General features: G+C 68.2%; 422 protein-coding genes, 5 tRNA genes, 2 pseudogenes and 2 riboswitches (1 of these 431 only partly in view). Of the genes and pseudogenes, 246 read left to right on the forward strand and 183 right to left on the reverse strand.

The window, feature by feature from the left end:
- Positions 1-318 precede the first annotated feature (318 nt).
- From ACIRRA_RS02950 to ACIRRA_RS02960, 3 genes are all read left to right on the forward strand, one after another.
- Entirely contained in the window at positions 319-1,665 is a 1,347-nt protein-coding gene (locus ACIRRA_RS02950) for an erythromycin esterase family protein (RefSeq protein WP_402762281.1), read from the forward strand.
- A gap of 179 nt (positions 1,666-1,844) precedes the next feature.
- Complete coding sequence (locus ACIRRA_RS02955) at positions 1,845-3,092, forward strand: sensor histidine kinase (RefSeq protein ID WP_402762284.1); 1,248 nt, start codon at positions 1,845-1,847, stop codon at positions 3,090-3,092.
- 11 nt (positions 3,093-3,103) lie between these two features.
- Positions 3,104-3,748: a LuxR C-terminal-related transcriptional regulator gene (locus tag ACIRRA_RS02960; RefSeq protein WP_402762287.1), complete on the forward strand. Its 645-nt coding sequence runs from the start codon at positions 3,104-3,106 to the stop codon at positions 3,746-3,748.
- 336 nt (positions 3,749-4,084) lie between these two features.
- Here ACIRRA_RS02960 and ACIRRA_RS02965 read toward each other — a convergent pair whose 3' ends face one another.
- A complete protein-coding gene (locus ACIRRA_RS02965) occupies positions 4,085-4,702 on the reverse strand; it encodes a hypothetical protein (protein ID WP_402762289.1) in 618 nt (205 codons plus the stop codon).
- Between the two features lie 802 nt (positions 4,703-5,504).
- Here ACIRRA_RS02965 and ACIRRA_RS02970 point away from each other — a divergent pair.
- The gene (locus tag ACIRRA_RS02970; protein ID WP_402762292.1) at positions 5,505-5,714 is read left to right on the forward strand and encodes a hypothetical protein; all 210 of its coding nucleotides are present in this window, start codon (positions 5,505-5,507) and stop codon (positions 5,712-5,714) included.
- 289 nt (positions 5,715-6,003) lie between these two features.
- Here the strand turns inward: ACIRRA_RS02970 and ACIRRA_RS02975 are convergent, their stop codons facing one another.
- Positions 6,004-6,492: a nuclear transport factor 2 family protein gene (locus ACIRRA_RS02975; RefSeq protein ID WP_354850854.1), complete on the reverse strand. Its 489-nt coding sequence runs from the start codon at positions 6,490-6,492 to the stop codon at positions 6,004-6,006.
- Positions 6,493-6,548: 56 nt separating this feature from the next.
- Between ACIRRA_RS02975 and ACIRRA_RS02980 the strand changes: the two genes are divergently transcribed.
- Complete coding sequence (locus tag ACIRRA_RS02980; protein WP_357007090.1) at positions 6,549-7,625, forward strand: dihydrodipicolinate reductase; 1,077 nt, start codon at positions 6,549-6,551, stop codon at positions 7,623-7,625.
- Positions 7,622-8,113 (forward strand): carboxymuconolactone decarboxylase family protein, encoded by a 492-nt coding sequence (locus ACIRRA_RS02985; protein ID WP_402762295.1) that lies wholly within the window; start codon positions 7,622-7,624, stop codon positions 8,111-8,113. The genes ACIRRA_RS02980 and ACIRRA_RS02985 overlap by 4 nt, the downstream gene beginning before the upstream one ends.
- Before the next feature lie 57 nt (positions 8,114-8,170).
- Here ACIRRA_RS02985 and ACIRRA_RS02990 read toward each other — a convergent pair whose 3' ends face one another.
- Together ACIRRA_RS02990 and ACIRRA_RS02995 are read right to left on the reverse strand one after the other, a co-directional pair.
- A complete protein-coding gene (locus ACIRRA_RS02990; RefSeq protein WP_402762298.1) occupies positions 8,171-9,259 on the reverse strand; it encodes an alkaline phosphatase family protein in 1,089 nt (362 codons plus the stop codon).
- Positions 9,259-10,533: an alkaline phosphatase family protein gene (locus tag ACIRRA_RS02995; protein ID WP_402762300.1), complete on the reverse strand. Its 1,275-nt coding sequence runs from the start codon at positions 10,531-10,533 to the stop codon at positions 9,259-9,261. The genes ACIRRA_RS02990 and ACIRRA_RS02995 overlap by 1 nt, the downstream gene beginning before the upstream one ends.
- A gap of 218 nt (positions 10,534-10,751) precedes the next feature.
- Between ACIRRA_RS02995 and ACIRRA_RS03000 the strand changes: the two genes are divergently transcribed.
- The 3 genes from ACIRRA_RS03000 (at position 10,752) to ACIRRA_RS03010 (ending at position 13,441) form a co-directional block, all read left to right on the forward strand.
- The gene (locus ACIRRA_RS03000) at positions 10,752-11,435 is read left to right on the forward strand and encodes a PadR family transcriptional regulator (RefSeq protein ID WP_402762303.1); all 684 of its coding nucleotides are present in this window, start codon (positions 10,752-10,754) and stop codon (positions 11,433-11,435) included.
- Positions 11,436-11,600: 165 nt separating this feature from the next.
- Positions 11,601-12,623 carry an ABC transporter ATP-binding protein gene (locus ACIRRA_RS03005; protein WP_402762305.1) on the forward strand — a complete coding sequence of 341 codons (1,023 nt, stop codon included), beginning with the start codon at positions 11,601-11,603 and terminating at the stop codon, positions 12,621-12,623.
- Positions 12,620-13,441 carry an ABC transporter permease gene (locus ACIRRA_RS03010; RefSeq protein ID WP_402762306.1) on the forward strand — a complete coding sequence of 274 codons (822 nt, stop codon included), beginning with the start codon at positions 12,620-12,622 and terminating at the stop codon, positions 13,439-13,441. The genes ACIRRA_RS03005 and ACIRRA_RS03010 overlap by 4 nt, the downstream gene beginning before the upstream one ends.
- A gap of 88 nt (positions 13,442-13,529) precedes the next feature.
- Here ACIRRA_RS03010 and ACIRRA_RS03015 read toward each other — a convergent pair whose 3' ends face one another.
- Together ACIRRA_RS03015 and yaaA are read right to left on the reverse strand one after the other, a co-directional pair.
- On the reverse strand, positions 13,530-13,922 hold the full coding sequence (locus ACIRRA_RS03015) for an ankyrin repeat domain-containing protein (RefSeq protein ID WP_402762309.1): 393 nt from the start codon (positions 13,920-13,922) through the stop codon (positions 13,530-13,532).
- 64 nt (positions 13,923-13,986) lie between these two features.
- Positions 13,987-14,733: a peroxide stress protein YaaA gene (gene yaaA, locus ACIRRA_RS03020; protein WP_402762312.1), complete on the reverse strand. Its 747-nt coding sequence runs from the start codon at positions 14,731-14,733 to the stop codon at positions 13,987-13,989.
- 58 nt (positions 14,734-14,791) lie between these two features.
- Between yaaA and ACIRRA_RS03025 the strand changes: the two genes are divergently transcribed.
- A complete protein-coding gene (locus ACIRRA_RS03025) occupies positions 14,792-16,540 on the forward strand; it encodes a proline--tRNA ligase (RefSeq protein WP_402762314.1) in 1,749 nt (582 codons plus the stop codon).
- A gap of 52 nt (positions 16,541-16,592) precedes the next feature.
- Here ACIRRA_RS03025 and ACIRRA_RS03030 read toward each other — a convergent pair whose 3' ends face one another.
- Positions 16,593-16,799, reverse strand: coding sequence for a hypothetical protein (locus ACIRRA_RS03030; RefSeq protein ID WP_402762317.1), 207 nt, complete (start codon positions 16,797-16,799; stop codon positions 16,593-16,595).
- A complete protein-coding gene (locus tag ACIRRA_RS03035; protein ID WP_402762320.1) occupies positions 16,780-17,016 on the reverse strand; it encodes a hypothetical protein in 237 nt (78 codons plus the stop codon). Before ACIRRA_RS03035 ends, ACIRRA_RS03030 begins: the two co-directional genes overlap by 20 nt.
- Positions 17,017-17,403: 387 nt before the next feature.
- On the opposite strand from ACIRRA_RS03035, the gene ACIRRA_RS03040 reads away from it, so the two are divergent.
- Both ACIRRA_RS03040 and ACIRRA_RS03045 read left to right on the forward strand, forming a co-directional pair.
- Entirely contained in the window at positions 17,404-18,282 is an 879-nt protein-coding gene (locus ACIRRA_RS03040; RefSeq protein WP_402762322.1) for a DUF5753 domain-containing protein, read from the forward strand.
- The gene (locus ACIRRA_RS03045) at positions 18,279-18,470 is read left to right on the forward strand and encodes a DUF397 domain-containing protein (protein WP_402762325.1); all 192 of its coding nucleotides are present in this window, start codon (positions 18,279-18,281) and stop codon (positions 18,468-18,470) included. The genes ACIRRA_RS03040 and ACIRRA_RS03045 overlap by 4 nt, the downstream gene beginning before the upstream one ends.
- A 112-nt stretch (positions 18,471-18,582) precedes the next feature.
- Here ACIRRA_RS03045 and ACIRRA_RS03050 read toward each other — a convergent pair whose 3' ends face one another.
- Both ACIRRA_RS03050 and ACIRRA_RS03055 read right to left on the reverse strand, forming a co-directional pair.
- Positions 18,583-19,818 carry a threonine/serine exporter ThrE family protein gene (locus tag ACIRRA_RS03050; RefSeq protein WP_402762328.1) on the reverse strand — a complete coding sequence of 412 codons (1,236 nt, stop codon included), beginning with the start codon at positions 19,816-19,818 and terminating at the stop codon, positions 18,583-18,585.
- 165 nt (positions 19,819-19,983) lie between these two features.
- A complete protein-coding gene (locus tag ACIRRA_RS03055) occupies positions 19,984-21,219 on the reverse strand; it encodes an amidohydrolase family protein (RefSeq protein ID WP_402762331.1) in 1,236 nt (411 codons plus the stop codon).
- A gap of 77 nt (positions 21,220-21,296) precedes the next feature.
- On the opposite strand from ACIRRA_RS03055, the gene ACIRRA_RS03060 reads away from it, so the two are divergent.
- Together ACIRRA_RS03060 and ACIRRA_RS03065 are read left to right on the forward strand one after the other, a co-directional pair.
- Complete coding sequence (locus ACIRRA_RS03060) at positions 21,297-21,596, forward strand: antibiotic biosynthesis monooxygenase (protein WP_402762334.1); 300 nt, start codon at positions 21,297-21,299, stop codon at positions 21,594-21,596.
- Between the two features lie 33 nt (positions 21,597-21,629).
- Positions 21,630-22,466, forward strand: a complete 837-nt coding sequence (locus ACIRRA_RS03065; protein ID WP_402762336.1) for a MurR/RpiR family transcriptional regulator — start codon at positions 21,630-21,632, stop codon at positions 22,464-22,466.
- A gap of 1,110 nt (positions 22,467-23,576) precedes the next feature.
- On the opposite strand, the gene ACIRRA_RS03070 is transcribed toward ACIRRA_RS03065, so the two are convergent.
- The gene (locus ACIRRA_RS03070) at positions 23,577-25,079 is read right to left on the reverse strand and encodes an MFS transporter (RefSeq protein WP_402762338.1); all 1,503 of its coding nucleotides are present in this window, start codon (positions 25,077-25,079) and stop codon (positions 23,577-23,579) included.
- A gap of 90 nt (positions 25,080-25,169) precedes the next feature.
- Between ACIRRA_RS03070 and ACIRRA_RS03075 the strand changes: the two genes are divergently transcribed.
- Positions 25,170-25,826, forward strand: a complete 657-nt coding sequence (locus ACIRRA_RS03075) for a TetR/AcrR family transcriptional regulator (protein WP_402762340.1) — start codon at positions 25,170-25,172, stop codon at positions 25,824-25,826.
- A 128-nt stretch (positions 25,827-25,954) separates the two neighbouring features.
- Here the strand turns inward: ACIRRA_RS03075 and ACIRRA_RS03080 are convergent, their stop codons facing one another.
- The 4 genes from ACIRRA_RS03080 to ACIRRA_RS03095 form a co-directional block, all read right to left on the reverse strand.
- Positions 25,955-27,385, reverse strand: a complete 1,431-nt coding sequence (locus ACIRRA_RS03080) for a three-helix bundle dimerization domain-containing protein (RefSeq protein ID WP_402762343.1) — start codon at positions 27,383-27,385, stop codon at positions 25,955-25,957.
- Positions 27,386-27,538: 153 nt separating this feature from the next.
- The gene (locus tag ACIRRA_RS03085) at positions 27,539-28,192 is read right to left on the reverse strand and encodes a Uma2 family endonuclease (protein WP_402762346.1); all 654 of its coding nucleotides are present in this window, start codon (positions 28,190-28,192) and stop codon (positions 27,539-27,541) included.
- A 123-nt stretch (positions 28,193-28,315) separates the two neighbouring features.
- A complete protein-coding gene (locus ACIRRA_RS03090) occupies positions 28,316-28,750 on the reverse strand; it encodes a ferritin-like domain-containing protein (protein ID WP_402762349.1) in 435 nt (144 codons plus the stop codon).
- A complete protein-coding gene (locus ACIRRA_RS03095; RefSeq protein ID WP_402762351.1) occupies positions 28,747-29,361 on the reverse strand; it encodes a hypothetical protein in 615 nt (204 codons plus the stop codon). The genes ACIRRA_RS03090 and ACIRRA_RS03095 overlap by 4 nt, the downstream gene beginning before the upstream one ends.
- A 291-nt stretch (positions 29,362-29,652) precedes the next feature.
- Here ACIRRA_RS03095 and rimP point away from each other — a divergent pair, with 291 nt between their 5' ends.
- The 7 genes from rimP to ACIRRA_RS03130 all read left to right on the forward strand — a co-directional run bounded on the left by rimP (position 29,653) and on the right by ACIRRA_RS03130 (position 36,840).
- A complete protein-coding gene (gene rimP, locus ACIRRA_RS03100) occupies positions 29,653-30,273 on the forward strand; it encodes a ribosome maturation factor RimP (RefSeq protein ID WP_402762353.1) in 621 nt (206 codons plus the stop codon).
- Complete coding sequence (gene nusA / locus ACIRRA_RS03105; protein ID WP_402762355.1) at positions 30,270-31,319, forward strand: transcription termination factor NusA; 1,050 nt, start codon at positions 30,270-30,272, stop codon at positions 31,317-31,319. Before rimP ends, nusA begins: the two co-directional genes overlap by 4 nt.
- A gap of 237 nt (positions 31,320-31,556) precedes the next feature.
- On the forward strand, positions 31,557-31,778 hold the full coding sequence (locus tag ACIRRA_RS03110; protein WP_402763662.1) for a YlxR family protein: 222 nt from the start codon (positions 31,557-31,559) through the stop codon (positions 31,776-31,778).
- Between the two features lie 108 nt (positions 31,779-31,886).
- A complete protein-coding gene (gene infB, locus ACIRRA_RS03115; protein ID WP_402762357.1) occupies positions 31,887-34,973 on the forward strand; it encodes a translation initiation factor IF-2 in 3,087 nt (1,028 codons plus the stop codon).
- A 109-nt stretch (positions 34,974-35,082) separates the two neighbouring features.
- A complete protein-coding gene (locus ACIRRA_RS03120) occupies positions 35,083-35,373 on the forward strand; it encodes a DUF503 domain-containing protein (RefSeq protein WP_040859602.1) in 291 nt (96 codons plus the stop codon).
- Between the two features lie 20 nt (positions 35,374-35,393).
- Entirely contained in the window at positions 35,394-35,846 is a 453-nt protein-coding gene (gene rbfA / locus ACIRRA_RS03125) for a 30S ribosome-binding factor RbfA (RefSeq protein WP_357007027.1), read from the forward strand.
- A gap of 7 nt (positions 35,847-35,853) precedes the next feature.
- A complete protein-coding gene (locus ACIRRA_RS03130) occupies positions 35,854-36,840 on the forward strand; it encodes a bifunctional oligoribonuclease/PAP phosphatase NrnA (protein ID WP_402762360.1) in 987 nt (328 codons plus the stop codon).
- Positions 36,841-36,858: 18 nt separating this feature from the next.
- Here ACIRRA_RS03130 and ACIRRA_RS03135 read toward each other — a convergent pair whose 3' ends face one another.
- Complete coding sequence (locus ACIRRA_RS03135; protein ID WP_402762363.1) at positions 36,859-37,509, reverse strand: hypothetical protein; 651 nt, start codon at positions 37,507-37,509, stop codon at positions 36,859-36,861.
- Between the two features lie 223 nt (positions 37,510-37,732).
- Between ACIRRA_RS03135 and ACIRRA_RS03140 the strand changes: the two genes are divergently transcribed.
- Positions 37,733-39,169 carry an MATE family efflux transporter gene (locus ACIRRA_RS03140; protein WP_402762366.1) on the forward strand — a complete coding sequence of 479 codons (1,437 nt, stop codon included), beginning with the start codon at positions 37,733-37,735 and terminating at the stop codon, positions 39,167-39,169.
- Between the two features lie 67 nt (positions 39,170-39,236).
- On the opposite strand, the gene ACIRRA_RS03145 is transcribed toward ACIRRA_RS03140, so the two are convergent.
- The 3 genes from ACIRRA_RS03145 to grpE are packed head-to-tail and all read right to left on the reverse strand — an operon-like array spanning position 39,237 to position 41,775.
- A complete protein-coding gene (locus tag ACIRRA_RS03145) occupies positions 39,237-40,382 on the reverse strand; it encodes a Rieske 2Fe-2S domain-containing protein (protein WP_402762369.1) in 1,146 nt (381 codons plus the stop codon).
- A 19-nt stretch (positions 40,383-40,401) separates the two neighbouring features.
- Positions 40,402-41,190: an SDR family NAD(P)-dependent oxidoreductase gene (locus ACIRRA_RS03150; protein WP_402762370.1), complete on the reverse strand. Its 789-nt coding sequence runs from the start codon at positions 41,188-41,190 to the stop codon at positions 40,402-40,404.
- A gap of 60 nt (positions 41,191-41,250) precedes the next feature.
- Positions 41,251-41,775, reverse strand: coding sequence for a nucleotide exchange factor GrpE (gene grpE / locus ACIRRA_RS03155; protein ID WP_402762373.1), 525 nt, complete (start codon positions 41,773-41,775; stop codon positions 41,251-41,253).
- Between the two features lie 49 nt (positions 41,776-41,824).
- On the opposite strand from grpE, the gene ACIRRA_RS03160 reads away from it, so the two are divergent.
- The 3 genes from ACIRRA_RS03160 (at position 41,825) to ACIRRA_RS03170 (ending at position 47,006) form a co-directional block, all read left to right on the forward strand.
- Complete coding sequence (locus ACIRRA_RS03160) at positions 41,825-43,507, forward strand: Hsp70 family protein (RefSeq protein ID WP_402762375.1); 1,683 nt, start codon at positions 41,825-41,827, stop codon at positions 43,505-43,507.
- Between the two features lie 27 nt (positions 43,508-43,534).
- Positions 43,535-45,964 carry a hypothetical protein gene (locus tag ACIRRA_RS03165; RefSeq protein ID WP_402762377.1) on the forward strand — a complete coding sequence of 810 codons (2,430 nt, stop codon included), beginning with the start codon at positions 43,535-43,537 and terminating at the stop codon, positions 45,962-45,964.
- Positions 45,965-46,049: 85 nt separating this feature from the next.
- The gene (locus ACIRRA_RS03170; RefSeq protein ID WP_357006984.1) at positions 46,050-47,006 is read left to right on the forward strand and encodes a metallophosphoesterase; all 957 of its coding nucleotides are present in this window, start codon (positions 46,050-46,052) and stop codon (positions 47,004-47,006) included.
- 98 nt (positions 47,007-47,104) lie between these two features.
- Here ACIRRA_RS03170 and ACIRRA_RS03175 read toward each other — a convergent pair whose 3' ends face one another.
- Genes ACIRRA_RS03175 through ACIRRA_RS03185 form a run of 3 tightly spaced genes read right to left on the reverse strand, consistent with a single transcriptional unit; the run spans position 47,105 to position 50,897 of the window.
- Entirely contained in the window at positions 47,105-49,351 is a 2,247-nt protein-coding gene (locus ACIRRA_RS03175; RefSeq protein WP_402762380.1) for a xanthine dehydrogenase family protein molybdopterin-binding subunit, read from the reverse strand.
- Entirely contained in the window at positions 49,348-50,355 is a 1,008-nt protein-coding gene (locus ACIRRA_RS03180) for an FAD binding domain-containing protein (protein WP_402762382.1), read from the reverse strand. Before ACIRRA_RS03180 ends, ACIRRA_RS03175 begins: the two co-directional genes overlap by 4 nt.
- On the reverse strand, positions 50,352-50,897 hold the full coding sequence (locus tag ACIRRA_RS03185; RefSeq protein ID WP_402762385.1) for a (2Fe-2S)-binding protein: 546 nt from the start codon (positions 50,895-50,897) through the stop codon (positions 50,352-50,354). The genes ACIRRA_RS03180 and ACIRRA_RS03185 overlap by 4 nt, the downstream gene beginning before the upstream one ends.
- Positions 50,898-51,134: 237 nt before the next feature.
- Here ACIRRA_RS03185 and npt point away from each other — a divergent pair, with 237 nt between their 5' ends.
- From npt to ACIRRA_RS03210, 5 genes are all read left to right on the forward strand, one after another.
- Entirely contained in the window at positions 51,135-51,809 is a 675-nt protein-coding gene (gene npt / locus ACIRRA_RS03190) for a 4'-phosphopantetheinyl transferase Npt (RefSeq protein ID WP_402763665.1), read from the forward strand.
- Entirely contained in the window at positions 51,809-52,762 is a 954-nt protein-coding gene (gene truB / locus ACIRRA_RS03195; RefSeq protein WP_402762387.1) for a tRNA pseudouridine(55) synthase TruB, read from the forward strand. Before npt ends, truB begins: the two co-directional genes overlap by 1 nt.
- A gap of 123 nt (positions 52,763-52,885) precedes the next feature.
- Positions 52,886-53,281 (forward strand): ester cyclase, encoded by a 396-nt coding sequence (locus ACIRRA_RS03200; RefSeq protein WP_357006974.1) that lies wholly within the window; start codon positions 52,886-52,888, stop codon positions 53,279-53,281.
- 75 nt (positions 53,282-53,356) lie between these two features.
- Positions 53,357-54,250: a LysR substrate-binding domain-containing protein gene (locus tag ACIRRA_RS03205; RefSeq protein ID WP_402762389.1), complete on the forward strand. Its 894-nt coding sequence runs from the start codon at positions 53,357-53,359 to the stop codon at positions 54,248-54,250.
- Positions 54,251-54,623: 373 nt separating this feature from the next.
- The gene (locus ACIRRA_RS03210; protein ID WP_402762392.1) at positions 54,624-55,358 is read left to right on the forward strand and encodes an SDR family oxidoreductase; all 735 of its coding nucleotides are present in this window, start codon (positions 54,624-54,626) and stop codon (positions 55,356-55,358) included.
- A gap of 7 nt (positions 55,359-55,365) precedes the next feature.
- On the opposite strand, the gene ACIRRA_RS03215 is transcribed toward ACIRRA_RS03210, so the two are convergent.
- Entirely contained in the window at positions 55,366-56,118 is a 753-nt protein-coding gene (locus ACIRRA_RS03215; protein WP_402762395.1) for a metal-dependent transcriptional regulator, read from the reverse strand.
- 83 nt (positions 56,119-56,201) lie between these two features.
- Positions 56,202-57,308 (reverse strand): sulfite oxidase, encoded by a 1,107-nt coding sequence (locus tag ACIRRA_RS03220; RefSeq protein WP_402762396.1) that lies wholly within the window; start codon positions 57,306-57,308, stop codon positions 56,202-56,204.
- A gap of 225 nt (positions 57,309-57,533) precedes the next feature.
- Here ACIRRA_RS03220 and ACIRRA_RS03225 point away from each other — a divergent pair, with 225 nt between their 5' ends.
- From ACIRRA_RS03225 to ACIRRA_RS03250, 6 genes are all read left to right on the forward strand, one after another.
- Positions 57,534-58,496: a bifunctional riboflavin kinase/FAD synthetase gene (locus tag ACIRRA_RS03225; protein ID WP_402762399.1), complete on the forward strand. Its 963-nt coding sequence runs from the start codon at positions 57,534-57,536 to the stop codon at positions 58,494-58,496.
- 131 nt (positions 58,497-58,627) lie between these two features.
- Positions 58,628-58,897, forward strand: coding sequence for a 30S ribosomal protein S15 (rpsO, locus tag ACIRRA_RS03230; RefSeq protein ID WP_040859570.1), 270 nt, complete (start codon positions 58,628-58,630; stop codon positions 58,895-58,897).
- A gap of 419 nt (positions 58,898-59,316) precedes the next feature.
- On the forward strand, positions 59,317-61,578 hold the full coding sequence (locus ACIRRA_RS03235) for a polyribonucleotide nucleotidyltransferase (protein WP_402762402.1): 2,262 nt from the start codon (positions 59,317-59,319) through the stop codon (positions 61,576-61,578).
- A gap of 85 nt (positions 61,579-61,663) precedes the next feature.
- Positions 61,664-63,004, forward strand: a complete 1,341-nt coding sequence (locus tag ACIRRA_RS03240; protein WP_402763666.1) for a M16 family metallopeptidase — start codon at positions 61,664-61,666, stop codon at positions 63,002-63,004.
- Between the two features lie 84 nt (positions 63,005-63,088).
- Positions 63,089-64,927, forward strand: a complete 1,839-nt coding sequence (locus ACIRRA_RS03245) for a protein kinase (RefSeq protein ID WP_402762405.1) — start codon at positions 63,089-63,091, stop codon at positions 64,925-64,927.
- Positions 64,928-65,016: 89 nt separating this feature from the next.
- A complete protein-coding gene (locus tag ACIRRA_RS03250) occupies positions 65,017-65,700 on the forward strand; it encodes a pyridoxamine 5'-phosphate oxidase family protein (RefSeq protein ID WP_402762407.1) in 684 nt (227 codons plus the stop codon).
- Positions 65,701-65,728: 28 nt separating this feature from the next.
- On the opposite strand, the gene ACIRRA_RS03255 is transcribed toward ACIRRA_RS03250, so the two are convergent.
- Positions 65,729-66,202 (reverse strand): ArsR/SmtB family transcription factor, encoded by a 474-nt coding sequence (locus ACIRRA_RS03255; RefSeq protein WP_402762410.1) that lies wholly within the window; start codon positions 66,200-66,202, stop codon positions 65,729-65,731.
- A gap of 93 nt (positions 66,203-66,295) precedes the next feature.
- Between ACIRRA_RS03255 and ACIRRA_RS03260 the strand changes: the two genes are divergently transcribed.
- From ACIRRA_RS03260 to ACIRRA_RS03270, 3 genes are all read left to right on the forward strand, one after another.
- Positions 66,296-67,540, forward strand: coding sequence for an MFS transporter (locus ACIRRA_RS03260; protein WP_402762413.1), 1,245 nt, complete (start codon positions 66,296-66,298; stop codon positions 67,538-67,540).
- A gap of 234 nt (positions 67,541-67,774) precedes the next feature.
- On the forward strand, positions 67,775-69,211 hold the full coding sequence (locus ACIRRA_RS03265; RefSeq protein WP_402762416.1) for a pentapeptide repeat-containing protein: 1,437 nt from the start codon (positions 67,775-67,777) through the stop codon (positions 69,209-69,211).
- A gap of 88 nt (positions 69,212-69,299) precedes the next feature.
- Positions 69,300-69,986, forward strand: a complete 687-nt coding sequence (locus ACIRRA_RS03270; RefSeq protein WP_402762419.1) for a hypothetical protein — start codon at positions 69,300-69,302, stop codon at positions 69,984-69,986.
- A 6-nt stretch (positions 69,987-69,992) separates the two neighbouring features.
- Here ACIRRA_RS03270 and ACIRRA_RS03275 read toward each other — a convergent pair whose 3' ends face one another.
- Positions 69,993-70,649, reverse strand: coding sequence for a class I SAM-dependent methyltransferase (locus ACIRRA_RS03275; RefSeq protein WP_402762421.1), 657 nt, complete (start codon positions 70,647-70,649; stop codon positions 69,993-69,995).
- Positions 70,650-70,724: 75 nt separating this feature from the next.
- Here ACIRRA_RS03275 and ACIRRA_RS03280 point away from each other — a divergent pair, with 75 nt between their 5' ends.
- Complete coding sequence (locus ACIRRA_RS03280; protein ID WP_402762424.1) at positions 70,725-71,840, forward strand: alcohol dehydrogenase catalytic domain-containing protein; 1,116 nt, start codon at positions 70,725-70,727, stop codon at positions 71,838-71,840.
- 89 nt (positions 71,841-71,929) lie between these two features.
- On the opposite strand, the gene ACIRRA_RS03285 is transcribed toward ACIRRA_RS03280, so the two are convergent.
- Positions 71,930-75,175, reverse strand: a complete 3,246-nt coding sequence (locus ACIRRA_RS03285) for a protein kinase (protein WP_402762426.1) — start codon at positions 75,173-75,175, stop codon at positions 71,930-71,932.
- A 9-nt stretch (positions 75,176-75,184) separates the two neighbouring features.
- Between ACIRRA_RS03285 and ACIRRA_RS03290 the strand changes: the two genes are divergently transcribed.
- Positions 75,185-76,141 (forward strand): AraC family transcriptional regulator ligand-binding domain-containing protein, encoded by a 957-nt coding sequence (locus tag ACIRRA_RS03290; protein WP_402762429.1) that lies wholly within the window; start codon positions 75,185-75,187, stop codon positions 76,139-76,141.
- A gap of 85 nt (positions 76,142-76,226) precedes the next feature.
- Positions 76,227-78,386: an ArnT family glycosyltransferase gene (locus ACIRRA_RS03295; protein ID WP_402762432.1), complete on the forward strand. Its 2,160-nt coding sequence runs from the start codon at positions 76,227-76,229 to the stop codon at positions 78,384-78,386.
- Positions 78,387-78,489: 103 nt separating this feature from the next.
- Here the strand turns inward: ACIRRA_RS03295 and ACIRRA_RS03300 are convergent, their stop codons facing one another.
- Positions 78,490-79,746 carry an alpha/beta hydrolase gene (locus ACIRRA_RS03300; RefSeq protein WP_402762433.1) on the reverse strand — a complete coding sequence of 419 codons (1,257 nt, stop codon included), beginning with the start codon at positions 79,744-79,746 and terminating at the stop codon, positions 78,490-78,492.
- A gap of 96 nt (positions 79,747-79,842) precedes the next feature.
- Between ACIRRA_RS03300 and ACIRRA_RS03305 the strand changes: the two genes are divergently transcribed.
- The 4 genes from ACIRRA_RS03305 to ACIRRA_RS03320 all read left to right on the forward strand — a co-directional run bounded on the left by ACIRRA_RS03305 (position 79,843) and on the right by ACIRRA_RS03320 (position 82,398).
- Positions 79,843-80,298 carry a MarR family winged helix-turn-helix transcriptional regulator gene (locus tag ACIRRA_RS03305; protein ID WP_402762436.1) on the forward strand — a complete coding sequence of 152 codons (456 nt, stop codon included), beginning with the start codon at positions 79,843-79,845 and terminating at the stop codon, positions 80,296-80,298.
- A 138-nt stretch (positions 80,299-80,436) separates the two neighbouring features.
- Positions 80,437-81,192, forward strand: coding sequence for a 4-hydroxy-tetrahydrodipicolinate reductase (dapB, locus tag ACIRRA_RS03310; protein WP_402762438.1), 756 nt, complete (start codon positions 80,437-80,439; stop codon positions 81,190-81,192).
- Positions 81,189-81,695 (forward strand): hypothetical protein, encoded by a 507-nt coding sequence (locus ACIRRA_RS03315; protein WP_402762441.1) that lies wholly within the window; start codon positions 81,189-81,191, stop codon positions 81,693-81,695. The genes dapB and ACIRRA_RS03315 overlap by 4 nt, the downstream gene beginning before the upstream one ends.
- Before the next feature lie 55 nt (positions 81,696-81,750).
- On the forward strand, positions 81,751-82,398 hold the full coding sequence (locus tag ACIRRA_RS03320; protein WP_402762444.1) for a hypothetical protein: 648 nt from the start codon (positions 81,751-81,753) through the stop codon (positions 82,396-82,398).
- A 261-nt stretch (positions 82,399-82,659) separates the two neighbouring features.
- On the opposite strand, the gene puuE is transcribed toward ACIRRA_RS03320, so the two are convergent.
- The 6 genes from puuE to ACIRRA_RS03350 form a co-directional block, all read right to left on the reverse strand.
- Positions 82,660-83,577 carry an allantoinase PuuE gene (gene puuE / locus ACIRRA_RS03325; protein WP_402762447.1) on the reverse strand — a complete coding sequence of 306 codons (918 nt, stop codon included), beginning with the start codon at positions 83,575-83,577 and terminating at the stop codon, positions 82,660-82,662.
- Between the two features lie 91 nt (positions 83,578-83,668).
- Positions 83,669-84,700: an allantoicase gene (alc, locus tag ACIRRA_RS03330; protein WP_402762450.1), complete on the reverse strand. Its 1,032-nt coding sequence runs from the start codon at positions 84,698-84,700 to the stop codon at positions 83,669-83,671.
- The gene (locus ACIRRA_RS03335) at positions 84,697-85,911 is read right to left on the reverse strand and encodes a DUF6986 family protein (RefSeq protein ID WP_402762453.1); all 1,215 of its coding nucleotides are present in this window, start codon (positions 85,909-85,911) and stop codon (positions 84,697-84,699) included. Before ACIRRA_RS03335 ends, alc begins: the two co-directional genes overlap by 4 nt.
- On the reverse strand, positions 85,908-86,654 hold the full coding sequence (locus ACIRRA_RS03340; RefSeq protein WP_402762455.1) for an aspartate/glutamate racemase family protein: 747 nt from the start codon (positions 86,652-86,654) through the stop codon (positions 85,908-85,910). Before ACIRRA_RS03340 ends, ACIRRA_RS03335 begins: the two co-directional genes overlap by 4 nt.
- A 75-nt stretch (positions 86,655-86,729) precedes the next feature.
- Positions 86,730-87,464, reverse strand: a complete 735-nt coding sequence (locus tag ACIRRA_RS03345; protein ID WP_402762458.1) for a GntR family transcriptional regulator — start codon at positions 87,462-87,464, stop codon at positions 86,730-86,732.
- Positions 87,465-87,552: 88 nt separating this feature from the next.
- On the reverse strand, positions 87,553-87,999 hold the full coding sequence (locus ACIRRA_RS03350; RefSeq protein WP_402762461.1) for a MarR family winged helix-turn-helix transcriptional regulator: 447 nt from the start codon (positions 87,997-87,999) through the stop codon (positions 87,553-87,555).
- Positions 88,000-88,085: 86 nt separating this feature from the next.
- On the opposite strand from ACIRRA_RS03350, the gene ACIRRA_RS03355 reads away from it, so the two are divergent.
- The 3 genes from ACIRRA_RS03355 to ACIRRA_RS03365 are packed head-to-tail and all read left to right on the forward strand — an operon-like array spanning position 88,086 to position 91,369.
- Positions 88,086-89,570, forward strand: coding sequence for a DHA2 family efflux MFS transporter permease subunit (locus ACIRRA_RS03355; RefSeq protein ID WP_402762464.1), 1,485 nt, complete (start codon positions 88,086-88,088; stop codon positions 89,568-89,570).
- A gap of 4 nt (positions 89,571-89,574) precedes the next feature.
- On the forward strand, positions 89,575-90,171 hold the full coding sequence (locus ACIRRA_RS03360; protein ID WP_402762467.1) for a DUF6817 domain-containing protein: 597 nt from the start codon (positions 89,575-89,577) through the stop codon (positions 90,169-90,171).
- A gap of 40 nt (positions 90,172-90,211) precedes the next feature.
- Positions 90,212-91,369 (forward strand): lipase family protein, encoded by a 1,158-nt coding sequence (locus ACIRRA_RS03365; RefSeq protein WP_402762470.1) that lies wholly within the window; start codon positions 90,212-90,214, stop codon positions 91,367-91,369.
- A 102-nt stretch (positions 91,370-91,471) separates the two neighbouring features.
- Here the strand turns inward: ACIRRA_RS03365 and ACIRRA_RS03370 are convergent, their stop codons facing one another.
- Genes ACIRRA_RS03370 through ACIRRA_RS03385 form a run of 4 tightly spaced genes read right to left on the reverse strand, consistent with a single transcriptional unit; the run spans position 91,472 to position 95,083 of the window.
- Positions 91,472-92,476 (reverse strand): PHP domain-containing protein, encoded by a 1,005-nt coding sequence (locus tag ACIRRA_RS03370; RefSeq protein WP_402762472.1) that lies wholly within the window; start codon positions 92,474-92,476, stop codon positions 91,472-91,474.
- 4 nt (positions 92,477-92,480) lie between these two features.
- The gene (locus tag ACIRRA_RS03375) at positions 92,481-92,720 is read right to left on the reverse strand and encodes a hypothetical protein (protein WP_402762475.1); all 240 of its coding nucleotides are present in this window, start codon (positions 92,718-92,720) and stop codon (positions 92,481-92,483) included.
- Positions 92,721-92,726: 6 nt separating this feature from the next.
- Positions 92,727-93,668: an alpha/beta hydrolase gene (locus tag ACIRRA_RS03380; RefSeq protein WP_402762478.1), complete on the reverse strand. Its 942-nt coding sequence runs from the start codon at positions 93,666-93,668 to the stop codon at positions 92,727-92,729.
- Positions 93,668-95,083, reverse strand: coding sequence for a flavin-containing monooxygenase (locus ACIRRA_RS03385; RefSeq protein ID WP_402762481.1), 1,416 nt, complete (start codon positions 95,081-95,083; stop codon positions 93,668-93,670). The genes ACIRRA_RS03380 and ACIRRA_RS03385 overlap by 1 nt, the downstream gene beginning before the upstream one ends.
- A gap of 99 nt (positions 95,084-95,182) precedes the next feature.
- On the opposite strand from ACIRRA_RS03385, the gene ACIRRA_RS03390 reads away from it, so the two are divergent.
- The 3 genes from ACIRRA_RS03390 (at position 95,183) to ACIRRA_RS03400 (ending at position 96,549) form a co-directional block, all read left to right on the forward strand.
- The gene (locus tag ACIRRA_RS03390; protein ID WP_402762484.1) at positions 95,183-95,830 is read left to right on the forward strand and encodes a TetR/AcrR family transcriptional regulator; all 648 of its coding nucleotides are present in this window, start codon (positions 95,183-95,185) and stop codon (positions 95,828-95,830) included.
- Between the two features lie 61 nt (positions 95,831-95,891).
- Positions 95,892-96,371, forward strand: coding sequence for a DUF1992 domain-containing protein (locus ACIRRA_RS03395; protein WP_402762486.1), 480 nt, complete (start codon positions 95,892-95,894; stop codon positions 96,369-96,371).
- Positions 96,372-96,378: 7 nt separating this feature from the next.
- A complete protein-coding gene (locus ACIRRA_RS03400) occupies positions 96,379-96,549 on the forward strand; it encodes a hypothetical protein (protein ID WP_402762489.1) in 171 nt (56 codons plus the stop codon).
- A 284-nt stretch (positions 96,550-96,833) separates the two neighbouring features.
- Here ACIRRA_RS03400 and ACIRRA_RS03405 read toward each other — a convergent pair whose 3' ends face one another.
- Positions 96,834-97,313, reverse strand: a complete 480-nt coding sequence (locus ACIRRA_RS03405; RefSeq protein WP_357006861.1) for a MarR family transcriptional regulator — start codon at positions 97,311-97,313, stop codon at positions 96,834-96,836.
- Positions 97,314-97,490: 177 nt separating this feature from the next.
- Here ACIRRA_RS03405 and ACIRRA_RS03410 point away from each other — a divergent pair, with 177 nt between their 5' ends.
- Together ACIRRA_RS03410 and ACIRRA_RS03415 are read left to right on the forward strand one after the other, a co-directional pair.
- A complete protein-coding gene (locus ACIRRA_RS03410) occupies positions 97,491-98,333 on the forward strand; it encodes an NAD(P)H-binding protein (protein WP_402762492.1) in 843 nt (280 codons plus the stop codon).
- Between the two features lie 12 nt (positions 98,334-98,345).
- Positions 98,346-98,978, forward strand: coding sequence for a hemerythrin domain-containing protein (locus tag ACIRRA_RS03415; RefSeq protein ID WP_402762495.1), 633 nt, complete (start codon positions 98,346-98,348; stop codon positions 98,976-98,978).
- Between the two features lie 6 nt (positions 98,979-98,984).
- Here the strand turns inward: ACIRRA_RS03415 and ACIRRA_RS03420 are convergent, their stop codons facing one another.
- Positions 98,985-100,172, reverse strand: coding sequence for a cytochrome P450 (locus ACIRRA_RS03420; protein WP_402762497.1), 1,188 nt, complete (start codon positions 100,170-100,172; stop codon positions 98,985-98,987).
- 567 nt (positions 100,173-100,739) lie between these two features.
- Here ACIRRA_RS03420 and ACIRRA_RS03425 point away from each other — a divergent pair.
- From ACIRRA_RS03425 to ACIRRA_RS03440, 4 genes are all read left to right on the forward strand, one after another.
- Positions 100,740-101,192 (forward strand): flavodoxin family protein, encoded by a 453-nt coding sequence (locus ACIRRA_RS03425; protein ID WP_402762500.1) that lies wholly within the window; start codon positions 100,740-100,742, stop codon positions 101,190-101,192.
- 105 nt (positions 101,193-101,297) lie between these two features.
- Positions 101,298-101,966, forward strand: coding sequence for a LuxR C-terminal-related transcriptional regulator (locus tag ACIRRA_RS03430; RefSeq protein ID WP_402763668.1), 669 nt, complete (start codon positions 101,298-101,300; stop codon positions 101,964-101,966).
- Entirely contained in the window at positions 101,963-103,255 is a 1,293-nt protein-coding gene (locus ACIRRA_RS03435; RefSeq protein ID WP_402762503.1) for a sensor histidine kinase, read from the forward strand. Before ACIRRA_RS03430 ends, ACIRRA_RS03435 begins: the two co-directional genes overlap by 4 nt.
- Positions 103,242-104,288, forward strand: a complete 1,047-nt coding sequence (locus tag ACIRRA_RS03440) for a hypothetical protein (protein ID WP_402762505.1) — start codon at positions 103,242-103,244, stop codon at positions 104,286-104,288. Before ACIRRA_RS03435 ends, ACIRRA_RS03440 begins: the two co-directional genes overlap by 14 nt.
- A 4-nt stretch (positions 104,289-104,292) precedes the next feature.
- On the opposite strand, the gene ACIRRA_RS03445 is transcribed toward ACIRRA_RS03440, so the two are convergent.
- On the reverse strand, positions 104,293-104,742 hold the full coding sequence (locus ACIRRA_RS03445; protein ID WP_402762508.1) for a hypothetical protein: 450 nt from the start codon (positions 104,740-104,742) through the stop codon (positions 104,293-104,295).
- 146 nt (positions 104,743-104,888) lie between these two features.
- On the opposite strand from ACIRRA_RS03445, the gene dapA reads away from it, so the two are divergent.
- Together dapA and ACIRRA_RS03455 are read left to right on the forward strand one after the other, a co-directional pair.
- The gene (gene dapA, locus ACIRRA_RS03450) at positions 104,889-105,797 is read left to right on the forward strand and encodes a 4-hydroxy-tetrahydrodipicolinate synthase (RefSeq protein WP_402762511.1); all 909 of its coding nucleotides are present in this window, start codon (positions 104,889-104,891) and stop codon (positions 105,795-105,797) included.
- A complete protein-coding gene (locus ACIRRA_RS03455; protein ID WP_402762514.1) occupies positions 105,794-107,779 on the forward strand; it encodes a ribonuclease J in 1,986 nt (661 codons plus the stop codon). Before dapA ends, ACIRRA_RS03455 begins: the two co-directional genes overlap by 4 nt.
- Positions 107,780-108,002: 223 nt before the next feature.
- Here ACIRRA_RS03455 and ACIRRA_RS03460 read toward each other — a convergent pair whose 3' ends face one another.
- Together ACIRRA_RS03460 and ACIRRA_RS03465 are read right to left on the reverse strand one after the other, a co-directional pair.
- Positions 108,003-108,563 carry a hypothetical protein gene (locus ACIRRA_RS03460; RefSeq protein WP_402762517.1) on the reverse strand — a complete coding sequence of 187 codons (561 nt, stop codon included), beginning with the start codon at positions 108,561-108,563 and terminating at the stop codon, positions 108,003-108,005.
- A gap of 38 nt (positions 108,564-108,601) precedes the next feature.
- Complete coding sequence (locus ACIRRA_RS03465) at positions 108,602-108,991, reverse strand: DUF4189 domain-containing protein (RefSeq protein WP_354839364.1); 390 nt, start codon at positions 108,989-108,991, stop codon at positions 108,602-108,604.
- A 248-nt stretch (positions 108,992-109,239) separates the two neighbouring features.
- Between ACIRRA_RS03465 and ACIRRA_RS03470 the strand changes: the two genes are divergently transcribed.
- The 5 genes from ACIRRA_RS03470 (at position 109,240) to ACIRRA_RS03490 (ending at position 118,708) form a co-directional block, all read left to right on the forward strand.
- Positions 109,240-109,857, forward strand: coding sequence for a TIGR03085 family metal-binding protein (locus ACIRRA_RS03470; RefSeq protein WP_402762520.1), 618 nt, complete (start codon positions 109,240-109,242; stop codon positions 109,855-109,857).
- A gap of 126 nt (positions 109,858-109,983) precedes the next feature.
- Positions 109,984-112,845, forward strand: coding sequence for a BTAD domain-containing putative transcriptional regulator (locus ACIRRA_RS03475; protein WP_402762522.1), 2,862 nt, complete (start codon positions 109,984-109,986; stop codon positions 112,843-112,845).
- 216 nt (positions 112,846-113,061) lie between these two features.
- The gene (locus tag ACIRRA_RS03480) at positions 113,062-115,662 is read left to right on the forward strand and encodes a DNA translocase FtsK (RefSeq protein ID WP_402762524.1); all 2,601 of its coding nucleotides are present in this window, start codon (positions 113,062-113,064) and stop codon (positions 115,660-115,662) included.
- Positions 115,663-116,022: 360 nt separating this feature from the next.
- Entirely contained in the window at positions 116,023-117,402 is a 1,380-nt protein-coding gene (locus ACIRRA_RS03485) for an alpha/beta fold hydrolase (RefSeq protein WP_402762526.1), read from the forward strand.
- Between the two features lie 76 nt (positions 117,403-117,478).
- The gene (locus tag ACIRRA_RS03490; RefSeq protein WP_379383748.1) at positions 117,479-118,708 is read left to right on the forward strand and encodes an acyl-CoA dehydrogenase family protein; all 1,230 of its coding nucleotides are present in this window, start codon (positions 117,479-117,481) and stop codon (positions 118,706-118,708) included.
- Between the two features lie 9 nt (positions 118,709-118,717).
- On the opposite strand, the gene hutH is transcribed toward ACIRRA_RS03490, so the two are convergent.
- From hutH to hutU, 5 genes are all read right to left on the reverse strand, one after another.
- Entirely contained in the window at positions 118,718-120,301 is a 1,584-nt protein-coding gene (gene hutH / locus ACIRRA_RS03495) for a histidine ammonia-lyase (protein WP_402762528.1), read from the reverse strand.
- A gap of 39 nt (positions 120,302-120,340) precedes the next feature.
- Positions 120,341-121,768 (reverse strand): amino acid permease, encoded by a 1,428-nt coding sequence (locus tag ACIRRA_RS03500; RefSeq protein WP_402762530.1) that lies wholly within the window; start codon positions 121,766-121,768, stop codon positions 120,341-120,343.
- A gap of 117 nt (positions 121,769-121,885) precedes the next feature.
- Positions 121,886-122,839 (reverse strand): formimidoylglutamase, encoded by a 954-nt coding sequence (hutG, locus tag ACIRRA_RS03505; protein WP_402762532.1) that lies wholly within the window; start codon positions 122,837-122,839, stop codon positions 121,886-121,888.
- Positions 122,836-124,023 carry an imidazolonepropionase gene (hutI, locus tag ACIRRA_RS03510; protein WP_402762534.1) on the reverse strand — a complete coding sequence of 396 codons (1,188 nt, stop codon included), beginning with the start codon at positions 124,021-124,023 and terminating at the stop codon, positions 122,836-122,838. The genes hutG and hutI overlap by 4 nt, the downstream gene beginning before the upstream one ends.
- Before the next feature lie 6 nt (positions 124,024-124,029).
- On the reverse strand, positions 124,030-125,700 hold the full coding sequence (hutU, locus tag ACIRRA_RS03515; protein ID WP_402762536.1) for a urocanate hydratase: 1,671 nt from the start codon (positions 125,698-125,700) through the stop codon (positions 124,030-124,032).
- Between the two features lie 198 nt (positions 125,701-125,898).
- Here hutU and hutC point away from each other — a divergent pair, with 198 nt between their 5' ends.
- Positions 125,899-126,654, forward strand: a complete 756-nt coding sequence (gene hutC, locus ACIRRA_RS03520) for a histidine utilization repressor (protein WP_402763671.1) — start codon at positions 125,899-125,901, stop codon at positions 126,652-126,654.
- 4 nt (positions 126,655-126,658) lie between these two features.
- Here hutC and ACIRRA_RS03525 read toward each other — a convergent pair.
- A pseudogene (locus ACIRRA_RS03525) lies at positions 126,659-130,003 on the reverse strand (NAD-glutamate dehydrogenase); the annotation flags it as partial.
- An 83-nt stretch (positions 130,004-130,086) separates the two neighbouring features.
- A complete protein-coding gene (locus ACIRRA_RS03530; protein ID WP_402762538.1) occupies positions 130,087-130,884 on the reverse strand; it encodes an IclR family transcriptional regulator in 798 nt (265 codons plus the stop codon).
- Positions 130,885-130,951: 67 nt separating this feature from the next.
- Here ACIRRA_RS03530 and ACIRRA_RS03535 point away from each other — a divergent pair, with 67 nt between their 5' ends.
- A complete protein-coding gene (locus tag ACIRRA_RS03535) occupies positions 130,952-131,146 on the forward strand; it encodes a hypothetical protein (RefSeq protein WP_402762540.1) in 195 nt (64 codons plus the stop codon).
- Positions 131,147-131,209: 63 nt separating this feature from the next.
- On the opposite strand, the gene ACIRRA_RS03540 is transcribed toward ACIRRA_RS03535, so the two are convergent.
- The gene (locus ACIRRA_RS03540) at positions 131,210-132,100 is read right to left on the reverse strand and encodes a DUF5995 family protein (protein ID WP_402762542.1); all 891 of its coding nucleotides are present in this window, start codon (positions 132,098-132,100) and stop codon (positions 131,210-131,212) included.
- 117 nt (positions 132,101-132,217) lie between these two features.
- Between ACIRRA_RS03540 and ACIRRA_RS03545 the strand changes: the two genes are divergently transcribed.
- Positions 132,218-132,703, forward strand: coding sequence for a peptidylprolyl isomerase (locus ACIRRA_RS03545; protein ID WP_357006798.1), 486 nt, complete (start codon positions 132,218-132,220; stop codon positions 132,701-132,703).
- A 193-nt stretch (positions 132,704-132,896) separates the two neighbouring features.
- On the opposite strand, the gene ACIRRA_RS03550 is transcribed toward ACIRRA_RS03545, so the two are convergent.
- The 4 genes from ACIRRA_RS03550 to ACIRRA_RS03565 form a co-directional block, all read right to left on the reverse strand.
- Entirely contained in the window at positions 132,897-134,060 is a 1,164-nt protein-coding gene (locus ACIRRA_RS03550) for a fatty acid desaturase family protein (protein ID WP_402762544.1), read from the reverse strand.
- 205 nt (positions 134,061-134,265) lie between these two features.
- Positions 134,266-135,024, reverse strand: coding sequence for a TIGR03943 family putative permease subunit (locus tag ACIRRA_RS03555; protein WP_402762546.1), 759 nt, complete (start codon positions 135,022-135,024; stop codon positions 134,266-134,268).
- A complete protein-coding gene (locus ACIRRA_RS03560; RefSeq protein ID WP_402762549.1) occupies positions 135,021-136,025 on the reverse strand; it encodes a permease in 1,005 nt (334 codons plus the stop codon). The genes ACIRRA_RS03555 and ACIRRA_RS03560 overlap by 4 nt, the downstream gene beginning before the upstream one ends.
- A 205-nt stretch (positions 136,026-136,230) precedes the next feature.
- Positions 136,231-136,530 (reverse strand): hypothetical protein, encoded by a 300-nt coding sequence (locus ACIRRA_RS03565; protein WP_402762552.1) that lies wholly within the window; start codon positions 136,528-136,530, stop codon positions 136,231-136,233.
- 243 nt (positions 136,531-136,773) lie between these two features.
- Between ACIRRA_RS03565 and ACIRRA_RS03570 the strand changes: the two genes are divergently transcribed.
- The 5 genes from ACIRRA_RS03570 (at position 136,774) to ACIRRA_RS03590 (ending at position 141,749) form a co-directional block, all read left to right on the forward strand.
- On the forward strand, positions 136,774-137,244 hold the full coding sequence (locus ACIRRA_RS03570; RefSeq protein ID WP_402762555.1) for a metal ABC transporter solute-binding protein, Zn/Mn family: 471 nt from the start codon (positions 136,774-136,776) through the stop codon (positions 137,242-137,244).
- Positions 137,245-137,307: 63 nt separating this feature from the next.
- Complete coding sequence (locus ACIRRA_RS03575; RefSeq protein WP_402762557.1) at positions 137,308-137,679, forward strand: hypothetical protein; 372 nt, start codon at positions 137,308-137,310, stop codon at positions 137,677-137,679.
- 549 nt (positions 137,680-138,228) lie between these two features.
- Positions 138,229-138,398: riboswitch (M-box (ykoK) riboswitch) on the forward strand.
- A gap of 304 nt (positions 138,399-138,702) precedes the next feature.
- Positions 138,703-138,873, forward strand: a complete 171-nt coding sequence (locus tag ACIRRA_RS03580; RefSeq protein WP_402762560.1) for a hypothetical protein — start codon at positions 138,703-138,705, stop codon at positions 138,871-138,873.
- 114 nt (positions 138,874-138,987) lie between these two features.
- Positions 138,988-140,739, forward strand: a complete 1,752-nt coding sequence (locus tag ACIRRA_RS03585) for an NRAMP family divalent metal transporter (RefSeq protein WP_402762563.1) — start codon at positions 138,988-138,990, stop codon at positions 140,737-140,739.
- 269 nt (positions 140,740-141,008) lie between these two features.
- A complete protein-coding gene (locus tag ACIRRA_RS03590) occupies positions 141,009-141,749 on the forward strand; it encodes a hypothetical protein (RefSeq protein WP_402762566.1) in 741 nt (246 codons plus the stop codon).
- Between the two features lie 111 nt (positions 141,750-141,860).
- Here the strand turns inward: ACIRRA_RS03590 and ACIRRA_RS03595 are convergent, their stop codons facing one another.
- Entirely contained in the window at positions 141,861-142,730 is an 870-nt protein-coding gene (locus ACIRRA_RS03595) for a sulfite exporter TauE/SafE family protein (protein WP_402762568.1), read from the reverse strand.
- Positions 142,731-142,890: 160 nt separating this feature from the next.
- On the reverse strand, positions 142,891-145,245 hold the full coding sequence (locus ACIRRA_RS03600; RefSeq protein ID WP_402762571.1) for a hypothetical protein: 2,355 nt from the start codon (positions 145,243-145,245) through the stop codon (positions 142,891-142,893).
- A gap of 80 nt (positions 145,246-145,325) precedes the next feature.
- Here ACIRRA_RS03600 and ACIRRA_RS03605 point away from each other — a divergent pair, with 80 nt between their 5' ends.
- Positions 145,326-146,231, forward strand: a complete 906-nt coding sequence (locus ACIRRA_RS03605) for a LysR family transcriptional regulator (RefSeq protein ID WP_402762574.1) — start codon at positions 145,326-145,328, stop codon at positions 146,229-146,231.
- 140 nt (positions 146,232-146,371) lie between these two features.
- Entirely contained in the window at positions 146,372-147,970 is a 1,599-nt protein-coding gene (locus ACIRRA_RS03610; RefSeq protein ID WP_402762577.1) for a GMC family oxidoreductase, read from the forward strand.
- 54 nt (positions 147,971-148,024) lie between these two features.
- Here the strand turns inward: ACIRRA_RS03610 and ACIRRA_RS03615 are convergent, their stop codons facing one another.
- On the reverse strand, positions 148,025-148,726 hold the full coding sequence (locus ACIRRA_RS03615) for an SDR family NAD(P)-dependent oxidoreductase (protein ID WP_402762579.1): 702 nt from the start codon (positions 148,724-148,726) through the stop codon (positions 148,025-148,027).
- Positions 148,727-148,862: 136 nt separating this feature from the next.
- On the opposite strand from ACIRRA_RS03615, the gene ACIRRA_RS03620 reads away from it, so the two are divergent.
- The 5 genes from ACIRRA_RS03620 to ACIRRA_RS03640 all read left to right on the forward strand — a co-directional run bounded on the left by ACIRRA_RS03620 (position 148,863) and on the right by ACIRRA_RS03640 (position 154,221).
- Positions 148,863-149,702, forward strand: a complete 840-nt coding sequence (locus tag ACIRRA_RS03620) for a helix-turn-helix transcriptional regulator (RefSeq protein ID WP_402762582.1) — start codon at positions 148,863-148,865, stop codon at positions 149,700-149,702.
- 248 nt (positions 149,703-149,950) lie between these two features.
- On the forward strand, positions 149,951-150,802 hold the full coding sequence (locus tag ACIRRA_RS03625; protein WP_402762585.1) for an alpha/beta fold hydrolase: 852 nt from the start codon (positions 149,951-149,953) through the stop codon (positions 150,800-150,802).
- A gap of 35 nt (positions 150,803-150,837) precedes the next feature.
- Positions 150,838-151,284 (forward strand): VOC family protein, encoded by a 447-nt coding sequence (locus tag ACIRRA_RS03630; RefSeq protein WP_402762587.1) that lies wholly within the window; start codon positions 150,838-150,840, stop codon positions 151,282-151,284.
- Positions 151,285-151,306: 22 nt separating this feature from the next.
- Positions 151,307-152,782: a dihydrolipoyl dehydrogenase family protein gene (locus tag ACIRRA_RS03635; protein ID WP_402762590.1), complete on the forward strand. Its 1,476-nt coding sequence runs from the start codon at positions 151,307-151,309 to the stop codon at positions 152,780-152,782.
- Complete coding sequence (locus tag ACIRRA_RS03640) at positions 152,779-154,221, forward strand: aldehyde dehydrogenase (protein ID WP_402762593.1); 1,443 nt, start codon at positions 152,779-152,781, stop codon at positions 154,219-154,221. The genes ACIRRA_RS03635 and ACIRRA_RS03640 overlap by 4 nt, the downstream gene beginning before the upstream one ends.
- 102 nt (positions 154,222-154,323) lie before the next feature.
- Here the strand turns inward: ACIRRA_RS03640 and ACIRRA_RS03645 are convergent, their stop codons facing one another.
- Entirely contained in the window at positions 154,324-155,379 is a 1,056-nt protein-coding gene (locus ACIRRA_RS03645) for an alpha/beta fold hydrolase (RefSeq protein WP_402762596.1), read from the reverse strand.
- Between the two features lie 69 nt (positions 155,380-155,448).
- Positions 155,449-158,163, reverse strand: a complete 2,715-nt coding sequence (locus ACIRRA_RS03650) for an ATP-binding protein (protein WP_402762599.1) — start codon at positions 158,161-158,163, stop codon at positions 155,449-155,451.
- A 129-nt stretch (positions 158,164-158,292) separates the two neighbouring features.
- Between ACIRRA_RS03650 and ACIRRA_RS03655 the strand changes: the two genes are divergently transcribed.
- From ACIRRA_RS03655 to ACIRRA_RS03675, 5 genes are all read left to right on the forward strand, one after another.
- Complete coding sequence (locus ACIRRA_RS03655) at positions 158,293-158,721, forward strand: hypothetical protein (protein WP_402762602.1); 429 nt, start codon at positions 158,293-158,295, stop codon at positions 158,719-158,721.
- Complete coding sequence (locus ACIRRA_RS03660; RefSeq protein ID WP_402762604.1) at positions 158,721-159,629, forward strand: alpha/beta fold hydrolase; 909 nt, start codon at positions 158,721-158,723, stop codon at positions 159,627-159,629. The genes ACIRRA_RS03655 and ACIRRA_RS03660 overlap by 1 nt, the downstream gene beginning before the upstream one ends.
- 5 nt (positions 159,630-159,634) lie before the next feature.
- Positions 159,635-159,775 (forward strand): hypothetical protein, encoded by a 141-nt coding sequence (locus ACIRRA_RS03665; RefSeq protein ID WP_402762606.1) that lies wholly within the window; start codon positions 159,635-159,637, stop codon positions 159,773-159,775.
- A 50-nt stretch (positions 159,776-159,825) separates the two neighbouring features.
- Positions 159,826-160,413, forward strand: a complete 588-nt coding sequence (locus ACIRRA_RS03670) for a DUF308 domain-containing protein (protein WP_402762609.1) — start codon at positions 159,826-159,828, stop codon at positions 160,411-160,413.
- Between the two features lie 198 nt (positions 160,414-160,611).
- Positions 160,612-163,830 carry a BTAD domain-containing putative transcriptional regulator gene (locus ACIRRA_RS03675; protein WP_402762612.1) on the forward strand — a complete coding sequence of 1,073 codons (3,219 nt, stop codon included), beginning with the start codon at positions 160,612-160,614 and terminating at the stop codon, positions 163,828-163,830.
- On the opposite strand, the gene ACIRRA_RS03680 is transcribed toward ACIRRA_RS03675, so the two are convergent.
- From ACIRRA_RS03680 to ACIRRA_RS03690, 3 genes are read right to left on the reverse strand one after another with little or no spacing between them, the layout of a single operon-like run.
- Positions 163,820-164,257, reverse strand: coding sequence for a nuclear transport factor 2 family protein (locus ACIRRA_RS03680; RefSeq protein WP_402762614.1), 438 nt, complete (start codon positions 164,255-164,257; stop codon positions 163,820-163,822). The two genes, ACIRRA_RS03675 and ACIRRA_RS03680, sit on opposite strands and share 11 nt — an antisense overlap.
- Positions 164,254-165,285 (reverse strand): alpha/beta hydrolase, encoded by a 1,032-nt coding sequence (locus ACIRRA_RS03685; protein WP_402762617.1) that lies wholly within the window; start codon positions 165,283-165,285, stop codon positions 164,254-164,256. Before ACIRRA_RS03685 ends, ACIRRA_RS03680 begins: the two co-directional genes overlap by 4 nt.
- A 27-nt stretch (positions 165,286-165,312) precedes the next feature.
- Complete coding sequence (locus ACIRRA_RS03690) at positions 165,313-166,713, reverse strand: MFS transporter (RefSeq protein ID WP_402762620.1); 1,401 nt, start codon at positions 166,711-166,713, stop codon at positions 165,313-165,315.
- Here ACIRRA_RS03690 and ACIRRA_RS03695 point away from each other — a divergent pair.
- The 7 genes from ACIRRA_RS03695 to ACIRRA_RS03725 all read left to right on the forward strand — a co-directional run bounded on the left by ACIRRA_RS03695 (position 166,712) and on the right by ACIRRA_RS03725 (position 178,068).
- Positions 166,712-168,241, forward strand: a complete 1,530-nt coding sequence (locus ACIRRA_RS03695; protein ID WP_402762623.1) for an aldehyde dehydrogenase family protein — start codon at positions 166,712-166,714, stop codon at positions 168,239-168,241. The genes ACIRRA_RS03690 and ACIRRA_RS03695 overlap by 2 nt on opposite strands.
- Entirely contained in the window at positions 168,238-168,633 is a 396-nt protein-coding gene (locus ACIRRA_RS03700) for a nuclear transport factor 2 family protein (protein WP_402762626.1), read from the forward strand. Before ACIRRA_RS03695 ends, ACIRRA_RS03700 begins: the two co-directional genes overlap by 4 nt.
- Positions 168,634-168,700: 67 nt before the next feature.
- Positions 168,701-172,030 (forward strand): AfsR/SARP family transcriptional regulator, encoded by a 3,330-nt coding sequence (locus tag ACIRRA_RS03705; protein ID WP_402762629.1) that lies wholly within the window; start codon positions 168,701-168,703, stop codon positions 172,028-172,030.
- Positions 172,031-172,114: 84 nt separating this feature from the next.
- On the forward strand, positions 172,115-173,353 hold the full coding sequence (locus ACIRRA_RS03710) for an MFS transporter (protein WP_402762631.1): 1,239 nt from the start codon (positions 172,115-172,117) through the stop codon (positions 173,351-173,353).
- 296 nt (positions 173,354-173,649) lie between these two features.
- A riboswitch (M-box (ykoK) riboswitch) is annotated at positions 173,650-173,819 on the forward strand.
- 356 nt (positions 173,820-174,175) lie between these two features.
- Positions 174,176-174,961 carry a hypothetical protein gene (locus tag ACIRRA_RS03715; protein WP_402762634.1) on the forward strand — a complete coding sequence of 262 codons (786 nt, stop codon included), beginning with the start codon at positions 174,176-174,178 and terminating at the stop codon, positions 174,959-174,961.
- 36 nt (positions 174,962-174,997) lie between these two features.
- Positions 174,998-176,755 (forward strand): ABC transporter permease, encoded by a 1,758-nt coding sequence (locus ACIRRA_RS03720; RefSeq protein WP_402762637.1) that lies wholly within the window; start codon positions 174,998-175,000, stop codon positions 176,753-176,755.
- Positions 176,756-176,781: 26 nt separating this feature from the next.
- On the forward strand, positions 176,782-178,068 hold the full coding sequence (locus ACIRRA_RS03725; RefSeq protein WP_402762639.1) for a nitrate/sulfonate/bicarbonate ABC transporter ATP-binding protein: 1,287 nt from the start codon (positions 176,782-176,784) through the stop codon (positions 178,066-178,068).
- A gap of 149 nt (positions 178,069-178,217) precedes the next feature.
- Here ACIRRA_RS03725 and ACIRRA_RS03730 read toward each other — a convergent pair whose 3' ends face one another.
- Together ACIRRA_RS03730 and ACIRRA_RS03735 are read right to left on the reverse strand one after the other, a co-directional pair.
- Positions 178,218-179,681 carry an aldehyde dehydrogenase family protein gene (locus ACIRRA_RS03730; protein WP_402762641.1) on the reverse strand — a complete coding sequence of 488 codons (1,464 nt, stop codon included), beginning with the start codon at positions 179,679-179,681 and terminating at the stop codon, positions 178,218-178,220.
- Between the two features lie 390 nt (positions 179,682-180,071).
- Complete coding sequence (locus tag ACIRRA_RS03735) at positions 180,072-181,409, reverse strand: DUF2786 domain-containing protein (protein ID WP_402762643.1); 1,338 nt, start codon at positions 181,407-181,409, stop codon at positions 180,072-180,074.
- A gap of 328 nt (positions 181,410-181,737) precedes the next feature.
- On the opposite strand from ACIRRA_RS03735, the gene ACIRRA_RS03740 reads away from it, so the two are divergent.
- On the forward strand, positions 181,738-182,088 hold the full coding sequence (locus ACIRRA_RS03740; protein ID WP_402762646.1) for a hypothetical protein: 351 nt from the start codon (positions 181,738-181,740) through the stop codon (positions 182,086-182,088).
- Between the two features lie 189 nt (positions 182,089-182,277).
- On the opposite strand, the gene ACIRRA_RS03745 is transcribed toward ACIRRA_RS03740, so the two are convergent.
- A tRNA-Pro gene (locus tag ACIRRA_RS03745) sits at positions 182,278-182,350 on the reverse strand.
- 212 nt (positions 182,351-182,562) lie between these two features.
- On the opposite strand from ACIRRA_RS03745, the gene ACIRRA_RS03750 reads away from it, so the two are divergent.
- Entirely contained in the window at positions 182,563-182,931 is a 369-nt protein-coding gene (locus tag ACIRRA_RS03750; RefSeq protein WP_402762648.1) for an MmpS family transport accessory protein, read from the forward strand.
- Positions 182,932-183,098: 167 nt separating this feature from the next.
- Here the strand turns inward: ACIRRA_RS03750 and ACIRRA_RS03755 are convergent, their stop codons facing one another.
- Both ACIRRA_RS03755 and ACIRRA_RS03760 read right to left on the reverse strand, forming a co-directional pair.
- The gene (locus ACIRRA_RS03755; protein ID WP_402762651.1) at positions 183,099-183,680 is read right to left on the reverse strand and encodes a hypothetical protein; all 582 of its coding nucleotides are present in this window, start codon (positions 183,678-183,680) and stop codon (positions 183,099-183,101) included.
- A 106-nt stretch (positions 183,681-183,786) separates the two neighbouring features.
- Positions 183,787-184,923 carry a lipase family protein gene (locus tag ACIRRA_RS03760; RefSeq protein WP_402762653.1) on the reverse strand — a complete coding sequence of 379 codons (1,137 nt, stop codon included), beginning with the start codon at positions 184,921-184,923 and terminating at the stop codon, positions 183,787-183,789.
- A gap of 122 nt (positions 184,924-185,045) precedes the next feature.
- Between ACIRRA_RS03760 and ACIRRA_RS03765 the strand changes: the two genes are divergently transcribed.
- Complete coding sequence (locus ACIRRA_RS03765; RefSeq protein ID WP_402762656.1) at positions 185,046-185,654, forward strand: TetR/AcrR family transcriptional regulator; 609 nt, start codon at positions 185,046-185,048, stop codon at positions 185,652-185,654.
- Between the two features lie 95 nt (positions 185,655-185,749).
- On the opposite strand, the gene ACIRRA_RS03770 is transcribed toward ACIRRA_RS03765, so the two are convergent.
- The 3 genes from ACIRRA_RS03770 to ACIRRA_RS03780 form a co-directional block, all read right to left on the reverse strand.
- A tRNA-Gln gene (locus ACIRRA_RS03770) sits at positions 185,750-185,821 on the reverse strand.
- Between the two features lie 11 nt (positions 185,822-185,832).
- Positions 185,833-185,906 (reverse strand) — tRNA-Arg (locus ACIRRA_RS03775).
- Between the two features lie 481 nt (positions 185,907-186,387).
- On the reverse strand, positions 186,388-186,636 hold the full coding sequence (locus ACIRRA_RS03780; protein WP_402762659.1) for a hypothetical protein: 249 nt from the start codon (positions 186,634-186,636) through the stop codon (positions 186,388-186,390).
- A gap of 276 nt (positions 186,637-186,912) precedes the next feature.
- Between ACIRRA_RS03780 and ACIRRA_RS03785 the strand changes: the two genes are divergently transcribed.
- Complete coding sequence (locus tag ACIRRA_RS03785) at positions 186,913-187,833, forward strand: SGNH/GDSL hydrolase family protein (protein WP_402762662.1); 921 nt, start codon at positions 186,913-186,915, stop codon at positions 187,831-187,833.
- Positions 187,834-187,945: 112 nt separating this feature from the next.
- Here the strand turns inward: ACIRRA_RS03785 and ACIRRA_RS03790 are convergent, their stop codons facing one another.
- The 3 genes from ACIRRA_RS03790 to ACIRRA_RS03800 all read right to left on the reverse strand — a co-directional run bounded on the left by ACIRRA_RS03790 (position 187,946) and on the right by ACIRRA_RS03800 (position 189,158).
- A complete protein-coding gene (locus tag ACIRRA_RS03790) occupies positions 187,946-188,752 on the reverse strand; it encodes an LLM class flavin-dependent oxidoreductase (RefSeq protein WP_402762664.1) in 807 nt (268 codons plus the stop codon).
- A 189-nt stretch (positions 188,753-188,941) separates the two neighbouring features.
- Positions 188,942-189,017: transfer RNA gene (locus ACIRRA_RS03795), tRNA-Arg, on the reverse strand.
- 68 nt (positions 189,018-189,085) lie between these two features.
- Positions 189,086-189,158: transfer RNA gene (locus ACIRRA_RS03800), tRNA-Leu, on the reverse strand.
- Between the two features lie 621 nt (positions 189,159-189,779).
- Between ACIRRA_RS03800 and ACIRRA_RS03805 the strand changes: the two genes are divergently transcribed.
- On the forward strand, positions 189,780-190,520 hold the full coding sequence (locus ACIRRA_RS03805; protein ID WP_402762666.1) for a pirin family protein: 741 nt from the start codon (positions 189,780-189,782) through the stop codon (positions 190,518-190,520).
- A gap of 14 nt (positions 190,521-190,534) precedes the next feature.
- On the opposite strand, the gene ACIRRA_RS03810 is transcribed toward ACIRRA_RS03805, so the two are convergent.
- A complete protein-coding gene (locus tag ACIRRA_RS03810) occupies positions 190,535-191,140 on the reverse strand; it encodes a TetR/AcrR family transcriptional regulator (protein WP_402762668.1) in 606 nt (201 codons plus the stop codon).
- 56 nt (positions 191,141-191,196) lie between these two features.
- Here ACIRRA_RS03810 and ACIRRA_RS03815 point away from each other — a divergent pair, with 56 nt between their 5' ends.
- The gene (locus ACIRRA_RS03815) at positions 191,197-191,706 is read left to right on the forward strand and encodes an SRPBCC family protein (protein WP_402762671.1); all 510 of its coding nucleotides are present in this window, start codon (positions 191,197-191,199) and stop codon (positions 191,704-191,706) included.
- Here the strand turns inward: ACIRRA_RS03815 and ACIRRA_RS03820 are convergent.
- Entirely contained in the window at positions 191,703-191,900 is a 198-nt protein-coding gene (locus ACIRRA_RS03820) for a hypothetical protein (protein WP_402762674.1), read from the reverse strand. The genes ACIRRA_RS03815 and ACIRRA_RS03820 overlap by 4 nt on opposite strands.
- Before the next feature lie 472 nt (positions 191,901-192,372).
- Here ACIRRA_RS03820 and ACIRRA_RS03825 point away from each other — a divergent pair, with 472 nt between their 5' ends.
- The gene (locus ACIRRA_RS03825) at positions 192,373-192,912 is read left to right on the forward strand and encodes a hypothetical protein (RefSeq protein WP_402762677.1); all 540 of its coding nucleotides are present in this window, start codon (positions 192,373-192,375) and stop codon (positions 192,910-192,912) included.
- Positions 192,913-192,976: 64 nt separating this feature from the next.
- Here ACIRRA_RS03825 and ACIRRA_RS03830 read toward each other — a convergent pair whose 3' ends face one another.
- From ACIRRA_RS03830 to ACIRRA_RS03850, 5 genes are all read right to left on the reverse strand, one after another.
- Positions 192,977-193,894, reverse strand: a complete 918-nt coding sequence (locus tag ACIRRA_RS03830) for an SMP-30/gluconolactonase/LRE family protein (RefSeq protein ID WP_402762679.1) — start codon at positions 193,892-193,894, stop codon at positions 192,977-192,979.
- A gap of 45 nt (positions 193,895-193,939) precedes the next feature.
- On the reverse strand, positions 193,940-194,749 hold the full coding sequence (locus tag ACIRRA_RS03835) for a helix-turn-helix transcriptional regulator (RefSeq protein ID WP_402762682.1): 810 nt from the start codon (positions 194,747-194,749) through the stop codon (positions 193,940-193,942).
- 56 nt (positions 194,750-194,805) lie between these two features.
- Positions 194,806-195,651 carry a 3-hydroxybutyryl-CoA dehydrogenase gene (locus ACIRRA_RS03840; RefSeq protein ID WP_356998454.1) on the reverse strand — a complete coding sequence of 282 codons (846 nt, stop codon included), beginning with the start codon at positions 195,649-195,651 and terminating at the stop codon, positions 194,806-194,808.
- A 180-nt stretch (positions 195,652-195,831) separates the two neighbouring features.
- The gene (locus tag ACIRRA_RS03845; RefSeq protein WP_402762684.1) at positions 195,832-196,179 is read right to left on the reverse strand and encodes a hypothetical protein; all 348 of its coding nucleotides are present in this window, start codon (positions 196,177-196,179) and stop codon (positions 195,832-195,834) included.
- 191 nt (positions 196,180-196,370) lie between these two features.
- Positions 196,371-196,724, reverse strand: a complete 354-nt coding sequence (locus ACIRRA_RS03850) for an acyl transferase (RefSeq protein ID WP_402762687.1) — start codon at positions 196,722-196,724, stop codon at positions 196,371-196,373.
- A 436-nt stretch (positions 196,725-197,160) separates the two neighbouring features.
- Between ACIRRA_RS03850 and ACIRRA_RS03855 the strand changes: the two genes are divergently transcribed.
- From ACIRRA_RS03855 to ACIRRA_RS03875, 5 genes are all read left to right on the forward strand, one after another.
- A complete protein-coding gene (locus ACIRRA_RS03855; RefSeq protein WP_402762690.1) occupies positions 197,161-197,742 on the forward strand; it encodes an NUDIX domain-containing protein in 582 nt (193 codons plus the stop codon).
- Between the two features lie 375 nt (positions 197,743-198,117).
- Positions 198,118-199,713 (forward strand): ABC-F family ATP-binding cassette domain-containing protein, encoded by a 1,596-nt coding sequence (locus ACIRRA_RS03860; RefSeq protein WP_402762693.1) that lies wholly within the window; start codon positions 198,118-198,120, stop codon positions 199,711-199,713.
- Positions 199,714-199,894: 181 nt separating this feature from the next.
- On the forward strand, positions 199,895-202,456 hold the full coding sequence (locus ACIRRA_RS03865; protein WP_402762696.1) for an ATP-binding protein: 2,562 nt from the start codon (positions 199,895-199,897) through the stop codon (positions 202,454-202,456).
- Between the two features lie 105 nt (positions 202,457-202,561).
- A complete protein-coding gene (locus tag ACIRRA_RS03870; protein WP_402762699.1) occupies positions 202,562-203,050 on the forward strand; it encodes a hypothetical protein in 489 nt (162 codons plus the stop codon).
- An 83-nt stretch (positions 203,051-203,133) separates the two neighbouring features.
- Positions 203,134-204,513, forward strand: coding sequence for a glycosyltransferase 87 family protein (locus ACIRRA_RS03875; RefSeq protein WP_402762702.1), 1,380 nt, complete (start codon positions 203,134-203,136; stop codon positions 204,511-204,513).
- On the opposite strand, the gene ACIRRA_RS03880 is transcribed toward ACIRRA_RS03875, so the two are convergent.
- A complete protein-coding gene (locus ACIRRA_RS03880) occupies positions 204,467-204,895 on the reverse strand; it encodes a TIGR03668 family PPOX class F420-dependent oxidoreductase (protein WP_402762705.1) in 429 nt (142 codons plus the stop codon). The two genes, ACIRRA_RS03875 and ACIRRA_RS03880, sit on opposite strands and share 47 nt — an antisense overlap.
- A 50-nt stretch (positions 204,896-204,945) precedes the next feature.
- Positions 204,946-205,539 (reverse strand): TetR/AcrR family transcriptional regulator, encoded by a 594-nt coding sequence (locus tag ACIRRA_RS03885; RefSeq protein ID WP_402762708.1) that lies wholly within the window; start codon positions 205,537-205,539, stop codon positions 204,946-204,948.
- Between the two features lie 90 nt (positions 205,540-205,629).
- Between ACIRRA_RS03885 and ACIRRA_RS03890 the strand changes: the two genes are divergently transcribed.
- On the forward strand, positions 205,630-206,766 hold the full coding sequence (locus ACIRRA_RS03890; protein ID WP_402762710.1) for a Gfo/Idh/MocA family protein: 1,137 nt from the start codon (positions 205,630-205,632) through the stop codon (positions 206,764-206,766).
- Between the two features lie 60 nt (positions 206,767-206,826).
- Here ACIRRA_RS03890 and ACIRRA_RS03895 read toward each other — a convergent pair whose 3' ends face one another.
- Positions 206,827-207,111, reverse strand: coding sequence for a YciI family protein (locus ACIRRA_RS03895; protein WP_354839554.1), 285 nt, complete (start codon positions 207,109-207,111; stop codon positions 206,827-206,829).
- 43 nt (positions 207,112-207,154) lie between these two features.
- Entirely contained in the window at positions 207,155-207,697 is a 543-nt protein-coding gene (locus tag ACIRRA_RS03900) for an amino-acid N-acetyltransferase (protein ID WP_402762714.1), read from the reverse strand.
- A gap of 120 nt (positions 207,698-207,817) precedes the next feature.
- On the opposite strand from ACIRRA_RS03900, the gene pgsA reads away from it, so the two are divergent.
- The 15 genes from pgsA to ACIRRA_RS03975 all read left to right on the forward strand — a co-directional run bounded on the left by pgsA (position 207,818) and on the right by ACIRRA_RS03975 (position 221,501).
- Positions 207,818-208,495, forward strand: a complete 678-nt coding sequence (gene pgsA, locus ACIRRA_RS03905) for a CDP-diacylglycerol--glycerol-3-phosphate 3-phosphatidyltransferase (RefSeq protein WP_402762717.1) — start codon at positions 207,818-207,820, stop codon at positions 208,493-208,495.
- Complete coding sequence (locus tag ACIRRA_RS03910) at positions 208,485-209,030, forward strand: CinA family protein (RefSeq protein ID WP_402762719.1); 546 nt, start codon at positions 208,485-208,487, stop codon at positions 209,028-209,030. Before pgsA ends, ACIRRA_RS03910 begins: the two co-directional genes overlap by 11 nt.
- Before the next feature lie 81 nt (positions 209,031-209,111).
- Positions 209,112-209,543 (forward strand): helix-turn-helix domain-containing protein, encoded by a 432-nt coding sequence (locus tag ACIRRA_RS03915; RefSeq protein ID WP_402762722.1) that lies wholly within the window; start codon positions 209,112-209,114, stop codon positions 209,541-209,543.
- Positions 209,544-209,729: 186 nt separating this feature from the next.
- Positions 209,730-210,557 (forward strand): phage shock protein PspA, encoded by an 828-nt coding sequence (gene pspA, locus ACIRRA_RS03920; protein ID WP_356998434.1) that lies wholly within the window; start codon positions 209,730-209,732, stop codon positions 210,555-210,557.
- Positions 210,558-211,337: 780 nt separating this feature from the next.
- The gene (locus ACIRRA_RS03925; protein WP_402762725.1) at positions 211,338-211,937 is read left to right on the forward strand and encodes a hypothetical protein; all 600 of its coding nucleotides are present in this window, start codon (positions 211,338-211,340) and stop codon (positions 211,935-211,937) included.
- 231 nt (positions 211,938-212,168) lie between these two features.
- Complete coding sequence (locus ACIRRA_RS03930) at positions 212,169-212,345, forward strand: hypothetical protein (RefSeq protein WP_040859444.1); 177 nt, start codon at positions 212,169-212,171, stop codon at positions 212,343-212,345.
- 70 nt (positions 212,346-212,415) lie between these two features.
- Entirely contained in the window at positions 212,416-213,360 is a 945-nt protein-coding gene (locus ACIRRA_RS03935) for a zinc-binding alcohol dehydrogenase family protein (protein ID WP_402762728.1), read from the forward strand.
- A 124-nt stretch (positions 213,361-213,484) separates the two neighbouring features.
- Entirely contained in the window at positions 213,485-214,639 is a 1,155-nt protein-coding gene (locus ACIRRA_RS03940) for a sugar ABC transporter substrate-binding protein (protein ID WP_402762730.1), read from the forward strand.
- 12 nt (positions 214,640-214,651) lie between these two features.
- Positions 214,652-215,425, forward strand: coding sequence for an ATP-binding cassette domain-containing protein (locus tag ACIRRA_RS03945; RefSeq protein ID WP_040859440.1), 774 nt, complete (start codon positions 214,652-214,654; stop codon positions 215,423-215,425).
- Positions 215,426-215,438: 13 nt separating this feature from the next.
- The gene (locus tag ACIRRA_RS03950) at positions 215,439-216,866 is read left to right on the forward strand and encodes a sugar ABC transporter permease (RefSeq protein WP_402762733.1); all 1,428 of its coding nucleotides are present in this window, start codon (positions 215,439-215,441) and stop codon (positions 216,864-216,866) included.
- A gap of 48 nt (positions 216,867-216,914) precedes the next feature.
- On the forward strand, positions 216,915-218,066 hold the full coding sequence (locus tag ACIRRA_RS03955) for an ROK family protein (RefSeq protein ID WP_402762735.1): 1,152 nt from the start codon (positions 216,915-216,917) through the stop codon (positions 218,064-218,066).
- 69 nt (positions 218,067-218,135) lie between these two features.
- Positions 218,136-218,849, forward strand: a complete 714-nt coding sequence (locus ACIRRA_RS03960; protein ID WP_402762738.1) for a PIG-L deacetylase family protein — start codon at positions 218,136-218,138, stop codon at positions 218,847-218,849.
- A gap of 258 nt (positions 218,850-219,107) precedes the next feature.
- Positions 219,108-220,271 carry a glycosyltransferase gene (locus ACIRRA_RS03965; protein WP_402762740.1) on the forward strand — a complete coding sequence of 388 codons (1,164 nt, stop codon included), beginning with the start codon at positions 219,108-219,110 and terminating at the stop codon, positions 220,269-220,271.
- Positions 220,272-220,579: 308 nt separating this feature from the next.
- The gene (locus tag ACIRRA_RS03970; RefSeq protein ID WP_402762742.1) at positions 220,580-220,771 is read left to right on the forward strand and encodes a DUF3046 domain-containing protein; all 192 of its coding nucleotides are present in this window, start codon (positions 220,580-220,582) and stop codon (positions 220,769-220,771) included.
- Between the two features lie 10 nt (positions 220,772-220,781).
- Positions 220,782-221,501 (forward strand): phosphotransferase, encoded by a 720-nt coding sequence (locus ACIRRA_RS03975; protein ID WP_402762744.1) that lies wholly within the window; start codon positions 220,782-220,784, stop codon positions 221,499-221,501.
- Positions 221,502-221,517: 16 nt separating this feature from the next.
- Here the strand turns inward: ACIRRA_RS03975 and ACIRRA_RS03980 are convergent, their stop codons facing one another.
- Entirely contained in the window at positions 221,518-222,039 is a 522-nt protein-coding gene (locus ACIRRA_RS03980) for a CGNR zinc finger domain-containing protein (RefSeq protein WP_402762747.1), read from the reverse strand.
- A 154-nt stretch (positions 222,040-222,193) separates the two neighbouring features.
- Here ACIRRA_RS03980 and ACIRRA_RS03985 point away from each other — a divergent pair, with 154 nt between their 5' ends.
- The 3 genes from ACIRRA_RS03985 (at position 222,194) to ACIRRA_RS03995 (ending at position 224,337) form a co-directional block, all read left to right on the forward strand.
- Positions 222,194-222,646, forward strand: coding sequence for a VOC family protein (locus ACIRRA_RS03985; RefSeq protein WP_402762749.1), 453 nt, complete (start codon positions 222,194-222,196; stop codon positions 222,644-222,646).
- Between the two features lie 194 nt (positions 222,647-222,840).
- On the forward strand, positions 222,841-223,722 hold the full coding sequence (locus ACIRRA_RS03990; protein ID WP_402763674.1) for a pyridoxamine 5'-phosphate oxidase family protein: 882 nt from the start codon (positions 222,841-222,843) through the stop codon (positions 223,720-223,722).
- Positions 223,723-223,884: 162 nt separating this feature from the next.
- Positions 223,885-224,337 carry a nuclear transport factor 2 family protein gene (locus ACIRRA_RS03995; RefSeq protein WP_402762752.1) on the forward strand — a complete coding sequence of 151 codons (453 nt, stop codon included), beginning with the start codon at positions 223,885-223,887 and terminating at the stop codon, positions 224,335-224,337.
- Between the two features lie 77 nt (positions 224,338-224,414).
- On the opposite strand, the gene ACIRRA_RS04000 is transcribed toward ACIRRA_RS03995, so the two are convergent.
- Positions 224,415-225,827 (reverse strand): MFS transporter, encoded by a 1,413-nt coding sequence (locus tag ACIRRA_RS04000; RefSeq protein WP_402762754.1) that lies wholly within the window; start codon positions 225,825-225,827, stop codon positions 224,415-224,417.
- Between the two features lie 94 nt (positions 225,828-225,921).
- Between ACIRRA_RS04000 and ACIRRA_RS04005 the strand changes: the two genes are divergently transcribed.
- From ACIRRA_RS04005 to ACIRRA_RS04015, 3 genes and pseudogenes are all read left to right on the forward strand, one after another.
- Positions 225,922-226,944: an Lrp/AsnC family transcriptional regulator gene (locus ACIRRA_RS04005; protein ID WP_402762757.1), complete on the forward strand. Its 1,023-nt coding sequence runs from the start codon at positions 225,922-225,924 to the stop codon at positions 226,942-226,944.
- A 161-nt stretch (positions 226,945-227,105) separates the two neighbouring features.
- Positions 227,106-228,140 carry a recombinase RecA gene (gene recA / locus ACIRRA_RS04010; RefSeq protein ID WP_354839607.1) on the forward strand — a complete coding sequence of 345 codons (1,035 nt, stop codon included), beginning with the start codon at positions 227,106-227,108 and terminating at the stop codon, positions 228,138-228,140.
- 1,140 nt (positions 228,141-229,280) lie between these two features.
- Positions 229,281-229,754: pseudogene (locus ACIRRA_RS04015) on the forward strand (regulatory protein RecX); the annotation flags it as partial.
- Between the two features lie 531 nt (positions 229,755-230,285).
- Here the strand turns inward: ACIRRA_RS04015 and ACIRRA_RS04020 are convergent.
- The 8 genes from ACIRRA_RS04020 to ACIRRA_RS04055 form a co-directional block, all read right to left on the reverse strand.
- Complete coding sequence (locus ACIRRA_RS04020) at positions 230,286-230,807, reverse strand: hypothetical protein (protein ID WP_402762760.1); 522 nt, start codon at positions 230,805-230,807, stop codon at positions 230,286-230,288.
- A gap of 233 nt (positions 230,808-231,040) precedes the next feature.
- Complete coding sequence (locus ACIRRA_RS04025) at positions 231,041-231,574, reverse strand: DoxX family protein (RefSeq protein WP_402762763.1); 534 nt, start codon at positions 231,572-231,574, stop codon at positions 231,041-231,043.
- 157 nt (positions 231,575-231,731) lie between these two features.
- Complete coding sequence (locus ACIRRA_RS04030) at positions 231,732-232,232, reverse strand: HAD domain-containing protein (protein WP_402762765.1); 501 nt, start codon at positions 232,230-232,232, stop codon at positions 231,732-231,734.
- Between the two features lie 84 nt (positions 232,233-232,316).
- A complete protein-coding gene (locus tag ACIRRA_RS04035; RefSeq protein ID WP_402762768.1) occupies positions 232,317-232,592 on the reverse strand; it encodes a hypothetical protein in 276 nt (91 codons plus the stop codon).
- A 109-nt stretch (positions 232,593-232,701) separates the two neighbouring features.
- Positions 232,702-233,631, reverse strand: a complete 930-nt coding sequence (locus tag ACIRRA_RS04040) for an amino acid ABC transporter permease (protein WP_402762771.1) — start codon at positions 233,629-233,631, stop codon at positions 232,702-232,704.
- A complete protein-coding gene (locus ACIRRA_RS04045; protein ID WP_402763676.1) occupies positions 233,628-234,299 on the reverse strand; it encodes an amino acid ABC transporter permease in 672 nt (223 codons plus the stop codon). The genes ACIRRA_RS04040 and ACIRRA_RS04045 overlap by 4 nt, the downstream gene beginning before the upstream one ends.
- Positions 234,300-234,396: 97 nt before the next feature.
- Entirely contained in the window at positions 234,397-235,230 is an 834-nt protein-coding gene (locus tag ACIRRA_RS04050) for a glutamate ABC transporter substrate-binding protein (RefSeq protein WP_354839620.1), read from the reverse strand.
- 52 nt (positions 235,231-235,282) lie between these two features.
- On the reverse strand, positions 235,283-236,011 hold the full coding sequence (locus ACIRRA_RS04055) for an amino acid ABC transporter ATP-binding protein (protein ID WP_402763679.1): 729 nt from the start codon (positions 236,009-236,011) through the stop codon (positions 235,283-235,285).
- Positions 236,012-236,300: 289 nt separating this feature from the next.
- Here ACIRRA_RS04055 and miaB point away from each other — a divergent pair, with 289 nt between their 5' ends.
- Positions 236,301-237,827, forward strand: coding sequence for a tRNA (N6-isopentenyl adenosine(37)-C2)-methylthiotransferase MiaB (miaB, locus tag ACIRRA_RS04060; protein ID WP_402762773.1), 1,527 nt, complete (start codon positions 236,301-236,303; stop codon positions 237,825-237,827).
- Positions 237,828-238,143: 316 nt separating this feature from the next.
- Positions 238,144-238,725: a hypothetical protein gene (locus tag ACIRRA_RS04065; protein WP_402763681.1), complete on the forward strand. Its 582-nt coding sequence runs from the start codon at positions 238,144-238,146 to the stop codon at positions 238,723-238,725.
- Positions 238,726-238,795: 70 nt separating this feature from the next.
- Here the strand turns inward: ACIRRA_RS04065 and ACIRRA_RS04070 are convergent, their stop codons facing one another.
- Positions 238,796-240,202: an MFS transporter gene (locus ACIRRA_RS04070; RefSeq protein WP_402762776.1), complete on the reverse strand. Its 1,407-nt coding sequence runs from the start codon at positions 240,200-240,202 to the stop codon at positions 238,796-238,798.
- Between the two features lie 95 nt (positions 240,203-240,297).
- On the opposite strand from ACIRRA_RS04070, the gene ACIRRA_RS04075 reads away from it, so the two are divergent.
- Positions 240,298-241,311: a GlxA family transcriptional regulator gene (locus ACIRRA_RS04075; protein WP_402762778.1), complete on the forward strand. Its 1,014-nt coding sequence runs from the start codon at positions 240,298-240,300 to the stop codon at positions 241,309-241,311.
- Between the two features lie 242 nt (positions 241,312-241,553).
- Here ACIRRA_RS04075 and ACIRRA_RS04080 read toward each other — a convergent pair whose 3' ends face one another.
- Complete coding sequence (locus ACIRRA_RS04080) at positions 241,554-242,999, reverse strand: DUF349 domain-containing protein (RefSeq protein ID WP_402762780.1); 1,446 nt, start codon at positions 242,997-242,999, stop codon at positions 241,554-241,556.
- Positions 243,000-243,209: 210 nt separating this feature from the next.
- On the opposite strand from ACIRRA_RS04080, the gene ACIRRA_RS04085 reads away from it, so the two are divergent.
- The 6 genes from ACIRRA_RS04085 to ACIRRA_RS04110 all read left to right on the forward strand — a co-directional run bounded on the left by ACIRRA_RS04085 (position 243,210) and on the right by ACIRRA_RS04110 (position 248,796).
- Positions 243,210-243,962 (forward strand): hypothetical protein, encoded by a 753-nt coding sequence (locus tag ACIRRA_RS04085; protein WP_402762782.1) that lies wholly within the window; start codon positions 243,210-243,212, stop codon positions 243,960-243,962.
- The gene (miaA, locus tag ACIRRA_RS04090; protein WP_402762785.1) at positions 243,959-244,891 is read left to right on the forward strand and encodes a tRNA (adenosine(37)-N6)-dimethylallyltransferase MiaA; all 933 of its coding nucleotides are present in this window, start codon (positions 243,959-243,961) and stop codon (positions 244,889-244,891) included. The genes ACIRRA_RS04085 and miaA overlap by 4 nt, the downstream gene beginning before the upstream one ends.
- On the forward strand, positions 244,888-245,703 hold the full coding sequence (locus tag ACIRRA_RS04095) for a TrmH family RNA methyltransferase (RefSeq protein WP_402762788.1): 816 nt from the start codon (positions 244,888-244,890) through the stop codon (positions 245,701-245,703). Before miaA ends, ACIRRA_RS04095 begins: the two co-directional genes overlap by 4 nt.
- 5 nt (positions 245,704-245,708) lie before the next feature.
- Positions 245,709-246,629 carry a diaminopimelate epimerase gene (gene dapF, locus ACIRRA_RS04100; protein ID WP_402762790.1) on the forward strand — a complete coding sequence of 307 codons (921 nt, stop codon included), beginning with the start codon at positions 245,709-245,711 and terminating at the stop codon, positions 246,627-246,629.
- 92 nt (positions 246,630-246,721) lie between these two features.
- Positions 246,722-248,227: a GTPase HflX gene (gene hflX / locus ACIRRA_RS04105; RefSeq protein ID WP_402762792.1), complete on the forward strand. Its 1,506-nt coding sequence runs from the start codon at positions 246,722-246,724 to the stop codon at positions 248,225-248,227.
- A gap of 185 nt (positions 248,228-248,412) precedes the next feature.
- Positions 248,413-248,796 carry a VOC family protein gene (locus ACIRRA_RS04110; RefSeq protein WP_402762794.1) on the forward strand — a complete coding sequence of 128 codons (384 nt, stop codon included), beginning with the start codon at positions 248,413-248,415 and terminating at the stop codon, positions 248,794-248,796.
- Between the two features lie 65 nt (positions 248,797-248,861).
- On the opposite strand, the gene ACIRRA_RS04115 is transcribed toward ACIRRA_RS04110, so the two are convergent.
- Both ACIRRA_RS04115 and ACIRRA_RS04120 read right to left on the reverse strand, forming a co-directional pair.
- Entirely contained in the window at positions 248,862-249,092 is a 231-nt protein-coding gene (locus tag ACIRRA_RS04115; RefSeq protein ID WP_402762797.1) for a hypothetical protein, read from the reverse strand.
- Between the two features lie 147 nt (positions 249,093-249,239).
- Positions 249,240-250,247: a zinc-binding dehydrogenase gene (locus ACIRRA_RS04120; RefSeq protein ID WP_402762799.1), complete on the reverse strand. Its 1,008-nt coding sequence runs from the start codon at positions 250,245-250,247 to the stop codon at positions 249,240-249,242.
- A 54-nt stretch (positions 250,248-250,301) separates the two neighbouring features.
- Between ACIRRA_RS04120 and ACIRRA_RS04125 the strand changes: the two genes are divergently transcribed.
- A complete protein-coding gene (locus ACIRRA_RS04125; protein WP_402762802.1) occupies positions 250,302-251,078 on the forward strand; it encodes a helix-turn-helix domain-containing protein in 777 nt (258 codons plus the stop codon).
- A 50-nt stretch (positions 251,079-251,128) separates the two neighbouring features.
- On the opposite strand, the gene ACIRRA_RS04130 is transcribed toward ACIRRA_RS04125, so the two are convergent.
- Positions 251,129-251,986 (reverse strand): aldo/keto reductase, encoded by an 858-nt coding sequence (locus ACIRRA_RS04130; protein ID WP_402762805.1) that lies wholly within the window; start codon positions 251,984-251,986, stop codon positions 251,129-251,131.
- Between the two features lie 26 nt (positions 251,987-252,012).
- Positions 252,013-252,807, reverse strand: a complete 795-nt coding sequence (locus ACIRRA_RS04135; RefSeq protein ID WP_402762808.1) for a thioesterase family protein — start codon at positions 252,805-252,807, stop codon at positions 252,013-252,015.
- Positions 252,808-252,902: 95 nt separating this feature from the next.
- Here ACIRRA_RS04135 and ACIRRA_RS04140 point away from each other — a divergent pair, with 95 nt between their 5' ends.
- The 7 genes from ACIRRA_RS04140 (at position 252,903) to ACIRRA_RS04170 (ending at position 260,853) form a co-directional block, all read left to right on the forward strand.
- Complete coding sequence (locus ACIRRA_RS04140) at positions 252,903-253,529, forward strand: TetR/AcrR family transcriptional regulator (RefSeq protein ID WP_402762811.1); 627 nt, start codon at positions 252,903-252,905, stop codon at positions 253,527-253,529.
- A gap of 157 nt (positions 253,530-253,686) precedes the next feature.
- Positions 253,687-255,093 carry a PucR family transcriptional regulator gene (locus ACIRRA_RS04145; protein ID WP_402762814.1) on the forward strand — a complete coding sequence of 469 codons (1,407 nt, stop codon included), beginning with the start codon at positions 253,687-253,689 and terminating at the stop codon, positions 255,091-255,093.
- Between the two features lie 97 nt (positions 255,094-255,190).
- Positions 255,191-255,742, forward strand: coding sequence for a nuclear transport factor 2 family protein (locus ACIRRA_RS04150; protein WP_402762817.1), 552 nt, complete (start codon positions 255,191-255,193; stop codon positions 255,740-255,742).
- A 130-nt stretch (positions 255,743-255,872) separates the two neighbouring features.
- A complete protein-coding gene (locus ACIRRA_RS04155; RefSeq protein ID WP_402763684.1) occupies positions 255,873-257,495 on the forward strand; it encodes an AMP-binding protein in 1,623 nt (540 codons plus the stop codon).
- Positions 257,496-257,601: 106 nt separating this feature from the next.
- Positions 257,602-258,444, forward strand: a complete 843-nt coding sequence (locus ACIRRA_RS04160) for a lysophospholipid acyltransferase family protein (protein WP_402762820.1) — start codon at positions 257,602-257,604, stop codon at positions 258,442-258,444.
- 179 nt (positions 258,445-258,623) lie between these two features.
- Positions 258,624-259,769 (forward strand): acyl-CoA dehydrogenase family protein, encoded by a 1,146-nt coding sequence (locus tag ACIRRA_RS04165; protein ID WP_402762823.1) that lies wholly within the window; start codon positions 258,624-258,626, stop codon positions 259,767-259,769.
- A gap of 421 nt (positions 259,770-260,190) precedes the next feature.
- Positions 260,191-260,853: a cupin domain-containing protein gene (locus ACIRRA_RS04170; protein WP_402762826.1), complete on the forward strand. Its 663-nt coding sequence runs from the start codon at positions 260,191-260,193 to the stop codon at positions 260,851-260,853.
- 130 nt (positions 260,854-260,983) lie between these two features.
- Here the strand turns inward: ACIRRA_RS04170 and ACIRRA_RS04175 are convergent, their stop codons facing one another.
- Positions 260,984-262,933: a glycoside hydrolase family 15 protein gene (locus ACIRRA_RS04175; RefSeq protein WP_402762828.1), complete on the reverse strand. Its 1,950-nt coding sequence runs from the start codon at positions 262,931-262,933 to the stop codon at positions 260,984-260,986.
- A 49-nt stretch (positions 262,934-262,982) separates the two neighbouring features.
- Positions 262,983-263,939 (reverse strand): LysR family transcriptional regulator, encoded by a 957-nt coding sequence (locus ACIRRA_RS04180; protein WP_402762831.1) that lies wholly within the window; start codon positions 263,937-263,939, stop codon positions 262,983-262,985.
- A gap of 64 nt (positions 263,940-264,003) precedes the next feature.
- Here ACIRRA_RS04180 and ACIRRA_RS04185 point away from each other — a divergent pair, with 64 nt between their 5' ends.
- From ACIRRA_RS04185 to ACIRRA_RS04225, 9 genes are all read left to right on the forward strand, one after another.
- Positions 264,004-265,137, forward strand: coding sequence for an XdhC family protein (locus ACIRRA_RS04185; RefSeq protein WP_402762834.1), 1,134 nt, complete (start codon positions 264,004-264,006; stop codon positions 265,135-265,137).
- A gap of 80 nt (positions 265,138-265,217) precedes the next feature.
- Complete coding sequence (locus tag ACIRRA_RS04190) at positions 265,218-266,108, forward strand: FAD binding domain-containing protein (protein WP_402762836.1); 891 nt, start codon at positions 265,218-265,220, stop codon at positions 266,106-266,108.
- A gap of 2 nt (positions 266,109-266,110) precedes the next feature.
- Positions 266,111-266,629: a (2Fe-2S)-binding protein gene (locus ACIRRA_RS04195; RefSeq protein ID WP_402762839.1), complete on the forward strand. Its 519-nt coding sequence runs from the start codon at positions 266,111-266,113 to the stop codon at positions 266,627-266,629.
- A complete protein-coding gene (locus tag ACIRRA_RS04200) occupies positions 266,626-269,016 on the forward strand; it encodes an aerobic carbon-monoxide dehydrogenase large subunit (RefSeq protein ID WP_402762842.1) in 2,391 nt (796 codons plus the stop codon). Before ACIRRA_RS04195 ends, ACIRRA_RS04200 begins: the two co-directional genes overlap by 4 nt.
- 26 nt (positions 269,017-269,042) lie before the next feature.
- Positions 269,043-269,936 (forward strand): XdhC family protein, encoded by an 894-nt coding sequence (locus ACIRRA_RS04205; protein WP_402762845.1) that lies wholly within the window; start codon positions 269,043-269,045, stop codon positions 269,934-269,936.
- Entirely contained in the window at positions 269,933-270,526 is a 594-nt protein-coding gene (locus ACIRRA_RS04210) for an NTP transferase domain-containing protein (RefSeq protein WP_402762848.1), read from the forward strand. The genes ACIRRA_RS04205 and ACIRRA_RS04210 overlap by 4 nt, the downstream gene beginning before the upstream one ends.
- Positions 270,523-271,410: an AAA family ATPase gene (locus ACIRRA_RS04215; protein ID WP_402762850.1), complete on the forward strand. Its 888-nt coding sequence runs from the start codon at positions 270,523-270,525 to the stop codon at positions 271,408-271,410. Before ACIRRA_RS04210 ends, ACIRRA_RS04215 begins: the two co-directional genes overlap by 4 nt.
- Before the next feature lie 13 nt (positions 271,411-271,423).
- Positions 271,424-272,074 (forward strand): SRPBCC family protein, encoded by a 651-nt coding sequence (locus ACIRRA_RS04220; protein WP_402762853.1) that lies wholly within the window; start codon positions 271,424-271,426, stop codon positions 272,072-272,074.
- Positions 272,071-273,372, forward strand: a complete 1,302-nt coding sequence (locus ACIRRA_RS04225) for a VWA domain-containing protein (protein ID WP_402762855.1) — start codon at positions 272,071-272,073, stop codon at positions 273,370-273,372. The genes ACIRRA_RS04220 and ACIRRA_RS04225 overlap by 4 nt, the downstream gene beginning before the upstream one ends.
- Here ACIRRA_RS04225 and ACIRRA_RS04230 read toward each other — a convergent pair.
- Both ACIRRA_RS04230 and ACIRRA_RS04235 read right to left on the reverse strand, forming a co-directional pair.
- The gene (locus tag ACIRRA_RS04230; protein WP_402762858.1) at positions 273,347-273,670 is read right to left on the reverse strand and encodes an antibiotic biosynthesis monooxygenase family protein; all 324 of its coding nucleotides are present in this window, start codon (positions 273,668-273,670) and stop codon (positions 273,347-273,349) included. The two genes, ACIRRA_RS04225 and ACIRRA_RS04230, sit on opposite strands and share 26 nt — an antisense overlap.
- Positions 273,671-274,051: 381 nt before the next feature.
- The gene (locus ACIRRA_RS04235) at positions 274,052-274,558 is read right to left on the reverse strand and encodes a TetR/AcrR family transcriptional regulator (RefSeq protein ID WP_402762860.1); all 507 of its coding nucleotides are present in this window, start codon (positions 274,556-274,558) and stop codon (positions 274,052-274,054) included.
- A 220-nt stretch (positions 274,559-274,778) separates the two neighbouring features.
- On the opposite strand from ACIRRA_RS04235, the gene ACIRRA_RS04240 reads away from it, so the two are divergent.
- Complete coding sequence (locus ACIRRA_RS04240; protein WP_402763687.1) at positions 274,779-276,254, forward strand: MFS transporter; 1,476 nt, start codon at positions 274,779-274,781, stop codon at positions 276,252-276,254.
- 182 nt (positions 276,255-276,436) lie between these two features.
- Here the strand turns inward: ACIRRA_RS04240 and ACIRRA_RS04245 are convergent, their stop codons facing one another.
- Positions 276,437-276,772 carry a hypothetical protein gene (locus ACIRRA_RS04245; RefSeq protein ID WP_402762863.1) on the reverse strand — a complete coding sequence of 112 codons (336 nt, stop codon included), beginning with the start codon at positions 276,770-276,772 and terminating at the stop codon, positions 276,437-276,439.
- A 95-nt stretch (positions 276,773-276,867) separates the two neighbouring features.
- Entirely contained in the window at positions 276,868-277,251 is a 384-nt protein-coding gene (locus tag ACIRRA_RS04250) for a hypothetical protein (RefSeq protein WP_402762865.1), read from the reverse strand.
- Positions 277,252-278,007: 756 nt separating this feature from the next.
- On the opposite strand from ACIRRA_RS04250, the gene ACIRRA_RS04255 reads away from it, so the two are divergent.
- Positions 278,008-278,736 (forward strand): enoyl-CoA hydratase/isomerase family protein, encoded by a 729-nt coding sequence (locus ACIRRA_RS04255; RefSeq protein WP_402762868.1) that lies wholly within the window; start codon positions 278,008-278,010, stop codon positions 278,734-278,736.
- A gap of 158 nt (positions 278,737-278,894) precedes the next feature.
- Here ACIRRA_RS04255 and ACIRRA_RS04260 read toward each other — a convergent pair whose 3' ends face one another.
- From ACIRRA_RS04260 to ACIRRA_RS04295, 8 genes are all read right to left on the reverse strand, one after another.
- Positions 278,895-280,115 (reverse strand): RNA polymerase sigma factor, encoded by a 1,221-nt coding sequence (locus ACIRRA_RS04260; RefSeq protein WP_402762870.1) that lies wholly within the window; start codon positions 280,113-280,115, stop codon positions 278,895-278,897.
- 1 nt (position 280,116) lies between these two features.
- A complete protein-coding gene (locus tag ACIRRA_RS04265; RefSeq protein WP_402762873.1) occupies positions 280,117-280,458 on the reverse strand; it encodes a YciI family protein in 342 nt (113 codons plus the stop codon).
- The gene (locus ACIRRA_RS04270; RefSeq protein WP_402762876.1) at positions 280,455-281,057 is read right to left on the reverse strand and encodes a dihydrofolate reductase family protein; all 603 of its coding nucleotides are present in this window, start codon (positions 281,055-281,057) and stop codon (positions 280,455-280,457) included. The genes ACIRRA_RS04265 and ACIRRA_RS04270 overlap by 4 nt, the downstream gene beginning before the upstream one ends.
- A gap of 99 nt (positions 281,058-281,156) precedes the next feature.
- On the reverse strand, positions 281,157-281,375 hold the full coding sequence (locus ACIRRA_RS04275) for a hypothetical protein (protein WP_402762879.1): 219 nt from the start codon (positions 281,373-281,375) through the stop codon (positions 281,157-281,159).
- Positions 281,376-281,547: 172 nt separating this feature from the next.
- A complete protein-coding gene (locus ACIRRA_RS04280) occupies positions 281,548-281,880 on the reverse strand; it encodes a DUF732 domain-containing protein (protein WP_402762881.1) in 333 nt (110 codons plus the stop codon).
- A 245-nt stretch (positions 281,881-282,125) separates the two neighbouring features.
- Positions 282,126-282,578, reverse strand: a complete 453-nt coding sequence (locus ACIRRA_RS04285; RefSeq protein WP_402762883.1) for a chromate transporter — start codon at positions 282,576-282,578, stop codon at positions 282,126-282,128.
- 154 nt (positions 282,579-282,732) lie between these two features.
- The gene (locus ACIRRA_RS04290; protein WP_402762886.1) at positions 282,733-283,656 is read right to left on the reverse strand and encodes a hypothetical protein; all 924 of its coding nucleotides are present in this window, start codon (positions 283,654-283,656) and stop codon (positions 282,733-282,735) included.
- Between the two features lie 603 nt (positions 283,657-284,259).
- A complete protein-coding gene (locus ACIRRA_RS04295; RefSeq protein WP_402762888.1) occupies positions 284,260-284,682 on the reverse strand; it encodes a hypothetical protein in 423 nt (140 codons plus the stop codon).
- 142 nt (positions 284,683-284,824) lie between these two features.
- Here ACIRRA_RS04295 and ACIRRA_RS04300 point away from each other — a divergent pair, with 142 nt between their 5' ends.
- Together ACIRRA_RS04300 and ACIRRA_RS04305 are read left to right on the forward strand one after the other, a co-directional pair.
- A complete protein-coding gene (locus ACIRRA_RS04300) occupies positions 284,825-285,484 on the forward strand; it encodes a hypothetical protein (protein ID WP_402762890.1) in 660 nt (219 codons plus the stop codon).
- Positions 285,485-285,555: 71 nt separating this feature from the next.
- Positions 285,556-286,212 carry a hypothetical protein gene (locus tag ACIRRA_RS04305; protein ID WP_356998322.1) on the forward strand — a complete coding sequence of 219 codons (657 nt, stop codon included), beginning with the start codon at positions 285,556-285,558 and terminating at the stop codon, positions 286,210-286,212.
- A 72-nt stretch (positions 286,213-286,284) separates the two neighbouring features.
- Here ACIRRA_RS04305 and ACIRRA_RS04310 read toward each other — a convergent pair whose 3' ends face one another.
- Positions 286,285-287,298, reverse strand: a complete 1,014-nt coding sequence (locus tag ACIRRA_RS04310) for an NADP-dependent oxidoreductase (RefSeq protein ID WP_402762893.1) — start codon at positions 287,296-287,298, stop codon at positions 286,285-286,287.
- A 285-nt stretch (positions 287,299-287,583) separates the two neighbouring features.
- A complete protein-coding gene (locus ACIRRA_RS04315) occupies positions 287,584-287,907 on the reverse strand; it encodes a putative quinol monooxygenase (RefSeq protein WP_402762896.1) in 324 nt (107 codons plus the stop codon).
- Positions 287,908-288,157: 250 nt separating this feature from the next.
- Between ACIRRA_RS04315 and ACIRRA_RS04320 the strand changes: the two genes are divergently transcribed.
- Entirely contained in the window at positions 288,158-289,453 is a 1,296-nt protein-coding gene (locus tag ACIRRA_RS04320) for a lipopolysaccharide biosynthesis protein (RefSeq protein WP_402762899.1), read from the forward strand.
- Here the strand turns inward: ACIRRA_RS04320 and ACIRRA_RS04325 are convergent.
- The 7 genes from ACIRRA_RS04325 to ACIRRA_RS04355 form a co-directional block, all read right to left on the reverse strand.
- Positions 289,426-290,643 carry an Ig-like domain-containing protein gene (locus ACIRRA_RS04325; RefSeq protein WP_402762902.1) on the reverse strand — a complete coding sequence of 406 codons (1,218 nt, stop codon included), beginning with the start codon at positions 290,641-290,643 and terminating at the stop codon, positions 289,426-289,428. The genes ACIRRA_RS04320 and ACIRRA_RS04325 overlap by 28 nt on opposite strands.
- Positions 290,644-290,803: 160 nt before the next feature.
- Positions 290,804-291,706, reverse strand: a complete 903-nt coding sequence (locus ACIRRA_RS04330; protein WP_402763690.1) for a metallophosphoesterase family protein — start codon at positions 291,704-291,706, stop codon at positions 290,804-290,806.
- Between the two features lie 68 nt (positions 291,707-291,774).
- Complete coding sequence (locus tag ACIRRA_RS04335) at positions 291,775-292,275, reverse strand: cupredoxin family copper-binding protein (protein ID WP_402762905.1); 501 nt, start codon at positions 292,273-292,275, stop codon at positions 291,775-291,777.
- A gap of 115 nt (positions 292,276-292,390) precedes the next feature.
- On the reverse strand, positions 292,391-293,086 hold the full coding sequence (locus ACIRRA_RS04340) for a Rieske (2Fe-2S) protein (protein ID WP_402762908.1): 696 nt from the start codon (positions 293,084-293,086) through the stop codon (positions 292,391-292,393).
- A complete protein-coding gene (locus ACIRRA_RS04345) occupies positions 293,083-293,655 on the reverse strand; it encodes an RNA polymerase sigma factor (protein WP_402762911.1) in 573 nt (190 codons plus the stop codon). The genes ACIRRA_RS04340 and ACIRRA_RS04345 overlap by 4 nt, the downstream gene beginning before the upstream one ends.
- A gap of 160 nt (positions 293,656-293,815) precedes the next feature.
- Positions 293,816-294,961, reverse strand: a complete 1,146-nt coding sequence (locus ACIRRA_RS04350) for a TDT family transporter (RefSeq protein WP_402762913.1) — start codon at positions 294,959-294,961, stop codon at positions 293,816-293,818.
- Positions 294,962-295,192: 231 nt separating this feature from the next.
- The gene (locus tag ACIRRA_RS04355; protein WP_402762916.1) at positions 295,193-295,759 is read right to left on the reverse strand and encodes a DJ-1/PfpI family protein; all 567 of its coding nucleotides are present in this window, start codon (positions 295,757-295,759) and stop codon (positions 295,193-295,195) included.
- A gap of 297 nt (positions 295,760-296,056) precedes the next feature.
- Between ACIRRA_RS04355 and ACIRRA_RS04360 the strand changes: the two genes are divergently transcribed.
- Positions 296,057-296,317, forward strand: coding sequence for a hypothetical protein (locus ACIRRA_RS04360; RefSeq protein ID WP_402762918.1), 261 nt, complete (start codon positions 296,057-296,059; stop codon positions 296,315-296,317).
- Positions 296,318-296,356: 39 nt separating this feature from the next.
- On the opposite strand, the gene ACIRRA_RS04365 is transcribed toward ACIRRA_RS04360, so the two are convergent.
- On the reverse strand, positions 296,357-297,805 hold the full coding sequence (locus tag ACIRRA_RS04365) for an ABC1 kinase family protein (RefSeq protein ID WP_402762920.1): 1,449 nt from the start codon (positions 297,803-297,805) through the stop codon (positions 296,357-296,359).
- 154 nt (positions 297,806-297,959) lie between these two features.
- On the opposite strand from ACIRRA_RS04365, the gene ACIRRA_RS04370 reads away from it, so the two are divergent.
- On the forward strand, positions 297,960-298,736 hold the full coding sequence (locus ACIRRA_RS04370) for a GntR family transcriptional regulator (protein WP_402762923.1): 777 nt from the start codon (positions 297,960-297,962) through the stop codon (positions 298,734-298,736).
- Positions 298,737-299,264: 528 nt separating this feature from the next.
- Positions 299,265-300,242 carry an oxidoreductase gene (locus tag ACIRRA_RS04375; protein ID WP_402762924.1) on the forward strand — a complete coding sequence of 326 codons (978 nt, stop codon included), beginning with the start codon at positions 299,265-299,267 and terminating at the stop codon, positions 300,240-300,242.
- 13 nt (positions 300,243-300,255) lie between these two features.
- On the opposite strand, the gene ACIRRA_RS04380 is transcribed toward ACIRRA_RS04375, so the two are convergent.
- From ACIRRA_RS04380 to ACIRRA_RS04390, 3 genes are read right to left on the reverse strand one after another with little or no spacing between them, the layout of a single operon-like run.
- Positions 300,256-300,660 (reverse strand): VOC family protein, encoded by a 405-nt coding sequence (locus tag ACIRRA_RS04380; protein WP_402762926.1) that lies wholly within the window; start codon positions 300,658-300,660, stop codon positions 300,256-300,258.
- 31 nt (positions 300,661-300,691) lie between these two features.
- Positions 300,692-301,204 (reverse strand): DUF664 domain-containing protein, encoded by a 513-nt coding sequence (locus tag ACIRRA_RS04385; RefSeq protein WP_402762928.1) that lies wholly within the window; start codon positions 301,202-301,204, stop codon positions 300,692-300,694.
- Entirely contained in the window at positions 301,201-302,166 is a 966-nt protein-coding gene (locus ACIRRA_RS04390) for a LysR family transcriptional regulator (protein ID WP_402762929.1), read from the reverse strand. The genes ACIRRA_RS04385 and ACIRRA_RS04390 overlap by 4 nt, the downstream gene beginning before the upstream one ends.
- 125 nt (positions 302,167-302,291) lie before the next feature.
- On the opposite strand from ACIRRA_RS04390, the gene ACIRRA_RS04395 reads away from it, so the two are divergent.
- Positions 302,292-303,539: an MFS transporter gene (locus tag ACIRRA_RS04395; protein ID WP_402762932.1), complete on the forward strand. Its 1,248-nt coding sequence runs from the start codon at positions 302,292-302,294 to the stop codon at positions 303,537-303,539.
- On the opposite strand, the gene ACIRRA_RS04400 is transcribed toward ACIRRA_RS04395, so the two are convergent.
- Positions 303,529-303,882, reverse strand: a complete 354-nt coding sequence (locus ACIRRA_RS04400; RefSeq protein ID WP_402762935.1) for a YggT family protein — start codon at positions 303,880-303,882, stop codon at positions 303,529-303,531. The genes ACIRRA_RS04395 and ACIRRA_RS04400 overlap by 11 nt on opposite strands.
- A gap of 93 nt (positions 303,883-303,975) precedes the next feature.
- On the opposite strand from ACIRRA_RS04400, the gene ACIRRA_RS04405 reads away from it, so the two are divergent.
- On the forward strand, positions 303,976-304,230 hold the full coding sequence (locus ACIRRA_RS04405; protein ID WP_402762938.1) for a hypothetical protein: 255 nt from the start codon (positions 303,976-303,978) through the stop codon (positions 304,228-304,230).
- A 34-nt stretch (positions 304,231-304,264) separates the two neighbouring features.
- Here ACIRRA_RS04405 and ACIRRA_RS04410 read toward each other — a convergent pair whose 3' ends face one another.
- Positions 304,265-305,302, reverse strand: a complete 1,038-nt coding sequence (locus tag ACIRRA_RS04410; protein ID WP_402762941.1) for a YbhN family protein — start codon at positions 305,300-305,302, stop codon at positions 304,265-304,267.
- A gap of 252 nt (positions 305,303-305,554) precedes the next feature.
- Here ACIRRA_RS04410 and ACIRRA_RS04415 point away from each other — a divergent pair, with 252 nt between their 5' ends.
- From ACIRRA_RS04415 to ACIRRA_RS04440, 6 genes are all read left to right on the forward strand, one after another.
- A complete protein-coding gene (locus ACIRRA_RS04415; RefSeq protein WP_402762944.1) occupies positions 305,555-305,779 on the forward strand; it encodes a hypothetical protein in 225 nt (74 codons plus the stop codon).
- A gap of 26 nt (positions 305,780-305,805) precedes the next feature.
- The gene (locus tag ACIRRA_RS04420; RefSeq protein ID WP_402762947.1) at positions 305,806-306,750 is read left to right on the forward strand and encodes an acyl-ACP desaturase; all 945 of its coding nucleotides are present in this window, start codon (positions 305,806-305,808) and stop codon (positions 306,748-306,750) included.
- A 106-nt stretch (positions 306,751-306,856) separates the two neighbouring features.
- A complete protein-coding gene (locus ACIRRA_RS04425; RefSeq protein WP_402762950.1) occupies positions 306,857-307,165 on the forward strand; it encodes a hypothetical protein in 309 nt (102 codons plus the stop codon).
- 449 nt (positions 307,166-307,614) lie between these two features.
- The gene (locus ACIRRA_RS04430; RefSeq protein WP_402762953.1) at positions 307,615-309,219 is read left to right on the forward strand and encodes an alpha/beta hydrolase; all 1,605 of its coding nucleotides are present in this window, start codon (positions 307,615-307,617) and stop codon (positions 309,217-309,219) included.
- A 255-nt stretch (positions 309,220-309,474) separates the two neighbouring features.
- Entirely contained in the window at positions 309,475-310,284 is an 810-nt protein-coding gene (locus ACIRRA_RS04435; protein ID WP_402762955.1) for a hypothetical protein, read from the forward strand.
- A gap of 130 nt (positions 310,285-310,414) precedes the next feature.
- Entirely contained in the window at positions 310,415-310,879 is a 465-nt protein-coding gene (locus ACIRRA_RS04440; RefSeq protein WP_402762958.1) for a DUF2231 domain-containing protein, read from the forward strand.
- A gap of 70 nt (positions 310,880-310,949) precedes the next feature.
- Here the strand turns inward: ACIRRA_RS04440 and lexA are convergent, their stop codons facing one another.
- Entirely contained in the window at positions 310,950-311,738 is a 789-nt protein-coding gene (gene lexA / locus ACIRRA_RS04445; protein WP_402762960.1) for a transcriptional repressor LexA, read from the reverse strand.
- 222 nt (positions 311,739-311,960) lie between these two features.
- Between lexA and ACIRRA_RS04450 the strand changes: the two genes are divergently transcribed.
- The 3 genes from ACIRRA_RS04450 (at position 311,961) to nrdR (ending at position 314,358) form a co-directional block, all read left to right on the forward strand.
- Positions 311,961-312,365, forward strand: a complete 405-nt coding sequence (locus tag ACIRRA_RS04450; RefSeq protein WP_402762962.1) for a hypothetical protein — start codon at positions 311,961-311,963, stop codon at positions 312,363-312,365.
- Between the two features lie 186 nt (positions 312,366-312,551).
- The gene (locus tag ACIRRA_RS04455; RefSeq protein WP_402762965.1) at positions 312,552-313,775 is read left to right on the forward strand and encodes a hypothetical protein; all 1,224 of its coding nucleotides are present in this window, start codon (positions 312,552-312,554) and stop codon (positions 313,773-313,775) included.
- Between the two features lie 106 nt (positions 313,776-313,881).
- Complete coding sequence (nrdR, locus tag ACIRRA_RS04460) at positions 313,882-314,358, forward strand: transcriptional regulator NrdR (protein ID WP_354848181.1); 477 nt, start codon at positions 313,882-313,884, stop codon at positions 314,356-314,358.
- A gap of 173 nt (positions 314,359-314,531) precedes the next feature.
- Here the strand turns inward: nrdR and hrpA are convergent, their stop codons facing one another.
- From hrpA to ACIRRA_RS04485, 5 genes are all read right to left on the reverse strand, one after another.
- Complete coding sequence (gene hrpA, locus ACIRRA_RS04465; RefSeq protein ID WP_402762969.1) at positions 314,532-318,935, reverse strand: ATP-dependent RNA helicase HrpA; 4,404 nt, start codon at positions 318,933-318,935, stop codon at positions 314,532-314,534.
- Positions 318,936-319,542: 607 nt separating this feature from the next.
- Positions 319,543-319,998, reverse strand: a complete 456-nt coding sequence (locus ACIRRA_RS04470) for a GNAT family N-acetyltransferase (protein ID WP_402762972.1) — start codon at positions 319,996-319,998, stop codon at positions 319,543-319,545.
- 336 nt (positions 319,999-320,334) lie between these two features.
- Entirely contained in the window at positions 320,335-321,399 is a 1,065-nt protein-coding gene (locus tag ACIRRA_RS04475) for a DUF1003 domain-containing protein (protein WP_402762975.1), read from the reverse strand.
- Between the two features lie 17 nt (positions 321,400-321,416).
- A complete protein-coding gene (locus tag ACIRRA_RS04480; protein ID WP_402762977.1) occupies positions 321,417-321,659 on the reverse strand; it encodes a hypothetical protein in 243 nt (80 codons plus the stop codon).
- Between the two features lie 97 nt (positions 321,660-321,756).
- Entirely contained in the window at positions 321,757-323,274 is a 1,518-nt protein-coding gene (locus ACIRRA_RS04485; RefSeq protein WP_402762980.1) for an APC family permease, read from the reverse strand.
- Between the two features lie 248 nt (positions 323,275-323,522).
- Here ACIRRA_RS04485 and ACIRRA_RS04490 point away from each other — a divergent pair, with 248 nt between their 5' ends.
- The 4 genes from ACIRRA_RS04490 to ACIRRA_RS04505 all read left to right on the forward strand — a co-directional run bounded on the left by ACIRRA_RS04490 (position 323,523) and on the right by ACIRRA_RS04505 (position 328,719).
- The gene (locus ACIRRA_RS04490) at positions 323,523-324,992 is read left to right on the forward strand and encodes an APC family permease (protein ID WP_402762982.1); all 1,470 of its coding nucleotides are present in this window, start codon (positions 323,523-323,525) and stop codon (positions 324,990-324,992) included.
- A gap of 5 nt (positions 324,993-324,997) precedes the next feature.
- A complete protein-coding gene (locus tag ACIRRA_RS04495) occupies positions 324,998-325,726 on the forward strand; it encodes an IclR family transcriptional regulator (protein WP_402762984.1) in 729 nt (242 codons plus the stop codon).
- 101 nt (positions 325,727-325,827) lie between these two features.
- Complete coding sequence (locus ACIRRA_RS04500; RefSeq protein WP_402762987.1) at positions 325,828-326,886, forward strand: ATP-binding protein; 1,059 nt, start codon at positions 325,828-325,830, stop codon at positions 326,884-326,886.
- 3 nt (positions 326,887-326,889) lie between these two features.
- A complete protein-coding gene (locus tag ACIRRA_RS04505) occupies positions 326,890-328,719 on the forward strand; it encodes a hypothetical protein (RefSeq protein ID WP_402762990.1) in 1,830 nt (609 codons plus the stop codon).
- A 31-nt stretch (positions 328,720-328,750) separates the two neighbouring features.
- Here the strand turns inward: ACIRRA_RS04505 and ACIRRA_RS04510 are convergent, their stop codons facing one another.
- Entirely contained in the window at positions 328,751-329,503 is a 753-nt protein-coding gene (locus ACIRRA_RS04510) for an MspA family porin (protein WP_402762993.1), read from the reverse strand.
- Positions 329,504-330,076: 573 nt separating this feature from the next.
- Between ACIRRA_RS04510 and ACIRRA_RS04515 the strand changes: the two genes are divergently transcribed.
- Both ACIRRA_RS04515 and ACIRRA_RS04520 read left to right on the forward strand, forming a co-directional pair.
- Entirely contained in the window at positions 330,077-330,697 is a 621-nt protein-coding gene (locus ACIRRA_RS04515; RefSeq protein WP_402762996.1) for a DUF5134 domain-containing protein, read from the forward strand.
- A 105-nt stretch (positions 330,698-330,802) separates the two neighbouring features.
- Positions 330,803-332,029: an aminotransferase class III-fold pyridoxal phosphate-dependent enzyme gene (locus tag ACIRRA_RS04520; protein ID WP_356998255.1), complete on the forward strand. Its 1,227-nt coding sequence runs from the start codon at positions 330,803-330,805 to the stop codon at positions 332,027-332,029.
- On the opposite strand, the gene ACIRRA_RS04525 is transcribed toward ACIRRA_RS04520, so the two are convergent.
- The 4 genes from ACIRRA_RS04525 to ACIRRA_RS04540 form a co-directional block, all read right to left on the reverse strand.
- Positions 331,971-332,354 (reverse strand): hypothetical protein, encoded by a 384-nt coding sequence (locus tag ACIRRA_RS04525; protein ID WP_402763000.1) that lies wholly within the window; start codon positions 332,352-332,354, stop codon positions 331,971-331,973. The two genes, ACIRRA_RS04520 and ACIRRA_RS04525, sit on opposite strands and share 59 nt — an antisense overlap.
- 85 nt (positions 332,355-332,439) lie before the next feature.
- Positions 332,440-333,132, reverse strand: coding sequence for a PhzF family phenazine biosynthesis protein (locus ACIRRA_RS04530; protein WP_402763002.1), 693 nt, complete (start codon positions 333,130-333,132; stop codon positions 332,440-332,442).
- A 144-nt stretch (positions 333,133-333,276) separates the two neighbouring features.
- On the reverse strand, positions 333,277-333,816 hold the full coding sequence (locus ACIRRA_RS04535) for a carboxymuconolactone decarboxylase family protein (RefSeq protein ID WP_402763005.1): 540 nt from the start codon (positions 333,814-333,816) through the stop codon (positions 333,277-333,279).
- 23 nt (positions 333,817-333,839) lie between these two features.
- Positions 333,840-334,427 carry a peroxiredoxin gene (locus ACIRRA_RS04540; RefSeq protein WP_402763008.1) on the reverse strand — a complete coding sequence of 196 codons (588 nt, stop codon included), beginning with the start codon at positions 334,425-334,427 and terminating at the stop codon, positions 333,840-333,842.
- Between the two features lie 108 nt (positions 334,428-334,535).
- Here ACIRRA_RS04540 and ACIRRA_RS04545 point away from each other — a divergent pair, with 108 nt between their 5' ends.
- The 4 genes from ACIRRA_RS04545 (at position 334,536) to ACIRRA_RS04560 (ending at position 338,483) form a co-directional block, all read left to right on the forward strand.
- Positions 334,536-335,441, forward strand: coding sequence for a hydrogen peroxide-inducible genes activator (locus ACIRRA_RS04545; protein WP_402763009.1), 906 nt, complete (start codon positions 334,536-334,538; stop codon positions 335,439-335,441).
- 138 nt (positions 335,442-335,579) lie between these two features.
- Positions 335,580-336,356 (forward strand): MBL fold metallo-hydrolase, encoded by a 777-nt coding sequence (locus ACIRRA_RS04550; protein ID WP_402763012.1) that lies wholly within the window; start codon positions 335,580-335,582, stop codon positions 336,354-336,356.
- Positions 336,353-336,853 (forward strand): gamma-glutamylcyclotransferase family protein, encoded by a 501-nt coding sequence (locus ACIRRA_RS04555; protein ID WP_402763013.1) that lies wholly within the window; start codon positions 336,353-336,355, stop codon positions 336,851-336,853. The genes ACIRRA_RS04550 and ACIRRA_RS04555 overlap by 4 nt, the downstream gene beginning before the upstream one ends.
- A 34-nt stretch (positions 336,854-336,887) precedes the next feature.
- A complete protein-coding gene (locus tag ACIRRA_RS04560; RefSeq protein WP_402763014.1) occupies positions 336,888-338,483 on the forward strand; it encodes an acyl-CoA synthetase in 1,596 nt (531 codons plus the stop codon).
- Here the strand turns inward: ACIRRA_RS04560 and ACIRRA_RS04565 are convergent.
- The 3 genes from ACIRRA_RS04565 to ACIRRA_RS04575 form a co-directional block, all read right to left on the reverse strand.
- A complete protein-coding gene (locus tag ACIRRA_RS04565) occupies positions 338,445-338,921 on the reverse strand; it encodes an RpiB/LacA/LacB family sugar-phosphate isomerase (RefSeq protein WP_402763017.1) in 477 nt (158 codons plus the stop codon). The two genes, ACIRRA_RS04560 and ACIRRA_RS04565, sit on opposite strands and share 39 nt — an antisense overlap.
- A 33-nt stretch (positions 338,922-338,954) precedes the next feature.
- A complete protein-coding gene (locus tag ACIRRA_RS04570) occupies positions 338,955-339,938 on the reverse strand; it encodes an aldo/keto reductase (protein ID WP_402763019.1) in 984 nt (327 codons plus the stop codon).
- A gap of 112 nt (positions 339,939-340,050) precedes the next feature.
- Positions 340,051-340,635 (reverse strand): TetR/AcrR family transcriptional regulator, encoded by a 585-nt coding sequence (locus ACIRRA_RS04575; RefSeq protein ID WP_402763022.1) that lies wholly within the window; start codon positions 340,633-340,635, stop codon positions 340,051-340,053.
- Positions 340,636-340,732: 97 nt separating this feature from the next.
- On the opposite strand from ACIRRA_RS04575, the gene ACIRRA_RS04580 reads away from it, so the two are divergent.
- On the forward strand, positions 340,733-341,770 hold the full coding sequence (locus ACIRRA_RS04580; RefSeq protein ID WP_402763024.1) for a beta-ketoacyl-ACP synthase III: 1,038 nt from the start codon (positions 340,733-340,735) through the stop codon (positions 341,768-341,770).
- A 113-nt stretch (positions 341,771-341,883) separates the two neighbouring features.
- On the opposite strand, the gene speD (ACIRRA_RS04585) is transcribed toward ACIRRA_RS04580, so the two are convergent.
- The 4 genes from speD (ACIRRA_RS04585) to ACIRRA_RS04600 form a co-directional block, all read right to left on the reverse strand.
- Complete coding sequence (gene speD / locus ACIRRA_RS04585) at positions 341,884-343,098, reverse strand: adenosylmethionine decarboxylase (protein ID WP_402763693.1); 1,215 nt, start codon at positions 343,096-343,098, stop codon at positions 341,884-341,886.
- 12 nt (positions 343,099-343,110) lie between these two features.
- Positions 343,111-344,211, reverse strand: a complete 1,101-nt coding sequence (locus ACIRRA_RS04590; RefSeq protein ID WP_402763696.1) for a type III PLP-dependent enzyme — start codon at positions 344,209-344,211, stop codon at positions 343,111-343,113.
- Between the two features lie 216 nt (positions 344,212-344,427).
- On the reverse strand, positions 344,428-346,896 hold the full coding sequence (locus ACIRRA_RS04595; RefSeq protein WP_402763699.1) for a DEAD/DEAH box helicase: 2,469 nt from the start codon (positions 346,894-346,896) through the stop codon (positions 344,428-344,430).
- Between the two features lie 88 nt (positions 346,897-346,984).
- Positions 346,985-347,938: a proteasome assembly chaperone family protein gene (locus tag ACIRRA_RS04600; RefSeq protein ID WP_402763026.1), complete on the reverse strand. Its 954-nt coding sequence runs from the start codon at positions 347,936-347,938 to the stop codon at positions 346,985-346,987.
- 182 nt (positions 347,939-348,120) lie between these two features.
- Between ACIRRA_RS04600 and ACIRRA_RS04605 the strand changes: the two genes are divergently transcribed.
- Positions 348,121-348,828 (forward strand): sensor domain-containing protein, encoded by a 708-nt coding sequence (locus ACIRRA_RS04605; protein ID WP_402763029.1) that lies wholly within the window; start codon positions 348,121-348,123, stop codon positions 348,826-348,828.
- 72 nt (positions 348,829-348,900) lie between these two features.
- On the opposite strand, the gene ACIRRA_RS04610 is transcribed toward ACIRRA_RS04605, so the two are convergent.
- Complete coding sequence (locus ACIRRA_RS04610; RefSeq protein WP_402763030.1) at positions 348,901-349,461, reverse strand: hypothetical protein; 561 nt, start codon at positions 349,459-349,461, stop codon at positions 348,901-348,903.
- 124 nt (positions 349,462-349,585) lie between these two features.
- Positions 349,586-350,533, reverse strand: coding sequence for a helix-turn-helix transcriptional regulator (locus ACIRRA_RS04615; RefSeq protein WP_402763033.1), 948 nt, complete (start codon positions 350,531-350,533; stop codon positions 349,586-349,588).
- Between the two features lie 97 nt (positions 350,534-350,630).
- On the opposite strand from ACIRRA_RS04615, the gene ACIRRA_RS04620 reads away from it, so the two are divergent.
- A complete protein-coding gene (locus tag ACIRRA_RS04620; RefSeq protein ID WP_356998227.1) occupies positions 350,631-351,035 on the forward strand; it encodes a VOC family protein in 405 nt (134 codons plus the stop codon).
- Between the two features lie 287 nt (positions 351,036-351,322).
- Entirely contained in the window at positions 351,323-352,531 is a 1,209-nt protein-coding gene (locus ACIRRA_RS04625; protein WP_402763035.1) for a DUF4192 domain-containing protein, read from the forward strand.
- A 22-nt stretch (positions 352,532-352,553) separates the two neighbouring features.
- Here the strand turns inward: ACIRRA_RS04625 and galE are convergent, their stop codons facing one another.
- Together galE and ACIRRA_RS04635 are read right to left on the reverse strand one after the other, a co-directional pair.
- Complete coding sequence (gene galE, locus ACIRRA_RS04630; protein WP_402763038.1) at positions 352,554-353,534, reverse strand: UDP-glucose 4-epimerase GalE; 981 nt, start codon at positions 353,532-353,534, stop codon at positions 352,554-352,556.
- Positions 353,535-353,537: 3 nt separating this feature from the next.
- A complete protein-coding gene (locus ACIRRA_RS04635; protein ID WP_354837046.1) occupies positions 353,538-354,224 on the reverse strand; it encodes an iron dependent repressor, metal binding and dimerization domain protein in 687 nt (228 codons plus the stop codon).
- A 219-nt stretch (positions 354,225-354,443) separates the two neighbouring features.
- Here ACIRRA_RS04635 and ACIRRA_RS04640 point away from each other — a divergent pair, with 219 nt between their 5' ends.
- From ACIRRA_RS04640 to ACIRRA_RS04665, 6 genes are all read left to right on the forward strand, one after another.
- Positions 354,444-355,718: an acetoin utilization protein AcuC gene (locus tag ACIRRA_RS04640; protein ID WP_402763040.1), complete on the forward strand. Its 1,275-nt coding sequence runs from the start codon at positions 354,444-354,446 to the stop codon at positions 355,716-355,718.
- Positions 355,719-355,746: 28 nt separating this feature from the next.
- A complete protein-coding gene (locus ACIRRA_RS04645) occupies positions 355,747-358,413 on the forward strand; it encodes a GNAT family N-acetyltransferase (RefSeq protein WP_402763701.1) in 2,667 nt (888 codons plus the stop codon).
- Positions 358,414-358,471: 58 nt separating this feature from the next.
- Positions 358,472-361,234 (forward strand): phosphoenolpyruvate carboxylase, encoded by a 2,763-nt coding sequence (gene ppc, locus ACIRRA_RS04650; RefSeq protein WP_402763043.1) that lies wholly within the window; start codon positions 358,472-358,474, stop codon positions 361,232-361,234.
- Positions 361,235-361,377: 143 nt separating this feature from the next.
- Positions 361,378-361,539 carry a hypothetical protein gene (locus tag ACIRRA_RS04655; protein WP_402763045.1) on the forward strand — a complete coding sequence of 54 codons (162 nt, stop codon included), beginning with the start codon at positions 361,378-361,380 and terminating at the stop codon, positions 361,537-361,539.
- Between the two features lie 118 nt (positions 361,540-361,657).
- Positions 361,658-362,014, forward strand: coding sequence for an ArsR/SmtB family transcription factor (locus ACIRRA_RS04660; protein WP_402763046.1), 357 nt, complete (start codon positions 361,658-361,660; stop codon positions 362,012-362,014).
- A complete protein-coding gene (locus ACIRRA_RS04665) occupies positions 362,011-362,457 on the forward strand; it encodes an SRPBCC domain-containing protein (RefSeq protein WP_402763049.1) in 447 nt (148 codons plus the stop codon). The genes ACIRRA_RS04660 and ACIRRA_RS04665 overlap by 4 nt, the downstream gene beginning before the upstream one ends.
- Positions 362,458-362,525: 68 nt before the next feature.
- Here the strand turns inward: ACIRRA_RS04665 and ACIRRA_RS04670 are convergent, their stop codons facing one another.
- The gene (locus tag ACIRRA_RS04670; RefSeq protein ID WP_402763052.1) at positions 362,526-363,377 is read right to left on the reverse strand and encodes an NAD(P)H-binding protein; all 852 of its coding nucleotides are present in this window, start codon (positions 363,375-363,377) and stop codon (positions 362,526-362,528) included.
- An 86-nt stretch (positions 363,378-363,463) separates the two neighbouring features.
- On the opposite strand from ACIRRA_RS04670, the gene ACIRRA_RS04675 reads away from it, so the two are divergent.
- On the forward strand, positions 363,464-364,303 hold the full coding sequence (locus tag ACIRRA_RS04675) for a helix-turn-helix domain-containing protein (protein WP_402763054.1): 840 nt from the start codon (positions 363,464-363,466) through the stop codon (positions 364,301-364,303).
- A gap of 223 nt (positions 364,304-364,526) precedes the next feature.
- Here the strand turns inward: ACIRRA_RS04675 and ACIRRA_RS04680 are convergent, their stop codons facing one another.
- Together ACIRRA_RS04680 and ACIRRA_RS04685 are read right to left on the reverse strand one after the other, a co-directional pair.
- Positions 364,527-365,495 carry a sigma-70 family RNA polymerase sigma factor gene (locus tag ACIRRA_RS04680; protein ID WP_354837030.1) on the reverse strand — a complete coding sequence of 323 codons (969 nt, stop codon included), beginning with the start codon at positions 365,493-365,495 and terminating at the stop codon, positions 364,527-364,529.
- Between the two features lie 434 nt (positions 365,496-365,929).
- Entirely contained in the window at positions 365,930-367,465 is a 1,536-nt protein-coding gene (locus ACIRRA_RS04685) for a methyltransferase (protein ID WP_402763056.1), read from the reverse strand.
- A 213-nt stretch (positions 367,466-367,678) separates the two neighbouring features.
- Here ACIRRA_RS04685 and ACIRRA_RS04690 point away from each other — a divergent pair, with 213 nt between their 5' ends.
- The 7 genes from ACIRRA_RS04690 (at position 367,679) to ACIRRA_RS04720 (ending at position 372,356) form a co-directional block, all read left to right on the forward strand.
- Positions 367,679-368,017: a DUF485 domain-containing protein gene (locus tag ACIRRA_RS04690; RefSeq protein ID WP_402763058.1), complete on the forward strand. Its 339-nt coding sequence runs from the start codon at positions 367,679-367,681 to the stop codon at positions 368,015-368,017.
- The gene (locus ACIRRA_RS04695) at positions 368,014-369,627 is read left to right on the forward strand and encodes a cation acetate symporter (RefSeq protein WP_402763060.1); all 1,614 of its coding nucleotides are present in this window, start codon (positions 368,014-368,016) and stop codon (positions 369,625-369,627) included. Before ACIRRA_RS04690 ends, ACIRRA_RS04695 begins: the two co-directional genes overlap by 4 nt.
- A gap of 163 nt (positions 369,628-369,790) precedes the next feature.
- Positions 369,791-370,171, forward strand: coding sequence for a hypothetical protein (locus ACIRRA_RS04700; protein ID WP_356998209.1), 381 nt, complete (start codon positions 369,791-369,793; stop codon positions 370,169-370,171).
- A complete protein-coding gene (gene atpB, locus ACIRRA_RS04705; protein WP_402763063.1) occupies positions 370,168-370,962 on the forward strand; it encodes a F0F1 ATP synthase subunit A in 795 nt (264 codons plus the stop codon). Before ACIRRA_RS04700 ends, atpB begins: the two co-directional genes overlap by 4 nt.
- A 49-nt stretch (positions 370,963-371,011) precedes the next feature.
- Positions 371,012-371,269, forward strand: a complete 258-nt coding sequence (locus tag ACIRRA_RS04710; protein WP_040810042.1) for a F0F1 ATP synthase subunit C — start codon at positions 371,012-371,014, stop codon at positions 371,267-371,269.
- A gap of 5 nt (positions 371,270-371,274) precedes the next feature.
- The gene (locus ACIRRA_RS04715) at positions 371,275-371,784 is read left to right on the forward strand and encodes a F0F1 ATP synthase subunit B (protein ID WP_402763066.1); all 510 of its coding nucleotides are present in this window, start codon (positions 371,275-371,277) and stop codon (positions 371,782-371,784) included.
- A complete protein-coding gene (locus ACIRRA_RS04720; RefSeq protein WP_402763069.1) occupies positions 371,781-372,356 on the forward strand; it encodes a hypothetical protein in 576 nt (191 codons plus the stop codon). Before ACIRRA_RS04715 ends, ACIRRA_RS04720 begins: the two co-directional genes overlap by 4 nt.
- A gap of 84 nt (positions 372,357-372,440) precedes the next feature.
- On the opposite strand, the gene ACIRRA_RS04725 is transcribed toward ACIRRA_RS04720, so the two are convergent.
- Both ACIRRA_RS04725 and ACIRRA_RS04730 read right to left on the reverse strand, forming a co-directional pair.
- Positions 372,441-373,184 (reverse strand): VOC family protein, encoded by a 744-nt coding sequence (locus ACIRRA_RS04725; RefSeq protein ID WP_402763072.1) that lies wholly within the window; start codon positions 373,182-373,184, stop codon positions 372,441-372,443.
- Positions 373,181-374,164, reverse strand: coding sequence for a GlxA family transcriptional regulator (locus ACIRRA_RS04730; RefSeq protein WP_402763075.1), 984 nt, complete (start codon positions 374,162-374,164; stop codon positions 373,181-373,183). Before ACIRRA_RS04730 ends, ACIRRA_RS04725 begins: the two co-directional genes overlap by 4 nt.
- A gap of 181 nt (positions 374,165-374,345) precedes the next feature.
- On the opposite strand from ACIRRA_RS04730, the gene ACIRRA_RS04735 reads away from it, so the two are divergent.
- On the forward strand, positions 374,346-375,650 hold the full coding sequence (locus ACIRRA_RS04735; protein WP_402763704.1) for an MFS transporter: 1,305 nt from the start codon (positions 374,346-374,348) through the stop codon (positions 375,648-375,650).
- A 60-nt stretch (positions 375,651-375,710) separates the two neighbouring features.
- Here ACIRRA_RS04735 and ACIRRA_RS04740 read toward each other — a convergent pair whose 3' ends face one another.
- Positions 375,711-376,151, reverse strand: a complete 441-nt coding sequence (locus ACIRRA_RS04740) for a DUF3099 domain-containing protein (protein WP_402763078.1) — start codon at positions 376,149-376,151, stop codon at positions 375,711-375,713.
- Positions 376,152-376,209: 58 nt separating this feature from the next.
- On the opposite strand from ACIRRA_RS04740, the gene ACIRRA_RS04745 reads away from it, so the two are divergent.
- From ACIRRA_RS04745 to ACIRRA_RS04775, 7 genes are all read left to right on the forward strand, one after another.
- Entirely contained in the window at positions 376,210-376,443 is a 234-nt protein-coding gene (locus ACIRRA_RS04745; RefSeq protein WP_356998197.1) for a DUF3039 domain-containing protein, read from the forward strand.
- Between the two features lie 1,140 nt (positions 376,444-377,583).
- A complete protein-coding gene (locus ACIRRA_RS04750; RefSeq protein ID WP_402763081.1) occupies positions 377,584-379,041 on the forward strand; it encodes a glutamine synthetase family protein in 1,458 nt (485 codons plus the stop codon).
- 48 nt (positions 379,042-379,089) lie between these two features.
- Positions 379,090-379,845 carry a 2OG-Fe dioxygenase family protein gene (locus ACIRRA_RS04755; RefSeq protein ID WP_402763084.1) on the forward strand — a complete coding sequence of 252 codons (756 nt, stop codon included), beginning with the start codon at positions 379,090-379,092 and terminating at the stop codon, positions 379,843-379,845.
- Positions 379,842-380,249 (forward strand): adenosylmethionine decarboxylase, encoded by a 408-nt coding sequence (gene speD / locus ACIRRA_RS04760; protein ID WP_356998190.1) that lies wholly within the window; start codon positions 379,842-379,844, stop codon positions 380,247-380,249. The genes ACIRRA_RS04755 and speD (ACIRRA_RS04760) overlap by 4 nt, the downstream gene beginning before the upstream one ends.
- A 15-nt stretch (positions 380,250-380,264) precedes the next feature.
- A complete protein-coding gene (locus tag ACIRRA_RS04765) occupies positions 380,265-380,690 on the forward strand; it encodes an ester cyclase (protein WP_402763087.1) in 426 nt (141 codons plus the stop codon).
- 3 nt (positions 380,691-380,693) lie between these two features.
- Positions 380,694-381,944, forward strand: coding sequence for a kynureninase (locus tag ACIRRA_RS04770; protein ID WP_402763090.1), 1,251 nt, complete (start codon positions 380,694-380,696; stop codon positions 381,942-381,944).
- Positions 381,941-383,314, forward strand: a complete 1,374-nt coding sequence (locus ACIRRA_RS04775; RefSeq protein WP_402763093.1) for an MFS transporter — start codon at positions 381,941-381,943, stop codon at positions 383,312-383,314. Before ACIRRA_RS04770 ends, ACIRRA_RS04775 begins: the two co-directional genes overlap by 4 nt.
- On the opposite strand, the gene ACIRRA_RS04780 is transcribed toward ACIRRA_RS04775, so the two are convergent.
- Positions 383,311-384,948, reverse strand: coding sequence for an MFS transporter (locus tag ACIRRA_RS04780; RefSeq protein ID WP_402763096.1), 1,638 nt, complete (start codon positions 384,946-384,948; stop codon positions 383,311-383,313). The genes ACIRRA_RS04775 and ACIRRA_RS04780 overlap by 4 nt on opposite strands.
- A gap of 376 nt (positions 384,949-385,324) precedes the next feature.
- Between ACIRRA_RS04780 and ACIRRA_RS04785 the strand changes: the two genes are divergently transcribed.
- The gene (locus ACIRRA_RS04785) at positions 385,325-385,972 is read left to right on the forward strand and encodes a LuxR C-terminal-related transcriptional regulator (protein WP_402763098.1); all 648 of its coding nucleotides are present in this window, start codon (positions 385,325-385,327) and stop codon (positions 385,970-385,972) included.
- 33 nt (positions 385,973-386,005) lie between these two features.
- On the forward strand, positions 386,006-387,019 hold the full coding sequence (locus tag ACIRRA_RS04790) for a TauD/TfdA family dioxygenase (RefSeq protein WP_402763101.1): 1,014 nt from the start codon (positions 386,006-386,008) through the stop codon (positions 387,017-387,019).
- A gap of 14 nt (positions 387,020-387,033) precedes the next feature.
- Here ACIRRA_RS04790 and ACIRRA_RS04795 read toward each other — a convergent pair whose 3' ends face one another.
- A complete protein-coding gene (locus ACIRRA_RS04795; protein WP_402763103.1) occupies positions 387,034-387,492 on the reverse strand; it encodes a winged helix-turn-helix transcriptional regulator in 459 nt (152 codons plus the stop codon).
- 223 nt (positions 387,493-387,715) lie between these two features.
- On the opposite strand from ACIRRA_RS04795, the gene ACIRRA_RS04800 reads away from it, so the two are divergent.
- The 8 genes from ACIRRA_RS04800 to ACIRRA_RS04835 all read left to right on the forward strand — a co-directional run bounded on the left by ACIRRA_RS04800 (position 387,716) and on the right by ACIRRA_RS04835 (position 404,464).
- The gene (locus tag ACIRRA_RS04800; protein WP_402763105.1) at positions 387,716-388,573 is read left to right on the forward strand and encodes an arginase family protein; all 858 of its coding nucleotides are present in this window, start codon (positions 387,716-387,718) and stop codon (positions 388,571-388,573) included.
- Positions 388,574-388,772: 199 nt separating this feature from the next.
- A complete protein-coding gene (locus ACIRRA_RS04805) occupies positions 388,773-389,576 on the forward strand; it encodes a LuxR C-terminal-related transcriptional regulator (RefSeq protein ID WP_402763108.1) in 804 nt (267 codons plus the stop codon).
- A gap of 37 nt (positions 389,577-389,613) precedes the next feature.
- Complete coding sequence (locus tag ACIRRA_RS04810; RefSeq protein ID WP_402763111.1) at positions 389,614-390,912, forward strand: cytochrome P450; 1,299 nt, start codon at positions 389,614-389,616, stop codon at positions 390,910-390,912.
- A 249-nt stretch (positions 390,913-391,161) separates the two neighbouring features.
- Positions 391,162-399,666 (forward strand): SDR family NAD(P)-dependent oxidoreductase, encoded by an 8,505-nt coding sequence (locus tag ACIRRA_RS04815; RefSeq protein ID WP_402763114.1) that lies wholly within the window; start codon positions 391,162-391,164, stop codon positions 399,664-399,666.
- 40 nt (positions 399,667-399,706) lie between these two features.
- Entirely contained in the window at positions 399,707-401,266 is a 1,560-nt protein-coding gene (locus ACIRRA_RS04820) for an NAD(P)/FAD-dependent oxidoreductase (protein WP_402763117.1), read from the forward strand.
- A gap of 46 nt (positions 401,267-401,312) precedes the next feature.
- Entirely contained in the window at positions 401,313-402,230 is a 918-nt protein-coding gene (locus ACIRRA_RS04825) for an SDR family oxidoreductase (RefSeq protein WP_402763120.1), read from the forward strand.
- A gap of 1 nt (position 402,231) precedes the next feature.
- Positions 402,232-403,995, forward strand: a complete 1,764-nt coding sequence (locus ACIRRA_RS04830; RefSeq protein WP_402763122.1) for a long-chain-acyl-CoA synthetase — start codon at positions 402,232-402,234, stop codon at positions 403,993-403,995.
- Complete coding sequence (locus ACIRRA_RS04835) at positions 403,985-404,464, forward strand: PaaI family thioesterase (protein ID WP_402763125.1); 480 nt, start codon at positions 403,985-403,987, stop codon at positions 404,462-404,464. Before ACIRRA_RS04830 ends, ACIRRA_RS04835 begins: the two co-directional genes overlap by 11 nt.
- Before the next feature lie 54 nt (positions 404,465-404,518).
- Here ACIRRA_RS04835 and ACIRRA_RS04840 read toward each other — a convergent pair whose 3' ends face one another.
- Both ACIRRA_RS04840 and ACIRRA_RS04845 read right to left on the reverse strand, forming a co-directional pair.
- Entirely contained in the window at positions 404,519-405,298 is a 780-nt protein-coding gene (locus tag ACIRRA_RS04840; protein ID WP_402763128.1) for an alpha/beta fold hydrolase, read from the reverse strand.
- Complete coding sequence (locus tag ACIRRA_RS04845) at positions 405,295-406,914, reverse strand: MFS transporter (protein WP_402763131.1); 1,620 nt, start codon at positions 406,912-406,914, stop codon at positions 405,295-405,297. The genes ACIRRA_RS04840 and ACIRRA_RS04845 overlap by 4 nt, the downstream gene beginning before the upstream one ends.
- Before the next feature lie 98 nt (positions 406,915-407,012).
- Here ACIRRA_RS04845 and ACIRRA_RS04850 point away from each other — a divergent pair, with 98 nt between their 5' ends.
- The gene (locus tag ACIRRA_RS04850; protein ID WP_402763134.1) at positions 407,013-407,621 is read left to right on the forward strand and encodes a TetR/AcrR family transcriptional regulator; all 609 of its coding nucleotides are present in this window, start codon (positions 407,013-407,015) and stop codon (positions 407,619-407,621) included.
- A 132-nt stretch (positions 407,622-407,753) separates the two neighbouring features.
- Positions 407,754-409,145, forward strand: a complete 1,392-nt coding sequence (locus ACIRRA_RS04855; protein WP_402763136.1) for an FAD-dependent oxidoreductase — start codon at positions 407,754-407,756, stop codon at positions 409,143-409,145.
- 43 nt (positions 409,146-409,188) lie between these two features.
- Here ACIRRA_RS04855 and ACIRRA_RS04860 read toward each other — a convergent pair whose 3' ends face one another.
- The gene (locus tag ACIRRA_RS04860; protein ID WP_402763139.1) at positions 409,189-409,620 is read right to left on the reverse strand and encodes an SRPBCC family protein; all 432 of its coding nucleotides are present in this window, start codon (positions 409,618-409,620) and stop codon (positions 409,189-409,191) included.
- A gap of 280 nt (positions 409,621-409,900) precedes the next feature.
- Here ACIRRA_RS04860 and ACIRRA_RS04865 point away from each other — a divergent pair, with 280 nt between their 5' ends.
- Positions 409,901-410,209, forward strand: coding sequence for a hypothetical protein (locus ACIRRA_RS04865; protein WP_402763142.1), 309 nt, complete (start codon positions 409,901-409,903; stop codon positions 410,207-410,209).
- 68 nt (positions 410,210-410,277) lie between these two features.
- Here ACIRRA_RS04865 and ACIRRA_RS04870 read toward each other — a convergent pair whose 3' ends face one another.
- Positions 410,278-410,937: a TetR/AcrR family transcriptional regulator gene (locus ACIRRA_RS04870; protein WP_402763144.1), complete on the reverse strand. Its 660-nt coding sequence runs from the start codon at positions 410,935-410,937 to the stop codon at positions 410,278-410,280.
- A gap of 136 nt (positions 410,938-411,073) precedes the next feature.
- Between ACIRRA_RS04870 and ACIRRA_RS04875 the strand changes: the two genes are divergently transcribed.
- The 6 genes from ACIRRA_RS04875 to ACIRRA_RS04900 all read left to right on the forward strand — a co-directional run bounded on the left by ACIRRA_RS04875 (position 411,074) and on the right by ACIRRA_RS04900 (position 419,288).
- Positions 411,074-412,207 carry a VOC family protein gene (locus tag ACIRRA_RS04875; RefSeq protein WP_402763146.1) on the forward strand — a complete coding sequence of 378 codons (1,134 nt, stop codon included), beginning with the start codon at positions 411,074-411,076 and terminating at the stop codon, positions 412,205-412,207.
- Positions 412,204-413,142 (forward strand): fumarylacetoacetate hydrolase family protein, encoded by a 939-nt coding sequence (locus ACIRRA_RS04880; protein ID WP_402763148.1) that lies wholly within the window; start codon positions 412,204-412,206, stop codon positions 413,140-413,142. Before ACIRRA_RS04875 ends, ACIRRA_RS04880 begins: the two co-directional genes overlap by 4 nt.
- Positions 413,139-415,055, forward strand: coding sequence for an acyl-CoA synthetase (locus ACIRRA_RS04885; protein ID WP_402763150.1), 1,917 nt, complete (start codon positions 413,139-413,141; stop codon positions 415,053-415,055). The genes ACIRRA_RS04880 and ACIRRA_RS04885 overlap by 4 nt, the downstream gene beginning before the upstream one ends.
- Positions 415,052-415,408: a DoxX family protein gene (locus ACIRRA_RS04890; protein WP_402763152.1), complete on the forward strand. Its 357-nt coding sequence runs from the start codon at positions 415,052-415,054 to the stop codon at positions 415,406-415,408. Before ACIRRA_RS04885 ends, ACIRRA_RS04890 begins: the two co-directional genes overlap by 4 nt.
- Complete coding sequence (locus tag ACIRRA_RS04895; protein WP_402763154.1) at positions 415,405-416,949, forward strand: bifunctional 3-(3-hydroxy-phenyl)propionate/3-hydroxycinnamic acid hydroxylase; 1,545 nt, start codon at positions 415,405-415,407, stop codon at positions 416,947-416,949. Before ACIRRA_RS04890 ends, ACIRRA_RS04895 begins: the two co-directional genes overlap by 4 nt.
- Positions 416,950-417,074: 125 nt before the next feature.
- Positions 417,075-419,288 carry an MMPL family transporter gene (locus ACIRRA_RS04900; RefSeq protein ID WP_402763157.1) on the forward strand — a complete coding sequence of 738 codons (2,214 nt, stop codon included), beginning with the start codon at positions 417,075-417,077 and terminating at the stop codon, positions 419,286-419,288.
- Here ACIRRA_RS04900 and ACIRRA_RS04905 read toward each other — a convergent pair whose 3' ends face one another.
- Both ACIRRA_RS04905 and ACIRRA_RS04910 read right to left on the reverse strand, forming a co-directional pair.
- Complete coding sequence (locus ACIRRA_RS04905) at positions 419,289-419,789, reverse strand: EthD domain-containing protein (protein WP_402763160.1); 501 nt, start codon at positions 419,787-419,789, stop codon at positions 419,289-419,291. It abuts the gene before it with no gap.
- Positions 419,790-419,820: 31 nt separating this feature from the next.
- Positions 419,821-419,976 (reverse strand): hypothetical protein, encoded by a 156-nt coding sequence (locus tag ACIRRA_RS04910; protein ID WP_402763163.1) that lies wholly within the window; start codon positions 419,974-419,976, stop codon positions 419,821-419,823.
- On the opposite strand from ACIRRA_RS04910, the gene ACIRRA_RS04915 reads away from it, so the two are divergent.
- On the forward strand, positions 419,963-420,430 hold the full coding sequence (locus ACIRRA_RS04915) for a hypothetical protein (RefSeq protein WP_402763166.1): 468 nt from the start codon (positions 419,963-419,965) through the stop codon (positions 420,428-420,430). The two genes, ACIRRA_RS04910 and ACIRRA_RS04915, sit on opposite strands and share 14 nt — an antisense overlap.
- A gap of 86 nt (positions 420,431-420,516) precedes the next feature.
- On the opposite strand, the gene ACIRRA_RS04920 is transcribed toward ACIRRA_RS04915, so the two are convergent.
- The gene (locus tag ACIRRA_RS04920) at positions 420,517-420,675 is read right to left on the reverse strand and encodes a hypothetical protein (protein ID WP_402763168.1); all 159 of its coding nucleotides are present in this window, start codon (positions 420,673-420,675) and stop codon (positions 420,517-420,519) included.
- 442 nt (positions 420,676-421,117) lie between these two features.
- Between ACIRRA_RS04920 and ACIRRA_RS04925 the strand changes: the two genes are divergently transcribed.
- The gene (locus ACIRRA_RS04925) at positions 421,118-421,654 is read left to right on the forward strand and encodes a hypothetical protein (protein ID WP_402763171.1); all 537 of its coding nucleotides are present in this window, start codon (positions 421,118-421,120) and stop codon (positions 421,652-421,654) included.
- Here the strand turns inward: ACIRRA_RS04925 and ACIRRA_RS04930 are convergent.
- Complete coding sequence (locus ACIRRA_RS04930; RefSeq protein ID WP_402763174.1) at positions 421,634-422,695, reverse strand: YihY/virulence factor BrkB family protein; 1,062 nt, start codon at positions 422,693-422,695, stop codon at positions 421,634-421,636. The genes ACIRRA_RS04925 and ACIRRA_RS04930 overlap by 21 nt on opposite strands.
- A 122-nt stretch (positions 422,696-422,817) precedes the next feature.
- Here ACIRRA_RS04930 and ACIRRA_RS04935 point away from each other — a divergent pair, with 122 nt between their 5' ends.
- Positions 422,818-424,530: a DEAD/DEAH box helicase gene (locus tag ACIRRA_RS04935; protein WP_402763177.1), complete on the forward strand. Its 1,713-nt coding sequence runs from the start codon at positions 422,818-422,820 to the stop codon at positions 424,528-424,530.
- A 10-nt stretch (positions 424,531-424,540) separates the two neighbouring features.
- Here the strand turns inward: ACIRRA_RS04935 and ACIRRA_RS04940 are convergent, their stop codons facing one another.
- From ACIRRA_RS04940 to ACIRRA_RS04960, 5 genes are all read right to left on the reverse strand, one after another.
- Positions 424,541-424,840, reverse strand: a complete 300-nt coding sequence (locus ACIRRA_RS04940; protein ID WP_402763180.1) for a DUF1905 domain-containing protein — start codon at positions 424,838-424,840, stop codon at positions 424,541-424,543.
- 56 nt (positions 424,841-424,896) lie between these two features.
- Complete coding sequence (locus ACIRRA_RS04945) at positions 424,897-425,445, reverse strand: hypothetical protein (protein WP_402763182.1); 549 nt, start codon at positions 425,443-425,445, stop codon at positions 424,897-424,899.
- A gap of 1 nt (position 425,446) precedes the next feature.
- Entirely contained in the window at positions 425,447-427,180 is a 1,734-nt protein-coding gene (locus tag ACIRRA_RS04950; RefSeq protein ID WP_402763706.1) for a DEAD/DEAH box helicase, read from the reverse strand.
- Between the two features lie 301 nt (positions 427,181-427,481).
- Positions 427,482-427,676: a hypothetical protein gene (locus tag ACIRRA_RS04955; RefSeq protein WP_033087939.1), complete on the reverse strand. Its 195-nt coding sequence runs from the start codon at positions 427,674-427,676 to the stop codon at positions 427,482-427,484.
- A gap of 474 nt (positions 427,677-428,150) precedes the next feature.
- Positions 428,151-429,977 carry an acyl-CoA dehydrogenase gene (locus ACIRRA_RS04960; protein WP_402763185.1) on the reverse strand — a complete coding sequence of 609 codons (1,827 nt, stop codon included), beginning with the start codon at positions 429,975-429,977 and terminating at the stop codon, positions 428,151-428,153.
- 393 nt (positions 429,978-430,370) lie between these two features.
- Between ACIRRA_RS04960 and ACIRRA_RS04965 the strand changes: the two genes are divergently transcribed.
- The 4 genes from ACIRRA_RS04965 to ACIRRA_RS04980 all read left to right on the forward strand — a co-directional run bounded on the left by ACIRRA_RS04965 (position 430,371) and on the right by ACIRRA_RS04980 (position 433,492).
- Positions 430,371-431,159, forward strand: a complete 789-nt coding sequence (locus tag ACIRRA_RS04965) for a prolyl oligopeptidase family serine peptidase (protein ID WP_402763188.1) — start codon at positions 430,371-430,373, stop codon at positions 431,157-431,159.
- Positions 431,160-431,358: 199 nt separating this feature from the next.
- Complete coding sequence (locus ACIRRA_RS04970; protein ID WP_402763190.1) at positions 431,359-431,733, forward strand: DUF952 domain-containing protein; 375 nt, start codon at positions 431,359-431,361, stop codon at positions 431,731-431,733.
- Positions 431,734-431,817: 84 nt separating this feature from the next.
- Complete coding sequence (locus tag ACIRRA_RS04975) at positions 431,818-432,300, forward strand: cation:proton antiporter regulatory subunit (protein ID WP_402763193.1); 483 nt, start codon at positions 431,818-431,820, stop codon at positions 432,298-432,300.
- Between the two features lie 4 nt (positions 432,301-432,304).
- Entirely contained in the window at positions 432,305-433,492 is a 1,188-nt protein-coding gene (locus ACIRRA_RS04980) for a cation:proton antiporter (protein WP_402763196.1), read from the forward strand.
- Here ACIRRA_RS04980 and ACIRRA_RS04985 read toward each other — a convergent pair.
- Positions 433,391-434,272 carry a rhomboid-like protein gene (locus tag ACIRRA_RS04985; protein WP_402763198.1) on the reverse strand — a complete coding sequence of 294 codons (882 nt, stop codon included), beginning with the start codon at positions 434,270-434,272 and terminating at the stop codon, positions 433,391-433,393. The two genes, ACIRRA_RS04980 and ACIRRA_RS04985, sit on opposite strands and share 102 nt — an antisense overlap.
- A 151-nt stretch (positions 434,273-434,423) precedes the next feature.
- On the opposite strand from ACIRRA_RS04985, the gene ACIRRA_RS04990 reads away from it, so the two are divergent.
- The 5 genes from ACIRRA_RS04990 to ACIRRA_RS05010 all read left to right on the forward strand — a co-directional run bounded on the left by ACIRRA_RS04990 (position 434,424) and on the right by ACIRRA_RS05010 (position 438,118).
- Positions 434,424-435,836, forward strand: a complete 1,413-nt coding sequence (locus tag ACIRRA_RS04990; protein WP_402763201.1) for an ethanolamine ammonia-lyase subunit EutB — start codon at positions 434,424-434,426, stop codon at positions 435,834-435,836.
- A complete protein-coding gene (locus tag ACIRRA_RS04995; RefSeq protein WP_402763203.1) occupies positions 435,833-436,072 on the forward strand; it encodes a hypothetical protein in 240 nt (79 codons plus the stop codon). The genes ACIRRA_RS04990 and ACIRRA_RS04995 overlap by 4 nt, the downstream gene beginning before the upstream one ends.
- The gene (eutC, locus tag ACIRRA_RS05000) at positions 436,069-436,920 is read left to right on the forward strand and encodes an ethanolamine ammonia-lyase subunit EutC (protein ID WP_402763205.1); all 852 of its coding nucleotides are present in this window, start codon (positions 436,069-436,071) and stop codon (positions 436,918-436,920) included. Before ACIRRA_RS04995 ends, eutC begins: the two co-directional genes overlap by 4 nt.
- Positions 436,921-436,990: 70 nt before the next feature.
- Positions 436,991-437,407 (forward strand): subtilase-type protease inhibitor, encoded by a 417-nt coding sequence (locus tag ACIRRA_RS05005; RefSeq protein ID WP_402763207.1) that lies wholly within the window; start codon positions 436,991-436,993, stop codon positions 437,405-437,407.
- A 114-nt stretch (positions 437,408-437,521) separates the two neighbouring features.
- Positions 437,522-438,118, forward strand: a complete 597-nt coding sequence (locus ACIRRA_RS05010) for a YdcF family protein (protein ID WP_402763209.1) — start codon at positions 437,522-437,524, stop codon at positions 438,116-438,118.
- A gap of 7 nt (positions 438,119-438,125) precedes the next feature.
- On the opposite strand, the gene ACIRRA_RS05015 is transcribed toward ACIRRA_RS05010, so the two are convergent.
- The 4 genes from ACIRRA_RS05015 to ACIRRA_RS05030 all read right to left on the reverse strand — a co-directional run bounded on the left by ACIRRA_RS05015 (position 438,126) and on the right by ACIRRA_RS05030 (position 442,903).
- Positions 438,126-439,706 (reverse strand): Na+/H+ antiporter, encoded by a 1,581-nt coding sequence (locus tag ACIRRA_RS05015; RefSeq protein ID WP_402763212.1) that lies wholly within the window; start codon positions 439,704-439,706, stop codon positions 438,126-438,128.
- Positions 439,707-439,832: 126 nt separating this feature from the next.
- The gene (locus ACIRRA_RS05020) at positions 439,833-440,846 is read right to left on the reverse strand and encodes an MHYT domain-containing protein (protein WP_402763215.1); all 1,014 of its coding nucleotides are present in this window, start codon (positions 440,844-440,846) and stop codon (positions 439,833-439,835) included.
- A 250-nt stretch (positions 440,847-441,096) separates the two neighbouring features.
- On the reverse strand, positions 441,097-442,395 hold the full coding sequence (locus ACIRRA_RS05025; RefSeq protein WP_402763218.1) for an FAD-dependent oxidoreductase: 1,299 nt from the start codon (positions 442,393-442,395) through the stop codon (positions 441,097-441,099).
- A gap of 22 nt (positions 442,396-442,417) precedes the next feature.
- The gene (locus ACIRRA_RS05030) at positions 442,418-442,903 is read right to left on the reverse strand and encodes a MarR family winged helix-turn-helix transcriptional regulator (RefSeq protein WP_402763220.1); all 486 of its coding nucleotides are present in this window, start codon (positions 442,901-442,903) and stop codon (positions 442,418-442,420) included.
- Positions 442,904-442,927: 24 nt separating this feature from the next.
- On the opposite strand from ACIRRA_RS05030, the gene ACIRRA_RS05035 reads away from it, so the two are divergent.
- Both ACIRRA_RS05035 and ACIRRA_RS05040 read left to right on the forward strand, forming a co-directional pair.
- On the forward strand, positions 442,928-443,074 hold the full coding sequence (locus tag ACIRRA_RS05035; protein ID WP_402763223.1) for a hypothetical protein: 147 nt from the start codon (positions 442,928-442,930) through the stop codon (positions 443,072-443,074).
- Between the two features lie 59 nt (positions 443,075-443,133).
- A complete protein-coding gene (locus tag ACIRRA_RS05040; protein ID WP_402763225.1) occupies positions 443,134-444,015 on the forward strand; it encodes an alpha/beta fold hydrolase in 882 nt (293 codons plus the stop codon).
- Positions 444,016-444,018: 3 nt separating this feature from the next.
- Here ACIRRA_RS05040 and ACIRRA_RS05045 read toward each other — a convergent pair whose 3' ends face one another.
- Positions 444,019-444,423, reverse strand: coding sequence for an ArsR/SmtB family transcription factor (locus tag ACIRRA_RS05045; protein ID WP_402763227.1), 405 nt, complete (start codon positions 444,421-444,423; stop codon positions 444,019-444,021).
- On the reverse strand, positions 444,423-445,079 hold the full coding sequence (locus ACIRRA_RS05050; RefSeq protein WP_402763230.1) for an SRPBCC family protein: 657 nt from the start codon (positions 445,077-445,079) through the stop codon (positions 444,423-444,425). The genes ACIRRA_RS05045 and ACIRRA_RS05050 overlap by 1 nt, the downstream gene beginning before the upstream one ends.
- Before the next feature lie 167 nt (positions 445,080-445,246).
- On the opposite strand from ACIRRA_RS05050, the gene ACIRRA_RS05055 reads away from it, so the two are divergent.
- From ACIRRA_RS05055 to ACIRRA_RS05065, 3 genes are all read left to right on the forward strand, one after another.
- Positions 445,247-445,600: a VOC family protein gene (locus tag ACIRRA_RS05055; RefSeq protein ID WP_402763233.1), complete on the forward strand. Its 354-nt coding sequence runs from the start codon at positions 445,247-445,249 to the stop codon at positions 445,598-445,600.
- Entirely contained in the window at positions 445,597-445,878 is a 282-nt protein-coding gene (locus ACIRRA_RS05060) for a hypothetical protein (RefSeq protein ID WP_402763235.1), read from the forward strand. Before ACIRRA_RS05055 ends, ACIRRA_RS05060 begins: the two co-directional genes overlap by 4 nt.
- A 111-nt stretch (positions 445,879-445,989) precedes the next feature.
- On the forward strand, positions 445,990-446,424 hold the full coding sequence (locus ACIRRA_RS05065) for a VOC family protein (RefSeq protein ID WP_402763238.1): 435 nt from the start codon (positions 445,990-445,992) through the stop codon (positions 446,422-446,424).
- Positions 446,425-446,518: 94 nt separating this feature from the next.
- Here ACIRRA_RS05065 and ACIRRA_RS05070 read toward each other — a convergent pair whose 3' ends face one another.
- Positions 446,519-447,112 carry a chorismate mutase gene (locus tag ACIRRA_RS05070; RefSeq protein WP_402763241.1) on the reverse strand — a complete coding sequence of 198 codons (594 nt, stop codon included), beginning with the start codon at positions 447,110-447,112 and terminating at the stop codon, positions 446,519-446,521.
- A gap of 308 nt (positions 447,113-447,420) precedes the next feature.
- Here ACIRRA_RS05070 and ACIRRA_RS05075 point away from each other — a divergent pair, with 308 nt between their 5' ends.
- The gene (locus tag ACIRRA_RS05075) at positions 447,421-448,308 is read left to right on the forward strand and encodes an LLM class flavin-dependent oxidoreductase (protein ID WP_402763244.1); all 888 of its coding nucleotides are present in this window, start codon (positions 447,421-447,423) and stop codon (positions 448,306-448,308) included.
- A 101-nt stretch (positions 448,309-448,409) separates the two neighbouring features.
- On the opposite strand, the gene ACIRRA_RS05080 is transcribed toward ACIRRA_RS05075, so the two are convergent.
- Positions 448,410-449,852, reverse strand: a complete 1,443-nt coding sequence (locus tag ACIRRA_RS05080) for an RNA polymerase sigma factor (RefSeq protein ID WP_402763247.1) — start codon at positions 449,850-449,852, stop codon at positions 448,410-448,412.
- 152 nt (positions 449,853-450,004) lie between these two features.
- Positions 450,005-450,763, reverse strand: coding sequence for a polyphosphate--glucose phosphotransferase (gene ppgK, locus ACIRRA_RS05085; protein WP_402763250.1), 759 nt, complete (start codon positions 450,761-450,763; stop codon positions 450,005-450,007).
- A 134-nt stretch (positions 450,764-450,897) separates the two neighbouring features.
- Between ppgK and ACIRRA_RS05090 the strand changes: the two genes are divergently transcribed.
- A protein-coding gene (locus ACIRRA_RS05090) for an inositol monophosphatase family protein (RefSeq protein WP_402763252.1) crosses the window boundary here: on the forward strand, positions 450,898-451,776 show its 5' portion. Its footprint extends 54 nt past the window's final position; only the first 879 of its 933 coding nucleotides appear in the window; it begins with the start codon at positions 450,898-450,900; the stop codon falls past the right edge of the window.

Below are 451,776 nucleotides of genomic sequence, written 5' to 3' on the forward strand. Positions count from 1 at the left end.
CCCAGCCGCTCCCGCGTTCGCCCAAGGAACGCTCCCAAGGTCCTGGCGAACGCACTCTTCTGCCACATACCGCGCTGACCGAACCGGCCAGCGCGACCCCTCTGAATGCATGTGGGTCCGTCGTTTTGGGTATACCCCAGCACCGCACTCCGACGTGCGCCGAAAAGTGTGACTCGCGGCGGTCGCGGTCCTGGAGGGACGCGAGTCGGGGTGGGGGTATCCCCAGGACGAAGATGGTGGCTGCCGCCAGCGCGCGGCAATGCCCTACCGGGGGACGCTTGCTGTGAGGTTGCACCCACAAGCGAGGAGTACACAGGAATGGCCAGGGACCGGAAACGCGTCAGAGGGTGGAAACTGCCGGTGATGGGGGCGGTGATCGCGGTGGGAGCGGTCCTCGCCTTCGTGGCCGCCCATGCGACGCTGGCCGGGAAGCGGGATTCGGTGGTTCACGCGTTGGAACAGGCGGCTCACCCACTGCGCTCGACCGAGCCTGGGGCGGACAGGGCCGACCTGCGGGCCCTGGGCGAGATGATCGGCGACGCCACGGTGGTCGGCCTCGGCGAGGCCACCCACGGCTCGCACGAGCTCTTCACCATGAAGCAGCGCGTCTTTCAATACCTGGTGGGTGAGAAGGGCTTCACCACTTTCGCCCTGGAGCTGAGCTGGTCGGCGGGCCTGCAAATCGATCAGTACCTCCAGACGGGTGTTGGCGACGCCCGCACGATCGCGAAGGAGACGTTGACTGGCTCTCCGTGGGACCGTGAGGAGTTCGTGAGCCTCATCGAGTGGATGCGTGAGTACAACAGCCAGCATCCCGGACACACCGTCCACTTCATGGGCGATGACATCGGCGCGCCCACATTGGCCGACGGGTTCTTCGCCCGAGTGACCGGGTATGTGCAGAGCGACCATCCGGAATCGCTACCACGGCTCACCGAGCTCTACACCGGACTGCGCCCGATCGACAACGTCTTCGCCTACCTGGACAGGCCGCTTGCGCAACGACAGCGGCTGGCCACTGCGGCGCAGCAGGCCCTGGATCTGATCAGCGACCTGAAGGGTTCCGGCGGAGAAGCGTTCGACTGGGCCGAGCAGAACGCCCGATCCATCGCTCAGACCGCCGCATTCCTCACCATGGACGTCAACGATCCGAACTTGCTGGCAAGCTCCGAGCGTCTCCGCGATGAGGTGATGGCCGAGAACGTCACGTGGTGGCTGCGGCACACCGGCCAGAAGGTACTGGTGTCGGCGCACGACGACCACGTCGCCTACGTCCCCGGTGATCCCGAGATCTACCCCAAGACACAGGGATCATTCCTGCGCGACACGATGGGTGCCGACTACCTCTCGATTGGCTCCACCTTCGACCGGGGTTCCTTCCTCTCCTCGGACAATGCCCTCGGTGGCGACTGGAAGAAGTTCACCGTGGGCGCCGCCGGACCCGGCACGAACGAGTACACCCTCGACCAGGTCCACTACCGGGACTACTACCTCGACATCCGTAATGCCCCTGCCGCCGCGCGCGCCTGGCTGCACATCGTCCGGCCCACGCGCGAGATCGGGACGCAGTATCCCGTCGATCCCGAGAACATCGCGCTCGCCCGCTCCTTCGACGTCCTCGTCCACCTGCACGAGGTCCGCGAGGCCGACAAATGCAGGCCGTGAGGCCCTCGGTGTGCACCCGTCCCACCTCGACCGGCCGAGGGCTGCCCCACGCCTGGCCGACCGACGGGCGCGGCCACTGCGTGATGGTGCCGACCGCTCAGGGGTGGGGGTAGCCCCACTACGGCCTTACCGGCTTCCCGGATGGAACACCAAGACACCGAACCAGGATCGTGTTCACCATGTTCGATTTTGCACAGGCACGGCGTGACCTGGTCTACCTGCTTCCCGGCATCCTCGTCGGACTCGCCGGCTTCATCACGCTGATCTGTGGCCTGGCACTGGGCATCGCAACACTGGTGGGGTGGATCGGGGTGCCCGTGCTGCTCGCCACGCTGGGGGCGGCCCGAAGTTTCGCCACGCTCGAACGACGCCGAGTGGCGGCCGTGACCGGGCACGAGCTGCCGCCGGCCCATTACGCCACCGGCACAGGGATCGGACCGCGCAGACTCTGGGCGATACTGAAGGGCCCGCAATACTGGCGCGATCTGGCGCACGGGGTGCTGGTTATGCCGCTGTCGGTGTTCACCTGGGGTACCACAGTGATCTGGGTGTGCGCGGCAGTGGCGGGGACCCTGTATCCGGTCTACGGATGGCTGACTCCCCGTTACCCCGACACCCAGGGTCTGGCCGATCTGATGGGCTGGCACACCCTGCTGGCCAACATCATCGTGAATACGCTGCTGGGGCTTGTGTTTCTGGGCACGGGCCCGGCCGTTCTGCGTGGTCTGACCGCGGTGCACACCGGGTTGGCCCGCACGCTGTTGACCGACGAGAAGGCCGCGCTGCGGGCCCAGGCCGAGCACCTCACCGCGAGCCGCAGCGCCGCCGTTCAGGCCGAGGCACGGACGCTGCGCCGGGTGGAGCGCGACATTCACGACGGTCCGCAGCAGCGGCTGGTCCGATTGACCATGGACCTCGAGGCGGCGCGCCGCCGCATGAACGACAATCCCGACGCCGCAAAGACATTGGTCGAGGAGGCGCTCGCGCAGAGCCACGAGGCGTTGACCGAACTACGCGCGGTATCACGCGGCATCGCACCGCCCATCCTGATCGACCGCGGTCTCGCCGCCGCGCTCGCCGCCGCCGTGGCCCGCTGCCCGGTCGACACCGCGCTCGAGTGCGATCTGCGCGACGGCCAACGACTGCCCGAATCCGTGGAGAACGCGGCCTACTTCGTGGTCAGCGAGGCCCTGACCAACGTCGCCAAGCATGCGCGGGCCGACAGCTGTGCCGTGCGGGTGACCACCGATGCGACGGCGCTGTGGCTGCGGGTGACCGATGACGGAGTGGGTGGCGCCCACCGCGGGAAGGGGCACGGTCTGGCCGGTCTGGTCGATCGGCTCGCCGGGGTCGACGGCCGCCTCGACGTGCACAGCCCAGCGGGCGGACCGACGGTGCTGACCGCCGAGATACCGTTCCCCCGATAGAGTCGGTGCTCATGCGTGTAGTTCTGGCCGAGGATTCGCTGCTGCTGCGGGAGGGCCTTGTCCGGCTGCTCGTCGAGACGGGCGCCACCGTCGTCGAGGCGGTCGGCGACGGAGAGGCGCTGCTTCGCGCAGTGGTCGAGCACCGGCCCGACGTCGCGGTCACCGATGTGCGTATGCCACCGTCGTTCAGCACCGAGGGGCTGCGCGCCGCGTTGGAGGCACGGCGCCGGGTGCCCGGCACAGCGGTGCTGGTGCTGTCGCAGTACGTCGAACAGACCTACGCCTCCGACCTGCTCGCCGAGGCCGGCCTGGGCGGCGTCGGCTACCTACTCAAGGACCGGATCTCCAAGCTGGAAGAGCTGTCCGACGCCCTGCGCCGGGTGACCGACGGCGGCACCGTGCTCGATCCCGAGGTGGTCGCCGCGCTGTTCGCCCGGCGGCGACGCGGCCCGCTGGACGAGCTGACCCCGCGGGAACGGGAGGTACTCGCGCTGATGGCGGAGGGTCGCACCAATCGGGCGATCAGCAAGCAGCTGACGATCACCGAGGGCGCCGTGGAGAAGCACATCTCCTCGATCTTCACCAAGTTGCGCCTGCCGCCCTCCGACGATGACCACCGCCGCGTGCTGGCCGTGGTGACCTGGTTGCAGTCGTAGCCACCGGCGGTCGCGGATCATGATGCCGTTCGTCAAGGGGGTTGAGGGACAGATCCGCGAAAAGTCACGCTAGGCCAGCGCCCGGAACCCGTTGCGGCACAGAACGTCCGCTATTGCCGATGAGCATGCACTCCGAACATGCCGTGCCGCGGCTGATCAAAGTCCACCGGCCGCCACAGGTTCCCTTGCCGGTTGGTCCCGCGTCATGCCTGGGACCTGCGGGGCGGACGAACGAATCGGTTACGGGTGAACGATTGTGAACACGCAATCCGAATCCTTCGTAAACCCCGCAGAGCCCCAACTCGACCGGTTGGCCTCTATTTCACCTGTCCGTGATCACGGCTGGCCGGTGGCCCACGCTTGTACCGCGTCGGAGAACTCCGGGCCGCCCGTGACGTATCCGCCGATGAGTCCACCGATCAGCGCACCCACGGGGATGGCGATCCCCCATATAAGGAACATGCACGCCCCGAGGAGGCCGCCCACGATGGCACCGGTGACGATGCCAGGCAGGTTCTTGTTGATCTGCTCCTTGAGTCGGTCGTAGGAGCTGATGTCCTTCAGTTGCGCAATATCTTCCGCTGCCGGGGTCGGTGTCAGCGTCAGGGTGCGGCCGTCCGCACCGATGTGCTGCGCAATCGCGATCGAACGCCCGTCGACCTCGAACCATTGCGGCACTTCGGTTACCGCCGCTCCGTCGCCGGACTCGAGCACCGTGGCACCGTTCTGTGCGGTCTCGAACTTGCCATTCTCGACGGTGGTGACAATGACCCTGTCGACTGGCGAAACGGTGATCCGGTAGTTGATTCCATGATCCACACCGGAAGTTGTGTCCCCCGAAGTCACCGCAGTCGGCTGCTCCGATATGTCCGGCTCTGCATGGGCGGTTGCCGCGGTGATACCCACGGCCGAGATGGCCATGAAGACGACAGCAGTGATTTTCTCGAACTTCATTCCTCGAACCCCTCCACTCAGCTGCCCCTGATGGGCGGACCGAGTCAGACCTTAGGCTTCGAATTCAATGGTGTGTGGTACGCCACACACAGTTCTGATTCACTACACTCCTGTTTCCCATGTGAACGGCTGAGAAGCCGCATCCGGCGCGGTCCCAATCGGCCGGAGCGGGCGCGGCCGGCAGCGAGACCAACTGCGGCCCAGGACATTCTCTTCTGCCGAATCGAATGCAGTGAAAGATGCTGTCCGAGTGGACTGTTCAACCCGGCAATGCACAATTTGTCCAACTGCCGGTAACGAGCAACCTGCGGCGACGACTGGAGCCATTCATCCGGTGACCGTCCCTGGCTGTGCCCGGTGTAAATGGTTTCCCCTGTGAGCTCGAGCCTGTACGGATGCCCGAATCCAGCCAATGCCGCTGGGGCATAGGAATTCTCGGGTGCGTGGGCCCGATCGCGGGGTTCGATCACTGCTGCCAGATCTCTCGGGACCCCGTACGTGGCGAAATCCTTGTCGACAGTGGCCAACGGTGCCGGTCCGCGGCTTGCTGATCGTGCCGGTGGGGATCGGGCTGCGTGGTGGAACCGGCTCTCGAGGGGCCGTTCCGTGCCCCGGCACCCGGTGCGGGGCTTCTTCGCCGGCGAAGTCCCGATGTCCGAACGGAACCCCTTGCGGAAGACCCCTCCTGAGAGGGCTAATTGGTATTCGAGGATTCCGCCCCGCCGCGTCGACTTGTCCAGCGGTCCGAGCGCGATCGAGTGCGCTGGGCGAGGTCGTCCGGTACCACTACAGCGAGGTTGTCATGACCAAGAAATCGAGTGCGCTGGCAACAGCCCTGGCGATTGCATCAGTCATCACCGCCGGTGCGGGCGCGGCCACAGCCGAACCGGCACCTGCTCCCGTAGCGGAGCAACGGTCCGAAGCCATGGCCGGCTTTTCCGCTCTACCCTGCTTACCCTGGATCCTTCCGCCCGCCGTCAACGTCAGTGCGTTCCTGATCTGTCTCGCGTAACGTTCGCGCTATCGTCTGCATCGCCCGCGTCGTCGAGTATCAGGTGTCGACTGGTCCACGGGAGGTCCGAACGTGTGGCAGCGGCACTGACTCGACCCTGTCATTCGTGACTACATTCGATCGGCATTGCCGAGCAATAAAGCAGCTATTTGACTTACGCCCCGCGCTCTCCGAACCGGCCAGCGGGTGCGGCCGGTGGCGAGATCGACTGCCGTACCGCACGGTCAGGTGATGCCGCGGGACGTGATTTCCCCGGGAACACACCCGACCGCATGTCACGTGGACTCGGTCAGCCCTGCTGGGGCTCGGCGGCCGGGGCCCAGCGGTTGGCGGTGAGGGCGTAGCCGGGCAGCGCGTCGGTGGACATCTTGGATTCGTAGATGCGCTGGTAGCCGGTGCTCGCGATGCGCCAGACGCCGTCCTCGCGGCGGTAGGTGTCGTGGTAGTAGGCCGCGCCGCGGATCAGCAGACCGTAGTCGGCGGCGATCACGGTGTCCTCCAGACACCAACTGCCGGAAGCGGTATCGCCGTCGACGGTGATTTCCGGGTGGTTGGCGACGTGCACGGTGATGATGTTCCCGCTGAGCGCGCCGCGCATGAAATCCACGATCTGGTCGCGGCTGGTGAACTGGGCCGGCAGTCCGCCCGAGGGCGATCCGTAGGACCCGACGATGTCCGCGCAGAGCGTATCCCCGAACTCGTCCCACTGCTTCAGATCCAGCGTGCGCAGGTAGCGATACTTGAGTGCGCGAATCGATTCGAGAGCTGCAAAATCCATACCGCAATGTAGCCGAATCGGACGTCTACCTACCAAGCATTTGCTACGGTTCGGACATGATTTCCACCCTGGTCTGGGGCACGGGCAATGTGGGCCGTGCCGCCATCCGGGCCGTCGTGGCGCATCCGGGTCTGGAGCTGACCGGCGTCCTGGTCCACAACCCGGCCAAGGTCGGCCGTGACGCCGGTGACCTGGCCGGACTGGACAGCGAAGTGGGGATCGCGGCGACCGCCGATATCGACGCCGCGCTCGCGGCCGGACCCCGCGCCATCGTGTACGCCGCCTCCGGCGACATCCGTCCCGACGATGCCCTCGCCGATATCGAACGCGCCCTGCGTACGGGGGCCGTGGTGGTCACGCCCGCGCTCTACGCGCTCTACGACCATCGCAGCGCTCCGATCGAACTGCAGGACCGGGTGTCGGCGGCCATTGCGGAGGGCGGCGGCGCCCTGTTCGTCTCCGGCATCGACCCGGGCTGGGGCAACGATGTCCTGCCGCTGCTCATGAGCGGCCTGGGCAGCAGCGTGGATGTGCTGCGCTGCCAGGAGATCTTCGACTATTCCACCTACGATCAGCCCGACTCGGTGCGCTACCTGGTCGGCATGGGCCAGCCCCTGGACTATCAGCCGCCCATGCTCGCTCCCACCATCCCGACCATGGTGTGGGGCGGGCAGATTCGGATGATCGCGCGCGGACTGGGCGTGGCGCTCACCGACATTCGCGAGGTGGTGGAGCGCCGCGCGCTGGACGAGACCGTCGAGACCGAGCGCATGGGCAAATTCGAGGCGGGCACCCAGGGCGCGGTGCGTTTCGAGGTGCAGGGCATCGTCGACGGCAGCCCGCGCATCGTCATCGAGCACATCACCCGCATCCACGCGAGCTGCGCCCCCGACTGGCCGCATCCGCCCAGTGGTGCGGGCGCGCACCGCGTGCTCATCGAGGGCCGCCCGCGCATCGAGATCACCGTGCAGGCCACCGACGAGGACGGCAATCACTCCGCGGGCGGAAACGCCACCGCCGTGGGCAGATTGGTGAACGCCATCCCGTGGCTGGCCGACGCCGAGCCCGGCCTCTACGACGCCCTCGACGTCCCGCTGCCGTTCGGCACTCTCGGAAGGAACCCATCGGCATGATCATCGACATTCCCGAGGGTAAGGACCCCATCGGCTACGTGTGGGGCGAAATGGTGCCCGGCATCGGCGTGGCGGCCTCCAACTTCTCCCTTGCCGTCTACTCGCACAGCACCCTGGGACTGCGCGAATTCGAGGCCGCGCGGCTGCGCATCGCCCAGATCAACGGCTGCCTGTTCTGCCTGGACTGGCGCACCGATCGCAATGGCGAGAAGGTCGAGGAGTCCTTCGCCGACGACGTGACCGAGTGGCGCACCACCGAATCCTTCGATGACCGCACCCGGATGGCCGCCGAGTATGCCGAGCGCTACGCCCTCGACCACCACGACCTCGACGACGAGTTCTTCGCGCGGATGAAGACGCTCTACTCCGACGCCGAGATCGTCGAACTGTCCATGTGCCTGGGCTCCTGGCTGGCCTTCGGCCGCCTCAACCACGTGCTCGGCCTCGACGCCGTCTGCGTGCTGCCAGGACATACCGCGCAGCAGTAGCGCAACGGCCGGGGTGCTGCCCGCCCCTGCTCGGCAGCACCCCGGCCGGCGGCCGCGTCAGTTCCTCCGGTTGAACACGTCGGTTCCGAAGCGCGGCAGACCTGGTGCGGCGGCATAGCCCAGATACGGCAGGCCGAATCGATCCTCGATGCTCGCCAGCAGCGAATAGTGGTTGTACGGCGTGTCACTGAAGGTGCCCGGCGTCACCGACTGGGGTGAGATGACCAGGGCGCCCACCCGGCCGCCGCCGAGGCCGGCGATACCCGGCAGGGCGCTGTTCGGGCCGGGACCCTCACCACAGCAGGCCGAGGAATCCTGTTGTGGCCCATCGGATTCGTCGAAGGTGATGATCAGGATCCCGTTCTGCTGGAAGGCCGGGGCCGAGGTGATCACCGGAACCCACTCCCGCAGCCAGAGATCCGCGGACGCCAGCCCGCCCGGAGCGCCCGTGACACAGGGGGAGTCGTGCCCGTCGTCGCACAGGTCCGGGGTGATGTAGGCGAAGTTCGGTGTCGTATCCGGCTGTGCCAGATCGCTCTTCAGCGCACCGAGATCGACCACCTGCTGCTGGCAGGCGGGCGAGTCGACGATTTCGTGGAAGTACACGAACGGGTTGTGCCGGGCCGCGTACTGGCTCGCGACGGTCGCCTTCTGGGTGGTGTCCTGGCTGTTCAGGGCTGGATGGCGGCAGGGTGTGCCCATATCCTCCATATAGCCCTTCCAGCTGCGGCCCGCCCCCGTCAGCTGCCCGGCGAGAGTCGGCACCGACGCGGGGTACACGCAGCCCTGACCGACCGCCTGGCCGGGCGGAACCGTTCCCGCGCCGGTGAAGTCGCTGTAGATCTGGCAGTCGGCCTGGGTCTCGGCATTCGGTCCCTGACCGGACATCTGGGCGATGTAGTTGTCCAGACTGTTGTGCCCGATGCCGTAGTACTGGCTCAGCAGCACCCCCTCCGACCGCAGGGTCTTGCTCAGATACGGTGCGGCCGACGCCGGTCCCCAGGTCTCGTCGTACCCCTTGTTCTCCAGCTGGATCACGAAGATGTGCGGCGCACCGGGATCCGCGCTCGCATGCGGACCGTAGCCGACGGCCAGCGCGGCAATCGTGAACACCAGCACCACGATGAGTTGGCCGAGCCGGCGCATCACAGACTCCATCCCGTCGATGCGGCCACGGCGCGCAGGGTATTCCACTGCTCGAAGTCGGCGACCACGGCCGGGGCGCACACTCCCGGCGGTGCGGGCGGCACATTCCATTGCGGCGCAGCGAGATTCGGGGCGCTGCCGAAGTCGAGCACCTCGGCGATATTGCGGGCGGCGGCGTCGCGCGGGGTGAGGGACGGCAGCCCCCACCGCCATTCGATGGCCTTGAGCACCGAGGTGTGGTCGTAGACCTCGTGGGCCACGTGCCCGCGCCGCGCCAGCGGGGAGATCACCAGGCACGGCACCCGGAATCCGCGCAGCCCCCAGTCCGGGTTGGCGTCCGGCGCGACCTGCGGTGGCACGTGGTCGAAGAAGCCGCCCCACTCGTCGTAGTTGATGATCAGCAGGGTGCGCGACCAGGCCGGGCTGCTGGTGACGGCCTGATAGACCTGGTTCAGGAACGCCTGTCCGGCACGGATATCGGCGTGCGGATGATCGTCGGCCGAGGTGCCGGTGTCCTCGTCGAGGAACTTGGGATCGACGAAGGAGACCGCGGGCAGCGTCCCGGCCGCGCAATCGGACAGGAAGGTCGCGAACGGGCGTGAGATGGACAGGTACTTGCTGCCCCACAGCGCCAGGAACGGCGTGTCGTAGAAGTAGTAGCGGCCCTGAATGCCGGCCGCCGCCAGGCGATCCCAGATGGTCGGCAGGGTCGAGATGGTGGTCGAATTGTGGATGCGGTCCGTTTGCGCGGCATGCTGATAGAAGCGATTCGGATAGGTCTCGGCCATGATCGCCGAGAAGTAGTTGTCGCACACCGTCCACGCCGGCGCCGCATTTCCGTAGAAGCCGAGATCGCCCTGCTCGTAATAGCCGATCGAGAATTCGTCGTTGGTTCCGGCGCGCAGCCAGCCGTCGCACCTGCCGTCGTTGTACTCGACGCGGCCGCCCTCGAAGGAGTGGTCGGGATCGTTGTACTGGCAGCCCTGCGTGGTCGCCAGGTGGAAGGTGTTGTGTGCCAGGCCGTTACGGTCGGTGAAGGTCAATCCGGCCTGCCTGCCGTTCGCTCCGGGCAGCCAGCCCAGGTAGTGGTCGAACGAGCGGTTCTCCATCATCACCACGATGATGTGGTCGATACCGGAATCCGCGGGCGCGGGCAGCGAGGCGGCGGAGGCGCGCGAGGCCGTCGATCCGAGGGCCGCGCCGACCGCGAGGGCTCCCGCTCCGGCGAGGACCGTTCGGCGGCTGGTGGTGGTACTTCGAAGAAAATCTGTCACGGGTTATGCATCGCGCCGAGGATTACCGGCGAGTAACCAGTGTGGCGAAATTGAATGAGGAACAGATGAACGCGTCAACTATTGGGCGTGCGACCAAATTAGTATGGCATGTCCGGCATTTCCTGCCCACCCCACATTCCGTCCTTGCTGGGCCGTTGGCGGGGGAGTACTCTGGCCAGAGTAAGTGGATACTCTGATCAGAGCACTCGGAGGTGAGTGTGGCTGGGAAACGGGCGTTCCGCCGGGTCAATCCCCTGGCACTGGCCGTACTCGTGCAGCTCTGGGAGCGGCCGATGCACCCGTATCAGATCTCGCAGACCCTCAAACAGCGGGGCAAGGACGGCAGCGTGCGGATCAATTACGGCGCGCTGTACCCGGTGGTCGAATCACTGCTGAACCAGGGTTTCATCGAGGTCGTCGGCGCCGAACAGGACGGCAACCGGCCCGCGCGGACCGTGTACCGCATCACCCCCGACGGTGTCGTCGAGATGCGGGACTGGTTGCGCGCCTGGATATCCGAACCCGAGAAGGAATACCCCCGGTTCATGGCCGCGCTGTCGTTCCTGCCCGCGCTCGGACCCGACGAGGCCGTCGCCCTGCTGCGGCGACGAGTCACGGTGCTGGACAAGCAGATCGCCGAGATCCGCACCGCCACCGACGCCGTCGTCTCCTGGCTGCCCGAAGTGCTGCTCATCGAGGGCAACTACGAGATGCACATGCTCACCGCCGACCGCGACTTCACTGCCGCCCTGGCCGCCCGCATCGAATCCGATGAACTGGGCGGCATCGAGGGCTGGCGCACCATGGCCGCCCTGGCCGCCGAATACCCCGCCGGCCGGGTGCCCCCGGACATCGGCGACAAGCTGCTCGAGGAATGGGGGTTACCGGCACCGCCGACATGAGCCGGGCAATCGGCCCGGCAACAAACGACGGCCCGGGTGCGCCAACACCCGAGCCGTCGCCGAATCCGAACGACCGATGGCGAACCGCCGGATGCTCGAACCGCATTTCCAGCATATCCACCGGTCCCGTGGTCGTTCGTCACACCTGACAAGGAACGAACAACCATGTCCGTCACACCCATGCCCTCGGCCGCGGTCGAGGTGCACGACCTGGTCAAAACCTATCCCGGCGGCCGCCGCAAGCCCGATGTGCGGGCCCTCGACGGCCTGAGCTTCGGCATTGCCGCCGGCACCGTCTACGGCATGCTCGGCCCCAACGGGGCGGGTAAGTCCACCACCACCAAGATCTGCACCACCCTGTCGCGAGCCGATTCCGGGACCGCGCGGGTGGCCGGATTCGATGTCACCACCGACGCGGCCGCCATCCGGCATCGCATCGGCTACGTCTCGCAGGGCTCGGGCGCCGACCCGCGGCAGACGCCCTTCGAGAACCTGGTCATGGCCGCGCGCCTGCACGGTCTGACCCGCCACGACGCGGTGACCCGGGCCGACGGCCTGCTCGATCAGTTCCAGCTCACCGAGGCGCGAAACCGCAAGGTGTCCAAGCTCTCCGGCGGCATGCGGCGCAAACTGGACGTCGCCGTCGGACTGGTGCACACGCCGTCGGTGCTGTTCCTGGACGAGCCGACCACCGGCCTGGACCCGCAGGCGCGGGCCGAGATGTGGTCGGAGATCCGGCGATTGTCCACCGAGGCGGCCCTCACCGTGGTGCTCACCACTCACTATCTGGAGGAGGCCGACGAGCTGGCCGATCGCCTGGTCATCATCGATCACGGGCGCGCGGTCATCGAAGGCACACCGGCACAGCTGAAGTCGACACTCGACGGCGATACCCTCACCGTCGAACTGATCGCGCCGGATGTGGCCACCGTGCGCGCGGTCGGGGAATCCATTCCAGCACTGCGGGATATCGTCGTCGAGCAGGACGGGCCCAACGGCAAGCTCATCGCCCGCACCGACGACCCCTCCGGTATCGTCGGCCGGGTCATCGCCGAATTCGACGCCGCCGCTATCGGTTTCGGTGCCGTCTCCATCTCCCGGCCCTCCCTCGACGATGTGTATCTGCACTATGCGGGCCGCTCGTACCGGGCCGACAACAACCGCGACCGGGCGGAGGTGGCGGCATGACCGCCCTCACCTACGACCTGCCCATCACCCGCGAAAACCCCACGGCCGGTTGGCCGGTGGCGGCCGGGCAGATCTTCCGGCGCTGGATGGTGAACACGTTGCGCGAATCCTGGGGCGTGTTCGCGGCGCTGCTGCAGCCCATCGTGTGGATTCTGCTGTTCGGGCAGGTCTTCGAATCCGTCGGCGACATCCCGGGATTCGGGGCGGCCAACTACATCACCTTCCTGGCCCCCGGTGTGCTCATGATGACCGTGCTCTACTCGGGCGTCTGGGCGGGCACCGGATACATCGAGGACATCGACAACGGCGTGATGAATCAGCTGCTCACCGCACCGATTTCGCGCAGCGCGGTGGTGGCGGGCCAGCTCGGCGTGCAGCTCACCATCGGCCTGGTCCAGTCCGCGCTGGTCCTGCTCATCGGATTCGCCGGCGGCGCACGCTATCCCGGCGGCGTGACCGGCATCGCGCTGGCCCTCGCCGCGGCCACCCTGCTGGCGGCCGTCTTCTGCGCGGGCTCGGTGGCCCTGGCCCTGATCTCCCGCAGCCAGATCGCCCTGATCGGCATGTCCCAGCTGATAATCCTGCCCCTGACCTTCCTGTCCTCGGGCATGATGGCCACCTCTCTCATGCCGGGCTGGGTCCGGGCCATCTCCAAGTTCAACCCGGTGACCTGGGCGGTCGACATCGGCCGCACCGGCCTGGCGGGCACCGCCGACGCGGGCTTCGTCGCCGCCCACCTCGGTTACCTGACCGCCCTGGCGGCGCTCGCCTTCCTCTGGGCGCTGTCGGCCTTCCGCACCTACCAGCGGACGCAGTAACAGGCCGAACACGCGAAAGTCCGGCCTGCGTGGCGATCTTGCCCGCAGGCCGGACGTCGTGCGTGAGAGCTACGAGAGCTGGTTCGCCCTACTTGTCGAACAGCGCCAGATACTTGGTCTGCCCGAACATCTCGGCCGCGTCGCGCGCGGACGGGCTGCCCGCGTTCGGATCGGCCCCGGCCGCCAGCAGGGCGTGGACGATATCGTCCGAGCCCTTGAAGACCGCGCCGGACAGCGGGGTCTGGCCCTTGTCGTTGCCGAAGTTGGGGTCGGCCTTGCGTTCCAGCAGGGCGTTCACCGCCTCCGGGTGCGAGTAGTAGGCGGCCAGCATGAGCAGCGTGTCGCCATTCTCGTTGGTCAGGTTCACCGGCACCCCGGCGTCCAGGTACGCGCCCAGGGTGGCGGCATCGCCGCTGCGGGCCAGATCGAAGATCTTGCTCGCCAGCTCGAGTACTTCCGGATCCAGGTCGTTGGGTTCCACCAGGCCACTCTAGCCAGCGGGACCGCCACGGCCGAGTGAAGTTCCCGTATAGGAATCGGCGTGCTCAGGAGGTGATGATGAGCAGCTCGGTCTTCGACGCGATCTCGGTGCGCAGCCCGGACTTCTCGGCCACCCGGGCCAGCCCGTCGATATCCGACGGCTCCGACCGCGACAGCACCAGCGCGCGCGCCAGCAGGCCCTTGTGGTGTTTGTTGAAGTGGCTCACCACGGTTCGCTTCCCGTCCGGCCGCTCGGTCAGCACCGTCGCGGTGACCGCGCCCGGGACCCGGCCCAGATTCTGATAGGTGCCCGACCGCAGATCCACCACCAGGTGCCCGGCCGTCTCCGCGCGCAGCGCCGCCGGCAGCGCCGCCTTCCACAGCGACTGCAGCGTCGGCAGACCCGGCAGCTTCGACCCGCCCGAAAGCCGGTAGGCCGGAATCGGATCGCCCGCGCGGATCACCCCGAACAGCGCCGAGCCGATGCCCAGGCGGGCCTCGGCCTTGGCGCGCTGGGCCTTGGTGAACCGGGCCACATCGAGCGCGTCGTAGAGCACGCCCGTGTAGCGGTCCAGGGCCGGGCGGGTGGCGGAGGTGCGCAGGGCGGCATTGCGCGCGATCTCCGCGTCAGCCCCCTTGCCCAGTGCCAGCGCGGCGCGCGAGGCGTCGGGATCGGCGGCCAGCGCGATCACCTCGGTGACGAGTTTGTCGCGCACCGCCGTGAGCTGCGGCATCGCGAGGGAATCCAGGTCCAGGGGACTGCCCGAACCACCGTCGGACTTGGTTTCTGAGGGAGGCAGCAGCACCAGCACGAGCCAACACGGTAATGCCTTGTGAACTGTGCGCGAGCAGGGGCTACTGTGTTGAGCCGTGATCACCCGTCTCTCCCACCTGTTCCTGCGCACCCTGCGCGACGACCCCGCCGACGCCGAGGTGCCCAGCCACAAGCTGCTGGTGCGTGCCGGTTACGTGCGTCGCATCGCGCCCGGCGTCTACTCGTGGCTGCCGCTCGGCCTGCGTACGCTGCGCAAGGTCGAGGATGTCGTCCGGTCGGAGATGAACGCCATCGGGGCCCAGGAGATCTCGCTGCCGGCGTTGCTGCCGCGCGAACCGTACGAAACCACCAACCGCTGGACCGAGTACGGCGACGGCCTGTTCCGGCTCAAGGACCGCAAGGGCCAGGACTACCTGCTCGGCCCCACCCACGAGGAGCTGTTCGCCCTCACCGTGAAGGGCGAGTACAGCTCCTACAAGGATCTGCCGGTCACGCTGTACCAGATCCAGACCAAGTACCGCGACGAAGGCCGCCCGCGCGCGGGCATCCTGCGCGGGCGCGAGTTCATCATGAAGGACTCGTACTCCTTCGACCTCGACGAGGACGGGCTGAAGAACAGCTACAACGCCCACCGCGAGGCCTACCAGAAGATCTTCGACCGCCTCGGCGTCAAGTACGTCATCGTGGCCGCCACCTCCGGCGCCATGGGCGGCTCGGCGTCGGAGGAGTTCCTGGCCGACAGCCCCGTCGGCGAGGACACCTACGTCATCTGCCGCGAATCCGGTTACGCCGCAAACGTGGAGGCCGTGGTCACCGCCGCGCCCCCGGCCATCCCGCTCGAGGGCCAGGCCGACGCCGTCGTCCACGACACCCCCAACACGCCGACCATCGCGACGCTGGTCGACTGGGCCAACAGCGCCAACGTGCTGGGCCGCGAGGTGACCGCCGCCGACACCCTCAAGAACGTCATGGTCAAGCTGCGCTACCCCGACGGCAAGACCGAGATCCTCGGTGTCGGCATCCCCGGCGACCGCGAGGTCGACGACAAGCGCCTCGGGGCGTCCGTCGAGCCGGCCGAGGTGGAAATGCTCGACGAGACCGACTTCAAGGCCAACCCGTTCCTGGTGAAGGGCTACATCGGCCCGAAGGCGCTGCAGGCCAATGGCGTCCGCTACCTCGTCGACCCGCGCGTGGTGTCCGGCACCGCCTGGATCACCGGCGCCGACGAGCCCGGCAAGCACTACGTCGGCCTGGTCTCCGGACGCGACTTCACCCCCGACGGCACCATCGAGGCCGCCGAGGTCCGCGACGGCGATCCCTCGCCCGACGGCCGCGGCGTCCTGGAAGCCGCCCGCGGCATCGAGATCGGCCACATCTTCCAGCTCGGCCAGAAGTACACCGACGCCTTCGAGGTCGACGTGCTGGGCGAGAACGGCAAGCCGGTCCGCCTCACCATGGGCTCCTATGGCGTCGGCGTCTCCCGCATGGTCGCGGTGCTCGCCGAGCAGATGCACGATGACAAGGGCCTGCGCTGGCCCCGCGAGGTCGCCCCGTTCGACGTCCACGTCGTCATCGCCAACAAGGACGAGGGCGCCCGCGCCGGCGCCGAACAGGTTGCCGCCGAACTCGATTCCCTCGGCTTCGAGGTCCTCCTCGACGACCGCACCGCCTCCCCGGGCGTGAAGTTTAAGGACGCCGAACTCCTCGGCATGCCCTACATCGTGGTCGTCGGCCGCGGCTGGGCCGATGGCAAGATCGAACTCCGCGACCGCTTCGCCGGCACCGCCGAGGAACTCCCGGCAGAGACCGCCGTGGCCTCGGTCGCGGCCAAGATCCGCGGCTGATCCTTCCGAATCCGAAGTGGCGCATCACCTTCCGGGTGATGCGCCACTTTCGTCACCGGCTCCGGTCGTCGTCCGGTCGCCAGATGTTCCAGCCGAGCCCGTGCCCGCGAACCATCTGCCTGACGGCAACCTCGTAGTACTTCTTCGCGTCACAGTCGTCCACGCACGCCAGGTGCCGATCGAGCCCGCTCTTCGCCTCGGCGAGCGTGGCGGGCCGCCGATAGGGCGCCCGGTGCCGATTACGGATCGCACGTGCCACAACCCGGCTCCATTCGACTCGCCGGAAACCGAATGACCTTCGCGGACCCGACTCTCTCCGCCTCGATCTTGATGATCTGTCCCGCCGCCATCTTCCGCTCACACATCGCGGTCAGGCAATCCTGATGCAACACAAGCGATTCCATCGCCTCCGCCGACGTCATCGCCGGTTCCCGCTCCCCGACATCGCAATTTTCCAGCCGTTCGTAGATGTCCACGACCCATTCACCTCCTGGCGCTCGCCAATTTCCTTGCGTCCGCGTCGGTGGCGGCCACGCCCTCTATTTCCGTACCGACCGGAATTTCTTATATCCTCGCCCAGGCAGGCGATGAAGACACCTGCCTCGACGATCGTCAAGAGCATCAAAGCCCAAGCATCCCAAGTCATTTCGACTCCCTATTGCTCTCGGATTCATTCCACCGCGGCGGGCCGACCCTGTCGCCGTCAGGTGCCATGCACTAAGCATGCGCTGAAAAGTGCTGCGGCAATACGTGCATGGCATACAGTCGCGTGAAATAAGATTGAGGTGCAGAACGCACATGTGCGTAGAGAACGTTTCCCAGATAGCGAGGCTAACGAAATGGCCGGTTTGACGGTCTCTCGCATGGATTTCGGAAACTTCATGAAATCTGTGCGATCAAAGGCGCCTCGTACGGCCCTGTCGACTGCGGCGGCCCACCTCGAGGTCACGCGATTTGTCCTGATGCGAATGGAGGAAGGCTCGCCGACCAAGCTCACCAGGCCGCAGATCAAGGACCTGCTCGAGTACTACCACGCTTCCCCGGAGGACCAGGCCAAGGCGCTCAGGCTTCTGGAAGAGGTTCGAGCACAGGACAATGCGGCCAAGGCGCAGGGGAACTCGAAAGGGTTCTGGCAGCCGTACAGCGACCAAGTCGCGCCGAACTTCGAGAAGCTCCTCCGGCTCGAAGGAGTGGCAGATCGGATCATCACCTACCAACCGGTAATCGTGCCCGGCTTGCTGCAGACCGCCGACTACCGGCGGGAAATCGTCCGCGTCACCCTGCCGCGCCTGTCCGCCGTGGACGTAGAACGGCGGGTCGAGCTCACCCAAAAGCGGCAAACACGACTAGATGATGCCGGTTTTCGGTTGGAGGCGTTCATATCCGAAGCGGTCTTGTGGAACAGGCCCGGATTGTCGGAGGTCATGTCAGTGCAACTGCGGTGGCTCGCCGAAGTTGGAGACCGGGACAATGTTGAGATCCGGGCGCTCCCGTTCGCTATCGGCCCACACCCAGGGCTTGTCATACAGCAGTTCATCCTGCTCCATCTGCCCAAAGGCACGAGTGGGATGACTTTGCCGCCAGTGGTATACGCCGAAGGCGCCATCGGCAGCGTTCTCCACGAGCACGCCGAAGAGGTCGACGAATATCGTGAAGCAATCGCCGGTCTTCGGGCTGTAGCGTTGACAGCGCAGGCCACCAGGGACTTGCTGGTGCGAATCGCAAAGGAGCACACGGCATGAAGAAGCCGGTAATGAGCGAGTGGTACAAGTCGAGCTTCTCCGATGCTGGCAAAGAGTGTGTCGAGGTTCGGCACGACCCAGCTGTCACGCTGGTGCGCGACATGAAGGACAACGGCCGAGGCCCGGTCCTGGCGTTCCCCGCCGACGTGTGGACGAACTTCATCGACAGCGGCATCTGGCAGCAGTGACGAACTGACCGCACGACGAAAGCCCCTGGCCCGGTGGCCGATCCAGTCGGCGGCTTTCGTCCGGGCGGGTTGAGCAGCAGTTTTCCGCGAATTCCTCAGTCGTAGTACGCGTTCAGGCCGGTTCGGCCGGCCGCCCTGGATGGCCGGTGGCAGGGTCGGGGCGGCCGGCGATCTGCCGGCCCACGTCGGTGCCCACTGCCAGCGTGAGGCTGAGGGTGATCGCCAGGGCCAATTGCGGTCCGCCGCTTGCGAAACGCCCCTCACTGAGGGCGAGCAGCCCGAGATAGAGCGAGCGGCCGGGGAGCAGGGGAGCGAGGGCGGGCACCATCAGAGGCAGGGTGCTGCTGCCCAGCACGCGGGCTCCGAGTCCGCCGAAGATCCCGATCAGTATGGCCGCCACGGCCGTCGCGGCCACGGGGGCCAGGTGCGCGACGACGAGGAGATGGTAGGTCGTGAAGCACGCCAGGCCGGTGGCCGTGGCCGCTGCTATCGCTCGCGGAGGAACCTCGTGAATGACAGCGAAGGCTGCGGTCAGCGCCCCGGCCGTCAGCACGAGTGCCCAGCCGGCAGTGGGAGCTTGGCCGAAGCTGGTGTCCTGCACGGTCGGTCCGGCCCCGGCCAGGCGGCCGATGTACAGGGTCCCGGTCACCCCGCAGACGATGGCGGTCAGCAGGAAGAATGCCTCGAGCAGGCGTGCGCCCGCGGTCAGGAAGTAGCCGGCCAAGCCGTCGTTGATCGCCAGCACGAGCGGGCGGCCGGGAAATTGCGCGAAGAGCGCGCCGGTGATCATGGCGCCCGCGTGAGACCGGTCGATCACCGTGCTCGCCGCGACACCGATTCCGGCTGCCGCTATGGCCGCGGCGCCGAGCTGGTAGAACGGCGCAGCCCCGGTCCGGGCTACGGCCGCCGCGGCGCGCTCGCCGATCAGGCCGCCGCCGAGCGCGCCGAGGAGCACCCACCAGCCGCCGCCCACCATGACCGCCGCGAAAGCCGAGACCAGCGCGGTCGCCACCGACAGCACCCACTGCGGGTATGGGCCGGGCCCGCGTTCGATCGCGGCCAGTTGCTCCGCTGCCGCGCTCGGTGACAGCCCGTCGGCAATGCGCGCGGTGAGACGCTCGACGTCATCCACACGGGTGTAGTGCGAGCCGCGATCCAGCACCGATCGATCCGCAGCCAGCGGCGCCACGTCCACCGATGGCTGGTACGACAGGCTGATCATGGAGAAGGTGACGTTCGGGACGCTGCCGTTCAAGCGGTATGCGCTGGTGACCGCGCGCATCGCGGCCTCGACTTCCCGGCAACTCGCCCCGCCGCCCAACAGTGCGGTCCCGATGCGCAGCGCCAAGTCGAGTACCCGTGGAGGGGAAGGGGCTGCGGCACGGTGATGCCACATCCGTCCCCTTCGAACGCGCACCGCCACTCGCGGCGACGATCGCGCCGCTCTCGAATCTGCTCCGCGCAGCCACTCTCTCTTCCGTGCGTTCACGGTCCTACCGACTTGCACGACAACTCAAATCACGGTCCCGGCCTTGATGACATGGCGCAGGGTCTGCTCGGGCCGGGTGAGCACGCGGATATCGTCGAGCGGATCGCCATCGACGACGAGCAGGTCGGCGTGGGCTCCGACGTCGAGGGTGCCGATGTCGCCTTCCATGCGCAGCAGCCGGGCAGCCGTGGTGGTGGCGGCGCGGAGAATGTCGGCCGCCGGCTGAATTTCGGCGCGCAGGGCGAATTCTCGCAGCTGTGCGCTGTGCAGCGGGCCGAGCAGATCGGTGCCGAAGACCAGGTTGACCCCTGCGGTGTGGGCCCGTTCGAGTGCGGACATGGCCGCTGCGTGGACATCGGCGATCTTCTTGTACGACTGTTCGGGCATTCCGACGGCCTTGCCGAACTGGGCCATCTGGTCGTAGGTCACCAGCGTGGGGACCAGGAAGGCGTCGCGTTCGAGCAGCAGGCCGATGGTTTCGTCGTCGATGAGGTTTCCATGTTCCACGCAGCGGACGCCCGCCCGCAGCGCCCGGTTGACGCCGCGCGGGTGGTAAGCGTGCGCGGTGACATAGCGGTTGTGTTGCTCCGCCTCGGTGACCGCCGCACGGATCTCCTCATCGGTGTACTGGACCGCCGATATCTCGTCGTGCGGCGAGGCGACGCCTCCGCTGATCAGTATCTTCAGATGCGAAGCGCCCTTGCGGAATTCGTCACGCGCGGCGGCGCGCACCTCGTCGACACCGTCGGCGATGCGGGCGAAGGCGGGACGACTCTGGCAACAGGGCATCGCGTCGTCACCCAGTGGGCGGATGTCCCCGTGCCCACCGGTCTGTGACAGCGCCTTCCCGCCGTAGACCAAACGCGGACCCACAGCGAGCCCTTCCTCGATGGCCCGGGCCATCCCGTAGTCGGCGCCGCCAACGTCGCGGACGGTGGTGAATCCGCGCCGGAGCATGCGCTCGGCTTCCTTCAAGGCCCGGACAGTGGCGTACCCGGGGGTCCAGCCGGCCGCTTCCTTCGGGTCGAAGGTGGTCAACAGCAGATGCACGTGTGCGTCGATCAGACCCGGCAGCACTGTCGCCCCGGCGACGTCGAGCACCGGCACGTTCTCCGACACCGTCGGCGGGCGCCCGGTGCCATGGCCCGCGATGCGACCGTCGGCGACCTCCAGCCATGAAACATCGCTCAGCTCACCGTCTTCGGGATGCAGGAGCTGAGCGTTCGTGATCAACAGGCGATCGGGATTCGAGGAACTCATGCCCGGTTTCCTTCCAGTAATAGCCAAGTTGAATGCAACAATAGATGCATAAGATTGATCTGTGCAATGATTGTTCCATGGAGTTCACATCACTGTCGCTACGCACCTCGCCCGGCCGCCGTGACGAGCTGGTCGAGCTTTATCGCTCGCTGGGCATCCTCGAAGCCGCGGGCGCCCTCGCGGCGCAGGTTCTGATTCCGGCGGACGAGCCGGACACGATCGTCGTCACAGCCCTGTGGGCCGACGCCGACGCCTGTGCGGCCTGGCAGAATTCACCCCGGCGTCAGGAATTCGCCCTGGCCATGACGCCCTTCTTCGACTCTGCCGACGCCATCGGTACCCGCGGCTTCCACGTCGCGCACCACACGACGCAGTGACAAGGGCGCCTACCCCCCACAAGGAGACGACACGTGAGCATCGACGCATGGCTGGCCGAACACGCCTCGCGTGACACGCTCGGTCCCCAAGCCGAACGTGTTGCGCAGGTGCTCGTCCGGGCGCCGCAGTTCGCCAGCTACTCCTCCGCCCGCGAGATCGCCGAACGCGCCGGCGTCAATGTCTCCACCGTGGTCCGCACCGCGCAGCAACTCGGCTTCGAGGGCTGGCCTCAGCTTCGCGAGGAACTCCGCGCCCTCTACCTCGCCTCCGTCTCCTCCGGAGACATCTCCCTCGGCCCCGCGGCCGCCGACCCCGCAGCCCAGATGCTGCGGCAGGACGCCAACAACGTTGTCGCACTGGCCACCTCCGACAACCTCGCCGCCATCCGTGCCACCGCCCGGGCCATCAAAGCGGCCCGCCGCACACTCATCATCAGCTCCGGCAGCGGAGCCGGTCCCGCCCACATCCTCGGCTACCTCGGCGCCATCGCCGGGCACGACATCCGGCTTTCCCTCGGCTCCTCCACCACGCAGGCCGTCGACGTCGCTCGCCTCGAAGAGGGTGACTGCCTCATCACCATCAACATCTGGCGGCTGACCCGAACACTGCGCGGCCTGACCCGACTCGCCCGCGACCGTGGCGCCACCGTCAGCGTTCTCACCGACCTCCGAACCTCCCCCCTCGCCGGGGACGCCGACCACCTCATCCTCACCCCCATCGAGGCCACCCATGCCGGACCATCCCTCACCGGCGTAGTCGCCGCAATCCAGGCCATTCTCAGCGAACTCGCCGACGACGACGCGATCCGCGCCTCGGGCCGGATCCAGCAAATGTGGCAAGACCTCGACCTCATGGACGACCAACCCTGAACCTGCTCACGGCATCCGGACCCGCTGCGCGGGTGGCGAGTTCGTTGTCGGTTAACCGCCGCCGGGGCGGCTGGATCCCGTGATCAGCCGGCGTCATCGAGAGAACCCGGGGAGAGTGCCGCGTGTAGCCAGTGTTCAGCTCGGGTCGCATCCAGTCCTCGTCTCGCTGCCGGAGATGACTGTTTTCCGCCGCTGATTACCTGAGTAGGATTCGGTTCAGGGTGATCGCAGATGGGGGTATCTCATGGACGATATCCGTTGACATGCTGAAACCATTCGCGGTCGGAGACGTGAGTGTGGGGTATGTCTTCCGGATCGGCGGCCGCGCGCCGAAGTCCGGCCAGTAGATCCAGATTGCTGGGACATTGCTCTCCGAAGTGGGATTTACCGAAGTGGGATTTACCGCGGCACCGTCGACCGCGCCGCAACCCCCGGATGGTCACGACGACGTAGTCGTTACGAACGAGACATGCGAGGTGACGAAATCGATCAGGCGTAGCAGTCGCTTCACCGAGTCCACCGGAAAGGCAATGATGATGACGAACGAGACTTACCGAAGTTCCACGCGTCGGCTGTTCACCACGGTCGTGCTGGCGGGGGTGGCGATGGCAGTTCCCGCGATGGCGGCGGTTCCGGCCGCGACCGCGCTGAGCGCAGCGCCCGGCCTGGTGCAGGTCGATCGGCCTTGGGGGTGGGCTGGTAATCATGCCGCGCCGGCTCCGCCACCTCCGCCGGTCCCGCCCCATGGCTGCGACACCGAAGACTGCGGGCAAAACGGCGGGGGCGGCAACAGCTGCACCGACCCCAGCCAGACCGGGAACGGCTGCGGCGAGAACAGCGACAACGGTGGGACCGGAGGTGGACCAGCGGTCGCCGAGGCCCACGGAATCCACTACACCACGGTCACGCCGCAAGAAGTCGAGAGGTAGCGCGCCCGAGTCGACATCCCCTGATCCTGTTCGGCCACAACATGATCCGCTCCAACACCGTGCCCCTCTGCCTGCCTCTGGTTTTGGGTCGCCAGTGTTGCTGACGGTATCCAGGGATCATCGACGAATGGACTGTGAGTCCGAAAAGGCCCAAGGTTCAATTGGACCTCAGGCCAGATCATCAGAGGCTGGTCGACGCCGTGGCGAACTCACCGGCGCTCGCCAGCGCGATGTCCTCGTCGACCTCGTGCCGGGTCAAGCGCCGGCTGCCGGCGCCGAGGCCGAATCCGGCCAGTAGTGCTGCTACCGCGAAGAAGGCCGCGCCGGTGAAGAAGGCGATGCGGTAGGCGCCTTCGGCGGGCAGGGCCACGGCCGCACCGTTGGCGAGGGTGTGGAGCAGGGTGTCGCTGGTGAGGATCGTGACGACCAGCGCGCTGCCGATCGCGCCGCCCACGGTGCGCATGATCGAGTTGATCGAGTTGGCGATGCCGGTCTCGTGCGGTGCCACATTGGCGACGAGCAGGGCGGGCATTGCGGCGTAGGCGATCGCGATCGCGGCATTCGCGACGACCAGTGCGACAACGACTTCCGCGCTCGTCGTGTGGAGCAGCGCCAGGGCGGTGAGAGCGCACAGGCCGATGACGCTGGCGAGCAGCAGAACATAGCGCGGGCCGATCCGCCCGACCAGACGCCCGGCGATCGGACCCATCACCACGGACACCACCGCGCCCGGCAGCATGAAGGCCACACTCGTGCGCAGCACCGAGGCGTCGAAACCGAACCCCGCCAGCGCCCGCGGCGTCGCCACGAAATAGGTCGCCCCCAGGAACACGCTGAACATCGCGAAACCGACGCAGAAGCTGGCCAGGTTGGTCACCGCGACCGGCCGATGCGCCAGCAGCGAGGTCGCCACCAGCGGCTCACGCAGCTTGGACTGCAGCAGCAGGAACCCGGCCAGCACGATCGCCGCGGCCACGAACAGCGCGATCACTCGTGTGCTGCCCCAGCCCCATTCGTGTCCCTGCGAGATCGGCAGCAGCAGGCAGACCAGACCGGTGCCGAGGACCGCGGCACCCACATAATCGACACGGCCGCCCTGCCCCGCGCGGCGCGGCAGCGTGACGAACGCCAGCACCAGCACCATCGCCGTCAGCACGACGCACAGCCAGAAGATGCGGCGGTAGTCCGCACCGCCCTGCGTCAGCAGACCCGTCGCCACCAGCGCAACACCGCTACCAACGCCCAGGGTTGATGCGGTGACGGCCAATGCCCCGGTCAGGCGCTCGGCGGGAAGTTCGCGACGTAGCACGCTGATCGCCAGCGGGAACAGGCCGAAACTGGCTCCCTGCAGGGCTCGTCCGACGATGAGCAGATCGATGCTGTGTGCCGACGCGGCGAGCAGGCTGCCGGCCAGCGTGACCATGAGCGTCGCCAGCACAACCGGTTTGTGCCCGTAGACATCACCCAGTCGCCCGAGCAGCGGCGTCAGCGCCGAGGCGGCCAGCATCGTCGCCGTCGTCACCCATCCGACGGTCGTCGCCGAGACCCCGAGTTGCAGACCGATCTGCGGCAGCGCCGGTACGGGCAGTGTCTGAGCCATGGCCAGAAGAAACACAGTGCTGGCCATGGTCAGCACGATCGCGGTCGGCGACGAAGCACGCCGGAGCTCGAGCGGTGAGGTCATTGCTGGCACGCTACGCTGAAATCGACATAGTGTCGATTATGATAGACGCCACGTCGATTGCCGGAATGTAAATCGCTCTAGGGTGAGGTCATGGCGCAGAAGGGCGGACACGGAATGAACCAGACCCGAGAAACGACCGAAGGTCTCCGCCGCCGCGGCACCATGTCCAAAGGTGATCAGCGCGAGGCCCAGATCCTGGACGCGACCCGCCACCTGCTGACGAAGAAGCCGATGGCCAACCTGACCGTCGACGACATCACCAACGCGACCGGCATCTCACGCACCAGCTTCTACTTCTACTTCCCCTCCAAGCAGGCGGTCTTCGCCCGCCTCATGGAGGACGTGAGTGACCGCTACGCGCAAACCCACGTCTGGCTGCCGTCCACCGGCCCGCAGCGAGATCTCCTGCGCACCCAGCTCAGCGGAGCAGCCGAGATCTGGCACGACAACAGCGCGATCCTCGTCTGCTCACTCGAGGGCTACGACAGCAGCTACCCCCCGCTGACCGAGTTCATCGCCGGCATCCAGGCACGATTCACCACTGGGCTCGCGGCCAAGATCGACCGCGACCGCGCGGCCGGGCTCGCTCCCGAGGGGATCGACTCGGCAACGCTCGCGGGCCTGGTCTCGCTCATGCGCGACGGGCGGCTCTCCCAGTTGTCCGCGTCGCCCCAGAACGAAATTCCCAGCAGCATCGACGACCTCGCCGAGGCGATCTTGCGCCTGATCTACGGCCGGCTGGATTGACATCGCCATGCTGTGCCCGGGGCGCGGCCGGGATCGGCGGCTGATTCGCGAATCTGTCAGGCTATGAACGCAATTCGGGTCGGACACCGCATGGTGTCCGACCCGGATCGGCCGTGTTGTGCCGTCGCTCAGTTGTAGGACTTGGCGACGCCGTCGAGGAGGTGTTCGAGGGTGTCGTAGTCGGGTGGGCTGACCTGGTTGACGAGGTTCACGTCGACCGGGAGCTGGTGGGCGGCGGTGGCATTCGTGAACAGGCTCACATCGGTGGGGCGGAAGCCGTGTTCGGCGGCCAGGCGCTGCAGGTCGGGGTCGGTGGTGAGGAGCTTGCCGATCTGGTCGCCCTTGTCGTCGAGGGGGACCACGGTGTGCTGTGACATGACCGTCGGCTTGGGGTACGTCAGGACCATGTCGGGCTTGAGCTGGTTGTGCACGGCCGCGTCGACGTACTGGGCCTCGTAGATCCAGGCCATCGGGACCGTGCCCATGCCGTTGGACAGATAGTCCTTGAACGGGCCGTCGCTGCTCGACTCGGTGAAGCCCTGCCGGGTGAACAGGCGCGAAACACGGGACACCGCAAAGTCTTCCGCCTTGGCGCCGCGCACGATGGTGTTGTCATTGGCGACATAGGCGGTCACCGCCAAATACATGGCGGCCGAGTTGGAGGTGCGTGGGTCGGTCGTGGAGACCAGCACGTTCTTGGGCACCGAATAGGTCGAATTGCCCTCCAGCTGGTTCCACTGCACGCCCTTCTCGGCCAGCGACAGGTACTTCTCGACGTCGAAAGTCGTTGTCGCGCCGGGCTGCACGATCCCGGCCTGGGTCAGCAGGTCGGCGATGGGTTTGAAGGTGGCGATGGCCATGGGGGAGGAGAACGGCACGTACTTGCCGGTCACTCCGCTCTTGCGCTGAACCAGCTCCGCGGCGGCCGAGCTGGACGGGAAGGCGAAGTCGTACTTGCTCAGATCCACCGAGGTGGCGATCTGCCGGGAACCGGCGGGCTCCACCTCCACCTTGAATCCGTGCTTGGCCAGCGCGTCGGCCACCTTGGGATCGTCGAAGAACGCCGACTTCTCCGAGCCGGCCACACCGTGCACGGTGGTCAGGGCCGGCGCGGCGGTGGTTCCCGACGGCGAATCCGTTTGCCGCACAGCCATGATCACCGCGAACCCCAGCACCACCACGACACCCGCGGCGACCACGCCCAGCGCCCGCTTGTTCTCGACCAGCCGGGCCGGTACGAATCGCCCTGCGACAGCGGCGAATACGCTCGTGGTCTCCGCCGGATGCCCATCCGGCGAACCTTCCTCGCCGACCGCCGCCTTGGTCAGATCCACCTCCGTGGCAGCATTCATGGACCGCGTCGGATCCAATTCCCGCCGCGCAATCCGCTCGACGAGAATCGGTACGAACTCCCGCACCGAATGCCCCTCGAACCGCTTGCGCACCGCCCCCACCACGGCCTCGACCCGCTCCGCCGGATGCGCCTCGCCATAGTCCTCGACCAGGCGATTCGTCACCTCCCGCAGTGCCTTCTCTTCCCGCGCAGCATCGACCGCCACAGCATCTCCTCGACCTCACACCGAATTCCGTTGCACGGCAAGAAAAATGCGAAGGAGCCGCGCCGACCGGACCCTATGCCGCCAGAGTGCCCACACGTGATCGCCAATGCAAACGTCAAGTGCGCCTTCGGCGAATTCCTGATGACCACTCGGTCAGAACTCGAGTTCAGCCCACGGGATGTGGATGGGGAACGGGTGGTCGAAGCCGATGCCGTCCGTCGCGTCCGTGGTCCACTCGCCGACCATGATGTAGTTCGCCGGGTGAAGCGGAGCGACCCCTTCCGGCAGCCGGGCGTGGTCGGTATCCAGCCCCCAGACTCGGACGCTGATGATCCGGCGCGGGTCGCGTCCGAGGACGACATCCCAGTACCACGGAATACCAGCGCCGGCGTACCGGGCTTTCTTCGCCTCGATCAGGGGCTCGGTGTTGGAGGGCGACAGGACCTCGCCCGCAATGAGCACGTCCGCGGCGCGGATATCTTGGTAGTCCTGCTCGGGACATGGGTAGACCAGGAAATCCGGTGTGACGAAATCAGATTTCCCGGCCACGCCGAAGAAGATGTTGGATTCGGTGGACGCACGCCAGCAATGTTCTGGGTCCGTGCTCATCGCCTCACGCGCGCACCGGCGCAGGGCATTGCGCAACTCCACCGAGTAGTCCTGGTGTTCGGGTGGGCCCTTGCGGACCCATACCACGCGTCCCTCCCACAGCTCGATCTCCCCAGCGATCTCGTCCGGCAGTTGCTCGAGTTCCTCCCAGGTCATGAACTCTGGAAGGTCCGGACGATCGACATCCGAGGTCGGCATATCCGTCATGTTACCGAGACCGGTCGAAGGACCGGTCCACCGTTCGCTGCTTGTCACGAAACCCCCTGATGGTCTTTGCCCGAGGAGGATTCGAAGCCGGCTCAGTCGTGGATTGCCGCGGCCTCAGGCTTGGCCGGGGAAGGCGACGGTGGCCGGGCTGGCGCCCAGGATCGACTGCCAAGTGGCAAGGCGCACAGCGCATTCGGTGAGCGCGTCGATGCCGGTGCGGCGGAGGTCGGGGTTGCCGGCGCGTTCGACCACCGAGCGCCAGGCCGCCGCCGTGTCGGATTCGACGGTAACCGCCAGCTTGGCGGCCGGGATCGGGTCGTTCACCGGGACGGGCGAGGTGTAGGCGGCGGCGGGCTCGGGAACCGTTGCGCCGGAAGCCTTCAGGGTGTCGATGGTGGCGTCGCGGCGGGCGCGGTGGGATGCCGTGTACTCGGCGACGAGTTTGTCGCGGTCGTGGTTGGCGTAGGCGGCGATCACGCCGTAGGCGTAGACAGCGGCGTATTCGGCGCTCAACGCATCGATGAGTGCCTGCTGGTCGGTTGTGGTCATGCCAGGAGAACCCCCGCGTGGGTAGCGCACGACGCGCTGATCGAAGAGAGGAGACCGGCGCGGTAGCCGGAGAGCTGGGCCGAGAGGTCGGCGGCCGAGCGCTGGGACTGCTGGAGCTGGGTCCGCAGGGCGGTGACGGCCGGAGGCGGGACCGGCGCGGTCGGGGTGACCGGCGGGGTGCGGCGGCTGGGGGTGGTGCCGTCGCCGTAAACGCCGATGGCGCGGTCGATTTCGGTACGCAGGGCATCGGCGTGCGCGGTGCGCTGGGTGGCGATGGCCTGCAGCGCGCCCGCCTTGTCGGGAGAGGTCGCGATGGCGGCGGTCGCGGCGGCCGCGTCGGTACGAGCCGAGGTCTCCTGTGCGATCAGCGGATCCGGTGCGGCGGGAGTGTCGTCCCTGGTGCAGGCGGCCAGCGCGGCCACCGCCGCCACCGCCGCCACCGCCAGCGCGCCGCCACCGGCCAGCCGCAGCGCGCTGCGGCGGTTCACGGCGGGGAGAGGAGATTCGGGGGTGGGGGAGGACCCGGTTCGGTCCGGTGGGACCGTGAGACCGACGACACCGGCCGGAAGGCCGCTCTGACTGCTGGGCACGGCATACATGGTGCCAGCCATCGCGGGCAGCTTGCTGCGTGAGGGCAGTCGGATAGGCTGTGATCTGGAACGACGGGGAACCGTCACGGGCGCGTCGTGCTGGACACGCCGTCAGCACCACAGCGCCGACCATGCCGAACTCGAGCAAGTTGGCTGGTCCTTTACACTCTTTCCGCGCGTTACGCTAGACCTTCGGCACGGCATTTCGCCGAATCCACCCTCCCGAGGGCGGAGACGGGTCTGCCGACCGTGCCCGACCAGTATCGATACCGACAACTCAACCCGTGACAACTGAACCAGGAGCCGCCCCACATGCCGATGCCGACCGAGGAAAGGGTGAGCCAGCTAGTTGCTGAGCTCGTCGAACGCCGAGGATTCGACCTCGAAGGCGTCGCGATTTCGGCTGCCGGTACAGCGCAGGCCAAGCTCAAGGTCACCGTCGACAGTGACGGATCCCCCGACCTGGACGCGGTCGCGGAACTCAGCTCGGAGATCTCGCAGGCCCTCGACGACGCCGATGACTTCGGCGAAACCGCCTACCTGCTCGAGATCACCACCCCCGGCATCGACCGGCCCCTCACCTCCCCGCGCCACTGGCAGCGCGCCCGCGGCCGCAAGGTGAAGATCGTGCTGCGCCCCGGCGCCGAATCACCGGAGGAGAAGGGCAAGACCACGTTCGAGGCCCGCGCCGGCGTCGTCACCGACACCGACGTCGCGCTGGTCCTCGGTGGCAAGCGGAAGCCACACCGGGTGACGGTGCCGCTCGCCGATATCCAATCCGCCGTCGTGCAGGTGGAATTCAGTCCACCCGGCGCGGCCGAACTGGAACTCGCAGGGGGAGTAGCGCCGGGCCGTCCCCAGCCCGGCGCTCAGGAGGGATCCGAAAACGAAGCAGCAGAGTCCGATTCACTGACCGAAGGGATCGTGGAATGAACATCGAAATCGAAGCCCTGCGCGCGATTGTCGCCGACAAGGGGATCTCGATGGAGACGGTGATCTCCGCGATCGAGTCCGCCTTGCTCACCGCCTACCGGCACACCGAGGGCCACCAGCCCAACGCTCGCATCGACATCAACCAGAAGACCGGTGTCGTGCGCGTGATGGCCCGCGAGCTCGATACCGACGGCAATGTCATCTCCGAATGGGACGACACCCCCGAAGGTTTCGGCCGCATCGCCGCCACCACCGCCCGCCAGGTCGTGCTGCAGCGCTTGCGGGACGCCGAGAACGAGAAGTCCTTCGGCGAGTTCTCCACCCATGAGGGCGACATCGTCGGCGGTGTGGTGCAGCGCGACGCCCGCATGAACGCTCGCGGCACCGTCGTGGTCCGCATCGGCTCGGAAGCCCACGGCGCGGAAGGCGTCATCCCGCCCGCCGAGCAGGTGCCGGGCGAGACCTACGAGCACGGCGACCGCATCAAGTGCTACGTGGTCGGCGTCTCCCGCGGCCCGCGCGGCCCGCAGATCACCCTCTCGCGCACCCACCCCAACCTGGTGCGCCGCCTGTTCGCGCTGGAGGTCCCCGAGATCGCCGACGGCTCGGTGGAGATCGTGGCCGTGGCCCGCGAGGCCGGGCACCGCTCCAAGATCGCGGTGCGTTCGACGGTCCCCGGCGTCAACGCCAAGGGCGCCTGCATCGGCCCGATGGGCCAGCGCGTGCGCAACGTGATGAGCGAGCTGGCCGGCGAGAAGATCGACATCATCGACTACGCCGAGGACCCGGCCACCTTCGTCGGGAATGCGCTGTCCCCGTCGAAGGTTGTATCCGTCACCATCGTGGACCCCGAAGCCCGCGCCGCGCGGGTGGTGGTTCCGGACTTCCAGCTCTCCCTCGCCATCGGCAAGGAGGGCCAGAATGCCCGCCTGGCGGCCCGGCTCACCGGCTGGCGCATCGACATTCGCTCCGATGCGGCGCCCGAGGTCCAGGGTGGTGTGCGTCCCGCGGCGGCGGCCGGCGGAGGCGAGACCCACCGGGGTTGATCTTGCCGGATCCATCCGGCCCGGGTCGGTCCCGAGATTTGTGAAACAGACCCCTGGGATGACAGGTTGGTAACTTCCAAGGGGTACGGATGCGGAGATCGGGACGTGACAGCGGTAGAGTGGACGCAGGCTCAGCGCGAGTCTTCGGCTTCTCTGCGCGCCGAGCGGGTGTCAGCAAGATCGGCACCCGTCCGGACCTGCATCGGATGTCGCAGACGCGAGCTGGCCGCCGATCTGATGCGGGTCGTGGCGCAAGGGTCTGCCTCCGGGCAGGACGTTGCGGTCATTCCGGATCCGCGGCACAGACTTCCCGGAAGGGGTGCCTGGTTGCACCCCACTTCGGCTTGTCTGAGCCAAGCAGTTCGGCGCCGAGCATTCGGCAGAGCACTACGAGTGTCCGGACATCTGGATATCTCAGCCCTGGAGCATTACGTAGAGAACAGGCACGAGCACTCATGAGCAAACCGTGAAGTCCCAGAAATGATCGGCCTTCGAAATTAGTCGAGGTCGTGCGCGCGTCCCGTCGTGAAACGGGCTGCTGCGCTCGACCTCTGAGTGAGGAGAGCAGTGGCAGGCAAGGCCCGCGTGCACGAGTTGGCTAAAGAACTCGGTGTCACGAGCAAAGAACTACTCGCGCGGCTCAAGGAGCAGGGCGAGTTCGTGAAGTCGGCGAGCTCGACGGTGGAAGCACCCGTCGCGCGCCGGCTGCGGGAGTCGCTCGCACCCAAGAGCACCCCGTCCAATGGGGCCGCCAAGTCGGCGACCCCCAAGCCCAGTGGTGACGGCACCCCGCGTCCGGCCGCCAAGCCGGCCACCCCCGGTGCCGGTCCCCGTCCGGGCCCCCGCCCGACGCCGCAGGCTCCGGCCCCCGCGCCGCAGGCTCCGGCTGCCCAGGTGGCTCCGGCCGCTCGCGCCGAGTCGGTCGAGGCTCCGGCCGCCCGCCCGGCGGCCCCGGGCCCCAGGCCCGCTGCTCGCGAAAACGTCGCTCCCGCAGCGGCTTCCGCGTCGGCTACCCCGTCCGCTCCGGCCCCGCAGGCCCCGCGTCCGAACGCGCCGCGTCCGGGCGCCCCGGCCCCGCGTCCCGCGCAGCAGGGCAGCGCCCCGGCCCAGCCGGGCACCCCGCGTCCGGCCGGACCCAAGCCGGGTCCGAAGCCGCCGCGGGTCGGTAACAACCCGTTCTCCTCGGCTCCGGAGCGTCCGGCGCCGCGTCCGGCTCCCCGTCCGGGCCAGCAGCAGGGCGGCCCGCGTCCGGGTCCGGCCCAGGGCGGTCCCCGTCCGGGCCAGGGTGGTCCGCGTCCCGGCCCGCAGGGCGGCGCCCGTCCGGGTCCGGGCCAGGGTGGCCCGCGTCCGGGTCCCGGTCAGGGCGGTCCGCGCCCCGGCCCGGGTCAGGGTGGTCCGCGTCCGGCCGCGGCCGGTCAGGGCGGTCCCCGTCCGGGTGGCCCGCGTCCCAGCCCCGGCTCGATGCCGCCTCGGCCCAACCCGGGTGCCATGCCCGCGCGCGCTCAGCGTCCGGCCGGTCCGGGTGGCGCAGGCCGTCCGGCGCGTCCGGGTGGTCCCGGCGGCGCCGGTGGCGGTCGTCCCGGTGGCGGCGGCGGTGGCTACCGCGGCGGCGGCGCTCCCGGTGGCGGTCAGGGTGCCGGCGCCGGTGCCGGTACCGGTGGTGCTCCCGGTGGTTTCCGCGGTCGTCCCGGTGGTGGTGGCGGCGGTGGTCGTCCCGGTTCCGGTGGTGGTCGCGGCGGTGCCGCGGGTGCCTTCGGACGCCCGGGTGGCGCTCCCCGCAAGGGTCGTAAGTCGAAGCGGGCGAAGCGCGCCGAGTACGAGAACCAGCAGGCGCCCATCGCCGGTGGCGTGCGGTTGCCGCGCGGCAACGGCGAGATCGTTCGCCTCGCCCGTGGCGCGTCGCTGTCCGACTTCGCCGAGAAGATCGGCGCCAACCCGGCCTCGCTGGTGCAGGCGTTGTTCAACCTCGGTGAGATGGTCACCGCTACCCAGTCGGTGAACGAGGAGACCCTCGAGCTGCTGGGTTCGGAGATGAACTACGTCGTGCACGTGGTCTCTCCGGAGGACGAGGACCGCGAGCTGCTCGCCAACTTCGACCTCACCTACGGCGAGGACGACGGCGACGAGGAAGACCTGCAGGTCCGTCCGCCGGTCGTGACCGTCATGGGTCACGTCGACCACGGTAAGACCCGACTGCTGGACACCATCCGTAAGGCCAACGTCCGTGAGGGCGAGGCCGGCGGCATCACCCAGCACATCGGCGCCTACCAGGTGCTGTCCGAGGTCAACGGCGACGACCGTCTCATCACCTTCATCGACACCCCCGGTCACGAGGCGTTCACCGCCATGCGTGCCCGTGGTGCGAAGGCCACCGACATCGCGATCCTCGTGGTCGCGGCCGACGACGGCGTCATGCCGCAGACGGTGGAGGCCATCAACCACGCGCAGGCCGCGGACGTGCCGATCGTGGTGGCGGTCAACAAGATCGACAAGGAAGGCGCGAACCCGCAGAAGATTCGCCAGCAGCTGACCGAATACGGTCTGGTCGCCGAGGAATACGGTGGCGAGACCATGTTCGTGGACATCTCGGCGAAGCAGGGCACCAACATCGAGTCGCTGCTCGAGGCGGTCGTCCTGACCGCGGACGCGGCCCTCGACCTGCGGGCGAACCCGGACATGGACGCGCAGGGTGTGGCCATCGAGGCCCACCTCGACCGCGGCCGTGGCCCGGTGGCCACCGTCCTCGTCCAGCGCGGCACGCTGCGCGTCGGCGACTCGATCGTGGCGGGCGACGCCTACGGTCGCGTGCGCCGCATGGTCGACGAGCACGGCGACGATGTCGAGGCGGCGCTGCCATCGCGGCCCGTCCAGGTCATCGGTTTCACCTCGGTGCCCGGCGCGGGTGACAACCTGCTCGTCGTCGAGGAAGACCGCATCGCGCGTCAGATCGCCGACCGCCGCAACGCTCGCAAGCGCAACGCCCTGGCCGCGCGCAGCCGCAAGCGGATCTCCCTGGAAGATCTGGATGCCGCTCTGAAGGAGACCTCGGAGCTGAACCTGATCCTCAAGGGCGACAACTCCGGTACCGTCGAGGCCCTCGAAGAGGCGCTGCTCGGTATCGATGTGGGCGACGAGGTGCGTCTGCGCGTCATCGACCGCGGTGTCGGTGGCGTCACCGAGACCAACGTCAACCTGGCGTCGGCGTCGAACGCGATCATCATCGGGTTCAACGTCCGGGCCGAGGGCAAGGCGACCGAGCTGGCGAACCGCGAAGGCGTGGACATTCGCTACTACTCGGTCATCTACCAGGCGATCGACGAGATCGAGAAGGCCCTCAAGGGTCTGCTCAAGCCGATCTACGAGGAGCACGAGCTGGGTCGGGCGGAGATCCGCCAGATCTTCCGGTCCTCCAAGTTCGGCAATATCGCGGGTTGCTGGGTGCTCTCGGGCTCGGTCAAGCGCAACGCCAAGGCGCGCCTGATCCGCGACAACGTGGTGGTCGCCGAGACCACCATCCAGTCGCTGCGTCGCGAGAAGGACGACGTCACCGAGGTCCGCGAAGGCTACGAGTGCGGTATGACCGTGGGCTTCAACGACATCAAGGATGGCGACATCATCGAGGCCTACGAGCTGCGGGAGAAGCCGCGCGACTAGGAAGCAGTACACGATCCCGCCGGGCCCTCGGGTCCGGCGGGGTTGTGCCCCTTTCCTTTCCGGGTAACCGTGCGCGCATTCCCCGGGGCGCGTTCATATGACTGAAAAGATGTTCTTCGGAGCGCTCGAGTTCGATATCTTGCTCGGTGATGTGCATTCACTGAAAGAGAAGCGCTCTGTCATCCGCCCCATCCTCGCCGACCTGAAGCGGTTCGAGGTGAGTGTCACCGAGGGCGGAGATCATGACCGGTATCGCCGGGCATTGCTCGGTGTGGCAATGGTCAGCTACGGCATGAATCATCTGACCGAGGTGCTGGACAAGTGTGAACGGCACGTCGCCAATCGTCCGGAGTTACAGTTGCTGGCGGTACGCCGTCGCGTCTTCGGACCCGAAGACTGAAGAAGTGAGGAGGGCTCGGCATGGCTGATCAGGCTCGAGCACGCCGACTCGCGAAGCGCATCTCGTCCATCGTCGCCACGGCGATCGAATACGAGATCAAGGATCCGCGACTGCGGTTCGTCACCATCACCGACGCCAAGGTGACCGGTGACCTACGCGAGGCGACCATCTACTACACCGTCATGGGCGAAACCATCGACGCCGAACCCGATTACGCGGAAGCCTCCGCCGGTCTGTCGAAGGCCGCCGGGATTCTGCGGTCCAAGGTCGGCGCGGGCACCGGGGTGAAGTTCACTCCGACGCTGGCGTTCAAGCTCGACACCGTGCCCGACGCGGCCCGCGAGATGGAGGAGCTGCTGGCCAAGGCCCGCGCCTCCGACGCGCGCGTGGCGCAGGTGGCGGTCGGCGCGAACTACGCCGGTGAGGCGGACCCGTACAAGTCGGACGAGGACGAGGAAGACGACGAAGCCTGACCACGCCGTGACCCCCGTCGATGTCACCCCCGCCGTCGAGGTTCTCGAGGCCGCGAAATCGGTGACGATTCTCTGCCACATCCAGCCCGATGCCGATACCGTCGGCAGCGGGCTGGCCCTGGCGCAGGTGCTGCGCCGGCGCGGGGTCCCGGTCGTCGTCTCCTTCGCCGAACCGGCGGAGCTGCCGGTCTCCATGCGGTCGCTGCCCGCCACCGATCTGCTGGTGTCACCCGATCGGGTGCCGCAGCAGGTGGATGCGCTGGTGACGGTGGACTGCGGCAGCGCGGGCCGTCTCGGCGGGTTGCGGAACCGATTGGCCGGTGCCGCAACGACTCTGGTGATCGACCATCACCGCTCGAACACCCGCTTCGGCGCGGTGAACGTGGTCGACGAGGCCGCCGAGTCCACCGCGGGCGTCATCGCCCGCATTCTCGACGCCTGGGGCGAACCGATCGACCGGGATATCGCGCACTGCCTCTACGCCGGATTGGTCACCGACACAGGCTCGTTCAAATGGGCGCGCCCCGGCTCGCACACCCTGGCCGAACGGCTGCTGGCCACCGGCATCGACGGCGCGACCATCACCCGCACCCTCATGGACACCCACCCCTTCGCGTGGCTGCCCATGCTCTCGAGGGTCCTCTCCTCGGCCCAGCTGATTTCCGATGCCGCCGCCGGCGCGGGCCTGGTCTACGCCGTGGTGCGCCGCGCGGACACCGAATCCGTTCGCTCCGAAGAGGTCGAGAGCATCATCGACCTGATCCGCACCACCGCCGAAGCCCAGGTCGCCGCGGTCTTCAAAGAATCCCGCACCGACCCGGACCACTGGACGGTCTCGCTGCGCTCCCACGACGCCGCCGACGGCTCACCCGGCCTCGACGTCGCCCGCGTCGCCACCGCCCTCGGCGGCGGCGGACATCGCTACGCCGCAGGCTATTCCACCACCGGCCCCGCCCCCGTCCTGCTGGCGAACCTCCTCCGCGAACTCGGCTGATCCGGGTCCCGGTGGCCCTCAGTTCAATTCGTCACCGCGGTCCGTGATCGACCCGCCGATGCCGCGCAGGGTGATGTAGGCGAACAGCGCGCCCATGACGGCGACGCCCGCCCACATGGCCTGCTGCCATCCATCGACGAAGGACAGTTGGGCGGCGTGGATCAGGTCCGGTGCGTGCGAGCCGGCGCCGGCGGCGGCTTCGACGGCGTTGGCGATGCCTTCGCGGGCGGTGCCGGCGAGGGGTCCGGGGATATCGTCGTGCAGGCGATCGTCGATGGCGTCGCGGTATCCGGCGGACAGCAATGCGCCCAGCAGGGCGACGCCGAGGGCGGTGCCGAACTCGCGGGTGACGTCATTGAGCGCGGAGGCGACGCCCTGCTGCTCGCGCGGCAGGGAACCGGTGATGGCCTCGGTGGCGGGCGTCATCGACAGGCCCATGCCGATACCCATGGCGAGGATGTCGGGAAGGATGATCAGGTACCCGCCGTCGACGGAGACGAACTGGGCCATCAGCGCCAATCCGCTTCCAGCGAGCGCGCTTCCAGCGGCTTCCGCGTCGAGACCAACCAGGCGGCCGAATTTCCCACGATGATGCCGCACGCCCTCGGCGCCGAAGGAAAACCATGCGAGATCCTCGGCATCTTCGGCCGCGCCGCCCGTCGCGGGCACCAGCCGGACGGCAACGGCTGAGACTCCGCCGGCCCCGGACGGAGAGCCGGCTCGATGCACCGGCCTGCGGGTGGGGCCGGGTCGGTCCGGCAGGCCGAAAATGGTGACGCCCTTCGGCAGGTGGGGAAAGCGCTGGTGACGGCCCTGGATCGATGGATTCGGACGGAGTTTGCGGCGCGACGCGGCTGGGTGGAGTGCCGGGTCGGTGTGGGATGGTGAGCCGATGAGCAACACTGAGGTTTTCGATGGCGCGGGCGAGGATCCCGGATCCACCGGGAAGTCCAAGGCGTTCGGAGAGTCCCAGGGCTCGAAGGCGGCTGCGCGTGGGGCCGAGGCTGCGGCGGCCGGGCCGCGCCGGATTCTCGGGATCGCGATTCCGACGCTCGGGGTGCTGGTCGCGGAGCCGATCTATCTGCTGTTCGATATGGCCGTGGTGGGGCGGCTGGGGGCTTTGGCGCTGGCCGGACTGGCCGTCGGCGGTTTGATGCTGGCGCAGGTCAGTTCGCAGTTGACGTTCCTGAGTTATGGGACGACGGCTCGGGCGGCGCGGCGGCACGGGGCGGGGGATGAGCGCGGGGCGATGATCGAGGGGGTGCAGGCGAGCTGGATCGCGGTGGGGGCGGGGTTGGTGATCGTGCTGGTGGTGCAGATCTTCGCGGGGCCGATCACGCGGGCCATTGCGGGTGGGGATGACATTGCGCGGGCGGCGGAGTCGTGGGTGCGGATCGCGTTGTTCGGGGTGCCGCTGATCCTGTTGTCGATGGCGGGGAACGGGTGGATGCGCGGGGTACAGCAGACTCGGCGGCCGCTGATGTATGTGGTTGCGGGGCTGGTGGTTTCGGGGGTGCTGTGCCCGACGCTGGTGCACGGGCTGCTGGGGGCGCCGCGGATGGAGCTGGAGGGATCGGCGGTCGCGAATCTGGTGGGGCAGTCGATTTCCGGTGCGCTGTTCGTGAGTGCGCTGTGGCGGGCGAAGGTGCCGCTCGCACCGCATGTCGAGATCATGAAGGCGCAGTTGGTGCTGGGGCGGGATCTGATCGTGCGGAGCCTGGCGTTCCAGGCGTCGTTCGTGTCGGCGGCGGCGGTGGCTTCGCGGTTCGGGGCGGCATCGGTGGCGGCGCATCAGCTGGTGCTGCAGATCTGGAATTTCCTTGCGCTGACCCTGGATTCGCTGGCGATCGCGGCGCAGACCCTGGTGGGCGCGGCGCTGGGAGCCGGGAACGCGCGCGGCGCTCAGGGTCTGGCCCGGCGGATCACGGGCTGGTCGACGGTCTTCTCGGTGCTGCTGGCGGCGGTGTTCGCGGCCGGATACCCGGTGATCCCGCGCTTGTTCACCGATGACCCGTCGGTGCTGGATCGCACCCACGTGGTGTGGTGGTTCTTCGTCGCCATGATCCCGGTGGCGGGCGTGGTGTTCGCACTCGACGGCGTGCTGCTCGGCGCGGGCGATGCCGCGTTCCTGCGCAATGCCACGCTGGGGTCGGCGCTGCTGGGCTTCCTGCCGATGATCTGGCTGTCGCTGGCCTGCGACTGGGGGATCGGCGGAATCTGGACGGGGCTGGTCGCTTTCATGCTGCTGCGCCTGATCGCCGTCAGCCGGCGGGCGCTGTCCGGACGCTGGGCGCGGGTCGGGGCCGAGGTGCCGCGCAGCGCCGCTTAGGTGAAATGCGCTCGGCAGCAGCGGATTCGGCGGCCGATGCGGAGAATGCGCCTCGGCCGCCGTGGAGCTAGTCGGCCGTGCCGTTCGCCTGGGCGGCCGCCTGCCTGGCGAGGTTCTCCGCGACCTCGGCCTGCCAGTTCTCATTGGCGTGGGTGGTGTCGACCTCGTATTCGAACCGGTCGGTCATCTCCGGTTTCACGTCGGCGACATCGACATAGAACTGCTCGTACCACCGCCGGTGCTGGTAGACCGGCCCGTCCTCCTGCGTGAGCAGCGGATTGTCGATGCGGGTCTTGTGTTTCCAGATCTCCACGTCCTGCAGGAATCCGACGCCGAAGCTCTTGCCGAACGCCTTGGCCAGCTTCTCCGATTTCTCCGGCGGCAGGCCCTCGATGCGCTGCACGCTCACACCCCACTGCAGGACGAAGGAATTGTGCGTCACCGGGTAGTGGCAGTTGATGAGCACCACCTCGACGGTGTTGTCGCCGAAGTCGTTGTGCAGGGTGTTGATCATGTAGGACGGCCCGTAATACGAAGCCTCCGAACGCAACAGTGACATCTCCTGCGAGTAGTTCGACTTCGCGTGCATGTCCGGCCGCCCTTTGGAGTGCAGGAACTGCGTCGCGACGTGCCTTTCGAATACATTCTTGAAGTACACCGGGTATGCGTAGTGGATGTAGAAGAAGTGCGCCATATCGACGTTGTTGTCGATGATTTCGCGGCAGTGCGCGCCCTCGATGAGCAGGGTGTTCCAGTCCCAGTCGCTCCACTCGTCGGTGTCGATGCCCTCGATGTGCGGGATCGCGACCTCGGGCGGCGGCGGATTGCCCTCGGGATCGTTCCAGACGAAGAACTGCCCGTTCTCCTCGCAGGTGATCCAGGATCTGGTGCGCGCCAACGGCGGAACGCGGCGGGCGTAGGGGATGGCGGCGCACTTGCCGTCGCCGCGCCAGCGCCAATCGTGGAAGGGGCAGGCGATATTGTCGTCCTTGACGCTGCCGTAGGCGAGGTCCGCGCCCATGTGGCGGCAATAGCCGTCGAGGGCGTGCAGCTCGCCCTTGCTGTCGGACCAGATCACCAGTTTGGTGCCGAAGGCGTTGACCGAGTGGGGTTTTCCGTCCCGGAAGCCCTCGGCCAGCCCGAGACAGTGCCAGCCCCGGGCGAATCGGGTCATCGGCTCACCGACATCGATGCTGCGATACTGCTGTTTCATGAGCGTCCTCCGCGCTGTCTCATGGGCGTCCTCCGCGATTGATGATCGGCGCCATCACGTCGGGCAGCAGCCGGTTGAGCCCGATGATGAGGCGGTTGTAGGCGGGAAAACTGATGTACTGCTTGTTCTTCGCCACGCCGTCGAGGATGGTGTCGGCGGCGGCGAGCGGCTTCACCTTGGCGAAGGGCAGCTTGTCGATGGAGGCGCGATAGTCGTAGCCGGGCAGGTTCACGGCACTGTCGAAGATGCCGGTGTCGACCACGCCGGGCAGCACCACGCTGACCTTGATGCCGTGTTCGGCTGCCTCGGCGCGCAGCGCGGTGCTCAGGCCGACCACGGCATGCTTGGTGGCGGTGTAGGCGACCGATCGCGCCACCGGCAGGACGCCCGCGCTGCTGGCGGTATTGACGATGTGCCCGCCGCCCTGTTCGAGCATGCGCGCGTAGGCGAGCTGGGTGCCGTGCACGACACCCCAGAAGTTGACGTCGACGATCTGGTTCCAGGCGATGTCGGTCATCTTGGCGAAATCGCCGCCGACCACGATGCCGGCATTGTTGAACATGAAGTCGAGCCGCCCGTGCTCGGCGACGGCGCGCTCGACCACGTCCGCGAGGGCCTCGCGGTCGGTGACGTCGGCGACCATGGTGGTGAGGTCGCCGGCGCTGCTCGCGGCCAGGGAATCCAGGCCCGCCACCGCGCGGTCGACGGCGTAGACGCACGCGCCGTGCTGCAGCAACCGGGTCACGAGCGCCCTCCCCATGCCGGAGGCGGCACCCGTGACAATCGCGGTGGCGGCGGAGTAGGTCATGAGCCCGAGATTAAGCACTTGCGCTTACTGGAACAAGTGTCAGTTTCGGGCGGAGGGCGATCAGGCCCTGCGATACCGGCGCACAACGACTTTCGCGGGCCGGATGGATCGATCTCCTATCGTCAGCCCCGGCTGGATGACCGACTCCACGGTCCGGTCGGCGGCCGGATCATCGGTGTCGGTGAGCTCGGCGGCCTCCATGGTGTCCGGATCGAAGTCCGTGCCCCGGAACGGCGTCACCAACTCACCTCCCCGCTCGGCCAGCATGCGCTCGACCCGGCGGCTCATGGTCTCGAAGCCCTGGCGGTCCGGCTCCGAATCGGTAGTGGAGGCGAAGGTCTGGGCCAGGCCGTGCAGGGCGAACAGGTCACGGATCAGGGGTGCCTCGGTTTCGGCCCGCTCGTCCCGGATCTTCAGTTTCGCCTCGTCGGCCAGTCGCTCGATGGTGGCGGCCTGCCGGGCGATGACGCGGGCCAGGTCGTCGATGCGTTCGGTGATGTGGTCGAGCGTCGTGGCCGGTAGGTCGGTCGGGGCGGGCACTGCGGGCAGAGCCGGGAGGGTGGCCGCCGGGGCTGGATCGGTCATGCTCGAACGATAGACCTGGTAGTCGGTTCCGGCTGCTACCATCGCCGCCATGGGGGTCTATGGAATCGATCTGGGCACAACGAATTCCGCAATCGCGGCAATTGACGCAGATGGCCGGCCGGAGGTGCTGATCGGGCTCAATGGAGATCCGACCGTCCCGTCTGTTGTCTTGTTCGCCTCCGCCACCGACCATGTGGTGGGGGAGGGCGCGCGCCGGCAGGCCCGCCTGGATCCCGACCACGTGTGCACGCTGGTGAAACGCCGCATGGGGGACGCGGAGTGGCGGTTCGGCGCGCACGGGCAGCTCTGGTCGGCGCCCGCGGTCTCCTCCCTCATTCTGAAAAGCCTTGCCGCCGATGCCGAATTCGCGGGCGGCGAACCGGTGCGGCGGGTGGTGATCACGGTGCCCGCCTACTTCGGCGACGAGGAGCGCCGGGCCACCATCCAGGCCGGCACCTACGCCGGATTCGAGGTGGCAGGTGTGCTGTCCGAGCCCATCGCGGCGGCGCTGTCCTACGGTTTCGGGCGGCTGGACGATGCCATCGAGATCGGCGCGTCTCCGGCGCGCGAGACCGTGCTGGTCTACGACCTCGGCGGCGGCACCTTCGATGCCACCGTCATCGAACTGGCCGACCGGCGCATCTCGGTGCTGGCGGTGGAGGGCGATCATCAGCTCGGCGGCGCGGACTGGGACGAGCGGCTGGCGCTGCACCTGTCCCAGCGGTTCTGTGCCGCCAATCCGGATGCCGAAGACCCCCTGGACGATTCGGTCGGCTCGCAGCTGCTGGTGCTGGCGGCCGAGCAGGCCAAACGCGAGCTCACCACCGCCGACAGCACCGAGGTGGTGATCGCGCACGACGGCGCCCGGGCGGTGATCCCGGTGACCCGCGCCGAGCTCGAGGCCATGACCGCCTCGCTCGTGCGGCGCACGGTGGACCTCACCGGGGCGGTGCTGGCCGCGGCCGGGCAGCGCGGGGTCCGGCAGGTGGATCGGCTGCTGCTGGTGGGCGGCTCGTCGCGGATGCCGATGGTGGCCGAGCGGTTGCACAGGGAATTCGGGCTGACCGGTGAGCTGCGCGATCCGGATCTGTCGGTGGCGCGCGGGGCCGCGCTCTACGGCGAGAAGCTGGAGATGGAGCGGCTGGTGGCCGCGGATCTGGTGACCCGTGGGCGACTACGCGGCGGCGCGGGGCTGAGCGATGCCGATCCGGCTGATCTGGAGGCCTCGCTGGCGCGGGTGGCCGATTCGTTCGGGCAGCCGGTGAGCCTGGTGCGCCGCATGATCGAGATCCAGGTGGACACGGTGGTGTCGCGCGGATTCGGGGTGCTGGCGCTGGATCCGTTCAACGGGCTGGCGGCGAGCTGGCTGGTGCATCGCAATCAGACTCTGCCCATTCGCGTGCGGCGGTCCTACGGGACGGTGCGGGCGGACCAGGATCAGATCGAGCTGACCATCGTGGAGCAGCAGGGGCAGGCGGCGTCGACACGGCCCGAGGACACGAAGGTGTTGGTGGAGGGCAGGATTCGGGACATTCCACCCGGGTATCCGGAGGGTAGTGAAGTCCGGGTGACCTTCGAGATGGGATTCGACGGGGTGCTGCATGTGACCGCCTACCACGTGGATGCCGATCTGCCGCTGACGCTTTCGGTGCAGACCGGGGCCACCCTGTCGCAGGCGGATGTAGAGCGCGAGCTGGATCAGTTGCAGCGCACCCGCCGCCGCAACTCCTGACCGGGATACGCTGTCCGACGACAAGCCATGCATGCCTTCGATTCCAATGACTACCGCAAGCGCGTCCTCGCCGCCGTCGAACGCCGGGGCGGGCTCGGGGAGTCGGATAGCTTCGAGCTGTACGACATTCCGCTCGCGGAGGCCGCGCGGCTGAGCGACGCCGAGGTGGCGGCGCGGGTCGAGGCGGTCTGGGCGCTCTGGCAGAAGCTGCGCGACCATCCCAAGTACCGGGTCCTGGCCGGGCTGCTGGTGGACGCGCACGCCGAGCTCTCGGAACCCCTGCTGCACACCGGTTCCCGGCTCGTCGAGGCGGATCGGGTAACGCAGTTGCGGGCCCGGCGGGAGGCCGAGCGCTACGAGATGCTCGACGCCGCCATCGAGCGGCTGGTGGCACGGCACGGCGGCATTCCCGCTGTCAAGATCCCCGGCCTCGAGGATATCGGCCGCATGGGCGGGCTGACCGTGGCCGAGATCGCCGCCCGGGTGCGACGCCACCGCATCGTCGACGAGGCGCCCGCGCCGGCGTCCGCCGCGCCCGCGCTGAGTTCCGAACGCCGCCGGCAGATCCGCGCGCTCCTCGCCGAATACGAGCGCCTGCTCCCCGGCGATCCGGTCCCCACCCTGCTGGCCCTGCTCGGCATGGAATTCGCCGCCGCCCACCACACCAACGAGATCCGCCTGCGCGCCGGCGCCCTGCGTGCCCGCACCCGCGAACTCCCGCCCGGCCGGGTCCGCGTGGTCCTCGACGAACTCCTCATCCATATCGGCGACCTCCTCGAGCCCGGCGGTGCCCCGGTCGACGCCTACCTCCTCGCCGTCACCGAGACGGTCACCGACCAGCTCCGCCCCCAGGTCCGCGCCGCCGTACTCGTCGAAGACCTCCTGGTAGCAGCGGATTTCGACTACCTGCTCGGCGTGGCCATCGCCGCCGGCCTCGACCGCGCCGCCGCCGAGCGCATCCTCATCACCCTCGCCGACGAACTCGGCACCACCGTCGAAGGCCGCGAACACCTCGCCGCCCCGCCCCGCCCCGGTGGTCCCGCGCAGACCAGCTCCGCCACAACGACTTCGACCCAACCGGCCGGAAATGGTGCTCCGCCAGGGACTGACGCGGCCGCCGAATCCGGCGCGGTCCGAAACTCCGCGGACGCGACTGGCGAGCGGGGAACATCGACTGCCTCAGCGACCGCCGGAAGCGAATTCGGTCGCGATCCCGCCGGCACCGGCGACGCCTCGGGAACCGTTGGCGGGCCACGGTATTCGGGCGGTAGCGCAACTGCTCGAGGTCGCGGAGAGGCCCCGGCGGCGGCGCAGTGGCAGCGGACGCCCTACACGGGCGGGGCGGCCGGTGCGGGTGCCGGGCGGCCGTGGGAGGCGGCATTGCGGGCGGCGCGGGCCTCGTTGCGGGCGGGACGGCCCAGGGAGGCAGCCGGATTCGTCACGGATGCGCGGCGCGGTGTCGGGGACGACAGTCTGGGGGCGCGGTCGGTGCGGGCGGTCGGGGAAGAGGTCGAGCGGGTGCTGGCGGAGGCGGCCGTGCACTGGCGGGCGGCCGTCTCCTGTTGTGCGGGGCGGCGGTTCGTGGAGGCGCTGGGCGAGCATCTGGATTTTCTGGACCGGCGGGCGGCGGATGTGCCCAATCCGGATCCGCGGGGAGCGGGCCGGGAGTTGCTGATCGGGCGGGCGCGGGCGGCGGTGATGGAGGCGGGGCGGCTGTTCGAGGCGCTGCCGTCGGATCCGGGACTGCGCATGCAGGCCGTGCGGGCCGTGCTCGAAGTGTGCGCCGACCATGCCGAGGCGCGGGCGGCGCTGGCCGAATTGCAGGTGGGCGCGCCGGGAGCGGTGACGGCGAGCCGCAAGGCGGACGGGACGGTGGTGATCACCTGGCTCCCGTCGCGGACCCCGCGGGTGGAGTACCGGGTCACGCGGCTGCTGGCCGACGGGTCGTGGCGGGTGGTGGGCCGCACCCGCGGCACCGCGCTGGAGGACGGCGGGGCGCTGACCGGACCGGTGCCGGTGTACGGGGTGGTTGCGTCCATCTCCGGCCGGGCCTCCGAAATGGCCCGGTCCGATCGGGATTCGGACCGCGATTCGGCCCAGGGGGGTGAGCCGGATGCGGTAGGCCGCGGGCCGGACGGCGCACCGCCCAGCGGTATGCCCACCCCGCGCAGCCTGACCGAACAGCGCGGGCTGCTGGTCTTCGAATGGCCGATCGGCATCACCGAGGTGATGGTGGTGGCCCGCCCCGACGCCCCGCCGGTGGATCCCGACGATCCCCGGGCGCGACGGTGGAAGGTCACCAATATGCGCTACGAGATCGACGGCGGGGTGCGGATCCCGTCCGAGATCCCGCGGCCCTGTCACGTGGCCGTGGCTTCCTGCCGGCGCGATGCCACCGGAATTCTCACTGTCGCGGCTGGATTCGGACCGAACGCCCGGATTTGCTGGGTGCGCTGAGTGCCGCTGTGGCCCCGCATGGGAATCTGGTGGGGGCCGGGTCTGTTGCTGCGAGGACCGGTCGCGAACAGAGAGGCGGAGCTGGGTGATTCCGAAGTTGATGGCGGTGAGCGACATCCATGTCGGTCATCAGGGCAACAAACCGGTGGTCGAGGCGATCCGCGCGGATTCCCCCGAGGACTGGCTCATCCTGGCCGGTGACGTCGGCGAGAAGACCGATGACATCCGCTGGGCCCTGGAGACCCTGCGCGGCCGCTTCGCCAAGGTCATCTGGGTGCCCGGCAATCACGAATTGTGGACCACCGCAAAGGATCCCGTGCAGATGCACGGCGCGGCCCGCTACGACTACCTGGTCTCGCTGTGCCGTGACGTGGACGTCGTCACGCCGGAGGACCCGTTCCCGGTGTGGGAGGGCGCGGGCGCGGAGGAGTTCGGCGGCGCGGTCACCCTGGCCCCGCTGTTCATGCTCTACGACTACTCCTGGCTGCCGGACGGCGCGAAGACCAAGGCCGAGGGCCTGGCCATCGCCAAGGACCGCAATGTGGTGGCCACCGACGAGTTCCTGCTGTCCGCCGAGCCGTACCTGACGCGCGACGCCTGGTGTCACGCCCGCGTCCAGTACACCCAGCGCCGCCTCGACGCCCTGCCCGCCGACACCCCCCTGGTGCTGATCAACCACTTCCCGCTGCTGCGCAAGCCGGTCGACATGATGTGGTACCCGGAGTTCGCCCTGTGGTGCGGCACCGACCTCACCTCCGACTGGCACACCAGCTACAACGTGGTCTGCGCCGTCTACGGCCACCTCCACATTCCCCGAACCACCTGGTACGACGGCGTCCGCTTCGAAGAGGTCTCCCTCGGCTACCCCCGCGAATGGCAGCGCCGCGGCCTCCCGGACAAACTCCTGCGCCAGATCCTCCCCGTCCCCGACTACGGCGACACCCTCAACGAGTGGGGCGGCCACTTCAAGATCACCCCCGAAATGCAGGCCGCCGCCCTGAAGATGAAGGAAGCCGCCGAACGCCGCCGCGGCCTGGCCTGACACCCGCGCCGCGGCGCAGATCATCGCGGAGGCCGGTGGGTGCCGGGCCGGCCGCATGCCGAGGCGGCCGGCCCGATTCACCGGTGAGACACCGGTTTTCAGAGCAGGTGCTCGATGCGCACCGGGAAGTCGCGGATGCGTTTGCCGGTGGCGTGCGCGATCGCGTTCACGATGGCGGCGGCCGCGCCGATCATGCCCAGCTCGCCGAGCCCCTTCACACCCAGCGGGTTGACGATCGGGTCGTTGACCTTCACGAAGGAGATGTCGACTTCCGGTGCGTCGGCATTGACGGGCAGCAGATATTCCAGCAGCGACGGATTGGCCCAGGCACCGGTCCGCGCATCCGGCACCGTCGCCTCCAGCAGCGCCTGCGACAGCCCCCAGTTCATGCCGCCCAGCACCTGGCTGCGCGCCAGCTTGGCATTGAGCACCCGCCCGGGCGCGAAGGCCCCCACCATCCGCCGAACCCGGACCAGCCCGAGCTCCGGATCCACCGCGACCTCGGCGAACTGCGCGCCGAAACTGATGCGCCCGAACGGCAGATCGCCGGTGGGCGGGTGCCAGGTGCCGATGGTCTCCAGGTCGGTGAGATGGTGCCGGGTCAGCAGCGCCGAATATGTCTCGCCGACAGCGGGATTGAAGCGCACCCGCAGCCGCCCGCGGTGCGCCTCGATCTCCGGGGCGATCCGCCCGTGCAACGGTGATTCCGGATCGCCGACCGCGAGCGCGGTCAACTGCCCGCGCAAATCGGTGCACGCGGTGTGCACAGCCGCGCTGATCATGCCCGCACCCATCGATCCGACGGCGGCAGCGATGTTCGGGTAGTCGGTGTCGCCGATATCGACTCGGATGCGGTCGAATTCGATGCCCATTGCGTCCCCGGCGACCTGCGCCATGGCGGTGGCCACGCCGGTGCCGAAGTCCTGGGTGCCCGCCTGCACGATCAGCGCCCCGTCGGCGAGCAGTCGCGCATGGGCGCGCTGCGGCTGTCCCGGCTCGTACACCGGGTATCCGGCGGTGGCCATGCCCCAGCCCAGCAGCCAGTGGCCGTCGGCGCGCGGGGCGCCGCGCCCGGTCTCGCCTGACCAGCCGAAGCGTTCGGCGGCGGTGCGCACGCATTCGGCGTACCCGTCGGAGCTCCACGGATGCCCACTCGCCGGGTCGATGGTGGCGTGATTGTGCAGCCGTAATGCCATGGGGTCCATGCCGATGTCGCCGGCCAGCTCGTCGACGGCGCACTCCATGGCGAGCATGCCGGACGCCTCGCCGGGCCCGCGCATGAACGTCGGCGACATGAGGTTGCCCCGAATGAGGCGATACTGCCCGTCCCAGTGCGGAATCGCGTACGCCTGCCCGGCCACGCCCAGTGACACTTCGGTCCAGTCGTCGAACGGTGAGGTGACGGACAGTTTGTGGTGCCGCAGCCCGGTGAAGGTCCCCTTGCCGTCGCAGGTCAGCGTGACCCGCTGCTCCTGTTCCTCCCGCAATCCGGTGCCGTAGAACATCTGCTCGCGGGTGAGCACCACCTTGACCGGTCGGCCCAGTTCCCGGGCGAGCATGGGCGCCAGCGTGACATGCGGCCAGATCAGTGCCTTGCCGCCGAAGCCGCCGCCCACGTAGTGCGCGACCACTCGCACATTCGCGGGTGAGATGCCCAGGTACGCGGCCACCGTGGCCTGGGTGGCGCTCACGCCCTGGGTGGCGTCGTACACGGTGACGGTGTCGCCGTCCCAGCTCGCCGCGGTGGCCGAGCATTCGATGGGATTGTGGTGGTTGGCGGCGAAACGGTAAGTGGCGTCGACCGTATGGGCCGCGGTGTCGGCCGCCATCTCGAAGTCCCCGCGCGACTGCACGGCCGGGACGAGACCGCAGTACACCGTCTTCGGCTGATACTGCGCGTCGCGTCCGTCCTCGAGCCGGATGAGCGGCTGCTGCGCGTCGTAGCCGGCCGTCACGAGCCCGGCCGCGTGCTGGGCGCACTCGAAGGTATCCGCGACCACCACGGCGATCGGCTGGCCGTAGTAGTGAATCGTGGTGTCCTGCAAGGGGAAGAAGGTCTGCCCGGGCGCGGGCCCGCCGAAGCCGGACGGCCACTGCGGCGGGACGGCCGCCACCTTCGGCAGGTTCTCGTGCGTATACACCGCGACCGCCCCCGCCGCGAGCGCGGATTCACTGTCGATGGAAAGCACTGTGCCGCTGCCGATCCGCGCGCCCACGATCACCGCGTGCGCCAGCCCGGGCAGTGGCACCTCGGCGGTGTACTGCGCCGCCCCGGTGACCTTGGCGCGCCCGTCGACGCGATCGAATCCCTGACCGATCAGCGGCCGGGCCACGGTGGCGGTCATCGCGTCGCTCCCGAATGCGCCTGCGGTGACACCGTTTCCAGCGCCCGCACCAGCGTCCGCCGCGCGAGCTCGGCCTTGAACGCGTTCATCGGATGCGAGGTGTCCGCGCCCTGCAGCTCGGTTGCCGCGGCTTTGTCGAAGTTCTCCCGGGTCGCGGACACCCCGATCAGCATCTGCTCGGCGATCCGGGCCCGCCACGGCTTGGTCGCGATACCGCCCAGCCCGATCCGCACCTCCAGCACCGTGCCGTCGGCGACGCTCAGCGCGACCGCCGCCGAGGCGAGCGCGAACTCGTAGGACTCCCGGTCGCGCACCTTCAGATAGTGCGAGTTGCGGGCGAACGGCAATGCGGGCACATCGATACGGGTGATCAGTTCGTCGGGGGCGATCGGATGCTCGAGCTGCGGGGTGCGGCCGGGCAGCAGGAAGAAGTCGTCGAAGGCGATCGTGCGTTCCCCGCGCGGACCCCACACGGTGACCGTCGCATCCAGGGCCGTCAGCGGGACCGCCACATCCGAGGGATGGGTGGCGAAGCACCGCTGCCCGGTCCCGAGAATCGCGTGCCCCCGGTGCAACCCGTCGATCGCATCGCATCCCGACCCGGGATCTCGCTTGTCGCAGGCGCTTGCGGGATCCCGGAAATACGAGCACCGCACCTTCTGCATGAGGTTGCCGCCCATGGTCGCCATGTTCCGCAGCTGCGCCGAAGCCCCCTGGCGCAGCGCCTGCGACAGGAACGGATAGCGTTCGGCCACACCGGATTCCGCCGCCACCTCGCTCATGGTGGCGAGCGCGCCGATGCGCAGCCCACCGTCGTCGGTGTGCTGGATTCCGCCCAGCGGCAGCCAGGTGATGTCCACCACATTGTCCGGTTCCAGCGCGCCGGTGCGCAGCAGGTCCACCAGGGTGGTGCCGCCCGCCAGGAAAACCGTTGCGGGCCTGGAGGTCACGGTGCTCACCGCCTGTTCGACGGTGGTCGCCCGGGCGTAGGAGATGGGTTTCACGGCAGCTCACCGTCCTCGCGCCGCAGGGCCTCCCGGCCCTGGCAGACGGCCTCACGGATGTTCTGGTAGGCCGCGCACCGGCAGATATTGCCGCTCATCCACTCCGCGATCTCGGCCTCGGATTCGGCGTGGCCCTCCTCGATGCATTTGATGGCCGACATGATCTGGCCGGGAGTGCAGTAGCCGCACTGGAATCCGTCGGCCGCCAGGAACGCCCGCTGCACCGGATGCAGCCGGTCCCCGTCGGCCACGCCCTCGATGGTGGTGATCTCGCGGCCCTCGGCGGCCAGCGCCAGGGTCAGGCAGGCCAGCACCCGCCGATTGTCGATCCACACCGTGCAGGCCCCGCAGGCGCCCTGGTCGCAGCCCTTCTTGGTGCCGGTCAGGTGCAGATGCTCGCGCAGCGCGTCCAGCAGGCTGGTGCGGGGTTCGAGCACCGTGTAGTGGTCATGGCCGTTGACGCGCAGGGTGGTCATGGTGCGGGTGGGCCCGATGAATCCGGCCGGCGCGGGGCCGGTCCGTTTCGATGGTTCGACGGTCATATCGCGCCTCCTGCCTCGCGGACTCGCCGGGCGTGCCGCGATGGTTGCGGACTGCGGATTGGATATGAGCTGGCAAAAGCCTAGCAACGGACCCGCGGCGGCGTCCGGCGAAGAACGCTCCCGGGTGAACGGCGGAGCGGTCCCCGCCTGCCCGGTAGGCTCGATTCGGCAGTGCCGGAAGCGAGCAGGAGGCGGGTCATCGAGGAGCGGGCAGTCGCGGCGACGGAGTCGGCGCGCATACTCGGCAGGATTCTGCCCAACGGGGTCGCCGCGGCCGAACTGACGGCGTACCCGGAGGACCTGAAACCGCACCCCGGCGAGGAGCACCTGATTGCCCGCGCGGTCGAGAAGCGGCGCCGGGACTTCATCGGCGCGCGCTACTGCGCCCGGCAGGCGCTGACCCAGCTCGGGGAGCCCGCCGTCGCCATCGGCAAGGGCGGCACCGGTGAACCGGTGTTCCCGCGCGGCATCGTCGGCAGTCTCACTCATTGCGACGGCTACCGGGCCGCCGCGCTCGGCCACAAACTGCGCTTCCGGTCCATCGGCATCGATGCCGAACCGCACGGTCAGCTGCCGGATGGCGTCCTGGACTCGGTGAGCCTGGCGCCCGAGCGGCAGTGGCTGCGGACCGTCCTGCCCGGCACCGATCTGCACCTGGACCGGCTGCTGTTCTGCGCCAAGGAAGCCACCTACAAGGCGTGGTTCCCGCTCACCGGCAAGTGGCTGGGGTTCGAGGACGCGCACATCACGTTCACCGTGGACGAGGAGTCCGCGGGCAGCGGCGCGGGTACCTTCCACACCGAGCTGCTCGTCCCCGGCCCGGTCACCGACGGCGGCAGTCCCCTGACCTCGTTCGACGGCCGCTGGCTGATCAGCGACGGCCTCATCCTGACCGCGATCGTGGAGGCCTGATGGGTGCGGTGCAGGCCAGGCGTGAGAAGCTACCGCCGCTGGTCGACGCCTTCGGCGGCCTGCTGATCGTCGACAAGGACGGCGGCTGGACCAGCCACGACGTGGTCGCCAAGAGCCGAAGGCTGTTGCGTACCAAGAAGGTCGGGCACGCCGGCACCCTCGACCCGATGGCCACCGGCGTGCTGGTGCTGGGTGTGGAACGGGCCACCAAACTGCTGGGGCAGCTGATCCTGACCACCAAGGCGTACACCGCCACCATCCGGCTCGGGCAGTCCACCGTGACCGACGACGCCGAGGGCGAGGTCACCGCGACCACCGCGGCCGGTCATCTCACCGACGCCGAGATCGCGTCGCACATAGCCGCATTGACCGGCGACATCCAGCAGGTACCCGCCACCGTCAGCGCCATCAAGGTCAATGGCGAGCGCGCCTACGCCCGCGCCCGCGCCGGCGAGGATGTGGAGCTGGCCGCCCGGCCCGTCACCGTCAGCCGCTTCGATGTCCTCGCCCGCCGCGATATCGACACCGGCACAACCCGATTCGTCGATCTCGACGTCGAGGTGGAGTGCTCCTCCGGCACCTACATCCGGGCCCTGGCCCGCGACCTCGGTGAAAAGCTCGGTGTCGGCGGCCATCTCACCGCGCTGCGACGCACCCGCGTCGGCCCGTTCACCCTCGATCACGCCCGCACCCTGGACCAGCTGGCCGCGGCCGCCGAGGTCGGCGAACCGCTGCTGAGCCTGGACATCGACACGGCCGTGCGCACCGCTTTCCCGGTCCGCGACATCACCGCCGCCCAGGCCGAGGACCTGCGCAACGGCCGCTGGCTGGACCCGATCGGCCTGCCCGGCGTCTACGCCGCCGTCGATCCCGGCGGCCACGCCATCGCGCTGCTCCAGGAATCGGGCAAACGCGCCTCCTCGGTCATGGTGGTCCGCCCCGCGAATCTCTGAGGCGACCCGGTCTGCCGGCGTGGTACTGCCCAATCGCCGACACCGCGCTGCCCAATCCCTCACGCCGCGTGGGCGACCGGGCGCACCATGGAGAGGTCGCTCGGCCGCGCAGAGGAGGCGAAGATGCCCACCGACCTCTCCCTCGAATCCATGAAGCAGTTCGTCGCCGACCATTTCGAGGAGTTCGTGAACCGGCGCAATGCCGCTGTCATCCACCGCAATATGACCCCCGACTTCCTCGACCACGACGGTCCCGGCGGCCGGCCCACCGACCTGACCGGCGACGAGAAGATGATGCTCGGCATGTACGAGGCCATGCCCGACCTGCACGTCACGGTGGTGGAGATGCTCGCCGAGGGCGACCGGGTGATGTGCCGCAACATCTGGCGCTGGACCGACCGCGCCACCGGGCAACCGCTCAGCTTCCAGGGCTTCGTGCTGTGGCGCTTCCAGGGCCGCCGCATCGCCGAACGCTGGGCCACCGTCACCTCGCCCGCCCCGGGACCGGGCTGGGCGTAGAGCCCTCGAATTCCGAGGCGATTCCGATGCCCGGCGGGTTGTTCGCGCACCCGCGTGGCCGCCTACTCTTCAAGGGTGGAATTGCGGCAGTTGCGGTACTTCGTGGCGGTGGCGGAGGAGCTGCACTTCCGGCGCGCGGCGGAGCGGTTGTTCATCTCCACTCCGACGTTGAGCCAGCAGATCCGCGCCATCGAACGTGAGGTGGGCGGGCCATTGCTGATCCGCGGCAGTCACGGCGTGGAGCTGACGGCCGCGGGTGAGGTGCTGTTGAAGTCGGCCCGGAATGTGCTGGAGGCGGCCGAGACCGCGCTGCGGGAGACCCGGGCGGTCGCCCAGCCCGGCAATGCGGTGTTCCGGCTCGGCATCGTGAACGGCGCGCCCGCCTGGCTGCCGGGGCGGCTCGAGGCGCTGCTCAAGGCCCGCCAGCCCGGAGTGCGCATCGCGCTGTCCACCGGTACCAGCGGCGAGCAGGCGCGGTTGCTGGATCGGGAGGAGGTCGACCTGGCCGTGCTGCGCATGCCGGTCCGGCTGGCCGATCACCTCACCTGCACCCCCATTGCCGACGAGGAGCTCGGCATCGTCATGTCCCGCGAACACCCCCTGGCGGCAGCGGTTTCGGTGGAGCCGTCGAACCTCGGCGACCACGAGCTCATCATGTTCGCCCGCGACGCCGCCCCCGAGGTCCACGACTCGGTGCTGTCGCAACTGCGCGAGCGGGGTGCGACCGTCGTCCTCAGCGACAGCGCCATGAGCCACGCCCAGATGCTGCAGCTGCTTCCGCTGCGCCCCGGGGCCATCGGCGTCGGCTCCGCCCGCACCGCGACGGTCCCCGGCCTGGTCTGGCGGCCGCTGCAACCCCGCCCCCTGGTCATCACCTACGCCGCCGCCTGGCGCACCACCACCCGAAATCCCCTGCTGCACACCATGGCCGACGCCCTCGCCGGCGGCCTCCGCCTCGGTTCCAGCTGACCGGTTCCCGCCCGGGCCCTGACTTTTAGAGTGACGCAGCTCACATTTCCAACTGTGTTAGGTGAAACTACACGCGATAGGAAGGCCTAACGCCGCGAGGCGACTCGGCAGGAGATCCTGGAGGTCGCGTGGTCGCTGGTCCGGGAACACGGGCTCGCTCAGCTGACTCTGCGCGAAGTGGCCACCCGGATCGGCATGCGCCCCGCCGCACCGGAGATGCCCGCGTTCGTCGGCCCGGACCAGCGGGCGCTGGAGGCCATGTTCGCGACGTTGCAGCCCTGACGCACGCGGCCTGCGGTGTTAGCCCCGGCCTCACAGCTGTTCGGCCGCGCGTCGTGGACGAGGGGTGCGTGCCGCCGGTTTGCTGAATGGCATGACAGACAACGGATTCGGAACAGTGGCCGGGCGCGCGGTCGTGGTGGGCGGCGGTTCGGGCATGGGACAGGCGATCGCCGACGCCCTGCTGGCGGCGGGCACCGAGGTGATCATCGTCGGCCGGTCGGAGCAGCGGCTGGCCGACGCGGTGCGGGAGCTCGGGGATGGGAAGGTCAGCGCCGTCGCCGCGGATGTCGCTGACGAGGAACAGGTTTCGCGGTTGTTCGAGACCGTCGGGACCGTCGATCACGTGATCACCACCGCCGCCGATCTGACCGGGGCGTACGGGCCCGTCGCCTCCTTCGATTTCGAGCACGGGCGTGGCTTTCTCGAGACCAAACTGATCGGGTCGATGCTGCTGGCCAAGCATGCGCGGTTGACCGAGAACGGCTCGCTCACCTTCATTTCCGGGATCGCCGCCTACCGCCCGGCGGTGGGCGGAGCCATGGTGGCGGCGGTGAATGCCGCGCTCGAGGGGTTGACGCGGGCACTGGCGGTGGAGCTGAGCCCGATTCGGGTGAACGCGGTGTCGCCCGGCTGGGTGCTGACCGATATCTGGGAGTCGATGCCCTGGGAGGACAAGGAGGAACGGCTGGCGGCCATGGCCGAGAAGCTGCCCGCCAAGCGGCTGGGGCGTCCGGACGACATTGCGGCAGCGGTGCTTTCGATCATCGGCAACCGCTTCGTCACCGGCACCGTCCTGCACGTGGACGGCGGACACCGGCTCGTCTGACCGGACGCTAGTGGACTTCGCTGAGCCAGATGGCCTCGGCGGCAATGCTGCCGAGGTCGATGGTGCGTTCGTCCACCCGGACGGCGATGGTGCCCGCGAAGTCCCGGCGCTCCACCACCGCGATCGGGGTGTCCAGCGCGATGCCGAGCGAATCGAAGTAGCGCAGCATGGCCGGATCGGAGTCGGAAATCCGTGCCACCCGGCCGGATTCGCCGGCGTCGAAATCACTGAGCTGGCGGGCCGGGGGAGTGGGCACCGCGCCGTCCACCGAGGGAATCGGGTCTCCGTGCGGATCCCGGTCGGGGTGGCCGAGTTTGGCGTCGATGCGCTCCATGAGCGTCTCCGAGACGGCGTGCTCGAGCACCTCGGCCTCGTCGTGCACCTCGTCCCAGCCGTAGCCGAGTTCATTGACCAGGAAGGTCTCGATGAGCCGGTGCCGGCGCACCATGGCGATCGCGGCGCGGCGGCCGTCCTCGGTGAGTGTGATGGCCCCGTAGCGGGCGTGTTCGACCAGCCCCTGGTCGGCGAGCTTGCGGACCGCCTCGGACACCGTGGAGGCGGAGACGCCGATCTTCTCGGCGAGCAGCTTGGTCGACACCTTCTCCTGCGACCACTCCTGCGCCGTCCAGATCACTTTCAGGTAGTCCTGGGCGACCGAGGACAGCACCGGGGCGACGGTCGTGGTCGTGGTGTGGGGTTCGGAAGGTGCGGACGGATCGGCCAGCTCGCGGCGGGTGGCGATGTCTCGTTTTCCGGGCACGTACCCGAGCTTAGGCACACCTCGCGCGGTTTCACACATCGGCGCGCTCGCTGGTAGCGAGCACGGTTCGGCAGGAGGGTCCGCTATCGCGTGACACGGATCGGCACACAATGCACCGCGTTTGCCCCGTACCCCAACCGATTCCATGCGGGCTCGTCGGGCTGGGTGTGACCGGCCGCATCCGTCGCCCTCACCCGCACAGTCGTCGGTCCGGGGGCATCGACAGAGGCGACAAGATCCCATTCGCGCCAGCTGCCCGGCAATTGCTTCCCCGGCAATCGAGCCTTCTGCCAGCTCCCTTCGCCGATCGAGACCTCGACGCTGGTGATCGGGGCGAGCCCGGACCAGGCGACACCCTGGATGGTGAGCGACCCGGGGCGCACCACGGCGTTCGACGCAGGAACCGTGATCACGGACCGTACTCGCTGCAGGCGCACCGGCTCGGTGACGACCTGCCCTCCGCGCTCCCACTCGTAGCAGTACTTTTCGGTCTGGAAGAACCCGGCGAACCGATGGTCGAGGACCTCGATGTCGGTGAGCCACTTCACCGAGGCCACCCCGTACCAGTCGGGCACGACCAGCCGTAGCGGACGGCCGTGGAGGGCTGGTAGTGGCTCGCCGTTCATGGCGTAGACGAGCAACGCCCCACTGTGAAGGGCATCGGTCAGGTCGAGGCTGCGCTCGAAACGGATCATTCCCGAATGCCGGTCGACAGGCCCGCTGTCCGCACCGCGGAACACCACCTCGCGCGCTCCGGGAGCCGGAACCGCGCGCGCGAGTACCTCGATCAAGGGAACGCCGGTCCATTCCGCGGTGCCGACCGCGCCGGGTCCCCACTGTTCTCCCGGCGTCGGAGGGTTCAGGGTCGATCGGTCATTGCCGGCACACTCGAGGGTGACAATCCGTGTCCGCGACGGCATTCGGCGCAGGTCCGGCAAGGTCAAGGTCGACGGATTTCTGACCTGGCCGGTGACCCGAAGCCGCCAGTCGGCGGGGTCCAGATCCGGAATCCGGAAATGATTCCGCTTGTAGAACCGCGCGTTCGATGTGACGGTGCCCCTCAGCTCGGAAATAGGTGTCTCGGCATTGAGCGGGTCGGAGCGGATCACGAGCAGGTCCGCCGCGGTGGCTTGTCCCTGGGCCAGCCGAGGGCTGATCCAGGGCGTGGCCCGGCCGGCAGTCGAGGTCATCGAGGCGCACTCCTGACCTTGGTTTCAATTCCCGCAGATCCCTAACCTACCGGCGCAGGAACGATCCGTATGTATGGATCCGATCCGGATCGGGCAATGACGCTGCGGCAGCCGGGTTCGGCGAGGGGGCCGGAGTGGTGAACGCAGGGTGACGGACATGCTTCCGGCCGTGAAGATCCGCACCGCCGAATATTGTCTGTGAGGCGCTTTGCGTAGGCTTCCCGTGTGCAGAGATGGCGAAGTCTCGAGGAGATGCCCGCGGACTGGGGCCGGTGTGTCCTCACCATCGGGGTTTTCGACGGCGTGCATCGCGGTCACGCCCAGCTCATCAGCCGTGCGGTGAAATCCGCTGCAGTGCGGGGCGTTCCGTCGGTGCTCATGACGTTCGACCCGCACCCGGTGGACGTGGTGCGGCCGGGTGCGCATCCGGCGCAGCTGTCCACCCTGGACCGGCGCGCGGAACTGGTCGAGGAACTCGGCATCGACGTGTTCGTGGTAATGCCCTTCACCCGTGACTTCATGAAGCTCACTCCCGAGGAGTACGTGGAGGAACTGCTCGTGGACCGGCTGCACGTGGCCGAGGTCGTGGTGGGCGACAACTTCACCTTCGGCAAGCAGGCCGCCGGTACCGTCGACACCATGCGCGAGCTCGGCCGCCGCTACGGCTTCGACGTCGACGGTGTGCAGCTGCTCGGCGAGCACGCCGTCACCTTCTCCTCCACCTACATTCGCGGCTGCCTGGCCGACGGCAATGTGGGCGCGGCCGCCGAGGCGCTGGGCCGCCCGCATCGCGTCGAGGGCGTGGTCGTGCACGGCGACGGCCGTGGCAAGGGCCTGGGCTTTCCGACCGCCAATGTGGCCCCGACCATGCATGCCGCCATCCCCGCCGACGGGGTGTACGCGGGCTGGTTCTCCGTCCTCGAACCCGGCGACTCGCTGGCGGGCGAGCGCCACATGGCCGCCATCTCGGTCGGTACCAACCCGACCTTCGACGGCCGCAACCGCACCGTCGAGCCCCATATCCTCGATTTCGACGCCGATCTCTACGGCAAGCACGTGGCCGTGGACTTCGTCGAACAGCTGCGCGGCATGCGGAAGTTCGGGTCCATCGAGGAGCTGGTCGAGGCCATCGGCAAGGACGTCGACCAGGCCCGCAAGGTGCTCGGCGACGGCACCGACGAAGAATAGGGCTCCCGGGGCCGATTTCCGCCCTAACCGGAGACTCCGGTAAGCTATCCCGTCGGGTTTGCTGCGGTCCGCGGCGGCGCCCAACCGGATTCGTCCGGTCCCTCGAGCGCGGACTGAAACAAGGAGTATCTGTGGCTCTCACCACTGAGCAGAAGTCGGCGATCCTCGCCGAGTACGGCGTGCACGAGAAGGACACCGGTTCCCCGGAGGCGCAGATCGCGCTGCTGTCCAAGCGGATCGCCGACATCACCGAGCACCTCAAGAAGCACAAGCACGACCACCACACCCGCCACGGCCTGATGGCGCTGATCGGTCGTCGCAAGCGGCTCTCGAAGTACCTGCAGGACAAGGACATCGAGCGTTACCGTTCGCTGATCGAGCGTCTCGGCCTGCGTCGCTGACCCAAGCCGCGGACCCTCGGCGCGGCGAGGTGACACACCTCGTCGGCAGAGGTAGTTGACGAACCGGCCAACGAGGAGGCATAGAATCTCCTCGTTGGCCTTTCGTATATGTGGCCGTGGATCCCCACGAGGGGGAGGATCGGCCGGGTATACGCCAACACGAGCCGTATGCACCCGTCGCGTGGCGTCGGTCTTCGGTAGTGGCTTTTCGGGGCGCGAAGTGAGATGAACCATGCGCGCCCGGAGGGCTTCGATCGATGACCGCCTCCGCGTCGCCGTATCCAAGGGGATAGGGCCGGGTGTGCGCGCTGTGGCCAGGAGGGCTGCCGCGCGCCCATGCCGGGTACGGCTCACGAGCCGGGTCGCACGTGATCGATGCGTGCTGGACCCGGCGAAGACGAGAGGTTGAGATAACAAAGATGTCCGACACCCAGACCAGTTCCGCCGCCGAGGTCGAGCCCGGCGTTTTCGAGTCCGTCGCCCTGATCGACAACGGCAGCTACGGCACTCGCACCATTCGTTTCGAGACCGGCCGCCTGGCCAAGCAGGCCGCCGGTTCCGTCGTCGCCTACCTCGACGACGAGACCATGCTGCTGTCGGCCACCACGGCCTCCAAGCAGCCCAAGGACCAGTTCGACTTCTTCCCGCTGACGGTGGACGTCGAGGAGCGCATGTACGCCGCGGGCCGCATCCCCGGCTCGTTCTTCCGTCGTGAGGGGCGCCCCTCCACCGACGCCATCCTGACCTGCCGCCTGATCGACCGGCCGCTGCGTCCGTCCTTCGTCGACGGCCTGCGCAACGAGATCCAGGTCGTCGTCACCGTCATGTCGCTGGATCCGAAGGATCTGTACGACGTGGTCGCGATCAACGCCGCCTCGGCGTCCACCCAGATCGCCGGCCTGCCGTTCTCCGGCCCGGTCGGCGGCGTGCGCGTCGCGCTGATCGAGGGCCAGTGGGTCGCCTTCCCGACCGTGGAGCAGCTCGAGGGCGCCGTGTTCGACATGGTCGTCGCGGGCCGCGTGGTCGATGGTGACGTCGCCATCATGATGGTCGAGGCCGAGGCCACCGACAATGTGCTGGCGCTGATCGCCGACGGCGCCTCCGCGCCGACGGAAACCGTTGTGGCCGAGGGCCTCGAGGCCGCCAAGCCGTTCATCGCCCGCCTGTGCAAGGCGCAGTCGGACCTGGCCGCCCTGGCGGCCAAGCCGACCGAAGAGTTCCCGATCTTCCTGCCGTACCAGCCCGACGCCTACGAGGCCGTCGAGGGCACCGCCAAGCGCGAGCTGAACGAGGCGCTGTCCATCGCGGGCAAGCAGGAGCGCGAGGAGAAGATCGACGAGATCAAGCTCGACGTGCTCTCCGAGCTGGCCGAGTCCTTCGAGGGCCGCGAGAAGGAACTGGGCGCCGCCTTCCGCTCGGTCACCAAGAAGCTTGTGCGCCAGCGCATCCTGACCGACAGCTTCCGCATCGACGGCCGCGGCCTGGCCGACATCCGCGCGCTGTCCGCCGAGGTCGCCGTGGTGCCGCGCGCCCACGGTTCGGCGCTGTTCGAGCGTGGCGAGACCCAGATCCTGGGTGTCACCACCCTGGACATGGTGAAGATGGCGCAGCAGGTCGACTCGCTCGGCCCGGAGACCTCCAAGCGCTACATGCATCACTACAACTTCCCGCCGTTCTCCACCGGTGAGACCGGTCGCGTGGGTTCGCCCAAGCGTCGCGAGATCGGCCACGGCGCGCTCGCCGAGCGCGCGCTGGTACCGGTGCTGCCGTCGCAGGAGGAGTTCCCCTACGCCATCCGTCAGGTCTCGGAGGCGTTGGGCTCCAACGGTTCCACCTCGATGGGTTCGGTCTGCGCCTCGACCCTGTCGCTGCTGAACGCCGGTGTGCCGCTGAAGGCCCCGGTCGCCGGTATCGCCATGGGCCTGGTGTCGGACACCGTGAAGAACGACAAGGGCGAGGACGAGGTCCGCTACGTGGCCCTCACCGACATCCTGGGCGCCGAGGATGCCTTCGGCGACATGGACTTCAAGGTCGCCGGCACCCGCGAGTTCGTCACCGCCCTGCAGCTGGACACCAAGCTCGACGGCATCCCGTCGAAGGTGCTGGCCGGTGCGCTGAACCAGGCCAAGGATGCGCGCCACACCATCCTGGACGTGATGGCCGAGGCCATCGCCACCCCGGACGAGATGAGCCCGTACGCTCCGCGCGTCACCGCCATCAAGATCCCGGTGGACAAGATCGGCGAGGTGATCGGACCCAAGGGCAAGGTCATCAACCAGATCACCGAGGACACCGGCGCCAACATCTCCATCGAGGACGACGGCACCGTGTTCGTCGGCGCGACCGACGGCCCGTCGGCGCAGGCCGCGATCGACGCGATCAACGCCATCGCCAACCCGCAGCTGCCGAAGGTCGGCGAGCGCTTCCTGGGCACGGTCGTCAAGACCACTGCCTTCGGCGCGTTCGTCTCGCTGCTGCCGGGCCGCGACGGTCTGGTCCACATCTCGAAGCTGGGCAACGGCAAGCGCGTCGCCAAGGTCGAGGACGTGGTCAACGTGGGTGACAAGATCCGCGTCGAGATCGCCGACATCGACAACCGCGGCAAGATCTCGCTGGTGCCGATCGACGAGGATTCGGACAACTCCGAAGCCTCTGCTGCGGTCGAGACGAGTGCAGAGTAATTATTTCTCTGTGACGAAGAAGCAGTCCGCGGTGCGCGCGGGTTCCGCGCGCGCCGCGACAGACACGGCCCCCTTGCTCCGGAATCTGGAGCAGGGGGGTTCTTCACTGGTGGTTGCCCAGAATCAAGCGCCCGCAACGGATATCGGAGTGCGCCGCACCGTGCTGCCCGGCGGGCTACGGGTGGTCACCGAGCATGTGCCGGGCGTGCGCTCGGCGTCGATCGGCGTGTGGGTCGGAGTCGGCTCGCGCGACGAGGGCCCCACGGTGGCCGGCGCCGCGCACTTCCTCGAGCATCTGCTGTTCAAGGCCACGCCCTCGCGCTCGGCGCTGGATATCGCGGAGGCCATGGACGCGGTCGGCGGTGAGCTGAACGCCTTCACTGCCAAGGAGCAGACCTGTTACTACGCGCATGTGCTGGACGAGGATCTGCCGCTGGCGGTGGATCTGGTCACCGACGTGGTGATGAACGGGCTGTGCCGGGGCGAGGACGTATCGGTGGAACGGCAGGTCGTGCTGGAGGAGATCTCCATGCGCGACGACGATCCCGAGGACCTGGTCGGCGACCTTTTCCTCAGCGCGCTCTTCGGTGATCATCCGATCGGCCGCCCGGTGATCGGCAATGTCGAGACCATCGAGGCCATGCAGGCCCAGCAGCTGCGCTCGTTCCACCAGCGCCGCTATCGGCCCGACCGCATGGTGGTGGCGGTGGCCGGCAATATCGAGCACGAGCACACCGTCGAACTGGTGTACCGCGCCTTCGGGAATCGGCTCGAATCCGGGATGGAACCCGCTCCGCGGCGGGAGGGCCGGTTCCGGCCGCGCGGCAATCCGGAGCTGCTGCGCGTCCAGCGCGACAGCGAGCAGGCGCATCTGGTGTTCGGCACCCGTGCCTTCGGCCGGCACGAGGCCGAGAAGCGCTGGCCGCTGTCGGTGCTCAACACGGTGCTGGGCGGCGGGCTGAGTTCGCGGCTGTTCCAGCGCATTCGGGAGGAGCGCGGCCTGGCGTACTCGGTGTACTCCAGCGTCGACACCTTCGCCGACACCGGCGCGTTCTCGGTCTACATCGGCTGCCAGCCCGAAAACCTGGGCCGCGTCGCGAGTTTGGCGCGCGGCGTACTCGAGGAGGTGGCCGCCGACGGCATCACCGACGCCGAATGCGCCCGCGCCAAGGGTTCGCTGCGGGGCGGTCTGGTGCTGGGGCTGGAGGATTCCGGCTCGCGAATGAACCGGATCGGCCGCTCCGAACTCAGCTATGGCAACCATCGCAGCGTGTCCGAAACCCTCACTCGCATAGACGAAGTCACCACCGACGAGGTCTCGCGGATCGCGGCCGCCCTGCTCGCCCGCCCCTTCGGCGTCGCAGTGGCCGGACCCTACCGCCGCACCCGCGACCTGCCCGCCGCGGTGCGCCATCTCGCGGACTGAGATCGCTACTCGGCAGTAGTCCCGCCTGGCCGGTGAGGTGTGTCCGTTTGTGGCTATGATCACCTCGCCGGAATGGGAGGGGTTGTGCTTTCTCCAGGTGAGAACTTCGCCGGGTACGTGATCGAGCGAGAGCTGGGGCGCGGCGGGATGGGCGCGGTGTACCTGGCCCGGCATCCACGCCTGCCCCGGTGGATCGCGCTGAAGGTGCTGAACTCGGAGTACCACGGCGACAACGAGACTCACACCCGCTTCGAACGCGAGGCCGACCTCGCCGCGCGGCTGAATCACCCGGGCGTGGTCACGGTCTACGACCGGGGCATCGAGCACGGGCGACTCTGGATCGCCATGCAGTACGTCGACGGTATCGAGGCGGAGGCGGTGACCGACATGTCGCCCGAGCAGGCGGTGCAGATCGTCGCCGCCACCGCGGACGCCCTCGACTACGCGCACCGGGTGGGCGTGCTGCATCGAGATGTGAAGCCCGCCAACATCCTGCTGGCCCGCGAGACCCGGGAACAGCAGGCGGGCGTGCTGCTCACCGACTTCGGCATCGCACGGCTGCAGGGGGACACCGGGCGCCTCACCGGGTCCGGCTCGGTGATGGCGACGCTGGCCTACGCGGCGCCGGAGCAGCTCCAGAGTCTGCCGGTGGACCACCGCTCGGACCAATACTCGCTGGCCTGTACCCTGTTTCGGCTGTTGACCGGGGCGCCGCTGTTCCTCGCCGCCGATCTCGGCGCGATCGTCAAATCCCATCTGTACGACAGCCCGCCGCCGATCGCGACCCGGCGGCCGGGGCTGCCCGCGACACTGGATCCGGTGCTGGCACGGGCATTGGCGAAGAATCCGGATGAGCGCTACCCGTCGTGTTCGGAGTTCGCGGCGGCGGCGCAGCGGGCGTTGGCGGCCGGAGGTGCGTCCGGGGCGTGGAAGGACCACACCCCGGAAGTGCCTGCGCGCCGGGCGAATTCACCTGCCGCGCGCCAGGGCAATCAAGGCACCGGTCCCCGCCCCGCGCCGGTGGCCACGCCGACCCAGCGACGTGCGGTGCAGTCGGATACCGGGGCGCGGCGGGTTTCGCAGTCGGATACGGGAGCGCGGCGGGTGCCGCAGTCGGATACGGGAGCGCGGCGGGTGCCGCAGTTGGATACCGGGGCGCGGCGGGTGCCGAAGTCTGATACCGGGGCGCAGCGCCGAGCGGCGCAGTCCTCGGTGGCCGTGCGCTCGGGACGCTTGACCGATATCCCGGGTCTTTCCGGGCCGCGTACCGGCCGGCATCTGAATTCGCCGGCGGTGGAGACGAATTCGCGGCGGCAGCCGCGCCGAGGGCTGATCGGCGTGCGGATGGTGGTGTTGCTCGGCACCTGCCTGGCGGCCGCGCTGGGTCTGGCGGTCTTCCTGTTCACGCCGTCGGGCAACTCGGAGAAGCCGAACCAGCCCGCTGCGGAGATCGGCGAGATCAGTAAGCAATTCCCTGGGCTGGTTCCGCAGAAGCCCGAACTCGGCGGGGGCTTCGCCGCCGCGAGTTGCCGGGTGGTGGATCACGACACCAAGGATTTCCAGCCGCCGTGGGCCTTCGAGGGCTGGTCGGCGGCGTGGGACTGCCAGTACTCGGCCGACCACGATGTTCGCGAGTACGTCGTGTTCGCCTACGGCTCGGGTGCCGCGGCCCGTTCGGTGGCGAACCGAATTCGCCCGGCCGGCAGTACCGTCGAGAACCTGTCCTTCAAGGAGTACTGCGGCGCAAAGCAATACACCAATCTGCGCTTCGACTCGGTGCCCGATGTCCCCTCCACCGCCTTCGCCACCACATTTTTCGACGATCCCGCGCGGGAGAAGTTCCTGCTGTACACCCGGGGCATTCCGGCCACGCCGAGCGGTGTGGTCGACTGGTGGAAGTCCCTGCCGCTCACCCGATCCTGATAGATGGCGACGAGCGCCACACCACTCGGGCCTCGGACCAGCTGGAACGTACTGATAGGTTCGATATCAGGACAGCGGAAGGACGCGCCATGTCGAATCGGTACGCGCGGATCGCCTTCTCGGCGGCGGCGCGGGAACGTCAGAAGATCGCGGGGAGCTACCGGGACTACGGCGCTCAGCTCGAGAGCGGGCGCGACGAGCCGCATCCGCTCGAGCTGCGTGAGATGGGATTCATCCGCGCGGCCGACTCCTTCTTCCTCGGCACCGCCACCCCTGACGGCTGGCCCTACATCCAGCATCGCGGCGGCCCCAAGGGTTTCGTCCAGGTCCTCGACGAGCGCACTCTCGCCTTCGCCGACCTGTCGGGCAACCGCCAGTACGTCACCGTGGGCAACCTGACCGAGAACGACCGTGTCGCCCTGTTCTTCATCGACTACCCGGTGCGCGAGCGGCTGAAGGTCTACGGCCGCGCCCGCATGGTCGAGCGCACAGAGGATCCCGAGCTGGTCGACCGGGTCTCGGGTGCATACACCGGCGCAATCCAGAAGATCGCCGAGCGGGCGATCGTCATCACCGTCGAGGCCTACAACTGGAACTGCGTCAAATACATCCGCCCCCGCTTCACCAAGGAACGCCTCGACGAGGCCATCGCCCTGGAACGTCGCTACGCCGCCGCCGAGCAACAGCGGCTGACCGCGGAGATCGAGGAGCTGCGCCGCGAAAACGAGTCGCTGCGAGCGCAATTGGCCGCTGCCCGGGTCACCGCGGGATGATGCGGTGCGGGCGAGATCGTGCTGCCGGTCAGCGGTGACCCAGCCCGGCCTGGTCCGAGGCGGCGTCCTGATCGGACCGGTATCCCGCGAGATCAACTGTCGGCGCGTCGCCTGACGCGGCGACGAACTGCTCTCGGGTCACGAATCGCTCTCCCGTGCCGGCCGGGGCGTCCGCGTCGGCCGGAGTGTCATCGCGTTCACGATTCGCGGCGGCCAGTACCGCGGCGAGCAGGCCGGGGAGGGCAGTGTCCAGGTCGGCGGAGCGCAGGCGGAGGTGGGTGTTGCCGTCGATGGTGACGCGGGCGGTGACGCCGGCCTCGCGCAGGATCTTGAAGTGGTGGGCGGCGGTCGATTTGCTGACGCCGTCGTAGGTCAGGCTGCAGCGCAGCGGGGTGCCGGCGTTGGCCAGCCGCCGGACGATCTCCAGGCGGATCGGGTCCTGCAGTGCGCCGAGCACCGCGGGCAGCGGGGCCACCGCGGGCAGCGCTTCGGTGTCGGGCATGAGCTACCTCACTCGGATAACTAGTTTGATAATCGTCGAACCCCACGTAGGGTTGGGTTCGATAAAAATCAAACTTACCTGATGGAGGGTTCGATGGCATCGGCAACGGTGGTTGCGACTCGAGCCGAACAGGGCAGCCAGACCTGGGCGTACGCGCTCGTCCTCGCGGCCAGTGGTGTGGCGCTGGGCGTTTCGGGCGCGCCCGCCCCGCTGTACGGGATCTATCAGCAGAGCTGGCATTTCTCCCCGCTCACCACGACCTTCGTCTTCGCCGCCTACGCGGTGGCGGCGCTGGGCGCGGTGCTGGTGTCCGGGCGGATCTCGGATGTGGTGGGCCGCAAGCCGGTCCTGCTGGGTGCGTTCGCGCTGATGATCGTGGGCCTGGTGGTGTTCCTGCTCGCCGACAATGTGGCCATGCTGCTGCTGGCCCGGGCGGTCCACGGGGCCGCGGTCGGCGCGACCGTGGTGGCGGGCGCGGCGGCGCTGCTGGATCTGCGGCCGCAGCAGGGCGCGCGGTCCGGGCAGCTGTCCGGGGTGGCCTTCAATGTCGGTATGGCCGTGGCGATTCTGGGCTCGGCGGTGCTGGCCCAGTACGCGCCGCACCCGCTGCGGACTCCGTATGTGGTGATCACGCTGGTGTGCGTGCTCATCGCGGCGGGCGTGCTGGCGCTGCGGGAGCCGCACGGGGCGCGGCAGAAGCAGCGCATCACCATTGCCAAACCGGCTGTGCCGCAGGAGATCCGCGGTGACTTCTGGTTCTCGGCGCTGGGCGTGATGGCGGCCTGGTCGGTGCTGGGCGTGCTGCTGTCGCTGTATCCGTCGCTGGCCTCGGCCAAGACGGGCATCCACAATCTGGTCTTCGGCGGCGCGGTGGTGGCGTCGACCGCGACCGCGGGTGCGATCGCGCAGGCCATCGCGGGCGGGATTCCGGCCCGGCGCGCGGCCATCGCCGGCGATATCGGCATGGCGATCGCGCTGGTGATCACGATTCCGGCGCTGAACACCCACAACTGGGTGCTGGTGCTGCTGGCCGGGTTCGCCCTCGGCGGCACCTTCGGGCTCGGCTTCGGCGGATCGCTGCGGCACCTGTCCAACGTTGTCCCGCAGCACAAGCGGGGCGAGACCATGTCGGCCTACTACCTGCTGGCCTACTCGGCCATGGCGGTGCCGACCGTGGTGGCGGGCTGGGCGGCCACCACCTGGGGGCTGAGCACGGTGTTCCCGTGGTTCGTGGTCGTGGTGGCGCTGGCGTGCCTGGGTGCCGCCGCCATCGGGCTGCGCCGCAATGCGGAGGCCACGGAGGTCGAGGAGCCCGCGGAGGCTGCGACGGCCGCCTGATTTCCCGAATGGCCCGACCCGCGTCCGCCCGGTGACCACATGTCGCCGGGCGGACGCGGCATTGCCGTCGGACGGGGCCGGTGCTGCTGCCGGGCGGAGACGGTGCCGCCGTTGCGCAGACTCACCGCATTCCCGGTGAAACGGTTTGGCGTGTAGCGATTTTCAGGTGCGCGAAGTCGCGGTGGAATTGCCGCATCCGATGCGTGACCGGGCCGGGGTCGTTATTCTTCGGCTATGCGGCGGTGGAGGTTCGGTGGGGTGGTGAGCCGGGCGGTACGCCGGTCGGGTCTGATGGTGTCGGCACTGCTGGCCGTGCTCGGCGGGCTGGCCGTAGCGGGCGTCACCTGGTGGGTGCTGTGGCACTTCCTGGGTGCGCGGGCCGAGACGCCGAATCAGCTGGATCTGAGCAAGATTTCGCTCGCCGTGACGGCCGGCGTCTTCGGGGCGGTCGCCCTGGTGGTGGCCTACCGGCGGCAGCGCGATGCCGAGCGCGGGCGCTTCGCCGATGTCTTCGGGGCCGCCGCCCGCCAGCTCGGGGATCCCGATGTTGCGGTGCGTATCGCCGGGGTCTACGCCATGGCCGGGGTGGCCGACGAGTTCTCCGCCCGCTGGCGTCGGCAGCAGTGCGTGGACGTGCTGTGCGGGTACCTGCGGCTGCCGTATCAACCGGAGGAGGGGGCCAGCCACCTGATCTCCAAATCGCAGCGCGTCGAGGATCACGGTACGGCCGTGGAACGGGTGTACACCTATCGGCAGAATGATCGGCAGGTCCGCGACACCATCGTGCGGGTGATCGCCGAGCATCTGCGACCAGCGGCCGAAACACCATGGTGTCGCCTCGATTTCGACTTCTCCGACGCGGTTTTCGAAGACGCCGACTTCCGGCACGCCGTCTTCGCGGGACGCAATACCCGCTTCACCAACGCCATGTTCCTCAGCGGCCGCACCGTGTGCTTCGAGCAGACGCGGTTCCTGGGGGAACGGGTCACCTTCCACGGGGCCATCTTCCGCAGCATGGCCATCTTCGACCGGGCGGTCTTCGCGCACACCGAGGTCGACCGGACCGATCGCGAGCATGCCGGAGTCACCTTCACCGAGGCCACATTCGGCGGCGGCGTGAGTTTCGCGGGCGCGCAATTCCGGGGCGCGCGAACGGCATTCGACCGCGCCACCTTCGCGGGCGAGCGCGCCGTCTTCGTCGAGGCCGGCTTCGGCGCCGCCCTGACCACCTTCGAGCGCACCGTGTTCGACGGCGACCGGGTCACCTTCAACAGCGCCGAATTCACCGGCGCGCGTGTCATCTTCGCCGATTGCCGCTTCTACTCCGAGTCCAGTTCCTTCGACGGCGCCCGGCTGGGCGGGCAGGTGCGGTGGAGGACCGGCCGCACCCAGGAGGTGTCCTTCGCCCGGGCCGAGTACCACGGCAAGGTCTCCTTCGCCGATGCCGTATTCGCGGGGCGGTCGGTGATCTTCACGGGTGGTGACTTCTTCGGCGACATCTCCTTCCACCGTGTCTCCTTCGACGCCCGGGCCATCACCTTCGAACAGCCCCGGGCGTGGGTCGGCGTCCACTTCGACTGGGACGCCAGCCCGGCCACCAAACCGGCCAATATCACTCCGATGCCCTGGCCGCCTGCGCTCGCCGAGTCCACCCCCGAACTCGCCTCCTGAGCCCGTCGCGGGCTGTTCGCCGGTTTTGCCCGAAGCCCGCCGGTGGGATAGCTTGCAGACGAGTTGAGTTGAGACAGGGGATTGTGTGGTGGCGAGCCGGGCGCGGCGGACACCGCATCGGGTGATCGGCCGCGGGACGCGCGCGGTGACAGCGGGCTCGGCCCTGATCGGCTGGGTGCTGGTGTTCGGCGCGATGACCGCCATGATCTCGCCGCTGCCGCGGGATACCGTCGCCGGCAACGCTATTGCCGCGCCACCGGAACTCGTGCCGGCCGGGCTGCCGACCACCTCCGCCAAGCCCGGCGCCCCCGATCCCATGGCCGCGCTGAAGGCGGGAGACTGCGTCGAGGTGCCCATCCAGCAGGCCAAGGACGCTACCGGCGCTCCGAGTTGGAAGGCCGGCTCGCCGGAGCCGTCGGATTGCGACTCGGTGGACGCGAACTACCGGGTGCTGCAGATCGGCCCGGACCCGTGCTCGGACCCGCTGTACACGCTGGAATCCGCACCCAGGGACAAGACCGGCAAGGCCCGCTACCACTTGTGCCTGACCTTCGACTGGCGGACCGGGGTCTGCTACGACACCGCCGATATGGATGCCCCGTCCAAGGTCGCCTGCGGGACTCCGGGCGCCCACATCGTCCAGGCGACCGCGGTGCTCGAGGGCACCACCTCGGGTGCGGGTTGTCCGCGCGACGGCCGTGGCGCGGTCTGGGTGGTCTGGAACAAACTCGAGCTCACCGTGTGCTTCCTCGGCGGCGACGACCCGGGGAAGTGACTGCTGTTACCGTCCGCGCCGTCCGACGGTGATGACGTCGGGGATCAGCCACGACGGCAGCGGCCGGGCGATCTTGCGCTGATCGACGACCTCGAATCCCGCGTCCTGCAGCAGTTTCCGGGTTTCGCGCGGTGAGGGCGCGTGGGCCGGGAAGCGCGGGCTGCGAGTGAGCCGTCGAATGGGCCGGGAGATGGGGCCGGAGGGATGCATGGTCGCGATGGCGACCAGCCCTGCGGGTGCGAGCACCCGATGGAATTCGCGCAGCGCGACCGGATGGTCGAAGAAGTGGAAGGCGCTGGTGCTCACGACCGCGTCCAGTTCGCCCTCGGCGAAGGGCAGATGCTCGGCGGCGGCCTGCCGCCACTGCACGGCGGCGGAGCGGGCACGGGCCTGGGCCAGCATGCCCGGCGAGGCGTCCACGCCGTAGACGGCCTCGGGGCGCAGTTCGCGCTGGATGCGGGCGGTGAGAATGCCGGTGCCGCAGCCGATGTCGGCGATGCGGCGCGATCCGGCGGTGCGGAGTTCGGCGAGGACCTGATCCTGCGGCGGGCGGTAGACGACCTGCTGCAGGGCGGCGGTGTCGTAGGCCCGGGCGACGTTGCCGAAGAAGTGCGTCACCACGTGATTGAAGGCTCGATTGCCGGTGGTCACCGTTGTGCTCATGGAAGCTCCTGTCCGGCCTCCATGGAAGCAGATTTCGCACTGTCTGGGAAGGTGCGATGGAGTAGCGTCGGGCGCATGAGGATTCGTGGTGCCGTCCTGGAACGCATCGGGGCACAGACGCCCTTCGCCGACTCGAAGCCGATCACCATCAGCGAGCTGGAGCTGGGCGAACCCGGACCCGGCGAACTGCTCGTCAAGATCGAGGCGGCCGGGCTGTGCCACTCGGATCTGTCCGTGGTCGACGGCAACCGGGTGCGGCCGGTGCCGATGCTGCTGGGCCACGAGGCATCCGGTCGCATCGAGGCGGTCGGCCCCGGCGAGAGCGACCTGCGCGTCGGCCAGCGGGTCGTCATGACCTTCCTGCCCCGCTGCGGCGAGTGCGCCGGCTGCGCCACCGACGGCCGCACCCCCTGCGAGCCCGGCAGTCTCGCCAACAACGCGGGCGAATTGCTCGCCGGCGGAAGGAGATTGCTGCGCGACGGCGCGGAAGTCCATCACCACCTGGGTGTTTCGGCCTTCGCCACGCACGCGGTCGTGGACCGCCGCTCGGTGGTCCCGGTCGACGACGACGTCCCACCCGAGGTGGCCGCCGTCCTCGGCTGCGCCGTCCTCACCGGCGGTGGCGCCCTGCTGAATTCGGCCAAACCCGGCCCCGCGGACCGCATCATGGTCGTCGGCCTCGGCGGAGTCGGCATGGCCGCGGTGCTCGTGGCCGCGGCGCTGCGGGCAGGCACCGACCGCGAGGTCATCGCCGTCGACACCGTCCCCGACAAACTGAAGACCGCCCTGGAACTCGGCGCCACCGCCGCCTACACCCCCCAGGAAATCGCGGCCGACAACATCCGGGCCGAGGCGGTCATCGAAGCCGCAGGCAACATCCGAGCCTTCGAAACCGCCGTAGCCGCAACGGCTCCCGGCGGCGTCACCGTCACCGTGGGCCTCCCGGCTCCAGACGCCCGCGCCTCCATCTCCCCCCTTGCCCTGGTAGCCCAGGGCCGCGCCATCATCGGCAGCTACCTCGGCTCCGCCGTCCCCGCCCGCGACATCCCCGAATTCGTCCGCATGTGGCGCGAGGGCAACCTCCCCGTCGAACGCCTCATCTCCTCCCACATCCGCCTCGAGGACATCAACGCCGCCATGGACGAACTGGCCTCCGGCCACGCCCTCCGCCAGGTGATCACCTTCGACTGACCCACCCACCTCCGCTCCGATGCGTGAGAGCGGTGTGGCCGAGGATGTGCCGGCGCTGATGTCGGCGTGGCGAGTCGATGACGAAGAGTTCAGAGTTCGGTCTGTTCGGCGGCCCATGCCGCAATCTGTGCGCGCGAGGTGAACCCCAGTTTGGTCAGGATATGTTCCACGTGTCCATTGACGGTGCGTGGTGAAATCACCAGTTGAGCCGCGATCGCCCTGTTGGTCAGGCCGTGCGCGACGAGATCGGCGACCTGGCGCTCACGCTTGGTCAGTTTTCCTCCGGAACGGAGGGGCGGCGCGGTCGCTTGGGCTCGCTCGCCGAGCGCGAGGCCCGCTGCGGCGTCGAAACTCATTGCGGCGCCTTGCTGATGGGCCGCCTCGAATGCGCGCGCGCCGAGCATCTCGCGACTGCGGCGGGTGAATTCCTCGTGGTAGACGAGCATATTGGGCAGCATCGAGACGGAGCTGCCGCCGATCCGGCTCAGCGTATCGGCGGCGCCCAGCAGGGTAGCGGCGCGGCGGACATCGCGCTGCTCGGCCGCGATCCAAGCCAGTGCCTCCATACAGATGGTGGTGACGACCGGATCGGACACCAGTCGAGCCGCTCGAATTCCTTCCTGCAACAGATGTACGGCGCGATCGAGCTCACCCGTTCGCCACACGGCGAATCCCATTGCCCACAGCACCCACGACCGAAGCACCGTTTCACCGGCGGATTCGGTGATCGCGAGTGCCTTCTCGAGGCCCGCGAGAGCCACCGCGATGTCGCCCTGTTGCGCGTAAGCCCAGCCGAGCGAAATCCGCGCGTCCAGCTGCGATTCGAGCTCACCGGATGCCTCGTAGGCGTCGATGGCATCCGCCAGCAGGGTGGTACCCGTACGAGCCGGATTGTCAGCACCGCCCGTCAGGAAGTAGTTTCCCTTGGCGTGGGCGAGCAGGGCTGCGACCAGTGGGTCCGCCGTCTGCTCGGCCAGGGCCTCGAGCTGCGCCACGTGCTCGGCGGCGGCCGGTAGGTCACCCTGCAGGACGGCCATCGTGGCGGCCCCGCGGTGACCCTTGGCCCGACAGAGCGGCCGTGCATCGGTCGATTGGGCGAGCGCGCGCTCGTGCCAGCGACGTCCCTCGCTGAGCCGCCCACGCAGTATCCAGAACATGTACAGGGCGGTGACGATCCGCAACGCACTTTCGCCCGACTCGGACAGGCTGAATTCCAGCGCGTTTCGCAGATTCGGCAGCTCCCGCTCCAACCGGGCAACCCACCGCAGCTGGTGCGGGCCGATCCATTCCGCTTCCACCTGGACTGCCAATCGCACACACCAATCCCGATGCCGCCGAACGTATTCCGGGTATCTCCCGCTGTCCTCGGCTTGCTCCCTGCCGTATTCCTGAACGGTCTCGAGCATCCGGAAGCGGATCGTGCCCTGGGTTTCCTCGCGGATCAGGATCGACTTGTCCACCAGCGCGGACAATGTGTCGAGCAATTGCGTCTCGGTCGGATCGGCGCCGCAGACCTGCTCGACCGCATCGAGCTCGAAACCGCCCGCGAACACCGACAGCTGATCCCACAACCGCTGCTCGGCCGGTGTGCACAAGTCATAGCTCCAGCCGATGCACCACCGCAGGGTCTGCTGCCGCATCGGGGCAACACGACTCCCGCGAGTCAACAGGGCATAGCGGTCGTCGAGCCGGGTCAGGATCTGCTCGGGCGACATCGTGCGCAGCCGGGCCGCGGCCAGTTCGATCGCCAACGGTAGCCCGTCGAGTCGAGTGCAGATCCCGGCCACGCTGAGCATGGAGTCATCGGTTACCTCGAAGCCCGGCACGGCCGCGGCGGCTCGCTCGGCGAACAACGTCACCGCGTCGTGGCGGGTCACCGCGCGCAGCCCGGGTTTGCTCGCCGTGTCGGGAATCCCCAGTGGGGGCACCACGAACACCGATTCCCCGCCGAGGCCGAGTGCCTCTCGACTGGTCGCCAGAATCCGCACTTGCGGGCAGGTCTGTAGCAGCAATTCGGTCAGCGACGCGACCGCTTCGATCATGTGCTCGCAATTGTCCAGTACCAGCAGCAGATTGCGCGCGGACAAGAACTCCACAAGCGTGTCGAGCATCGGCCGGGCACTCTGGTTTCGCAGACCGAGGGCGGTGGACACGACGTCGACCAAAAGTGTCTCATCGTGCAGATCACTCAACTCGACCAGTTGCACACCGTCGGTGAAATTTCGCTGCACCCTGTCGGCGACCTGCAGCGCGAGCCGTGACTTGCCGACCCCGCCCATACCGGTCAGCGTCACCAGACGTGACCCCGCCAGCAGGTTCTTGATTTCGGTCAGCTGGATCCGCCGGTCGACGAAGCTGGTCAGCTCGAGCGGCAGGCTTCCAGTACGATTCCCCGCCTCGGGCGCCGACGTGACAACCGATGCGTGCTCGGCTACTGGTTCGGCCGGCAGCACCATCGCATCGACCGCGAAACCGTGATCGCGCTCTATCTGGCGCAGTTGCTCGCCCAACTCCACGGCGGTGGGGCGGCGGCGCGGTTCGCGTGACATGGCCGCCTCGATCACCGCGCAGACGTCGTCGGGAATTCCTTGCTCGCGCAGATCCGGTACGGGTTGCTGGGTGATTCGCAGAAATTGCGCGACGACCTCCTCGCCGCTGTGGCGTTCGAAGGCCGCGTGCCCGGTCAGCGCACAGAACAGCGTGGCTCCCAGCGCGTACACATCCGAGGCCCGGCTCGGGGCGTCACCACCGAGGACCTCCGGTGCGGTGAATGCCGGTGATCCGGTGATCGTGCCGGTCGCGGTTTCGAATCCACCGGTGATGTGGGCGATCCCGAAATCGGTCAACGCGGGCTCACCGTAGTCGGTGAGCAGGATGTTTCCCGGCTTGATATCACGGTGCAGCACCTCGGCTCGATGCGCGGTTTCCAGCGCCCCGGCGATCTTCACCCCCAGGTGCAGCACCTCTGCCAGCGACAACGGACCGTCGCGGCGCAGGCGCGCATCCAGGGATCCGCGAGCGTGATATGGCATGACCAGGTACGGGTGACCACTTGCGGTCTCACCGACCTCGAGCATGTCGACGATATTCGGGTGCCCGGTCAGCCGCCCCATCGCACGCTGCTCGCGAAAGAAACGCTCCCGATTCTCATCCAGCTCGCCGGTCAGCACCTTCACCGCGACCGTGCGACCCACAACCGGCTGGGTACAGCGGAACACCGCCCCGAAACCGCCCCGCCCGATCTCCTCGGCCTCCTCGAAACCTGCAGCACGCAACTCCGTGACGACATCGATACCGACATCACGCTGCGTATTGAACAGATCTCTCTCGACCATCGGCCACTCGTGATCTCCCCACCGGACACCAGCCACAATATCCCGACCGGTCCCCTCGCCGCACGCGATCGGGTAGGCGGTATTGCCGATGCGGTAGCTGAGCGGGATCGCGGCGATCGGCCGGTCGGTGGGATCGGTGAGGACCAGTTGATCTCCGGCGGGTTTCAGGGCTCCGCCGCTGATGGTCAGCAGCGCGGCATCGCCTTGACGCGTGACTTCGTAATGGACGTCGGTATTTTCGGCCTGGCCAACCTCGGGCCGGTCGCGCTCGTCGCCCGCGAGGAACCCGATATTCGCAGCGCCCTGCAGATCGTGCTCCGCTATATCGCTCTGCACAATGAGGCGCTGCGCACCGGGCTCACCCAGGCCGACAGTCTGACCACCATTCACATCCAGGCCGCACCCGGCGCCTCGCTCGGCCGGCAGGCCACCGAGCTCGCCGTCGGCGCCACCTGCCGCATCCTGCGAGAACTCCTCGGTCAGGACTGGCATCCGCTGTCGGTCTGCTTCACCCACGGCGCACCCGAACGGCGCGGCAATGCCCACCGGATCCTCGGGCCCACAATCGAATTCGAGCAGAGCTTCAACGGCATCGTGTGCTACACCCACGAACTCGACGCGGCCAACCCGCTGGCCGATCCCCTGCTCCGCCCCTGTGCCCGCGAATACCTACGATCCCTGACCCCGGTCGGCGAATCCACCGCCGAGCAAGCACGCGCCATCATCGAAACACTGCTGCCCACCCATCGGTGCTCGGCCGCCACCGTCGCCACCCGCCTCGACCTCGCCCACCGCTACCTCACCCACCACCACCGCACCCTCACCGCCATCGCCACCGAACTCGGCTTCTCCGAACTCAGCGCCTTCTCGCGCTGGTTCCGCCACCACACCGGCCACAGCCCCACCGACGTCCGCACACCCCGACTGCAGAAGGACGCGGCACCGCCTTCGGGTAGTCATCGGTAGGGACGGACACGCGATCGACCGGCATCTCGACCTCACCGGAAGCTCCCCGCGGGCTCACAGGGTTCATTGGAGTCCGGGGCGCTGAATGGTCAGCGTGACCACATCACTCCAGGACAACCCGTCAGTGGTTCCGCCGCCGCCCGCGGCTCCCCGTGAGGCCGGACGGTTCGGCGGCCAGACCGCCGAACGTGCCGGTCTGGCCGCGCTACTCATCGCGACGGCGGTGATGTACCTGTGGAACATCACCATCAATGGCATGGGCAATCAGTTCTACGCCGGGGCCGCGTGGGCCGGGTCGAAGAACTGGGAAGCACTCCTGTTCGGTTCTCTGGATCCCGCGAACTTCATCACCGTAGACAAGCCGCCGGTGTCGCAGTGGGTGATGGGGCTGTCCGGGCAGATCTTCGGATTCTCGAGTGCCAGCATGCTGATTCCGCAAGCCCTGATGGCGGTGGCCGCCGTGGGGCTGCTGTATGGCGCGGTGCGGCGGCTGACGGGTAGCCATTACACCGGCCTGCTCGCCGGCGCCGCGCTGGCGTTGACGCCGGTCGCGGCGTTGATGTTCCGGTTCAACAACCCGGACGCGGTCATGGTGCTGCTCATGATGGCCGGTGCATACGCCACCGTCCGCGCCCTCGAGCGCGCCTCGACCAAGTGGATTCTGCTCGCCGGTGTGGCGCTCGGGTTCGCGTTCCTGGCGAAGATGCTCGAGGGCCTGATGGTGCTGCCCGCGCTGGGGCTGGTCTATCTCATCGCCGCGCCGAATCCGATCCGCGCCCGCATCGTGCAGCTGGTCGGGGCGCTCGTCGCACTGGTGGTGTCGAGCGGATGGTACGTCCTGGTCACGCTGCTGTGGCCGGCGTCGAGCCACCCGTATCTGGCCGGGTCGACCGACAACAACTTCATGAATCTGGTGCTGGGCTACAACGGCTTCGCGCGGGTACTCGGCCGCAACCACCGTGGTGCTCCGGGCGGCGCGCCGCACGACCCGGCCACCGCGGCACCCGATCCGGCCGCGGCTGCGGACACGGCCGCGCAGGCCGGTCCGGGCGGACACGGTGGCGGTGGATTCGGCGGCTTCGGCGGGCAGGTGCGCGGCGTGGGACGCCTGTTCACCGGTGAATTCGGCTTCGAGATCGGCTGGTTGCTGCCGGCCGCGCTGCTGGCCATGGTGCTGGTGCTGGTCTCGCGGGGCCGGGCGCCGCGCACCGACCTGGTGCGGGCGGGCGCGATCCTGTTCGGGCTGTGGATCCTCATCGACGGCGGCGTGCTCAGTTACATGAGCGGCACGGTGCACCCGTACTACTGCCTGTCGATCGCACCGGCCGTGGCCGGTATGTTCGCGGTCGGCATCCACGAGATGTGGACCAGACGGCACACCGTCCTCGGCCGCTTCGGTGCGGCCGCGCTGGTGGCGACCACCGGCGTGTGGAGTTTCGTTCTGCTGCACCGCAACAGCGGCTGGTACCCCGAACTGCGCTGGGCGATCCTGGCGCTGACGGTGGTGGCGACCGTGCTGCTGGCGCTGCCGTGGGTGCGGGACAACCGCCGTGTTGCCGCCGCCGCGCTGGCGCTCGGCCTGATCGCGAGTCTGTCCGGCGCGACCGCCTACTCGATCGCCACCATCGTCACCCCGCACAGTGGCGGCGGTCCGACCGTCGGCCCAGCGAGAGCCCCTGGCGGCCGGGGTGGCGGTTTCGGCGAGTCCCAGCCCGACCAGCAGCTGGCGGCCCTGCTGAAGACGTCCGACTCGACGTGGGCGGCCGCGATCAACGGCTCCTCCACCGCGGCGGGCCTGGAGTTGCAGACCGACAAGGCGGTCATGGCCATCGGCGGCTTCTCCGGCAGCGATCCGACCCCGACCCTGGCGGAGTTCCAAGCGGATGTGAAGGCCGGCAAGATCGGCTACTACGTCGTGCAGAACAACAACGACCGTGGCGGCAACGGAAACGGCAACGGCGACAATGGAAACGGCTACGGCGACAACGGGAACGGCAACCGTGAGCCCGGCGCCCCCGCCACCGGAGGCGAGCGCAACCGGCAGCAGGCCGGCGGCCAGAACCCCGCCGATCAGCCGAATCGCCAAGGCGCCCAGGCCGAGCAGGGTAACCAGGGTGGCCCGGGCAACCAGGGTGGCTTCGGCCGCAACCAGCACACCGACATCACGGACTGGGTGACCGCGACCTTCACACCCCAGCAGATCGGCAACACCACGGTCTACAAGCTGACCGGCTACACCGGCTAGCCCACCGGCCCGAAGGGCCGGGTGCGCGATGGATTCCATTGCGCACCCGGTCTTTCCCGGCGTCCAGGGGTGCGTCACGAACGGTCGATCACCCGGTGGCGATTCACGCCGAGCGCAGCCGCTGGATGGCCAACGGCACTGCGCCCGACCACCATTGCGGATCGGCGGTGCCGTCGGTGGTGCGCCCGTCGCGGTGGACGTAGTGCCGCACATCGCGTCCCGGCGTCGCGAACTCGCCGGTCAGGGCTCGTTCCAGCCATTCGGCGCCGAATCGGAAGACCTCGGCCGCCACGCCTCCCAGCGGATGGAATTCGCCCTCGTAGACGCGAATCTCCTTGGGCGCGCGAACGAGTTCGTAATTGGCGAGCGCCTGTTCGAGTGGGGTCAGCTCGTCGAACTCGCCGATGCCGTACAGCACCGGGCACGCGATGTCACCGACCAGATCCCCCAGCGGCATCCGGTCCCTCAGATCCCGGTCGAAGGCCGCTTCGTCGTCGTAGCCCGCCATGTACATGTAGTTGTTCTTGAAGGTCGGCTGCGCTTGCTCGAAGATGGTCCGGAAATCGCCGGTCGGCGCCTCGAAGGCCGCCAACGCCGCCAGCCTCGGCTCCGTCGCGGCAGCACGCGATCCCCAATACCCGCTCATGCTGATGCCGAACATGCCGATCCGCAGCGGATCCACTTCCGGCAGTTCGCTCAGATAGTCGATGTAATGCCGCACGGCGCGTTCGTAGTTGGTGAGATCGACGGTCAGGCCGTGCGCCCGGCTCTCGCCCTGCCCAGGACCCTCGATGGACAGCGCGACCACGCCCCTCGAGGTGTAGTAGCGCTCGGCCGCGGCGATGTAGTCCTCCTTGATCATGTCCATGCCCGGGCCGAGAATCACCGCCGGAGCCCGATGCACCGGCCCCGCCGGCAGATGCAGCAGTGCGAAGATCTGCTTGCCCTCGAAGTCCAGCGCCACCCGCCGGACCAGTCCGCCGCGCAGTTCCCCCAGCCGTTCGACGCAGTGATTGGCGCGCTCGCGGAATGCGAGTTTGCGTGGATCGGCCGCCTCGAAGATCGAGTACTGGGCCCGGCCCCACATCACGGCCGCCCGGGTGTAGAGGTCGGCGGCGGTGCGTGCGAACCCGTTTCGCTCATGGTGGGCGGCGCGCTCCTCGGCCTGGGCGGCGATGCTCGCCCACGCCTTGGGCAGCATCGCCCCGCTCCGCACGAGTTCGAAGACCTTGTCGAAGTCGGTGTGGTCGTGGCCGAGTTGCTCCATGGTGCCCTTCGCCTGCGGATGCAGGGCGTCGAATCCGCCCTGGGCGAGGGCGATGTCGAGGGCCCAGCTCTGGCCCAGCGATCGAGTGGTCATGGTGGGTGCTCCTTCCAATAAACTAAGTACTTATCTATTAAGTACTTAGACTAAGCTGCTGTCAACCCCGCACGATCCGCCGACAGGAGACCCACCGTGACCGAAGACCTCGATGCGGACCGCGCGACAGCTCTCGACCTGCTGGCCCGGGCCGCCTACCGGCTCAGCGCGGCGGATTCCCGGCTCCGGGGGCGCGCGACCCGATCCCCCAAGGCGCTGTCGCTCACCCATGCGCGCGCCCTGCGCGCGCTGGCCGACCGCGGGCCGCTCACGATCGGCCAACTCGCTGCCATGGCCGAAACAACCGGCGCCGCAACCACTCAGCTGGTCAACGGCCTGGCCGCGGCGGGATATGTCACCAGGGAACGCCCACCCGGCGACAAGCGCTCGGTGCTGGTCACGCTGACCGAGGCCGGGCGCACCCGGTGCCGCGAGCGCATGACGGCCATGACCGACGCCCTTCGAGACGAACTGGCCGAGCAGGACATCGCCGCGCTGAGGTCCGCCACCGAGGTCCTCGACCGGCTCGTCGCGGTCTACGACCAGCTGTGACCGCCGACCCGGAGAAGGCCGGCCGCACCCGCGCCCCGAAGCCGGTGGCCGACTCGTCCGAAACGGCCGCGCGGCGTGGCGTGTCGCCGACCCGATAGGCTCGACCCGTTGCTGATTGGGCGGAGTGAAGGAGACCAGGTGACCACGAACCGGATCCGGGTGGGTGTGCTCGGGGCGCGCGGCAAGGTCGGGCAGGCCATCTGTGCCGGGGTCGAGGCCGCCGCGGACCTGGAGCTGGTGGCGCAGGTCGACAAGGGCGACTCGCTGGAGGCGTTCACGGCCGCCGGAACCGAGGTCGTGGTCGACTTCACGCACCCGGATGTGGTGATGCCCAATCTGAAGTGGCTGGTGGAGAACGGGATTCACGCCGTGGTCGGCACCACCGGTTTCGATGCCGAGCGGCTGGAGCAGGTGAAGGGCTGGCTGGCGGCCAAGCCGGAGGTGGGAGTGCTGATTGCGCCGAACTTCGCCATCGGCGCGGTGCTGAGCATGCGGTTCGCCGAGCAGGCCGCGCGCTTCTTCGACTCGGTCGAGGTCATCGAGCTGCACCACCCGAACAAGGCGGATGCGCCGTCGGGCACCGCCTTCCGGACCGCCGCGCTCATCGCCGCGGCCCGGGAGAAGGCGGGTGTGGGCCGCAGCCCCGATGCCACCAGCCAGGAGCTGGAGGGTGCGCGTGGTGCGGACGTGGACGGCGTGCGGGTGCACTCGGTGCGGCTGGCCGGACTGGTCGCGCACCAGGAGGTGCTGTTCGGCACACAGGGGGAGACGCTGACCATCCGCCACGACTCGCTCGACCGCACCTCCTTCGTGCCCGGCGTGCTGCTGGGCGTGCGCAAGACGCCGCTGCGCCCCGGTCTCACCGTGGGCATCGACCCGCTGCTCGACCTGTGAGCACGCCCTCCGGGAATCCTGCCGACGGCAACGGCCGCGAGGTCTTCAAGCGGGTCGGTTTCATCGCGGCCCTGGTGGTGGTGCTCGGGTTCTACTTCGTGCTGCTCGGCCGGATCGGGATCGACCTGATCGCCACCGGTAAGCCGGCCGCGGTGGGCTTGGGCATCGGCGTGTTCATCCTGCCGGTGCTGGGCGTGTGGATCGTGGCGACCAGTGTTCGCGCCGCCTTCGCCCACCAGCGCCTGGCCCGCCGCATGCACGAGGAGGGCGGCGAGCTCGATGTCTCCGATCTGCCGCGCCGCCCGTCCGGACGCATCGAGAAGGATGCTGCCGACGCGCTTTTCGAGCGGGTGAAGCAGGAGTTCGAGGCGGACCCGCAGAACTGGCGCACCAACTACCGCGCCGCCCGCGCCTACGACTACGCCGGCGACCGCACCCGCGCACGCGAAATGATGAAGCGCGCAGTGGAATTGGAGCGCGGCGACCGGCCCGGGGCACGGTAGCCGCGATTTCGCAGGAAACCTGCCGGTAGGTTGCGGCCGGGGTAAAGTCCGCCCGGTGAGGTTCAAGGTGGGTTATGCGCTGGCGATAGCCTGCGCGGCGATGGGGTCGCCTGCGGTGGGGTCGGCGATGGCACGGGCGGACGACGCGCCGTCCTGCATCGAGTCGGAGAACGGCTACAAACTCGAGTGGCAGGTCAGCTGGTCGATCTATCAGGCCGAGCAGCAGAATCCGGACGACGGGCGAGCAGTGACCGAGGTGGATCTGCCCGTCACCATCGACGCACCACTGGACAAGGTGTGGGACATCTACTCCGATGTCCGCAACGGTATCGGTCGCCACTCGTTCCTCAAGGACATCATCGTCCACCGCACCTGCGACGACGGCGACACCCACACCACGGATTTCACCGCGCTCGAGGACATTCCGACGGGCCCGGTCATCTTCCCCGGCCACACTCAGGCCGAGCAGATCCTGCACCCGGACGAGCACTACTACACCAGCGACAGCTGGGACGTCCCCAACGTGACCACCCACCAGGTGATCACCTTCGCCGACAACGGTGACGGCACGACCACCGTCAACGAGCATCTGACCTTCATCGCCGACGCGGCCCTGCTCGACTTCACCGTCAGCAACGGGGTGGCCGCGCACCAGGCGACCCAGGAGGGCATCAAGCGCGATATCGAAAGCGGCGCGCTCTGAGGCGGTTTCGCCCGACCGCACCGAACGGCGATATCACTCGATACGCAAATACGGCCCGGAACCTGTTGGTTCCGGGCCGTATTCGTGGTGCCGCCGATGCATCCGGCGGTACCCCACACCGGGAGGAAGATCCGGGCACCCGTGACGGGCGGGTCCCCGGTGGAGAGTCGGTGTGCGGTTCCGGCCGCACCGGCGTTCCCGGTACCGGGGTGATCGCGCAATCACCCCGGGCCGCAGTGGTTTTCCGGCTTCTCCCGGCCGTCAGGGCGCGGGATGCACTGTCCGCCAGTGCTCGGCGATGTCGATGCGACGCGCCAGCCACACCTTCTCGTGCGACTGCACGTAGTCCAGGAAGCGCTCCAGCGCCCTGGCCCGCGCCGGCTTGCCGATGATGCGGCAGTGCAGGCCGACCGACAGCATCTTCGGCGCACCCGCCGCGCCCTCGGCGTAGAGCACGTCGAAGGCGTCCTTCAGGTAGGTGAAGAACTCCTCGCCGTTGGCGAACCCGGCGGGGGAGGAGAAGCGCATGTCATTGGATTCGAGCGTGTACGGCAGGACGAGGTGATCCTGGCCGGCGACCTTCACCCAGTAGGGCAGATCGTCGGCGTAGGAATCGGAGTCGTACACGAAGCCACCGTGCTCGACCACCAGCTCGCGGGTCTGCGGCGAATCACGGCCGGTGTACCAGCCCTTGGGCGCCTCACCGAAGAGCTTGGTGATGATGCGCACCGCCTCCTCCAGGTGCGCGCGCTCGGTCTCGGCATCCATCATCTGGTAGGAGATCCAGCGCAGGCCGTGCGAGCAGATGTCGTAGCCGTTGCGCTTGAACGCCGCGACGGCCTCCGGATTGCGCTCCAGCGCGCGGGCCACCCCGAAGATGGTCAGCGGAATATCGCGGGATTCGAACAGCCGCAGCACCCGCCAGAGTCCGGCGCGGGAGCCGTACTCGTAGATGGTCTCCATCGACATGTGCCGGTTCGGGAACGCCGCTGCCGGAACGATATCCGACAGGAAAGTCTCCGAGACCGCGTCGCCGTCGAGGACATTGTTCTCGCCGCCCTCCTCGTAGTTGAGGACGAAGTTGACCGCGATGTTCGCCCCACCCGGCCACTGCGGGTGCGGCGGGTTGGGACCGTAGCCCACCATGTCCCGCGGGTAGTTCAGATCGAAATCGCTCATGGCTGCATGTCCTTTCGGCGCGCTCGGGGGCCATCCGTGGTTACGCGAGCAAGCGCGGGGAGGCGGAGCGGCGCCTCCGGGCCCCGACCGGTCACGCCAGGTCATTTTCCAGCTCGGCGCGCAGCTGCGCCCGAGCTTCGTCGGTCAGGGTGCCGAAGAGCCGCAGCCGGGCCAGTCCGCCGTCGGGGAAGGCGTCCAGGCGCACCTGCACGACCGCCGCGTCCGCGCCGATCAGGAAGCGGTGGCGGGTGTCGGGCTGCAGGCGGGTGCGGCCCAGCAGTTCGACCTCGGTGCCGTCGGCGCGAATACCGGTGAGGGCGCCCGCACCCGGGCTGTTGAACAGGAAGTACGAGGTGTCGATTTCGGCGGCGGTGATCACGCCCTCGGCGGCCAGCTGCACCAGCACCCAGTCGTTGGTGTTCTTGTCGCGGCGGCGCGCGGTCTCCCAGCCGTCGCCCATGCTGCGGGCGCGGCCGGGCATGAGCACGTTCTGCGGGTGCGAGAAGAAGCGGTTGGAGCAGTCGGCGACCAGGCCGCCGTTCTCCACCGCGGCCAGGTCGAAGGGGCCGGACTCCAGCCAGGCCAGGTCGGGCTTGGCGACGCCGTGCACGCGCAGGCGGGCGATGCCGCCGTCGGGGAACATGCGCAGCCGCACGTGGGTCCAGCGCTTGGGGGAGTCCACGGCGAACGGGTTCAGCGAATCGCCGGACACCTTGGCGCGCTCGACGATCGTGGTCCAGCCCTCGGCGGCGACCAGCTCGTCGACCGACGGATTGCCTTCCACCGCAATGGCTTCCACCGACACCTCGGGTGGGTAGTTGCCCTTGAACCAGGCGGTGTCCACCACGACGCCCTTGACCACGCCGGGCACGCCCAGGCGGACGATCGCGGTGTCGCAGTCGTCGCCGGCCGGGTGGTCGCCCGCGGCGCCGCGGCGGCGGCGGGTCTCCCAGCCGTCGTACACCTGGCCCTTGTGACCGAAGGTGGCGGGGGAGTAGGTGGCCTGCTCGGGCCGGATCAGATTCTCCTTCTCGGCGAAGGACTCGTCGTTCGCCCACAGCACGGCGCCACCCAGGGTGCGCACGGCCAGATCGGGAAGCAGCGTGAAATCAACGTCGCTCATAGCGCCGGAATCTTCCTCTCTCGCAATTGATGCAATACCTCGACAGTGGCCTTGGGGGCGATCGCGGTGACCTCGGCGGGTTCGAAGGCGCCGCACGCCAATCCGCGCAGCACCACGGTCGCCAGCGCCTGCGCGGTCGCCGGTTCGTCCATCACCGCGCCGCCCTGGCGATCCAGGTAGCGGCCGATCCGCGGGGCGGCGATGCCCAGGCCCTCGCGGAAGAACGCGAAGGTGGCCAGCCAGCGGGTGACCAGGTGGCCCGCGCCCATGTCCCAGCCCTGGTAGTAGCCGCGCTCGAGCGAGCGGGTGACCAGACGGAAGTGCCGCGACACCGCCGCACGCACCTCCGCGTCGGTGCCGATCGGCAGTACCTGGGTGGAGCCGTCGCACACCCACACCCCGGTGGTCGCGGCCGCGGCCTGCATGACCGCCTTGGCGTGGTCGGCGACCGGGTGCTCCAGCGACTGGAACTTCGGAGCGATACCGCAGGCGGCGCTGTAATCGTAAGTGCCGTAGTGCAATCCGGTGCAGCGTCCGGCCGAGCGCTGGATCAGCTGCGCGACCGGGGCGGTGCCGTCGGCGGCAATGATGGCCTGCGGGCTCTCGATCTGCAGCTCGAACCGCAGCGATCCGGCGGCCAGCCCGTGCGCGGACTCGAGGGCCTCGCACAGCTGCACGGTGAGATCGGCCTGCTCGGCATGGCGGATCTTGGGCACGGTGAACACGAAGCCCTCGGACACGCCGCCCGCGCCCTCGAGCACCTTCTCCAGGGTGCGCACGGCGCGTGCCCACTCCGGGGTGGTGAGGCCCTTCATGCGGATGCCGCGCGAGGAGACCTGGGACGGAAGGGCTTCGAGCACCGCGCCGGCGCGCAGGGCGTCGCGGTCCTCGGTCTCGTCGCCGCGGGTTCCGTAGCCGTCCTCGAAATCGAACCGCAGGTCCTGGATGGGGCGCTCGCTCAGGGTCCGGAGGACCCGCTCGACGGCATCCTCGCCGGCCAGCTCGACCAGCAGGTCCCGCTGTTCCGCCGCGAGTTCCAGTGCGGCCGCGCCCCATTGGGCGGGCAGGTCGATCGAGGCGTCCGCGCCGGAGGCGTACGCGGTGTGCACGGGCTGCCCCGGGCGATCGCCGGGATAGAGCCGCAGCAGCTCCGAATCCACTGCCTGCAAACGGGATTCGATCCCGTTCCATGTCTCCGGTGGCAGCGTCACGCCTGGGCCTCCTGTTCCTCGATGCCGAAATCGGCGAGCAATCCCACGTACTTCTTCGGTAGTGGGGCCGCGAATTCCCCGCGGCCGGACTTACGCAACTTCATGGTGACCAGCGACTGCACGGTCAGCGTGGCGGCGGCGACGCCGTCCACCACGGGCACCCCGACCTCCTCGGTCAGGTACTCGCACAGATCCGCCATCCCCGCGCAGCCGAGCACGATGGCGTCCGAGTTGTCGGCCAGCACGGCCTCACGGCAGGCGTCGGCGATGACCTTCCGCGCCTCGGGATCCTCGAGTTCGAGGACCGGTATCTCGCAGGCGTGCACATTCGCGCAAAAGCGTTCCATGCCATAGCGTTCCGCCAATTCCCAGGCCCGGCCGGCGGTGCGGCCGAGGGTGGTGACGACGCTGAATTTCCGGCCCAGATGGCTGGCCGCCTGCATGGCCGCCTCGGCGATGCCGATCACCGGGCCGCGCGCCAGCTCGCGCGCGGCGTCCAGGCCGGGATCGCCGAAACAGGCGATGATGTAGCCGTCCACGCCCTCGGCCTCGCCGCGCGCGATCTCGGCCAGCAGGCCGGGCACGGCCAGCGCCTCGTCGTAGTGGCTCTCGATGGAGGCCGGGCCCATGTCGGGGTTGACGGCGTCGACCACCGTGCCGGGCGCGGCGACGAGGCGCGCGCTGTCCCCGATGAGTGCCGTCATCGCGGCGGTGGTGTTGGGATTGATGACCCGGATCCGCATGGATCCACGCTATCGAACAGAAATGGCTCCGGCGTTGCTTGAACCGTATATGTTCGAAAGCCCCTGGCTCAGGGGTTATATATCTTCTTCACCTGCGGGTTCGGCGAACAAACCGGTGTCGGTGGGCAGATGCGAGAGCACGCTGTTCAAGCGTGCGTGGTGCCCCTCGGTGGCCGACAGCAACGCTTCAGCATCCCTCGCTAGGAAGGCCTGCAGCTGCTTGCTGTGGTCGGCGTGCAGCACCACGCGATCCATGGTCGTCACATGCACCATGGGCTGCACGGGTTCGGTGATGTTCCAGGCGTATTCGAGCATGTGCACCACGCGCGGCATACCCGACGGGCGCACCAGAGCGAGGTGGAAGTTGCGGGTCTCCCGGTGATAGGCGACCGCGTTCTCGGTGAGCACCGCCTGCTCGAGGCGGGCGTGGATCTCGCGGGCCAGCTGATGATCGGCCTCGGTCGCATTGTGCACGGCCGCGGCCAGCGCGGCGGACTCCAGGCGCTCGCGCACGATGTACAGCTCGCGCAGCTCGTCGGCGGTCAGCATGGTGACCTGGTAGCCGAAGTTGGGCCGGTGCTCGACCAGGCCCTCGCCGATCAGGGTCTGCAGCGACTCGCGCACCGGGATGGCGCTCACGGTGAATTCACGTGCGATCTCACCCAGGGGCAAACCGGTACCGGGCGGCAGGTTTCCCTCCAGGATCAGCCGGCGCAATTCGCCGAGAATCTCCTGCTGGGAGTAGCCGCGGCGGGCATCCAGCGGCGGGTTGAGCTGGGGCAAACGGGGTAGGCGGGGGCGAGAAGGCACGGACCCAACCCTAGCCCTACGCGTAACCGGGTTCACAGCCCTCACTGGTGGTGAGCCATCGCGCGGCGGTTGCCCGGCCGCGTGTGGGTCAGCTCTCGTCGATGTCGTAGCCCAGGGCCTTGAGTGAAAGTCGGTGCAGGGTATCCCTTTCCGCGGGGGTCAGGCGCGCGAGCAGCACATCGGTGGCGGCGGCGATCTTCGCGTCGGTCTCCGCGCGGACCCGATTGCCGGCGGCGGTGATGGCCAGCCGGTATTTCCGGCGGTCGTGCGGATCGCGAGTGCGGGTGACCAGACCGGCCTTCTCGAGGCTGTCGATCAGCCGCACCATTTCGCTGCGGTCGATCTCCAGGATGTTGGCCATCTCCTGCTGGGAGATCTCACTGCTCTCGGCGAGGTAGGTGAGCACCCAGTGCTCGCGCAGGGGTGTCCCGAGGTGGGAGTGCATCGCCTTGTGCAGCTTGCCCAGCGCGTAGGTCGGGTGGCGCAGCAGGCTCGGGGGGTGGACCTCGGCCGGGTCGGAACGTTCTTCGGGCACCCGCTGATTATATCTATTGTTGAGCTCCTCAATCATTGATATTCTCTGCAATTGAGTTGCTCATCAACTATCGAAGGAGAGGTCCGATGACGCAAATGCGTTCGGACACCAGGACATCCGCCGCCCGGGGCGCTCCGGCCGGTGCTCCTGCCCCCGCCCATTCCGACAAGATCCCCGCGCATGTCTGGCGCACCGCCGGCGTGGTGGTGTTCGGCGCGGTCATGGGCATGCTGGACACCTCGCTGGTCAATATCGGGCTGCACACCATCGGCGCGGATCTGGGCGCCTCGCTGGCCACGATCCAGTGGGTGGCGAGCGGATATCTGCTGGCCCTCGGTGTTTCGCTCACCGTGTGCGGCTGGCTGGCGCGGCGGGTGGGCGTGACCCGGCTGTGGATGGGGGCGCTGGTCGCCTTCACCGTGACCTCGGCGGCGTGCGCCTTCGCGCCGACCGCGGGGTGGCTGATCGGAATGCGCGTCCTGCAGGGGCTTGCGGCGGGACTCATGATCCCGGCCGGGCAGACGATCCTGGGTCAGGCGGCCGGGCCGCAGCGCATGGGCCGGGTCATGGGTGTGGTCGGCATCGCGGTGGTGGGCGCGCCCGCCATCGGGCCGACCATCGGCGGGCTCATGCTGGCGCACTGGAGCTGGGAGTGGTTGTTCCTCATCAACATTCCGTTCGGACTGGCCGGATTGGCGCTGGGGCTGCGGTATCTGCCACGGACCAGCGGGGTGGCGACGCAGCCGCTCGACGTGATCGGCCTGGTGCTCGCGGGCGGCGGCGTGTCCGCGGTGGTGTACGGGTTGTCCGAGGTCGGGACGACGGGGTCGGTGACCTCGCTGTCGGTGTGGTTGCCCGTGGTGCTCGGGCTCGCGGGCCTCTCCGGATTCATCACCCGTGCGCTGCGCGCAGGGCGGCAGCTGCTGGACATCCGGATGTTCGGCAACCACGCCTTCCGGGCCGCCACCAGCGCCAGCTTCTTCGCGGGCGGGGCCATGTTCGGAGTCATGGTGTTGCTGCCCTTGTACTTCCAGGTGCTGCACGGCACCGGGCTCATCCGCACCGGCGTCGACCTGCTCAGCTACGGCCTGGGCGGCATCATCATGCTGCCGCTGGGCGGGCGGTTGACCGACCGGTTCGGCGGCGGCCGGGTCGCGGTGCTCGGCAACCTCGCCATTGCCTGCGCCGTGCTGCCGCTCGCGTTCCTGCCGGTCGGCGCGAACGGAATCCTCATCCAATTCCTGCTCTTCGCGGCGGGTATGGCCACCGGTGTCGGCGCCATGCCGCTGGTCTCGGCGGCGTATGCGGCCGTCCGGCACGAGCAGCTGCCCGACGCCACGGCCTTCGTGAACATCCTGCAGCGGGTGGGCGGGGCCGTCGCGGTGGCGCTGGTGGCCGTAATCCTCTCCCGGGCAACGTCATCCGGCTGGGCACCGGTGTCCGGCTACCACCTCGCCTTCGGGATCCTCGCCGCTCTCTCGGCGGCGGCCTCCGCGGCTTCCACGATCCTGTACCGACAGCAGAGGCGGGTGAAAGCGGCTGCCGCCGAACCGGTTCCCGCGCGACAATGAACAGGTGAACGAGCCGGAATCCCTCGCATCCCGCAGGAACCGCGTCGAGCGGTTCCTGCGGGATCGCGGCACGGAGACCATCGACCATCCCGGCGGGACGCTGCTCGCCCACCTGGGCCGGGTCGCCGACACGCTCGCGGTGTGGGGACATGACGGCGACCTCCAGCTCGCCGGCCTGGCGCACGCCGTGTACGGCACCGATGGATTCGGTGTCTCGCTCGTCGAATTATCCGATCGCGCAACGGTTGTCGAGTTGGTCGGTGCGCGGGCCGAGGGATGGATCTACCAGTACGCCGCCTGTGATCGCGAAACGGTCTATCGCCGCATCGACGCGGATCCGGTATGGTTCCGGGACCGCTTCACAGGCGGCGAATTCGAACCCTCCGAGCCCGATTTCCGGGCCTTTCTGGAGCTGACGGTCGCCAACGAGCTGGACGTGCTGGCGCAAAATGCCGAACTGGCAACGAAATACGGCGCGGGGCTCTACGAGCTCTTCGCGCGTGTCCGCCCCCGTCTCTCGCGCGCCGCACGGTCCGCCTGCGAAGGTCAGCCGGCGCCCCTTCCGCGGCCCGGGCGGTCGCAACAGCTAGATTCGAGTTAATCGAGGAGGCTGTCATCGAACCCCGATCCGAAGGAGCGGTATGCGAGCAGCGATTGTCTTCCCGGTACTGGCTGCCCTGTTTCTGACCGCGTGCGGCGCCACCTCCGGCACGACCGCGCCGAAGGTGGACTCTCCCGGAAAGCTGGTATCGCAGCGACCTATGGGCAATCTCGATCCCGCCCTGACGGCCGCGATGTCCTCGGCCACCTACATCCGCTACCGATCCACCTCCCCGGCAGGGAAGCCGATCGAGGTATCGGGCGCGATCTTCGTCCCCACCGGCGATGCCCCCGCCGGTGGCTGGCCCGTCATCGCCTTCGCGCACGGCACCTCCGGAGTCGTCAGCGCCTGCGCTCCCACCAATTCGCCCACCCTCTTCGGCTCGGCCTCCACGGTGGCCGGACTCCTGGCCGGGCACCGAGCCGTGGTGATGACCAACTATCAGGGCCTCGACGGCCCCGGCAACGCCCCGTACCTGGACTCCCGATCCTCCGGCTACGACGTCCTCGACTCGATCCGCGCCGCCCACTCCACCGGCCTCCCGCTGTCGTCCGACACCGTGCTCCTCGGCGTGTCCCAGGGCGGTCGCGCCGCCGAATCAGCCGCCGAAACCGCGAAATCCTATGCGCCGGACCTGAACCTCCACGGCGTCGTCCTCCTGTCACCCGCCCTGGAACTCCAGCTCGTCGACACCGTCCGCACCGGCACCCTCAACGCCCCCGACCAATACCTGATCATCCCGTATCTCGTTGCCGCAGTACGCGACACCACCCCCGGCTACCGCTACGACCAGGTCCTCCACGGCGACCTGCTCACCGCCGCACCTCATCTCGAATCCGCCTGCACCGGCACCCTCACCCCCGCCGACACAGCCCTCGGCCGGGCCGCCACCCCCGCCGAAGCATCCTTCACCGACGACGCCGCAGCCCGCCCGTTCGCCGACTTCCAATCCCGGACGAATCTCCCCCGATCCGCCACCCAGCTCCCCACCTACATAGTCCGCGGCGACGCCGACAAACTGGTCGACACCACCTGGTCCACCGCCGCAATTTCCAAAATGTGCGCCCTCGGCGCCCCGGTCCACGACCTCACGGCCCCCGGCGGCCACGACGCCCCCGCCACCGTCATACCTCAGTGGTCGTCCTGGATCGACGACCTGTTCGCGAACAAACCCTTTCAATCCACCTGCCCGCATTGACCCGGCGGCCTCGTCCACACCCCCGAGCAGCAAGATCAGGGAGCTCTCACTGCGGTGGCTCGGACAATTCCCGCGCTGAGAGCTCACTGCTCTCGATCGGGGTCAGGATCCGGCCCAGCTCAGCAGCTTGTCGAGCGGCCAGGTGTTGATGATGCGATCGTCGGGGACGCCGTTGTCGAGGGCGCGCTGGGCGCCGTAGCCGAGGAAGTCGAGTTGGCCGGGGGCGTGGGCGTCGGTGTCGATGGAGAAGTGGCAGCCCAGATCGAGGGCCAGGTTCAGGAGCTGGGTGGGTGGGTCTCGGCGTTCGGGGCGGGAGTTGATCTCGACTGCCACGCCCTGGTCGCGGCAGGCGGAAAAGACCTGTTCGGCATCGAATTTCGATTCCGGGCGGGTGCCGCGATTGCCTTCGACGAGGCGGCCGGTGCAGTGGCCGAGCACCGTGGCCCGGCCGCCGGATACCGCGCGCACCATGCGGCGGGTCATGGCGGCTGCGTCCATCTTCAGCTTGGAATGGACGCTGGCAACCACGATGTCGAGGCGATCGAGCAGGTCGGGTTCCTGGTCGAGTGCGCCGTCGTCGAGGATGTCGACCTCGATGCCGGTGAGAATGCGCATGGGCGCGAACCGGTCGCGGAGTTCGTCGATGACAGCCAGTTGCCGCCGCAGCCGATCCGGTGAGAGCCCGTTGGCGACGGTCAGGCGGGGGGAGTGGTCGGTGAGCGCGCAGTATTCGTGCCCCAGCGCCTGCGCGGTGGCCATCATCTCCGTGATGGACGCCGATCCGTCCGACCAGTTCGAATGCACGTGCAGGTCGCCCTTCAGTGCGGCCCGCAACTCGCCGCCCCCGAGATCCTTTGCGGCGGTCCGCAATTGGATCAGCGTGTCCGGCTCCCGCCCGGCCCACGCCTGCGCGATCACCGCCGCCGTCTTCGGCCCGATTCCCGGCAGCGACTGCCAGTCGCAGGCCCGCCCCAACCGTTCCCGTTCGGCATCGTCGAGACCCTCGACGATGTCGGCGGCATTGCGATAGGCCATCACCCGCCGGGAATCCTCCCGGGCCCGGTCCTTGAAGAACGCGATCATCCGCAACGCGACGACAGGATCCATGCCTTCAGTGTGCCCGCGGCGACGGGCGAATCGGCGGCGAGGCGGACATCGTGCCCGGTCTCAGGATCGGAAGGCGCGAGGGCATGGTCGCCAGGCGCGGCCAAGTGCCGGAGAGCCGCCACTCGTAACCGTCCGGATCCGTCCCGAGGGTGCAGGCGATGACGTTGCAGGCGTCGGACTGGCCGAGCGGGCCGACAGTGGCGACGATCCAGGCCGGGTCGGCGTCATGAGACTCGGTGACCACGGCCGGTCATGCCCGCGGTTCTCCATCGATGGTGATGGGGACGTGACGGCGCAGGAAGTCGAGCTGATCGGCGACCACGCGATCGAAGGCCGCGCCGCGGTAGATGTCGAAATGCCCGTCGGCGTAGGTGCGCACCTCACCGCGCGGCGCCCGGGCCGCACAGCGCAGCGTGGCCTTGGCCGGTGCGACGGAATCGGTTTCGCACACCGCGAACAGGATCGGCACCTCGATGCGGTCGGTGAACCGGCCGGGCCGATCGGTCAGGATGTCGAAGACGACGCGGGCCGCCGCCTCGTTGCGGAAGTCCGTGCCGGGCGGAACCAGTGCGAGATAGCCGGATTCGGCGTCGGGCGCGGTCATCAGGGCGGTGCCGTGCGCGGGCCCGGCGGTCGTGATCATGTGCGGCGCGCGGCCGAGCAGCGCACCGGCGACATCACGGACACCGGCGAGGGTGGCCTTGACCGAGTTGACCGGCGGAATGGCCAGGGTGGAGGCGATCCCGTCGGTGAACGGGCACTGGGCGATGGCCGCGACCAGTCCGGCCGGGCGCCGGGCCGCGGTGTAGATCGCGTGCCCGCCGCCGAAAGAGGTGCCCCAGGCCACGATTCGCGCGCCGTCGACCTGTGGCAGCTGCCGGGCGAAGGCGATCGCGGCCGCCCAGTCGGCGCGCTGCCTGCGGGTCGACAGCAGATATCGCGGCATGCCCTCGCTGTCGCCGAAGTGGCGATAGTCGAAGACCAGGCAGGCGTACCCGGCGGCGGTGAAACGCTCGGCGTAGGCGGCCAGGCCCATGGCGCGGATCGCGCCGAGCCCGTGCGCCATGACGATCACCGGCGGACGGGTCCCGGGCCGGTGCTCGGGCAGATAGAGGGTCGCCGCGCAGTGGTTACCGTCCTCGGACGGGAACCACACCTCGTGTTCGCTTGCGCCCGTGGTGTTCTCGTGCATCACGCCACCGCCTCGCCGTCGCGGGCGGGACGGGCGGCGGCGCTCGCGGTCGGGCGATCGACCCGGGAGAGCCCGCCCGGGCGTTGCGCGCCGCGGCGGCGTTCCAGCCGCAGATCGCGCATGTAGTCGTCGAAGTCGACCTGGATGGTGTGGCGCTTGGAGGCCACATAGCGACGCTGGATGCCGCGCTGGTGTGCGGTGATCTCCCGCTCCATCTCGGCCGGTCCGGGCAGGTGATAGCGGCCCCGCAGGTGGTCGGCGATGAGGTGGGCCTGGCGTTCGGCGATCGGCATGATCGCACCCAGCGGCTGCACCAGCCCCACGAAGTACAGGCCCGGCACCTCCGGATGGAAGACGCGGCGGTACAGGCGTATCCGATTGTCACCGGACGGGTCCAGGAAGCCGGGGTCGAAGAACGGGAAGCTGATCTTGTACCCGGTGCAGAAAACCACCAGATCCGCGGCCACCCGGCGGCCGTCGGCGAACACCACCTCGTCGCCGTCGAAGCGATCGATGGTCGGCATCGGCGTGATCGCCCCGTGCGCGAGCCGATCCAGGATCCGGCTCGACATGGTCGGATGCGCCTGGGCGAACTTGTGATTCGGCGCGGGCAGCCCGTAGCGGGTCATCGGCCCGGTCGCCGCGGCCATCAGCTTGCGGGCCAGCGGCCACCGCAGGAACGACGGGAACCATTCGGCCGCTCCGATCCGGTCGTACGGGCGGCCCCACACGTACTTCGGGATCACGTGCACCCCGCTGCGCGCCGAAAGATAGGTCTCCGCCGCGTGATACGAGGCATCGACGGCGATGTCCATCGCGGAGTTGCCCATGCCCAGCACCACCACCCGCTTGCCGGTCAGCTGCGCTTCCTCGGTGTAGGCGTGCGAATGCATGATCGCGCCGCGGAATTCGCTCGCGCCGGGGAACATCGGCTCGGGCAGGCGAGGATCCCAGTGGTGGCCGTTGGCGACCAGCACCGCGTCGTAGCCCACGGTCTCGCCGCTCGACAGCGTCACGCGGAAGGTGCCGTCGGGCAGCGGCTGCACGTGGTCGACCCCGGTGCGGAACCGGATGCGGTCGCCGAACCCGAAATGCCGCACATACGCATCGAAGTAGTCGGCGATCTGATCGTGGCGGGCGAAGTCGGGCAGGTACGCGGGCATGGGGAAGTCGCTGAACTCCATGCGCTGACGCGAGGTGTTGATGTGCAACGACCGGTACGCCGCCGACACCCCGTTGCTGTTGCCCCACACCCAGTTGCCGCCGACCCGGTCGGACAGCTCGTAGCAGTGCACGTCGATGCCGCGTTCGGCCAGCACCTTCACCGCCGCGATACCCGCGGAGCCCGCGCCGATGACGCAGACCCTCGGCTCGTCGGCGGCGCGGGCTTCCGGCTCGTTGGACTTGTTGGACATGATTCGGACTCCTTTATGACCAGTGGTCATATGACCGATGGTCACTGTAGGATCGAAACCGTCACACAGTCAATAGCCCGCGGGCAGAGGAGATCGGTGATGCCGACAGGGACATGGGACCGGCTCCCCGCGCCGCGCCGGGCCGCCGTGGTGGCCGCAGCCGAGGCCGAATTCGCCGCCCGCGGGTTCAGCGGCGGCAGTCTCAACACCATCTGCCGCGAGGCCGGCGTCTCCAAGGGCAGCCTGTTCCAGTACTTCGCCGACAAGGCCGACATGTACGTCTACCTGGCGGAACTGTCCAGCGAACGGATTCGCTCGGCCATGGAGGCGACCGCGAGCAAACTCGACTGGGAGGCTGACTTCTTCGGCTCCTTCGACGTCCTCCTCGAAGCATGGATCCGCTACTTCTACGACCATCCGCTCGAGCGCGCGATGACCGCCGCCGCCAACCTCGAACCCGACCCCGTGGCCCGCACCGCCGTCCGGGAATCCGTCAACCGCCATTACGTGGCCGTGCTGCAACCCCTCTTCGACGTGGCGACCGCGCAGGGCGCCCTCCGCCCCGGCGCCGACACCCAGGCCCTGCTCTCGCTGCTGCTCCTCATGCTGCCCCACCTGGCCCTCGCCCCCCACGTCCCCGGCCTGGACCCGCTGCTCGGCCTGGCCGAGGGCGGCGCCGACCACGCCGTCGCCACCGCGCACCGCTTGGTCACCACCGTGCTCGGCCCCTACCGCGGCGACAACTGACCCGGCGCCGGAAGGGATCTCGCGCGCCCGGCTGCTTCGTGGCGATCGGTAGGATCGGGACATGACCGAGCGCAAACCGCCCGGGCTCTCCTTCGAATCGTGGATCGACAAACAGGTCCGCGAGGCAACGGAGCGGGGCGAATTCGACAACCTGAAGGGCGCGGGCCGACCCATCCCGCCCGGCGCCGCCGATGAAGACTGGTGGCTGCGCAACTATCTGAAGCGTGAGGGGTTGGGCGGAGACGCCCTCCTCCCCGAATCGATCATCCTGCGCCGGGAACGTGAACGCATCCAGGAGACCGTCCGGGACATGTTCTCCGAGAGGGATGTTCGCGCTACGGTGGCCTCCCTCAACGACCGCATAGTCCAGTACCTTCGCATGCCCACCGGCCCCCACGTCCCTATCGGCCCCCTGAAGGTCGACGAGGTCGTCGAAACCTGGCGCGCCGAACACAAATCCGCCCGCCCGCCCCGCACCCCGACCCCGCCTCCAGTCGCCCCGGCCGAACGGCCATGGTGGCGGCGACTTTTCGGAAGCTGAGCCTTCCGTGGACGGCCTGCTGGTCCTGGTGAACGGCCTCCCTGGCGCAGGCAGGACCACCCTGGGCGCCGCCCTCGCCCGGTCCCTCGACGCCTGGTTCCTGTCCAAGGACGCCATCGGGGAAGCCTTGGCATCACCCTCGGAAACCATTCCACCCCACCGGAACTCGGCGGAATAGCGATGGACGCCGTCTGGTCCCCGGCCAAGGCATCCCCGGCCGATGTGGTCATCGACTCCTGGTGGTTCGCGCCCCGCGACCTGAACTTTGCCCGCATCGGAATCGAGCACACCGACGCTCACCATGTCGTCGAGATCTGGTGCGACGTGCCCGCCGCTATAGCCAAGGCGCGCTACGCATCCCGGCAACGCCGCCGATCGGACACGGGCCGGGCGGCGACTGCCGACAATGCCGGGTGTCGTTGCAACCGTTCGGATTCCGCTATGGGTGAAGGCGGGTGGCGGCTACTGGAGTTCGCGGCCCGAGTCGTGGCCTGCGATGGCGCTGCGGCGGAGGAATCCCGCGATGAGCTGGAGTTGTTCGGTCGTGTAGTCGGCGCAGATCTCGTCCAGTGAGCTGTTCATGCCCGAAAGTAGTTGGTAGAGCTCGCCGAGACGGTCGGGGAGGGTGCGGACCACGACCGAGCGCCGGTCGGCGGCGGCGCGTTCGCGGACGATCCAGCCGCCGCGCTCCAGCCGGTCGAGGATGCCGGTCAGAGTGGCCGGGTGCAGTCCCGCGGCGCGGGCCAGTGCGGTGGGGCTGATGGGGCCCTGGCTGTTGATCACGTCGAGGCAGTCGACGTCGACGTCGCGCAGTTCCAGGCGCACCCCGACTTGACGGTTGAGCATGGCCAGGTTGCTACGCAGCCCGCGCATCGCGCCCTTGATGTCGCCCGCGGCGCGCCGCCGCAGCCGGGCTTCCTCGCGATCCGCCGCAGCACCCACCACGCCTCCCATCGGCTCGTATGAGATTCGTACTTTACGTCACCCGTACTCGGCCCCCGGATGGGCCTCATCTGCGGAAGTGCTAACGCGTGAGTGATCCAGCTCACTTTGTAGTATGAAATTCGTAGCATCTACTATTCGAATTATATGATAATCGTACAAAGATTGGAGTTCACGATGATCGTCATCACCGGGGCGACGGGAGTCGTCGGCCGCGAAACCATCCAGCTCCTACTGGAATCCGGGCAGCAGGTGACCGCCGTCAGCCGGGATCCGCAGCGGGCGGCGCTGCCCCCGGATGTGCGCGTGGTCGGCAGGAATCCCTCGGACCCGCGCTCGCTGGGCCCGGTGTGGGACGGCGCGGAAGCGGTGCTGATCAGCCCGCGCGCGGTCGGAGCGGCGGCCGCTGACCTACTGGCCGCGGCCGCCGCGGCGGGCGTGCGCCGCGCTGTGGTCATCTCGGCGCTGACGGTGCAGTACCCGGCGGGAGAAGCGCGCTTCGCCGACGGATTCCGGGCCGCGGAACAGGCCGCGCGGGACTCCGGCCTGGACTGGACGGCCTTACGCTGCGCGGACTTCGACGTCAACGCGCTGGCCTGGGCCCCGCAGATCCGCGCCACCGGAACCGTCCGCGGCGCGTACGCCGAGGCGGCCACCTCACCGATCCACCAGCGCGATATCGCCGCCGTCGCGGTTCGCGCGCTCACCGAATCGGGCCATGACGGACGCGCTTACGTCCTCACCGGCCCGGAGTCACTCGACCAACGCGACAAGGTGCGCATCCTGGGCAAGGCCCTCGGCGTCGATCTGTCATTCGCCGAAGTCGCGCCGGACCAGGTGCGGGCCGCGCTGCTGAACCAGGGCCTGCCCGAGGAGGTTCCGGCCCGGCTGCTCGGCTCGCTCGCCGACTACGCCCGCACCCCCGGCCCCACCACCGGCATCGTCGCGGAATTGCTGGGCCGGTCTGCGCTCACCTTCGCGCAGTGGGCCGACGAGAACGCCTCCGCATTCCAGAACTGAAGGGACCCACCGATGTCCGTCGACTCCCCGTCGAATTCCGAACTTATCGACTTCACGCCGATGTATGCCACCCACAATGCTTTTCGCCGCGATCTGGGGCGTTTGCGCGAGGCCGCCGACGCCGGTCGGATGGACGCCCCGGGCGTGCGGGCGGGCTGGGCGAACTTCAAACGCCAACTGGACGTGCACCATTCGGTCGAGGACGTGGTGCTGTGGCCCGCACTGCACCGCGCGGTGGTCGGCCGTCCCGTCGAACTCGCGCTCATCGCCGATATGGAGGCCGAGCACGCGCACTTGGATCCGCTGCTGGCGAGCCTGGACGAGGCCATCGCACGCCGAGCCCCGGATCTCGGTGTGCGAGTCCTGGAGCTGACCGAAGTCCTCGGTAATCACATGCGGCACGAGGAGATTGCCGCCCTACCGCTCATCCAGCAGGAGCTGACGGCCGCGGACTGGGCGGCCTTCCGCTCCGCGATGGCCCGGCGACAGGGCCCCTCCGGCGCGGCCGTCTACATCCCGTGGATCCTCGACGACGTCACCCCTGAGGAGCGCCATGCGTTCCTGGCCGCCATGCCCGCCCCGGTCGGCATCCTGAATCGCATGGCGTTCCAACCCCTTTACCGCCGCAGTCGCCTGTGGCGATAGGAGTACTCACGGGGTCGGGACGGCCAGTGGCAGGGCGGGCGGGAAGATCACCGGAACCGCGGCGGGCGAGCGATGGAACGCGCTCGGCCGCCATTCGAGTTGGTCTGCGGGCATGGCCAATTCGATCTCGGGTAGCACGTCCAGCAGTTGGTCCAGAGCCTCCTGCACGATGACCAGTGTCACGGATTGGGCCGGGCACGACCGTGATCCAGCGCCCCACGCCAGATGCGAGCGGTTGCCGACCCGTTCGCCCGCCACCGCCGGATCGGAATTGCATCCGGTCGAGCTGATGATGACCGGTTGGTCGGCCGGCAGCCACACATTCTCGACCAGCTGCGGTTGCCGGGGATAGCGGGCGCAGGAGTTGGCCAGCGGGGGATTGACGAACAACACCTCGTCGATCGCGTCCCGCACGGGCAACGCACCGGCGAGTAGATCATCGTGGAACTGCTTGTCCGTCAACATCAACAGCACCGTGTTGACGATCAGATTCCAGGTGGGTTCGCTGCCGCGGGCATAGAGGACCGCGAGCTGCGCCACGATCTCGGCGTCGTCGAGCCCGGCCGGGTGCGAGATGAGCCGCGAGATCACGTCCGCGCCGGGTTCGCGCCGCTTGGCGGAGACCGCCTCCAGCAGGTCTCCGGTCAGACGCTGGTTGTAGCGGTCCGAGGTTTCCTCGTCGGGGGCATCGCGCAGGACGGACATCGCGGTGAACACCCGCTCGCCGACCTCCTGGGACAGGCCGAGCAGATTGTTGACCACCCGCACGGTCAGCGGCACCGCGAACTGGTCGAGCAGGTCCGCCTTTCCCGCACTGCAGAATTCGTTGATCAACGGCACCGCGGCCGCCTCGACCTCGCGCCGCAGTGTGAACAGATCGACGGCGCGCAGCGCCTCGAGGTAGGCGAGCCGATAGCGCGTGCGGTGTTCGTCCTCCGCCCCGGAACCGATCGTCCCCCACTCCATGATCGGCAGGACGGGACAGTTCTCGGGGAGACTCGACTCCCAGGCTCTCGGATCGGCGGGAAAACGGTCCGGATCACTCAAAATGCGCAGTGCCGCACGGTATCCGATCACCAGCGTAGCCGAGACTCCCGTCGCCACCTCGACCGGGACGAGGTGGCCGTGCTCGCGCCGCATCCGGTCGTACGCGGTGCGGGGGTCGGCGGTGAACTCGGGCGAATACAGCCTCATGCGGCCTCGAACACGTTAGTTACCAAGGTGTAGCTCCCATGGACGGATGGAATGCGACCAGTTCCACGACCCCCGGTGCAACGATCACACAGGATCGAGAACGGTCGGTATTGCTGCTGGAATGCTGGTTGGCGCGTATCCGCTTGCCGAGCAATCGGATACATCGATGCCGTCTTCGGGCCGCCAGCGGCACTCCCGCTTCGAGTCAATGATCAGCGTGCACTTCCCCCGATATGTTCACCCACGAGAAACGTTTCGCTGGAACATGTTTCGGCGATATGGGAATCGTACCGCAAACCTCGATGAAGTCGCAGCGGGCTCCGAGGTGGAGGGTTGCGTCCCCGATCGCCGCCGGTCACGGCCGCAACCACCGCCAATTGCCGAGGCCCGGAAACGTTGAGTCCCACACCGGTTCGGCCGCAACGGCTCGAGCGTTCAGACCGATGTTGCAGCACGTTCACCACTGTGTGAACTACAAACTCTCGCGGCATCGGCCGAAGCGCGATCGGGGCACCCCACACGGCCGAGGAGCCGGGCCGGACGGCGGCGGAGGGCTAGGCTCGGGACGTGCCGACTCTGTTGATCATTCATCACACGCCGTCACCGTTCATGCAGGAGATGTTCGAGGCGGTGGTGGCGGGCGCCACGGATCCCGAGATCGAAGGGGTCGACGTCGTGCGGCGGGCCGCCCTGGGCGTGACAGCGAGTGATGTGCTCGCGGCGGACGGGTATCTGCTGGGGACGCCCGCGAATCTCGGCTATATGAGCGGAGCGCTCAAGCACGCATTCGACACCTTCTATTACCCGTGCCTGGATTCGACCAGGGGCCGGCCCTACGGGCTGTACATCCACGGGAATCAAGGGACCGAGGGAGCCGAGCGGAGTATCGAGAGCGCGACGACCGGACTCGGCTGGGAGAAAGCGGCCGCGACGGTGATCGTGCTGGCGAAGCCGGAGAAGGCGGAGATCGAGCGCTGCTGGGAACTGGGGGCGACCATCGCCGCACAGCTGATGGGGTGAGCCCCCGATTTCTGGTGGCTGACACATTCGGTGGCTCGCCGGTCATACTCGTGGGGGCGTTCTCGGGGAACGTCACTTGGGAGTGTGGAAGAGGTGACGGCCGCCGTGGAGGCGCAAGAGTCGGGGATACGCCGCATCGGGCTGGTCGAGGACCATGAGTCGGTGGCGATCGGGTTGTCGGCCATGCTGGCCCCCGAAGCCGATCTGGAGTTGGTGATCACGGCGGGGACCGTGGCGGAATTGCTCTCGGCGGGGCCGCGATTGGATCTGGTGGTGCTGGATCTGCGGCTCGCGGACGGGTCCTCACCCGATGACAATGTGCGGGCGCTGCGGGCGCGGGGGATCGAGGTGCTGGTGTTCACCGGGGCCGACAACCCGTTCCTGGTCCGGTCGGCCGCGCGGGCGGGCGTGCTGGGTGTGGTGCGCAAGTCCGAGGACATGCCGACGGTGGTCGCGGCCGTGCGCCGCGCCGCGCACGGCGAACAGGTGGTGACCACCGACTGGGCCGCCGCCATCGACGGCGACCCGCAGCTGTCCGATGTCGGGCTGAGCCCACGCCAGCAGCAGGTACTGCAGCTGTACGCGTCGGGGGAGAAGGCCTCGCGGGTCGCGCGCATGACCGGCCTGTCCGAGCAGACCGTCAACGACTACCTGGGCCGCATCCGGCAGAAGTACGCAGACGCCGGCCGCCCGGCCCCCACCAAGACCGATCTGTACAAGCGGGCCGTCGAGGACGGGTGGCTGCCCGTTCCCGAGCGGAATCCGCGCACATGACCGCCTCGGGCGCCCTGGAATCCCCGGCCGCACCCCGGCCGATGCTGCCGTCCCTCGCGGCACTCACCCAGCGCCTGCGCAGCCGCCTGAGCATGCGGGAGGACCCGGCCACCGCCGCCTACGACCGCATCATGCGGCGGTTGGGCATCTCCATCGGTATCGCGGGGATGATCTTCGGCGGCGTGGAACTGCCGGAGGCCGCGGAGCAGGGCCGGTACGCGCCCGCGTGGTGGACGGTGACCGCGGTGGTGCTGGCCTTCGGCTGGTATCCGGTGATCGCCGTGGTGTCCGCGGTCTCCGGGCCGCGCGCGACCCGCTTCGTCTGTGGTTGTGCCGCCGTCGGTTTCCTCGGCGCGCTGGCCTCCATCCCGTTCGGGCTGGAAATGCATACCGTCGACTCGACGACGGTATGGCTGTACCGGGTGACTCCGGTGGCGGTGACCGCGGCGGTCCTCGCCTGGCCCACCCGGTTGACCGTGACCTACCTGCTGGGCACCTCCGTGGCCGCGGCCACGGCCACGGTGTACACGGTGACGGCGGCGACCCCACAGAATGTGGGCGAGAACTTCCTGCGTGAAGCGGGTTTGGCGGCCCTGTGCGTCTGGTGCGGCACCGCGGCCACGGGCGCCGCCGCCCGCGTCGATCGCGAGTCGGCGATTGCCAGCCGCCGCGCCGCCGCCCAGGCCGCCGCGCAGGCCCGCGCCCGCGAACGCGCCCGCTTCGCCGCGCTCATCCACGACGCCGTGCTCTCCACCCTCCTGGAAGCGTCACGCGCTGGCACCCAATCCGATGTGCTGCAACGCCAAGCCGAACGCACCCTCGAGCAGCTCTACGAATGCCGCGGCGAGGAAAGAGATCCCGACCTGCTCGATGCCCGCTCGGCTGTGCTGTTCCTGCGAGCCGCTGTGCAGGAGATCAATCCCAGCGTTCGCTTCGCCACCCGCACCTGGCCCGGCTACGACGACCTGCGCATGCCCGTGCACTCGGCGAGCACCATCGCCGCCGCCCTCACCGAGGCCGTGCGAAACAGCCTGCGCCACGCCGCCGTTGCGGGCCGCGAGGTACGCCGCACTGTCACCGCAACCGTCAGCGCGGGCAGCATCCGCATCGTTTTCACCGATGACGGCGCGGGCTTCGACCTCGCCGCCGTCTCCGCCGACCGGCTCGGCATCTCCATGAGCATCCTGGGCCGCATGCGTCAGCTCGCGGGCGGCTCGGCGTTCGTTGAAACCCAACCGGGCGAAGGCACCACCGTGACTCTCGTGTGGGGTGGCGATGGTTCCCGCTGACCACCCGCTCGATCTGGACCCGCGCTTCGGGCTGCGCGATCTGCTGGGCTTGCGCGGCAGCGCCGCCTGGCTGTTCCTGCTGATCCTGGAAGCCGTGATCGCGCTGTACATGATGCGCAATTTCGGCGAGTCCCCGCTGTGGGCGGCGTTCGCGAGCCTGGTGCTCATGCTCAGCGCGGGCGCGCTCGTCACCGCGATTCCGGTTGACCCGCTGCCGATCCCGGTCGCGCTGTACGCTGCCGCCGCGCCGCCGATCGCCACAACGCTGACCGTCATGACGCCCGAACACGATCTCGTGCACGAGACGGTGTGGTCGGCCTTCGCGTCCTCGTACGTCCTCGCGGTCCTGGTGCTGCGCGGCCGGATTCGCACCGCCTGGGTCGGCGTTACGGCCGTCGCGACGGTGCTGGTGTCGATCGGATTGATCGGCGGCCATCTGCAACCCGGCACCCTGGTCGGCTCCCTGGTCCCGGTCGGCACCGTCACCGCCATCTCGGTGTTCACCGCGGTCATGCGCCCCATGCAGCGGTCGCTGCGCATCCTGCGCGAGGACGCCATGATGCGCGCCGCGGCCGAGGCCACCATGGCCGCCGCCGACAGTGAACGCACGCGTCAGCTCGCCCGCCTGGACCGGGTGGCCCGGCCGATCCTGGAACGCATCGCCGACGGCGCGGAGCTGACCGCCGCCGAACGTGAGGAGTGCCGGCTGCTGGAAGCCGAACTCCGCGACGGCCTGCGCGCACCGCAGCTGGTCACCGACGAGCTCAGCGGCGCGGCCCGGGGTGCGCGGGCGCGTGGCGTGGAGGTCGTGCTCCTCGACGACGGCGGTTTCACGGGCGTCCCCGAATGGGTCCGCAAGCGCGTGATCGATGCCGCCACAAGGGAACTCGACGCCATCAATGCCGGCCGCATCACGGTCCGGGTGCTGCCGCTGGGGCGGCACGTACTCGCCACCGTGCTGGCGACGGCCCCCGACGAGGACCGCCGCACCGAGATCGACACCGACGGCAAGGTCACGACCATCACCGATTGAGCGGTCATGGAGCGTCGCAGCGGCCCGGGCCACCGCGCTTCATCTGGTCGCGCAGCGCGGACTGAACGGTGGTCGACAGCCACGAGTTCAGCGACTGGCCGCTCTGCGCGGCCGCCTCCTCGGCACGGGCCTTGATCTGCTCGACCAGACGCAGCGTCACCCGGCTGATGTCGCCGGTGACCTCGTCGAAGGTGGGGTGTTCCTCTTCGCCCGCGGTCTTGCGCACGTCGATGTGGGCGTCGGTCCCGTCGACCGACACGTGCACCGTGCGGTCGGGGAGGGTCGCGCTCACCTCGGCGGCCAGTTCCGAAAGAGCGGCCAGCAACACCAGCCGGGCGGAGTGCTCGGTGGCGGCGGCCAGGGCGGCGGCCGTAGCGTGGGTTTTCTCATCGCCGAGTGCTGCGGCGGCGATGAGGTTCTCGCGCAGCTGGGCGGTGTATTTGTTGAGATCCATGACACCAGTGTGACGTCGTCGCTGACGTCATTCAAGGAAACTTCTGACGCCAGAAGTGGGCGCTTGATGCGAATCACCATCGCGCCGGGCACGGTTCGGGTATAACGATGCAAAACCCGTTCCGGCAAGGCTGTAGCCTTCTGACTATGACGAACGGTGAATCGACGCGAACCGAGCTGCACGCGTCCGGCACAGTAGGTGTCGCGATGGTGACCCCCTTTACCGTCGAAGGCAAGCTCGACGTCGATGCCGGTGTCGCGCTGGCCGCCCGCCTGATCGACGGTGGCGTCGATCTGCTCGCCGTCTCCGGCACCACCGGGGAATCGCCGACCACCACCGAGTCCGAGAAGTTCGATCTGCTGCGCGCCGTCGTGGACGCCGTGGGCGACCGCGCCACCGTCATCGCGGGCGCCGGCACCTACGACACCGCGCACAGCATCGAACTGGCCCGCAACGCGCAACGCGCGGGCGCGCACGGCCTGCTGGTCGTCACCCCGTACTACTCGCGTCCCAGCCAGGACGGTCTGTTCGCCCACTTCACCGCCGTCGCGGACGCGACCGACCTGCCGGTCACCCTGTACGACATTCCGCCGCGCTCGGTGGTTCCCATTGCCACCGACACCATTCGCCGCCTCGCCGAGCACCCGCGCATCGTCGCGGTCAAGGATGCCAAGGGCGACCTGGGCGCCGGCGCCGAGCTGATCGCGGAGACCGGGCTGTCCTTCTACTCCGGCGACGATGTGCTCAACCTGCCGTGGCTGTCGGTCGGCGCGACCGGATTCATCAGTGTCATAGGCCATCTCGTGCCGGACCGCCTGCGCGCCCTGGTCGACGCCTACCGCGCCGGCAATGTGCAGCGGGCCCGGGAGATCAATGTGAGCATGGCCCCGCTGAACCGGGCCATGGCCCGCCTCGGCGGGGTCGCCATGACCAAGGGTTCGCTGCGCCTGCTCGGCGTCGAGACCGGGGAACCACGGCTGCCGCAACTCATGCCGACCCAGGATCAACTCGACGAACTCGCGGTGGACCTGCGCGCGGCGGGGGTGCTTGCATGACCGGCCCCGCTCGTCGCCCCCGCCGTACCGCCAGCCGCGCCGCCGGTGCGCCCGCCCCGGCTCCGGAGACTCCCGTGCAGCCCGCGCCGGCTCCGGCCCAGGCCGAACCCGCCGCACAGGCGAGCACCGCTGCCGCGCCGCAGGAATCAGTGAAAGCCGCCGCCCCGCGCACGGAATCGGCTGCGGCCGAACCGGTTCGGGAGCGTGGCGGTCGTGGCGGCCGCGGCGGTGACCGCACCCGCCGCGGCGGCAGCCGGTCCCGGCAGGGCGGCCGCGATCGCGAGCCGGCCCCGGCCCCGCGCGATCCGCACGCGATGGGCACCCCGCCCAGGGCGCCCAAGGGCGGCCTGCGGGTGTTCGCGCTCGGCGGCATCGGTGAAATCGGCCGCAACATGACCGTTTTCGAGTACGACGGCAAGCTGCTGATCGTCGACTGCGGTGTGCTGTTCCCGGAGGATCAGCAGCCCGGCGTGGACCTGATCCTGCCCGACTTCGGTCCGATCGAGAACCGTATGGACGATATCGCCGCGGTCATCCTGACCCACGGGCACGAGGATCACATCGGCGCGGTGCCGTTCCTGCTGCGCCTGCGGCGCGACATTCCGGTCATCGGCGCGAAGTTCACTCTCGCCCTGGTGGCGGCCAAGTGCCGCGAACATCGGTTGCAGCCCAACCTCATCGAGGTCACCGAGGGCGAGCGCACCCGGCACGGCGCGTTCGACTGCGAGTACTTCGCGGTCAACCACTCGATCCCCGACGCCATCGCGGTGGCCGTCCGCACCCCCGCGGGCATCGCGCTGCACACCGGTGACATCAAGCTGGATCAGCTGCCGCTCGACGGCCGCCTCACCGACCTGGCCGGGTTCTCCCGCCTCGGCGACGAGGGCGTGGACCTGTTCCTGGTCGACTCCACCAATGCCGAGGTGCCGGGCTTCGTCACGCCCGAGCGCGAGATCGGCCCGGTGCTCGACAATGTGATCGGCAAGGCCAAGGGCCGGGTCATCGTGGCCTCCTTCGCTTCTCACGTGCACCGCATCCAGCAGGTGGTGGACGTGGCGCAGCGCTACGACCGCCGGGTCTGCTTCGTGGGCCGGTCCATGGTCCGCAATATGCAGATCGCGCAGGACCTCGGCTATCTGGACATCCCGGACGGCCTGGTGGTCGATCTTGATCAGGCCGCCAACCTGCCGGTGCACAAGCTGGTGCTGATCTCCACCGGTTCGCAGGGTGAACCGCTGTCGGCACTGTCGCGTATGGCGCGCGGCGACCACCGCCAGATCAATATCCGCCCGGACGATCTGGTGGTGCTGGCCTCCTCGCTGATCCCCGGCAACGAGAACGCGGTCTTCGCGGTCGTGAACGGCCTGGCCCGCCTGGGCGCCACGGTCGTCACCCAGCAGAACGCGAAAGTCCATGTCTCCGGCCATGCTTCGGCGGGCGAGCTGCTCTACCTCTACAACGCGGTCCGCCCCACCAACGCCATGCCCGTGCACGGCGAGTGGCGGCATCTGCGCGCCAACGGCGCGCTCGCGGTGGCCACCGGCGTGCCCGAGGAGCGGGTCATCCTGGCCGAGAACGGCGTGGTGGTCGACCTGGTGGACGGCATCGCCTCCATCTCCGGCCGCGTCCCGGTCGGCCAGGTCTACGTGGACGGCCTCTCGGTCGGCGACGTCGGCGAGTCCACCCTCTCCGACCGCCTGGTCCTGGGCGAGGGTGGCTTCGTCTCCATCAATGTCGCCGTCGACTCGGCCACCGGAAAGGCCGTCAGCACACCGGAGGTCAGCGGCCGCGGCTTCTCCGACGACCCCGAGGCGCTCTCCGGCGCCCAGGAACTCGTCGAGAACGAACTGCACCGCCTGGCGGTCGAGGGTGTCACCGACACCCACCGCATCGCCCAGTCCGTCCGCCGCGTGGTGGGCCGCTGGGTGGCCGAGACCTACCGCCGCCGCCCCATGATCGTCCCCACGGTCATCGGCGTCTGACCCGGCGCACAACCGAAAACTGAACCGCCCGAGCGCATTCCGCTGCTCGGGCGGTTTCGCCTGTCGCACAGCCGAATCCACGGTGAAGACAGCTCCGCCCCCGACAGTCCGGCTGTCGGGGGCGGGAAAAACTGGGCGGGTCTACCGCCAGGGTTCCTCCGCCGGAGGGCATTCCGCCGGGGGCAGGAACAACACTCCGCCTGGGGCGGGAACTACAAGAGTTCTACTTATCCTGGCAGGCGGCCGAGTCGAGCTTCGCGGCCTTGACGATGCTGCAGGCGTAGTTGTGGTCGATCTTCCAGTCGCTGCCGTCGGCGACGAAGGAGACCGTGGCGTTCTGGACCGGCTTGCCGTCGATGGTGACGTCGGCGTCGGCCTTGAGCTTGCCGTTGGCAGGGTCGCCGACATTGGTGATCTTGATGGTGACGTTGTTCGCCTTGGCGGCGTCGACCAGCTTCTGGGCCAGCTGCGGGTCGAGGGCGGCGTCCTCGATCCAGTCGGTCTTGGTCTTGGAGTCGATGGACGGGTCGAACGCCTTGGTGACCTTGTCGTTCAGGTCCTGCACGGTCGGCTTGGGCAGATCCGCGACCGTGGTGGGGGCGGGGGCCGCGCCGGTGATCTTGCCGTCGCCCTCGGTGCTGCCGTCGAACTTGCCGGCCGGGGCGGCCGCGGTGGTGGTGGACGCGGCCTTGGTGCTGTCATCGGACTTGCTGCAGGCCACCAGGCCGAAGGCCGAGGTGGCCAGCATCAGCGCGGCGGTCGCGCGAAGGATGTTGTGCTTCAACGAAATTCTCCCCGTTGTTTTGGAATGGCGCCGTCGGATTAAAGCTCGTAGCCGGTGGTGCAGTTCCAGTGAATGATGGTGGCGTCGCCGGAGTTCCGGCCCAGCGCCTGGCTCTTGGCCGCGCTGCGCGAGGAGGCCGCGCCGAAGGTGTAGTAGCCGTCGCGCGACGAGTAGGCGATCGCCCCGCAGCCGTTGGCGAAGCGCGCCACGATGTGGCAGTCGGCCTGGGGGCACGAGCTCATGGCGGCGTTCTGCGCCGAGGGGCTGTCGGAATAGTCATAGGAGTAGCCGATATGACCGGTGGACGGCGACAGCGCGATGGCGCCGTAGTAATAGTCCTGGTAGGCATTGGCCGGAGCCGCGGTCGCGGCCAGCAGGGAGCCGGCGGCCGCGACCATCACGGCTGCGCCGCTGACAATCTTCTTCAAAGTGTTGCCCTTCTTGTGCTTTCGGATCCACGACCCTATGGACCGAGGGATCAAGCTACCGATACGGAAAGGTTGACGCCAACCCGGATCTGTGTTTTGTGCGGCGTCCTCGAGCGGGGGCGCCGCGCCCGACCGCACTGGCACAACCGGACGCGGTGATCACGATCAACTCCCGCCCTTATGGAGGACCGGGTGGTTCGCTTAACGCCGCTGTGCACATTCGGACATCCCCGACTAAGGTTCCCCTTATGACTTTGGCTCAACGGGAGCGCCAGGCCCTGGTTCAGGCGATGGCCGAAGCCGGCCCGGACGCACCCACGCTGTGCGGCGACTGGACGGCCCGAGACCTGGCCGCGCACTTGGTCGTCCGGGAACGCCGCCCCGACGCCGCCCCCGGTATCCTGCTGAAGCCCTTCGCCTCCTATCTGGACCGCGTGCAGCGCAAGGTCACTCGGCGCCCGTTCGCCGACCTGCTCGACGAGGTGCGCAGCGGCCCGCCGTTCCTGCTGCGCCCGGTCGACTCGCTGATGAACACCACCGAGATGTTCGTCCACCACGAGGACGTCCGCCGCGCCGCGCCCGGCTGGGAGCCGCGCACCCTGTCCGCCGCCGATGAGAACCAGCTCTGGAAGGTGCTGACGGGTTTGGCGCGCATGGCATATCGCAAATCGCCGGTTACTGTCGCGCTCTCCACGCCCGACGGCCACCGCACCGTCGCCCGCCAGGCCGGTGACCGCACCGTGGTGCTGGCCGGACCGCCGTCGGAGCTGCTGCTGCATGCCTTCGGCCGCAATGCCGTTCGGCTCGAGGCCACCGGCGCCCCGGACGATGTGGCACTGGTGCACGCCCTCGACCGCAGCGTCTGACCTACCCGGCCGCGGGAGCATTGCTCCGGCGGGAGTGGCAGCGCGCACACCGGTCATGAAACGATCACGCGTCGAGCGGTAGCTTGCGTCCTCGGCAGCGGCCCGTGTGTGATGAGGTGGTAGGCAATGTCTTGGCAACTGGCGGTTCTCGGACCGGTCGAGTTGACGGCCGATGGCGTGCCGATTCCGCCCATGCCACCCAAACTGCAGGCGGCGCTGGCCATCCTGGCGTGTGCGCGCGGGCGCACGGTGTCGGTCGAGGAACTGCTGGACGGCATCTGGGGCGCCGAACGGCCGAGCTCGGCGGTGGGCGCGCTCCGGAATTACGCATGGGCGCTGCGCAAGCATCTGGCCGCACAGCAGACGGTGCTGCTGTCGTCGGAAGCGCGCGGGTATCGCCTGGACGGGCCGTTGCACCTGGATGTCGACCGCATCGACCGGCTGCGCGGCGAGGCGGCCGAGGCGCGGGCCGCCGGCTGTCTGGAGATCGCCGACGCCGCGCTGCGTGACGCGCTGGGCGCCTGGCGGGGTGATCCGCTGACCGGCGTGCCCGGGCCGTGGGCCGCGGCCGAACGCGCACGGCTGCGGCGGCTGCATCGTGTCCTCACCGAAGACCTCCTCGAGCTCGCCGTACAACGCGGCGACTTCTCGCACGCCACGGCCGAATTGGCCGCGCTCATCACCGGTGATCCGCACAGCGAGCGGCTGCGCGGGCTCATGATGACGGCCCTCTACCGGGCGGGCCGCCGCACCGAGGCGCTCGAGGAATATCAGCGCATTCGCCGGCTGCTGGTGGCCGAGCAGGGCATCGAGCCGGGACCGGCGCTGGCGGAGCTGCACCGCCAGATCCTGGCCGACGAGCTGCCCACCGTGGCATCGGAGACCGCGCCGATCACCGTCGTCGCGCCCCGGCCGGCCCAATTGCCGCCCGACACCGCCGATTTCACCGGACGTCACGATCTGGTGCGCGATCTGTGCGTCGTGCTCGGCGCGACCCGGCCGATCGTGGCCATCTCCGGCATGGGCGGGGTCGGCAAGACGGCGCTGGCGCTGCATGTGGCACACCGGATCCGGGACCTGTACCCGGACGGCCAGCTGTACGTGGATCTGTTCGGCGCGGGCGCGACGCCGGCCGAACCCGAGCACGTGCTGGGCGCGTTCCTGCGCGCACTGGGCGTGGCGCAGAAGGAGATTCCGGTCGGCGTCGCCGAGCGGGCCGCGCTGTTCCGGTCCGCCAGCAGCGGCCGCCGCCTGCTGATCGTGCTCGACAATGCCTGCGACGCAGCGCAAGTCGCGCCGCTGCTGCCGGGGGAGTCCGGCTGCGCGGTGCTGGTGACGGCGCGCCGCCCGCTCACCGCCCTGCCCGGTGTGCGGTCCGCGGCCCTGACGGTGCTCGAACCAGGGGAGGCCGTCACCCTGTTCACCCGCATCGTCGGCGCGGTGCGAGTCGCGGCCGAACCCGACGCGGTGCGCCGCATCGTGGAACTGTGCGGCCTGCTGCCCATGGCGGTGCGCATCGTGGCCGCGCGGGTGGCGGCCCGGCCGCAGTGGACGGTGGTCTCCGAGGCGGACCGGCTCGCGGCCGAACGCCATGACCTGGACCGCTTCCGGGCCGGGGACCTGGCGCTGACGGCCGCCTTCCGTGCGGGCTACGAGCAACTGCCGCCGGACGCGGCGCGGGCCTTCCGGCTGCTCGCCGTCGCCGATCTGCCCGAACTCTCGCTGGCCGCCACCGCCGCGGTCCTCGACACCGTCGAATCGATGGCCGAGGACCTGTGCGAGGAGCTGGTGGATCGCGGCATGCTGGAATCGGTCGGCCGGGGCCGCTACCACTATCACGACCTGATGCGCCTGTTCGCGCTCGGCCGCCCCGACCGTGAGCGCGAACTCGATGTCGCCGCCCTCCTGCTCGACTACTACCTGGCCACCATGAAAACGGTGCTGCGCGTGCGGCATCCGGGTCTGCGGCTGCGCCTCGCATCGACCGGGCACCCCGGCACCCGCCTCGACGATCTGGACTCGACCCGCGATTTCCTGACCATCGAGCGCCGTAATCTGGCCGCCGTCTATCGGCTGGCGGTCGCGGGGACGCCCCGGCATCGGGTGCTGGCTGCGGACCTGGCGCTGACCGTCGCCGAGACGGGGCTGGCCTGTGACGCCACCGTCGACCTGGTCAAGGTCCTCGAAGAGCTGGTGCAGGCCATCACTTCCGACGGTGACATCGTGGCGGCCCGCCGCGCCCGGCTGGCGCTGGTCTTCGCGCTGGCCGCGGAACTGGACGAGCCGCACGGTGCCGCCGTGCACGTGCGCGGGCTGCTCGCCGACGACGATCCGGATATCGATCCCTGGACCTCCGGCGCGATTCAGGGCTTCGCGGGTGTGCTCGCCCTGCACGACGGCGACCCGGCCCGCGCCACAACGCATTTCGCGACCGCCCTCACGTACTACCGTCGCGCCGACAGCTCCGAGTGCGTTCGCGTCGCGTATTCGCTGCTCGCCCGGGCCTATTCGGCGGCCGGCCGCAACCGCGACTCCCTGGCCGCCGCGGCCCGGGCGGTGGTCGGCGACAACGAGTCCGGTGTGCGCCGCAATGTGGTGTGGGGCCTGACCGAGGCCGCCTGGATTCTCAGCAGCGAGGGCGACGCCGATCGCGGCGCCCACCTTTTCGATGCCGCCCTGGTCACCGCCCGCCGCTTCGGCAACACCCGCTTCGAGTCGGTGATCCACGCCCGTGCCGCCCGGGCCGATCTGGCCGCCGGCCGCTACGCCCAGGCCGCCGAGCACGCCGAACGTGCCGAGGCCACCAGGATCTCGGCGGGTGGCGCCGCCCACACGCACAACCTCCTGGTCCGCTACACGGCCCTGCGCCGTTTGGGCCGCACCCTCGACGCCGCCGAGTGCTATCGCACCGCCAGCACCCAGATCCCGGACTTCGACACCGCCCTGACCACCTGGACCGCCGGCCCCGCGCTCCCGGCGACCCGCTGATCCGGTCCCGCTGCAGGCCGTGGCGGTTTTCTGGCGCGCGAATGAGCCGGAACAGCGGGGGCCCGTCGTAGTGTGACGGGTGGCTTCGGGTCGCTTCGAGGCGGGTGATCGCGCCGTCGATGCCGGTTTTTGGTCGTGAGCGCCACAGTTTCTGATTCGGGTGGGCCGGGTGTTGCGGATGGTCCGGGTGGTGCTGTTGCGGCTAGCCTGGGACGCATGGCAGGTAAGGCCCGCACCGGAACGTCACGTTCGCGAGCGGGGGCTACGCGGGGGCAGGCTCCTGCACAGGCCCGCGCGCGCAGCCCACGCACCCCCGCGAGGGGGCGCGGGGGAGCGGGACGGAAGGCGCCGGCGCGGCGGCCCGCACCGCGGCGCGGATCGAATACCGCGCCGCTCGCGGTGGTTCGGCGGGGCGTCACCAGCGGCTGGACCATGATGGCGCGGGGGCTGGGCGCGACGACGCGGACGGTCAGCCGGGCCGGGGAGATCGAGCACGGGCATCGGCGCGATGGGATCGCGCTGGGGCTGGTGGCTTTCGCCTTCGTGATCGCGGCGGCCGTGTGGATGTCGGCGGGCGGCCCGGTCGGGCACTGGGTGGATGCCGTCGTGCGCGGGGTGGCCGGATCCGCCTCGGCGGCACTGCCATTCGTGGCGGTGGCCATCGCGGTGATTCTGATGCGGACCGAGCCGCAGCCGGAGATCCGGCCCCGGCTGGTGCTGGGCGGTCTGCTGGCCGGGCTGCCGGTGCTGGGTCTGTGGCATCTGGCGGCGGGTTCGCCGTCCGACGCGCACGGTCGCGCGCACGCCGCCGGATTCGTCGGCTATGTGGTGGGTGGTCCGCTGGGTGAGGGGCTGAGCGCCTTCCTGGCGGTGCCGTTGCTCATGCTGGCCATCGGTTTCGGGCTGCTGCTGCTCACCGGCACCCAGGCGCGGGATGTGCCCGCCCGGCTGCGCGAGATCTTCGGCACCGGCGCGGGCGGCGACGAATACGAGAGCTACTCCGAGGAACACGGCCTCTACGACCCCGACAGCTATGACGCCGATGGCTTCCCGATGCACCGTCCCGAGGTGCGCAAGCGCCGCGGCCGTACCCCGTCGGAGAACTATCCGACCGACGAGTTCGCGGGTTCCGACGCGACCACGGAGATCATCGGCGAGCCGCCGCTGCAGGACGCCAAGGACATCGCCGCGCCGGAGGAGAAGCCGAAGCCCAAGCCGCGCAAGGCCGTAGCGAAGGTCGTCGACCAGACCCCGCCGCCGCCGGAGCCGCAGCAGCTGGAGTTCGTCACCGACCGCGAGGTGGACGGCGATTACACGCTGCCGTCGCTGTCGCTGCTCACCGACGGCGACCCGCCGAAGAAGCGCAGTGCGGCCAACGAATCCATGATCGAGGCCATCACCGAGGTGCTCGTGCAGTTCAAGATCGACGCCGCGGTCACCGGTTTCGTGCGCGGCCCGACGGTCACCCGCTACGAGGTCGAGCTGGGTCCCGGCGTGAAGGTCGAGAAGATCACCGCCCTGGCCCGCAATATCGCCTACGCGGTGGCGACCGAGAATGTCCGTCTGCTGGCGCCGATTCCGGGCAAGTCGGCCGTCGGCATCGAGGTGCCGAACGCGGACCGCGAACTGGTGCGCCTGGCCGACGTGCTGAAGGCCTCGAGCACCCGCAACGACCACCATCCGCTGGTGATCGGTCTGGGCAAGAACATCGAGGGCGAGTTCGTGGCGGCCAATCTGGCCAAGATGCCGCACCTGCTGGTGGCCGGTTCGACCGGTTCGGGTAAGTCCAGCTTCGTCAACTCCATGTTGGTCTCGCTGCTGTGCCGGGCCACCCCCGATGAGGTGCGCATGATCCTCATCGACCCCAAGATGGTGGAACTGACGCCCTACGAGGGCATTCCGCACCTGATCACCCCCATCATCACCCAGCCCAAGAAGGCCGCGGCGGCGCTGGCCTGGCTGGTGGAGGAGATGGAGCAGCGGTATCAGGACATGCAGGCCAGCAAGGTCCGCCATATCGACGACTTCAACCGGAAGGTGAAGTCCGGCCAGATCACCGCGCCGCTGGGCAGCGAAAGGGTGTACCGCCCTTACCCGTACATCCTGGCCATCGTCGACGAGCTCGCCGACCTCATGATGACCGCGCCGCGTGATGTCGAGGACGCCATCGTCCGCATCACCCAGAAGGCCCGTGCCGCAGGCATTCACCTGGTGCTGGCCACCCAGCGGCCCTCGGTGGACGTCGTCACCGGTCTGATCAAGACGAATGTCCCGTCCCGCCTGGCCTTCGCGACCTCGTCGCTGACCGACTCGCGCGTCATCCTGGACCAGCCCGGCGCGGAGAAGCTCATCGGCATGGGTGACGGCCTGTTCCTGCCCATGGGCGCAAACAAACCGACCCGTCTACAGGGCGCATTCATCTCCGACGAGGAGATCGCCGCCGTCGTCGACTTCGCCAAGACCCAGGCCGAACCCGACTACCAGGAGGGCGTCACTGCCGCCAAGCCCGGCGAGAAGAAGGACGTCGACCCCGACATCGGCGACGACCTCGACCTGCTGCTGCAGGCCATCGAACTGGTCGTCACCTCCCAATTCGGTTCCACTTCCATGCTGCAACGCAAACTCCGCGTGGGCTTCGCCAAGGCCGGCCGCCTCATGGATCTCATGGAAACCCGAGGCGTCGTAGGCCCGTCGGAAGGCTCCAAGGCCCGAGACGTCCTCATCAAACCCGACGAACTCGACGGCCTCCTCTGGACCATCCGAGGCGGTGGCGGCGAACCGCCTGCCCCGGATGATTCGGAGCCCGAGGGCCTTTAGCGCCTGCTCCTCGAGCGCGAGGGGTTACCTGATCGCCCTTGCCGATAGCAACGACCACTGCGCCACGTTTCCGATGCCGCGCATCCAGCCGCGAGGAATCGCGGAATCACCATGGCGGACAAGATGGTTCGGCGCAGGATAGGGTGGCAGCGGATTCGGTCGCGTCTCGGGGAGGGGGCCGTGATGGGTGGAGCGTACTCGGCACGGTGGTTGCGGACGGCTGCTGTGGTGGCGTGCGGGGTAGTGGCCGTTGTGGTCGCGCCCGCGGCAGACGCCGATACAGGTGGCGAATTGCATTGGGGGCCTTGTCCGGCCGAGGCAAAGGCGGGGGAGGCCGAGTGTGCGAGCCTGTCGGTGCCTATGGATTATTCCGTGCCGGATGGGCGGCATATCGACATTACGGTCAGTCGGATTCCGGCCGGCGATTCGGCGCACAAGCGTGGGGTGTTGTTCGCTGGGCAGGGTGGGCCGGGGGCGGATGCGCTCGGGTTCTGGGCGCCACGGAATGTGACGGTGCCCGACTTGCATCGGGAGTTCGATGAGATCGCGGTGCAGCCGCGGGGGCTGCGGTGGGCGACGCCGTTGCAGTGTAAGACGACCACCGAGGTCATCATTCCGGTGACCGATCGATCCGCGTGCGAGAGTGCCGATCCCGGTTATCCGCGCACCATCACCACCGAGACTCTCGCGCGCGATCTGGACCAGGCGCGGCAGGCTCTCGGTGTCGACCGGATCGATTTCTACGGCGGCTCGTACGGCACGTTCCTGGGTGCGGCGTACGCGACCCTGTTCGGTCCGCACGTCGATCACCTGGTGCTGGACGGCAATGTGAATCCGCAGTGGGATTGGCGGGAGCAGTTCGCGCAGGGCTGGCAGGTCCGGGAGGCAGGGTTCACCGAACTGTTCGATTGGATCGCCGCCAACGACTCCATCTACGGCCTGGGCGATACCCGCAATACCGTTGCCGCCGAATGGGTTCGGCAGGTCGACGCGCAGGGTGGCGGCTGGCTGGCCCGCCTCGATCCGACGCTCGGCGGTGCGGGCGGTGCGCTCACCGCGCCGGGGCAGACGCCCGGTGCGGACGAGGTGTCGGGGCGCGTCGCGAATCTGGTGCAGACCGCGCGGCATCCGAGTGGCACGACCAGTCCGACCTATGCCGCCGCCTCGACCGCGGTGTACGCACGCAACCTGTGGCCGGCCTTCGCCGAGGGAATGCGCAGATACCGCGCCGACCCCCGGCACACCGAATTCTTCACCTATCTGACCCAGCGCACCGCCTTGGATCCGACCGGGCAGTGGATGTACGACGCGATCACCTGCAACGAAGACACCGGCACCCCGGACCCGGCCGCCGTCCCGGTCGCGATCGGCGACTTCGTCTCCGGCACCAGCATTTTCGCCTTCTTCTCGCGATTGCAGGCCGCCGGCGCGTTCTGTGGTGCCTGGCCCTCCTCGGCCGATCGCATCCGCGTCGATGGTGCGGGCCTGGCGAACCGCCCGCTGATCGTGCAGAGCACTCGCGACACCGCCACCCCGGCTGCGGGCGGGCCCGCGATGGCCGCCGCCCTCAACGGCACCCTCGTCTGGGTCGACGGCACCGACCACGGTTCGTTCGGCCGCGGCAACGTGCCCGTCGACGCCGCGGTCGTGCGCTACCTCGAATCCGGTGATGTCACCCTCACGACGGCACCGGCCGCGCCCATCACCACCCCCAACCCGCCCACCGAAGTCCCGGGCTGATCTCCACGGCAACCCAAGTAGAACGTGTTCTATATTCGGGGGTAACCGTTCCGGCGAGCCCTCGGGAGTTCACTACATGTACCAGTGGTCCGACGAAGACCTGATGTTCCGCGACGCCCTGCGCGGATTCATCGACAAGGAGATCAAGCCCAACGTCGAGCAGCTGGAAAGTGGTGCGCTGCCGCCCTTCGACACCATCCGCAAGCTGTACGCGACCTTCGGCCTGGACGAGCTCGCCCGGGAAGGCCTGGAGAAGGCCTTCGCGCGGGAAGAGGGCGGCGCCGAGAACAAGCCGGGCAAGTCCGGCGGCGGGTTCAGCGGATCGGGCAGCATGGGCGTGATCCTCAACAGTGAGCTGGCCGGCATCAGCCTGGGCCTGGTGGCCTCGATGGGCGTGAGCCTCGGCCTCACCGTCGGCACCATTCGCAGCCGCGGCACCCTGGCGCAGAAGAAGCGCTGGCTGCCCGAGCTGGTCACCTTCGAGAAGGTCGGCGCCTGGGCCATCACCGAACCCGATTCGGGCTCAGACGCTTTCGGCGGCATGAAGTCCTACGTCCGACGCGACGGCGAGGACTACATCCTCAACGGCCGGAAGACCTTCATCACCAATGGTCCGTACGCCGATGTCACCGTCGTCTACGCCAAGCTGGACGAGGAGGACGGCACCGACCGCCGCGACCGCAAGGTGCTCACCTTCGTGCTCGACAAGGGCATGCCCGGCTTCACCCAGAGCGCCGCCTTCAAGAAGATGGGCATGAACTCCTCGCCCACCGGCGAACTGTTCTTCGACAATGTCCGCATCACCCCCGACCGGCTGCTCGGCGAAACCGAGAATCCGGCCAAGGGCGACGGAAAGGACAGCGCCAAGGAGTCTTTCGCCGCCGAGCGCATCGGCATCGCCTCGCTGGCCCTGGGCATCATCAACGAATGCCACCGGCTCAGCGTCGATTACGCCAAGTCGCGCAAGCTGTGGGGCAAGGAGATCGCCCAGTTCCAGCTCATCCAGCTCAAGCTGGCCGAGATGGAGATCGCGCGAATCAATGTGCAGAACATGGTGTTCAACGCCATCGAGCGCACCGCCGCGGGCGAGAAGGTCTCCCTCGCCGAGGCCTCGGCCATGAAGCTGTACTCCTCGCGCGCCGCCACCGAGGTCGCCATGGAGGCCGTGCAGCTCTTCGGCGGCAACGGCTACATGGCCGAGTACAAGGTCGAGCAGCTCGCCCGCGACGCCAAGTCGCTCATGATCTACGCGGGCAGCAACGAAATTCAGGTCACCCACATCGCCAAGGGCCTGCTCGGCGGGTAACCCCCGCGCTCAGGACAGCGGGCCCACCACGGATTCGGCGCCGGCCAGCAACTCGCCCGAGGCCGCCAGCTGCACGACCGCTTCGATCTCCGGTGCCAGGTAGCGGTCGGCGCCCGGTCCCTCGACCGCCTCGCGAATCCGGTCGCGGACCGCGGCGGTCGCGGGGGACGGTTCCAGCGGAGCCCGCAGATCCAGGGCGCGGGCCGCGGTGAGGGCCTCGATGGCCAGCACCCGGGTGAGGCCGTCGACGGCGCGGCGCAGTTTGCGGGCCGCCGACCAGCCCATCGACACGTGGTCCTCCTGCATCGCCGAGGAGGGGATCGAGTCCACGCTCGCGGGCGCAGCCAGGCGCTTGAGCTCGGAGACGATCGCGGCCTGCGTGTACTGGGCGATCATGTGGCCGCTGTCGACGCCGGGATCATCGGCCAGGAACGGCGGCAGGCCGTGGTTGCGGGCCCGGTCCAGGAAGCGGTCGGTGCGGCGCTCGCTGATGCTGGCCACGTCGGCGACCACGATGGCCAGGAAGTCCAGCACGTAGGCCACCGGCGCACCGTGGAAGTTGCCGTTGGACTCCACCCGGCCGTCGAGGGTGACCACCGGGTTGTCCACGGCGCTGGACAGTTCGTACGACGCGATCCGTTCGGCGTGCGCGAGGGTGTCGCGCGCGCCGCCGGCGACCTGCGGGGCGCAGCGCAGCGAGTAGGCGTCCTGCACCACCGTGCAGTCGGGGGTCGCGTGGCTCGCGACGATGCCCGAACCCTGCAGCAGCCGAACCATATTCGAGGCGGCGAGCGCCTGACCCGGCTGCGGGCGCAGGGCCTGCAGGTCGGCGGCGAACACCTTGTCGGTACCGAGCAGGCCCTCGACGCTCATCGAAGCGGTCACGTCGGCCAGGCGGAGCAGCCGGCGCAGGTCGTGGCAGGCCAGCACGAGCATGCCGAGCATGCCGTCGGTGCCGTTGATCAGCGCCAGGCCCTCCTTCTCGGCGAAAACCACCGGCTCGAGGCCGGCCGCGGCCAGCGCCTGCGCGGCGGGCATGAGCGTGCCGTCCGCATCGCGGACCATGCCCTCACCCATCACCGCGAGGGCGACATGCGCCAGCGGCGCCAGGTCGCCGGAACAGCCGAGGCTTCCGTACTCGTGCACCACCGGCGTGATCCCGGCCGACAGCAGCGCCGCATACGCCTGGGCGACCTCCACGCGCACGCCGGTCCGGCCGGTCGCCAGCGTGGACAGCCGCAGCAGCATCAGCGCGCGGATCACCTCACGCTCGACCTCCGCCCCGGAACCGGCCGCGTGGGAGCGAACCAGGCTGCGCTGCAACTGAGTTCGCAGTTCCAGCGGAATGTGCCGGGTGGCGAGGGCGCCGAAACCGGTCGATACGCCGTAGACCGGTTTCGGGTCGGCCGCCAGCGCCTCGATCCGGGTTCGGCTCGCCGCGATCACGGTGAGCGCGTCCTCCGACAGCCGCACGGTGGCATTGCCACGGGCGACCCGGACCACGTCCTCGGGGGTGAGCGCGCCGACGCCGACTTCGACGTCGCCCGCTGCCAAGGTGTGCTCTTCGGAAAGGCGGAGGGTGTTCGAGCTCATCGTGGTGTTGTCCAATCTGCGGTTGATAGAGGTCTGCGGTCAGAGAAGGTCTGCGGTCAGAGAGGGGTTGATCCCCGGCGCTTGGTCAGCGGGGGCCACCGGGGCGGGCTCGCTTGTGGGCCGGCACCACAGCCGGTAGGCGGCGGTGAGCAGGACCAGCCACACGGCGCCGACAATGAGTGCCACCCGGGTGTCGGCGTCGAAGGCGAGCAGGACGATCACGAACGCCAGGCCCGCGATCGCGAAGATCGGCAGGTAGGGCCACAGCGGCACCGGGAACTTCAGCTCGGCCGCCTCGGCCGCGCTCATCTGCCGGCGCGAGCGGAAGTGGGACACCAGAATCATCAGCCAGACGAAGACCGTGGCGAAGGTGGCGATGGAGGCGATGACCACGAAGACCCGGTCCGGAATCAGATAGTTGAGCATCACGCCGACCAGCAGGGCCGACACCATGATCACGACGGTCATCCACGGCACACCGTTGCGGGAGACCCGCCGCATCACGGCCGGGGCCTGCCCGCGCAGGGCCATGCCGTACATCATCCGGCCCGCGCCGAAGATGTTGCTGTTGATCGCCGACAGGGCCGCCGTGATCACCACGACGTTCAGCACGGTCGCCGCCGACCCCATGCCCAGGCTCTTGAAGATCTGCACGAACGGGCTGCCCTCGTCGCCGATCTGGTTCCACGGCGTGACGGCCATGATCACGGTCAGGGTCAGGACGTAGAACAGCATGATGCGCGCGGGGACGGTGTTGATCGCCCGCGGAATCGTCTTCTCGGGATTCTCCGCCTCGCCCGCGGTGACGCCGATGATCTCCGAGCCGCCGAACGCGAACATGACGATCGCGAAGCACCCGAGGAAGCCGCCCACGCCGTTGGCGAAGAATCCGCCGCCGGCGTGCAGGTTGGACAGGCCCGTGCTGGTGTCATGGATGCCGAATCCCCAGATCAGCACGGCGGTTCCGCCCGCGATCATGGCGATGATCGCGACGACCTTGATCAGGCTGAACCAGAACTCGAGCTCGCCGAACACCTTGACGTTGAGCAGGTTGATCGCGCCGATGAAGAAGACGATCGCCAGCACCCAGATCCATCGGGGGACATCCGGGAACCAGAACCCCATGTAGACCCCGAAGGCGGTGGTGTCGGCCAGCAGCACGATGACCATCTCGAAGATGTAGGTCCAGCCGGTCATGAACCCGGCCAGTGGACCGATGTGCTGGCTGGCGTACTCACCGAACGAACCGGACACCGGGTTGCGGACCGCCATTTCGCCCAGCGCCCGCAGCACGATGAAGATCACGGCCCCGCCGATCAGGTAGGCCAGCAGTACCGAAGGGCCGGCCTGTTTGATCGCCTCGGCCGATCCGTAGAAGAGGCCGGTGCCGATGGCCGAACCGAGTGCTATGAATCGGATGTGGCGGGCGGTGAGACCCCGGGTCAGGGTCGAGGAGATGTCTTTCACGGATCGGACTCCCTGGTGTTGTTCATAACGCAGCCCGACAGGGATTGTGAGTGCGTTCACATATGTATAGGGCTGTATATACAACTGTGTCAAGAGTGTGCAGTTACACAACGGCAACTAATTTAGTTGGCCGTCGCGCCGAGTCACGATCCGGTGGATCAGCCGAGCGGCGGTGCGCGCGGTCCGGTGGTCGATATCGAGATCCGGATTCAGCTCCGCCACATCCAGCAGTGCCAGTTTGCCGCTGCCCGCGACCAGGTCACACACCCTCTCGATCACCTCGAGTGGCACGCCGTACGCGGCCGGGGCGCTGACGCCCGGCGCGACGGGCGCGGGGAGCACATCCAGGTCAATGGTCAGATACACGACATCGACGGTGGCCAGGAACTCCTCGACGAAACCCCGCACCCCGGGCATATCCGCGGCGGTGCAGTCCTCGTCGAGCCGATAGCGCACTCCCAGCGTTGCGGCGGTCTCGAACAATGCCACGGTGTTGCTCGGCTGCGAGATGCCGAGCACGGCATAGTTCAGCACCCGCCCGGCCGCCGCCTCGTCCGCGGCCATCTGCCGGAACGGTGTCCCGGAACTGGGCGTCGGGTCGGCGCGCAGATCGAAATGGGCATCGAGGTTGAGCACGCCCAGTCGTGCCCCGGCCGCGGCCACGGAGGCGATGCCGAGATAGCTGGCGTAGGCCACCTCGTGCCCGCCTCCGAGCACCGTCACGAAATGCCCGCCGTCGAGCAGTTCGGTGACCACCGCGCCCAGTCGCCGCTGCCCGGATTCGAGATCCCCGTCCTCGACCGCCACGTCACCGGCGTCCATGACGCGTGCCGGGCGGGGTAGCGCCATGGACGACAGTGCCTGCCGCAGGGCGGCCGGGCCGGTGGCAGCTCCGGTCCGCCCCTTGTTGCGACGGACCCCCTCATCGCTGCGGAATCCGACCAGAACGCTTGCCCCGGGCGGGGTTTCGGGGGTGAACGGGGATATCGCGCTGTGCCAGCGCAGATGTGCCGGACCCGGGCCGTCGTCGCGACCGGACCAGGGGGCGGGCGGATGATCGACAGCGGTCACAGCCGGTGTCCGTCCTTCCAGATCTCGCGCACCAGCGCCACTCCCGGCCGGTATGCCAGGTACAGGTGCGAGGGTGCGTCCAGTGCGATCAGATCGGCGCGCGCGCCGATCCGGATGCATCCGATGTCGTTGCGCCGCAAGGCCGCCGCGCCGCCCGCGGTCGCCGCCCACACGGCTTCGTCAGGGCTCATGTGCATTTCGCGCACGGCCAGTGCGATGCAGAACGGAATGCTCGTGGTGTAGCACGTGCCCGGATTGCAGTCGGCGGCCAGGGCGACGGTCACGCCCGCGTCGAGCAGGGCCCGCGCGTCGGGATATTTGTTGCGCGTGGAGAAGTCGGCCCCCGGCAGCAGGGTGGCCACCGTGGTGCTCGCCGCCAGCGCCTCGATGTCCTCGCCGGTGGTGTAGGTGACGTGATCGACCGAGGCCGCGCCCAGCTCGGCCGCCAGCTGGACACCGGCGCCGTAGCTGAGCTGGTTGCCGTGCACTCGCGGCGTGAGCCCGGCCGCGATACCGGCCTCGAGCACGGCACGCGACTGATCGGCGTCGAAGGCGCCCTCCTCGCAGAAGACGTCGATCCAGGTGGCGTGCGGGGCGCACGCGGGAATCATCTCGTCGATGACCAGCCGCACGTAATCGTCGGTGCGCCCGGCGAATTCCGGCGGTGTGACGTGCGCCGCCAGCAAGGTCGTCTCCGACGTGTGCCGGGCGGCGATCTCGAGGCTCCGTAACTCGTCGGCAACGGTCTGTCCGTAGCCCGACTTCGTTTCGATCGTGGTGGTTCCGGTCCGCAGGGCCTCGGCGACCAGGCGGGCGACATTGGCGCTCAGCGCCGTGTCGGTGGCCGCCCGGGTCGCCGCGATGGTCGTCCGGATGCCGCCCGCGCTGTAGGGCGCACCCGTCATGCGGGCCGCGAATTCCTCCGACCGCTCACCGCCGAACACCAGATGCGCATGGCTGTCGACGAATCCGGGCAGGGCGGCACGGCCTTCCAGATCCACCCGGGCGCCGGCGCTGCCCTCGGGCAGACGCGCCCGCGGGCCGACCCACTGGATCAGGCCGTCGCCGAGCACCACCGCGGCATCCCGGATCACGCCGAGCGGGCCCGCGCCGATCTCGGGATCATTGGTCACCAGTGCGCCGATATTGTCGACGACCGTCCACTGCCCGGATTCGTTGTGCATGTGAGTTCAGTTCTCCTGCATCGGGATTCGGACGCCGCGCGTGGCGGCGACATCGGCCGCGTGCTGGTAGCCGGCGTCGACGTGGCGGATCACGCCCATGGCGGGATCGTTGGACAGCACCCGCTCGAGCTTGCGGGCGGCCAGTTCGGTGCCGTCGGCGATGCACACCTGCCCGGCGTGGATGGAACGGCCCATGCCGACTCCGCCGCCGTGGTGGATCGACACCCATGATGCCCCGGACGCGGTGTTGACCAGGGCATTGAGCAGCGGCCAGTCGGCGATGGCGTCGGAGCCGTCGGCCATGGCCTCGGTCTCGCGATAGGGGGAGGCCACCGAACCGGAGTCGAGGTGGTCACGGCCGATGGCGACCGGCGCGGACAGCTCCCCGGAGGCGACCATCTCGTTGAACTTCAGTCCCGCCCGGTGGCGTTCGCCGTAGCCGAGCCAGCAGATACGGGCGGGCAGGCCCTCGAAGTGGACCTTCTCCCCGGCCATGGTGATCCAGCGCTTGAGGTGCTCGTTCTCCGGGAACAGCTCGAGGATGGCCTGGTCGGTGGCGGCGATGTCCTTCGGGTCGCCGGACAGGGCGGCCCAGCGGAACGGGCCCAGGCCCTCTTCGAACAGCGGCCGGATGTAGGCGGGCACGAATCCCGGGAATTCGAAGGCCCGCTCGTAGCCGCCCTTGCGGGCCTCGTCGCGGATGGAGTTGCCGTAGTCGAACACCTCGGCGCCGGCGTCCTGGAAGCCGACCATGGCCTCGACGTGGGCGGCCATGGACTTGCGGGCCTCGGTGGTGAACCAGGCGGGATCCTCGGCGGCGCGGCGGTGCCAGTCGGCGACGTCGACGCCGATCGGCAGGTAGGACAGCGGGTCGTGGGCCGAGGTCTGGTCGGTCACGATGTCGATCGGCGCGCCCATGGCGAGCAGGCGCGGGAAGATCTCCGCGGCATTGCCGACCACGCCGATGGACAGCGGTTCCCGCGCGTCGCGCTTCTGGACGGCCAGTTCCAGTGCGGCTTCGAGGCTTTCGGCCTTGGTGTCGAGGTAGCCGTGCGCGATGCGGCGATCGATGCGGGTGACGTCGACGTCGACGCACAGCGCCACGCCGTCGTTCATGGTCACCGCGAGCGGCTGCGCGCCGCCCATGCCGCCGACGCCGGCGGTCAGGGTGATGGTGCCGGCGAGGGTGCCGCCGAAACGCTTGCGCGCCACCGCGCCGAAGGTCTCGTAGGTGCCCTGCAGGATGCCCTGGCTGCCGATGTAGATCCACGAGCCCGCGGTCATCTGGCCGTACATCATGAGGCCCTCGGCCTCGAGCTTGCGGAACTGCTCCCAGTTGGCCCAGTCGCCGACGAGGTTGGAGTTGGCCAGCAGGACGCGCGGCGCCCATTCGCTGGTGCGCATCACGCCGACCGGCTTGCCGGACTGAACCAGCAGCGTCTCATCGTCTTTCAGGGTCGTCAGCGTGCGCACGATGGCGTCGTAGGCCGCCCAGCTGCGGGCGGCGCGGCCGGTGCCGCCGTAGACGACCAGATCGTCGGGTCGCTCGGCGACCTCGGGGTCGAGGTTGTTCATCAGCATGCGCAGGGCGCCCTCCTGCTGCCAGCCGAGGCAGTTCAGTTCGGTGCCGCGCGGTGCACGGACCGGGCGGGGGCCGGACGTGGGATTGGTGGTCATCGGGACTCCTGTGTATGGGCTGATCGTGACGCCCATAACACCCCGGATTCGATGCCTGGAACAGCGTCGGCGCGAGAGATTCTCGGATCCGAGACACCTGACCGCTGCGGGGCCCCCGCCGGAGCGCCGATACACTTGGGCCCGAACGGGCGGGTGTCCACCGATGGGCAGGATGTGGAGCAGGTGACGAATGTGGCGATGGACGAGGTGGATATCGCGTCGCTGTATCGGGCTCGCGGCCGTGGAGCAGCCCCGGCGTATCAGCGCGTCAAGGATCTGATCACGGAGCAGATCGTCTCGGGGCGCTGGCGGGAGGGCGAGCTGCTGCCGTCGGAGAATCAGCTGGTCGGTGCGCTGGGACTGTCGCGCATGACCATCAATCGCGCGTTGCGGGAGCTGAGCGCCGACGGTCTGGTGGTCCGGCTGACCGGTGTCGGCACGTTCGTGGCCGAGCGGAAGGTCAGTTCGGCGCTGGTCGAGGTGCGCAATATCGCCGACGAGATCGGGGACCGGGGCCACCGGCATCGGGCCGAGGTGGTGTCGCTGGAGCAGCGCCCGGCGGATTCGGTGATCGCGCAGGATCTCGGCGTCGCCGAGGGCAGCACCGTATTCCATTCGAAGCTGGTGCATTTCGAGGACGGACTGCCGATCCAGCTCGAGGATCGCTTCGTGAATCCCGAGTTCGCGCCGCGCTATCTGGAACAGGACTTCACGACCACGACACCCAACACGTATCTGGTGTCGGTCGCTCCGCTCGGTCGTGGCGAGCATGTGGTGGAGGCGGTGCTGCCGACCCCCGACGAGTGTGCCCTGCTCGGGCTCACCGAGTCGGAGCCGTGTCTGCTGATCCGACGTCGTACGTGGTCGGAGGATCGGCTGGTCAGTTCGGCGCGGCTGCTGCATCCCGGTTCCCGCTACCGGCTCGCGGGAACCTTCGACGCGCAGACTTCCTGAGGGGCTACCCCGTTCGCACCAGGCCGCGGATCTGACGTACCGCCACGGACATGGCGGCGACGTCGGCGGCCGGGCTGTCGAGGATTTCTGTGAGGGTGGAGCTGGTCCGGTGGATGCGGGTGGCGTTGCGGGTCGCCCACCGGGCGATGGTGTCGGCGGGCGGCTCGGCGGGGTCGGGCCGATCCGCCAAGAGCACCAGGCACAGCAGGCGCAGGGATCCGTAAAGGTCGTCGCGCAGGGCCAGGCGGGCCATCGAACCCCAGCGGTCCTCGGTGGACAGTCGCGAAACCGATTGCAGCAGGCGCACTGTGCCCAGATGCTGGCTCAGCGCGTAGTACAGCCCTGCCACGTCGGCCACCTCGTGACCGCCCGCGTCGGCGACCTCGATGATGTCGAGCAACCCGAACTGGTCGAGCAGCAGGTGCACCCGGGCGGCCAGCTCGTGCGGTACCCCGGCGTCGATCGAGTCGGCGATGCGGCCGTGCAGGTCCGCCAGTTCACGGTCGCGCAGCCATTCCTGGACCAGGTGGGCGTGTGCCGCCAGCCGCGGGGCGAATCTGCCGGTCTCGGTGGCGATGTCGAGCGGCTGCGGGCGGTTGGCCAGCAGCCAGCGCACCGCGCGGTCGAGCACCCGCTGCGTGGTGCGGACGAGGCCATTGGTCACCGCCGCCGGCAGTCCGCTGGCGGCGATGTCGTCCCAGAGGTGGTGCAGCCCGAAGACGCGGGTGGCGACGAGGTAGGCGCGCACCACGTCCGGCCCACCGGCCGCGGAGTCCTCGGCCAGCCGGAAGACGACACTGATTCCGCCGTGGTCGATCACATCGTTGGCGAGCTGGGTCGCCACGATCTCGCGGTGCAGCGGGTGCTCGGACACGCTGTCGCCGAAACGTTCTCGCAGTGAGGCGGGGAAGTAGTCGAGCAGGTGATCGTGCAGTGCGGGGTCGTCGGGCAGTTCGCCGGCGAGCAGTTCGTCCTTGATCGCGAGTTTGGCGTGCGCCAGCAGGGTCGCCAATTCCGGGGAGGTCAGACCGCGGCCGCTGTCGGCGCGCCGGGTGAGCTCGTTCTCGTCGGGGAGCGCCTCCAGAGCCCGGACCAGTCCGCGGCGGGTCTCCAGCTGTGCGATCATGCGGGCGTGCACACCGATGCGGGCGGCCGCGTCGGCCCGGCTCACGCCCAGGACCCGGTTCTGGGAACGATTGTCCCGCAAGACGATCCGGCCGACCTCGCCGGTCATCTCGGCCAGCAGCCGGTCGCGTTCGGCCCGGTCCACCCGGCCCGCCGACATCATGCCGTCCAGCAGAATCTTGATGTTCACTTCGTGGTCGGAGCAGTCGACCCCGGCCGAGTTGTCCAGCGCGTCGGTATTGATTCTGCCTCCGCCGCAGGCGTATTCGATGCGGCCGCGCGCGGTGAATCCGAGGTTGCCGCCCTCGCCGACCACGGTGGCCCGCACGTCGGCGGCGTTCACCCGCACGCCGTCGTTGGCCTTGTCGCCGACGTCGGCGTGTGATTCGGTGGCGGCCTTGACGTAGGTCCCCACGCCGCCGTTCCACAGTAGGTCGACGGGTGCGCGCAGGATCGCGCGGATCACCTCGTTCGGCGCCGCCGCCGTGACCGAGTCCGGAAGCCCCAGTGCCGCACGGGCTTCGGGGCTGAGGGGCACCGATTTCGTCGATCGAGGCCACACCCCGCCGCCGGCGCTGATGAGGGTGCGATCGTAGTCCGCCCAGGACGAGCGGGGCAGTTCGAACAGGCGCCGGCGTTCGGCGTAGGAGGCCGCTGCCCGCGGTTGCGGGTCGAGGAAGATGTGGCGGTGGTCGAACGCGGCGACCAGTCCGATGCGCTCGCTGAGCAGCATGCCGTTGCCGAAGACGTCGCCGCTCATGTCGCCGATCCCGGCCACCGTGAAGTCGGCGGTGCTCGTGTCGCGGCCCATTTCGTGGAAATGGCGTTCGACGCTCTCCCACGCGCCGCGGGCGGTGATGCCCATCGCCTTGTGGTCGTAGCCGACCGATCCGCCCGAGGCGAACGCGTCGCCGAGCCAGAAGCCGTAGCCCGCCGCGACCTCATTGGCGATGTCGGAGAAGGTCGCCGTGCCTTTGTCCGCGGCCACCACCAGGTAGGTGTCGTCGCCGTCATGGCGGACGACGTCGCGGGCCGGGAGCACGGCTCCCGTGGCCGCGTCGATATTGTCGGTGACGTCGAGCAGGCCGGCGATGAACTGCCGGTAGCAGGCGATGCCCTCGGCCAGGTGGGCTGCGCGGTCGGCCGCATCGTCGCCGGTGGGCCGCGGGGGTTGCTTGACGACGAACCCGCCCTTGGCGCCGACCGGCACGATGACCGCGTTCTTCACCGCCTGTGCCTTGACCAGTCCGAGGACCTCGGTGCGCAGGTCCTCCTTGCGATCCGACCAGCGCAGGCCGCCGCGCGCCACGGCGCCGAACCGCAGATGCACGCCCTCGACCCGGGGCGAATAGACGAAGATCTCGAATCGTGGCCTGGGATGGGGGAGTTCGTCGATTCGCTGCGGATCCAGCTTGACCGACAGTGCCGTCGCATTGCCGTCGCGCACGAAGTAGTTGGTGCGCAGCGTGTTTCGCACCAGCGTCGTCAGGGCGCGCAGAATGCGGTCCGCTTCGAGCCCGACGACCCGTCCGATGGCGTCGTTCAGCCGGTCGGTCACCTCGGCCTCGGCGGATGCGGCGTGCCCGTCCGGTGCGAACCGCGCGTGGAACAGGTCCGTCAGCAGCCGCGCGGATTCGGGATGTGCGGCAAGGACTTCCGCGATCCGTTCCGGGCTGTAGGGGAATCCGCTCTGGCGCAGGTACTTCGCGTACGCCCGCAATACCGATACCGGACGCCAGGCCAATCCCGCGCCCAGCACCAGGCGGTTGAAGGTGTCGCTCTCGGCGTCGCCCCGCCAGGCGGCGGCGAAGGCTTCGGTGAAGCGGGTGTGCGTGTCGTCGTCGGGCGCCGGTTCGCTGTCGAAGGCCAGGCCGAAGTCGTATATCCAGCATTGGTTTCCGGCCGAATCGTCGACCGGGTAGGTGCGTTCGTCCAGGACTTCCACGCCGAGGGATTGGATGACCGGCAGGATGCGGCTGAGTGAGACGGCCGCGCCGGCGATGTAGAGCGTGAGCCGCAATCGCCCGCGCGCCCGTCCGGTGGGTGGGTGCAGGGCCACGTCGCATGATTCGGGGTGCAGCTTTTCCATGCGGGCGATGTCGGCGGCGGCGCGGCCGGGGTCGAAATCGTGTTTGTACCACTCGGGCAGGGACCGGGAGTACGCCTTCGCCAGGGTGTGATCTGCCATGCGTGCGTAGAGGTCGTCGTCCCAGTCCTGCGTCATTGTCGGAAATCTCCCCGTTGCGGTGGTTGTATATACAGCAACATACAACCCTTGTGAGGGGACTCACAAGCAGGGCTGCCGAGTCACCGCGTCACCGGTGCCTGACCCGCGATTCGCGAGGTCAGGCGCTCCGCGCCCCACCGCAGGGCCTGACCCACCACCTCCGGCTCGGGGTAGGACAGCGTGCGCCACGTCGTGCTGAGGGCCGCGACCGGACGGCTGTTGTGGTCGAACACCGCTGTGCCGACCGACCGCAGGCCCGCCGTCACCAGCTCCACCTCCTCGGCCCAGCCGCGGGTGCGGATCTGTTCCAGGTCCCGGCGCAGCTCGGTCAGGGTCCGGGGCCCGCGGCCGGTACGGGTGATGAAGTCGGAACGCTTGGCGTACAACGCTTTTACCTGGGCATCCGGCAGCGAGGCGAGGATCGCCCGCCCGTTCGCGGTCAGATGCGACGGCAGCCGAACCCCGATATCGGTGATCAGCGAGACCTCCGCGGCCGGACCGGAGCCGGGGCGTTCCTTGAGCAGGTAGACCGTCTCGTTGCCGTGCAGAATGCCCAGATGTACGGCCTGCCCGAGCTGCCTGGCCAGCTGGTGCAGAATCGGCTGAGCCAGCCGTTCCAGCGGTTCGTGGCGCAGGTAGGCCGAACCGATCTCGAAGGACGTCACGCCAAGCCCGTAGGCCTGTTCGCTCGGCACATACACCACGAATCCGCGGTCCACCAGCACCGACAGGATGTGGTAGACCGACGAGCGCGGCAGCCCCAGATCGCGGGCGAGCGCCGCCGCCCGGACCGGGCCCGGACCCTGGGCCAAGCGGACGAGGATGTCGAGCGCCCGACCGACCGCCGGCGACGTGGTCGAAACCGAAGACTGGGCCATTCCCCGGATTCTGCCAGTGGCGCCGAATCGGCAGTGGCGTCGGCGAAGCGGGTCTGGCAACTCCAGGGTGTCCAACAGCCGGGCCACCTTCAGCTGGACGCCCACCACCACCGGTTCCCACACCCTCGAGACGACCCAGGAGGTGGTCAGCACCGAGACCGCCACCGTGAAGGTCGTCGACTGCACCCCGTCGGGTGGCGGCTCCGGCTCCTGGGCGTCGAACCCCCTCACGGGACTCCTCGGCAGCCTCTCGGCTCAGTGAGCCGATAACGTGATCCAGGCGAAAGCCACTGCCGGGCAGCTGGTTTCGTCTGGCGATGCGATCTCAGATTCCGTTGAGCCGGGCCAGGACGTCGAACGCGCGTTCCGCGGTCTGGCGTTCCAGCTCTATCTCCGCGGCCGTCGCCGTCGTCAGTGCGGGATTCGCCAGGGCGAGTCCGTTGGCGAAGATCGTCACATTGGCCCCGAGGTCGGCGGCGACCAGCAACGGCTTCGTCGCGACCCCTTGGCCGAGTACCTGATCGAGTCCTTCGCCGAAGAAGTAGAACCGCCACAGCGGGCCCATGTTCGCGTGGTAGATCCGGTCGGTTCGCTCGGTGATGACGTCGCCGGTCCGGGCGATGCCGGCCACGATCTTGAAGTAGTCGCCGGCGTCGGCCGGTGTCGATCCGGCCTCGGCGACCGCCCGCGGCAGATCGACGATCAGGTGCGCGTTGTAGCCGGCGAGCGCGACGCGGCCGGGCGAGGCCGTGCGGTCCGCGGCGAGCGCGAAGTAGTTCGCCCAGTGCGGTTCCGGCGTCCCGCCGCTGAACTCGGCGTGCACATTGTCGAGGAACCGGCGCAGCAGGTCGAAGCTGAGCCGGTGCGCGTACTCCGGGTCGGTGAACGCCTGTGGATCGCGCTGTAGCGGCAGCACCGCCTGCTGCTCGACGACGTCCAGGCCGGTGGCGAAGGCGCCCCGGCGGTCCGCGTGCTGTTCGAGGATCCGGGTGATCAGATGGTCGCGGGACACGGCGTCCTCGAGCAGCGCGAGCTCGTCGTCGCCGGTGAGCGTGCCGGTATCGGCCAGCCGGGCGATCTCGGCGTTCTCGGCGGGAGACAGGGTGGTCGCGCATTCCGGCGTGGACGGTGGTGTGGCGAGCGCGGTGGCGGGCGCGACCACTGCGGTGGCGGAAACGGACAATGCGGCAACGAAATGCCAAAATGCATCGGGCACGATGGGGTTCTTAGCAGTGACGGCCCGCGAGCGCCCGGCGGACACGCCGAGCAGGCGCCGGGAAGTTGACGGGATACATTTGCGCGGTCCGGATTCCTCTGTGAAAGGGTTACCGCCATGTCGATCGCCGCTGACAAGGTTGTCTCCATCGAATACACGCTGAAGGCCGATGACGGCGAGGTGCTGGACACTTCCGTCGGCGAGGCGCCGCTGGTGTACCTGCACGGCGCGGACAACATCGTGCCGGGCCTGGAGCAGGCTCTCGAAGGCAAGAGCACCGGCGACGAACTGGTCGTCGTGGTGGAGCCCGAGGACGCCTACGGTGAGTACCTGGCCGAACTGGTCAGCGCCGTGCCCCGCGACATGTTCGAGGGCGTGGACGAGCTCGAGCCCGGAATGGAGTTCCACGCCGAGGCGCCGGACGGCGATTCGCAGATCGTCACCGTCCGCCAGGTCGACGGCGACGAGGTGACCATCGACGCCAACCATCCGCTGGCCGGTCAGCGCTTGCACTTCACCGTCAAGGTCGTCGACATCCGCGACGCCAGCGAGGACGAACTCGCCCACGGCCACCCGCACGGCGAGGACGACCACGACCACTGAGTCATCGGCGATCACGAGCACCGGGGTCGCCTGCGATCACGAGAACCGAGGTGCCTGTTCCAGGGCCGCGTCGGTGAAGACGCGGTAGGCCGCGTAGCCGACGCGATGGCAGGTGAATTCGCCGGCGGATTGCGATAGCTCCCAGACCGTTTCGCGAGAACCCCGCCCTCATCTACATGCTGATTCGCCCGGGTCAGACCTGAATCGACGGAGTTCTCCGTGTCGCCTGACCCGCCACCGCTTCGCCTTCCCCGACCGAATCGCGGGGGCGGGCGGGAGGCCGGTCCGGGCTGTCGGAGCGGGTGTGCCGGGCGACGGTGTTCAGGTGCCGGAGGGCCTGGCTGTAAGAGGTGAGCAGGGAGGTCTCGGCGTAGGGGATGGCGCGTTCGGCGCAGAAGGCTCGGACCAGGGGTTGGGTGGTGCGGAGGGCCGGGCGGGGCATGGAGGGGAACAGATGGTGCTCGATCTGGTAGTTGAGTCCGCCCAGCGCGAGGTCGGTCAGCGGCCCGCCGCGAACGTTGCGGGCGGTCAGGACCTGGCGGCGGAGGAAGTCGGTGTTGTCGCCCGCGGGAAGAACCGTCATGCCTTTGTGATTGGGCGCGAAGGTGCAGCCCATATAGAAGCCGAACAGGCCCTGCTGCACCGCGATGAAGACCAGCGCCTTGCCCGGTGACAGCGCCAGGAAGACCGCGGCCGAGTAGGCGATCGCGTGCGCGGCGAGGAACGCGCCCTCCCGGATACGGTGTGGGATGGGCCAATTCACCACGGCCCGCACGCTCGAGTAGTGCAGACTGCCCGCCTCGAGGAGCAGCATCGGGAAGAAGAGCCAGGCCTGATAGCGGAAGACGAAGCGCCGCCATCCTTTTCCGCGGGCGGCCCGTTCACCGGAGTGCGCCAGGATTCCCGCGACGTCGGGGTCGTCGTTCTCGGTATTGGGGTGCGCGTGATGACGGTTGTGATTGCTGGTCCACCAGCCGATGCTCACCCCGGTGGCGAGATTGCCGACGATGAGCCCGTACCAGTGATTGGCCCGCCGGGTCCGGAAGATCTGCCTGTGCCCGGCATCATGTCCGAGGAACGCGAGCTGCGCGAAGACCGCGGCCAGGTAGACCGCGGTCCCCAGCTGCCACCACGACTCGCCGACCGCCCACAACGCCGCCCACCCCGCCGCGAAGGCCATTGCGGTGAAAGCGGTTTTCCACCCGTAGTACCGCATCCGCCGTTCGAGCAGACCCGCCTGCCGGACCCGCCGCAACAGGGCCGCGTACTCGCTACCGCGCATCGGCGCGGATTCGGCCATCATCGGTGGCGGGATCTCCTGCACCGCCGACCGGGGTAGTACCGTCTCGATAACCAAAGGTTCTGCACATCCTGCTGTCGTGGTGTCACCTGCCTTCAGCGTGTCGCGCCGCGGCCACCATGAGGTGAACGTACATGCGAAGCGGCAACACAACTGCATGACGATTGCGCGACCATCGCCCCTGCCGTCCTTCCGAATGCGTTGCCGTTGAAGTGGTTCGGCCTCAGCGGCCGGTTTGTCGACCTCAGGGTGGTGATGTCGATCAGTGGCTGCGTTCGTAGGTGCTGTCGGGCTTGGGGATGCGCTGGTAGTCGGAAACGGTGAGGGTGGGCGTTTCATCCGAGTCGTGCTGAGCACTGCCGGGTTGGACTGTGCCGCGGACTTCCAGCCAGGTGTCGTCCGCGATGGCCTCCGGCATGCCGGAGAGGTGGACGAGGACGTACCGGGCGTCCGCGACACAGCAGGTGATCACGACGCGGGCGAGATCGAACTCGGTCGAGTCGGGGTTGCGTTGTTCGAGATCTTTGGGGCGGATGACGAATCCGCGGATGGTCACCTCGCGGCCGTCCAGCGAATGGCTCGAGTCCAGGAGGGCGCGGTCCACCAGATCGACGATGGGAATGAGCGGCGCCGGATCGGTGGGTAGCGGTGGGAACGGATACTGCTTCGGTTCGTCGGCGGCAGGGTCGCGTGAAACCGCCTGTACCGGAGAGGTTGTCGAGGCCGCGCCGGCGCCCAGGGCGGGCGGGACGATGAGCAGGAGCGCGGCGACCGGGGCCAGCAGCAGCCATTGGGTGCGGCCGCTGCCGTGATCGTGGTCGTCGTGGTCGTGAACGGCGGCGCCACGCCGGATGTCACGCCCGATCGCGATCAGGCCGAGAAGTATGAATCCGATGCTGCTGATCAGCAGATACGGATGCAGGCTCGGCTTCACGTATCGCAGGTAGGTGCCATCGAGCGTGATCCACAGCACCGCGACACCGATCAGCAGCAACAGCAGGTTTTGAGTCTCCCGCTTCATCGCGCCCCTCCCAGGCAGGCGAGTCCGGCAATGGTGCCGCAGACCAGCGCCACCGCGAAGGTCAACGGCGCGAAGCGAAGTGCGAACTGCCGTCCGAACGTACCGGCTTGCATGGCGAAGAGTTTCACGTCGACGGCCGGGCCGACCACCAGGAATACCAGACGCGGCAGCAGCGGCAGCGCCGACATGCTCGCCGCGACGAAAGCATCGGCCTCCGAGCACAGCGCCAGTACGATGGCCAGCACCGCCATCACGAGAATGGCCGTCGCCATCTGGCCCGCCAGGTGCTCGTACCAGGATGGCGGCACCAGCACGTGTAGTGCTGCGGCCGCGACGGCACCGAGTACGAGAAAAGCACTGGCCTGCAACAGGTCGTGCCGCGCGGTCTCGGTGAAGATCTGCCATCGGCTGTGTCCGGTCACGCAGTGATCGTGGCGCGCCGCCCGCGGCAGGAGCCAGCCCGGACGTCCGATTCTCGACCAGAGCAAGCCCATGGTGAATGCCGTCGCCAAGGAACCGGTGAACCGCGCCACCACCATTCCCGGTTCGCCCGGGAACGCCACTGCCGTCGCGATCAACACCACCGGATTGATGGCGGGCGCGGACAGCATGAAGGCCAGCGCGACCGACCCCGGCGCGCCCTGATCGGTCAGCCGCCGCGCCACCGGGACGACCCCGCATTCACAACCGGGCAATGCCATACCCGCGAGCCCGGCCACGCCGATGGCCGCCGTCTCGTTGCGCGGCAACACCTTTCGCAGTAGAGCAGGGGACACGAACGCCGCGATCGCGCCGCTGACCGTGACCCCCAGCGCGAGGAATGGCACCGCCTGTACGAAGACCCCGGCGAAGATCGTCACCGCGGTCTGCAAACGTGCCGACGAAGCCGCCGCGCGCTCCAGCGGCCCATGACAGGCCACGCCGAGAACCACCAGCGCGGCAAGGACATAGGTCGAGGACACCCGCATGCGGGCCGAGTTCAGAGTGTTCTGGGCGAGCACCCCCACATCCTGGCAGGGGTGTCCGCCGACCTCCAGCGGACACCCCGCGGTACATGGTGCCCGGGTCGTCGATGACCAGCACCGTCACGACGCGATGTGGAAGGCTTCCGTGCGCATGCGGCAGTGCGTCAGCGGTTCCGGTGTCACACGCTCAGTCACGTTCGCGTGTAAGCGATTCCGCCGCTCTGTGCCCGGAGCGTGATCATCAGTGTTCGTCGTAGTGCCCGTTGTGGGGTGCGTGCCGGTGTCCATCGTGGATGTAGTCGACGTGGTCGCCATGGGGCACGGCAGTGTGGCCGCAGCCCTCGCCGTGAACATGATCGTGGCTTTCGTGCGCAGTGTGCCCGGTCGGCTCGCACTCGTCGTAGTGATCGCCGTGTGCGCGGTGCATATGACCGTCGTGCACGTAGTCGGTGTGCCCGTCGTGTGGAACAGCTACATGTCCGCAACCTTCGCCGTGATGGTGTTCGTGCCCGGTGTGCGCCGCATGCTCGGGTGTGGTCATGATCTTCGTTCCTTTCTCGTGCCTGTCTTGGTTCGCTTCCTCGTCACTGTCGGGTTCACATCATAGTGTGCGCATCTTTTTGCGTATGCGCTGATAGGTAGCTAGTTCTCGGGTGGCGTGATGTGCTCGGCGGCTTGCTGATTCACATGGATACCGGGTTCGGATTCGGCTTGGAAATGGGGAAAAGGACTGTTACGTTATTGGTAACGATTTTCGATTTCAAGATCTGATGAGGGCTGCAAGATGGCTGGTCTGGTTTTCAGCAAACGCGCGATGGCGGCGGCCGCGTGCGCGGTGGCGCTGGTGGGGATGGCGACGGCGTGCGGCACGTCGTCGAAGTCGTCGGAGTCGACGAGCGGCAAGCTCGAGGTGGTGGCGACGATCAATGCCTGGGGCAGCGTCGCGGCACAGTTCGGCGGTGGCAAGGTGCACGAGACGAGCATCATCACCAATCCCGACACCGACCCGCACGACTACGAGCCCTCGCCTGCCGACGCGCGCACGGTCGCGGGCGCGAAGGTGTTCATCGCCAACGGAATCGGCTACGACGCCTGGGCGGACAAGCTGCTGGCAGCCAACCCGGGCAAGGGTCGCACCGAGCTCGCCGTCGGCAAGGAACTCGGGGTGGCCGAGGACGGGAACCCCCACCAGTGGTACTCGCCCGCCTCGGTCACCAAGATCGTGGACGCGATCACCGCCGACTACAAGAAGTGACCGTCGCGGCCAGCTGCTATCTGGCCGCTTTCCTCCTCGACCGCCTCCGACGCCACCGAACACATGTCACAACGGAACTTTCCATCAGCTGACGTAGATGCGGCCGCGCACCGCACCACCGAGCGGCAACGAGCCCTGTTCACCCTGCTGGGCAGCGACGACCGTTTCCGCAGCGCCCAGCAACTACACGCCGACCTGCGCACCACCGGCCATCACCACAACCTGCTGCGGCGGGTCTGCGGCCGTGCCGAAGACTTCGTCCTCGGCGAGCTGGAACACCACACCGAGCGCATAGCGCACCGGCACCGCTACATCGACCTCGAACACCACATCGACTTGTATGGCACCTGCCCAGATTGTGCGGCCGCGAACCCGCTCGCAGACCCTGAGCGGGAGTCGGACTCGACGACCTCGCCCGGAAGCGAGATCAGATGACAGTTGGTGCGGGTCGGCGCCTCATCGAACCGACTGCTGCCGGCCAGCTGACCGACGCGTGAGCGATGGGCGGCCCGCGCCGGTCGGCTAGCCTGAAAGCTGTGGGTATTCCCACGGGGTGGGTGATCATCGCCGGGGCCGGTACGGGCCATGTCCCGGCATACAGTCATACCGAGGTGTGGGTCGGTTCGGCGATCGTGTTGGTGATCCTGCTGGCGGTGCTGATCGCGCTGCTTCGGGGCCTCGGTGGCGGGGGTGGGCAGACATCACGGAAACGGCCCCGTCCGGGACGTGGACGGGGCCGATGATCTGCCGGTCTCAGCCGCGACCGAGCGCTGAATGGCCTTGATCCAGTTCTCCATCGGATCAATACGCCGGCCGCCACTCCGGCGGCCCCCGTAGACGTACCGGCGGCCTGAGTTGGAACGTGTTTGTGCGGCTGCGGCTTTCGCTTCGGCACGACCGTGCCCGGCGCGGTCCTGGCCGGCGCGAACAGAAACGACCGGCCCCGATTTGACTTTCGCTGGAAAACAGCCCAATATTCTCGGGTCAGCACCTCGCTAGGCGAGGCTCCTGCATGAACACAGGCCACTGATCCGACGACGTCGAGAGACGCCCAGGGTTAGGACAGGTTTCCCCGGATTAAGGGGTCACCCGAAGTGGCTTCCCGCAAGGGATCACGTCGTGCAGTGCCGAAGCTCTGACGAGAGGGGTGCCAATCCGAACAGTCTGTTCGGGTTTTCTCCCCTTGGTGTTCTGGCATTTCAACGTAGTGACGTGCGCGTCCAGGCAGCAAGGAGGTGAGGGACGACATGAAGTCCGGCGATAGTCCGTATCCGAGTCCGGTTCGAAAACATTCGTTCCCAGCTTGCTGCGACACCGTAACCGCCTGACATCCCGAAATCAGGCATCGACCACGGCGACACCGGTCGTCCGTGACGTGGTCGATGCGTGCCTTCGGTGTGCCTTGTCGTGCCCGGAATGCCTTGCAGCGGCTGGCCTTTCGCAAAGGAAGCCCCCATCATGGCCGTCATCGCCTTCCCCCGCTCGGGTCACGTCTCGCTGACCGCGTCCGTCCGTCGCTACATCACGCGGCACCGGCTGTCCGAGCAGGAGCGCCACAACCTGCACCTGGCCCGCGGCCGTAGCGCGGTCTACACCGCCTCCCTGGGCGGACACCCCTTCCACGCCTGACATCCCAGCGGTCGACAACCCGGCCGCGACCGCCGCCGGTGCGCCCGCGGCACCCCTTTCGACGTACACCAGATCTGCTGCGCAGCAATACAGTGAAGAAGGGAGAGAACGGCGATGGCCTTCTTCTCCAACGGCGCAACCCGCCGGACCACCACCGTCACCTCACCCGCGGCCGCCACCCCGACCGGCGCGGTCATGGACTCCGCGCACGTCGGCGACATCGTCGGCGCGCTCGGCTCCATCGGCCGGCACGACACCCTCGAGGGCCGCACCCGCTGGCAGAAGTTCAAGATGCTGCTGGCCGTGATCGGCCCCGGCCTGATCGTCATGGTCGGCGACAACGACGCCGGCGGGGTGGCCACCTACGCCCAGGCCGGACAGAACTACGGCATGGCGCTGGTCTGGACCCTGGTGCTGCTGATCCCGGTGCTCTACGTGAACCAGGAAATGGTGGTCCGCCTCGGCGCGGTCGCCGGAGTCGGCCACGCGCGCTTGATCTTCGACCGCTTCGGCAAGTTCTGGGGCGCGTTCAGCGTCGGCGACCTGTTCATCGTCAACGCGCTCACCATCGTCACCGAATTCATCGGCGTCTCCATGGCGCTCAACTACTTCGGGCTCCCCAAGACGATCTCGGTGCCACTGGCGGCGGTACTGCTGTTCGCCATGGTCGCGGGCGGTTCCTTCCGCCGGTGGGAGCGATTCCTGTTCGGGCTCATCGCGATCAATATCGTCATGTTCCCACTCGCGTTCATGGTGCACCCCAGCGTCAAGGACACCGCCCACGGCCTGATCCCGTCGTTCCCGGGCGGCCTGAACTCGACGCTACTGCTGCTCATCGTCTCCATCGTCGGCACCACCGTCGCCCCGTGGCAGCTGTTCTTCCAGCAGTCCAACATCGTCGACAAGCGCATCACCCCGCGCTGGATCCGCTACGAGCGCATCGACCTGTGGGTCGGCATCGTCGTCGTCATGATCGGCGCCATCGCCATCATGGCCGCCACCACGTTCGGCCTCGCCGGCACCGAGGCGATCGGTAACTTCACCGACGCCGGGGCCGTGGCCCAGGCTCTGCACGACCACATGGGCACCACCGTCGGCGCGCTGTTCGCGATCCTGCTGCTCGACGCCTCGCTCATCGGCGCCAACGCCGTCGGGCTGGCCACCACGTATGCCCTCGGCGACACCCTCGGCAAGCGGCACTCGCTGCACTGGAAGATCACCGAAGCACCGGTCTTCTACATCGGATACGCGGCGCTGCTCGCCGTCGCCGCCGCGGTGTCCTTCAGCCCCGATCACGTGCTGGGGCTGCTGACCCAGGGCGTGCAGGCGCTGGCGGGTGTGTTGCTGCCCTCGGCGACGGTGTTCCTGGTGCTGCTGTGCAACGACAAGGCGGTCCTCGGGCCGTGGGTGAACACGGTGCGGCAGAACATCGTCGCGGGCGTCATCGTCTGGTCGCTGGTGCTGCTGTCGCTGGCGCTGACCGCGGCCACCTTCTTCCCCGACTTGTCCACGCTGACCCTCGAAACCGGCTTCGGCGTGGGCGCTCTGGTCGGTGTCCTCGGCGGAGCGGGCATGCTCATCGCCTGGCAGCGCGGTCGTCGCCGCAATGCCGAGCGGACCGCGGCCGAGCTCGGCGGACTGGATCCGGACCAGGTGGAGGAGCTGGACGCCACCCCGCTCACCAAGGCTGAGCGCAAGGCCATCATGGAGGCCGACCGCGACACCTGGCGCACCCCCGCGCTCGATACCCTCGAACGGCCCGCGTTCTCCACCGCACGCACGGTGGGCATGTTCGCCCTGCGCGGCTACCTGCTCGTCGCCGTGATCCTGGTGGGCGTGAAGATCTTCCAGTCCATCACCGGCTGAACGCGATTCGCTCGGTGCCGTCACCTCCTTACGCGGCGACGGCACCGGGAGCGTGCGGTTTCAAGCCACGAAGTTCCGAAAGCATACCGATGCGGAAAACCGCCGCTGGCGTGGTCGCGCGCCCAATTCGCTCGTTTCCACTGTGGCGGCTGGGCATCACGGCTGGCCTTCTTGCCTTCGCCGCTCTCCGGGCGGTGCCTCTCGATGCGTCGGCCGCGCCTACGAATTCGGGGCGACCCGCTGGATCACCCGCGGCGCTGGCCGAGCAGATGCAGTCTGCGATCCAGGATGCATCCCCGGGTACCGAGGTCGGCATCGAGGTCGTCGACACCACTACCGGTGCCGTGATCGCCGACCTCAACGCCGATCAGCAGTTCTACACCGCCTCCGTGGTCAAACTGCTGATCGCGCTCGACGAACTGAAAAGCCAAGGCTGGAAACCAGATTCGGACACAGCGGGCCAGCTGGATCGGATGTTGTCGGCCAGCGACGACGACATCGCCGACCGGCTGTGGGGCCGTAACGGCGGTAACGCGATCGTGAGCCGGATGGCCGAGCTGATCGGGCTCAACGGCACGCGGCCACCGAGCGACCCCACTGAATGGGGCGAAACCCTCACCACCCCAAACGATGTCGTTGCCATCTACCACTACATCACCGCGACCGTGCCCGAACCGGCGAGTGACGTCATCTTGAACGCGTTGCGCAACACCAGCCGGATCGCCGCTGATGGCACCGATCAGAACTTCGGCATCCCCGACGGCCTTCCCGGCACCACCACGGCGATCAAGCAGGGCTGGATGATCCTGGACACCTCGACGACCATGAACACGACCGGTCTTGTCGGCTCCGCCCCGGGACAACCGCTGCGCTACATCGTCGTGGTACTGACCTCACAACCCGCCGGTGTCAGCTGGACAGCTGGCGGTGCCGCGCTCACCGCCGGCGTCGGCGTGCTGCGCAGCGTCACCGGATCGCACACGATGCTCGCGGCGGTCGAGTCCCGCTAGGCATCTCGCTCCGCGCGGCTGATTTTGCGTACCGTGACCCGGGTGACATTCACCAGCCTTTCACCGGCCGTTGACCGATGGTCCGATTGAATTCCTTGTCGAAACCCTGGTCTACGCCGTCACCGTTATTCGAGGCTTGGCGGTGGTGAGGAGGACGCTGGCGGTGAGCGCGAAGGCCGCGACGAGGGAGATGACGATGATCGTCGCGTGGAGGAGGGCCAGGGCCGAAGCGGTGAGGACGGCGGTGAAAGCGGGGCGGATGATCGCGGCGGGGGAGCGGGAGGACAGGAGAGCGCCGAGCATCACGCCCGGGATCGCGCCCAGGACAAGAGATCCGGTGAGGGCGAGGCGGACATCGCCGAACAGCAGGTGCCCGAGGGTGGCGGCGGCGACGAGGGGGATCGCCTGCACGATGTCGGTGCCTACCAGCTGGTTGGGGCGCAGGGCGGGGTAGACGATCACCAGTGCGGCCATCATGACCGCGCCCGCGCCGACGGAGGTGAGTCCGACGAGCAGGCCGCCGAGGACTCCGATCAGGACCGTCGGGACAGGACGGGTCGTCAGCGGCAGGTCGTCGGTGGCGATCGGGCGCTGCCGACGGCGTTCGATCGCTTGGCGCACGAGGGTGAAGACGACGGACAGGGTCAGTCCGACCCCGATGGCGAATTTGAGATTGTTCTGCACGGCCGCGGCGTGGCCGAGCACGCCGACCAGGACCGCGCCGAGGAAGGCCGAAGGGACCGATCCGAGGGCGAGCAGCCCGGCCAGCCGCCAGTGGACTGTTCTGCGGCGCAGGTGAACCGGGACCGCGAACGGTTTCATGATGAGCGAGGCGAACAGGTCGTTGGAGATGGCGGCCAGCGGTGGGATGCCGAAGCCGAGGACCAGCACCGAGGTCAGCAGGGCGCCGCCGCCCATGCCGGTGAGGCCGACGAAGAATCCGATGACGAGCCCGACGGCGCCCAGGGTGGGGGAATGCATGAGTGTGTGCCTTCTGAGGGTGACGCGCGGCCGGTCTCGGTGCGCGGTGCGGAGAGTCGGGAAGGGGTGCCGGAGGGCTCACACGATGCGGTGGTGATGCGCATCAGGTCGATGTGCAGGCGGCGGATCAGCCTGATGCGGGCGGGAATGGACATGGGGTTCAGAGGATTTCGGTGCGCGTCAGGAACAGGGGACTGGTCCACGCCTGGTGGCCGTCGAATTGGCGGGCGCGAAGGTAGACGGCACTGTCGCGCGGCGGCACCGCGAGAGTCACGGCGCCGCGCACGCTGACCGGGAGCCCGGCCGGGTCGGCGATGCGTTCGATCCGGATCCGGAGATCGAGCCCGCCCATGGCGAGTTCCCGGTGGCCCGACCGGATCAGGTCGGCGCCGGTCAGCTCGAGTGTGCCGCGCCGATCGTCCTCGCGCACCGTCGTCTCCAGCTCGAAGTGGGCGTCGGCAAGCGCTCCGAGGGTCAGGACCACGCCGATATCCGTGCCGTAGGTCGTTGTGCGCCAGGTGATCTCGTTGTCGGTGTGAGCGATCTGCTGTTCGGGATGCAGGGCCGCCCAGGGCTCGGCGGCCGCGACGTCTGTGCCGGTGATCCGCAGTCGTCCGGTCCAGCCCGCCCAACGATACCGATCGCGATGGCGGGCCCCACCCCAGCGCACGCGAACGAGCGTGTCCGACAACCCGGTTTCGGCGTGCAGGTCGCGCCGCCAGACCTCACCGGTGGCGTCGAAGAGCCGTATCTCCTCCCACCCGATGGTGCCGTACACGGCGTACTCCGCATCGAGCTCCGTTGCGGCGGAGACGATATCGTCACCCATCCACCGATCGCCGAAGCGCAGCAGGGCGACGGCGCGGGCGCCGGTGGTGGCCCAGGTGCGCCGGGCGCGCAGGGTCCGGCCGACCTCGGCGGCGGTCAGCTCGGGTGCGAGCACGCCGGTGAGGCCGCCGGCCGACCCGAAGATGTTGGCGCCGGGCGCACCGCTGCCGGGCCGTCCGCGATGCTCGTCGCTGGCGGCGCTGGCACCCAGGCGCAGCCCGCGGGCGAGGGCGTCCTCGAGGAACCAGGGGCTCGAGCCCCAGGTGGAGTGGACCTCGATCAGCCGCTCCAATTCCGGGTAATGCCAGTCGAGGACGGCGCGCCGCCCGCCGACGTGCGGGATGAGCAGGTAGGAGTCGGGGTCCTTGTCGTAGGCCGCGTACAGCTCTGTGATGGGCCAGGTTTCGGGCACGGGGGTGGTGCTCGACATGTTCGCGTGCCAGGTGAGCGAGCGGGCGAGAGTGGTGTCCTCGCCGAGGAATACGACATTGTGGTCGCCGCCGACGCCCGCGGTGCCGCACCATTCCACCCCCGGATAACACACGAACCGGTCGTCCTCCCCGGCCCGGCGGCAGGCGGCGACCACCTCGTTCCAGGTTTCGTCGGTGATCTGGAAGTCATTGGCGGTGTAGCCGAGCACATCCAGCGCGCCGATCTCGCGTCCGTAGGCGAGATTCCATGCGGTGTCCTGGGTTCCGACGGTGTCGTCGGAATGCACGTGCAGGTCGGCGAAGAACGCGCGCGGCGCCGGTAGGCCGGCAATGGTATCCAGGTGGCATCGCACGGATTCGACTGCGCCGCCGTCGAATTCGGCCGCCACCAGGATCTCGTCGGTGTCGCCCGCGGGCGGCACCGTGAGGGTGGCGCGCGCCCAGCCCGTCGCAGGCGTGGTCGCGGTGGCGACGGTGCGGCCCGCGCGGGTCGCGTGCAGCCGGACGGGCAGGTCGCGGCAGGCATTGCCCCAGCGGTCCTGCAGATGCGCGTGCAGGTCGACCGCCCCGGCATCGGCGCGCACCAGCCGGGGGCCGTACACGATCAGGCGTTCGGGCGGGCCGGGCACGATAGCGAGATGGCAGGCCCCGGCGTGCGCCATGCGGGAGGTGCCGAGCGGGTCGACGAACAGATGGAAGGCGAAGGCATCCTCCACGAAGGTCTGCACCCGTGTGCCGGGACCACCGAAACGCCGGTCCCCGAGCCGGATTTCGATCACGTCACCGGGCCGCAGGTACCCGTCCACCACATGGACGAGGACGGACTTCTGGAAGGGCCGCTCGCCGCCCTTCACGTCGTAGCGCACGTCCAGGCGCTGTGCGGTGGCAGCGCTGTCGGGTGACGCGCCGCCGATCAGCGAGCGGTGTATCAGCCGCGCGCTCGCGTAGTCGCGTCCGGCGGGGTCGCCGACCTGTAGGTCCCAGTCCGAGTAGTACCGAAAGCAGAGCTTGAGCCATCCGCTGTCGGCGATCCCGGAGCTGCCGACGGTGTAGGTCAGCACCAGCTCTTCCGTCGCGCCCGCGGTCAGGGTGACGTGCGAACAGGTCAGCGTGCCCAGGAATGGCAGGGCCGCGATTTCTGCGGTAATGCGCTCGCGCACAGCGGGATCCGAGCAATCGTTGGCTCGCAGTCCGCCGTGCGGGCGCAGCGGCACCGGGGCCGTGGGGGAGAGGCGGAGATCGGGGTGCGCAGGCATGCCGATGATTCTGGGCCGCTCGAACTATCCAGTCCAAGGTATAAATATGATCGTATTCATCATCGAAAGTGATTGATCGGATGAACCTCCAGCAGTTGCGCTATGTGGTCGGAGTCGCCGAACTCGGCAGCTTCACCAAGGCGGCCGCCGATCTGTTCGTCGTGCAGTCGGCGCTGAGCCAGCAGGTGCGCAAACTCGAGGACCAGCTCGGGGTGCGGCTGTTCGCGCGCACCACCCGGTCGGTCGTCCTGACCCCGGAGGGTGAGGCGCTCCTGCCGCAGATCCGGCAGGTGCTCGCCGGAGTGGACCGGCTCCTCATCGACGCGCAAGCGCTGCACGGCGCCGTGCGTGGCCGGCTGACCGTAGGGCTGATGGAGGTGCCGCCGGAGCTGCTGGACGTCGCCGCGCTCATGGCGGCCTTCCACGCCCGCTATCCGGAGGTGAGCGTGACACTGCGCAGCGGTGGCAGCGACCTGCTGGTCGGTGCGGTGCGCGACCGGAAACTCGATGTCGCGATCGTGGGACTGGCCGTCGAATCGGCCATGGCGCACGTGGAATTCACCCCGCTGCTGAGCGAGCCGTTGGTCGCGGTGCTGCCGGTCGATCATCCGGCGTCGGCGGGTGCGTCGGTCTCCGTGCACGACCTGGCGGTCTGCCCGTTCATCGACTTCCCGCCCGGCTACGGCCTGCGCCACGAGACCGACCGCGGATTCACCAGTGTGACAAGGCATGTCGCGTTCGAGGTGACCCGAGTGGAGCAGGTGGTCCAGTTCGTCCGCCAGGGTCTGGGTGTGGCATTGCTGCCGGAGTCCGTCGCCCGGTCGCATGCCGACCGGGACGCGAGCCTGGCGCTGCGGCAGGTTTCCGACGCCGAACTGCGGCGGCAGGTCAACCTGGTGGCGCCCCGAGCTCCGGTCTCGGCCGCCTGCCAGGCATTCGTCAGGTGCGTGAGCGAATTCGTGCTCAGCGCCGTGCACTCGCGGTGATGCCCGGACATCAACCGAACCACTTCGCCTCACCGTGGTCCGAAACGGGTTCCTGGGCGGCCGCTTTCGAGTACTTTCGCAACATGTTCCAGTTTTGCCGGTGACTCGCGGCGAGACCTGTGTGGACAGAAGGGCTGGTCATGGCTGCGACGGACTACATCATCATCGGTTCCGGGAGCGCCGGTGCCATTATTGCCCGCAGGCTGGCCGATACCGGTGCCGCGGTCACGCTGATCGAGGCGGGCGGTCGTGACAACAGCCGGCTGGTGCGCAAGCCCGGCATGATCGGCCCGATGCACAGCGTGCCGCAGCTGAAGAAGCGGATCGACTGGGGCCACTACACCGTCGAGCAGAAGCATGCCCTGGGCCGCACCATTCCGCAGACGCACGGCAAGGTGGTCGGCGGTTCGAGCTCGGTGAACGGAATGGTGTTCGTGCGTGGCAACCGGCGAAACTTCGACGACTGGGCCGGCGAAGGCAATAGCGGCTGGTCGTATCGGGATGTGCTGCCGAGCTTCAAGAAACTCGAGTCGTTCGAGGACGGCGCGAGCCAGTTCCGCGGCGGCTCCGGTCCGATCAAGGTGATCCGGGCGCGCGATCTGACGGCCGCGTCCGAGTCGTTCATGCAGGCGCTGGCCGAAACCGCCGACCTGCCGCGCAACCCCGACTACAACGGCGCTGAACAGGAAGGCGTCTCGATCCTCCAGCAGAGCAACAGCAACGGTCTGCGCTACAGCACCTCGGTCGGGTACCTCGACGATCGCCCGAAAAACCTTACGGTGCTACCGAATACGCACGTGGTGCGGATAGTGACCGAGAACGGCCGGGCCACCGGTGTGGAGTACCGGACCGAGCAGGGCATCGAAGTGCTGCGGGCCGAGCGCGAGATCATCGTCAGCGCCGGCACATTCGGCTCCGCGCAGCTGCTCATGCTCTCGGGCATCGGACCGGCCGACCATCTCCGGGCGTTCGGCATCGACGTCGTCGCCGACCTCCCGGTGGGCGACAACCTGCACGACCACCTGTTCGTGCCGATGACCTTCGCCATGCCGAACGCCGTGCGCCGTTCGTCGCCTGGGTATTTCGCCCGGGCGTTTCTGCGGGAGTCGTTGCGCAACAACAGCACCTGGCTGGCGCGCAGCGTGTTCGAAGTCGTCGCGTTCCTGCGTACCCCGCATGCGGCCGGGGCGCCCGATCTGCAACTGCACGTGCTGCCGTGGGGCTATCCCGGCCCCAATCAGGATGCCCCGATCCGTCACACTCCCGATCCGCGCCGGTCACTGACCGTCCTGGTGACGATGATCTACCCGCAGAGCCGGGGCGCGCTGCGACTGGCGTCCGCCGACCCCACCGCGGCGCCCGCCATCGACCCCAACTATCTCGCCGAGCAGCGCGACCTGGACACGCTGGTGTACGGCATGGAGCTGACCCGAGAGGTCATGGCCGCCCAATCGATCAGTGGCGCGGTGGATACCGAGATCTCTCCGGGTCCGCGATACCCCGGCCGCACGGAGCTGGCCGCCGAAGTCCCCAACCGCGCAACCACCGTCTACCACCCCGTCGGCACCTGCCGCATGGGTGTGGACGAGCGCGCGGTCGTGGACCCGGCGCTTCGGGTGCGCGGAGTGGACGGACTGCGGGTCGCCGACGCGTCGATCATGCCGAGCATCGTCGGCGGGAACACCAACGCGGCCACCATGATGATCGGCGAACACGCCGCCTCGATCATCCTGGGCTGAGCGCTATCGACACCTGTTCCGTTAGTGCCGCGAGGCGTGCCTGATCCTCGGTCTCTACCAGGGCAGCGCGCCGGAGACATCGAAATAGCCTCCGGTGGGCCCGTTTTGGGGCACCTGGGCCATCCGCACGATGATCTCGGCACCCTCTTCGACGGTCTGCCTGCCCGCGTGGGCGTTGAGATCGGTCGCGGTGTATCCGGGCTCCACGGCGTTGATCCGAATGTCCGGGAACGCTTTCGCGTATTGCACGGTGATTCTGTTCAGCGCGGTTTTCGATGCGGGATAGGACAATCCGGGATAGGCGTAGGCATGGGTGCCCGGGGTGGTGCCGCGTGCCATCGAGGCCAGGGAGCTGCTGACATTGACGATGACCGGTGCGGTGGATTGCCGCAGCAGCGGCAGGAACGTGTGCACGACGCGCACGACGCCGAAAACATTGGTGTCGAATACCGTCCGCATCATCTCGGCGGTGACCTCCGCGAGGTCGACCGCACCATTGCCCTCGATATCGATGCCCGCGTTGTTGACCAGGACGTCGAGTCCGCCGTCCGCCTCGATGATCTTCGCCGCCGCGGCGACGGAAGCGTCGTCGGTGACATCCAGTTGGACGGAGCGTGCCCCGATTTCCGCCGCGGCGAGCCGCCCACGCTCGGCGTCGCGGCTGCCGACATACACCGTGTGCCCCGCCGCGACGAGCTGACGGGCGGTTTCGAAACCCAGCCCCTTGTTGGCGCCGGTAATGAGCGTTGTTGTCATGTCCTCAGATTCGCGCCGCCGGGCGGCATCAGCCAGTCGCCTGATCTTCCTGGGACTGTCGATACCAGGCTGGGACGGTCGATACCGAGCAGTACGCCGACGGTGGGCGGATCGGCGAACGGGCAGAATGAAGCCCATGGCCACAGCGGAATTCGGAGTAGCGGTGCGGCGCTGGCGCGATCAGGTATCGCCCGACGCCGTAGGGCTGTCGGCGAATGGCGCGCGCCGAGCGCCCGGCCTGCGGCGCGAGGAACTGGCGCTGCTGGCCGGTATTTCCGTCGACTACGTCACCCGGCTCGAACAGGGCCGGGCATCCAACCCCTCGCCCCAGGTGGTCGAGGCGCTGGCGCGGGCCTTGCGCTTATCGGCGGACGAGCGTGCGCACCTGTATCGGCTGGCAGGACTGGTACTGCCCGAGCCCGGAACCGTCCCGACCGCCATCCCGCCAGCCGTACAGCGCATGCTGGATCGGCTGGTCGGCATCCCGGTCGCCGTCTTCGACGCGTCCTGGACACTGTTGCAAGCGAATCCGGCATGCGCGGCACTGCTCGGCGATTCCACGACCTGGCAGGGCAACGAACGCAACCGGGTGTGGCGGCATTTCATCGGCCCCGGCTCCGTCGGCCGCTACGCACCGGACACCCTCGAATCCCTGGAAACCGCCCTGGTATCCGACCTGCGCGCCGCCGAGGCCCGCTACCCCGCCGACCAGCGCCTACGCCACCTCATCGCTGATCTGCGCACCTACAGCCCCCGCTTCGCCACACTCTGGGAGTCCGGCGCCGTCGCCGGCTACGACATCACGGTCAAGACCATCGACCACCCGACAGCGGGCGCCCTGACCCTGGACTGCGCCGTCCTCACGGTAGCGGGCTGCGACCTGCGAATCATGATCGACACCGCCGAGCCCGGCAGCGCAGACGCCGAACGCCTTTCCATGCTCACCGCCCTCGGAGCCCGAACAGCCATCGGCTGATCATTCGGGTCCGACGGCGTCGGACTACGTCACCCGAACTTGCCGATTCCGGGCACGACCTCGCTGTCCCACCTAGCGGAGAACGTTGCCGCGGGAGACCTGCGGCTCTCCGAGGACCAGTTCCGGCGGCTCTCGACCGCCGGGTGACGACTACGTCATGGTCGGCGTCAGCTGACAGATGTGGCGATGGGGGAGCGGAAACCAGAGTGGTAGCCGCACAACGTGCTTCACCTCGAAAGGACAATGACATGGTCGAGATTCGACGCCCCCGCATCGGACGCGCGGGCCGGGCGGTCGCGGCGGCGACGGCCGCGGTGGCGGCCGGTAGCCTCGCTGTCGCGTGCACCGCGAGCACCACCACGCATGCCGGGCCGACCGAGGACGCGCCGAAGCCGACGATCGTGCTGGTGCATGGCGCGTTCGCGGATGGTTCGAGCTGGAACGATGTCATCGACAAGCTTCGCAAGGACCGGTATCCGGTTGTCGCGGCGGCGAATCCGTTGCGTGGGCCCGCCGCCGACGCCGTCACCGTGCGGGGGTTGATCAGTCATGTCAACGGACCCGTTGTGCTGGTCGGGCATTCCTATGGCGGGTCGGTGATCAGCGCCGCCGCGGCGGGCAGTGATCGGGTCAAGGCGCTGGTGTATGTGGCGGCGTTTCTGCCCGCGCCCGGGGAGACCGCGCTGGAGTTGACCAACAAGTTCCCCGGCTCCACCCTGCCCGGCACGCTCGACCCGGTCGCGTTCACCAATCCCGACGGCAGCACCGGCACCGACCTGTACATCCAGCAGGCCAAGTTCCGCGACCAGTTCGCCGCCGATGTTCCTGCCGACCGCGCCGGGCTGGCCGCTGCGGCTCAGCGCCCGATCCTGCAGGCCGCGCTCGAGGAGAAGGCCACCGTGGCCGCGTGGACCGACAAGCCCAGCTGGGATGTGATCACCACCGAGGACCTCAACATTCCCGTTGCGGCGCAGCGGTTCATGGCCGAGCGGGCGCACGCGCGGGTCACCGAGATCGCGGCCTCGCACTCGGTCGCCGTCTCGCATCCCGATCGGGTGGCCGAGGTGATCGAGCAGGCCGCCGAGAATTCCGCCCACTGATCAGCAGCGAAAGACATTCGAGGAGAACACCGATCATGGATATGAAACTGGAAGTCGTCGTGCTGCCCGTCGCCGATGTCGAGCGCGCGAAGGCGTTCTACGTCGAGCGGCTCGGCTTTGGTCTCGATGCCGATTTCCCTGTGGACGATGGTTATCGCGTCGTGCAGGTTACCCCGCCCGGGTCGGAATGCTCGATCATCTTCGGCACCGGGGTCACCTCGGCCGTGCCCGGATCGGTGCGGGGTCTGCATCTGGTCGTCACCGATATCGAGGAGGCGGTCGCGGAGTTGACCGAACGCGGGGTCGCGGTGGATGGACCGTTCCGTGACGCGACCGGTGTGTTCCACCATGGCGGAACCGGAAGCCGGGTTCCGGGAGCCGATCCACAGCGGCGCAGCTACGGTTCGTTCGCCGCGTTCACAGATCCGGACGGCAATGATTGGTTCCTGCAGGAAATCACGCAGCGCGCACACGGCCGCTGACTCGGTCATCGAAGGGAACCTCATGTCCGACAAGGAAGTTCGTACCTGTGACGTCGTGGTCATCGGGGCCGGTCCGGTGGGTGAGAATGTCGCCGACCGTACCCGCGCTGCCGGGTTGAGTACCGTGATCGTCGAATCCGAACTGGTGGGCGGTGAATGCTCGTACTGGGCATGCGAACCCAGCAAGGCGCTGCTGCGCCCCGCGCTGCTCTACCGCGAGGCCGCCCGCTTCCCCGGTGTCGGGGAGGCGGTCACCGGGCCGCTCGACGCCGCCGCGGTGCTGAAGCATCGCGACCGGATGGTGGCCGACTGGGACGACCGGGGCCAGGTCGACTGGCTCGCCTCGGTCGATGTCGAACTCATCCGCGGCCACGGCCGGCTCGAGGGACCCCGGCGGGTGACGGTCGAGACGCCCGAGGGCGAGACCGTGCGGCTCGCCGCCAGGTATGCGGTGGCCGTGTGCACCGGCACCTCCGCCGCCCTGCCACCACTGCCGGGCCTGGATGCCGTGCGGCCGTGGACGAGTCGCGAAGCCACCAGCGCCCGGGAGGTGCCGGACCGGCTCGCGATTCTCGGGGCCGGCGTGGTCGCCACCGAAATGGCCGCGGCCTGGCAGGCTTTGGGCGCGCAGGTCACCCTCATCGCCCGCGAGTCCCGGCTGTTGGGCAGAGTCGAAGCCTTCGCCGCGGACCTGGTCGCCGAGCGGCTCCGGGAAGCCGGAGTGGATCTGCGGTTCGGTACCACCATCACCGCCGCCGAACGGGCGGGTGGACCCGACGACAGCATCCACCTGACCCTCGCCGACGGCACCCGGCTGGTCGCCGACGAACTCTTGCTCGCGACCGGACGCGCACCTCGCACCGACGACCTCGGTCTCGACACGGTCGGCCTGGCATCCGGTCAGTGGCTCGCCACCGACGACACCTTCACGGTGACCGCGGTCGAGGGGCAGTGGTTGTACGCGGTGGGGGACGTGAATCACCGTGCGCTGCTCACCCATCAGGGCAAGTACCAGGCGCGCATCGCCGGGACGGTCATCGCCGCCCGGGCACGTGGGCTGGCGCTGGACACCGGACGGTGGGGCCGCCACGCCGGGACTGCCGACCTCGAGGCGGTGCCGCAGGTGGTATTCACCGATCCGGAGATCGCGGCGGTGGGTCTCACCACCGACGACGCCGCGCGCGCCGGGCGCGACGTGGACGTCGTCGACTACGACATCGGCCGCGTCGCCGGTGCGATCCAGCACGATCCCGGCTATCGCGGCCGGGCCAGGGTCCTGATCGACCCCGATCGCCGGGTCATCGTCGGCGCGACCTTCGCCGGGCCGGGCGTCGCCGAACTGCTGCACTCGGCCACCATCGCCATCGTCGGCGAGGTCCCCCTCGACCGCCTCTGGCACGCGGTGCCGTCCTTCCCCACCATCAGCGAAGTCTGGCTCCGGCTGCTGGAAACCTATCGCGACCAACAGAATTCGCTCGACTCAGGAGAAACCAGATGATCACCTACGATCGGCTCTACGTCGGCGGTTCGTGGACCGAACCCAGCGAACCCGCACTGCTGGAGATCCTCTCGCCGCACGATCGATCGGTCATCGGCCGTGCGGCGCAGGCGCAACCCGCCGATGTGGACCGCGCGGTGGCGGCGGCGCACGCGGCCTTCGAGAGCCGCGTCTGGCGCGACACCCTGCCCGCCGAGCGAATCGCGGCGCTGCGACAGTTCAACAAGCTGCGCGAGGAGCAGGCGGACCGGATCGCCGAGCTGATCACCGCCGAAAACGGTTCCGCCGCATGGTTCACCAAGGCCGGCCAGGCCGGTCTGACCCGGCAGGCGAATGCCTACCTCGCGGCCGCCGAGCATTTCGACTGGGAGCACACCCTCACACCGTCGGACCCGGATGCCGGTGTGCGCAGCGTGGTCCGGCGCGAACCGGTAGGCGTGGTGGCGGCGGTGATCCCGTGGAATTCGCCTTTCTCCTCGGCGACGTCGAAGATCCTGCCCGCCCTGCTCGCCGGAAATTCGGTGGTGCTGAAGGTGTCTCCGGAGAACTCACTGAGCATGGGTCTGCTGGCCGAGCTGGTGGATCGAATCGGCTTGCCGGAAGGCGTGATCAGCGTGCTGCCCGCGGATCGGGAAACGAGCGAGTACCTGATCTCCCATCCGCGCGTGGACAAGATCGCGTTCACCGGCTCGACCGGGGCCGGTCGCCGGATCGCGTCCATCGCCGGCACCCAGCTCAAACGGGTGAGTCTCGAACTCGGCGGCAAATCGGCGGCGGTGATCCTGCCCGATGCGGATCTGACGGCGGTGATGAACGGCCTGAAATTCGGTTCGCTGCTGAACAACGGAGAGTCCTGTATCGCCCAGACGCGGATTCTCGCCCCGCGCACCCGCTACGAGGAGGTGGTCGCGGCGCTGACTGTGCTGGTCGAGTCCCTGCCGGTCGGTGATCCGCGCGACCCGGAAACCTTCATCGGGCCGATGGTTCGCGGCGATCAGCAACAGCGGGTCCGCGACTACATCGAGGTCGGTATTGCCGAAGGCGCGCGCCTGGTGTGCGGCGGCCCGCAGGTCCCACCCGGACTGCGGGACGGCTTCTATGTCACCCCAACTGTTTTCGCCGACGTGACACCGGCCATGCGCATCGCCCGTGAGGAAATCTTCGGCCCGGTCCTGGTCGTGCTCGCCTACGACGATATCGACGACGCGGTGCGCACCGCCAACGACTCCGATTACGGACTCTCCGGCGGCGTCTGGTCGGCGGACGAGGCCGCGGCGCTGGCCGTTGCCCGCCGCATCCGGACCGGCACGGTCACCATCAACGGTGCGCCGATCGGATTCGATGGCCCATTCGGCGGATTCAAGACCAGCGGCATCGGCCGCGAGTACGGCGCCGTCGGTTTGGGCCAGTACACCGAATACCAGACGATCACCGTCTGACGCCCCTGGTGAGGCGGCCGTGCGTTCGATCGAGTCCGGCGAGACCGGACGACGAACCGCCGGGCCCAGCGGTGGCGCCCGGGCCCGGCGGTTGACGGAATGTCAGAGGTGGTCGGCGTCGATGATCGCCTGTGCGAACGGGTGCGGCGCCTCTTGCGGGACGTTGTGCCCGATGCCGTCGAGGACGCGGTGCTCATGTTTGCCGGTGTACTTGGCGGCGTAGGGCTTTCCGTCCTTGGCCGCGCCGTCGAAGTCGCTGCCGATGGTGATGGCGGGCACGGTGATGGCCGGTCCGGTGGCGAGCTGCTGTTCGTAGGCGTCGTATTGCGGCTCGCCCGGCGCCAGGCTCAAGCGCCACCGGTAGTTGGTGATGACGATGTCGACGTGGTCGGGATTGTCGAAGGCGGCCGCGGTGCGGTCGTAGGTGGCGTCGTCGAAGTTCCAGGCCGGGGACGCGCGTTTCCAGATCAGCTTGTTGAAGTCGTGCCGATTGCGGGTGTAGCCGAGGCGGCCGCGTTCGGTGGCGAAGTAGTACTGGTACCACCAGCCGAGTTCGGCCTCGGGCGGCAGCGGCTGCTGCTGGGCCGCCTGCTGCGTGACGATGTATCCGCTCACCGCGACCATCGCCTTGACGCGCTGCGGCCACAGCGCGGCGATGATGTCGACCGTGCGTGCGCCCCAATCGAATCCGCCGAGCACGGCCTGGTCGATGTGCAGGGCGTCCATGAAGTCGACGATGTCGCGCGCGATCGCCGACTGCTGGCCGTTGCGGACGGTCTGCGCGGACCGGAAGGTGGTCGGGCCGTAGCCGCGCAGGAACGGGACCAGCACCCGGTATCCGGCCGCGGCCAGCAGCGGCCCGACATCGGCGTAGCTGTAGGCGTCGTAGGGCCAGCCGTGCAGCAGGATCACGGGCTGCCCGGTGCTGGGCCCGAATTCGGCGTAGCCGACGCTGAGGACGCCGGCGTCGATCTGCTTGATCGGACCGAGTGTAGTGTGCTCACCGGACCCCTTCCGCAAATCCGTGCCGGGAACCGGGGTCGTGGTCGCGGGCGTCGCGGCCGAATCGGTGCCGCAGGCGCTCAGCGAGGCCGCGGTCAGGCTCGCCGCGCCCGCGACGAGCGCACCACCGAAAAGTCGTCGTCTGCTGATGTTCATGTCATCAGACGCTAGGAAGCGGGCGACCCTCGTCGCGAGCGTCGGATGACGTAATCGGTGTCGGTTGGGCTACCGCGCCGGCTCATCCTCGGTCGGCAGCAGCGTCGCGAGGTCACCGCGCGAACTGATCCCGAGCTTCGGGAAGATGCGATGCAGGTGGGTGCTGACCGTCCGGTGCGACAGGTACAGCCGCTGTCCGATCTCCCGATTGGTCAGTCCCTGCGCCGCCAGCTGCGCGATGCTGAGCTCGTGCGGGGTCAGCCGCTCGCGGGCATCCGGATCGCGGTTCGGGCTCGATTCGCCCGCACTGCGCAGTTCCAGGCGGGCCCGCTCGCTCCACGCCGTGAAGCCGAGGGCGTCGAAAGTCTCTCGGGCCGTGCGCAAATGGGTGCGGGACTCCACCACCCGCCGCTGCCGCCGCAGCCACTCGCCATAGGCGAGATGGAGGCGGCCCCGTTCGGCGGGCCACCCGGTGAGATCCGCCTCCAGCGCGGCGGCGAACAGCTTGCCGGCCGAATCACCGGCGAGAACCGCTCGGGCGTACCGCATTCCGATGTGCAGGGCGGGCGACGACGTGGACGCCGCCACCGGTTCCAGCCCGCGCAGCAGCTCCGCCGCAGCGTCGGTCTGCCCGGCCCGGACCGCGGCCTCGGCGAGCTCGGTGAGGAAACACGCGCGCAGGGCCGGCGAATACGATGGATCGCGTGGGTCGTGGATGCGGGCCAGATCGGTGAAGGCGTCGTCGAATCGGCCCTCACCGAGCGCGATCAGCCCCCGGGTGAGCTGCACGGTGGCCAGCACGGGCCGTGCGCCGGCGGCCAGTCCGGTCCGTTCGGCGTCCGCCGTGAGCTCGGCGGCCTGCGGATACTCCCCACGCAGAGCAGCGATTTCGGCCTGTACCGCGACGACCACCGCATGCATGAAGGGCGCGCCGGTCTCGCGGGCGAAGGCCGCGGCCTCGGCCGCGATGGGCGCGGCGGCGGCGAGGTCGCCGAGCCGGGCCAGGCTCCAGGCCTGGATCGCGAGAGCCCGGGTCAGCAGCCCCAGGCGTCCGGCGGAACGGAATCCGGGTGCGGCGGCGCCGGCGAACTGCGCCGCGAGGTCGAAAGCGCCGACCTGGTATGCCGCGCTACTGAGGAAGTGATCGACCTCCGGATCGCGGCCCGTGGTCGCGGCCAGCGCCCGCAGGTGGCGCAGCACCTGTTCGCCGCGGTCGAACGGGGCCACGATCGAGTCGATCGCCAGCTTGCGCGGGTCACCGTCGGGAATGCCGAAGGTGTCGGCGACCGCGAGGACCGCGCGCCGGGTCTCGGGCCCGGGTTCGGACCAGAAGCACCGCATGGCCGCACCCCACAGGATCCGCAGCGCGGGATCCGGATACCCGTCGTCAGCGACGGAGGCCGCGAGTGTGGCCAGTTCGCCTATGCGCGAGGGACTTTCGCGCATTCCATCCTCGAATCCGCTCAGCAGCCACTTCGCGGTGGCCTCCTGCGCGGAGGTGAGGGGGAGAGTGCGCGCCGTGTCGACCAGCCGTTCGACCGTGTCGGGGTGACCGGAGTCGACGGCCAGTTCGGCCGCACGCAGCAGGCGATCCGCGCGCCGACCGGGGGTGGCGCTGAGCGCGGCGGCACGCTCCAGTGCCGCGACCGCGCCGCCGCGGTGCCGGGACCGTTCGGCGGCGACCTCGAGCGCCGCCGCCACCTCCTCATCGGCTCCGGCGGTGCCCGCCGCCCGATGCCACACCTGGCGATCCGGAGACCCGGTGAGCAGGTCAGCGAGCGCCAGGTGGGCGCGGCGGCGCTCCTCGGCCGTCGCCGCCGCCACGAGGGCCGAGCGGACCAGCGGATGGCGGAAGGTCACCGTGCCGGAACCGATGTCGATCAACCGGGCCGCGACCGCGGGGGCGAGAATGTCGGTCCCCACCTCGGATCCGAGGAGAATCCCCGCGGCAGCGAGTGTTTCGGTGACCGAATCGCCGTCGTCGAGCGCCGCGACGAGCAAGGTCGATCGAGTGCGCTCGGGCAGTGTCGCACTACGCGCCGAGAACGCTCGTTCGAGGCGCTCGGTCAAGGGGAGGGTCGGTGCCGGTTCGGCGAGATCGCCGGCGGCCGTGGGCAGTTCGGTCAGGGCGAGCGGGTTGCCGTGCGCCTCGACGAGCACCCGGCGGCGGACCCGGGCGGACAGCTCCGGCGCGGTGCTGTCGAGCACCGCGTTCGCGTCCTCATCGGACAGCGGGCCGAGCCGCACGGCGGTCAGCTCGGCCTCGCGCAGCGGTGAATTCGTGCCGTCGCGCACGGTCGCGACCATGGCAACCGGTTCGGAGTCGATACGGCGCGCGACGAAGGCGAGGACCTCGGCGCTGGCGGGGTCGAGCCAGTGCACGTCCTCGGCGACGACCAGCAGCGGCCGTTCGACCGCCAGATCGGCCAGCAGCGTCAGGGCGGCGAGGCCCACCAGGTGCGGGCTCGGCTCACCGACGGCATCCGACATGCCCAACGCGGTCGTCAGCGACTCGAACTGGCGCGCCGGCAGGGTATCGAACGCGCGGCGCAGCGGGTACAGCAGCCGGTGCAGGCCGGCGTAGTCGAGGCCGTGTTCGGCTTCCACACCCGCGGTCCGCAGCACCCGCAGCCCCGCGGCGGCCGCCATGGCGACCGTCTCCTCGACGAGCGACGACTTGCCGATCCCGGGTTCCCCCTCGATCAGGATGCCGCTCCGGTCGCCGGGGCCGTCCACGAGTGCGGCCAGGACCTTCAGCTCGGTGTCTCGTCCGACCATCGGCATGGGTGGTGCTCTCCTCCCGGACCCGTGACGTCGTACGGGACCGGCCGCGACCTTACCGAAACAGGATTACGTCACCTCAACGTCAACTGACAGATTCGCCCGCCCGCCCGCGGCGGCGAAGGTTCTTCCATGGCTACGGTACGTTTTCATCTCCTGTCCACACTGACTCCCGCCGAGGTCGTGCGGGTGCTCACCGACTTCGGACCCACCCGCACCGAGGTGTGGCCGAGCATCGACGCCGAGCATTTCGTCGTCCACGACCGCGGCGAGACCTGGGCCGAGGTCACCGAAGGCACGGCCGCCGCCTGGGAACGCGCCCGCTACCAGTGGGATCCGGACGGCGACACCGTCACCGTCACCACCCTGGACTCCAAGCTCTTCGGCGCGGGCGGCGGCTGGGTCTTCCGGGCCACGCCGGAATCGGGCGGCACCCGGGTCGATGTCGAACTGACCCGGACTTCGCAGGCCTTCAAGGGCAAGCTGCTGGCGGCGCTGCTGCCGCTGGTCGGCCCGTCCTCGCTGCGCAAGTCGTTCGCCGGCCCGCTGCGGGCAGCGTGATGTCCGCGCCGCACTCGATCCGCGGCACCGGCCGACTCGCACCCGGCGTCCACACCGTCGATTCAGACGGCATCACCCAGCGGTATCACGTGTACGGGAGTGGGCCCGTCTGCGTCGCCCACCCCGGCGGCCCCGGGATCTTCTGGGAGTACCTGCGCATGCCCGCGCTCGAGGAACACCTGACCATGGTGTACGTCGAGGCGCTCGGCACCGGCGAATCCGGCAGCCTGCCCACCCATCCGCACGGCTACACCCGCGAGCGGTACAGCCTTGCGCTGCAACGGCTGATCGACCACCTGGACGTGCCCGAGGTGTATCTGCTCGGGCACTCGCACGGGGCGTTCGTCGCCGCGTACCACGCACTGCACCGGCCGGACGGGGTCGCGGGTGTCGTGCTGTACGAGGGCGCACCGGTCACCGGGACCGAACACGGGGCCGAGGCCGGACGCCGCCTCCAGGAGTTCGCCGCCGTGCACGCGGACCGGCCGGAACTGCAGGAGGTGCTCGCGGCCTTCGAAGCGATGCAGGCCATTTCGAGCGACGAACAGACCCTCGCGGTCGCGCGCGGCATCCTGCCGTCGTATTTCGCCGACTACTGGGCCGACGAACAGCGGTGGACCGCCTTCCGGAGAGGACTGCGGGCCACCTACATCTCGGGACTGGACGCGGACCTGACTCCCGATCTCGTCGACGACCGCGCCGATCTACCGAACCTGACCGTCCCCGCCCTGGTCATCGTGGGCCGCCACGATGTCATCTGCGGACCGCGCTGGGGACTGGAACTGCACGAACTGATCCCCAATTCGCGACTGGTCGTCCTGGAACACAGCGGGCACATGGGGCATCTGGAGGAACCCCAGCGGTTCGAACACGCGGTCCGGGAATTCGTCTTCTCACCCAAGGAGTGATCGATATGTCCCCGTTCCGTGCGTTCCGCTGGGGCGAGCAGGTCAGTGCGGCAACGGTTTTCGCGGATCCGGCGGCGCTGTGGAACTGGGCCGAGCTCGCGGTACCGCACGGGCGGGGACCCGGCGTCCGGGATCTCATCGGCTAGGGGATCCCACTGCCTTTCTTGCTTCACACCGATCGAATGGAAGAGGTTCCATGAACACCACTGTGGTACAGCCTGTTTCGACATCCGAGCGTTCGTCGCTGATCCGCCTGTCCCTGGTCCGCGGCATCCTGGCCCTCGGGTGGGCTCTCGCCTTCGCCGCAGCCCACGACCCCCTGCACGCCGTCGCGCTCACCCTGCTGATCGTCTACCCCCTCATCGACGCGGTGTCCTCCGCCATCGACTGGCTCGCGGTGCCCGAGGGCTCCGAACGCCGCGTGACCGCTCTCAACGGCGCGCTGAGCACCCTGGCCGCCATCGCCCTGGGCATCGCCGGAGCCGCCGGCGGCGTGGCCGCCGTCCTGGCCGTATTCGGTGTCTGGGCAACGATATCCGGCGCGGCTCAATTGGCAGTCGGCCTCTACCGTCGCGGCCCCACCCTGGGCAAACAATGGCCCACCCTGATCTCCGGCGGCCTGTCCTTCCTGGTCGGCGCCGTCTACGTCGCCCAGGCCACCGGCCCCTCCCCATCGCTGGATGTCCTGTCCGTCTATGCCACCGGCGGCGGCGTCTTCTTCCTCGCCCAGGCCGCACTGCTGGTGTGGAAGTCGCGATCCCAGCGAACGACCGGACAGGTGTAAGGCGTAGGTCACACCATGGCCGCGCTTCGCCGAAAGCTGGTATGTCGGGAAGTGCGGGAACTGCCGAGGCCGGAGCCGGGTCCCGGCGAGGTCGTCGCGGTGGGCGATTGCGGCCGATACGACGCTGACGCTCATGCCAGCGGGGGAGTGCATCCTGTACGCCGTAGGTGGAGGAACGGGAACAGAAGGTGGCACAGTTTGATTCGGATCAGGCTGCTGGGGGCGGTGGAGGTGATCTCCGGCGATGGGGTGACTGCCGGGGTGCGCGGGGCGCGGCTGTCGGCTCTGCTAGCCATGCTGGCGCTCGAGGCCGGGAATGTGGTCCCGGTATCGAGACTGATCGATGCGGTGTGGGGTGAGCAGATCCCTGTTTCACCCGAGAATTCGCTGCAAACCCTGGTGAAACGACTGCGGGCGATCACCGGGCGGGATGCCGTGGTGCGGGTGGAACCGGGATATCTGCTGGCGGTCGAACCCGAAGCGGTGGACGCGATTCGGTTCGCGCGATTGCTCGACGCCGGGCGCGGTGCGCTGTCGGAGGGCAGGCCGGACGATGCCGTGGTGGCCTTGGACCGGGCGCTGGGACTGTGCCGCGGACCGGCGCTCAGCGAGGTCGTCGAGACCGCGGCGCTGCGCGCTGCGGCCGAGGTGCTCGCCGAGCAGCGGCTGACGGCGATCGAGTTGCACGCCGATGCCTTCCTCGCGCTGGGACGGGCCGCGGAGGTCGTGCGGGGGCTGGCCGCCGAGTCGGCCGCGCACCCGTTCCGCGAGTCGCTGGCGGCTCGCCTGGTGACGGCGCTGGGCGCGGCCGGGCGCACATCCGATGCGCTGCAGGCGTTCCGCCGCATCGAGCGGTTGCTGCGCACCGAACGCGGCGTCGAACCGTCGGCGGTGCTGTGCCGCGCGGTCGCGGAACTCGATCTGCCACCCGAACCGCATCGCGTCGCCCGCGACGTGCCGGCGTCGCCTCGACGGCTCACCAGCTTTGTCGGACGCGTCACGGAGGTCCCCGAGATCGCTGGGATGCTCGAGCGGCACCGGCTGGTGACGCTGGTCGGCCCCGGCGGAATCGGCAAGACCAGGCTGGCCACCGAACTGGTACTCGTACATCCCGAACAGTGGCCGGACGGAGTCGCTTTCGCCGGACTGTCGGCGGTCACGCCGGAACGCTCGGGCGCCAGAGTCCGGAATGCGGTTGCGGCAGCGGTTCTCGCCGCCGTCACACCGGGCGTGATCACCGATGTGCCCGGCCAGGACTGGATCGATCTGCTGGTCCGGACGCTGGGGCAACGGCGGATGCTGCTCATTCTGGACAATTGCGAGCACGTGATCGCCGCGGCGGCCGACCTGGTGGTGAGTCTGCTGGACCGGCTTCCGGAGCTGACTGTCCTCGTGACCAGTCGTCAACTGCTGGCGGTGGATTGTGAACAGTTGTACCCGGTGCGGCCCATGCCGATACCCGCGGCGGACGTGAGGGTCGAGGAGGCCGCCGCCAACACCGCCGTCCGACTGTTCTTGGATCGTGCTGTCGCGGTCCGGCCGGATTTCCACCTGTCCGAGGACAATTGCCATGCGGTCGCGGCTGTCGTGCGCAGCCTCGACGGGGTGCCGCTGGCGCTCGAGCTCGCAGCCGCCCGCCTGCACGGCCTGTCACCACAGGCGCTCGCCGACGGGCTCGACGATCGTTTCGGCCTGCTGGCCAACGGATCCCGCCGGGCGATATCCCGGCATCGTTCGCTGCGGGCGATGGTCGCATGGAGCTGGGAACTGCTGCCCGCCGCGGAGGCCGAGCTGGCGCGCCGCCTCTCGGTTTTCGCCGGCGGCGCGACCCTGGACGCCGTCACGGGCGTGTGCGGGACCGACATGGACGACGCGGAGACCCTCACCGATCGGCTCGCCGCACTGGTCGCGATGTCACTGGTGGAATTCGACGGTGAACGCTATCGGATGCTCGACACGATCCGCGCCTACGCCACCGCGGAGCTGGCCCGCGTGGGTGAGACCGAACGATGGGAACATGCGCACGCGGCATGGTTCGTCGAGTTCACCGCCGTCGGCGCGCGGGAACTGGGTGGGCCCGCCCAGCACGAATGGCTGCACCGATTCGCCGCCGAACACGGCAACTGCGAGGCAGCGCTGGCCTGGTCGGTGCGGCATCGGGCAGCGGAATTCGCGTTGCGGCTGTTCGGCGACCGGGTCTGGTATTGGTTGCTGCGCGGACAGCGAACTCAATTGTCGGCCTGGCAATCCGAGGTACTCGCTGTTGCCGGTGACCAGATACCGCCTGGCTGCACAGGATCGTTTCTGATGAGCCGATACGCCGCACACTTTCCGGAACCGACGATGGGTATCAAGGTGGAGTCGTTCTCCGATGCCTCCGCCGAATTCGAACAACTGATCCGGGTGGCGATGACCGAACCGCGCGGCGTGCATTACCTGTTCGTCCTGGTGCTGGCATTGCGGGAGCGCCACCGTGGCGATCGGAGTCTGCTGGACCGCTGCGCGGCGGCCGACGACGGCAGGTTACGCGGCCATGCGCTGGCGTTGCGGGCGTTCGACGACATCGACGCCAACCCCATCACGCACACCTTCGCCGATCTCGAACAGGCCGTGGATTGCCTGAGCGAGTCCGGCGACCCGCGCACACTGGGCCTGGCATTGTTCCTGTTCGCGTATCTGCGCGTGACCTGGCATGGAATTGCTTGCGCCGCACCCTTGGTGGCCCGGGCCGCAGGTCTGCTGAACGCCGAACTCGGCGCCGACGTCCGGTTGCGGACCTTGACCTACGTCGCGAACCTGCATCTCGCCGGCGGTGATATCGCCGGAGCCGCCGGATATCTGGCGTCCGCCGAGCGCATCGATACCACGGAGCAGACCGCCTTCACGGCGACCGCCCGGCGCCTGGCCTTCGGTTACCTGGCATGGCGGGAAGGACGAACGGATCGCGCACTCGAACTCTTCGATCAGGAATTCGCAGCCACACAGCCGATTACCGACCATCGCAGCCTCGCGCGCATGTTCGAACCGATCCACTGGCGTGTCACCTACGTGTATGTGCTGCTCGACGCGGGCCGGATGGAGTCGGCCGTGCACCATTTGCGGATCGCTCGCGACTATGCGGTCTCCACGTCCCCGCTGATGCTCTTGGACGTGGCGTTCGGTCACGCGTTGGCGGCTGTCGTGTCAGGTCAGGCGGATCGGGCCGCGCGGATCATCGGCATCCTGCGCCGGGAGCATGTGCGCGTGGGCCGCACCGTACTCGGACCGGAGGGCGAGCGTGTGGTGACCCTGACCCGGAACGCGCTCGGCGACACGGCATTCGAGATGCTCGCGGGCGAAGGCGACGCCACCGCGCTGGAGGCGCTGCTCGTCGAGGTCGAACATGCCGCGCTCGCCGTCGAAGTCGCTACGAGATGAGCCCCCGGTTGCCCCGGCCCCAGGTCGCGGTCATCACGACCGCGCGGATCCGCCAGTCGCCCGCCGCGCGGGTCAGGTCGAAGCGATAGGTTCCACCCAATGTCCATGTCGGCGCGCCGAATCGATCGGCGAGGATGTGCGTGGCCTGGAAATAGGCGGTGCAGACGGCGGTGTCGCCGTCCACGGTCACCAGGTGGTTGGTGATCACGTGCTGGGTCGCGTCGAACTTGCCCAGCACCTGCGACCACGCGGCGCCGATCTGCGTGGGTGTCAGCGTCACTGGCTCGCCGCCGTTGAGGCTGGTGTAGTCCAGGACGGCCTCCTGGGTGAAGACCTCGCCCAGCCGGTCCCAGTCCCGGTGATCGGCGAGCCAGGCCATGAGGGAGCAGGTTCCGATGATGTCGAGCCGATCCTGCATCGTAGTCATGATGTCGAGTTCTCCTGTCGTGGTGAATGATTCGTCTCGGTACCCAGGAGCGTGGACCGCACGCCCGGCTGTGGGACGAGATGGCGGTCGAGCCAGCGCAGGGCGTGGCCGACGGCCTCGGAGACGTAGGGGTCCTGGTCGTAGAGTTCGATGTGGTTGCTGGTCTCGATCCAGACCAGCTCCTTCTCCCCGCGGGCGGCATCGTGGACCTGGCGGGCATATTCCGGCAGCAGCGCGGTATCCCCGGTGCCGTGGATGATCTGCAGCGGGGTGGGTGCGACCAGCGGCGCGTGCCCGATCGAGTTGTAGATGAAGTACGGTTCGAGCGAATCCGCGGTCAGCATGCGCGGCCAATGGGGTGCTTCGGTCCTGCTGGTGCGGTCGTAGTAGCCGTACGCCTCCGGATTCGGCATGACTGCCACGGGAATCTGCTCGGTCAGCTCCTCGGCAATGGTCGGTATGTAAGCGATTTCACCGGTCTCGTACTGGTGCTGGACCAGATCGTTGACCCGCCGGAAGTAGGCCGCGAAGCCTTCGATGCCGAGGCCCTGCTGAAAGGTGCCCCCGATGTCGTACCCGCCGGCGATGCTCACCACGGCCTTCAGCCGCTTGTCCCGGGCCCCGACGGAGACGGCATAGCCGCCGCCCATGCAGACACCCACGGCCGCAATCCGTTCCGGATCGACATCCGGTCGCGTGAGCAGATAGCTGATGGCGTTCGCATAGTCGGCGATGACCAGATTGGGGTCGTAGCGATGGCGTGGTTCCCCTTCGCTCTCACCGAAATTGCGGGGATCGAAGGTCAGCACCGTGTATCCGGCGTCGCTGAACCGCTCGGCGTAGTGCGGCAGCGTCTGTTCCTTGACGCTGCTGATCGGCCCGCACATCACCACACCCGGCGTGCGCTCGCCGGGTGCGGCGGCCGGCGGCCGGTACAGGTGACCGGCCAGGGTCGCGGTCCCACTGGCGAATCGGACCGGTTCACGCCGGGCAGGATCGGCGTGCAGGAGTCGCTCTGCCATGGTCATCGAGGTTCCTTTCGTGATCGGTCGTGGTCAGGCGTGCGCGGCGACGACGCGCGGGTTCGCCGCGACGGTGCCGGGGCACGGCGCCGGGCAGGGCGGGGCGTCGGTGAGGGTGTTCAGTGCGCCCCGGTGCCGGGCGCTGCTGAGGACGGCGACGAGTTCGAGGGCGAGCACGATCACGCCGTAGCCGAAGGCCGTGGCGGACAGGTCGAATCGGCTCAGGCAGAGTCCGGCGAGGACGGCGGGCAGGCTGAACGCGAGGTACGCGGCCACATAGGTCGCCGTGATCACCTCGGCTCGACGATCGGCCTCGGTCAGCCCGGTGAGCATCCGCAGGATGCCGGTGAAGGTCGGTCCGGTGCCGAGTCCGGCGATACTGCTGCCGACGAGGAACAGCCACACGTTGTGCGAGGCGACGCCGGCCAAGGCGATCACGACACCCGTGACCAGGAAGGCCGGGCCTCGTCCCAGCGCCCGGTCGATGGTCCAGTTGCGGGTCGCGACGGCCGCGGTGAGCGACGCGCCCTGCAGCGCGACGATCACGAGCCCCCCGGCCAGCGGGCTGGTCAGATGGAACTGCGCGCGCATGAGCGCCCCACCGAGCGACAGATACAGACCGCCCAGCGCCCAGGTGGCGATGATGGACGGCAGCAGCGTCCGGAAGACCGACCGAACCGATTGCGGTACCGAGACTTTCGGAATCAGCGAGTCCAGTGCACGACCGTCCGGCGCGGCCGTCTCGGGCATCATCGTGACGCCCACGATGAGCACCAGATAGGCAGCCGCCAGTAGCCAGAACACCAGGTGGGTGGGTGCCGGAGCGAAGGTCACCAGCAGTCCGCAGGCCATCGCGCCCGAGGCCGATCCCGCTCCGGCGGCCACACTGGACATCAGGACACCCAGTCGTGAACCCGGCGGTTGCAGGTCGATCAGTGCCGCGCTGATCGCTCCGGTGGACAGCCCGGCCGCGATGCCCTGGACCCCGCGCGCCACGAAAAGCCATGCCACCGACTGCGCCTCGGCGAAGATCAGCGTCCCGGCCAGCGCCGTCACCGCGGCGGCGAACAGCACCGGCCGGCGTCCGATGTGGTCGGACAGCGATCCGGCGACCAGCAGAGTGGCCAGCAGGGCAAGGACATTGATCGCGTACACGCCCGTCGATACCAGCGAGGAGTAATGCCACTGCTGCTGATAGACGGGATACAGCGGCGACGGCGCCGAGGAAGCGAACAGCATCAGGGCCAGTGCGGCCACCAGTAGCCAGAACGCCGCCATGCGCGGAAGTCGATAGCTCGCGGCACGGGCGGCTCTCCCGGGGCCGGACCGGATCATATTGTCCACCATGGCCTCGAGACTGCTCGCGGCCACTGATACCGGACTGTCGCCGCGCGCCAGTCCCGTGTCCGCGGGGCCGGTGAGTGTGGTCGACATGACGAATACCGACAGGGCCAGCCAACTCGGAGTGTCCGTTCTTCCGTACCGAGATGATCTCGAGATCGCTCCGGGACGGCTCTACATCGGTGGCCAGTGGGTCGATTCGGATTCCGATGCGCGCTGGCAGCACTTCAGCCCCGCGACCAACGAGGAGGTCACCACCATTGCCGACGCCTCGGCCGCCGATGTCGACCGGGCCGTCAGCGCGGCGCGGCGAGCCTTCGACGAGGGCCCGTGGCCGCGGCTGCGGGCCAAGGAGCGCAAGGCGATTCTCGAACCCCTGGTGCGATTGCTGCGCGAGGCTTCACCACGGATGAGCAGGATCCAGACGCTCGAGAACGGTATGCCGATCTCCTTCACCACCCAGTACCGGCTCTCGGCCGGGGTCGCCGCGGATGTGTTCGATCACCACCTCGGCTGGATCGACAAGCTCGGCGGGGAGACCTATCCGCAGTACACCGAGCGGAGTGACCTGCAGTACCTGAGTTTCCGCGAACCGGTCGGCGTTGTCGGGGCCATCGTGCCCTGGAATGCGCCGGTGCTGCAGCTTGCCAACAAGGTCGCGCCCGCGCTGGCCGCCGGCTGCACGGTGGTGCTCAAACCTTCCGAATACGCGAGCCTCAGCAGCCTCGCGATCACCGAACTGATCGACCAATTGGATTTGCCGCCTGGCGTTTTCAATCTCGTCACCGGCGTCGGGACCAAGTCCGGCGAGGCGCTGATCACCCATCCCGGCGTCGACAAGGTCAGCTTCACCGGCAGTCGCGGGGTCGGCGGACGCATCCTCGAGGCCAGCGGGCGGGACATCAAACGCGTCACCCTGGAACTCGGCGGCAAGAGCCCCAGCCTGGTCTTCCCCGACGCGGACGTCCGCGAGGCCGGGAAGACGGTGATGCGCATGATCGCGCTGGGCATGTCCGGACAGCAGTGCACCGCGCAGACCCGGGCCCTCGTGCACGTCGACTGCTATGACGAATTCCTCGACGGCGCACGGGAGATCGCGGCATCGGTGCGGTACGGCGACCCATTCGACCCCGCCACGAACGCATCACCGCTGATCAACAAACAGCAGCTGGTGAAGGTGCTGGACTACGTCGAGTCCGGCACCGCGGACGGCGCGCACCTGCTGCTCGGCGGGGATCGGCCGGGCGATGCGCTGAGTACCGGCAACTACCTGAACCCGACCATCTTCACCCAGGTCGACAATCGCATGCGGCTGGCACAGGAGGAGATCTTCGGGCCGGTGCTGGCCGTCATCCCGTTCACCGACGAGGACGAGGCGGTCCGCATCGCCAACGACACCGAATACGGCCTGGCCGCAGGCATTTACACCGCCGACATCGGGCGCGCCTTCCGGCTGGCCCGCCGCATCCGCGCCGGAGCGGTGGGCATCAACGGCTACACCTTCATGCCCAATGCCCCGATCGGCGGGTACAAGACCTCGGGGTTGGGTCGGGAGGGCGGGCGCACCGCGCTGGAGGCCTACACCGAGCAGAAGACCGTCATGATCGAGACGGGCGCTTGATCACTCGACCACCGCTCGGCCGCACCGAGATGACCGCGCTCGTCGTCGACTATCTCGAACTGCTGTGGAACCGGGGCCGTGCCGATCTGGCCTATCGCTTCGTCGCCGACGATCTGATCGAGCACGGTCCGAGCCTGCCCGACGGCCGCCGGGCATTGATCGAGCTGATCCGCGGTGTGCGGCAGCGGTTTCCGCACGCCCGGTTCGAACTGCGCCGTATCGCCGCCACCGGGGATCTGGTGTTCGCGCACAGCCTCTTCACCACCGGACCGGGGGATCGCGGCACGGTGGTCATGGATGTCTTCCGCATCCAGGGTGACCTGATCGTCGAGCACTGGCAGGTACGCGAACGGGTGCCTGCTGTTGTCGTCGGCGGCCACCCCGTCGTGTGAATTCCGTTCGACAGCGGCGACGGATTCCAGTGATCATGGGCGGGAGGTCATGTGGAGGTGTCCTGTCGTGCAGGTGAGGGTTCTGGGCCCGGTCTCGGTGATCGCGGCCGACGGGCACGAGTTCGCGATCATCGGGCCACGGTTGCGAACCTTGTTGGCACTGCTCGCGCTTCGCGCCGGGACGGCGGTTCCGGCCGGGCTGCTGATCGACGGGATCTGGGACGGGGATCCGCCGGCGCGAGTCGAGAATGCGTTACAGGCCCTGGTGAGCCGATTGCGTGCGGCAGTCGGCTCACCTCGCGTGGTGAAGGACGGAGCGGGCTATCTACTGGCGGTCGAACCGGACGCGGTCGACGCGTGCCGGTTCGACCGGCTGCTCGGTGAGGCTCGGCGACTGGGATCGGCCGGGCGGCACGAGCCCGCCGTCCGCGCGGTGGATCTGGCTCTGGCACAGTGGCGTTCGGACGCGCTCGGAGGTGTGGTCGACTCGGCCGACATGTGCTCGACGGTCACCGAGCTGACCGAGCGGCGACTGGCGGCGATCGAGCTGCGCGCCGATCTCCTGCTCATGCTGGGCCGGGCCGGCGAGGCCCTGGCCGAACTCGCGCAACACTGCACGGCGCACCCCTTCCGGGAAACCCTGGCCGCCCGGCGCATCACCGCACTCGCGGCCGCGGGCCGGAAATCGGAAGCCTTCGACGTCTACCGGCACACGGCCGAATCGGTGCGCCGTGAACTCGGCGCCGAACCCGGCCCGGCGTTGCAGGCGGCACTGACCTCGATCGACGCGGCTGCGACTGCGGAATCGGACCTCCCGCATTATCCGACCCCGGCCGGACCGAGGCCGGTAGCACGGGACTCGACACGGACACAACAGGATTCGGTGCGATCGGTGCCGGAATCCGCAGTCGGATCGCAGGCATCATCAGCGGGAGCACCCCTCGTGCGGGGGCGGGGCGTGCCGCGACGCTGGACCAGCTTCGTCGACCGGGAACGCGATCTCGATCAGCTCACCCGGATGCTGCGCGACTCCGCGCTGGTGACACTGACCGGCACGGGCGGCGTCGGCAAGACCAGGCTGGCGACGGAACTCGCCGCGGTCCAGTCGGATTGGCTCGACGGCTGCGTTTTCGCCGACCTCGCGGGCGTCGCACCCCAGCGCGCGGACGACGCGTCGACGCCGACCGCGGTTCCGGCCGTCCTGCTGTCCGCCCTGGGCCTCGGCGGATCCATCGACGACGCCGACTGGCGCGTGGTGCTGCACCGATCCATGGGGCACGGCCGAATGCTGGTGATCCTGGACAATTGTGAGCACGTGATCGACGCGGCCGCCGAGTTGGCCGCGTACCTGCTGTGCCACTTCCCCCAGCTGACCGTGTTGGCCACCAGCCGCGAGCCGCTCGGCATCGACGGCGAAAAGTTATACCCGGTAAGGGCTTTGGCGGTACCGAAGCCCGGAGCGTCGGTGGAGATCGCCGCCGAATCCGCCGCCGTCCAGCTATTCGTGGACCGCGCCCGCGCGGTGCGACCGGACTTCCGGCTGACCGACTCCGACTGCGCCGATATCGTTACCGTCGTGTGCTGTCTCGACGGGCTGCCGCTGGCGATCGAACTCGCCGCCGCCCGCCTGCACGCCCTGCCGGTACGTCATCTGGCCGACCGGCTGTCCCACCGATTCAGTCTCTTGGACTCGGCCAGTCGCAACGTATCAGCCCGGCATCGCACGCTGCATGCCGTGGTGTCCTGGAGCTGGAACCTGCTCAGCGGTGGAGAGGTCGAATTGGCGCGCAGGCTGGCCGTCTTCGCGGATGGCGCCGCACTCGACGCCGTCCTCGCGGTATGCGGCGGCGAGGACACCGCGGATACCCTCACTGCGCTGGTCGCCAAGTCCATCGTCGAGTTCGACGGCGCGCGATACCGGATGGTGGAAACGATTCGCGCCTACGCCGCATCGGAATTGGACGCGGCCGGCGAGAGCGGGCGACTGGCGAACGCCCACGCCGACCATTTCCTCGCTCTCGTGCGGGACGCGGCACCGCGGTTGCTCGATGCGCGGCAGCAGGAGGCGACGCGCCTGCTCACCATCGAACACGCCAACTGCCAGGCCGCCCTGGAATGGGCGGTGCGCACCGGGGACGGCGAGCGTGCGGTCGGTCTGTACGGCGGCCTGATCTGGCATTGGCTGCTGTGCGGGCTCCGCGGCGATGCCCTGGCCTGGCAACCGCGTGTGCTGGCGCTGTTCAGTGCGGGTCCGCCGCCGGACCGCGCCGCGGATTTTCTCGCCGTCCGCTACGCCCACCAGCTGCCCGCGTACCACGAGCCGTTGTGGCGGGGCCAAATACCCGATCGCTCGGGCGAATTCGATGAACTCGTGCGGACCGCCATGGGCGAGTCCCGGCCGCCGCATCCGATCTTCGTGCTGCTGCTGGCACTTCGCGACCGGCACCGTGGTGCCGGCGAGCTGTTGAACCAGTGCCTGGCCGCCGACGACACCTGGTTGCGCGGCAATGCGCTGGTACTACGGGCACTGGACGAAATCGGTGGTGACACAGAGTCGTTCGAGCGCTGCGTGGCCGACCTCGAAGCGGCCATCCGCATTCTGGAGCGTCTGGGCGAGCCGCGAGGGGTGAGTCGGGCGCTGCTGCACCTGGCCCACCACAGGATCGAATCGTCGGGACTCGCCGCGGGTGCTCCCCTCATCGCCCGGGCCGCCGAACTGCTGACCCCGGGTCTGGGGGCCGAGGAGGCCGTGGGCGTGCTGCGCCGCGCCGCGCAGTTGCATCTGCGGGAGAACGACGTGGACGGCGGCGCCTCCTACCTCGCGTCCGCCCGGAGGTGGGGGAATACCCAGGTGCCCGAGGGAACGGCGCAGTGGCTGGGCGTCGCCGAGGCCGATCTGGCGCTGCGGCAAGGCGAACCGGGCACGGCGATCGAGCTGTACGGACGATTGTTCGGCGACGACGGTCCGCTGCGGGCCGATCGCAGTCCCGCCCCGGCATTGGCCATCGACGAGATTCTGGGACGCACACACTACGCGATCGCACTGGTCGGAACGGGCCGAATCGGCACCGCGACAAGGCAACTCGAGATCGCTCGCGACATCGCCGGCACCGCCGCACCGCGATTGCTCCCCGCCGTCGCCGTCGGCTGTGCGCTGGCCGCCCTCGCCATCGGCGCACCCGAACCAGCCGCGCGCCTGCTGGGAGCCATCGACCAAGTGGACGGTCGCATCACGAACGGCAATCCAGGTCCCGACGTACGGCAGGCGGTCACCCTCGCCCGGAAAGCCCTGGGGCAGCACCGATTCGCCTCTGCCCTGAACGAAGGCCGACACACCCCCTGCGACCAGATCGATGTCCTGTTCGAGCACGCCCTGTACCAGCGCGCTGTCAGCTGACGCCAGCGTCGCGTCAGCGCCGCGCGGAACCGTTGCGAGCATGGCGAACACCACCTCCCCATCCGACACGAGCAGGTGGAAGTAATGGCATCTCCCATCGCTTCCACTCACGAATCCACCGGCGCCGGAACTCCGATCCGCAATTGGCTGTCCGTAGCAGCAGTATCCACCGCCACCTTCGCGATGGTCACCGTGGAGGCCATGCCGGTCGGCCTGCTCACCCCCATCGGTCACACCTTCGACGTCTCTCCCGGCGCGGTCGCATTGACGATCACGCTGCCCGGACTCATGGCTGCGGCGGCCGCGTCCACCCTGCCCGTCGCGATCGGAGGATCGGACCGGCGTACGGTCCTGCTCGGGCTGATCGGGCTCATGCTGGCCGCGACAGCGGTCTCGGCGCTGGCGCCGGACTTCGCGATCCTGCTCGCCGCACGTGCCGTCGCCGGCATCGCCATCGGCGGCTTCTGGGCACTGGCCGCCTCGTGCGCGGTCAGATTGGTTCCCGCGCACCACATTCCACGAGCGATATCGCTCGCATTCGGCGGTGCGACAGCGGCCAACGTGCTGGGAGTGCCTGCCGCGACGCTGATCGGCAATCTGAGCGGCTGGCGCGTCGCCTTCGCCGCACTGGCCGGATTCGGCGCGGTGGTCGCCCTCGCGCTGCGGCTGCTGCTACCGCCCCTGCCCGCCACCGAGGTGGTCCGCCCCCGCGCCCTGGCGCGGCAGTTGCGCACACCGGCCGTCCGCGCCGGAGTCATCGCCACCTTCCTTCTCGTGGGCGGGCATTGGGCGGCATTCACCTTCGTCCGGCCCATGCTGCAGGACATCTCCGGTCTGGGCGCCGCGGCAATCGGGCCCGCGCAGCTGGCCTTCGGCCTGGCGGGCGTGGCCGGAACCTTCGCGGGCGGCGCCGCCGCCGGCCGCGACCCGCGGCGCGCCCTGGTCGTCGCCGCCGCGCTGCTGGCGGCGACACTCGCGCTCTTCCCACTCATCGCGACCACACCCGTCATCGGCATCATGGCACTGCTGGTGTGGGGCACGGCATTCGGCGCGATTCCGGTCGGCGTGCAGACCTGGATCCTGCAGGCCGCCCCCGATCATCCCGAGGCCGCGACCGCGCTCAATACCGCCATGTACAACCTGGCCGTCGCCGTCGGCGCGCTCACCGGCGGCGTGATCGTCAGCTTCACATCGGTGACCGGCGTCCTCGTCACCGGCGCGCTGCTCGGCGTGACCGCCATCGCCGCGGTCGTACTCGGCGGTCGGCAACTGGCACGGCGTGCCGGTGCCCTATCAGCGGCGTCCGTCGCAGTCGAAGAATGAGAATTGTGATCGTCGGAGTCACCGCATAGCCAGGTACGGCGGGGTGGTCGACAGCGCCACCCCCCACCGGCGACGCGGGCCCCGGATGCCGCGGCCATGGACGCTGACGGTTCGCTGTGGGGCACGATCACACCGGTCGCCGTCCTCCCGCTCGAACAGGGGTCTCACCACGCCGACCAACGTCGGCGACACATCTGAAATGTGCGATCGACGGTCCGGTGCGCCGCTGTGACATAGCGCTCGCCGATATGCGAATAGCGGTTTTGACTTTTACCGAGTCTTTAACTAGGTTCCCTGTTGCACCTCGATAGGCGAGGCTCCTGCACGAACACAGGCCACTGATCTGACGACGTCGAGAGACGCCCAAGGTTAGGACAGATTTCTCCGGATCAAGGGGTAATCCAAAGTGGCTTTCCGATTCGGAACACGTCGTGCAGTGCCAAAACTCTGACGAGAGGGGTGTGCGTCCGCCTCGAGAGTTCCGGGCGACCTCCCCCCGTGCGTTGACGAATCGCGTTCTACCAGTGAGGAGGTCGGGTAGCAAGATGGCACCCGATGATGACCCGGGATCTCCGGGCCGGCCCCTCCGCCTCGGTCCGGGCCGCTAGCCAGCACACCAACACCGCGTCGATATCTCGACGCACGTAATTCTCCGATATCACGATGCCGCCCGCGCGGCACCGGACTATTCGCATGCACATTTTACGAATGAATTCGGAGATTCGCATATATGTCCGACCCGTCGGCGCCACCGTGCCGGACGGTATTCGATGCTGCCCGGAAACCGATGCGGGCAGCGATATCCCGAGGGGAAACATCCCGATGAGAATTCGCTTGCTCGCCTTCGCCACCGCGGCGATCACCACCGCCGGACTGGTCGCCCCGGCCGCCGTTTCGGCCGCGGCACCCGGATCGGACGTCCGGCTCGCCGACGCCGTGACAGTTCAGGCCGTGTCCGGCGACGCCCGGATCGTGGACCGATCGGTGGTGCTGCGCACCGACCTCGGCACGCTCCGAACCACTACCGACCAGCTGCAGATCCTCGACCCGCAGGGCGTGGTGGTGGGGGTTATCCCGCTGACCATCACGAAGCAGGACACGACGTACCCGATCGACGCCCGCATCGACGGCGACAGCGCCACCCTCACCCCGCGCCCGGATCGGGCCCGACCGGTCGGCACCGAGGAACGACGCATCGCCGCGGAGCTGTACGCCGCCGCGGAGGCGCAAGCCGAAGGCCCTGCGGCACAGCAGATCGCCGATCCCGACAGCTTCGAGGATCGGATGAATGCCGTCTTCCAGAATGTCAACAATGAGCTCACCGTGGCCCTGGCGGTGGGCACGCTGCTGGGTGCCGTCATCGGCGCGCCGCTGGGCTGCGTCCTGCTGGGCGCGGGCCAGGGTCTCGCGGTCGGCGCATTGACGTTGGGCACGTTGGCGATTCCCGGCGCCGTCACCGGCTGTCTGGAGGGCGCGGTGGCCGGGGCCGGGATAGGCGTCGTGGTTTTCAACCTGCTCGTCGGCGCACCGGCGGTGCTGGCCTCGGCCGTGCACGCCTTCAACGTCATGACCGCACCGCCCGCGGTCGCCGCCGAATCGACCAACTGAGTTGCGACGACGCCGCTCGGAGCGAGGTGAACAGCAATGACTCTTGAATTGGCAATTCCGGACCGGCCCAAGACGACTCCCGAGGTGCCGCGGGCACGCGGGCGGCTCCGAGCGGTGGACTACCTGATCATCGGCGCGGGTGTGCTGCTGATCCTGCTGGTGCTGCGGCTGTTTCGGGACATGTCGGTGCCCTGGACGCCGGATACCGGAACCGAGACCGTATCAACCGATCCCGCGAACCTACCCTATTACGCGGCCCGCACCACGCTACGTATGTTCATCGGCCTGGCGGCGTCCATCCTCTTCACACTGATCGTCGGCCAGTGGGCGGCGCGCTCGCGCCGGGCCGAGAAGGTGTTCATCCCGGCGCTCGACGTGCTGCAGTCGGTGCCGGTGCTGGCCCTGGTCTCGATCACGGTCACCGCGTTCGTGGGCCTGTTCCACGGCTCGTATCTGGGCGCGGAGGCGGCGTGCATCTTCGCCATCTTCACCGCGCAGGCCTGGAACATGACCTTCGCCTATTACCAGGCGTTGCGCAATATGCCCCGGGAGCTGGATGATTCGGCCCGCATGATGCGGCTCACCCGCTGGCAGCGGCTGTGGCAGCTGGAGGTGCCGACGGCCATGGTGCCGATGATCTGGAACGGCATGATGAGCTTCGGCGGCGCGTGGTTCATGCTCGCGGCCTCGGAGGTCATCACGGTATCCGGCCGGGACGAGGCGCTGCCCGGCATGGGTAGTTTCATCGCGGCGGCCACCTCCGAGGCCGAGGTCGGCAACCTCGTGGTGGGTGCGCTGGTCATGGTGCTCACCATCGTCTTGGTGAACGTGGTGTTCTGGCGGCCGCTCACGGCGTGGTCGGAGCGATTCCGGGTGGAGCACACCGAAAGTGCACAGGCCCCACGGAGTCTCGTGCTCGACCTGCTGCGGCGCAGCACGGTCCCGGGTCGGCTGGCTCGGGTGCTACGGCCGGTCGGCGAGCGGGTCGATCGCCTCATGCGCGTCTTCGGGCGCAGCACCCGTTCCGCCTACGACGAGCGCGCGGGCAGCCGCATCGGCGATGTGCTCTTCTTCGGACTGCTCTTCGCCGCGCTCGCCTGGAGCACCTGGGCACTCGCCTCCTACTTCGAAAGAACCGTGGGACTGGCCGAATTCGGGCCGACCTCGCTCATGGGGCTGGCCAGCCTCGGCCGCGTGATAGTGCTGCTGGTGGTCTCCACCATCGTGTGGGTGCCGGTCGGCGTGTGGATCGGGATGAATCCGCGCATCTGCCGGTTCGCTCAGCCGGTGGTGCAGGTACTGGCCAGTTTCCCGGCCCAGTTCTTGTTCATCTTCGTCATCGCGGCGCTCACCTACACCGGCATCTCACTGAATATCGGCGGCATCGCGCTGATGGCACTGGGTGCGCAGTGGTACGTGCTGTTCAATGTGATCGCGGCGGCCGGGCAGATCCCGACGGACCTGCGCGAGGCCATGGACGATCTCGGCGTGCACGGCGTGCAGCGCTGGAAGTCGTTGATACTGCCCGCGATCGCCCCCGGATATGTGGTCGGCGCGATCACCGCGTTCGGCGGCGCGTGGAACGCCACCCTGGTCGGCGAGGTCGTGGAGGCCGGGAACACCCATATGGAGGCCTACGGCCTGGGCGCGTACATCACCAATGCCACCACCGACGACGTCTTCGCCAAGGTGCTGCTCGGCACCGTGGTGATGAGCGTGGTCACGGTGGCCATCAACCGCCTGTTGTGGCGACGCCTGCAGCGCACCGCCGAACGGCGATTCTCGCTGAGCTGAAACATTTTTCGAAAGGAGGACACACCGTGTCGACCCCCATCATCACCGTCGATCGTGTCACCAAGAACTTCACCAACCCCTCCGGCGAGCAGCTGCCGGTGCTCTCGGATGTCTGCCTCGAGCTGCACGAGGGCGAAATCGTCGCGCTGCTGGGTAAATCCGGCTCCGGCAAGTCCACGCTGCTGCGGATCATCGCGGGCCTGATGCTCCCCTCCGCGGGGTCCGCGCGCATCCGGCAGACCGAGATCACCGAGCCGAATGCCAATACCGCCATGGTGTTCCAGACCTTCGCGTTGCTGCCGTGGCTGACCGTGCGGCAGAACGTCGAACTCGGCCTTCGCGCCCAAGGGATTTCGGCCGGGGAGCGCGGCGAGCGGGTCACCGACGCCATCGACATGATCGGCCTGGACGGCTTCGAGAACGCCTATCCCAAGGAGCTTTCCGGTGGCATGCGCCAGCGAGTGGGATTCGCCCGCGCCCTGGTGGTACAGCCGGAGGTGCTGCTCATGGACGAGCCGTTCTCGGCGCTGGACGTCTTGACCGCCGAGAACCTGCGCGGCGAGCTCATGCGACTGTGGGCGGAGACCGCCTTCCCCACCAAAACCATGCTGATGGTCACCCACAATATCGAGGAGGCGGTGCAGCTGGCCGACCGAATCCTGGTGCTGGACAACAATCCCGGCCGAATCAAGGGCGAGATCCGGGTGGGTCTCCCGCAGCCGCGTGACCCGCGCGGCGCGGGGTTCCAGGCGCTGGTGGACCAGGCCTATCGGATGCTCACCGACGCCACCTTCGATGGCGACCGGACGAGCATCGCCCCCACCCCCATCACCCGGCCGCTGCCCGATGCCGGGGTGGACGGAATCGGCGGCATGCTGGATTTTGTCGCCGCCCAAGGCGGGCGGGCCGACCTGCCGGATCTGGCGGGCGGGCTGCGCTTCGAGATCGACGATCTGATGCCGCTGGTCGACGCCGCCACCATGCTGGGGCTGGCCACCACCGCCGACGGGGATATCGAGCTCACCCTCGACGGCACCCTGTTCACCGAGGCCGATATCGACAGTGCCAAGGCCATTTTCGCTCGGCTGGCTCGAGCCAAGGCGCCCCTGGTCGCGGCGATCGACCACGCGCTGACCAGTGCGCGCAACCAGCGGCTGCGCGACGGCTTCTTCCTCGATCTGCTGCGGCGGGGCTTCACCGAGGACGCCGCGCGGCGACAACTGCGGATCGCCATCGACTGGGGGCGCTATGCCGAACTCTACGAGTACGACGCCGCCGAGCGGCTGCTCACGCGGCATCCGGACGAGGCCTGAGGCGTCCGCCAGTGCGGCGAGCCCGGGCATGGGGCTCGCCTTCGCGCATGGCCCGCACCCGGGCCACCGGGATGGTGCCCTCCTCGATCACATCGGGCGGGGGAGGGACTGGAGTTCAGGGAGGGACTCCGCCGCTTTCCCGGCCGGGATCACAACGGCCACTGCATGTGCTTGACCTCGAAGAATTCGCGGAGTCCCTCCTCGCCGCCCTCCCTGCCGATGCCGCTGTAGCCCGGCCCGCCCCACGGGGCGTCCGCCCGCATGCCGGCGCCGCCGTTGATGGTGACGGTGCCCGAGCGGATCCGGCGGCCGAAGGCGATGGCTTCGGCGGTCGGTCCCCATACATTGGCATTGAGGGCGTACCTGACGTCGTTCGCCATACGGACCGCCTCGTCGAGGTCGGTATACGGCATCACCACGCCCACCGGCGCGAAGAGTTCCTCCTGGGCGATCTCCGCCTCATTGGGCACGCCGGTCACCAGCGTCGCCTCGAGGAAGAAGCCGTCGTCGAGCCCGGCCGGGCGGCCGCCGCCGACGGGGATCCGGGCGCCGGCCGCGCGGGCGCGGGTGAGGAACCCCTCCACGTCGACGCGGTGCTCATCGGTGATCAGCGGTCCCAGGACCGTGTCGGGCGACATCGGGTCGCCGACGGCCAGGCTCCGCAGGAACCGGCCCGACTGCTCGACGTATTCGTCGAAATCGGCCTGCGGCACCAGGGTTCGGGTCGTGGCGCCGCAGGCCTGCCCGCTGTTGCGGGTGAACCGCAGTGCCGAGGCCGGTACCACCCGCGTCAGATCGGTGCCGGGCAGCACGATATTGGGCGACTTGCCGCCGAGCTCGAGGACCACCTTCTTCAGGGTCGGCGCGGCCAGCGTCAGAATGATGCTGCCGACGGAAGGCGAGCCGGTGAAGCTCACCATGTCGACCTCGGGCGCCTGCACGACCAGCGTGGTGACCTCGGGCGGGCCGAAGACCAGATTGACTGCGCCGCGCGGGAATCCGGCCTCCTCGACCAGCCGCACGAACGCCGATGTCAGCAGGATCGCCTTCGGTGATGTGACCAGGACCGTCGAGCAGCCGGCGGCCAGGGCGCCGCCGAGCTTCAAGGCGGACATCGTGATCGGCGCGTTGTAGGCGACGATAGCGGCGACCACACCGGCCGGTTCCCGCAGCAGCATGCTGCTGTTGGTGATCGGATCGTGGTCCAGTGGGAGCGGTTGCTCGTATCCGTCCCGCGGCCCTTGTGTCGCAGCCTCTGCGAACCAGCGGAAGAACTTCGCCGGCAGATCCACGTGCTGGGTGGGCCCGCTGCTGATCGGGGTGCCGAGCTCGGTGGCCGCCAGCCGGACCAGCTCGTCCCGGTGCTCCTCGAGCAGGTCCGCGAGGCGGTGCAACAGCACGCCGCGGTCAGCGGGGCGGAGTCGGCTCCACTCACCCCCGTCGAAGGCGCGCCGGGCCGCGGCGATGGCGGCGGCGACCTGGGCCGGTGCCGTGGACGGGGTGACCGCCACCGGCCGGCCGGTGGCGGGATTGATCGTGGTTATCGGCTCACCGTCGCCGGTGATCCAGCGACCGTCGACATAGCTCTCGGCGTTGCTTATCAAGGTGGTCATGACAATCCCTTTGTGTCGCAATACTTGTCGTGATCGCTGTAGCGTGTCGTGTGCCACAGCCGGTTTTCGGCGAGGCCAAGAATGTCCGCGCCCGCTGATACCGCACTGTCAGCGGGTGACGGTGGAGCCGAAGTGCGGCATGGGCACACAACTGCCGCGCGGCACACCGGCCATACTCCGCGGCGCTCTGATCACGCGCAGTCAGCCACGAAACTGCCAGCGGCGCAACCCCGCTCGTTGACATCTACTCCACGTTGAGGCGCGCGGGGCGTGAAATGCGGTATGGCGCGATCGGAGACTCCGGCCAATTCGCCTTCGCGGGAACGATGTTCGGGGCCACGCTGTATCAGCAGTGACCGGCCGATCCGGCCATCGACTCCGGGATGATCGTCATGACCGTCCCTGGTCGAGCCGGGCGCGGTCGGCGGCCACTCGGCCGGCATCCCAGCCTGCGGCGCTGCGGATTGTGATCCCACGATTGCGGGCTTGTGGAAACAAGGTGTCGAAAGCCGCGTCGACCGCGATCTGGTGCGAAGCCAAGACCGGCAGCAGTCGTTGTGGCTCAGGCGATTCCGCGATGGTGGCCGCGGTGGCTGCTTCCAGACGCTCCCCGATACGGGTGGCATAGGCGACGAGAAACGACTTCCGGAACGTCCGGCTGCGCGCTTCGTCGCTTCGGGAGGCTTTGTCGCTTCGGGAGGCTTTGTCGCCGTTCGCGATCATCGCCCTGGTGGCCTGCACGAGCAGCGAGGTGGACAACAACTCCACCGCGTCGAGATCCGCGTCGTCGCCGACGATGGTCATGAAACCCCATGCCGAGGAAAAGACGGCGCGGCATCGATTGGCCTTGGCGACCACGTCGATCAGCAGGGCCTTCGCGTCGGTGTACGGGGTATCGAGCCACATTCGCCGTGCCCCGGGGAGATCCGGGACGGCGGTGTCGGCGTCGTCGACGAGCACCCGATCGAGCGCGTACTTGGTCATCAGCTCCTGTGCCTTGGCCGACAGGGCCTCGGCCTCCTCGGGGAAGGACGTGGACTCGGCCTTGGCGAGCAGTCCGCGAACGCGGCCGAGCACCTTCTCGTCGACATGATGCGGGACAGCGGCCGTCGGACGTGCGGTACCGGGCAGGGGCGTGATGAGTTCCAGTTTCGGCAGCAGGATCAGCAGGGCGAGGGCCTCGATCACGGTGGTGAGCGCTTCGTTGGTAGTCAGCAGGTGCTTCGCCGCCCACTGGCCGAAATGCGGCGCCGAATCCGACCACCAGGCGTCCGCCGCCAATTCACCGAGCTGAGCAACCCAGGTTTCGTCGACGGTCGCAGGCGCGAAGGGCCGCACAGCGTCCGCCATGGTGTCGATCAGAAAGCTGACCGCGAAGTCGTCGACGCGCCGTCGTGCCGCCTGATGAATGTCCGCCGGCAACCAGCCATTCCGGAAGACCCGCGTCATGAGGTGCTGCCCCGCGAGGTGCGCACCCCGCTCCACTTCGTGAACGAGCGGGTCGTCAGCGGCGAGCCGGCCGGTGAATACGACGACCGGATCACGCTGTACCGATCGACCCCGCGCTCCGCGCTGGGCCGATTCCATGGCGGCCGCCAGGATCGCATTGCCGATCTCCTCAGCGGTCGGCGGCCGCTCCTCGGCCCCACCGTGCATGGCCGGAAAGTCGGCTCCGCCGTATCGCGCCCGCTGCTTGGCCGCCCGATGCTTCCGATTCGGCTTACCCATGATCGACTCCACCGACCCTCGAATCGCCATGACCTGTCACGACCCGACCGTATTTCACCGCTGTACCGCTGCCGCATTCGCCTCCAGCCGCTCCAAGCGACCCCCTATCGGTCGCTCGTCACAACCAGCACCGTGAAGGCGCGGTCGAGGCGGTCACCGACCACTTCTGGGCATCCTGAACCTGATTCGCAGACAGACCGCATCGGTGCGCGGACGGCGGGAACGATGTGGGCCAGACGCGGCCAACAATTTCAGAATGGAAACAAAATTGGGCTCGGCTACGACGAACAACACAACGCCAATCGGAAGGGTCTTCATGAAAAGGTCGTTGAGTGTTGCCGCACGGGTTGCGATCGTGGGCATTTCGGGTGTGGGTTTCGCAGCCGTCGTCGGGTCGGGTACCGCGCAGGCCGCGCCACAGGACTGCACCGTGACGAAGGGGCTGTTCGACGCGTCGGCAGTCTGCGGGCCCGACGGTGCATCCAACTACGTACTCCACCTCGACTGCGTCGGCCTCTACGCCAGTGGACCGTTCCCGCTGTACGCCGTCGGCCCCTACAAGGTGCTCAGCTACCCGTTCACCCCGTCGGGTGACCGTATTACGGCGGCCTGCACCGGCGCCGGCCCCGGCGTCTTCGCCGTCGCCACCAACGCGTACGTGGAGATCTACAACCCGTAGGCGACCTAATGGAGTGACAGCAGACGCGTCCCCGATACCGATTGCCGCGCCAGCCCCTCGGCGGATCGGCACCACGGTATCGGGGACCTGCCTTCGGTGTTCGGGGGTTGGGCGCGAATCAGGTTCTATGCCAGTAGATTTGCACGTCTTTCCGGGCGAGCCTCACCCCGGGTGTCGATCGAAACATACTGTGCCCGTATGGATTCGAATCTTCGACCGCCTGCTTCCTAGGCAGGTGCTCTCTCCCCTGAGCCACGAGCACCCGGCCCCGCGCGGGGGCTGACTTTCCGACCAGCGGTGCGGAGACCGGCGAGCACCGGTACGAGTCGTCGAGGAACAGTGCGCGGGGCAGCTCGCACCGCGCACTGACTTCGATCACCGAGTAGCGCTGATCTACTCGCTTGTCGGTGTGCTCCGTTAGTGTCCGGATTCGGCGGGGGAGAGTCGCTCGCCTTTGTGAGGCAAGGACATTCGATGACACTGGTTCGGCGGATCGCCACTGTGACGTTCGTGGGGGCTGCGCTGTTGAGCGCCGGTGCCGGGATCTCGGGGGCGGATGATTCTCATCAGGTGCTCTACGAGGTGTGGGGCAGCCCCGGTACCTCGACCGCCGCCGTCACCTATCTGGGCGACAACTACAACGTGCTGCAGGACACCAATGTGGCGCTGCCGTGGTCGAAGACGATCACGTCCAGCTCCTCTATCCCCGCGTGGAACATGAATGTGCAGAACACGGCATCCTCGGGGTCGATCTCCTGCCGAATCACCGTCGATGGCGTGGTGAAGGACGAGGAAACCGCGAACGGTTTCGCCGCCATCGCGGAGTGTTCCGTCCCCTCCTGACAGCCGCCTCGGCGATCGGCCGGGACCCGGGAACCCGCCCGAGCCACTGCGGAACGTCCGCTCATCAGTAGCGGACGTTCCGTCAACCTCGGATCTGCACGGGCAGTTGACCTTTGCCTATCCCGCGCTGGCACAATCATGCGATATCGGCATTGTGGTGCCGAATGTCAGCCGATCGGAGCCGCGAGCGGGGCGCTGATGTCACCGGCGGCGTGCAGGGTGTTGTATGCCTGTGCCAGTGCCGCGATACCGGCGGGGACCCCCGCGACCACGCCGCCGATGATCGGGCCCACCGCGGCGCCGATACCCAGGCCGGGAATGCAGCCGCCGATCGCGCCGACGATCGCACCGACGACACAGCCGCCCACGAGCCCGACCACGCCACCGGCCATGGTGCCCACGGTCGTGGCCAGCATGAACTCGTTACCGGCCTGGTTCAGCGCATCGGCGATGTCGGCCTGCGGGTCGGTCCCGGCGGCCGCGGCGACCGGGACGGCGCCCGACACCGACGGAGAAAGCGGCTGTGCCGCAGCGTCATTCGCCAGCTCCGCAACTGGCAGATCTGCCGTTGCCTGCGGCCTGGACATCCCGGCGCTGCTCGGGGAATCGGCGCTCAGGGTGGCCGCGTCCGTGGTTGTGCCGGTGGTCGGGGCGACCGGCGAGGGGGCCGCCGTGGCGACTTCGACGGTGAGGGTCATCAGGGTCGCGGTCAGTGCGGACGCGACGAGGATGCGGGTGCGGGTGTTCACTGAATCTCCTTGGTGGGCAGATTGATTGGTTGATTCATTCGCTGAAATGGACGGGGTGGCCAGGGGACCGATGGTTCATCGGAGGTCCCCTGGGACTTCGTCCGGTTCAGCGCAGCAGTTGCGCGAGGAAGCCGTCGACGTCGGGTGCGGCGGTAGCGAGCAGGGTTTCGTGGTCGTCGCCGGGGTAATTGCGCATCTCGACTCGGGTGCCCTGCCCGACGAGCTGAGCTTCCAGGTTCCATACCATCGGCGCGGGAACGTCGGCGTCCACGGCTCCCTGTGCGATGAGCAGCGGGCGGTCGTAGCCGGATGTGGGGATGTCCATCACCGGGTGTGCGAGCACCGGGAAATCGCCCTCGTCCAGCGGGCGGGCCAGCATGTCGGAGACGTTCACATCGGCTGTCTCGGCGATGAGATCGTCCAGACACAGCTGCCGGGCGCGAGCGACGATGTCCCGTCCGAACGGGGTGAGGTAGCTGTCGAGATCGAAGTCGGGCCGGGCGGCCTGGAGCCCGAGCAGCGCGTAGGCGGCATACGCATTCATGTCCGGGGGCAGCACTTTCGGTAGACCGGGCCGACCGAGCAAGGTCATCAAGTCGACGGCGCTGGCGCCGGGCGCGTAGGCGGCGCCACCGCGATAGTCCAGTTCGGGGGCATAGCGGGTGGCGTCGGTGGCGGTGAACATGGCCGCCTGCCCGCCCTGGGAATGCCCGACGACCGCCCAGCGTGTCGAGAGTCCAGGCTCGACCGCCCGAGCGGCGCGGACCGAATCCACGGTGGCATTGGCCTCGGCGTGACCGTCGAGGTAGGCGTGCGGGCCGGGGGTGCCCAGTCCGATGTAGTCGGTCGCCACGACGGCATAGCCGTCGGCGAGCCAGCGCGAGAACAACTCGGTGTAGTGGTCGTCGTCCAGTCCCATGGTGGACGGTGCGCACTTCCCGGCGACACCCATGGTGCCGTGGTCCCATGCCACCACCGGTCGGCCGCCCGGCGGCGGAGCGCCCTGCGGCAGGAAGACCAGGGCACTGGACAGTGCCGGCCGGTCAGAGGAGTCCCGGGTCCAGTACGTGATGCGGTCAACCGTCGCAGCCCCCACGACCCCGAATGCCGATACGGCCGGGCTCTGGTCGGTGACGGTGCCCGCGGGTGCGTCGGCGGCCGCGCTGTGCGCGGTGGCCATGGTCGTGAGTGCCGCCAGAGCGGCAACAGCCGACAAGCCTCGGCGCAGTGATGGTGGTGTCATGGATTACCTCGGGTCGATCGTTGAGAGCTGGGACACCATAACTTAGAAGACGTTCGTACGAATAGTTTTCTTGAGGTTTGCTCACCGGACATCGGGCAAGATGAACCCTCGAGGAGGTGGCGGTGACAACCGGATATACCGACGGGCGGCGCGCCCGAGGTCAGCAGCGATATCAGCTCGTTCTCGATGCCGCGCTCGACCTGGTGTCACGGGACGGCCTGCCCGCGCTGACGACACGAGCGCTGGCCACGGCCGCGGGGGTTTCGCTGGCGTCGATCACCTACCACTTCCCCACACGAGCGGATCTGGTGTATTCGACCTGCGCCGAAGCGGTGCGCCGCGATATCGCCTCGACCCGGGCGATCCTCGATGAACTGCGCCGCGACTTCGATCTGCGCACCGCGTCCCCCGCCGAACTGGCCGACCGGTGGCTACAGGTGAGCATGGCCCCCGACCGCCGCATGATGTCGGTATTCAGCCTGTACCTCGAGGTGGTCCGACAACCCGATCTGGCCCCGCTGGTGGTTCAGTGGGACAACGAGACCCGCGACCTGGTCGCCGCGGCTTTGACGGAAGCCGGTGCGGTGCAACCGATATCGGCCGCGAAAGTCCTCTGCGCGGCACTCGACGGACTGCGACTGCCCCTGGTGGCTTTCCCCGACGCCACACCGACCCGGGCAGACCGCGACGACCTGGCGCTGCTGTTCAGCTGGGCACTCGGCAGGCCATGAGGACCGGAACGACGAGGTCTGGTCACCGAAGCGCCGTCGAGCCCATGTTCGTCGAAAGTGATTGCGCGGTTATGGGTTCAGCCGACATAGGAGAGCTGAAGCGCCAGGATTCGAACCTGAACTGACGGAGTCAGAGTCCGCCGTGCTGCCGTTTACACCACGCTTCATCGAAAATCGGTATGCCCGGGAGGAATCGAACCCCCAGCCTTCTCCTTCGTAGGGAGACGCTCTGTCCGGTTGAGCTACGGGCATGTGGCTCTGCGCGGATGTCGGCGTCGACATCTACTCGGCATCGAGGTGCGCGGAGCTGGAGTGGTCTGCGGTCGCCGTCGCCCCTGCATGCGTCAACGGTGACGCCCGCTCGACGTTGAGGTGCGTGGGCTGGGTGGCTTGCTTTCGGGCTGGATGAGAAAGGGTCGCTCCCGGCGAATGCCGGGGAGCGACCCTGAGTGGTCTGCGGTAATCGAGACCTTCAGGGGCAGATCCGTAAGCCGACGCGGATGAGACGGCTGTGGTCGAACGTGTTCGGGCGCTGCATAAATTCGGTCACGGTGCCGCCTTTCCTGTCGTCGGGGGAGGTGTTGAAATCACGGTAGCAGCGGAGTTCTGAAGTGGTAAAACGATTTTCGATCTGAGGATGCGATGGGTGATGGCGGTGCGTCAGTGCGTTCGCCCACAACGGCTTCGACCGTCATCGCGGGCTCGATGCGACAGCCTTCGGAACGAACGGAATTCACGCGACGCGCAACGGCATATCGAGGTCGTTGTCCAGCAGCCGTTGTCTGGCCGAGCGTTCGCCGAGTTCGGGCATGGCACCGGCGGGGCTGCCGGCCAAGTCGGCGAGGCTCCATCGCAAAACCGATTCCACCTGCTGCCGGGATGCGGTGCTGCCGAATTCGGCACACAGCCGCGTGACCGTCCGGTCGAACATGCTGGGCTCGATCGTCCGCGTCGGCGCCACGGTGGCAAGAGTCATGATCACGGGTACAGGCTGCCGCGCCGACCCGCCGCTCGGCAGAGCCGAAAGACTCCTCGCCACGGTCCAGGTGTCGCTGGTTCCACGCGGCCTGTCGGCCCACCGTGGGCTCGGGGCCGTCCACCCGGAGTGCGCCGCGAGGGAGCGTGATGAACTTCGGATCTCAGCCGAATTCGCGATCGATCGGCGGCGCTACCGGCGCGCAGCTACAGTAGGCGTTCGAATCTGAAGTGGTCTCGCTTCGCATGTTTTCGCAACGGATCGATAAGAGGTACACAGCTAGTGAAGAGTTCGGCTCGGTTGCGGTTGCTTGCAGCGTCCACGGTCTGCGGCACCGCAGCGGCGCTCGCCGCGATGGCGCCGACGACCACGGCGGAGGCCCCCAGCGGCAAAACCCTTGTGGTGATCGGCGATTCCTTCTCCGCCAACGGGGAAATCCTCGACCTGCTGAACGCAGGCGGGGATCCCGGCTGCAAGCACGTGCCCACATCATGGCCGACGCAGCTGACGCAGCGTATCGGCTTGTCACCAGACGACGTCGAGGACACCTCGTGCCAGGGCGGCACGATCGACACCTCGGGCTGGACCCTGGTGCACCAGGTGAAACGGGCCATGTCCGATAGCGCGTTCGGACCACGCACCCGGACCGTGACGATTCAGCTCGGCATGAACGACGCCTGGGGAGCCGACAACCCGGTCGCCTTGTCTCGTGCCCTGACGTGTCTGACCGACCTGGTCGATGGTTGCGGTCCGGAAGCCGCAGCGCAAGGCCGCGCCCCCGACCCCGACACCATCACTGGTCGGGCCTACGCAGACCGAGTCCGCCAAGCGGTTGAGTACATCCGCTACTATGCCCCGAACGCGCGGATCGTTTTCGTGGGATACCCGGAGATACACTCTCCCGGTCAAGATTCCGCCTGCGTGAGCATCCTCGGCATCGACGCGGTCCAGCCCCGAGCAGGCGCGGTCACCGGGTTTCTGGACCGGATCGACTCGGCCCAGCGCGAGGCCGCCGGCATTCTGAACGTGAACTTCCTCGACACCCGAGCGGTAACCGCCGGGCACGGCGCCTGCACTGCGGATCCCTGGGTGGACGGAGCGTTCGACCCACGCACCGAACTGCTCGGGTTCCCCTGGCACCCCACCGCGCACGGCGACTCGATGGTCGCGGCCGCCATGCAACAGTGGATCGCTCGAGGCTGAAATAGCGCGCCCGCACAGCCGGCTCGGAGCAGCCACCGGCGGCTGAGCCCGACCGTGTCGTCAGGGGTCGGGGGAACTCGGTGAACAGAGGCCACGGGTTGCTTTCAGGCAACTAGCGTCCGGCGAGCTCAGCGACGACCGGAGCGAACCTGTCGGCGAAGTCGGCGCCGAAAACGAAATAGGAGAAGCCGATCTCCTCCCGTCGCCGCTGGATTTCCTCGGCGGCGGCCGCCGGGTCATCCGGAAGCACGGTCATTGCGTCCGCCGCGCGAAGCGCAGCAGTGTCGGTGTCGGGGCGCGCCATGTGCGGCGCGACAGTATCGCCGATAACCGGTACGGCGAGCGCGAGCTCGGCGTCGCTGATGGTCCGGAAGTCGCGTGCCAGCCGCTCGACTTCGCCGCGAGGCTGATCCCCCAGCGCGAAGGTGACCGTGTCCGCGACCTCGGCCGCCAGCGCCCGGGCCTTCGGACCGAATACGGCCATCGCCACAGGTGTGTGACGGTCGGGGCCGTCGAGATCTCGCAGCGTCTCGACGGTCTCACGGATCTGTGCCAGCCGCTCGTTCGGCGGCGGTACGACGGGCTGCCCCTTGTCGCGGAGCTCGTCCTCGATTCCCGGTCTGCCGGTGCCGATGCCCATCTCGAAGCGACCGTCGGTCAGTAGCGACAGCGAGTGTGCTTCCCACGCCGTCAGCCAGGCCGGGCGTAGCGGAGAGGCGTACACCCAGGTGCCCACGCGCAGGTCGGTCAGGGCCGCCACGGTGGCCAGTACGGGACCGGGCGCCGGTTGCATCTGCGGGAAGTCGGGCACCAGCAGCGTCGAGTAGCCGCTGTCGGCGATGCGGCGCACGTGATCTCGCCACGTCGGCAGGTCGGTTCTGAGCGGGGCAACGACCCCGAATCGAAACGGTCTCGTCATGTCTGGACTCCTGTCTGTCGGTCTATCCAGAGGAGCCGACGACGGATCCACCCGAAATTCATCGGTGCAGCCGAGATCGTGTACCACCGATCCAACTCCGCCGGACAACCTCGCCTGATGCGAAGGGATTCGACGGGGCCTGAAAGACTGTGAACGGTGGGAGTCGGCTTGTCACGCGTCATCGAAAGTTGGTGTGCCCGGAAGGATTCGAACCTTCGACCTCCTGCTTCGGAGGCAGGCGCTCTCTCCACTGAGCTACGGGCGCTCGACCCCGCGCGGATGTCGCCGTTGACATCTACTCCGCACTCGGGTGCGCGGGTCGTGAAAGGTGGGTTCCCTCGGTGAGATTCGAACTCACACTTGACGGCACCTGAGACCGTTGCCTCTACCTTTGGGCTACGAGGGAATGGGTGGGGCTACGGGATATGGAAAGGGCCGCTCTCCGTGGCGTTTTGCCCGGAAGCGGCCCTGGCGGGTCGGTGGTGCCGAAGCCGCTAGGAGACGCTCCGTACGCCGAGCCGGACGCGGAGCAGGCGGGCGAGGTCGAACATGGTCGCGGGCTGAATCAGCTCGGTCACGGGGGCCGCCTTTCCGGTGTTGTCGGGTGGAGGTGTTGAAACTACGGTAGCAACGGGTTCTGAAGCGGTAAAACGATTTTCGGAGCGGGGGTGGAGATCTGCTGGTCAGCTTCCGGTGCGGGGAGTTGGCCGACGCGGAGTAGTCGACGATGAGGGCGTGACCGTCCGAGGTGGATGGTGGCCACAGCAGGGTGACCGCCGGATTGGCGGTGATATTGCGACAGGTCACGGGTCCGGGTGCCGTGATGGTGAATCTGCCGCCGGTGAGGGCGGGGTGCTGCGGCGTGGTGTGCGGTCCGAGCACCGGGAAGCGGCCGCGGCACCCTGGTCGAATTGCTACCGCTGCCACGATGACCCGTTCAGCACTCGATCGGCGGAGCCCGCGGTCGGGAATGCCGGATCGCGCGCGGGGTTACAGAGGCGGGAGGGATTGGTTGCGGAGGTGAGCGGTGAGCGAAGCAGGTGTTCGGGTTGTGCCGGGCGCGGATCGCTGGCGCTGGCGGAACGAGTGGCTCGATTCCAGGCAGTCGTTTCCGGCCACCGGTAATTTCGATCTGGCGGCGAATGCCCACGGGCTGCTGATGATCCACAACGAGGACGTCGTCGACCCCGGCGAGGGGTTCGACACCCATCAGCATCGTGACATGGAGATCGTGACCTGGGTGCTGGAAGGGACGGTGGTCCACCAGGATTCGGCGGGTCACTCGGGTCTGATCCATCCCGGCATGGCGCAGCGGATGAGCGCGGGCACCGGGATTCTGCATTCGGAGCGCAACGGCGCCGGACGTCTGGAGCGGCAGCGCCTGCACGCCGTGCAGATGTGGGTGCCGCCCGACGAGCCCGGGGCCGCACCCGGATACCAGGAGCGGGACATCACCGCGGAGTTGACGGGGAACTCGCTGATCACCGTCGCATCGGGCATCCGGCGCGACCGCGACCGGACGGCGATCGTCATCGGAAACAGATATGCGGCTTTCCATGTGGCGCGCCTGGAGCCGGGTCGTACGGTGCAGATTCCGGACGCGCCCTACGGCCACGTCTTCGTGGCGCGGGGGAGTGTCGAATTCGAGGGCTCCGGCGTGCTGACCCAGGGCGACGCCGTGCGATTGACCGCCACCGGCGGGCATCGAGTCGCCGCTGTCGAGCAGAGCGAACTGCTGATCTGGGAGATGCACACGACCTTCGCCTGATGCGTCGACCTCTGTCAGTCCTCGATCACGGCCGGCGACTCGGTATTCATCGCGTCACGGACGATCCGGTCGACGGCCTCGGCGGTCCCAGCCAGGTTGGCATCAGGATTGCGTGCGCTCCGGCGCACGGCCGCATATGGCAATTCGATGATCAGCAGTGCCAGACGTTCGCGGTCGGCTCGGCTGCGGTAGTGCAGGCGATCGCCCAGATTCCGGACGGCGCCGTTCAGCCGGGCCTGCCGGGCCGCGGCCGCGTCGCGGGCTTCGGCGCTCCACTGTGCGCATCCGAACGACTCCGGTCCAGCGAGCAGGACCGCCGCGTCCGTCGGGTGGTGGAGCGACCAGTCGATGACATGATGCGCGGCTCGGACGGCGGCCTCCTGCGGCGGATCGACCTCCAGCGCCGGGAGAAACCCGCTGTGGAATCGATCGATCGTGCGCAGCCACAGGCCGGCCAGCAGTGCCGCCCGGTCGGGAAATCGGTAGTAGACCGAGCCGCTCGGCGCACCCGCGGCCGTCGCGACCGCGCTCATCGTGACCGCGCCGGCGCCTTCTGCCGCAGCGATTTTCGCCGCGGCGTCCAGTAGTGAGTCCGCGTTGTGCGCAGGTTTCCTCGACACGTTCTAGAGAGTAGCCTCTAATTGGAATTGGAGAGTAATCGCTAAATGGAGGAGTCATGATTCGCAACGTCCACAGCCGGGTGATCGCGGCCGACGCCCAGTCGGTCGGTCGGCTACTCGACACGCTGGCGACCGACGACGACCGGCTGTGGCCGGTCGACCAATGGCCCGCAATGCGATTCGATCGGCCACTGGGAGTCGACGCGTCGGGCGGCCATGGTCCGATCCGCTACACCTGTGTGAAATACGTTCCGGGACGTGAGGTGCGGTTCCGCTTCCGTCGCCCGCTCGGCTTCGACGGAACGCACGGATTCGTCGTGGAAGAAGTGGATGCCACGCACTCCCGCCTGACACACGAGTTGGTGATGCGGACGCACGGAAAGGACCGGCTCGCCTGGCCACTCGTGTGGCGATGGCTGCACGACGCCCTACTGGAAGACTCCCTCGATCTCGCGGAGACAGCCCTGGTCCCGGGCACGCCACCGAGGAGCTTCCACAGCGGCTACGTTCGCTTCCTCCGCGCACGTGTGCACAGTGCCGAGGTCCGAAAGGAGTTCGCCGGTTAGAGATTCGGCCTGACCAAGGCCTCAGCGATCGGTATACCCGTGCGTTGCGCGAGCAGCTGCCGCTCTCGAACCTCGCGTAACGTGCGCGGCCGATAGCCCGGACCGGTGCCGCAGCATCCGCCGTGGAAGGTCAGCCCGGAGTCGAGCACGGCCGCGAGCACCCGCCACCCGGCCTTGTCGACCTTCCGGGGCACCGCGAGATGTGGTCCGGCATCGATGAATTCGCCACCGCAGTGTGAACACCGCTTCGGCCCGCACCCGGTCGAGTGCTTATAGGACACCCGGCATTGCAGGCACACGAGATGTGTCCGACTCGGGTAGAAGCACATGCGAAGCAAGGTACGCCCCCGCCCATATCGAGTCGAGTGATCAACCCTCGGTCGCCGATGCGTGGAACTCGATCGGCGTCGGTCCGACCTCGCCGCCCATATCCGACGGAGTCGACCCCCGGATCTTGACCTCAGGCCGCAGATTGCGTATCGGGAAGTGTGCTCTTGATTGCCCGGAACAGAGCGCGCGAAACGGCTGCGGCGGGACTGAGGGAGAATGGGGTCGTGGGCGACGCAATGAAGAAGAAGTTCGGAGATCGGCTCGGCGTTCGGGCGGTCGTGGCGGGAGCGGGTGCCGTGGCACCCGTCGGCGGCTAGGTCGATGTCGGATCGGGAAGTGCCTGGACGTGGATCCCTGCCGGGACCCGGCGGGAACAGGTTCGATGCGGTGGAGCGGCTCCGCAGGCAGCTGGAGGCATTGAAGGCCGCCGAGCGCGGTGCCGCCGAAGCGGGGGATGGCTCGTCGAAGATCACCAGGCTGCCGCGTCGCCCGCGGCGTAAGAACGAGGAAGCGGCCGAGCGTCCTCAGCATCCTTGGCGTCCGGAAGGCGGCTCGATCTACGATCCGGCGCCGACCAGGCCCGTCCTTCGATCCGAGCTGCAGCGTGAGACCGGGTGGTGGCCGGTCGACCCCGGGCCGGGGCCGTACCCCGCTCCGGTCAACGATCCGGGCAGCGCCGAGCAGGGCGGGAGTGTCATCGACCTCGGTGCCATGCGGCGCAAGCGAGCCGGTGACGATGCCCCGGTCACCGGTATCCGGCCGGTGGCCCGACCCCGCAGAATCGGCCCCGCTGCGGGTGAAGGATCAGGCGGCGCGCAGGACAGCGGCAGCGACCCCGATCTTCCATCGCCGGACGGGCCCGGTCGGCGGCACTGACTTTCCACGACGCGCCCGCGCATACCGCCTGCGGAGGCAGTTCCTGCGGCGGGATTCACCCGACTCAGTCGTTGAGGTGCACGCGAAGAACGTCACCGCGGCCGGTGGCAACCATGAGATCGCGTTCGGAGCCGGGGACTGTCGCCACCGCGGCCAGCGGGTCTCTGGTCAAGAGCGAGCAGCTGGCGTGGCTGTCGGGGTCGACGCGGAGCAGGGTGCCGGACGTCGTGGCGGTGTAGAGAAATCCGCCCGGGCCGACAGCCAGGTCGTCGGCGAGTGGGGTGTCCGTGGTGGTGCTCTGGCGGGACGGGTCGGCGATCGGGATCTGGACGAGCCGGCCCTGCGAGGTGAGGTAGACCGTCGTGTAGATCGAATCACCGTGGACGGCAATGCCGTTGACGCCGAATATCTTCGCCTGTGCCGACCACTCGGTGTCGACGGTGCCATCGCGCCGGACCCGGACCACTCCGGACCCGGTGTCGGCGACGTACAGGTTGCCCTCGGCGTCGAAGGCCGCACCATTGGCCATGCTCAGGCCGTCGACGAAGGTCTCGGGAACCGGTGTGGCGGCGGTCGGGTCGAAACGGACGACACCGCTGTCGTGACGGCCGGGCAGCAGGTTCACCGAGTTGTCGCCGTAGACGACATACAGCAGCTGATCGGGTCCGAGGCGGATCGCGCCGGGCGAGGTGACCGGGACGGTCGCCGTAACCCGGCCCGCGCTGTCATAGCGCTGCACTTCATTCCGGTACAGCCGTGCGACCCACAGGTTGCCCTGCGCGTCGAATCCGAGGTTCTCGGCCCAGTCGACGAACGGGATCACCGCGGTGGCAACGGTCGATACGGTGACGGAGGGGCATGAAGTCGGTTGGGACCGAGCGGTTCCCGGCGTGGCGAGACCGGCGGCCGCCACCGCGAGCAGGGTCGCGCCCGCCGCGGCGATCCGATGCGGCCGAATGTGCGTGTGGGGGAATGGCTTCACGGTCGGTCATGGTAGGTACCAGAACCGGTCGGTTGCCTGGGTGCGCTACACCCGGGCACGCAGGCGAGCCAGGCGCGCGGCGGTCGGGCTGCCGGGCTCGGCCTGATAGACCATCAGCCGCTGGCCCGCGGCGCCGCGCACATCGAAGGACTCATACGTCAGGAACAGCTGACCGGCCTCGGGGTGGCGGAACTCCTGGGGCTCGGTCGTCGCGGTGCACAGCGTGTAGGAATGCCAGAGTTCGGCGAATTCGGTACTGGCTGCGGTGAGTTCGGCGATCACGCGACGTAGGCGCGGATCATCCGGATACAATGCCCCCGCCTGCCGGAAGCCCGCGACCATGGCCTGGCACGTCCACGTCCAATCGACGCAGAATCGGCGAGCGGCCGGTTCGAGGAATGTCATGCGGGCCAGATTGTCGACGCACGGGAATCCGGAGAAGAACGCGCCGGCGATGGCATTGGCGGCGAGGATATCCATGGCCGGATTCAGCACCAGGGCCGGTGCGGCCGGGCAGCCGTCGACGATGCGGCGCAGCGTGGGGCTGACCGTCTCGTCCGGGCTCGGACGCCGCGCGGGCGGGGCCACCCCCGCGAGACGGTAGAGGTGCTCGCGCACAGCCTCGTTCAGTCGCAGCGCACCGCTCAGGGCCTCCAGCATCTGCGCCGACGGGTGGCGCTCCCGCCCCTGTTCGAGGCGCGTGTAGTAATCGCTGTTCATTCCTGCGAGCTCGGCGACCTCCTCGCGGCGCAGCCCCGCCACGCGGCGGCGGCCGTGCGAGATCAGCCCGATCTCTTCGGGACGCAGTGCCGCGCGGCGGGCGCGCAGAAAATCGCCGAGCTCGTTGCCGGTCATGACGACCACGCTATGTGTTCGCCGCGGCCGGTTGCCCGGCGGCGGCCCCTACGGCGTCAGTAGGTGTAGAAGCCGCGGCCGGTCTTGCGGCCGAGATAGCCCGCATCGACCATGCGGCGCAGCAGCACCGGGGGCGCGTACTGCGGTTCGCCGAATTCGGCGTAGAGGGATTCGGCGACCGCGAGGGTGACGTCGAGGCCCACGGTGTCGGTGAGGCGAAGCGGGCCCATCGGGTGGGCGCAGCCGCTGACCATGCCCTCGTCGATGTCCTCGGCGCTGGCGAAGCCGGTCTCGAACATGCGGATCGCGCTGCAGAGGTAGGGGATCAGCAGGGCGTTGACGATGAAGCCGGCCTGATCCTTGGACTCGATGGTGCGCTTGCCGAGAATGTCGCGGGCGTAGGCGGTGACCTTGTCGACGACCTCGCGGTCGGTCTTGAGGGTCACCACCACCTCGACCAGCGGCAGCACCGGGACCGGGTTGAAGAAGTGCACACCCACGACGCGGCCCGGGTTGGCGGTGGCGTTGGCCAGCCGGATGACCGGGATGGACGAGGTGTTGGTGGCCAGGATGGTCTCGGGGGAGACGATGGCGTCCAGCTTGGCGAAGAACTCGGTCTTCAGCGTCTCGATCTCCGGGGCCGCCTCGATGACCAGCTCCCGGTCGGCGAAGTCGTCGATCGAGGTGGTGAGGGTGATGCGGGCGCGGGCCTCGTCGGCTGCGGCCTGCTCGAGACGGCCGGACTTGACCGCGCGGGCCAGGGACTTCTCGATGCGTGAGACGGCGGCGTCGGCCGCCGCGGTGTCGCGCTCGAGAACCAGGACCGACCCGCCTGCGCGGGCGGCCACCTCGGCGATGCCGGCACCCATGGTGCCGCCGCCGATCACGCCGATGCGTTGCACTTACTTCTCCTTGTACCTCGGGGAAATCGCCACCTATCTTGCTCGACCACCCGCGCCCGCGTTCCGCCGGGCGGCAGCGGCAACAGCCACTGGACAGTGTGCGTGTCTCAGGCCACAGGTCCGGATCGGCGGCACTCCGGGCCGGTACTGTCCAGAGCCGTCAAACATGCTGAGCGATCATCATGGGCGATTACCCCCGAGCGAGCCCCGAGCCGACGCAGACCGGTCCGGGGCTCGATCGGTCACCGTGGGCGTCCGGCCCGCCGTCTCCATTTCAGCCGTCGGCGATTCATGCCGAGCCAGGTACCGCCGATGTTCGACAGTGATCCAGCCGACGCCGGCGATCAGTCCGATCGCGGCCGCGGCGGCCCACAGACCAGTCCAGGTGTCACCGGGCGTCATGGCCAGCGCGATGACACCGACCAGCAGCAGGGCGAAGCCGGGCCACGACACACCGTCCAGCAGGGTCGGCACCGTGGCGCCCGCGGGCGGCTCGTGAATCGTTTCGGGGTGGAGATTGCTTGGCATAGGAGCGCGCTCCTTCCGGTTCGTACACTGCGCCTTCCATCGGGTTCCCGATTGCGCGTTCCCGAAACAGGCTGCTGTCGGCCGTGTCCATCATGCGCAACTCGAAATATGTTGTGTACGAACATGAATCGGCAAATTCGCGTGCGCTCGCCGAGTTGCGCGCGCCCGTGCCGAGTGCCTTCCCGCTGGAGTCAGTCCCAGGCGCCGCCATCGACGACCCAGATACCGTGGCTGCCCTGTGTCACCGGCTGACCGACCTGCAGCGTGAGTTTGCCGCCGTCCTGATTGGTGACCACGACGCTGGTCGGACCGTCCGCGGCGGCCTGGACAGTGGCCCAGCCGAATCGCTGCTGTACGAAGGCCTTTGCGACCTGAACACGATCCAGGCGCCACGGCTGGTGCCCGCCGTCCACACCCTGTTGAAGGTCACGGGCCTGCTGAGCAGTGAGGCCCTCACCGGGAAAGGTCGTCCCGGCCTGAGGTTCGGTGCTCGGCTCCGGCTGCTTCGACGGAGCCTGAGTCGGCACGACAGGGGTTTCGGCCACCGATGACGTTGTCGGCACGAGGGTTGTTTCAGGTACCGAGCCTGGGACGGTCGCGGTGGCAGTAGCCGTCGCCGCGTCCGATGGCCGGCTGGTGGGCGAGACCTTCGATGTCGTCGTGCAGCCCGCAATTGCGGCCGCACAGGTGAGGACGCCGAGAACGATCACCCCCGCCCGCCGCCCTACCAGCGCGAACGCGCTCGGCCGACGACCGACATGTGTGCTGCGCATAGGTATCCCCTGACCTCGAGCTCGAATCACCCCGACCGCGATCCACAAGGATCAGCTGCCCTGATGTCGTCGCACCGACCCCGAGCGTTAACCGCCAAAACCATTCTGGTGCAGACTTCCCGAACCCTGCCGACGATCGCCCCAATTCCAGCGCGAAACATCACCACGCAACCGCTGGGTGTCGTACCCGGGGGGTAGGTTCGCCGACATGCAGCCTGCTACCGCCATGGTCGCGGATGTCGTCGCGGCGATCACGCCCTTCGATGAAATCGAACGGCAGCACCGCGCAACCACATTGGAGTGGCTCGCGTCGACCGACGACATCTTCCGGCGCGTCAAACCCGCCACGCCGTCACCGCATCTGGTCGCGTACGTGGTGCTGGTCGATCCCCGCGAGCGCGGGATCTTCCTCGGCCGGCATCGGATGGCGGGCCTGCACCTGCCGATGGGCGGCCACGTCGAAGCCGGCGAGCATCCGCGGGATACCGCCCGACGTGAGGCGGGGGAGGAGCTCGGCATCGACCCGATCTTCGACCTGGTCGGGGAGCATCCGCTGTTCCTCACCCGGACAACGACGGTCGGTCGGGCGGCGGGCCATATCGATGTGTCGCTCTGGTATGTGATCAGCGGCGAACGCGCCCGCGATTATCCGCTCGATCCGACCGAGTTCGACGGCGGCCAGTGGTGGGACCTCGACCCGGACGGTCTGCCCGCCACCGACCCCCACCTGCCCCGATTCATTCTCAAGCTCGACGACTGTCAGCGCGGTGCTGCGGTCACGACGGCCTGATTGCCGTCGACCCGGGTTGTGCGGAGGGTCAGTTCGTTGATCGCCCAGTGCCGAGTCCGTCCCAATCGCGGTCGTCGATCACGCGGCCGTACCGGGTGACCAGCTGGCTCGGCCGGTATTCCTGTTCGAAAGACACCGGGGGAGTGTCGCGGCGGCTGCCGGCAGTGCACCGGCAATCGGCGACGGGGATGGAGGTGTGCGGCCCTGGTAGGGTGGCCGGATGCTCATCGAGGTCGACAGACTCTAGCCGCCTACTCGAAGGCGGCGTTGCGATCACACCTGCTACTCGGCGTTCCGAATCGGGAATGGGCCGTTGATTTCTGGTGTGTGTCGGCGGCGTCGGTAATCCCATGAGCAGGAAGAGTCTGTCGACACATGTCTTCATCCATGCAAGCAGCGATCACGCTGCAGAATCTGTCATTCGAATGGCCCGACGGGACCATCGCTCTCGCGGGGGTCGATGGTGTGTTCGCCACCGGGCGCACCGGTTTGGTAGGGCGGAACGGCGCGGGGAAGTCCACGCTGCTGCATCTGATCGCCGGCATCCTGACCCCGACCTCGGGGCGGGTGGAAACCAGCGGCGATGTGGGGTATCTCCCGCAGCACCTCACGCTCGCCCGGAACGACACCATTGCGCAATTGCTCGGTATCGCAGGCACACTCGCGGCCCTGCGGGCGATCGAGGCCGGCGACACCGAGGAGAAACACTTCGAGACGATCGGCGACGACTGGGACATCGAAGCCCGCGCCGACGAGATGCTCAACGAAATCGGTTTCAGCGCAGCCGATCTCGATCGTACTGTGGGCGAGATCTCCGGCGGTGAGGCCGTTCTCATCGCCGTCACCGGGCTGCGAATCAGGCGCACCCCGATCACGCTGCTCGACGAGCCCACCAACAACCTCGATCGCGAAACTCGCGCCAAGCTGGCCGAATTCGTGGATTCCTGGCCGGGCGCCCTCGTCGTGGTGAGCCACGATCTGGAACTGCTGGAGCGCATGGACGCCACCGCCGAACTACACGGCGCGACCCTCGAGGTGTACGGCGGTCCCTACGGTGCGTGGCGGGAGCACATCGAGCAGGAACAGGCCGCGGCCCAGCAGGCGGCGCGAACCGCCGAGCAGGCATTGAAGGTCGAGAAGCGGCAGCGCATCGAGGCCGAGACCAAACTGGCCCGGCGCGAGCGCACCGCACGCGCGACGCAACGTGACGGTGGCATTCCACGCATCCTCGCGGGCAACCGGGCGAGCCGGGCGCGGGGCTCGGCCGGAGTCATGCGCACCACGCTCGACGCCAAAGTCCGTGCCGCCCAGGATGTCCTGGACGCTGCGGCCGCGCGGGTCCGCCGGGACGAGCACATCCATCTCGACCTGCCGGACCCCGACGTGCCGCGCAGCCGCCGTATCGCGGAACTCGGCGACGGCGACCGCGCCATCGTCATCCAGGGCCCGGAACGGGTCGCCCTGATCGGCCCCAATGGCGCGGGCAAGTCGACGCTGATCGAGCATCTGCTCAGCGGCCGCCACCCCGAACGCGGCACCCTGCTCACCGACCGGGTGGGCTACCTGCCGCAACGCCTGGACAATCTCGACGAGCAAGTCGGCGCGCTCGACAATGTGCATGGGGTGGCCAGCACCACCACACCGGCCACGATCCGTAATCAGCTGGCCCGCTTGCTGCTTCGCGGCAGTAGTGTCGAACGCCCGGTCTCGACCTTGTCGGGCGGTGAACGCTTCCGGGTGTCGCTGGCGCGCCTGCTCCTGGCCGATCCACCGGCACAGCTGCTGATCCTCGACGAGCCGACCAACAACCTCGATATCGCCAGCGTCGATCAACTGGTGGAGGCGCTGGCCGAGTATCGTGGCGCGATCCTGGTGGTCAGCCACGACTATCCGTTCCTGCACCGGATCGGCATCGGCACCGTCGTCGAGCTCGACCGCGCGGGGAACCTGCGGCAACGCGGCTCCCTGTAACCGCCTCCGGCGCCGGGCCTCACTGTGGCCCGGCGCCGGAATCGGTGGTGACGACGTTTGCGGACGGGGTGCTCGGATAGGCGTGCAGGCGTAAGGATTCCGTAAACATTGCAGGCAGCGGCGCTAGCGGAGTGTCAACAGCGTTCCGATAGCGTCGTAGTCGAACGTTCAATTCAGGGCGATGACGACGAAACCTCCGGTGCGGGGGCGACTACGGATCTATCTGGGAGCCGCTCCCGGCGTCGGCAAGACGTACAAGGCGCTCGAGGAAGCCCGGCGGCGCGCCGGGCGCGGGACCGACGTGGTGCTCGGCCTGGTCGAGACCCATGGCCGCGAACACACCGCGGCGCTACTCGACGACCTGGAACTGATCCCGCGGAAAACCCTGTGGTACAAGGGCTTCGAGTTCACCGAGATGGACATCGACGCCATCCTGGTGCGCAGGCCCGCGGTGGTGGTGGTCGACGAGCTCGCTCACACCAATGTGCCGGGGTCGCGTAATCGGAAACGCTGGCAGGACATCGACGAACTGCTCGCCGCCGGGATCACGGTGTTGTCGACGCTCAACATCCAGCATCTGGAATCGTTGAACGACGTCATCACCGGGATCACCGGGGTGGTTCAGCGCGAGACCGTGCCGGACGCCGTGGTGCGCGCGGCCGAGCAGGTCGAGCTGGTGGACATGACCGCAGAGGCACTGCGCCGGCGGCTGGAACACGGCAATGTGTATCCCGCCGCCAAGATCGACGCCTCGCTGCACAACTACTTCCGCACCGGAAACCTCACGGCGCTGCGGGAACTGGCGCTGCTGTGGGTGGCCGACCAGGTCGACGATCAGCTCGACGCCTATCGCGCCGAACACAACATCACCCGCACCTGGGAGGCCCGCGAGCGTATCGTGGTCGCGCTCACCGGCGGACCCGAGGGCGACACCATAGTCCGGCGCGCCGCCCGCATCGCCGGGCGCACCACCGGCGCCGACCTGCTCGCCGTACACGTGACCCGCAGCGACGGCCTCGTCGACGCCGGACCCGACCATCTGGCCCGGCAGCGGCGGCTGGTGGAGGAACTCGGCGGCAGCTACCACCAGGTCATCGGCAACGACATCCCCACCGCCATCCTGGATTTCGCGCGCGGAGTCAACGCCACCCAGCTGGTGCTCGGCGCCAGCCGGCGCGGGCCCATCTCCTCGCGGCTCTCGGCCGGAGTGGGTGCGACCATCAGCGTCCGTTCCGACGCCATCGATGTGCACCTGGTACCGCACGAGGCCACCCGCACCTCGCGGCGCAGCTGGCGCACGCCACCCGCACTGAGCATGCGGCGCAGGCTGATCGGGCTGGCGACCGCGCTGGCCGGATTGCCCGCCGTGCTCGCCGCCGCCCTCGCGGTCGGACTGCCACTGGCGGCCACCATCGTGCTGCTGTTCGGTGCGGTGATCACGGTGGCGCTGATCGGCGGTCTCTACCCGGCCGCGGTCGCCGCGCTGGGTGGGTTCGCACTGCTCGACTACTACCTGATCCCGCCCAAACACAGTCTGGCGGTGGGCGATCGCGGAAACCTGCTGGCGCTGGTGATCTTCCTCGTGGTCGCGGTCGCCGTCAGCGCCACCGTCGAGATGGCCGCGCGCCGCACCGCCGAGGCCGCCCGCGCGCACGCCGAATCCGACACCCTCTCGACCGTCGCCGGCAGCGTGCTGCGCGGTGACGCCGCACTGCCCGCGCTGCTCGAACGCGTCCGGGAAACCTTCGGCATGCAGGCCGTCACCCTGCTGGAACGGCACGAGGACAGCGTCGACGACCCGGATCTGCGCCGCGATCCGGACCGGTGGCGCATCGTGGCGACCACCGGTGGCGAGCCGTGCACGGCGCCGGCCTGCGGGGATGTCGAAGTGCCCGCCGACGATCGGCTCACCCTGGTGCTGCGCGGCCGCCGCCTCGACGCGGCCGACCAGCGGGTGGCCGCGGCCTTCGCGGTCCAGGCGGCCGTCGCTCTCCGGCAACAGCGGCTCGCCGAACAGGCCGCCGCCGTTGCACCGCTCACCGAAACCGACCGGATGCGGACCGCATTGCTCGCCGCGGTCGGACACGACCTGCGCACCCCGTTGGCCGGAGCCATGGCGGCGGTCACCAGCATGCAGGACACCAGCGTCGAATTCTCGCCTGAGGACCGAGCGCAGCTGCTCGATGCGGCGGGTGAATCCCTCACGCGCCTGGACCGTCTCGTCACCAACCTGCTCGACATGAGCCGGCTGCAGGCGGGCGTCATCGGCGTCCACCTGGAGGAGCTCGCTCTCGAGGAAGTGCTGCCCCGTGCCCTGGACGACCTGGACGCCACCGACACGGTCACCGCCGCGATCGATCCGGAGCTCCCCCTCATCCGGGCGGATTCGGTTCTGCTGGAACGGGTTCTGGTGAATCTCGTGGCCAACGCCCTGCGCTACAGCCCCGCCGACCGTCACCCCTCCATCTTCGCCACCGCCGCCGCCGACGGCGCGGTCCGCATCCACGTCATCGACCACGGTCCCGGCATCGACCCCATGGACTACGACCGCGTCTTCCTCCCCTTCCAACGACTCGGCGACCGCCACAACGGCAATGGCGTCGGCCTCGGCCTGGCCCTGGCCCGCGGACTCGCAGAAGCCATGGGCGCGACCATTACTCCCGAGGCCACCCCGGGCGGGGGCCTGACCATGACGGTCATCCTGGAAGGCGCGCCCCAGGCCTCCGAGGCGGCCATCTGGTAGCGGGCAGGCGGCCGGTCGTGATCTCGACGTAGGCGTGGCCGGGTTAATGCCCAGCGACTTCTGTGCTGTACTCGTCGAGTCCAAGTTCGGAGGAGGCCCTCGAGAATGTTCGATCGAACCGTGGCGGCACGGCTACTGATGGTGTGCGCCGTACCTGTGCTCCTGATTGCCGGGTGCAGCAATGGCGGGACCACCTCGGACGGCAGTCTTCCGGACACCGAGGTGCAGGCCGTCACCACCACCTTCGAGCGATTCTTCGACAGCTCCATCCCCGTCGATCAGAAGGCGGCGTTGCTGGAGAACGGCCAGGCCTTCACGGAAACGCTGGAGAATCAGGCGCATTCGTCGATCGCGGGCGGCGCGACGGCCGGCGTCTCGCAGGTGAACGGGGACGGGCCCGGACGGGCCGCGGTGACCTTCACCATCAAGAAGCACGGAATTCCGCTGCTGCTCAACCGTCATGGCACGGCGCTGCAGATCGACGGCGGCTGGAAGGTCGCCGCCCGGACCTTCTGCGATCTGCTGCGGGTGCAGGGCAGCCCGCCCGCGGTCTGCGGGACATCGACCACCACCGCCGCGGCGCCCACGAGCTGATCGCGGCCGGTGTCGCCGCGAGAACCGTGGTGTAGCACCGTGATTGAGAGGATCCGCCGGCCCGGACTGGTTATGGTAGCCAGATGGTTTTGGGGGCCAAGGAGTTTGCCGAGGAGTTCTCCGGGCAGCGTGACACCACCGGGTTCGGGCGCCGGAGCACCGAACCCTGTGTGACCAACCGGATGCTGGCCGGCGGGCTCGTCCTCATGGTGGCCGCACTGCTGTGGCACATCTTCGCCATACCCATCGGCAATCCGTACTACGGCCTGTTCGACAACGGGCTCGACCTGGACGTGTATCGGGCGGGTGGCGCGGCCCTCCGCAACCGGTCCGGGCTCTACGACGGGCCGGTCGTGTTCGGCATGGACTTCACCTACACCCCGTTCGCGGCCCTGGTCTTCGTTCCGCTCACGATCGTCTCCCTGGTCACCGTCAAGGCGATGTGGTGGGCCGCGACCTTACTGGCCCTGATCGCGCTGACCGGGCGCTGCCTGCGCACCCTGAAATACCCGAATACGTTGCACACCTGGATGTTCGCGCTGGTGCTGGCGGTGATCTGCACGGTGCTCGAACCGGTGCGCTCCACGATCTGGCTCGGGCAGATCAATGTCTTCCTGGTCCTGCTGATCGTCTGGGACCTCACCTGCCCGCCCGCGGCCCGGCTGCGCGGTCTCGGGGTCGGCATCGCCGCCGGGATCAAACTGACACCCGCGTTCTTCCTCGTCTATCTCGTCTGCACCCGGCAGTGGCGGACGCTGGGAGCGGCGGCCGGGGCGTTCGCGGCGACCATCGCCCTCGGCTTCCTCGCCCGGCCCGGCGACGCGTACTCGTACTGGCGCGGACAGGTCACCGCCGCCGGCCGGGTCGGGGCGGTCGATTCGCCGGGCAACCAGTCCGTCAACGGTCTGCTCGCGCAGCTGCTGCGGTTCTTCGACGTCGAGCGCTACGCGTCGAATGCGTTCGGAGCGACCGTGTTCCAGCCGCCGACCTGGATGTGGCTGCTCGCGTTGCTCCCGGTCGTGGCTCTCGGGCTCGCAGCGGCGACGCTGGCTCATCGCGCCCACCGGGAGCTGCTGGCGATCACGGTCACGGGCATGACCGCCGCGTGCGCGTCACCGTTCTCGTGGGGCCACCACTGGGTGTGGTTCGTGCCCTTGCTGATTCTCGCCTGGCATCACGCCTGTACCGCCGCAACCCGCTGGACCTGGCTCGCCCCGGCAGTCGTCGTCCTGGTCGCCTTCAGCTGGTGGTGGACCTTCTCCGACCGGCCGCCCATGGAGGATTCACCGCACCCCATCGGAATCGGGCTGTTCATGATGCCGCGCGCCGACAACTCGGTGTGGTTCGCGTACATCACGGTGCCGACCTATGCGGGCTGCTATGTCCTGCTCCACATTCTGACGAGTTGCTACGTCATCAGGCGTACGACCAGCCGCGCACCGAGTCGACAGCGATCCGAATGATCGGCCCCGCAGGTGGATCTGCTTGGTACTGAGGATATTTGGCGACCAGCCAGCCGAGCGGCAGCTCACGGTCCACCGTGCCGTGGAGGATGTCGGCGGTGCCGTCGAGGCGCGTCCACCACAGCTGGGTCCAGTCCTCGTCGTAGTGATCGGCGAGCACGGAGACGCGAGGGTTGGCGGCGATATTGCGGAGGCGGCGGAGATCGGTGGTGGTCTTCGGTTTGTTGTCGATGGCGATCGCCACCAGCAACGGCGAATCGGCGGGGGAGACCGCGAACGTGACGGGCACCAGGTGCGGCACGCCGGTGGTATCGGCGGTGGCCAGCCGGGCCACCCGGGCGGCGCGGAACCTGGACAGAGCCGTGGCATCATCCGATCGCACGGGATCGACGGTAGACCGTCGGTGGTGTTGCGCCACCGCCGGTCCGGTGGTCACCGTCGTGCGGACAGCCCGTCCAGCACGATGCGCAGCGTGCGCCGCCACTGGTCCGGGGCGGCCCGCAGGCCGACGGTGTGATCGGCGGTGCCGACCCCGGCCAGTGCGAAAGCCACGTCCTCCCAGGCGATATCGACGCGCATCGAGCCGTTCCGCTGTGCCCTGCCGACCAATTCGCGCAGCCGGTCGCGCAAATCGCTTATGCAGCGGTCCACCTCGCCACTGCCCGCGCCGCCCAACGCGTCGTTGACCCCGCAGCTCTCCGCCCGCAAACCCACGTACGCGGCGGCGAATTCGGTGAATCCCTGCCATGGATCCGGTTCGGCGAGGGCGCGGTCGGCGGCGGCGATGCCCTCGTCGAGGACCTCCTCCAGCACAGCCGTCAGCAGTGCGTCGAGCGAGGGCACCCGCCGATAGAAGGTCCCCTTGCCCACCCCGGCCCGCTGCGCGATCTCCTGCGCGGTGACCGCCACCCCGACCTCCGCCACCGCCGCCCGCGCGGCCGTGACCAGCCGTTCGAGATTGCGGCGGGCATCGGCGCGGGGAGTCGGTGCGGCATTCCGGGCGAGCAGGCGATCGACGGCGGTCATGGCCGGACTCTAGCAAAAGTGGACTTTCCGGGTCCGCTTGACTAGCGTCCAAATCGGACGCATCGAGTCCGTTTGATGGAGGAGTGAGTGATGTCGGACCGCATCCGAGTGGGAATCATCGGCGCGAACCCGGACCGTGGCTGGGCCTCCCGCGCCCACATCCCGGCCCTGCGCGCCCTGCCGGACTACGAGCTGACCGCGGTCGGCACCAGCCGGCGCGAGAGTGCCGAACGCGCCGCCCGCGTGTTCGGCGCGGACCATGCCTTCACCGACGCGCGCGGGCTCGCCGAACATCCCGACGTCGACCTGGTCGTCATCACCGTGAAGGTCCCCGCGCACGCCGAACTGATCCGCGCCGCACTGGCCGCGGGCAAGCACGTCTACTCCGAATGGCCGCTCACCCGGACCACCGCCGAAGCCGGGGCCATCGTGGGCGCGGCCGCCGCTGCTCCCGGACTGCACGTCGTCGGACTGCAGGCCGGGCTCGCCCCCGCCGTCCAGAGAGCGGGTGCATTGATGGTCAATAGTCGCTTTGTGGGCAAGGTGGTTTCGGTCACGGTCTACGCGGCCCGCGGCAAGGGCGCGGGCGGCCGCATCCCGCAGTGGGCGGCCTACACCCTGGACCGCGAGAACGGGGCGGGAATGCTGGAGGTCGCGGGCGGCCACACCCTCGCGACAGTCGAATCCCTGGTCGGCCCGCTCACCGAGGTCTCGGCCGAGCTCGCGATCCGCCACCCGCTCACCATCATCAACGAAACCGGCGAGCGGGTATCGGTCACCAGCCCGGACCACCTGCTGTTGACCGGCCGCACCGACACAGGCGTACCGGTAGCGGCCCACATTCACGACGGCAAGGTCACCGACGGTCGCACCCGCATCGAAATCTCCGGCACCGACGGCGATCTGGTGATTGTCAGCGACGGCCCCTCGGGAGCGGGTGGCATCCAGATGAGCGACCTGCGGCTGCTGGGCTCCAACGGCCCGGGCGGCGCGTGGCAGGACCTGACGCCCGAGGAGGCCGGTCCCTTCGCGACGCTGCCGATCGAATCCCGCAACGTGGCAAGGCTTTACGACTGTCTGGCGGGCGACCTACGCCGCGATCTCCACCTGGTCCCGTCCTTCGAGACCGGCCTGCACATGCATCGCGTCCTGGACGCCATCCGCCGCAGCGCCGACTCCGGCAGGCGCGAGACGGTCGAAGCCGGAGCACCGGTCACTACCCGTTGAATCCCGGCAAGTAAGAGCCCCACCCCGCATCGGCGGGGTGGGGCTCGAGGGGTACCTCGTTCAGGACACGAACGCGCCCATGGTCGGCTGCCATTCGACGATGCGCTTGTCGGTCAGCAGGCCCTCGCGGTTGAACGGGTCGTTCTCGAACAGCGTGGTCACCGCCTCCAGGTCGTCGGCCTGAACCAGGATGAGCGCGCCCGATCCGTCCGGGTACGGACCGCTGGTGAGCACGGTGCCCGCATCGACCAGGCTGTTCAGCCACGCCCGGTGGTCGGGCCGGTGGATGTCGCGGCCGGGGACTGTGGCCTCGGAGTAGACGTAGTGGACGGCGAAGACGGCCATGGGCTCTCGCTCCTGATCGAAGTCGGTACGGATACAGAGAGGGTCAGAGCGTCAACAGCATTCGGGTATTCCCGAGTGTGTTCGGCTTGACGTAGGACAGATCCAGGAATTCGGCGACGCCGGTGTCGTAGGACCGGCACATCTCGGCGTACACCTCCGCGGTCACCGGCGTGCCCTCGATCTCCGCGAACCCGTGCCGGGCGAAGAAATCGACCTCGAAGGTCAGCACGAACACCCGCTTCAGCTCCAGCTCGCGCGCGACCGCGATGAGCTGCTCCACGATCAGCCGCCCCGCGCCCGTGCCCTTGATGTCGGGGTGCACCGCGACCGTGCGTACCTCGCCGAGGTCGGCCCAGAGCACGTGCAGCGCGCCGCAGCCGAGGATCTGGCCGTGGCGCTCGGCCACCCAGAATTCCTGGACCGCCTCGTACAGCGTCACCAGGTTCTTCTCGAGCAGGATCCGGCCGGCGTAGATGTCGATGAGGCTCTTGATCTCGGGCACGTCAGAGGTTCGCGCTCGGCGGACGATCGGCGCGACCGCCGAATGCCCGCCGATCGAACCACTGTCAGGTGCCCGTGTTGTCATGGGGTGCACAGTAGTCGGCCCGCGTACCGATAGGCTTATCGGTGTGTCGCACATCCAGCTCCCCCACATACCGGCATGGTCCGGAAACCATGGCCGGTGTCTCGGCCGGTGGGGGCGCTGGTGACCGTGCAACGTGACGAGTGGGAGGGTCGCTGGACCGATGCCGGCCCCGCGGCGAGTCCGGGATTCGCCCCTGTGCCCCGCCCGGAGGCGGCGGTGGAACCGCCGGTCGTCCCACTGCTGAACATCGCCAATGTGCTGACGGTGCTGCGCATCCTGATCGTGCCGCTGTTCCTGCTGGCGCTGTTCGCCCACGGTGGGCACGACACCGAGTGGCGCTGGATCGCGGCCGGGCTGTTCGGCGTCGCCGCCATCACCGACCGCATCGACGGGCAACTGGCTCGCAAATACGGCCTGGTCACCGACTTCGGCAAGCTGGCCGACCCGATCGCGGACAAGGCGCTCATCGGGGCCGCGCTCATCGGATTGTCGATGCTGCACGATCTGCCCTGGTGGATCACGATCGTCATCGTGGCCCGCGAACTGGGCGTGACGCTGCTGCGGCTGGCGGTGGTCCGGCGCGGTGTGATTCCCGCGGGCCGGGGCGGCAAGCTCAAGACGCTGGTCCAGTCCGTAGCCATTGCCGTGCTGTTGCTGCCTCTCTCCGGCGGATTCGCTTCGGCCGGAATGGACTTGATGTACGTGGCCGTCGCACTGACGGTGATCACCGGTCTCGACTACGTCGTGCAAGCGGCCCGCCTCTGGTTCGGGTCGCCGGGCGGCAGCCGTGCGGCCTGACGTCGAGGCCGCGCTGTCCCGCGTAGCGACCGCTCCGCCCATTCCGCCCGACCCGCTCGTCACCTCGGCGCCCGCCGCCGAACTGGTGGCGGCGCTCGCCGCCGCCGGTCAGACCGTGGCCACCGCGGAATCGCTGACCGCGGGACTGCTCAGCGCCGCCATCGCGGGAATTCCGGGCGCCAGCACGGTGTTGCGGGGTGGACTGATCGTGTACGCCACCGACCTCAAGCAGTCGCTCGCCGGTGTGAGTGCCGACACCCTGGCAGTCGACGGACCGGTAGCCGCGAGCACGGCCGAACAGCTCGCCGTCGGGGCCCGCCACCGCTGCGGAGCGGACTGGGGAATCGGGCTCACCGGAGTCGCCGGACCCGAACCACAGGACGGGCGACCGGTCGGCACGGTATTCCTTGGTATAGCGGGTCCGGAGTCCACCGAGGTACTTCGGTTGAAGTTGTCGGGGGACCGGTGGACGATCAGGGTGGGCGCGGTTCGCGCCGCGGTCACCGAGCTCGTCCGCATCGTCAGGGACGAGTGACGAGGCCGGGAACGCGCGGCCGACGCCGGACGTTGTCCAGTCAAACGCTGGGTCCGGCGAGACGAGTGTGAGGAGAACGAGATGACGCTGCTGCGAGAAGCCATCGGGGAAAGCCTGCGGCGCGCTCGGGTTGCCCAGAGCCGGACGCTGCGTGAGGTCTCCACCTCCGCGCGCGTGAGTCTGGGGTACCTGTCGGAGGTCGAGCGCGGCCGCAAGGAGGCGTCCAGTGAGCTGCTGGCCGCCATCTGCCAGGCGCTGGACGTGCCACTGGCGCAGGTGCTCTTCGACGTGAGTTCCAGCATGGCCGACGCCGACAAGGCCACCGCGCTGGCCGCCGACAAGGCCACCGCGGGGGTGGGAGCCGGCAAAGTGCCCGCCAAAGCCGGGCTCGCCAAGGTTACCCCGCGGGGTGGTGATGGCGACGTGGCCCTGGCCGCGGATGGAACTTTCGGGCCCCGCATTGTGATTCCGGCCCCGAAGTCGGATCGTCTGGTGCTGGTGGCTGCCAAGTGACCACTGTGCTGTGGAGCCGAAAGGGATAAATTCTCTGTAGGCTTCGTGCCGGAGACGTCGTGCTGTTGCCGAAGTCTCCGGAACGGCCGTTGCACAGTGGAGATAGGGACAACAGGGGTGCGCGACGGTCGCGCACTACTGTCGCGCTACGGGGCGCGGCACGTCATATGGAGGCGGGATCAATCGATGGCTAATCCGTTCGTGAAGGCCTGGAAGTACCTGATGGCCCTCTTCGATTCGAAGATCGAGGAGCATGCGGATCCGAAGGTTCAGATCCAGCAGGCCATCGAGGAAGCCCAGCGCCAGCATCAGGCCCTCTCGCAGCAGGCCGCGTCGGTGATCGGCAACCAGCGCCAGCTGGAGATGAAGCTCAACCGCCAGCTGGACGAGGTCGAGAAGCTCAATGCCAATGCGCGCCAGGCGGTTATGCTGGCCGACCAGGCCAGTGGCGCCGGTGACACCGAGAAGGCCATCCAATACACCAATGCCGCTGAGGCTTTCGCCGCCCAGCTGGTGACCGCCGAACAGTCCGTCGAGGATCTGAAGGTGCTGCACGACCAGTCGCTGCAGGCCGCCGCCCAGGCCAAGAAGGCGGTCGAGCAGAACGCCATGCTGCTGCAGCAGAAGGTCGCCGAGCGCACCAAGCTGCTCTCGCAGCTGGAGCAGGCCAAGATGCAGGAGCAGGTCTCGGCCTCGCTGCAGCAGATGGACTCCACCCTGTCGGCCCCCGGCGCCGTCCCCAGCCTGGATGCGGTGCGCGAGAAGATCGAACGTCGCTACGCCAACGCGCTCGGTGCCGCCGAGCTGGCGGGCAACTCGGTCCAGGGCCGCATGCTCGAGGTCCAGCAGGCCAGCGTTCAGATGGCGGGCCACAACCGCCTCGAGCAGATCCGCGCCTCCATGCGCGGCGACTCGCTGCCCGCCGGTGGCGCCCAGCAGCAGATCCAGCAGGGTCAGCCCGCGCAGCCGGCCGCCCAGCCCAACTTCAACAAGGGCCAGGCCGCCCAGCAGTAACTGCTGCGCGAAAGGTAGTGCACGATGGGGAGATCGCGGGCCGACAACAGTCCCGCGACCTCCCCTGCCCGTTTTCTGCGCCGTACCCGCGCCAAAACCTCCGACCCCATCCCGGGTTTCCCCTCCCCGTTCCCGCCGCCCGCAAACCCGCAGCCTCCCGCGCACTCCGAAACCGCCGGGCCTGAAACAGCTTCCGCACCGCCTATGAGCGCTGTCCCAGTGCCGGAGCACAATCCGCCCCACTCGACCGGTTTCGACGGCCACTCCGCCCGCACCGATGCAGCACGGCCGTCCACCGCCGCGAATCGGACCGTCCCCGGCGCGACGCCACCTCCGGCGTGTGCGCCGTCGACGTCGCCGCCCGGCTTCGAAACGAGCACGGCTCGGCCAGGTTTCGCGAGCCGTTCCGCCCAGCGTGGTCGGACCGGGAGCGCTGCAGCCGAAGTCGGCCGTCAGCCGGACGGCGCGCAGCCTGCCTTCGGGGCGGGCAGGTCAGGGGCCGGGCCCGGTCCGGCCGGAAGCGGCCGGGGGAAGCGGGCGCGGCGGGAGCGGGCCACCGAGGCGGTGCGAGACGTGTTGGCGCCCACCGGGTTCGAGCCCGAGGAGTTGGCGCAGCGACTGCCGGATACCTTGCGGGGTGTGGGGGAGCAGGCGTTGGTGGCCGTTCGGAAGTGGGCGGATCCGCGGGAGCGTGAGTTGAGGAAGCGGCGTCGGGCACGGCGTCGGAGTTTCCGGCTGGGAACGGCTTCGGGGTTGACGACGGCCGGAACTATTGGACTGGTGCTGATTTCGGCACCGGCGTGGGCGGTGGTCGTGGTCGGTGGTGGTGCGGTGGCGCTGGTTACCGGGACCGCGGTGACGGCCCGGCGGTATCTGGAGATGCGCCGGGAACCGCTGCCGCAGGCCGCTTTCGTTCCTCGGAAGCTGCCGCCGATCCGGTCCGCGGCGCGGGCGTCGATCGCCCGATTGGTCCGGGCCGAGCGGGCACTGCACGGACTGCACTCGCAGATCGCACGGACGGGCAGGCTTCCGGAGGACGATCTCAACGACACCCTGGAAACAGCCGCATCGGGGGCCGCCGCACTGCACGCGCTGGCCCAGGACGTCGTCGCCATGGAGCGGGCCGCCGGTGCGCTCGGCGCGAATTCGCCACTGGGCGAGCACGTCCAGGCCGTCTCCATCCGGCTCGACGGCGGAGTCGTCGAATTCGAGGGCATGGTCGCGGCCGCGGCCCGGGTGCTGGCTGTCCCCGAGAGCGCAGCCATCGCCGACGATCTCGGCTGGGCCATGGTCGGCCTGCGCGACGCCGCCGAGCGCCTCGACGGCTGGGCCCAGGCCCTCACCGATCTGGCCGACCAGCGCTTCCGCGCCAATCCCTGACCTGTCCGCATCGCTGCGAACCGGGCCTCCCCCGGGGCGTGGCTCGGGCAGTTGCAGGTCGGTGGGCTGCCGCCACGCGAACGCGGCCTACTGGCCCGGCCGGGGGACTCGGGGAGAACCCTGATCTGTCCCGGATTTCGGTGCTGACCTGGTGATTTTCTCAGGTTGGCGACGCAGTATGGATGGTGTCGGATCGCGCGGACGGCGGTTCGGAGACTAGGGAGGTTAGGAATGTTCTGGAAGATTCTCGGCGTCGTCGTCCTCGTGTGGATCGCCTTCGCGGTGCTCGGATGGCTGATCAAGGCGCTGTTCCCGATTCTGCTGGTGAGCGCCATCATCTTCGGTCTGTACGTGCTGTACAAGGCGGTGTCGGGCTCGAAGGACAAGTCGCCGCTGAGCAAGTTCTGATCGGTCGAAACTTTCGGACCGTCCGCCCGGGTAGCCGGGGCGGGCGGTCCTTCTTTCGTATGATCGCAGCATGGCTACTGCTGTCGTTGCCACCGCTTATGGTGGACCGGAAGTCTTGTCGCTGGTCGAGGTCGAGGTGCCCGATCCGGGGCCGGGTGAGGTCAGCATCGCGGTGCGGGCCGCCGGGGTGAATCCCTTCGACTACAAGCTCTACAGCGGTGCGTTCGGCACCGATCCCAGCAAGCTCCCGCTCCGGCTGGGCCTGGAGGTGGCCGGAGTGGTCACCGCGGTGGGTCCCGATGCCGAGGGGCCGGCCGGGCCGATCTCGGTCGGTGACGAGGTGATCGCGCCGGTAGGTGGCGGCTACGCCACCGCCGTCACCGTGCCGGCCGCCCGGGCCGTGCCCAAACCCGCGGATGTGGATTGGAAACATGCGGCCGGTGTGCTCAGCGTCGGCGGGACCGCGGTGCATCTGCTCGCCGCGACCGGCGTCGGGCCGGGGGACACCGTACTGATCCACGGCGCCGCGGGCAGTGTCGGCGCGCTGGCCGCGCAATTGGCGGTGGCGCGGGGCGCGCGGGTGATCGGCACGGCCTCGCCGAGCCGGCATGAACGCTTGCGCGCCTACGGTGTCGAGCCGGTCGCATACGGCCCCGGACTGGCTGATCGCGTCAAGGCGTTGGCTCCCAACGGAATCGACGTGGCCCTCGACACGGTGGCCACCGAGGAAGCGGTCGACGTCTCTTTGGAACTGGTGGCAGATCGGAGCCGGATCGCGACCATCGTGGCGTTCGATCGGGCGGCCGCGGAGGGGTTCAAGGCCCTCGGTATGGGTCCCGGGGGCGATCCGGGCACCGAGATCCGCGGCAATGCCTGGCGTGAGTTGCTGCCGCTATTGTCCACGGGCAAGCTGGATTTGGCGATCGCCAAGACGTTCCCGCTGTCGGAGGCGGCTGCGGCGCACGAGTTCGTCATCGAGGGGCACGCGGGTGGAAAGGTCATTCTGCTGCCCTGAACCGGGCCGCATCGATTTGGCGAAACGTCCCATATGAGTGACCCACACGGCATATGTTGTTGCCCACAACATATGCCGTGTGTGCGGTCGCAACCCAGTGACCGCCGCGTGAAAGGTCACCCTGATGAGGACGAAAAGCGCGCTCCCGCCGACGAAGTCCGGACGCCGACGGGGCTATGCCGCCGCCGCGCTCGCACTGTCCGGCCTGCTCACCCTCACCGCCTGCGGGTCCAATTCCAGCAGTACGACCTCCTCGTCGAACGCGCCATCGGGCGGCGGCGCCAATGGGACGGTCGGGGTCATCCTCCCCGAGACCGCCACCTCGGCCCGCTGGGAATCCTTCGACAAGCCGCTGCTGCAGAAAGCCTTGAACGAAGCCGGATTCGACGCCGACGTGCAGAACGCGCAGGGCGATGTCCAGAAGTTCTCCACCCTCGCCGACGGCATGATCGCCAAGGGCGTGAAGGTGCTGCTCATCGCCTCCATCAACAGCGAGGTGGGCAGCGCGGTCGCGGCCAAGGCCAAGCAGGCCGGCATTCCGACCATCGACTACGACCGCCTCAACCTCGGCGGATCCTCCGACTACTACGTGTCTTTCGACAATGTGAAGGTCGGCGCCCTGCAGGGCCAGGGGCTGGCCACCGCGCTGAAGGACAAGCCGGGCGCGCAGGTCGTCGAGATCGAAGGCGCGCCGACCGACAACAACGCCACCCTGTTCCACCAGGGGCAGGAGCAGGTGCTCCAGCCCCTGTACGACTCGGGCGCGCTGAAACTGGTGCGCAGCCAGGCCATCGACGACTGGAACAACCAGAAGGGCGGCACCACCTTCGAGCAGATCCTCACCGGCGCCAACGGCAAGGTCGACGGCGTCGTCGCCGCCAATGACGGCCTGGCCGGTGCGGTGATCACGGTGCTGAAGAAGAACGGCCTCAACGGCAAGGTGCCGGTGACCGGTCAGGACGCCACCGTGGACGGTCTCAAGGCGGTGCTGCGCGGGGACCAGTACATGACCGTGTTCAAGCCCATCAAGGACGAGGCCGAGAACGCCGCGAAACTCGCTGTGGCCCTGGCCAAGGGCGACAAGGCCGCGGCGGATGCCCTGGCGCAGGGCGTGAGTCAGGATCCCAAGGGGAAGCGCGATGTGAAATCGGTGCTGCTGCAACCGCAGTTGATCACCAAGGCAGAGGTCAAGCAGGTGGTGGACTCGGGCTTCGTGAAGTCCTCCGACGTCTGCTCGGGCGACGTGAAGTCCGCCTGCACCGAACTCGGCATCGCCTGAGGGTCGAGAGACATGAGTGAGCCGCTGCTCCAGATCACCGGCCTGAACAAGAGTTTCGGACCGGTGCACGTGCTGCACGACGTGGACCTCACCGTGCCGGCGGGAGAGGTCACCGCACTCGTCGGCGACAATGGCGCGGGCAAATCCACGCTGGTGAAATGTGTTGCCGGAATCCACGCCGCCGACTCCGGCGAAGTGCGATTCCGCGGCGAACCCGTACACCTGCGTGGCGCCAAGGACGCGGCGGCGCTCGGCATCGAGGTCGTCTACCAGGACCTGGCCCTGGCCGACAACCTCGACATCGTGGCCAATATGTTCCTCGGCCGGGAGCGCGGCAAGCCGTGGCTGCTGGACGAGGCGAGCATGGAGGAGGCGGCGCGGCGCACCCTGGCCTCGTTGGGGGTGCGCACCGTGAAATCGGTGCGCACCCCGGTCGCAGCCCTGTCCGGCGGGCAACGCCAGACCGTGGCCATCGCGAAAGCCGTGCTGTGGAACAGCAATCTGGTGCTACTGGACGAACCCACCGCGGCACTCGGGGTAGCGCAGACCCGGCAGGTGCTGGATCTGGTGCGGCGGCTGGCCGAACAGGGGCTGGGGGTGGTGCTGATCAGCCACAACCTGGCCGACGTGTTCGAGGTCGCCGATCGGATCGCGGTGCTGTACCTGGGCCGGATGGCCGCGCAGGTGCGGACCGCCGATGTCACCACCGGCCAGGTGGTGGAGTTGATCACCGCCGGACGTTCCGGCGATCTGGGCTTGGCGCGGCCGGAAGCCGCGGTGCTGTGAGGAAGCCACTGCTATGACCAATGTTTCGGAATCGGCGGCGGCCGAACCGGGTACCGCCATCACCGACTTCGGGATCGACACCACGACGCGGTCGACGCGAGAAGCCGTGCGCGACTACGCGGCCCGGCTGCGCGCCGGAGATATCGGGTCCCTACCCGCGATCCTGGGCCTGATCGCGCTGGTGGTGCTGTTCTCGCTGATGTCGGATGTGTTCTTCTCGCTCAACAATATTGCGAACCTGCTGGCGCAGGGGGCGGGGCAGACGATCATCGCCATCGGGATCGTGTTCGTGCTGCTGATCGGGGAGATCGATCTGTCGGCGGGCACGGCGTCCGGGGTGGCGGGGGCGGTGCTGGCCATGCACTACGTGGACAACGGGAACCTGTTGACCGGCATGGGATCCACGGTGTTCTTCGTGTTCAACGCCATGCTGGTGCTGGCCGCGATCCTGGCGGGGCTGCTGCGGATCTGGCCGGGCGTGGCGTTCTCGGTGCTGGGAATCATACTGACGGTCATCGGGTTTCAGGCGAATCCGTGGATCGAGATGCTGCTCGCGGTGTGCGTGGGCGCGGCCATCGGATGCATCACCGGGTTCCTGATCGCGAAGATCGGGATGCCGTCGTTCGTGGTGACGCTGGCGCTGTTCCTGGCGTGGCAGGGGGTGATCCTGCAGCTCATCGGTGAGGGCGGGGTGCTGGGGATCAATTCGTCGCACGTGCTCAATGCGGTGGCGAACGGGAACCTGTCCACGGCCGCGAGCTGGGTGCTGTGCGTGGTGGCGGCCGGTGGGTATGCGGCGGTCACGCTGGGCGGGCATCTGCGGCGGCGGCGTCGCGGGCTGGTCACGTCCCCGACACCGCTGGTGGTCGCGAAAGTGGTGGCGCTCAGCGGGTTCGCGATCGTGGTGACGGCGTTGCTCACCGTGAATCGTTCACCCAGCAAGCTGATCGTGATCTCCGGTGTGCCGTATGTGGTTCCGATCGTGCTGGTGCTGCTGGTCGCGGGGACCTATGTGCTGACCCGTACCACCTACGGCCGTCACATCTATGCCGTCGGCGGGAACCTGGAGGCGGCCCGGCGCGCGGGCATCAATGTAACCCAGTTGCGGGCAAGTGTTTTCGTCATCTGCTCGGCCTGCGCGGCGATCGGCGCCATCGTCTACTCCTCGAAGGTCGGTTCGGTCGATCCGCAGGCGGGCGGGCTCAACACCCTGCTGTTCGCGGTCGGCGCGGCGGTCATCGGCGGCACCTCCCTGTTCGGCGGCCGGGGCCGGGTGGCCGACGCGGTGATCGGCGGTGCGGTGCTGGCCGTGGTCTCGAACGGCCTGGGCCTGCTGCGGCAGCCCGCGGCGGTGGTGTCCATCGTGACCGGGCTGGTGCTGCTGCTCGCCGCGACCGTCGACGCACTCTCCAGACGCCGCGTGGCGATAACGGGCCGCTGAGCGTGGCGATTACAGGTTGTTGAGCCGCGCAATGGTATTACCGAGTCCATGACCGTCGCCCGACCGGACGAGGTGCGCCGATTCAACCGGTCGAGCCTCCTGCGGCTGCTACACATCGGAGGCCCCGCCACCCGGGCGGCGCTGGCGGTCGAGCTCGGGCTCAATCGGTCCACCATCAAAATGCTCGTCGACGGGCTCGCCGAGGACGGGGTGGTGGAGGAGAAGGTGCCGCGGCTGGCGCGCGGCGCCGGGCGGCCCTCGCTGCTGGTGCTGCCGCAACCACAGGCGGCGGTGGTGCTGGCGGTGGATGTGCAGGCCGAGCACGTGGGGATCGCGCTGGTCGGCTTCGGCGGGCAGGTCATGGGGCGCAACAGCTGGAATCTGCGTGGGCGGCAACGGGAACCGGACGAGGTGATCACCCACGTCGCGGAATCGGCGGCCATGCTCGCGGAGGATCTGGGCATGCGGCCGGTGGCGGCCGGCGTCTGTGTTCCCGGCGTGGTGCGGCGCGCGGACGGCCTGGTGCACAATGCCGCCAACCTGCGCTGGGGTGAGGTGGCGCTGGGGCAGCGGCTGCACGCGGTGCTGGACGTGCCCGTCACCGTCGGCAACGACGCCGAATTCGGCGCGCTCGCAGAGCATGTCAGGGGTGTCGGGCGTGCGGCCGCCGATGCGGTCTTCGTCTCGGCCGATGTCGGGGTCGGCGGCGGGCTCATCGCTCAGCGTGCGCTGTTGCGCGGATCCGCAGGGTATCTCGGCGAGATCGGCCATATGACGGTGCGGCCCGGCGGACGAAAGTGTTACTGCGGCAACGAAGGCTGCTGGGAGACCGAGGTGGGTGAGGCGGCGCTGTGCCGCGCCCTCGGCATGCCCGAGCACGGCCCGCGCGGGGCGATCGTCGCCGAACTCCGTGAGCTGCAGGGTGATTGGGAAGTCCGGCTCGACGGCTATCTCGAATGGATGACCCTGGGCCTGGTCAACGTGGTCAATATCCTTGGGCCCGAACTGGTGGTGCTCGGCGACCTCTTCACCGCGCTCCCGGAACCGGCCATCGACCGGGTCCGCGACCAGGTCCACCGACGCAGCATGGTGAGCCGTGCTTTCGGCGGGGTTCGTATCGACAAGTCACGTCTGGGGCCGGATCTGAAGCTGCTCGGGGCGGCGGAAGCGGCCTTCGAGGGCGTGCTCGCCATGCTGTGACGCCCCGCGTGGCGGTGGGGTGCGAAGTTCGCGTCGGCCATGGGTCGCGGCTGGTGTTCAATGCAGGATATGGAGCAGCTTCCCGAGGACTGGCAGCGCGGGATCGTCATCGCCGCGCATCCCGATGACATCGAATACGGTGCGGCCGCCGCGGTCGCGCGCTGGACCAGGCAGGGCAAGGACATTCGCTACGTACTGGTCAGCAGTGGCGAGGCGGGGATCGCGGGGCTGCCGCCGGCCGAGTGCGGGCCGCTGCGGGAGGACGAGGAGCGGGCCTCGGCCAAGATCGTCGGCGTCAGCGAGGTGGAATTCCTCGGTCACCCGGACGGGCGGATCGAGGAATCCCTGGCGCTGCGCCGGGATCTGGCCGCCGCCATCCGCCGCCACCGCCCGGACATGGTGGTGCTGTTCAACTTCGGCGACACCTGGGCCCGCGGCTACCCCAACTCCGCCGACCACCGCGCCGTCGGCCGCGCCGCCCTGGACGCCGTGTCCGACGCGGGCAACGAATGGATCCACCCCGAACTCGCCGAGCTGCCCGCCTGGTCGCCGCGCTGGGCCGCCGTGTACGGCGTTCCGGACGGCGGCCACGGGCTGGACGTCACCGACACGTTCGAGACCGCCGTCGAATCCCTCACCGCCCACCGCCGCTACCTCGAGGCCCTCGGCCCCGAGCCGGCCGAAACCCAGGCCCGCGCCGTCCTGGAAATGACCGCCGGCCCGAAGGAAGGCGTCCCCGGTGCCCACACCCTGACCTTCGAGCTCTACCACTTCGCAGGCTGAGCAGGCTGAGCAGGGTCGCGGTCGATGCCACCGCGACAATTGATTTCGCAAGCCTCCGGGTAACTCCGGGGGTACCCCCGAAATAGGTGATGATTCGGACCGCCGGTACGCGTGCCCGACGTGGACGGCTCTCATCCGTGCGCTGGAGTGGCGGGGAGGCGGGGGAGCCCGCCGGTACGCGTGCCCGACGTTGACGGCTCTCATCCGTGCGCTGGAGTCGCGGGGAGGCGGGGGAGCGGGGTGTGGCACCCTGGGGCCGTGCGAGTAGCGGTGGTGGCCGGGCCTGATCCGGGGCATGCCTTTCCGGCGATTGCGTTGTGTCAGCGGTTGCTGGCGGCTGGCGATGAGCCGGTGCTGTTCACCAGCCCGCGGTGGTTCGACGCGGCCCGTGAGGCCGGGATCGGGGTGCGGCGGCTCAAGGGCCTCGCACCCCGGGCCGAGGACGACGACAGTGACGCGGGCGCCAAAGTTCATCAACGGGCCGCGCATATTTCGACCGAGATCCTGCCCGATCTGAGCGCCATGCTGCCGGAACTGGTGGTGTCGGACGTGCTCACCGTCGGGGGCGGGATGGCGGCGGAGCGGCTGCGGCTGCCCTGGGTGGAACTGTCACCGCACCCGCTGTACCTGCCGTCGAAGGGCTTGCCGCCCATCGGGAGTGGGCTCGCCGCGGGGGAGGGCATGCGCGGGCGCGCCCGGGATTCGGTGCTGCGCGGGCTGACGTCGCGGGCCATCCGGCGTGGGGAACTGCAGCGTGAGCAGGCCCGTGCGAGTATCGGCCTGCCACCCGAGGACCCGGGCCCGACCGCCCGCCTGGTCGCCACCCTGCCCGCCCTCGAGGTGCCGCGCCCCGACTGGCCGGACAATGCGCACCTGGTCGGCCCGCTGCTCTGGGAGCCGACCGATCACATCCTGGATCTACCGCCCGGTGACGAACCCTTGATCATGGTCGCCCCCTCGACCGCCCAGACCGGCACCGCGGGCCTGGCCGACATCGCCCTCGAGGCCCTCGAAGGTGCGGGCGTCCGGGTCGCCGTCTCCATGCTCGACACCCCGCCCGCCGACCTCCCGCCCTGGGCCACAGCAGGTTTGGGCCGCCAGGACGAGATCCTGCGCCACGCCTCGGTCGTGATCGGCGGCGGCGGCCACGGCCTGCTCGCCAAAACTCTGCTGGCCGGCGTCCCCATCGTCACCGTCCCCGGCGGCGGCGACCAGTGGGAACTCGCCAATCGCGCCGCCCGCCAGGGCAGTTCCATCCTGGTCCGCCCCGTTACCCCCGAATCCATCCGAGACGCCGTCAAACGCATCCTCGACGACGCCTCCTACACCGACGCCGCCCACTCCGCGGCCACCGGCATCACCGTGGTAACCGACCCGGTCGAAATCTGCCACGCCGCCGTCGAATCCCCACCCGCCGCCTGACTTTCGGTTGCGACGCCGGTTGGAAGTTCCGGCATCCCCTGCGGCCTGATCTGTCGGACCTGTCCTGGATAACGCGGCGGTCGAACCCATGCCTGCCGTCATGACTTTCGGTGATGACGCGGAACAGTCGTGCCCGCCGCTGTGGCCCACTCGATCGCCACGGAGGCGCCCGGCACAGTCGAGATCCGGCTCGTCGCCGCAACAATTGTTTCGGGTGTTCGTCCTTTCGGCCAGCCATCGCGAGGCGGTCGTCGGAGGCGGTGGCTGGGTTTGGCTCGGGCGCGGGGCGGTGGCGTAGGCTCGCGGCCGTGCGGTTGACGGAGTTCCAGGAGCTGTTGCATAGCGAGTTCGGGACGGCGCGGGGAGACGTGCTGCTGACCGATCATGTACTGCCGTCCATGGGGCGGACGGGCGCCCAGGCCATCGAGGCGGGGGTGGATCCCCGCGACGTGTGGCGGGCGCTGTGCGCGGAATTCGACGTGCCGAAGTCGCGATGGTGATCGGATCCGCGTGAGGCTGCGGCTGCCCCCGCGCGTGGCGGAGCTGCTCGGGCCGAACCCAGCGTGGTCGGACGATCACGAGGGGCGCAGTGGCGGGGTCGTCCGGGCCAATGGCACGTATTGGGTCAAGCGTGGTGCGGTCGCGGTGGCGGAGTTTCCGCGGTATCGGTGGCTGGCGGAGCGGTCGATGGCGGTGCCGGAGATTGCGGTCTTCGAGGACGACATGCTGGTGCTCGTCGATGCGGGAGTGCCGAGTGTGGCTTCGGTGCAGCCGGATTCGCCGGGCGCGTTGATGGGCGAGACATTGCGGCGGTTGCACGCACTGCCGGTGGCGGGCTGTCCGTTCGATGCCCGGCTCGACATCACCCTGGCGGAGGCGTATCGGCTGCTTGTCGAGGGGCTGGTCGACGTCGACGATTTCGATGAGGACAATCTCGGGCGGACGGCAGAGCAGGTGTACGAACAGCTGGTCGCCGAACGGCCCGACACCGAGGATCTCGTTGTGGCGCATGGTGATTACACGCCGTCGAATGTGCTGGCGGGCGGGATTCTCATCGACGTGGGCCGGCTGGGGGTCGCGGACCGCTACCGCGATCTGGCGTTGGCCGCGCGGGATCTCGCCGATGATTTCGGTGTCGGCGAGGTGGAGGCATTCTTCGCCGCCTACAGCCTGCCCGATCCCGATCCGGCGCGGCTGGCCTACTACCGTCTGCTCGACGAATTGTTCTGAGCCGCAGCGGGTTCGCCTACTCCGCCTGCGTCTTCCTCGCGTAGTGCCGGGTGGCCTTGGCGCGGTTGCCGCAGGCCGCCATGGAATGCCAGCGGCGGGTGCCGTTCTTCGAGGTGTCCAGGAAGTACAGGATGCACTGCGGATGCGCGCACTGCTTGATGCGGTCCGGGGTGCTCGCCAGCAGGTGGAGCAGGTTGTCGGCGGCGAGCCAGCCGGGTAGCCAGACCGGCTCGGCGACCTCGGGGAGCGCGGCCGGGCCGTCCGGGGTGAGGGAACGGCGGATGCGGCCGTGCGCCAGGACGGTATTGAGGTCGTCGGCGGTCTCGCCGCGGACCGCACGCAGGATCGCCTCCCGGGTCGTCACGAGCGCGTGCAGCGTCGCCTCGTCGGCGGGCAGGTCGAGGTCGTTGCCGGCCAGCCACTCCCGCAGCCCGGACACGTCGGTGAGCAGGTCCTGGGGTCCGCTCGCCGCGATCCAGCGGGTGTTGAGCAGGTCCAGGGCGAGCGGTTCACCGAGGTGGGGGCGTGGTTCTGGCATGCCTGAGGGTAACCGCCGTAGTGCGCGCATCGGCCCGACGACTCCTTTCTAACCGGCAAAACCAACTATAGGGGTTGACGGCAGGTGTGTGCCGCCGCTAGCTTCTAACCTGTCAAATGAACTACGATGGTTATATCGTCCGAAGGGGGTCTCCATGACCGCACCTGTTCTCGCCACCGGGCACATCGGCCTCAATGTCACCGACCTCGACCGCTCGGTGGACTTCTACCGCAGCGCGCTCGGCTTCGAACAGCTCGGCGCCGGCGGCGAGGGCGCCCAGCGCTTCGCCTTCCTGGGCCGCGACGGCAAACTCCAGGTCACCCTCTGGCAGCAGAGTGGCGGCGAGTTCTCCGCCGAAACTCCCGGCCTGCACCACCTCTCGTTCCAGGTCGACACCATCGACCAGGTCCGTGAGATGGAATCCGCGCTGAAGGCCCGGAATGTCGCCTTCGCCCACGACGGCGTGGTCGCCCACGGTGAGGGCGCCTCCTCCGGCGGCATCTTCTTCACCGACCCCGACGGCATCCGCCTCGAGATCTACGCCCCCTCCGGTGCCGACCACGCCCCCGCCCCCTCGGGCGCCGCCCCCACCTGCGGCTTCTTCTGATCCGGAATACCGCCACCAGCACCAGAATTCACCCGAGAAGACCGGTCACCTCCGCAGGCGGCCCGATGGGAGCTCACATGAACGCCGTCTCGACACGCGATGCGCACCACGACGGGAAGGCATGGGCCACAAAGAAGCCCGGTGCGCCGGCCGGCGAGCCCGGATCGAAGGGTAGTGCCGTGGCGGCGAGCGGGATCGGCTATCACCCTGGGGAATTGGTCGTGCAGCGACGCATGGGGCAGGAGGATATTGCTCAACGGGTCGGGCGGATGATTCGCGCCGATATTCCGGCCGCGGCGGCGGAATTCCTGGCGGAGCAGCCGATGATCGTGGTGGCTGCCGCCGATGACGGTGGGCGGATGTGGGCGGGTCAGTTGGTTGGGCCGCCCGGGTTCGTGCATGCGTCCGGTGAGCGGGCCATCGAGGTCGAGGCGCGGCCGGTGGCCGGTGACCCGCTCGCTGAAACACTGCACACCGCACGGCATGTCGGCATGATCGCGTTGCAGCCGCAACTGCGGCGGCGGATGCGCGTCAATGGTGTGATCGCACCCACCGCGACCGGGCTGCACATCGATACCGAGCAGGTGTATTCGAACTGCCCGAAGTACATCTCCCGCCGTGGCATCGAGGAGTGGGCGACGGGCGGGGCTCCGACGGTGCGCCGGGCCAGCGCGCTGGACGAGTCCCAGCGGCAGCTCATCGCCCGCGCCGACGCGTTCTTCGTCGCATCCGCCGATGTCGACGGCAACGCCGACGCCTCTCATCGCGGCGGCAATCCCGGCTTCCTGCAGGTCCTTTCCCCGACCCGCCTGCGCTGGCCCGATTACCGTGGCAACTCCATGTTCATGACTCTCGGCAATATCGCCGCCGACCCGCGTTGCGGCCTCCTGATTCCCGACTGGCGCACCGGCGCCACCCTGCAACTCACCGGGACCGCCGAGATCACCTGGGAGGAAGCCGCTTTCACCGCCGGTGCCCAATGCGCCATCGACTTCACCCTCACCGAAGTCGTCGAAATCACGGACGCCACACCCTTGCGCTGGGGTGAACCCGAGCTGTCCCCGACCAACCCTTAGCCAATACCGTGCGCATCCGCCCTCCATGTGCCCTGGCAATTTCGTCCTCGGTGATCGACTCCGCCGATATCCAGCGGCCTTACATCCGTCCATCCCTCACTCCCTGCCGCGTCCCGGCAAGGTGCCCAGCCCACTCCACACCCGAATCGAAAGGTCTCCTTCATGCGTCCTCCGCTACCTCCGTTCGGCCTGGAATCCGCCAAGTTCAAAGTCCGCGCGGCCGAAAATGCCTGGAACACGCGCGATCCCGAGACAGTCGCCCAGGCCTACACCGAGGACTCGGTCTGGCGTAACCGCGACGAATTCCTCACCGGCCGCGCCGAAATCGTCGACTTCCTGAAGCACAAGTGGGCCAAGGAGAACGGCTACGCCCTGCGCAAGGACCTGTGGTCCTTCACGGAGAACCGCATCGCCGTCCGCTTCCAATACGAATGGCACGACGACGAGGGCCAGTGGCACCGCAGCTACGGCAACGAGCTCTGGGAATTCGCCCCCGACGGCCGCATGTCCCGCCGCGAGGCCAGCATCAACGACGTCCCCATCGCCGAGTCCGACCGCCGCATCTTCGGCCCCCGCACCCCCGAAGAGGACGCCCTGGGCTTCCCCCTCCGGTGACAACAAGGATCAGGGAGCTCTCACGGGGGAATTCGCCCGAATTCCCCCGTGAGAGCTCCCTGATCTTGATTTCCCGGTCAGGCGACCGTCGCGGGCTCGGGCGGGACGAGGACGGGGTTCTCGGAGGTGGGGTGGGATGCGTGGTTGTAGAGGGCGAAAACGACTGCGGCTGCGATGATTCCGAAGACGCCCGCCGTGAGCGTCGCCGAGTTCAGGCCGTCCACGAAGCCGTGAGTCATCGGGTGCGCATCGCTCGCGTTGCGGAAGACGGTGCCCAGCACCGCGACTCCCAGCGCCAGGCCCAGCTGCCGCGCGGTGTTGATCGCACCGGCGGCGGTGCCGCTCTGGCGTGGCGGGACCGCGGCCATGCCTACCGCCATCAGCGGCGGAGCCATCACGCCCACGCCGACACCGATCACCAGGAAGCCGGGAATGGCGGTGGTCCAGGATGATCCGGAGCCGATGAGGGTCAGCAGGGAGCTGCCCGCGCCGATCGCCAGCAGGCCGCCGCCGATCGTCCACTTCGGCGCCACCTCGTGCAGGAACCGGCCGAAGATGCCCGAGGTCAGGAAGGCGCACACCGACATCGGCAGCATCGACAGCCCGGCCCGCAGCGGGGTCAGGTGCAGGTACTGCTGCAGCCACAGCGATACCAGCGGGCTGGACGCGAAGGCCGCGAAGCTCATGCCGACCGCGGCCATCAGCGTCGCGGTGAAGCCCGCGCTGCGCAGCATGGGCAACGGCAACATCGGTGCCGCACTGCGGGATTCGAGCAGGATGAACGCGACCAGCGCGACCGCGCCGCCGATCAGCGCCACCGCCGCCCCGCGATCACCCCAGCCGTGCTCGCCGCCACGGATGATGCCGTAGGTGACGGCTGTCGCCGCGACGGTGAAGCTCAGCATTCCGCCGACGTCGATGCGCCGGTCCGCGTGCCGCGGCGACGGCCCGAACGCCAAGGCGGACAACATGATCGCGACCGCGGCGATCGGCAGGTTGACGAAGAAGATCCACCGCCACGACAGCAGATCGGTCAGCACGCCGCCCAGCACCACGCCGATACCGGCCGCCGCACCCGACACCGCGCCCCACGCGCTGAAGGCGATGCCGCGATCGCGTCCGGTGTACGTGGCGTGCAGCAGCGACAGCGTGGTGGCCAGCATGGCCGCGCCGCCGATGCCCTGCGCCGCGCGCGCCGCCACCAGCACGCCCGCCGACCCGGCGACGCCGCAGGCCAGGCTGGCCGCCGCGAACAGGGCCAGGCCGATCAGATAGGTGGGTTTCGCGCCGAATCGGTCGGCGAGCGAACCGAGCATGAGCAGCAGTGCGGCCAGCGCCAGCGCGTAGCCGTCGACGACCCATTGCAGCCCGGACAGGCCGGCGCCCAGGTCGGCGGCGATGTCCGGCAGCGCCACATTCACGATGGTGACGTCGATGAGCAGCATCAGTGAGCCCAGGCACGCGGCGAAGAGGGGCAACCACTTCCGCATGAGAACCTCCATAGAACGAACGATCTCGTCTCCAAGCATGGAATAGCCGCTCGTATCCACCTAGTTGTCCAGGTTCATACGGTAGATTCCTCCTATGTTCGAGGAAGAGTTGGATGATTCCTCCGTCCTGGACGTGCTCGACAAACAGATCGTGCACGGCCTGGTCACCGATGCGCGCATCCCGTTCGCACGGTTGGGGGCGATCCTCGGCGTCTCCGAGCAGACGGTGGCGCGGCGGTATCGGTCACTGCGGTCGCGCGGCATGATTCATGTGGCGGGCCAGGTGAACACGGTGCCGCTGGGGCAGCCGCGCTGGGTCATGCGCATCACCTCGACGCCCGCAAAGGCCGTCGCCCTCGCCGAATCCCTCGCGCGGCTACCGGAATTGAGCTGGGTATCACTGCTGACCAGTGGCTTCGAGATCATGTGCGCGGGCCGTACGCGGTCGATCGAGCGGCGGGACGAGTTGCTGCTGCGCATGATTCCGCGCGCCAGCTCGGTGGTCGGGCTGACGGTGCACGAGGTGATGCGGCAGTTTCCGTTCCCCGAGGAGTGGCCCCGCTACGACCGGTTCTTCACCGCGGAGCAGCTGCGTGAGCTCGGCCCGCGGCCGCCGATGTGGGAGCCCGCGGGTCCGGAAACCCAGGTCACGCTGTCGCGCGAGGACGAGGCGATGATGGCCATCCTGGCTCGCGATGGGCGCGCGCCCTACGCGCGGCTGGCGGCCGCCACCGGCTGGAGCGCGACCCGGGTGGCCCGGCGGATGAGCGAGCTCGTCGAGTACGGCGTGCTCTACTTCGACCTCGACTTCGCTTTGCAGCTCATGGGTTACACGTGTCGCGCGGTGCTGTGGATGCGGGTGGATCCGGCGCGGCTGGAGGAGGTGGGCAAGGCCATCTCGGAGCATTCGGAGGTCGCCTATCTGGCGGCGATCACCGGGCCGACCAATCTGACCGCGTCGCTGGTCTGCCGGGACAATGCCCATCTGTATCGCTATGTGACCGAACGGCTCGGCGCGTTGCCCGGCATCCGGGATATCGAGGTGGCGACGGCGCTGCGGGTGTTCAAGCAGTCGCAGACGCTGGTCGACGCGCAGAAGCTCGCGGTGCTGCCCTGATTGCCGAATGCTTGCTACCAGGTCTTTCGCGTGTCGCCCAGCGCGTCACTTGCATCGAACACCTGTTCGTCTAAGCTCGTCGTCGGAACTTGTCGGTGCCGCCCTCTAACGTGGGCGCCAACCACAGCATGAGACACACCCGTTGAGAAGGGGATCAGACGATGGCACCACAGGCTTTCGATCGTGACAAGGCGCTCGAGCTCGCGCTCGCGCAGGTGGAGAAGAGCTTCGGCAAAGGCGCGGTCATGCGTCTGGGCGAGGAGGCGCGTCAGCCCATTTCGGTGATTCCGACCGGCTCCATCGCGCTGGATGTGGCGCTGGGCCTGGGTGGCCTGCCGCGCGGCCGCATCGTCGAGATCTACGGTCCGGAATCCTCGGGTAAGACCACGGTCGCCCTGCACGCGGTCGCCAATGCGCAGGCCGCCGGCGGTGTCGCCGCCTTCATCGACGCCGAGCACGCGCTGGATCCCGACTACGCCCGCAAGCTGGGTGTCGACACCGACGCGCTGCTGGTCTCCCAGCCGGACACCGGTGAGCAGGCCCTCGAAATCGCCGACATGCTGGTGCGTTCCGGCGCCATTGACATCATCGTCATCGACTCCGTCGCCGCCCTGGTGCCGCGCGCCGAGATCGAGGGCGAGATGGGTGACAGCCACGTCGGTCTGCAGGCCCGCCTGATGAGCCAGGCGCTGCGCAAGATGACCAGCGCGCTCAACAACTCCGGCACCACCGCCATCTTCATCAACCAGCTGCGCGAGAAGATCGGCGTCATGTTCGGCTCCCCCGAGACCACCACCGGTGGTAAGGCGCTGAAGTTCTACGCCTCGGTCCGCCTGGACGTCCGCCGTATCGAGACCCTCAAGGACGGTTCGGACGCGGTCGGTAACCGCACCCGCGTGAAGGTCGTCAAGAACAAGGTGAGCCCGCCGTTCAAGCAGGCCGAGTTCGACATCCTCTACGGCATCGGCATCTCCAAGGAGGGCTCGATCATCGACATGGGTGTCGATCAGGGCTTCATCCGCAAGTCCGGCTCCTGGTACACCTACGAGGGCGACCAGCTCGGCCAGGGCAAGGAGAACGCCCGCAAGTTCCTCCTCGAGAACACCGATGTCCGCGACGAGATCGAGAAGAAGATCAAGGAGAAGCTCGGCATCGGCGCGGACGTCACCGCCGAAGAGGCCCCCGCCGACTTCTGATCCATGACTCCTCGGGAACCCGAAGGGCCCCGGCCTGATTCGCCGGGGCCCGCTCGCCTGGAAGCGGTGGAACGCCTCCGCCGCCAACTGGAGTCATCCGCGGCCCGAGCCGCCGGCCGCGCGTCCCGCCCCACCGCTCCCAGGCCCCGAACCCCCGAGCCCGGCCACGACCTCTTCGGCTCCGCCGACCCCTACACCACCGGCGTCGGCACCTGGAACTACGGCCCATCCGCCCCCGCCGCGTCCTATCACCCTGTCCCCGAAGACAATTCGCCGGACACCGATCACTCCACCTGGTGCACCACCGACGACGCGACCGCCACACCCGAGCCGCCCCCGTCGCACCGACCGAAGCTCTCCGAGCTGTCGCGACCACAATCCTCCGATGCGAGCCGAGACCCCGAGCCGCCGGACCATCAACCTGGCAACCCCTCTGCTCAGGCCGCGTCCGCCATCGGCCCCGCGCCTGCCGACGACTCCGCGCCGCATGCCGCCCAGCTGGGCCGGTGCGCCCGGGCCGGAGATGATCCAACGGACAGAGAGAACCCACCCGCGCCGAGCGCGACTCGGGACGGCGAATCGAGTACTACCCGCGCCGAATCCGCCGATCTGGAACCAGTCGGTGCTGGTCGATCGCGGGAGGACAAGCTGCGTGCGGCTCGTGCGGCGCTCGCCGCGGCCACCGCTGCCGCCACCGACTCCGGACAATCCGGTCGAACTAGACGTGAGCGAGCCGTCGGCGGAGCCGCCCGCCGGTCACGGCAGCGGCACGGCGATACCGGGCCCCTCACCGGGACGGATACCGGCACCGACGAGGATCGGTCCGGCAGTGGGGCGGCCGTAGCGGACTACGCGGAGGATGGGGAGGAGGCATTCCCGCAGCGCCGTTCGACGAGTCGGGTCGACGCGCAATCGGATCGGGGGCGCGGTCGGAGGGGAGGGCGCGGGGCGGATTCGATTGTCGGCGAGGACGCTGCTCGCGATCGGCCGGGCGAGGATCGGGGCGCACGGGTGGGCGTGGGTCCGGCGCGATCGTACGATGACGACGAGGGCGATGAGTTCGGTGGTGGTGGTCGGCGGTCGGGGCGGGAAAGGCGCGGGCGGTCGCGGTCGGATTCGGGTGGGGAGCACGGGGAATCGATCGGATCGGCGGGTGGGGGTACCGAGGCGCAGGCGAAAGAGGTGTGTCTGCGGCTGCTGGCCGATCGTGCGCGAAGTCGCTCCGAACTCGCGGATCGGTTGGCCGACAGGGGTTTCAGCGTGCCGGTGGCCAAGCGTGCACTGGACCGGCTCGCCGAGGTCGGACTGATCGATGATGCCGCCTTCGCTCGGCAGTGGGTGCGTTCCCGGCACCTGTACGCGGGGAAAGGGAAGAAGGTGTTGGCGGAGGAGTTGCGCCGCAAGGGAATCGCGCCGGAGCATGCCGAACCAGCCCTGGAATCGGTGACCACCGAGGACGAGGATGCGCGCGCCGCGGAGATGGTCCGCCGCAAGCTGAAGACCTTGTCCCCGGAGGTCGATCGCGACAAAGCCATCGCACGCTTGGTCGCCATGCTGGCCCGGCGTGGCTACAGCCCCGCCACCGCCTTCGGCGTAGTGACCGCCGAACTTGCCACAATGGCAATGCAACGCGGCGAAGCGGACGCCCCCGGCACCGTGCCGCCGCTCCGTTCGAAGCCCGCCGCATCACGCCCCGAATCCGCTTCCGACGACGCGGATTCCGCCACCGACCTGGTCCGGGCCAAACTGCGCACCCTGTCCCCGAGCCTCGACCGTGACACGGCCACTCGCCGCCTGGTCGCCATGCTGGCCCGCCGCGGCTACCAACCGGGCACCGCCTACCAGGTGGTGTCGGCCGAACTGGCCGCCACCGCGACGCCCCGGGCAGCCGAGGAGCCCGGCGACCAGGCCGAGCCATCGGATCCCGTCTCGCACGACGACGAGCACACCCGCGCCACCGAACTGGCCCGCGCCAAACTCCGCACTATGCCCCGAGATCTGGACCGCGAGAAAGCAATTCGCCGCCTGGTCGGCATGCTCGCCCGGCGCGGCATTACTCAATCCACGGCCTACGCCGTGGTGAAGGCTGAATTGGCGGAGGCCGGACGTGGGTAGCGGTCCCGGAGCCGCTGCTGCCGGGACCGGCTACCAGCGGACCATCGGTAGTGGCCGGAGCGGATGGGCGACGGCGTAGGTGAGGGCGCGGCGGGCAAGGTAGGTGTGGAAGCCGAGGTAGGGCAGTTGTCCCACGACCGTGTCGATGTCGGCGCGGGCCAGCGGTCGGTACAGGCGGCCGCGGGTGGCGTCTATGCGATCGGCGATGCGGAAGGTCTCGACCACCCTGTTGTCATTGCGACGGAGGCGGTGGTGGTCGAGCACCATGCGTCGAACCGCGGCGATGTCGGTGATGCCGAACTCGGCCGCGTGTACGTCGGCCAGATCGGCGGAGGGCTCGAGATAGTCCCACGTCTCCGCGGTCCACACGCCCAGGTCGTGGATCGCCCAGGCCAGCGCCGCCGCGTCGGACACCTGCTCACCCAGCAACAAGCCCTGGTAATTGAGGCTGCGCAGCACATGGTTTCGGTAGGCCGGAAGTTGGGTCCCGAGCGCATCGCGATGCTGATCCAGTACCGCGTCCACGATCGGATGGGACGTTTCGACGATCATGCATGAACCCCCGCGTCACTGATCAACTACGTCATGGATGCTACGCGCACGCCATGGGCCGGACCCCGACATCGTGCTGGCGCATGGGGATCGGCGGTGTTGGCCGGCAGCGGAACAGATGGCGATCGAGGGATTCCTCGAGCAGGCATGGGTGACCACGCTCTCCGAATTTCCGTCTCGGGCAGGGTCTCTCGCCGACGGACCCGAACCGGAAGATCGCCGGCATACGGCACCTATACCGACCACTTGATGACCAAGGTGATCACCGCGGCCACCACGCCGAGGGCGAGGGCCGCGGCGCCCCATGTGACGCCGCGGCGCGCCCATGGCCGGTTGTGGTCGAGGGAGAATCGGCCCGGCCCCGTGATCGCCAGCGTCAGCGCGGCAACGGCGAACAGCAGGGCGCCCTCATAGCCCATCAACCCGTGATGCCAGGTCACATTCATCGCGTTGATCATGGTGCCGATGGCGATAGCCGCCCCGAGCGGCGTGAGCAGCCCGAGGAACAGCAGCGCGCCACCGGTGAATTCACACAGCCCCGCCAGCGTGCCGAACACCCGGCCGGGGTGATACCCAAGCTTTTCGAACCCCGCGGTGGTCTGGTGCCAGCCCGCGCCATTGAACCACCCGAACAGTTTCTGGCTGCCGTGCACAAACATCAACCCACCGAAGAACACCCGCAACACCAGCAGCCCCACATCAACCGCACTGGAATCGATATTCTTGGCCGGATCCCTGACGTTGTCATCGGTGACGTTGGTGGTCATGACGTCCCACTTCGTGTGATGAAGCAGGTTGATGAAACAACCTGTCTTCCCATCCCACCGATGAATACGGGCCGGCCACCGAACCGGTTCAATCGCCTGGAAGAGCGAGTCCCGAGACCAATTGCCGTCGCCCGTGCTCACGCCATCACATGTGTGGTCACTGTGACCTGAAACCACCATCGGCCCACTCGGTGAATACGGTGAAGTCCTTGCGCCGCAGCCCTGTCCGAGGGTCCACGCGGTACAGGAGAGCCGAATTGCCGTGCTGCGCTGACACCCACTCCCGGTCATGGTCACGAATCTCGTCGTCGACCCAGATGAAAGGCCGCCCCGCTGCCCACTCGACCACGGTCCGGGTCTTCCAGTGCAATCCGAACCATTCGTCGACCTGCTCATCCGCGCGTTCCGGCCATTCCACCACCGCCAGGTCCGGCAATCCCAGCAGCGGACCGACAACCCGGTTGGCGTCGTGCGTCCACGACGTCGCCCACACCAATTCGCAGGGGAGCGCGGACAGCAGCGGCCCGAGTGCCGGATCGAGTCGTGTCACCAGCGGGTTGGCCGCGTTCCGCCCGGCCGGTACGTCCTTCCCGGGCGGTCCGCCGAACGGCAGTAATGGTCCGTCGATATCGAGAAAGAAGATTGGGTAATGCGGCACGACTACAGATATGAGGGGTTCCACGGGTCGAAAAGAACCGGCTTCGGGATTGCGGCACGGCTGAGGATGCCGCACGTACAGCCTTCAGTGCAGGACGCCACCCGGGCGGCGGGTGGAGAGTGCCCGGCGGGTGTGGCGGTGGTTGGTGTGGCGGAGGGCACGGGGGGTGGCCATGTGGGGTGCGGATGGGCGGGACGGTTTGTCGTGGCGGGCGGCGAGGAGGCGGCCTGCGGCATCGTAGACGGCGAGTGCTCCGATGATGGCGGCGAAGGCGGTGAGGCCGGCGAGGAGTGGGGTGACGATGGTGGTCAGGAACAGCCCGAAGACGAATTCTCTTCGAGCGCTGTCGTCTTCGTTCATGGAGACCAGTATGCGAGCTGGATGGAGCAATTGTCCCCGGGTCGGCTGAGCATTCCCGGAATGCCCGGTCCCGGTTCAGGAGTCACGGCTCCCGAACCGGGGTCCGAGGTCAGCTCCCCGGCCGCGCGTCGCCGATCACGCCGGGTGCGGACTGGTCCGCCATGACGACATCCATGCCCGGGGGAGGGGTGACGGCGCCTGCCGCGAGCGCGGCCCGGGAGCCGCGCTTGCGGGTGCGCAGCCACTTCTCCACGCGGGTGGCGATCACGGTCAGCGCGTAGTTGATGACGATCATGATGATGGCCACCACGATCAGCGAGGGGATCGGATTCTTTTCCGCCGCACCGAGCTGCGTGCCTCTGCGCACGATTTCCAGATAGGTGATCTGGTAGGCGAGTGCGGAGTCCTTCAGCGCCACTACCATCTGCGAGATGAGCGCAGGCAGCATGGCGGTGACGGCCTGCGGCAGCAGGATGGTCACCATCACCTGGGTTTTGCGCATGCCCAGGGCGACGGCGGCCTCGGTCTGTCCCCGGGGCAGCGCACGGATGCCCGAGCGCACGATCTCGGCGATGACCGATCCGTTGTAGATGGTCAGCGCCGCCACCGCGGCCCCGAGCGCCAGCTGGTCGGAGGGGAAGACGTTCTGCTGGGCGAACAGGGTGAACAGGAACAGCATCAGGATCAGCACGGGAATGGCCCGCGAGATCTCCACCACCAGACCGGCGAACCAGCGCACCGCGCGATGGTCCGACAGTCGCAGAATGCCGAACACCATTCCGAGAACCAGCGCGAGCACTATGGACAGCGCCGCCGCCTCGAGGGTGCCACGCAGACCTGGCAGCAGGTAGGTACGCCAGGTATCGCTCTCGGTGAAGGGCTTCCACTTTTCGGCGGTGAACTGCCCCTTGTCGGCCAGTCCGTGATACACGAACCAGACCGCTGCCACCGCGGCCGCGATGAAGACGACCGAGTAGATCCGGTAGCGCCGCCGCGCGCGGGGTCCCGGCGCGTCGTAGAGCACGGACGCCGCAGTCATCGCGCCACCTCGAATCTCTTGGCCAGCCAGCCGAAGAACAGACCGGTCGGCAATGTCAGGATGACGAACCCGAGCGCGAAGATGGCGCCGACACTCAGCGGCGCCGCCTCGTTCTCGTTCATCTCCGACATGAGCAGCGCGGCCTCACCGACGCCGATGGCCGAGGCGATGGTCGTGTTCTTGGTCAAGGCGATGAATACACTGCCCAGCGGTGCGATGACTGCCCGGAACGCCTGCGGCAGTACCACAATCCGCAGATTCTGCCCGAAGGTGAGCCCCAGCGAACGTCCCGCCTCCGACTGCCCGAACGGCACCGTATTGATGCCCGCGCGCAGCGACTCGCACACGAAAGCCGCCGTGTAGATACTCAACCCGACGATCGCGAAGCGAAAGCTGTTCTCCGCGATGCTGTTCGGTCCTTCGGCGGCCAGCCGCCACCCGAGGGTCTGGTACAGGCCCAGTGAGCAGAACACGATGATCAGCGTGAGCGGCGTATTGCGAATGATGTTGACGTACAGCGCGCCGATCCAGCGTGCGACCGGGGTCGGTGACACCCGCATGGCCGCCACAACGGTGCCGAGAATCAGCGCGAAGAACGCCGAATACAGCGTCAGTTTGATCGTCACCCAGAACGCGTCGAGCAGTTTGGTGTGATAGTTGGAGATCATGTCGAACACGACTGCCCCACTCCTTCGATCAGAAGACGGAGCGCACCAGGCGATTTCGCGACTCTTGGCGTGAAATCACCCGGCGCGCGTCCGCGAATCAGTACCGGTCGACCTTGGGCGGTTCCGGAATCTGGAAGCCGGTGCTGCCGAATTCCTTCTCCAGCGCCGCCTTCCACGCGCCCGAGGTGATCATGGCATCGATGGCGTCGTTGATCTTGCCGCGCGATTCGGTGTCGCCCTTCTTCACGCCGATGCCGTAGTTCTCGACGGAGAAGGTCTTGCCGACCACCTTCAGCGCGCCCGGCGACTGCGCGGCGTAACCGCGCAGGATGATGTCATCGGTGGTGACCGCGTCCACCGCGCCCGACTTCAGCGCCTCCACGCACAGCGAGTAGGTGTCGTACTCCTGCAGCTGAACTTCCTTGGCGTACTTGTCCTTCACGTTCTGCGCCGGGGTGGAGCCCTTGACCGAGCACAGCTTCTTGTTGCCGGTCAGCGATTCCGGCCCGGTGACGTCGGTGTTGTCCGACCGCACCAGCAGCGACTGCCCGGTCACGAAGTACGGGCCCGCGAAGTCGACCTTCTGCTTGCGGGCGTCGGTGATGGAGTAGGTGGCGACGATGAAGTCGACCTGCCCGTTCTGGATCAGCGTCTCGCGCTGCGCCGACGGCGATTCCTTGAAGGTGATGTTCTCCGGCTTCACGCCCATCTTGTCGGCCACGTACTTGGCGACGTCGACGTCGAAACCGCTGTAGCTGCCGTCCTTGTTGAGCAGTCCCAGGCCCGGCTGGTCGAACTTGATGCCGATGGTGAGCTTGCCGTCGGCCGCGTGCTGGCTGGCGGTCTTGTTGCTGCCGCCGCCGCATGCGGTGACGGCGAGCGCCAGGGCAGCCACTCCGGCGGCGATCCGGATTGCGTGGTTGATCCTCATCGAACGTCCTGTTCTCTTGTGGAGTGCGGGAGTGTTCCCTAGTGGAGTGGAGTCAGTGGGAGAGGATCTTGCCCAGGAAGTCCCTGGCGCGATCCGATTTCGGTGCGGTGAAGAAGGATTCGGGCTCGGTGTCCTCGACGATCTGCCCGTCGGCCATGAACAGCACCCGATTGCCCGCGCGCCGCGCGAAGCCCATCTCGTGGGTCACGACGAGCATGGTCATGCCGTCCTTCGCCAGCCCGACCATGACCTCGAGCACCTCGGACACCATCTCCGGATCGAGCGCGGAGGTCGGCTCGTCGAACAGCATCACCTTGGGGTCCATGGCCAGCGCCCGCGCGATGGCCACGCGCTGCTGCTGACCGCCCGACAGCTGCGCCGGATACTTGTCGGCCTGATTGGCGATGCCCACCCGGTCGAGTAGTTCCAGTGCCCGGGCGCGCGCCCTGGTCTTGTCGACACGCCGCACCTTCACCGGCGCCAGCATCACGTTCTCGAGAATCGTCTTGTGTGCGAACAGGTTGAACTGCTGGAACACCATCCCCACATCGGCGCGCAGCTTCGCGAGGGCCTTGCCCTCGTCGGGCAATTTCACGCCGTCGACGGCGATCTCACCGGAGTCGATGGTTTCGAGCCGGTTGATGGTTCGGCACAGGGTCGACTTGCCGGAGCCGGAGGGCCCCACCACGATCACGACCTGCCCTTTGGGCACTTCGAGATTGATGTCACGCAACACGTGCAGCGAGCCGAAGTGCTTGTCCACATTCCGCATCGAGATCATCGGCGCGGGAGTGCTGATGGAATCGGCCACGTCGGTCATGACCAGTGACCCTAATCATGTCGTGCCCGAAATGCTTGTCTTTGCCTGGGCGGCCCGAGCAACGCCGGGACTCGACACCCCCGCGTAACCAGCGATTGATGCTGCTGAGACCACCATCGCCCGGTCGGACGATGATTCGCCGACAATTCCACGACCATCCGCCGGGCCGTTACCGTTCCGCCGCGAGACCCGGGTCACCCAGCACGGACGGCGTTTATGGCCTGCGCCGGGCACCTATTACCCTGGTTGGGTGAATTCCCCGGCCCGGACCTACGAGGTCCGCACTTACGGCTGCCAGATGAACGTGCACGACTCCGAGCGGCTCTCGGGTCTGCTCGAGGACGCCGGCTACGTCAAGGCCGTGGCCGGCGATACCGCTGACCTGGTCGTCTTCAATACCTGCGCGGTGCGCGAGAACGCCGACAACAAGCTGTACGGCACCCTCGGTCACCTCGCGCCCATCAAGGCCGACCGCCCCGGTATGCAGATCGCCGTCGGCGGCTGCCTGGCACAGAAGGACCGCGACACCGTGGTCAAGAAGGCGCCCTGGGTGGATGTGGTGTTCGGCACCCACAACATCGGCTCGCTGCCGGTGCTGCTGGAGCGGGCCCGCCACAACGAGCAGGCCCAGGTCGAGATCATCGAATCGCTGGAGGCGTTCCCGTCGACGCTGCCCGCCAAGCGCGAGTCCGCATACGCGGGCTGGGTGTCGATCTCGGTCGGCTGCAACAACACCTGCACGTTCTGCATCGTCCCGGCGTTGCGCGGCAAGGAGGTCGACCGGCGTCCGGGCGACGTGCTCGCCGAGGTGCAGGCGCTGGTCGAGCAGGGCGTGCTCGAGGTGACGCTGCTGGGTCAGAACGTCAACTCCTACGGCGTCTCCTTCGCCGATCCGGAGGAGCCCCGCGACCGCGGCGCCTTCGCGAAACTGCTGCGCGCCACCGGAAATATCGAGGGCCTCGAGCGGGTGCGCTTCACCTCCCCGCACCCGGCCGAGTTCACCGACGACGTCATCGAGGCCATGGCCGAAACGCCGAATGTCTGCCCGCAGCTGCACATGCCGCTGCAGTCCGGTTCGGACCGCGTGCTCAAGGCCATGCGCCGCTCGTACCGCAGCGCCAAGTTCCTCGGCATCATCGAGAAGGTGCGCGCGGTCATGCCGCACGCCGCCATCACCACCGACATCATCGTCGGCTTCCCGGGCGAGACCGAGGAGGACTTCCAGGCCACCCTGGATGTGGTGCGGCAAGCGCGTTTCACCAGCGCCTTCACCTTCCAGTACTCCATCCGGCCCGGCACGCCCGCGGCGACCATGCCCGATCAGCTGCCCAAGGAGGTCGTGCAGGAGCGCTACGACCGGCTCATCGCGCTGCAGGAGCAGATTTCGCTGGAGGGCAATCAGGCGCTGATCGGCTCGACCGTCGAGCTGCTGGTCGCCGAGGGCGCGGGCAAGAAGAACGACAAGACCGCGCGGATGTCCGGTCGCGCGCGCGACGGGCGGCTCGTCCACTTCCGCCCGCCCGTGGATCCGGCTCCCGGCACCGAGATTCGGCCCGGCGATGTGATCACCGTCGCTGTCTCCGGTGCGGCACCGCACTACCTGATCGCCGACGGCGAGGTGCTCACCCACCGCCGCACCCGTGCCGGAGACGCGCACGAGCGTGGCATCACCCCCAAGACCGCGCCGATCGGCGTCGGCCTGGGCCTGCCGAGCATCGGCGCGCCGGTCGTGGTCGAGACCGTGGCCGCGGGTTGCGGACCGGGCTGCGGCGAGTAGTCCGGCCCGCGGCGACCGAGCCGGTCGGCGCGACCTCGCGCAGCAAATGGTGGGGTCGCTGTCAACTACACGGCGTCATAGGGCAGGATCGCTGGGGTACGTGCGAGGGATCGATCCATCACGGGTACCCCTCGCGCACCGCCTGACCACATCCCCGGCGCGGGAGCGCTAGCCGTCAGCAAGGATCTCGAGTGGTATGACCGAGCAGCAGCCCACCGGCCCGGACGAGCCTCGTGACCGGCCGGAGCATCCGGAAGACGAAGCAGCACAATCGGAACCGGCGTCGGAAGCGACGCCCGAGGCGAACGAGGAGAGCATGCAGGCCGCCGAGAACAGTCAGGACTTCGAGCAGTTCCGCGCGGACCTCGAGGCCGTCGAACGCAAGATCGCCGGCGAGATCGACCCGGGCGTGCGCGCCATGGTCGTGGCCGGTTCGGTGTTCGTGCTGCTCGCGTCGCTGGTGCTGCCGCACGCGGGCAAGACCCGGGGCTTCGACGTGCTGCTGTACGACGCGGTCGCCCAGGCCGACCACATCGGCCTGCCCTCGCGGGTCTTCGTCTGGTTCGTGGTGGTGTTCGGCATCGGCTTCTCGGTACTGGCGCTGATCACCCGTCGCTGGCTGCTGGCCTGGATCGCGGTCGCGGGGTCGGCCATCGGCAGCGTGTTCGGCGTGCTGTCCATCTGGCACCGCCAGACTCCGGGCATCGGCAACTACCACGGTGCGGGCCCGGGCATCGGCCTGATCGTGGCGACCATCGCCATCGTCGTGCTGACCTTCCACTGGGTCCGGGTGGTGTGGGCGCGCACCTCGGTGCATCTGGCCGCCGAGGAACAGCGCCGCCTGGCCGAGGCCAAGGCCGAGGAACAGCAGCGCCGCCGCCTCTTCGGCGAGGACTGAATCTTCGATACAGGCCCGGTGACAACCGAATTCGGTTGCCACCGGGCCTTTTTCGTACCAGCGGGTGAGATCAGGCGGCGACGCGGTCGGGGCGGTAGGCGAGTCCGGCGATCATGGCGGCCAGGCCCGCCGCCACCATGTACAGCCAGCCCGCGCGGAACTCGGTCATGGTGCGGTGGGCGGCGTCGCCGAGGATGGCGGTCAGGATGGCGACGCCGAGGGCGGAACTGGTCTGGCGGGCCATCATCAGGGTGCCGGAGCCGAGCGAGATCTGGTCGGCGGGCAGCAGGGTCGAGGCGCCGAACAGCGGCGGCTGCAGCAGCGCGGTGCTGGCCCCGGCGAGGATTGCGCCCGGGACCATCACCACCGCATAGGAATTCGAGAAACCGCTGGCCAGCACCCACCAGGCGCAGCCGAGTGCGATGGCCGCCCCGCCCAGCGCCGCCGAGGCGCGCGCCCCGACCAGCGCGACGAAGCGGCCGGACAGCGGCGACAGCAGCAGGCAGCTGATCGGCATGGCCGCGACTCCGAGGCTGGCGCGCAGGGTCGAGTACCGCCATTCCTCGGTCATGAACAGCGTGGCCTCCAGGATCATGGCGGCGAAGGCCAGGTAGTAGCAGAAGACGCCGAGGGTGGCGGTGCGGAACAGGCTGTGCCGCAACACGATCGGGCTCACCACCGGGTCGGGGTGGCGGCGGACGTGGCGGACGAACAGGGCCGTCAGGGCGAGGGCGGCGACCAGACAGCCCAGGGTGCCCGGCGCGGTGTAGCCCCAGTCGGTGGCCTGCACGAACACCGTGGTGAAGGCGGCGGTGGCCCCGAGGATCAGCGCCGCGCCCAGCAGGTCCAGCCGCCGGTTGGCGCGCTGTTGGATATCGGGCAGCACGCGCAGCCCGAAGGCGAAGGCCACCACCGTGAACGGTACGTTCAGCAGGAAGATCCAGCGCCAGCCGGCCTGCAGCAACAGTCCGCCGATGACCGGGCCGCTCGCGCCGCCCGCCGCGGCGATCGCGGTCCAGATGCCCATGACCGTGGCGTGCTCGCGTTTCGGGAACACCGGCAGCACCAGGCCGAGCCCGGTCGGGATGAGCAGGGCCGCGGCCGCGGCCTGCAGCACGCGGGCCACGATCAGGACGGCCAGGTTGGGGGCGAGGCCGCAGGCGATGGACGCCAGCCCGAAAAGCGCTATGCCGAGCAGGAATCCGCGCTTACGGCCCGTGTCGTCGGCGAACCGGCCGGCCGGAACCAGCAGGGCGGCCATGACGATGGTGTAAGCGTTCAACGTCCACGACACCGCGCCGGTCGAGGCGTGGCCGAAGGACTGCTGTAGCGCCGGGAAGGCGACGATGACCGCGAACAGATCCAGGATGGCCAGGTACTGGGCGATCGCGGCAATTGCCAGTACCCGCCATCGGCGCGGGTCGGGAGCCGTATCCGGTTGGGGGAGTGCGGTTGTGGCGTCGGTCGTCGTGGTCATGTCTTCGACTATGCGAAGCGGCGACACGATCCACGAGTGGCAGGAATGCCACACTGCGCTAGATTTCTGACACCCGGCGGCGTTAGATTCGAGCCATGGAATCGACCGGGCCCGGAACCCTGGCCGTCGCCGTCGCGCCCGGCATGCCGATCTTCGAGGTGGCCATTCCGTACCAGGTCTTCTACGAGCCGCCCCTCGGCGTCGACCCGGCCGCCTGGTACGACTTCCAGCTCTGCGGCCCCCGCGACACCCAGCACGCCACGCTGCGAGATCCCTTCGTGGCCTTGACCGATCACGACTACGACGACCTGATCCGCGCCGACACCGTGATCGTCCCGTCCACCCCGAACGTCCGTGAGGACCCGCCCACCGACCTGGTCGAGGCGGTCCGCGCCGCCTACGACCGCGGCGCCCGCATCGCGTCCCTGTGCACCGGCGCCTTCGTGCTGGCCGCCGCGGGCCTGCTCGACGGCCTCCGCATGACCACCCACTGGCGCCACATCGCCGCCCTGCGCGAGCGCCACCCCCACCTCGACATCGACCCCGGCGTCCTCTACATCGACGACGGCCGCATCCTCACCAGCGCTGGCACCATGGCCGGCATGGACCTCTGCATCCATCTGATCCGCAAGGACCTCGGCTCCCAGGCCGCCAACGCCGCCGCCCGCTACCTGGTCGTCTCACCGCACCGGGCCGGCGGCCAGGCCCAATACCTGCAGTCCCCGGTCCCCGCCCAGCCCACCGACTCCGGCCTCGCCACCACCCTCGAATGGGCCCTCAGCAATCTCGAACACCCCCTGACCGTGGCGGACCTCGCCGGCCACGCCAACCTCAGCGAGCGCACGCTGGCCCGCCGCTTCCACTCCGAACTCGGCGGCACCCCGCTCCAATGGCTCCTCACCCAACGCCTGATCCGAGCCCGCGAACTCCTCGAACTCACCGACCTCCCCGTCGAGGTCGTGGCCGCCCGCTGCGGCCTCGGCACCGCCGCCAACCTCCGCACCCACTTCAACCGCGAAGTAGGCCTCCCCCCGAGTGAATACCGCCGCTCCCACCGCCCCACCCGCCACGAGATCATCACCGAACCCGCCCCGGCCCGACTCGGCTGAGTGCGGCAATCGGCCCCGGCCGAAGAGCGGCCCCGCCACCGCGCCAACCATGGTCGGCCACAACCAGATCCGGCATCGGCACGCCGGAGGGTGTTCAGCGCCAGGCGACCCGACCGGCGATGCCGGTGGCCACCGGGCGCGCGATCAGCTCTTCCCGGCTCGATGCCATCCACCGAGCCTGATCGCGACCGCGCACCCGAGGTGCTGATCGCCTGGGCCACAAGGGAACCCAGGCGGTCGGCTCAGCGCTGGCTGACCGCGCCCTCGGCGGCCTCGGCCCACTCGCGCCACTGCTTGGCCTGCTCCAGGGCCTTTTCGGCGTCGCGGGTCTTGCCCGCGGCCTGGGCCTTGGCGGCCTGCTCCTCGAACTGGGCGACGCGCTCGCGGAATTGGGCTGCGCGGGCCATGGCCTCGGGGTCGGTGCGGCGCCACTGGGCGTCGACGGCCTCGCGGACCTTCTTCTCGATGGTGCGCAGGCGCGATTCCAGATCGTGCATGCGCTCGCGCGGGACCTTGCCGATGGCGTCCCACTTCTCCTGCAGTTCGCGCAGGGCGCTGCGGGCGGCGTCCAGATCGCCCTCGGGGTTGATGTGCTCGTAGGCGTGCAGCAGCGCTTCCTTGGCGGACGCGTTCTCCTCGAACTCGTGGTCGCGTTCGCTGGCGGCGGCATTGCGGGCGGCGAAGAAGACATCCTGCGCGGCCTTGAAACGACGCCACAGCTGCTCGTCGGCCTCACGGGGGGCGCGGCCGGCGGCCTTCCACTCGGTCAGCAGGTCGCGGAAGACGGCCGCGGTGCCGGACCAGTCGGTCGAACCCGACAGCTCCTCGGCGCGGACACAGAGCTCTTCCTTGCGGCCCTTGGCGGCGGCACGCTCCCGGTCGAGTTCGGCGAAGTGAGCCCCGCGGCGTCGGTTGAAGGCCTCACGGGCCTTGGAGAAGCGCCGCCACAGCGCGTCGTCGACCTTGCGGTCCACGCCGCGAATGGTCTTCCACTCGTCCAGGATCTCCCGCAGCCGGTCACCGGCGACCTTCCACTGGGTGGAGTCGTTGGCGATCTGCTCGGCCTCGGCGGCCAGGGCTTCTTTGCGCTCGGTTTGCTCGTGTCGGGTGCGTTCCTTCTCCTCCTTGGCGTGCGCGGCCGCCTCGTCGGAGTGTTCGATGATGGCCTGCAGCCGAGCCGTCAGCCCATCGATATCGCCGATGACCGCGGCCGTCGGCAACGTTTCGGCAATCGCGGTGGCGGCGGTCTTGGTCTTGCGGGCGTCGGTGCCGGCGGCGAGTCGGGCCTCGAGCAATGCGACCTCGGTGGCCAGATCGTCGTAGCGGCGGCCGAAATGGGCCAGACCCTCGGCGGCGTCACCGGCCTGCCAGGAGCCGATGACGCGTTCGCCGTCGGCGGTCTTGACCCAGGCGGTGCCGTCGTCGTCGACTCGTCCCCACTGGCTGGGGTCACTCACGCTGGGTACGACGACCGGATGCGGATGGTGTGCCGCCGCGCCGGGCGTGGGCTTGACGGCATGGGGTTTGGGGGATTCGGGTTTGCGGCGCGGGCCCCCAGGACGGGGTGCGGCGGCGGCCGCCGGTGATGGCTCGGCGCTCTCGCTCGGGGTGGGCATCGGCGCGCCGGGCTTGGGCGTCGGGGTCGACTCCGGGTGGGTAGCCTTCTCGTTTCCGTTGTTGTCGGTCATTGCTCCTCGTCCCTGCCGCGCGTCACGGCTGCCTGGTTACGCCCTAGCTCATCGGTCTAGCTCATCCCATTCAACCAGGCTGAGATGGGAAATGCTGTCTTTGAGCCCGCTTCGGCGGCGCGGCGATCGGCGGGAGTGGGGCTGGTGAGGTGCGTTAGCGCTACGGTTGTCGGCGTGTTCTGTGTTGCGTCACTGGTCCCTTCGCCGCCCGTGCTGGTACCCGAAATCGGGGGTGCGGCCGGTGCGTCGGCCGAAGGAACAGTTGCGGGGCTGCGAGCTGCGGTGTTGCGGGCCGCGGGGGAGTTGGCGGCCCGCGCGTCGCGGTGGATCGTGGTCGGTGTGGCGGAGCCGGAGGAGGGTTTCGGCGGCGGCGATACCGGCCGTGTGATCGGTTCCGATGCGGTGGGCACATTCCGGGGATACGGAGTGGACCTGCGTGTCGGTTTGTCTGGGGTGGTCGCCGAGCGTGTCGCGGACCCGATGCTGCCGCTGCCGGCCTTGATCGCGGGCTGGCTGCGCGAGCAGGTCGCGCCGGAGGTTACCGCCGAATGCCGTCTGATCTCGGCCGATGCCTCCACCGACGAGTGCCTGACCTTCGGCCGGCAGCTGCGGGCCGACCTGGACGCCGAGCCGGAATCGATCGCCGTTCTGGTCGTCGGCGACGGCGCGGCAACCCTGTCGCTCAAGGCTCCCCGCTATCTGGACGAGCGCGCCGCGGGCGTGCAGGAGGCCATCGACCGGGCCCTGAGCACGGGGGACCGGCAGGCACTCGCCGCCCTGGACACGCGCCTGTGCGCCGAGATCGAGGTGGAGGGCCGCCCCGCCTACCAGGTGCTGGCCGGGCTGTTCGCCACCGATCCCGCCGACCCCGACGTCGAAACCCTCTATGCCGCAGCCCCGTTCGGCGTCGCCTACCACGTCAGTGTGTGGCGTCCGCGTGAGCGCGGCGGAGCCGTCACATGACCCGGCCCATCGCCGTGGTCGGCCCCACCGCCACCGGGAAATCCGATCTGGCCCTGGACCTGGCGCAGCGGCTCGACGGCGAGATCGTCAATATCGACGCCATGCAGCTCTACCGCGGCATGGACATCGGCACCGCCAAACTGCCGGTGTCCGAACGCCGCGGCATCCCGCACCACCAGCTCGATGTCCTCGACATCACCGAAACCGCCACCGTCGCCTCGTATCAGACGGCGGCCCGCGCCGACGTCGAGGCCATCATGGCGCGCCGGCGCACCCCGGTCATCGTCGGCGGCTCCATGATGTATGTCCAAGCGCTGCTGGACGATTGGGATTTCCCGGCCACCGACCCGGAGATCCGGGCCAAATGGGAAGCGGTGCTGGCCGATCGCGGCACCGTCGCCGTGCACGAGGCATTGAAGCAGGCCGATCCCGTGGCCGCGCAGACCATCCTGCCCACCGACGGCCGCCGCATGGTGCGTGCGCTGGAGGTGGTGGAGCTGACCGGTGAGCCGTTCGCCGCCTCGGCGCCCCGGATCGGTGAACCACGGTGGGGGACGGTCATCATCGGCGTCGATCGCGACACCGCCGAACTGGATGCCCGCATCGAGGTGCGCACCGCGACCATGTTCGAGTCCGGTCTGGTCGAGGAGGTCGAGGGCCTCGTCGCGCTGGGCCTGCGCCACGGCCAAACCGCCCGGCGCGCCATCGGTTACGCGCAAGTCCTCGACTTCCTGGACAACGAATACGAGCTGAACGAAGCTCAGGAGCGCACCTTCATCGGCACCCGGCGTTATGTCCGGAGACAACGTTCGTGGTTCCGCCGAGACCAGCGGGTGCGGTGGGTGGACGGCGCGGATCCCGCCTTGGTGGACACCGCGCTGGCCCTCGTCAACTCCTCACCGATGAGGGACGAACAGGAACCCCAGTGACGCGTCGCGCGAACACTCGCACCGCCGCGGTTCAGGTGTGGCAGGCCTACCTGACCACCCGCGCCGCCCGGATCCGGGACAATCGATTCCTGGTGCAGGGGGTGCGGCCGATCAGCCGCGCCCTCGAATGCCGTTGGCCACTGGAGACTCTCGTCTACCGGCTGCCCGAGCCCTCGCCGTGGGCGCGGCGGGTGCTCGATTCCAGTGGCGTGCCCGGTGTCGGGCTGGTGCCGGAGGTGATGGCCGGGCTGGCCGAACCCGGTGAGCCGGTGCCGGAACTGGTGGCGGTGGCGGTGACCCAGAGGCCCGAGCTGGAGGATTTCGCGCCGGGCACGCCGGAGGATCCGGCCACGGTGGTGGTCCTCGACCGGCCCGCGTCGGCGATCCGGCTGGGGGCGCTCATCCGTTCGGCGGTGGCATTCGGTGTGGGCGGGGTGATCGTGACCGGTTCCGGCGTCGACCACTACGACCCGCAGAGCGTGCGCGCCTCCGACGGCGCGCTGTTCGCCATCCCCGTGCTGCGTGCCTCGGGTCCGGCGCAGGTGGGCGCGTTCCGGGACCGGCAGCGGGCCCGCGGCATCGCCACCCGGATCGTCGGCAGTGACGACCACGGAGGCCTGGCCCTCGACGACGCCGAGTTCGGCGGCGGCACCGTCCTGGTCCTGGGTGACGAGAGCGAATCGCTCGTCCCCGCCTGGCGGCAGGTGTGCGACGAGCTGATCTGCATTCCGACCGACGGCACCCTCGGTGCGCCCTCGGCGGCCGCGGTGGCCCTCTACGAAATATCCCGGCAGCGCCGGGCGCTACGGTGAGGACTATGACGAGCGAGAACAGCGCCGCTGACATCGAATTCAGCAAGGGCCACGGCACCCAGAACGATTTCGTGGTGCTGCCCGACCCGGACGCGTGGTTGGAGCTCACCCCGTCCCGGGTCGCCGCGCTGTGCGACCGGCAGCGCGGGCTCGGCGCGGACGGGGTGCTGCGGGTCGCGCGCGCGGGCGCGCTGATCGAAACCGGTGTGCTGGCCGGGCTGCCCGAGGGCGTCAGCGCCGGGGACTGGTTCATGGACTACCGCAATGCGGACGGATCCATCGCCGAGATGTGCGGCAACGGTGTGCGCGTGTTCGCGCACTACCTGGTCGCGACCGGGATGGAGAAGAGCGAGGAGTTCGTGGTCGGTTCGCGCGCGGGCGCGCGGCCAGTGGTGGTGCACCACGCCGATCCCGTGCACGGCGAGGTGACCGTGGCCATGGGCCGGGTCAAGACGCTCGGCGTCTCGACCGCGACCGTGAGTGGACGTGAATTCACCGGCCTCGGCATCGATGTCGGGAATCCGCACCTGGCCTGTGTGGACCCGGAACTGACTCCGGCCTCGCTCGCCGAACTGAACCTGGAGCAGCTGCCGGGCTTCGACCACACCCTGTTCCCGAACGGCGTGAACGTCGAGATCCTCACCGCGCTGACGGTCGGCTCGGATGGTGAGCGGGGCGTCGACATGCGCGTCTACGAGCGCGGCGTCGGCGAAACCCGGTCCTGCGGAACGGGAACCGTGGCCGCGGCGGCCGCCGCCCTGGCCCGCGACGGCTTCGACCTGGCCTCCGATGTCGGGCATGTGAAGGTCCGCATTCCCGGCGGCATGGTGACGGTCGGCATCGAGAACGGGACGGCCTGGCTGCGCGGCCCGTCGGAGCTGGTGGCGACGGGCCGCATTGCGGCCAAGTGGTGGCAGGACGCCTGACCCGCTGATCACGCCGCGGTGGAGCAGGGGAACGCCTCGCCGCGAAATAACCGAATGCGGTCGTTCGTTGGGACGTGGGAACATGGAGGTGTATGAGTAAGTCAGAAACGTATGAGTTCACTCCCGCCGAAGACCTCGACGAGGAGATCAACGACGCCACCGAGACCGGCCGCAATGGCTGGTCGGCCGCGCCGACGGTAGGTGAACTGCAGCTCGAGGACCGCAGCGCCCTGCGCCGTGTCGCGGGTCTGTCCACCGAACTCACCGACGTCACCGAGGTCGAGTACCGGCAGCTGCGCCTGGAGCGCGTGGTGCTGGTCGGCGTCTGGACCGAGGGCACGGCCGCGCAGGCCGAGGCGAGTATGGCCGAGCTGGCCGCGCTGGCCGAGACCGCCGGCTCGGAGGTGCTCGACGCGATGATCCAGCGTCGCGACCGCCCAGACAAGTCCACCTACATCGGCTCCGGCAAAGCCGAGGAGCTACGCGCCATCGTCCTCGAATCCGGCGCCGACACCGTCATCTGCGACGGTGAACTGACCCCCGCGCAGCTGACCGCGCTGGAGAAGGTCGTGAAGGTGAAGGTCATCGACCGCACCGCGCTGATCCTGGACATCTTCGCCCAGCACGCCACCTCGCGGGAGGGCAAGGCGCAGGTCTCGCTCGCGCAGATGGAATACATGCTGCCGCGGCTGCGCGGCTGGGGTGAGTCCATGTCCCGGCAGGCCGGTGGTCGCGCCGGCAGCAATGGCGGTGTGGGTCTGCGTGGTCCCGGTGAGACCAAGATCGAGACCGACCGTCGCCGCATTCGTGAGCGAATGGCCAAGCTGCGCCGCGAGATTCGCGAGATGAAGACGGCCCGCGACACCAAGCGCGCCAAGCGTTCGGAGAGCGGTATCCCGCAGGTGGCCATTGTCGGCTACACCAATGCGGGCAAGTCGTCGCTGATGAACGCGCTGACCGATGCCGGCATCCTGGTGCAGGACGCCCTGTTCGCCACCCTGGATCCGACCACCCGCCGCGCCGCCCTGGAGGACGGCCGCGAAGTCGTGTTCACCGACACCGTCGGTTTCGTGCGCCACCTGCCCACCCAGCTGGTCGAAGCGTTCCGGTCCACCCTGGAAGAGGTGACGGGCGCCGACCTGCTGCTGCACGTGGTCGACGGCTCCGACCCGCTGCCGGATCAGCAGATCAAGGCGGTCCGCGAGGTCATCACCGACGTGCTGCGCGAATCCGAGCTGCCCGCCCCGCCGGAGTTCCTGGTAGTCAACAAGATCGACGCCCTCGATCCGCTGGAGCTGACCCAGCTGCGCGGCTGGCTGCCGGACGCGGCCTTCGTCTCGGCCCGCACCGGCGAGGGTCTCGACCAGCTCCGCGACCTCCTGGGCCAGATCCTCGGTGGCCTGGATGTCGAGGTCAGCGTCCTGCTGCCGTATACCCGCGGCGACCTGCTCGCCCGCATCCACGCCGACGGCAGGATCCTCAGCTCCGAACACGAGGAGTCCGGCACCCGGGTGCACGCCCGCGTCCCGGACGCCCTCGCCGGCCAGCTGACCGAGTTCGCCCACGCGGGCGGCTCGTCCGACGGCTCGCAACCCTGACCCGCCCGGCCGGAGGTATCGATGACTACCTCCGGCCGAGGTGTGTCCAGCCCTCGCCGCGGCGAGGACGGAAAACCACACGCGCACCCGTTCCAGGGCATCTCACGAATGAGCCCGGGCATACCACAGATTCGACCCAGATGAACCGGGAATCCAACCGGCACAACACGATCGGGAGAAGCGCTGTGAGTGTTCACCTCAACCACACCATCGTCCGCTGCTCGGACAAGCAGGTCTCATCCCACTTCTACGCCGACATCCTCGGCCTCCCCGCCCCCGTCGTCGCCGGACCGTTCCTCATGGTTGTCCTCGACAACGACGTCTCCCTCGACTTCGCCGACGGCCGCGGCACCCCGCACCCCCAGCACTACGCCTTCCTGGTCTCCGAGCCCGAGTTCGACGCCATCCACGCTCGCATCAAGGACCGCGGCCTCACCTGGTGGGCCGACCCCCGCCACACCCTCGAGGGGGAAATCAACACCAATGACGGTGGGCGCGGCCTGTATTGGAACGACCCCGACGGCCACGGACTGGAGATCATCACGGTGCCCTACGGCGGCTTCCGCTGACGACCGGTCGTGTGTGACGCCGCCTGGAATATCGCCGCCGGTGACATGGCGGCGGTCGGATCGAGCTACGGCGTGGCCTGCGCGGATATCTGCCGCGCCGTGAGGATGTGGCTGTCCGCTCCGGAGGCTGCGATGGCGATCATGGCGCGACCGATTTCGCGATTGTCGTTGAATGCGTTCGGCGCCAGCCGCTTCAACAGCGGGATCAATGGCCCTGTGACCGCGTACGCGGCGCGATACAGCGGAGTCCTGGAGACCACGCCGTCCTGCGGCTGGACGAATCCCGGCCGGAACATGTACGCCCAGCGGCAACTGAATCGTGTGGACGTGCCACCAACGGTTGACGAGGCGGGGACGTATAGGGCGCGTTGCCGGGGCGGTGTGCCGGCCTGGCGGCATGGAAAGGGTCCTTGGGGATTGGCGGGCGACACCGGCCCGGCGGCTCAGGGCAGTACCACGACTTTGCCGGTGGCCTGGTTGTCTTCCATGTATCGATGGGCGGCGGCGATCTCGTCCAGGTGGAAGACGCGGTCGATGCTGGGGCGGTAGGCGCCGGATTCGACTTCGTGGATGATTCGTTGCAGCACAGGCGTTCCCGCATCGCCCTCGCGGTTCTTGCTGTGGAAAGCCGTGAGTCTGGTGCCGGAGGGGATCATGGCGATCGGTTCGAAGTCGGCGATGAGCCATCCGCTGAGCGAGCCCGATACGCAGACCGTGCCGCCGCGCCGGACCAGGTGGAGCGAGTCCACCGCGGTACGGGCGCCGACGAGATCCAGGACGTAGTCCGGGCCGTCGGGCCAGATCGCGTGCACGCTCGCGGCCAATGATTCGCCGTCGTCGACGAGGACATGGTCGACGCCGGTCGCGGTCAGGGCGTCGATCCTGTCGGGCTGCCGCGTCGTTGTCGCGGTCTCGATGCCGTGGCCGACGGCGATCGACGCGGCGGCCATGCCCACCGAGGAGGTTCCGCCGCGAATCAGCAACCGGCCCTTGGTATCCGGCTCGATTCCCAGCGCGTCGAGCGAACCCTGGGCGGTCAGGTAGGACTCGGGGAGGGCGGCCAGGACCTCCCACGGCAGGGTGGTGGTGATCGGCATGAGGAGGGAGTTCGGCAGGAGGGCGTACTCGGCGTAGCCGCCGTCGAAATCGCGGCCCATCTCGCCCATGACCGCGGCGACGGTCGTGCCCTCCAGAAGCGCGGGATCGGTGGAGGCGGCGATGATTCCGACGCATTCGATGCCGAGTACCCGCGGGAAGCGCACGCTGGGGGAATGCCCTTGGCGGGTCCGCAGTTCCGACCGATTCAGGCCCGCGCCCCTCACCTGCACCAGGCTCCATCCCTCTCGGACCTCTGGGATCGGCAGCTCGTGGACTTCCAGGACCTCGGGGTCGCCGGCCCGGCCGCAGATCGCCGCTCGCATAGTCGTATTCACTCGCGTCGTCGTGTTCATGCATTCACTGTCGCGGGTCGGCCGCCTGGCGGGCTACCGATAGAATGCCAAGCTATGCCTGATAGCCGCCAACCTCTCGAGTCGCGGCTGTGGGCGTCCGGAGGAGCTCACCTCTGGTCGTCGGGGGCGGCGAGTTCGGCCGATTCCCATTCGCGTGGGCACCTGGTGTACGCGGCGCGCGGCGTGCTGTCGGTGCACACCGAACGCGGCACCTCGATCGTCCCGGCCAATCGAATCGCCTGGACGCCAGCGGGATTCACGCACTACCACCGCGCACACGGTCACACCGACATGCGGATCGTCTTCCTGCCGCCCGTGCTCGCCGGGCTGATACCGGACCATCCCGCCGTGTTCCTGGCCTCCGATCTGGCCCGCGAAGTCGTGCTCGTGCTCACCGGCACCCGCGAGTACGCCCGCGCCGCGCGTGCCCGCCTGCATCGCGTCCTCGTCGACGAACTGCGCGAAGCGCGCGAGCAGCCACTGCAACTGCCCGAGCCCCGTGATGATCGGCTGCAGGCCCTTGCCCGGACGCTGTACGAAAACCCCGGAGACAACAGCTCATTGGCGGATCTCGGCCGGGCGATCGGAGCCGGCTCCCGCACCCTGAGCCGACTGTTCCGCAATGAACTCGGCATGACCTTCTACGAGTGGCGCACCCAGGTGCGGGTCTATCACGCGCTCGTCCTGCTTGCCGACGGCCACGACACGACGCAGGTCGCGCACGCGTGCGGGTGGTCGAATCCCAGCGGTTTCATCACCGCTTTCACGGCGCTCGTCGGTACCACCCCCGGCCGCTATCGAATCGCCCACCAGCAGAAGGCCGTTCGATAGCCGACGCCCCATCGTGACGCGTCCCCGGACGCGCCCGGTGGACGGCGGGCTCAGACGTCCAGGCCGGCGGTGAGGGTGGCCGGGTCGGGGCCGATCCGGTTACCCCGGTCGACGCCGTCGATGCGGGCCAGCTGGCCGGGCGTCAGCTCGAAGGAGAAGACATCGAAGTTCTCCCGGATGCGGGACGGGGTCACCGATTTCGGGATCACCACATTGCCGAGCTGCAGATGCCAGCGGATGATCACCTGTGCCGGGGTCCGGCCGGTTTCCTCCGCGATCTCGACGATGGCCGGATCCTTCAGATCCGCGCCCTGGCCGAGCGGACTCCAGGCCTCGGTCGCGATGCTGTGCTCGGCGTGGAAGGCCCGCAGCTCGGTCTGCGCCAGGTGCGGGTGCAGTTCGATCTGGTTCACCGCCGGGGTTTCGCCGGTCTCGTCGATCACGCGCTCGAGGTGATCGCGGTTGAAGTTCGAGACGCCGATCGACCGGATCCGGCCCTGGGATTTCAGGGTCTGGAAGGCCCGGAACGTATCGACGAACCGACCGGCCTGCGCCACCGGCCAGTGAATGAGATACAGGTCCAGATAGTCCATTCCGAGCCGCGCCATGCTGGCGTCGAAGGCACGCAGGGCGGAGTCGTAGCCCTGTTCGGAATTCCACAGTTTGGTGGTGACGTAGATCTGCTCGCGCGGCAGCCCGTACTCACGGATGGCGCGGCCCACCTCGACCTCGTTGCCATAGATCGCGGCGGTATCGATACTGCGGTAACCGGTTTGGAGTGCCGCGGTGACGGTGTCGAACGCCTCCGCTTCGGCGACCTGGAACACTCCGAAACCGAGCGTCGGAATCATGTTTCCGTCGTTCAGGACGATCGACGGCACTGTGCTGCTCTCGCTTTGGAAGGTCATGCCGATCGACTATAAGACCCGATCGGTCAGGGCTGCGGGCGTACGGTCAGGATCTGCTGGGCGTAGCCGACCGGGCCGTGGATGTCGTGGAGAACGGTGCTGGTCAGCCCTTGGCCGGTGTGGCCGAAGGTGACAGTCGTATCGAGGCCGGTCCACTCGCCCTCCGGCTGCCGGTAGAGGTGGATGGTCAGGTCCACGTTCGGGAACATCCATTTGGTGGGCTCCTGCCGGACCGCGATGCCGTTGGCGGTGTCGACCAGCGCGATATAGGAGGCGAGGGCTTCGGACTGCTCGCCCACCACCAGGTCCAGGGGGGTGGTGATCCAGGCCGTGGTGCGCCCGGGCTGCGGGATGCCGACCGGCCGGGTGTCGATGGAGGCGATGTAGCCGCCCGACCAGAGCGAACCGAGCTCCCAGGAGTCCAGTTCATCCGGCGCGGGCAGCCGATCCGGTTCCCCGCCCGCGACGCTGTCGGTGTCCTGGACTTCCAGGAACCAGGCCCGGGCGCTCACCACGCTGCGTCCGCCGATGCTCACCGTGGCCTGCACCAGCTCGATGGTGCGGCCGGGCCGGACGGTCTCGACGCGAATCTCGAACTCCTCGAACGCGATCCGGCCGAGGATGTCGAAGCTGATGCGGCTCGGCACCAGACCCGGGCGATCGGCGCGGGCGCGCAGGATCTCGTGCACGATCAGGCCGCCGACCGGGCTGAAGTGCTGTTCGTCGTCGGCCCACGCGCCGCCCGCATGGCGGGTGGGGACGAATCGGTGTTCGCCGACTCGCCGGAAGTAGCTGGACTCGGGTGCGCTCGTCTCCGTCACGTTTCTCAACCTACGGGTCGAGTTTTGATCTGGCTAGTCGGTAAACCATCTTTGTGGTCGGAGAAACCGACCCGAGCGCCGCCTATGATCGAGCGATGACTTCGACCGTGGACGAGGACGCCGCCCCGGCCGGGCGTGCGGCACGCCGGCGTGACCGCCGCAAGGCGGAGATGATCGCGGCCGCGCTGCAGATCCTGTCCAGCAGTGGCTATCAGGGCATGCGGTTCGAAGACGTCGCCGAGCGCGCCGATATCGCCAAAGCCACGCTCTACCACTACTTTCCGAGCAAGGATGCGCTGGTTTCCGCGGCCCTGGAGAAGCTCACCGCCGATGTCCTGACCAGCCTCCGCGAGGCTCTGGACACCGCCGCCGACGCGCCGCCCGCCGAGCAGCTGCGGGTCCTGATCGCGGCCCAGCTCCATGTGCTGACCGTGCTGTACCCCGAGGTCGGCAAGCTCTTCTCGTTCCCCGCCCCCTGGCCGAGCGAGCACTCCGAGGCGATCAAGACCATGCGCCGTCGCCACGACCACCTCTTCCGCGAGGTCATCGACCGCGGAATCGATTCCGGCGCCTTCGACTGCCCCGACCCCTCGGTGGCCCTGCACTGCCTGCACGGCATCCTCAACCACGCCTCCATCTGGCTGCGCCCCGCGGCTGATCCGGACCACCGCACCCGCGATGCGGTGGTCGACGAATCGCTCAGACTGTTCCTTCGCGCCTGAACTCTCGTCTTTCGCGCCTGAACTCTCGTCCTTCGCGCCTGGACTCTCGGCGTTGTCGCGTCCCACTCAGTTGGACGGTTCGACTGATTCCTGACGAATTCGGCCGAGCGGTTGCGAGTCTGAGGGGATATCCCATCAGAGTGGAGGGAGCAGCGGGATGGAGCCTGCGCCGACCCCGAACCCGCTGCGACTGTCCGAGCTCGGTGCTGATTCGACCGCGGTCTTGCGCGTCATCGCGCACTTCGACGATTTCGACGAGTCCGCCGCCAATGCCGACACGGTCGTCCGAGCCGCCGCGCTGCTGGCCGAGTGCCCGGTCGGGGCGAGCTGGCCGTCCGGGACCGTGATCCGCTACGACGCCGCAGGCCGTCTGCTGCCCGCCACGGGCACACCGGACGACGCGGCCGGGACCGATCCCGCCGTCTGGCTGGAGCGGCAGGTGGTGCCGGCCGCGGCCGCCGCGCGGGAATCCGATCGGCCGCGGCGCAATGGTGCGACATCGGCCGGACCACGAAATCGGCAGCGGGACAGCATGATCGCCGCGCCACCGGGTCCGCTCGGGCAACAGGCGCCGGCCGCGGCGCATCTGCTGGACGGCGTGGTGCTGGATCGGTTGCGGCACTGCCTGCGTGTGGTGTCGGTGCGGCAGGCCGCCAATCCGCTGCGGATGGATGATCCGGCATTGCTGGAAGTGGTGCTCTCGGAGAAGGAACGGCGTGAGGATCGCGTGCGGGCCATGCGGTTGCTCGGCCTGGATCCCGCGCGGGCGACGCGGGTGGTGGCGGTGGCCGGGCCCGGCGCGGCGGACGCGGTCCGGATCATCGGCGAGCACGTGCCGATCCTGCGGCAGGCGGTGATCGGGGCGACGACCGCGGTGCTGGTGCAGGATTTCGGGCCGCCCGGTGGTGCCGGGGAGACCACACGGCGCCCGGCTGTCGCCTCTGACCGGTCCGCGCCCGCGGCCGGCAGTTCGGCGGTGCCGGTCACGACCGGGCCCGGGCGTCCGTCGATGGTCGACCGGGGGTTGTCGGATGTCTTGAATGCTGCTGTCGCGCAGTCGTTCCCGGCATCACAGGCGGGAACCGGCGGACCGTGGATCGGAGTGGGGGAGCGGTTGCCGGCATTCGCGGCGGCCACCTCGTGGGAGCAGGCGCGCCGCGCGATGCGATTCGCGTCGTCGACCTGGCACGGGCGGCGGGTGATCGCGTTCGAGCGGCTGGGGGCGCTGGAGCTGCTGGCGGATCTGCCGGTGCAGCGGCTGCTGGGGACCGCGGATGTCATGCGGATCAACGAGTTCGCCGCCACCGAGGCGGGAGCGCTGGCCGTCGACACCCTGGAGGCATTCTGCGTCTTCGGCACCCTGCGGCGGACCGCGACCGAACTGCACCTGCATCACAGCACGGTGGCCGCGCGGATAGCGCAGGTCGAGGCGGTGATGGGCTGGGATGTGGACGAGGCGTTGGACCGGTTCACGGCCACCCTGGTGCTGACGGTGCGGCGCATGACGCTGTCTTCCGCGCAGTTGGCGGGCCGCATGCCGCCCGACCCGACGGGTGTCGGGTGAGGGCGGTGATACCCGCGACGGGCGGCGGGTGATCCGAGTCACGTCGGTCGATGACGATCGGTGGGCACAACCGGTGCGGGAGAAGGAGATTCACATCATGGCGATTGTCGATCCGGCCAAGACCTGGCAGCTGCTCGAGCAGCGGCTGGCCGTCACCACCAATGAGCGCCACCGCCAGGTGCTCGGCATCGTCATCGAGCACATGAAGGCCGAGGCCGTCCCCGACCTGGACGGTCTCATGCGCACCCTGGTCGCGGAACCGGACTACCACTTCTGGAACGCGGGCCAGGATGTCGGCCCGAAGGGGTGGGACGGGGTGCACGCCTACTACTCGGCGTTCGTGGACAGCAAGTCCAACATCCTGGAGTTCGAGCTGGACCGCCTGCTGGTGGACGACGACTGCGTGGTCACCGAGGGCTTCCTCAAGCAGATCTACCCGGGCGCGTACGCCGCCCAGATCGGCATCCCCGTCGATGATCCCGCCCGCGACTACCTGATCACCTTCCGCCAGCTGCTGCTGTGGCCGGTCGACGCGAACGGCCTGATCGTCGGCGAGGACTCCTATCACTCGGGCCCGGTGGAGATCCGCAAGCTGTCCTTCGACGAGCTGCCCAGGGAATACGTCGAACTCGTGCACCCGGCCGTCTGACAGCGGCGAGACTCGGCATATGGAAGGCGAATCGGACATGACGGATCTATCAGTGGCACCCCCGGCCGTGTCGGCGCAGACCCCGGCGGTGTCGCCGGAGCAACCCCTGCGTCGCGCGGATATCGCGACCATGCTGCTCGACCGCCTCGGCGACGAGCGGCTCGGACTGCGGACCCGCGACCGGGATTGGACCTGGGACGCGGTGGTGCGGGAGTCGGCGGCACGCGCCGAACTGGCCCGGGAACTGCGGCGCGACGGGCCCTTCCACATCGGGGTGCTGCTGGACAATGTGCCCGACTTCGTCTTCTGGCTGGGCGCCGCCGCACTGGCGGGCGCGACCCTGGTGGGCATCAACCCGACGCGCGGAAACACCCAGCTGGAGGCCGACATTCGCTATGTCGACTGCCAGCTGATCGTGACCGACGCGGCCGGGATGGCCCGCCTGCGCACGCTGGATCTGGGGCTGGAACCCGAGCGGTTCCTGCTGATCGACGATCCGGCCTATGCCGAGCGGGTCGACGCGCACCGGGCCGAGCCCGCCGCCCACGCGGGCCCGGAAGCCTTGCTGCTCTTGCTGTTCACCTCCGGCACCACCGGCACCTCCAAGGCGGTCAAGTGCACGCAGCGCCGCCTGGCGGTGATCGCCTACGCGGCCACCGACAAGTTCGGTCATGTGCGCGAAGACGTCGACTACTGCTGTATGCCGCTGTTCCACGGCAATGCCATCATGGCGCTGTGGGCTCCGGCCCTGGCCAACGGTGCGACCGTCTGTCTCACCCCGAAGTTCTCGGCCTCCGGATTCCTCTCGGACGTGCGGTATTTCGGCGCGACCTTCTTCACCTATGTGGGCAAGGCGCTCGGCTATCTACTGGCCACCCCGGCGAGTCCGCAGGACACCGACAACACCCTGGACCGTGGTTTCGGCACCGAGGCGTCGGTGGCCGACCAGGCCGAGTTCCGCCGCCGCTTCGGGGCCGAGCTCTTCGAGGGCTACGGATCCAGCGAGGGCCCGGCCCTGGCCGCCATCGACCCGGCGGCGCCGGCCGCGGCGCTGGGCCGCCCTGCCCATCCGGGCGTGGCGGTGGTGAATCCGGAGACCCTCGCCGATTGCGCGCGAGCGGAATTGGATGAATACGGTCGTGTATTGAATCCGGACGAATCGGTCGGCGAGATGATCGACAAGGCGGGTGCGCTCGTCTTCGAGGGCTATTACAAAAACGATGTCGCGGATGCCGAACGCTTGCGGAACGGCTGGTATTGGACGGGTGACCTGGGATATATCGATCAAGCCGGCTTTCTGTATTTCGCGGGGCGCAAAGGCGACTGGCTCCGCGTGGACGGGGAGAACACCTCGACGCTGTTGATCGAACAGGTCATCCGGCGTCATCCCGCGGTCATCGCCGCCGCGGTGTACGGCGTCCCGGATCCCCGGTCGGGCGACCAGGTGATGGCGGCGATCGAGGTGGCCGAGCCGACCGTGTTCGATGTCACAGAGTTCGCTGAATTCCTCAGCGCCCAAGATGATCTCGGCAGCAAGGGTGCGCCCAGGCTGCTGCGCGTCTCGGGGAACCTGCCGGTCACCGGTTCCAACAAGGTGCTCAAACGTGAACTGCAGCAACAGCGTTGGCACACCGCGGAATGCGTCTACCGATGGGTCGGCCGCGGCGAGCCCGAATACGACATTCTGACAGATTCCGGCAAATCGGAACTCGAAGCCGAGTTCGCGGCGTATGGCCGGGTGAACCTGTTCTAACCCTCACACCGTGACCTGCGGCGACTTTCATTACGATGTTGCTATCGAAGGTTCTGCAGGGAGGGTTGTCTTGTCACGCCATGACGGTCATTTGTCCGAAACCGAGATGCCGAGGGGGCTGTCCGACGGCGCGCCGCTGCACGTCGATCTGACCGATACCGATCGCCGCATCATCGATCTGCTCATCGCGCCGTCCCGGGCGTGGTTCAGCCCGCGCTTCTACGGGATGGAGAACTTCCCGGAAACGGGTCCGGTGCTGCTGGTCGGCAACCATAGCCTGGCGGGCGGCACCGACGCGCCGCTGCTCGCGCACGAGATCCTGGTGCGGCACGATCGGCTGGTGCGGGGGCTCGCCGAAAACGTGCTGATCGACGTGCCGGGTCTGCGAGATGTGCTGCACCGCTGGGGGATCGTGCGCGGCAACCGGCACAACTGCACCACGCTGCTGGAGCAGGGTGAGGCCGTGGCGGTGTTCCCCGGCGGAGGCCGCGAGGCGATGCGCGGCAAGGGGCAGAAGTATCAGCTGCTGTGGGAGGGCCGCTCCGGTTTCGCCACGATGGCCATCGCGACCGGCGCGCCCATCGTCCCCATCGCCATGGTCGGCGGCGACGACATCTACGACATCGTCTTCGACGGCGATCACCCGGTCATGCTGCCGCTGCGCAAGGCTGTCGAGGGTCTGGGCCTGCGGTCGAACCTGACGCCGCCGCTGATCCGCGGCCTCGGCCCCACCCTGGTGCCCAAGCCGGAGCGCTTCTACTTCTCCCTCGGCACGCCGATCGACACCAGCCCGTGGCGGGACGCCACGGATTCCGACGCCGCCGCCGACGAGCTCAAGGCAGTGGTGAAGAAGGCCCTGGAAGGCGAACTGGACTTCCTGCTGGGCGAGCGCGACCGGGACCGGGGTCGCAGCCTACTGGGCCGCACCCTGGGCCGCTTCGGTCTCTGAGCTTCACCCTGATTTCCCGGTAGGTTTACCGGGGTTCAGCTGCGCCGTTCCGCGACGTCAAGGGCGACTGTCGCAGTTCGGGCCGGTTTCTTCTCCCATGAAGTTAACCTCCGTTCGACTTTCGAGTACGGTAATGAGCACAGGCGATGGTGCCGATGTGGTCACTGTAGGAGGTTGGCGTGGAGCGCACCCTTTTCGAACCCGAACACGAGCTGTTCCGGGAGTCGTTCCGTAAGTTTCTCGATCAGCACGTAGCTTCCCGGCACGAGCAGTGGGAGCACGACGGCATCGTCGATCGCTCGGTCTGGCTGGAGGCCGGCAAACAGGGGTTCCTCGGCATGGCCGTACCGGAGGAGTACGGCGGCGGGGGCGTGCTGGATTTCCGCTACAACGCCATCGTGACCGAGGAGGTCACCAAGGGCTTCTACTCCGGCCTGGGTTTCGGTCTGCACAACGATGTGATCGCGCCCTACCTGCTGGAGCTGGCCAACGAGGAGCAGAAGCGGCGCTGGCTGCCGGGCTTCTGCTCCGGTGAGATCATCACCGCCATCGCCATGACCGAGCCGGGCACCGGGTCGGACCTGCAGGGCATCAAGACCCGCGCGGTCAAGGACGGCGACGACTGGATCCTCAACGGCGCCAAGACCTTCATCACCAACGGCATCAATGCCGACATCGTGATCGTGGTCGCCCAGACCGACCCGTCGAAGGGTGCGATGGGCTTCTCCCTGCTCGTGGTCGAGCGCGGCGTGCCCGGCTTCGAGCGCGGCCGCAATCTGGACAAGATCGGCCTCAAGGCGCAGGACACCGCCGAGCTGTCCTTCACCGACGTCCGCGTCCCCGGCAAGAACCTGCTGGGCACCGAGGGCCAGGGCTTCGTCCACCTGATGCAGAACCTGCCGCAGGAGCGCCTGTCCATCGCAGTCATGGCCGCCGCCGCCATGGAGGCCTGCCTGGACCTTACCTGCCAGTACGTGCGCGACCGCAAGGCATTCGGCAAGCCGATCGGCGCCCAGCAGAACACCCGCTTCGTGCTCGCCGAGCTGGCCACCAAGACCACCGCCGTGCGCGTGTTCGTGGACCGCTGCATCGAGCTGCTCAACGATCGGAAGCTGACCGTCGAGGAGGCCGCCATGGCGAAGTGGTGGTCCAGTGAGGAGCAGGTCGACCTCATCACCAAGTGCCTGCAGCTGCACGGCGGCTACGGCTACATGCGCGAGTACCCGATTGCCAAGGCGTACATGGACGCCCGCGTCCAGACCATCTACGGCGGCACCACCGAGATCATGAAGGAGATCATCGGGCGTAGCTTGAAACTTGCCTGATCGGAGGCAGTTTCTGATTCACGAGACGGTCGCTGTCCCGGCTCGGCTCTGAAACTCGTCCATTCGTTGTGGAGGGGGTACTTCTCTGGGGTATCCCCTTCGGTGCGGGTGAACGTGGCATGAGCTCACTGTTCATCAAATGCTCAGTGCCACCACAGGAATCGACATCCGGGCGATCGTTTCGATCCGGCGGTGGGTAACGGAGATGACCCTGCCTGGTTCGTAGCGGTGCGCCGCGTCGCTGTTCCACCACTCCCGGCGTGTCCATATCTGTTCGCGAGTCGCTTCAGTGGCGGCGGCGCGCCCCTGGGTACGCTTCCCTGTCGAGCGCCCTGTCGATGCAGTTACCCGGAGTTGACTGCGACGAATCTGTGTGGAACGGAGCGACATGTCGAGCGATCGTCCTCACGAAACACCAGTAGTGAACCGCCGCGCCGCCATCGGGACCGGCGCGGCGGTGTTGGGCGGCGCGGCGCTCGGTGCGGGTTTGACAGCCGCCGCGGCCTGCGCCGAGCCGGCGCGGACCGAACTACCGAGTGCCGGCAGCATCGATTCCAATCTGAACAAGTCCGCGCATCTGTTCCATCTCACCGCCGCCGAACCGGACCACTACGAAGGCGGCACGCTGCAGGGAGCCCACGAACAAAACTTCCCGGTGCTGGCCGGCCAGAACGGCGCGGCGTACTTCGTGCGGCTCGAGCCCGGAGGCGTCCGCGAACCGCACTGGCACCCCACGGCGTGGGAACTCAACTACCACATCTCCGGCAGCGCGAAATGGACGGTTATGGGTACCCATCCAGACGGCAGCTATCACAACGATGTATTCGAAGCACACGCTGGTGACCTGGTATTCGCCCCGCAGGGGTTCTTTCACTACTTCGAAAATGCCCGCGCCGATGCTCCACTCGAACTACTCATCATCTTCAACACCAGCGCCCCGGAGACAAGCGACGATATCGGCATTCTCGCTGCCCTGAATTCGATTCCGCGGGAGGTTACCGCCACCGTCCTCGGCATCCCGGTGTCGGCGCTGGACGGTATACCCACCGAGATCAAACCGGTCGTGATCGCCAAACGCCACTGAGCCCGCCAGAGGGGGCAAATTCATCCTGCGCGTTATGCAGAGGTTGGTGGGCGCCGCAGACTGTGGCCGCGGACGGCGTCCATGGCGAATTCCGCGGCGTCCCCTGCGATTCCATGTCGCAGGCGCAGCGTCAGGGTTGGCGAATGTATCCCAATGTGAATGATGCATCGTCGAGTCGCGGGGCGATCGATTCCCCGCCGAGTGCCTGCCGCGTTACGACCTGCTCGTCCTGGATGACGTGCATTACAGCGTTGATCAGCGCGAGGTGGGTGAACGCCTGGGGGAAGTTGCCCCAATGCCGGCCGGTCCGGGGGTTGATCTCCTCGGCGTAGAGGCCGAGGGGGCTGGCGTAGGCAAGTAGTTTCTCGCACAGCTGTTTGGCTCGTCTCTTTTCACCGATCTCCGACAACGCCGAGACCAGCCAGAACGAGCAGATCGTGAAGGCGCCTTCTTCCCCTGCGCATCCATCGTCGGTTTCACTGACTCGGTACCGCAATACGAGGCCGTCCTCGGTCAATTCGTCGGCGATGGCCAACACCGTGTTGCGGACCCGCTCGTCGTCGGGGGGCAGGAAACGAACCAGCGGGATGAGCAGGGCCGAAGCATCCAGCGCCGTACTGCCGTAGTACTGGGTGAACACCTGCCGGGAGTCGACCGCGTGAGCGCATATGTCGGCGTGGATTTCGTCTGCGGCCTGTTGCCAGCGATGCGCGCGTTCGAAGTCCTGGTGGATGCGGGCCAGCCGGGCGCCGCGGTCGGCGGCAACCCAGCACATCACCTTGCTGGAGGTGAAGTGTTGGGGCTTGCCGCGCACTTCCCAGATGCCATGGTCGGGCTCACGCCAGCAGGTGAGGGCGCTTTTGACCGCCCGGCCCAGCACTGGCCAGGCGCGCGCGTCGATTCGGTCCTGGTTGCGCGCGTAGAGGTAGACCGCGTCCAGCGCAGCGCCCCACACATCGTGCTGGCGTTGCCGGTACGCGTCGTTGCCGATGCGCACGGGGCTGGCATTCTCGTAGCCGCGCAGGTGGGTGAGGGTCTGCTCGGTGAGGTCGCTCTCGCCGCCGATGCCGTAGGCAATCTGCATGTCGCGGGCGCCTTCGGTCAAATTCATGATGTAGGAGAAGAAGTCGTTCGCCTCCCAGCTGAAGCCCAGTGTGTACAGGCCCCACAGCGCGAAGGCGGAGTCACGTATCCACGAGTAGCGATAGTCCCAATTGCGTTGTCCACCTGGTGTTTCGGGTAATGAAGTGGTGGCAGCGGCGGTGATGGCACCGGTGGGTGCGAAGGTCAGCCCCTTGAGGGTCAGCGCGCTGCGGGTCAGCTGGGCAGCCCACGGATGGTCCGGGAACCGCCCGCCGGCGAGCCAGTGCCGCCAATGATGGATCGTCTGCAGCAGCCGTCCTTCGGCCTCGTCGACGGCGCGGGGCGCGTCGCGACTACCCCAGGAGAGCGCGCAAAAACGTGTGTCGCCAGCCTTCAGCAGGCTGCGCGCAAGCGCGTGTGTACCTTCCAGTCCCAAGCGCATGTCAGTGCTGAGCGTCAGCTGCAGATCGATCCCGTCGGCGCCGGCCTGCGCGAGGTGGTAACTGTCGAGGTACTCCCAATGCGCATGATGCCTGCCGTAGTCGAAAGACGGCGCGCAGTCGAGCCCGAACTGGATTTGCCCGGTCTCACAGTGCACCGTCCGCAGCAATATGTGCTCGGCGTCGTAGTCGGTGGGGGTTCGACGATGGGCGCTATGGCCGGGTGTCTGGTGCCGCCAGGGCCCGACCAGCAGCGCGTCGCGAACCGTCGCCCACCCTTCGCCACTGCGCCAACTCGTCTCCATGACCATCGTCCCCGGGACGTAGCGGCGATCGGTGGGCACCATGAATTCGACCGGGGCGAACCGAAACGAACCGGCGGAACGATCCAGTATCGATGCGAAGACACTGGGGGAGTCGATGCGGGGCAGACACATCCACTCGATGGCTCCGCTGGGGGCGATGAGTGCAGTGACCTCGCAGTCGGAGATGAAACCGTAGTCGTCGATGCGCGGGAAGGCCGTGGGACGCGGCGTGCGTTCGATCTCGTCGTCCATGTGCTGCTCCCTCATTGTCTCGGCGCTGAAGTCTGGCCGGCCAGCAGGGTCAACTCCACAACGTCACATGCACTTTCGGGCGGAACCGAGTGACACCGACCCCGGACCCGCGGATCATCGCCTGGATGCATCGCGGGGTGGCGATGAACCGCAGCAGTTCCGACACCGCGGGCTGCCGGGTCTCGGGTGGCAAGGTGGTCGCGCACCACTCATCGGATACCTGAAGTCCGGCTCCCTTGATGCGGCTCAACCGACCGGCCGCGAGGTCGGAGGAGACGGCGAACCCGATCGCGAGGGTGATGCCTCCGACACGGCGGACCTCTTCGAGGGCGGCAGCGTCGCTCTGGAAGATCCGCTGGTGTGATTCGGGAATCGCCAACTCGCGCAGCATCGTCGCGATACGCCCGTCGACACTGCCGGCGCCGGGGCCCAGCATCCACTGCTGCTCCCGCAGCAGCGCCGGATACGGTGCGACGTCCGCCAGCGGACTGTCGGGGCGCGCGACCGAAATGATCTGGTACTTCAGGAACGGCCGGGTGGTGATGGTCGTGCCGGTGTCGTTCTGCCCGGGCCCCAGCGCAATGTCCACCGCACGGGTCTCGATCAAGCTGCGGAACTGGCTGGTGGGATGAACACTCAGCTCGACCGACAGATCCTTCGCCCGCGCCGCGAACAGGTCGATGAGGCCGGGCGCGGCATGTTCGGCGAACGCGCTCGATGCCGCAATGCGGAGCAGCCGTCGGCCGTGCGCCGCCTCGCTCACCTCGATGGCGGTCTGGCGCTGCAGTCCGAGAATCTCGATCGCCCGGCTGGCCAGGCGCAACCCACCGGGCGTGAAGGCGAGACCGGCCGCCGTACGAGTGAACAGCGGGTCGTCGAGCTCTTTGCGCAGCTGAGCTATGTGCGTCGAGACACCGGCGTCCGATATCCCCAGCTCTCTGGCCGCCGCATGGACGGAGCCGAGCCGCACCACCGTCGAGTAGGCCCGAAGCTGGGCGGGCGTCACAATCCGAGTCTAGTTTGGAGGTGGACGCAGTGCCTACAGCCGCATTGCGCCCGGAGGACGCACCATGCAGGACGTGCTCACGGATCTGATGACAACCTGGAACGCCGGGGGCACGGCTGGGGTCGCGACGGTCGTGCGGACCTTCCGTTCGGCGCCGCGACCGCCGGGCGCGGCCATGGTCGTCGCCTCGGACGGGACGGTCGGCGGTTCGGTCTCCGGCGGCTGCGTCGAAGGCGCGGTCTACGAACTCGCCACCGACGCCATCCGGACCGGTCGTCCGGTGCTGGAGCGGTTCGGCATCTCCGACGATGATGCATTCGCCGTCGGTCTCACCTGCGGCGGCATCATCGACATCTTCGTCGAGGCGATCTCGCGGGAAACGTTTCCGGAACTCGGCGAGGTCGCCGCAGACATAGCCGCTGACCGGCCGGTCGCGATCGCGACCGTCATCGAGCACCCCGACGCCGCCCGGATAGGGCGACGGCTGCTGATCCGGCCGGGTATCGCGCATGGCACCCTGGGGTCGGCGCGCGCCGACGATGCGGTGATCGATGACGCACGCGGGCTGCTCGCGGCAGGCCGCAGCGAGGTGCTGTCCTACGGTCCGGACGGTCAGCGCCGCGGCGAGGGCATGGCGGTTTTCGTCGCCAGCTATGCCCGGCAGCCGCGGATGCTGGTGTTCGGGGCGATCGATTTCGCAGCCGCCCTCGCACAGCAGGGGTCGTTCCTCGGATACCGGGTAACGGTGTGCGACGCGCGGCCGGTCTTCGCCACCTCCGCCCGGTTTCCGACCGCCGATGAGGTCGTCGTCGACTGGCCGCACCGCTACCTGGCCGCGCAGATCGCGGACGGTGCGATCGATTCGCAGACCGTTGTCTGCGTGCTGACCCACGATCCCAAGTTCGATGTCCCACTGCTCGAGGTGGCCCTGCGCGCGCCGGAGATCGGCTATGTCGGCGCCATGGGGTCGCGCCGCACGCACGACGAGCGGATGACCCGGCTGCGGCAGGCAGGTCTCACCGACGAGCAACTCGCCCGGCTCGCCAGTCCGATCGGGCTGGACCTGGGCGGCCGGACACCGGAGGAGACGGCGGTGTCCATCGCGGCGGAGATCATCGCGCTCCGCTGGGGCGGACACGGTCGTTCCCTGACCCGGACCGGCGGCCGCATTCACCACAAGGCGCAAACAGCCAGTTAAGCGATTGCTTAACTCGGTCTTGACGAGCGCATCAGCGGGACAGAGGCTGAGCTTCTTCCCATGGATGTGAGGTAGATCACGTGCAAGTTCCTGGGCCATTCGAATATGAGCGCGCAACGGGCGTGGATCACGCCATCGGACTACTGGACCGGCTCGGCGACGAGGCGCGCATCGTGGCGGGCGGGCACAGCCTGCTACCGATGATGAAGCTGCGTCTGGCCAATCCGGAATATCTCATCGACATCAACGACCTGGCTGCGGAACTGGGCTACATCGTCACCGATCCGACCCTGGTGCGCATCGGTGCGATGGTCCGGCATCGGCATTTGCTCGAGTCCGACGATCTCGCCGTGGTGTGCCCGATCTTCCGTGATGCCGAGCGCGTGATCGCCGATCCGGTCGTGCGCAATCGCGGCACGATCGGCGGCTCGCTGTGCCAGGCCGATCCCGCCGAGGATCTCACCACGGTCTGCACGGTTCTCGGCGCCACCTGCCTGGTGCGCGGACCGTCCGGCGACCGGGAGATCGCGATGGACGACTTCCTGGTCGGTCCGTACGAAACCGCCATGTCGCACAACGAACTTCTGATCGAGATCCGAATTCCGGTGCGGCATCGGACCTCGAGTGCTTACGCGAAGGTGGAGCGCCGGGTCGGCGACTGGGCGATCGCGGCGGCGGGGGCGACCGTGACACTGCACGGCGAGACGATGGCCGCCGCGCGGATCGGTTTGACGGCGGTCAATCCCGATCCGGCGGCGCTCGCCGTCGCAGCTGACGCACTCATCGGTGTGCCGCCCACCGAAGACGTTTTCGCGGAGGCGGGCCGCCGCGCGAGCGCAGCGTGCTCACCTGTCTCCGATGCGCGTGGCAGTGCGGACTACAAGCGCCATCTCGCGTCCGAACTGACGATTCGTGTGCTGCGTACCGCGGTCGAGCGGGTACTGAACGAATCTGCGCTGGAAGGGAATTAGCCATGCAGGTAACCATGACCGTCAACGGCGAGCCGGTGACCGCGGAGGTCGAGCCACGTATCCTGCTCGTGCATTTCCTGCGAGATCAGTTGCGGCTCACCGGAACCCACTGGGGGTGTGACACCAGCAACTGCGGCACCTGTGTGGTGGAGGTCGACGGCGAACCGGTGAAGTCGTGCACGATGCTGGCCGTCATGGCCGGCGGCCGGGCGGTGCGCACTGTCGAGGGGCTCGAGGTGGACGGCCAACTCGATCCCGTGCAGGAGGGTTTCATGCAGTGTCACGGGTTGCAGTGCGGTTTCTGCACGCCCGGAATGATGATCACCGCCCGCGCCCTGCTCGACCGCAATCCGAATCCCGACGAGCAGACCATTCGCGAGGCGATCTCGGGCCAGATCTGCCGCTGCACCGGATATACGACCATCGTGCGGTCGATCCAGTGGGCCGCGGCGAAGCAACGAGGCGAAGCGATGGAGCCCGAACCCGCTGCCACGCCGACGCCGGTAGGGAGCACGTCATGACCGCCGTCGAGTCCCGGCCCGAAGACAGAGTCGACAACGATCACAAGCCGTGCGGTCACGGCAGGATGCTCCGCAAAGAGGATCCGCGGTTCATTCGCGGGCGCGGCAACTACGTCGACGACGTGCAGCTGCCCGGCATGCTGCATATGGCGATACTGCGTTCCCCGTTCGCGCACGCGCGGATCGTGAGCGTCGATGTCTCCGCGGCACAGGCACATCCGAAGGTCAAAGCGGTCGTCACCGGTGCGGACCTCGCGGCGAAGGGCCTGGCCTGGATGCCGACGCTGTCCAACGATGTGCAGGCGGTGCTGGCGACGGACAAGGTCCGATTCCAGGGGCAGGAGGTGGCCTTCGTCGTCGCCGAGGATCGCTACTCCGCGCGTGATGCGTTGGAGCTCATCAATGTCGAGTACGAGATGCTCGAGCCGGTGATCGACGCCCGGACCGCACTGGCGCCCGATACGCCGGTGATCCGCGACGATCTCGAAGGCAAGCGGGACAACCACTGCTTCGACTGGGAGACCGGCGATGCCGCCGCGACCGAGGCGGTGTTCGCGCGCGCCGATGTCGTGGTCGAGCAGGAGATCGTCTATCCGCGAGTGCATCCCGCCCCGATGGAAACCTGCGGCGCCGTCGCCGATCTCGATCCCGTGACGGGGAAGCTCACGCTGTGGTCGACGAGCCAGGCGCCGCACGCCCACCGCACGATCTACGCGATGGTGGCCGGACTGCCCGAACACAAGATCCGGGTGATCTCACCCGATATCGGCGGCGGGTTCGGCAACAAGGTGCCCATCTATCCCGGATACGTCTGCGCCATCGTCGGGTCGCTGTTGCTGGGCAAACCGGTGAAGTGGATGGAGGATCGCAGTGAGAACCTCACCAGCACCGGATTCGCCCGCGACTACATCATGGTCGGTGAAATCGCCGCCACCACCGACGGCAAGATCCTGGCCATCCGGTCGACCGTGCTCGCCGATCACGGCGCCTTCAACGGCACGGCCGCGCCGCTGAAGTATCCGGCGGGCTTCTTCGGTGTCTTCACCGGTAGCTATGACATCGAGGCCGCCTACTGCAAGATGACCGCGGTCTACACCAACAAGGCCCCCGGCGGCGTGGCCTACGCGTGTTCGTTCCGGGTCACCGAGGCCGTCTACTTCGTCGAGCGGTTGGTGGATTGCCTCGCCTACGAACTGAAGATGGATCCGGCCGAGCTGCGGCTGCGGAATCTTCTTCGCGCCGAACAATTCCCGTACACGAGCAAGACCGGCTGGGTCTACGACTCCGGTGACTACGAGAAGACCATGCGTCTGGCGATGAACATGATCGGCTACGACGCCTTGCGCAAGGAACAGCGGGACAGGCGCGCCCGCGGCGAGTTGATGGGCATCGGGATGTCCTTCTTCACCGAGGCCGCGGGCGCGGGTCCGCGCAAGGATATGGACATCCTCGGACTCGGGATGGCCGACGGGTGCGAGCTGCGCGTCCATCCGACCGGCAAAGCCGTTGTGCGGCTATCGGTTCAGAGCCAGGGGCAGGGCCACGAGACGACGTTCGCCCAGATCGTCGCCGAGGAACTCGGCATCCCGCCCGACGACATCGACGTCGTGCACGGCGACACCGATCAGACACCGTTCGGCCTCGGCACCTACGGCAGCCGGTCGACACCGGTCTCGGGCGCCGCTGCCGCACTGGTGGCGCGGAAGGTGCGCGACAAGGCGCGAATCATCGCGTCGGGCATGCTCGAGGTCTCCGTCGCCGACCTCGAGTGGGAGAAGGGCTCGTTCCACGTCAAGGGCGATCCGTCCGCGGCCGTGACGATCCAGCAGATCGCGATGCGCGCACACGGCGCCGGTGATCTGCCCGAGGGGATCGAGGGCGGACTCGACGCGCAGATCTGTTACAATCCGGTGAATCTCACCTTCCCATACGGTGCGTACTTCTGCGTCGTCGACATCGACCCGGGGACTGCCGTGGTGAAGGTGCGGCGCTTCCTCGCCGTCGACGACTGCGGTACCCGGATCAATCCGATGATCATCGAAGGGCAAGTGCACGGCGGCCTCACCGACGGTATCGGCATGGCGCTGATGGAGATCATGGCCTTCGACGAGGACGGCAACTGCCTCGGCGGATCCCTGATGGACTACCTCATCCCGACGGCGCTCGAGGTTCCGCATTTCGAGACCGGGTACACGGTCACGCCGTCGCCGCATCATCCGATCGGCGCGAAGGGCATCGGCGAATCGGCCACGGTCGGATCACCTGCGGCCGTGGTCAACGCGGTGGTGGATGCGCTGGCGCCGTTCGGGGTTCGGCACGCCGACATGCCGTTGACGCCGTCGCGGGTGTGGGACGCGATGCAGGGCCGGGCCACGCCGCCCATCTGAGTGGGGTCCGAGCGATGGGATCACCGATGAAGATGAACGAGCGTGCACAGGAGCTGGTCCGCACCCGGACCCCGTTCGTGCACGCGACCGTCGTGCGCGCCCAGCAGCCGACCTCGGCGCACGCCGGGGACGAGGCGATCCTGTTGCAGGACGGGACGATCGAAGGATTCGTCGGCGGCCAGTGCGCCCAGAACTCGGTCCGCAAGGCGGCGCTGGGTGCCCTGCAGTCGCACGAGAGTGTACTGCTGCGCGTACTGCCCGACGGCGATCTGCATTTTCCCGAAGCGCCCGGGGCGGCGGTGGTGGTGAATCCCTGTCTGTCCGGCGGAGCGCTGGAGATCTTCCTGGAGCCGCAGATCCCGGCGCCGCTGGTGCGCATCTGTGGCGCGACACCCATCGCGGATGCCTTGGCCGACGTGTGCGAACTGGTGGGTTTCGGGGTGCGGCGCAGTGCTGCCGAAGCCGGCTCGCTGGATTCGCTGGCCGATACGACGGTGGTGGTGATCGCCAGCCACGGTGGCCCGGAGGCCGAGATGATCCGCGTCGCGCTCGACGCGGGTGTGGGGTACATCGGGTTGGTGGCCAGCACGATTCGGGGCGCGTCGATCCTCGACGAACTCGAATTGACCGACGCCGAGCGGGCTCGCGTACGCACCCCGGTGGGTTTGCCGATCGGCGCCAGGACGTCCGCGGAGATAGCGGTCTCGATAGTCGCGGAAGTGATCCAGGCGATCCGCAAAGGTGGTCTGGCCGTCGCGCCCCGCACGGCGAATGTCGCGATCGAGGTGCTCGATCCGGTGTGCGGCATGACCGTGACCGTCGGGCCGGACACGCCGCATCTCACTATCGACGGTATCGACCACTGGTTCTGCAGCTCCGGCTGCCGCACCTCCTTCGCAGCGACGAGGACAGGCTCATGACGAACGGGGTCGTCACCGGAGTGGTGCTCGCCGCGGGCACCTCACGGCGTCTCGGCACGGCGAAACAGCTACTGCCGTACCGGAATACGACGGTGCTCGGCGCCACCCTCGACGTGGTGCGGTCCTGCGCGTTCGATCGGATCATCGTCACGCTCGGCGGCGCGGCGGCGGCGGTGATCCAGCAGGTCGATCTCACCGGGGTGGAGGTTGTCCTGGCCGAAGACTTCGGTTCGGGCTGTTCTTCGTCGTTGCGTTCGGCCCTGAACTCGGTGCATCCCCGGGCCGCCGGAATCGTGCTGATGCTCGGTGATCAACCGGGTCTGTCGGCGGCGACCGTCGAGCGGCTGATCGCCGAGGGAACGTCCGCCGCGATCACGGTCTGCCGCTACCACGACGGTATCGGGCATCCATTTTGGCTGAGTCGCAGCATATTCGGCGAGTTGGCCCGATTGCACGGCGACAAGGCCGTGTGGAAGATCATCGAGTCGGGCCGCGTCCCGGTGTCGCAACTCGACGTCGACGCAGCGGTGCCCTTGGACGTGGACACCTGGGACGACTACGAGCGCCTGCGCGCCGCGACCTCGCCATGATGTCCCCGTTCGACGATATCGAGGACGTGGTGCGGCGATTCGACGCCGACGACTACCTGCTCGATACCGGAACCGCCGCCGCCTTCTATCTGGCCACCACGTTGGGTCGGCCACTGTTGCTGGAAGGCGAACCGGGAGTGGGCAAGACGACGGCGGCGAAGACCCTGGCCACTGTGCTGGGCGCACCGCTGATCCGCCTGCAGTGCTACGAGGGTCTCACCGTGAGCGAAGCGCTGTACGACTGGAACTACCAGCGTCAGCTGCTCAGCATCCGGCTCGCCGAGGCGCGCGGCGCCGACCTCACCGAAGCCGACCTGTTCACCGAGGCATATCTGGTCGACCGCCCGATCCTGCGCTGTGTGCGATATCGCGGCCCGACGCCCCCGGTGCTGTTGATCGACGAAATCGACCGTGCCGACGACGAATTCGAAGCGCTGCTGCTCGAATTCCTCGGTGAGGCCACGGTGACCGTTCCCGAACTCGGGACCTTCGTCACCGAACACCCGCCGCTCGCGGTGCTGACCTCGAACCGCAGTCGCGACCTGCACGACGCGCTGCGGCGGCGCTGCCTCTACCACTGGATCGACTACCCGGAACCGGCCCGCGCGGTGGCGATCGTGCGACGCACCGTGCCCGGGGCAACCGACGCGCTGATCGAGCATGCCACCCAATTCGTCGGCCGCGCCCGCGATCTCGATCTCGACAAGCCGCCCGGCGTCGCCGAGACCATCGACTGGATCGCGGCGTTGGTGATGCTCGACGTCGCCGATCTCACCGCGCCGGAGGCGGTCGCCGCGCTCAGCGCGCTGGCGAAAACACCCGACGACCGCACGACCGTCCACGAGGCATTCGTCGAATACACCCGAAGCCTGGCTACCGGATGAGAGGGATACTCCGATGAAGATCGCCAATGAGTTCACCGTCCACGCACCCGTCGAGCAGGCATGGGCGGTGCTGACCGATCTCGAACAGGTGGTTCCGCTCATGCCCGGGGCACAGATGGTCGGCTGGGAGGGCGAGGACTTCCTCGGCAAACTGAAGGTCAAAGTCGGCCCGGTGACCAGTGAATTCACCGGGAAGGCGAATTTCGTCGAGCGCGACGAACACGACCATCGCGCCGTCATCAACGGCAGCGGACGGGATTCACGGGGATCCGGAAACGCGGCGGCGACCATCACCACGCAACTGTGCGAGGACGGCGACAAGACCCGCGTCACCGTGGACACCGACCTCAAGATCGTCGGCAAGCTCGCCCAGTTCGGCAGCGGGATGTTGCAGCAGGTGTCGGAGAAGATGATCGGTCAATTCGTCGCATCTCTGGAAGAGAAACTCGCAGCGGGCGATTCGGCCGCCGCAGCAGCGACGGCCGGGCCGGATAGCCGAGCGGCACGGCCGCAACCGGTCGCGCGAACCGAGCCGGCGCCGCTCGATCTCGTCGAGCTGGTCGGGCCCGCGATGATCAAGAAGTACGCGCCCGCGATCGTGTTCGTGCTCGCGGCCGTGCTCGGAATCATCCTGGTACGCAGGCAGATGCGCGGGAAGCGATGACGCGAGCGGTACTGCTGCGCGGCGTCGATCTGGCGGCATTCGCCGTCGCGGTGGTCGCGCGGCTACGGCGTGGTGGCGTCGCGGTGGCGCCGAGCGGGCCCGCGCTCTTCGTACAGGCTCTGCGGAGCATGGCGCCGCGCTCGCGCACCGAACTCTATTGGGCCGCACGACTCACGCTCGTTGATCGCATGCAGGATCTGGCCGCCTTCGACGCGGTCTTCGCGACGGTGTTCGCCGACGCGGTACTGGGTGTGGACCCGCCGAGCCGAGTGCACGGACTGCCGACCGAACGCGCGTCGGTGCCGGGCACGGGCGGTCGGGGGCAGTCCCGGCAAGGCGGTGAAGTCCCTTGGGCGACACTGCAATCAGCGACCGGTGCCGACCGATCGACCGACCGGGGCGTGGCGCTGCCGGACGTGCTGCCGAGCCGGTTCGCGGCACGGGAACAGGAACCGTTCGCCCGCTTCGATCCGGACGACCTGCGGACGGTCGGCGCCTGGCTGGAGCAGGCGTCGACGCTGTGGCCGCAGCGCCGGAGCAGGCGCTACGCAAACCATCCGCACGGCAAGCGGATCGACTTCCGGGCGACGATGAACGACTCCCGCCGCACCGGCTGGGAGTCGGCGGTGCTGGTCCGCACCCGTCCCCGCCGCCGCCCGCGTCGAATCGTCATGATCTGTGACGTCAGCCGCTCGATGCAGCCGTATTCGACGATCTACCTGCATCTGATGCGGGCAGCGATGCAGCGCCGTTCGCCCGTTCGCCCCGAGGTGTTCGCCTTCTCCACCGCACTGACCAGGCTGACCTCGGTGCTGGCCCACCGTTCCCCGGATGTCGCGGTGGCCCGGGCCAACGACAAGGTGGTCGACCGCTACGGCGGCACGCATATCGGCCGGTGCCTCGGTACGTTGCTCGCAACTCCGTCCGGCAACGCGGTGCGCGGCGCTGTCGTCGTCATCGCATCGGACGGCTGGGACAGCGACACGCCCGATGTCCTCGCCCGCGCGATGGCCCGGATCCGACGCCGGGCTTGGCGCGTCATCTGGCTCAATCCCCGTGCCGGCGACTCCCGATTCCAGCCGACCACCGGTGCGATGGCGGCGGCGCTGCCGTACTGCGACGTCATGATGCCGGCGCACACGCTGGCGGGCATACACGCGTTCATGCAAGCCCTGGCATCGACGATCGTCTCGGAGCCGTCAAGTCCGCCGGAAAGTTGGTTCAGGCACACATTTGGTGATCGTGTGCCTGAACCGGGCTCAGCCGGGACGGCTAACGGCGATCGTGGTCGAGGGTGAACTTCACCTGGTACAGACCTGGGTCGGCGTTGCCGAAGGCCTTGTTGCCCTGGATCAATCCCTCGTTCGTCAGATGCTCGATGACGCGCCGGGCGGCGTCGATGTCCTCGCTCTGGGCGTAATTGACGACCCTGGTGCCGTCGAGACTCCGGTGCAGGCTGGCCGAGATCCAGCCGGGAACCTCGCTGGCGACCTGTGCGGCGCGGGCCAGATAGTCGATCAGCGGTTGCTGCCGACCAGGATCGACGGTGAACACGTTGATCTGGGTGACGGTTCCGTCGACGCGGATGATGGGCATGTGTGCTCCTCGAACTCGATACGAGGCGAGGACAATCGAGAGACCGACAAGACCTCCGGCAGGCAGCCACGTCAAGCCCTCGGCGTCTCGCCGATTGCTTGCCGCGGGGTCACCACTGATGTGGCGACACGGAGCCTCTCGCGGAGGGGGCCGGGCTTACCGATGCCGACCCAGGTCCTTTCCGACATCGCCAGCATAACCGAGCCATCGAGATATCGCGCCTCCGACCGAGCCGGAATGTCGACGACCCGCGAATCCTGGTTCGGCCCACTGTTCGTGATCTACCCGACCGTAATCCACAGGGGCGCTTGCTGTTCGGGGGTTCGATTGCCGAGTGCACTGCCGGTGCCCGGGGCGGAGTGTTCCTCGGCGAAGGAAGCGTCAGTGTAGGCCTGCCAATGGTTCCCATGCGGACATGGCGGCGGTGACGATTGCCTCCAAGTCGGCGCGGGTGGCGCCGTCGCGGGCCTGTATCGACATGCCCTGGTGGACAGTGGTGTAGAACGCGGCCATGGTGTCGACGGTTGCCTCGACGGGAAGGTCGCCCTCGTCGACCGCGCGGCGCAGCCGGGCCGCGATCGCGGCTTGCATGCCGCGACGGTGGTCGGCGAGGAATGCCTGGGCGTCTTGATCTATCGCGGTCCGGGCGGCCAGGGTGACCATGCATCCGGGCGGAGTCGCGGGATCGGCGAAGAAATCGGCGCTCGCGGACAGCAACTCGTGTACCGCCTCGCGGGCGACGGGTGCGTGGTCGAGCGCGAGGCGTGCCGGATTGCCCACGATCGAGTCGTAAAGCTCGACAGCCGCACGGAAGAGTTGTTCCTTGGAGCCGAAGCAGGCATAGATACTGGGCGAGGCGATACCCATTGCGGCCGTGAGGTCCGTCATCGACGTCCCCTCATACCCGTTGCTCCAGAACGCAACCATCGCCTGCCTCAGCACGGCGTCGCGGTCGAAGCCGCGAGGACGACCACGCTCTCCCATCCTCCACCTGCCTTCCGTGGTCCCACGAATTCTGTGTCGTCCATTAAAGATATCTCTTGACGCGGCTTCCGGAGCGTTGCTACCTATTTCTGTGTCGATCAACATAGAAATCGAGGGCGGGGACATGACAACTGAACGCAGCCCCTGGGGGGCACTGGCCGCGCTGTGCGTGGGCTACTTCACGATCCTGTTGGACATGACCATCGTCGCGGTGGCGAACCCGGCGATCATGAACGGCCTGCACACCGACATGTCCAAGGTGATCTGGGTGACCAGTGCCTACCTGCTCACCTTCGCGGTGCCGCTGCTCATCACCGGCCGCCTCGGCGACCGCTTCGGGCCGAAATACCTGTATCTAGGGGGACTTGCGGTCTTCACGCTGGCGTCGCTGTGGTGTGGCTTGGCGGGCAGCGTCGGCTCGCTGATCGCCGCACGAGCAGTTCAAGGTCTCGGCGCCGCGTCGATGGCGCCGCAGACGATGGCGGTGATCGGCCGAATCTTCCCCTGGGACAAGCGCGGCGCGGCGATGGGCGTATGGGGCGGAGTCGCGGGCATCGCGACGCTTATCGGCCCGATCTTGGGCGGTGCGCTCATCGACACCGGCGGCTGGCAGTGGATCTTCTATGTCAACGTGCCGATCGGCTTGCTCGCATTCGTCTTGGGCGCGTGGCTGGTTCCGACGCTGCCGACGAACGATCACCGCTTCGACATCCCCGGAGTGATCGTCGTCGCGATCGGAATGTCGGCCTTGGTGTTCGGCATCCAAGAGGGCAACGGTTACCACTGGGCGGGCTGGGTGTGGGGCTTGATCTTCGGCGGTCTCGTCGTCCTCGCGCTCTTCCTGATGTACCAGGGCCGCACGAAGATCGAACCGCTGGTGCCGCTGGGCCTGTTCCGGAATCGCAATTTCTCCCTCGGCAATGTGGCGACCGGTGCACTGGGCGCGGCGATGACGGCCCAGATGGTGCCGTCGTACTTCTACCTGCAGGCGGTGCGCGACCTGTCCCCGACGAAGGCGGCGCTGGTATTCGCCCCGATGGCAGTCGTTTCCGCCATTCTGTCGCCGATGGTCGGCAAGCTCTCGGACAAGGTGGCGCCGCGCTATCTGCTGACATTCGGCTTCGCCCTGTTCACTCTGGCGGTGTTGTGGTTCATCAGCCTCGCCACCCCGCACGGGTCCATCCCGCTGATGTGCGTGATGTCGGTGCTCTGCGGTATCGGCAGCTCCTGCATTTGGGCGCCGCTCCCGGCGACGGCGTTGCGGAGCCTGCCGCTGCAGCAGATGGGGGCGGCCTCGGGTATCTACAACACCACCCGCCAGGTCGGCTCGGTGCTCGGTAGTGCGGGCATCGGCGCGCTCCTCACCGCGCGTATGGCGGCGCATTCGCTGCCCGCCTCGTCCGGCGAAACCGGCCACCTCCCCGACCTCGGCAAAGCGTCCTACGCCTCGGCCCTGACCGACTCGCTGTACCTCACGGTGATCCTGCTGGCGGTCTGTGCCGTCACCGCGGCGTTCTTTACCTCGACCGAGACGGTCGGCGCCGCGCCGTCTCCGGCAGCGGATGAGAAGACCCAGGCCGACCTGGCCGGCCAGCACTAGCTCCACATTTCGAGAACCGCGCTGCGGCCAGGCATTCACGGATCCGAGTGAACTCGTCGGAACAGGGGTTTGTGCAGTTCGGCATGCAAAAGCCACCCCCGATCGGCAGTGATTGTCGTCGAACGAATTGCTGAGGACCTTCATGAAGCTGTTCTGCTCACATGGCCCGGATCGCGGTTGGCTCAGGTGGCGATGAGTGTGAAATCGATGGCGCTCGGTGCGGGGATCATTTCCGCGGTGACGTGAACCTCGACGGTTCCTTCGAAGGACGGGGTGATGGGAATCGCGGCGGCGATGCCGGTCGAGCCGGTGACGGTGTGCCAGCTGATGCCGTCGGGACTGGGTGGTGACGGGAACACCGCCGCGGCCGATCCGCGCAGGGTGAAGCGCACGGCGACGCCGTCGAGGCCGACGCCGGCGGGGTCGATGACCCGGACGACACAGGGGTGGGCGAACGGGGTTCCGGCCGTGCTTTTCTGATTGTTTCCCGCATGGATGTTCAAGGAGTAATCGGCCATGGCGCACCTTCTCGGGAGGCTCGATGATTCGAGTCAACCGCCGGCGCGCTCAGGGGTGAAGAGTCCTTGGTCATCGTCGCGGCGGATACTCCCGGTCAGTCGAGCTGGATTGTGCGCTGGTGCGTGTCGATGGCGTGGCGTAGTTGGATGCGTGAGAGTTCGTAACCACCGCATTCGCAGTGGGCCGGGAGCGTGTCGTCGGTGTTGCGGTCGCCGTCGAGCAGGTCGACGTAGTGGATGCGGTGCCGGTCGGTGCGATGCGCCTCGTCGATGTAGTCGCGGCGTCCGTGCGCGTGGGGTCCGATCAGCGACTCGTATACCGCGCCTGCGGCAGTGTCGAAAACCGTTGCGACATGGTGGCTTCGACCGCAGCGCACACGCACCAGCGCATGGTCGTCGCGATCGTGCCCCAGATCGTCGAGGGCGCGCCGGGCAGCGAGTTTCCGATCGGATGGGCTGAGATTGGTTGGATTGCTCATCGATTCCTCCGAAGACGGTGGGTGCTACGGAAAGGCCGGCTCGAATTGCTCGCCGGCCATGGACGAAACGAGCGGGTCGGCCGTCAGCTGCCCAGTGAACTCGCGGAGTCCGGACGGCATCCCGTCCGTCGCGCGTCGTCGCGCTGTAACCGTGGTGCCGCGGTCTCGACCGCTGTCATGACCACCTCCGTTCGTGGATGGGCCCAGTTTCTACGCGCCGCAAAGGTCGGCAGAAGGGCCACAAGTCGCACATCGGAAGGCCGGACGACTCGTGGTATCGCCATCTCGAGGCCGCCGACACCGGGTGGGACGAGGCGGCCATCGGAGCTGGAGCACCGGCGACCACCACACCACCCCTGACATCGATGAGATCGCGGCGGATATCGCGACCGGCATCGCGGTGCTGCTCGCTCATGCCCGCGGACGGGCACATCGGCGCACCGCATCCCGGCGCACCCGGCAGCCGCTGGCGGCCCGGCTCCGCACAACATCTGCATCGGAAAACACAGCAGGATGCCGATGTCCTGGGCGGCTCGGGCGGTCGGTATCAGCGCGCCCAGGAGAACGGCGACGGCGGTGAAGGCGACGGCGCCCAACCTGGCCTCCAGCCGCCCCCGATGAGGAGTCCGCGAACCCACCCGAGATCATGAAGGAGGTCATCGGCCGCAGCCTGAAGCAGGCCTGAGGCAGTCGAATCGGGATCCGGCCGAGGCGTGCGTGCCGCCGGCCGGATCCGGTTGAGGGAAGGCAATTCTCATGAGTGCTGAGCTCGTGCTCCGGACGGTCGAGGATGGCGTCGCCACCCTGACCCTGAACCGTCCCGAGAAGTTGAACGCGCTGACGGCGGCCTCGTTCGAGGAGCTGGCGGCGCATCTGGACGCGCTGGCCGGCGCGGACGTCCGGTGCGTGATCCTGACCGGCGCGGGCCGATCCTTCTGTGCCGGACACGATCTGGAGGCGCTGGCCGCAGGCGACGCGCTGGCGTCCCGCTACCACGAGGCGGAGACCATTGCCCGGCTCGAGGCGTTTCCGGCGCCGGTGATCGGCAAGATCCGCGGGCACTGCTTCACCGGTGGGCTCGAATTGGCCCTGGCCTGCGACCTGCTGGTCGCGGGGGAGAGCGCGCAATTCGGAGACACGCACAGTCGGTGGGGCCTGGTCCCGCTGTGGGGCATGTCGGTGCGGCTGCCGGAGCGGGTGGGCACGGCCCGGGCCAAGGAACTCAGCTTCACCGCCCGGCGGTTCAGTGGCGTCGAGGCCGCGGACATGGGCCTGGTGAACCACGCGGTGCCCGACGAGGGGCTGGACGAATTCGTGGCGCACCTGGCCGCGCAGATCAGCGCAAACTCGGCCGGTTCGAATCGAATCTACAAGTCGCTCTATGCGAATTCGCGGGAACTCGGACGTGCCGAGGCGCTGAAGGCGGAGACGGACATGCAGTTCGGGTTGCCGGACGACTCGGCGGAGCGACTGAACAAGCGCTGAGCGCGACGCGGCGAGTAGCACCCGGTCGGGGTTGGGTCGCCGGGCGGACTCGGTGCATCGTGTCGGACCGGGTGTGTCGGGTCGGGCTGGGACCGTCGGTCAGTGCGGGTCAGTGCGGGTCAGTGCGGGTCAGTGCGGGTCAGTGCGGGTCCATCGGGTCAGGCCCGGCACGCCGCCTCGGCGCGGGCGATGAGGAACTCGCGTTCGGTGGTGTTGCGGGCGTTCGCGATTGCGGCGCGGTATGCCTGTGCGGCTTCGGAGTTCCGGCCGAGGCGGCGCAGGAGATCGGCGCGGACGGCATGGAAAAGGTGCTGGTCGGCGAGGTCCAACTGGTCCAGTTCGGCCAGTGCGGCTTCGGGTCCGGCGACCTCGGCGACGGCCACCGCGCGGTTGAGCCGCACCACCGGGCTCGGGGTGAAGGCGAGGAGCTGGTCGTAGAGCTGGAGGATCTGCGGCCAGTCGGTGCCGGCGTCGGTGCGGGCGTCGGTGTGCACGGCGTTGATCGCGGCCTGGATCTGATACGGGCCGGGCTGGTTGCGCCGCAGGCATTCCCGTACCAGGGCGTGGCCCTCGGCGATCAGCGCTGTGTCCCAGAGACTTCGATCCTGCGCCGGGAGGGGCACCAGCTCACCCGTCCCGGAGGTGCGTGCGGCACTGCGTGATTCGCTGAGCAGCAGCAGCGCGAGCAGGCCGCGGACCTCGGGTTCGTCGGGCATGAGCTCGGCGAGCACCCGGGCCAGGCGGATGGCCTCGGCGCACAGGTCGGCGCGGGTCAGGCGCTCGCCGGCGGTGGCGGTGTGACCCTCGGCGTAGATCAGATAGACGACCGCGAGCACGGCGTCGAGCCGGTCGGGCAGGTCGGCGTCGGACGGCACCCGATACGGGATCCGGGCATCGCGAATCTTGCCCTTGGCACGGGTGAGGCGTTGCGCCATGGTCGTTTCCGGCACCAGGAAGGCCCGGGCGACCTCCGCTGTGGACAGCCCGCCCAGCAGGCGGAGGGTCAGCGCCACCTGTGCCTGGCGGGACAGTGCGGGATGACAGCAGGTGAATATCAAGCGCAGCCGGTCGTCGCGCACCGCGCCCTCCTCGATCGGTTCGCCGACTGCCCGCAGCAGCGCGGCCTGGGCGTACTTGTCCGCGCGGGCGGCCTCGCGGCGCAGCCGGTCCACCGCGCGGTTGCGGGCCGTGGTGATGATCCAGCCGGGCGGACTCGGCGGCAGCCCGTCCTGCGGCCAGCGCTGCACGGCGGTGGCGAAGGCATCCTGCACCGCGTCTTCGGCGATATCGACATCGCCGAAGACGCGAATGAGGGAGGCGACCGCGCGGCCGTAGTGCTCGGCGAAGATCGCCGCGACATCGACTGTGCCGGAAGGCATGTCAGCCGTCCTGGATGGGCCGGACCTCGATCGGCAGCCCGATGACGCGCGCCATGCGGCGACCCCAGTCCAGCGCCTCGTCCAGGTCGGCGGCGCGGATGACGGTGAAACCGCCTATGTGCTCCTTGCTTTCGGCAAACGGCCCGTCGGTGACGAGCACTTCCGAGCCCTGCGCGCGCAGCACGGTGGCGGTACTCGGCGCGTGCAGCCCGGCCGCGAAGACCCACGCCCCGGACTCCCGCATCTCGGCGTCGAGTGTCGCCAGCTCGCTCATGATCTCGTCGAGATTGTCCGGCGGCGCGGTGTCGTCGGGCTGGTAGATGCTGAGCAGGTACTCGGTCAACGGGACTCCTCTCCGGCGGGACGATAGGTGGCCATGAGGACACCGGTCGTCGTGGTGACGCTGTCGGTCAGCCGCAGTGGGCCCACGTCGACGCCGTCGAACAGGCGCGCGCCGGGACCGACCGTCAACGGGTGGATCGAGAGCAGATACTCGTCGATCATGCCCGCGCGCATGAGGGAGCGCAGCAACTCGCCGCTGCCGAGGACCACCAGATCCAGGTCCGGCCGCCCGGCGCCCAGCGCGCGCACGGCCGCGACCCCGTCGCCGGGCAGCAGGGTCGAGTTCTGCCACGGCAACGGTTCGGCGAGGGTGCGGGAGCAGACGAACTTCTCCGCCTTGTTCAGCACCTCGGTGAACGGATTGTCCGTCCGATGCGTCCAGACTCCGAAGAAGTCCTCGTAGGTGCGGCGGCCGAACAACAGGCCGCCGTCGCTGTGCGCGGCCATGTGCGCGCCCATGACGCGGCCCTGGATCGGGTCCGCGTACCGGTGCGCCCAGCCGCCGCCGGTGAATCCGTTCCGGGTGTCCTCGTCGGCCCGGCCCGGCGCCTGCATGACGCCGTCGAGGGTGAGGTTGACGACCGCGGTGATCCTGCCCATGTTCGCTCCTTGGCTGCGACCCGGCCAGGTTGCCGGGTTCATCCTCTACACGAACGGGCTGCCGCGATCACGACACCGCCGCGGAAAGTTTCCGACGGCTCAGACCTCGAGGTGCTCCTCGATGTCGCGGAGCCGATGCCGGGCGAGTGCCGGATTGCCCCGGGTCCGGTCCAGCGTGACATGCAGGAACAGCCCCCGCGAGCGCCGCCCGCGCAGTGGCCGCACCAGGTGGTACCGACTGTTGAGGGTGATGAGCACGTCGTCGATCTCCTCAGTGAGCCCGAGCTGCTCGATGGTGCGCAGCTTGGCCCGCACCACGTGCCGTGACGCTTCGCCCGCGCGGGACCGGCGTGAGGTGGTTTGCTGAAGAATCCGCAAGGTACGCAATTCACAACTTACGCAATCAGTTAGACGCGTCCGGGCCCGAGAAAACCTGCGGGCGCGGCCGTTGCCGGCAGCGCCCGCAGACTCGCCACGTCATCGGCTCAGCTCAGCCGCACAGGCTCCCCGGCGCGGTGGCCGCGTCGAGGAACAGCACGGCCTCCTCCTTCTCGGCCGCCCCACCCGGAAGCTGTTCGGACAGCTGCTCCTTGGTCATGCCCGAAGCGATCGCCGCGCAATCGGCCTTGCCGACATCGATGGCCGCGAGCTGCTGATCCTGATCGGTCAGGAGCTCACCGCGCCCCTGCAGATAGCTCACGAACGCCTGCTCCGGCGCGGTCAGTGCGCGCTCCGCTCCGGCCACCCCCGTGGCCGCCCCCAGCAACGCGACCCCTGCAGCCACCACTCCGAAACCCGAAGCGAGACGGCTCTTCTTACCCACGAACTCTCCTTCAACATCGAACGAACCCGGCGAGCGTACCCCGGTCGGTCGCGTTCCAGGATGCTCGTCACCAGCATGGTGTGATCCTCGAGCCCGCCGCCGCCCGGTCCGGCCGAGCTCGGCGGAGGCCTGCTCGTACTCCTGGCGCGTCCACGGTTGCACGCCGGTAACCGCGTGATAGACCTCGTAACTGGGCGGGAACCACGGCTGCTGTGCCCAGCGGCACCCGCGCCGGAGCACGCGTGTCAGCCGATCGGCCAGCCCGCCGGCGCCGCGGCCACCCCGAGCGCGCCCGCGCCCAGCAGGGCGCTCACCACACCGCGGCGCGCCGCCAGCAGCCACGCCGCGGCAGCCGCGAGCACCGCGAACTGCCAGAGGTGGTGCAGTGCAAGGGCGAGCGGGAACGCGGAGCCCGCGATCGCTCCGATGACGGCCGGTCCGGCACCGGTGAAGAACGCCTGCACGCGCTGGTCGGCCCGCAGCCGGTCGAAGTACTTGCCGCCGGCCAGCACGAAGGCGAACGACGGCGCGAAGGCGACCGCGGCGGCCGGCAATCCGCCCGGCACGCCCGCGGCCGCATACCCGACCACCGCCACCGTCTGCACCACCGGGCGCGGCGTGATCTGGCCGAGCGCAACGGCATTGAGGAATTGCGCTCCGGTCGTCCAGCCGTAGCGGTAGACCGCATCGGCCTGCATGAGCGGGCGGCCAGGACCAGGATCAGTGCCAAACCCGGTGCGATGAAACAGCATCCGCCGACGAGCGCCCCGCGGGTGCCGCGCAGCCGCCAGCGGTGTAGATCGCCAGCTGGGTCGAGGCCGGTCCGGGAAGCAGCTCGGTACGGCGGCGGGCTCACTTCAGAGTGGCGTGCAGCAGGGTCACTCCGGCGGTGAGGGCCGCGCCCGCCACCGACCAACTGGTGCCCGCGGGCTGGGTGGACAACACCACCACGGTGTAGCGGTAAGGCTGATCGGGGGAGGGGGAGACCAGGCCGGTGGTGTCCAGGGTGGTCGAGGAGTTCAGATCCATCCAGCCCTGTTTGACCGCCCAGTTCGCACCGGTGAGGGCATCGGGGATGCCGAAGTACTGGTCGGTGCCGTCGGCCGCGGTCTGGGAGGCGTTGTGCAGCGCGCCGACGATCAGGTCCCGGGCCGGGGCCGGGATCGCGGTGGTGATGTAGTGGAAGACGGAGACGACATCCCGTGGCGTGGTGAGGGTTTCGCCCCACTGAGCGGTGTCTTCGGGCGCGGTGGTCGCGGTCAGTCCGATGGTGGCGACCATGCGATCGATGATGGCGTTGTTGCCGCCGTTGTCCCACATCACGTCGGCGATGTCGTCATCACTGGTGGAGAGCATCTGGGTGAGTTGGCGCGTGGTGTCCGGATCCGGTTGCCAATTCTGGGTTTTCAGAGCGTCCAGCGCGATGAGCAGCTTGACCACCGAGGCGGTATAGAACTGCTCGTCGGCATTGAGGCTGGCGATGGCCGCCCCGGTGGTGGTGTCCACCACGTCGATGCCGACGCTGGTCCCGGGCGAGGACGCCTGGATGGCGGTCTGCATCTGCTGAGCGATGGCTGTCACCGAAATGGGGTGCGGAGCAATCACAGTCGTGCTGGGTGCCGTGGTCTCGGGTATCTGGCCGACACCGGCCTGATCGTGAGACGTGGCGAACGCGGTGGGAGCGCTGAGGGCTGCCAGGGAGATCACGGCGACGAAACTGCCGGCCGCGATCCAGAACCACCGTGCGTGCGGTGAAGGGGCCTGAATCGAGGTCATAGTCAATTACATCGACACGAACCTCGAGACATTTCCAGCCGAAAGCTGTCAATTTCCTGTTAACTACGGCGCGAACAGATCTCGGTTCGGAGGCGATGCCGACCAGCTATTTCACCGCGAACGAAAATCATTTCCGGGTCTGGATTCATCCCGGTGGCAACGGAAAGGGGTACCAGTCATGAGATTGTTCGAAAAGTCCTCGTAAAGAGGCTCGCCGCCTTCGCTTTCGGGGTGCTGGTCATGATCGCCCCGGTCCTCGCCCACGCTGATGCGGACCATGGCAACGGATGTGTCCTGTTCTCCGACAACACATCAGCAACTGTGGATTCGCTCCGGTTCAGATGTTCGACCGAACAGCTGGACGCGATCCATCGGGACGCCCCGCGTGGCGACGTGCCGGTCGGCGCGACGGACGGCCGGGTCGCCGCGCCGCACCGGATGCGGTCCTGGGCACCGCTGATCTGGATCGGCAAGGACTTCTCCACCGGGCCCGAGGGCGGCACTGTGATGAACCGTCTCACCGGAGCCTGTGCCGGCGCCCCTGCCGCCCGGCCGTTTTCGTGCCGGGCGGCAGCGGTCCGCTCGAGTGGGTTCGCGACCCTGTCACACGCCGCGGTAAACCTTGCGGGCGGTCGCGATCAGCGGAATCTGGAGCGGGAGGCGCAGCAGCGCGCCGATTTTCAGCGCCAGGGGGCGATCGCTGCGCAGCCAGTCGGCCGCCATCTGCAGATTCCCGGGGAAGACGGCGAGGAAGATCAGCACGGCCAGGCGCGCGCCCAGACCGCGGGTGCGGGGGACCACCAGCAGTGCGCCGGAGACCACCTCGGCCATGCCCGAAACCTGGGTGTAGGTGCGGGGTTTGCCCGGGAGCTGAGGCGGGATCAGGGCGTCGTAGGGCTTGGGCGCGAGGAAGTGCAGGGCGCCCGAGCCGAGCAGCAGCGCGGCCAGGGCGAGGGCGCGGGCCCGAATGCCATTGGAGCCGACCGGTTGGATTGCCGCGGAGGAGTGCGACAGATCTGCTGTCATTGCTGCAGCATAACCGGTCGGTATGTATTGCCCGGCGGGTAACCGCCTTCCGCCTTCTGCTCGGTGTGTCGTCGTGGCGAGTGGCCGATCGCCAAGGGATAGCGCACAATTAGGCGGCTATCCGGCTCGAGCAGGGGAAGTTATGAAGGTGCACAAAGGGCTTGCGATGGCCCTGCTGGTCCTGAGTTTGACGGTCGCTTGCTCGAAGGAGGAAGCCACCCATCCGGCCAACGCACCGGCACAAGCGGTTCCGCAGCCCGCGCCCAAGGAGAAGGAGGGCGCCATTCCGGTCGGCCCGGGCCCTCAGGGCACGTACACGGTGGCGGCGCAGCCCGCGCCCGGCAGCTGCCACTACCGCAAGACCTCCGACGGCCAGCCGCTACCCGACCCGAACTGCACCCCGGGCGCGACGAATCCCAAAGTGACAGCGGCGAATCTGGCCGACACCATCTGTAAGTCGGGCTATACCGCCTCGATTCGGCCCAACACGTCGATCACGAATCCGGAAAAGGCCGCCAATATCAAGTCCTACGACTACACCGGCGATCCCCGCGATGCCGAGTACGACCATCTGATCTCGCTGGAGCTGGGTGGCGACCCCAACGATCCGCGCAATATCTGGGTCGAACCGCCGTCACCGGGCCACCAAGCCGGCGCCGGGCCGAACAATCCCAAGGACGGCGTGGAGACCAAGCTGCACACGCTGGTCTGCAATGGCAAGGTGGCGCTGGTCGACGCCCAGGTGGCGATCGCCACCGACTGGACCACCGCGCTGGCGAAGGTCGGCTTCCCCAATAGCTAGGGGCGCGTCGCGTCCGGCGTGCCGGGCCGAAACCACCGCTGGACTCGAACCCGCGGGCCTACGATCGAACGATGTCAGCGCCGCAGGACCCCTCGACGATGATCGAGGGCCGGGTCGTGCACAAGGTGAGCAACGCGCTGAAGATCACCTTCAGTGCCGGCCCAGGAGAACCTCTGGCCACCGGGGTGCAGGGCGCGGGCAATGGCCTCGCGGCCAAGGCCGCCATACTGTTCGGCTTCAAGAACGGCGGCACCGGCAGGCATCGCATCACCTACGCCGACGGGTCGGTGGTCTGGGTGGAGTCCAAGCACTCCGCGCCCACCGTGCTCAGCCGGGGCGACGGGACCTCGCTCGCCACCGTTCATCGCGCCGACACCTCGACCGCCGTGGGATCCACGGCGGGAACGCTTTTCCACTTCGTACCCGATCCGGAGGAGGCCCGGACCCCGGAGCTCTTCCGCATCGTGGTGCTCGACCGCATGGGGCAGGAGGCCGGCCGCCTCGACGTGGTGCGCACGGTCGGCGGTTGGACCCTGCGCCGCATCGCGAACGATCTCTACAACGAGTCCTTCTGGTGGGATCGGGCCGGGCAGCCGCTACCCGTACCGATCCTGGGCACCCGGCTCTGGTTCAAGCACCCGCTCGACCCGGTGGAGCGGGACGTGCTGCTGGGCGTCTGCGTGGACATCGCCCTGGGATTGCGACCGTACATCGCGGTCATGAAGTAGGAGAACGGCTTCCGGGACTCCCGCCCGCCTGCGCGGGAGTCCCGGAGGTCCGGGGTCGGGTCGGAGACCCGGTCAGTCGGAGACCTTGAGGACCAGCTTGCCGAGATTCTTACCGGTGAGCAGGCCCTGGAAGGCGGCGACGGCATGGTCGAGGCCGTCGACCACATCCTCGAGGTAGACGAGCTTGCCCTCCGCGATCCATTGCGCCGCCGCGGGATAGAACTCAGCGGCCTGGCCCGCGAACTCGGACACGATGAAGCCGCGCACGGTCAGGCTCCGGCGCAGGACGCTCGACATGAGCAGCGGCAGCCGGTCGGGGCCCGGCGGCAGGTCGGTGTCGTTGTAGTTGGCGATCAAGCCGCACACCGGAATTCGGGCGAACTGATTGAGCCGGGGCAGGACGGCGTCGAAGACCGCGCCGCCGACATTCTCGAAGTAGACGTCGATGCCGTCCGGGGTGGCGGCGGCCAGCTGCTCGGCGAAGTCGGGGGCGCGGTGGTCGACGGCGGCGTCGAAGCCGAAGCGCTCACGCAGCAGGGCGACCTTCTCCGGGCCGCCCGCGATGCCGACGGCTCGCGCGCCCTTGATCTTCGCGATCTGGCCAACGGTCGAACCGACTGGTCCGGTGGCGGCGGCGACCACCACGGTCTCGCCCGGCTTCGGCTGCCCGATGGTGAGCAGACCGGAGTACGCGGTCAGGCCCGGCATTCCCAGCACGCCCAGGGCGGTGGTGAGCGGCGCGGCATTCGGGTCCAGCTGCTGCAGGGCCCGAACATTCTCGACCGAGTGCGTCTGCCAGCCGCCCCAGCCCAGCACGATATCGCCGGGCCGCAGTGCGGAATCGGTGGATTCGACGACGCGGGACACGGTCGCGCCGCACATGGTCTCGTCGATCCCGACCGGAGCGGCGTAGGAGGGCGCGTCGCTCATGCGGCCGCGCATGTACGGGTCCAGCGACAGATACCGCGTCTGCAGCAGCGCCTCGCCCGGCTGCGGCGGGCCCAGTTCGACCGTCTCGGTGCGGAAATTCTCCGGCTGTGGCATACCGATCGGGCGGGAGGCCAGGACTATACGGATGGATTTCATCGTCGGAACGACCTTTCGATGGGCAACCCCTTCATTTCATTCTGGACATTGTGGACCGGCATCAGGTCTGCTCCGCGCGCCAGGTATCGAAACTGGTCATGATGTGACGGCGGACGGTCGCCTACTCCGGCACCAGGCCGCGGCCGCAGGAACCGAGGCGGTGAGCGGCGTGCCCGCGATGGTGGTGACCGTGATGCGCATTCAGTCCATTTGTCCGGGTTTCCTCTCTTGATCTCGGTGGCGGTGATGGGATGCAGGGGATTCCCAGGGTGGCGGGAATTCTCGTCACTCGGGGGTATGGCCGTCGGCGTGAATGGTGTTGCCGTAGAAGCCTTCGGGTTGTCGGGCCAGGAGTGGAGGGAGTTGGCGGGTGATGGCGGCTACCGGTTCGGAGCGGGTGGTTGCGTCGTGGGCGGGCTTGTTGATCCACAGTTGGGTGAGCCAGATGGTGTCGGGGTCGTCGGGGGCTGTGTTGATGGTGTAGGTGAGTAGGCCACTGGTGGGGCCGCCGGCGCGGAATCCGTTCAGGAGCAAGGTGATCAGGTCGTCACGGCGGCCGGGGAGGGCGGTCATTCGGCCGTAGACGCTGAACATGGTGTCGTCGGACATCGGGTCACCCTTTCGGTTGGGCGGTGCGTGGTCGAGCGTACGTTGAAACACGTTGCGCAGGTTGGTGGTTGGGTGTGCGGCACTCGACGGCCGCGGCCGTGGTGAATCAGGTCGGGTGGCTGGGCGGTTGATTTGAATGGGGGGTTACGTTTTGCGGTGAGTCGGGGGTTTGGGGTGGCGGGGGTGGGGAGGGGGCAGGAGAATTTCGAGGTCGGGCCGGAGTGCGCGGTCGGGGAGAAAGAGGACCGCTATGGCGGGACGGCGACTGGTGGGGACGGCGCTGATCGGGCGGGTGCGGGCGAAGGTGGCCGAGGATGGGCTGCTGTCGGTGTTGCGGGACATCGGGTTCGTCAGTCTCGGGAAGTACGGGCAGTTCCTGGTGACCGCGGTGACCGTGCCGTTGACCGCGCGGACGCTCGGGGTGAGTGGGGTCGGGCTGCTGGCCATCGGGATGTCGGCGTATTTTCTGGGCTCGCTGCTGGTGGACCTCGGCATCAATACGTTTCTGGCCGCGCTGCTGAACGATGAGGGCCTCGACGAGCTGCGGGGGAGCTATCTCGCGGTGCGGGGCGCGGGGCTGAGCATCATTGCGGTGGCGCTCACGGCCGGGCTCGCCCTCGGCGTCGGCCCGCACCTGCGCATGATCCTGCTGGGGCTGTTCGTGGGCGGGTTCCTGTCCATGTCCGAGGACTGGCTGCTGGTGGGGCAGGCCAGATTCGGGGCCTCGATGACCTATCAGATCGCCGGGCGTGTGGTGTACCTCGTGCTGCTGGTCGCGGTGCTGCCGCGGCTGCCGCACGCCGAGGTGGTGCTGCTGTGCCTGCTGCTGTCGTCGGTGGTCACCGTGGTGCTGACCTGGCGGGACGCCCACACCCGGTTCGGCCGCCCGGGACGCCCCACCAAGGTCGTGATGATCCTGCGCACCGGTGCACCCGTGCTCGCGTCACGGCTGCTGGTGACCAGTTACGGGCAGGGCACCGCCACCGTCTACTCCTCGGTGCTGGACGCCGCGTCGCTCGGGTTGTATTCGGCGAGTGACAAACTCGTGCGCGCGGCGCAGTCGCTGCTCGATCCGATCGGGCTGGCACTGCTGCCCCGCATGGCTCGGGAGCGCACCGATCCGAGTTTCTGGCGGCACGAGATGCGCGCCCTGGCCGTGTGCGTGATCGTGGCGGCCGTCGCGGTGGCGGGGATCTGGGTAACCGCCCCGTTCGCGGTGCAGCTCATCTACGACGACGATTTCCGTGCCGTGGTGCCGATGCTGCGCGTGGAGGTCTGCATCCTGGTCGCCACCGCCACCACCTCGTTCGTTACCACCGCCGTCCTGCCGGTGCGTCAGGACACCATCGGCATCATGATCGGCGCGGTGGTCGGGACAGCGGTAGCGGCCACCGCGCTGCTCCTCACCCTGCGCACCCACTCGGTGTGGACGCTGGTGTGGGGCACGGTGGCCGCCGAATTCTGTGTCGCCGCCTGGTATCTCGCGCGGACCGGTCAGCTGGCCGCGCGCGAGCGGGTTCAGCCGGCGCTACCGGCCACCCACTGATCCCAGCTGAGCGTCCAGTCGCCGTTCTGCCACACCTCGAGCGGCGCCCCGCCGGTATTGTGCACCTCCACCACGTCGCCGGGTTGCGCGAAGTTGAAGAACCACTGCGCGTTCTCGGCATTGAGGTTGAGGCAGCCGTGTGAGGTGTCGGTATTGCCTTGCGCCCACACCGTGGACGCCAGTTCGTGCAGATAGATGCCGTCCGTGCTGATGCGGGTGGCCCAGTTGATGGACTCCTTGTACCCGAGCCGCGAATTGATCGGCAGGCCGTAGGAGGACGAGTCCATGATGACCGGGTTGGCCTTGTCCATGACCGTGTAGGTGCCCGGCATGGTCCAGAACGTGAACGTCTTGCCGGCGATGGTCTCGCTGCCGCCGCGGCCCATGGAAGTGGGCATGGTGCGGATCAGCTGACCGTTCTCGAACACCTGCACCTGATGGGTGTTGTCGTCGGCGATCGACACGTGCGACGGGCCGATGACGAAGTTGGCCTTGGAATCCTCCTGGCCGAACAGGCCGTTGCCGACCTCGACGCCGTAGAGGTTGGCCGCCACGCTCACCTTGGTGCCGGTCTTCCAGTACTCCTTGGGCCGCCAGTGCGCATTTCGGTTGTCCATCCAGTACCAGGCGCCGTCGACCGGCGGATCGGTGGTGACGACCAGACGCTTCTGCGCCGCGGCCCGGTCGGGGATGTCCTCGTCGAAGTGCGCGACGATGACCATGCCCACGCCGTAGCTGTTGCCGTCGACGATCGCCTGCCCGCCCGTGGTGTTCAGATACACCTTGGTCTGGTTCTTCGGCGCGATGGTCGTGAAGCTGGAGGTGACCGGACCGGTTGGACCGGTCACATCCATGCCGGAGGCCTTCAGCGTGTACGTGCGGCTGTAGCCCAGCTGATCGTTCGGCTTCCATGCCGTCTTGTCCGGCGTGTAGGTGCCCTCGATGACCTTGCCGTCCTCATTGGTGAGCGACACATCGGTCAGCACGCCGCTGGAGGTGCTCACCTTCACCGGCGCCGACGGATCCACCTTGTCCGAGCCCTGCGCCGGGGTGATGGTGATGGACTGCGCGACCGGAGTGCGCGGACCCACATTCCCGCTCGGGAGATTGGACGAGCACGCCGTCAGCACCAGCACCAACGCAATCAATGCGCTCGCTGCGGCATTCGTCCGAAAACGGCGGGGTGGCATGGCTTCCCTCCTGTAATCGCCGTGCGCCGCACTGCTGCACAGCATCTTGTTACTGCCCAGCGTAGTAGATTACCCTCCGTTTTCGATCTTCCATCGCCAGGTCATGCTGACGAAATGACAACGATGTGAGAACCGCGCGCGACACGCCGTTGGGCAGTGGTCATTTCAGCGATTGTTCTTTGATAGCGAGTTGCTGTTGACCCTTCTGATACGTGACTTCGCGGATGCCGAGGGCGTCGTGCAACTTGCCCGCGGGCAGCGTCACCGGCTTGGGTGCGGGCCCATCACCGGGTTTCGGCAACGGGTACGCCGTGGTGGTGCCGCTGTAGAACGTCACATTGCCCTCGGTCTTCGTGAACAGTTGGTGCACATGGCCATTGAGGCAGGTGACCGAGGAGAACCGCTTCATATAGCTGAGCGCCTGGGTGGCATCGTCTGTGCCCCAGCCCCATTGGGGATACATGGCGAACAGTGGAATATGGCTGAACACGATGATCGGTGTGTCACTGGACAATCCGGCCACATCCTTCTGCACGAAGTCCAGCTGGTCCTGCCCGAGATGCCCGAGATCCTTGAGATTCAGCGTATTCACCAGTCCGATCACGTGGACGCCGGCGATGTCGAAGCTGTACCAGCCGTTCCCGCGCGTGCCGTTCCCGAAGGTCGACCGGTATCGGGAACCGCCGTCATCACTCGAATCGTGTTCTCCCGGAACGGTGAACACGTGCGGGGTCTTGATCCCCTGCATCATCTGATGGACCTGATCGAACTGCTCGGCCGTGGCCAGATGCGTGAGATCGCCGGTGTGGATGACGAAGTCGGGCTCGTAGCCCAGCGAATTCACCTGCGAGATGGCCTCGGTGAAGGTATCGGTCACGCTGGTGTTGGCGGTACCGGTGAAACCGATGTGGCTGTCACTGACCTGAGCGAACCGCAGCGTGGGCCGGGCGGGCGCGGCCAGCGCGGTGCCGGCCACGTGCGAGACCACCTCGCCGCCCACCACCGCCAGGCCCACCGCCGCGCCGAACCAGGCGGAGTGCCGCATGAGCTGGCGCCGGGTCATCTTCTGTGGATCGCGGGCCGCGTCCTCGTCCTCGAAGTCCGTGTACCGGTCGTCCGGGTTGCGAGTGTTCATTGGGTCACCACCACGGTTGCGTGCATGAAGGGATGGATCGAGCAGACGTAGGCGAAGCTGCCCGCCTTCGAGAAGGTGAAGGTGTAGGTCGCGTTGTTGCCCAGCGTCGGCGAGCGGAAGCTGCCGTCGTCGGCGACCACGGTGTGCGGTTCCTCGTCGTGATTGGTCCAGGTCACCGTGGTACCGACCTTGACGGTCAGCGAGCTGGGCCCGAAGGCGAAATTGTCGATGGTGACGGCATCGGGTCCGGCCGGTGCCGCGGGGACCCCAGCAGCGGACGTGGCCGCCCCCGACGTCGTCATGCCGGGCATGGCCGGACCCGCGCCGTCCGGCACCATGCCGGGCGTGGCGGTGCCGGAAGCGAAGGTGAAGCCGGGGGTGGCATTGTCCGTGGCTTTGCCGCCGCCGCTCGAGCTGCACGCGCTCGCCGTCAGCAGGGCTGCCGCGGCGACGGTGACGGCGACGGCTGCGCGCCGCCGGCTGCGGGTGGGTGTCATGGGGTCCGGGCCTCCATCCGGGATGGTTCCGTTCGCTGCTGCGAACCGGTCATCCATAGATAGGGGCGGGGGTTACAAGGGACAGAAACCGCTGTGCGCGAGCACTATTGGAGGACTAGGCGGGCTCGGTGGGCGCGAAAACCTCGATGGTGCCGTTGTTCTCGCGGACCTGGACGGTGGGCAAGGGCGCGGGCGCCACCGGCAGTTGATGTGTGACCACCTCGCCCTCGATGGAGAAGGAGGTGGAGTGGCACGGGCAGCGCAGGCGCTCGGCCGGGGCGTCGAGCCACAGCTTGCAGCCCTGGTGCGTGCACACGCCGGAAACCGCGACCGGATTTCCCTTGTCGCGGCGCACGAATCCATTGACGGTGCCGACATCGAAGGCGATCGTCGCGCCCTCCGGCAGATCCGAGGAGCGGGCGATCGGCAGCCACGCGCCGGTATTGGGGGACAGCGGGGCCTGCTTCGCGGCGGGCGGGGAGCCAGGCTGCCCGTGCCCGATCAGGGTCCGATCCACCACCGCCCCGACCGTGGCGGCGGCCGCGGCCGCGGAGGTGCCGATCAACAGGTTCCGGCGGCGGTAACCGTTCGCCGAGTGCGGGGGGGTCGGCTCGTCGTCCATCTCGGCCGCGAGCCGGCGCTGCAGACTGCTCAGGAACTCCTCGCTGGGCGCGTCACTGCCCAGGCGCGCGGCCCGCAGTTCGATGGCCGTGCGCATCTCCTCGGCCTCGGCCTCATCGGGCCGGAAGCCCGTGGACTTCTTGCCGGCCAGTAGTTCGTCGACGAACCGCCGCACTTCCCGCCCGCTCACCGCACACCTCGCTCATTCAGCTGGGACGCCATCTGCAACGCCCGATGCTGCAACACCTTCGCATTCGCCACCGTCACACCGAGGCTCTGCGCCGACTCCCGGACCGAAAGACCCTGGAGGAAGCGCAGTTCCAGAATGCGGCGGTAGCGGTCCGGGAGTTCGGCCAGCACCGCCTCGGCGCGGGCCTCCGCCCCGGAGTCGTGGAACTCCTCGGGCGGTTCGTCGGGGATATCGCCCTCGATGGCGGTGATCTCCCGGCCCATCCGCGCCTTCCAGTGCGCGGCCAGCACCGTGCGCGCGGTGGCGCGCAGGTAGGCCCGCACCTCGGGTGCGCTCGCCGTGATGCGCAGCGGTTTGAGCGCTGCCGTGAACACCTCGGCGGTGAGATCCTCGGCGTCGGCGCGGTTGCCGACCTTGCCGAACATCAACGCGTACACCCAGGTGACATTGTCCCGGTACACCGCTTCCCAGCCTGCGTAGCTGTCACCGGACACCAGCCGCAACTCCCGACCCGAGCTCGAGCTCGTGACAGGCTGCGTCCGGTGCCCGGTTTCGACCCGTCGCACCATGAACCGCCGCTTCCCGCATCCAACGAATACATCGACGCGTGTTCACGTCTGTCAGTAGATAGCTGCTGTGGTTACAGCGGAGACGTTTCGGCGGTATCGGAGCGAATTCGTCCCGGGCGGATCCGGCCGGATCCACCCGGGACGTACGCTGACCGCGCCGTCAGCGCACGGGTCGCAGGAGATCACCCCGCAGCACGCCGTGCACGGTCTTGGCGGCGACCACGGCCCACACGGCGACCAGCAGTGCGTACAGGCCCACGGCGGCGACGGCGAGCAGGTCGGCGCCGGTGTGCTGGTAGAGGGCGGTGCTGCCGGTGACACAGCAGCCGAGCGGGAAGGTGAAGCCCCACCAGGTCAGGTTGAACGGCATGGAGGTGCGGGCGTGCCGGGTGACGGCAATGGCCAGTGCCAGCCACAGCATGGCGAATCCCCAGGTGGGAACGCCGTAGAGGACAGCGAAGACATCGAGCCCGGCGGCGGTGCGTTCATCCACGACGCTGGGGGCGACGTTGGCCAGGCTGCCCGCGGCGGTCACCGACTGGCCCAGGGGACCGAGCACCAGCCAGACGGTGGCGACCATCCCGGCCGGCAGCAGGCCGTGATGCAGCAGCCGCGACCAGATCAGGGTGATGGTGACCAGCGAGGCGATCAGGCTCAGTCCGAACATGGCCAGACAGGCCACGAACATGGTCAGCCGCAGCTGCCCGGCCGGAGTGTGCGGCACCAGCAGTGCGCCCAGCGCGGCGGACACCATCGGCGGCACCACGGGCATCAACCAGCCGCCGAAGGCCGAGTCGGGATCGAAAGTGTGCCGGGTGATCATCCGGTAGGGAATGGCGGCCGCGGTCATCAGGCCGAAAACCGTTCCGGCCGACCACAACACCCAGTCGACGGTCACGGCGGCGGTCAGCCCGATGACGTCCTTGCCGAGCATCAGGGTGCCCGCGCCGACGGTGAGCAGGGCCATCGGCAGCGCGCCGTAGAACTGCATCATGATCGGGTGCAGCCCGTGCCCGCGCGCTTCCTCGGGATACCGCCGCCAGTGCAGGACCCATGCTCCGGCCAGCACGGTCAGCAACAGCGCGGCCAGCGCCCACACCACGGTGCCGGCGGCCCGCAAGCCCGGGAACTGCAACGGCAGCGTCGCGGCGGCATTGCCGATGATGCCGGTACCCATCACCACGGCGAACCAGTTCGGCGCCAGGTACCGCAGCGGCTCCCGCTGACCCGCCCGCGCCGCGGTGGAGGCGTCCACCCGCGCGGCGGAAGCAGCATCGGCGGTCCTGCGAAAGGTCACTGTGGTCATGCCTCAACCCTCGCGTGACCGGCTTTCCCCCGGTAGCACCCACAATTCGATGCATCCATAGACCTGTTCTATGCCCCACAGGTCGGGCCTATGACCCTCGCCGGCCGTTCCGGTGTGGACGACCGCGACCCGGTGGTCGCCCCATCGACCGGACCTGCGCCTCGCCGGAGGCAAGCGAGGGCTGCCACCGCCGAGACGGGATCGAACAACCTCAGCGGGTAACTACGGCGGTCAGGCGGTGGGCGGAGAGGATTTACGCAGCACGTCGAGGAAGGCGCGCATCCACTGCGGATGGTCGGGCCACGCGCGCCCGGTGATCAGATTGCCGTCGACATGGTCCGGGCTGTCGACCCATTGCCCTCCGGCCGCCACCACATCGGGTTCGAGCGCCGGGTAACTGCTCGAGGATCGATCCCGCAGCACCCCCGCTGCGGCCAGGATCAGCGGTCCATGACACAGCGCCGCGATCGGCTTGTCCGTTTCCGCGAAGTGCTGGACGATCCGCCGGCAGTCCTGATCCCCGCGCAAGTACTCCGGTGCCCGCCCACCCGGAATCACCAGCGCCGCATACCGACTCGGATCAACCTCCGCGAACGCCAGGTCGGCGGGCCAGGTCCGCCCCAGCTTCTCGGTGTAGGTGTCGAACCCCTCGGTGAAGTCATGAACCACGAACTGCAGCCGTTTCCGAGCCGGAGCCGCGATATCGACCTCGTACCCCTCTTCCAGCAGTCGCTGATAGGGATACATCACCTCGAGGTCCTCGGCGGCATCCCCGGTGATCAAGAGCACCTTCGTCATGGCGCACCTCCCAGAGAATGGTATCGACACCGTTCATCGCCCAGCCCCTTTTCGCGACACCTGATCGTCGTCATCAGGTGACATGGCCCGAAGCTGAACGTCCGAGGACGCGCATGCCCGTTTCGTCAATAGTTCGCTACCGATCTCATATCCGATCGATAGGAAACGATGATGTGGCGATTGCGTGCATCGAATACGAGGTGGTGTACGGGATCTGAATGATCGGTATGACATGAACCGGAGATGCCCGGGAAGTACGCTAATAATTAGCTACTGCGCGGGCTTGGCCTTGGTTCGGTGGATCTCGTCCGGCAGGCCGCCAAGCCCGGACCCGAAGTCCCCCTGGGCAACTGGCTGCCGATCCCATCGTCCGGGACGTTCGATCTCGCCATGTGTCTGTACGCACCGCGCGACAATGCCGCCAATGGAAGCTGGCGGCCGCTCGCCCTCACCCCGACCAGCAGAACCAGCGAGCATGCGGGGATGAGCGCAGGCCAGGAGTCTCGTTCATGCCGGCCTCGTCGCAGTCGGGCCACCGAGGCGCGAGACCCGTTGTGATGGGGGGGAATCGCGCAGCCCGTGGTGTCACCGGGGAGTTCAGCCGACAATCGAGGCGCGGCGATCCGGCGGCGCCGGGCGCAGGTGACGGACGACGGCCAGGTCGGTGGGCTGGGCATGGCGGGTGTCGTAACGGTCGAAGACCGCGGCCAATTCCGGTGACCAGCGGGCGAATTCGGCGCGGATGGGCCCGTCGGTTTCCAATTGGCACACCACGCCCAGCGCGGTCAGGAAGCAGCGCGCGAACGGGGTGAAGTACGCGGGCATGTCCAGTTGCCGGTGGACATTGGACAACCGCGGTGCCAGCACCGAGCGGACGTGGCCGCGCAGCCAGGCGGTGGTGAGCCGGAAGGTCGGCACGGTGAGCGGTTCGCCGACCGCGTCGAGACCCTCGGCCAGGGCGGCCACGTCGTAGTTGCGTCCGGGTCGCACGAAGCCGTGCCGTCGCACCGCCGCGTCCAATTCCGCTATGCCGCCGTTGAACGCGGCCTCCATCACCTCGCCCACCAGTTCCTCGAAGCCCGGGGGCGGCCAGGGCGTGCAGGCCCCGAAATCCACCACGCCCAGCCGCCCGTCGGGCAGCACCCGGAAGTTGCCCGGGTGCGGGTCGCAGTACAGCAGGCCGGTGCGCGACCAGGTCGACAGCAGGAAGCGGATGATGAGCATCCCGACCCGGCTGCGCTCCTCGGGCGCACCGGATTCGATGATCCGCGAAACCGGTGTGCCGGTGAGCCATTCGGTCACGATCACATCGCCACGCTGCGTGATCACGCCGGGCACCACGAAATCCGGATCGTCCGCGTACGCCTCGGCGAAACGCCGCTGATGGTCGGCCTCGGCCGCATAGTCGAGTTCGTCGGCCACACAGGTGCAGATGGCCTCGGTCACCGCGGGCACGTCCGCGCCGGGCGCGAACACCGTGGCCAGCACCGAAAGTCGGCGCAGCTGTTCCAGATCGGCGAGTACCGCCTGGTGCGCGCCCGGATACATGACCTTGACCGCCACCGGCCGCCCGTCGCGCCACACCGCGTGATGCACCTGTCCGATGGAGGCCGCCGCGGCCCGCCGATCGTCGAATTCGGTGAAGTGCCGGCGCCAGTTCTCGCCCATGCCCGCGGCCATGGCCTCGTACACGGTGCCGGGCAGCATGATGGGCACAGCATCCTGCAGCTGGGTGAGCGCGGTCCGATACGGCGATGCGATCTCCGACGGCAGCGCGAGCTCGTAGAGCGAGAGCAGCTGCCCGAGTTTGGTGGCGCAGCCCTTCAATTCGCCGAGCACCTCGAAAATGTGCTGGGCGGTGCGCATTCGGATCTCGAAGTCCACCTCGGCCGCGGATCGGCCGAGGGCCCGCTTGCCGACCCCGGCGGCCTGCCGGCCCGCGAATGCGACCGGAAGGCCGGCGATTCGCGCATTGCGGACCGCGCCGCGAACCGGCGGCCTGCCCCCGTCGCCCCCCGACCGTTCCCCGATACGCCGAATCGACATTGCTCACCTCGTCGTGTGCGCGGCACCGCGCCGGCGTCCGGTATGGCCCTCACCAGGTCCGATGGGTGGCCGCCACGGCGCATGCACGTGCAGTTTGGCACACGAAAGTCTAAACTGTCTGGGACGTATCCGAAAGTTGTCGAAAGGTGACAGGATGGGTGCCCAGACGGTCGTGTCCGATGTCGCGGACGAGCTCGCTCGCCGCGTCGCGACCGGTGAGTACGCGCCCGGTGATCTGATGCCGTCGGTCCGCCAGGTCGCCGAGGAATTCGATATGAACCGGGCCACAGCGCAATTGGTGCTGGGCCGTCTGGAGTCCTACGGTTTCGTGGACGCGCATCGCGGCCGCGGTTTCACCGTCCGGGATGTGCGCCGTGCGGGCGGGGTGGATGTGTATCGGCGGTTGTTCCGGCTGTCCATGCACGCGCCCGAGATGGCGGCGGAGATGTTCGGCAATATTGTGGCGGCCGAGCGCGCCATCGTGCTGGAGGCACTGCTCGACTACACCGCCGCCGAGCGCGGCATCGAGCCCGCGGTGCTGACCGCCGCGGTCGATGAACTCGAAACCCAGGCCCGCAGCGCCGAACCCGATCACACCCGCATGCTCGAGCTCGAGGCCGGCCTGGTGCGCCTGGTGCTCACCGATCTGGGCCACACCATGCAGCGCGCGGTGCTCAATTCGGTGGGGGAGATGCTGTTCGAGGTGCCGAAGGCGGTGGAGGCGTACTTCGCGGTCTCCGCCGATCTGCACGTACTGGTGTGGCGGGCGCTGCTGGCGGTGTGGGAATCCACGGCCGGTCCGTCCCAGGCGCAGCTGGCGCTGTTCGAGGATCTGTTCGCCATGTACCACGAGAAGGTGCTGGCCAGATTCGACGAATTGCTCGGTAAGGGCCTGGATTCCGCGGTGCACCGGCAGAGCGCGTCCGCCTGATCAGACGGCGGTCGCCATGGCCGCCGCCACGAGCGTGCCGATGATGGCCAGCGCTAGCACCGCCAGGATCACCCGGTTGCCTTTGGTGGGTGGCTCGGCGGGTGGATGGACGGTCATGGATCTGTCTCCTCATCGATATGGGTTGTGGAGGCCATCGTATTCCGGCGGCTCCCAATATGTTTGGAGTCCTCGACGTTGGGGCGTTATCGCGGCCGCTTCCCGGGCCATTCCGAGGAAAACGTGGTGGTCGATGACGAACCGCACCACAATCCACGAGGACGGCGAAGACGTGGACGCTGCCGCGCGGAGTGGACCGGCGCACCGTCCTGTCGCGGCGATCGCTCCCGCTGCGACGACGATGATAACGATGATGGCGGCGAGCATGATGGACTCTCTTCCCGGGGATTGTCCCAGACAAAATGGAGTCGGGATCTGGTCCCGGCTGGTCCACTCCGCTCGCGGAACTGCGCCGTCCCTTGTGGCGAGGTACATTGTCTCAGACGGAAATTCGAGGAGGAGAACGACCGTATGACCGAGGCGCTGCCCAACCGGCCGACCGTGACCAGCCCGCCCCTGCTCGCCCGCCGCTGGACCATCGACGACATCCCCGACCAGACCGGCCGGACCGCCGTGGTCACCGGCGCCAACAGCGGACTCGGCCTGCGCACCGCGGAAGCCCTGGCCGCCAAGGGCGCCCACGTACTGCTCGCCTGCCGCAACGAGCTCAAGGCCGCAGCGGCACTGGAGCAGGTGAGTGCCGCGGCCACCGGCGCCGAACCCGAAGTGCTGCCGCTGGATCTGGCCGACCTGACCTCCATCCGCCGCGCCGCCGACCACCTCGACGTACGTGGCACACCCATCGACATCCTGGTCAACAATGCGGGCGTGATGGCCCTGCCACGGCATCAGCGCACCGCCGACGGCTTCGACGCGCAGTTCGGCACCAATCACCTGGGCCACTACGCATTGACCGGACTCCTGCTGCCCCAGTTGCTACGCGCGCCCGAAGCTCGCGTGGTGACCGTGTCGTCCATCGCCGCCTGGGGCGGCCTGATCAACTGGCTCGATCCGAATTGGCGTGTGGTGTACAGCCGTTGGCTGGCCTACAGTCAATCCAAACTCGCCAACCTCTTGTTCACCGCCGAATTGCAGCGTAGGGCCCGCGCCGCCGGGTCGACGCTGACCGCAGTGGCCGCGCATCCGGGCCTGTCGGCGACGAATCTCTACGATTCCGGTCCGGAAAAAGGTGTGGCGGCGGCCTTCGCGGCCATCCAGCAGCGAATGCTGTTCTCGCTGGGGCAATCCGACGCCAAGGGCGCCCTGCCGCAACTGTATGCGGCGACCATGCCCGGCCTGGCCGGCAACTCCTACTGCGGCCCGGCCTTCGAGGCCTTCGGGTATCCCCGTCGCACCCTGCGAAATCCCCTCGCCTACAGCCGATTCCAGGCCCGTAAGCTCTGGGGGCTCAGCGCAGAGCTGACCGACGTCGACTACCGGTGGGCCTGAGGGGCGGCCGGGACTAGGACGGGTAGACCGCGATCTCGATGAGATTCCCGTCGAGATCGCGGCAGTAGTGCGAGACCATCTCACCCAGCGCGCCGATCTTGACCACCGGGCCGTTGACGATCTCGACCCCGCACGCGGTCAGGTGCTCCGCGACCGCCTCGGGCGCGGCCGTGGTCACAAAGCAGAGGTCCTGTGCCCCAGCGGCTTCGGTGACCCCGGTGGTCCAGTTCGGATCGGTGTCCAGCGCGCCGACCGGCCGAAGATTGATCTTCTGATTCCCGAAGGTGAGCGCGAGCCGTCCGGCGGGGCCGAACCGCTCCACGCTCATGCCCAGCACGCGGGCATACCAGTCGGCTGTCGCCACCGGGTCGAGACAGTTGATGACCACATGATCGAAACGGTCCACGGTGAATGCCATATCCGCATTCTCGGTGGGTTCCGCAACAAGATCAACGGCGGCGCAACAGCATTCCGCGAATGTAGGCCGCCTGACCGGAATGCTGGATGTCGTCGTCGACCACGCTGATCAAGCGGACTCCCAGGGTGACCGGCGGATCCCAGCGGGTGTCGACGATGCGGGGGAGATCGGCGTCGGTGAGCGTGGACACATACCCGATGGTCTGGTCGTGCACCGCGTCGAAGTAGCCGAGCAGCAGGTCGGCGGAAACGCCGTCCAGCCGCGCCACTTCGGCGGAACTGTGCGCGTATCCGGTGGCGGAATCGTCGAAGGGCAGGTCGAATCGCTTCACCCAGCCCTGGGCCGTCCACACCTGTTCGAGGCCCGCCACGTCCGCGATGTGATCGTCCTGCACGCGGGTCAGATGCCAGATCAGCCAGGCGATGGAATTGGAATCCCCGTCCGGCCGCGCGGCCAGTTCGACCGGGGTGAGCCCGGCCACCGCGCCGTGCACGTTCTCCTTGATCCGCCCGAATGAGTCCACCAGCAAGTCAGCGCTCGTCATGCACTCATCCAATCACCACGGGCCGGAGGTTGTTCCGAGGCGCGCGCCCAGTCCGGAACCCAAGTGCCGGGACGGTCCACGACCGCGCCGGCCAGATGGCCGCGCAGCGCGGCCAGGGTGGGATGGGGGTCCGCGGTGCGCTGGAGCAGGGAGTGCGGATAGACGGGCGTGGGGTCACGCAGCGGCACCCGCCGCAGACCGTGGGTGTCCGGCCAGAGGAAACGGGTGTCCTCGCCGACCAGCGTCGCGACCTCCGGGGAATCGGCGACCGCGTCCAGGAGCGGCTCCAGACCGAAATTCGGGCCGACCGAATCGATAGTGAGCTCGAAGGCCGCGGCGAGTGACGCGTAATAGGCGGACCATTCGGTACCGCTCACCAGGCTCGGCATCCAGATGCGATGGCCGGCCAGATCTTCCGGCGACAACGTCCGCGCCTTGGCCAGCCGGTGGGCTGGGCCGACGAGCAGCTCCAGCGGCTCGTCGAAGATCGGCGTGGCCTCGAGGCCCTCGGGGAGTGCATGCCCCGGCGCGGGCACACAGCGGAACGCGGCGTCCACCGAGCCCTCCAGCAGCGCCTCCATGGCCGCGCCGGCGTGCGGGAGCCGCACCACGTCCAGTTCGAAATCTGGATGGGCGCGGTGGAAGTCGCGCAGCAGCCCGGCCGGGGCGAGCTGGCGACCCACCACATCCACGCGCAGCGCCCGCCGGCCCGGGCTCACCGAGGCCAGGGCGCGTTCGGCGGTGTGGAGCAGGGTGCGGGCATGGGGAAGGAAGGCCTGCCCGTCGAGGGTCAGGCGGGCGCCGCGCGCCGTGCGGGTGAACAACCGGGCGCCCAACGTCTTCTCCAGGGCCGCAATGCGTTTCGAGACCGCCTGCTGGCTGATGGACAGATCCGTGGCGGCGTCCTGGAAACGTTCCGCGTCCGCCACCGCGACGAAGGTGCGCACGGCCTCGAGATCCATGCGACGAGAGTATGCGCACAACGTCCGGTTGTGGCTCGCGGGCGGCTCGGTTGTTTGATCCCGAGGTCGCGGGTCTGCTTCGATCTTGCCGGACAACGACGGCGGGACAGCACGAGGCGGGCGGTATGACGGGCAGGCGGTCACTGGGACGCGGGTTCGGCTGGTTGTGGACGGCCTTCGCAGTGAGCACGGCGGGATCGTGGCTGGCCTTCGACGCCTTCCCGTTGATCGCGGTGCTGGTCCTGCACGCCGGGCCCGGGCAGGTGTCGCTGCTGGCGGCCGCCGGACTGGCGGTGGGCGCGGTGGTGGCGATACCGCTGGGACCGTGGATGGAATTCCGGCGCAAACGGCCGGTGATGATCGGCACCGATGTGGTGCGCTTCGCGGTGGTGCTGAGCGTGCCGCTGGCATTCGTGGCGGGCGTGCTGAGTTTCGCGCAGCTGGTGGTGGTTTCGGTGATCGTCGCGGCCTCGGACATCGCATTCCGGGCGGCGTCGGGGGCATACCTGAAAACCCTGCTGCCCAAGGAGGACCTGCTCCTGGCGAACGGGCGATTCGAATCGACCATGTGGACGGCGAGCGTGCTGGGCCCGCCGCTCGGGGGCGCGGCGATCGGGATCTTCGGACCGGTGGTCACCGTGGCGGCAAATGCCGTCAGCTTCCTGTTGTCCGCGTTGGGAATTCGGGCCATCGGCGGCGGCGAGCCGCAGCCCGCGCCGAGCGGGAGCGGCGGCTTCCGGATGGGCGACCTGGTCGAGGGCTGGCGATACATCCTGACCCACCGCGTGCTGCGGCCGTTGTTCGTCAACACGATCCTGGTCAACGGCCTGATCCTGGCGACCTCACCGCTGCTGGCCGTCATCATGCTGCGCGATCTCGGCTTCGCGCCCTGGCAGTACGGGCTCGCGTTCGGCATTCCCTGCCTCGGTGGCCTGATCGGCTCGCGGCTGGCGACACCGCTGGTCGGCCGGTTCGGTCAGCGCCGGGTGCTGGTCGCCGCCGGGATCCTGCGTGCCTGCTGGGTGCCCGCCCTCGCCGGCATCGGCCCTGGCCTCGCCGGCCTGCTGGTGGTGATCGTGGTGGAATTCGGCCTCATCACCTGCTGCGGAGTCTTCAATCCGGTCTACGCGACCTTCCGCCTCGAACACGCCGTACCCGACCGCACCACGCGCATGCTCTCGGCCTGGTCGATCACCAGCAACATGAATACCGCGGCAATGACGGCCCTCTGGGGCGTACTCGCCGCCCTCACCGGCCCTCGCATGGCCATCGCTCTCGCCGGCCTACTCATGCTCGCCACAATTCCGCTGTTGCGCCCCAAGCGTTTTCCCGACCTCCCCGTCGTCGAGCCCGTGGCCGCCGCTACAAGCTGAAGGCGATCGTGCGCAGCACGAGGACCGCGATGAACACCACGGTGAAGGCGAGATCGATCGAGACGCCGCCGAGCCGGACCGGCTTCAGGACCTTGCGTACCGGCGCGATCACCGGCTCGGTGAGGCGATGGACGACGTCCCGAGCCTTCCGCAGGGCCGGTGGGGTGTCGCCGAGCACGCCGATCCAGTCGATGATGAGGCGGGCTATCAGCAGCAGCATGAACAGCGTCAGGGCGAGCCCGAGCAGGGAACCGAGGAATGACATGGCGAACTCCTTCGTAGTGGCCGCCCTCAGGCTGATCAACGCCGCAACATCGTCGAAAGTGCCCTCATCGTCGGCCATGATCGGAAGGTTCGGCGGCGGGCTCGCCGCAGCCGTGCGAGAATCTGGGCTGCTGCTCGCCCAGCTCACCCCGAGATCGCACAAGGAGTCGCCGTGAGCAAGAAGTACCTGGCCGGCCTGCCCCTGGCCGTCGCCGCGATGTCATCGGCCCTGGCGTCTGTCGATGCCGCGTCCGCCCAGGCCGCCGTCCCGACCTACACCTGTACCGCGCAGACGTGGGCGGGAGACCAGCTGCCCGCGGTGACGGTCGACGCCAAACACGGGAAGTATCAGGCGCAGGGCGTCGCGCAGACCAAGTGGGGCGGGGTCGCCAAGTTCGCGACCATCGACTGCAAGATCGACAACTGATACCGCGAGATCGGTAACCGATTCCGGGCCGCGCTCAAATGGCGCGGCGGTGGTTCAGATAGGCGAAGGAAGCGAGGCCCAGCGGGATCTGGCACCAGAAGGTGAGGAGCCGGAATCCCAGGGCCGCGCCGACCGCCACCCCGCCGGTCAGGCCCGCGACGGCGGTGAGACCTGCCGCGATGGTGATCTCCTTGGTGGCGACCCCGTTGGGGGAGGGCAACAGCGGGGCCAGCGCCACGGTCACCAGTTCCACCACGAAAGTGTCGGGCAGGCTGAGGTTCGCGCCGACCGCGTGCAGCACCGCCCACAGCGCCACCACCATGAGCAGCGGCTGGATCAGCGCACAGATCCATAGGGCGGCCGCACGGCGGGGACGGACAGCGGTGGCCGCTACCGATTTCCAGGCCAGTTCGGCATCCGAGCGCGCGTGCCGCATGCGGGCGGGTAGCTGCCGCCAGCCGCCGTGCGCCTGCATCCGGCGGTTCATGGCCCGGCCGGTCACCGCCAGAACGATGCCTCCCACGAGTACGGCGATGATCATGATCGCGGCTGTGTGCCAGAGATTTCCCCCGATCAAGTGGTGCCACCACGCCGAAGCGCGGGTACCCAGGTCGTGCCACGGGGGTTGCGCGCCATTGCGGCTCATCAGGCCCGGCGCGGCCAGCGCCGCGATCACCACCAGCGGAACCCGCACCATCAGCGCGGCGAATCCCATCAGCGCGATGGACGCCACCGCGCCGGTGTGACTGAGTCCGGTGCGGCGCAGAAACCGCATCCGCAGCAGCAGTGAGGCCGCGGGCACCAGGCCGATGGCGGGCACCGCGAGCTGGAGGGCGAACAGCTGCCGGGCGGAGGTTTCGGCGGGTATCGAACCGCGCAGCATGAAAACCGAGGTAGGCCAGAGGGCGAGAGTGGCGAGTGCGGCCAGGAGCAGCCAGCGCGGGTCGGCTCCGGCGAGGGCGTGGACGCCGGTCAGGACCGCATTGCGCTGCCAGACCGCCGCGGCCATCACCAGCACGGTGAAGACGATGGTGGGTAGTGCCTTTCTCGCAGATGCGGGAACGGCCGCCATCTGCCCTCCTCAGGTATCGCAGATATCTTTTTCGCCGGTGAATCGCATTTGCGCAGATCAACATCGATGCGGTCGGTGGCGCGTGAATTCGCGTTGCCCGGTTGGTCCGTGGCGTGTTGCCGGGGACCCGCCTCCTGATCACGGCGCTGCCGGATCCGGCGTTTCCTATCGGACTGGTTGTTCTGCTGGCGTGTGTAGCCGGCACCTGGCGGGCGAGGACTACCTGGTCCGGACCGCAGTCGCGGACCATCGGTGATTCGAACCGAAGGCAATGGGATTGCCGGGTTCATTGAACACGATTTTAAGATCGAAAACGAGTCCGGTGTCGTAGACGGAGAAAATCTGGCCTGCCCACCGGTGTCGGTCACCCGGATTCCGGCAATCGACAGAACGGTCGTCTTCCAAGAGCGCCACGGCGATTCGCCGCAGATCCGGGTAGGCTCGCTGGCAATGGGGAGTGCCGGGATCAAGTCGTAGGGCAGGTACATGCCGTGGCGAATTCCATGACCGCGAGCGAAGTGCTTGCCGAACTCGAACCGGTGGCGGACGCGAATCTCAACCGCCACCTCTCGCTGGCCAAGGAGTGGCACCCGCACGACTATGTGCCCTGGGACGAGGGGCGCAACTTCGCCGCCCTGGGCGGGATCGACTGGGAACCCGGGCAATCCCGGCTCAGCGAGGCGGCGCGGGCCGCCATGATCACCAACCTGCTCACCGAGGACAATCTGCCCTCCTACCACCGGCTCATCTCCGAATCATTCACCCGCGAGCGCGCCTGGGGCACCTGGGTGGATCGCTGGACCGCCGAGGAGAACCGGCACGGGATCGCCATCCGCGACTACCTGGTGGTCACCCGCGGCGTCGATCCGGTGGCGCTCGAGCACGCCCGCATGATCTGCGTCGGGACCGGTGTCGACAACCCCACCGGCACCGGTGACCACGCCGTTCTGCACGGCGTCGCCTACGTGACGTTCCAGGAGCTGGCCACCCGTGTCTCCCACCGCAATACGGGCAAGGCCTGTCACGACCCCGTGGCCGACCGCCTGCTCGCCCGTATCGCCACCGACGAGAACCTGCACATGGTCTTCTACCGCAATATCTGCGGCGCGGCCCTGGACCTGGTCCCGGACGACGCACTGGCCGCGATCACCGCGGTCATCGAGAACTTCCGCATGCCGGGTGCCGGCATGCCCGACTTCCGCCGCAACAGCGTCCTCATCGCCAAGCACGGCATCTACGATCTGCGCCAGCATCTCGACGAGGTGATCCTCCCGGTGCTGCGCATGTGGAATATCTTCGAGCGCACCGACTTCACCGCGCGCGGCGAGCAGATCCGTGACAGTCTGGCCACGTACCTGGACAAACTCGGCAAGGATGTGGTCCGGTTCGAAGAGCAGCGCGATCGCGCGCTCGCCCGTGATGCCGCCCGCCGGGCCGCCGCCACCTGACACACACCACATGTGAACAGCCACCGTGCTGTCCCCAGCCCCCGCATTTTCGCCGAGCCCTCCCGCCCCGCCGCCGCTAGGGTGTGGTCCACACGAAGGGGGAGGCATGACAGACATGCTGCGCGCCGACATCACGGCGCTTCGAATCATGGCGGCGGGCATCCACTCCGAAGCAGCGGCCATCTCGGCCATCGACCCGGTCGACCTGATCGCGAAAGTCGGCCGGGCCATGCCGAATTCCGCGATCGGCGCCGCGGCCGTCACCGTCGGCGACCCACTCCTCGCCGCCCTCCGCAGGCTGGCCACCCATCTCCGCACCTTCGCCGACACCACTGCCCACACCGCAACCACCTATGAGGCCAGCGAACTAGCCCTCCAAACCCAGTTGGACGGCTACCTGCACGGCGCCTCCTGACCGGCCTCGCCCGGTCCGGCACCCGCACGAACAACGAACTCGCCTCCTGCTGAACGGTATTCGCCATCGGCACCTGCCGATTCGGCGTTCGTCGCCGAGGGGTGGGCAAATGACGCGCCGTGCGGGCCGGGCGCCCAGTGCGGGGACGCTTGCGCATGTGACCGTCCGGGTATCGCGCCGTGCGCCCGGCTTCGCGAGCGGCCGGCGGACGGTGCGGGATGGTGATACCGCGAGACATCACGCTGAGCCATTGGGCCGACACCGTGTGCTTCGCCGGCCGTCGGAATGAGGGCTCGGCCAGGCCATCGTGTGATCCGGGTGCGTCGGTCGTGCGGCAGTGCGGATTTCGCGAATCGGAACGGATTGCGTGGGGAGGCGCGATGGTACGGGCGGGGTTTTCGCAAGTGCGGGGGTGGGAGCCGGAAGCTGCGATCCGCTCCAGTTCGGGTGTGGCGGTCGCTGATTCGGCGTTCTCCGGGGCCATGACACGGGTGGGGCGCCTGGCCGATGTCACGATTGGCGGGTGGCAGGGGGCGGCCGGGACGGTGGCCGCGCTGCGGGCATGGGAGTCGCAGCTGGCGGCGAACCATCTTGGTGCGGCACTGCTCGATATCGCCGACGCGTTCGCCGAGGCGGGCGCGCTCGACCGGGTGTGTGCGCTGGTCGGGCAGCTCGCCGACGAGGCCCGGGCCACCGGCTGCCGGATCGCGGAGGACGGCACGGTCTGCGGGCCGCGCTCCGATACCGGGAACCCGGCGCTGGACTTGATCTTCCAGGCGGGTTTCGACGCAAGGGCGAAGCAAGTGCAGGCCCGCCTGGTGCCCCTGCTGGATCTCGCGGGGGAGATCGACGAGCGGGTCGGGGCCCGCCTCGGCACGGTGGCGGAGGCACTGGCGGGGTTGGCCGTGGATCCGACGGGTGGCGGGCCGAGCACGCGGGTCGCCGGGATTCTCGACGGGACCGCGGGACTTCCGGAAGACCCGAAAGCGCTCTGTGCGCTGTGGAAGTCGCTCACGCCCACGGATCAGGACGCGCTGTTCGCGGCCGATCCGCTGCTCGGGGACCGCGATGGGATGCCGGCGTTGGCCCGCGACCACTACAACCGGATCGCCTTACGACGGTTGCGAGCCGAGGCCGCGGCGGAGGATCGGCGGCTGGCCGACCGGCACCGGGACTGGACGCGTCACGAGAACCTGCCGACCACCAGCGCGGGCTGGATTCGGTTGCGGGAATGGGAAGCCGCGCGGGAGGAGGTGCGGACGCGCGATGCCGGGTACGCGGCGCTCGCCGACCGAGCAGCGGACGCGGGCTCGGGGCGACTTGTGCTGGCGGTGGACCGGAACGGGCACGGCGCGATCGCACTGAACAATCCGGATACCGCGGTGAATGTCGCGACGTTCGTTCCCGGCACCGGATCGTCGCTGACCGGTATCGGTCTCGGGGTGGACCGCGTGCAGGCGCTGCTCGATGCGGCGGAGCGGGCCTATCCGGCCGCGCGGACGTCGGTCATCGCGTGGTACGGGTACGACGCACCGCCGGATCTGGCCCAGGCGGCGCGCGATCGCCGAGCTCGGGCGGGCGCGCCCGCGCTGGATCGGTTCGAGAGTGGCCTGCGGGCCGGCCACCCGGGGCTCGCGGCCCATCAGACGGTCGTCGGGCACAGCTACGGGAGCACTCTGATCGGAGCGGCGGCCAGTGGAGCGAACTCCTTGGCGGCCGACGATGTGGTGTTCGTGGGAAGTCCTGGGGTCGGTGTTGATGATGTTTCGAAATTGCATTTGACGGGTATTCCTGCGGGCCACAACGGTGCGCATGTCTATGCCACTGCCGACCCCGCCGATCCGGTGCCCAAGTTCGGACAGTTTCTCCATGGGGTCGATCCGGTCGATCGCGAATTTCGCGCAACGGTTTTCACTTCTTCGGGGGCCACTATCGATCTTCCCGTGTTGCGGGCCCTGCCGTTCGATGTCGTGTCACACGGAAACTACTGGGAGCCTGCGAATCCGGGCCTGTGGCATCAGGGGGAAATCATCGCCGGACGCTATGGCAAATGATCCCGAACGGGCGGTTCGTTGCGTCGTGATAGCCGTTACTGCTGGTTGCGGATTCGTTGCGGGAGTGTCCGTACCACGGCTCTGGGCGGCCGACCAAACTGGTTTGAAACGGTCGGGTTCATGCTAGGGTTCCGTGAGGTTGGAATGGGAAGTCGGAGACAAATGCGCACTGAGAACATCAATAGGAAGTTCAAACTGCACGACGAGCGCAGGATCGCAGCCCAACTTCCGGAGCAACTTCTTGGTTTAGATGTCGTGGGTTTTGGGAAGTTAGAAGAGTTTCCGGGTGAGTTGCTGAACTCCTTCGGGGAATTCGCGAAGGGTTCCGTACCCCCGCAGTCCCGCATCTATCGCAATGCCCAGCCCAATCTCATCGACGCCTGGCTGCTGGAGCTGCTGCGCGGTGCGCGCATCGGAGACCGCTTCTACCTCCGCACCGGGCTGGAATACTTCCCCTGGGCCGACTGCCGCGTCCTCGACCACCGCTGGCTGGAGTCGCTGCGCCGCGTCATGGGCACCAACCAGGGATACATTGCGCACGACAAGAACTCGGCCGTCATGACGATCGGCACGCAGTACGAGGTGCTCGGCTTCGCCGCCGGCTCCGGCCTGCCGAGCGGGGCCGAGGCCGCGCCGGTCGAGGATGTCCCGACCCGCCGTATCGTCCAGGCCCCCGCCGGATCGCCGGATCAGGTGACCACGGCGCTGAGCGGCGACCTGCGGGCCCGCCGTCTGGCCGCGCTGAACTCCGACGCGCCCGCCGCCCGTGATCTGGACCCGGCCGCCGCCCTGGCCTCCATGCCGGATCTGCCCGCGACGCCGGCCCAGGACAATCCGGCCCCCCAGATCGTGGATGTGCTCCCGGTGCCCGCGCCGGAGGCCGTCGCCGGCCCCGGGCCCGCGGCGCTCGAGCCTGCTGCCGCGTCCGCGGCACCCGAGACCGTCGCCCCGAAGGGCGCCGCGCCGGGGGGCGCCGAGCCGGTCGCCGCCCAGTCGATGCCCGGCCGCGACGAGGCGCCCACCCAGCTCATCTCTCGCATCGTGGTGCCCACCGAAACCGACTGATTGCTCGCACGACCCACGGTCTCGATCCGAACTCGCCGTACGACCGTGGGTCCGAAGCGAACCGGCAGGGCCCGGCCTACGTTGTTCTGATACGCCGGGCTTCGTTCGCCGAGTTCGAAAGAGCCGATATATGTCGACATTCAATGGGCTGCCCGCCCATGTCCTGCTGGTGCATGTGATTGTCGTGCTGGTCCCGCTGACCGCGGGGCTGCTCATCCTGTGCGCACTGTGGCCCGCGGCCCGCAGCCGGTTGATCTGGCCGACGTCCGTGCTGGCAGTGCTGGTGACGGCATTGACGCCGGTGACCGTGGATGCGGGGGAGTGGTTCCAGCGGCAGCTGGGTAATCCCCCGGTGGTGGACGAGCACGCGCGGCTCGGCCATCAGATGCTGTATTTCGTTGCGCCGCTGCTGGTTTCGGCCGTGCTGCTGGTCTTCGTACATCTGTGGCGCGGACGTGAGAAGCCGGTGGGCCGGGCGGTGCTGGCGGTGATCGCACTGCTGGTGATCGCGAGCGGCGCGGCGGCCGGGTGGCAGACCTACCGGGTCGGGGACTCGGGGGCGCACGCGGTGTGGAACGGCGTGCTCAACCACTGACGGAGACGACTGTCGTGACCCGGCGGCCGGTCTGCGGGGCGGTCACCGGGCCACGGCAGTGCGGGCACGGTCAGATCTTGCGGATGACCGTGACGACCTTGCCGAGAATCTGGGCGTCATTGCCCGGAATCGGCTCGAACAGGGGGTTGTGCGGCATCAGCCACACCTGGGAACCGGTGCGCTTGAAGGTCTTCACGGTGGCCTCGCCGTCGATCATGGCGGCCACGATGTCCCCATTGTCGGCCACGTTCTGCTGACGCACGACCACCCAGTCGCCGTCGCAGATGGCGGCGTCGATCATGGACTGACCGACGACCTTCAGCAGGAACAGCGAGCCCTCGCCGACCAGTTCGCGCGGCAGCGGGAAGACATCCTCCACCGCCTGCTCGGCCAGGATCGGGCCACCGGCGGCGATCCGGCCCAGCACCGGAACGTAGGTCGGGATGGGGTGCTCGTCGGAGGCGTCGGCCTCGGTATTGACCGCGCGCAGCTGCGACACGCCGGCGGCGGCGCGCACCGCCGTCTCGTCCAGGCCCCGGACGTCCACGGCGCGTGGGCGATTGGGGTCGCGACGTAGATAGCCCTTGCGCTCGAGCGCCCGGAGCTGGTGTGCCACCGAGGAAGTCGAGGTGAGGCCGACGGCATCGCCGATCTCGCGGATGCTGGGCGGATAGCCGCGGTCGTGCACCGAGGCGCGGATGACCTCCAGCACCTTGCGCTGGCGCACGGTCAGATCGGCGCCGACACCGGACGATTCGGACAGGGGGCCACCACCGTCGGGACCAAGGGGTCCGTTCTCACCATCCGCGCCGCCGTGTTCGCTCACCGCCGCCGTCCTCCGTTCACTGCTGTCGCTCACCGGAATTCGTTCCCGGATGCGGTCCGTGGTGCGTCCGGGGAACTTGTGTCTCGACTGTAGTCCGTGTGACGCGTGTGATCAAACATCTGTTCGACGCATGTCGGGGAAATCAGTGACATTGTCGGTGGGCCGTGGTAGAAATTCGAACATCAGTTCTTCGAACACATGATCGAGTCAGTTGTCCAGCATCATTCGGTCCGCCCTACTTTGGAGGTTTCTTCGATGCGCGCCGTGGTCAGCGAAATCGACACTCTGGGAAGCGATCTGGGATTCGACAGCATCCCCTGGGGGCTGCGTTCCGATCGGTTCCGGCCCCGGACGCCCGCGGCCGCGGGCCGTCCCGCCGTGGACCGCCGCCCCTGCCGCGCGCGGGTCCGGCCCATCGCCGGCGCAGGTGTTCGACGCGACCATGTCGTTGTGCGATACGCGGCCCGGCGCGCCCGGGGCATTCATCCGCTGGATCGGGTGCAGCGCGCCCAGATCGGTCTCGCGGTCCTCGCCGTCACCGCGCTGATGAGCGCATTGGCCGTGGCCGGTCTGATCGCCCTGGCCCACTTGCGTTCCGGCGACTTCGATTCGCAGACCACCCCGTCCTCGGTCCAGATGGTCCAGTCACCGGTGCGATAGCGAGCTCGCTGCTGTGATAGTTGCCCGGTCGTAGCCGCTATTCGGGATAGAGCTCGACGGCCATGGGCGTGGCCGAAAATGCAGATTGAAAACTGAAACGTGTTGCTAGCGTCCCCCTGGATGTGACAGAGGCTACATCCGCGCGGTCGGTGCTCCGGCCCGCGCGCACAGCGACAGGGGGCGTCGATGCCGAGAGTTCGAGGGCTGATCCGGGTGGCCGGTGTCCTCATCTGCCTGATGATCGGGCTGGTGACCGCACCGGCCGCGCATGCGGAGTCCGCCTATGCCGAGTATCTGGATCTGCCGTCGGTCAATGGTGACGGCGCGGGAGGTGGCGGATTGAATCCCGCACTGCCCCTGGATCCGGACACCCTGCGCGCCGCGCTCGACGACGCGCGCGCCGCGGGTGTCGAACCGCGGCACTACGCGACCCTGCTGCATCAGTACTGGCTGGTCACCGCGACCCGGAATGCCGATATCGATCTGGCGGCCTGGGATCCCGGGCGCGGCGTCGCGGCCAATACCCGGACCTTCACCCAGGTCTACGTGAACTACCTGCGGCTCAACAACGCTCGCCCGGACTACTGGTGGACCGGTCTGGCCGGGCTGGCCGGCGGGTCGTTCGCGTCGGGCTTCTTCGACATGGGCGATGTGTCGGCCATTCTCACCGTGCCGGGCATCCATCAGCTCGGTGACTCGGTGGCCGATCTGCTGCGTGGCACCCCGCCGCAGCTGCTCGACATCCTGTCCGCCGACATCCGCACCTTGGGCACCGCGGGCGAGCGGCTCACCGCTGACGATCTGGCCTGGTACCAGACCCGGCTGATGATCATGCAGAAGCACATCTTCATCGACCAGGTGCCCATGCACGAGGCCTACGCGGCCGCGGGCCTGGCCGGTGTCGAGGAGATGTACCGGGCCGGCGTGCTCGACGAGAACGCCATCACCGCCTGGCGCGAGCTCGACGCGGGCACCCCCGACGGCCTGGCCGACGCCGCGCTGCGCATGACCGACCGGGAACAGAACCAGATCATCGCCGACCAGTGGGACGTCACCTCGCGCGGCCGCGGCGACATGGGCCGGGTCATGACCTATGTGAGCACGATCGCGGGCAAGGCCGCCGTTCCCGGCGTGCGCGCGCCCGGCGTCTTCGCGCCCACCATCCTCACCGCGGGCGCGATGTCGCTGCGCGCCCCGCTGCCCGACTTCAACTGGGCCGACCGCGACACGCGGTGGAACTACATCACCCACGATCTGCTGCCGCGCTACCTGGAACTGTGCGCGAATCCGGCCGCCGCGAGACCGGTTCTGGCCGTACCGTTCCCGGTCATGCTGGCCAATGGACGGCTCGTGCAGCGGTTGCCGGATCTGCTGGCCGACCTCACTTCGCAGTGGCAGGTGACCACCTGATTCGGGCCTGTGGACACGGGCGGACGCCGCCGATCGGGTCCGTCACGGTATCCTCGAGGTTGCTCGAGGTTGCTGTGGAAGCCCAGGCATCGACGAAGGATCCCGGATGCATTGCCCGTACTGTCGTCATCCCGATTCGAGGGTGGTCGACTCGCGTGAGGCCGAGGAAGGCACCGCCATCAGGAGGCGTCGTGCCTGCCCGGAATGTGGGCGCAGGTTCACGACGGTCGAAACGGCGATCCTGTCGGTCGTGAAACGTAGCGGTGTCACCGAGCCGTTCAGCCGCGAGAAGGTCATCCGCGGCGTCAGCCGCGCCTGCCAGGGCCGCGAGGTCGATTCCGACGCGCTGAACCTGCTCGCTCAACAGGTGGAGGATGCGGTGCGCGCCAAGGGTTCCCCCGAGGTGCCCAGCCACGAGGTCGGCCTCGCCATCCTCGGCCCGCTGCGCGACCTCGACGAGGTCGCCTACCTCCGCTTCGCCTCGGTTTACCGATCCTTCAGCTCCGCCGAGGATTTCGAACGCGAGATCGCCGACCTGCGCAAGCACCGCGCCGATCACACCGTGGGCGCGGCGACCAAGTAACTGGGCGACCGCTATCGGTCTCCCACCTCGATTTCCGGTCCGGCTCCGAGCAATTCGGAGCCGGACCGCTTCATTTCCGGCGTCTCATGCCTCGCCGCCGGGCGATGCGCCGGCCCGCAACCGTTTCCGAGAAGGCATGTGGACCGGTGCATGCGCGCGGAGGTAGCGCCTCGTCAGCGCTTTTGCTGGGGTGGGCGGCGGGCGATGTCGATCGCCTTCTCGATGCGCTTCGGCGACACGGGGTATGGGGTGCCGAGTTGCTGGGCGAACAGGCTGACGCGGAGTTCCTCGATCATCCACCAGATTTCTATGATGTCGCGGCCGCCCCGGCGGGACTCGGGGAGATTGCCGACGAGGCGGTCGTAGGCGGCGTGGACGCGGTCGAGTTCGGCCAGGCCGGCGCGGTCGCGGTTGGCGGACGCGGGGAGCGCCTCCAGGCGCAGGCGGGCGGCTTCCAGATAGCGGGGGAGTTCCCGCAGCCGGCCGCTGCCCCACTCGGCGATGAATCCGGGGAAGATCAGATCGTCGAGCTGGTGCGTGACATCGTCGGTGGCGTCGCGGTCGCGGGATTCGGCGAGGGCGGCGCGCAGCCGGTGCGCCTCGGCGAGAACCGGGACGACCGAGCGGACGATGGTCGCGACGGCCGTGGTGAACTGCGGGCGGACCTTCTCCACCAGCGCCTGGAACTGCTCGGGGCTGCGCACCGGTCCGCCGTTGGCGGCGATGAGTTCGTCGGCGGCGCAGGCGCGGCAGTCCTCGACCAGGGCGTCGAGGGTGCCGTACGGATTCTGGCTCAGCGCAAGGCGATCGGTGGGCGGCAGGCCGGCGGTGACGGCGCGGGTATTGGTGGTGATCGCCCCCAGCAGCAGGGCGCGGGTGCCGGTGCGCATGGCGGTGGCCTGGGCGGCGGGGGAGCTGAGGACACGCACCGCCACGCCGTCCGGTTCGGCGACCAGGGCCGGATAGCCGGTAATGGTCTGGCCGCTGACCTGGCGCTTCACCGAGGACGGCAGGGTGCCCAGGGATTCGGAGGTCCACACCGTGGACGGGGCTCGCTCGGCGGCATTGTTGGCGCGCGCCACCGACTTCGAGACCTGTTCCGCCAGGGTGGATTTCAGCTCGGCCAGGCTCTTGCTGCGGGCCACGACGGCGCTCGTCGGGTCGGTGGCGGCGAAGGTCATGCGCAGGTGGTCGGGCAGGCCCGCCGGATCGAGCATGGCGGCGGCGATGGTCACCGAGCCGAGCTGCGACAGCTCCCGGGCCAGCCCGGTGCGCAGTGGTTCGGCACGCGGGGTGAGGCGGTCCAGGGCGGCCTTGGCGAAGTCGGGTGCGGGAACCACGGTGCGGCGCAGCTGTTTCGGCAGCGTCTTGATGAACGCGGCGGCCAGTTCCTCGCGCATGCCCGGGACCAGCCAGTCGAAACCGACCGAGCGCACGTGCGCGAGCTGGGCGATCGGAATGTGCACGGTGACACCGTCGTCGGCCTGACCGGGCTCGAATTGGTAGGTGAGCGGGAATGTCAGTTCGCCCTGCCGCCAGCTGTCGGGGTAGGCGGTCGGATCCAGCAGCGCCGCATCCTCGTTCACCACCGTGGAGGCGGTGAAGTCCAGCAGGTTCGGATCGGTGCGCTGGGTCTTGCGCCACCAGCTGTCGAAGTGCCGCACCGACACGATGTCCGACGGGATGCGCTGGTCGTAGAAGTCGAACAGCACCTGATCGTCGACCAGGATGTCGCGCCGTCGCGCCCGATGTTCCAGATCCGCGACGTCGTCGAGCAATTCGCGGTTCCGCGCGAAGAAGTCGTGCTGGGTCTGCCACTCGCCCTGCACCAGCGCGTGTCGGATGAACAGCTCCCGCGACAACTCCGGATCGATCCGCCCGAAGTCCACCCGCCGCTGGGTTACCAGCGGAATGCCGTACAGCGTCACCCGCTCGTAGGCCGCCGCCGCACCCCGTTTCGCCGACCAATGCGGTTCGGAATATGTGCGTTTCACCAGGTCCCCGGCCAGCCGCTCGGCCCACTCGGGTTCGATCCGGGCCGCCGTCCGCCCCCACAACCGCGAGGTCTCCACCAGCTCGGCCGCCATCACCCATCGCGGCGGCTTCTTGGCCAGCGACGATCCCGGGAAGATCATGAACTTGGCATTGCGCGCCCCCAGGAACTCCCGGGTCTCGGCCTCCCGCACACCGATGTGCGACAGCATGCCCGCCAGCAGCGCCTGATGAATCGACGTCACATCCCACGGCAGCGAGTCGTTGGCCAACCCCGCTTTCGCCGCGAGGGTCTCGGCCGACTCCGCCCTGCTGCTGTCCGATGCCGCGCCGCGTGTGCTGCCGCGCGAACTCCGAGATCGGCTCGCACGGCCCGAGTCGTTGCCGGCCGCTGCGGGTACGGCGCGGTTGGACGCGTCGCTCTGCCGGGGCTGCCCGCCGCGGTCGGAAGAATTGCCGCGGTTCGAGTTACGACCCTGCCCCGGGTCGCTGGCGTGCGCAGCGTCGCTACCTCGCTGGTTTCGTCCGGTATGACCGTCGCGAGCGTCATTGGTGGCGGTATGGTCGCCGGATCCGGTTCCAGCTCTGCTCTCGATGCGATCGGCGCGGCTCGCACTCCGGCCGCGGCGGTTGCGCGGGGCGCCCTCGGCGTCGCCGGAAGGCGCTGCGGTGCGGTCGAATTGGGCGTCCGAGCCTTCGGTGTTCCAGCCGAGGCCGCGGGTGATGGTGCGGAGTTGGCCGTGCAGGTCCTGCCATTCGCGAATGCGGAGGTAGTGCAGGAACTCGTCGCGGCACAGACGGCGGAACTGGTTGGAGGACAGGGTATTCCGCTGTTCGCGGAGGTAATCCCAGAGGCGCAGGTAGGCCAGGAAGTCGGAGCCCTCGATGGTGAAGCGCGCGTGTTTGGTGTCGGCGGCCTGCTGGTGTTCGACGGGGCGTTCGCGGACGTCCTGGATGGACAGGGCCGCGACGATGATGAGGACCTCGGCGAGGCAGCCGCCGCGGTTCGCCTCGACCAGCATGCGGGCCATGCGCGGATCGACCGGGATCTGCGCCATTTCGCGGCCGATGGGGGTGAGGATCAGACCGGCGTCGGGAATGTCCTTGCGCGCACCGGCTTCGGCCTCCGCCCGGGCCAGCGCGCCGAGCTCCTCGAGCAGCGCGATGCCGTCGCGAATGGCGCGGGCGTCGGGGGCTTCGACGAACGGGAAGCTCTCGATATCGCCGAGACCGAGCGCGGTCATCTGGAGAATGACGGCGGCCAGGTTGGTACGCAGGATCTCGGGTTCGGTGAACTGCGACCGGGATTCGAAGTCGTCCTCGGAATACAGCCGGATGGCGATACCGTCCGCGACACGGCCGCAGCGACCGGACCGCTGACGCGCCGACGCCTGCGAGATGGACTCGATGGGCAGCCGCTGCACCTTCGTGCGCATGGAGTAGCGCGAAATGCGTGCGGTGCCAGGGTCGATCACGTACCGGATGCCCGGCACCGTGAGCGAGGTCTCGGCCACATTGGTGGCGAGCACCACGCGCCGGCCGGTGTGCGACTCGAACACCCGGTGCTGCTCGGCCGCCGACAGCCGCGCGTACAGCGGCAGAATCTCGGTGCGCGGCAGCCGCATATCCCGCAGCGAGTCCGCGGTATCGCGGATCTCGCGCTCGCCGGAGAGGAAGACCAGGATGTCGCCGTCGCCCTCGGCCTGCAGTTCCCGCACCGCGTCGCCGATGGCGTCGGTGGGGTCCCGGTCGACGATCCGGGTGTCCTCGTCGTCGGGGTCCTCGGAGGTGACCGGCAGCTCGAGCGACAGCGGGCGGTATCGGACCTCCACCGGATAGGACCGTCCCGACACCTCGACAATCGGTGCGGGAGTGCCGTTCTCGTCGGAGAAGTGCCGCGCGAACAGCTCCGGGTCGATGGTTGCGGAGGTGATGACGATTTTCAGATCCGGCCGCTTCGGCAGCAGCTGCTTGAGATACCCGAGCAGGAAGTCGATATTGAGGCTGCGCTCGTGCGCCTCGTCGATGATGATCGTGTCGTAGCGGCGCAGCAGCCGGTCGCGCTGGATCTCGGCGAGCAGGATGCCGTCGGTCATGAGTTTGACCAGCGTGCGGTCCGACGCCTGATCGGTGAAGCGGACCGTGTAGCCGACCGCATCGCCCAGTTCGGTGCCGAGTTCCTCGGCGATGCGCTCGGCCACGGTGCGGGCGGCCAGTCGCCGTGGCTGGGTGTGGCCGACGGTGCCGCGGATCCCGCGCCCGAGCTCGAGGCAGATCTTGGGGATCTGGGTGGTCTTACCGGAGCCGGTCTCACCGGCCACGATCACGACCTGGTGGGCGGCGATGGCCGCGGCGATATCGTCGCGGCGCGCGGACACCGGTAGCTGCTCGGGATACCGGATGGTCGGGACGGCGGCGCGGCGGGCATCCACCCGGCGCTGCGCGGCGTCGATATCTGCTTCGAGGTCGGTGAGATCGCCGCCGCGGGCCTTGTCGAGCCTGCGACGCAACCGGTGCTCGTCGCGGATCGAGAGATCGGCCAGGCGGGAACGAAGCTCGCGAGAGGTGGCGGCGGTCCTGGTCATTGCATCGTCAACGATAGCGAAGAGTCGGTCCGGGCCGGTCGGCGCGGTGTCCGGCGGCCCGATGTCGCGCTTGCCGGAAGTGTGCCGCACCGGCGTATCGTCCGCATTCGGGTGTTCGGCATGCGACCACCGGGCCATGGTCGTCAGAGGTGGAACGCCCGTGTGGATCCGGGTGCTGCGCATCGTTTTCGGAATCCTGGGCTCGGTGGTGCTGGTCTGGATTCCGCTGTGCAACGTGGGCAACCCGAACTATTCGTATCGCAACTTCCATCGATGTGCAGCCGACCGCGCGGTGGATCGACGACAGCCTGCACCGGGTGATCCCGATCATGCTGATCGCGGACTGGTTGCTGGTGGCCGCCGGCCTGGAGCCGGCCGCTCGGCTCATCCTGGGCTGGCCGGCCTACCCGCTGGCCTACGGCGCCTACACGCTGCTGTGCGGAACGTCCGTCGACGGGTACCCCTCGGTTCATCGACCCCAGCGGCCGGAGCTACGCCCACCTGCCCAGCGAACTGGTGAGCATGGCCGTGGTCTTCGTCATCCCGGGCGTGATCGTGGGGGCGCTGAACGGGCTGGTACCCGGGGCCGTCGGCCGCTGACTCCGGCTCAGACCGCCCGGGTCATGAAGACACTGTGCGGGTCCGGCGTGTACTCCGCGAACGGCCCGCACTGCTCGAATCCGTAGTGCTCGTACAACCGCACCGCGGGCCGATAGAACTCCGACGCCCCGGTCTCCAGGCTCAACCGCGCGTATCCGCGTGCGGCGGCCTCGGCGAGGATGTGCCGCAACAACTGTGACGCCACCCCGCGCCCCCGGTGGCCCGTCGCGGTCCGCATGGACTTGATCTCGCCGTGCACCGGATCCAGCTCCCTGAGTGCCCCGCACCCGGCCAGTTCCGTGCCCTCCCACGCCGACCAGAAGGTGATCTCCGGTTTGCGCAGGGCGGTCACATCGAGCGCGTGCATGCTGTCTTCGGGCGAGTTCACCAGCATCTCGGCAACGTGGGCCTCGAGCAGTCCGATCACCTCGTCCCCCCTCAGATCGTCGATCACAATGCGCATGCCGCCAGGCTATCCGCCGATCTCGACAGCGTGACGGTATGGGGCGCGCCGCCGGTTCCGGGGACTGACCGCCCGCGCCAACCCGCCGACGTACCGTGCCGTCCGTTCCCGTGTGATGTGTGTGTACTCCCGGGACCGGTGAGACTCGGTGTGGTCGGGCAGGTTTCGTGATCATTTCGGGTTATCCGGCCCGGCGGTTCGGGCCGTCGTGGGGCGAACCGCAACGGCACGGTTCCGAGGGTGCTACCGCGGGGCGTCGGATACGTGCACGCCGACTCGAAGCGTGAAGACGGCCCGGAAGCCGCAAGGCTCCGGGCCGTTGCCATTCGGCCGGCCTCACATACCGCGCAGCACCTGAAAACCCGCGCGCTGCACCACGACCGGAATGCGCCGCGCCGCCTGCAGATGCCTGATCCGGGCGGCGTCCGGGAGTTCGTCCCAGGGCAGCGGTTCGGCGTCGTCGTGGTCTTCGGGGCCCGGGGGTTCGGCAGCGCGGCGGGCGATGCGATCGGTGATCCAGCGCTGGTATTCGAGGCAGGCCAGCGCCCGGACCTCCGTGTCGGTGAGGGCCGCGCTCTGCTCCGGGTCGAAGGCGGGCACCATGAAACAGCCGATGGCGGCGAGGTTTTCGCCGATCCGGCGGGCCTGCACGCGATGCGAGGCGCGCTGCCGGTCCGGCAGTTGGTCCCAGCCGCGCAGGGCGTGGGCGTCGGGCGGGACCTCGCCCGTGGTCATGGCGGCATGCACGCGGGCCTGATGCTCGAGGCGCTCGCGGGTCTCGTGCACCGCCTGCGCGAGCAGTTCGGTGACCTGGGCGGTGACATAGCCGGTGAGGCTGTCGAGCACCCGATCCTGCGCATCCAGTCGCGCCTCCATCCGCCGGCATTCGTGCAGGATGGCCTGGGCGTCGAGGTAGGTCTGCTGGGATCGGCGGTCGCCGGTGCGGCCCAGCACATCCTGGCCGACCATGATCACGATCATGAACACCAGCTGGGCCAGGGTGGACAGGAACGACATGAACGCGAACGGGTAGGGGTCGATGCGCTGGATTCCGGTCTCCGCCAGCAGGATCCATACCGCCTGGGAGCCGAGTGCCAGATAGAACCCCCACACGCTGCCGAGTTTCACGGTCAGCCAGGCCGCGATCCGGCCGTTCACGCCGACCGCCTGATCGGCGGCCTGCGGCGGGTTCTGCACCCGGTGGCGCTCGATCCAGGGATGCTCGGTGGTCTCGAGCAGGCTCAGCCCGCGGCTGAGCACCCGGTCCTGACGGTCCAGGTGCGCCTGCAGATCGGCCACCTGATTGAAGATCGCCTCGGCGTTCTCGTAGGTCTGCACCGACCGGCGGTCGGCCGCGCCGCTGAGCACGCGCTGACCGACCAGGATGACCAGGCACAGCACCAGCTGCGTGACATTGTTCAGAAACAGCAGGAACGGAAAGGGATACGGGTCGACGTGCCGCAGCGGACCCAGACCGCCAGGGCCATGTACACGGTGAACACCGCCAGCACCGTGTACAGCGCGGGCATCGATCCCACCCATCGGGTCAGCACCGCCGCGACGGCGTCGTTCACGCCGACCCGTTCGTCGGCGATGGTCACCGGGGCGCCACGCATCTCCTCGACACGGCTGTCGATGGTCACGTCGTCGGTTCCTCCCACCCGCAATCCTGTGACCGCCACTGTAGTTCGGGCGGGCGGGAAACTCGAAAGGGCCATTCCGGGATGAGGAGTTCCGGAATGGCCCGATCGGGGAGGGTCAGCGTTCGTGGGTTTCCTCCAGAACGGTCCGCCCGACCCGCGCGTACCGGGCGGGGGAGCGACGTTTCAGATATTCCGCGAAACCGAAGCCGCCCAAGGCGATTGCGGCGACCAGCCACGGGGTGGCCTTCAGGACCAGGGAGCTGGATTCGGCGCCCGCGGCGGTACCCATATTGAGAACCAGCAACCCGACCACGCCGGCCATCGCGAGGCCGCCCAGCAGTGGAGCCGTCACGGTGCGGAACCAGTGCCGGCTCTCGGGGTGATGGGTGCGGAAGTAATTGAGCACCGCGAAGGAGCAGGCGGCCTGGACCACCAGGATGGCCATGGTGCCGAGAATCGCCAGCAGCGTGTAGGTGCCGGAATAAGGATCCTTGCCTGCGATTCCGAAGCCCGCGACCAGCGCGCAGGCGATGACCGTCTGGACCACGCCCGCGATGTGCGGTGACCCGTGCCGGGGATGGGTGCGGCCGACGGTGCGCTCGAGCACGGGGAAGACGCCCTCCCGGCCGAGTGCGTAGAGGTAGCGGGCGGCGCAGTTGTGGAATGCCATGCCGCAGGCCAGGGATCCGGTCATCATGAGCCACTGCATGGCGCTCACCGCCCAATGCCCGACATAGGTCTGGGTGGGGTGGAAGAAGAGGTCCATCGGGTTGTCGGAGGCCGCGAGCGCCGCCGATTCGCCAATACCGTTGCCGGACATGGCCATCCACGACACGAGTACATAGAACACCCCGACGCCGATGACCGCGATCATTGTGGCCTTGGGGATGATTCGCTTGGGATCGCGGGATTCCTCGCCGTACATGGCCGTCGACTCGAATCCGACCCACGACCAGAACGCGAAGAACAGTCCCAGCCCCGCCGACGGCCCGGTGAAGGCATTGACCGGATTCAGCGGCGCGAACGAGAACCCGTGCGGCCCACCGCCGTGCAGCGCCACCGCGATACCCATGATGGCCAGCACCGCGCACTCGGTGCCCAGCAGCACGACCAGGAACTTCTCCGCGACAGCCACCCCGAACCAGGTGCCCAGGGCATTGATCGCCAGCATGACGATCGCGAACACCCACCAGGGCACGTGCACACCGAACTGTGCCGCAACGGTATTCGTGCCGAAGCTGGAGAAGATCCCGACCAGCGATCCCTCGAACACCATGTATGCGAAGGTGGCCAGCAGTCCCGCCGCCAGCCCGGTGGAGCGGCCCAGACCGAACGAGATGAACCCGTAGAATGCGCCGGTCGCGGTGATGTGCTTGGACATGGTGGTGAAGCCCACCGAGAACACCGCGAGCACCACCATGGCGATCAGGAACGCGGCGGGCGTGCCCGTCCCGGTCCCGGCCGAGATCATGAACGGCACATTGCCGGTCATGGCGGTGATCGGCGCGGCGGTGGCGATGGCCATGAACACCACCCCGAGCAAACCCACGGCATTGGCTTTGAGGCGGTGCACCCCGTCGGGTGGATTGGCGCCGGGCGGCGCGGCGGTGGCGCGTTCGATCTGCTGCGTCATGGATCCGTCTCTCTGCTGCGCCCGCCCCGGAATCACCGGGTGGCGGGGTATTTTCCGATGGCGCGGAACGCTATCGACGGTCTGTAACAGCGACGGGCGTGTGACGGTGACCGTCGGCGGGAAAGCCGCAGGACTTTTCTCTCGCCTCGAGACAAGCCGTTGTTACCTACGTTTACGCCCGTGCAATACGGATCGGCGACGCTGTGGCAACCCGTTGTCAGGGAACCGGACCAGAGAGAGGCGCACTCATGAGAACTGCCGCGCCGCGTCGGCCCCCGGTGTCCGGACGTTCGCCGGTGCGCGGATTGACCCGGCGCGAACTGCCTTTCGTGCCGGTGTTCGCGCAGTCGGTCGCGGCCATCGCCCCGTCGGGGACGGCCGTGGTCACCCCGGCGTTCGTGATCGGCGCGGCCGGCGGCGGGGCGAGCGTGGCCGCGTTCCTGGCGGCGGCGCTGCTGGCCTGGGGTGTGGCGCTGGTGATCCGGCCGATGGCGCAGCGGCTCGCGGTGACGGGCGGGCTGTACACGTATGTGGCCAAGGGACTCGGCCCCGCGGTGGCCGTGCCGGTCGGCTGGTCGGCGATCGCCGGGTACGCGAGCGTCAGCGTGGCGGGGCTGATCGCGGTCGGCACGTATCTGGACCAGGTCGCGGTGACCGCCGGACTCGGCGGATTCGGCGGGACCGCAACGATTGTCGCGCTGCTGCTGATCGCGGCTGCGGCCGCGGCGGTGCTCATGGTGCGGGGGATTCGGCTGTCCGCCTCGGTGACCCTGCTGATCGAATGCGTCTCGGTGGTGACGGTCCTGGCCCTGATGGGCTACCTGCTGACCCGCGACGGCGTCGGCGCGCAGGCCGGCCGCGCCTTCGAATGGCACGGCGGCACCGGCGGTCTCGCCATGAGCGCGGTGGTGGCCATCAGCGCGTTCGTCGGGTTCGAGAGTGCGACAACGCTGTCCGCCGAGGCCTACCGGCCCTTCCGATCGGTGCCGCGCACGCTGGCGTGGACGCCGGTCGCCGCCGCCGTCATCTATCTGATCACGGTGTCCGCGCAGGCGGTGGCGCTGGCCGCCGCGCCACCGGGCATCGCTGCCGGTTCCACGCCGGTGACCGACCTGGTGTTGCAGGACAATTCGCGATTTCTGAGCGCGGTGCTGGATCTCGGGGTGGCGTCGTCGTTCTTCGCGTGCACAGTCGCGTCGATCAATGCCCTGGTCCGCGTGCTGTTCACCATGGGCCGCGAGGGCATCGCCCCGGCCCCGGCCGGTCGCACGCACCCGCGTTTCCACACGCCCGCGCCCGCGATCGTCGCGGCGGTCGGCGCGGTGACGGCCTGCGCGGTCTGGTATCTGCTGTCGGGAGCCGAACCGCAGGACGGGATTCGGAGCTTCCTCACCCTGAGCGCGCTCGGCTACCTGGGCTCGTATCTGCCCGCCTGCCTCGCCACCCCGGCGCTGCTGCGCCGCATCGGCGAACCCAGCCACGGCATGGCACTGCTCGGCACGGTCACCGCGACCCTGCTCGGGATCCTCATGGTCGCCGCCGCGGTATCGGCCCGCAACGACAATGTCACCGTGGTGATCGCCTACGCCGCGGTGCTGACGGCCGCCGCGCTCTTCACCGTCGCGCTGCGGGTCTGTGCGCCGGATCGGTTGCGCGGCCTCGGCATCTACGACGAACCGCAGCGTGCGGACCTGCTGCCCACCGCGACCTTCCGGTAGGCGCGATGAAGGACTCCCGCCGCACCACCACCGTCTCCAACTCCATCGCCATTCTCGAGGCGGTCGCCGACTGCGGGGTGGGTGTCACCGCCAAGGAGATCGCGGAACGGCTCGGCCTGGCGCCCGCGACCACATACCGGCTGCTGAACTCCCTCGTCGCGGACGAATATCTGGTTCGCACCGCCGATCTGCGGGGCTTCGCGCTGGGTGCGCGGCTGCACGGGTTCGCCGCCGCCATCCGGGTGCCGGTGGTGCCTGCCGCGGCGGGCGGGCTGCTCGGCGAATTCCGTGCTTCCACCCGATTCGCGGTGCACCTCATGAACTTCCGCCCGGCCGCGGTCCAGGTGCTCAGCGAGGACCCGGACCATCCGATTCCGGGCGAGCGGGAGCTGTCGCGGCATCTGCACGCCTCCGCCGCGGGCAAACTGCTGCTCGCCGCACGGACCGAATGGCGCACGCTGGTCGCGCACCCGGTGCGTATCGCGGCGCGCACCAAGATCGATCACACCGCCCTCGCCGAGGATCTGCGGACCGTCCGCGAGTCCGGATATGCCAGGGCCGCAGACGAACTCGTGCCCGGTGTCGCCTGTCTGGCCCTGCCCATCTACAACGCCCTGGGCAGCCTCGCGGGTGCGCTGTGCCTGAGCGGCCCGAGCAACCGGCTGCCGGCGCTCGAAACCCACCGCGACCCGGCCCGTGACTGCGCCGCCCGCCTGGGCCCGCTGCTCTACTGACTCGCCCCGCTGTTCAATCGACGTCGTCCGCGCCGAAAATCATTGGCCGCGCTCGGGTATGCGCTCCTAACCTGGGTCCACCTCCGACCTGAAAGGACGATTTGGAAGCGACTGTCACGGTGACTCCGGACCAGTTGCCGGAGCTGCTGCTGCACGTCGCGGTGGTGCGTCCGGTATTTCTGTGGGGAGCGCCCGGAATCGGGAAGAGCTCGCTGGTGCGCGGTTTCGCCGAGGCCCTCGGTCTGGACTGCGTCACCCTGCTGGGCACGCAGCTGGCTCCCGAGGACCTCATCGGTGTGCCGCAGATCGTTGATAACCGTAGCCGGTTCGCGCCACCGGAGATGATCGCCCGCGACCAGCCGTACTGCCTGTTCCTCGATGAACTCAATGCCGCGCCCGCGGAAGTCCAGAAGTCGTTCTACTCGCTGATTCTCGACCGGCGCGTGGGCGCCTACGAGCTGCCCGCCGGATCGGTCGTGATCGGTGCGGGCAACCGCGCCACCGACAACGCCCTCGCCCGCCCCATGGCCTCCGCGCTGGTCAACCGCATGGTGCACGTGCATTTGCGTGCGGACGTCGACGACTGGCTGAAATGGGCCGCCGGCAATGACATTCACCCCTGGGTGATCGAGTACGTCATGCAACGCCCCGACCACCTGTGGGCGCAGCCGCCCAAGACCGAACAGCCGTTCTCCACCCCGCGCGGCTGGCACATGCTCTCCGACGCCCTGCACTCCTACGGCGATGACATCGACGACATCACCCTGGCCGTAATGTCGTCCGGAATCCTCACGGCCGCACACGCTTCCGGCTTTCGCGCTTTCGTCAAGACCGTGCGGCACGCCTACGACCTGGAGGCGGTCGTCAAGGGCGACGCGGGCTGGCCTCGCAATCCCGCCGACCGTGACCTGCTGTACTTCCTGTCGGAGGCGTTCCGGGCCCGGCTCGTCAAGGAACTTCCTGCATCCCGCGAGCACGCCTCGCCCGGGGTGAAACGGTTCTCGCTGCGTGCCAAGACCATGCTCACCGAACTGGCCGAGATCTCGGTCGAATGCGCGCAGCTGGTCATCGCCGCGGACGACAACGGGCTGCCGGTCCTGCCGTCCTGGTTCCTGGTCGAGGTCACCCGCGATCTGCCGCGGCTGGCGGCGCGGCGGTAGCCCGTGGCCGGACGTTCGAATCGCAAGCGCGGCATGGTGATCGACCCATGGCGGGAGAATCTCGATGCCGGGTGGCGGCAGGTGTGTCAGCATCCGATGTTCCGGCGGATCCAGAACGGGTCCATCGACGTCGACGGTCGCCTGCCCGATGATTCATGGGCGGTCGTATCACCATGGGGCACGGTCTATTACGACTCGAAGCGGCGTGGCTCCGCCGAGGAATGGGCGTGGGTCTTCGCGCATCTGCTGCTGCACGCCGGGTTCGGTCACCTCGATCCACGCGGCCTGCCGGAGCGCGCCCTGGAGCCGAATGCCCACGCGCGCACCTGGATCACGGCGTCGAGCCAGCCCCATCCGGTCTATCGAGCCGCCTGCTGCGCGGTGGTCGACCAGTATCTGCTGACCCTGAAGATCGGCCGCCCGCCACACGAGTTGCCGCCCCCGCCCGGCGGGTCGGATGAACGTGGCCTGGCCGTGCGCTGGTGGCAGTCGAGCGTCCCGGAGCCCTACCGCCGCACCGAGTTCCCGGACTTCTTGGTCGACACGGCCGAGACGGCCGGCAAGCGCGATCATCAGTCGCGCTTCGCCGCCGGTATCGGCGAGGCGGCCCGGGAGGCGCTGGCCGAGGCCGGCCGCGATGTTACGCGCGGGCAGGCCGCGACCCTGCGGGTCTGGGACCGGGCGCTCAACTGGTTCGTCTCGTGCTATCCACTGCTGGGCGCGCTGGCCTCGGGCATGAAGATCGTCGCCGACGCGGATCTCGCTCGCGGCTGGGGCATTTCGATCGCCGCGGTCAATGCCGAAGCAGCCGAGATCTACATCAATCCGTTCACGTCGCTCTCCGGTGAAGAGTGGCGCTTCGTTCTCGCACACGAAATGCTGCACGCGGCGCTGCGACACGGTGACCGCGCGGGCTGGCGTGACCACTACCTGTTCAATGTCGCCTGCGATTACGTGGTCAACGGCTGGCTCGTCGAGATGGGCGTGGGGGAGCTGCCCGAGGGGCTGCTGTACGACCCGCAGCTGAAAGGTCTTTCGGCCGAACAGGTCTACGACCGCATCGCGACCGACATGCGCCGCCTGCGCAAGATCGCCACCCTGCGCGGGCGCGGCAAGAGCGACATCCTCGGAGAACCGCTGCCGCACAGCCACACTCCGGGCCGCTACCTGGACCTGGACGAGTACTACCGCAATGCCCTGCACACCGGCCTGGCCTACCACCAGTCCAGCGGCCGCGGACTGCTCCCGGCCGGACTGGAACAGGAGATCCGCGCGCTCGACCAGCCCCCGCTGCCCTGGGATGCCCGACTGGCGCAATGGTTCGACGAGCACGTCCCGGCCGTCGAGAAGCGCCGCAGCTACGCCCGCGCCTCACGCCGCCAGTCCGCGACCCCCGATATTCCGCGCCCGGCCTGGGCGCGTCCGGATGAATCGGTGCGGCTGCCCACCTTCGGCGTGGTACTCGATACCTCGGGCTCGATGTCGGAGGAGCTGATGGGCAAGGGACTGGGCGCCATCGCGTCCTACGCCCTCGCCCGCGACGTGCCACGCGCGCGAGTCGTGTTCTGCGACGCGGCCGCCCACGATGCCGGATACCTGCCGGTCGACGAGATCGCCTCCCGCGTCCGCGTCCGCGGTCGCGGCGGCACCGTGCTGCAACCGGGCATCCGGCTGCTCGAACGCGCCGACGACTTCCCGGCCGACGGACCGATTCTGGTCATCACCGACGGCATGATCGATGTCCTGCGCATCCGCCACGAACACGCCTTCCTGATCCCCGCGGGCGCCGCGCTGCCGTTCCGCCCCCACGGACCGGTGTTCCGGATTCGCTGACCCCCAACCCTTCTCGAATCCGCTCCAGACTTCAGAAGGTGAACTGACTGCCGTAGGCGGTGGTCTGCACCACCCCCTGCGCGGAACTCACCGTGGTCGTGACGAAGGGGACGGCCGACACCGGCGAGGCGCATTGGGCGACGTTCAACGCGGCGTTGTTGAACGTGATGTGGTACGGGAACACGGTGCTGTTGTCCAGGGCTGCCGTGGCCGTTGTCGCGGTGGTGACCTGGCCGGGCCCCAGGGTGGCCGTCAAGACTTCCGTCAGACCCAATGCCCCACCGACGCTGGGTCCGAGGCTGAAAGTGGGTGGGGTGACGGAGACGCTGGGCGTCGGCAGGGGCGTGACCGTCCCGCTCGGCGTCTCACTCGGCGGGCTGACGGAGATGGTCGGAGGGGTCACTGTCGGGGAAATGGCGCCAACCACGCCTTGATTGGGCTCGATTCCGACGGTGACGCCGCCGGCCACGCTGATCCCGCAGCCGAGGATGAACCCTGCGACGGCCTGACCGGACGTGATCGGGTCACCCTCCACATTGACCGAGTAGTTGCCGGACATCTGCGCGGCATGCGAGAACGTCATGAGGAAGTTCGGGGTCCGGTTGCCGGGTGCATTCGCCGCGACGCTGTCCACCGACGCCGTCAGATGAACTCCCGAACCGGATACATCCGCGCCGGGCGGCGGCTGGGCTCGGCCGAGTTCGGTACCCCAGGCCCACACGCCCAGGACGGCCAGGGTTGCCACGGCCGTGCCCGCCGCGGCGACGATGAGTAGACGCCGCAAACCTGGATCCTTTCTCGAAGATATGCGCAAGCGTTCTTCCAGAGTTCGATATCGCAGGAACCGCCGCTATGGCTTGGCAATCAAGCCTATCGGAGACATCGGGTCGGGTTGTGTACGCGGCGGTAAGGCGTGTCGACCAGGGCATCCCTTGCCGGTCGGCCGGTGCCGCCGGGAAAGACATTGCCGGAAAACAGGTTTCGAGCTGCAGTACCTCTTGTTTGCTGCCGAGTCGCCGAGACCGGCCTCCAGGGTGCTCAGCCGCGCGTCGAAGTTCCGCACCTCGTGGAGGATTCCTTCCATCACCCCGGTCTCTGCTCGACCGACCAACACTGCGGGTTCGGGTTCTCGCACGGGTCGGCGATCGGGTCGACGGGTCGTCGGTCCGGCTCGGGCGCATGGGTGACTCCTCTGTTCCATCGCTCGACACGAACGTTTCAGGGGTGCGTGCGGAGTGAATCGGCCAGGTCGGTCACCCAGTGGCGGTGCCCGGGCAGGGGAAAGGCGGGGAGCCGGGGCCGGATGGTGTCAGCATGGAAGGAGGGAGCCGGTTGCCGCGGTGAGAGGTGGTGGGGTGTGGGGGTATTCGTGGAGCAGTACGGGGCGGTGCGGTGGGTCGCGGTGATGGCCTTCTGCCTGACCGCCGCCCTGGTGGGCGCCAGGCTGGGCACGATGCGCCCGGGCGCGTGCGCCGGGCTACGCGCGGATCGGGAGTCGGATGCCGCGCACCTGGTGATGTGCCTGGTCATGCTGGGAATGCTGGTGTTTCCGACGGTCGCCGACCCGCATGCGGTGCGCGGGGTGCTGACGGCCATGGTGGTCGTGTACACGGTGTTGCTGGGAGATCGGATGCTGCGGTGGCGCAGCGCGTTTTCGGACGCGGGCACCGGGGGAGGCAAGGTCGGCGCCTTCGCATATCACGTACTGGCGGCCGCGGCGATGCTGTACGCGATGAGCGGGCATGGGCCGCCCGAGCACGGTGGGCACGGGCACGCGGGGCCCGCGCCCGTTCCGGTCCTGGTACTGGCGGCGCTGTTCGCGGCGGACGTGGCGGTCATGGCGGTGCCGGCGCTGCGCCGCCGGTTGCCACGGGTGTTCCCGCATCCCATGGGCGCGGCCGGATCGCTGGCCGTGGTGCCGCACCTGGTGATGGATCTCGGCACCGCCTACATGCTCGTCGCCGCCGCGGCCGGGTGACCCGGGGGCCGTCCGACCTGTTCACCGTCGTGATGGTGAGATGGTGAGGAAAGGTCGGTTCGCCCGGATGGGCGTGGCCGGTATCGGGTGATGGAGGTGCTCTGGATGGGTTCGCTGTGGCATGGCTTCGCCGATATGGGTGCGGTCGAGCGTGACGGGGCGTTCATGGTGGCGCGCGGCGAGGGCGCGTACATCTGGGACGAGAGTGGGACGCAGTACCTCGACGCCACCGGCGGCCTCTGGTTCGCCAATATCGGGCACGGCCGCCGCGAGATCGCCGACGCGGTCGCCGCGCAGCTGACCCAGGTCGCGCACTACTCCAACTTCGGCGATCTGGCCTCACCGGTGACCCGCGACCTGGCCGAGCGGCTCTCGGCCCTGGCGCCGGTGCCCGGCAGCAAGATCTTCTTCACCTCCGGCGGCTCCGACGGCATCGACACCGCCGCCAAGCTGGCCCGCCGGTACTGGCAGGAGCTGGGCCGCCCGGAGAAGACCATCCTGGTCGGCCGCCAGAAGGCGTACCACGGCATGCACGTCGGCGGCACCGCGCTGGCCGGTATCCCGGTCAATGCCGAGGGCTACACCGGCGTCTTCATGCCCGACACCCGCACCATCGAATGGGATCAGGCCAAGGCACTGACCGCCCTCATCGAAGAGGTCGGCGCGGACCGGATCGCGGCGTTCTTCGCCGAGCCCATCATCGGCGCGGGCGGCGTGTACCTGCCGCCGGAGGGCTACCTCACCGAGGTCCGGCGGATCTGCCGCGACAACGACATCCTCTTCGTCGCCGACGAGGTCGTCACCGGCTTCGGCCGCATCGGCGGATCCTGGTTCGCCTCCTCGCGTTTCGGCCTGGAACCGGATCTCATGACCACCGCCAAGGGCCTCACCTCGGGGTACGTCCCCATGGGCGCGGTCTTCGTCGCGCCCCGCGTCGCCGAGCCGTTCTTCGCCGGCGGCGTCTGGTGGCGGCACGGCTACACCTACGGCGGTCACGCCGGCGCGGCCGCCGCGGCCATGGCCAACCTCGACATCGTCGAGCGTGAGCACCTGCTGGACGCCAGCAAGAACCTGGAATCCCTGCTGCACCAGTACTTCTCGCCGCTGGCCGAGCACCCGCGGGTCGCCGAGGTCCGCAGCGGCCTGGGCGCGGTCGCCGCGGTCCAGCTGGCCGACCCGGCCGAGGCCCTGGCTATGGTGAAAACCCTGCGCGCCCACGGTGTCTCGACTCGCGCAGCCGGTCAGGGCGCCCTGCAGATCTCACCGTCGTTCGTCATGACCGAGGCCCAGGTCGCGGAGATGGCCGACCGCTTCGCCCGCGCCCTGGGTTGAGCCGGACCGGGCGGAGTGCCCGAACACTAGTGCCCGTGTCCGCCGGAGAGTTCACCGGCGGGACCGGACCGCCGTGCGCCGACAGCCGGGTGAGAATGCCCAATCCCATTGCGGCCAGCACCATTCCGGCGCCGATCAGGTAGGCGGGCCGCACCATCCGCACGATGCGCGGCGCCGCCTGCGAACCGATGATGAAGCCGACACTGGACGGCGCCATGGCCGCACCTGCCTGCATGGGCGCCATATCCAGGACCAGCTGGAAGTACTGGGCCACGAATAGGAAATAGCCGAACGCCACGAAGATGGCGATCACATTGATGCCCATCGGCTCGCCTTCGGACAGCGCGTCGGCCCGGCGGCCCGGGCCGTCCTGGCCGATCGGGTCACAGTGTGCCGAAAGGGTTTTGCCGCTAGATCAGGATCGGGTGATCGGCGACCACGCGGCCGCCGACCCGGGCCCAGCCGTCGGAATCCCATTCGGTGAAGATCTGCGAGCCCTCGCCCTGCGTGATGTTCAGGCCGCGGGTGAGCAGAGCGGTCAGCGCGATGGCGGCCGCGCCTGTGGCCTGGTCCTCGGGAACTCCCATGGCGGGGGCGAACATTCGCGCGCGGATCGCGCCGTGCGGCTCGTCGGTCCAAGCCCAGCAGTAGTGCTCGCCTTCCGGGAAGTCGGCCGGATCCAGGGTGGCGATCTCGGCCGGATCCTCGAACTGGTGGAATTCGAAGGCCGGGGCCCATTCGGCCCGGGCGCGGGCCCAGGTCAGGCCCTCGGAGAGGGTCACCTCGACCGGCCCGGCGGGCACGTCGATGATCTTCACGGGTTGCTGCTGATCATTGAGCCACCACGCGGCGCCGACCGTGGGGTGCCCGGCGAAGGGCAGCTCGGTGGCGGGGGTGTAGATGCGCATCTTCACTCGCCCGTCGACCGGGTCGTCGACCACCACGGTCTCGCTGTAGCCGACGCGGGCCGCCAGCGCCTGATGGTCGGCATTCTCGACGGCGGAGCGGCGGACGATGCCGAGCAGATTGCCGAAACGCCCGGCCGCGTCGGTGAAAACGCGCACGACCTCGATTTGAGCGCCATCACTTTCCGGAATGGTCATGTCATGCGAGCTTACCGACAGTTATCAATTCGCGGGAGGCCCGCAGATGCCGAGCTCGTCGGCCAGGACGCTCTTCTGGGCCCACAAGCAATACAGATAAGGGCTGTACACCCGCAGGTGTACAGCCCTTTCGGCTGGACTCGACTAGACGGTGGCGGTGGCCAGCGCCTCGGTCGACGCCACGGCCTGGCCCACGCCCGCCACGATCGCGGCGGCGCGCAGCGCCTCGAAGATCACCTCGCGCGATACGCCCGCCTCACGCAGCGTGTGCTCGTGCGCCTCCAGGCAGTGCTGGCATCCGTTGATCGAGGAGACCGCGAACGACCACAGCTCGAAATCGGCCTTGTCCACGCCCGGCGTGCCGATGATCTGCATGCGCAGGCCCGCGCGCAGATCGTCGTAGCGGCCCTCCAGGAACGCCTTGCCGCGGTAGAACACATTGTTCATGCCCATGATCGACGCGGCGCCGAGCGCGGCGTTGTATGCCTCGCCCGACAGCACGCCGGCCGCCTCCTCGGCGATCTCGCGCAGCGTGGTCGCCGAGCGGGTGGCCGCGGCCGAGGCCAGCAGGGTGCCCCACAGCTGCTGCTCGTTGAGCACGGTGGTGCGCGCCAGCGAGGACAGGTTGAGCTTCAGATCCTTCGCGTACTCGGGTAGCGAGTTCTTGAGATTCTCGATGGTCACGACGAATTCCCTTGTGAGCCTTGTTACACCGACGCCGTCATGAGCTCGCCGGCCTGGATGGTCGGGTCGCCCTTCTTCCAGTTGCAGGCGCACAGCTCGTCGGACTGCAGCGCGTCCAGCACCCGCAGCACCTCGTCGACATTGCGGCCCACCGAACCGGCGGTGACCGACACGAACTGGATCTCGTTGTTCGGGTCGACGATGAAGGTGGCGCGGTCGGCGACGCCGTCGGCATTGAGAACGCCGGTGGCGGTGGCCAGTTCGCGCTTGAGGTCGCTCAGCATCGGGAACGGGAGGGTCTTGAGCTCCTCGTGCTGCGCGCGCCACTGGAAGTGGACGAACTCGTTGTCGACAGAGGCGCCCAGCACCTGCGCGTCGCGGTCGGCGAACTCCTCGTTCAGCTTGCCGAAGGCGGCGATCTCGGTCGGGCACACGAAGGTGAAGTCCTTGGGCCAGAAGAAGACGATGCGCCACTTGCCGGCGTAGTCGTCGCTCGAGATCTGGGTGAAGTAGTCGTCGGGCTGCTGAGCGTTCACCTTCGAGAGATCGCCGCCGATGACAGCCTTCAGGTTGTAGGCGGGGAACTGATCGCCGATGGTCAGCAGGGCCATGCTTGCTCTCCTCATATGTAGTCGTACCGATTGTGTCGAGACGTATATACGATCTTTGCCGAACTGCGGTGAGAGGTAAACGTGATGGGTCGCACTACACTGATAGGCGTGACTGATCAAACTTATCAGCCCACCCTGTCACAGCTGCGTGCGTTCGCTGCCATCGCGGAATACCGGCACTTCGGCACCGCGGCGACGCGGCTCGGCGTGAGCCAGCCCACGCTATCGCAGGCACTGGCATCACTGGAAAATGGACTGGGGCTCCAGTTGATCGAGCGCAGTACGCGCCGGGTCCTGGTCACCGCCGACGGTAAACGGCTACTGCCGCAAGCCATTGCCACCCTCGAGGCCGCTGACCGATTTGTCGCCTCCGCTGCTGGTGAGGGGCTACGCGGCACCCTGCGGCTCGGCATCATCCCGACCATCGCGCCGTACGTGCTGCCCCGGCTGCTGCCCGAATTGCGTACGCGGGTGCCCGCGCTGGCGCCGCACGTCATCGAGGACCAGACTGCCCGGCTGCTCGACGGGCTCCGCTCGGGTGCCCTGGACATCGCGCTACTGGCGCTGCCCACCGATGTCGCCGGATTGGTCGAGATACCGCTCTACACCGAGGAGTTCGTGCTGGTGCTGCCGCGCGAGCACGAACTGGCCGGTCGCACCGACCTGACACCGGCCGACCTGGACGCACAGCCGCTGCTGCTGCTCGACGAGGGCCACTGCCTGCGCGACCAGACCCTGGAACTGTGCCGGACGCACGACGCGCGGCCGGGAGCGGTCGGCGACACTCGCGCGGCCTCGCTGGCAACGGTGGTGCAGTGCGTCGCGGGCGATCTCGGCGTCACGCTGATCCCGGCCATGGCGGTGGCCGCCGAAACCGCGCGCGGTACTTTGGACATCGCGACCTTCGCTGAGCCCGCGCCGGGCCGGACGGTCGGGCTGGCGTTCCGCTCGTCCACCGCCCGGGGCGGCGACTACGACCAGCTCGCCGAGATCATCCGGGAATGCCGGCCGTGATGACCCCCGTGCGGTGCGCGGCGATGACCCCCGTGCGGTGCGCGGCGATGACCCCCGTGCGGTGCGCGGCGATGACACCGACAATTCCGGCAACCTGCGCGGTTGCGTCACCACAGGGTGTCTGAAACGCTCGGGCCTATGCGGATTCACCACCTGAACTGCGGCACCATGGGATTCGGCCTGATCGATCACTGCCTGCTCATCGAGACCCGGGACGCGCTCGTGCTCGTCGACACCGGGTTCGGGCTGGAGGCCGTGCGGCAGCCCGGCAACATGCTGGGTGCCGGCCGTTTCCTGCTGGGGGCGAAGCCGACCGAGGCCGAGACGGCGGTGCGCCAGATCCAGCGGCTGGGCTATGACCCGCGCGATGTCCGCCACGTCATCCTGACCCACCTCGACCTGGACCACTCCGGCGGGCTGTCGGACTTCCCCGAGGCCACCGTGCACGTCCACGGACCCGAATTTCGTGCCGCCACCGCCACTCCCACCCTGTCCGAGCGGTTGCGCTACCGGGCCGCGCAGTGGGCGCACGGGCCCAAGTGGATGGTGAACGAGGTCGAGGGCGCCGAGGACTGGTTCGGGTTCACCGCGGTGCGCGACCTGCCCGGGCTGCCGCCGGAGATCCTGGTGGTGCCGCTGGCCGGGCACACCCGCGGGCACGCCGGGGTCGCGATCGACCACGGCAACGGGTGGTTGCTGCACGCGGGTGACTCGTTCTTCGCGGAGTCCAGCATCCATCCCGAGGAGCCGTTCACGCCGTTCTGGTGGAAGGTGTACGAGACCGGAGCCATTGCGGGCGAGGCGTATCGGGCCAATCAGCGGCGGCTGCGGGAACTCAGAAAGCTGCACGGGCACCAGGTGACCATCATCAACTCGCACGACGCGGGCATTTTCGCCCGTACGGTCGGCAGATGACCAGCCCCGCCGCTCGGGAGCTCCCCACTCCGCCTCCCCGTGGTTCGCGGTGGAGCCGATCGCGGTTGCCGGCGGGCGAGCCCCTGTTCGTCTACGGGACTCTGCAATTCGGCCCGGTGCTCACCGAATTGATCGGGCGGGTACCGGCGATGGAGCCCGCGCGCTTGATCGGGCGGCGCGCGGCCGCGCTGCCCGGCCGCGCGTATCCGGGACTGGTGACCGCGACCGGCTCCGTGACCGCGGGATACCTGCTCACCGGGCTCACCGCCGACGAGTGGCGGGTGCTCGACGCCTTCGAGGACGACGAATACGATCTGCTGCCGGTGTCGGCGCACGCGGGGGAGCGGGTCGGCTACGCGTGGACCTATGCCTGGACCGCCGAGGTCGAGGACTTCGAGTGGTCGCCCGCGGCGTTCGCCTCCGAGCACCTGTCGCGCTACGTGGGGAAATGCGCTGCGTGGCGGCGAAATCTGGTCCTGCTCAGCGAGACTGTATGACGCCGGACACATTCGTGCGGTAGAAGTTGATCGCATGGATGCAGAGGGCACTGAGCTAACAGTGGCGAGCGCGCGGTCGCAGGCGCTCGGAGATCTCCTGCGGCGCAGCGCCGCCCGGGTCCCGGAGAAGACCGCGCTGGTCTGGCGGGAGCGGCGGGAAAGCTACGCCGATCTCGACGCGGCGGTGAACGGGGTCGCGCACAGCCTGGCCGATCGCGGTGTGATGCAGGGCGATCGGGTCGCTATCTACTCGCACAACTGCCGTGAGTTCGTGCTCGTGTACTTCGCGCTGGCGCGGCTGGGCGCGATCTCGGTGCCGATCAACTTCATGCTCACCGCCGACGAGGTCGCGTTCATCCTCGAACACTCCGGGGCCGTCGCGCTGATCACCGAGGACAGTCTGGCCGGCGCGGCCGAGGCCGCGGTGAAACAGCTGGGCGACAGCGAGATCCGGCTGTTCGGCTGGATCGGGCTGGGCGGGCTGCCCGCGATGGCCGGATGGGAGGACGTGAGCGCGTGGGAGCACCACCCCGACGCCTCGGCTCCGCAGGTGTTCGTCGGCGACGACGATCCCATCCAGATCATGTACACGTCCGGTACCGAGTCCCGTCCCAAGGGCGCGGTGCTGTCCAGCCGCGGGCTCATCGCGCAGTACACCAGCGCGGTGGTGGACGGGCGGATGAGCGCCGACGACATCGAGGTGCACGCGCTGCCGCTGTACCACTGCGCCCAGCTGCACTGCTTCCTCACGCCCGACCTGTGGCTCGGCGCGACCAGCATCCTGTTGCCGGGCCCCGATCCCGCGACGATCCTGCGCGCCATCGAAACCGAGCGCGCCACCAAACTGTTCTGCCCGCCCACCGTGTGGGTGTCGCTGCTGCGGCATCCCGACTTCGACAGCTACGACCTGTCGTCCCTGCGCAAGGGCTACTACGGCGCCAGCATCATGCCTGTCGAGGTGCTGGTCGAACTCTCCGAGCGGCTACCGGAGGTGGGGCTCACCAACTTCTACGGTCAGACCGAACTCGCGCCGCTGGCAACGGTCCTCGCGCCCGAGGACCAGCTGACCAAGCCCGGTTCGGCGGGCCGCCCGGCCCTCAATGTCGAGACCCGCGTGGTCGATGACGACGACATCCCGGTCGGTGTCGGCGTGGTCGGCGAGATCGTGCACCGCTCCCCGCAGGCCATGCTCGGCTACTGGAACGACCCCGCGAAAACCGCGGAAGCCTTCCGCAACGGCTGGTTCCACAGCGGCGACCTCGGTGTCCTGGACGCCGACGGCTACCTCAGCGTCGTCGACCGCAAGAAGGACATGATCAAGACCGGCGGCGAGAACGTCGCCAGCCGCGAGGTCGAAGAGGTCCTCTACGAGCACCCCGAAATCTCCGAGGCCGCCGTGGTGGGCATCCCGCACCCGCACTGGATCGAAGCCGTCACCGCGATCGTGGTGGCCCGCAATGGAACCGACCCCGACGCTGCCACCGTCATCGCGCACTGCAAGCAGCGGCTCGCCGGCTACAAGGTCCCCAAGTACGTGACGTTCGTCGAGGCCCTCCCCAAGAACCCCAGCGGCAAGATCCTCAAACGCGAACTACGCACCGCCCACGCCCATCTCGCCACCGAGGCCTGATCCCCCGATCCCATCCACATGCGCGATATTCGCGCGATCGCCGGGGTCCGCACTCGGGGCCCCGGCGAACCAGGCATCCAGAATCTCCGCCAGCTGCGCCCGCGAGGTGAGCCGCAGACTCAATGCCAGCACATTGGCGTCATTCCACTTCCGTGCTCCCTCAGCGGTATACGCGTCCACGCACAGCGCCGCCCGCACTCCCAGCACCTTGTTCGCCGCAATGGAAGCGCCGGTCCCGGTCCAGCAGCACACGACCGCCTGCTCGGCCCGCCCCTCCGCGACATCCCGGGCCGCAGCCTCACTGGCCCAGGCCCAGTCGTCCCGTTCCGCGGGCTCCAGCGCGCCGTGCACGGTCACCGCGTGCCCGCGTGCCCGCAATTCCTCGACCACGGCCGCGGCCACTCCGGTGTCCTCGTCAGCGGCGACCGAAATCCTCATGGATGCAGTATCGCCGCTGCGGCGAGCGGATGGTCATCGACCGGCCGCGCGCGCCAGTTCCTCGGGGTATCGGGCGCCCGCGACGGCGCCGGAGGGGGCGGCGGCCTCGATCCGGGCCAGGTCCTCGGCGGTCAGCGTGATCTCGGCGGCCGCGACGTTCTGCTCGAGGTAGGTGCGGCGCTTGGTGCCGGGGATGGGGACCACGTCCTCGCCCCGGGACTGGACCCAGGCCAGGGCCAATTGACCGGGGGTGACGCCCTTTTCGTCGGCGAGGCTGCGCAGTGCCGCGACGATGGCGAGGTTGGCGTCGAAGTTGCCGTCGGCGAAGCGGGGGAGACGGCGGCGCATGTCGTCGGCCGGCAGGTCGGCGGTGGAGGTGATCGCGCCGGTGAGGAAGCCGCGGCCGAGGGGGGAGAAGGGGACGATGCCGATGCCGAGTTCGCGGCAGGCGGGGAGGATCTCGGCCTCGATGTCGCGGGTCCACAGTGACCATTCGCTCTGGAGGGCGGTCACCGGGTGGACGGCGTGGGCGCGGCGGATGCTTTCCACCGATGCTTCGGAGATGCCGAGGTAGCGGACCTTGCCTGCCTGGACCAGTTCCGACAGGGCGCCCCAGGTCTCCTCGATCGGCACGTTGGGGTCGACCCGGTGCTGGTAGTAGAGGTCGATGTGGTCGACGCCCAGCCGAGCGAGGGATTCGTCGCAGGACTGCTCGACGTAGGCGGCGTCGCCGCGGGCGCCCATCGCGCCCTTGTCGCCCCAGACGATGCCGAACTTGGTCGCGAGGACCACCTTGTCGCGGCGGTCGGCGATGGCGCGGCCCACCAGTCGCTCATTGGTTTCGGGGCCGTAGACGTTGGCGGTGTCGAGCAGGGTGACGCCGAGGTCCAGGGCGCGGTGGATGGTGGCGATGGACTCGGCGTCATTGTCGTGCACGCCGTAGGCGTGGCTCATTCCCATGCAGCCGAGGCCCTGCGCACCGACGGTCAGTTCGCCGAGCTTCCTGGTCGCGATCATGCGGTGAATCCTCCTCGGTAGGGCTGGAATTCGCGGCGGGAGCCGCGCACGGACATGACGCTACGACCTGGAGTGCGCTCCAGGTCAACCTGGAAACCGCGCAGCCGCACACTCACCGGCGGTTCGGCATGTGGTGGCGGAGCAGGACGGTGAGCTGGGTACCCGCGTCGATGAAGGGCAGGGCGGATTTCAGTGCCCGGCTCTGCACGATCGCGCCCTCGATCACCGACAGTGCGAAACCCGACAGCGAGCATGCCGTCGACCGTTCGACCCCGGCCGCCACCAAACCGTCGGCCAGCCGCGCGGTCCATTCGGAGAACGCCTGCCCGGCCGCCGACTGCAGTGTCGGGTCGAGTTCGTCGAGAGCGGCGGCCATCATGAACGAGCCCGCCCGGAACTCGCTGGTCTCCAGCTGGCCGCGCCAGAAGCCGAGTAGTTCGTCCACCCACACCTCCAGTGAGGGAGCGCCCGGCAGCGCGTCGGACATGCGGCTCACGTGCGAGTAGACCATGCGGGACACGATGCGGGCGGCGGTCGCCACCAATTCGCTCTTGCCGGACGGGAAGTGCTGGTAGAGCGAGTTTCTGGAGGCATTGCTGCGCTTGAGCAGCTCGTTCAGACCGGCCGCGTGCACACCTTGCTCCTGGACGGTGGTGATGGTGCTCGCGATCAATCGGGCGCGCGGTCCCGCCGTCATTGCAAATCCCTCCAGCACTTGTGTGAACCGATCGGTCCATGTTAAACCTTTCCCATGTGGACCGATCGGTTCATATGGGAAAAGAGGAACTCCGCGCATGTCAGCCCAGATCGCCACCGCCACCCCGGTCGCCCACGCCGCGTTGCTCGGCCTGGGCGTGTACCGACCACGCCGGGTGGTCCCCAACGCCGAGATCGTCGACCGCATCAACTCCTCGGACGAATGGATCCGGACCCGCTCCGGCATCGAGGCCCGCCACTGGGCCGAAGCGGACGAGACCATCGTCAGCATGAGCACTGCCGCCGCCGCCAGCGCGCTCGAGGCCGCGGGGGTCACGGCGCAGCAGATCGACGCGGTCATCCTGGCCACGTCCTCCCAGATGGTGCTGGGACCGTCGGCCGGTGCCGTGGTCGCCACCGAACTCGGCATGCACGACACCGCCGCCTTCGACGTGTCGGCCGGCTGCGCAGGCTTCTGCTACGCGCTGGCCAATGCCGCCAACCTGGTGCGCGCCGGACAGGCCCGGCACGTGCTGGTGATCGGCGTGGAACGGCTCTCGGACCTGCTCGACCAGGAAGACCGCACCTGCGCGTTCATCTTCGCCGACGGTGCGGGCGCGGTCGTGGTGGGACCGTCGGAGGCCGAGGGCATCGGGCCGGTGGCCTGGGGTTCGGACGGCAGCCAGACCGCGGCGATCAAACAGGACAAGGACTTTCAGCAGTACTTCGCCGAGGTCGCCGAGGCCGAGGCGACCGGCGGCACCACGGTGCGGCCGTACATCCGCATGAATGGTACCGCCGTATTCCGTTGGGCCGTCACGTTCTTGGAGAAGGCGTGCCGCGATGCGCTGGATCAGGCCGGCGTCACCGTCGAGGATCTGGACGCGTTCGTGCCGCATCAGGCCAACAGTCGCATCACCGATGCGCTGGTGCGCACCCTGCACATGCCCGAAAGGATCGCTGTCGCAAGGGATATCGCCGAGACCGGTAATACCAGCGCCGCCTCGATCCCGATGGCCATGGAGCAGCTGCTGCGCTCCGGCGCGTCCAAGCCGGGCGACACCGCGCTGCTGCTGGGCTTCGGTGCCGGCCTGGCCTACGCCGGTCAGGTGGTCAAACTCCCCGCCATCGCCTGACGATCGGCCCGCAGACAACGAAATCCGTTGTGTGAAACGACGGAAACCGTAGCAATGAGAAGCGCCCTCGCACGGAAGTCCGTGCGAGGGCGCTTCGGGGTGGAGCTGATCGGCTAGACGCTCACGCCCACACGCAGCGCGTGCGGCTCGATCGCGCCGCGGACCAGGGCCTGCGCGTCGATGGTCTCGGCCCGGTAGGGCAGGTTCGCGAGGGTGGCGGTCATCTTGGAAACCGGATCCGCGATCGCCTTCGGGGTGCCGAAAATGAAGGTCCACTCGTGCTCGTCGCTGACGTAGGGCACGACGGTCTCGAACAGGTTGTGGAAACGGGTCCACGAGCGCTTCAGGGTCTCGTTGCGCCACATGGTCTGACAGCCGGCCTGCGCGGCGAGCACGCCGCCCTCGGCCAGCAGCGCCTTACAGCGGTTGAGGAAGTCGTCCTCGTAGAGGCGGTTGTGCTGCGCGTCCTCGACCCGCTCGTCCGGCAGGTCGATGCAGATCATGTCGTAGCGCACGCCCGCGGCCTCGGCCTTGGCCAGGAAGTCCCAGCCGTCGGCGTAGTGCATCTTGATCGGGCCGGTCTGCGCGACCGCCTCGGCCAGATCGGCCTGGCTGTAGCCGTAGGGGAGGTGCTCGGCGCACAGCTCCACCTCCAGCTGGTCGATGTCGACGTGGTCGACGAGCGAGGCGCCCGCGGCCACCGACATCTGCGAGGCGACACCCTCGCCGGAACCGATGATCAGCACCCTGTCCAGCTTCTCGGCCAGCGCGTAACCCGGGACCAGCATGGCCTCGTGGTAGGTGAGCTGCGAGAACTCGGTGGACTGGCGGTCGTCGTCGGAGAACAGGGAGATGCCCTGCTCGGTACGCGCGATCACCATGTGCTGGAACGGGGTGTTGGTGTCCACGATGGTTTCCGTGGTGTTCCACACCCGGGTCAGGCCCTCGCCGACCGGCTCGTGGATCCGGCGGGCGGTGTGGCCGCGCTGGATGACCTCGATATTGACCGAACCCGGAGACAGCTCCTGCTGCAGCAGTTCGACGGCCTTGGTGGCGCCGGAACCGATGCTGCCGCAAGTGAATACGTCGACGAAGATGTCGCCGGATTCAGGGTACGTGTGGATCGAGGCATGCGACTCGGCCAGGAGGGCCAGGATGGTGACACCCTGCGGCTCGAACTTCTTGCTCACGACATCGCAGATGGTCACCCCCGCGGCGACCAACGATTTTCGAAGCGCGGTTTCGAGTCGTTCGAGGTCGTCGCAGAGGCTGGCGTCGACACCACCGAACTCGGCCAGCACGTGCCAGCCGGTGAATTCTGCCGTGATCATGGCTAAAACTCACTCTCGCTCAGCGCCAGTGACATGAACAGTCAAAGGCGGAAAACCGTTGAAGGACACCGACGAATAGCTCGCCGTATAGGCGCCGGTCTCGAGGATCCGAATGGGATCACCGGCTCGCAACGTGGTCGGAAGGAGGACACGCGTGCGTTGATAGAGTACATCGTCGCCGTCACACGTAGGACCGGCTACCACAGCTTCGTCCTTCGGATCCGTGTCCCGATCGGTTTGGAATCGGTAGGCGATGTACTCGTTCTCGGTCTCGGCCATGCCGTTGTAGCGGCCGATATCGAGGTATACCCAGCGCCGCCCGTCCGGCGCGATGCGAACATTCACCACTTCGGCGTGAATCACACCGGTGTTGCCCACCAGGGCGCGACCGGGTTCCACGACGAGTTCGGTGTGTTCCGGGAGATAGCGGCCCGCCGCCTCGGCGATGGCGGCGCCCAGCTCCGCGAGTCCGGGAGCCGGATCGGCGTACGAAATCGGAAGTCCCCCACCGATATTCACCGCCGTGACTGGAATGTCCTTGATCGCCAACGCTTCCGCGATGGCACCCGCCTGCTCGATGCCGATGCCCCAGGCCTTCGGGTCCAGCTGCTGCGAGCCGACGTGGAAGTAGGGGCCGACCACGGTCAGCCCGAGATCGTGCGCGCGCACCAGCAGCCGCTTGGCCTCACCGGGAGCGCAGCCGAACTTGGTCCCGAACGGGGTCTGCGACTGCGGGGCCGACGACAGGAACCGGCACTCGACCTCGGAACCGGGCGCGTGCTCGGCGATGCGTTCCAGGTCGTCCTCGGTGTCGAAGGCGTAGCGCCGCACGCCTGCCGCGTAGGCGGTGGCGATCTGGGAAGCCTTCTTGATCGGGTTGCCGTAGCACATGACGGCCGGATCGACACCTTGCGCCAGGCAGAGCTCGATCTCACCGACGCTGGCGACGTCGAACTCCGCGCCCTCGTCGTTCAGCAGCCGGATGATCTCCGGCACGGGACTCGCCTTGACGGCGAAGCGAATTCGTGCCGCGGGAAGTGCGGCGTGCAGTGCGCGGTAGTTCGCGCGGACCTTGTCGAGGTCGATGACCAGACAGGGTGACTCGGGCAGGTTTCGACCGGGCAATCTAAGGGAACTCTTTTCTGTCGGCCGCAACGGCAGGGACTCAGGCAACCTGCGCGACAATACACGCGTTGGGCCTCGAAAAACGAACCGGTGGACGATCGATTACGTCACTCTAACGCCGGGATTCGTTCAGCTGGCCCGTGCGACTTCTGACGAGAGTGTGACCTCGGACCGCCGGGAGCGGCTCGCGGTGACGGAAAGTCAGCCCGCGGTGACCGAAAGGTCGTCGAACACCACTTCACCCGCGGCATCGGACTCGGCCAGATCCACGATGGCGTCGATGGACCAGCCGTGGTCACCGTTGGGGTCGTCGAGCACCTGCCGGACATCCCAGAATCCCGGCCGCTGCTCGACCCGGAAGAGCTGTGGTCCACGGGCATTCGGACCGGTCCCGATGGTCTCGTATTCGTCGAAATAGGGGCCGAGTTCGGCCGCCCAGTCCAGATCGTCGCCCATCTCGGCCAGCGCGTCCCAGCGCCGCAGCGCGGCCAGGTCCACCCGCCGGAACATGGCATTGCGCACCAGCACCCGGAACGCACGCTCATTGCCGGTGATCGGCCGTACGGTCTCGGCCCCGAACGCCACCTGCTGATCGTCGGACTCCGCACCGGGATTGGTGAGCTGCTCCCACTCGTCGAGCAGGCTGGAGTCGACCTGCCGGATGAGTTCGCCGAGCCATTCGGTGATGTCGTCGAGTTCCTCGGTGCGCGCCTGCTCGGGCACGGTTCGCCGCAGTGCGCGATACGCGTCGGCCAGATACCGCAGCACCACGCCCTCGGAGCGAGCCAGCTCGTAGCCCGACACCAATTCGGCGAAGGTCATGGACCGCTCGACCATCTCGCGCACCACGGATTTGGGGGAGGGCTCGAACTCCGACACCCAGGGGTGCCCGGCCTTGTAGGTCTCGAACGCGGGCTCGATGAGCTCGGCGGCCAGGGGCTTGGGCCAGGTGACCTCTTCGAGGAGTTCCATGCGCTCCTCGTATTCGATCCCGTCGGCCTTCATCTCCGCGACCGCCTCGCCGCGCGCCTTGTGCTGCTGTGCCATGAGCAGCTGGCGCGGATCCTCGAGGGTGGACTCGATGAGTGAGATCACATCGAGGGTGTAGGTCTGCGACTCCTTGTCGAGCAGTTCCAGTGCCGCCAGTGCGAACGGCGAGAGCGGCTGGTCGAGCGCGAAATCGCGCTGCAGGTCGACCATGAGCCGGGCATGGCGTCCGTACCGGTCGGGTTCGTCGAGTTGCTGGACCACGCCCGCGTCCCGCAGCGCCCGGTACAGCCGGATCGCCTTGAGGATGTGCTTGCGCTGCGCGGCCCGCGGCTCATGGTTCTCCTCCAGCAGATGTCGCATGGCGTAGAAGCAATTGCCTTTGCGTGCAATCACATTCAGCAGCATGGAGTTGGTCACGTTGAACCGCGACACCATGGGTTCGGGCGAGGCCGCCACCAGCCGGTCGAAGGTGTCCTCCGACCAGGACACGAAACCCTCGGGCGGCTTCTTCTTCTGGACCTTCTTGAGCTTCTTCGGGTCGTCGCCCGCCTTGGCAATGAGTCGCGCGTTCTCCACCTCGTGCTCGGGAGCCTGCACGACGACCGTACCCAGGGTGTCGTAACCCGCGCGTCCCGCCCGGCCCGCGATCTGATGGAACTCGCGGGCATTGAGCCTGCGCGTGCGCACGCCGTCGAACTTGGTGAGTCCGGTCAGCATCACGGTGCGAATCGGCACATTGATACCGACACCGAGGGTGTCGGTGCCGCACACCACCTTCAGCAGCCCGTCCTGGGCGAGCTTCTCGACCAGTCGCCGGTACTTGGGCAGCATGCCCGCGTGGTGCACGCCGATGCCGTGGCGGATGAACCGCGACAGCGTCTTGCCAAAGCCGGTGGCGAAGCGGAACTCGCCGATGGCCGCGGCGATGGCCTCCTTCTCGGCCTTGGACGAGACATTGACGCTCATCAGCGCCTGCGCCCGCTCCATGGCCGCGGCCTGGGTGAAGTGCACGACGTACACCGGCGCGAGGCTGGTGGTCACCAGATCCTCGAGCGTCTCGGTGATGGGTGTGCGCACATACGAAAAGCTCAGCGGCACCGGCCGTTCCGAACCGGACACCACGGCGGTCTCGCGGCCCGTGCGCCGGGTCAGGTCCTCGGCGAAGAAGTCGACCTCCCCGAGCGTGGCCGACATGAGCAGGAACTGCGCCCCGGGCAGTTCGATCAGCGGCACCTGCCACGCCCAGCCGCGATCGGGGTCGGCGTAGTAGTGGAACTCGTCCATGATCACCTGGCCGATGTCGGCGGAAGCGCCTTCGCGCAGCGCCAGATTCGCCAGGATCTCCGCGGTGGCGCAGATGATCGGCGCCTCCGGATTCACCGCGGCGTCGCCGGTCACCATGCCCACCCGGTCTGCCCCGAAGACGTCGCACAGCGCGAAGAACTTCTCGCTCACCAGCGCCTTGATCGGCGCGGTGTAGTAACTGCGCTGGCCCCGATTGAGCGCGGCGAAGTGCGCGCCCAGCGCGACCAGCGACTTCCCGGACCCGGTCGGGGTGTTCAGGATGACGTTCGACCCTGTGACCAGCTCCAGCAGCGCTTCTTCCTGCGCCGGATACAGATTCAGGCCGGCCGAGCTCGCCCAGTCGGCGAAGGTCTCGTACAACCAGTCCGGGTCCACGTCGGATACGGCACGGTCGGGAACCAATTCGGACAGCTGCACGCCGCCCAACGTTACCGGTAGCCGCCGTGGACGCCGGTAGCGACCACTACCGCAGCGGCGGGTTCTCCGGTCCGTCGCCGTCGGCGTAGCCGGCCTGCTCGGCCAGGAAGCGCTCGAACTCCGCACCCAGCTCGTCGCCGGTGGGCAGGTCGTTCTCACTGGCCAGCAGACTGGACTGGCGTTTCTGGGCGGTGACGAAGCTGTCGTACTGGCGTTCCAGCGCAGCCACCACGGTCTCCACCTCGGAGTTGCCGGCGATCTGCTCGTTGACCTGTTCGCGCACTCGCGCGGCGGCGTCGGTGAGCGCGGCCAGCGGCAGTTCGAGGCCCGCGTTCTCGGCGACGTTCTCCAGCAGCGTCTGCGCGGCCTCCGGGTAGGCGGTCTGGGTCAGGTAGTGCGGCACATGGACCGAGAACCCGACCGACTCGTGGCCGTGCTGGGCCATCCGGAACTCCAGCAGCGAGGACGCGCTCCCCGGTACCTGCAGCTCACCCGGCCAGCGCTGGTGATCGCCGATCAGATCGGAGTCGGAGGCGTGCGCGGTGACGCCGAGGGGGCGGGTGTGCGGAATCGCCATGGGAATCGCGCTGAGACCGATGGTCCGCCGCACACCCAGCTGCTCGGCGAGCAGTCGCACCGCGGTGACGAACCGCTCCCAGCGCAGGTCCGGTTCCAGCCCGGCCAGCAGCAGGAACGGCGTGCCGGCGGTGTCCTTGAGAGCCCACAGGCTCAGTTCCGGCTCGGTGTAGTCGGAGAAGTGGTCGGTCTTGAAGGTCATCAGCGGCCGCCGCGAGCGGTAGTCGAGCAGCTCGTCCATGTCGAACGAGGCGACCAGTTCGTGCTCGAGGCTCTCCTTCAGATGCGTGGTGGCGAGGCGTACCGCGTGCCCGGCATCGGTGAAGCCCTCGAGGCCGTGCACCAGCACCGGACCTGAGCCGTCGGCGGACGACAGCTGCGGAGCCGGGAACTCCAGCTCGTACATTCGCGACTCGTAGTCCATCGCGTACTCCTTCCTGCGTGGCCCACTTACGCGACCAACCCACATTGTCCCTCATGCGCATGACAGGTGTGCACCACCCGCACTGGGTATGCAACAAGCCAGGCCCGGAAACGCATTCCCGGGAGTGTGCCGCGCGGCGTGGCATTCGGTGTGAACAGCCGATTTTCGGCATACTGGGCGGAGTGATCGCGCCCTTCCACACCCCCGCACGCAGCAGCCTCAGGACCGCGCACACCGTGGGGATCGTGGCGCTGGGCGGGTTGCTCGCCGCATGCGGGAGCACGGTTTCCGGTCATCCGATCGCCGCTCGCAATCCGATTCCGTCAGCCACCTCCGCCACCGGCCTGGCCGAACTGCTGCCAGATCCCTCGCAATTCCCGTCGCGGTACGCCGCTATCGTGCTGCCCGCCGCGGCCGCGAACCAGGCCGCCAATGATCTCGAGGGCTACCTGCCGGGGGCGCAAGTGGATCCGAACACCTGCGCCCCCGTCGCGCCCACCGCGGGCCCGGCGGTGGCGGTCGGCACCGACGACACCACCCGCGCCACCCTCACCGTGGCGCTCACCCGGTCGGGTCAACCGCTGTCGGCCCTGCGAGATCAGTTGCAGCGCTGCGAGACCGTGCGCGTCGGGCACTCCGGTGTCACCTCGGTGGTGACCACACAGCTGGATCCGGCGCCGCCGGTCAATGCCGACGACTCACTCGCGCTGCGCCGCACGGTCGGCACCGACAAGGGTGCGATCGGTCTCACCAGGACCATGCAGACGCTGGTGGGCCAGATCGGCGATGTGCGAATCGCGGTGACGTACATGACCTCCGGGTCCACCTCCGACAGCGAGGCCCTCGACGCCCTGTTCACCACCGCGGTGCGCAAGGTCCGCAAGGGCTGAGATCCGGGGAAGCGCAAGCGCTCGGACCCGGGGAAGGAGCCGACCTCTGCCCATCTCGGCTCCCGGGCCCGATCAGCAGACGGGAAGCGGGGTGGCCGATCCCGACGCGGAACCGCTACCCGCGGAACCGCTTCCGCCCGAGCCGCTGGCCGAGCCGCTGCCCGCGGAACCGCTTCCGCCCGAGCCGCTACCCGCGGACCCGCTGCTCGACGAGCCCGGGAACAGCGAGGAAACCGGCGGGCAGGAGCCGCCCTGGCCGACGACGTAGACGATGGTCGCCTGGGCGAGGCCCTGCCGGACGCCGACGGTGTAGGTGCCGTCGGAGGTGGGGTGCCAGGGCATGTTCGCCGCGGCTCCGGCACCGTACGAGGTCGGGGTGAGGGTGCCGATGACCGCCCCGTTCACCAGGAAGTCGACCGGACTGAGCTGGTCGGAGCCGGACAGCGAGGCCTGGATGGAGCAGCCGTTGGCGACAGAGCACGTCTTGTCGCTGGTGAGCCCGGCGACGTTGATGTTGTCGACCGCCGCCCCGGCCGGGGCGGCCAGTACCGAACCGGCCACGACCGCGAGCGCCGCGGCCGCGCAGGCGCCGGCGGCGGCCCGTCGCAGGTCCGGGGAGAGCTGATTACTCATGGGTGAATCCTTTCGGCGCGTTGAAGGGGTCGCGCCGGGCGGACTGTAACAGTGGCGGGCCGTTCAATTGAGCGAAATCGCCACTGCTGCAACATGATTCGGTTATCGCATAACAGCGAAGCGGTCACCCGCCGGTTCGATAGCGCTGTACCAGCTCGGCACCGAGCCGGGCGAGTTCGGCGCGCACCGACTCCGGCTCGACCACCTCGAGGGCCGCGCCCCAGCCCGCCAGCTGCTGGGCGATCATGAGCGGCGTCGGCGCGGTGACCCGGGCTCGGACCCGCCCGTCGCCGGCCGTGCCGTCCAGAACGCAGTGCCGCCCTTGCTGTTTGCGCAGCACCGGCGCGAGCGTGGCCGGGATCAGCACGGTGGCCGAGAGGGCGGAGCGCTGCCGTTCGACCTCCTCGACCACCTCCGACCAGGCCGTCGGCAGGTCGAAATCCTCCGGCCGGTGGGCGATCTCGTCGGTGATCGCCAGGGTGGAGATCCGATCCACGCGGAAGGTCCGCTGCCCGTGCTCGGTTCCGGCCACCAGGTACCAGTTGCCGTCCTTGTCCACCAGGCCCCACGGATCGACCACCCGCTCGGTCCGCTGCCCGGCCCGGTCGTAGGCGAACCGGATCCGTCGGCGGCGCACCACCGCTCGCTGCAACTCGTCCACAAGGGCGGGCGGCCGCTGATCCGAACCGCCCCAGCGGGCCGGGTCCACCGCGATCGCGCCTACCGCCGCCTCGGCCTCGGTGCGGAAGGGCTGCGGCAAGGCGCGCAACAGTTTCCGCAGGGCCGACCTGGCCGCGGGTGTGGCCGTCGCCACCGGGCCCAGCAGCAGGAACAGTGCCTGGGCCTCGGCGGCGGTGAGGCCGCTGAGGTCCGTGCGCGCGCCGCCCACCAGCGCCCAGCCGCCGCCGCGTCCGGGCTGCGGATAGATCGGAATCCCGGCCGTGGACAGGGCCTCCAGGTCCCGGCGCGCGGTGGCCACCGACACCTCGAGCTCGGTCGCGACCTCGGCCGCGGTCACCCGGCCCCGAGTCTGCAGGAACAGCAGGGTGGCCACCAATCGATCCGCGCGCATATCCGGAATTCTGCCCGGAAAAGTGCTCATTCGGTGAGCACTTTGAGCACGATGATGGATTCAGACCGAGAACCACCCCCGACCCAGGAGGACGACCATGCTGCGTGGAATGGCCACCGTGAACTACTTCGCCGACGATCTGGAGGCGGCCAAGGACTGGTACAGCGAACTGCTCGGTGTCGCACCGTATTTCACCGTGCCGGGCGGGTACTACGAGTTCCGCATCGGCGACTACCAGGCCGAGCTCGGGATCATCAACAGGAAGTTCGCGCCCTCCCACCCGGATGTCCCGGGCGGCCAGATCGTGAACTGGCACGTCGACGATGTGGCGGCCACCTTCGGGCGACTGCTCGACATGGGAGCCACCGTCTACGAGCCGATCATCGAACGCGGCGAGGGGACCGGGTTCGTGACGGCCTCGGTGGTGGACCCGTTCGGCAATGTCCTGGGCATCATGTCCAATCCGCACTACCTGGAGATCCTGGGTGAGTCGCGGCCGTGATGAATCGTTCTCGGCATGGCGCGGTACTCCTTCCGGCGCTGCGCAGGATCAGTGCCGAGGCGGACTGTAACAGCGTGACCGCGGCCGCTCGGCCAAAATGAAACGAATACATTTCAAGTCTGGGTTCGGCAGTTCGGGCGCACGGTAGCAGCGGGCACCGACAGCTCGCGGCCGTGGCGGCCCGGGGCGCGCCGAGCAGTCCACGGCGCGCCGGAACATCCACAGCCTCGGCGAAACCCGAGGTCGGCCGCCCGGGGCGGTCTGCGGCGCGGCGCACTCTCGACGGCATGAACGCACCCAACGAACCCACCCCGCCCGTCGAGCCCACTCCACCCGTCGAGTCGAAGTCGGCCGTCGAGCCCGAGCCACCAGATCGCCCCGAACATGCCGCCGATCCTCCGTTCGAAGATCCCGGGGAGCGGCTGCGGGCGCCCGGTGATCTGATCGCGGCCGTCCCGGCCATGCTCGGGTTCATGCCCGCCCGATCGCTGGTCGTGACGGTGCTGCGAGCGGATCCGGCCGCGCCCGACATCGCGGCGGTCGAGGTGGTGACCCGGATGGATCTGGACAATCCCGGGCGGAGTGCGATGGGGATGCTGGTCGAGCGGGTCGCGGGCATCTGCGTACGGCACCGGGCCGTCGCGGCGCTCGCCCTCGTCGTCGACGACCGGGCCACGGTGCCGACCCGCGAGCACCGGGGCGTGCGGGCGCGTAAGCACCACGATCTCGTTGCGGCGCTGGAACATCGGCTCGATGTCGACGCCGTGTCGCTGGCCGGGGCCTGGGCGGTGCAGGCCATCGGTGCGGAACTTCCGTGGTGGACGCTGACCGGACCGTGGTCGCGCGGACTGCAGCCGGATCCGACGGCCTCGATGGTGACGCTGCGGCACGTGCTGGCGGGCCGGCCGCTGCGTGGTTCCCGGCGGGAGCTGACCGATATCCTCGCCGTCGACCCGGTGGCGCGCGACGCCACCGCCACCGCCCTGGATGCGGCGGTCGCTGCCGCGGTCCGCCGGCTGGCCCGGATTGTGCAGCACGGTGATCCGCGCGTGCAGTTACGGGTCGAGGTATGCCGGGTGCTGCGCTACCTGGAACGAGTCGAGGCCGGTGCCCGGCTGACGCCGGCCGAGGTGGCGGATGTGGCCGTGGCGCTGCGGGATTCGGCACTGCGCGACATCATGTTCGGGCTCGCTCCGGGCCCGCGCGCCGACGGCGCGGAGGCGCTGTGGCTCCAGCTGGCGCGGGCGCTGCCGGATCCGGATCGCGCCGAAGCGGCGGCGCTGGTGGGCTATTGCGCCTACACGCGCGGGGACGGCCCGCTCGCGGGCGTGGCGCTGGACGCCGCGCTGGCCGCCGATCCGAAGCACCGCATGGCGATGCTGCTGGACCTCGGCTTACAGACGGGCCTGCGACCGGAGCGGCTGGGCCGCCTCGCAGACTCCGGCCGGGAGGCGGCCGCCGAACTCGGCATCCACCTCGGGCCGGAGCCGCGATGACAATGCGACCGGCGCCGCGGACTCAGCGCGCGCTGTGCGCGCGGTCGCCCAGCGAGCGCAGGAAATCCCAGGCGTCGGAGACGATCTCGTCGAGATCGGTGTGCTCGGGCCGCCAGCCGAGTTCGGCGATGGCCTTGGCGCTGGAGGCGATCAGCACGGCCGGGTCACCGGCGCGGCGCGGCGCGTCCGCCGAATTGATCGGCAGGCCCGTCACCCGCGCGCACGCCGAAATGACCTCGCGCACCGAGAAACCGGTGCCGCTGCCCAGATTGAAGATGCGGTGCACGCCCGGTTGCGACTGCACCAGCGCCCGCAGGTGCGCCTGCGCCAGATCACGAATGTGGATGTAGTCGCGCACCGCGGTGCCGTCCGGCGTCGGGTAGTCGGTGCCGAACACCGAGATCGACTCACGATGACCCAGTGCGGTCTGCAACACCAGGGGGATGAGATGGGTTTCCACCACACGGTTCTCGCCGAGCCCGGCATACGCGCCGGCCACATTGAAGTAGCGCAGGCTGGTCGCGGCCAGACCGTGCGCCGCCGCGTACGAAGTGATGGCGTAGTCGATGGACAGCTTCGATGCGCCGTACGGATTGGTCGGCTGCTTGAGTGCGTCCTCGACGATCGGCACCTGCTCCGGCTCGCCGTACACGGCCGCGGTGGAGGAGAACACCAGCCGCGGGGTGCCCGCGTCTCGCATGGCCTCGAGCAGCGAGAGGGTCTTCACCACATTGCCGTGCCAGTACTTCTCCGGCGCTACCACCGATTCGCCGACCAGCGACTGGGCCGCGAAATGCAGCACGCCATCGAAGGATTCGGCCGCGATGAGCTCGGCGCCCGCGGTGGCGATATCGCCCTCGACGAACTTGGCCCCGGCCGGGACGCCGTCGGCATTGCCGGTGGACAGATCATCGACGACCACGACCTCGTGGCCGTCCTCGAGCAGAACCTGCGCGCAGACGCCACCGACGTAGCCGGCGCCTCCGGTAACCAGAAGCTTCACGTATCAGACCAACTTCACTTGGACGGCATGCGCCATCTCGTCGGACAGTTCGAATCCCTCATGGCCGGGCACCGAGATGATCACCGCACCCGGTTTGGTCTCCACGGTCACGCGGGCATCGGGCACCACGCCCGCCTCCCGGAGTTGATTGATGGTCTCCGGATCGGTCTGGATGTGCTCCGAGAGCCGGCGCACCACCACGGCCTGCGCCTGCCCGGTCGGCAGATCGCTGAGCCGGACGAGCTTCTCGTCGGCCGAGGCATTGGCCTGCAGGCCCAGTTCGTCCAGGCCCGGAATGGGATTGCCGTAGGGGGAGGTGGTGGGGTGGTTGAGCACCTCGACCAGACGGCGTTCGACCTCCTCGCTCATCACGTGCTCCCAGCGGCACGCCTCGGCGTGGACGTTCTCCCACTCCAGCCCGATGATGTCGACCAGCAACCGCTCGGCGAGCCGGTGCTTGCGCATCACTGCGACCGCCATGGCGCGGCCCTTCTCGGTCAGTTCGAGGTGGCGATCACCGGCAACGGTCAGCAGGCCGTCGCGCTCCATCCGCGCGACCGTCTGACTCACGGTCGGGCCGCTCTGCTCGAGACGTTCGGCGATGCGCGCGCGCAGCGGCGTGACACCCTCCTCCTCGAGGTCGTAGATGGTACGGAGATACATCTCCGTGGTGTCGACCAGATCCTTCACCTGTTAAACCCCTTCGTCGGCACGAATTCTACCCATGCACGGCGGCTGCACCGGGCGACAGCTTATTTCGCGAACGCACTGTCAACACCCAGGACGGGCAGCGTGTTCCCTGCGGGTTCTTCGAGCGCACACAGCGTCGGCGATACCCTGCCATCCCGGTACGACAGCATTGCGGTGCCCAAAGCGTACGAACTCGTGCGACGCATTAGCGTGGCAGGTATGCCTGGCCGAGTTCGTGGTGACGGAACCCCCATTGGCGATGGAACCGCTGCCGGCGATGGAACCATCGTCTGGTCCGACCGGTTCCTCGATTACACCTGGACCCCGGAGCATCCCATGCGGCCGGTGCGGCTGCAGTTCACCATGGCGCTCGCCGAGGGGCTCGGACTGCTCGACGGTGTGGAGCGGATCACACCCGGGGCGGCCGCGGAATCGGAACTGCTGCGGGTGCACACCCACGACTACATCGAGGCGGTCAAGCACGCTCAGCAACCTCCCGGACCCGCTCCGACCGCGCCGCCCTACGGACTCGGCTCGGCCGACAATCCGGTCTTCCCGCACATGCACGAGGCGGCCTCGGTGATCGTGGGCGGCACCCTGGCCGCGGCGCAGGAGATCGCGGCCGGGCGCACCCGGCGGGCGGTGAGCATCGGTGGTGGCATGCATCACGCCATGCCGGCCTCGGCAGCGGGGTTCTGTGTGTACAACGATGTAGCGGTGGCGATTTCGTGGTTGCTGGACAACGGGTTCGACCGCATCGCCTATGTCGATGTGGATGTGCACCACGGTGACGGCGTGCAGCGGGTGTTCTACGGCGACCCGCGCGTGCTGACCATCTCGGTGCACCAGCACCCGGCGACGCTGTGGCCCAACACCGGATGGCCGGAGGAGACGGGCTCGGGTCCGGCCGAGGGGACCGCGATCAATCTGCCGATCATGCCCGGTACCCGGGATCCGTTGTGGCTGCGCGGTTTCCATGCCGTGGTGCCGGGCGCGCTGGCGGCGTTCCGGCCGCAGATCGTGATCAGCCAGTGCGGGGTCGACACTCATCGCGAGGATCCGCTGGCGGATCTGGAGCTCACCGTGGACGGTCAGCGCACGGCCTTCATCGCCATGCGCGATCTCGCCGACCGGTACGCCGAGGGCCGCTGGCTGGCGGTCGGCGGCGGCGGGTACGGGCTGATCCGGGTGGTGCCCCGGGCCTGGACCCATTTGCTGGCAACCGCTCTGGACCGCACCATCGATCCCGCCACCCCGACGCCGCCGCAGTGGCGTGAGCAGGTGGGCGCCTACGCGCCCATGGTCGCCGTGCCCGAGAGCATGGGCGACGGGGCGGACATCGGTTTCGCGCGCTGGGACGGCCCCGGGGGCGGCCGCGAAACCGGGGACGAGCGCGCCGACCGCGCCCGCCGGGCTCTCGACATATCCGTATTGGCTACGCGCCGGGCGAGTTTCGGCCTGCTCGGCCTGGATCCGGAGGATCCCCGTGACTGACTCCGCCGCCCCGCCCCTGCCGTCGGACATGCCCGGCACACCCGTGAATCCGCCTCCGCCGCCGGAGCATTGGTTCGCCGACGTGCTGGCCTCCGACGGTGGCGTGGTGGGATTGCGGCCGATCACCCCCGACGACGCGGAGGCGCTGGAGCGTTTCCACGAGGGGTTGTCGGACCGCACCCGGTATCTGCGGTACTTCGGTCCGTACCCACGCATGACGCCGAAGGATCTGTACCGGACCACGCACGTCGACTATCGGGACCGGGTCGGGCTGGTGACCGAGCTCGGCGACGAGATCATCGCGGTGGGCCGCTACGAGTACCTGGCCGATCGGCCGGGACCCCGTGCGGCCGAGGTGGCCTTCGTGGTCGCCGATGGCCATCAGGGGCGTGGGCTGGGTTCGATTCTGCTCGAGCATCTGGCGGGCGCGGCGGCCGAGAACGATATCGAGACCTTCGTGGCCGAGGTGCTGGCCGAGAACAATGCCATGGTGCAGGTGTTCCGGGATGCCGGATATCAGGTGCAGCGCAGTCGCGACGGGTCGGTGCTGCATCTGGAGTTCGCCGTCGACCCCACCGAGGCGCTGCTGTCGGTGCGGGATTCGCGGGAGCGGGCCTCGGAGGCGCGCAGTGTCGGGAACCTGTTGTCGCCCAAGTCCATCGCGGTGATCGGGGCGACGCCGTCGACCAGCCGAGTGGGCGGCGCGGTGCTGGCCAACCTGCTGTCGGGGGCCTACCAGGGACCGGTGTTCCCGGTGAACCGCAATCGCACGGCGGTGCGCGGGGTGCGGGCGTATCCGACGGTGCGCGACATTCCCGACGAGGTCGATCTGGCGGTGATCGCGGTGCCCGCCACCGAGATCGGGTCGGTGCTCGACGATTGCATGGCCAAGGGCGTCAAGGGTCTGGTGGTGCTGACCGCCGGATTCTCCGAGACCGGGCCGTACGGCTATCAGGCCGAGAGGGAGCTGGTCGACGCGGCGCGGGCGCACGGCATGCGGGTGGTGGGGCCGAGCGCGCTCGGTATCGCCAATACCGATCCGCGGATCGCCCTGAACGCAACCCTCGCACCCGTGCTGCCCGGGCGCGGGCGCATCGGATTCTTCTGCCAGTCCGGACCATTGGGCGCGGCCATTCTCGGTGAGGCGGCGGCGCGGCAGCTGGGACTGTCCACCTTCGTCTCGGCCGGTAACCGCGCCGACGTCTCCGGCAACGACCTGCTCCAGTACTGGGACAGCGATCCGGACACCGATGTGGTGCTGCTGTACCTGGAGACCTTCGGCAATCCGCGCAAGTTCTCCCGCATCGCGCGGCGGGTCGCGCACACCAAACCCATTGTGGCCGTGAACAGCGGCCGCAACGCCGCACCGGTGGACGGGGACCGCGACCTGGATCGGTCGCTGGTGCGGAATCTGTTCGCGCAGGCCGGGATCATCCAGGTCGATTCCATCACCGAGCTTTTCGACTGCGCCATGCTGCTGGCCTATCAGCCGTTGCCCGCCGGGCCGCGCCTGGCCGTGGTCGGCAACAGCGCCGCACTGAGCTGGCTGGCGGTCGACGCGGCGCGCGGGGAGGGACTCGAGGTCGATGAGCCCACCGACCTCGGGCCGCAGGCGAGTCCGGCGGACTACCTGACCGCCGTCGCCGCGGCGGTCACCGACCAGGCCGTGGACGCGGTTATCGTCATCTATTCGCCGCCGGTGCCGACGGCGGTCGCCTCCTATGCCGAGGCCATTCGCTCCGGCGCCCAATCCGATCCCGCCACACCGGTTCTCGCCACCTTCGTCGCCGATCAGGGCATGCCCAACCTGCTCGCCACGCGCGGGCTGGGCGGAGTTCTCGAGCGCGGTTCCATTCCCTCCTACGGGGATCCGGAACGGGCCGCGCGGGCGCTGGCCCGGGCGCGCCGCTACGCCGACTGGCGTACCCGCCCGCTGTCGCCGGTGGTCCGTCCGGGCGGCGTCGATACCGCGCGGGCACGGGAACTGGTGGCGGAGTGGATGAACGAGGACTCGGCACACTGGCTCACCGACCTGCAGGCGGCGGAACTGCTGGGCTGCTATGGAATTCGCGTGGTGGAGTTCCGCGAGGTGCTCGACGCCGACGCCGCGGTGGACGCGGCCGAGGAGCTGGGGTTCCCGGTGGCGGCCAAGGCGACCGGCGAAATGTGGCGCAATCGGCCGGATCTCACCGGGGTGCGGCTGGATCTGTGGCGCCCGGACGCGGTGCGGCGCGCGTTCACCGACCTGAGCGAGATCTCGGGCAATCCGGTGCACATTCAGCGTATGGCCACCAAGGGCGTGGGCTGCACCTTCCGGGTGCAGGACGACCCGTCGTTCGGTTCGGTCATCAGTTTCGGGCTCTCGGGCACCATCATCGATCTGCTCGGCGATCACGTCTACCGGGCGCTGCCGCTGACCGAGGCGGAGTCGGCCGAACTCATCGACGCGCCCCGCGCCGCCCCGCTGCTGTCGGGCACCGTGGGCGGCCGCGATATCGGCAAACCGGTGGACAAGGGCGCGCTGGCCGAACTGGCGCAACGGATCTCGGCGCTCTGCGACGACCTGCCGGAGGTACGGGAGCTGCAGTGCGAACCGGTACTGGCCTCGCCGGAGGGCGCGGCCGTGCTGTACGGACGGGTGCGGATCGGGCCGGAACCCAACAGGTTCGACATCGGTCCGCGCCGGATGGGTTGAGCGGCCGCCCCGAGCGGCCCGGGACACCAAGAAGCAGTGCTTCGGAGAGGCGAACGTAGTGCAGGCAAACCAGATCGAGACAGCGACCGCGCCGCTGCGCGACGACATCCGGTTCCTCGGCGGGATCCTCGGTGACACCATTCGCGACCACGAGGGTGCGGAGATCTTCGACCTGATCGAGCGGGTCCGGGTGGAGGCCTTCCGGATTCGCCGTTCCGAGGTGGAGCGCAGCGCGGTGGCCGACATGCTGCGCGATGTCGACATCCGCACCGCCATCCCGGTGATCCGCGCCTTCAGCCACTTCCTGCTGCTGGCCAATCTGGCCGAGGACCTGCAGCGGGATCGGCGGCGCGCGGTGCACGTGGCGGCGGGGGAGCCGCCCCAGGATTCCAGCCTGGCCGCCACCTACCGCAAGCTCGACGCCACCGGACCGGACGGGGACGTGGTGGCCGACCTGCTCGCCGATGCCCTGGTGTCGCCGGTCATCACCGCGCATCCGACCGAGACCCGGCGCCGCACCATCTTCGATGTGCAGGCCCGGATCACCGAGCTCATGCGGCAGCGGCAGCGCTACAACAAATACGAGCCGGAGTTCGCCGAGCTCGAGGTCGATATCCGCCGGCAGGTGCTGCAGCTGTGGCGGGCGGCGCTGATCCGGCTGGCGCGCCTGCGGATTCAGGACGAGATCGAGGTCGGGCTGCGCTACTACGACCTGACGCTGTTCGATGTCATCCCGCGCATCAACGACCAGGTGCGGGCCGCGCTGCGATCGCGGTGGCCCGGACACGAACTACTGGCGCGCCCGATCCTGCGGCCCGGCTCGTGGATCGGCGGCGACCGGGACGGCAATCCCTTCGTCACCGCCGACGTGGTGCACCGGGCCACCCACCGCGCGGGTGCGGTCGCGTTCGACCGCTACCTCAAATCGCTGCTGGAACTGGAGAAGACGCTGTCGCAGTCGGCGCGGCTGGTGCCGGTGACCCCGGAACTGTCGGCTCTCGCCGACGCCGGATTCGACGATTCACCGCAGCGCGCCGACGAGCCGTACCGCCGCGCCCTCCGCGGTATCCGCGCGCGGCTGAGTGCCACCGCGTGCCGGGCGCTGGGGGAGATCCCCGCGGACGGCATCGATGTCGGCGCGCAGCCGTACGCCGGGCCCGCGCAGCTGCTGGCCGACCTGGGCGTGGTCGACGCGTCCATGCGCGCGTCCGGTGACGGGCTGCTGGCCGATGACCAGCTGGCCACGCTGCGGGCCGCGGTGCAGACCTTCGGGTTTCATCTGCAGGGCCTGGACATGCGCCAGAATTCCGAAACCCACGAGCAGGTCGTGGCCGAGCTGTTCGCCTGGGCCGGAGTGCATCCCGACTATGCCTCCCTCGACGAGGCGCGGCGGGTCGAGTTGCTGTCCGCCGAATTGACCACACGGCGGCCGCTGGTCGGACCGAGCGCGGTGCTGAGCGAGCTCGCCGCCAAGGAACTCGGAGTGGTGCGCGCCGCCAAGGCCGCGCTCGACGATCTGGGCCCGGACACCGTGCCCAACTACATCATCAGCATGTGCACCTCGGTGAGCGACATGCTCGAAGCCGCCCTGCTCCTGAAGGAGGCGAGCATCCTCGATCCGGGCGACGCGGGTACTCCGCCGTCCAGTCCGGTCGGGGTGGTGCCGCTGTTCGAGACCATCGACGACCTGCGCGACGGCGCCGAAATCCTCGGCGCCGCACTGGAAGTGCCCGCCTATCAGCGCCTGGTGGCCGCGCGTGGCATGCAGCAGGAGGTCATGCTCGGCTACTCCGACTCCAACAAGGACGGCGGGTATCTGGCCGCCAACTGGGCGCTGTATCGCGCCGAGCTGAACCTGGTGGAGGTGGCCCGTAAGACCGGAATCCGCCTGCGGCTCTTCCACGGTCGCGGCGGCACCGTCGGTCGCGGCGGTGGCCGCAGCTACGACGCCATCCTGGCCCAGCCCGCCGGTGCGGTGCGCGGTGCGCTGCGCCTGACCGAGCAGGGCGAGGTCATCTCCACCAAGTACGCCGATCCCGGCACCGCCTACCGCAATCTGGAGGCGCTCGTCGCGGGCACCCTGGAGTCCACCCTGCTCGATGTCGAGGGCCTGGGCGCGGATGCCGAACCCGCCTACGAAATGCTGGACGAGCTGGCCGAATTGGCCCGCACCGCGTACTCGAAGCTGGTCCACGAGACCCCCGGCTTCGTCGACTACTTCCGGGCTTCCACCCCGATCGCGGAGGTCGCCGACCTGAACCTGGGCAGCCGCCCCGCCTCCCGCAAGCCCACCAACTCCGTCTACGACCTGCGCGCCATCCCGTGGGTCATGGCCTGGAGCCAGTCCCGCGTCATGCTCCCCGGCTGGTATGGAACCGGCACCGCGTTCGAACAGTGGATCGGCGACGACCCGGCCCGCCTGGCCACCCTCTCCGACCTCTACCGCCGCTGGCCCTTCTTCCGAACCGTCCTCTCCAACCTGGCCCAGGTGATGGCCAAGGCGGACATGGACATCGCCGCCTCCTACGCCGACCTGGTCCCCGATAAAGCCCTGCGCGACACCGTCTTCCACATGATCTGCGGCGAGTTCACCCGTACCGCCCGTATGCACGCCGCCATCACGGGTACCGACGAACTCCTCGCCGACAACCCGGCCCTGGCCGAATCCATCCACAACCGGTTCCCGTACCTCGAACCCCTCAACCAGCTCCAGGTCGAACTGCTACGCCGCCGCCGTGCCGGCGACACCTCCGAACTGGTCGAGCGCGGCATCCTGCTCACCATGAACGGCCTCGCCACCGCACTCCGCAACTCCGGCTAGCCGCACACGGCCGTGACTCGGCTGCCCTCGGAGGGACTCGGCTGCCCCGGAAGGCTGGGGCAGCCGAGTTGAGTGGAATCCGAAAATTTCACACTCTACGAACGCTAGTGGTCGTCGACTCATCGGTGGGGTCACGGACAGAAGTGGCGGATGAGCACACCCTCACCGTCTCGCAGGGTAGCTCGTCGGACTCCGCCCCGGTCACGGTCGGTGCGGCCCCCGGTGGCAGCGCGTCGGCTCCGGCCACGACGAAGACCGGATCCGGTGGCGTCGGCAGCTTCGGTACCAGCAGCTTCGGTTCCTGAACTCCGCGTTCCGATCGCAGTCGCCACGGTGTCGAAATGCCGTGACCATTGATCGAAGTCATGCGTAGGAAAAACCCTACGGTTGACAGGTAGGGATAATCCTACCTATTGTCGGGTCATGCCGTACCGCACTAGATCCGGAACCGCCGATCGGGTGTTCGGGGCGCTGGCCAATCCCACCCGGCGCGACATCCTCGAGCTGCTGCTCGAGGGGGAGCAGTCGGTGCAGGTGATCGCGGAGCGCTTCGATATGGCGCGGCCCAGCGTGTCGGAGCATTTGAAGGTGCTGCGGGATGCGGGGCTGGTGGCCGAGGACAAGCGCGGCAGGCAGCGGTTCTACCGGGTGGAGCCGGAGCCGTTGCACGACTTGCAGTCCTGGCTCGATCCGTTCGAACGGTTCTGGCGGGCCCGGCTGCGCGACCTGGGCGCGGTGCTGGCCGCCATGCCCGACGATTCCGAGGAGAAGGACCGATGATGACCGACGACATCACCACGATCGAACTCGATCACTACTATCCGCATCCGCCGGAGAAGGTGTGGCGCGCACTCACCACGCCTGAACTCATGGGGCAGTGGATGATGCAGCCCATCGGTTTCGAGCCGGTGGTCGGCACGGTCTTCGCGATGAAGACCCAGCCCATGCCCGGCCAGAACTTCTCCGGCGAGATCCGCGGCGAGGTGCTGGAAGTCGTTGCGCCGCAACTGCTCAGCGTCAGCTGGAACGACGCGAAGTCCGATCGGGACAATGGCTGGGTGATCAGCTGGACCCTGCGGCCCGAGGGGCACGGCACCCGAATCCTGTTCAGCCACCGTGGTTTCGATCCGGAGGATCCGGTCATGCAGCGGGCGCGCAGCATCATGGGCGGCGGCTGGAAGGGCATGCTGGACCGGCTGGAGTCCGTCCTCGCGGACGCCTAGCCGGTCCAGCAGGACCCCCTGCTCGAGTCATCGGCATCGCCCTGATCGAGACCGGTCAGGGCGCGTCGTCAGGCCGTGAAGGCCGCCACGTGATCGCGCACCCAGTCGGCGTAGGTGCGTGGGGCGCGGCCGAGTACCCGCTCGAGATCACCGGTGACGATCTCGTTGCCGCCCGCACGGACATACGCCTGTCCGGCGAGGGCGCCGTCGGCGAACTCCTCGGACAGGCCGGCGCCGAGCATGAATTCGCGCGCCTGCGCCTCCGGCACGTCGGTGACGTCAACCCCGTGGCCGAGCGCTGCGGCCAGCACCGCCGCCTGATCATGGGTGCTGAGCACCTCGGGACCGGTGAGCGTGTACACCTGCCCGGAGTGCGCATCCGACAGCAGCGCGGCCACCGCGACCTCGGCGACATCCCGGGGATCGATGACACCCTGCCCAGCCGTACCGGTCATGTTCGGCACCGGCTGTCCCGCTCCCACCATGGCCGCCCAGCTCAATGTGTTCGAGGCGAAACTGCTGGGCCGCAGGATCGTCCACGCCACCCCGCTGTCGCGCACCGCCTGCTCACCCGGCAGGTGCCAGGTGCCGACCCGGCCCACTCCCGGCTCGCCGGTACCGATGGCGGACAGCTTCACCAGGCGTCGCACCCCGGCCGTGCGGGCTGTCGCCACCAGTGCGCGATCCAGTTCGACATACTCGGGACCGAGTTGCCCGATGAGGAAGGCCGCCTCCGCGCCGTCGAACGCGGCGGCCATGGACGGGGTGTCCGCGTAGTCGCCGCGCACCACCTCCACCCCGGCAGGCACCCGCGCTCCCTCCGGGTCCCGGGTCACCGCACGAACTTTCACACCCCGTTCGGCCAGCAACCGGACGACTTCACTACCGATGGTGCCCGTGGCACCGGTGATAACGATCATGCTCACCAGCCTGCCGAGCCGGCACGCCCGCACTCTAGGAAAAACCGGCACAGCCGCGACCCACGAAACTGCCTAGAGTTGATCGGGTGACCATCACGCAACTCCCGGCCCCTGTCGTCACCGCCGACGAACTCGAACACCGGCTGAGCCCACCGGAGTCCCTGCGGCCGTGGATCACCGAGATCGCCCACATCCCGACCGTCCGCCCCGAGGCCATGGCCTTCACCCACGTCCCGCAGGCGGTCACCACGATCGTGCTGCGGACCGAGGAATCCGGCCGCCGCGATGCTCTCGTCGTCGGACCGCGCACGCGCGCCAGCTACGCGAATCCCAGCAAGCCCGCCGGGTGCACGCGAATTCGCCTGGCGCCAGGCGCGTCCCAGCCGCTGCTGGGCCTGCCCGCCGCCGACCTCACCAACCGCGTCGCCCTGCTCGCCGACCTGCCCGGTACCGCCGCCGATCTCGCCGGCGCCCTCACCGAGCTGGCCCCGGAGGACATCCTGCCCTTCCTGGAATCAGAGCTGCCGCAACGGCTCTCGGAGGACCGCACCCGCCGCGACCATCGCCGGCTGCTCGGTTCGGCGGTCGCCGCCATGGACGCCTCCGCACCCATCACAGATCTGGCCACCAGCCTCGCCATCAGCGAACGCCAGCTCCGCAACCTGTTCACCACTGGAATTGGCGTCTCGCCCAAGCACTACGCCCGGATCACCCGGGTGCGCCAGGTGCTCTCGGCCGCCGGGGGTATCGTCTCGGCCGCTGGCAATACCCCGTGGTCCCATGTCGCCACCGCCAACGGCTATTACGACCAATCGCACATGACCGCGGATTTCCGCTCGCTCATGGGCGTGCCCCCCACGGCCTACTTCCGCGGCGACATCCCGGCCCCGACGCCCTGCCAGTCCCTGACCCGCTTCATGAACTGACCGCCCATCGCCGAAGCCGGGACCCCGCGCAACCGCACTCGCGTGACCGAGGACTCGGCCGGATGAGAACCCGGCGCATGGAGACGCCGGCCGACTCTGCGCGCCCGGAGGGGACGTTCGGGCGCGCTGAATCGGCCGGCGGAATCGGGCCAGCGCCTCGAAGATGGCCCGACGATCAGGGGGTTGCGGAGCCGGGCAGGGGGACCGGCTCCACGGGTGTGAACTAGCTGGCGTAGGCGCGCAGGCGGTCGGCGCGCTCGCCCTTGCGGAGCTTGGACATGACCTCACGCTCGATCTGGCGAACGCGCTCGCGGGACAGGCCGAAGAGCTTGCCGATCTGGTCGAGGGTGCGCGGCTGCCCGTCGTCGAGGCCGTAGCGCAGGCGGATGACCTGCTGTTCGCGCTCGTCGAGGGTGGCCAGGACGCTGCGCACGTCGCGATGTAGCAGACCGGCGATGACGGCGCTCTCGGCGGAGGTGGCCTCGGAGTCCTCGATGAAGTCGCCCAGCGGGGCCTCTTCGTCATTGCCGACCGGCATGTCCAGGGATACCGGGTCGCGGCTGTGGTCGAGCAGGTCGGCGATCTTGTCGACCGGGATGCCCGACTCATTGGCCAGTTCCGCGTCGGTGGCCTCCCGCCCGAGCTGCTGGTGCAGTTCCCGCTTGATGCGGGCCAGCTTGTTCACCTGCTCGACCAGGTGGACAGGGAGGCGGATGGTGCGGGACTGGTCGGCCATGCCGCGGGTGATGGCCTGACGGATCCACCAGGTGGCGTAGGTCGAGAACTTGAAGCCCTTGGTGTAATCGAACTTCTCCATGGCGCGGATGAGACCCAGGTTGCCCTCCTGGATCAGGTCCAGCAGCGGCATGCCACGGCCGGTATAGCGCTTGGCGAGGGAGACCACGAGGCGGAGGTTCGCTTCCAGCAGGTGCTGGCGGGCGGCCTGACCCTCGCGAACCAGGATCGCCAGATCCTTCTTCTTCGCGGCGGACAGACGCTTGCTCGTCTCCAGCAGGTGCTGAGCGTAGAGGCCCGCCTCGATGCGCTTCGCCAGCTCGACCTCGTCGGCCGCCGTCAGCAGCGCCGTCTTACCGATCCCGTTCAGGTACACACGTACCAGATCGGCGGCGGGGCTCTGGGCGTCGAGGTCTTGTTCGCTGGTGCGCACGTCAGTGGTGGCGGGGCTTGTCATGACTTGCCTCCTGTCGGTGGTGTCTCGCTCCGTTCAACGGACCCGACTTCAGGAAAGTTCCCCGCCAGACCACCGGTAAACCGCACCTGAGCTGCGGTTTTTGCGGCGCACGGCTGAGAAGTTCCTGAGAAGCGCGCATCTCCGGGAACGCGCGCCGCCGGCGGACGACCCTCGGTGACCGGGTGGTTGCCCACCGCCGCGCCCGAACTTCCTGACGCGACAAGCGAATACGCGTGAACAGGCGTTACCTGGACGTCGTGATTCGAGCACGCAGTTAAACGAATCGCGGCTCGGGCGCATTCCCGCGGCGGTCCGTATCGGTATGTGCGTGACATGCGATCGTGACAGACCTCACCGCCCGTCGGGGGCCGGTTTCCGGCGGATATGGCGACGGCCGCCGGGGCAGGCCCGGCGGCCGTCAAGGGGGGCTTCACTCAGCGCGGGTGGACGAGACCGTGCCGGACCAGTCCGGCCACCACGGTCATCGCCGCGCTCTCGAAGTCGGGGGTCGCGGCGTCGCCGGTCTCGCTGAAGGCCAGCAGTTCGAGGAGTTCGCGCAGGGGGAGGCCGTCGGGGCGCATCCCGGCCAGCAGTGCGGCGGTGGTGTCGTCGACCTCGTGCTGCCAGCGCGGGCCGTCGCCGCGGTGCAGCCGTGCCACCGCCTGCGCCCAACCAGCGTCGCCGGGGAGGTAGACGCGTTCGAGCGCGGTGGCCGGATCGACCTGGTAGCGCGAATCGAGGATGAGGTCGGGATCGGCGGCCGCGGCGCGCAGCCAGGCCGAGCGCTCGAAGTAGGCGATGGCCTCGGGACCGAGCGGGTCGTCGAAGCCGTGGGTGAGGTCCTCGGCGAGCAGTTCGGTCGGACCGTCGGTGGCGCGCAGGTAGACGAAACCGAAGCCGATGCCCTCGACCTCGGCGTCGCGGAAGGCGTCGAGCCAGCGTTCGGCGCGGGCCTGGGCGGCGCCCTCGCGCGGATCCAACCCGGCGTCTCGCAGCCAGGTTCCGACATAGAGGGCCGGATCGGCGATGTCGCGCTGCACGATCCAGGCGTCGATGCCGTGGTCGGGCAGCCAGCTCGCGACGCGGCTGCGCCAGTCCTGGCCGTCGAGGTGCACCCAGGAGGCGAGCAGAGCCGCGGTGCCGCCCGGGTTCAGCAGTTCCGGGATGCCGGAGATCACGAGTTCGCTCGCGCCATCGAGGGCGAGGCCGGAGTCGCGGTAGGTGTGCTCGACGCGGGCCGGGCCCACCACGAACGGGGGATTGGCCACCACCTGGTCGAAGCGGCGGCCGGCCACCGGTTCGAACCAGGAGCCTTCCAGCAGTTCGATATCGAGGTCGTTGAGCGCGGCGGTGGCCTCGGCCAGCCAGAGGGCGCGCTTGTTCACGTCGGTGCCGGTGACGGTGCGGCCGTAGGCGGCGGCGTGCACGGCCTGCACTCCGCAGCCGGTACCCAGGTCCAGGACGGTGCCGACCGGGCGGGTCGGGGTGGCCCGCAGCAGCGACAGCGAGGCATGGCCGACGCCGAGCACATGGTCGGCGTCGAGGCTGCGGCGGCGCATGGAGTCGTCGAGGTCGGACAGCACCCAGCGGGTGCCCTCCCCGAGATCGAGGGGACGCAGATCCAGGGCGGCGCGGATCTCCTCGCCGTCGCGCTCCAGCAGCCCGGCCGCAGTGGCGCGGTCGATGCTCACCGGAGAAAGGGCCGCTGCCGCTTCGCGTTCGAGGACCGGATCGCCGAGCAGCAGCAGGCGCACCAGGGTGCCGAGCTCGCCGAGGTCGGCGGCGGCGCGGCGGACGGGGACCGGTTCGCCGCGGCCCAGAGCGGCGTGGGCGGCGTCGCCCAGCGCCTCGAGCAGGGTGTCCGCGTTGTAGCGGACGCGGGTCAGCGCAGCGCGTAGGTCGGGCGCGAGGTCGGCGAGCAGGGACGAGGTGGTCGTCGAGCGCGGAACGACGGAGCGATTCGTCGGCATGACATCGAACTCTGCCACCGCTACCGATGGGCATCCGGCAGCGGGCCCGGTTCGTCCGATCGGATCGCGGGGAAACCGCTTGGTAGCTGGCCGTCGGACCCCATGAATTTCGGCTCACTTATCGATGAATTTGCGATCTCACCTGCGGTTATTCGGCCCGCTCGCAACCACCTTCGTTGCTACTGTGACCGGGATCACCAGGAGGTATCGCAGTTGACAACTGAATCCCAGCCCGGCCGTCCGGATCCCGACTGGACCGAGGTCTACGACAGCCCCGAGTTCCAGCGTCTGCGGCATCGCTTCCGGCGCATCGTCTTCCCCATGACCGCTCTGTTCCTGGCCTGGTACGCGCTGTACGTGCTGCTCGCCGACTACGCGCACGGCTTCATGTCGCACAAGGTGGGCGGGAACATCACCGTCGGGCTGATCTTCGGCCTGCTGCAGTTCTTCTCGACCTTCGTCATCACCGGCCTCTATATGCGCTACGCCGACCGCACGCTCGACCCGATGGCCGAGCAGATCCGCGCCGAACTGGAAGGACCGACCCGATGACCGTGTATGTGGCAACGGCCGTGGAGGGCAGCCGGCCCGGGCTCAACATCACCATCTTCGCGATCTTCGTGGTCATCACGCTGGGCATCGTGGTGTGGGCCAGTCGCGACAATCGCACGGCCGCAGACTATTACGCCGCCGGGCGCGCCTTCTCCGGGCCGCAGAACGGCATCGCCATCTCCGGCGACTACCTGTCGGCCGCCAGCTTCCTCGGCATCGCCGGGGCCATCGCGGTGTACGGCTACGACGGCTTCCTCTATTCCATCGGGTTTCTGGTGGCCTGGCTGCTGGCGCTGCTGCTGGTGGCCGAATTACTGCGCAATACCGGCAAATTCACCCTCGGTGATGTGCTGGCCTTCCGCATGCGGCAGCGGCCGGTGCGGGCGGCGGCGGCCACCTCCACGCTGGCGGTGAGCCTGTTCTACCTGCTCGCGCAGATGGCCGGAGCGGGCGTGCTGATCTCGCTGCTGCTGGGCGTATCCGGTTCGGCGGGACAGAATCTGGTGATCACCGTCGTCGGCGCGATCATGATCGTCTACGTGCTCGTCGGCGGGATGAAGGGCACCACCTGGGTGCAGATCGTCAAGGCCGTGCTGCTGATCGGCGCGGCCGCGGCCATGACCGTGTGGGTGCTGGGGCGCTACGACTTCAACTTCTCCAGCCTGCTGCACGACGCGGTGAACCATGGCGGCAAGACCGGCGCGAAGCTGCTCGAGCCGGGCTTCAAGTACGGCAGGAACGGCACCAGCAAGCTCGACTTCCTTTCACTGGCTCTGGCTCTGGTGCTGGGGACGGCCGGGCTGCCGCATGTGCTGATGCGGTTCTATACGGTGCCGACGGCCAGGGAAGCGCGCCGGTCGGTGGTGTGGGCGATCGGCCTGATCGGTGTCTTCTATCTGTTCACGCTGGTGCTCGGGTATGGCGCGGGCGCACTGGTGGGACCGGAGAAGATCGCCAAGGCGCCGGGTAAGGAGAACGCGGCCGCGCCGCTGCTGGCCCTGGAACTGGGTGGGCCGGTGCTGCTGGGATTCGTTGCGGCCGTGGCGTTCGCGACGATTCTGGCGGTGGTCGCGGGCCTGACCATCACTGCGTCGGCGTCCTTCGCCCATGACGTGTACGCCAATGTCATCAAGCGCGGGAACGGTGACAGCAGGGACGGCGAGGTGCGGGTCGCGCGGATCACCGCGGTGGTGATCGGGGCGCTGGCCATCGTGGGCGGCATTCTGGCAAAGAATCAGAATGTGGCGTTCCTGGTGGCGCTGGCATTCGCGGTGGCGGCCTCGGCAAACCTACCGACCATTCTGTATTCACTGTTCTGGCGGCGCTTCAACACGGCCGGCGCACTGTGGAGCATCTATGGCGGACTGGCCGTCACGATCGTGTTGATCGTGTTCTCGCCGGCGGTCTCCGGAGCGCCCACCGCGATGATCAAATCCCATGACTTCCACTGGTTCCCGCTCGCCAACCCCGGGCTGGTGTCCATCCCGGTTTCGTTCGCTCTGGGCTGGCTGGGAACCGTGCTGTCGAGGGAACGTGACGTCGCCAAGTACGCCGAGATGCAGGTGCGGTCGCTGACCGGCACCGGAGCGGAAAAAGCTGTGCAACACTGATGTCCGAATGAAGTGGCCGAAAGTTCGCTGAAAAGCGTTTCAGAATTTCAAGATCAACAATTTGAAGATCAAAAATACTGCCCCGCAACGAGGTTGGGCTGTGTATGCTATTGATCATGCACGGCCCCACTACGAGGTGGGATGACGGCGAGGCGGTGTCGTATTGGACCTCAACAGGCTACGGATGCGTAGGGCGAGCGCTATTGCAATCGCTTTCGGCATACTGGCATTGATGGTCACAGGGGCGTTCGATCGATTGTTGCTGGGTGTTTTCGTGGCCACCGGTCTGACGCTCGGCTGGGTGAACGCCCGGCTTACCTGGATGTCCATCGTGCGCATCACGGATGCGGAAACACCCAGCAAACAGAAATTGGCGCTGTCCTCGGCGTCGCGGTTGCTCATTCTGACCGCGTTGTCGATTGTGGTGGCATTCCTGACCCGGCCCTACGGCGTCGGAATCTTCTTCGGGCTGGCGGCCTTTCAGCTGATTCTGGTACTCCATACCGCTCTGCCCGAGGTGAAAGGGCTTCGACAGCAGTCATGAGCATTCCCGTCGCTTTCCTCGCCCATTTGTCGGCCCCGGCGCTGCTGGCCGCCGAGGATTCCTCGGGCGAGTCCAAGATCCATGTCGGCGACCACGCTCAGGCGCATCTGCTGGGCATGACCTTCAATGTGGACACCATCGTGTCCACGGGGGTGGCCGCGCTGATCGTGCTGGGGCTGGCCTTCTACCTGCGTATGAAGATCACCTCCGGGGTGCCCAACGGGGTGCAGCTGTTCTTCGAGACCATCACGGTCCAGATGCGCAGCCAGGTGGAGACGGCCATCGGCATGAAGGTCGCGCCGTTCGTGCTGCCGCTGGCGGTCACGTTGTTCACCTTCATCCTGCTCTCGAACTGGTTGTCCGTCTTGCCCGTTCAGTACGGTTCGGGGGAATTGATCGCGCCGCCGGCGTCCGATTTCAATTTCACGCTGTCGCTCGCGCTGTTCGTGTTCTTGCTCTATCACGCCGCGGGCGCGTGGCGGCGCGGCCCGGGCGGGCACGTGAAACAGTTGCTGAAGGGCCACACCGGCTGGGGCCCCATGGTTTTCATCAATGTGGTCGAGGAAATCGCCAAACCGCTGTCGCTCTCGTTGCGACTTTTCGGCAACATGTTCGCGGGCGGCGTCATGGTTTCGGTGATCACGTTGTTCCCCTTCTGGATCAGCTGGGGTCCGAATGCCATCTGGAAGCTCTTCGACCTGTTCGTCGGAGCCATTCAGGCATTCATCTTCGCCCTGCTGACCATCCTCTACTTCAGCCAGTCGATGTCGCTGGAGAGTGAAAACCACTGAGCGGCTTCAGCTGTTCAGGGCTATAACCCTTTGTCAAAGGAAGTGAAAAATGGCAGACCCAGCAACCGCGAGTATCGTCCAGGGCGCTCTCATCGGCGGCGGCATCATTCTGGCGGGCGGTGCCATCGGCGCGGGTATCGGTGACGGTCTGGCCGGCGCCGCTCTGATCAACGGTGTCACCCGGCAGCCGGAGGCGGAGGGCCGCCTGCGCGTGAACTTCTTCCTGACCGTGGGTCTGGTCGAAGCGGCATACTTCATCAATCTAGCGTTCATGGCATTGTTCGTATTCGCTACTCCCGGTAAGTAGACGTCATGATGTCTCCCAGAACGGATGTGGAGGCCGCGGGGAACTTCCTGGTTCCCAACGGCACCTTCTTCGCTGAGTTATTGATCTTCCTGATCGTGCTCGGAGTCATCTGGTTCTTCGTGGTTCCGCCCATACGAAAGGTGTTGGCGGAGCGGGAGGCACGTGTCGAGGTCACGACGGCGACCGCCAAGGAAGCCAGCGAAACCTTCGCCGAAGCCGAAGCGCGCTACGAGTCCGCGCTCGAGAAAGCCCGTGCGGAAGCGGCCGACATCCGCAACCAGGCCCGGGCCCAAGGGCGCGCGATCCTCGAGGAAATGCGCGGCGAGGCACAGAAAGAGGCCGACCAGATCGTGGCCGAGTCCACGGCGCACCTTCGCGCCGAGGCCGACCAGGTCGCCGCCGAACTACGCGAAGCCGTCGAACCACTCGCTCAGGACCTGGCCGGCCGGGTCCTGGGCGGGAACGATCGTGCCCGGACCAGCGCGGGCCAGCAGAGAGGACGGGGGTCTGCATGATCCTCACCGATACCCATCTCGCCGAGGGTATTTACAACATCACCTTCGATTGGCCCGTCTTCTTCAGCCAGCTGTTCGGCTTCGCTGTCATCGTGTGGTTCTTCGTGAAATACGTTGTGCCACCGGTGAAGAGGATCATGAACAACGCTCAGGACCAGATCCGGCGGCAACTCGAGGAGAGCGAGGCGTCGGCGCAGCGACTGGCCACCGCCAAGGCCGCCTACGACAATGCCGTCGCCGAGGCGCAGGCCGAACTGGACCGCATGCGCGAAGAGGCCCGGGCCGATGCCGACCGCATCATCCTGCAGATGCGCGAGGCCGCCGCGGCCGAGGTGGAGCGCGTGCGCAAGCAGGGCCGCGATCAGATCCTGCAGTACCGCAGGCAGATGATCCGCGACCTGGAGCAGGATCTGGCCGCCGCCATGCTCGCTCTCACCGAGGAGAAAGTGCGCGAGCAGATCGGTTCGCCCCAGGCACGGGCCGACAGCATCGAGAAGTTCCTCGAGGACCTCGAGGCGCTGGCCAACTCCGGCGAAGCGGCACGCCGCCAGCCGCAGACCGAGCGGAAGTAGCGAGACCAAGTACGTCGAAGCCCCTGCGTGCTTCCCGGCTCCGAGGAGCCTCGAAGTACTCGGGGGCTTCGGCGATCCCGAGTATCAGGCCGGCGAGCGGCTGGTCAGGCAGTAGGGCTGGCCAGCGGGGTCCGCCATGACGATCCAGTGTTTGCCGAGCTCGACGCGGTGTGCGCCCAGCCGTTCGTGCCAGGTTGCCGTGGCCTCGATGTCGGTGCAGGCGATGTCCGGGTGCGCCGACGTGGGGCGGTCATCGCCGAGGCGTTGCAGCAGCAGGTCGATCGGGAGGCCGGGACGTGCGGAGAGGCGGGCGAATTCCGGCAGGGTGCTGGGGCGCCAGGACCATTCGGTCAGATCGGTCCAGAAACGGGCCTCGGTCTCGTAGTCGCCGGCGCCGATGTCGAGGCAGATCTGGTCGAGTCGGCTGCGGTCGCCGGCCGGGCCGGGCACGGTCGGGGTGAGCGGGCCTGCGGCATCGCGGAAAGGTGTGAAGCAGAAGGGCATTCCGGCGGGGGAGTGCAGGACGGCGTAGCCGATGCGCGAGGTGAGGATGTAGTCCGCGGCGAGAGTCGCGCCCAGCTGCTGGGCGCGCTCGGTGGCCGCGCCGACATCGTCGACGTCGAGGTCCAGATGCACGCAGGCGGGGCCGTCGATTACCTGCATCTTGACCGTCGCGGCCCCGGAATCCGGTAGCAGCGTGACGAATTCGTCGCGCTCGCCCCGTGGTGCCGAGAGCTCGGTGCCGGTGACCGTGGTCCAGAACCGGGCGCTCTCGTCGAATTGTGCGGCGGGACGGTCCAGGAAGGCCCACATCCAGCGAATCATCATGCTGTCTCCAGGGTTTCGTGCTTGCGGAAGGTCTTGCGGTAGGTCAGCGGCGGCACGCCCAGCTCCAGACGCATGTGGTGGCGCAGCGAGGCGGAGGTGCCCATGCCCGCATTGCGCGCCACCTCGTCGACGGTCAGGTCGGTGGTCTCCAGCAGGTGCCGCGCGTGCCGGACCCGCTGCTGCAGGATCCACGCGCCCGGCGCCATGCCGGTCTCGGCCTTGAACCGGCGGGTGAAGGTGCGCACGCTCATATGAGCATGCGCGGCAAGCGAGTTCAGGTCCAGCTCCCGGTCCAGGCGGTCCAGCGCCCAGCGGCGGGTGGGTGCGGTGCCCTCGCTGCCCGACTCCGGGACCTGCCGCTCGATGAACTGCGACTGCCCGCCGTCACGCCACGGCGGCACCACACAGTAGCGGGCCGCGCCATTGGCGGCGGCGCTGCCGTGATCGGTGCGGATCAGATCCAGGCACAGGTCGATGCCGGCCGCCAATCCCGCTGAGGACCAGACGTTTCCGTCCTGCACGAACAGCAGGTTCTCGTCGAGGAGGACCTTCGGGTAGAGGGCGCGGAACCGGTCGGCGAACTGCCAGTGGGTGGTGGCGCGCCGGCCGTCCAGCAGGCCCGCTGCACCGAGCACGAACGCGCCGGTGCAGATGGAGACGATGCGGGTGTCCGGGCGGATGGTGGCCAGCGCCTCGGCCACCCGGGGCGGCAGCGTGCCCTCCTGCCGCGGCTGGGTGATGCGGGTGCCGGGGACGATCACTGTGTCGGCACGGGCCAGCAGTTCGGGTCCGAATTCCGGGATGACGGTGTATCCGCCGGTGGCGGCGACACCGCCGGTGCCGACGCCGCAGGTGTGCACCTCGTAGAGCGGGTTGCCGCCGTCGTCGACGGCGGCGCCGAGCACCACCGGCGGAATCGACATGTCGAAGCCGACGGTCGGTTCCAGGACGAGGACGGCGACAAGATGGGGTGCCGGCACGATGCTCCTCTCGCGATGGCTGGATCTTGACGCATTGTGGCATTCTGGCCACTCGTGGCGATAGGGCATTTCCGTCACGCTCGATCGGGTGAGCGAACTGAAGGACGATCTGGGCCGGGAATCATCGGATGGCACAACCCCGTTGGACGCTGCGCAGTCCACCGGCGCTGCGGAACCGACGGTGGCGGCGAGTGGTTCGGTGCCCTCCCTGCGCTCGGGGCCGCATCCGGCATGGATCGTGGCGGTGGTGGGCTTCATCGCGCTGCTGGGCGCGGCCGGCTTCCGCTCGGTGCCCGGTGTGCTCATGGACCCGCTGCACGAGGAGTTCGGCTGGTCGCATGGCACCATCGGCGCGGCGGTGTCGGTGAATGTGCTGCTGTACGGCCTGATCTCGCCGTTCGCGGCGGCGCTCATGGATCGCTTCGGTATTCGCCGGGTGGTGGCGTGCGCGCTGGTGCTGATCGCGGCGGGTAGCGGACTGACGGTGTTCATGACCCGGCCGTGGCAGCTCATGGCGACCTGGGGCCTGTTGGTGGGCGTCGGCGTCGGCTCGATGTCCATGCCGTTCGTGGCCACCATCACCGGGCGCTGGTTCGTGAAGCACCGCGGCCTGGTGACCGGCGTCCTCACCGCCGCGGGCGCGACCGGGCAGCTGGTCTTCCTGCCGCTGATCGCGAGCCTGGCGCGCGATCACGGTTGGCGCACACCTTCTCTCGTGGTGTCGGCGACGGCGCTGGCGGTGGTGCCGCTGGTGCTGCTGTTCATCCGCGACTTCCCCAGCGACGCCGGGGTGCGGGCCTACGGCGCCGAGCCGGGCAGCGAGGTCGGAGTGCGCACTTCGGCGGCCGGCGGCGCGGCGCGCGCGGTGACGGTGCTGGCGACCATTGTCCGCAAGCCCGTGTTCTGGCTGCTGGCAGGCGGTTTCGCCATCTGCGGGGCATCGACCAACGGCCTGATCGGCACCCACTTCGTCAGTGCCGCCCACGATCACGGCATGCCCGCCACCACCGCGGCCGGATTGCTGGCGACGGTGGGCATCTTCGATGTCGCCGGCACCATCGCCTCGGGCTGGCTCACCGACCGCGTGGACTCCCGCTACCTGCTGGTCGCCTACTACTCGCTGCGCGGCATCTCACTGCTGTTCCTGCCGATCCTCTTCGGACCCGACGTACACCCGAGCATGTGGGCCTTCATCATCTTCTACGGTCTCGACTGGATCGCCACCGTCCCGCCCACGGTCGCCCTGTGCCGCGCCCACTTCGGCGCGGATGGGCCCGTCGCCTTCGGCTGGGTCTTCGCCTCCCACCAGATCGGCGCCGCCCTGGCCGCCTTCGGCGCGGGCGTCATCCGCGACGTGCAGGGCAGCTACACCATGGCCTGGTTCATCGCGGGCGGGCTGTGCGGGCTGGCGGCTCTGCTGTCGGCGGGGATTCGTCCTGTCGCGGTCACCGATGTCACGCCCGGCGAAGTGGTGACCACAGCGTGACCGCGTCGTCGACGCGGACACTTTCGCTGTTGGCCGATGGTGTACTGACCGAGCGCCGCGCTAACCGTCGATTGCCTTGTGCGGCTGTGATTCCAGCGCCGCCTGATCGCGTCGTCCGTCCCAGCGGCTGGGCTCGTCCTTGGTGCGGGGCGGGCGGTCGTTGGCGATGAGCACGGCGATCCACGGCAGCGGAATGGAAACGCCGATGATCAGCAGCGAGAGCCACCAGCTGTGCCACACGCTGTATGCGACGGCCGCGCCGATCAGGCACGGGATGCGCAGGGACATGATGGTGATGTACCGCCGCACCCGGTCGCGATGCTGCTGCTCGAGCGATGGGGCGGCCTCGGTGATCAGCGCCGGATGCTGTTTCTCCTCGCCCGGGAAGTAGCCCTGCGACTGGCGCGGCGGCTTCGGGATGGAACCGGCGGGATGGAACTCGACGTCCGGGCGATCCTCACCGCTCATGCCGTCGGTCTGGGATTCGCCGTCACGCTGCATACCCCGAGTCTTCCACTACCGCGCGTCGGATGCACACGCCGCCTGGCATGATTGAACCGTGAGCGCAGACACCCTGGTCCGTCCGGACGAGACCACCGACGAGTCGACCGACAACGACACTCCCAAGGTCTTTCACTACGTCAAGAAGGAAAAGATCGCCGAGTCCGCGGTCATGGGCACCCACGTGGTCGCCCTCTGCGGCGAGGTCTTCCCGGTCACCCGTTCCCCCAAGCCCGGTTCCCCGGTGTGCCCGGACTGCAAGCGAATCTACGAGATGATGAAGAAGGGCTGACCGGTCCGCCTGACCGGTATCGGCCCGCGTGTCGCGGACGCTCAGCGGTTCAGGCGCAGATAGCGGGCCATCCACTCAGCATTCCCCGACCGGGGTGGTCGGGTCGTGCCGCATGGCGAAAAACAACAGTGGCGGGGCAGTGTCGGACCGGGACGGCACAGCCGGGTGCAGTGCGCGGCAGCTGGGCCACATCGTCACCGCGCTGCTGACTATGCACAATCGTGTAGCCGCGGTGATCCCCGTGGCGCAGGCGGAGGCTCGGGGACGTTTCCTGTCGGCCATCGACGGGGGTCGCGAGGGTAGCGATCGTCTCCGCTTCGACCGCTGTCGGTGCGGGGCGCAGTCCAACCCTCCAATCGCCGAGCTCATGCTCCGGTTGCCGGTCGAAATCGCCTGGACCGTGCCTGGCGCTCCGCATCGGGTTCCCGCTCGGGGGTTGGCGCCCGGGCTGGATGCCCGGGCCTGGGGAGTTCTTGCCGACTCGACCGAATCACACTGCCGGATACGTTTTCGCGCTCACCGACGCCGGAATCGGGGGCTATGTCCTTCCGGTGCGCACGACCGTGCTGGAGGCCGGGGATCCGGATGGCGGGCGGCGGCTCCGGGGCGACATCCCGCGGTATCTCGCGGTGGAGGATCTGCTGATGGAGTTGCTGCGTTATGGCCGCCCTCGGCGCGCGCGGCCGCCGGCGGCGGGGGCCCGTCCTCGTCGAGCGGCATCGCGTCCAACGTGAGTCGATGACACCGTAGGCCGACGACGCGACGGCAGGTTTTCCGGATTCCAATCCGAACAACCTGCCGTCGTCATTTGTGCATGACCTTTGGCTCGGCGTCGAATGGGGTGATGCCGCAATGGGTTTCGCGAATCAGTCGCATCGAGGCTAACTCATGATCGGGCCCATCGCACATGGAATCTGCTTTGGTGCAAGCGAATCCGTGCTTACAGGGCTCGATCTCGCACCTGTGCGAGGGGTTGCTCACCGGGTTGCCGAGCCTTGCGCGACCCGTGCGGCAGGTGCTAAAACGAGATTGGTTCCTGGACCGATCGTGGAAAACGGTTGGGATACAGGGTAATCCGACCACCCCCGTCGTGACGTCGATCTGACAAGCGTTGCGGCGCGAATGAAGGGGGGCAACCCCGTGGACATCGATGTCTTTCTGTCCGAGCCGGGACGCAGCGACGCGTGCAACGATGTTCGTAAGCTCATCGACAAACTCGACATCCAGTACATCTACGTGCAATTCGTGTCGGTGACCGGCCGTGTGGTCGGCAAGGGCATGCCGGCCTCGCGATGGGAGGAGTTGGCGAACCGGGGCGTGCAACTGGTGTACGGATCGGTGTCGAATGTCGCCACCGACCGACGCGGTCGCTACCTCGGATACGGCCCGGAAGCCTCCGAGCTGATCGCGATTCCGGAACCGGAGACCTTCGCCCAGCTACCGTGGGACGGCCGCGTCGCGCGGGTGTTCGCCCGGCTGTTCCGTAACCGGGAAGAACACGAAATGCCCGGCGCCGCACTGACTTCCGACTGCCGTGGCAATCTTGCGCAGCTGCACGACGCCTTCGCCGACCGGCACGGCATGCGGCTTCGGGTCGGCACCGAACCCGAGATGATGTGGCTGCGCCGTACCGAGGACAACGACCTGGTCGGCGTCACCAAACCGTACTGCTATCACGTCGACCAGCTCGAGGAGCTGCGCGATATCACCCTGCGGGTGCTTTCCTACGGCAGGGCACTGGGTCTGGACATGATCCAGGGCGACCACGAGGACGCGCCCGGGCAGCTCGAGCTGAATTTCCGGTTCGACGATCCCTTGCGCAATGCCGACCGGCTCCTCACCTACCGGCAGATCTGCCGTCAGGTGGCACGGGAATTCGATGTCATCGCCTGCTTCATGACCAAGCCGTTTCCGGGGCTGTCGGCATCCGGCTGTCATCACAATCTCTCGCTGTGGCGTGACGGCGACAACGAGATCGTCCCGGCGGAAGCCGAGACCACCATGCCCGCCGTGCGGAGCTACCGCGGCGGTGGCGTGAACCTGCTGACCGAAGGCCGATCGGCGGGCTCGAATCCGCAGCAGCTCAACGATATTGCCCAGCGCATGGTTGGCGGGATCGTCACGCATCTGCCCGCGCTCACCGCCCTCGGCGCGTCGACGGTGAATTCCTACCGCCGCCTGCTGGATACCGGGTTGTGGGCGCCCGTGGCGGCGGGCTGGGGATTCCAGAATCGCACCTGCGCGGTCCGGGTATCGGCGCCGGATCGGGTCGAGTACCGTACCGCCGATTCCATGGTCAACCCCTATCTGATGGCGGCGGGCCTGCTCGCCGCGATCGACGACGGCCTGCGCAACGACCTGCACCCCGGTCCGCCGACGGCCGCCAACAGCTACGACGGCACGCCGGACCCGCAGCGCAGTCTCCCGATGAATCTCGGTGCGGCACTGGAGGCACTCGACCGCGACGAGGTCCTGCGGTCGGCGCTGCCGGGCGATATGTATCGGGTGTACACCGCCCACAAACTCGATGAATGGGAACGATTCCTGGCGACGACCAGCGAGTGGGATTTCGACTTCTATCTCGACTACGTGTCGTGATCGTCCGTTCGGTATCGACACCGAGCGGCTCGCAGAGAAGAGGATACGATGACCTCATCAATTGATACCGAGCTCTTCGACGCCCTACCCACCGACCGCTTCGACAGCGACCCGGTGATCCTGCTGCCCGGAAAACCGACGGCAGCGCTCCCGCGGGAGATCGTCACCGGACTCGCCGAATTGGCCGAGGATTTCGACGATCTGGCCGACGACCGGTGGCTGAAGACGGAATACGCCTTCCGGAAGCGCAGATTCAGCCTCTTCGCGGCGGATACCGCCGAACGTCGCATCGACCTGCTGGAACACCGTGCGTTCTACCAGGATTCGGAGCTGAATCCCTATGCGGGCGGATTCGAGCGGAAATTCGAACCGCTCGCGGAGCGAACGAGGAGGAATCCCTTTCTGCATCAACTGATGTGGGACGTGCTCGCGGTGCTCCCGGCGGAGCGCCTGAGCGCGGCGCGGTACTGGGAGATCGGAGTGCACCTGATCCGGATCGTCGCGCAGCCCGGTAAACCCGGATATCCGGCGCCGGAGGGAATGCACCACGACGGACATGCCTTCACCTCGATTTCGCTCATCAACCGAACGAATGTGGCGGGTGGGCGCAGCCTTTTCGCCGATCTGGACGGCGTGGTGTATCGCAAACTCGAACTGGAGGCGCCGATCGACACCGTGGTGTTCGAGGATCCGCGACTGCTGCACGATGTGACACCGGTGACGGTGGCCGCCGACGCCACTGAAGCCGCCCGTGACGTGTGTGGCTTCTCGCTCAACCCGCTTCCCGCGGAGCAGCCCCGATGACGGAGATAGTGGCCGCATCGATACCACAGCTGCGTGCGGCGGGCACCCATCTGCTCGTCGATCTCATCGGCGCGAGCCGTCTCGACGATCCCGAATTGGTCGAGCGGACCCTGCGCGAATGTGTGCGGGTCACCGAGGCCTCGCTGCTGTACATCTATGTGCATCATTTCGGTGGCGCCGGCGGGGTCACCGGTGTCGCGGTGCTCGCGGAATCACACATCAGCATCCACAGCTGGCCGGAGTACGAATACGCTGCGGTGGATATCTTCACCTGCGGTACCACGGACCCGGAAACGGCGATTCCGGTGCTGGAAGCCGCGTTTCGTCCGAAACGTGCCACCGTCCAATGGATCAAACGCGGGCGTGCGGCATTCGTCGCGGGACCGAATGGCCAGTTCCGGTAGTTCGAAGGAGACATCATGACCGACGCATGGAGCCGCCGCGATCTCATGCGGCACGTATACGAGGGAATCTGGATCGGTGAACTCTGGAACCACGGTGATCCGGCGGGTGGCCGAGTGCTTGCCGAGGATTTCTTCGATCACCGCCCCATCGACGCGTTTCCGAATACGAAACCGGGACACGTGGCCATGGCCCTCGATTGGCACCAGGCCTTTCCCGACTTCAAGTTCGTCATCGAAGACGTGCTCATCGACGGTGACAAACTCGTTGCCAGATACAACTCCTCGGGCACGCATACCGGTGTGCTGTCGGGTGTCGCCGGGACCGGGCGTGCGGTATCGCTGACGGGGATCGACATCATGCGATTCGATGCCGACAATCGGCTCGCGGAGTGGTGGCACAACGAGGACATCTACGGTCTGATGCAACAGATTACGGAGTGACGCGTGGAAACGAATGCCGACCAGCGCCGGCACTTCGAACAGCTCGATGCCGTCGATCCGTTGTCCGACCTGCGGGCGCTGTTCGATCTGCGAGACGACCGCGTCTTCCTCAACGGGAATTCGCTGGGCCCGCCGCCGCGCGAAACCTGGGACCGGCTCGAGGAGGCCATGCGGCGCTGGCGCGACGACATGAACGCGGGCTGGTGGGATCACCAGTGGCTGCGACTGCCGGTCACCACCGGCGACCGGATCGGCCGCCTCATCGGCGCGGCTCCCGGCCAGGTGGTGGTGGGCGAATCCACCTCGGTCAACCTTTTCAAATTGCTGTGCGGCGCAATGGAATTGCAATCGCGCGCGGCCGGGGGAGCGCGGTCGGTGATCCTCACCGACCACGACAATTTCCCGAGCGATCTGTACATCGCCGACGGTGTGGCGCGATACGTCCGCCCGGAGGCGACGGTGCGCCGGGTGCCCACCGAGGAGATCGTCGATCACCTCGACGCGGACGTGGCGGTGGTGCTGCTCAGCCACGTCGACTACCGCACCGCGCGACTGTTACCGATGCGCCGGATCAACGAGCGCGCACACGCCTCCGGCGCGCTCGTGCTGTGGGACCTGTCGCACAGCGCAGGCGTCGTCCCCGTCGAGGTGGATGCCGCGGGCACCGATTTGGCGGTCGGCGCCGGATACAAGTATCTCAACGGCGGGCCGGGCGCACCCGGGTACATGTATGTCGCCGAGCGGCTGCTGCCCGGCTTTCAGCAGCCGATCACCGGATGGCTGGGGCACGCGCGGCCGTTCGACTTCACCGCCGACCATCGGCCCGATCCCGGGATAGCCCGCTTGACCACTGGTTGCCCGCCGCTGCTGAGCCTGCTCGCCCTCGATGCCGGGGTGCGGCTCACCGCACGGGCCGATCCACGGGCGGTACGCGCCAAATCCCGTGCGCTCGTCGCGGAATTCGTCGCATTGGCCGAGGCCCGGCTGGCCCGTTTCGGTGTCGAGGTGACCGGACCCGCCGACAGCGCACAGCGCGGCAGTCACGTGTCGCTGCGCTGTGCATCGGCCCCGCGTCTCGCGGAAGGCTTGGCGGCCCGTGGTTTCCATCTCGAACTGCGGCCACCGGACCTGCTGCGCTTCGGGCTCGCGCCGCTCTACATCCGGTATGTCGACGTCTTCGATTGCGTCGAGGCGCTCGAACGACTGCTCGCCGACGACACCGTCGGGACGGTTCAGGGCGGCCCGCGCCGATGACGGTTGTCGCGACCATCGGGGCCCGGCGGCGCTGGCTGGCGCTGACGGTGGTGCTGGCCGGTCAATTCATGGCCTCGATGGACACCACCGTCGGCAATATCGCAGCGCCGTCGATCCAGCGGGATCTGGGGATCGAGCCGGGCACGGCCGCGCTCGCCGTCGCGGCCTACACCTTGATGTATGCGAGCCTGCTGATCACCGGCGCGCGGCTCGGCTCCGATCGCGGGCGGCGGCGCCTGTTCCTGATCGGGATCGCGGTGTTCACCGTCAGCTCCGTCGTCACCGGCGCGGCGCCCGGCGCGATCGTGCTGATCGGAGCGCGGGCGGTGCAGGGTGCCGGCGCGGCAATGGCTGTCCCGCAAGCGATCTCGTTCATCCAGGCCGATTTCGTCGGCACCGCGCGGGCGCGGGCACTGGCCGCCTACGGTGCGATGATCTCCCTCGGCGCGACCGCGGGGCTCGCCTTGGGCGGCGCGCTCATCGGTCTCGATATCCTGGGGCTCGGCTGGCGGATCGTCTTCTTGATCAACCTCCCGGTGGGACTGGTCGTCCTGGTCGGTGCGGCCAGGCTGCTGCCCGCGATCGCGGTCGCTCCGCGGCGGCTCGACCTGATCGGGGTGGGCGCGCTGACCGTCGGCGCGGCGGCTGTCACCGGTGCGCTCGCGCTCGGCCCCGACACCGGGTGGAGCAGGCTCGACTGGGCGATCGCGGCGCTCGGCATCGCGGTAGTGGCGGCGTTCGTCGCGTGGCAGCGAATTCAACTGGCCCGCAATGGTTCCCCACTGTTCGACCTGCGCATCATGGCGGTGCCCGGCGTGCGGCCGGGTCTGGTCGCGCTGCTGCTGTCGGGTACCACCTACACCGGCGTCCTGTTCTGTGTCGCCGCCGATCTCCAGGACCATCACGGGTACGGGGCCGCGGCGGCCGGACTCGCGCTGGTGCCTTTCGCGGTCGGCTTCGGTGTCGGCTCGGCGCCGGGATCACTGGTGCCGCACCGGCGGCACCCTGCGCTGACCATCGTGGGCCTCGGGATTCTCGGCGCCTGCCTGATCGCGCTCGGCGCGGCCGATCATCTCCGGCCGAGCGCGGCGGGGGTGCTGCTGCTCGGGGCGGCCGGATTCGGCTACGGCGCCTGCTTCACGCCGCTGCTCGGATTGACGGTGGCGCACGTTCGCCCCGACCAGGTGCCCGATGCCACCGGTATCGCCACCACGACATTCCAATTCAGTTTCGTGCTCGGGGTCGCGCTCTTCGGCAGCGTCTACGCCGCCGCGGGCCTCGGGCGGGCGCTGGGGATCATGGGCACGCTCGCGTGCGTCGCGATCCTGCCCGCGGCGGCGATGTGTCCCGCGGACAGCCGAGCGGGCTAGTGGGTACGGAGTAGTTCGGCGGCGGTGATGCTTTCGAGTTGCCGGTGCCGGGTTTCGGGGCCGAAGGCGATGAGCGCCACGATGGCGAGAGCCAGCGGGACGACCCCGAGCACCGCGGTCACCCGGCTGGACGGGGCGGCGATCGCCATCGCGACGGTCGCGAGGATGAACACCCCGCCGGCTTTCGTCGCGCCCGCGGACAGCCCACTGCCCCGGGCGCGCACGACCGTCGGGTAGACCTCGGCGGTGTAGGCGGCGAGCACGGAGTTGAGGATGCTGATTCCCCAGACCGGGACGACGAGCAGGGTGTAGAGCAGCGCGTGGTTGTCGGCGACGTGGTCGCCGAGTATCGCGAAGGCGGCGAGCGCGGCGCTCATCAGGGCGCCGACCAGGATCACGGTCTTCTTGCTGCTCCAGAATCCGTACAACAGCGCGATCGGCACGCTGAGCGGGAATCCGATGATGGCGGCATTGCGGAGCACGATGCTGGCGTTGGCTTCGGAGAACCCGAGGCGTTGCAGATTCGACGGCATCCATTGCTGGAAGCCGTATTGCGTGGTGCCGATGCTGACCGCGAGCAGCACGATCGCCGCGGACAGGCCGAGGAAAGGGCCGGTGAACAATTGCGCCGATCCGCTGCGCAGCCGCTGCTCGACACTCGGTTCGGATTCGGTTTCCACGACTTCCGCGCCGTAGCGGCGCATGACCGCGCGGGCCTCCTCGGCGCGGCCGTGTTGCAGCAGGAATCGGGGCGACTCGGGAATCCAGCGGTTGAGCACGAGCAGAATCAGACCGGTGGGCAGCCCGATCAGCCACAGCAGTCGCCAGCCGAAATGCTCCGGCGACGCCCACGTCGCGGCGAGCCAGCTGACAATGATGTAGGCGCCGGCGATGTCGCTGCCGATGAGCACCATCATCCAGCCGCGATGCTTGCGCGGCACCGTCTCCGACAGCAGCGTGAAGGTGATCGGCAGCATGCCGCCGACACCGAGCCCCATGATGAAACACGTGACCAGGTTCATCCAGTACTCGGGCATGGTGCCGCAGCAGGAAGTCGCGATGAAGATGACCGCGCTGAGCAGGATCGAGGCGCGGCGGCCGATCCGGTCACCCAGCCATCCCCACAGGAACGACCCGGCCATCGTGCCGCCGATGCCGGAGAGCGGGTAGAGCCCGATCGGCAACGCGTGCGCGTGCGGGTTGAGCGGGCCGCGAAGGCCGTATTCGCTTGCGGCGCCGGGCGTGAGGAAGGCGAAGGCGACCGGCTTCATCACGTCGATCGTGATCGCGACGGCGATGACTGCGAGCAGAGCGATGTGCGCGGGCCGGATGGGGGCGTCGTCGAGTGGTGCCACGCTGATCTGGCTCGAGTGGAGGCCGGCCGGTTGCCTGCGCGGGAAGAGGCTGTAGGCGGTCCATCCCACACCGATGACGGTCAGGGCCATGCCGATGGCCATCTCTCCGGTCACCGGCATGCCCGCCAGCTGGTAGTGCATCGACCGCGCCGAATAGAACATCGGCAGCTGGAGCAGCACGCCGAGGATCGTGAGGCCGACGCCGATCCGGAAGGCGGCCGGATGCTCGTAGGAGGCACCGTCGAAACGCCTACCGCGCTTCAGGCGCGTGCCGGACATAGTGGCGGTGTATCGTTGTGCCGCACGTGAATTCATTCAGCATCCTCCGAAACCCGGTGTGAACGAACGTGACTCATGCCACGAAGCGATCTTGTGGCCACACGGACCTCACCGCATCCCCCCAATCGGGTGGGCCTCGAATAGTGCTGTGTTGCAGTGTTTCTCGATGCTCACAGTCCGGTAGCAGATGCTGGGCAGAGTGACCGAAGTCACTTTCGGGCGGTGTCCGGTTAAACCGAACGTTGGTAGTTTTGGTCTTGGAACGAGACTGATTAACTTTGGGAGTTGACCCATGGGCACTGAGTCGGAGTTATACGGAGCGGTCGGACCGACCGCGATCGAGTCGCCCGGATCGGTGCCGGACATGTTTCCAAACATGCAGCGCCCCATTGTATTACGCCACATCAGGCTGGTGTTGGCATCCGATTCCCCGTACGCGCGTGAGGAATTCGAGGAGACCGTCACCACGGGCGCACAATTCGAACTGGCGGGCACCTGTAGCTGGCGCGAGGTGCTGCCCTGCTGTGAGCGGCTGCGCCCGGATCTGGTCGTGCTGGACGGGTCCGTCGAGCCCGCGATCGGCTGGACGGGCATTGTCCGCCGATTGCGCGAGCTGGACCAGGACTCGAAAATCGCTCTCCTGCTGGGCGGTGCGGAGGGTGAGGAGAGTGTCGAGGAGCTGGACGCGGTGCTCTCGGCGGAGTTCGGCATCACCGCGATCCTCGAGGCGCTGCAGGTGCTGGTTTCGGGTGCGGTGGTATCGGTGGGCCCGCGCCCGGCCGTTCCTCATGACGACGATCTTGTTTCGTATTATGATGCGCGAGAACGCGTTTCGGCATTGACCAGCCGGGAGCGGGAGATCCTGCTGCTGATCACCGATGGTCTGTCGAATCGAGCGGTCAGCTCCCGATTGCGCATCAGCCCGGACACCGTCAAAGAGCACGTGAGCCGGATTCTGGGAAAGCTGGAGGTGGCGAGCCGACTCGAAGCCGCAGTGGTCGCGGTGCGCGCGGAGTTCGGATAGGACACACTACCGGGAAGAGAGGCTCGATCCGACATGACTGCCGTATCGGATTTCATTCGCACCGAAACCATTACCGGACCGGCGGCGTGGGTGCCCGATGACTTCTCCGACCCGAGTCTGTGGACCATCTCGATCACCGCCGACGACACCGCCGAATTGTTCGCCGCGCTCGGACATGCCCGGAGTACCGGCAAGGAGATGCGTGATATCACCCGGTCGGATTTCCCGCTCGACGGTCTGGCGCGCAAGCTCGCCGACGTGTCCCGCGAACTCGTGTTCGGCCGGGGATTCGTTGTGCTGAACGGGTTCCCGATCGGCGATGACATCCCCCGCGCCGATGTCGAGCTGATGTACTGGGGTCTGTGTGCGCATCTGGGGATCGCGGTGACGCAGAACGGGTTGGGCGAGATCATCGTCGCGGTGAGGAACTACCGCAATGGCGGCTTGTCGAACACGGCCACCCGCGGCTACCAGACGAACGAGCCGCTGCCGTTTCATACCGACAGTCCCGATATCGTCGGATTGTTGTGCCTGACGTCGTCGGGCGAGGGTGGCGTCAGCAGCCTGACGAGTTCGATGACGATCCACAACGAGTTGGTGCGCAATCATCGTGAGCTGCTCGGCCTTTACTACGCCGGGTTCTACTACGATCGGCGCGACGAACAGGCCAGCGGTGAACGGCCGTACTACCGAAATTCGGTCTACGCCTGGCACGACGGGATTTTGACCTGCCGGTACTACCTGCGCCAGTTCATCGAGTCCGCGCACCAGTGGTACGGTATCGAGGTGTCAGCGGTGGAACGACTGGCGCTGGACACCTTCGAGGCGATCGCGAATCGGCCCGAGTTCAAGCTGAACATGCAGATTCGCCCCGGTGACATCCAACTACTCAACAACAATGTCGTCGTCCATGCGCGCGACGCATTCGTCGATTCCGCCGAGATCTCGCGGGAGTTGTTGCGGCTGTGGCTGAATCCGTTCGACGCCCCGACCCCGCCGCCCGGCCATGCGGCCTTCCGTGAGGGCATGCCGTTGAAGCGGTCGTGAATTCCTTTGCGCCATCACAATTTCTGGAACCTCAGGCCCGGCCCGGGAACGGCGACGATGTCCGGCGTGGTGAGCGGGGCGCCGCAGGCGTCGCAGGTCAGCGTGATGTGCGCCTGGCCGGTGCAGTGGCGATGGTTGAAGTACATGGGAAGGCCGTCCGGCGCCATGTAGCGGTCGCCCCATTCCCGGAAAGCCATGAGTATAGGCAGGATTTCGTGACCCTTCTGGGTCAGGCGGTATTCCTCGTAGGCGCTGTTCGGTTGCTTCTGTTTGGTGAGGATGCCGTGCTCGATGAGCCGGTCGAGCCGATCCTGCAGGCGACTGCGCGAGATTTCGAGCGCTGCCTGGAAGGCGTTGAAGCGGCTGACCCCATTGAGGGCGGCCTTGAGTATCAGCAGCGTCCAGCGGTCGCCGAGTACCACCAGCGGCCGGGTGATGGAGCAGGGGACATTCTCGAGCTCTTCGTATCGCATGGGGGACATCGTATCGATCGATCGGTTTCAAATTGAGATCAGAGCTGCTACTATCTGGTCTTGATTCGAGACCAGATAGTGGGGGCACTGCGGCTTCGAATGCTGATCGGTTCGACATACCTATGTCTTCAAGGGGGTATCAGAAATGCTCGGGCAAGCGAACTTTGGACTCAGCTGTGGGCCTAGAACCTTTTTCCGGTTGCCGCACAGGGAGATTCAGCAGGTGGAATTCGGGGACGGCGCCGATGTGATGATCCTGGGTGTCCCGGTCGACGGGATGGCGGGCTATCGCGGCGGGGCACGCTTCGGACCGGATGCGGTGCGTTCGGCCAGCGCCTATGTCGATTACGAAGGTCGGGTGCGGAATCTGGTGGTGGGCGATACCGTCACCGTCGTCGACGGCGGCGATGTCGACATCACCCCGGGAAACCACGCGCAGACCCTGGAACTCATCGAGAAGCATATCGATCAGCTGCATCGGGCCGGGATACTGCCGGTCCTCATCGGTGGCGATCACAGTCTCGCGGTGGCCGAATTACGTTCCGCCGTCAAGCAATACGGCCCGATGTCGCTGGTCCAGTTCGCCGCGCACGGCCGCGCGGAGTCGCCCGCCACGGTGCGTGCGCTGGGTGAGGGATTGATCGATCTGCGCACCAGTGTGCAGATCGGCGTCCGGGGCACCGGCGCGATGAACGATGAGGGCGGAAGCGACTTCGGGATGCGGACCGTCACCACGGACGAGGCGCTGGCGCTCGGCCCGGCCGGCGTGGCGCGCGTGATCGCCTCCGTGGTCGGCGACCGGCCGGCGGCGCTGTCGTTCGGAATCGACTTCGTCGACCCCGCCTTCGCCCCGGGCACCTCGGCGCCGGAGGTGGGTGGGCCCTCGTCGGCCTTTGCCCTGGCCACCCTGCGCAGAATGCGGCCACCGAATCTGAAGACGGTATCGCTGGTGGAGATGTCACCGCCCTACGATCATGCCGATATCACCGCGCACCTGTGCGCCGCGGTACTGCTCGAAATGCTGGGGCTGACCGCGGATGGCAAGCGGTGTCGCATCGGTGAGCCGGTGGAGGCGGGCTGACCCCGTCGGCCGGGCGCGAATTCGCAGCCGGTGCCGGCGCCCACCCGATCGGGGGGATGTCGATCGCCCGCAGTGTGTTTAGGATTTCTTTTCAAGCGGGTCGTGACCTTCGATGCACGGTGACGTGATTCTCCCCGATGGTGTGGACATCGGTTCCGGCTGGCGGACCAGAGGTCGATTTTCGAACTGGGAGCCTGGCATGCAGATTTCACGCGGAACCGGACTGGAACGCCAACTGCTGAATCGCCACCGATCCATCAGCGAGATGCCGTATCCGGCGCGGCCGACCCGGCACACCCTGGTGGTCGCCTCCGATTCCCCGTATCTCCATGACGATTTCGAGCAAGCGATGGCCTCGATCCAGGGGCTGGTGCTGGCCGGGACGTCATCGTGTCGCGAGATCGTGAAGAAGGCGCTGCGCTGGCGCCCCGACATCGTTCTACTGGACGCATCGGTGGCGCCGCTGCCCGGGCTGCCCACCGTCGTGCGGCACCTGCGCTCGCTGGCGCATCCGCCGCTGGCCGGGTTGCTGGTGCAGAGCGGCGCCGCGCGCGCCGAGATGGAACACGTCGACCTCGTGCTGGCGGCCGATTTCGGCGTGCACGCGGTCCTGCGGGCGCTGCAACTGGTGGCCTCGGGTGTCATGGTGTCCGCGGCCCCGTCGACCCGCCGGCCGCTCGCCTCCTACTTCGCCGATCCCGAAGCGCAACAACGATTGTCGAGTCTGACCGAGCGAGAGCGTGAGATCCTGCTGCTCATCATCGATGGACTGTCCAATCGCGAAGTCGGTGCGCGGCTGTACATCAGCCCGGACACGGTGAAGGAACACGTGAGCCGGATCCTCACCAAGCTCGAGGTGGCCAGCCGCATCGAGGCGGCGGTCGCCGCCGTGCGCGCGGAACTCCGGCAGTCCGCGAGTCCGGTGGTCGATCGACGAGAGTGTCAGGGGCCAGCCAACTTTCACCGAATCGGGGGGATGTCCACCCGATTTCGACCCGCTTAGAATTCGTTCGGTTGTGCCTGCGGATGAGGTGGATACGATGACCTTGCAATATTGGCTACGTTGGTTGTCGCTGCAAGGAGTGCCACGGCTGGTGTTGCGCGTTCAGTCCCGGCGCGGTGACACCTTCGCCCGGATGATGGGCCCGGAGGGAATCAGGGATCCACACCCGTACATCGAACAGATTCGCGCGCAAGGCAAGTTGGTGAAGACGCCGCTACCCTGGGTGACCTGCGACCACTCGCTGGTTCGAACAATCCTGCGGGATAATCGATTCGGTGTGCGCAGCTCTGCCAGGATCGAGATCCCCAAGGTGCTGGCGAAGTTCGCCAATCGCATGCCGCCGCCCGCCAATCCGGCCGATCCGCCCGCGATGCTGCGGATGAATCCACCCGAACACACCACGATGCGCAGGCCGGTCGTCTCGGCGTTCACTCCGCGTGCGGTCGAGAAGCTGCGCGAGCGGGTCGAGACCGTCACCGAGGAGTTGCTCGACGCCATGCCCTCGGACGGCTCGGTCGATATGGTCGAGGCGTTCGCCTCGCGGGTACCGATCGCGATCATCTTCGAAATGCTCGGCCTGCCGCGGGCGGATATGGGGCAGTTCCTTTTCTGGGGCGAAGAGATGACACCGATGCTCGACGTCGGCATTTCCTGGAGCAAATACCACCGTGCCATGCGATCGGCTCGGCAGCTGAACGACTACCTCGACCGGCACATCGAGCGATTGCGCCGTGAACCGGGCGAGGACGTGCTGAGCAATATGATCACGGGCAGCCAACTGGACCACTATGCGCTCAAGGCGAATACCAGCATCATCATCGGCGCCGGTTTCGAGACCACCGCCAATTTGATCGGTCACGCCATCACCCTGCTGCTGAATCATCCCGAGCAGCTGGACCGGCTGCGCGCGGAACCGGAGTTGTGGCCCAATGCCGTCGAAGAGGTGCTGCGCTATGAACCGCCGGTGTTCATTACGGCCCGGTCCGCGCTGACCGAGCTCGAATTGGAGGGCGTACAGCTGCCGCAGGGCGCCATGATCATGCTGTCGCTGGCGGGCGCCAACCGTGATCCGGCGGTATTCGATGATCCGCACCGATTCGATGTCACGCGTCCGAACGCCAACGAGCACTTGGCGTTCAGCAGTGGCGTGCACGCCTGCTTCGGCGCCAACCTGGCCCGGATGGAGGCCGGTTACGCGCTGCGTGCGATGTTCGAGCGGTTCCCCGATATGCGGCCTGCCGGCCCGCCCCGGCTCAGGCAGCAGTTGACGTTCCGTGGCTACGCGCAGGTGCCGGTCCGGCTCGGACCCGCGGTGCATGCCACTTCCAGCCATTAAATTGTAGTTAATTATTTTCGGTGAATAATGTTCCCACCCGATCGGGGGGATGTACCGCCGAAATTATCCACATATGATTTCCATGGAAGCGAGTCGTGAATTCGAAACGACTTGTGGGGCGGAAAGCTGCTCTATGGGAATCATCTCCCCGGGTGCGTGTTCTGGAGACGAATCGTCGTCGATGACGAGTGCAATGAACAACGTTGTGCGTGCAGTCGATCGATTTCTTGTTACAAACGAGGTTATGTGATGAATGCTGTCCACAGCTCCCCGATTGATTCCGTGCCGACCGGGCCAGAGGGCAAGCCGACCGGGCCAGAGGGCAAGCCGACCGGGCACGAAGGCATAGCGGTCGTGGGGATCGGATGCCGATTCCCGGGGCAGGTTCGCAATGTGGATGACTTCTGGCGACTGCTGATCGAGGAACGGGACGCGGTGCGCGAGGTCCCGGCGGATCGTTGGAACGCCACCGCCTTCTACGACCACGATGCCGGGCGGCCCGGACATATGCGCACGCGCACGGGCGGGTATCTCGACGATGTGTCGTCGTTCGACGCGCAGTTCTTCGGCATCACACCGACCGAGGCCGCGCGGATCGATCCGCAGCAGCGACTGTTCCTGGAGACCAGCTGGGAGGCCCTGCAGGACGCGGGCATAGTCCCCGAGGCCATCGCAGGCGAGAAGGTGGCGGTGTACGCCGGCGTCTCCGGCCACGACTACGGCATCATCCAGCTCAATCCCGAGAACCGGTATCAGATCGGCGGTCACACCATGACCGGCGTGACGAACTGCATTGTGGCCAACCGTGTTTCGTACCTGCTGGATCTGCGTGGTCCGAGTATGACGGTGGACACCGCGTGCTCGTCCTCGCTGGTCGCGATTCACCTGGCGATCCGCAGCATCCGATCGGGCGAGGCAACGATGGCGATCGTCGGCGGCGTCAGCACCCTGCTGCTGCCCGAGGCCACCATCGGATTCAGCCAGGGGACATTCCTGTCGCCCGAGGGGCGCTGCCAGTCGTTCAGCCGTACCGGTGACGGCTACATCCGCAGTGAGGGCTCGGGCACGATCGTGCTCAAGCCGCTGTCGGCGGCCGTCGCCGACGGCGACCGCATCTACGCGGTGCTGCGCGGCAGCGCGACCAATCAGGACGGCCGCACCAATGGCATCTCGGTGCCGAGCGAGGACGCGCAGGCGCAAATGATCATGGACGCCTGCCGTGACGCGGGCGTCGCACCGACCGACATCGGATATATCGAAGCCCACGGGACGGGAACCGCCGTCGGCGATCCGATCGAGGCGCGCGCGTTGGGCAAGGTGCTGGGCGCGGGCCGCAACGGGCAGGGGCCCTGCATTGTCGGCGCGGTGAAGTCGAATGTCGGCCACCTCGAGTCGGCCGCCGGCATGGTCGGTATCGTCAAGGCCTGCCTGGTCGTCAAGAATGGTGAGATCCCCGCGAATCTGTATGCGGCCGAGCCGAATCCGAAGATTCCGTTCGATGAGCTGGGGCTGCGGCTCGCCCAGACCCGCGAGTCGTGGCCGACGGCCGCGCCGCGCTTCGCGGGTGTGAATTCGTTCGGCTTCGGCGGATCCAACGCACACGTGGTCCTGGAGGGTCCGCCGGTCGTCGCATCGAAGACGGATTCTGTTGCGCCGCAGAGTAATTCGATCGAGAGCGCGGTCGATGAGCCGGTGCTGTTCACCCTCAGCGCCAAAACCAAGGACGCGTTGCACGCCTACGCCGATACCTACGCCGATTTCCTGGCCGATCCCGAGACCGCGGCCGCGCTCCCGGCGGTCGCCGCCGCGCAGGCCCGCACCCGTTCACACTACGACCAGCGGCTGGCCATGGTGTGCTCGTCCGCGAATGAACTGCGAGATACCCTGCGGGCCTGGGCCAGAGGGACCGAGCCCGACGAGTTGCATACCGGTGTGCGGACCTCCGGCACGGCGAATGTGGCCTTCGTGTTCTCCGGCCAGGGTCCGCAGTGGTGGGGCATGGCGCGCGAACTGCTCGCCCAGAGCCCGGTCTTCCGCGAGGTGATCGAGCGCGTCGACGCCGAACTGCGCAAGCATGCCGACTGGAGCGTGCTCGAGGAACTCGACCGGGACGAAGCCGACAGCCGGATCGGGGAGACCTTCATCGCGCAGCCGGCGGTGTTCGCGGTACAGCTCGGCCTGGCCACGCTCTGGCAGAGTTGGGGCATCACCCCCGCGGCCGTGGTCGGTCACAGCATCGGCGAGGTCGCCGCCGCGTGCGTCTCGGGCGCGCTCTCGTTCGAGGACGCGGTCCGAGTCATCTTCCACCGCAGCCGGGTTCAGCAGCGGGCGTCGGGCAAGGGCAAGATGCTGGCGGTCGGCCTGCCGTATCACGCCGCGGAGCAGCGCATCACCGCCTATCGCGGGCGGGTCGAGGTCGCGGCGCTCAACGGCCCCGAATCGACAGCGCTGGCAGGCGATCCCGACGCGCTCGAGGAGATTCGGCACGAGCTGGAGCAGGACCGAATCTTCTGCCGCATGCTCCAGGTGGCGGTGGCGTTCCACAGCCACCACATGGATCCGCTGCACGACGAGCTGCTGGCCTCCCTGTCCGGCATCACGTCGGGTGCGGCGACGGTTCCGATGTATTCGACGGTCACCGCCGACATCGTGCCGACCGGTGGACTCGATGCCCAGTACTGGTGGCGCAATATCCGCGAACCCGTCCGGTTCGCGCCCACCGTCGATCACCTCATCGAGGATCAGCACCTGACCTTCGTCGAGCTCGGTCCGCACCCCATCCACTCGACCGCCATCGGCGAGCTGCTGGCCAAGCGGCAGGTGCAGGGTGTCGCGGTGCCGTCGCTGCATCGCAAGCAGAGCGACCGCGCGACCCTGCTGGGCTCGCTGGCCACCCTGTATGTCGCCGGTTTCGACCCGGCGTGGGAGACGGTCTTCGCGTCCGGCGGCGAGCGCGCGCCGGTGCCGTTCTACCCCTGGCAGCGCGAAACCTATTGGCTGGAAACGCCGTTGTCGCGCGGTAAGCGCTTCCCGTCGGTGGGGCATCCGCTCGTCGGGACCCGCACTCCCGCCGCGGACGAGCCGGACAAGCATGTCTGGGAACTGGTCATGGACACGGCGGTGTTTCCGTGGCTCGATGACCATCGTGTCCAGGGGCCCATCGTGTTCCCCGGCGCGGGCCACCTCGACCTCATCGTCGGCTGCCTGACCGATGTGTTCGGTCCGGACCGCTATTCGATCGAGAACGTCGAATTCCGCCGCCCGCTCTTCATTTTCGACGATCGCCCGGCCCCGCTGGTCCAGGTGGTGCTGAATCCGTCGCTGCACTTCGGGGTGTACAGCCTGCAGGACGGCGACAAGGACTGGGTGCTGCACTCGTCGGGCACGGTGCGCCGCGGCGCCCCCGACACCGAATTGCCCGTGCCCTTCGCCGAACTCGACGCGCACTGCCCGCTCGAGTTCGATCCCGCGAAGGTCTTCGCGAAGTTCCGCAACAACGGCCTGATGCTGGGCCCGACCTTCCGTGCGATCACCGAGCTGAAGTACGGCGAGCTCCGCTCGCTCGGGCGGATCGACACTCCGGAAGCCATCGCCGATGAGGCATCGCGGCACATGATCCATCCGGCGTTGCTCGATGCCTGCTTCCAATCGCTGTCCATCGCGATGGGCAACGATCCCAACACCGATGACAAGACGCTCTATATTCCGTTCGACGTCAAGCGATTCAGCTTCCACGCCAAGGCCGGGAAGCGCGTGTACTGCTACGGGCAGGCCGATATCCTCGACGACCCCCTCTACTGCGAGGGCAATCTGTGGCTGCTCAACGAGGACGGCTCGCTGGTGGCCCACTTCGAAGGGTTCAAGGGCAAATCCATCACCCAGCCCGCCGGGGAGCGCGAGTCCCTGCTGCAATGGCTCTACGAGTACCGGTGGCGTCCGGCCGCGGTGCGCGTGAAGACGCTGCTGTCGGCCGATTTCGTGCCGGGGGAAGCCGAACTGACGGCGGCCGTCGACCCGATCCTCGACGAGGTGCGCGACTGGCCGCTCAACCGCGAGTACTACGCCACGACCGAAGCGGAGATGGACCGGCTCTGCATCGCGTACGTGACCGAGGCCTTCCATCGGCTGGGCTTCGACTTCACTCCGGGGCGGGCCGTCACCCTCGACGCGATCGCCGGTGAGCTGGGAGTGCACGAGAAGCACCGGAACTACCTCGCCCGCCTGCTGGAACTGCTGACCCGGCACGGGATTACGAGCCGGGACGGCGACGACTGGCGACCGGAGATCGTCCCCGACCGAGTCGACACCGTAGCGGTGCTGGCCCTGCTGCGTGAGCGGCATCCCGAATGCGAGTCCGAGTACGCGGTACTGGAACGCTGCGGTAGCGAAGTGGCCGCCGTCCTGCGCGACGAGATCAATCCGATCGAACTCATCTTCCCCGAGAGCGAGTACCAATCGGTCGTCGATCTCTACGAGACCTCGTTCTCGTTCGAGCGCTGCAATCGCACGGTCGCCGAGGTGGTCGCGCGGGCGGTGCGGGCGCTGCCGGGCGATCGGCCCATCCGGGTGCTGGAGATCGGCGCGGGCACGGCCGGTACCACCGGCTGGATCCTGAAGGAGCTTCCGGCCGACCGCGCGGAATACGTCTTCACCGATATCGGACAGCTGTTCCTGAACAAGGCGCGACAGCGGTTCACCGAGTTCGACTTCGTCGACTATCGCATCCTCGATATCGAACACGACATCGCGGAGCAGGGTTTCGACTCGCACTACTACGACATCGTCGTGGCGGCGAATGTCCTGCACGCCACCGAGAATCTGCGCGCCACCCTCGGCAATGTCGAGCAGCTGCTCACCTCGGGCGGGCTCATGCTGGTCGTCGAGGAGACCAATCCGCCGCACTGGGTCGATCTCACCTTCGGTATGACCGACGGCTGGTGGCGTTTCGCCGACCGCGACCTGCGGCCGAGCTATCCGCTGCTCTCCGAGGCGAACTGGCGGGAGTTCCTGCCCACCGCGGGCTTCGTATGCGTCCAGATCTTCTCCGATATGACGAGCCCGGAGCAGACCGGCTGTTCGGTGATCGCCGCGCGGGCGCCGCGGGTCGATCTCGAACCCCATCAGCCGCGCATCGAACCCGGCCCCTGGGTCGTGCTCGCCGATGCCGACGGCGTCGGCGAAGAGTATCTCGCGGTGCTCGGTGAGGCGGCCGAAGGCAGCGTGATCGTTACTCGCGCAGCGGCTTTCGAACGGATCGGCGACCACGCCTACGGGGTGGAACCGACCAGCAATGCCGATCTGCGGCGGGTGCTCGAGCAGGTCCGCGCGGACCACGGCACCGTGGTCGGTGTACTGCACCTGTGGAATCTGGACTTCGCGGGGACCGAGCTCACGACCGAGCTGCTGCCGCGGGTGGAGTCCGAGGGCGCCTACAGTGTGATCGCCCTGGCGCAGGCGGTCGAACAGCTGGATTGGGCTGTGCCGCCGCGGTTCTGGGTGGCGACGGCCGGCGGCCCGGTCGTCGATCCGGCCGATCGCACCGCGCCGTCGCAGCTGCCCAGCTGGGGCATTCTGCGGGTGCTGCTCAGCGAGCACAGCAGCCTGCGGGCCAAGATCATCGACTTCGATCCGGCCGCCCCGGCCCGCACCCGCGCGGCCGAGCTGTTCGACGAGCTGCTGCACGTGCGCACGGCGGAGGAAGAGATCGCCTATCGCGGCGGCGTCCGCTTCGCCGACCGCTTCGAGCACCTCTCGCTCGCCGAGTTCGAAGCCTCGGTCGCGACCCCGGTGCGGGGGTCGGACGAAACCCCGTTCGCGCTGACCGTTCCCCTCGAGCCCGGAATCGATGAACTGCGCTACGAGCGACGGACCCTGCCGGCCCTGGGACCGAACGATGTCGCCATCCGGCCCACCGCTACCGGTCTGAACTTCCGCGACATCATGTTGACCCTCGGGGTGCTCTCGGAGGGCGCGACGTCCGGCGGGTTCTACGAGAAGAACCTCGGTGTGGAATGCGCCGGTGTCATCACCGACATCGGGTCCGAGGTGACCGGGCTCGCCGTCGGCGACCGCGTGATCGCCTTCGCCCGTGGCTGTTTCGGCTCTCGGGTCGTCACCGACGCACAACAGGTCTACCCGGCGCCGGGCAATCTGTCGGACACCGATGCCGCGACGCTGCCGATGGCCTACCTGACCGCGTGGTACGCGCTGGTGGACGTGGGCCGGTTGCGGCGGGGCGAGCGGGTGCTGGTGCACGCGGCCGCCGGTGGCGTCGGCCTGGCCGCCGTCCACATCGCGCAACGGCTCGGCGCAACGGTTCTCGCCACCGCGGGCAGCCCGGAGAAGCGGTCCTACCTGAGCTCCCTGGGCGTGGAGGAGGTCTTCGACTCCCGTTCGCTGGCCTTCGCGGACGAGATCCGGGCGCGCTACGACGGGGTCGATATCGTGCTGAATTCCCTGCAGGGCGAAACGATTCCGAAGAGTCTCGAGCTGCTGCGCCCGCACGGCCGGTTCGTCGAGATCGGTAAGAAGGACATCTACGACAACTACAAGCTCGGTCTGAAGCCGTTCGGCAACAACCTGAGCTACTCGGCCGTCGATATCGACCGCATGCTGCTCGAGGTCCCGGCCCGGTGCCGCGAGGCCATGACCGAGGTCCTCGAGCACGTTATCGCGGGCACACTGCCCCCGCTGCCGCACACCGATTTCGGGGCCGCGGAGGTGGATTCGGCGTTCCGGTTCATGGCGGGCGCCAAGCAGATCGGCAAGGTGGTCGTCGAATTCGATTCCGACGCAGAGGTTCTGGTCTATCCGACCGCGACCGGTGAGGAAGGCGTCGATCCCCGGGGCGCCTACCTGATCACCGGCGGCTACACCGGTTTCGGCCTGCGCACCGCGCAGTGGCTGGCGGACAAGGGCGCTCGCACCATCGTGCTGGTCGGACGCCGGGCGCAGATCGACGACGAGAACGAGCGGCCGATCGCGGCGCTGCGCGAAGCGGGTGTCGAGGTGGTACTCGAACGCGCCGACGTCTCGGTCGAGGCCGAGGTCAAAGATCTGCTCGAGCGGATCTCGTCGCTGCCGCCGCTGCGCGGGGTCTACCACGCCGCCATGGTCATCGCGGACGGCCCGCTGGCCACCATGTCCGAGGAACAGTTTCTGCGGGCGGTGCGGCCGAAGGTCGACGGCGCCTGGCATCTGCACAACCTCACCCGCGACCTGGCCCTGGACGCGTTCGTGATGTTCTCCTCGATGAGCTGGAACGTCGGCACGCCCGGACAGTCGAATTACGCTGCGGCGAACGGGTTCCTGGACGCGCTGGCCGTACATCGCCGCCAGCTCGGCCTGCCCGCCCTGACGGTCAACTGGGGCGCCATCGGCGAGGTCGGGTTCGTCGCGCGCACCAAGCTCGACACGCTGTCCTGGTTGGGGTGGACGCCGATCTCACCCGACCTGGCCCTCGATTTCATCGGACGCTGCCTGGTGCAGGGCGTCGGCCGCGCCAGCGTGTTCGGCGTGAACTGGGCGAAGATGAATCAGGTCATGCCGATCGTGCGGAGCTCGCCGCGGCTCGCCCACCTCGCGACGCAGGAAACGGCCGGCGTCATGGCCGGGTTCGGCACCGAGGGTCTGCGTGCCGAACTGTTCGAACTGCCCGAAGACGAGCGGCTGCCGCGGCTGATAACTGCACTCTCGCAACAGATTTCGCGGATCTTCGACATGCCGGTCGATCGCCTCGCCCAGGACGTCGGCCTGACCGATCTGGGCATGGATTCGCTGATGGCGGGCCAGATCCGCAATATGCTGGCCAAGCACCTGGAGATCGACTTCCCGACCATGGGTCTGATGCGCGGCCCGACGATCACCGAACTCTCCGGCGAGGTGCTCGCGCTGGTCTCCGGCGAAACCACCGGTGTCGCACCGGCATCGGCGGCGCAGGCCACCGGTCCGGAACGGTGGATCCGCACCGTCATCGGCCGCTCCAACACCGCCTCGACGCGATTGTTCGCGCTGCCGTTCGTCGGTGGTGGCGCCTCGGTCTTCAACCCGTGGCCCGGTGACCTGCCGGACTCGGTCGAGGTGGTGGGAATTCAGTTCCCGGGCCGCGAGGACCGACTCGACGATGTGCCGATCGATTCGATGCCGGAGTTCATCGCGGAGCTGGCCGAGGCCATGCTGCCGCACCTGGACCGGACCTTCGTGGTCTACGGGCACAGCATGGGCGGGCTGCTCGCCTACGAGCTCACCCGATACCTCGAACAGCACTACAACGAGGTGCCGATGAAGCTGATCATCGGTGGCTGGCCGGCCCCGGCACTGGTCGAGAACTATGTGCGCAACCTGAATCACATTCGCGACGGCTTCGAGTTGGAGACCGAATCCGACAGCCGCGTGCTCGGGGTGCTGCGGGACAACCAGTTGCTGGACATCCCCGTCGAGGACGAAGCCTCGATCCTGCACTGGATGCCGTCGATCCGGGCGGACTTGAAGATGCTGGGCGACTACCGCTTCAGCAACGGTTACACACTGCGCGCCCCGATCTCGGTGCTGCGCGGCGCCGATGATCCGGTCTTCGAACTGGACCAGCTACAGGGCTGGGGCAAGTTGACGAGCGGCAAGTTCTCCCTCACCACCGTCCCCGGCGGCCACCTGTTCATCCAGAACCCGGACCCACAGGTCATGCGCACGATCGCGCAGGAGCTGTCGGCCGAGGACGCCTTCCCGAGTTTCACGAGTCTGGTCGACGGGCACTGAGCCGGTCCGCGGCCCAACAGCTTTGAACGGAGAGGAAATCATGAATCCGGCGAAACGCTACGACGTCGTGATCTGCGGTGGCGGCCTGGCAGGGCTGACGCTGTCCAGACAGCTGCTGCGCGCCATGCCCGATCTCAGCGTGCTGGTGCTGGAACGCAGCGGCGGCGAAATCCCCGACGGGGCCTACAAGGTGGGTGAGGCGACGGTCGAGGGAGGTGCGCACTATTTCAGCGAACAGCTCGGCCTGACCGGGTATCTCAACCGGCGGCATCTGCACAAGCTCGGACTGCGGATGTTCTTCGGCGATGCCTTCGGGCCGCTCGAGGCGCGACCCGAACTGGGGGCGCGGCGGTTCCCGCGCGTGACGTCGTATCAGATCGACCGCGGCAGATTCGAACGCGATCTGCGCGAGGGCGCGGGCGAACTCGGGATCGATCTGGTCGAGCAGGCGAAGGTGCTCGACGTCGACGTGTCGACCGCCGACGACGACCACCTCGTGCACTTCGCGGTGGCCGACGGGAGCGAGCAGACCGTGCGGGCGCGATTCGTCGTCGACGCGTCCGGTCGCCAGCGACTGCTGCAGCGCAAGCTCGGCCTGAGCGCCCCGAGCCCGCACAAGATCAATGCGGCCTGGTGGCGTTTCCGTGGCGAATATGATGTCGAACGGATGACCGGCACCACGGACCCGACGTGGCGACCGCCCACCCAGGAGCGCCGGTGGTTCTCGACCAATCACCTGATGGGCACCGGGTATTGGGTTTGGATGATCCCGCTGTCCTCGGGGAACACCAGCATCGGGATCGTCACCGACGAGAACATCCATCCCTTCCGCGGCTATGGGACGGAAAAGAAGGCGCGGCAATGGATTTCCGAGCACGAGCCGACACTGGCATCGTTCATCGAAGGGGCCGAGCCGATCGACTTCCTGCAGGTGCGCAATGCGAGCTATGCCTCCGAGCAGATCTTCTCGCACCATCGGTGGGCCTGCGTCGGTGAGGCGGGTGTCTTCCTGGACGCCTTCTACAGCCCGGGCTCGGACTACATCGCCTACACCAACACCATCACCACGCGCCTGATCGAACTCGATCGCAAGGACCGGTTGACCCCCGAGGCCGCCCAGACCTTCAACCAGTTGATGCTCGACGACATGTGGCCGAACTACCTGGGGATGTACCACCAGAACTACTCCATCTTCGGCAGTGCGCCCGCCATGTTCACCAAGGTGATGTGGGATACCTCGTTCTACTGGGCGCTGCCCTCGCAGTTGCTGTTCCGGGAATTGCTCGGCAACGAGGAGGCGGCGGCCGAATTCCATCCCATAGCAACCCGATTCAAGGGCATCCAGGCCCGCATGCAGGCGAATCTGCGCGCCTTCGGGGCGCAGGCCGCGCAGCCTGACAAGTACCTGTTCGTGGAATACAGCAAGGTGCCGATCTGCGCGCAATTGCACCTGGACCTGCTCACCGAGAAGACCGCCGACCAGACATTCCGGGATATGCGGCGCAATGTCGACCGGCTGGAGGCCTGGGCGGAGTCGTTCGAGCAGGAGGTCGCCAAGCGGTTCGACCTGCCCGAGCCCGTCGCGGCCGTCGCCGAGTGACCGCGGTCGGAACGAACACGGTCGAAATGAAGGAAAGGAGCCGAAGGTGAAGCAGTTCGAGGACCGGGTGGCGATCATCACCGGTGGCAGTCGCGGTATCGGAAAGGCCCTGGCCCTGGCCCTGGCCGAGCAGGGCGCGTCGATTGTCATCGGCGCGAAGACGATGGAGGCCGGCGGGCGGTTGGCGGGCAGCGTGCCGGACACGGTCCGGGAGGTCGAAGCGCGCGGCGCGCAGGCCTTGGGACTGCGGTGCGATGTGCGCAACGAGGCGGATCTGAAGAATCTGGTCGATCGGACGGTGGAGCGTTTCGGCCGGGTGGACATCCTGGTCAACAATGCCGGCGCGATGTGGCTGCAATCGGTCGAGGGCACCCCGCACAAGCGATACGACCTGGTAATGGCCATCAATGCCCGGGCGCCGTTTCTCCTTGCGCACCACTGCCTTCCGCACATGCGGCAGGGCGGTTGGGGTCACATCGTCAACCTGAGCCCGCCGCTGGATCCCGAAGGGATACAGCACATGGGCGGCAAGGTGGCGTACATGTCGTCGAAACTCAATGCCACCCTGCTGACCCTGGGTCTGGGGAAGGAGGTTGCGGCGGAGGGGATCGCCTGCAACACGATCTGGACGCGCACGCTGATCGGGACGCTGGCGACTCAGAATCTCGGCATCGGCAGCCCGGCGGACTGGCGTACCGAGGACATCGTCGTCGACGCCATTATGGCTGTGCTGGAACAGGATCCGGCGAAGTTCACCGGCAATGCGCTGATCGACGACGAGATCCTGGCCCGGTTCAGGGGCATCGAGGATCTGTCGCGCTACCAGTTCGTGCCCGGTACCGAGCCGACGCCGATGACCTGGGAGCGCTGGGATCTCGTCGCCGAGGTGGCCCAGCAGATGTATTTCGCCGCCATGGCTTCGGCCGACCGGGCGAAGGCAGTGCCGCAGCCCGAGGGCGTCTAGCGTGCCGTCCCACCGACTCGGGTCGTACGCGATTCTCGCCCGGGGGCTGCTCGAGGGCGCCGGGTCCCACCGGACCCTGGCGCTCGAGCTCGAGCGGCGCGCCCGCACGCAGCCGACGCAGGCTTTCCTGCTGTACGAGGACCAGCGCTTCGACTACGCGCGGGCCAATCGCATCGTCAACAGCATTGCGCACGCGTATCGGGTCGCGGGCCTGGCGCAGGGCGATGTCCTCGCCCTGGTCATGGAGAACCGGCCGGAATTCCTCTGGCATTACCTGGCGGCCGGCAAGCTCGGAATCGTTGTGGCGCTTGTCAATACGCAGACCAGAGGCGACGGGCTCGCGCATGCGCTGGCGGTGTGCGGGGCCGCCCGGGTGATCGTCGGTTCGGAATGCCTGCCCGCGTTCCTGGCGATGGGGGACCGGCTGTCGCACGAGTTGGCCGAGCGATGCGTGATCGACTGTGAGCCCGGTGTAACAGACAGTGGCACATCGGGTTTCGCTGAATTCATGCCGAGCGAGATGGTTACCGATCCGGTCGAAACCGCCCAGCGCGCGCTCGGGGACACGGGCGCTTACGTTTTCACCAGCGGAACGACCGGGCTCCCCAAAGCCGCCGTCATGAGCTACCAGCGGCTGACCACCGTCGGCCGGGTGCTCGGCGCTCTGGCATGGCGTTTCGAACCCGGGGACGTGGTGTACAACTGCCTTCCCCTGTTCCACACCCACGCCCTGGTGATCTCGCTGGCCAGCGTCCTCACGCACGGATCCACCCTGGCGCTCGGCCGCCGATTCTCCGCGGGCGGGTTCTGGCGAGACATTCGGCGTTACGAGGCAACAGGTTTCAACTACATCGGTGAAATGTGCCGGTATCTGGTCAATACCCCGGCGGGTGCGGATGACCATCGGCACCGGGTGCGGGTGATCGTCGGTCAAGGGCTGCAGTCCGACGTCTGGGGGAGACTCCAGGACCGGTTCGCGATACCGCGGATAGTCGAAATGTACGCCTCCACCGAGGGCAATATCGCCACGCTCAATCTGTCGGGGACGGTCGGGTCGGTTGGTAAGTTGCGGCTCGGCGGCAAACTCGCCAAATGGGACTTCGAGCTGGACGATTTCGTGCGGGACAGGGGACGCCTGGTGCCGTGCGGGCCGGGGGACGTCGGTGTACTGCTCGGCCCGATCCGTGCGCGCACCCCGTTCTCGGGCTATCGGGATACCGAGGCCACCCGCGCGAAAGTGCTCACGAATGCCTTCCGCGACGGAGACGCGTTGTTCAACACCGGCGACGCGTTCCGCCTGGACGAGCGAAAGAACCTGTTCTTCGTGGATCGACTGGGTGACACCTTCCGCAACAAGGGCGAGAACGTCTCGACCACCGAGGTGGCCGAACAGCTCGCACGCTGGCCCGGGATCGCCGCCGCCAGTGTCTACGGCGTCACCGTCCCCGGTCGCGAGGGCCGGGCCGGCATGGCGGCCATCGTGCTCGGCGAGGGTGCCCGATTCGACGGTGGGGCCCTGGCCGCGCACCTCGACGCGGCCTTGCCGACCTACGCACAACCGGTCTTCATTCGGGTACGTTCGACACTGGAAACCACAGCGACACTGAAGCTTTCCAAGCTGACGCTCCAGCGCGAGGGGTTCGCGCCACGGAAGGGGGAACCCATCTATATCCGTGATGGCGCAGACCCTGCCTACACCGAACTCACGCGAGAGCGCTATCTGCACATCGTTCGAGGCGAGACAGGAGCCGTCCATGGCCAATGAAACCGTCATCAAGGGGCACGAGGAGATCGTGAAATACGCGATCGCGGCCTTCGACCAGCTCCCGGTCCCGCCCGGCATCGAGCTGAAGCTGCCGCCGCCCTCGACCACGACCCTGGGACTGAACTACGAGGAATTCGTTCCAGGCCAATCGATCTCGGCGACGGTCGAGATTCCCGCGAAGTACGGCAATGTCATGGGCATGCTCCAGGGCGGCTTCCTCGCCGCCATGTTCGACGACCTCATGGCGCCGCTCAGCTACCTGACCGCGAAGAACCCGACCACGAGTATGGACCTGACGACGCATTTCCTGCGCCCGGTCTTCGTCGGTGAACACCTGACGTTGACCGCTACCATCCGCAAGCCCGGGCAGACGGCGATCTACATCGCGGCGGAAGCCCACAACGGGAACGGCAAGCTGACGGCGACGGCGATCTCCACCATCCAGGTCATCCAGTTGCCGAAACCCTGACCTCCGATCTCCGGTGCGGCGCCGATTCATCGGTGCCGCACCGTCTTCCGGCGGTCATCGACCGCGGTGTTCCGCCGCCGTCAGGAAGGTCTCCAGCACCGCGTTGAATCCCGGTGCACGCTGGACCGCGTGCCCGGCACCGGGCAGGCGGACTCGCCGCCCGCCGATCCGGGTGGCGATGGCATCGCACAGCACCTCGATCGCCGGGTTGTGATCTCCGGAGACGACCAGCGCCGGTATGCGCGCCTCGACGATCCGATCGAACCGGGGGTTCGCCTCACTCGGGGAACGAAAGTCACGGGCCAGCCGGATGGCTTGCCGCAGGTCGTCGTCCGCCGCCTCGAGCAGCTTCCGATCGATGCCTGCCATGGCGAAGAATTCTCGGTCCGTCCGCGCATCGTGCGCGCCGGTGGCGAAGCGATCGGCGAGGGCCGCCAGTCCGCGGACCGATGCGTCCGCGCGGGCGGCCGTCCAGAGCGGTACCTCGATCAGGGTCAGGGACCGGACCTGCACCGGCCGACGCCCGGCCGCCACACACATGCCCAAGCCGCCGTAGGAGAATCCGACGAGATGCGCTCCGCCAGGGACGTTCTCGATGAGCCGCGCCAGGTCGTCGGCATCGACGAGGAAGTCCTGCCGGTGCGCGGCGGGACTCGGTGAGAAGCCCCGTCGGCTCGGGATCAGCAGCGACCAGGCCGCCGACAGTTCCCGCTGGCGGGCCCAGGACTGGCGTGCGGGCAGCCCGCCGTGAACGAGCACGACGGGCGGGCCGGTCCCGGACCTGTCGACGAACAGCGGCGCGGTGACCGGTTCGGCCGGTCGTCCCGGCGTCATGACAGCCCCACCTCGGAACCCACGGGCGCCGTGGCCTTCCAGGCCGACGGCTGTTCCCGGGGTGTGGCGCGGGGCAACCACAGCATTGCGATCACCGCCGCGATCGCCGAGACCACGGCGCTGATGACCATGGTCACCTGCATCGCGGTGAGGAACGAGCTGTGCGCGGCGGCGACCAATTCCGGTGCCCGGCGGGAGAATTCGGCCAGCTCGGCCGGCTGGTACCCGTGTGCTCCGGTCTGCGCCTGCCCCATGGCGAGCAAGGTCGATCCGAGCGAGTTACCGGCCTCGGCCCGCGCGGGCTGGGGCAGGATGTCGATCCGCGCGCCCAATCGGTCCCGGTACACCGTCCCGAGCGAGGACCCCAGCACGGCCACCCCCAGCGCGGTTCCCAACTGCCGGAAGGTGTTCGCCAGCGCCGAGCCGGCGCCGGACCGATCGCCCGGCACCACCGACAGCGCCGCCGCCATCGACGGCGCCAGCGTCGCGCCGAAACCGAGACCGGCGACGAACTGCAGCACCGCGAACACCCACATGCTGGTGTGCGCGCCGAGCAGCGTGAACCCGATGCATCCGGCGCACAGGGCGATCGCTCCCGCGGTGACCACGGCCGCCGAGCCGAACCGGGCCACCAGGACATCGCTCCGCTGGCCCGTGAGTGCCGCGCCCACCGCCACCGGCAACATCAGCAGCCCCGACGCCAACGGCGAGAAGCCGCGCAGGATCTGCACATAGAACACCAGGACGAAGCTGGCGCCGTTGACCGCGAAGAAGGTCGTCGACATGGTGGCGGCCCCGGCCGCGAACTTCTTGGTACGCAACAACATCAGATCCAGCGCCGGGTTCGCCGCCCGCCGCGAGTGCCACCCCAGTGCCGCCAGCAGCAGCACGCTGACCGCGATCGGGCCGAGCACCTGCGCGCGCAGCCAGCCCCCGGGCTCGCCGCCGCCGATGACGCCGTACACCAGCAGCCCGACTCCGGCGATCGACAGGCCCACGCCCACGATGTCCAAGCGCCCCGGCCGCGGATCCTTGGTATTGGGGACCAGCAGGAAGATCGCGATCACGGCCAGTACCGGCAGCGGCACATTGACCAGCATCGCCGATCCCCACCAGAACGTACCGACCAGGGCCCCGCCGATCACCGGGCCACAGGCGATGCCGATGCCGTTGGCCACCGACCACAGCCCGATTGCCTTGGCGCGCTCGGCCGGTGGGAACGCGGTGGTGATCACCGCCATGCTGCAGCCGGGCACCACGGCCGCACCGATACCCATCAGGGCCCGCCACAGCGTCAGCTGTGCGGTGTCGGCGGACCATGCGCCCGCGGTGGACACCACGGCGAAAAACACCATGCCGCAGATCAATACGGTGCGGCGGCCGAAGCGGTCGCCCAGGACGCCGGTGCTGAACATCAGCGCGGCGTAGGTCAGGGTGTACGCGTCCAGCGCCCACTGCAGCTGCGCATTGGTCGCCGAAAGCGACTGCTGAATCGATTTCAACGCGACGACGAGAATCGTGTTGTCCATGACGACGATGAACATGCAGAACGACATCACCGCCAGCACCGCCCAGCGGCGTGGATGCGCCCGAAGTGTCGTGTCGGTTTCGGTCATGGGTGACTCCTCGTCTCGGCCGAGGCCGTGCACGACACGGTTACCTTGGATATCCAAGGTAAGGAAGCTACCTTTTTCTGTCAAGGTAATATCGGGCGGTGGCCACGCGAATCCGGCGCAACCCCGACGATGCCAAGCGGATGATCCTCGAAGCGGCGAGCCGCCTGCTCGCCTCGGGCGGTCCGGCCGCCGTCCAGGTGCGCGCCGTCGCCACCGAGATCGGCGTCACCGATGCCGCGATCAACCACCACTTCGGCACCCGTGACCAGTTATTGGAAGCACTGCTGCGCTTCGGCGGAGCCACCCTGCGGGCCCAGCTGCACGCCGTGCTGGAGACCTGGAACGAAGGCCCGGTCGATCCCGCCGGTTTGGTGCAGGCGCTGCACCGGCTGTACGCCGGGGGTTATGCCGAATTGGCGCTCGCGCTGAACCGGTCCGGCTGGCGCGATTCCCGCAGCGGAATGCTCAACGAGGTCGTCGACCGGTTGTATGCCCGGGCGCGGCAGGAGTGCGCGGCGGCCGGTCGGAAGTCGCCGTCCCGCAAGGACATCCAGCTGACCGTGGCCGCCCTGCACCAGGCCATGGTGATGGAACCCCTGTTCGGGGACGAGTTCCGCCGCAGCGCCGGACTGGAAGCGACCGCATCCGATCCCATGATCGACTGGTGGATTCGGACCCTGAGCGCGACCGTCGCCGGATCTCGGTAGCCGACATCCGAAAACCCTGCGCCACCGTCGGCGTCATCAGGTGCACCTTCTCGACGATCAGGCCGACCGTATCGATCGCCGAAGGGGCCCGGTACCGGGTCGGCGGCTCGTGACGCTCGTAACGTGTGAGGCATGGGCGAATGCGTGGTGATCATCGGCGGGGATGCTGCGGGAATGGCGGCGGCGTCACAGGCGCGCAGGTTGAAGGGTGCGGGGGACCTCGAGATCGTCGTTTTCGAGCGAGGGCACTTCACCTCGTACTCGGCGTGCGGGATTCCGTACTGGGTGGGCGGAGACGTCGGTCACCTGGACGATCTCATCGCGCGGACGCCCGCCGAGCATCGGGCGCGGGATATCGATCTGCGGCTGCGGACCGAAGTGGTGGAGATCGATGTCACCGGGCGGCGGGTGAGGTCTCGCGAGCTCGACACCGGCCGGGAGAGCTGGACCGGCTACGACAAGCTCGTGATCGCCACCGGCGCGATGCCGATCCGGCCCGCGCTGCCGGGCATCGACGCGGCCGGGGTGCACGGGGTGCAGACACTCGATGACGGGCAAGCCCTCATCGGCACCCTCGAGTCGATCGCGGGACGGCGTGCGGTGGTCGTGGGCGCGGGGTATATCGGCGTGGAGATGGCGGAGGCGCTGATCCAGCGGGGATTCCAGGTCACCATGCTCAACCGCGGCGCCGAGCCCATGTCCACCCTCGATCCCGATATGAGTGTGCTGATCCGGAAGGCCATGCAGGGCATGGGGATTCAGGTCATCGGCAATGCGGAGCCGACGGCCGTCCACACCGATGCGCAGGGCAGGGTCACCGGCGTCGCGACGGCTGACGGCGAATACCCCGCCGATGTGGTGGTTCTCGGTATCGGCGTCCGCCCCGCCACCGACCTCGCCCGCGCGGCCGGTCTCCCGCTGGGGGAGTCAGGCGGTCTGCTCACCGATCTCGCCATGCGGGTGCGCGGGCACGAGAACATCTGGGCGGGAGGCGATTGCGTGGAGGTGCTCGACCTCGTCTCCGGCTCCGACCGTCACATTCCCCTCGGTACACACGCCAACAAGCACGGCCAGATCATCGGTTCGGGCGTCGGCGGCGACTACGCCATCTTCCCAGGCGTGGTGGGCACCGCGGTCAGCAAGGTGTGCGACCTGGAGGTCGCCCGCACCGGCCTGCGTGAGCGCGACGCCCGCGCGGTCGGACTGCAATTCGTCACCGTCACCATCGAATCCACCAGTCGCTCCGGCTATTTCCCCGGCACCGCACCCATGACGGTGAAAATGCTCGCCGAACGCCGCACCGGCCGCCTGCTCGGTGTCCAGATCGTCGGCCGTGAAGGGGCGGGCAAGCGTATCGACATCGCCGCCGTGGCTCTCACCGCCCGCCTCACCGTCGACCAGATCGTCGCACTTGACCTCGGCTACGCCCCGCCCTTCTCCCCGGTCTGGGACCCCATCCAGGTCGCCGCCCGCAAGGCCGTCACCGCGGTCCGCCGCGACGCCATGGACGGCAATCGAATGTAGTAACCCGAACTCTCGGGTCGTAACCGTGCCATTCTGCGCGGGGTCAGCCGTAGAGCTGGACGAAGCGGTCGAGGGAGCGTTCGACGTCGCCGCGGAGAGCGCGGGCCACGGCCGAGCCGATGGGGCCGAAGAGAGGTGCGCCACCGAGGTTGAAGTCGACGGTGACCTTGGAGCCCGTGGGGCTGGGGGAGACGCGGAGTTCGATGCCGAATTTGGTGCCGCCGATACCGGAACCGTTGAGGACCAAGCGGTTCGGGGGTTCCGCGGTTTCGACGATCCAGGTGACGCGGTTGCGGAAGCCTTTGACGGTGGCGACGCCGATGAGGCAGGTCCCGGGAGTGAGCGTGTCGGGGACAGGGCCGCGCCAGCCCTCGTGGAGGGTGAGCCATTTATCGAGTTCTGGCAGGTCGGAGGCGTGCGACCAGGCCTTCTCGGGCAGGATCGGGACGTCTACGGAGACCTTGAGCTTAGCCACGATCCAGATGGTATCTATTACATGATGTAGCTCTAACGGTGGCGCTCGTATGCAAGCGCAGGTGCAGCCCGACCGCGCGCGGAGGCGCAACCGGGTGGATAGACTGCGGTATGCCTCGGTTCCGTGCACCAATCCGCCTGTCCGGCAGTCGGAACGGGTGGGACGCGGTGGAAATCGATCGGCAACCCGTGCAAGGCCGGGCGCGATGACGACGGCACGTGAAGTTCCCGATCCGTGGTCTGGGTCGCGCAGCACTCCGCACTGGGTTCCCTCCCGCGGATTGGCCAACGGGCTGCACGCGCATTCCTGGGGAGTCCTCGCCGACTTGGCCGAGTCGCAGGTCTACAGAGTGCTCTTCGCGTTGATCGACGCAGGAATCGCAGCCTACGTCCTGCCTGTGCGCGCGACTGTGCTCGAGCCCGGCGATCCGCAGGTCGTGTTCCGGCTCTGGGTCGACCTCCCGCGGTATCGCGCGGCGGAGGATTTGTTGATGGAGTTGCTGCGCTACGGCCGCCCTCGACGCCCGCCGAAACCGGTGCCGGGCCGTCGTCGGCGCCGGCGAGTGCCCCTGGTTCGCAAAGCGCAGTGAGCCCCGGTGCGGCACGAACAGCATCCCAAACCGTCGCGTGCGCGCTGCGCCGATTCCGGCGGGCGTGTTCAGGCCGCGGTGTCGGTGTGCGGCACTGCGTCGAGTGACGGCAGTGGACGCCCGCAGATCTCGTGCGCGTCGTCTGCGGAGAGTCCGAACATGCGCAGCAGATCTTCGGTGACCTGATCCGTCGCCTCGGCGTCGTCGCGTTCGGGCTGCTCGTGCAGAAGCTGGCCCAGGCAGATGGCGGCGCCGGTGACGATGGTCATGATCAGCTCGATATCGCGGGCATCGAATCGTCCGGCACGGACACCGGCCTCGATATCGCGGCGGGCGCGGGGAGCGATGCCCTTCTCGGAGCGCGCGAGCTGCAGGCCGTTGTTGATCAGGACCTTGCTGAGCATCGGGTTGCGGCGGTGCAGGCGCCCGGTGAGCCGGAAGCTCTGGGCGAAGACCTGAGCCGGGTCGTCGAGGTTTTCGCAGAGGGTGTCGAGCACGACGCCGTACAGGTCGAGCGCTTCCTCGACGGCGGCCTCGAACAGTTCTTCGCGGGTTTGGAAGTGGTTGTAGAACGAGCCCATACCGACGTCGGCGGCCTGGGTGATCTCCAAGATCGGCACGCTGAGTTTGCCCGCCGCGAGGAACGATTGCGCCGCCCGCACGAGCGCCGCGCGGGTACGCGCCTTCCGGCGCTCCAGGCGATTGGGTTGCCCGGATTGCGTGACCATCGCTGTCCACCTCTTCCTTGACACCGTAGGTCGACCAGCATAGCTCCCGGGGTCAGTTCTGACGAAATTTTCAGAAGGTCTTGACTGACTATCAGTTCGTGAATGACGATATCGTCAGAACTTGAAGGGAGCGTCGATGAGTGGACATCACGACGTGCACAACGGCCTGCACAGTGAGCAGGGCGCAGCGCGGGGTGAACACCCCGGCCGCGCCCGCAATCCCGTGGTGAAGGTGCTCGATCTGGCCTGGCTGGAGTTCGAGAAGCCCGATCTGGAGCGCGCCGAGATCTTTTCTCGCGCTTTCGGTTTCACCACCGCCGCGCGGACATCCGAGGAATTGCACCTGCGCGGAACCGACGCCGGGTCGCCCTGTGTGCTGGTGCGGCGCGGTGATCGGTCCCGGTTCGTCGGCCCGGCTTTCCGGGCCGCCGAGACCGGCGATCTGCTGCGTCTGGGCGAGCAGACCGGTCTGCGGCCGCAGCCGCTGCCGGAGTCGCTCGGCGGGCTGGGTCTCGGGCTGATGGATCCGAGCGGGCTGCGGGTCCGAGTCGTCGCCGAAACCCACGAACTGCCCGGCCTGCCCGCCCAGCGGCCGCAGGTGTTCAACAGCGGGCACGAGGTACTGCGTGTCAATGCCGCCCAGCGGCCGCCCCGGGTTCCGGCGCAGGTGCAGCGCCTCGGCCACGTCGTGCTGCAGACCACGAAGTACCGGGAGACTCTCGACTGGTACCTGCACTATCTGGGCCTGATCGTCAGCGACTTCCTCTTCTACCCGGGACAGCGGGAACGCGGGCCGGTGATGAGCTTCATTCGCTGCGACCGCGGCGCGACTCCGGCCGACCATCACACACTGGCGCTCACCCTCGGGCCGTCCAACCGGTACGTGCACTCCGCCTACCAGGTCGCCGATCTGGACGCGCTCGCCGCCGGCGGCGAGTACCTCCTCGACCACGGTTATCAGCGGTCGTGGGGAATCGGACGCCATATCCAGGGCAGTCAGATCTTCGACTACTGGCGGGATCCCGACGGCTTCATGGTCGAGCATTTCAGTGACGGCGACATGTTCGACTGCACCCTCGAGCCGGGCTGGGCGCCGATGAGCGCGTCGGGTCTGGCGCAGTGGGGGCCGCCCGCCACCAAGGATTTCCTGGGTCTCTCCCCTGGGCGGGAATCGCTCAGAGAAGTGCGCTCCATCCTCGACGCGCTGCGCGAGGACAACGAATTCGATCTCCGCCGCCTGCGCGGCCTGCTGAAAGTAGCCAACTCATGAGCATTTCCGTTCTCCGTACCGCGGACGCCTGGTGGGTCCGGACACCTGCCGGTGCGGCGCGCATCGATACGGTCGCGACCACGACGCGCGAACTGCTGGCGGATCGGGCGGCGATCACCGCGGCCGCCACGAGCTCGGATGTTGTTCCGGTCGAAGGTCTTTCGCTGATCTCTCCGGTGACCGCACCGTGTCGGGTCGTCGCGCAGATGACGAACTTCGCATCCCACGTGAAGGACTCGGGGATGAACCCCGAGACCGTGCCGCTGACCTTCTTCCGCAAGAGTTCCGGATCGATCAGCGGTCCCTATGACGACGTGATCCGACCAGCGCATGTCGAGCTGCTGGACTACGAGGTGGAGATCGGCCTGGTGTTCGGCCGCGAGATGCCGGTCGGCGCCGAGATCGACGATGACTCCCTCGGCGACTACATCGCGGGTCTGGTCGTGACGAACGACGTGTCGGCCCGGGACGTGCAGCTGCCGAAAACCCAGTTCTACGAGGCGAAGTCGTACCCGACCTTCACACCCGTCGGCCCCGCGCTGGTGCTGCTGGACGCCGACGAACTCGAGCGGTTCACCGATCTGCGCCTCCGGTTGTGGGTGAACGGCCGAGTGCGCCAGGACATGACGGTCGCCGACATGATCTACCGGCCGGTCGAGACGCTGCGGGCACTGAGCCGGTTCCAGCGCATGGATGCCGGAGACCTGTTGCTGACCGGAACCCCGATCGGCACCGCGCTCAGCGCTCCGCCGAAGCCGGTCGAGATCATCGCGTCGCTGCTGCCACCGAAGCTGAAGTGGAAACTGTTCTTCGAAGGCCAGGCCAAGAATCCGAAGTACCTGCAGGACGGCGACGTGGTCGAGGCGACCATCGGCACCGACGATGAAATTCTCGATCTGGGCCGCCAGCGCACGGTCGTGAGGTACGCGCGGTGACCGGAAACCCGACTCTCGAGACCGACGCCGAAGCCCTCCTGTGGCCGCGCTACACCGGTCCGGAAGACCTGAGCGCTATCGAATCGGTGCCCCTGGCCGAGCGCTGGCTGCCCGAGTCGACCTACGCGCTGCTGTCACGCGCCGCGAGACAGTGGCCGGAACGTACGGCCGTCACCGTGCTGTCCGATGCCGCGAATTGGCGGGAACCGGTGCGGCGCACCTACTCTCAGTTGCTCGCCGAGGTGCACCGCTATGCCAACCTGCTGCACACACTCGGCGTGCGCAGAGGCGACGCTGTTGCCCTGATCGCGCCCAACTGCGCCGAGTTGATTCCCGCCACCCTGGCCGCGCAGCTGGCGGGCATCGCCGCACCGATCAACGGCGGCCTGTCGCAGGCGCACATCGCGGAGCTCCTGCTCCGCTCCGGTGCTCGGGTGCTGATCACCGCCGGCCCCGAACTCGCCGCCGACATCTGGGAGTCGGCATACGAACTCGCGTCCCAGGGTCTGCTGGATGCGGTACTGGTGCTACGGCCGACTGCAGCCGCAGTGGATGCCGTGCCGCTGCCCGTCGTCGACGGCGTGTGCATCGATTATCTCGATGCCCTTGCGGCAGAACAGGATTGGTCGGTTTTCGCCGGGGATCCGCCCGCCGCTACGGATCTGGCGGCCCTGTTCCACACCGGCGGTACCACCGGTGTGCCGAAACTGGCCGCGCACCAGCAGTCCGGTGAGGTTGTCAATGCGTGGATGATCGCGGCCAACTCCCTGCTCGACGAGGACTCGGTGATCTTCGCCGCGCTGCCGCTGTTCCATGTCAACGCACTCGTCGTGACTCTCCTCGCGCCCTTGTTCCGCGGTCAGCCGGTGGTATGGGCCGGACCGCTCGGATACCGGGACCTCGCTCTCTACGGAGAGTTCTGGAATATCGTGGCGCACTACCGGATCGCGGCCATGAGCGCGGTGCCGACGGTGTACGCGGTGCTGGCGCAGTGCCCGATCGGCACCGACATCTCGAGCCTGCGCTACGCGATGGTCGGTGCGTCCCCGCTGCCGTCCGCCGTGCGCGAGAACTTCCAAGCGCACACCGGGGTCACACTGGTCGAGGGCTATGGCCTCACCGAGGCGACGTGCGCGACCGCCCGCAGCTTCCCGGATCTGCCGCGTCCCGGCTCGGTCGGACAGCGCATGCCCTATCAGCAGGTCAAGGTTGTTGGCACGCCCGAGAACGGGGTCTGGGCCGAACTCCCCGCCGGTGAGACCGGCATCTTGGTGATCGGCGGACCGACGGTCTTCGCCGGTTACGTGACCGGCCGCACCGAGCACGGGCACGTTCTGGACGGGCTCGGTGCCGTGGTGGACGGGTGGTTGAGCACCGGTGATCTCGCGCACGTCGATTCCGATGGCTTCATTCATCTACACGGTCGCGCAAAGGATCTCATCATTCGCGGCGGGCACAATCTCGATCCGGCGGTCATCGAGGACGCGCTGCTGTCCCACCCGCAGGTGACAGCGGCGGGTGCGGTCGGCCGCCCGGACGTACATGCCGGGGAGGTGCCCGTCGCCTATGTGACCCTGGTGCCCGGCGCGGAGGTGAGCGAGGCGGATCTCGTTGCCTGGGCGGGGGAGCGGGTGCCCGAACGCGCCGCCGCGCCGAAAACCGTGACGGTGCTGGATGTCCTGCCGGTGACCGACGTCGGCAAGCCGTACAAGCTCGGCTTGCGCGCCGACGCCACTCGTCGCGAGGTACTGGATGCGCTGGCCGGAGTCGAGGCCGTGCTCGGCGTCGCCGCGCAGGTCGAGGACGGCGCGATCGTGACCGCCGTCGAGCTCGGCTCCGGGGCCGCTGAGGGGGCCGTCGAGGCGATCCTTGGTCGCTACGCGATCACCTGGAAGGTCGAGGTGCACCGATGAAGATCGTGTCGACCGTGCTGGCCGCGGTGCTCGCGGTGGAGTTCCTGGCGTTCGGTGCGGCCAAGACGCTCGCCCTCGCGTCGATGCGGGAACGTGCTGCGCGTCTGGGCTACTCCATCGCCGCCTACCGGGGCATCGGAGCGCTCGAAATCGCCGGCGCGAGTGGGCTGCTGATCGGTCCGGCCCGGCCGCCGATCGGGATTGCCGCGGGAATCGGCCTGGCACTGCTGATGGCCGGTGCGGTGGCCGCCCATGTCCGCAACGGCGACGGCGTGGCGGAGTACGCGCCCGCGGCGGGCACCGGACTGGTCACACTCGGCTACCTGGCCGCGCTGGCCGGGGTTTCGCCGTGAGCACCGCGATGATCCCGGTGGTGATCGTCGGCGCGGGCCCGGCCGGTATCACCGCGGCCACGTTGCTCGCGCACCATGGGATCGACACTCTGGTGCTGGAGCGGTGGACGGATGTCTATCCACAACCGCGGGCAGTGCACCTCGACGGCGAGATCCGACGGATTCTGGAACGTCTGGGAGTCGGCCGGGAATTCGACGGGATCTCCCGTCCCGCCCTGGGGCTGCGGCTCCTCGACCCGAGCGGGCGGGTGCTGGCCCAGTTCGATCGCGACCCGGCCGGTGGGCGCAGCGGGTATCCGGAGGCGAACCTCTTCGACCAGCCGGAACTGGAGGCGATCCTGCGGGTCAACCTGAAGCGGTATCCGGGGGTGACCTTGCGCGGTGACGTCGAGGTCGCCGCCATCACCGAGGAATCAGGCTGTGTCCGAGTTGATTTCACCGATCGGGTGACCGGTGATGCCGAATCTGTCCGTGCGCGTTACGTATTGGGCTGCGACGGCGCCAACAGTGTTGTCCGCGCCGCGATCGGCGTGCGCATGCGGAATCTGCGTTTCGAGCAGCGCTGGCTGGTGGTGGACGTCGCCACGCCATGGGACCTGGGGCAGTGGGAAGGCGTGCACCAGGTGTGCGATCCGGCGCGCGCGGCCACGTTCATGCGCATCGGAAAAACCCGCTACCGCTGGGAATTCCGGCTCCTGCCCGGCGAGACCGCCGCCGATTTCGGCGATCCGGGTCGGCTGCGCCCGTTGCTCGACCCGTGGCTCGGCGGCGTTCCGGAGGTGGATCTCGAACTGGTCCGCGTCGCGGAATACACCTTCCGGGCCCAGCTGGCCGACCGCTGGCGCCGGGGCCGGGTGTTCCTGCTCGGCGATGCCGCGCACCTCACCCCGCCGTTCATCGGCCAGGGCATGGGCGCGGGCCTGCGCGATGCGGCCAACCTCGCGTGGAAACTGGCGGGCGTGCTGCGCGGGGAACTCCCGGAGGACGTGCTCGATACCTACGAGACGGAGCGGAAACCACACGCACGGGCCATGATCCGGCTGGCCAAGCTCACCGGCGTCACCATGACGGACGGTGGGGAGCTGGGCAGCCGGCTGCGCAGTCTGCTGGTACCGCGCCTGCACCGGATCCCCGGCCTCACCCAGATGATCACCAGCGGCGAATCCCCGCCCCTGCACCTCTCGGGTCCCGGGCGCGGGCCGCGCCTGCGCCGGCGGTTGACGGGTCGGCTGGTTCCCAACGTGCGGCTCGCCGACGGGCGCCGCCTCGACGAGGCCATGAACGGGCGCTACACCGTCATCACCGTGCGCGAGCCCGAGCCGCAGTGCCGACTGATCGTCGAGCAGCGCGGCGGGTTCATCGTCGTCGCGGAGCCCGGTACCGAGCTGCATCGTTGGGTGAGGCAGGGTCGCGCCGTCGCGGCGCTGGTCCGCCCGGACGGCACCGCGCAGTGCTGTGGGGACGTGCAGTCGTTGTGCGCGGCATTGCCTTCTTTCCATCCGGGGCCTTCTTTCCATTCGGGCGCGCAGGCGCGAAGATGACGAGCCGGTTGCTGACCATAACAACGTTTATGAGGAAATCATCATCTGTCGTGTTACCGTACCGATAGGTCTGTGATCGCTGCGTTGGGTCGAAGGTCGGATGGTGTCTCCACGAGAGGACCCGCATGTCCCGCTATCTGTACGCACTCGGCCAGGTCGTTGTCCGCCGCCGCTGGTGGGTGCTGGCGATATGGATCGTGCTGCTGGCCGCCGCCATCGGATTCGCCGCCGCGACAGGCGGAAGAACCAACGACAATTTCACCGTTCCGGGCACCGAATCGCAGGACGCGGTCTCCTTGCTGGAGCAGCGGATGCCCGCTTTCTCGGGTGCGCAGATGCAGGTCGTGTTCGCGACGTCGAACCTGGCCAGGGTGACCGATCAACCGGTGACCGGCGAGATCCAGCGGGTGATGGCCGAGTTGAAGGGGCTGCCGCAGGTCGCCGCGGTGGTCGACCCGTTCCAGGCCAAGGCGGTCTCGCCGGATCAACATGTCGCGCTGGGCAGCGTGCAGTTCTCCGTGTCGGCCGGTGAGGTAGAGCAGTCCACCCTCGACCAGGTGACCCGGGTCGCCGACCAGGCGCGTGACACCGGTCTGCAGGTCGAGTTCTCCGGTGCCGTCTATCCGGGCTTCGCCGCCGAGATCCCGCACACGCCCGAAATGCTCGGTGTCATTGCCGCCTTCATCATTCTGCTGATCACCTTCGGCGCGGTGGTGGCGGCGGGACTGCCGATCATTACGGCGCTGGTCGGCGTGGGTATCGGTCTCACCGGCATTCTGGGCATCGCCGCCTACACCGACGTGCCGTCGGCGGCGACCTCGCTGGCACTGATGCTGGGCCTGTCCTGTGGCATCGACTACGCGCTGTTCGTCCTCTCCCGGCATCGCCACCAGGTGGTGCTGGGAATGGCTGTGGCGGAGTCGATTCCGCTGGCGGTCGGGACCGCGGGCAGTTCGGTGGTGTTCGCGGCGGTGACCGTGATCATCGCGCTCTGCGGGCTGGCGGTCGCGAACATTCCGTTCCTCACCGTCATGGGCATGACCGCCGCCGGTGCGGTCCTGGTGGCCATGCTCGTCGCGCTGACCCTGCTGCCCGCACTGCTCAGCCTCGCCGGTGGCACGGTCGCCAAGTTCATTTCGCCGCCGCTGCGCCCGGGAAAGCCGGAGGAGGTGGCGCGCATCGCCGCCTACGAGCCTGAGCGCACCGCGGGCCACGCCTGGGGACGGTTCGTCACCCGCTTCCGGGTTCCATTGCTGGTGCTGGGCATCGCGGTGCTCGTGGCGATCGCGCTTCCCGCCACCCGCATGGATCTCGGATTACCCAGTGGCGCAACACAATCGGAGTCCAGTACCGCCCGCAGAGCATATGACCTGGTGAGCCGGTCGTTCGGCCCCGGGTTCAACGGGGCGCTGCTGGTGGTGACCGACCTCTCGCACGCCACCGGCCCGGACGCGGCGCAGACCGTGATGGGCCGGCTGCGGCAGGAGCCCGACGTCGCGGTGGTGCAGCCGGCGGGCACGGGCGACAACCTGGTCCTGATCCAGGTCGTGCCCAAGACCGGTCCCGACGACAGTGCGACCGCCGATCTGGTGAACCGCTTGCGCGATGACCGCTCGACCGTCGAGAGCGGCTCCGGGGCAACGTATCTGGTGGGCGGCACCACGGCGGCGAACATCGATACCTCACGCCGGTTGGGTGAGGCGCTGCCGGTCTTCCTCGTTGTCGTCGTGGGCCTGGCGCTGGTGCTGCTGACCATCGCCTTCCGGACCGTGCTGGTACCGCTGTCCTCGATCGTCGGGTTCATCCTCTCGGTGTTCGCGGCCCTCGGAGCGCAGGTCGCCGTCTTCCAATGGGGCTGGGGCGCAAGCCTTTTGCATGTCACAAAGGCGGAGACGCTGAGCTTCCTGCCGATCATCACCCTGGCCATCATCTTCGGGCTGTCGAGCGATTACCAGATCTTCGTGGTGTCCCGCATCAAGGAGGAGCACACCCGCACCGCGGACGCGACCGCGGCCGTACGCAACGGGATCGCGCACTCGGCGCGCGTCGTCACGGCCGCGGCGCTGATCATGTTCGGCGTCTTCGTCGCCTTCGCCACCGTCGACAACCCGATCGTCAAACCCTTGGCGTTCACGCTCGCCGCGGGGGTGCTGCTGGACGCCTTCATCGTCCGGTTGACCCTGGTGCCCGCCGTCATGGCCCTGATCGGCGATCGCATGTGGTACCACCCGCGGTGGTTCGCTCGCTACGTGCCCGACTTCGACATCGAAGGCGCCGAACTCGAACGCCGTTTCACGGACGATACCGACACCGAAGCGCCTCGGGTGGTTGCCAACTGATCAGGGACGCGGCTCGCCGAGCATGACGTGCTCGGTGGTCAAGAAGTACGAGGAGCGAGGGAGATCGATGAAGTTCTTCTCGTCATCGGCGAGTCGCTGGTTGGCCTGGATTCCGTCCGGGGTGGCGAGGCCCGCGAGCATGGCCTGTGCCGAGGGGAACCAGACTTCCACAATGCCGTCGTAGGGCTCGCCGGTACCGCGGGTGGCAGCGAGCAGAGCGTTCTGCGGAGAATCCAGGATGTGGCTCTGAACGTAGCGGTAGCCGCCGAGGATCTTGATCTGCTCTGCGGCGAAGGGGCCGTGGTGATTCAGCCAATAGTCGTGGAACTGCTCGGGCGTCAGGTCGGCCCGGCGGCGGAGGACGCACGTCATCTTGATCGCATCGGTCGAGGTGTCCGCGGCTGCCGTGGGGAGGCCGGCCGCCAGGACGGCCGCGAGGCCCGCCGCCGTCGCGCCGACCATGAAAACCCTTCTCGAACAGACGTTTTCAGGGGTGCTCACTGTCATCTTCTCCGTTGTTGTCGGGGATCCTTCAAGCGCCGCGCACGCGGTCGATGATTGCCAGTGGCCCGGCGGGTGCGGCGTTGCCGCGCCAGGCCACGTGCTGGTCGGGACGAATCAGAACGAGGTCGCGTTCGTAGAGGGCGCGGGCGTGTGGGTCACGGATATCGACGATGTCGAGCGGCACCTTTCGCTCAGCGGCCGCGATCCTGGGAGATGACGGTCCACCCCTCTGGCGACTGCAGATGCCACACGGTGCCGAAGCGGGCGGCGATCTCGTGATCGGGAGTCGTGAAATGCACCAGGTAGAACCGGCCGTCCGGGGGCCGCTGCCCACCGGCCAGGAATGTCCGCGCGAAAGATCTTGCGAGCCGGGGAATTCCGAGCTCCCGCACCAGCAGCCGGCGCAGATCGATCTCGTCGAGACCGATCCCGAGTTGCCGCCGGACGCGGCTGCCCGCGCCGTCGCATCCCCGGTTGGCGCATTGTCATCCGCGACGATCAAAGTCTCTGTAAGGCCGGCGAGCAGATCGATGCCGAACCTCCTCGAACAGCTGGCACTTCGTCTCGGCGACACGGGCATTCGCCAACGGGGACATCCCAGCCCGTCCAGGTTCGACGTTGTATCGATTCCAGGCTGAATTCCGGGGAACGACGGGAATCCGGTTGTCCATTTTCATGTCATTACGGGTGCGAATGGGCCGGGATCCGGAGGCATGCGCGGAACTCACGTGCCGCGCTGTCCCGCCTCATCGTCCCCGGCCGCTCGGCTCTCGTTGACCCCGTCCGGCCCTTCGTCACCGAGCAATTCGTCCTGGATCGCCTCTAGCATGCAGGTGTTGTTGTCGAGCAGCCCCAAGATCTCGTCCAGCCGATCGTTCTTCATGCAGCGATCGTCACCCCTGCCCGCCTCGGAGGCAATGTCGGCAGGCCGGTCATCGAGTCAGTGGCAGGTTGGCGGGCTGCATTACTGCTGGGGTCTGCCGTCCGGGCCGGGGATATAGGCGGGGCACCGGGGGTATTGGCTCTGCGGGTTGTCGGAGGCGCTGCCCTGGCAGAAGCCGTTGGGATCGTTCGGGTCGAGGGAGTTGCCGGGGCGGGACCGATCGGCGCGGGGCCGGTTTCGTACGGGCCGGTATAGGCGCCAACGGGGTCCTGATCGTGGGTGCGGTTGGTGCGCCGAGGGATAACCACGGTATAGAGCCGCTCTCGGGGCCTTCCTTGCTGGTTCGCGGCTGTGAAGCGTTGGGCGTCAACCGGATCCGGTTTCTTGAGTTCTTACTCAGTAAATGGTTATTCTGAGTCGGAACTCAGGAAAGGTTGGTCCTATGGCGAATCCGCTGTTGTTGGCTACACACATCACCATTGCGCTCGCGCTGACGATCCTCGTCGGGGTGCAGTGCGCCGAGTTGGCTCGAATCCGGCTGGAACCCAGCGGAATTCGGGTTGACGGGGCTGTTCGGGCCGTGCGGCTCACGCTGTTGTCGGTTCCGGTGTTCACGCTGTTGACCGCGGTCACCGGGTTCGCGGTACTGGCGGACGGGGCGAAGGGCGGCCCGTGGATCGGGGCGGGGCTGGTGTCGACCGCTGTTATCGGGGCGAGCTCGGGGTGGACTCGGCGGCGATTGGCCAAGCCGGGGTCGCACCGGGCCGGCCATGGCGCGGGGGTTCTGGCTGCCGTCCAATGGGGCGTTCCCGCACAGACATTGGCCGCGGCCTTCCTGATGGCCGATCGGCCCGACAACCCCGCCATCGCCTTCGCGCCTGTTGTGATCGCGATCGCGATCACGGCTGCCGCGTACTTCTCGGCGCGTCGCACCGAGGGGGAGCCGGCCGAACCGGGCCTACGGGCTGGATCGCAGTGACCGCGACTCCGCCGCGGGCGGCGGGTCCTGCGGTTTCGGTGCGGTGGGCGCCGGGTCCGCCGGCCGGGACTGTTTGCGGGCGTTCCACCAGTGGCGGAACTGGGCCAGCCGGGTGGCGCGGGCGGGCCAGAATTCCTCGATGCTGGCATTGAATTCGGCGCCGAGGATGATGGCGAAACCCAGGAAGAACGTGAACAGCAGGAAGGCGATGGGTGTCGCCAGCGCGCCGTAGGAAATACCGGTCCGGGTCACCCACGCCAGATAGCGGCGCAGGCCCTCGCTGGCAGCCATGAAGAACACGCCGGCGACCAGCGCGCCGCCGAAGAGCCGATGCCAGGGCAGGGTGCGGTGGAGGGCGGTCTTGTAGAGGAAGGTGAGGCCGATGATCAGCAGCAGGCCGGTGCCGGGGTAATAGAAGGCGTCGATGAGACGCAGGCCCGGCTCGCGCCAGCCGTGGGGGAGGACCCGCCCGATCAGGGTGGGGCCCAAGGCGATCAGCGGCAGGATGAGCACCGCGATCACGAGGAAGCCGACGTAGAGCAGCAGCGCGAAGATTCGCTGCCAGACCGGGTGGCGGGCAGTGGCCTGGCCGTGCGCGGCGGTGATGGCATCGACAAAGGTGGCCATGGCCGAGGAGCCGGCCCACAGTGACAGCACGAAGCCGACGGACACCACCCCGCCGTGGCCGCGCTGCAGTACGTCGTTGACAGTCGGCTGCACCAGACTGTCGACCACGCTGGGGCTGAAGGCCTTCCGGGCGAAGCTGACGATCTTGGACTGCACGATGTTCAGCGTGTTCGGGCCGAACCAGTGCCCGACATAGCCGAGGCTGCCGAGCAGTCCCAGCAGCAGCGGGGCCAGTGAGAGCGTCTGCCAGAAGGCGGCCGCCGCGGATTTGGCGAAGATCGCGTCGTTCCACGCCTTCGCCGCGACGTGGACCACGAGCTGCCGGACGCGGCCCCAGCGTGTGGCGGCGAGCACAACGGACGCCGTCGGCACCGACGCGTCGGCGCGTTGCGGAGATTCGTCGTGCGCGTTCATCGTGGCCTAAGCATCGCCTACCAGCGCTTCGAATGGGACCGGACCCGCGATGTGTCGTGCGGCACTCCGCCGGGTTGTGTCGGATTGGAAAGCTGTCGGGTTCGATCGCTAATCTCTACCGAGTGACTTCGGGTGGTGGCGGTTCGTTACGTGCATGGCAGCGCAGGGCACTCACCAAGTATCTGACGACCAAGCCACGCGACTTCCTTGCCGTCGCCACCCCCGGCGCGGGTAAGACCACGTTCGCGCTGCGCGTGGCGGCTGAGCTGCTCAACGACCGCACGGTCGACCAGGTGACGGTGGTCGCACCCACCGAGCACCTCAAGCATCAGTGGGCTGCGTCGGCCGCGCGCAACGGGATTCAGCTGGATTCGAACTTCTCCAACTCCACCGGGTCCACCTCGTCGGACTACCACGGCGTGGTGGTCACCTACGCGCAGATCGCGTCGCATCCGTTCAAGCATCGGGTGCGCACCGAGAACCGCCGCACACTGGTGATCATGGACGAGATCCATCACGCCGGTGACGCCAAGAGCTGGGGTGAGGCGGTCGAGGAGGCGTTCGGTGACGCCACCCGGCGACTGGCGCTGACCGGTACCCCGTTCCGCAGCGACGACTCCAAGATCCCGTTCATCACCTACGAGGCCGACGAGTCCGGTTTCGAGAAGTCACGCGCCGACCACACCTACGGCTACTCCGAGGCGCTCGCCGACGGCGTGGTCAGACCCGTGGTCTTCCTCGCCTACTCCGGCGAGGCGCACTGGCGTGACAGCGCGGGCGAGGAATACTCGGCCCGCCTGGGTGAGCCCCTCAATGCCGAGCAGACCGCCCGCGCCTGGCGCACCGCCCTCGACCCCGCCGGCGACTGGATGTCGAAGGTCCTCACCGCCGCCGACACCCGCCTGCGCCAGCTGCGCGCCACCGGCATGCCCGACGCGGGCGGCCTGGTGATCGCCACCGACCAGGAGAAGGCGCGCGACTACGCCGAACTGCTGGAACACATTTCGGGCACCAAACCGACCATCGTGTTGTCCGATGACCCGGACTCCTCCGACCGCATCGGCGAGTTCAGCGAGAACACCGACCCGTGGATGGTCGCGGTGCGCATGGTGTCCGAGGGCGTCGACGTCCCGCGCCTGGCCGTCGGCGTCTACGCCACCAGCGCCTCCACCCCGCTGTACTTCGCGCAGGCCATCGGCCGTTTCGTGCGTGCCCGCAAGACCGGTGAGACCGCCAGCGTGTTTCTGCCGTCGGTGCCGGTGCTGCTGGATCTGGCCGCCCAGCTGGAATTGCAGCGCGACCATGTCATCGGCAAGCCGCACCGCGAGGCGAACGCGCTCGAGGACGAACTGCTCATCGACGCCAACCGGCAGAAGGACGAGCCGGGCGAGGAGGAGAAGAAGTTCATCGCCCTGGCCGCCGACGCCGAACTCGACCAGGTCATCTATGACGGCGACTCCTTCGGCACCGCCACCTTCTCCGGCAGTGACGAGGAGGCCGACTATCTCGGCATCCCCGGCCTGCTCGACGCCGATCAGATGCGTGCCCTGCTGCGCGAACGCCAGTCCCGTCAGCTCCAGGAACGCAGCGCCGCCGCCGAGGCTCGCCCCTCGGGCGCCGGCGTGGAGGCTGCCGTCGAACGCGCCGCCACCTCGGACCGCCTGTCCGAGCTGCGCCGCGAACTGAACAGCCTGGTCGCCATGCACCACCACCGCACCGGTAAACCGCACGGCGTCATCCACGGCGACCTACGCCGCGAATGCGGCGGCCCCCCAACCGCTCTCGCCACCGCCGATCAGCTCTCCCAGCGCATCGCGGCCCTGCGCCGCCTCTGACCAGCGCGGACTACACGATCTGCAGTTCGACCTCGACCGGGTCGCCCGCGCTCAACCCCTCGGCGACGCGGACGGCCTTCTTCACCGGCAGTACGTAGGTTCCGCGCTTGCCGTCGGGAAAGATCGAGGTCGACCACCGGCTGCCGCCGACCACCACTTTCACTTTCACCGAGCCGAATCCGGCGGCGGTGTGCCCGAAGCGCTCCTCGATCTCGTCGGCGACGGACTCGGGCAGGCTCACGAAATGCCAGGAGGCCTGTGCCTCCCATTCCCAGAGTTCGGCGGTGAACGCGTATGTGGAGATCGCCATGGGCCGACGGTAGCCGCCGGGTCCGACAACCAGGGCGGCCGAGCGGGCTGCCCTGCTCAGCCGAAGAACACGGCTGGATCGAGGGCGTCGATCGGCGTCCAGCGTGGGATCGATTCGGGAGTGGCGGCGTCGGTGGCGGGTGGAGCGCTCCGATAGCTCTGGAGATCCAAGGCGAGCCAGGGGTTTTCGTCGATCAGGCGGACCACCGCGTAGCAGGTGGCGAGCATGTGGAGGCAGCGGGCGTTGCGGGCGCGGCAGGAGCAGTCGGTGCTCGCGAGGATGGGCGTCACCGAGATCCCCGCGGCGACGACCGCGGCGTGCAGGTCGTCGCTGAGGGTGAGGGTGTCGGCGGGCACCACGGCGGCGATGGCGTCGATGGTGGCGCGCGGGAACGATGTCAGTTCCAGATGCGTCACCGACGCCTCCGACCCGCGATGGATGTGCGCCCGCACCACGGTGCCCTCGATCTCGGTCCGGACCCCGTTGTTGCGGGCGATGTTACGCGCGCGGGGGAGCAGCGGCTCGGGTTTGCTGAGGCTGAGCGGTTCCGCGAGCCGCACCCAGTCCTTGCCCCAGGCGGTGTACCCGAATTCGTTGTCGGCCATCTCAGTTCTCCCGCTTCCGGCGCAGCAGCTCCAGCAGTCGTTCGTCGTCCAGTCGCGCCAGTTCCGCGACTCCGGCCGCATCGCTGAGGTCGGTGAGCGCCGACTTCCGGTCGTGCATGCCCGCGATGTGCTCCTCGATGGTGGTGCCCGAGGTCAGCGTGGTGACGGTGACGGTGCGGGTCTGTCCGATGCGATGCGCGCGATCCGACGCCTGCGCCTCCACCGCCGGATTCCACCAGCGGTCGAAATGGATGACGTCGGCGGCCCGCGTGAGCGTCAGCCCGGTGCCCGCGGCCCGCAGGCTGAGCACCAATATGGGTGGGCCGTCCGGTGATTGGAAGTCCGCGACGATCTCCCCGCGCTGCTGCTGGTTCAGCCCGCCGTGGAAGAACGGCACCCGCACCCCGAACTCCTCGGCGCAGTACCGGACCAGCAGCTCACCGGTCTTGCGGTACTGGGTGAACACCAGCGTGGGCGCGTCCACATCGAGGTTACTGGCCAGAATGTCGGAGCAGACGTCGAATTTCCCGGAGCGCCCGGCCAATTCGTCCAGCTCCCCGGTGATCAGCCCGGGATGATTGCACACCTGCTTGAGCTCGGTCAGCACCGCCAGCACCCGCGTGTGCCGCTGCGCACCGGTCCCGAACCCGGCCGCCTCGGCCCGATCGAGCAGCCGGTCGTAGAGCTGCTCCTGCTCCGCGCTCAGATCGCACACCAGATCGCAGTGGATCTTGGCCGGCAGCGAGGCGGCCACCTGGGATTTGCGGCGGCCCAGCACGATCGGCTCGACGGCGTCCCGCAGCCGCAGCACCGCGCTCGCCGACCCCTCGCTGATCGGCCGTACGAACCGCCGCCGGAACTGCGCCCGGTGCGTGAACTCCTGCGGCGCGATCAGATTCAGCAGCGCCCACAGTTCGTCGAGGTGATTCTCCACCGGCGTACCGGTCAGGGCGATCCGCGCCTCGGCCGGAATCGCCCGCGCCGCCTTCGCCACCTGCGTGTGCGGATTCTTCAGCACCTGCGCCTCGTCGAAAATCACGGTGGCCCACCGCTGCCCGGCCAGTGCGGCACCGTGCCCGCGCAGGGTCGGATACCCGGTTACCACAATCGTTCCCGGCTCGGCCTCCGGCGCCGGCCCGCCCCGCCAGGCCACCGCGCGCAGTCCGGGCGCGAATCGCTCGATCTCGTGCGCCCAGTTGCCCACCAGTGAGGTTGGACACACTACGAGTTGTGGCCCGTCCGCGGCCTTCCCGAGCAGGTACCCGATGGCCTGCACCGTCTTGCCCAGGCCCATCTCGTCGGCCAGCACCGCGCCGCCGTACGCGGCGATGGTCTCGCGCAACCAGGTGATGCCGCGCGCCTGGTAGGGCCGCAGCTCGGCCTTCAGCCCGGAGCGCAGTTCGGCGCCGAGCGTCACGGTGTCCCGCAGCGCCCGCAGGGTCCGGCCCGCCGAGACGATCGCGGTCCCGGTGGCATTCGGGACGGCGTGCGCGGCCACGGGCAGCCGCCGCGTCTCGACCTCCGTCTCGAGGGCCTCGCGGAGCAGATGTATCGAATCCCCAGGATTGTCAATAGCAAGAATGCATAACCGTTCCGGTTCCACCAGAGCACATTCCACGTCCGTGACGCCGATGCCGTCCCGGCCGGGAACGGCAAGGGCGAGGGTCTCCACCTCGCCCAGGTCTCGCGGTGCGCTTCCGGGGGTGTGGCCGTTCCACGTCCAGACCGCGACCATATGTCGATCCTGCAGGTAGGTGGCTTGCGAGGTCTGTGGCACCCATCCGTTGTACCCGCCCGATCTCGCTGTGCGCACATGACGAATCTCGCGTTGCGCACGGCGGGATTCATGTGTCCCCGGCCACAGCGAAATTGGTGTGCCCCTGATCACATCTCGCGTCGACTGGTCCCGTACACAGCGGCAGCGGGCGACCTGCTGGTCGCCCGCTGCCGGGTTTTCTGTTGGGAAGATTCAATTGTCGAGCGGGCTCTCGGAGAACGGCGACTCCCGATCGAGTCTCTCCGAGGTGGAGGAGCTATTACAGCGCCGGTGCCGACTCCGTGTCGATCACGGCCTCGAGCTCACGAAGACGATCCATGTGCTCGTTGGCGTGATGCTGGCAGAAGAGCAACTCTCCACCGGCAGGAAGGGTTGCGCGCACGCGCGCAGCCGCCCCGCAGCGGTCGCAACGATCGACCGCGGTCAGTGGGGTGCTTGTCAGGGTTCCTGGCATGACTCCTCCGTCCTGGCTCTGGGTGCTCACGCACCGTTCGCCTGGTGTGGGGCCCGCGGTCCATTCCGCGAACCTCGCTACCGCTACTTCCCAGCAGTGGTTGTTGACTACTCTCTCAGACGTTCGGCGCGAGCACTTTGTTCCCGTGCAGTTTCCCGTGTGTTTTCCGTAACACGACCTGCGAGTTCGCTGAAAGCGAACAGGTCCTGGTGACTGCCCCCGGAGATGTCGAAACCTCCCGTTCGAACACGCTGATCGAGTTGTCTACCCGGAGAATACCCGGGCACACCGACACTCACACTCCGATTGGTCTCTGTGGCTGGGACGCCAGCAAACCGTAATCAAGGCGGCTGGATTGGAGGCCGGTCCGCGACCGGCCTGACCTCGATCCATGGCTCCGCGCCGACGCCGTAGTGGCGCACGGGGTCCCGGAGCTGTTCGCGCAGCGCGAACGGCGGATTCGCGCCGCCGGGCTCAGAACCAGGACTCGTCGAGTTCCAGAGTGGTGCGATCGCCGGAGTCGAGCAGGTCGAATTGCGGTGTGGTGCGCGGAAGTTCCCAGCGGAAGAAGTACCGGGCGGCCAGCCGCTTCCCCTGCCGGAAGGTCTCCCACTCGCCTGCGCGCGGACGGTCCTGGGCGGACCGCACGGTGGCGGTGACCGCCTGCTCGAGCCAGATCCAGGCCAGCACAACGTGGCCGAACGCCTCCAGATAGACCGCCGAATTGGCCAGGGCCGCCTCGGGATTGCCCGCGCGCCACAGGCCCGCCGTGGTGGCGGCCAGGCGGCCGGTGGTGGCCTGCAGGGCGGCGGCGTACTCGGCGAGCTCGGCGTCGCCGGTCGCGCGGGCGGCGGCGATGGTGGCGGCCATGGTCTCCAGCAGTGCGGCCAGGGCCGCGCCATTGTCCAGGGTGACCTGGCGGCCGAGCAGGTCCATGCTCTGAATGCCGTGGGTGCCTTCGTGAATGGGGTTGAGGCGGTTGTCGCGGTAGTGCTGTTCGACGTCGTAGTCGCGGGTGTAGCCGGCGCCGCCGTGGATCTGGATGGCCAGATCGTTGGCGGCCAGGCACCATTGGCTGGGCCAGGACTTGGCGATGGGGGTGAGGATGCGCAGCAGGGTGGCGGCGCGTGCCCGGTCGGATTCGCCTGTCGCGGTGCGGTGTTCGTCGATCAGTTTGCCGCAGTACAGCTGCAGCGCGAGTGCGCCTTCGGCATAGGACTTCTGGGCCAGCAGCATGCGCCGCACATCAGGATGCTCGATGATCGGCACCTGCGCGCCGCCACGGGCGCTGACCGGGCGGCCCTGCGGGCGGGTGCGGGCATAGTCGAGGGACTTGAGGAAGCCGGTGTAGCCCAGCGCCGTCGAGGCCAGGCCGACCCCGATGCGGGCCTCGTTCATCATCGTGAACATCTGGACCAGACCGTGATTCGGCGCGCCCACCAGATAGCCGATCGCGCCCGGCTCGCCGCCGGGGGTGAAGTTGCCGTCGCCGAAGACAGGGGCGGTGTTGACGGTGCCGCGCCAGCCCATCTTGTGGTTGATGCCCGAGAGCGCGACATCGTTGTGGACGGTCGGGTTGCCCTCGGCGTCGGGCAGGAACTTGGGGACCACGAACAGCGAGATGCCGCGGGTGCCCTCCGGCGCGCCCGGAATGCGGGCCAGCACCAGGTGCACGATGTTCTCCGAGAGGTCGTGGTCGCCGCCGGAGATCCACATCTTGTGCCCGAACAGACGGTAGGAGCCGTCGGCGGCGGGCACGGCGCGGGTGGTGATGTCGGCCAGGCTGGACCCGGCCTGCGGCTCCGACAGGGCCATGGTGCCGAAGCTGCGGCCCTCCAGCATCGGGCGCACATAGGCGTCGATCTGCTCCGGGCTGCCGTGCGCGGCAAGCAGATTCGCATTGCCGGTGGTGAGCAGCACGTAGGCGGCGGTGCCGACATTGGCGGCGTGGAACCACGACATGCACGCGGTGTAGACCGAGTGCGGCAGCTGCATGCCGCCGATCTCGTAATCCATTGCCGCGCCGATCATTCCGGCGTCGGCAAAGGCCTGCAATGCCTTGCCCACCGCGGGGATGATGTGCACACGCTCGCCGTCGAAGGTGGGCTCGTGCAGATCGTTCGCGCGATTGTGCGGCGCGAAGTAGGTGGTGGCCAGGTCCTGGCACAGCCGCAGCACCTGGTCGAAGGTGTCGCGGGAGTGGTCGGCGAAGCGGTCGCGGGCCGTCAGCGAATCCACCTGCAGCCAGTCGTAGAGCAGGAACTCGAGGTCGCGGGCGGACATGATGCTGGACGGATTCATGGTTCCTCGGACGGTCGGGTACGGGGAGTCGTACCTGCCGGTCTACCAGATGGCGTGGGACCGTCCGAGGGCGCGGGGGAGGATCGCCGGTCCGGGCGCAGGACCGCATCGGCGGTTGCCCACGGCGGTACCCCACCGCTGTGAACTCGAGTCTTCGGACGCTTTGGCTCGGTACGGGCGCCCGCATCGAACGCTCTGCCAGGCGCGGGGGAGATCGGTTGCGGCGCACCATCATCGGACGGGTGGCTACGACGTCGTCTCGGGAAGGGCTGTCCACAGCGGCGGGTTGCTCGGGCAACGGCTTGACCAACAAAGCTAATGCTAATAGCTTGTTAGCTATCTCGATTAGCTTCATCTGGCCCTGATGTGGCAGAGGGCGGAAAGGAATTGATCATGCAGAGCTCACCCGAGGAACCGACCTCATCGGCAACAGTGGACGATATCCCTGTCATCTGGGTAGATCCCGTGGACAAGCCGCAGGCCGCCCACCTCGTCCTCTGGCTTCCGTACTTCACGGGAACGAAAGAGGACATGCTGCCTCAGCTCCGGCAGCTCGCCGCAGCCGGGTTCGTCGCCCTCAGCTTCGACCCCTGGCAACACGGCCAACGCGGCAGTGAGTCCTCAGAACAACTCTCGGCAAGGGTCTTCGGCGATTTCCGACGCAATATGTGGCCTGTACTCGGCCAGACCGCCCTCGACACTCTGCGCGTCATCGATTGGGCCGTAACGCATTTGAGCGTCACCTCCAGCATCCGTGTCGGCGGCATCTCCATGGGCGGTGACATCGCCATAGCCGCTGCGGGGCTGGACTCCCGAATCACCTCGGTAGCTGCGATGCTCGCCACACCCGACTGGCTCCGCCCCGGCATGCACCACCCCGTCCGGACAGGCGAACTCCTGCCCACGGGCACCCCCGACTCGTACGGCAGCTTCTTCTACGACCGAATCAACCCTTTGACAAACCTTGCGTCCTACGACCACAATCCCGCGATTGCTATCGAATGCGGAGCAGAAGACCAGCACGTCCCCTCGGATGGGGCCCAACGTTTCCTGGCCGCCCTCGCCGAAAGGTACCCCGATTACGCTGGCCGGTTGCAGTTGACGCGACATGCGGGGGCCGCCCACTACCCGGTACCTCAGATGTGGGACAACTGCGTGGAATGGTTCAAGCTCGCTCCCTGACCTTTGGTCGATGGGGTTATGAGGGTTTCGCATTCGAGGAGCGTCAATTCCTACGGCCGTGCTCTCCCGGGATCATCGTGGGCCGCCGCAGCCCTGGAGCCGTTCCGGCGGTCGATGGCGAGCGCTGATTCCCGGCGTCGGTCCACATGGCCCTGCCCGAACCGTTCTGAACCCTGCGGCACTCGCCTAGATTGGACAGGTGGGAACCGAACAGGACACGACGGCGCCGACCCTGCTGCACATCTGCTCCCGGGCGGAATGGGAAAACGCCCGCGCCGCAGGCGAATACCGCGCCCCCTCGCTGGACGAGGCCGGATTCATCCACCTTTCCGCGCCCTACCAGGCCCACCTGCCCGCCAATCGACTCTTCGCCGGCCGCACCGATCTCGTGCTGCTGCACCTGGATCCGGCCCTGCTCGGTTCCCCGGTGAAGTGGGAGCCGGGCGTGCCCACCGACCCGGACTCCATGACCTTCCCGCACCTCTACGGCCCGCTGCCGCTGACCGCGGTCGTCGAGGTCACCGATTTCCTGCCGGGCTCCGACGGATCGTTCGCGCCGCTCACCGCGGAGTGACCCGGCGCGCGCCCGCCTCCTGCAGGCGGGTATGCCGGGCCGTAGCTCCCCGGGATTCGCGCGGGTTGTCCTAATCTGGACTGCGTGAACGTCGATGTGACAGCGCTGCCCGGTATCGGTGTGCGGAAGGATTTCGAGGTCAGATCGGGGCGGCGGATCGGGGTGGTGGCGCACCGGGACGGCGGAATCGATCTCATCGTGTCGCAGCGGGACGACCCCGACGCGTGCATGGCGCAGGTGCCCCTGACGACCGACGAGGCGGCGGTCCTGGCCAATCTGCTGGGCGCACCTCAGCTGGTGCAGCAGCTCAAGGAAGAACACTCGGACCTACCCGGGATCACCACCAGACAGCTCACCATCGGCGGCAACTCGCCGTATCGGGGACGTATGCTCGGCGAGACCGCCATGCGGACCCGGACCAAGGCCTCCATCGTGGCCATCATGCGGGCGGGGCAGCTGCACCCGTCACCGGGACCGGATCAGGTGCTCGACTCCGGGGACGTACTCGTCGTCGTCGGCACGCCGCACGGGCTGGACGCCGCCGCTCGCATTCTGGCCGACGGCTGAATCTGTGGATTCGACCGGTCTAGCCCTGTTCGAACTCGGCGCGGTCTTGTTCGCGCTCGGCATGCTGGGACGACTGGCCGCCCGCTTCGGCATGTCGCCGATTCCCCTCTACCTGCTGGGCGGCCTGGCCTTCGGTGAGGGCGGCATCGTGAAGATGCGCGCCGCCACCGAATTCGGGCACATGGCCGGTGAGATCGGCGTGGTGCTGCTGCTCCTGCTGCTCGGATTGGAGTACACCGCAGCCGAATTGGTGACCGGACTGCGCCGCTCCTGGCTGGCCGGTCTGCTCGACATCGTCGCCAATGCCACGCCGGGCGTGGTGGTGGCGCTGATCCTGGACTGGGGCGCGGTTGGCGCGGTCACCATGGGCGGCGTCACCTACATCTCGTCCTCCGGCATCGTCGCCAAGGTGCTCAACGACCTGGGTCGCCTCGGTAACCGCGAGACGCCGGTGGTGCTGTCCATCCTGGTGTTCGAGGATCTGGCCATGGCGGTGTACTTGCCGATCCTCACCATGATGCTGGCCGGGCTGAGCTTCGCCAGCGGGCTGCGCTCGCTGGCCATCGCCCTGGCGGGGATCACCGTGGTGCTCATCGTGGCGTTGCGCTACGGCCGCTACGTGTCGGCCATCGTGGACAGCAACGATCGGGAAGTGTTCCTGCTCAAGCTGCTCGGCGCCGCGCTGCTGGTGTCGGGCGCGGCCTCGGCGCTGAACGTGTCGGCGGCGGTGGGCGCGTTCCTGCTCGGCATCGCCATCTCCGGGTCCACCGCGCAGGAGGCGGTGAAACTCCTCGAACCGCTGCGGGATCTGTTCGCGGCCATCTTCTTCGTGGCCTTCGGGCTCAGCACCGATCCCCGGGCGATCCCGCCGGTGCTGGGCTGGGCGATCCTGCTGGCCTTCGTGACCGCGCTGACCAAGCTCGGCACCGGCTGGTGGGCGGCGTCGCGGCAGGGCATCCGCCGGATGGGCCGGGCGCGTGCGGGCGCGGCGCTGGTGGCACACGGCGAATTCTCCATCGTCATTGCCGGCCTGGCGGTTTCGCTGGGCGGCGTGAGCGGGCGGCTGGCCGCGTTGGCCTCGGCCTACGTGCTAATGATGGCCGTGCTCGGCCCGATCGTGGCGCGCCTCGTCGAGCCGGCCGTCCGGTTCGCCCAGCGTGGGCGCAGCCGCGTCGATCCCGTCCCCGGCTGAATCCCCGATGGTCGCGGCCGGAATCGCTGCCGCCCGGGCCGGCTTCGCCGCGGCCTTGCGCGCCCGCACCGCGACCAGGCGGTGGGAGAGCGCCACCGCAATCGCGCCCACCGTGAAACCGATGAGCAGCGCGAAGAAATGGCCGTAGTCGGTGAAGGTGCGGCCGTCCCAGACGCCGTAGGCGTACCAGACCGCCATGGCCAGCACCCACAGCCAGCGGGCCGGGCCGCGCAGCCGGAAGGTCAGCGCGGCCATCATGGCCGAGATGCCGTAGCTGGGTCCGACATCCGAGGCGAACGCCACCCGGGTCGGGATCAGGTGCTTGTCGAGCTTGTGAGCGATGCCGATGACCGTGATCAGGGTGGCGCCGACATGGCCGGCAGCCACCACCAGGATCCAGCGCAGCGACCCCAGCCAGCGCTCGGCCAGCGCCATCAGGGTGATGAGGATGAGAATATCGCCCCAGGGGAAGCCGCCGTCGGTCCAGAAGGCCGACGCCACCAGCACCTGGATCGGATCCTTCTGCATATTGCGCAGGTTCGTGGAGGCGGAGAAGATCAGCCGCCGGCCCACGATGTCGCTGGCGCCGCGCAGCGTCCACCAGGTGATGAACAGGGTGAAGGCGTAGGCGATGCACGCCGGGGTGACCGCCAGCAGATCCCGATAGGCCTGGACGGCGCGGCGCAGCCGGTGCGGCTGCCGCCACCAGACACCGAGGGTGCGGAACTGCTCGCCGAGATCGACGGTGCGCAGCCAGGGCGGCTGATAGGTGCCTGCCATGGCGCCATGGTATCCGGCGGGGTCGCCGGCCGACCTGCGCATCGTGGGGGAGGACACCGGTCCCGCGGCGGTCCGGCACGCGTAACGCGCAGTAATGCCGGGGGAAAATGATGGTTACCGACCGGCAATATGGGCCCGGACCATCGGGAGGGTGATCTTCCATCAGCGCCTGGGCGGCAGCACCTACACCTTCGACGGGCTGGTCGAACTGCTGGCCAAGGCCACACCGCGGCGCAGCGGGGACGAACTGGCCGGGTGCGCGGCGCACTCCGACGCCGAGCGGGCGGCGGCGCAGTGGGCGCTGGCCGAGGTGTCGCTGGGCGCCTTCCTGGAGGAGCCGGTGGTGCCGTACGAGACCGACGAGGTCACGCGGTTGATCATCGACGGGCACGATCGGGGTGCTTTCCAGGCGATTTCGCATCTGACGGTGGGCGGGCTGCGGGACTGGCTGCTTGCGGTGGCCGCCCGGCCCGACGCCGCGGCCACCTTGCGGGCGGTCGCGTCCGGGGTCACGCCCGAGATGGCCGCGGCCGTCAGCAAACTCATGCGCAATCAGGACCTGATCGCGGTCGCGCGGGCGGCCGAGGTGTGCTCCGGATTCCGGACCAGCATCGGGGTGCCGGGCACGCTCGCCACCCGATTGCAGCCCAACCATCCGACCGATGATCCGCGCGGGATCGCCGCGGCGGTGCTGGACGGGCTGCTGCTGGGCTGCGGGGACGCGGTGATCGGCATCAATCCGGCCACCGATTCGCCGCGGGCCACGGCGGATCTGCTGTACCTGCTCGACGAGGTGCGGCAGCGATTCGAGATTCCGACGCAGTCGTGTGTGCTCTCGCACGTCACCACCACGCTCGGGCTCATCGAGGCGGGGGCGCCGGTGGATCTGGTGTTCCAGTCCATCGCGGGTACCGAGGGCGCGAATTCCGGCTTCGGCGTGACCATCTCGCTGCTGCGCGAGGCCAACGAGGCGGGCCGGTCGCTGCGCCGCGGGACCGTGGGCGACAACGTCATGTACCTGGAAACCGGTCAGGGCTCGGCGCTTTCGGCTGGCGCGCACCTGGGCGCCGGCGGCAAGCCGGTCGACCAGCAGACCCTCGAGGCCCGCGCCTACGCCATCGCCCGCGACCTGGACCCGTTCCTGATCAATACAGTGGTCGGCTTCATCGGCCCCGAATACCTCTACGACGGCAAGCAGATCATCCGCGCCGGCCTAGAGGACCACTTCTGCGGCAAGCTCCTCGGCCTCCCCATGGGCGTCGACGTCTGCTACACCAACCACGCCGAAGCCGACCAGGACGACATGGACACCCTGCTCACCCTGCTGGCCGCCGCGGGCTGCCCCTTCGTCATCGCGGTCCCCGGCGCCGACGACGTCATGCTCGGCTACCAGAGCCTCGCCTACCACGACGCGCTCTACGCCCGCCAGATCCTCAACCTCCGTCCCGCTCCCGAATTCGCCGCCTGGCTCGACCACCTCGGCATGCTCGGCCCGGCCGGCCGCATCCTCCCCGTCGAGCCGCTGACCTCCCCACTCCGGGCCCTCGCCAAGGGGGCGGCATGACGATCGGCCCTGTGTCGGCGCGCGCCTTTCATGAGCGACGAAACCTCTGGGATCACAACGAGATTCGTGGCATCGGCTCCACCATCGGCCCCGGCGCTCCGCCCCGGTCCGCCTGTATCGGTATCGCCCGGCAGTGCCCGGATCGCCACTCGCGGCAATACGCGGTGGGCAGCGCGCACCTACGGGATGCCAGCCGGTGGGCGTATCCCTGGCCGTATCAGGAAGGAAATCTGTGAGCTACAGCGAACCGCTCTCTCCCATCGGACGCGCCGAGCACGCTGCGGCACACGCCTTCTGGCATGATCTGCGGCGAACCACCCAGGCACGCATCGGACTTCGGCGCACCGGTGACGCCTTGTCGACCACCGAGGTCCTCGAATTCCGTGCGGCGCATGCGGCGGCCCGGGATGCCGTGCACAGTCCGCTCGATATCGCGGTCCTGGCCGCCGAGGTGGCGGGTCTCGGGCTCGATGAGCCGGTGCACGTGCGCAGCAGGGCGAGCGATCGCTCGGAGTATCTGCGGCGTCCGGATCTCGGGCGGCTGCCCGGGACCGATGAACCAGCGGTGCCGCACAGCGGGAAGGACGTGGGTTTCGTTCTGGCAGACGGGCTTTCGTCGAAGGCGCTGGCCGATCACGGGGTTCCCATGCTCGCGGCGTTGCTGGCGGCGTTCGAGGGGCGGTACACGCTCGCTCCGCCGGTGATCGCCACGCAGGCCCGGGTGGCGCTGGGGGATCACATCGGTGCCGCGCTCGGTGTGGGGACGGTGCTGGTGTTGATCGGGGAGCGGCCCGGGCTCTCGGTCGCCGACAGTCTCGGGATCTATCTGACCCATTGCCCGCGACCCGGAAGATCCGATTCCGAGCGGAACTGCATCTCGAATATTCATCCGCCGGAAGGGCTTTCGTACGAGCGTGCGGCTCACGTCGTCACGGGGTTGGTCGATGGTGCTCGTCGACTCGGCAGGTCGGGGGTCGATCTGAAGGACACGTCGGCCGACCGCGCGCTCACCGATGCGGGCGCCATCTCGGTGGAAGCGCCATGGCCCGTCGCGGGGGCGGTGCGTGCCCGGGCGAAACACTGAGCGGTGCGCGAACGATCGATCGGTGGAAGCCGTATTCGGCGGAAGTCGTATTCGAGGAGGCAGGTGACTCATGTCCTTTGGTGTTCGTGTGGTAGGAGCGGGATTGGGTGTGATGGCGACGCTGGTCGCGGTGCCGGCGGCACAGGCGGACCCGGTCGCGGACGGATCACCGTCCGCGCTGACCTTGACCCTGGCACAGGGCGATTCGCTGGAGAGCTCGTCGAGTCAGCAGACGGTGCTGCTGGCTTGTTCACCGGTGGTGGCGGGCACCCACCCGGCGGCCGCGTCGGCGTGTGACGAGCTGACCGCGGCTGGAGGCGACTTCGAGAAGCTGTCCGGCCATCCGATGCGGTTCTGCACCATGATCTACGACCCGGTGACCGTGGCGGCGGACGGCGTCTGGCACGGCAACCCGGTGAGTTACCGGCACACCTATGCCAACAAGTGTCAGGCCCAGAACCGCAGCACCTACGTCTTCGCGTTCTGACCGAATCCGCTGCCGCCCGGCCTCCCCGCCGGCGCGGGAAGTACTGTTCACCCGGGCTTGTGACAGGCCGCTCGAACAGTGCCGACTCGGCGCGGAGCAGGAGGTACGGGCGGGATGCGACGATGGCGAGTGGTCCTGGCGCTGGCGGGGACCACGATGCTGGTGCCGTTCCTCGGGTTCACCGGCTATACGGTCGGTCGTGCGCGGCTTTCCCCGCGCCCCGGCGCGGAGGTGGTGGTCGTGCTCGGCTGTCGGCTGCGCCACGATCGGGTTGCACCGATGCTTGCCAGGCGTCTGAACCGGGCGCTCGAGGTGATGGGAGAGGAACACCGCCGGGGGCGTACGCCACTACTGGTGGCCTCGGGCGGGCAGAGCGGCCGCGAAACCGTGGCCGAGGCGGAGGCGATGGCGGATTATCTCGTGGCGCAAGGTATTCCGGATGATCGAATCCTGCGCGAGAACCGGTCTCGCAATACCGAGGAGAATCTGCGGTTCACCGTCCGGGAGTTACGCGGGCGCGGAATCGATCCGGAGCGGGCGCGAATAACCGTGGTCACCAGCGACTTTCACGTGCTGCGGACGGCCGGGCTGGTCCGGCGACTGGGGCTGCGTGCCCAGGTGACCGGCGCACGCACCTCCCGGCTGCTGACCCGAAAATCCTTCCTGCGGGAATTCGTCGCCGTCCTGGTCAAGCTGGGCAGGACCGGGTAGCGGTCGGTCACCGGCGCAGGTCCAGCCGGCGCATGACCCGGTCCACCACGTCGGGCGGGACTCCCGGTTCACGGCGTGCGGCCAGCGCCTCGGCCCTGCCTGCCTCCAGCACGTCATTGGTGATGGACCGCATCTTCGTGGTGAAGGCCAGCGTGCGATCGGTGTGCGTCCGGGGATCGCCCTGGGCTGCCTCCGGATCCGCCTGGGCCAGACGGCGTTCGAATCCCGTGCGCAGCCGGTCGTAGACCTCCTCGGGCAGGTGCTCGGTTTCCGAGATCTCCTCGAGCCGGGCCAGTTCGGCCTCCAGCACCCGGGTCCAGAGCTGGCGTTCGAAGGCGCGCTCGGTGCCGGTATCGGCGTGCACGCCCATCGCCCGCACCACGGCGGACAGGGTCGGGCCCTGCAACAGCAGCGTGAACAGCACGACCGCGATGGCGGTGAACAGGATTTCGGTGCGGCCCGGGAACGGTTTTCCGCTGTCGGTGGTGAACGGCACGGCCAGGGCCAGCGCCACCGTGGCGACCCCGCGCATGCCCGCCCACCAGGTCACCACGGTCTCGCGCCAGGTGTGGGGCTCGTCCTTGTCGCGGGTGCGCCGCCAGGATCGGAAGATCACGGTCGTGGTCAGCAGCCAGATCAGTCGCAACCCCACCACCACCGCGATGACCACCGCCGCCCCGCCGATGAAGCGCGGCCAATGGGGTCCGGCGTCGCGCAGCACCGTGCTCAGTTCGAGTCCGATCAGGCCGAAAGCGAAACCGGTGACCAGCATTTCGGTGATCTCCCAGAAGGAGTCGCCCACCAGCCGGTAGTCGCTGTCGCTGAAATCGGTTGCGGCATCGGTGAGATACATCGAGCACACCAGCACCGCCAGCACCGCCGACCCGCCCCGCGACTCCGAGAGCCCGTAGGCGGCGAACGGCAGCAGCAGGCCCAGCGCCACCCGCCACGGGGCCTCCTCCAGCCGCTGCATGAGTTTGCTTCCGGCCCAGCCGAACAGCAGCCCAACCACCGCCCCGACCAGGGCCGACACTAGGAAATCGCGGAATGCGCCCCAGGCCGAGAACGAACCGGTCACCACGGCCCGAATCGCCACCGTGTAGAGGACGATCGCGGTCACGTCGTTGAACAGGCCCTCGCCCTCGAGCACCGCGACCAGCCGTCTGGGCAGGCCCAGTTTGCCCGCCAGCGCCGAGACCGCCACCGGATCCGGCGGCGCGACCAGGGCGCCGAGCGCCACCGCAGCACCGATCGGCACGCCCGGATACCAGAGGTGGAAGGCCCAGGCCACGGCCGCCGTGGTCACGATGACGAGCACCACCGCGCGCAGGCTGATGGCTATCCAGTTCTCGGCGAACTGCCGCCATGAGGTGCGCCGCGCGGCCGCGTACAGCAGGGGCGGCAGCACCAGCGGCAGGATGAGTTCGGGATCGATCTCGATATTCGGCACCTGCGGGATCAGGGCCAGCACCACGCCGAAGGCGGTCATGAGGACCGCCGGCGCTTGGCCCAGCCGCCGCCCGAGCGGCTGGGCCAGGATGGTCGCGAACAGGACTGCGAAGATCAACTCCAGCTGGTGGTGCTCCACGGCAGTCAGTTTGCTGCCGATGTGCCCGAAAGTCGAACACTGGGACCGGATTCTCAGCGAACCGGGTCGGCAATTCTCAGCCTGCCCGATTGGTACTGGAGATTGCCCACGGTCGGGCGGGTACGGCTATGAGTAGCGGGTACTGCGCTGCGGCGGAACCGGATTCCGGTCGTGGCGCGCTGCCGGGCCGCCGGCCGCCGGGTAGAACTGGTCCGAACGCCCGTCGCCGTGCGGGGACATCTCGTGGCGGCCGGGTGCCTGATAGTCAGCGGCCGGTGCGTACAAGCCCGCGGTCCGGTAGTCCCGGGGACCGGGCTCGTCCTGGCCCGAGCCGCGCGTTTCCGCCACCGCCGAGGCCGCCCGCAGCGACCAGCCCGCGCGCGCCGCCGGTTCGGGCCGTTCCGGTTCGGGCATCATGGAGCGCTCGTCCACCTCGGTGAGGCCGACGTGAATGAGCAGGACGAGCGTCACCATGCTGACGCTGATCATCAGCGGGGCCAGCAATTCCATCGGGCCCGTGCCCTGCGGGGTGGTCGGATTGTCCATGTGGTGCGCGCTCATCGACGCCATGCCCGTGTAGTGCATGCCGCAGACCGCGACACCCATGATCAGGGCCGCGCCGATGGTGGCCCAGATACCGGTGATGACCAGCGTGAACCACAGCGCCACGGTGGCCGCGACCACCGCGATCACCATGGACAGTGTGACGATGCCGGCGTTGTAGTCGATCATGGCGTCGGACCGCATGGCGTACATGCCCGAGTAGTGCATGGCGCCGACGCCCAGCCCGGTGACCGCGCCGCCCGCGAACAGTGACAAGCGGCCGAATGGCTCGCGGGCCACGATGAACAGGCCCATCCACACCACGGTGACCGAGATGACTGCGCTGAGCAGGGTGAGCGGCACGTTGTACTTGACCACCGCACCGCGGATGGTGAAACCCAGCATGGCGACGAAGTGCATCACCCAGATGCCGGTGCCGCCGATGGCCACGGCCGCCGAGACGAGCCAGCTGCTGCGTCCTTCCCCGGACCGGGCACGTGCCGTACACCGCAGGCCGAGCAGGGATCCGGTGACGGACATGATGTACGCCAGTACGGGGGTGATCCAACCGTAGCTGAAGTGGTGAATTTCCAGCACTCGAACTCCATTGCCAGAACAGGGGTTTCGCAATCGCGGAGGCGACGACGGCACACTACCGGGCAAGGTTCGGATTGGGAAATTGAAAAGGAACGTTTCATTCAAATTACTTCCGGCTGGGACGTCTCCACCGGGTCAGCAATCTGCGAGCCTTCTGAATGTCATGTCCGCGTTGGACTTTGGACATCCGGGGGTGGTGATCCGCATGTGCCGCCCGCTCGGCACGCGGGCGGCACATGCACGGCAGCTATTACTCGGCACCCAGGTCGGCGAACATCTTTCGCTTCATGGCGGGCACCGCGTTGGCGGTGCGGAAGACGAGTTTGCCGGCACCGCGCGCAAACCGGCTGTCGGACACCGACTGGGTGGCCGCGGTCAGCGAGGCCTGCACCGCCGCGAAGCCGTAGTCGATCATGTCCGTTTCGTATCGGTGGATGCCCTCGAGCAGTCCGAGCTCACGGCGTTCGGCGGCCACCAGTGCGCGGCACAGCCCCCGGGCGTCGCGCAGTGCAGTGTTCGCACCGATACCGGCGAACGGGGTCATGCTGTGCACCGCATCGCCGAGCACCGTGACATTCGTGGTCTGCCAGGCCGGGATCGGGACCGAGGTCTTGATCGGCAGCAGGGTGGCGGTCTCCGGATCGGAATCGGCGACCAGCGCCCGCAATTCGGGCGCCCATCCTGTGGTCATCCGCACCGCGAGATCGTGCAGGCCGACGGGCGAGAGCGCCTCCAGATCGGCGCCGTAGCGTTCGCGTTTGGCCGCGAAGGCCCAGAAGACATACGGCTGGGTGTTGTCGAGGAGCAGCCCGGACTCCAGGCCGGGCCGGTTCCCGACGATGCGCTCGGCGCCGGCGGGGATGTCGAACTCGTGCGGGGCGAGGAACATTCCGCAGCCGCTGGGCGGGATGACGCTGAGCGGATTGCGCAGCAGCCGGGCGTCCAGGCGCGCCCGCGATTCCGGCGTCAGGCCGTATTTGCCTGCGATGGTGACGATTCCGGTGTCCACGCGCTCGGCGTGCGGGAGGTATTGCGCCCGCACCCGGGAGGTGCCGCCGTCCGCGCCGACCAGCACATCACCGATCTCGGAATCGCCGTCGCCGAAATGGGCCAGGATCCGGCCGTCGGGCAGGCGCTCATAGCGGTCGAACATGCTGCCGTAGTGCACGGCGTCGCCCAGGTCGGCGAGCAGCAGCTGTCGCAGGGTGATCCGGCTGATGCCGTAGTGCCCGCCGGCGGTGTGCTCACCCTCCTCCGGATCGATCTGGAGCAGTTCGCGCAATTGTTCCGTGACGAAACCGAACCCGTTGCCGCCCTTGCCCGCACATGCGACGAAGGTCGAATACAGCTCCGGCGACAGCAGTTCGGCCAGGGCATTGCTGCCGTGCGGGTTGATGTGGATGCGGAAACCCTGCAGGCGGTCGGTGCGCTGGGTTTCGCGTTCGTGCACGCTGACGCTCACGCCTGCGCGGCGCAGGCCGTTGGCGAGCGCCAGCCCGCCGATGCCGCCGCCGGCGATGATCACGTGCAGGGGTGTGTTGGTGGCCATGGCAATTGGTCCTCTCCTGAAGTCAGATTCGGCTCCAGCCGAATCGGCCCGGACGTCTGCGGTTCGCCCGTTGCTGTTGGTGTGTGCCCGCCGCGGCCCAGGCATCGATCATGCGATCGAGCAGCCGGGTGAGAGTGTCGACATCCTCGGCGGACCAGTCGGCGATCACCTCGCCGAAGACCTGGTCGCCGATCTCCAGGAACTGCGCGAGCTCGGCCCGCCCCGCCTCGGTGGCCTCGACCAGCACCGCCCGCCGATCCGCCGGATCGGGGGAGGTGCTGACCAGGCCGGAGTCGATCAACGCCTGGACATGCCGGGTGATGGAAGACGGCAACGCGTCGAGGCACTCGGCGATCTCCCCGGCCCGCAGCGGCCCGGACTCGACCGCGCACTGCAGCACCCCGACCCGGACCGGGTCGTAGGCGCGAGAAGTGCCCTGCCGCATGGCTTCCGCGAACCGCGCGGTGCTCCGGGCCAGTCGCGAAACCTGGTCTTTGTTTGCTTCCATGAATCAACTATAAAAGTTGATTCCGTGAAACAAAAGAGTGTGGCGGAAAACGGACGTTCAGCGATGGAGCAGTGGGACTCGGTCGCTACCGCCGAGGACCCCTCGGCGGGGCTGCGCACTCATGAGGTGCGGCTCGCCTTCATCGAGGCCGCCCGTGCCGCTACCGGCTGAGCCCCGGATCGGCGTAGCGTGCGGACGAGGTACTCCGCATCGGAATCCCTGGGGGACACATGAATACGAGACTGACGGTGTTCTCCCATGACGGCCTGACCTTCGACGTCGTCGACGCGGGCCCGCTCGACGGCATCCCGGTCGTGCTGCTGCACGGATTCCCGCAGACGGCTTCGGAATGGGACCGGCTGACGCCCTACCTGCATGAACGCGGTTACCGCACAATCGCTCCCACGCAGCGCGGCTATTCGCCGGGGGCACGCCCGCGCGGCCGGTTCGCGTACCGGATGAGCGCCCTGATCGGCGATACGGTCGCGCTGATCGAGGCGCTCGGCGGTGACCCGGTTTATCTGGTCGGTCATGACTGGGGTTCCGCCGTCGCGTGGTCGACCGCCGCGGCGCGCCCGGAGCTGGTGCGCACGCTGACCTCGGTGTCGGTTCCGCATCCGATGGCCTTCGCGCGCACCATGTTCACCACCACGCAGTTGTTCCGGACCTTCTATCTGGTGCTGTTCCAGATCCCGTGGGTGCCGGAGTTGGTGGTTTCCAGAGTCTTCCGCGCGGTGAACTCTCCGTCGCGCCCCGGCCTGCGCCGTCGCGCCCGAGCCCTGTCGGGAATGGACGACGCCCAGATCGATCGCGTTTCGCGTGAGGTGATCGGGGCCGGAGCACTGCCCTACGCCATCAACTGGTATCGCGCGATGATGATCGTCGATCCGCGCCGGGTATTGCGCAAGGTCATCGCTCCGACGACGCACGTGTCCAGTGCCCGGGACCACTACATCGTCGACCGGAACTCCATGCTGACGGCGCGCTACGTCCAGGGGCCCTTCGCGCATGAAGTTCTCGACGGCACCCATTGGATTCCGGAGGAACGGCCCGCCGAGCTGGCCGCCGTCATCACCACCCGAACAGCCTCGGTGACAACGCAATCCGAGTGAAAGTCACCCGGCTGCGGGCCGGGCTTCTCCGGTCCGGGACCGCCGTGTGGGCTCGGCGGTGCGGCCGGCGCGTTTGCCGCGGGCGATCTCGGTGCCGAGAGCGTCGAGCGGATTCGCCATCTGGTGCAAGGGATCTCCGAGGCCCGCGAGCCACGCCTGTGCCGTTTCCACGCCCTGGGCATCGAGGGCGTAGAAGCGACGCGTGCCCTCAGCACGCACGATAACCAATCCGGCATCGCGCAGCACCTTGAGGTGCTGCGAGACACCGGGCTGGGAGATCGACGCCTGAGCGCGGACCGTCTCGACGATCGCGCCGGCGGGCTGTTCGCCACCGGCGACGAGCTCGAGGATGTAGCGGCGGATCGGATCGCCGAGCGCCTCGAAAATCCGTGCGAGAGAAGCGGCCATCAGGATTCCGGGCCGCTGTCGGGCTCGGTCGTGTAGAAGCTGTACGCCGCATCGGCCGCGGTCTGTGCCGTGGCGGGCTCGTCGCCGTCGGCGATGGCCGCCTCGCCCCATCCGGTGACGGAGGCTCGGATGAACACGCGGCCCTCCGGCGTCCGGTGCACGTTCTGCCCTTCCTCCGGATCCACCACCTCCCCGCTCGACAGATACGAACTCAGCCCGGCAAGCGTGAGATCCCACCCGACACCGACCGCACCCGGCCCGAACCGCCCCCACATCTCCGGTTCGAACGGCACCTCGTGCGTCAATTCCAGCTGGGTGCCGTCGTTCACCGGCGTGAGGCCCATCTCCAGCCAGGAGACCTTGCCGTCCCATTCCCATGTCACGGCAAGCGCTTTCGGCGCATCGCACCGCTCGATCACCCCATTGGCGTGCCCCTCGAGCTGATAGCGCCCACCGACCTCCAGCCTGCCGCTGATCGGCAGGAACCACCGCGGGATCCGCTCGGGATCGGTGAGCGCATTCCACAGATCGGCCGGATCGGTCTGGTAACTGCGCCGAGCGACGGCGATCCGGGTCGGCACCCCGTCCCGGGAACCGGTCCGCACCTCGCGAGTCACCAATCCCGCAAGGCGGGTGGGATCGGACAGTAGCGACATAGCGCCTCCTTTTTATAAGTTCTGACTTATATTAACAGGCATGGCGCGAGAAGTGCCACAGGCGGCGTGTCGGTGGCGAACCCCGGCGCCGGGCAACGGCCATCATGGTTGGCGTACGGAACCCGCGCAGCCCACAGCCGGCTGCGCCTCGGCAGCAGGAGGCAGTAGTGAGCGACCACGAAGTGAAGATGATCATCTTGTCGACCGACGACCTCGATGAATCCATCGCCTTCTACACCGAGACCCTGGGCATGCCCCTGAAATTCCGCGACGGCCCCCACTTCGCGGCCCTCGACGGCGGCCCCATCACCCTCGCCCTCGCCACCGCGTTAGACCACCCCATCCATGGCCAGGTAGTCGTAGGCATCAAAACCGCCGATGTGGACGCGGCCGCCAAAGCCATCGAAGCCAGCGGCGGCGGCATCGTGAAGGCCCCCTACGACGACGCCCACGAGCGCCGCGCTGTCGTCTGCGACAACAAAGGCAACGGCCTGGTCTTCTACAGCCCACTGCCCCGATGATCAACCCCCGGATCACCATCGAACCCGTCGTCGACCACGAATACCGAGTCCTGGTCGACGACGGCACCGAATCCGCCGAATCCCAATTCATAGTCGCCCCAGACGTTCTCGCTGATCTGGGCTTCGCCGCGGCCGACGAGGGGCGCGTCGTGGAACTGACGGCCGCCTTCCTGGTCGATCACCAGTCGATCATCGACTTCCCTCAACTGGTCTACCTCGACGAGGTTGCCGCCGCCTTCGACGACTACCGCCCCGAGCTCCAACGCCGCCTCGGCTAGCCTCGTGCCGGCCTGGTCCGGCCGTGTGCAGCGGACCTATCGCGGAATCCGTTGAACGCCACGGAGGCCGGGCCGCGCGGAGGACGAAGGACCCGCCGCTATGGTGAACCGATGACGTCGGTCAAACAGATCCAGGTCACCTTCGACTGCGCAGAGCCTGAGCGTGTCGCGCGTTTCTGGTGCGATGTGCTCGGGTACGTCATTCCGCCGCCGCCGGAGGGGTTTGCCAGTTGGGTCGAATTCGACTGCTCCCTGCCGCCTGAGCGTCAGGGTTCAGCATTCGCATGCGTTGATCCCTCAGGTGTCGGCCCGCGACTGTTCTTTCAACGCGTGCCCGAAGGGAAAGTCACCAAGAATCGCCTGCATCTCGACGTGCGGGTCGGCACTGGGCTCGTGGGTGAAGAGCGCCTGGCCGCACTCGAGGCCGAATGTGCACGACTGGTCGCGCTCGGCGCGGTGCGTGTGCGGCTACTGCCGGCCGGCGGAGGCAACGAGTCCTGCCTCGTGATGCAGGACATCGAGGGCAACGAATTCTGTCTCGACTGAGTCGCCACGAACGCTGTTGCTCGGCAGCTCAATTCGGATGCCGGTTGAGGCAGGCCCTATCGGGGTGAACGTCTCCTGTGCCGGGGGAGATGCGTCAGCTCCCACACAACGGAGTCGACGCGCGCACGAGCGCCGCCGCGTGGAGGGCGTCGAGATTGTCGTGCCCGGCGACAGCGAGTACCCCGGCGGCGACTCGCGCTGGGCAGTCGGAGCGCGTCAATTCGGGCCGCTCCCTATCCAATTCGTCGATGATCGCGACATTGAGGCCATCGATCACCGGCCGCACCCCGGCCAGATCCGTCGCCGGCACCGGGGCAGTCACCAGCCCATACCGCCACTCGGTCACCAGCCCCCGCTGGACGATCTTGCTAGCCTCGATCTGACCTTGAAACACCTGCCGGACCAGCCCCGCGGGTAGATTCCGTTCCGCCCCCAACTGAGCCATAGCGTCACAGATCGCCTGTTCCCGAACCGGATCGTCGATCACCGGCTCGCTCCCATCCCGCACCGCACCCTCCCACTTGACCGCCGCGACAGTATCCGCCGTATCGAGCCGCTCGTTCAGCAGCCCCACCAGCCGATCCAGGGCCCCTGAATAATCGTCCTCCGCCGCGCCCACCCCGAACTGTCCCGCAGCCACCACCATCGCCGCCCCCGCCACAACCGCCAGCCGTCTCATCGATGCCATGCCTTCCACCGCGCGAACCCTACCGCCCCCGACACAACGAACACCCCAGACGCGCAGTGGCTTCGAAACTTGATGCGCGATACACAGATCGACATCGATCGACCACGCTCGACCTCCCAGGGCACAACGTTCTCGCCGGACGCGAAAGTGGTGAGCGATGCCGCAGGCGAAAGATGTCGTGAGCCGCGGCCTCGGACTGACAGCGAGTTGCACGGGACAGAAACAGAATCTGGTCCCTGAGCCGAAGATCAGGGATCATCACCGTCGACTGGCCGAAGGCGCGCGGACGCGGCTGGCATGATCACGGGGTGAAGCTACGATTCGGTATTCAGTTGGCACCGACGGTGACCGAGCTGCCACAGCTGCGCGCGATGGCCAGGTTGGCGGACCGGGAAGGTCTGGATCTGCTCGGCATTCAGGATCATCCGTACTCGGGCGGGCTGGCCGATACGTTCGCGGTGATCGCCACGGTGCTGGCGGAAACCGAACGGCTGCGGGTGTTTCCGGATGTGGCCAGCCTGCCGTTGCGCGGGCCCGCGATGCTCGGGAAGCAGGCCGCGACCTTGGATGTGCTCAGCGGCGGGCGATTCGAACTCGCCGTCGGAGCGGGCGCGTTCTGGCCAGCGATCGGGGCCATGGGCGGTCCGGTGCGGTCGAATCCCGAAGCGCTGCAGGCGCTCGAGGAGGCCACCGCGATCATCCGGGCCATGTGGCGGCCGGGGACGAAGGCGAAAGTCGAAGGCGTGCACTACAGCGTGAAGGGTGTGCAGTCCGGGCCCGCGCCCGCGCATCCGGTCGGGATCTGGTTCGGCAGCGTCGGTCCGAAGGCCAACGCCCTCACCGGGCGTATCGCCGACGGGTGGGCCGCGCCCATCCCGCACTACCTACCGTACGAGAAATGGCAAGCGACACAGAACATCATCTCTGACGCCGCGATCGACGTGGGCCGCAAACCGGCCGACATCACCCGAATGGCACAACTGGTTGGAACGATCACCGACACTCCGGGGCCGGTCACACTGCGCGGCGAGGAACCGATCCGCACCGATGCCGCGGGCTGGGCCCGCATTCTGGCCGATCTCGCCATGGAGACCGGCTTCGACACCTTCGTGTACTGGCCGGAATCCGCCGACGACACTCAGCTTCGTCGCTGGATCGGTGACGTCGTTCCTGCCACCCGAGCCTCGAGCGCCTGACCATCCCAGGCACCCAACCCGAACTGACAGCACTGTGCTCGGGTCTTGATACGAGTTCGGGCCGCTGAGCTGCAGCTCAGCGGCCCGAACTCGGGTGATCGCTAGTCCAGGTAGTCGCGCAAGACCTGGGAGCGGCTCGGGTGGCGGAGCTTGCTCATGGTCTTGGACTCGATCTGGCGGATGCGTTCGCGGGTGACGCCGTAGACCTGGCCGATTTCGTCCAGGGTTCGGGGCTGGCCGTCGGTGAGGCCGAAGCGGAGACGGACGACGCCCGCTTCGCGCTCCGACAAGGTCTCGAGGACCGACTGCAACTGGTCTTGTAGCAGCGTGAAGGACACCGCGTCGACCGCGACGACAGCTTCGGAGTCTTCGATGAAGTCGCCGAGTTGGGAGTCGCCCTCGTCACCGATGGTCTGGTCCAGGGAGATGGGCTCGCGCGCGTACTGCTGGATTTCCAGCACCTTCTCGGGCGTGATGTCCATTTCCTTGGCGAGCTCTTCGGGGGTGGGCTCGCGGCCCAGGTCCTGGAGGAGTTCGCGCTGGATGCGGCCGAGCTTGTTGATGACCTCGACCATGTGCACGGGGATGCGGATGGTGCGGGCCTGGTCGGCCATGGCGCGGGTGATGGCCTGGCGGATCCACCACGTCGCGTAGGTCGAGAACTTGTAACCCTTGGTGTAGTCGAACTTCTCGACCGCGCGGATCAGACCGAGGTTGCCTTCCTGGATCAGGTCCAGGAACGCCATGCCGCGGCCGGTGTAGCGCTTGGCGAGCGAAACGACCAGTCGCAGGTTGGCTTCCAGCAGGTGGTTCTTGGCGCGGTTGCCGTCGCGCATGATCCACTGGAAGTCGCGGCGCGACTGCACGGGCAGCTTCTCGCCCTTCTCGGCGAACTCGCGCAGCTTTTCCGTGGCGTAGAGGCCGGCCTCGATGCGCTTGGCGAGCTCGACCTCCTCCTCGGCGTTGAGCAGCGCGACCTTGCCGATCTGCTTGAGGTAGGCGCGGACCGAGTCGGCGGAGGCGGTGAGTTCAGCATCCTTGCGGGCCTGGCGCAGCGCCTCGGATTCCTCTTCGTCCCAGACGAAGTCGCCGGACGCCTTGTCCTTCTCCGACGGCTCTTCGGCCTCTTCGGCCTCCTCGCCCTCGGCTGCGGGAGCGGCCGGGCCGGCTTCCCCTTCCTCGTCCTCCTCGACCTCGTCGACCAGGTCCTCGTCCTCGCCGAGGTCGTCCTCGTCGATTTCGATGTCACCCAGGTCGTCGTCGAGCTCCAGCGAGTCGTCGTCGATGACCTCGTCGCCCTCAGCGCCTTCGGCGCCGGGCTCCGCGGCCTTCTTCGGCGAAGCCTTCTTCGCCGCGGTCTTCTTGGCGGTGGCCTTGGTGGCCTTCTTCGCCGCCGTCTTCTTGGCCGCAGTCTTCTTCGCCGCGGCCTTCTTGGCCGGGGCCTTCTTCGCGGCAGCCTTCTTGACCGGCCGTGCTGCGGTGGTGTCTGCTGAGTCGGCGGCCTCGGCCGATTCGGCGGTCTCTCGGGTATTCGTGGCTACCACGTACGCCCTTTCGTGACGGTCTCGTGCGGCGTCACGCCAGAGTGGTGATCCGGCGGAGCGTTCTGTCGGGGGGTAAACCGGCTCTCGTGCCGGTGTCGGTTTCCGGCCTACCGCCGGGCATGTGTTCCATTGTAACGATCGAACCAGCTTACTTACGGTGCGATCCCGGCTGACACCGCCATGGCTGCTCCGACGATGCCGGCGGTGTTGCGCAGCGCGGCGGGCACCACCGGGGTTCTGTTGGTGAGCAACGGAATCCATTCCTGGTAGTCGCGGCTGATGCCGCCACCCGCCACGAACACGTTCGGCCAGAACAGGTTTTCCAAGGTAACCAGCACCTTGCTGACCTCCCGCGCCCACTCCGGGTAGGACATGCCGACCCGATCCTTGACCGAGGCGGCGGCCCGGTGCTCGGCCTCGCGGCCGTCGACCTCCATGTGCCCGAGCTCGCTGTTCGGTATGAGCACGCCGTTGTACATCATGGCCGATCCGATACCGGTGCCGAAGGTCAGCAGCATTACCAAACCGTCGAGATCCTTTGCCGCGCCGTACCGGTCCTCGGCCATGCCCGCCGCGTCGGCGTCGTTGAGGACGGTCACCTCGCGGCCGCCCAGCGCCAGCGAGAACAGGTGCCGCGCGTCGATGCCGATCCAGGTCGGGTCGATATTGGCGGCCGTGCGGATCTGCCCGCGCAGCACCACGCTCGGCATGGTGATGCCGACCGGGCCCTCCCAGCCGGACTGGGCGACGAGCTTGGCGACCGCCTCGGCGACCGCGTTCGGAGTGGCCGGGTGCGGTGTGGCGATCTTGATGCGCTCATAGACCAGTTCGCCGGTCGCGAGATCGACCTCGGCGCCCTTCACACCGCTGCCGCCGATATCGATGCCGAACGCGCGTCCGGGATCGGACATGGACCACTCCTCGTTCTCCAGGGATGCCGGCGAGTCGAAGCCACCGGCCGATGACCGCTCGATCGACCTCCGCCTTGTGTCGTGCACGACAAGCCTAATGCGCCGGATGCCGGATCTGTGCTGCGATGGTGCTCGTGCCGGAATCGAATTTCACTTCCACCGTCCCCACCCCAGCCACGAACACCGACACGTCCGATATTGCCGAACTGCGCCGCGTCGCGGTATTTCTGGCCGAGACCGCCGCCGCGCACGTCCGCGAGCGCCGGCCGCAGGTCTTCGGGTCGGGCGCGCACGAGCAGGACGTTGTGCAGTCCAAGAGCACTCCCACCGACCCCGTCACCATCGTCGACACCGAGACCGAGCAGCTGGTCCGCAAACTGGTCGCCGAACTGCGCCCCGGCGACCGCGTGGTCGGCGAGGAGGACGGCGGCACCCTGGCCGAGGACCCGGATCGGGTGCACTGGGTCGTCGATCCCATCGACGGCACCGTCAACTTCGTCTACGGCATCCCGTCCTACTCGGTGTCGGTGGCCGCGGTGCGCGGAGGCCGCCCGGTCGCGGGCGCGGTCGCCGATGTCGCGCACGTGGTCACCTACAGTGCCGGGCTCGGGCTGGGCGCGCACCGCGCCGACTCCAGCGTGGACGGCACCGCTCCGGGCGGTGCGCCGATCGCCTTGCGTGCCAACGGCGTCGACGTGGTGTCCATGGCGCTGGTGGCCACCGGCTTCGCCTACGCCACCGAGCGGCGTACCCGGCAGGGTGAGCTGGTGGCGCAGGTGCTGCCGCACATTCGCGACATCCGCCGTTTCGGCTCGGCGGCGCTGGACCTGTGCGCTGTCGCCGAGGGCCGTACCGACGCCTACTACGAGCACGGCCTGAACCTGTGGGACTGGGCGGCGGGCGCGCTCATCGCCACCGAGGCGGGTGCGCGTCTGATCCTGCCGCCCGGACCCGACGCGCCGGGCGCCGCAGGCGATTTGGTGTCCGCCGCCGCGCCCGGCATTGCTGACGAG

This window comes from Nocardia sp. NPDC101769, from assembly GCF_044766925.1.
Lineage (GTDB): Bacteria > Actinomycetota > Actinomycetes > Mycobacteriales > Mycobacteriaceae > Nocardia.

What these genes read in the sequence shown, in the direction of transcription:
- ACIRRA_RS04560 (WP_402763014.1), top strand. Translation starts at nt 336,888, where the DNA reads ATGGATGCAGAGGGCACTGAGCTAACAGTGGCGAGCGCGCGGTCGCAG.
- ACIRRA_RS04390 (WP_402762929.1), bottom strand. Translation starts at nt 302,166, where the DNA reads ATGGATCTCGAGGCCGTGCGCACCTTCGTCGCGGTGGCGGACGCGGAA.
- ACIRRA_RS03940 (WP_402762730.1), top strand. Translation starts at nt 213,485, where the DNA reads ATGAGGACGAAAAGCGCGCTCCCGCCGACGAAGTCCGGACGCCGACGG.
- ACIRRA_RS03420 (WP_402762497.1), bottom strand. Translation starts at nt 100,172, where the DNA reads ATGAGGCTGTATTCGCCCGAGTTCACCGCCGACCCCCGCACCGCGTAC.
- ACIRRA_RS04150 (WP_402762817.1), top strand. Translation starts at nt 255,191, where the DNA reads ATGGCGATTGTCGATCCGGCCAAGACCTGGCAGCTGCTCGAGCAGCGG.
- ACIRRA_RS03410 (WP_402762492.1), top strand. Translation starts at nt 97,491, where the DNA reads ATGATCGTCATCACCGGGGCGACGGGAGTCGTCGGCCGCGAAACCATC.
- ACIRRA_RS04295 (WP_402762888.1), bottom strand. Translation starts at nt 284,682, where the DNA reads ATGACAGCAGATCTGTCGCACTCCTCCGCGGCAATCCAACCGGTCGGC.
- ACIRRA_RS03580 (WP_402762560.1), top strand. Translation starts at nt 138,703, where the DNA reads ATGGCCGTCATCGCCTTCCCCCGCTCGGGTCACGTCTCGCTGACCGCG.
- ACIRRA_RS04115 (WP_402762797.1), bottom strand. Translation starts at nt 249,092, where the DNA reads ATGTTCCGGCCGGGATTCGTCCAGCCGCAGGACGGCGTGGTCTCCAGG.
- ACIRRA_RS04680 (WP_354837030.1), bottom strand. Translation starts at nt 365,495, where the DNA reads ATGACAAGCCCCGCCACCACTGACGTGCGCACCAGCGAACAAGACCTC.
- ACIRRA_RS04455 (WP_402762965.1), top strand. Translation starts at nt 312,552, where the DNA reads ATGCCGAGAGTTCGAGGGCTGATCCGGGTGGCCGGTGTCCTCATCTGC.
- ACIRRA_RS03730 (WP_402762641.1), bottom strand. Translation starts at nt 179,681, where the DNA reads ATGACCACCTTGATAAGCAACGCCGAGAGCTATGTCGACGGTCGCTGG.
- truB (WP_402762387.1), top strand. Translation starts at nt 51,809, where the DNA reads ATGGGTGCGGTGCAGGCCAGGCGTGAGAAGCTACCGCCGCTGGTCGAC.
- ACIRRA_RS02975 (WP_354850854.1), bottom strand. Translation starts at nt 6,492, where the DNA reads ATGGATTTTGCAGCTCTCGAATCGATTCGCGCACTCAAGTATCGCTAC.
- ACIRRA_RS04310 (WP_402762893.1), bottom strand. Translation starts at nt 287,298, where the DNA reads ATGAAATCCATCCGTATAGTCCTGGCCTCCCGCCCGATCGGTATGCCA.
- ACIRRA_RS03260 (WP_402762413.1), top strand. Translation starts at nt 66,296, where the DNA reads ATGGCATCGGCAACGGTGGTTGCGACTCGAGCCGAACAGGGCAGCCAG.
- ACIRRA_RS03690 (WP_402762620.1), bottom strand. Translation starts at nt 166,713, where the DNA reads ATGTCGACCACACTCACCGGCCCCGCGGACACGGGACTGGCGCGCGGC.
- ACIRRA_RS04960 (WP_402763185.1), bottom strand. Translation starts at nt 429,977, where the DNA reads ATGAATCCGTCCAGCATCATGTCCGCCCGCGACCTCGAGTTCCTGCTC.
- ACIRRA_RS03605 (WP_402762574.1), top strand. Translation starts at nt 145,326, where the DNA reads ATGAACCTCCAGCAGTTGCGCTATGTGGTCGGAGTCGCCGAACTCGGC.
- ACIRRA_RS03150 (WP_402762370.1), bottom strand. Translation starts at nt 41,190, where the DNA reads ATGACCTACTCCGCCGCCACCGCGATTGTCACGGGTGCCGCCTCCGGC.
- ACIRRA_RS03140 (WP_402762366.1), top strand. Translation starts at nt 37,733, where the DNA reads ATGAGCAACACTGAGGTTTTCGATGGCGCGGGCGAGGATCCCGGATCC.
- ACIRRA_RS03570 (WP_402762555.1), top strand. Translation starts at nt 136,774, where the DNA reads ATGGCTGGTCTGGTTTTCAGCAAACGCGCGATGGCGGCGGCCGCGTGC.
- ACIRRA_RS04570 (WP_402763019.1), bottom strand. Translation starts at nt 339,938, where the DNA reads ATGATCGCGACCAGGAAGCTCGGCGAACTGACCGTCGGTGCGCAGGGC.
- ACIRRA_RS04155 (WP_402763684.1), top strand. Translation starts at nt 255,873, where the DNA reads ATGCTGCTCGACCGCCTCGGCGACGAGCGGCTCGGACTGCGGACCCGC.
- ACIRRA_RS05010 (WP_402763209.1), top strand. Translation starts at nt 437,522, where the DNA reads ATGCGACGATGGCGAGTGGTCCTGGCGCTGGCGGGGACCACGATGCTG.
- ACIRRA_RS04615 (WP_402763033.1), bottom strand. Translation starts at nt 350,533, where the DNA reads ATGCGCGCGGATCGATTGGTGGCCACCCTGCTGTTCCTGCAGACTCGG.
- ACIRRA_RS04440 (WP_402762958.1), top strand. Translation starts at nt 310,415, where the DNA reads ATGTCGACATTCAATGGGCTGCCCGCCCATGTCCTGCTGGTGCATGTG.
- ACIRRA_RS03145 (WP_402762369.1), bottom strand. Translation starts at nt 40,382, where the DNA reads ATGAAACAGCAGTATCGCAGCATCGATGTCGGTGAGCCGATGACCCGA.
- ACIRRA_RS03455 (WP_402762514.1), top strand. Translation starts at nt 105,794, where the DNA reads ATGACCGGCCCCGCTCGTCGCCCCCGCCGTACCGCCAGCCGCGCCGCC.
- ACIRRA_RS04870 (WP_402763144.1), bottom strand. Translation starts at nt 410,937, where the DNA reads ATGGTCACGCAATCCGGGCAACCCAATCGCCTGGAGCGCCGGAAGGCG.
- ACIRRA_RS03480 (WP_402762524.1), top strand. Translation starts at nt 113,062, where the DNA reads ATGGCAGGTAAGGCCCGCACCGGAACGTCACGTTCGCGAGCGGGGGCT.
- ACIRRA_RS03575 (WP_402762557.1), top strand. Translation starts at nt 137,308, where the DNA reads ATGTCACAACGGAACTTTCCATCAGCTGACGTAGATGCGGCCGCGCAC.
- ACIRRA_RS04410 (WP_402762941.1), bottom strand. Translation starts at nt 305,302, where the DNA reads ATGGCGGCCGTTCCCGCATCTGCGAGAAAGGCACTACCCACCATCGTC.
- ACIRRA_RS03200 (WP_357006974.1), top strand. Translation starts at nt 52,886, where the DNA reads ATGCCCACCGACCTCTCCCTCGAATCCATGAAGCAGTTCGTCGCCGAC.
- ACIRRA_RS04685 (WP_402763056.1), bottom strand. Translation starts at nt 367,465, where the DNA reads ATGCCGACGAATCGCTCCGTCGTTCCGCGCTCGACGACCACCTCGTCC.
- ACIRRA_RS05045 (WP_402763227.1), bottom strand. Translation starts at nt 444,423, where the DNA reads ATGGCCGCTTCTCTCGCACGGATTTTCGAGGCGCTCGGCGATCCGATC.
- ACIRRA_RS03985 (WP_402762749.1), top strand. Translation starts at nt 222,194, where the DNA reads ATGACCGCACCTGTTCTCGCCACCGGGCACATCGGCCTCAATGTCACC.
- ACIRRA_RS04810 (WP_402763111.1), top strand. Translation starts at nt 389,614, where the DNA reads ATGACCTTGCAATATTGGCTACGTTGGTTGTCGCTGCAAGGAGTGCCA.
- ACIRRA_RS03045 (WP_402762325.1), top strand. Translation starts at nt 18,279, where the DNA reads ATGAAGAAGCCGGTAATGAGCGAGTGGTACAAGTCGAGCTTCTCCGAT.
- ACIRRA_RS04785 (WP_402763098.1), top strand. Translation starts at nt 385,325, where the DNA reads ATGCAGCGCCCCATTGTATTACGCCACATCAGGCTGGTGTTGGCATCC.
- ACIRRA_RS03055 (WP_402762331.1), bottom strand. Translation starts at nt 21,219, where the DNA reads ATGAGTTCCTCGAATCCCGATCGCCTGTTGATCACGAACGCTCAGCTC.
- ACIRRA_RS03930 (WP_040859444.1), top strand. Translation starts at nt 212,169, where the DNA reads ATGTTCTGGAAGATTCTCGGCGTCGTCGTCCTCGTGTGGATCGCCTTC.
- hutC (WP_402763671.1), top strand. Translation starts at nt 125,899, where the DNA reads ATGGACGAGGTGGATATCGCGTCGCTGTATCGGGCTCGCGGCCGTGGA.
- ACIRRA_RS04175 (WP_402762828.1), bottom strand. Translation starts at nt 262,933, where the DNA reads ATGGACGACGAGATCGAACGCACGCCGCGTCCCACGGCCTTCCCGCGC.
- ACIRRA_RS04255 (WP_402762868.1), top strand. Translation starts at nt 278,008, where the DNA reads ATGAGTGCTGAGCTCGTGCTCCGGACGGTCGAGGATGGCGTCGCCACC.
- ACIRRA_RS04420 (WP_402762947.1), top strand. Translation starts at nt 305,806, where the DNA reads ATGACCGCGAGCGAAGTGCTTGCCGAACTCGAACCGGTGGCGGACGCG.
- ACIRRA_RS04525 (WP_402763000.1), bottom strand. Translation starts at nt 332,354, where the DNA reads ATGGGCATCAATGTGATCGCCATCTTCGTGGCGTTCGGCTATTTCCTA.
- ACIRRA_RS03860 (WP_402762693.1), top strand. Translation starts at nt 198,118, where the DNA reads ATGTCTTCATCCATGCAAGCAGCGATCACGCTGCAGAATCTGTCATTC.
- ACIRRA_RS03715 (WP_402762634.1), top strand. Translation starts at nt 174,176, where the DNA reads ATGAGAATTCGCTTGCTCGCCTTCGCCACCGCGGCGATCACCACCGCC.
- ACIRRA_RS04020 (WP_402762760.1), bottom strand. Translation starts at nt 230,807, where the DNA reads ATGATCGTCGAAACGTCCCATCCGATCGTGGACGCGGTACTGGATCAG.
- ACIRRA_RS03900 (WP_402762714.1), bottom strand. Translation starts at nt 207,697, where the DNA reads ATGACAACACGGGCACCTGACAGTGGTTCGATCGGCGGGCATTCGGCG.
- ACIRRA_RS04425 (WP_402762950.1), top strand. Translation starts at nt 306,857, where the DNA reads ATGACAGACATGCTGCGCGCCGACATCACGGCGCTTCGAATCATGGCG.
- ACIRRA_RS02955 (WP_402762284.1), top strand. Translation starts at nt 1,845, where the DNA reads ATGTTCGATTTTGCACAGGCACGGCGTGACCTGGTCTACCTGCTTCCC.
- ACIRRA_RS03415 (WP_402762495.1), top strand. Translation starts at nt 98,346, where the DNA reads ATGTCCGTCGACTCCCCGTCGAATTCCGAACTTATCGACTTCACGCCG.
- ACIRRA_RS04600 (WP_402763026.1), bottom strand. Translation starts at nt 347,938, where the DNA reads ATGGACTACGAGTCGCGAATGTACGAGCTGGAGTTCCCGGCTCCGCAG.
- miaA (WP_402762785.1), top strand. Translation starts at nt 243,959, where the DNA reads ATGACCCGGCCCATCGCCGTGGTCGGCCCCACCGCCACCGGGAAATCC.
- ACIRRA_RS02990 (WP_402762298.1), bottom strand. Translation starts at nt 9,259, where the DNA reads ATGCGCCGGCTCGGCCAACTCATCGTGGTGCTGGTGTTCACGATTGCC.
- ACIRRA_RS04765 (WP_402763087.1), top strand. Translation starts at nt 380,265, where the DNA reads ATGACCGACGCATGGAGCCGCCGCGATCTCATGCGGCACGTATACGAG.
- ACIRRA_RS03255 (WP_402762410.1), bottom strand. Translation starts at nt 66,202, where the DNA reads ATGCCCGACACCGAAGCGCTGCCCGCGGTGGCCCCGCTGCCCGCGGTG.
- ACIRRA_RS03355 (WP_402762464.1), top strand. Translation starts at nt 88,086, where the DNA reads ATGACGCAAATGCGTTCGGACACCAGGACATCCGCCGCCCGGGGCGCT.
- ACIRRA_RS03070 (WP_402762338.1), bottom strand. Translation starts at nt 25,079, where the DNA reads ATGACCTCACCGCTCGAGCTCCGGCGTGCTTCGTCGCCGACCGCGATC.
- ACIRRA_RS04285 (WP_402762883.1), bottom strand. Translation starts at nt 282,578, where the DNA reads ATGCAGGCCGATGCGGTCTACCGCTACGGCTGGACGACCGGAGCGCAA.
- ACIRRA_RS03295 (WP_402762432.1), top strand. Translation starts at nt 76,227, where the DNA reads ATGGTCAGCGTGACCACATCACTCCAGGACAACCCGTCAGTGGTTCCG.
- ACIRRA_RS05025 (WP_402763218.1), bottom strand. Translation starts at nt 442,395, where the DNA reads ATGGCCACCAACACACCCCTGCACGTGATCATCGCCGGCGGCGGCATC.
- ACIRRA_RS04380 (WP_402762926.1), bottom strand. Translation starts at nt 300,660, where the DNA reads ATGGCATTCACCGTGGACCGTTTCGATCATGTGGTCATCAACTGTCTC.
- ACIRRA_RS03370 (WP_402762472.1), bottom strand. Translation starts at nt 92,476, where the DNA reads ATGGATCCTGTCGTCGCGTTGCGGATGATCGCGTTCTTCAAGGACCGG.
- ACIRRA_RS03490 (WP_379383748.1), top strand. Translation starts at nt 117,479, where the DNA reads ATGTACCAGTGGTCCGACGAAGACCTGATGTTCCGCGACGCCCTGCGC.
- ACIRRA_RS04240 (WP_402763687.1), top strand. Translation starts at nt 274,779, where the DNA reads ATGACAACTGAACGCAGCCCCTGGGGGGCACTGGCCGCGCTGTGCGTG.
- dapA (WP_402762511.1), top strand. Translation starts at nt 104,889, where the DNA reads ATGACGAACGGTGAATCGACGCGAACCGAGCTGCACGCGTCCGGCACA.
- ACIRRA_RS02960 (WP_402762287.1), top strand. Translation starts at nt 3,104, where the DNA reads ATGCGTGTAGTTCTGGCCGAGGATTCGCTGCTGCTGCGGGAGGGCCTT.
- ACIRRA_RS02965 (WP_402762289.1), bottom strand. Translation starts at nt 4,702, where the DNA reads ATGAAGTTCGAGAAAATCACTGCTGTCGTCTTCATGGCCATCTCGGCC.
- ACIRRA_RS04805 (WP_402763108.1), top strand. Translation starts at nt 388,773, where the DNA reads ATGCAGATTTCACGCGGAACCGGACTGGAACGCCAACTGCTGAATCGC.
- ACIRRA_RS05060 (WP_402763235.1), top strand. Translation starts at nt 445,597, where the DNA reads ATGATCAACCCCCGGATCACCATCGAACCCGTCGTCGACCACGAATAC.
- ACIRRA_RS04790 (WP_402763101.1), top strand. Translation starts at nt 386,006, where the DNA reads ATGACTGCCGTATCGGATTTCATTCGCACCGAAACCATTACCGGACCG.
- ACIRRA_RS02985 (WP_402762295.1), top strand. Translation starts at nt 7,622, where the DNA reads ATGATCATCGACATTCCCGAGGGTAAGGACCCCATCGGCTACGTGTGG.
- ACIRRA_RS04335 (WP_402762905.1), bottom strand. Translation starts at nt 292,275, where the DNA reads ATGACACCCACCCGCAGCCGGCGGCGCGCAGCCGTCGCCGTCACCGTC.
- ACIRRA_RS03695 (WP_402762623.1), top strand. Translation starts at nt 166,712, where the DNA reads ATGACGAATACCGACAGGGCCAGCCAACTCGGAGTGTCCGTTCTTCCG.
- ACIRRA_RS04645 (WP_402763701.1), top strand. Translation starts at nt 355,747, where the DNA reads ATGCCCGGCACACCCGTGAATCCGCCTCCGCCGCCGGAGCATTGGTTC.
- ACIRRA_RS03250 (WP_402762407.1), top strand. Translation starts at nt 65,017, where the DNA reads ATGTCGAATCGGTACGCGCGGATCGCCTTCTCGGCGGCGGCGCGGGAA.
- ACIRRA_RS03615 (WP_402762579.1), bottom strand. Translation starts at nt 148,726, where the DNA reads ATGACAACAACGCTCATTACCGGCGCCAACAAGGGGCTGGGTTTCGAA.
- ACIRRA_RS04005 (WP_402762757.1), top strand. Translation starts at nt 225,922, where the DNA reads ATGTTCGAGGAAGAGTTGGATGATTCCTCCGTCCTGGACGTGCTCGAC.
- ACIRRA_RS03395 (WP_402762486.1), top strand. Translation starts at nt 95,892, where the DNA reads ATGACCGAGCGCAAACCGCCCGGGCTCTCCTTCGAATCGTGGATCGAC.
- ACIRRA_RS03475 (WP_402762522.1), top strand. Translation starts at nt 109,984, where the DNA reads ATGTCTTGGCAACTGGCGGTTCTCGGACCGGTCGAGTTGACGGCCGAT.
- ACIRRA_RS04565 (WP_402763017.1), bottom strand. Translation starts at nt 338,921, where the DNA reads ATGAGGATTTCGGTCGCCGCTGACGAGGACACCGGAGTGGCCGCGGCC.
- ACIRRA_RS03865 (WP_402762696.1), top strand. Translation starts at nt 199,895, where the DNA reads ATGACGACGAAACCTCCGGTGCGGGGGCGACTACGGATCTATCTGGGA.
- ACIRRA_RS04220 (WP_402762853.1), top strand. Translation starts at nt 271,424, where the DNA reads ATGAAGATCGCCAATGAGTTCACCGTCCACGCACCCGTCGAGCAGGCA.
- ACIRRA_RS04070 (WP_402762776.1), bottom strand. Translation starts at nt 240,202, where the DNA reads ATGACCACGACGACCGACGCCACAACCGCACTCCCCCAACCGGATACG.
- ACIRRA_RS05065 (WP_402763238.1), top strand. Translation starts at nt 445,990, where the DNA reads ATGACGTCGGTCAAACAGATCCAGGTCACCTTCGACTGCGCAGAGCCT.
- ACIRRA_RS04230 (WP_402762858.1), bottom strand. Translation starts at nt 273,670, where the DNA reads ATGCCCATCATCCGCGTCGACGGAACCGTCACCCAGATCAACGTGTTC.
- ACIRRA_RS04250 (WP_402762865.1), bottom strand. Translation starts at nt 277,251, where the DNA reads ATGAGCAATCCAACCAATCTCAGCCCATCCGATCGGAAACTCGCTGCC.
- ACIRRA_RS03340 (WP_402762455.1), bottom strand. Translation starts at nt 86,654, where the DNA reads ATGCGGATCCGGGTCATCAATCCCAACACCACCGCCGCGATGACGGCA.
- ACIRRA_RS03665 (WP_402762606.1), top strand. Translation starts at nt 159,635, where the DNA reads ATGTCCCCGTTCCGTGCGTTCCGCTGGGGCGAGCAGGTCAGTGCGGCA.
- puuE (WP_402762447.1), bottom strand. Translation starts at nt 83,577, where the DNA reads ATGAGCGATTTCGATCTGAACTACCCGCGGGACATGGTGGGCTACGGT.
- ACIRRA_RS03165 (WP_402762377.1), top strand. Translation starts at nt 43,535, where the DNA reads ATGCATGCCTTCGATTCCAATGACTACCGCAAGCGCGTCCTCGCCGCC.
- ACIRRA_RS03265 (WP_402762416.1), top strand. Translation starts at nt 67,775, where the DNA reads ATGCGGCGGTGGAGGTTCGGTGGGGTGGTGAGCCGGGCGGTACGCCGG.
- ACIRRA_RS04160 (WP_402762820.1), top strand. Translation starts at nt 257,602, where the DNA reads ATGCCGAGGGGGCTGTCCGACGGCGCGCCGCTGCACGTCGATCTGACC.
- dapF (WP_402762790.1), top strand. Translation starts at nt 245,709, where the DNA reads ATGACGAGCGAGAACAGCGCCGCTGACATCGAATTCAGCAAGGGCCAC.
- ACIRRA_RS04490 (WP_402762982.1), top strand. Translation starts at nt 323,523, where the DNA reads ATGAGAACTGCCGCGCCGCGTCGGCCCCCGGTGTCCGGACGTTCGCCG.
- ACIRRA_RS03565 (WP_402762552.1), bottom strand. Translation starts at nt 136,530, where the DNA reads ATGACCACACCCGAGCATGCGGCGCACACCGGGCACGAACACCATCAC.
- ACIRRA_RS04235 (WP_402762860.1), bottom strand. Translation starts at nt 274,558, where the DNA reads ATGACGGACCTCACGGCCGCAATGGGTATCGCCTCGCCCAGTATCTAT.
- ACIRRA_RS04495 (WP_402762984.1), top strand. Translation starts at nt 324,998, where the DNA reads ATGAAGGACTCCCGCCGCACCACCACCGTCTCCAACTCCATCGCCATT.
- recA (WP_354839607.1), top strand. Translation starts at nt 227,106, where the DNA reads ATGGCACCACAGGCTTTCGATCGTGACAAGGCGCTCGAGCTCGCGCTC.
- ACIRRA_RS04940 (WP_402763180.1), bottom strand. Translation starts at nt 424,840, where the DNA reads ATGGCGATCTCCACATACGCGTTCACCGCCGAACTCTGGGAATGGGAG.
- ACIRRA_RS04355 (WP_402762916.1), bottom strand. Translation starts at nt 295,759, where the DNA reads ATGACGAAGGTGCTCTTGATCACCGGGGATGCCGCCGAGGACCTCGAG.
- ACIRRA_RS03110 (WP_402763662.1), top strand. Translation starts at nt 31,557, where the DNA reads ATGCGGGTCGTGGCGCAAGGGTCTGCCTCCGGGCAGGACGTTGCGGTC.
- ACIRRA_RS04045 (WP_402763676.1), bottom strand. Translation starts at nt 234,299, where the DNA reads ATGATCTCCAACTATCACACCAAACTGCTCGACGCGTTCTGGGTGACG.
- ACIRRA_RS03185 (WP_402762385.1), bottom strand. Translation starts at nt 50,897, where the DNA reads ATGACCGTCGAACCATCGAAACGGACCGGCCCCGCGCCGGCCGGATTC.
- ACIRRA_RS03385 (WP_402762481.1), bottom strand. Translation starts at nt 95,083, where the DNA reads ATGTCCAACAAGTCCAACGAGCCGGAAGCCCGCGCCGCCGACGAGCCG.
- ACIRRA_RS03915 (WP_402762722.1), top strand. Translation starts at nt 209,112, where the DNA reads ATGACGCTGCTGCGAGAAGCCATCGGGGAAAGCCTGCGGCGCGCTCGG.
- speD (WP_356998190.1), top strand. Translation starts at nt 379,842, where the DNA reads ATGACGGAGATAGTGGCCGCATCGATACCACAGCTGCGTGCGGCGGGC.
- ACIRRA_RS03980 (WP_402762747.1), bottom strand. Translation starts at nt 222,039, where the DNA reads ATGCCAGAACCACGCCCCCACCTCGGTGAACCGCTCGCCCTGGACCTG.
- ACIRRA_RS03870 (WP_402762699.1), top strand. Translation starts at nt 202,562, where the DNA reads ATGTTCGATCGAACCGTGGCGGCACGGCTACTGATGGTGTGCGCCGTA.
- ACIRRA_RS04055 (WP_402763679.1), bottom strand. Translation starts at nt 236,011, where the DNA reads ATGATCTCGATGCGGAATGTGGACAAGCACTTCGGCTCGCTGCACGTG.
- ACIRRA_RS04835 (WP_402763125.1), top strand. Translation starts at nt 403,985, where the DNA reads ATGGCCAATGAAACCGTCATCAAGGGGCACGAGGAGATCGTGAAATAC.
- ACIRRA_RS03720 (WP_402762637.1), top strand. Translation starts at nt 174,998, where the DNA reads ATGACTCTTGAATTGGCAATTCCGGACCGGCCCAAGACGACTCCCGAG.
- ACIRRA_RS04000 (WP_402762754.1), bottom strand. Translation starts at nt 225,827, where the DNA reads ATGCGGAAGTGGTTGCCCCTCTTCGCCGCGTGCCTGGGCTCACTGATG.
- ACIRRA_RS04775 (WP_402763093.1), top strand. Translation starts at nt 381,941, where the DNA reads ATGACGGTTGTCGCGACCATCGGGGCCCGGCGGCGCTGGCTGGCGCTG.
- ACIRRA_RS04920 (WP_402763168.1), bottom strand. Translation starts at nt 420,675, where the DNA reads ATGAAGAACGATCGGCTGGACGAGATCTTGGGGCTGCTCGACAACAAC.
- atpB (WP_402763063.1), top strand. Translation starts at nt 370,168, where the DNA reads ATGAGCATTCCCGTCGCTTTCCTCGCCCATTTGTCGGCCCCGGCGCTG.
- ACIRRA_RS03060 (WP_402762334.1), top strand. Translation starts at nt 21,297, where the DNA reads ATGGAGTTCACATCACTGTCGCTACGCACCTCGCCCGGCCGCCGTGAC.
- ACIRRA_RS04450 (WP_402762962.1), top strand. Translation starts at nt 311,961, where the DNA reads ATGCGCGCCGTGGTCAGCGAAATCGACACTCTGGGAAGCGATCTGGGA.
- ACIRRA_RS03630 (WP_402762587.1), top strand. Translation starts at nt 150,838, where the DNA reads ATGGATATGAAACTGGAAGTCGTCGTGCTGCCCGTCGCCGATGTCGAG.
- ACIRRA_RS03160 (WP_402762375.1), top strand. Translation starts at nt 41,825, where the DNA reads ATGGGGGTCTATGGAATCGATCTGGGCACAACGAATTCCGCAATCGCG.
- ACIRRA_RS04080 (WP_402762780.1), bottom strand. Translation starts at nt 242,999, where the DNA reads ATGACCGACAACAACGGAAACGAGAAGGCTACCCACCCGGAGTCGACC.
- ACIRRA_RS04555 (WP_402763013.1), top strand. Translation starts at nt 336,353, where the DNA reads ATGACCAGCCCCGCCGCTCGGGAGCTCCCCACTCCGCCTCCCCGTGGT.
- ACIRRA_RS03435 (WP_402762503.1), top strand. Translation starts at nt 101,963, where the DNA reads ATGACCGCCTCGGGCGCCCTGGAATCCCCGGCCGCACCCCGGCCGATG.
- ACIRRA_RS04915 (WP_402763166.1), top strand. Translation starts at nt 419,963, where the DNA reads ATGTCGAGCGGCACCTTTCGCTCAGCGGCCGCGATCCTGGGAGATGAC.
- ACIRRA_RS04945 (WP_402763182.1), bottom strand. Translation starts at nt 425,445, where the DNA reads ATGGCCGACAACGAATTCGGGTACACCGCCTGGGGCAAGGACTGGGTG.
- ACIRRA_RS04345 (WP_402762911.1), bottom strand. Translation starts at nt 293,655, where the DNA reads ATGGTGCGACGGGTCGAAACCGGGCACCGGACGCAGCCTGTCACGAGC.
- ACIRRA_RS03300 (WP_402762433.1), bottom strand. Translation starts at nt 79,746, where the DNA reads ATGACCACTCGATCGCTGGGCCAGAGCTGGGCCCTCGACATCGCCCTC.
- hflX (WP_402762792.1), top strand. Translation starts at nt 246,722, where the DNA reads ATGAGTAAGTCAGAAACGTATGAGTTCACTCCCGCCGAAGACCTCGAC.
- ACIRRA_RS04130 (WP_402762805.1), bottom strand. Translation starts at nt 251,986, where the DNA reads ATGACCTTCCAAAGCGAGAGCAGCACAGTGCCGTCGATCGTCCTGAAC.
- ACIRRA_RS03555 (WP_402762546.1), bottom strand. Translation starts at nt 135,024, where the DNA reads ATGAAGCGGGAGACTCAAAACCTGCTGTTGCTGCTGATCGGTGTCGCG.
- ACIRRA_RS04040 (WP_402762771.1), bottom strand. Translation starts at nt 233,631, where the DNA reads ATGACTGCGGCGTCCGTGCTCTACGACGCGCCGGGACCCCGCGCGCGG.
- ACIRRA_RS03380 (WP_402762478.1), bottom strand. Translation starts at nt 93,668, where the DNA reads ATGCACGAGAACACCACGGGCGCAAGCGAACACGAGGTGTGGTTCCCG.
- ACIRRA_RS05050 (WP_402763230.1), bottom strand. Translation starts at nt 445,079, where the DNA reads ATGTCGCTACTGTCCGATCCCACCCGCCTTGCGGGATTGGTGACTCGC.
- ACIRRA_RS04845 (WP_402763131.1), bottom strand. Translation starts at nt 406,914, where the DNA reads ATGACCGAAACCGACACGACACTTCGGGCGCATCCACGCCGCTGGGCG.
- ACIRRA_RS04290 (WP_402762886.1), bottom strand. Translation starts at nt 283,656, where the DNA reads ATGACCTCGATTCAGGCCCCTTCACCGCACGCACGGTGGTTCTGGATC.
- ACIRRA_RS04320 (WP_402762899.1), top strand. Translation starts at nt 288,158, where the DNA reads ATGGCGGGACGGCGACTGGTGGGGACGGCGCTGATCGGGCGGGTGCGG.
- ACIRRA_RS03640 (WP_402762593.1), top strand. Translation starts at nt 152,779, where the DNA reads ATGATCACCTACGATCGGCTCTACGTCGGCGGTTCGTGGACCGAACCC.
- ACIRRA_RS04350 (WP_402762913.1), bottom strand. Translation starts at nt 294,961, where the DNA reads ATGACCACAGTGACCTTTCGCAGGACCGCCGATGCTGCTTCCGCCGCG.
- ACIRRA_RS03815 (WP_402762671.1), top strand. Translation starts at nt 191,197, where the DNA reads ATGATTCGCAACGTCCACAGCCGGGTGATCGCGGCCGACGCCCAGTCG.
- pspA (WP_356998434.1), top strand. Translation starts at nt 209,730, where the DNA reads ATGGCTAATCCGTTCGTGAAGGCCTGGAAGTACCTGATGGCCCTCTTC.
- ACIRRA_RS04695 (WP_402763060.1), top strand. Translation starts at nt 368,014, where the DNA reads ATGACCGTGTATGTGGCAACGGCCGTGGAGGGCAGCCGGCCCGGGCTC.
- ACIRRA_RS02970 (WP_402762292.1), top strand. Translation starts at nt 5,505, where the DNA reads ATGACCAAGAAATCGAGTGCGCTGGCAACAGCCCTGGCGATTGCATCA.
- alc (WP_402762450.1), bottom strand. Translation starts at nt 84,700, where the DNA reads ATGAGCGACGTTGATTTCACGCTGCTTCCCGATCTGGCCGTGCGCACC.
- ACIRRA_RS03175 (WP_402762380.1), bottom strand. Translation starts at nt 49,351, where the DNA reads ATGACCGCCACCGTGGCCCGGCCGCTGATCGGTCAGGGATTCGATCGC.
- ACIRRA_RS04995 (WP_402763203.1), top strand. Translation starts at nt 435,833, where the DNA reads ATGACGATCGGCCCTGTGTCGGCGCGCGCCTTTCATGAGCGACGAAAC.
- ACIRRA_RS04540 (WP_402763008.1), bottom strand. Translation starts at nt 334,427, where the DNA reads ATGGCCCTGCTGACCATCGGCGATCAGTTCCCCGCCTACAACCTGAAG.
- ACIRRA_RS03760 (WP_402762653.1), bottom strand. Translation starts at nt 184,923, where the DNA reads ATGACACCACCATCACTGCGCCGAGGCTTGTCGGCTGTTGCCGCTCTG.
- ACIRRA_RS04520 (WP_356998255.1), top strand. Translation starts at nt 330,803, where the DNA reads ATGGGTTCGCTGTGGCATGGCTTCGCCGATATGGGTGCGGTCGAGCGT.
- ACIRRA_RS03685 (WP_402762617.1), bottom strand. Translation starts at nt 165,285, where the DNA reads ATGACCATGGCAGAGCGACTCCTGCACGCCGATCCTGCCCGGCGTGAA.
- ACIRRA_RS05040 (WP_402763225.1), top strand. Translation starts at nt 443,134, where the DNA reads ATGAATACGAGACTGACGGTGTTCTCCCATGACGGCCTGACCTTCGAC.
- nusA (WP_402762355.1), top strand. Translation starts at nt 30,270, where the DNA reads ATGAACATCGAAATCGAAGCCCTGCGCGCGATTGTCGCCGACAAGGGG.
- ACIRRA_RS03090 (WP_402762349.1), bottom strand. Translation starts at nt 28,750, where the DNA reads ATGACCACAACCGACCAGCAGGCACTCATCGATGCGTTGAGCGCCGAA.
- ACIRRA_RS03235 (WP_402762402.1), top strand. Translation starts at nt 59,317, where the DNA reads ATGTCCGACACCCAGACCAGTTCCGCCGCCGAGGTCGAGCCCGGCGTT.
- grpE (WP_402762373.1), bottom strand. Translation starts at nt 41,775, where the DNA reads ATGACCGATCCAGCCCCGGCGGCCACCCTCCCGGCTCTGCCCGCAGTG.
- ACIRRA_RS03470 (WP_402762520.1), top strand. Translation starts at nt 109,240, where the DNA reads ATGACTTTGGCTCAACGGGAGCGCCAGGCCCTGGTTCAGGCGATGGCC.
- ACIRRA_RS04955 (WP_033087939.1), bottom strand. Translation starts at nt 427,676, where the DNA reads ATGCCAGGAACCCTGACAAGCACCCCACTGACCGCGGTCGATCGTTGC.
- ACIRRA_RS03625 (WP_402762585.1), top strand. Translation starts at nt 149,951, where the DNA reads ATGGTCGAGATTCGACGCCCCCGCATCGGACGCGCGGGCCGGGCGGTC.
- ACIRRA_RS03595 (WP_402762568.1), bottom strand. Translation starts at nt 142,730, where the DNA reads ATGCATTCCCCCACCCTGGGCGCCGTCGGGCTCGTCATCGGATTCTTC.
- ACIRRA_RS04050 (WP_354839620.1), bottom strand. Translation starts at nt 235,230, where the DNA reads ATGAGGATCAACCACGCAATCCGGATCGCCGCCGGAGTGGCTGCCCTG.
- ACIRRA_RS04880 (WP_402763148.1), top strand. Translation starts at nt 412,204, where the DNA reads ATGAGCATTTCCGTTCTCCGTACCGCGGACGCCTGGTGGGTCCGGACA.
- ACIRRA_RS04575 (WP_402763022.1), bottom strand. Translation starts at nt 340,635, where the DNA reads ATGACGGCGGGACCGCGCGCCCGATTGATCGCGAGCACCATCACCACC.
- ACIRRA_RS04120 (WP_402762799.1), bottom strand. Translation starts at nt 250,247, where the DNA reads ATGAACACGACGACGCGAGTGAATACGACTATGCGAGCGGCGATCTGC.
- ACIRRA_RS04215 (WP_402762850.1), top strand. Translation starts at nt 270,523, where the DNA reads ATGATGTCCCCGTTCGACGATATCGAGGACGTGGTGCGGCGATTCGAC.
- ACIRRA_RS03005 (WP_402762305.1), top strand. Translation starts at nt 11,601, where the DNA reads ATGTCCGTCACACCCATGCCCTCGGCCGCGGTCGAGGTGCACGACCTG.
- ACIRRA_RS03995 (WP_402762752.1), top strand. Translation starts at nt 223,885, where the DNA reads ATGCGTCCTCCGCTACCTCCGTTCGGCCTGGAATCCGCCAAGTTCAAA.
- ACIRRA_RS03485 (WP_402762526.1), top strand. Translation starts at nt 116,023, where the DNA reads ATGGATTATTCCGTGCCGGATGGGCGGCATATCGACATTACGGTCAGT.
- ACIRRA_RS04715 (WP_402763066.1), top strand. Translation starts at nt 371,275, where the DNA reads ATGATGTCTCCCAGAACGGATGTGGAGGCCGCGGGGAACTTCCTGGTT.
- ACIRRA_RS03750 (WP_402762648.1), top strand. Translation starts at nt 182,563, where the DNA reads ATGACACTGGTTCGGCGGATCGCCACTGTGACGTTCGTGGGGGCTGCG.
- ACIRRA_RS03280 (WP_402762424.1), top strand. Translation starts at nt 70,725, where the DNA reads ATGAGGATTCGTGGTGCCGTCCTGGAACGCATCGGGGCACAGACGCCC.
- ACIRRA_RS04485 (WP_402762980.1), bottom strand. Translation starts at nt 323,274, where the DNA reads ATGACGCAGCAGATCGAACGCGCCACCGCCGCGCCGCCCGGCGCCAAT.
- ACIRRA_RS03390 (WP_402762484.1), top strand. Translation starts at nt 95,183, where the DNA reads ATGCCGACAGGGACATGGGACCGGCTCCCCGCGCCGCGCCGGGCCGCC.
- ACIRRA_RS03945 (WP_040859440.1), top strand. Translation starts at nt 214,652, where the DNA reads ATGAGTGAGCCGCTGCTCCAGATCACCGGCCTGAACAAGAGTTTCGGA.
- ACIRRA_RS05070 (WP_402763241.1), bottom strand. Translation starts at nt 447,112, where the DNA reads ATGGCATCGATGAGACGGCTGGCGGTTGTGGCGGGGGCGGCGATGGTG.
- ACIRRA_RS03440 (WP_402762505.1), top strand. Translation starts at nt 103,242, where the DNA reads ATGGTTCCCGCTGACCACCCGCTCGATCTGGACCCGCGCTTCGGGCTG.
- ACIRRA_RS04665 (WP_402763049.1), top strand. Translation starts at nt 362,011, where the DNA reads ATGATGACCGACGACATCACCACGATCGAACTCGATCACTACTATCCG.
- hrpA (WP_402762969.1), bottom strand. Translation starts at nt 318,935, where the DNA reads ATGACCAGGACCGCCGCCACCTCTCGCGAGCTTCGTTCCCGCCTGGCC.
- ACIRRA_RS03655 (WP_402762602.1), top strand. Translation starts at nt 158,293, where the DNA reads ATGGCTACGGTACGTTTTCATCTCCTGTCCACACTGACTCCCGCCGAG.
- ACIRRA_RS04365 (WP_402762920.1), bottom strand. Translation starts at nt 297,805, where the DNA reads ATGTCGATTCGGCGTATCGGGGAACGGTCGGGGGGCGACGGGGGCAGG.
- ACIRRA_RS03855 (WP_402762690.1), top strand. Translation starts at nt 197,161, where the DNA reads ATGCAGCCTGCTACCGCCATGGTCGCGGATGTCGTCGCGGCGATCACG.
- ACIRRA_RS04900 (WP_402763157.1), top strand. Translation starts at nt 417,075, where the DNA reads ATGTCCCGCTATCTGTACGCACTCGGCCAGGTCGTTGTCCGCCGCCGC.
- ACIRRA_RS04950 (WP_402763706.1), bottom strand. Translation starts at nt 427,180, where the DNA reads ATGGTCGCGGTCTGGACGTGGAACGGCCACACCCCCGGAAGCGCACCG.
- ACIRRA_RS04815 (WP_402763114.1), top strand. Translation starts at nt 391,162, where the DNA reads ATGAATGCTGTCCACAGCTCCCCGATTGATTCCGTGCCGACCGGGCCA.
- ACIRRA_RS04270 (WP_402762876.1), bottom strand. Translation starts at nt 281,057, where the DNA reads ATGGGCAGGATCACCGCGGTCGTCAACCTCACCCTCGACGGCGTCATG.
- ACIRRA_RS04315 (WP_402762896.1), bottom strand. Translation starts at nt 287,907, where the DNA reads ATGTCCGACGACACCATGTTCAGCGTCTACGGCCGAATGACCGCCCTC.
- ACIRRA_RS03610 (WP_402762577.1), top strand. Translation starts at nt 146,372, where the DNA reads ATGGCTGCGACGGACTACATCATCATCGGTTCCGGGAGCGCCGGTGCC.
- ACIRRA_RS04305 (WP_356998322.1), top strand. Translation starts at nt 285,556, where the DNA reads ATGTCAGCGCCGCAGGACCCCTCGACGATGATCGAGGGCCGGGTCGTG.
- ACIRRA_RS04025 (WP_402762763.1), bottom strand. Translation starts at nt 231,574, where the DNA reads ATGACCACCAACGTCACCGATGACAACGTCAGGGATCCGGCCAAGAAT.
- ACIRRA_RS04140 (WP_402762811.1), top strand. Translation starts at nt 252,903, where the DNA reads ATGACTTCGACCGTGGACGAGGACGCCGCCCCGGCCGGGCGTGCGGCA.
- ACIRRA_RS03085 (WP_402762346.1), bottom strand. Translation starts at nt 28,192, where the DNA reads ATGCCGACCTCGGATGTCGATCGTCCGGACCTTCCAGAGTTCATGACC.
- ACIRRA_RS03660 (WP_402762604.1), top strand. Translation starts at nt 158,721, where the DNA reads ATGTCCGCGCCGCACTCGATCCGCGGCACCGGCCGACTCGCACCCGGC.
- ACIRRA_RS04210 (WP_402762848.1), top strand. Translation starts at nt 269,933, where the DNA reads ATGACGAACGGGGTCGTCACCGGAGTGGTGCTCGCCGCGGGCACCTCA.
- ACIRRA_RS03895 (WP_354839554.1), bottom strand. Translation starts at nt 207,111, where the DNA reads ATGGCCGTCTTCGCCGTCCACTACGTCTACTCCGAGGCCACAGTCCCC.
- ACIRRA_RS04205 (WP_402762845.1), top strand. Translation starts at nt 269,043, where the DNA reads ATGAAGATGAACGAGCGTGCACAGGAGCTGGTCCGCACCCGGACCCCG.
- ppgK (WP_402763250.1), bottom strand. Translation starts at nt 450,763, where the DNA reads ATGTCCGATCCCGGACGCGCGTTCGGCATCGATATCGGCGGCAGCGGT.
- ACIRRA_RS04640 (WP_402763040.1), top strand. Translation starts at nt 354,444, where the DNA reads ATGCCTGGCCGAGTTCGTGGTGACGGAACCCCCATTGGCGATGGAACC.
- ACIRRA_RS04530 (WP_402763002.1), bottom strand. Translation starts at nt 333,132, where the DNA reads ATGACCATTCCGGAAAGTGATGGCGCTCAAATCGAGGTCGTGCGCGTT.
- ACIRRA_RS03650 (WP_402762599.1), bottom strand. Translation starts at nt 158,163, where the DNA reads ATGCCGATGGTCGGACGAGACACCGAGCTGAAGGTCCTGGCCGCACTC.
- ACIRRA_RS03645 (WP_402762596.1), bottom strand. Translation starts at nt 155,379, where the DNA reads ATGAACATCAGCAGACGACGACTTTTCGGTGGTGCGCTCGTCGCGGGC.
- ACIRRA_RS03445 (WP_402762508.1), bottom strand. Translation starts at nt 104,742, where the DNA reads ATGGATCTCAACAAATACACCGCCCAGCTGCGCGAGAACCTCATCGCC.
- ACIRRA_RS04925 (WP_402763171.1), top strand. Translation starts at nt 421,118, where the DNA reads ATGGCGAATCCGCTGTTGTTGGCTACACACATCACCATTGCGCTCGCG.
- ACIRRA_RS03365 (WP_402762470.1), top strand. Translation starts at nt 90,212, where the DNA reads ATGCGAGCAGCGATTGTCTTCCCGGTACTGGCTGCCCTGTTTCTGACC.
- ACIRRA_RS03835 (WP_402762682.1), bottom strand. Translation starts at nt 194,749, where the DNA reads ATGACCGGCAACGAGCTCGGCGATTTTCTGCGCGCCCGCCGCGCGGCA.
- ACIRRA_RS03075 (WP_402762340.1), top strand. Translation starts at nt 25,170, where the DNA reads ATGGCGCAGAAGGGCGGACACGGAATGAACCAGACCCGAGAAACGACC.
- hutU (WP_402762536.1), bottom strand. Translation starts at nt 125,700, where the DNA reads ATGACCACCAATCCCACGTCCGGCCCCCGCCCGGTCCGTGCACCGCGC.
- ACIRRA_RS04245 (WP_402762863.1), bottom strand. Translation starts at nt 276,772, where the DNA reads ATGGCCGATTACTCCTTGAACATCCATGCGGGAAACAATCAGAAAAGC.
- ACIRRA_RS04660 (WP_402763046.1), top strand. Translation starts at nt 361,658, where the DNA reads ATGCCGTACCGCACTAGATCCGGAACCGCCGATCGGGTGTTCGGGGCG.
- ACIRRA_RS03955 (WP_402762735.1), top strand. Translation starts at nt 216,915, where the DNA reads ATGACCGTCGCCCGACCGGACGAGGTGCGCCGATTCAACCGGTCGAGC.
- ACIRRA_RS03635 (WP_402762590.1), top strand. Translation starts at nt 151,307, where the DNA reads ATGTCCGACAAGGAAGTTCGTACCTGTGACGTCGTGGTCATCGGGGCC.
- ACIRRA_RS03040 (WP_402762322.1), top strand. Translation starts at nt 17,404, where the DNA reads ATGGATTTCGGAAACTTCATGAAATCTGTGCGATCAAAGGCGCCTCGT.
- ACIRRA_RS04985 (WP_402763198.1), bottom strand. Translation starts at nt 434,272, where the DNA reads ATGGCAGGCACCTATCAGCCGCCCTGGCTGCGCACCGTCGATCTCGGC.
- ACIRRA_RS03875 (WP_402762702.1), top strand. Translation starts at nt 203,134, where the DNA reads ATGGTTTTGGGGGCCAAGGAGTTTGCCGAGGAGTTCTCCGGGCAGCGT.
- ACIRRA_RS03710 (WP_402762631.1), top strand. Translation starts at nt 172,115, where the DNA reads ATGGCATCTCCCATCGCTTCCACTCACGAATCCACCGGCGCCGGAACT.
- ACIRRA_RS03670 (WP_402762609.1), top strand. Translation starts at nt 159,826, where the DNA reads ATGAACACCACTGTGGTACAGCCTGTTTCGACATCCGAGCGTTCGTCG.
- hutI (WP_402762534.1), bottom strand. Translation starts at nt 124,023, where the DNA reads ATGCACAACGAATCCGGGCAGTGGACGGTCGTCGACAATATCGGCGCA.
- ACIRRA_RS04740 (WP_402763078.1), bottom strand. Translation starts at nt 376,151, where the DNA reads ATGCAGCGTGACGGCGAATCCCAGACCGACGGCATGAGCGGTGAGGAT.
- ACIRRA_RS03285 (WP_402762426.1), bottom strand. Translation starts at nt 75,175, where the DNA reads ATGGTCGAGAGAGATCTGTTCAATACGCAGCGTGATGTCGGTATCGAT.
- ACIRRA_RS02980 (WP_357007090.1), top strand. Translation starts at nt 6,549, where the DNA reads ATGATTTCCACCCTGGTCTGGGGCACGGGCAATGTGGGCCGTGCCGCC.
- ACIRRA_RS03960 (WP_402762738.1), top strand. Translation starts at nt 218,136, where the DNA reads ATGGAGCAGCTTCCCGAGGACTGGCAGCGCGGGATCGTCATCGCCGCG.
- ACIRRA_RS03600 (WP_402762571.1), bottom strand. Translation starts at nt 145,245, where the DNA reads ATGCCTGCGCACCCCGATCTCCGCCTCTCCCCCACGGCCCCGGTGCCG.
- ACIRRA_RS03275 (WP_402762421.1), bottom strand. Translation starts at nt 70,649, where the DNA reads ATGAGCACAACGGTGACCACCGGCAATCGAGCCTTCAATCACGTGGTG.
- ACIRRA_RS03010 (WP_402762306.1), top strand. Translation starts at nt 12,620, where the DNA reads ATGACCGCCCTCACCTACGACCTGCCCATCACCCGCGAAAACCCCACG.
- ACIRRA_RS03790 (WP_402762664.1), bottom strand. Translation starts at nt 188,752, where the DNA reads ATGACGAGACCGTTTCGATTCGGGGTCGTTGCCCCGCTCAGAACCGAC.
- rimP (WP_402762353.1), top strand. Translation starts at nt 29,653, where the DNA reads ATGCCGATGCCGACCGAGGAAAGGGTGAGCCAGCTAGTTGCTGAGCTC.
- ACIRRA_RS04375 (WP_402762924.1), top strand. Translation starts at nt 299,265, where the DNA reads ATGACCGAGGCGCTGCCCAACCGGCCGACCGTGACCAGCCCGCCCCTG.
- ACIRRA_RS05030 (WP_402763220.1), bottom strand. Translation starts at nt 442,903, where the DNA reads ATGGAAGCAAACAAAGACCAGGTTTCGCGACTGGCCCGGAGCACCGCG.
- ACIRRA_RS04855 (WP_402763136.1), top strand. Translation starts at nt 407,754, where the DNA reads ATGGGCGAATGCGTGGTGATCATCGGCGGGGATGCTGCGGGAATGGCG.
- ACIRRA_RS04820 (WP_402763117.1), top strand. Translation starts at nt 399,707, where the DNA reads ATGAATCCGGCGAAACGCTACGACGTCGTGATCTGCGGTGGCGGCCTG.
- ACIRRA_RS04550 (WP_402763012.1), top strand. Translation starts at nt 335,580, where the DNA reads ATGCGGATTCACCACCTGAACTGCGGCACCATGGGATTCGGCCTGATC.
- ACIRRA_RS04325 (WP_402762902.1), bottom strand. Translation starts at nt 290,643, where the DNA reads ATGCCACCCCGCCGTTTTCGGACGAATGCCGCAGCGAGCGCATTGATT.
- ACIRRA_RS04755 (WP_402763084.1), top strand. Translation starts at nt 379,090, where the DNA reads ATGACCTCATCAATTGATACCGAGCTCTTCGACGCCCTACCCACCGAC.
- ACIRRA_RS04065 (WP_402763681.1), top strand. Translation starts at nt 238,144, where the DNA reads ATGCAGGCCGCCGAGAACAGTCAGGACTTCGAGCAGTTCCGCGCGGAC.
- ACIRRA_RS04075 (WP_402762778.1), top strand. Translation starts at nt 240,298, where the DNA reads ATGGAATCGACCGGGCCCGGAACCCTGGCCGTCGCCGTCGCGCCCGGC.
- ACIRRA_RS05005 (WP_402763207.1), top strand. Translation starts at nt 436,991, where the DNA reads ATGTCCTTTGGTGTTCGTGTGGTAGGAGCGGGATTGGGTGTGATGGCG.
- ACIRRA_RS04330 (WP_402763690.1), bottom strand. Translation starts at nt 291,706, where the DNA reads ATGACCCGGCGCCAGCTCATGCGGCACTCCGCCTGGTTCGGCGCGGCG.
- ACIRRA_RS03950 (WP_402762733.1), top strand. Translation starts at nt 215,439, where the DNA reads ATGACCAATGTTTCGGAATCGGCGGCGGCCGAACCGGGTACCGCCATC.
- ACIRRA_RS04930 (WP_402763174.1), bottom strand. Translation starts at nt 422,695, where the DNA reads ATGAACGCGCACGACGAATCTCCGCAACGCGCCGACGCGTCGGTGCCG.
- ACIRRA_RS04035 (WP_402762768.1), bottom strand. Translation starts at nt 232,592, where the DNA reads ATGAACGAAGACGACAGCGCTCGAAGAGAATTCGTCTTCGGGCTGTTC.
- ACIRRA_RS02950 (WP_402762281.1), top strand. Translation starts at nt 319, where the DNA reads ATGGCCAGGGACCGGAAACGCGTCAGAGGGTGGAAACTGCCGGTGATG.
- ACIRRA_RS04610 (WP_402763030.1), bottom strand. Translation starts at nt 349,461, where the DNA reads ATGAGTAATCAGCTCTCCCCGGACCTGCGACGGGCCGCCGCCGGCGCC.
- ACIRRA_RS04400 (WP_402762935.1), bottom strand. Translation starts at nt 303,882, where the DNA reads ATGGCCGACGATGAGGGCACTTTCGACGATGTTGCGGCGTTGATCAGC.
- ACIRRA_RS03935 (WP_402762728.1), top strand. Translation starts at nt 212,416, where the DNA reads ATGGCTACTGCTGTCGTTGCCACCGCTTATGGTGGACCGGAAGTCTTG.
- ACIRRA_RS03585 (WP_402762563.1), top strand. Translation starts at nt 138,988, where the DNA reads ATGGCCTTCTTCTCCAACGGCGCAACCCGCCGGACCACCACCGTCACC.
- ACIRRA_RS03890 (WP_402762710.1), top strand. Translation starts at nt 205,630, where the DNA reads ATGTCGGACCGCATCCGAGTGGGAATCATCGGCGCGAACCCGGACCGT.
- ACIRRA_RS03220 (WP_402762396.1), bottom strand. Translation starts at nt 57,308, where the DNA reads ATGACCTCGACTGCCGGCCGGGCCACGCCCTGGATCAGCCCTCGGCTG.
- ACIRRA_RS04890 (WP_402763152.1), top strand. Translation starts at nt 415,052, where the DNA reads ATGAAGATCGTGTCGACCGTGCTGGCCGCGGTGCTCGCGGTGGAGTTC.
- ACIRRA_RS04200 (WP_402762842.1), top strand. Translation starts at nt 266,626, where the DNA reads ATGACCGCCGTCGAGTCCCGGCCCGAAGACAGAGTCGACAACGATCAC.
- ACIRRA_RS04625 (WP_402763035.1), top strand. Translation starts at nt 351,323, where the DNA reads ATGAACGCACCCAACGAACCCACCCCGCCCGTCGAGCCCACTCCACCC.
- ACIRRA_RS04840 (WP_402763128.1), bottom strand. Translation starts at nt 405,298, where the DNA reads ATGACGCCGGGACGACCGGCCGAACCGGTCACCGCGCCGCTGTTCGTC.
- ACIRRA_RS04780 (WP_402763096.1), bottom strand. Translation starts at nt 384,948, where the DNA reads ATGTCCGGCACGCGCCTGAAGCGCGGTAGGCGTTTCGACGGTGCCTCC.
- ACIRRA_RS04720 (WP_402763069.1), top strand. Translation starts at nt 371,781, where the DNA reads ATGATCCTCACCGATACCCATCTCGCCGAGGGTATTTACAACATCACC.
- ACIRRA_RS03680 (WP_402762614.1), bottom strand. Translation starts at nt 164,257, where the DNA reads ATGACTACGATGCAGGATCGGCTCGACATCATCGGAACCTGCTCCCTC.
- ACIRRA_RS03545 (WP_357006798.1), top strand. Translation starts at nt 132,218, where the DNA reads ATGTCGATCGCCGCTGACAAGGTTGTCTCCATCGAATACACGCTGAAG.
- ACIRRA_RS04260 (WP_402762870.1), bottom strand. Translation starts at nt 280,115, where the DNA reads ATGCCTTCCGGCACAGTCGATGTCGCGGCGATCTTCGCCGAGCACTAC.
- ACIRRA_RS04225 (WP_402762855.1), top strand. Translation starts at nt 272,071, where the DNA reads ATGACGCGAGCGGTACTGCTGCGCGGCGTCGATCTGGCGGCATTCGCC.
- ACIRRA_RS04195 (WP_402762839.1), top strand. Translation starts at nt 266,111, where the DNA reads ATGCAGGTAACCATGACCGTCAACGGCGAGCCGGTGACCGCGGAGGTC.
- ACIRRA_RS03885 (WP_402762708.1), bottom strand. Translation starts at nt 205,539, where the DNA reads ATGACCGCCGTCGATCGCCTGCTCGCCCGGAATGCCGCACCGACTCCC.
- ACIRRA_RS03845 (WP_402762684.1), bottom strand. Translation starts at nt 196,179, where the DNA reads ATGCCAAGCAATCTCCACCCCGAAACGATTCACGAGCCGCCCGCGGGC.
- ACIRRA_RS04185 (WP_402762834.1), top strand. Translation starts at nt 264,004, where the DNA reads ATGCAGGACGTGCTCACGGATCTGATGACAACCTGGAACGCCGGGGGC.
- ACIRRA_RS04710 (WP_040810042.1), top strand. Translation starts at nt 371,012, where the DNA reads ATGGCAGACCCAGCAACCGCGAGTATCGTCCAGGGCGCTCTCATCGGC.
- ACIRRA_RS04725 (WP_402763072.1), bottom strand. Translation starts at nt 373,184, where the DNA reads ATGATGATTCGCTGGATGTGGGCCTTCCTGGACCGTCCCGCCGCACAA.
- ACIRRA_RS04580 (WP_402763024.1), top strand. Translation starts at nt 340,733, where the DNA reads ATGTCAGCCCAGATCGCCACCGCCACCCCGGTCGCCCACGCCGCGTTG.
- ACIRRA_RS03620 (WP_402762582.1), top strand. Translation starts at nt 148,863, where the DNA reads ATGGCCACAGCGGAATTCGGAGTAGCGGTGCGGCGCTGGCGCGATCAG.
- ACIRRA_RS04620 (WP_356998227.1), top strand. Translation starts at nt 350,631, where the DNA reads ATGCTGCGTGGAATGGCCACCGTGAACTACTTCGCCGACGATCTGGAG.
- ACIRRA_RS03530 (WP_402762538.1), bottom strand. Translation starts at nt 130,884, where the DNA reads ATGGCCCAGTCTTCGGTTTCGACCACGTCGCCGGCGGTCGGTCGGGCG.
- hutH (WP_402762528.1), bottom strand. Translation starts at nt 120,301, where the DNA reads ATGAGCTCGAACACCCTCCGCCTTTCCGAAGAGCACACCTTGGCAGCG.
- ACIRRA_RS04965 (WP_402763188.1), top strand. Translation starts at nt 430,371, where the DNA reads ATGCAGAGCTCACCCGAGGAACCGACCTCATCGGCAACAGTGGACGAT.
- ACIRRA_RS04145 (WP_402762814.1), top strand. Translation starts at nt 253,687, where the DNA reads ATGGAGCCTGCGCCGACCCCGAACCCGCTGCGACTGTCCGAGCTCGGT.
- ACIRRA_RS04875 (WP_402763146.1), top strand. Translation starts at nt 411,074, where the DNA reads ATGAGTGGACATCACGACGTGCACAACGGCCTGCACAGTGAGCAGGGC.
- rbfA (WP_357007027.1), top strand. Translation starts at nt 35,394, where the DNA reads ATGGCTGATCAGGCTCGAGCACGCCGACTCGCGAAGCGCATCTCGTCC.
- ACIRRA_RS04370 (WP_402762923.1), top strand. Translation starts at nt 297,960, where the DNA reads ATGGGTGCCCAGACGGTCGTGTCCGATGTCGCGGACGAGCTCGCTCGC.
- ACIRRA_RS04385 (WP_402762928.1), bottom strand. Translation starts at nt 301,204, where the DNA reads ATGACGAGCGCTGACTTGCTGGTGGACTCATTCGGGCGGATCAAGGAG.
- ACIRRA_RS04395 (WP_402762932.1), top strand. Translation starts at nt 302,292, where the DNA reads ATGACGGGCAGGCGGTCACTGGGACGCGGGTTCGGCTGGTTGTGGACG.
- ACIRRA_RS03210 (WP_402762392.1), top strand. Translation starts at nt 54,624, where the DNA reads ATGACAGACAACGGATTCGGAACAGTGGCCGGGCGCGCGGTCGTGGTG.
- ACIRRA_RS03735 (WP_402762643.1), bottom strand. Translation starts at nt 181,409, where the DNA reads ATGGGTAAGCCGAATCGGAAGCATCGGGCGGCCAAGCAGCGGGCGCGA.
- ACIRRA_RS04470 (WP_402762972.1), bottom strand. Translation starts at nt 319,998, where the DNA reads ATGCGCATTGTGATCGACGATCTGAGGGGGGACGAGGTGATCGGACTG.
- ACIRRA_RS04300 (WP_402762890.1), top strand. Translation starts at nt 284,825, where the DNA reads ATGAAGGTGCACAAAGGGCTTGCGATGGCCCTGCTGGTCCTGAGTTTG.
- ACIRRA_RS03095 (WP_402762351.1), bottom strand. Translation starts at nt 29,361, where the DNA reads ATGGCTGGCACCATGTATGCCGTGCCCAGCAGTCAGAGCGGCCTTCCG.
- ACIRRA_RS04795 (WP_402763103.1), bottom strand. Translation starts at nt 387,492, where the DNA reads ATGCGATACGAAGAGCTCGAGAATGTCCCCTGCTCCATCACCCGGCCG.
- nrdR (WP_354848181.1), top strand. Translation starts at nt 313,882, where the DNA reads ATGCATTGCCCGTACTGTCGTCATCCCGATTCGAGGGTGGTCGACTCG.
- ACIRRA_RS04670 (WP_402763052.1), bottom strand. Translation starts at nt 363,377, where the DNA reads ATGATCGTTATCACCGGTGCCACGGGCACCATCGGTAGTGAAGTCGTC.
- ACIRRA_RS03590 (WP_402762566.1), top strand. Translation starts at nt 141,009, where the DNA reads ATGCAGTCTGCGATCCAGGATGCATCCCCGGGTACCGAGGTCGGCATC.
- ACIRRA_RS04125 (WP_402762802.1), top strand. Translation starts at nt 250,302, where the DNA reads ATGCCTGATAGCCGCCAACCTCTCGAGTCGCGGCTGTGGGCGTCCGGA.
- ACIRRA_RS03120 (WP_040859602.1), top strand. Translation starts at nt 35,083, where the DNA reads ATGTTCTTCGGAGCGCTCGAGTTCGATATCTTGCTCGGTGATGTGCAT.